This window comes from Mycolicibacterium madagascariense (assembly GCF_010729665.1).
In the GTDB taxonomy this organism is placed as follows: domain Bacteria; phylum Actinomycetota; class Actinomycetes; order Mycobacteriales; family Mycobacteriaceae; genus Mycobacterium; species Mycobacterium madagascariense.
This window is the reverse complement of record NZ_AP022610.1, coordinates 1,197,350-1,655,269: the sequence shown is the minus strand read 5'-3', so window position 1 is coordinate 1,655,269 and position 457,920 is coordinate 1,197,350. Positions and strand designations below refer to the sequence as shown.

Sequence of the window (457,920 nt, the reverse complement as noted above, 5' to 3'; positions counted from 1 at the left end):
GACCGCTGCGGCCACCCTCGCCGGGTGGATGCTGGGCTACGTCCGGTTCCACCGTGAGTACCGCGGGGTCATCCGCGCCTGGTTCGACGGCACGGTCGCCGATCAACTCAACGATGCCGCCGTCGAGCACGGGATCGGCGCCGTTCACCACGCGGTGGCCGCGTTGCTCGCCTCCGTCGACCTGCCGCCGGGAATCGACGCTCGAGCAGCCGGCGCGGTGTTCCTCGCGGTGCTCGGCCGCATGAGCGAACCCACCGGGGCGCCGACGCGCGACGACGAAGGCGCCGCCGACCTCATGGTGACCCTGCTGCGCCGGTCGCTGTTGCGGTCGCTCTAGGTTTCGTCGGCAGCCAGGTCCGCCCGCAAGCGCTTCTTGTCGACCTTGCCGCTGGCCAGCACCCGCAGTTCGTCGACGACCACCAACCGGCGCGGCACCTTGTAGCCGGCCAATCGTCCTCGGACGTGCTCCTGCACGGTCTCCAGCGTGAGTGCTGCGTCGGCATCGGGCACGACGACGGCGCAGACGGCCTCGCCCCACCGCTCGTCGGGCACCCCGATCACGGCGCACGCCGCGACGCCGTCCAGCGAGCTGACGGCGTCCTCGACCTCAGGGGAGTACACGTTCTCACCGCCGCTGATCACGACGTCCTTCTTGCGATCCACCAGGTACAGCAGACCGCGATCGTCGATGCGGCCCACGTCCCCGGTGTGACACCAACCGTCGCGCAGCGTGGCCGCCGTGGCCGCCTCGTCGTTCCAGTAGCCGCGAAACGCCGACTCCGACCGCACGACGATCTCCCCCGCCGCCCCGGCGGGCACGTCCCGTCCGCTGTCGTCGACGAGCCGAATCATGGTGCCGGGGAACGGAAATCCCACCGAACGCAGGCGCTCCTCGGCGTCCGGGCCGTCGAGTGCGTGCAGCTCGCGAGGCAACCCGGACACGATGACCTCGGTCTGCCCGTACAGGTTGAGAAACCCCGCGTGCGGCAGCACGTCGAACGCCCGACGCAACGTCACCGCCGTCATCGGCGCCGCCGAATACACCACCGTCCGAACGGATGTCACGGCCGCGGGGTCAGCCACCTCGTCGAGCAGACTCTTGAGCATGACCGGTGCGAGGTGCAGCACCGTGATCCGTTCGGTCGCGATCAATCGGACCGCCTGCGCTGCGTCGAACTGCTGCTGGAGCACGACGGTACCGCCGCGGGCATGTACACCCAGCATGATCGCGAGTGCGCCCACGTGGAACATCGGCATGTTGATCAGACCGCGATCATCACTGCCGCACCGCATTTCAGCGTTCATCGTGTAGGCGATGCTCCGCAATTCACGCTGCCCGACGACACAGCACTTGGAGGCGCCGGTGGTGCCGCTGGTGAAGAGCAGGTAGGCGACGTCCTGCGGCCGTGCGACGGCGTCCGGTTCGACGGCCCGCCCGCCCTCGACGAAGCGCTCGTAGTCGATGGCCCCGGGATGCGTGGCGCCGCCGATCGTGACGAGCAGCGGCGGGTTGGGCCATTCGGCGATCGACCCGGCGAGCGTCGAGGCGAACTCGTCGGCGCAGAAGACGATCAACGGCGTCACCCGGCGCAGGACGTCCTCGACCTCTGGTGCCGACAGTCGAAAGTTGATGGTGGCCATGATGATTCCACTCACCTGCGCGGCGGCGTGCAGCTCGCCGAACTCGATGCCGTTGCGGCTCAGCACCGCGATGCGGTCCTGGTGGCCGACCCCGGCCTGGGCCATCGCCGACGTCAGACGTAGCGCCCGCTCTCTGAGTTGTGCGTGGGTGAGGGTGCGCTCACCGTGCCGGTAGGCGACGCCGCTCGGGAAGCGCAGCGCGTTGTCGGTGACGATGTCGCCGAGCGTCATGCCCTCGGGGTGAGGCTCCGGTGCCGTGCGCCTCGACCCGGACGCTCGGCCTGCGTACGCCGTCAGCAGCTGGCCTTGATGGAGAACGGCCGCGCGATGCGCGCGCTGGGGTTCGCGGCATCGAATCCCTCCGCGGTGCCCGTGATGGTGAACGTGCGGCCCGTCATCGCCACCGCGGCCTCCCCACCGAGGTTCTGCCAGTAGCTCCCCGTGAACCCGCCCAGATCGCGGATGTCGACGGACTTCGCCGTAAGTCCGTCGGCATTGTCGACGACCGTCGTCGTGCCCATGGGCCCGCTGCCCGTCGTGATGGTGGTGTAGGACTGAATGAACGTGCAGCCCACGTCTCGTGAGGGGGCGAGCTGTCGCCCATCGACCGAAACGTCCGCCGTCCCAGCCGGAATCGTGCCCGCTCGCGGCGACACGGCCGCCGGCGACGAGCACGCCGCGCTGACGCCGATCAGCAGACCCGCTAGCGCGAGGACTTTCACGTCCATCGATGCACCCCAATCTGGACACGCCCACCCCGGCCCGCGGTGGGCTGATTCGTTCGCTGCCTGACCGACGATCACGACGTGCTCACTGCGCGACGGCGTCCGGTGGCGTGAGGCAGGGGGCGATGAAACACCGGAATCGCTGCCGAACTGCCGCTGCGGATCTGTCGTCGGCCTGCGTCATGAGATAGCACTGCTCGGTGAGGTACTCGATGACGAGGTCGCGCTCGACGTCACTGCGGATTTCGCCGGCCGCCTGGCCGGCTGCGAGCACGGGCGCGAGGACACCGGTGATCAGCCGGCGCACCTCCGGGTCGACGACCGAGGTGGACCGTCGCGCGATCAGCTCCAAGACGATGGGCTCGTTGGGCAATTCGCGCGCACTGTAGATCAGGGATGCCTCGATCTTCGCGAGGGCATCCCGCTCCCGGGACATCAGCTCGGTCACCAACGCGGTGTGCTTCTCCGACCGCCGCAGCCCCACCTGGGTGATCAATTCGGAGATGCTGCCGAGTTGGCGGTAGGCGGTGGCACGGGATACCCCAGCCCGGTGCGCGACTGCCTCGAACCGACCGCACAGCGTTCCGTTCTCGGCCAACTCGTGGTCCGCGGCCGCGATCAACCGATCCCGCACGCCCTGCTCCCTGGCGTCCAGTAGTTCGCTCGTCATCGGCGAGCCCTTCCCGCGGGATGGCTCACCCATGGCGACACCGGGGGTCGAGACCACCGAAGAAGCTCTAGCGCAACCCATCTCGCGATACCACCCGCTTACTAGCTGCAGCCGTTCGCGCCGCAGACCGGTGCCGGAGGCCCATCCTCGGGAAGCTGCCCGGCGGGCATCTGCTGCAGGCTCTGGCCATTCAACGTCCCCGAGCCCTGGGTGAGGTCGATGTCGTGGTCGAGCCCGGGCGCGATCGGCATGAATCGACAGAGGAAGGTCACCCCGAGCTGGCACGGATCGTCGACGTCGGCAGCGGCGGGCGCTGCGACACCCAGGGCGACGGCGACCATGCCGACCGCCGCGACCAGCGCCCTCGTCTTCGCCACACCCATCGGCTCAGTGTAGCCGCCCGCCCCCGAATCATTAAACCCTTTGGCTATATCGCCGACGCGGTGGTCTGGCCGGATGGTCAGCCGACGAGGTCGCCGACCGGCTCGTCGAACCCGGGTACCGCGGACGTCAGCGCGTAGCGGTCGTGGTCGATCTCGTGCACCTGCATGGGGCGGAACACCGGTCGGCGGCCGATCCCGGCCTGACCGCGAATGACGCCGTAGCCGCGCGCATCGACGGCGCGGAATGACTCGAACTGCAACACAGCAATGCACCTCCAATGCTGTCGACGGACCTGTCACCGTGGCGGGGGGCCGCGCACCGTGCAACATCGAAATTTAGCACTCGCGCCCCGTGAGTGCTAGCCCCAGGATCGTTGCCACCGCCAATGCCGGCGAACGACACGACCCGGCCCTGCGCACGTCGACATCGCCTCGCCAGCAGGCCGAACCGGGCATGATCTCCGGGTGGGGGTTGACGGGGTGGGGACGAACTCGGCCTGGCGGAGTGTGGGCGAGCCCAGGGACGGTGAGCCACCGGGGGTAGGCACGAGCCCCGTCGGTGGCTGGCTGGCCGATGCCGACGTGGGACCGAGACACGATGTGTCGCAACGCCACCTGGTGTCTCGCGCTGCGAACATCGGCTTGGCGATGCGCCACACCGCCAATCTCCTGGTGGCCGTCGTCGCGCTCGCCGACCCCGACTCCGCGGCACGATTGCCCGGCCAGCTGCTGCTCATAGCGCTCGGCCTGTGGGCCATCCACCGGTTGGCCACCCGATCGCATTCTTCGCTCGCCACCGCCATCGACGTCGCGTTCACCGTCGCGGTGTGCCTGGGGATTCCCCTCCTCGTCGCCGACCCACGGTTCTACCTCTCCAACTGCGCACCGATCGCGGTGGCGGGCACGGCCGTCATCGGTTTCACGGTGGGCCTGCCGATACGGGTGAGCATCGTCGTCGCGTCGATCATCGCGGCCAGCTACGCCACGGGGGCGGCGGCGGTCATCGGCTGGCCGCACGTGCACGAGGTGTTCAACCTCTACTACTTCGGGCTGCAGTGGGCCACGTGTGCGTTGATTCGCTTGGCCGAGTTGCGGGTCGCTCTCGCCGTGGACGCGGCGCGGGCCCGACGGCAGCACGCCGACGTGACGCAGCGGGTGGCGGAGGCGGTACGCGACTACGACCGCGAGCAACTGCGCCTCCTGCACGACACGGTGGCCTCCACCCTGCTCCTCGTCGGACAGGGCTCCCCTCTCTCACCGGAGAGGCTCGCCCGGCAGGCGCGCCGGGACCTCGAGATGCTCGGCGATCCGCAGCCGGAATCCTCCGAACCCATGAACGTCGTTGCCGCGCTTCGTGATCTGAGCCCGCAGTACGCCACTCCGATGCGCTGCACCGGCGTCGAATCCCTGTGGGTGGATGCCGAGATCGGCCACTGCGTGGTGGCGGTGATCCGGGAGGCGCTCAACAACGTCGACCGACACGCCCGCGCCGGCATCGTGACACTGGACGTCGTACCCCATCGCATCGTCATCACCGACGACGGCAGGGGTTTCGACCCGACCGCCGCTGCGCCGGGCTACGGAATCAGTCATTCGATGACGGCCAGGATGCACACCATCGGCGGCAGCACGGCCGTCACGTCGTCGGTCGGGCACGGCACGACGGTCACCCTGACGTGGCCGAACCCGGAGGAGCCCCGGCGACTGACCGACGCCGTCGGCGACCCGGACCGCCTCATCGAGCGGACCCGCACCGGATATGCCCTGGCGCTCACCGCGTACGCCGTGCTCAGCCTGGCCTCGATGGCGCCACCCTCCCTCTCCGCCACCGCCCACCCGGGATGGCAGCTCACCCTGGCGGCGTCCGCGGCCGTAATCACCCTTTCAGCAATCGGATTCACGCTGCGCAAGCGCAGCAGTCCCGCGCTGCTGCCGGGTGCGCTGGTGGTCATCGCACTGGCGCAGACCGTACTACTGCCCCCGACGGTGCTCGGCGGTCAGGCGCAGTGGTCTCAGGCGGCGATCGGTTGGTGCGTGCTGCCGTTCGTCCTGAGGTATCCGGTGCGCCACGCTGCGGCCTGGCTGGTGAGCGTCTGGGTCATCGTGGGGGCCTACACCTTTCTTCGGTCACCCTCGGCACACACTGCGGTCAACCTCGGGCTGGGCACCGCGAGCATCCTGGCCGTGCAGCTGTTCGCCCTGTTGTTCAGTGGCTTGGTCGCCGACGCGGCCGCCGACGCCCACGACGAATTAACCGCCCAAACCGAACTCGTGGCGAGGCAGCACATCACCTCGGCACTGCGGATCGAATACCGGCGCCGCTACGCCAACCTCCTGGCCAACGTGCGCCCGCTGTTGGAGGCCTGGCGTGAGCGGACGCCGGTGGACCCTGCGATGCGACACCGCGCCCAGGTCGAATCGCGGCGTCTGCGTGTGCTCTTCAGCCAGTCGGCGGTGTTCGACCATCCCCTGCTGGCCCAGCTGCGCTCCGCCATCGACGCCGCCGACCAGCGTGGCATCGACGTCAGCGTCGACGTCCAGGGCGCGCTGCCGTCGGTCACCGAAGCCGACGCCCGCGACATCGCCGCACCGCTCGGCGCGGCGCTCGCCGTCACCCGATCGTCCGCCCGCGTCACCGTTCTCGCGCTGGACGACGTGGTGCTGGCGTCGATCGTCTGCGACCACGTCGAAGATGCCGACGTGTCGGCATTGCAGACGAGCACGAGCGATGATGTCGACGTAGTCGGTGCGGGCGAAACGGTATGGGTCACCGTGCGCCACCGGCTCCGGGGAGGAGAGACGCGGCCAGATGACCACACCCGATCGGCAGAGGCCGTCGATCTGCATCATCGATGATCACGACGTCGTGCACGCCGGCATCCGCGCCTGGTGCAGCGAGGCGACGCCGCCCGTGCACGTCGCCGCCAACTACCTGAGCGCCGACGCGTTCCTCGCCAACCATTCCCAGCCCACCGACGACGTCGACGTCGTCGTCCTCGACCTCGAATTGCGCAGCAGACGACCCGCCTTCGACGCCCTCGAACGCATCGTCGACGCCGGGCACCGGGTGATCGTCTACTCCCACATCGACCAGGGCGAAGTGATCCTGCGCTGCTTGGACCTCGGCGCCCTGAGCTACCTGGTCAAGTCCGAGGGGCGACGGCACCTGCTCGACGCCATCCACGCGGCCTGCAGCGACACCCCGTTCGTGGGCCCCCGGATGGCCGGCGCCATGTGTCAGGACGCGCGCGAGGGGCGACCGCACCTCGGCGCTCGCGAGACCGAGGTCCTCGTCGCGTGGTTCCAAACCGAGAACAAGGACCTCGTCGGGCGACAACTCCACATCGAGGCCACCACCGTGCGCACTCATCTCCAGCGCGTGCGCGCCAAGTACGCCGCCGCCGGGCGCCCCGCCCCCACCAAGGCCGCCCTCGTCGCCCGCGCCGTCCAAGATGGCATCATCAGCATCAACGACCTCTAGGCACCGCAGGCGAGGCGTCCGCCGCCTGCGTGACCGTCGACGTCGAATCGCTTCGTGCCCAACGCCTTCGACGGGAAGCGGGGTTCCTGTCATTCGAACGGATGAACTTCGGTCGTCGACGAGTCCCCTCGCTAGGCGACGAGGTTTCCAGGTGCTACAACCTAAGGCGAGTCGGATGGAGGACCGGCCACGCACACCGCAGCTCCAGGGGGAAGGACACTCGTGACGTCGATGATTACGGCCGTCAAGCCGGGGCAGGCCGGACCCGGGATCGGCCGCCGCCGCGCTCGGTAACGACACCGGCGGAAGCCATCCTGCCAGGTTCACGCGCGGTTCATTCCGTGCAGCGGCCAGAACCGCCGCCGCCCAATGCCTTTCGCGCGCAGAGGGTCTTGGCGTGAGCACCTGAGCACCGATCGCCCTGGGCCCGTTGGCCTTTGGCCGATGCGGGCATGATCCAGTGGCGTTCGGCGACGCCCTGGTGGTGGTGCGCTGCCCGCCGATGCCGTGCCAGCGGCCGGCCCACGAGCGGACCCGACCCAAGCTCACGAGGGGAGAGCTTGGGTCGGTGTCTCGTGGCGAGCAGATGAACGCAGCACCAACAGGAGCGCTCCCCAGTTTGGGTCGAGTGGGCGTCGGGAAAGACGCCCTCGACACTGGCCTCTTGGGAGCGGAGCACACCACGATGACGACGACTCAGAACACCCACGGTGCACGTCGACGCACCGGCGGATCGGCTCGGACGTGCTCGGCCGTCATTGCCGTGAGCGCCGTGGCCACCGTCAGCGTGCTGCTGGCGGCCTGCGGATCGCAATCCGGGAGCGGGCCGTCCAGCACCTCGAGCAGTTCGACCTCGTCCACCGCCGCGCCGATTCCGAGCACTACCGGTGGCTCATCCCTTCCGAGCGCGTCCAGCTCCGTCGTCGCACCCAGCGCGCCAGGCACCGGCGCCCCCGGCGCGGGGGGCGGCTCGGGCTCGACCGGCGGTGGCGCGGGCGCGACCGGCGGCTCAGGGGGTGCGGTGGGCCCCGCCGGGCCGGGCATTCCCGGCGGTGACACCAACACTCCAGGGCCCAACCCCGGCGGCTCCGGCGGTACCGGAGGTTCCGGTAGCTCCGGTGGAGCACACGGACCCGGCGGAGCGGGTGGTTCCGGCGGCAACGGGTCCGGAGGGATCGGCTGACGGTCATGACGACCGGCCGGCGGGCCCAGCCGCGATGCCCGAGGCGCGGCCAACGGCCGACGTCGTCACCGCGAGGTGATCGTGCGCCAACGGTGTTGACGTACGTGGCATAGCAGCGGTGTACCCCGAGCTCAGGCCACCGGCGTCCGCGTCGTCACGTCCTCTCGCCGCCGCCCGCGCATTCGGGGACTGCCGGGAGTGGGAGCCTCGCCTGGGGGTACATCATGGACGGCGCGCGACGACGAGTTCGCAATGACCGCCCACGGGCGAAGGGTGGCACGGTGTCGAACGATCACAGCACGGACGGCGGGATCGACGAGGCGCTCGCCGAGACGGGGCACCACGCCATGGTGGGTCAACCCCACGATGACGCGACGGAGGGCCCGGTCACCGAAGCCGAGCATCTCGCCGCGGAGTTGAGTTCCGAGGAACACCCCCTGGGGTCTCCCGGACGCCGGTTCGACCGCCGCTCCCCCTTCTTCATCGGCCTGACCGCGTCGGCCGGGGTTGCCGTCACCTATGGCGCGGTACAGGTGCTGACGTCGCTGTCCGACGTGCTCATCCTCATCGGGGTGGCGTTCTTCCTCGCGTTGGGGTTGGAGCCGGCGGTGTCCTGGTTCGTCAACCGCGGTTTGCCGCGCTGGGCGGCCACCACGATCGTGTTCGCGATCTTCGTCCTCGTCTTGGGGGCGTTCATCGCCGCGGCGATCCCGCCGCTATCGGAGCAGGCCTCCGAGCTGGTCCGCGAGGCACCCACGTACGTGCAGCGGGCCCAGAATCACTCCTCGCTGATCGGTCGGGTCAACGATCGGTTCCACGTGCAGGACCGCATCACGTCTGCAGTCAATGGGTCCGGCGGGTCGATACTGCAGGAGATCGTCGATGCGGGGGCCGCCGTCTTCGGGGCCATCGCCAACGTGTTGATCGCGATCGTCCTGACCGTGTACTTCCTCGTCGACATGCCCCGCATCCGCGCCACGCTCTACCGCATGGTGCCCCACAGCCGGCGCCCGCGGACGATCCTCATCGGCGACGAGGTGTTCGCCAAGGTCGGCGCATACGTCCTGGGCAACGTGCTGATCTCGGTGATCGCCGCAGCCGCATCGTTCGTGTGGTTGATGGCGTTCGGGGTGCCCTACCCGTTGCTCCTGAGCATCTTCGTGGGACTGTTCGACCTCGTCCCCGTGGTGGGGTCGACCATCGCCGGCGTGGTGGTGGCCGCGGTGGCGCTGACCGTGTCGCTTCCGGTTTGCATCGCGACGATCGCCTTCTTCGTGGTCTTCCGACTGGTCGAGGACTACCTGCTGGTCCCCAAGATAATCGGGCGGGCCGTCGAGGTGCCGGCGCTGACCACGGTCGTGGCCGTGCTGGTCGGTGGAGCCTTGCTGGGGATCGTCGGCGCGTTGGTCGCCATCCCGATCGCCGCGGCGCTGCAACTGATCGTGACCGAGGTGCTCTATCCGCGACTGGACAGGACGTGACGTTCGGGGGTTGGGGGTGCTGCGGTGCCTGTCAACTGGCTGGAAGAAACGCATTGGTAGTTGCGCCACTGCAGCGTGAAGACTTTGCCCGACGAGGCTCCGACAGGGTGGTGTGCCCGTGGGCGGCTTTCGCATGGCGATGGGTGGGGCGCATCGACTGCGCGGTCGGGGAGGCAGCGCACTACCCCGGCGCCGCACCTGCGGGCAGCGAGGTGCGCCCGACGCGGTGTCGCGCCCGGCTGGTCGTGCCATTCCGTTTAGGCATGGCGGGGTTGCGAATCTCTCGCTGTCGTCATGGGCACGGCGTCCCTACCGTTGACGGGGACGACCGTTTTCTAACGACACCTCAACCAGCAGGAGCGTTCCCATGCCGCACCACCCACGCGTCGCCGTAGTCACCGGTGCCACCCAGGGACTCGGCCTGGCGTTGGTCGACGGTCTGGCGCAGCGCCTGCAACCCGGTGACACCGTCTATCTGACGGGCCGCAACTACGACCACATCACCAACGCGATCGAGTCGCTGGGGTCCACCGCCGCCGAGGTCCACGGTGAGGTGCTCGACGTCAGTCATCCCCACGCCGCCGCACGCTTCGCCGCTGAACTCGCCCACCGTCACAGCGGTGTGGACATCGTGATCAACAACGCCGTGATGCGCGTGGGTCCCGACGACGATCCGGCTGCCATCGTCGACGAATACACCCAGATCAACAACTTCGGCACCACGCGCTGCCTGCGCTCCTTCTTCCCGCTGCTGCGCCCCGGCGGACGGTTCCTGGTCATCGCCAGTTCGCTGGGCACGCTGAACTACCTTGCGCCGGTGCTGTGGGACCGCTTCGACGACCTGGCGACGCTGGACGACGTCGACGATCAGGTCGCCGCGTGGGTCGAGGCCGTGAAGGACGGGAGTGCCCGCGGCGGTGCGTGGCCCGGCTTCGTCAACATCCCGTCCAAGGTGGGTCAGGTCGCCGCCGTGCGCACGCTGGCCGCCCAGCGCCGCGACGCCGACGCCGACGCCGAGGTCCTCCTGGCCGCGGTCTGCCCGGGAATGATGAACACCCCGACCTCCTCGGCGTGGTGGGACGTCAGCGATGCCCCCACGCCCGCCCAGGCCGCGGGCGCCGTGTTGGACCTCGTGTTCGACCCCGTCAAGCCCGAGCACTACGGACGACTGGTGCGATCAGGTGAGGTGTTGCCCTGGAAACCAACGGACGTAGCGTGAGCAACCGATGAACGCACTCACCGAACCGCACTACCGCTGCGCCGCGCTGCTCACCATCGACGTCCAGCGCGACACCCTGGACGGGCAGCCACTGGAGGTTCCCGGCACGTCGGCCGCAGTGCCGCGAATCAGCGCCCTGTGCAACGCCTTTCGCTCAGCCGGCCGGCCCATCGTGCACGTGGTGCGCATCTACCGCCCGGACGGCAGCAATGCCGAGCCGGTCCGGCGCGACCTCGTCACCGGTCCCACACCCGTATTGCACGCGGGTCACCCCGGCCATCAGTTGGCCCCCACCGTGGCGCCTTCGGACACCACCCTCGACGACGACCTGCTGCTGGCCGGTGACCTGCAATCGCTGGGTCCCGATGAGGTGGTGATGTACAAACCGCGCTGGGGAGCGTTCTTCGACACGGCGCTGCACACCCACCTGCAGGCCCGTCGTGTCGACACGGTCGTCATCGCCGGCTGCAACTACCCGAACTGCCCGCGCACCACCATCTATCAAGCCAGCGAACGCGACTACCGCATCATCCTGGTCACCGATGCGATCTCTGGCCTCTACGACCGCGGCGTCGCCGAGATGCAGGGCATCGGAGTGAGACTCAGCCCGGCCGCGGACGTCATCGCGGCGATGGAGGGCGCGCAGAGCTAGGTCGGCGAGACGATGCGCCGCACGGCCTCCACCACGGTGCGTCGGCGTTCCTTGCGCGCCAGGGGTTTCGACGAGGTGAATTCGGGGTTCATCGTCGACCAGGACGTCGCGATCGATTGGATCAGCGCGAGCAGGGCCGCGGGCGCGAAGTCGGTGGTGACCGCACCCTTCTTCTGTGCGTCCCGAAGTCGTTGCAGCCGAACGTCGTTGATCTCGGCGACTGCCTGCAGGCCGGGGCCGGTGGGCCGCTCCAGGCGATACCACGTCGACAGTCGCAGCGAGGAGGAGTCGTCCTCGAACCGGTCGAACAGCCGACCGGCATACCCCGGGAGGTCCAGCGGGTCGAAGTCGACGGCTTCGCGGAAACGCTCGACGTCGGCGCTGAAGGCCTGATCGAAGAGTTCGTCCTTGTTTCCGAAGTAGGAATAGATCATCTGCTTGTTGGTCGCGGCGGCCTCGGCGATGCGGTCCACCCGCGCGCCTGCGATGCCGTAAGCGGCGAATTCGTCGATGGCTGCCTGCAGCAGTCGAGCCTTGGTCTGGACCGAGTCACGCACCATGGCCTCGAAGTGTAGCGACTGACCAGTCAGTTGCACACGCGTCCCCACCGGAGTTCAATGGTCTGTCTATCCAACTAGTCAGTTACATACAAGGGCGGACGCCGTGTCGGGCAAGGTCTGGTTCGTCACGGGCAGCTCCCGTGGATTCGGGCGCGAATTGGTTCGAGCAGCGCTCACATCGGGCGACTGCGTCGCCGCGACCGCACGTCGGCCCGAGCAGCTCGCCGATCTGGTCGACGCCCACGGCGACCGCGTTCTCCCGCTGCCGCTGGACGTCACCGATTCCGCCGCCGCGGGTGCGTCGATCGCGGCCGCCCGAGACCGCTTCGGCCGGATCGACGTCGTCGTCAACAACGCGGGGTACGCCAACGTCGCACCGATCGAGACCGGCGACGACGCGGACTTCCGGGCGCAGTTCGAGACCAACTTCTGGGGCGTCTACCACGTGTCGAAGGCCGCCATCCCCGTACTGCGGGAACAGGGCGGCGGCGTCATCGTTCAGTTCTCGTCCATGGGCGGACGCGTCGGCGGTTCGGCAGGCATCGCGTCCTATCAAGCCGCGAAGTTCGCGATCGACGGCTTCTCCCGTGTGCTGCAGAGCGAGACACGGCCGTTCGGCATCAAGGTCCTCGTCGTCGAACCCAGCGGATTCGCCACCGACTGGGCCGGGTCGTCCATGAGCAGTGCGGACATCCCCGACCGCTACGCCGACACCGTCGGCGCGATGAGCGCCGTGCGCTCCAGTGCCGCGGTCTCTGCTGGTGATCCCGCACGGGCGGCTGAGATCCTGGTGCGCATCGTCGGGCGCACCGACCTGCCGTACCACCTGCCACTGGGGGTCAACGCGGTGGAAGGGTCGATACGCCATGACGAGTCGCTGCTCGCCGAGGATCGCAAGTGGGCCGCAGTCGGTAGGTCGGCCGACTTCGCCGAGCCCTACCCCGTCGACTTCCCCGCGGAAGTGCAGTGAAGACAACGTGATTCGCAGTGATGGTCGACCTCGAAGCTAGACGGGACGGCCACGCCCGGTCGCTCGCGCCGGCCGTCGGACGATCACGCGGTGGATGACCTTGCCCGAGGAGGCGCTGCGCTGCTCCGCGTCGTGAAGCACGACCGCACCGTTCAGGGCCTCTCGGATCAGACCGGCGGGAAACGCGGTGTAGAGCCGCCCCGCATCGTCGCGGACGTCGGCACCGGTGGTGACGCGCCAGCTGAGGTAGAGCACCCCGCCCGGCTCGACGAGGTCGTAGAGACGCGCGGCGCCACGTCCGATGTCCGCCAACGGCAGGTGCATGAGCACGGTTTCGCACAGCACGTTGGCCGCCGAGCGGCCCGTCAACTCCGCCAGATCGGGCAGGGTGGCCGTCTCGAACCGGGTGCCGGGGTGGCGGCGGCGCGCCTGCTCCAGCAGCGCCGGAGACGCATCGAATCCGGTGACCTGATAGCCGTGAGCGCTGAGCCAGGCGGCATCGCGCCCGGAACCACACCCGACGTCGAATGCCGTTCCGGGAGTGAAGAACTCGGCGAGCAGGTCGTACAGATCGGTGGGGGCGTCCTGCTCGTCCTCCCATTCCTGCGCATAGGAAGCAGCGCCACGTTCGTAAGCGGTGCGGGTGTCGTCGTCCATCGGTCTGTTTCTCCTTCCCCCGTCAGCTCTGGCTTCTGGTGAATCCCCCGAGGTGCGTCGGCAGGAACGTGATCGGGACGGCCGGACCGAACGATGCATGCAACGCCGTCACGATGGACTCCGTGAGGGGTCCGTAGATGCGGACGGCCGTGGTGGCCGCCAAGGTGGCACGGTAGGAATCACCAACGCGGGCAAGCACACCGAGGTGATGTTCGAAGGAGGCGGCGTCGGGATGCAGTTGTACGTACTCCACCTCCGTACCGTCTTCGCTGAGAAACTCGTGGAACGCGATGAGGCGCGGTTCGGCCCGCTCGATGAGATCGACCCAACCCGGGACGCGCGCACGTTCGTCGTCCACGCGCCCTGGGCGCACGCGGTTGGTGGCGATGAAGATGAACACCGCGACTCCCTTCCGAACCCATTCAGGCCATGGTCGCGCCACTGGGATCAGACTTGCGATTCCCCACCGTCGACGAACAGTTCCGTTCCGGTGATGAAGCTGGCTCGAGGCGACGCCAGGAAGAGCACGGCGTCGGCGATCTCCGACGGCTGTCCGAGCCTGCGGAGCGGCACGCGACCCGCCTCCTGGTCCAAGAGGGCTTGCGCCTCAGCCGGGTCGGCGGCGAGACCGGCGAGTCCCGGCGTTTCCGTGGGACCCGGAGTGACGGTGTTGACCCGGATGCCCCGCGGCGCAAGCTCGATGGCCCAGACACGGCTGAACTGACGTATGGCGGCCTTGCTCGCCGAGTAGACGCCGAACGCTGCCGTGGCTCGCGCTGCCGAGGTCGATCCGAGCACGATGATGGAGGCGTGCGCGTTCAGCTGCGGGAGTGACTTCTGGACTGTGAACACCGTCCCGCGAACGTTGACGGCGAAGGTCTGGTCGAAGGCCTCCGGCTCCAGGTCTTGCAACGTTGCGAACGTGCCGCCGCCGGCGTTGGCCACGACGAGATCCAATCCCCGACCGCGTTGAGCCACCTGGGTGTATACGCCGTCGAGGTCGTCCAGATGGGACACGTCACCACGCACGGTCGTGACCCCGTCGCCGAATTCCTCGACTAACGAGTCGAGTTCGGGCTGGCGTCGCCCCGTCACGAACACGTGGAAGCCTGCGCCGACCAGAGCCGTGACGATTGAGCGGCCGATGCCCGAGCTTCCGCCGGTGACCAACGCGGTCCGGGTTCCCGGCTGTGGATCCTCGAGCGGTGCCTGAGTCATGCCCAGGAGCATAACAACTGACTGGTCAGTTGCAACAGGTTCGCGGGACGACTTAGGCTCGCCGACCGGCCCATTGAGAGCTACGGCCCTCTGGCGCGCTATGGATTCATATGGCTCGCCAGCGAGCCCGTTGCACATGACGGGCCCAAGGCTTACGTGCCGCCTTTCCGGGTACGACATCGTGCGGCACCACGACTACACGCAGTGCGAGCGGCGGTCCGGCGCTACCAATCCGGGGTGGTCCTGGAGACGGTGCTGCTGGAGCTGACACCTGAGAGGTTCTCAGAGTCCACGCGAGGCTCCACCGCGCGTTCGTCGACACCGTCGCCCTCAAAGTAGTCACGACGACCCGGCAAGCAACGTCCGGACACCCAAGGTCGCCCGAACTCGGCGACACGTGTGAACCACCACGGTGTTCAACGCTTTCTCGCCGCGATCAAGGGCAGCCGCCCCGCAGCTCCGTGTCGACTGACCGCGGACTTCGCGCGGCGAGGCGGGCTCAAGCGGCCATCGGTGGACCTTGAGACCGGCGATATCACCGCGCCCCACAACTCGGCCGTCGTAAAAGGGCGCCTGCGTAAGGAAAACGGCGGCAAGACCAAGAACGCCGACCACACGATCTCCACAGACCGCGTGACGGTCGGGCCCTTCGGGTCTAAAGAAGAAATCAGGACGCAAGCGCGCACTATGCATTCGCACGCCGCGGCGGCTCTCAAGGCCGGCGTCAACCCCAGGGTGGTCGGTGACCGCATCGGTCACGCCACGATGGTTCTTCTCGGAGACCCAAGCCAACGTCGCGTGAAGGACGCGCCGCAGCGGGGCGGGCAGCGGCGTCTCTGCGCGCTGCAGGTCTAAAAGCCCGTGTCCCTGAATCCGTCGACAGAAATATGAAAACGGCCCCCGGAGAGATCTCCGAGGGCCGTCTCACTTTAGTAGCGGGGACAGGATTCGAACCTGCGACCTCTGGGTTATGAGCCCAGCGAGCTACCGAGCTGCTCCACCCCGCGACGGGTGAACACTAGGTTACCGAGCACGCGGCACAGCTCCAAATCGCGTGCTCAGCGCCCTGCGGACGCCGATTCGAGGGCACCACGCGGCGGCCTCGCAGACCGTGCAAGGGCCTGGAAGCGCCGGCGGGCAGGCGTGAATTCTGCGTGTCCCCGTCGACGCCTCGACGCCCCGGCCGACCCACTACGAGAGCCCTGAACACGACCCCACCGCGGGACCTGCCGACACCGACCCCACGGACTTACTTCGCGTCGCGGTACTTGCCCATGGCGTCGTCGAGGTTCTGCAGCGCCCGACCGTAGTCGGCGAAGTTGCCGCTCTGCTGAGCCTGTCGCACGCCGTCGAGGGCAGTCTGAACCTGTTGCAGCGCAGCTGCTTTCGCGGCCGACAACTGCGTCGCCCCACCGGGGGCGGCCACTGGGCTCGGCACCTCCGGGGCCCGACCCTGCTCGGTGCCCGGCGGCGCAGCCTGTTGCGCATTGCCCTGTGGCGCAGCACCCGCCGGTGGCGCCTGCTGTCCAGCCGGCAGATCCGTCGGCGCCGGACCGGTGGCGGTGGCGCCCGCGCCCGGACCGAACAGCTCGTCGAGCGCGTCGCGGACGGTGGGCCCGTAGCCGACCTTGTCGTTGTACATCATCGCGACGCGGATCAGACGCGGATAGGACGAGGCGGCGTCACTGGCCCCTGGCGAGGCGTACACCGGCTCCACGTACAGCAGTCCGCCCTGCGCGACCGGCAGCGTCAGCAGGTTGCCCCATCTGATGCGGTTCTGATTGTCGCGGCCAATGACGCCGAGGTCCTGACTGACCGCGGTGTCAGTGGTGATCGCGTTGTTGGCCAGCTTGGGACCGTTGACCTGACCGGGGATGGTCAGGACGGTGATCTTGCCGTACGTCGAGGGATCCGAACTGGCGCTGATGTAGGCCGCCAGGAAGTCCCGTCTGAATCTGTTCATCGCACTGGTCAGCTGGAAGGACGCTGAATCATCGTTGGACGCAATGTCTTTCGCGACGATGTAGTACGGCGGCTGGAAGCTGCTGGCCGTCGGGTTCGGATCGAGCGGGACGTCCCAGAAGTCCGACGTCGAGAAGAACGTCACCGGGTCGTTCACGTGGTACTTGGCGAGCAGCGCACGCTGCACCTTGAACAGATCCTCCGGGTAGCGCAGGTGCTGCTGCAGTTCCGGGCTGATGTCGCTCTTCGGCTTGACCGTGCCGGGGAACACCGACTCCCACGCCTTGAGCACCGGGTCGCTCTCGTCCTGCGCATACAGCGTGACGGTGCCGTCGTAGGCGTCGACGGTGGCCTTCACCGAGTTGCGGATGTAGGACACCTGCTTGTCGAGCGCCAACCGGTTGAGCGCCACCTCGTTCGAGTCGGCGGTGGCCGACGACAGCGACGTCAGCTCGGAGTACGGATAGTTGTCCAGCGTCGTGTAGCCGTCGACGATCCACACCATCCGCTTGTTGACGATGGCCGGATACACGCTGGTGTCGGTGGTCAGCCACGGCGCCACCGCCTGCACGCGCTGCGCGGGGTCGCGGTTGAACAGGATTCGGCTGTTCTCCCCGATCACGTTGGAGAACAAGAAGTTCCGCTCGGTGAACTTGGCCGCGAACACGCTCCGCGACAACCAGTCTCCGATGGGCACGCCGCCGCTACCGGCGTAGGTGTAGTTCTTCGTCTCGGTGTTGGTCTCGTAGTCGTACTCGCGGTCGGGGCCGTTCTTGCCCACGATCGCATAGTCCTCGGCGGTGTTGGCGATGACCGGGCCGTAGTAGATGCGCGGCTGGTCCAACGGCGCGGGACCCGGTGACACCACACTGCCATTGGCACCCACGACGCTGGCGAGAAACTCCGGGTAGCCGCCGTTCTGGTTCGGATCGTTGGCGACGCCGCGGACGGTGTTGGCCGGCGAGGCGATGAAGCCGTTGCCGTGGGTGTAGACGGTGTGCCGGTTGATCCAGTCGCGCTGGTTGTCGATCAACCGGTCGGAACTCAGTTCCCGCGCGGCGACCACGTAGTCGCGCAGACTGCCGTCCGGTGCGTTGTACCGGTCGATGGCGAGCTGATCGGGGAACAGGTAGAAGTTCTTGCCCTGCTGGAACTGCGTGAACGCGGGGCTGACGATCGTGGGGTCGAGGAGTCGGATGTTCGACGTCGTCGCCCTGTCGGACGCCACCTGCTGCGCGGTGGTCTGGGCGTCGCCGCTGTAGTCGCGATACGTGACGTCCCGGTCGGTCAGGCCGTAGGCCTGCCGCGTCGCCGTGATGCTGCGACTGATGTATTCGCTTTCCTTCTGCGCCGCATTGGGTTTGACGCTGAACTGCTCGATGATCAGTGGCCAGCCCGCGCCGACGATCAATGAGCTCAACAGCAGGAGCACCACCCCGATCGCCGGGATGCGCAGATCGCGCAGCACCACGGCGGAGAAGACCGCCACCGCGCAGATCAGCGCGATCGCCAGCAGGATCAACTTCGCGGGCAGTACCGCGTTGATGTCGGTGTAGCCGGCGCCGGTGAACGGCTTGCCGCCGCGGGTGTGGCTGAGCAGCTCGTAGCGGTCCAGCCAGTAGGCGAACGCCTTCAGCAGGACCAGCGTGCCCACCAGCGTGACGAGCTGCACGCGGGCCGAACGGCTCAGCGCGCCCGTGCGACCCGAGAGCCGGATCCCGCCGAAGAGGTAGTGCCCCAACAGGTTCGCGATGAGCGCCAGGAACGTCGCGACGAACAGGAAGTTCAGGACCAACCGGTAGAACGGCAGATCGAAGGCATAGAAGCCGAGGTCGAGGCCGAACTGCGGATCGGTGACGCCGAAGTCGCCGCCATGCAGGAACAACTGCACCTGCACCCAGTAGGTCTGCGCGACGATGCCCGCGAGCAGCCCGATGAACAGGGGGATGCCGATGCCGAACAGCTTGAGCCGGGCCATCACCGACGTGCGGTAGCGGGCCACGGGATCGTTCGGCCCGGCGGTTGGGACGAACACCGGCCGGTTGCGGTAGGCCAGCGACAGCGCGGCGAACACCACGCCCCCGATCAGCGCGGCCGCCACCAGGAACACGACGAGCCGGGTGCCCAGAGTGGTGGTGAACACCGAGCGGTAACCGAGCTCGCCGAACCACAGCCAGTCGACGTAGGTGTCGATCAGGCGGGGACCGATGAGCAACAGGACCACGACGGCAAGCGCGATGAAGATCAGAATTCGGCTACGTCGAGTCAGCTTCGGCATCCGTGCCGCGGGCCGCATCCCCACTCGTCAACTCCAGTCGGTCAGTCACGCCGCGTTTCGACGTGCCATAACTCTACGCATCCGCCGGTGAGCCACTTCTCAACAATGCGGGGGTTCGCCACCGGCCGAATAGGCCTTCAATGCATCGACCGCGCCGCTTAGGTCGTTCACCTTGATCAGCTGCAGACCGTCGTCGTGGGCGGATTTCGCCTCGTGGCAATTGTCGGCCGGCACCAGGAACGCCGTCGCGCCTGCCTCCTTGGCCGCGTACATCTTGTGGGTGATCCCGCCGATCGGCCCGACCTTGCCCTCGCCGGTGATCGTTCCGGTTCCCGCGATGAACTTGCCGCCGTTGAGGTCGCCAGTGGTCAGCTTGTCCACCACCGCGAGGCTGAACATCAACCCCGCCGACGGGCCGCCGATGTTCGCCAGGTTGAAGTCGATCGTGAACGGCGCCCACGGCGCGTCGAGCACGCCGACCCCGAGGTAGCCGTATGTGCGGTCACCGTTCTTGCCGAGCGTGATCGTCGTCGTGCCCAGCGAACCGTCCTTGCGGCGGTAGTCGACGACGAGCGGATCGCCGGGCTTGGTGGTCTTGAGGATCGCCGTGAACTGGTCGAGCTTGGCGACGGGCTTGTCGTTCACCATGTCGATCGCGTCACCGTCCTGCAGCTTGCCCGCCGACGGCCCGGGATCGGTCACGCTCTGCACGGTCACGGCCTCCGGGTACTTGAGGTAGCCCAGTGCCGCGTACTCGGCGCTGTCCTCGGACTGCTTGAAGTCCGAGGTGTTCTCCTTGTCGATGTCGTCCTTCGACTTGTCCGGCGGATACACCAGATCGCGCGGCACCAGCTGCTCGTCGCCCGACATCCACAGCCGCAGCGCCTGGCCGAGGGTGAGGCCGTCGCTCTGGCTGACGGTGGTCATGTTGAGGTGGCCCGACGTCGGCTTCACGTCCGTGCCCTTGATGTCGACGACCTGCTTGCCCTCGACCTCGCCGAGCGTGTTGAACGTCGGACCGGGACCGAGACCCACGAACGGCACCGTCACCACCGACAGCAGCAGACCGAAGATCACGATCGGCACCAGCGCCACCACCAGCGTCAAGACGCGTCTGTTCGCACCACCCATCACGCCGCCTACATTAGGGCGCTCGGCTGACACCCCGTCGCTGCGCTCGCCCAGGCACGCCGAGTTCACTCTCAGCGTGACCCACCACCCCGCGCCGCCGACGTGGGGTGAGTACCGTTGACGACATGGCTGACCTGCCCTTCGGCTTCTCCTCCTCAGACGGTCAGGGAGACGACCCCAACCGAGACGACCGCAAGAAGGATCCGAACAAGGGGTCGCCGTCGGACCCGTTCGGGTTCGGCGGTGGCGAATTCGACATGAAGGACCTCGGCCAGATCTTCTCCAAGCTCGGTGAGATGTTCAGCGGCGCAGGCAACACGATGGCCAGCGGCGGACAGTCCGGCCCCGTCAACTACGACCTCGCCAGGCAGCTGGCGTCAAGCTCGATCGGGTTCGTCAAGCCGGTGCCCGAACAGACCAGCAACGCCGTGGCCGACGCGGTACGGCTCGCCGACACCTGGCTCGACGGCGTCACCCCGCTCCCCTCGGGCGCCAGCAGCACCGCGGCGTGGACACCCAGCGACTGGCTCGACAACACCCTCGCCACCTGGAAGCGACTGTGCGACCCGGTAGCCGAGCAGATGTCGACGGTATGGGCCTCCGCGCTGCCCGAAGAGGCCAAGGCCATGGCGGGTCCGCTGCTGGCGATGATGACGCAGATGGGCGGCATGGCGTTCGGCTCACAGCTGGGCCAGGCGCTCGGCACGCTGTCGCGAGAAGTGTTGACCTCCACCGACATTGGGCTGCCGCTTGGGCCCAAGGGTGTAGCCGCCCTCATGCCGGAGGCCATCGAGACCTTCGCCGAGGGACTCGAGCAGCCGCGCAGCGAGATCATGATGTTCCTGGCCGCGCGGGAAGCCGCGCACCACCGGCTGTTCAGTCACGTGCCGTGGCTGTCGACCCAGTTGCTCAGCGCCGTCGAGGCCTTCGCGCGCGGCATGAAGGTGGACACCAGCGGCCTGCAGGATCTGGCGCAGGGCTTCAACCCGGCCGCCCTGGCCGACCCGTCGGCGATGGAACAGCTGCTGAACCAGGGCATCTTCGAGCCCAAGTCGACGCCCGAGCAGGTGGCGGCCCTGGAACGGCTCGAGACGTTGCTAGCGCTCATCGAGGGCTGGGTGGAGACCGCCGTGACCGATGCGCTCGGCGATCGAATCCCCGGCACGTTGGCGTTGAGCGAGACGCTGCGCCGGCGCCGCGCCACCGGCGGTCCTGCCGAGCAGACGTTCGCCACGCTGGTCGGCCTCGAGCTGCGTCCGCGCAAGCTGCGTGAGGCCGCGGTGCTGTGGCGGCGGCTGACCGAAGCGGCGGGCTCCGACGCCCGCGACGCAGTGTGGCAGCACCCCGATCTGCTCCCCGATACGAACGATTTGGACGAGCCCGCGGGCTTCATCGACCGCGTCGTCGGCGGCGACACCAGCGGTATCGACGAGGCGATCGCCGATCTCGAGAAGGACTTCGGGGACGACTCGAAGTAAATCATCCACAGGCTGGCGCCCCCTGTGGATGACCGCCGCGCCGACGTCGTGATCCGTGCCAGAGTCGGTGCATGCCACCGCACACCCTCAACCCCGCGATGCCGGTGTTGGTCAGGCCCGACGGCGTCGTCCAGGTGGGCTGGGATCCACGGCGCGCCATGCTCGTGGTGCCGCCCGACGGGTTGTCGGCGCCCGCTCTCGCCGACCTGTTGCGCGCCATGCAATCCGGCGTCTCGGCCGACGAACTGCGCGCGTTGGCGTGCAACCGCGGTGTCGCCGACCCAGCGTCGGTGACGGCCCTGGTCGACTCGCTCGTCGCCAACGGTTTGGCGACGGACACCCCGCCGCACCGACGCTCGGCCGCGATCCGCATCCACGGCCGCGGTCCCCTGTCGGACCTGCTGGCCAGCGCATTGCGGTGCTCGGGGGCCAGGGTCAAGAACAGCAGGCTCACCCACGGGGTCGATCCGGGGACGACCGATCTCGTGGTGCTGGCGGACTACCTGGTCGCCGACCCGCGCCTCGTCGGCGAACTGCATGCGGCGCGGATACCGCATCTCCCGGTCCGGGTGCGCGACGGCACGGGGCTGGTCGGGCCGCTGGTGCTCCCCGGTCTGACGAGTTGCCTCGGGTGCGCCGACCTCTACCGCAGCGACCGGGACGCCGCATGGCCCGCCGTGGCCGCCCAGTTGCGCGACACCGTCGGGAGCGCAGACCGCGCCACCATGCTCGGCACCGCGGCGTTGGCCCTGAGCCAGGTCGACCGGGTCATCCGTGCCGTGCACGAGTCCGCCGATCCACGCCAGGCGGGTGAGCCACCCCCCACCTTGGACACGACCCTGGAGTTCGACGTCCGTACGGGCTCGACCACCAGCCGGCGGTGGCAGCGCCATCCCCGGTGTGGCTGCTGACGGCGCGGGCGGTGAACATGCTGGCTTACAGATGAAACATGCTGCGCGACAAGGTGTTCGACGGTCAGCCAGTGGCGAGCTCGGCCTCACCGCAGCAGGCTTGATGAAAATGATTTTCGACAAGACCGTATTTGGACGGTACCGTGAGGACCGCGTTCATGACCATCGTTTCCGATCGAGGAGGACTTGCGTGCGCACTCCGGTGGTGCTGACGGCGGGCCAGGGCGACACCGACGCGGTGACGGGTGCGCTGCTGCAGCAGCCGGGCACACTCGTCGTCGAGCACGTCTTCGACGGGCACGTCGTGCGGCGCCGAGTGGTCACCCTGCGCGACGGGGTAGTCGACACCGTCGAGACGGCGCTCGAACTGGCCCACGGGTGCGTCGCCTGCACGGTGCGCAACGACCTCCTGATCCTGTTGCGTCTGCTGCACCGGCGCGACGACGTCGACCGGATCGTCGTGCGGTTGGCCCCCTGGCTGGAACCCGAGCCCATCTGCTGGGCGATCAATCACGTCGCAGTGAGGGTCGGACCCGGCTACGTGGACGGACCCGCGGCGCGCGACGTCCAGGTCACGGGCGTCATCACCACCGTCGACGGGTACCAGTGGCTGACCCAGGCGCTCGATGACGAGGAATTGTCCGATGGCCGGACCGTGGCCCAGGTGGTGGTGGGTCAGGCCGAGTTCGCCGACGTCCTGGTTCCGACCATTCCCGATCCGGCGACGCTGGCGGTGTTGCGCAGGCTCGCACCCCGGGCCCGGCTGACCGTCGGCGTGGACCGCGTCGAGATGGCGCTGGCGAACCTCGAACCCGATGCCCGACGCGGGCGCAGCGACGGTCCCCACGACCCGCTGCTGGCCGGGCAACCCGTCCTCGGCGCCGACGGGGCCGTGCGACTGGTCGAGTTCACGGCAGCACGGCCGTTCCACCCGCAACGCCTGCACGCCGCCATCGACCTGCTCCTGGAGGGGGTGGTGCGCAGCCGGGGCAGGCTGTGGTTGGCGACCCAGTCCTCGCAGGCGATGTGGTTGCAATCCGCCGGCGGCGGGCTGCGCATGGACACCGCAGGGACGTGGCTCGCCGCGATGACCCCGTCCGAACTGGCCTACGTCAGTCCCCAGCGACGAGCGCTCGCGGACCTGCTGTGGACCGAGGAGCACGGTGACCGGCACACCTCGATGACGATCCTGGTGTGTGGCGCCGACCCGGACCAGATCGTCTCCGCACTGCACGGCGCCCTGCTGACCGACCGGGAGATGGACGCGCCGAACGAATGGCACACCTACCCCGATCCCTTGGGCGAATGGCACCGCGACCCCTGCGACGACCTCGCCGAGCTCACCGACGAGTCACCACCGGGGCGACGCGCGACGGAACCGTGACGAGTGGCACCCGCCACGCCGTGACCGACGCTCCGCCGCTTCGTGGATGATGGAGGGGTGGCAGACATCAAACGTGGCCGAGCTGCGCGAAACGCAAAGCTCGCAAGCCTTCCCGTCGGCATCGCCGGCCGTGCCGCACTGGGTTTCGGCAAACGGTTGACCGGCTCGTCGAAGGACGAGGTGAACGCCGAACTCATGGAGAAGGCCGCCAATCAGCTCTTCACCGTGCTGGGTGAGCTCAAGGGCGGGGCGATGAAGGTCGGCCAGGCCCTGTCGGTGATGGAGGCCGCGGTCCCCGAGCAATTCGGCGAGCCCTACCGCGAGGCGCTGACCAAACTGCAGAAGGATGCGCCGCCGCTCCCCGCGGACAAGGTGCACCGGGTGCTCAACGCCCAGCTGGGCACCAAGTGGCGAGACCGGTTCAGCTCCTTCGACGACACGCCCATCGCCTCGGCCAGCATCGGGCAGGTGCACAAGGCGGTCTGGGCCGACGGTCGTCCGGTCGCGGTCAAGATCCAGTACCCGGGCGCCGACGAGGCCCTGCGTGCCGACCTGAAGACCATGAAGCGGATGGTCTCGGTCTTCAAGCAGCTCTCCCCCGGCGCCAACGTCCAGGCCGTCGTCGACGAGCTGATCGAGCGCACCGAGATGGAGTTGGACTACCGCCTCGAGGCCGACAATCAGCGGGCCTTCGCCAAGGGCTACCGGGACCACCCGCACTTCGTGGTGCCCGCCATCGTCGCGAGCGCCCCCAAGGTGGTCGTCGCCGAGTGGATGGACGGCATCCCGATGGCGGAGATCATCCGGACCGGCACACCCGAGCAGCGCGACATCGTCGGGACGCGGCTGGTCGAACTGACCTATGACGCACCGCGCCGCATCGAGATGATGCACGGCGACGCCCATCCGGGAAACTTCATGCTGCTGCCGGGCGACAAGCTCGGCGTGCTGGACTTCGGCGCCGTGGCACCGCTGCCGGGAGGCATCCCCGTCGAACTCGGGTTGACCGTGCGCTACGCGTACGAGAAGGACTACGACAACCTGCTCCCGACGATGGAGAAGATCGGCTTCATCCAACGGGGACAACAGGTTTCACCGCGCGAGATCGACGACATGCTGCGCCAGTACGTCGAACCGCTCGAGGTCGAGGTGTTCCACTACACCCGCAAGTGGCTGCAGAAGATGGCGGCCGCCAACATGGACATCTCGGCCGAGACGATTAAGACCGCGCGTCAGATGGACATCCCCGCCAAATTGGCCATCCCCATGCGGGTCATCGCCTCCATCGTCGCGATCTCCTGCCAGCTCGACGCCCACATCCCGACGAGAGCGCTTGCCGCGGAGTTCATTCCGGGCTTCGCCGACTGAGCTGCCCCACCCCAGCAATACGTGGGGTGGGACGGCTCAGGCGGCTGCCGGATTCGCCACCGGGTGCTTGCGGGGACGGCCCCGCGGACGCTTGCGCGCCACGATCGTGCCGCGCTCGATGATCTCCCCGCCCCAGACGCCCCACGGCTCTTGACGGTTCAGCGCCTCGGCGAGGCATTCGCGGCGGATCGGGCAGTCCGCGCACAGCGTCTTGGCCCGTTCCAGTTCGAGGGGGTTCTCGGCGAACCACAGGTCGGGATCACCGACGTGGCACGGCACCGCCGGAAACGTCCTCTCGCGGCATGTCTGCGCAGACATGTCCGAATCACCTTCTCTCCTGGTCGTAGTCGATCAGTCGTCTGTCGTCTGATGGATCTGAGACCAGGTGTTCGGGTGTTCCGAAGAAACTGGCCACGGATCCGGTGGGTGTCGGGTCCGTGGCCAAAGGGCTTGCGAGGCTGTCTAGATGGTGCCTCGGTTCACGGACGCGACGGTCGCGGCGGCGGCGCGTCGCATGGGCGCCGAAATGGCGTCATGGCGGGCGGCCGGCGGGTGCGCCGCAGCAGCGGCGGATCCAGCGACGTGGGAGGGCCACGACATGACGTCGGCGCGAGCAATGGCTACGCCGTTGAACGAATATGCATTCATGTTGGGCACCTCCCTTCGACTCGACCGGATGAGACGTCTACGAGGTTAGAGGCTAGCACCCGAATCCGACAAGCGATTTTCTGACCTGCACGTTTGGCGCTACTGACGCGCCTTCACGAGCGCCAGGACGTCGGCGCCGAACTGCTCGAGCTTGCGCGCCCCGATTCCGGGGATCGCCACCAGCGCCGCCTCGTCACCCGGCAGCGTCTCTGCGATCGCGATCAGGGTGTTGTCGGTGAACACCACGTAGGCGGGCACCTTCATCTCCTTCGACGTCTCCAGCCGCCACTCCTTGAGGCGCGCCAGCAGCCCCTCGTCGAGGTCCGACGGGCACGTCTCGCAGCGCCGCAGCATGATCGCCGCAGAACTGTTCAACGGTTCGTTGCAGATGCGGCACCGCGGTGCGGCGCCGCGCTGACGGCGCGGCTTGTGCGGTCCGTCGGACGAACTCGCTTGCGGCGCAACGCCGTTCAAGAACCGCGAGGGTTTGCGCCCCTGCCTTCCGCCGGGGGTGCGCGCCAACGCCCAACTGAGCGCCAGATGCACTCGCGCCCTGGTGATTCCGACGTAGAGCAGACGACGTTCCTCCTCGACCTGCTCACTGTCGGCACCGCGCGACAGGGCATGCGAGATCGGCAGGGTGCCGTCGGCCAGTCCGACCAGGAACACCGCGTCCCACTCCAGGCCCTTGGCCGCGTGCAGCGAGGCGAGCGTGACACCCTGCACCACCGGTGGGTGGCGGGCGTCGGCCCGCTGCCGCAGTTCGGCGAGGAGTGCACGCGCGTCGAGGCCGGGCCGCACCGCCACCTCTTCCTCGACGAGTTCGGCCAACGCGACCAGCGCTTCCCACCGCTCCCTGGCGCGAACGCCCTGCGGTTCCTCGGCGGTCAGCCCCAAGGGCTCGAGCAGTTCGCGAATCACCGGCGGGAGTTCGGGGCCGACCGCGTCGATGCGATCGGCGGCGCGCTGCAGCGCCACGAGCGCCTGCCGGATCTCCTGACGGCTGAAGAACCCTTCGCCGCCGCGCACCTGAAAGGCCACCCCCGCCGCGGTGAGCGCCTCCTCGTACACCTCCGACTGGGCGTTGATGCGGTAGAGGATCGCGATCTCTGCCGGCGAGGTGCCTGCCTGGATCAGGTTCGCGATCGCCTTGGCCACGGCCGTCGCCTCGGCGACCTCGTCGGGGTGCTCGCTGAACGTCGGCGCGGGCCCGGCGTCGCGCTGGCCGACCAGGTGCAGCTTGCTGCCCGCCATGCGACCCCGCGCCATCGATATCACGCGGTTGGCCAGCGACACGACCTGCGGCGTGGAGCGGTAGTCGCGCTCCAACCGCACCAGCGACGCGTCGGGGAAGCGGCGCGAGAAGTTCAGCAGGTGGTTGGGGGTGGCACCGGTGAACGAGTAGATCGTCTGGTTCGCGTCGCCGACCACCGTGAGGTCGTCCCGATCACCGAGCCACGCGTCCAACACGCGCTGCTGCAGCGGCGTGACGTCCTGATACTCATCGACGACAAAGCAGCGGTACCGGTCACGGAATTCGTTCGCGACCGCGGCGTCGTTCTCGATGGCGCCGGCGGTGTGCAGGAGCAGGTCGTCGAAGTCGAGCAGCGTGGTCCCGTCGCGGCGGGCCTTGAGCGCTTCGTAGCCCGCGTAGACCGTCGCGATCTTCGCCGCGTCCAGGGGGATGTCGCGACCCGCCTCGGCCACCGCGGCGGCATACCCCTCCGGGCTGATCAGCGACGCCTTCGCCCACTCGATCTCACCCGCGAGGTCGCGGACGTCGTCGGTGCTGGCTTGGATCCTGGCCCGGTTCGCGGCCTGGGCCACGACGCCGAACTTGCTGTCGAGCAACTCCCACCCCGTGTCGCCGACGACGCGCGGCCAGAAGTACTGCAGCTGGCGCCGGGCGGCGGCGTGGAAGGTCATCGCCTGCACGGCGCCGGTGCCCGCACCGTTGCCGCCCTGCTCGTCGAGTGAGCGCAGCCGGGCCCGCATCTCCCCCGCGGCGCGCGAGGTGAACGTCACCGCCAACACCTGGCCGGGCGCCACGTGACCAGCGGCGACCAGGTAGGCGATGCGCCGGGTGATCGTCCTCGTCTTGCCGGTGCCCGCGCCGGCGAGCACGCATACCGGGCCGCGCGGCGCCTGCACCGCCTCACGCTGCTCGTCGTCGAGGTCACCGATCAGACTGTCCAGCGACGAGGCGGCCGCAGGAGACCGGGATGGCATGCCGTCCATCTTGGCAGGGGGCAGGGACATTCACCCGACCGACACCGTCGGCTACCCCGCGATGGTGCAATACCCGCCGCCTGGTTTACGTTGAAAGCCCTATGACAGCCAACGAAGCCCAGCTGACCATGTACTCCACGACCTGGTGCGGCTACTGCGCGCGACTCAAGACGGCCCTGAAGTCCGCAGGCATCGGCTACGCCGAGGTCGACATCGAGGCCGATCCCGCGGCCGCCGAGTTCGTCGGGTCGGTCAATGGTGGCAACCACGTGGTCCCGACGGTGAAGTTCGCCGACGGGTCGACGCTGACCAATCCGAGCCTCAAGCAGGTCCAGGCCAAGCTCGCCGCCTGAGCTACTCGGCGTACGCCCAGGATTCGATGATCTCCCTGGCGATCGAGATCGACCCGGGGAGCAGCAGCCGCGACGTGGATTCACTGCTCCAGTCGCCGTCGGCCAGCGCCGCGCGCACCTCGTCCCTGGTGAACCACGCCGCCTCGGCGATCTCGCCGTCGCTGAACACGAACTCCTGCTCCGGATCGCCAATGGCGTGGAACCCCACCATGAGCGAACGCGGGAACGGCCAGGGCTGACTGCCCAGGTAGGTGACGTCGTGGACGTCGAGGCCGATCTCCTCGGCGACCTCGCGCACCACGCACGACTCGAACGACTCCCCCGCCTCGACGAACCCGGCGATGAGGGAGAAGAGACGCTCCGGCCACACCGTCTGACGAGCGAGCACCGCGCGGTCGTGCCCGTCGTGGATCAGGCAGATGACCGCCGGGTCCTGACGTGGGAAGTCCTCGTGGCCGCTGACGGGATCGATGCGCGCCCACCCCGCCCGGTGCGCTCTGGTCGGCGAACCGTCGAGGGAGCTGAAGCGGGCGCTGTCATGCCAGTTGAGCAGCGCGGTGGCCGTGGCGACCAGCTGCGAACTGACGTCGTCGAAGATGGCACCCGCCTGCCGCAGGTTGAGGACCTCCGACTCGGCGTGGGGATCCTCCGGACCCTCCAGCGCGCTGCGGACCGCCCACACGTGCCTGCCGTCGGGCATCCGCCCGAGGAAGACGGCGTGCTCGTCGGGTGCGTCGGAGAACTTCGACGCCTTGCCGAGGACGACCTGCCCGCCGGAGATGAGCACCTGGTTGCGCCGGTCGACCCTCAGGAGCAGGGCGTCGGCCCAGCCGTCGCGCAGCGCCGCCTCGTCGGTGCGCAATTCGTCGGCCCGCAGCAGGCCGACCCGCGACAGCAGGGGCACGTTGCGCAGGTGAAATGCACCGGGGGTGGTCAACGGCTTCCTTCCGCGTTGCGAATGTAGAGCAGTCGATCGCCCAGCTCCATGGCATCGACCTCCGGATCGTCGACCCGCACCAGCTGCCCGCCCCGCACGACGCCGAGCACGATGTCGGGCAGGTGCCGAGCCGAGCCCCCCACCTCCTTCGTGGTGACGTCGCGCTCGGCGATGGCGAAGCCGGCGTCCGGGGTGAGGAGGTCCTCGATCATCTCGACGACCGTCGGCGTCTTGGCGGCCATGCCGAGCAGCCGCCCCGCGGTCTCCGACGACACTACGACCGAGTCGGCACCCGACTGCCGCAGCAGATGCTGGTTCTCCGCCTCGCGGATCGAGGCGATGATCTTGGCGCGCGGGGCGAGTTCGCGCGCGGTCAGCGTCACCAACACGGCGGTCGGATCGTTGTTCGTGGCGACGACGATGGCCGTGGCGTGCTGCGCACCCGCCAGCCTGAGCACGTCCGCGCGGTTGGCGTCGCCGTGCACCGTCACCAGGCCGGCCTTGTCGGCGCGATCCAGCGCCGCCCGGTCGGTGTCGACGATGACGATCTCGTTGCTCTGGGCACCGTCGCCGATCATGGCCGCGACGGCGGTCTTGCCCTTCGTGCCGTAGCCGACGACGACGGTGTGATCGCGCACTCTTCTCCTCCACTGCTGGATCTTCAGCGTCTGACGCGAGGCCTCGGTCAGGGTTTCCACCGTCGTACCGATCAACACGATGAGGAAGGCGACACGAAGCGGCGTGATCACCAGGACGTTGATGAGCCGCGCCGACGGGGTGAACGGGGTGATGTCGCCGTATCCGGTCGTCGACAGCGACACCGTGGCGTAGTACAGGCAGTCCAGCAGCGACAGCGCGTTGCCCTGCACGTCGCGATAGCCGTTGCGGTCCAGGTACACGATGGCCACCGCCGCGAACAGCGCCCCCAGCGCATACAGCACGCGCATCGCAATCTTGCGGGCCGGGCTGACCGGGGTCTCGGGAATCCGCAGCGTGCCGACCAGAGCGTGATCGGGCTGAGTGGTCAACGTCTGGTCGAGCGCCGCGAGCCGACGACGCAACCTACCCTTGGCCACGAGGGCCCATCATCCGCCCAGCGCGCCGCACAGCACAATGTAACCATGACCTCCCTGCACCCAGCATCCGCGAACGCCTCCAGCCAGAAGACCGCTCAGCGGATGGGCGCCATGCTCGTCGGCATGGGCGCGCTGCACTTCGTCGCTCCCAAGCCGTTCGATCAGATCGTGCCCGCCGAGCTGCCGGGGACGCCGCGCTTCTACACATTGGCTTCCGGCGTCGCCGAGGCCGGGACGGGGGCGATGCTGCTGATGCCTCGGACCCGCCGCCTCGGTGCTCTGGCCGCGGTCGCGCTGTTCATCGGAGTGTTCCCGGCCAACATCAATTCGGTGCGCGTGCTGTGGAACAAGGGCTGGCCCGCCCGCATCGGCACGATCGCGCGGCTGCCGCTGCAGTACCCCATGATCACCCAGGCGCTCAAGGTGTACCGCAACACGCCTCGCTAGGGGGCTGCAGCAGCCCGGCCAGCGCGTCGGCGTCGGGCAGGCCCTCCTGCGCGACCGTGCGGCCGCTGCGCACGTAGTGGAAGGCCGCGCGCACCGATCCCACCGGCATGCCCGACGTCTCGGCCCAGGCCAACCGGTAGACGGCGAGCTGAATCGCGTTGTGCTGCAACGCTTCCGGTGTGGACGGCGGATCGCCGGTCTTCCAGTCGAGCACGGTCACCCCGCCGTCGTCGTCGGCGAAGACCGCGTCGATCCTGCCGCGCACCACGGTCGTGCCGATGATCATGTCGAACGGCACCTCGACCTGAATGGGGATGCGCGACGCCCACGGCGACAGCGCGAACGCGCTCTGCAATTCGGCCAGCCGCTCGGCCTCGACGCGACCCAGTTCGCCGTCGACCGCCCCCGGAAGGTCCTCGAGGTCGAACAGCCGCTCGGCGTGGAAGAAGCGCTGCACCCACTCGTGGAACGCCGTGCCGAGCAACGCCTGCGGGTCCGGGCGAACGGGCAGCCGGCGCTGCAGTCGGCGCAATGCCCCGTCGCGATCACGGCCGAGGTCCACCAGCGCGCTCACCGACAGTTGCGGCGGCAGCACCGCGGCCGGCTGCGTCTGCGCCTGCGCGCGCTCGGCGAGCAGCGCGTCCACGTCGGCGACCCAGCCCTCGACGTCGGGTCCGGCAGCCGCAGCCGACGGCCCGGCCGCCATGGCCCGGGTGACCAGTTCGGCGCCGCGATCGACCCACCGACGGTCGGCGCCCAGCGCATCGACCGGCCACGCCCGTTCGATGACGTTGTCGCGCAACGGGTTGACGTCCCCATCGGCAGGCGCGGGCGCCCACTGCTCGACGACGCCGCAGGGATCACCGGCGGCCGTGGTGCGATCGATCACGTCCTTGATCTCGAGCAGGAAGTCCGACGGCCCGCGCGGCGTGGACTCGGTGGCACCCCAGTGGTGACCCGACAGCATCAGCGTGTCCTCGGCGCGGGTCAGCGCAACGTACAGCAGGCGGCGTTCCTCGTCGATGCGGCGCTGGTCGAGGGATTTGCGGTGCGCGGTGATCGCGTCGGTCAAGGCCTTTCGGTCGCACACGTCGGACGTGTCGAGCACCGGCACGCCGTGCTCGGACACCGAGGCGCGGTCGCCCCGCAGCAGCGGCGGCAGGTCACCGGGGTCGCTGAGCCAGGTCCGCGCCGAGCCCGTCGACGGGAACACCCGCCCGCTGAGATGCGGCACCGCCACCACCTGCCACTCCAAACCCTTGGCGGCGTGCACGGTGAGGATCTGCACGCGGTCCTTCGCCACCGTGATCTCGGCGGGCGCCAACCCGTTCTCGACGTCCATCGCCGCGTCGAGGAACGCGAGGAACCCGCCAACCGACGCCGACGGCCGGCTGGCGAACTCTGCCGCCACGTCGGCGAACGCGTCGAGGTGTTCGGTGCCACCCCACCCGGTCGAGAGCGATTGCGCCGCACGGACTTCGGCGTCCACCCCCAGCGTCCATCGGATCTCGGCGATCAGCTCCGGCAGGGGATGGTGCAGCTGCGCCCGCAGGGCCGTCAGCTCGCGACCCAGCGCCGTGATGCGGGCGTGGCCCGCGGCCGAGTACCGGTCCGGCGCGCCGGGGTGACAGATCGCGTCGGCCAGGCACGCGCGGTCGGCGTCGGGCCCGGCCGATGCGACGATGTGCGTCGTCGACGACCGGTCGGCGGCGGACGCGGTGGCCGAGTCCAGTTCCACCGCCCGACGCCACAGTGCGGCGACGTCCGCGGCGCCCAGCCGCCAGCGCGGGCCGGTGAGGATCCGCACGGCCGCCGAACCCGCGGTGGGGTCGGCCGTCAGCCGCAGCATCGCGACCACGTCGGCGACCTCGGGTATCGACAGCAGACCCGACAGCCCGACCACCTCGACGGGCACGCCGCGGGCGGTCAGGGCGTCGGCGATCGGCGCGGCGTCGGCGTTGCGCCGCACCAGCACCGCCGTCGTCGACAGGTCGGCGCCCGCGGCGACGGCACCGTGGTACCGCTGCGCCAATTCGTCGGCGAGCCAATCCCTTTCGACGGACACGTCGCTCAGCAGGGCGCACGAGATGGTGCCCGGTTGCGCGCCGGGACGTGGAAGCAGCTCGCGCACGGCCACCGACCGGCGGCGCGCCTCGGCGGACACGGCGTTGGCCAGGTGCAGGGCCCGTGGCGGGTTGCGCCAGCTGGTGCGCAACTCCAACGTCGGTGCGGGGGTGCCGTCGGACAGGCAGAAGTCCGTGGTGAACCGCGGCAGGTTGGTCGCCGACGCACCCCGCCAGCCGTAGATCGACTGGATGGGATCACCGACGGCGGTCAGCGCCAGCTCGTCGTCGACTCCGCCGCCGAACAGCGACGACAGCGCGACCCGCTGCGCGTGCCCGGTGTCCTGGTACTCGTCGAGCAACACCACCCGGTAGCGCTGACGCAGCTGCTCGCCCACCCGGGGAAATCTCTCGGCGAGGCGGGCGGCCGCGGCCATCTGCATGCCGAAGTCCATGACGTTCTCCGCGCGCATCCGCTGGTGCAGGGCGTCGACGAGCGGGACGATCTCGGTGCGCTCGTCCTGGACGGCGAGCATCTTCAGCAGCGCCTGGCTGGGCCCGGTGTCACGCTGGCGCGGACCCGGCGGCAGCGTGTGCACCAATCGCTCCAGCTCGACGTGGGTGTCACGCAGCTGGTCGGTGTCGACGAGATGCTCGGCCAGCTGACCGGCCAACCGCAGCACCATCGCCGTGATGGCGGCCGGTGACTTCTCGGTGTCCAGCGCCGTCGGGTACTCGCACACGACGCGAAACGCCAACTGCCACAGCTCCGTTGCACCGATCAGCCGCGTCGACGGCTCCACCGGCAGCAGCAGGCCATGCTCGCGCAGCAGGGTGCCCGCGAACGCGTGATAGGTCCCGATCGTCGGATGCTCGTCGACGTCCGGGCCGCCACCGGGGATCAGTCCCGCACCGGCCAGCCGGGACAGCCTGGTGCGCACGCGCCGCAGCAGCTGCCCGGCCGCCTTGCGGGTGAACGTCAGCCCGAGCACCTCGCCGGGGCGGGCGTGGCCGTTGGCGACGAGCCACACGACGCGGGCGGCCATCGTCTCCGTCTTGCCCGCCCCCGCGCCGGCGATCACGACCAGCGGTCCCGGCGGGGCGGCGATGACGGCGGCCTGCTCGTCGGTCGGGGCGAAGATGCCCAGCGCCTCGGCGAGCTCGGCCGGGCTGAATCTCTCACTCACGAGCGGCCTTTTAGTGCATCCTGGGCGGGGCACGTCGCACGCACCGGGCAGTGCGTGCAGCCGTCGTTGATGCGGGCCACGAACTCCGGACCCTGCGTGGCGGCCGCCGCCTCCTGCACCCGTGTGCGCCATTCGTCACGACCGTCGGCCGTCAGCGGGGTCTGGTCCCGTTCGGTCGCGCCGGCCACCCCGACCTTGCCCAGGTACACCAGGCGACCTCCCCCGGCCTCGTCGCCGTGGGGCAGCACGCCCTCGGCGATCGCCAACTGGTAGGTCGCGAGCTGGGCGTGGCGCTGGGCGTCGTCCTTGCTGACCGGACTCTTGGCGGTCTTGACGTCGATCACGACGAGCCTGCCCTCCGCGTCGCGCTCGATCCTGTCCACGCGGCCGCGAACGCGAACGGCCGGCTGGTCGGTCCCGCCGGGGGCGACCACCCCGTCGACCTCGACCTCGGTGCCGACCTCGGTGAGTTCATGGCGCGTCTGGGCACGCCACTGCGCGAACGCCGTCAGCATGGCGCGATGCCGGGCCAGTTCGTTGGCCGCATGCCACGGCGCGTCGAAAGGCAGCCCCTCCCAGACCCTTTCGAGTTCGGCCAGCATCTGCTCCTCCGTCTTCTGCGGGTCCGACACCAGCGCGTGGATCAGGGTGCCGAGTGCCGAGCGGACGTCACGGCCGTCGCTGCCGCCGTGGCGTTCCAGCAGCCAGCGCAGCGGACAGTCCGCCAGCGTCTGCACCGTCGACGGCGAGAGGGTCACGACGTGGTCGCCGCCCGACCACAGCGGCTCCTCGCTCGACGTCGTGGTGCTGGCGTACCACTGGGCGGGTGCGGAGCCGGCCACCCCGGCGGCGGCCAGCCGGGCCAACTGGCCCGCCGCGCACGCCCGGGCGGCGTCGTCGACCGCGCCGTCGGGGGCGCACACCACCGCACGCAATCTGCCGACCACCGCCGCAGGCGCCAGCACCCGCGGTGCGCAAAGGGGCTCCTCGGACTCCGCCGGCCGCTCGGTCGCCAGCGCGAGGAGTTCTGCGCAGAACGGCGACGGCAGCAACGCGTCGTCACCCTCGGCGCCGTCGACGGCGGTCACCAGGACCCGGTCCCGCGCCCGGCCGAGTGCGGCGATCAGCAGCCTGCGTTCCTCGGCCAGCAGGGGCGCCCTGGTCGAGGTGCCCTCGACGATGCCATCGAGGACGTCGACGAGCTGTTGCGTCGCGAGCACTCCACCGCGGGGAACGACGTTGGGCCACAATCCTTCTTGCACGCCGGCGAGCACGACGACGTCCCACTCCCTGCCGAGCGCGGCGTGCGCGGACAGCAGCGCCACGCCCTCGCCACGGCCCGCATCGCGTGCCGCCGCCGGCAGGACCATGGACCTGACGTGGTCGACGAAGCCACTCAGCGACGCTCCCGTGGTGCGCGCGACGTACTGCTCGGCGACGTCGAAGAGCGCCGTCACCGCGTCGAGGTCACGGCCCGCCTGGGCGCCGACCGCCCCCGCCCGCTCGGCGGCGGCCAGCCAGCGCCGCTGCAACCCGCTCTGATGCCATGCCTGCCACAAGGTGAACCGCGCATCCAGGCCGTCGGCGTCACTGCGTCGGGCGGCGGCCAGCACCTTGCGGACGCGCCCCAGCGCACGGGCCAGCTGATCGGGCACGTCGGCGTCGGACCCGCGGGGGGCCTCCAGGGCGGCGACGAGCAGATCGGCGAACTCCCGCGGTGGACTGGCAGCGTCCGCGCGGCGCAGGGCGCGGCGCAACTGCCGCAGCGACACCGGATCGACCCGGCCGATCGGCCCGGTCAGCAGGGACAGTGCCCGACGGCCGTCGAGCCCCTCCGCGACGACGTCGAGCACCGTCAACAGGGCCGCCACCGCGGGTGCGTCGGCGAGCGGACCGGTGATCGACTGCTGCTCGACCGGTACGCCCGCCGCGGTCAGCGCCCGGGCCAGCGCCGTCCCCGTCCGCGGCACCGATCGCACAAGGACGGCCATCTGCGACCACGGGACGCCGTCGACGAGGTGCGCCCGACGCAGCGCGTCGGCGACCACGGCCGCCTCCGCACGCTCGGTGGCGGTGATCCGCACCGCCACCGACCCGGGCCGATCCGGCGCGCCGACGAGTTGCCTGGCGTCGTCGACCCCGGGCAGCCGGCCCGCGACGGCGGTGATGACCCGCGCCACGGCCGCCGCGCAGCGATGCGACGCGGTGAGCACGATCGTCGGGTGGTCGCCGTCGCTCAACAGCGCCGGGTCGGCCCCGCGATAGCCGAAGACCGACTGGTTGGGATCGCCGGCGATGACGGCGAGTTCGGCGCCCGCGGCCAGGACCCGCACGAGTAGCGCGGCCTGCGGATCCAGGTTCTGGGCATCGTCGACCAGGAGCAGCCGGACCCTGCTCCGTTCGGCGGCCAGCAGCTCGGGGTCGGCGGCGAACGCCTCGAGCGCAGCCCCGACGAGCTCGGCCGCACCGAGTGCCGGAATGGTCGCCTGCGGGGCGGCCATCCCGACCGCCGAGCGCAGCAGCATCACCTGCTCGTAGACCTGCGCGAAACGACCCGCGGCCACCCACTCGGGCCTGCCCGCGGTCCTGCCGATGCGTTGCAGCGCAACCGGTTCCACACCGCGCTCGGCACAGCGGGCCAACAGGTCGCGCAATTCGTTGGCAAAACCGACCGTGCCCAGCGCGGGCAGCAGGTGACGCGGCCACGGCACGGACGCGTCGGCGCCGTCCTCGACGTCACCGGCCAGGAGTTCGCGGACGATGCCGTCCTGCTCGGCGCTGGTGATCAACCGGGGTGGCGGATCGCCGTTGCGCTGCGCGGCCAGCCGCAGCACCGCGAAGGCGTAGGAGTGCACCGTGCGCACCATCGGTTCGCGCACGGCCGACGGCCCCCTCCCGCCGAGCAGCCGCGCCGTCACCGCGGCGCGGGCGCTCGTCCCGAGGGTCGCCGAACCCGTCAGCAGCAGAACCGATTCCGGGTCGGTCCCCGACGCGATGCGCGCGACCGCGGTGTCCAGCAGCAGCGTCGTCTTCCCCGTACCCGGACCACCGACCACCCGCACCGTGCCGCGTAGCGCGGGATCGGTCAGCACGGGGTCGGTCTGCGCGCGGTCGGTCTGCGCGCGGTCGGTCTGCGCGGTGGGCGTCGGAGGTTGTGGAGCAGGCACGAGGGAATGAGACCACGGGGGTACGACAAACTCGTTCGGCCCAGCACTGGCAGCATCGACGGGGTGAACCACGCCATGAACGCGCTTCGCTTCGGGCCCTCGCGCCCGCCCCAGATCCTCGCGCTGCACGGGCTGACGGGACACGGCCAGCGCTGGGCCACCCTCGCGGAGCAGTACCTGCCCGAATATGCCGTGCTGGCACCCGATTTGATCGGCCACGGTCACTCGTCGTGGGCGGCGCCGTGGACGATCGACGCCAACACCGCGGCGTTGGCCGGCCTCCTCGACGAACGGGCCGAGGCGCCCGTGTGGGTCGTCGGCCACTCCTTCGGGGGCGCCGTCGCGCTGAGCCTGGCGGCGTCGCGACCCGACCTGGTGGCGGGTCTGGTGTTGCTCGACCCCGCGGTGGGCCTCGACGGTGAGTGGACGCGGGAGATCGCCGACGCGATGCTGGCGTCGCCGGACTTCGCCGACCGCGCCGAGGCGCGAGCGGACAAGACGTCGGGCTCGTGGGGTGAGGTCGACGCGGGTGAATTGGAGCGCGAACTGGACGAACACCTCGTCGAATTGCCCGGCGGACGCGTCGGCTGGCGGATCTCCGTCCCCGCCGCGATGTCCTACTGGAGCGAGCTGGCCAGGCCGTTTGCCCTGCCGCAGAAGGGAACTCCCACGACCCTGGTGCGCGCTGCCCGCACCGAGCCGCCGTACGTGACCCCGCAGCTGATCGACGCGCTGAGCGCGCGACTCGGTCCGGACTTCGCACTGGTGGAGATGGACTGCAACCACATGGTGCCCACGTCACGGCCCGCCGAGACCGCGGCGCTGATCCGCGAACGCGTCGGCTGACCCGTGGCCCCGATCACCGACGAGCAGGTCGAGACGGTCCGTGCCCTCGTCGCCTCCATTCCCGCGGGCAGGGTATCCACCTACGGTGACATCGCTGCCGCCGCAGGACTTTCGAGCCCCCGCATCGTCGCGTGGATCATGCGCACCGACTCCTCGGACCTGCCGTGGTACCGGGTCATCACCGCGTCGGGCAAGCCCGCGCCGCACCTGGCGACGCGGCAGCTGGAGAATCTGCGCGCCGAGGGCGTGCTGGCCAAGGACGGGCGGGTCGATCTCCGCGTGGCCCGCCACCAGTTCTGACGCCGAGCAGACGCAAAGGTGCGCGACACGCCGGATGTTGGTGCAGGTTTGCGGCTGCTCGCGGGGTCAGAGGATGAGGCGCACCAGTGCCGCCGTGCGCGCCAATCCGGGGAAGGCCGCCGCCGTCGAGCGCGGGTGCAGTGCGTGCACGGCCAGCCGAAACATCAACGCGCGCAACAACATCTGCGGCCACTCCGGTAGCGGCGCCCACCGCTCGACCAGGCCGTCGTCGGCCTCCCCCCACGCCAGGGCGTCGACGACGACCACGCCCGCCGCCCACGACGCGGGCCGCCAGTAGGGCGTGATGTCGGTGATGCCGGGGGCGGCGGTGCCGGCGAACAACACCGTGCCGTAGAGGTCGCCGTGGACGAGCTGACTGGGGCTGCGCGTCGGTCTGCGCAGCGCCGCCAGCTGGCCGATGAGGTCGACCGAGCGTTGCCCGTCGGCGCCGCCCGGTGCGACGAGGGCACCCGGAGGCAGCGCGTGCAGCGGGCGGTCCTCCCAGGCGGCGCGGTCCGCGGCGATGAACACGTCGACGTCGGACCACGGCAGACTCGGCGGTTGGGTGAGGAACCGCGGTCGCTCCAACTTCGCGGTGGCCTCGTGCAGGCGTACCGCTGCCGAGACCACCTCGTCGTGGCGCGGCTCCGGCGTCCCGGTCACGAACGTGTCGGCGCGCCAGCCGGAGACGACGTAGCGGCCGTCGCTGGACCTCACCGGGCGTGCCAGTCGCACCCCGTCGACGAACAGCGTCTCGCGGACCTTCGCGGACCAGCCGGCGCGCGCGTTGTCGGCGACCATGGACAACACGACCTCACCGCAGCGCCAGCCACCCTCCCAGCTCGACCCGAGGGGAACCGGTCGCACGCCGGTCAGGCCAAACGCCGCCAGGACGTGGTCAGGCGGCAGGTCGGCACTCACAGGCTCACCTTAAGGCGTGCCCCGGCCCAGGAGCCGTCAGTACATCACCATGTCGGGTTCGAGTTGTCGCGCCCAGGCCACGATGCCGCCCTGCAGATGCAGCGCATCGGCGAAACCGGCGTTCTTCACCGCGGCCAGCACCTCGGCCGACCGGACGCCGGTCTTGCAGTAGAGCACCGGGGTCCGGTCGTGCGGCACCCGCGCCAGACCGTCACCCGCGTCGATGGTCGACTTCGGGATCAGCTGCGCGCCCTCGATGTGGTTGATGTCCCATTCCACGGCCTCCCTGACGTCGATCAGGGCGACGCGACGACCGGAGTCGAGCATCGCGCGCAGCTCCTGCGGGGTGACCGCGGAGTCGGCGGCCGCCTCGGCCGCGGCGTCGGACACCACGCCGCAGAACGCCTCGTAGTCGACGAGGCCGGTGATTGCGGGCGCCGCGGGATCCTTGCGGATCGCGATGGTGCGATACGTCATGTCGAGCGCGTCGTAGATCATCAGCCGGCCCAGCAGCGAGTCGCCGATGCCGGTGATGAGCTTGATCGCCTCGGTACCCATCACCGACGCGATCGACGCGCACAGGATGCCGAGCACCCCGCCCTCGGCGCACGACGGCACCGTGCCGGGTGGCGGCGGTTCCGGATAGAGGTCGCGGTAGTTCAGGCCCCGCCCGTCCGGCGCATCCTCCCAGAACACCGACACCTGGCCGGCGAAGCGGTAGATCGAGCCCCAGACGTACGGCTTGCCCGCCAGCACCGCGGCGTCGTTGACCAGGTAGCGCGTGGCGAAGTTGTCGGTGCCGTCGAGGATCAGGTCGTAGCCGCCGAAAAGTTCCACGGCGTTGGCGGGCTCCAGGCGCACTTCGTGCAGCACGACGTTCACCAGCGGGTTGAGCTCGGTGATCGAGTCGCGCGCGCTGAGCGCCTTGGAACGACCGACGTCGGACTGCCCGTGGATGATCTGACGCTGCAGGTTCGACGCGTCGACGACGTCGAACTCCACGATCCCGATCGTGCCGACGCCGGCGGCAGCCAGGTACAGCAGCGTCGGTGACCCCAGCCCGCCGGCGCCGATGACCAGGACGCGGGCGTTCTTCAGGCGCTTCTGACCGTCGGCTCCCAGGTCGGGGATGATCAGGTGGCGGCTGTAGCGCGACACCTCGTCACGGGTGAGTTCGGCAGCCGGCTCGACCAGCGGCGGCAGCGATGCGCGCACTTCGCTCCTCCCGTCGACGGACCTCGACACGATCACACCGGGTCCGCCCGTGCAACGTCGATCCGCGCACGCAGCTTCCCCGCACGCGGGTCAGGCGATCGGATACGGCCAGGGGTTGAACCGGCACGTCTTGCCGTCGGCCTGCACCGACTGCGGGTCGAACCGCGCATCGTCGTCGTTGTTGGTGGAGAACGTCTGCTGCATCATCACCGGCGCCAGGGCTCCGTTGTCGCCGCACGGTTCGTGCTTGCGGTAGCCGATCGCGTGCCCGACCTCGTGGTTGATGACGTACTGCCGGTAGGAGCCGATGTCGCCCTGGAACGGCACGGCGCCGCGGACCCAGCGGGCCTCGTTGATGAACACGCGCGGCTGATCACCCAGGTAGGCCGGGTTGTAGCAGGACGCCTCCAGCGGGATGTCGTACCCGCAGCCCTCGCGCACCGTCATGGGGGACGTCAGCGAAACCCGGAAGTCCGGCGCGCCCTGGGTGACGTCGTCGATGCGAGTGAACGCGATCTGCGGATTGTGGGTCCAGCTCTTGGGGTTGGCCAGAGTCTCGCTGACCATCCGCGCGAACGCCTCGTCCCCGCCGATCGACGTCGTGTCGATGCCGTCCTCCACCTCGACGGTGTAGGTGAACGACTTGACGGTGCCCTGACCGACCTTGGGCGTCGTCCCCGGCACGATGTGCCAGGTCTTCGCGGCCGCCTCGGTGAACGGGCCACCGTCGGGCAGGATGCCGGTCGGCAGGTTGGCGTCGAACTGCGTCATGCCCTTGGGCGGCGCGCCGATGATGCCCGTGCCGGTGGCCCCGATCGTCGGCGGACCCTGCACGGGTCCCTGAGCCTTGGCCGGGCCGCCGGGGCTCACCTGCGTCACGGTTTGGTACAGGACCAGGGCGGTGATGACCGCGAGGATGGGCAGGGCGTAGGCGCGCCAGCCGTAGGTCGACACGAAGCGGCCCAACCAGGACTGCTTGCGCCACTGCTGATGCTCGTCGCGGTTGGATCGCGGTCTGCCGCCGTCCTCGGAGAGCGGGTCCCGCTGCGCGCGCAGGGGTTCCCTCCACTCGTTGCGCAGCACGGGCTGACGACCGCCCCCACCACGCCCCGGGTCGTAGGTCACCGCACCAGGATGGCACAGCCCGCGCCATCACAGGCCATGGCGCGCCACCCGCCGTGACAGTCGGGGATCCGGCCTCGCCCCGGGAACCGGTAGTAGTGTCTGTTCGATGGGCCGCCGGACCGACCGGTGCGGGACGAATCGCGTATCCCCGCCCGCCGCAGCATCACAGCCAGATTGAGGATTCGATGAGCGACATCGCCAACACCACCGAGAGGAAGGGTGGGCAGGCGGCGAATGGTGACGGTTCGACGGGTGGCTCCACGGGTGGCCGGCGCGGCAATCGGCTCCCCCGTGACGAACGCCGCGGCCAGCTGCTCGTCGCCGCCAGCGACGTCTTCGTCGAGCGCGGGTACCACGCCGCGGGCATGGACGAGATCGCCGATCGCGCTGGGGTCAGCAAACCCGTTCTCTACCAACACTTCTCGTCGAAGCTGGAGCTGTACCTCGCCGTGCTGCAGCGCCACGTCGACAACCTCGTCACCGGGGTGCGCCAGGCGCTGCGTACCACCACCGACAACCGGCAGCGACTCCGCGCGGCGGTGCAGGCGTTCTTCGACTTCATCGAGCACGACGGCCAGGGTTACCGGCTGATCTTCGAGAATGACTACGTCACCGAACCGCAGGTCTCGGCGCAGGTCAAGGTGGCGACCGAGGCGTGCACCGACGCCGTGTTCGAATTGATCAGCAGCGATTCGGGGCTGGAGGCCCACCGCGCCAGGATGATCGCGGTCGGCCTGGTGTCCATCAGCGTCGACTGCGCGCGCTACTGGCTCAATTCCGACCGGCCGATCTCGAAGGACGACGCGGTCGACGGCACGGTGCAGTTCGCCTGGGGCGGACTGTCACACGTGCCGCTGACCCGCTTCTAGCTCAGCTTGTCGGCCACCGCGGCGGCCGTGGCTCCGATGCCGAAGCCGACGCGACGCGACTCGGGGGCGCCGATCTCGACGTAGGCGATCCGGGTGTTCTGCACCAGGAAGCGACGGCCCTTCTCGTCGGTCAGCGCGAGCACGCCCGACTCCTTGCCCAGCGCCGCGGTGACCAACTCCTCCACCTCGGCGGGCGTGGAGGCGCTTTGGAGCACCAGCTCGCGCGGACTGTCGGTGACGCCGATCTTGACCTCCACGTGAACCCTTTCCTTCGACGGTATCTGCTGAGAAGGCTAGTGGACGGCGACCGCGCCGCGCGCCGGCGGTGGTGGCACTTCGCGGACAGCGAAGCGCCGCCGGACGTGAATCGTGTGCGCGCACAACCGAGTCCGGACCGTGACCTGACGGCCAGCGCGTCAACCTCGTGCGTCACACGAGCCTCGTTAGCATCGCTGCATCCACCCACTGAACGACTCACGGGAACGCGGTATGGACAGGCCTTACGGAACGTATTCTTCGACGTCAACCACCACGCGCAACGCCGGTGCGACGCGCACTCGCGGCCGCTACGGCGACGTCGAGACGCACTATCCGGACGACGACGTCCAGGACTACGACGCCTACGACGACTCCCCCCGGGCCGCCCGGGCCGGGTACGGGTCGACCGCCAGCCGCGGCTACGGCGACACCGGCTACGGCGACGGCAGATACGGCGGCGAGGACGACTACGCCGACTACGGCAACGACGACTACGGCGATCATGGCGATTACGACGACGTCTACGAGTACGAGGACCCGATCGACCGTCGCTGGATCTGGGTCGCCGGCGTCGCGGGAGCAATCCTCTTGGTGGCCGTCATCTGCACCGTCGTCATCCTCGGCGGAGGGGACAGCGGCGCGGTCTCCAAGACCGTGACACCGCCGACGCCCGCCACGACCCACAGCGCCACGGCGTCGGCCGCACCTCCGGTCCAGCCGTCGGTGGCACCCCCGGCCCTGACGTCGGTCGCACCTCCGCCCCCGCCGGCGCCGCTCTCACCGGAGACCGTGACCACCGTGGCACCCAGCCCGACCGCCAGCGCGGTGCCCACCCCGGCCCCGGCCGCTCCTCCGGCCGCGGTCGCGCCGGTGTCACCGCGCACGATCACCTACACGGTGACCGGTACCCGACCCCTGCTGGACATGGTCACGGTCGTCTACACCGACGCCCAGGGCGCGCTGCAGACCGAGTTCAACGTGGCGCTGCCCTGGACGCGCAGCGTGACGTTGGACCCCGGCGTCGACCTGAAGTCGGTGATCGCGACGAGCCTGACCGGTCAGCTCAACTGCGCGGTGACCGACTCGTCGGGGACGCCGCTGGTCGTCCAGAACAACAACTCGATGATCGCCACCTGCACCAGGTAGCCGTCACCGCGCCGCCTGTTCGGCCATCTGCGCGCGGACGCCGGCCTCCCACTCCTCGGCGTCCGGCTCGTGCCGGACGGACGGCGCCGGAGGCGGCGGCAGGCGATCCAGCTTGCCCTCCCGGCGATACGCGTAGACGGTCGTCCAGGCGAGCGTGTCGGCCGGGAATTCCCGGACCAGCCGAAAGGCGGGGTGCGGCAACTCGTAGGTCGTGGTCGTCACCAGGCATCCCGACGGCAGGTCCCGTGCCAGCTTCGCGGCGATTCGGTCGATGAACGTGCTGAAACACGTGCTGTACATGAACACCAGCGACGGGTCGGTCAGCTCCGCCTGGAACATGTCCCCCTGGGCCAGGTGGACGCGGTCCTCGAAGTTCAAGACGTGTGCCGCCGTGGTCGTCACGCCCGACGGCAGCACCAGCGGCACGTCATCGGTCAGCGTCCCGCCCAGCGCGGCGAGGGCGTGGTCGCGGGCCCGCAGGACCAGGTCGCGACGCTCCACCGCCAGCGCGTGACGGTAGGGCAGCAGCTCGACGCCCGTGCAGCGCTCGAACGGCATGGTCAGCGCCGTGGTCAGCACCACCTTGCCCAGCCCGCTGCCGAGGTCGTACATCTGGCCGTCGGTGCAGAAGTAGGGCGCGACGGAGTCGAGGTAGTTGGCCAACTCCATTTCGGTGAACTCGCCGTAGATCAACCGGTTGTCCTCGATGAACCACTCCCGCAGTTCGTCGTCACCGACGTCGTCGAGCCGCGTCGTGGTCGTCCGCCCTCGCGGCAGCAGGCCGTGCGGCTGGATCGCCGTCGGAGAGCCGCCGATGATCATTCCGCGGAACGGCCGCAAGCGGTCGATGAGAGCGGTCTGCTGTTCCGGGTCGACCCACATCTGCCGCATGGCCAGGCCGATGTCGACGAACCTCTCGAACATCGGCCCCGACGTCACGTCCAGCGGCGTGCGCGTGTGGTAGCTCCCATCGGTGACCGCGGCCACCATGGCGTCGAGGACGGCACGGGCCTGCCTGGCCCGGTGCGCGATCGCGTCGTCTTCGGTCTGAATGAGGTGGTGCGTCATGGCGCGGAAAGGTAACAGCGCCCCACGGGCAGAACTACCCTGCGACGGCGCAGTTGCACGGCCGGCAACTACGCGAGACCGAGCTCCCGCACGCGCGTGTTGTGGGTGTTCTGCAGCCGGTCGAAGAACTCGGTGAGCCGGCCGATGCCCTCGCCACTGCTCACCACGAAGTCGACGAGCTCGTCGTGTTCGGCGAGCACGTACTGCGCCTGCGTGATGGCCTCGCCCAGCAGCCGGCGCGACCACAGCGCCAAGCGGTGGCGCTGCTTCTCACTCGCCGTCACGGCGGCCTTGACCTCGGCCACGACGAACTGGGAGTGGCCGGTCTCCGACAGCACGGCGCGCACGACACCCGCCGCGTCCGCGGGCAGCGCATCGGCGATCTCGAGGTAGAAGTCCGCGGCGAGCGCGTCACCGATGTAGGTCTTCACGAGCGCCTCGAGCCACGTGCTCGGCGTCGTCAGGCGGTGGTAGTTCTCCAGGGCGGAGGCGTACTTCGTCATCGCCGCCACGATGTCCACCCCGCGCTTGGCGAGCGCGTCGCGCAGCAGCTCGTAGTGGTTCATCTCCGCGGCGGCCATGGTCGCCATGTTGATGCGGCCGGCCAGGTTGGGCGCCATCCGCGCCTCGTCGGTGAGCCGGTAGAACGCCGCCACCTCGCCGTAGGCCAGCAGCGCGAAGAGCTGGGTGACGCCGGGGTGCTCGCTCGTCTCGGAGTGCACCGTCGGCTCGGTGAAGGCCGCGGGCTGCGTCGGTGTCATGGAGGCAACTCTAGACGCCCGAGACGTGCCCCGACGGGCGCGCAGACGCCCCCACGGGCCGGGCCAGCTATCATGGAGTCGGCAGTGACTCGTCTTCACGTCCGTCACCGCCGAGAAATGTGCGTACACAACGTCGGCTCAGGTCGGCCCGCCCACCGGGCAGCCCCTTCAGATGGCTCCCGGAAGCCGAGGCCACCAGCGTTCTTTCGTCGAGATCGTGTGCGCGTGTGGACGCCGCGATTTTGACAAGCGAAAGGTTACGTCGGCAAACGCATGACTTCACTCAACACCGATACCAACACTGACACCACCAACGACCTCACCCCCGACATCGACGTCATCGTCGACGCCCCCGAGGCCGCCCCGAAGACCACGACGTTCGCCGAACTCGGCGTGCGCGAGGAGATCGTCCGCGCCCTGGCCGAGGGCGGGATCGAACACACCTTCGCCATCCAGGAGCTCACGCTTCCGCTGGCCCTGACCGGCGACGACCTCATCGGCCAGGCCCGTACCGGCATGGGCAAGACCTTCGCCTTCGGCGTGCCGCTGCTGCACCGCATCGTCACCGACGAGTCGCGCCCGCTCACCGGCATCCCCCGCGCGCTGATCGTCGTACCGACCCGCGAGCTCTGCCTGCAGGTCTTCGACGACCTCGCCGGCGCCGCCAAGTATCTGACGGTCGGTGACCGCAAACTGTCGGTCACGTCCATCTACGGCGGCCGCCCCTACGAGCCGCAGATCGAGGCGCTGCGGGCGGGCGTCGACGTCGTCGTCGGCACCCCCGGCCGCCTGCTCGACCTCGCCCAGCAGGACCACCTGCAGCTCGGCGGGCTGTCGGTGCTGGTGCTCGACGAAGCCGACGAGATGCTGGACCTCGGGTTCCTGCCCGACATCGAGCGCATCCTCAAGCAGATCCCCACCGACCGGCAGGCCATGCTGTTCTCGGCGACCATGCCGGACCCGATCATCACGCTGGCCCGCACGTTCATGAACCAGCCGACGCACATCCGCGCCGAGGCGCCGCATTCCGCGGCCACCCACGAGAACACCACCCAGCACGCCTATCGCGCGCACGCCCTCGACAAGGTCGAGATGGTCGCGCGCATCCTGCAGGCCAACGGCCGCGGCGCGACGATGATCTTCACGCGCACCAAGCGCACCGCGCAGAAGGTGGCCGACGAACTCGCCGAGCGGGGCTTCAAGGTCGGCGCCGTCCACGGCGACCTCGGCCAGGGCGCCCGCGAGAAGGCCCTCAAGGGCTTTCGCACCGGCGAGGTCGACGTGCTCGTCGCCACCGACGTCGCGGCACGCGGCATCGACATCGACGACATCACCCACGTCATCAACTACCAGATTCCCGAGGACGAGCAGGCCTACGTGCACCGCATCGGCCGCACCGGGCGCGCCGGGAAGACCGGCATCGCGGTCACGCTGGTCGACTGGGACGAGCTGCCGCGCTGGACGATGATCGACAAGGCGCTCGGCCTGAACAACCCCGACCCCGTCGAGACGTACTCGAGTTCGCCGCACCTCTTCGCCGAACTCGACATCCCCACCGAGGCCGGCGGCTCGATCGGCCGGGCCACCCGCTCGACCGAGTCGAAGGACCGCCCGCGGCGTGAGTCGCGCGACGGCGACCGGCCTGCCCGCACCCGCAACCGCACGCGCCAGCGCACCCGCGGTGGCAGCACGGGCCACGTCGCGAGCACCGAGCAGACCGCCGGGGTGAGCGACGCCGCGTCCGTTACCGACGCCGACTCGGCCTCGGCCAGCGATGCCCCGGCGCGCCGCCGCCGTCGCCGCCGTCGTCCGAACACCGCCGCGCCGACCGCCGGCTGACGAGGTCACCTGCCGTAGATGGTCACACCGGAACGCCGCACCAGGGGCGACCTGCTGGCGGCTGCGGCCATCGTCCTGGTGATCGCCGTCGCGTGGGCACTGATCTGGTGGAGTAGCGACGCGCGCGCCACGATCAGCAAGCCGGCTGCCGAGCCGCTGCCCGCGCTGAAGTCCGCCCAGACGGTGCCGTCGACGCTGCATCAGCTGTGGACCGCCGCGAGCCCGAAGACGACCCGTCCGGTGGTGGCCGGGGGCGCGGTCGTCACGGGAGCGGGCCGCGAGATGGACGGGCGCGATCCGGCCACGGGCACGGTCCTGTGGAGCTATTCGCGTGACGTCGACCTGTGCGGGGTCACCTACGTCTACAACGACGCCGTGGCCGTCTATCCCGACCGTCGCGGCTGCGGTCAGGTGACGACGATCGACGGGCAGACCGGGCGTCGGCACTACAGCCGCACGGCCTATGCCGATCCCACGGTGGCCCTGTCCTCGGACGGCTCCTCGGTCCTGTCGGCCGGCAGCACCCGGCTGGAGCTGTGGCGATCGGACATGGTCCGGATGATCGGCTTCGGGGCCCTCGACGCGCGGATCAAGCCGGGGGTACCCACCCAGCCGCTGTGCCGGCTGACCTCCGCGGCCGCGAGCACGTCGGCGGTCTCGGTGCTGCAGGCCTGCCCCGGCCAGCGGGACCTGCGGCTCAACCTGCTGATGCCGGCCGACCAGGAGGATCAGCCCAAGAGCAAGATCGTCCAGCTGCCCGGCGTCGCGGTCGACAGCGGCGCCAGGGTCATCGCCGTCTCGGACACCACGACCGCGATCTACGTCCCCAGTCCGACCCCGGTCGTGAACGTCATCGACGACACCGGCTCCACGATCGCGAGCACCGCCCTCGCCGCGCCGGCCTCCCCGCAGGCCACGATGTCGCGCGCGGGCGACCTGGTGACGTGGTGGACCGGTGACTCCACCATGGTGTTCGACGCCGACCAGCTGAAGTACCGGTTCACGGTCAGCCCGGTGAACGGGCAGGCCCCCGTCGGTCCCGCGATGCAGCTCGCCGGCAAGCTCCTGGTGCCCGTCACCTCGGGCTACGACGTGTTCAACCCGCAGACCGGCGCGGGCGAGTCGCACATCGCGCTCTCCCGCCCGCCGAGCCAGGCGCCGGTCGTGCCCGGCGTCGCCGGCGCGACGGTACTCGAACAGCGCGGCGACACCCTGGTGGCGCTGGGGTCCTGACTAGACCTCGGGAGCGTAGGTCGGCAGCGCCCGCCCCGACTTCCAGTGCCTGAGCAACGCGTCGGCAAGTTCACGATAGGCGTTGGCGCCCTTGTTCTTTCGCCCGGCGAGCACCGATGATCCCGATGCGCTGGCCTCGGCGAAGCGCACGGTGCGCGGAATGGGCGGCGCGAGCACCGGCAGCTGATAGCGGTCGGCGACGTCGAAGATGACGTCGCGGCTGTGCGTGGTGCGCGAGTCGTACAGCGTCGGCAGCGCGCCCAGGAGCACCAGGTCCGCGTTGGTGATCTGCTGCACGTCGTTGACGGTGCGCAGGAACTGGCCGACCCCGCGGTGCGCGAGCGTCTCGCACTGCAGCGGGACGATGACGTCGTTCGCGGCGGTCAGGCCGTTCAGCGTCAGCACGCCCAGCGACGGCGGGCAGTCGACGACGACGACGTCGAAGCCGGCCCCGATCTTCGCCAGCGCCCGCTTGAGCGCGTACTCCCTGCCCGCCCGCATGAGCAGCATGGCCTCGGCGCCGGCCAGGTCGATGTTGGCGGGCAGCAGCGTCATGCCCTCGGCCGTCGTCAACAGCGCGGTGTCCGGCTCGACGTCGCCGAGGAGCACCTCGTGGACCGACACCGCCAGCGTGTCGGGGTCGTGGCCGAGGGAGAACGTCAGCGAACCCTGCGGGTCCAGGTCGACGAGCAGCACCCGCCGCCCCTTCTCGGCCATCGCCGCACCCAGGGACGCCACCGTGGTCGTCTTGGCGACCCCGCCCTTCTGGTTGGCGACCGCCAGTACTCGCGTCATGTCTTCCCCGTCCTGCGTCAACTCCCGCCATCCAAGCACGTACGCGGCCCCAGCATGGCGCACGACGTGAGGCAGAATTGCCGGAGTGGCTACCGAACGGCACCGTCTGATCCTGCTCCGCCACGGCGAGACCGAATGGTCGAAGAGTGGTCGACACACCGGTCGCACCGACCTCGAGCTCACCGACGACGGTCGCACGAAGGCCCGCCAGGCCAGCGACGTGCTCGCCGAGCTCGAGCTGGACGACCCGCTGGTGGTGTCGAGTCCGCGCCACCGCGCGCTGGTGACCGCCGAGCTGGCCGGGCTGACCGTCGACGAGGTCTCACCCCTGCTCGCCGAGTGGGACTACGGCGACTACGAGGGCCTCACGACGGCGCAGATCCGCGAGACCGTGCCGGACTGGATGGTGTGGACGCACGGCTGTCCCGACGGCGAGAGCGTGCAGGACGTCACCGTGCGCGCCGACCGTGCCGTTGGACTTGCGTTGTCCCACATGGACTCTCGCGACGTCGTCTTCGTCGGCCACGGGCACTTCTCCCGCTCGGTCATCACGCGCTGGGTGGAGTTGCCCATCTCCGAGGGCATCCGCTTCTCGATGGCGGCCGCGTCGGTCGCGGTGTGCGGCTACGAGCACGGCGTGCGACAGATCGGCGCGCTCGGCCTCACCGGCCACGGCACTCCCCGCCCGTCCCCGTGACCGACCCGTCCTTCCTGCTCGCCCGACCCGACGGCGTGGTCGTCGGCGAGGGCGTCGCCGAGGCCTATCCCCGGCTCCGCGACGCGCAGGACGCCCTCGCCCGCGGCAACGCGCCCATCGTCGTGGGCGCCCTGCCGTTCGACGTGACCCGCCCGACCGCGCTGATGCGCCCCGAGCGGCTGACCTTCACCGACCGCCTGCCCGCTCGGGCGCCTCGCGACCTGCCCGCCGCCGTCATCGCCGAGACACTGCCTCCACCCGCCGCGCACCGCGAACGCATCGCCACGGCCCTGCGCCGCCTGTCCGACCCGGCCGACGAGCTGCACAAGGTCGTCCTGGCGCGGGCGCTGCGGGTCGTGGCCGACGGTGAGATCGACGTCGGCACGCTGGTGCGTCGGCTCGCCGACGACGTCTCGGCGACGACCTATCTCGTGGATCTCGGCCCCGCGGGCGAGGACCGCGCCGGCACCGTCCTGGTCGGTGCGAGCCCCGAACTGCTGGTGGCCCGCCGCGGGGACGTCGTGACGTGCCGTCCGTTCGCCGGGTCGGCGCCGCGGTCGGTCGACCCCGCCGCCGACGAGGCGAGCGGAGCCGCGCTGGCGGCGTCGGCCAAGGACCTGCACGAGCACCGGCTGGTGGTCGACCAGATGCGGGCCGCCCTCGAACCGCTGTGCACCGAGCTGGACATCGCGGCCTCCCCCGAGCTGAGCCGCACGTCGGCCGTCTGGCATCTCAACACCCCGATCACGGGGCGCCTGCGCGAATCATCTACCACCGCACTGGATCTCGCCGTGGCGCTGCATCCGACGGCGGCCGTCGGCGGGGTGCCCACCCCCGCGGCCGTCGAGCTCATCTCCGCGCTCGAGGGCGACCGGGGGTTCTACGCGGGGGCCGTAGGGTGGTGCCGCGCCGACGGGGACGGCACGTGGGTCGTGTCGATCCGGTGCGCCGAGCTGTCGGCCGACCGCCGCACCGCGGTGGCCAGGTCGGGAGGCGGCATCGTTGCCGAGTCCGACCCGGATGATGAAGTGGCAGAGACGAATACGAAGTTTCGCACGATGTTGACGGCGTTGGGAGTTAAGACGTGACGGTGACCATCCGCTGGGCGAGGCCCGGTGACGAGGCCGAGTTGGTCGCCATGATGCGTGCGCTCGCCGAGTTCGAACACGCGCTAGACCAATGCACGGTAACCGAGGAGCAACTGCACCGGGCGCTGTTCGCCGATCAGCCCGCGGCGTGGGCCCACGTCGCCGAGGTCGACGGCGAACCCGCCGCGATGGCCTTGTGGTTTCGCAACTTCTCGACCTGGGACGGCGTGGCGGGCATCTACCTCGAAGACCTCTTCGTGAAGCCGACGTTCCGGCGCCTCGGGCTGGCCAAGGCCCTGCTGGCGACCCTGGCCAGGGAGTGCGTCGACAACGGCTACACCCGACTGACGTGGGCGGTGCTCGACTGGAACACCACCGCGATCGCCCTCTACGACGCCGTGGGCGGCCGGCCGCAGACCGAGTGGATCACCTACCGCGTGTCGGGCGACGAGTTGTCGGCGCTGGCCGGGTCCTGAGACAGCCACTGCACGGCCGACGGACTGAACAGCAACGCCAGCGCGGCGACGGCGACGAGCGCGATGGGCACCCCGTAGGACCACTGCTGCGACCCGACGGCGACGTACCAGGCCACCGGCAGCAGCAGCAATTGTGCGAAGACCGCGATGCCCCGGCCCCACCGGCGCCCGGTCCACAGCGCCCACCCGGAGGTCAGCACCGCCGCGCCCATCACGACGAACCAGCCTGCGGTGCCGTACCCACTGATGGACTTCTCGTGGGCCCCGCCGACCGCCCGGACGATCAATACCCCGGCGACGACCAGCAGCGCCACGCCCTCGAGAGCCACGACGGCGGCGGCCTGTCGCACGGTGGAGGGCGCGGGCACGATCACACCGTCGAGGGTAGAGCGCGGCCGCGGCGCGTGCCGATAGGGTTGGGCCCCGTGCGCGCCGTGCTGATCGTCAATCCGAACGCCACGTCGACGACGCCGGCCGGCCGGGACCTGCTCGCCCACGCGCTCGAGAGTCGGGTCACCCTCAGGGTCGCCCACACCGATCACCGCGGTCACGCCATCGAGATTGCCGGCGAGGCGGCCCGCGACGGCACCGACGTCGTCATCGTGCACGGGGGTGACGGCACCGTGAACGAGGTGGTCAACGGGATCCTCGGCGACTGCGGTCACGTACCGCCCCGCGACGGGCCCGCGGTCGGCGTGGTGCCCGGCGGTTCGGCCAACGTGTTCGCGCGGGCGCTGGGGATCAGCGCGGACCCGATCGTGGCGACGAATCAGCTGGTGGACCTGCTCGGCGCCTACCGGAGGGGCGTGCCGTGGCGCCGGATCGGGCTGATGGACTGCGGCGACCGGTGGGGCGTGTTCACTGCGGGCATGGGTGTCGACGGGGACGTGGTGGCGGCCGTCGAGGCGCAGCGCGAGAAGGGCCGCAAGGTCACCGCGTCGCGCTACATGCGGGTGGCCACGCGCGAAGTGCTGGCCAGCGCCCGCCGCGATCCGACGCTGACGCTGGAACTGCCGGGCCGGGACCCCGTCACCGGGGTGCACTTCGCCTTCGTGTCGAATTCGAGCCCGTGGACCTACGCCAACACGCGCCCGGTGTGGACGAATCCGGAGACGACCTTCGAGACGGGCCTCGGCGTGTTCGCGACGACCAGCATGAACGTGTGGGCGAATCTGCGTTTGGTGGCTCGGATGCTGTCGAAGAACCGGCGCATCGAGGCCAAGCACCTGGTGCGCGACGACGACGTGTTGTGGGTCCGGGTGATCGCCGACACGCCGACGGCGTGTCAGATCGACGGGGACTACGTCGGCGAGCGAAAGACCATGACGTTCACCTCGGTGCCGAATGCCCTGGCCGTGGTGGCCGCCCCACCAACACACGATTGACCGGCGAATGCGTCGCGATCTGGCACGAATCAAGGCACGAGTACGCCGAGTGTAGTACAACGGAATGAGGGGACGGCCAACCCGGTCCCACATCGAGAAGCCAGTGAGATTGCACACGTGTTAACGCGGCTCTATTGACATCTGTTCAGCCTGTGGAAGCATCGTTTGCAACAGTGCAGAAACATTTGGTTGCACGCGTTAACAGCCGAAGTAAAAGCTCGTGCGCCTTGCTGCGCACACGAAGAGGAGTTGTAACTATGGATTGGCGGCACAAGGCGGTCTGTCGTGACGAGGACCCGGAACTGTTCTTCCCCGTCGGGAACAGCGGTCCGGCACTCGCACAGATCGCTGACGCGAAGCTCGTCTGCAACCGTTGCCCGGTCACCACGGAGTGCCTGAGCTGGGCGTTGGAGTCCGGACAGGACGCAGGCGTGTGGGGCGGCATGAGCGAGGACGAGCGCCGCGCCCTCAAGCGTCGCAACGCGCGCACGAAGGCCCGCACCGGCGTCTAGCCGATCAACCGATCTTTCCGAAACGGCCCCGGAGGAATCCGGGGCCGTTTTCGTGCGCGACATGCGTCGTTACCGCTGGATGTCGGCCGCGTTACTGGGCGGAGCGGCCGCGGCGGCCGATCGGCACCCGCAGCACGACGTCGGTGCCGCCGGTCGGGACGGCGTGCATGCCCAGCGATCCGTCCAATTCGGCGGCGACGAGCGTCCGCACGATCTGCAGCCCGAGACTGTCCGACTTCTCCAGGCTGAAACCGTCGGGCAGACCGCGGCCGTCGTCGTGGACCACGACGTCGAGCCACCGCGACGAGCGTTCGGCACGGATCGTCACGCTGCCGTTGTCCGACGACGAGTCATAGGCATGCTCGATCGCGTTCTGCACCAGTTCGGTGATCACCATCACCAACGCGGTGGCGCGGTCGGCGTCCAGCACGCCCAGATCCCCCACCCGGTTGATGCGCACGGGCCTACCCACCGAGGCCACGTCGTTCATGATCGGCACGATCCGGTCCACGACCTCGTCGAGGTTGACCTCCTCGTCGACCGACATCGACAGCGCGTCGTGCACCAGCGCGATCGAGGAGACCCGTCGGACGGATTCGATGAGCGCGTCACGCCCCTCGGCGTTGTTGGTGCGCCGCGCCTGCAGCCGCAGCAGCGCCGCCACGGTCTGCAGGTTGTTCTTCACGCGGTGGTGGATCTCGCGGATGGTCGCATCCTTGGACAGCAGCGCCCGGTCGCGGCGCTTGACCTCGGTGACGTCGCGGATCAGCACGCCGGCGCCCGCCGCCGCGCCGTTGATCACCAGCGGGAGCGTGCGCAACAGCACCGCCGCTCCCCCCGCATCGACCTCCATGCGCATGCTGGACCCGCCCGACAGCGAGTCGCGGACGTGGTTCGCCAGCTCCTGGGCCTCGAACGCATCGGAGATCAGCGGCCGGGTGACCGTGACGAGGTTGTGCCCCTCCAACTCGGCGGTCAGCCCCATCCGGTGGTACGCCGAGATCGCGTTGGGGCTGGCGAAGCTGACACCGCCGGTGACGTCGAGCCGAATGAAGCCGTCGCCGACCCGCGGGCTGGACCGCGACATCGCGATGTCACCCACGTTCGGGAACGTGCCCTCCGACAGCATGTGCAGGAGGTCCGCCGCGCAGTCGAGGTACGCGCGCTCCAGCGGGCTGGCCTTGCGCCGGTCGGCGAGCGCGGTCTGATGCGTCAGCACCGCCACGACCTCGTTGCCGTGGCGCACGGGCACGGCCTCGACGTTGAGCCATTGGCTCAGCTCCGAATCGCCTTGCAGCGCATCGCTTTCGCGGCCGATGTGACCGGACTGGAACGCGGCCGCGACGACCGGCATGTCGCTGGCGGTATTGACCGTGCCCACTGCGTCGGCCAACAACACCGTCGGCGCCGTGTTCGGGCGGACCTGCGCGACGCACACCAGCGAGCCGTCGTCGTGGTGCACCCACATCAGGAAGTCGGCGAACGACAGGTCCGCGAGGAGCTGCCACTCGCCCACCACGGCGTGCAGATGGTCGACGGCGCTGCCCGGCAGCATGGTGTGCTCGGCGAGGAGGTCACCGAGGGTCGACATGGCGCAGGCGTGGCGGCGCGGCTAGCTGATGACGGCGATGAGGTCGCCGGCCTGGATGACGTCGCCGACGGACACGCTCACGGAGGTGACCGTGCCGGCCACCTCGGCCAGGACGGGGATCTCCATCTTCATCGACTCCAGGAGCACCAGGGTCTCCCCTTCACCGATGTGATCGCCCTCGCTCACCACGACCTCGAGCACACTGGCCACGATCTCAGCGCGAACATCCTCGGCCATCTTCACCCCAACTCGTCTCGGTGCCTGCAAGGTCTATCGAACCACACGGGCGGGATTGGAATGCAGTGGCGCGAGCGTGAGAGGATGACGGGTAAGCAATTGACTCACTGGAGGACCATCATGGCTAAGCGTGGCCGGAAGAAGCGCGACCGCAAGCACACCAAGGCGAACCACGGCAAGCGCCCCAACTGCGGCTCGAAGGCCGTCAAGTAGGTCCTGCGCCGGATACGCAGAAGGCCTTCACCCCGGGGTGAAGGCCTTCTTTCGTGCTGGCTAGCTGCTGATGATCGTGGTGCGGCTGATCTCGATGCGCAGCCGCGCCCGCAGGGATTCCGGCGCCCGGTCACCGCTGCACTTGGTGGCGATGAGCCGCTTGACCCGGTCCTCGATGCCGTACTGACGCAGGCACGTCGGGCACTCCTCGAGGTGCTGGCGCAGCTTGTCGCGGGTCTCCAGGGTGGGGCACTCGTTGTCGAGCAGCGTCCAGATCTCTGCGATCACCGAGGCGCATTCGGGGTGGTCGGGGTCGACGGGGCCGACCGGCGGGCGGAAGGTGTATTCGTCGGGGCGTACGGCGTCGTCGCTCACGAGGACACCTCCTCGGGCTCGTCGAGCCGCGGACCTCGGACGAAGCCGCGGTCCCTGGCGACGTCGGCAAGCAGTTCGCGGAGCTGCTTGCGTCCACGGTGCAGCCGGGACATCACCGTCCCGATGGGAGTGTCCATGATTTCGGCGATCTCCTTGTAGGGGAACCCTTCGACGTCGGCGTAGTAGACCGCCATCCGGAACTCCTCGGGCAGCGCCTGCAGCGCCGCCTTGATCTCGGTGTCCGGCAGGGCCTCCATCGCCTCCACCTCGGCCGAGCGCAACCCGGTCGACGTGTGCTGCGCATTGGCCGCCAGCTGCCAGTCGGTGATCTCCTCGGTGGGGTACTCAGCCGGCTGGCGCTGCTTCTTGCGATAGCTGTTGATGTAGGTGTTGGTCAGGATGCGGTAGAGCCACGCCTTGAGGTTGGTGCCCGCGCGGAACGAGCGGAACCCGGCGTAGGCCTTGACCATGGTCTCCTGCAGCAGGTCCTCCGCGTCCGCGGGGTTGCGCGTCATCCGCAGGGCGCCGCCGTACAGCTGATCGAGCAGCGGTATCGCGTCGCGCTCGAATCGTGCCGTGAGTTCGGCGTCGGTTTCCACGGCAGGATCTTCGGGCGCGGCGGCCACTGCACCGTCGAGGTCGGTCATCTGAATCGACACCGTCCCTTCTCTCGCGGCGCCGTCGAACGCGGCCGGCACGTAGACCGGGCGTTCCAGGCAGAGCGTTGGCACCGGGGTGTCTCCCTTCAGTGATCCTAGTGGTTGATCCCGACACGGTCGTCTTCGGCGACCCGTACCAGCTCACAACAGCAGGCACGGCCGCGGTTGTTCCCCGCGCGTTCGCCGCTATCGTGACCCGGTGCCCAGCGCAGCGACCCCGGCGATCGGCGTGCTCGTCGCCGCCGGCGTCGCCCACGAGGTGCTCCGCTACGAGCACGACCCGCGCACCGACGCCTTCGGCGACGAGGCCGTCGCCCACCTCGGCGCGAGTGCGGGCGTCAGCGCCGACCAGATCTTCAAGACGCTGGTCATCGCCATCCCGACGGGGCTCGCCGTCGCCTGCCTGCCGGTGCCCTACCAGCTGTCGCTCAAGGCGGCGGCCGCGGCGCTCGGCGTGTCGCGCGCCGAGATGGCCGACCGCAGCGCCGCCGAACGCTCCAGCGGATACGTCATCGGAGGCATCTCTCCCCTGGGCCAGCGCAAGCGGTTGCCGACCGTCGTCGACGACTCGGCGCTGGCGTGGGATCGCGTGCTCTGCAGCGCGGGAAAGCGCGGCCTCGAGGTGTCGCTGGCGCCGCAGGACCTCGTCCGTCTGACCAACGCGGTGACTGCCGACATCCTTGCTGTCTAGGGTGTGGACCATGTCGCTCAAGGGAAAGACCATGTTCATCTCCGGGGCCAGCCGCGGTATCGGGCTGGCGATCGCCAAGCGCGTCGCCGCCGACGGTGCCAACGTCGCGCTCGTCGCCAAGACCGCCGAGCCGCACCCCAAGCTCGACGGCACGATCTACACCGCAGCCAAGGAGATCGAGGCAGCCGGCGGGCAGGCGCTGCCCATCCTCGGCGACGTCCGCGACGGCGAATCGGTGCAGGCCGCCGTGGCGCAGGCCGTCGAACAGTTCGGCGGCATCGACATCTGCGTCAACAACGCCTCGGCCATCAACCTCGGGTCGATCACCGAGGTCCCCCTCAAGCGGTTCGACCTCATGAACGGCATCAACGTGCGCGGCACCTACGCCGTGTCGCAGGCCTGCATTCCGCACATGGTGGGCCGCGAGAACCCGCACATCCTCACGCTGTCACCGCCGATCCTGCTCGACCAGAAGTGGCTCAAGCCCACGGCGTACATGATGGCCAAGTACGGGATGACGCTGTGCGGCCTCGGCATGGCCGAGGAGCTGCGGGCCGACGGCATCGCGTCGAACACCCTGTGGCCGCGAACCATGGTCGCCACCGCGGCGGTGCAGAACCTGCTCGGCGGCGCCGAGGCGATGGCCCGCGCCCGCAAGCCCGAGGTCTACGCCGACGCGGCGTACGTCATCGTCACCAAGCCCGCGACCGAGTACACCGGCAACGCGGTGCTGTGCGAGGACGTCCTGGTGGAATCCGGCGTGACCGACCTGTCGGTCTACGACTGCGTACCCGGCTCGGAGTTGGGCGTCGACCTGTGGGTCGAGGACCCCAACCCGCCCGGCTACACCGGCCCCTAGCCGGTGACGCGGCGCGTGCCGATGAGCCAATCACGTTGCCTCGTAGAGGATTCCGCGTCCGATCGCCTCTCGTACGACCGGTAGCGCCGCCTCGGCCAGCGCATCGGCGTCCACGCCGTGATGGGCGGCCAACAGTTCGATGAGTGTGCCGAGCGGCACCTCCCCGCGGCAGCCCGCGAGCAGCGCGCGAGACACCTCGTCGACGCCGAGCACGGCGCCGGGGCCGCCGGGCCGCCGCACGGACGCGCCGACCACCTGCCAGCCGTCGGCCCCCGGCAGCGACTGCTCCTCCAGCAGCACCGGCGCCGTGGACAGCGTGGCGGCCAGCAGGGTCGCGTCGCCGGTGTCGTGCAGGTACTCCCGGCGGGCGAAGAACGCCTCGACCTCGGGTCCGGTCAGCCCCTCGTCCTCGCCGGTGATCTGCTCGAGCACCTGGTCGGGTGGGCGCGTCTCGCCGCGGCGCGGCGCCCGGACCGTGATCATGCCCATGCCGACGCCCGCCACGCCCTCGTCATCGAACCAGTCCAGCCACTGCCCACCGCGGCGGGCTGCGTCCTCGGGGCGCTCGCCGGCGTCGGAGGTCCACAGCGACACGTAGCTGATCGGGTCGGCGAACTCGCGCTGCACCGCCCACGCGTGCAGCCCGGTCCCCGCCAGCCAGCCGTGCACCCGGTCGCGCCAGTCCTCCCCGCGGCGGACGATCCAGTTGGCCATCACCTGGGCGGTGCCACCGGGCTCGAGGTAGTCGCCGACCTCTTCAATCACCCTCTGCGACAACGCATCTCCGACCATCCCGGAGTCACGGTAGAGGTAGTCGAGGGCGCCCGTGCCGACCACGAACGGCGGGTTGGACACGACCAGGTCGAAGCGTTCACCCGCGACCGGCTCGAACAGGCTGCCGCGACGCAGATCCCACCGCAGGCCGTTGAGCCGCGCGGTCGCCGCCGCGAGCGCCAGCGCCCGTTCGTTGGTGTCGGTGGCGACGACCTCCTCGCAGTGCGCCGACAGGTGCACCGCCTGGACGCCGGAGCCGGTGCCGACGTCCAGCGCGCGCCCGACCGGGGACCGCACCACGGCGTAGGCCAGCGTCACCGACGCGCCGCCGATGCCGAGGACGTGATCGTGCTGCACGGGCCCCTGGCGCATCGCGGCATCCTGATCGGACACCACCAGGAAGTCCCGCACCCCGTCACCGTGCGGGCGGACGTCGAGCAGTGCGCGCAGCGAACCCCCGTCGGCCCGCTCGACGACGCCGTTGGCCAGCAGCGCGTCGACACCCACCGTGGGCAGCGCCAGCGCGACCCGGTTCGTCGGTTCGTCGGTGCCGAGCAGGAACAGCCGCACCAGCACCGCCAGCCGCAGGTCGGCCGGCGTGGCCCGGGCGGTGGCCCGCAGCGCCGACCACTGCAACCCGCGACTGAACGCCGCATTGGCATCGGCGCCGAGCAGACGCGCTACGCCGTCGGTGGTGTACCCGGCGCTGCGCAGATCCACGGCCAGCGCATCGACGACACCGGCCGCGTGGAGCGGATGGTTCACAGCAGCGTGGCCTGTTCGGGTTCCGGCTCGGCGGGTTCGATCAGCTCGGGACCGTTGTTGCGGACGCTGTTCACCAGGCGGGACACCTGGCGGACTGCGATGCGGTCGAGGTCGCCGTGACCCTTCAGCAGCCCGTCGTCGACGGGGGCGTCGGGGTCGAGCCAGCGGTCCCAGTCCCGCTCGCTGATCGTCAGCGGCATGCGGTCGTGGATCTCGGCCAGCGGGCCCGCCGCCTCGGTCGTGATGATGGTGCAGCTCATCAGCGGCGGGGCGTCCCTCGGTGCATCCTTGGGCCGCCAGGTCGACCACAGACCGGCCATGAACAACAGCTCGGCGTCCTCGCCGTACATGTAGAACGGCGTCTTGGCGCCCTTCTCGCCGCGCCACTCATACCAGCCGTCCATGGGGACCAGGCAGCGCTTGCCCTTGGCCGAGGCGCGGAACGCCGACGACGTCGTGACGGTCTCGGCGCGGGCGTTGATCAGCAGTGGACCCTTGGTGTCGGGGCCACCGTCGGGCCCGGTCTTCGCCCACGACGGCACCAGACCCCACCGCATCGACCGCACCCGCCGCGTCGGCTCGTCCTCCGGCTCGGCGTGCCGCCTGACCACCGAGGTGATGGTCGTCGTCGGCGCCACGTTGAAGTTCGGCTCCACCGGCTTCTGCTCGGCCGCCGTCGCCTCGTCGAGCGCCTTGATCTTCTCTGCGAGCAGCGCCGGATCGGTCGTCACCGCGAATCGCCCACACATGCCACCCATGGTGGCAGAAGGGGCCGACAGGGCAGGATGGACGCCATGCAGAACTGGCAGGCGCCGTCGACGACGACGCCCGTGCACGCCGACGTCGAGGTGCCCGGCTCCAAGTCTCAGACCAACCGCGCGCTGGTGCTGGCCGCGCTGGCCACGCCGCACGGCACCTCGACCGTCACCGGCGCGCTGCGCAGCCGCGACACCGACCTGATGATCGATGCGCTGCGGACCCTCGGCGTGACGCTCGACGGCGACGGCACCGAGCTGACGGTCAGCGGCACGATCGCCCCGGCGCCCGACGCCCGCGTCGACTGCGGCCTCGCGGGGACGGTGTTGCGCTTCGTCCCTCCGGTCGCCGCGCTCGGTGGGCAGGCCGTCACGTTCGACGGCGACGAGCAGGCCCGCGCCCGCCCGATCGCTCCCCTGCTCGACGGTCTGCGCGGCCTCGGCGTCGCGGTCGACGGCGACGCGATGCCATTCCTGGTGCACGGCAAGGGTTCGGTGGCCGGGGGCACGGTGCACATCGACGCGTCGGCGTCGTCGCAGTTCGTCTCGGGGCTGCTGCTGTCGGGTGCGACCTTCGACGACGGTCTGACCGTGGTGCACACCGGGGAGTCCGTGCCGTCGGCGCCGCACGTCGCGATGACGGTGTCGATGCTGCGCGACGCCGGCGTCGTCGTCGACGACTCCGAGCACAACCGCTGGCGCGTCCGGCCCGGTCCCATCGCCGCGCGACACTGGGCCATCGAGCCCGACCTGTCCAACGCCGTGCCGTTCCTGGCCGCCGCGATCGTCACCGCGGGGACCGTGCGCATCGGCCGATGGCCGCGGGTCAGCGTGCAGCCCGCCGACACGATCATCGACCTGCTCGCCACCGTGGGAGCGACTGTGCGTCAAGGAGATTCGCACCTCGGCGTGACCGGCCCGGCGAGCTACCACGGCTTCGACGCCGACCTCCACGCGGTGGGCGAACTGGCCCCGTCGATGGCGGCGCTCGCCGCGCTGGCCACCCCGGGATCGGTGTCGCACCTGACCGGCATCGCGCACCTGCGGGGCCACGAGACCGACCGCCTGGCGGCGCTCACCGCCGAGATCAACGGTCTCGGTGGGGATTGCGTGGAGACCGCGGACGGCCTGACGATCACCGCGACGACGCTGCATGGCGGGGTCTGGCGCTCCTATGCCGACCACCGGATGGCGACCGCGGGCGCGATCGTCGGCCTGCGGGTGCCGGGCGTCGAGGTGCAGGACATCGGCACGACCGCCAAGACACTGCCCGACTTCCCCGGCATGTGGGCCGCGATGCTGCGCCCGCGAGCAGGCGCTTGAGACCCGGTGACTACCTGGACGAATCCGACGTCCGGGTGCGCTCGGGCCGAGGTTCGCGACCGCGGACCAAGACCCGCCCCGAGCACGCCGACGCCAAGGCCGCCATGGTCGTCACCGTCGACCGCGGCCGGTGGGGCTGCGCGCTCGGCGGCGATCCCGACCATCGCGTCACCGCGATGCGCGCCCGCGAATTGGGGCGCACGCCCATCGTCGTCGGCGACGAGGTCGACGTCGTCGGCGACCTCACCGGCACCCCCGACACCCTGGCCCGCATCGTGCGGCGCGGGGAGCGGCGAACGGTGTTGCGGCGCACCGCCGATGACACCGATCCGACCGAGCGCGTGGTCGTCGCCAACGCCGATCAGCTGTTGATCGTGGTCGCGCTGGCCGATCCCCCGCCGCGCACCGGCTTCGTCGAGCGATCGCTGATCGCGGCCTACACCGGCGGCCTGGTGCCGATCCTGTGCCTGACGAAGTCCGACCTCGCGCCCCCGGAACCGTTCGCCGCGCAGTTCGCCGGACTCGACCTGCAGGTCGTGTCCGCGGGCCGCGACGACGACCTCGACACGGTGGTGCACCTGCTCGAGGGGAAGTCGACGGTGCTGGTGGGCCATTCCGGGGTCGGCAAGTCGACGATGGTGAATCGCCTGGTGCCCCATGCTCATCGCGCGGTCGGGGTGGTGTCCGGCGTCGGCAAGGGCAAGCACACCTCGACGCAGTCGGTCGCGTTGCCGCTGCACGGTTCGGGCTGGGTGATCGACACCCCGGGCATCCGGTCCTTCGGCCTCGCCCACATCGCCCCGGCCAACGTCATGATGGCCTTCTCCGACCTCGCCGAGGCCATCGAGCACTGCCCGCGCGGATGCGGCCACATGGGACCGCCCGCCGACCCGGACTGCGCACTCGACGAGCTCACCGGTCACGCGGCCGACCGTGTCGTGGCGGCGCGCCGTCTCCTGACCGCGATGGGCGAGGACGACCGCGGGTAGCACCGGCGCGTCGCCGCCGTTTGCGTCCCGTGCGGACTGGGCACGCTGCCAACGCTGAACGGACAAGGAGAGCAATTCATGAGCCAGATACCGACGATCGAACTGACCAGCGGCAACTCGATCCCGCAGCTCGGGTTCGGGGTCTACCAGATCGATCCCGACGAGACCGCAGGCGCCGTCAAGACCGCGCTGGACATCGGGTACCGCCACATCGACACCGCCGAGATGTACCAGAACGAGGCGGGCGTCGGGCAGGGCATCCGCGACTCCGGCATCGACCGCGCCGACGTCTTCATCACCAGCAAGTTGAACAACGGCTTCCACGAACCCGACGCGGCGCGCAAGGCCTTCGACGAGACGCTGAGCAAGCTCGGGTTCGACTACGTCGACCTGTTCCTCATCCACTGGCCGCTGCCGACCCGCTACGGCGGCGACTTCGTCTCGACGTGGCAGACGCTCGAGGAGTTCCGCCGCGACGGCCGCGCCAAGAGCATCGGCGTGTCCAACTTCCAGGTGCACCACCTCGAGCGGCTGGCCACCCAGAGCGACACCGTTCCCGCCGTCAACCAGATCGAGGTCCACCCGTACTTCGTCAACGAGGAGGTCCGCGCGTACTGCGCCGAGCACGACATCGCCGTCGAGGCATGGTCGCCGATCGCGCAGGGCAAGGTGCTCGACGACCCCGTCGTGACGCAGATCGCCGAAGCGGCGGGCCGGACGCCGGCCCAGGTGGTGTTGCGCTGGCACATCCAGCGCGGTGACATCGTGTTCCCGAAGTCCGTGACGCCCAAGCGAATCGAGGAGAACTACGCGCTGTTCGACTTCGAGCTGAGCCAGCACGACGTCGACGCGCTGACCGCACTCGACAGGGGCGAGGACGGACGCACGGGGCCCAACCCCGACACGTTCGACTACATCCCCGACTGACCCCGACCGCGAAACTGCGGGGAGATCACGGATTCGTCTGGAACCGTGATCTCCCCGCAGTTTCGGCGGCTTAGGTGCGTGGCGTCCGACGCTTGGCGCGGACGGCCGCGATGGCGGACTTCAGCCCGCGGCGTTCACCGGGTTCGAGCCCGTCGAACATTCGCTCGCTGCGCGTCTCCGGCGCATCGTCGCGGGTGTCCTTTAGATACTTGTCCGGCAACGACAACTTGGCGATGGTCCGCCACGTCTTGCCGTACTGCACCGCGAAATTGCCCGTCGTGTAGGGCAGGTCGTACTTGTCGCAGATCTGCCGCACGCGCACACCGATCTCGTGCAACCGGTTGCTGGGCAGATCCGGGTACAGGTGGTGCTCGATCTGGTGGCACAGGTTGCCGCTCATGAAGCGCAGCGCCGGGCCCGCCTCGAAGTTCGCGCTCCCCAACATCTGGCGCAGATACCACTGACCCCTGGTCTCGCCCACCATGTCGGTCTTCGTGAACTTCTCCGCGCCGTCGGGGAAGTGCCCGCAGAAGATCACCGCGTTGGCCCAGACGTTGCGGATCACGTTCGCGATCGCATTGGCCTTCAGCGTCGACCCGTAGGTGGCCGCCGGCGACAGCGACGTCAACGCCGGGTAGGCGACGTAGTCCTTGACGATCTGGTGGCCCGCCTTGACGCCGAACTCCCGCACGCGGATCAGCGTCGAGGCGCGGTCGTCGCCGCCCTTGGCGATCTTGCCGAGTTCCAGGTGCTGCAGCCCGACACCCCACTCGAAGCCGATCGCCAGGAGCGTGTTGAAGAGCAGGTTGCCGTAGAGGTTGAACGGCTTCCACTTCGCATCACGGGTGACGCGGATGACGCCGTAGCCGACGTCGTCGTCCATCCCGAGGATGTTGGTGTACTTGTGATGCATGAAGTTGTGGGTGAACCGCCAGTGCTTGGACGACCCACTCATGTCCCACTCCCACGTCGAGGAGTGAATCTCGGGATCGTTCATCCAATCCCACTGGCCGTGCATGACGTTGTGGCCGATCTCCATGTTCTCGATGATCTTGGCCACGCCGAGGGACACCGTCCCCGCCCACCACGCCGAGCGCTTGGAGCCGGCGGCCAGCAGAAGTCGGCCCGTCACCTCGAGCGCGCGCTGGGCGGCGATGGTGCGCCGGATGTACTTCGAGTCGCGTTCCCCGCGGGAGTCTTCGATGTCAAGGCGGATCGCATCGAGTTCGTTGCCCAGATTCTCGATGTCCGCGTCCGTCAGATGTGCGAATTCCGGTACGTCTGTGATTGCCATCGGTCAGCCTCCTTTCATTGATTACTCTACGGTAACCTACGTTCCCGTAGGTTACTAGTCAGTAAACCTCAGACATCGAGCACGCAATCGCCGGACGCTGCGGAAACGCACGTCTGCACCCGGCTCCCCGGCTCGTGTTCGACACCCGTCCGCAGATCCCGGACGTGGCCTTCGAGCAGGCCGACGACGCAGGACTGGCAGATGCCCATCCGGCAGCCGAACGGCATCCGGACCCCCGCCTGCTCGCCGGCATCCATCAGCGACGTGGCGGCGTCCACCGTGGCGCTCCTGCCGCTGCGCTCGAACGTCACCGTGCCGCCGGTGCCGTGCGCGGCCGCACGCGACGCGGCGAACCGCTCGAGGTGCAACCGCTCGGACCGACCCGAGGCCGACCACAGCCGCTGCGCGTCGTCGAGCATGCCCTCCGGTCCGCACGCCCACGTCTGACGGTCACGCCAGTCGGGCACGGTCTGATCGAGCTGGGACAGGTCGAGCCTGCCCTCGGTCCGGGTCGCCCGCACGGTCAGCCGGTAGCCGTCATGGACCTCGTGCAACCGGGACAGCTCGTCGGCGAACATGACGTCGGAGTCGGTCGGCGCCGAGTGGACGTGCACCACGTCGCCGATCTGATCGCGGCGGGCCAGCGTGCGCAGCATCGACATCACCGGCGTGATGCCCGATCCCGCGGTGAGGAACAGGACCGACGCCGGCGCCGGGTCGGGCATCACGAAGTTGCCCTGCGGCGCGGCCAGCCGCACGATCGTGCCCGGCGTGACGCCACCGACCAGATGGCTGGACAGGAAGCCCTCCGGCATCGCCTTGACCGTGATGGTGATGGTGCGCGATCCCCCGGTGATCGGAGCCGAGGTCAGCGAGTAGGACCGCCATCGCCACCGGCCGTCCATCAGCACGCCGATCCCGATGTACTGACCCGGCTCGTAGTCGAAGCGGAAACCCCACCCCGGCTTGATCACCAGCGTCGCGGAGTCGACCGTCTCTCGGCGAACCTCCACCACGCGGCCCCGCAGTTCGCGCGCCGACCACAGCGGGTTCGCCAGCTTGAGGTAGTCGTCGGGCAGCAGGGGCGTCGTGATGCGGCCGGCGATCGTGCGCAGCGCCTGCCAACCGGGATTGCGGCTGGCGACGGCGGGCCGGATGGTGTCAGCCACGTTCGCCGCAATCTTGACCTCGTTCTTGGCCACGACAGCTCCTGACGTCCTCGCCCCGATGTCCGTACTCCGGGCCGAGATCTGGGACCCGCGGAGTCAACCTACGGTACCGTAACTTACGAGACCGTATCCAGTCCGTCACAGCAGCTCCAGCAGGAATGGCAGTTCCTGGGTGGCGTACCAGGCGAGGTCGTGATCCATGGCGTCACCGACGGTGAGTTCGGCGTCCTCGTCGCCCAGGTCGGCCAGGTCGACGACGTCCATCGCCGCCGCCACGGCCGGCTCCGCGGTGGCGTTGTCGACGTAGGCCGCGACCACGTCGCCGAACCCGATCGGGCCCGATAGCCGCACCACGGCGTCGTCGAGGTCGGGCCTCGACGTCGCCCCCTCCACGTCGGCGACGAGCACCGCGCGACGCAGCGGCAACTCCCCGGACTCGATTCCCCGGTCGCTGCGCTCCTGCTCGTCGGACTCGGCGGCCAGCAGCCGCAGCGACGCCAACGCCGCCTCCCGCAGCGCGACCTCGGATAGCTCGTCGTCGTCGCCCTCGGCGTAGGACTCCCGCAGGGTCGGCGTCACGGCGAACGCCGTCCCACTCAGCGCGTGCAATGACTGATCGGCGACCAGGCGCTGCAGCATGGCCAGAGTCGCGGGGATGTAGACACGCACCAGGTGAAGGGTACTGGTCGCCGAAGGACCGGTGGCAGCGGCGACGACGCTACTGCGCGGCCTCGAGCAGCTCGTCGAGCGACTCGCGCAGCAGCGTGGGCAGCATGTCGACGTCGCTCATCGCGTCGCGGTCGGCGTTGATGCCGAAGTACAGCATGCCGTTGTAGGACGTCACCCCGACCGCGAGCACCTGCTTGTTCAGCAGCGGCGGCACCGAATACGTCTCCAACAGCTTGGTGCCCGCCACGTACATCTGCTTCTGCGCGCCGGGCACGTTGGTGATCAGCAGGTTGAACTGCCGGGCCGAGAAACTGGTGGCGACCCGAGTTCCCATGGCGTGCAACGTCGGTGGCGCGAAACCCGACAGCGTGACGATGGTCCGCGCGTCGACCAGGCTGGCCGCCGTCGAATGGGACTCGGTGGCGTGGGCGATTTGCGAGAGCCGCACCACCGCGTTGCCCTCACCCGTCGGCAGATCCACCAGGAAGGGCGACACCTCGCTGATCGCCTGGCCGGGCCCCGTCACGTCGAGCTCGGCCTCCGGGTAGACCGACATGGGCACCATCGCCCGGACCGTCGACGTCGACGTGACCGGCTCACCGCGCGACAGCAACCAGTTGCGCAGCGCCCCGGCGATCACCGCCAGGATGACGTCGTTGACGTCGCAGTCATAGCGCGCCCGCAACCCGCGGTAGTCCTCGAGCCGGTGACTGGCGACCGTGAACCGCCGGTTGCGCGACACGGTCGTGTTGAGCGGACTGTTCGGAGCGGTCCCCCTGGCCAACGTCTTGACGACGTCGGCGAACCGGCGGCCGGCATCGAGGAGCTGGCCCGTCTCGGTGACGGCCGCGCGGACCGCCGCCAGCTGGCCCCCCGGCCGGGCGACGAACTCGCCGAGGGCGCCCACCGCCAGGCGGGCGTCGCTCGGTTCGCGCGCGGGGATCCAGATGTCCTCGCCGAACTCCGGTGACTTCTGCGTGCGATCGGCGATGACGTGCCCGATCTCCAACGCCGACATGCCGTTGACCAATGCCTGGTGCGACTTCGTGTAGATCGCGAGACGGTTCTTCGCCAGCCCCTCGACGAGGTACATCTCCCACAGCGGACGGGACTTGTCCAGTGGCCGTGAGCCGAGCCGGGCGACCAGATCGTGCAACTGGGCATCGCTGCCGGGAGACGGCAACGCCGAGCGGCGGATGTGATAGGTGATGTCGAATTCGCGGTCGTCGATCCACACCGGCCGGGCCAACCCGAGGGCCACCTCGCGCACCTTCTGCCGGTATCGCGGAATCTGCGGCAACCGTTGCTCGACGGTGGCGAGCAACGTCTCATAACTGAGGCCGCTGCGGGGTCTGCGCAGGATCGCCAGCGAACCCACGTACATCGGCGTCGAGGTGTTCTCCAGCTGGTAGAACGAGGCGTCGCTCGCCGACAGTCTCGTCACCATGACAGCACGAACCCCTCCCCGCCCATCGTCTGAACTCCGTCACGGTAACCGGCGAATCTGGGACGCCGCACTACGGGTGCTCAGGCTCACCCGCCGACCGTGGGATCATCGATGGGTCAGCCACTCTCCAGCAGACGCCCCCTCCGACTCGAACCGCTGGAGAACCCCGTGCCCCCACCGCATCCCCCGGCCCACCGCACGTCCTCCATCTCGCCGGTCATCGACTACGAACCGCCGCCGGTGGGCGCGCCCGCGCACGGACCGTGCCCGACCCCGTCCCCCGCCGCCATGCGACGGCCCACGGTGCGGACGCTGCGACCGGCCCCCGCCGCGGCCACCCCGCGCCGGGCCGAACCGCCGCTCCCCCGCGCCGCGGCGGTCTTCGCCGACACCGCGCTACGCCGGGTGCTTGAAGTGACCAACCGGCGCCGACCCGTCGCACAGCTGCGCCCGCTCCTGGTACCGGGCCTCTACGACGCGGTCGCGTCGATGGTGGCCCATGCGCCGCCGGGCGCCGCGGTCCTGCAGCGGATCCGGCTGCGTCCCGCGTACACCGTCGACGGCGAGACGCGGGCCGCCGAGGTCTTCGCGACCTACACGCGCGGACCGCGCACACGGGCCATCGCGGGTCGCGTCGAGCTGCTCGAGGGGCAGTGGAAGGTGACCGCGCTCCAGATCGGCTGAGGTCTACTACCCGCGGCGCGCCTTGGACGCGCTCCGGCTCTGCTTGCGCGCCGCCTCCCGACGTTCGCGCCGCGTCCCGCCGCCACCGGCGGCATGCCTGCCGCCACCACCGCCGTCGCGCTGCACCTCGGTCGACCCGTCCTCGGCCGGCCCGGAGTACGTCATCGGGCGCGACTGCTCCTCGTCGATGCCCTTCACGCGCAACGCCGGGGCGGGTTGCGGCGTCCGCTCCTGCGTGGCGACGGAGCCGTCGGCGTCGCCCTGGCGGGCACGTGCGGCGGCCTCCGCGGCGAACTGGGCCAGGTTGGGCGGCGCGGCGGTGGCGCCGACCTGCGAGGCGGGCGGGGGCGCCGCCGCCTGCACCTGGGCGTTGAACAGCAGCCCGACCGACTCCTCCTTCAGACCGTCGAGCATGCCCATGAACATGTCGTAGCCCTCGCGCTGGTACTCGACCAGCGGGTCGCGCTGCGCCATCGCGCGCAGCCCGATGCCCTCCTTGAGGTAGTCCATCTCGTAGAGGTGCTCGCGCCACTTGCGGTCGATCGTGGTGAGCAGCACGCTTCGCTCGAGCTGGCGCATGGCACCCTCGCCGCCGAGTTCGGTCAGCTCGGCCTCGCGCTCGGCGTAGGCCCGTCGGGCGTCGGCCAGCAGCGCCTCGCGCAGCTCGTCGCGCGTCAGCTCGCCCTCCTCGCCGACGGCGCCGGAGTCGATGAGGTCGCGGTGGTCGATGCCGACCGGGTAGAGCATCTTGAGCGCATCCCACAGCGCCGCGAGATCCCAGTCCTCGGCGTAGCCCTCGGCGGTGGCACCGTCGACGTAGGCCGTGATGACGTCCTCGATCATCTGCTTGGCCTGCTCCTGGACCTCTTCGCCCTCGAGGATCAGTCGGCGTTCGGCGTAGATGACCTTGCGCTGCTGGTTCATCACCTCGTCGTACTTCAGGACGTTCTTGCGGACCTCGAAGTTCTGCTGCTCGACCTGCGTCTGTGCGCTCTTGATGGCCCTGGTCACCATGTTGGCCTCGATCGGCACGTCCTCCGGCAGGTTCAGCCGGGTCAGCAGCGACTCCAGGGTGGCGCCGTTGAATCGGCGCATGAGTTCGTCGCCGAGTGACAGGTAGAACCGCGATTCGCCGGGATCGCCCTGGCGCCCGGAGCGACCGCGCAGCTGGTTGTCGATGCGGCGGGATTCGTGGCGCTCGGTGCCCAGCACGTAGAGTCCGCCGACCTCGCGGACCTCCTTGGCCTCCGCCTCGGCTTCGGCCTTGACCTGTGCCAGGACGCCGTCCCAGGCGGCCTCGTACTCGTCGGGCGTCTCGACCGGATCGAGGCCGCGGGCGCGCAGCCGCTTGTCGGCGAGGAAGTCGACGTTGCCGCCGAGCACGATGTCGGTACCGCGGCCCGCCATGTTGGTGGCGACGGTGACGGCGTTGCGCCGGCCCGCCTCGGCGATGATGTTCGCCTCCTGCTCGTGGTACTTCGCGTTGAGCACGTTGTGCGGGATGCGGCGCTTGGTGAACTGCTTGGACAGGTACTCCGAGCGTTCGACGCTGGTGGTGCCGATGAGGACCGGCTGCCCCTTCTCGTAGCGCTCGCCGACGTCGTCGACGACGGCGATGTACTTGGCTTCCTCGGTCTTGTAGATGAGGTCGGTCTGGTCGGTGCGGATCATCTCCCGGTTCGTCGGGATGGGCACCACGCCGAGGCCGTAGATCTCGTGCAGCTCGGCGGCCTCGGTCTGGGCGGTGCCGGTCATGCCTGCGAGCTTGTCGTAGAGGCGGAAGTAGTTCTGCAGGGTGATCGTGGCCAGGGTCTGGTTCTCGGCCTTGATCTCGACGTGCTCCTTGGCCTCGATGGCCTGGTGCATGCCCTCGTTGTAGCGGCGGCCCACCAGCACGCGCCCGGTGAACTCGTCGACGATGACGACCTCGCCGTCGCGGACGATGTAGTCCTTGTCGCGGGCGAACAGCTCCTTGGCCTTCAACGCGTTGTTGAGGTAGCTGACCAGGGGCGAGTTGGCGGCCTCGTAGAGATTGTCGATGCCGAGCTGGTCCTCGACGAACTCGACGCCGATCTCGTGCACGCCGACCGTGCGCTTGCGGATGTCCACCTCGTAGTGGACGTCCTTCTCCATCAGCGGCGCCAGCCGGGCGAACTCGACGTACCAGTTCGACGCGCCGTCGGCGGGGCCGGAGATGATGAGCGGGGTGCGGGCCTCGTCGATGAGGATCGAGTCGACCTCGTCGACGATGGCGTAGTTGTGGCCGCGCTGCACCATGTCCTCGACGGTGTGGGCCATGTTGTCGCGCAGGTAGTCGAAGCCGAACTCGTTGTTGGTGCCGTAGGTGATGTCGGCGGCGTAGGCCACCCGGCGCTCGTCGGGCGTCATCTGCCCGAGGATGACGCCGACCTCGAGGCCGAGGAAGCGGTGCACGCGGCCCATCCACTCGCTGTCGCGCTTGGCCAGGTAGTCGTTGACGGTGACGACGTGAACTCCGTTGCCGGACAACGCATTCAGATACGCGGGGAGCACACAGGTCAGGGTCTTGCCCTCACCGGTCTTCATCTCGGCGACGTTGCCGTAGTGCAGCGCCGCGCCACCCATGATCTGGACGTCGAACGGCCGCTGGTTCAGCACCCGCCAGGCGGCCTCCCTGGCGACGGCGAAGGCCTCGGGCAGGATGTCGTCGAGCGTCTCGCCGCCGGCGACCCGCTTCTTGAACTCCTCGGTCTTGGCGCGCAGTTCGTCGTCGGACAGCTTCTCGACGTCGTCGGACAGGGTGTTGACATACTCAGCCACCCTCTTGAGACGCTTGACCATGCGGCCTTCGCCGAGACGGAGCAACTTCGACAGCACGCTAATTTCCCCTAAGCCTGGATGGGGCCTCGATGGCCTAAGAATCCCTTCAAACGAGGTCCATCGTAGGTGACAGCCGGACTGGCCAGGTCGAAGTGTGCACGGGCCAGCCCGGCCGTCACGTCGGACGAGCCGCTCAGGCCAGCCGGATCAGCCCGTAGTCGTAGGCGTGGCGCCGGTAGACCACGGTGGGCTTGTCGGTCTCCTGGTCGTGGAACAGGAAGAAGTCGTGACCGACCAGTTCCATCTCGTAGAGCGCGTCGTCGACCTTCATCGGCGTGGCGGTGTGCTCCTTGGTGCGCACGATGCGGCCCGGTTCGTGATCCTCGGGCGCCACGGCCTCCTCGACGGAGGGCGTCGGCGCGGGGTCGAACGGCGGGGTGATCGCGGTGGCCTCGGCCAGCGACACGGGCGTCTTGTCGCCGTAGTGGATCTTGCGGCGGTCCTTGGCGCGGCGCAGCCGGTTCTCGAGTTTGCTCACCGCCGACTCGAGCGCGGCGTAGAAACTGTCGGCACACGCCTCGCCGCGTGCGACGGGGCCCTTCCCGCGCGCGGTGATCTCGACGTGCTGACAGTTCTTGCGCTGACGGCGGTTGCGTTCGTGGTCGAGTTCGACGTCGAACAGGTAGATGGTGCGGTCGAAGCGCTCCAGACGGGCCAGCTTCTCCGAAACGTAGGTGCGGAAGTGATCGGGTACTTCGACGTTGCGGCCCTTGACGACGACCTCGGCCCTCGGCGCATCGTGCGGTTCGTCGGGCTGGTCCATCACGGTCGAACGGGTAGCGTCCACGGATTGCATTGACATACTTGGCATCTCGTTTCCTCGTCGGCTTGAACCGGGGAAGCGCGCGGAAGGCGCGCGCAGCGGGTATGGAAGACGCCGAGGCCACCCGGATGTCGTCGGCCCGCGGCGCAAGGTGTCGAGTGCTCACCTCCTATCGCTCGTCTGGCGACGTGGCGCCGGTGTTCTCGACGCCGCCGTGAGTCATTCACGGGTGGTTGGCCCTGACGGTAGTCCGTGTTCACCTGCCCGTGCCACCCATTCGGCGCACGATTTTCCCGGTCGAGGCGGCGTCGTGACCCCGGCGTCACCGTCGGGGCGCGTCAGGCGTGCGCGATGGCGAGCATCGCAGCAACCCGGCTCCCGGCAGTTTGCAGCACGCGTACCGCTTCGCTGCCCGTCGCGCCGGTGGTCACGACGTCGTCGAGCAGCAGCACCTCCCCCGGCACCGCGTGGCGCAGCAGCACCCGGCCCGCGACGTTGCGCACGCGCTGATCCGGCGTCAGCCCCACCGAGTCCCTGGTGAACGCCCGCAGTCGCAGGGCGGGATCGACGCCGACGTGCGCACCCGCCGCGGCCCGCGCGATGGCGGTGACCGGATCTCCGCCGCGCCGCCGCGCCGAGGTCCACTTCGTCGGCGCGGGCACCACCGTCAGGGGCGCCTCGACGATGCCCCAGTCGAGCAGGCGGGTGACCGCCGCACCGACCGCCACCGACAGCGGCCCGATCAGATCGGTGCGGCCGTGCTCCTTCATCGCCAGGATCGCGGCACGGCGCGGCCCGGCGTAGCGGCCCAGGGACAGCACCGGGACGCCGGGGTCCAGGCGCGGCGTGATCACCACGGGGTGATCCGACGAGACGGCCAGCGCGCAGGCGCACGTGGGACACCACCGCGTCGCGGGCGCACCGCAGCCGCCGCACTCGCGCGGCAGGACGAGGTCGAGCAGCACGCGGGCAGTCTGCCGCGACCGACCGACAGGGCCGTCAGCTGGTGGTCGGAGGCACGCCCGGCAGCGGGATCTGGGGTACGTCGGGGGTGCCGAGGCGGCCCGCCAGCCACGGCAGGGCATGGCGCAGGGCCTGGCCGCCCGACGGCCAGTCGTGATTGCTGGGGATGCTCACCACCGAGCAGTCGATACCGTTGCTGCTTGCCACGGCGCACAGGTAGTTCGCGATGGTCGGGCGATCGCTGGGATACGGCCGCGGCCCCGGGTCGCGGGCCCCGTGGCTCTGCCCGGCGCGGTAGATGGTCGGGATGTCGTCGGAGACGTTGATCCAGCCCGCCGTCGGCGGATAGGGCCCGTGTGCCGCCATCACCATGGCCGGATCGAACGACCGGAAGGCGTCGGCGTTGCCGCCGAACAGCGTGTCGATCGTGTCCTGCTCCGACTCGCCCGCGTTGGGAAAGGCGTCGCCGTCGATGTCGAGGAAGGCGCTGAACAGTTGCGGGTCGCGGGCCGTCAGCGTGATGGCGCACGTGCCGCCCATCGACCAGCCGGCGATGCCCCACCCGGTGCGATCCGGGCTGGTGCCGAACGTCGACACCACGGTGGGGATGATCTCCTTCGTCAGGTGGTCGGCGGCGTGGCCGCGCGGCCCGTTGACGCACTCGGTGTCGTTGGCGAAGCTCCCGGACGCGTCGGGGAAGACGAACACCGGCGCGAACCCGGAGTGGTCCTTGGCGAAGTCGTCGATGACCTGCTTGGCCCCGCCCGAGCGGAACCAGTCCTCCGGCGTCCCCAGTTGACCGCCGATCATCATCACGGCGGGCAAGACCGGCGACGGATCGGCGGTGAACCAGGCCGGCGGCAGGTAGACCAGCTCTTCGCGGTGCCAGAACCCCGACGCGGTGTCGGGCGTGGTGATCCTGACGATGGCGCCGCCGTCGGGCGGCTTCTGGCCGCGCGCCCGCATCGCCATCGCGGCCGACAGGCTGACCTCGCCGGGCAGCGGTTTGCCCGTCACCTGATCCCAGCCGCTCTGGACCGTGGGCACGTAGCCGGTCCAGACGTTGAGCGCCAGTGCGACGCACAGCAGCGCCGCGGGCACCGACACCACCGAGACCGTGCGGCGCCACCACGAGGTGCGACGCCAGCCGAGGACGAGCACGGCGATCGCGAACCCGCTGAGCGCCGTCCACGCCCAGAACGCGACCGGTGCGGAACGGTCCCCGGAGATGCGGGTCACCGCGAAGTACGCATACGTTGCTGCTGCGGCGAGCACACCGATCGCGGCCGCCACGGGCACCCCCAGCAGGCGCCACCGCCGCGTGCGCCATCCCACGGCGATCACCAGCAGCGCCGCCGCGACCAGCTGCAGCGCGATCGGCAGCCATCCGGTCAGGAGTGAGACGCCACCGGCATCCCAGGCCCCCTCCGCAGTTAGCCGCATGGTTGCCACCGTACCGACGTGGTCAGCCGGGCAGCACCGGTGTCGCGCCCGCCACCATGAGGGGGCGCACCTCGGCCCACATCAGGTCGTTCTCGGCCGCCGACCCCGAAAGTTGAAGCACGCCACGCTGATCCGCGACGTACAGCGTCGACGGGTTGGCCGCGACCGTCGACACGGGCGCCAGCAGGTTCTGGCTCGGGCCGTCGGAGTTCACCCCGTCGAGGTTGACGTAGGACACCGGATGCTGCGGATCGGTGCGACTGACGACGATGTCGTCGCCGGTGCGCCACGACAGCGACACCGCGGTCTCCCCCAACCCGAAGCCGAGCCGCCGGGGATAGGTCAGCGCGTAGAGCCCACTCTGGGTTTGCTCGACCGCGGCGAGGATGACCTCGCCGTTGATGACCATCGCCGCGCGGGTGCCGTCGCGGGAGAGCTGCAGCTCGGAGATCGGACCGGGGAACTTCGTGGACACCGCGGTGGTGTCGACGGGGATGCGGGCGGGCTGCCCGGACACCGCCTCCTGGATCACGCGCACGACGTTGTTGCCGTCGACCACCACCCAGATCGCGTCGTCGAGCGACCAGCTGGGCCGCGACAGCGTGCGACCGTCGATGGCCTGGGAGGCGTCCATCCCGACCTGACCGATCCACAGCGACGACGCCATGTCCGGCGCCCCCGGTCGCAGGGTGACCACCGACGCCGCCTCCTGCCCGCTGCGCGACAGGGTGGCGGCCGTCTGCCCCGGCATGTCGCCGAACGATCCGGGCACCTTGGGCGCCTGCTGACCGTCGAGGGCGACCAGCGATCCGTTGAGCAGGGCGTGCAGCCCGGCGGCCGCCCCGGGATCGGCGCCGGGATCGGTCGCCGCGACGTCGGAGGTGTTCCATCCCTCGGCGAAGCGGTCGTCGAGCGCGGCCCCGTCGGCGTTGATGACGTAGGGGCCGTTGACGCCGGCCCGGGACAGCGTCCAGATGATCTGTGCGGCGAGCAGCTGTCGGGAGTGCGGATCGGTGGTGGACAGGTCCTCCAGCTCGATGCGTGCGCCGCCGTACCCGCGGCCCACGCCGGTCTTGCCGCCGTCGGCACGGGTCACCGGGCCCCGCAGCCGCAGTGGGGGGCCCAGCAGGTTGCGGACCGTGTTGGCCATCTCGGGACGCGGCCCCGCGACGAGCTTGCTGACCAGTTCGGTGGCGAGTTGGTCGGGATCGGACACCGCGACGTAGCGCGGGTCGGGGACGACGGTCTTGCCGGTCGGATCGACGAAGTACAGCGTGTTGCGCTTGTAGGTGGCCTGGAACTGCTGCCAGTCGAGGAACACGCCGTTGGGCAGCTTGTCGATGCGCCACCCACCGGGCGTCTTCACCAGCTCGATGGGACCGGGGTCGGGCAGTGCGCCGTCGGCGGTCTCGAACACCCCCATGTCCGACAGCGAGCCGAGGATGTCGGCCTTCATGGTCACCGAAACCCGATCGGGCCCACGGGTTTCCACGAACACCACCCGGTCGATCAGCAGCGCGCTCCCCGCGTCGTCCCAGCCGGCGGACGCCGATTCGGTGAGGAACTGCCGGGCGGCCAGGTGCCGGTTCGCAGGATCGGCGGTGGCCTTGAGGAATTCGCGCAACAGGACGTCGGGGTCCATGTCGGGCGTCGGGGTGGGCAGGCTCGGCGGGGCGGGCCGGTCCATGGTGCCAAGCGCCTGCGGCGCGGAGGAACTCGGTACTCCCGCGCACCCGGCGAGCACCAGGACGATGGCCAGCAGCAGCGCGACCACCGCCGACGGGCGTCTCACGTGCGCTCCCCCGCGGGTTCGCGTTCCCGGACCGGGCTGCGCTGCGGGCGGTCGGGCCCAATGGGCTTGAGCGGCAACGGACTTGCCGTCACCTTGTGACCCCGGACCAACGGCAGCGTGAGCCGGAAGCACGCGCCCTTGCCCGGTTCGCCCCATGCTTCGAGTCTGCCCTGGTGCAGCCGGGCGTCCTCGATCGAGATCGCGAGCCCCAGCCCGGTGCCCCCGGAGCGGCGCACCCGCGAGGGGTCCGAACGCCAGAACCGGCTGAACACCAGCTTCTCCTCGCCGGGGCGCAGCCCGACGCCGTAGTCGCGCACCGTGACCGCGACGGTGTCCTCGTCGGCGGCCATCCGGATGCGGACGGGTTTGCGCTCGGCGTGGTCGATGGCGTTGGCGATCAGGTTGCGCAGGATGCGCTCCACGCGGCGCGCGTCGACCTCGGCGATGACGGCCTCGGCCGGCATGTCCACGATCAGGTCGACCGACGCGTCCTTGGCCAGGTGCCCGACGTTCTCCAGCGCGCTCTCCACCGTCAGCCGCAGGTCCTCGGATTCGACCGACAGCTCCGCGACGCCCGCGTCGTGCCGGGAGATCTCGAGCAGGTCGCTCAGCAGCGTCTCGAACCGGTCCAGCTCGCTGACCATCAGCTCGGTGGCGCGCTGCAGCGCAGGCTCGAGGTCCTCGCTGTGGTCGTAGATGAGGTCGGCCGCCATGCGCACCGTCGTCAGCGGCGTCCGCAGCTCGTGGCTGACGTCGGAGGTGAAGCGCCGCTGCAGGTTTCCGAATTCCTCCAGCTGGGTGATCTGCCGCGACAGGCTCTCGGCCATGTCGTTGAACGACACCGCCAGACGCGCCATGTCGTCCTCGCCGCGTACCGGCATGCGTTCGGTCAGGTGGCCCTCGGCGAACCGCTCGGCGATGCGCGAGGCCGACCGCACCGGCAGCACGATCTGGCGGGCGACCAGCAGGGCGATCGCGGCGAGCAGGCCGAGCAGCACGATGCCGCCGGTGGCCATCGTCCCGCGCACCAGCGCGATGGTGCTCTCCTCGTTGTTCAACGGAAAGATCAGGTACAGCTCGAGATTGGTGACCGGCGACGACGACGGGGTCGTGGGACTGCCCACGATCAGCGCCGGGCCCGAGAAGCCGTCGGTGGTGACCGTCGCGTACTGGTAACTGACCTGACCGGCCTTCACGAAGTCGCGCAGGGCGGTCGGCACCTGCTGCACCGGTCCCGCCGACGTCGCCGCCCGCGGCCCGTCGCCGGGCACCACCAACACGGCGTCGAACGCGCCCGCGAGGCCGGCGCCCGAGTCCGCCTTGCGGTCGACGAGGGTGTTCCTGGCGAGTTGCAGGCTGCTGTCGAGCGACCGGGTCTCTTCGCCGCCGACGATCCCGCTGACCGTGGTCCGTGCCCGCTCGATTTCCTCGGTCGCGGCCCGCACCTTGGTCTCGAGGATGCGGTCGGTGATCTGACTGGTCAGCACGAAGCCGAGGACGAGGATGACGGCGAGCGACAACCCGATGGTCAGGGTGACCACGCGCAGTTGCAGCGACCGCCGCCACGCGAAGCTGAGCGCGCGGCTCAACGTGCCGAGGCCCCGCAGCATGGGCGCCGAGCGACTACGGATGCGGCGGCGGGACCCCCAGATCACGACGACCGCCGGGCGGTCGCCCTCAGGGCGTCGGCAAGCCGTCCGATCACGGCGGTCCGGCCTTGTACCCCACTCCTCGAACGGTGAGCACCACCTGCGGGTTCTCCGGATCCGTCTCGACCTTGGCGCGCAACCGCTGGACGTGCACGTTCACGAGACGGGTGTCGGCGGGATGGCGATATCCCCACACCTGTTCGAGCAGCACATCCCGAGTAAACACCTGCCGCGGTTTACGCGCCAACGCCACCAGCAGGTCGAACTCCAGCGGCGTCAGCGAGATCTGCTCGCCGTTGCGGGTGACCTTGTGCGCGGGGACGTCGATCTCGACGTCGGCTATGGACAGCATCTCGGCGGGACCGTCGTCGTTGCGGCGCAGTCGGGCCCGCACCCTGGCGACCAATTCCTTCTGCTTGAAGGGCTTCATCACGTAGTCGTCGGCGCCGGATTCCAGTCCGAGCACCACGTCCACGGTGTCGGTCTTGGCCGTCAGCATGACGATCGGGACCCCCGAGTCGGCGCGCAGCACGCGACACACGTCGATGCCGTTCATGCCCGGCAGCATGAGGTCGAGCAGGACCAGATCGGGTCGCAGCTCGCGCACCGCCGTCAGCGCCTGGCTGCCGTCGCCGATCACCGCGGTGTCGAAACCCTCGCCCCGCAGCACGATCGTCAGCATCTCGGCGAGCGACGGATCGTCGTCGACGACCAGAATCCTTTGCCTCATGGTGTTCATGGTGTCACCAGAACGCGATAAACCCCGGTTACCACACCGGGCGTTTTGCACACGGCTCAGCCGGTCAGCGTCCGCGCCAGGTCGTGGGCGCGCACCTCAGGTCCGGCGACCACCCACGGCCCGCCCCACTGCAGCGCCGCCAGGGCGGTGTACGCCGCGCCGGTGCGACGCTGCAGTCCGTCGTCGCGCTCGTAGGCGTCGCGCGCGCGGTCGGCCTCGGTCTCCTCGCGCCGCCGGGCCCGTTCGGCGGCCAGCTCGGTGGGCACCGCGAGCAGCACCTGCCAGTCGGGGCGCGGCACGGCGAACCGGTCGAACTCCAGCGCCCGTACCCAGGCGACCACCTCGCCGTCGGCGTCCTGGTGCAGCCGGGCCGCGCTGTAGGCGGCATTGGACGCGACGTAGCGATCCAGGATGACGACGTCGTGCGCGGCGCACATCCGCTCGATCTCGGGCTTGGCGTCGCAGCGGTCGAGGGCGAAGAGCGTGGCCATCGCGTACACCGACGACGACAGGTCGCCGTGGCGGCCGTGCAGCGCCTCGGCGGCGAGGTCGGCGTGCACCGACCGGTGGTAGCGCGGGAAGGCCAGCTGCGCGACGGACCGGCCGCTCGCCTCGAACTCGGCCCGCAGCCCCTCGGTGAGCGTGCGCTTGCCCGCCCCGTCGACGCCCTCTATCGCGATGAGCACGGCCGTCAATGTATCCCGACGCGCGAGTGGCCGGTCACCACGCGCCACGGTGATGCTGGCGCACGGCGACCGGCCACTGGCCGCAACCTCAGTAGCGGTAGTGCTCGGGCTTGTACGGGCCGTCGACGTCGACGCCGATGTACTCGGCCTGCTCCTTGGTGAGCTTGGTCAGCGAGCCACCGAGCGCCTCGACGTGGATCTTGGCGACCTTCTCGTCGAGATGCTTGGCGAGGCGGTAGACCTCGTTGTCGTACTCGTCGTTCTTGGTCCACAGCTCGATCTGCGCGATGACCTGGTTGGAGAAGCTGTTGCTCATCACGAACGACGGGTGCCCGGTCGCGTTCCCGAGGTTCAGCAGGCGCCCCTCGGACAGCACGATGATCGAGTGGCCGTCGTCGAAGACGAACTCGTCGACCTGCGGCTTGATGTTGATCCGCCGGACGCTCGGGTCGCGCTCGAGGCGGGCCATCTCGATCTCGTCGTCGAAGTGACCGATGTTGCCCAGGATCGCCTGGTGCTTCATGGACTTCATGTGCTCCAGGGTGACGATGCCCTGGTTGCCGGTCGCGGTGATGACGATGTCGGCCCAGCCGATGGCCTCTTCGACGGTCTTGACCTCGAAGCCGTCCATCAGCGCCTGCAGGGCGTTGATCGGGTCGATCTCGGTGACCGCGACGCGGGCGCCCTGCGCCTTGAGCGCCTCGGCGCAGCCCTTGCCGACGTCGCCGTAGCCGCACACCAGCGCGGCCTTGCCGCCGATGAGGACGTCGGTGCCACGGTTGATGCCGTCGATCAGGGAGTGGCGGGTGCCGTACTTGTTGTCGAACTTGCTCTTGGTGACCGAGTCGTTGACGTTGATCGCCGGGAACTTCAGCTCACCCTGGGCGGCGAACTGGTAGAGCCGCAGCACGCCGGTCGTCGTCTCCTCGGTGACGCCCTGGACCGACTCGGCGATCGTGGTCCACTTGTCCTTCTCGGTCTCGAAGCGGCGGCGCACCAGCGACAGGAAGACCTTCCACTCGTCGGAGTCGTCGTCCTCCTCGGGCGGCACGACGCCGGCCTTCTCGTACTGCGCGCCGCGCAGCACCAGCATCGTGGCGTCACCGCCGTCGTCGAGGATCATGTTGGCCGGCTCGTTCGGCCAGGTCAGCATCTGCTCCGCGGCCCACCAGTACTCCTCGAGCGTCTCGCCCTTCCACGCGAAGACCGAGGTGCCCTTGGGCTCCTCCGGCGTGCCGTGCGGGCCGACCACGACCGCGGCGGCGGCGTGGTCCTGCGTCGAGAAGATGTTGCACGACGCCCACCGGACCTCGGCCCCGAGCGCGACGAGCGTCTCGATCAGCACGGCGGTCTGGATGGTCATGTGCAGCGAACCGGAGATCCGCGCGCCCTTGAGCGGCAGCACCTCACTGTATTCGCGGCGCAGCGCCATGAGGCCGGGCATCTCGTGTTCGGCGAGGCGGATCTCCTTGCGGCCGAATTCGGCGAGGGAGAGGTCGGCGACCTTGAAGTCGATGCCGTTGAGGACGTCGGGGGTGAGTGTTGGAGCAGTCATGTGGAGCCCTTACTTCGTGTCGTTCGTGCTTCGGAAACGCCGAGAGCGCACACACGTGCGCCGGCGACGCCCCAAGCCTGCGGGCTCGCGGGACAGAGGGTTCGACCGCTCTGCCGGCTAAGTGGCGTCGATGACACCGTATCGTTCGGCGAACGGTGTCATCAAACGGGCCAGGTCACGGGCCACGTCGTGGTCGGCTTCCGGCGGCATCGACACGTAACTCATGGCCAGCCGGACGATCGCCCTGGCGAGCACCCCGGCGTCCTCCTCGCTGCACCGCACCCAGCTGTGGGTGAACGTCGAGGTGAGCCGCGCCGAGCACCGCGTGATGATCGGGGCGCTGTCGGTGGTGATGATCTGCAGCAGGTCCGGCTTCGCGCTACCGGTCAGCAGCGAGATGACCAAGGGGTCGGACGCCGATTCGGCGAAGAACGCCCGGAAGCCCTCGAGGAACGCCGCGTATACGTTGCCGACGTTGTCCTTGATCGCGTCGTCGACGGCGTCGACGAGCCGGTCGGCCAGCCGCAGCGCGTACCCCTCGGCCAGGCCCTGACGCGAGCCGAACTCGTTGTAGATGGTCTGCCTGCTGATGCCGGCGGCCTTGGCGACGTCGGACAGCGTGATGGCCGACCAGTCGCGCGACCCCAGCATGTCGCGCATGCCGTCGAGGATCGAATCGCGCAGCAGCACCCGCGACGCCTCGGCGTAGGGCACGCGCCGGGCGTCCCCACCGAAGTCCCGTGGCGTGCTCACCCGCACGAGACTAGTCGCGAAGGCCCTCGTCAAGGGCGGGCGACCTCCACCATGTCGAAGTCGGACTTGGCGGCGCCGCAGTCCGGGCAACTCCAGTCCTCGGGGATGTCGTCCCAGCGGGTGCCCGGGGCGATGCCGTCCTCGGGCCACCCCTTCTCCTCGTCGTACTCGAATCCGCACTGGATGCAGACGAACAGCCTGTAGTCACTCACGTCGTCACTCCCATCTCGTCGAAATCGACCTTCTCGCGCACGGCGCAGTCGGGGCAGCACCAGTCGTCGGGCACGTCGTCCCATGACGTACCCGCCGGAAACCCTTCTCGCGGAGCACCTTTGGCCTCGTCGTAGACGTAGCCGCAGCCGGGGCAGCGGTAGGCGCTCACCGGGCGGCCTCGGGGCCGTACTTCGCCATCACCCTGGCGCGCATCCTCGGATGCACGTTGACCCGCGTGATGTCACCGTCGTAGTGCGCCAGCACGCGGTGGTCCATCACCGTGCGCCACAGGGGCGGGAAGTAGGCCAGCCCGATCATCGACGCGTATCCGCTGGGCAGATTGGGCGCGGCGGCCATGCTGCGCAGCGTCTGGTAGCGGCGCGTCGGGTTGGCGTGGTGGTCGCTGTGCCGCTGCAAGTGATAGAGGAACAAATTGGTGACGATGTGGTCGGAGTTCCAGCTGTGCTGCGGGGCGCACCGCTCGTAGCGGCCGCTTTCCGTCTTGGCCCGCAGCAGACCGTAGTGCTCGAGGTAGTTCACCGTCTCCAGCAGCGTGAAGCCGAATACCGCCGAGATGACCACGTAGGGAACGAGTTTCAGACCGAAGACGGCGATGAGCGTGCCGTAGAGCACGACCGACATCGCCCAGGCGTTGAGGACGTCGTTGGACCAGTGCCACGGGCTGCGGTCGAGCCGGCGCAGACGCTGGGCCTCCAACCGCCACGACGACGTCAAACTCCCCCACACGCTGCGCGGCAGGAACTCCCAGAACGTCTCGCCGAACCGGGCGGACGCGGGATCCTCGGGCGTGGCGACTCGGACGTGGTGGCCGCGGTTGTGCTCGATGTAGAAGTGGCCGTAGCAGGTTTGGGCCAGCGTGATCTTGCTGAGCCAGCGCTCTAGCGAGTCCTTCTTGTGGCCCAGTTCGTGCGCGGTGTTGATGCCGACGCCGCCCATCATGCCGACCGACAGCGCCAGCCCGATCTTGGCCGGCCACCCGAGTGCGCCGTGAAAGCCGAGCCAGCTCAGGTCCGATGCGGTGAACAGGTAGGCGCCCAGGACGACCGTCAGGTACTGGAACGGGATGAAGCTGTAGGTGCACCTGCGGTAGTAGGGGTCGTTCTCCAGGCGCTCCATGACCTCGTCGGGCGGGTTCTCCCCGTCGGGCCCGAACCGCCGGTCGAGCAGGGGCAGCACGACGTAGACCAGGATGGGGCCGATCCAGAACGGCACCTGTGCGGCGCCGTGCCAACCGAACCGGTTGAGCGCCCAGACCACGGGGAGCATGACCAGCACCGCGGTCGGCACGATCAGACCCATCAGCCAGAGGTGGCGCTTGCGGTCCCGCCAGGTGTCGGCGGGGTCTTGCTCGACGTCGGAGAGCTCCATTGCCACGACAGTCACCCTTTCCGTGATGGTCATCACTGCTTTCGCTTGACCATAGCGCGGCTTTTGTCCGATGTCTAGACACGGAGCGTTGTTTTGTAAAGCTAGGCCTGCGTCGCGGGGCTGTCGGCGATCACCCGCCCGGCGGCGTCGAGGGCCCGGACCCGGTACGTGCCGGTCGGACGGTGGCCGGCGTCGAGGCCGATGGCGGTGTCCAGACCGTTCCACGGCACGGTGGCGACGACGGTCGACGTGCCGGAGTCGTCGCGCAGCAGCTGCCACGTCGCGACGTCGGTCGCGCCGTTCCATGAGGCATGCGCCGCAGGGGGATTCGCGGCGGCATCGATCGTCACCGTGGGCGGCCCCGGCGGCGCGCCCCGCCACGGGCAGAGGTACGCGCGATAGGTACTCGGCATCGTCGCGTCGTAGACCAGCCGCCCCGCGGGGGTCACCTCCGACACGCGACCCGCCACGCCCCAGCCGATCAGGGTGTCGCCGTTGGGCAGGGGTTGGGCATTGCCCATCGCCGCGGTGACCACCGGCGAACCCGGATGTGGTTGTCGCCGTACCAGACTCGCGATCTTCGAACCGGGATCGACGTGGATCCACTCGACGCTGGACTCGGGTGCGCCCTGACCGTTCCGAAGGCCGTTCGCGTCGTTGTCGAAGAGCCGGATGGTGTCGGCGTCGGCGAACTCGGCGTCGTGCTGGAAGGCGAATTCGACGCCGGGCTGGCGGAAGGACGAGCGCCGCCCGCCGAGCTGCCACCGGATCTGGCCGGTGCGTCCGTCGACGTCGTACACGGTCGACGTGTGGCGCAACGAGATCAGCAGGTCGCCGTTGGGCGCCGGGGCGATCGAGTTCATGTGGAACGCGTCGAAGGTGTTCGGGCCCGATGGGGTGAGGTAGGAGTCGCTGATCGGCACGTGCTGCAGGGCGCTCCACTGCAGCAGGGGCGTGTTCGTCGCCACGTCGACGACGACGGCGACCGAGTCCCACACGCGACCGTCCTTCGGACCGCCGACGGCGCTCAGATCCCGGGGCACCTCGCGATACGCGGTGAGCAGAGCCCGTCCGTCGGGGGTGAGGCGGAACTCGTGGACGTCGGCCCGGAGTCCGGCGGGCAGCGCGAGGTGGGCGACGATCCGGTAGGACGCATCGGCGACGTACGCGTCGCCGACGCCGTGTCCGCCCTGGCTCTCGCCTTCCCACCACGTCAGCACGGGCTGGCCCCGGTAGGTCTGGACCTGCAGGTTCGCGGCCGTGCGATCGGCCGGCAGCGGGTGGAACCACACCGGCCGGCCCGCCTTGTCGGCGATCAGCGGTGCGCCCGTCGCCGCGGGCGCGTGCGCCGGCGCGGCCGCGGTGTTCGCCCCGCCGAGCTGGGCCACCAGCCTGGCGTCGGCCGCGCTCAGCCCCGGCGTGACGAACAGATAGCCGGGCGCCCCGCTCGCGTCGTTCGTGGTCACGGTGATCGCCGGTGGCGCCGGCGCCGGCGCCGGACGCGGCTGCGGCGGCGGGGCCGTCCCGCAGGCCGTCGCGACCAGCAGCAGCGCCACGGCCGACGCGCGGCCGGCTCGGCGCATCCGGCGCGACGTCAGCGGTCCCACGGGCGACCGCTCGCTACTTGAAGACCGTGCGGTACGTCTTGAGCAGCAACGGGCTGGTCCTGGCGAGGTGGGCGGGCGTCCTGGGGACCGCGACCAGGATGACCACCTCGTGCCCGGCGAACGACTTGTCCGGGAACGCCGCCGTCAGACGGCTCTTCGCGAACCCGTCGACGAGGGCGCCCCGGTAGCGCGCGGCGTACTCCGGCTGGGTGAACAGCGTCTTGTTGTAGCCGATGCCGAAGGGCACCAGCCCGCCGTCGCCGCGCAGGTAGTCCAGCGTGCCGACACAGACGTCGGGCCACTGCTGGTTGAACACGTCGTCGGCGATGACGATGCCGCCCGGGCACAGGCAGTCCTCGGCGAGCGCCATGTCCGACATCACGATGTCAGCCGTGTGGCCGCCGTCGACGCTGAACAGGCGCGCCCCCGTCATCTCGGGGATGTCGCCGCGGTGCAGCTTCGTCGAGTCGCCCTGGTGGATGACGACGGGCCGCGACGACCACTTGGCGACGTTGCTCTGAAACTTGCCAAGATCGCCGAGACCCGACTTGTCGACGTTGTGCTCCTGATCGTCGAACAGGTCGATCGCGACCGACTTCTCCCCGTCGCGCTGCAGCAGGTGCATGCCGATGAGCAGCCGCCCGTGGTGCACGCCGATCTCCACGACCGAACCGCTCACCCCGTTGGCGCGCTGGCTGGCGTCGAGCGCCGTCAGCATGTCGAACACCGGCGGCTCGGTGTAACCGTCCACCCGACGTTGGCCCCACACCCTGTATCCGGCGTATCCCATTGGTCTCCCAGCTAATCGTCGAGGGTCGACAGGAATGATACGGGTCACGGCTCGTGAGGCACCTCTGGTTGCGACGGCGTTGCGCCGGGTACCGTGCGGACATGGGGCGGACACATGCAGTCGTCATCGGTGCCAGCATCGCGGGGATGTGCGCGGCGCGGGTGCTGTCGGACCACTACGACGACGTCACGGTCTTTGAACGCGACGAGCTACCGGACCATCCGGCAAACCGGACGGCCGTACCGCAGGGCAGGCACGTGCACCTGCTGATGGCACGCGGCGCCAACGAGTTCGAAGGTCTGTTCCCCGGACTGCTCGACGACATGGTCGCCGCCGGCGTCCCGATCCTCGAGAACCGGCCCGACTGCATCTCCTTCGGCGCGGCCGGTCACCTGCTCGGCACCCAGTCCACGCTGCGCGACGAATTCACCGCCTACGTCCCGAGCCGGCCCCACCTGGAATGGCAGATCCGCACCCGCGCGCTCGCCATCCCGAACGTGAGGCTCGTTCGCCAGGGCGTCGCCGAGCCGCGGTACGACCCGGTGAGGGAACGCGTGACGGGCGTGTTGCTGGAGGCGGGCGACGAGTCCAGTGCCGTGCCCGCCGACCTCGTCGTCGACACCACCGGTCGTGGCACCCGACTGCCCGTGTGGCTCGAGCAGTGGGGCTTCGGGCGTCCCACCGAGGACACCGTCGACGTCGGCATCAAGTACGCCACCCACCAGGTCCGCATCCCCGACGGCCTGCTCAAGGAGATGGTCGTCGTCGCGGGCGCCACGCGCGAGAAGCCCATCGGGCTCGGCATGCTGCTCTACGAGGACGGGCTGTGGGGCCTGACGACCTACGGCACGGGCAAGGTCGAACCGCCGCACGACTTCGCCGGCATGTGCGACCTGGCCGACGACATCCTGCCCGCCCACGTCGGTCGCGCCCTGCGCCAGGGCGAGCCGGTCGGCGACGTCGCCTTCCACGCCTACCCGATGAGTCGCTGGCGCCGCTACGACAAGATGCGCCGCTTCCCCACCGGCATCATCCCGCTGGGTGACGCCGTGGCCAGTTTCAATCCGACGTTCGGCCAGGGCATGACGATGACGTCGATCCAGGCGGGCAACCTGCAGGCCGTGCTGCGCTCGGGTGATCCCGACATCGCGGGGCGGCTCGCGAAGGCCACCGCGAAGACGACGTGGCCGGTCTGGGCCATGACCGCGATCGGGGACCTCAGCCTGCACAACGCGACCGGCGAGGCGCGCTGGTGGTATCGCCCGGTGGGCGGTCTGTTCGACCAGTTCCTCGGCGCCGCGGAGACCGATCCCGTTCTCGCAGAATGGTTCCTGCGCCGGTTCAGCCTGCTCGACAGCCTCTACATGGTGCCCTCGGCGCGGCTGGTGGGCCGCACCATCCGCCACAACCTGCGCGCGCTGCTCTCGGAGAAGGTCGGTGCGGTCAGGTCCTCGACGCGCGAACGGGAGCCGGTGCCCAGTCGCTGACCGTGGGCGCTGGGCGTCAGATGCCGACGGTCGCGCGGAACAGCGCGGCGGGCTCGTCGGCGACGAGCCGGATCGGACCGTCGTCGGCGGCCACCCAGGCCGCCGCGCCGCGTTCCAGGGTCAGCACGCTCGACTTCGCATGCACCTGCACCGCACCCTCGGTGCACAACAGCACCTGAGGACCGTCGTGGCGGGCCGGCGCGTCGACCTGGTGTCCGAGTTCGGACCCGTCGAGACGTAGCGCGGAGACCGCGAATTCGGGTGCGGGGACGTCGTAGACGACCTCGACGCCCTCGTTCACGGTCCGCGGCTTGAGCGACGACTCGTCGGCGGGGGTGAAGTCCAGGACCCGGAGCAGTTCGGGGACGTCGACGTGCTTGGGGGTCAGCCCGCCGCGAAGGACGTTGTCCGAGTTGGCCATCACCTCGAAGCCGACCCCGTGCAGATAGGCGTGCAGGTTTCCGGCGGGCAGGTAGATGCCCTCCCCCGGCACCAGGCTGATGCGGTTGAGCAGCATCGAGGCGAGCACGCCCGCGTCGCTCGGGTACAGCTCGCCGAGCTGCAGCGTGGTCTTGGCCTCGGTCACGAATTCCGTTGCGCCGGAACGCAAGTAGTTGATCGCGCCGTCGAGCACCGCGGGCACCAGCAGGTCCAGGTCGGCCTGCGGCGCCGTGATCCAGGTGGTGAACAGCGCCCGCAACCCGTCGGCGTCGGCCTGCCCGGCGAGCAGGTTGACGAACGGGTCGAGCTCTGCGACGCCGAGCGCGCGCAGGAACTCGACGCTGCGGGCGACGGGCCGGAAACCCGCCAGCGCCTCGAACGGCCCCAGCGCGACCAGCAGTTCCGGTTTGTGACTGCGGTCGCGGTAGTTGCGGGTGGGCGCCGAGACGGGGATGTGCAGGCGGTCTTCGCGGGCGAAGCCCTCCTCCGCCTGCGCGGCGCTCGGATGGGCTTGCAGCGACAGGGGTTCCTCGGCGGCGAGCACCTTGGCCAGGAACGGCAGCGTATCGCCGAACCGCGCGCGGGTCGCCGCCCCCAGCTGACCCTCGGGGTCGGCGGCGATGACGTCGAGCAGTGAGCGCTCCGCGCCGTCACCCGCGAGCCGGGCCGGGTCGCCCGGATGCGCGCCGAGCCACAGCTCGGCCTCGGGATGCGGTGAGGGACTTGGCCTTCCGGTGAATTCGGCGATGGCGGTGTGCGACCCCCAGGCGTAGGTCCGCAGCGCGCCGCGTAACAGGTCCACTCGACTACCCTCGCACCAATCTCAGGTACGCGGCGGCCATCTCGAGGCGCACCGCCAACATCGCCAGCTGCTCCTCGGGACGTCCGCTGGGCCGGGGTGTCACGACGTCGGGGACGTCGTCGGCGCTCAGCACGTCGACGTCGTCGTAACCGTCGAGCGTGGCGACGATGCCGGGCCGCTCCTCGTCGGTGGCGAACACCAGGGTGCGCACCCGGGCAGGCAGCGGCCCGTCGAGCTCCTCGTCGTGGAAGATGGAGGACTCGTAATCGCCTGCGCCGGAAGACAATCCGCGGCGCAGCGCCGTCAGCACGTCGGCCAGCCCCACGGCCGACACGGGCTGCTGGGCGACCCTGAGCAGGATCGCTCCGACGTGTCTGGCCAGGGCCACGCTCGCCGCGTTCCCACCGGCCAGCACCACGTCGCGACCCGACAGTCGCTCGGCGAGGGACTTGGCCGGGTTCGTGAACAGCTCGCGGCCCGCGCTGTTGCGCAGCGCCTCGGCATCCAGTTCATCGGCGAGGGCGCCCAGGTCGACGCTCCGGCCCGGCAGCACGACGTGCAGAGCCGCGAGCCCGGCGGCCAGATAGCGCGTCAGGGCGAACTCGTCGGGCACCATCAACCGCGGCGCCAGCAGCACGGCGCGGCCGGCCGCCGCCTCGCGCAGCGGACCCTCGTCGGGCGCGACGACGACGACGCGGGCGCCGCGACGGATTCCGCTGGCGGCGGCCGCGACGAGAACCGGGTCGGCCGCGTCGTCGCCGGCCACGACCAACACGTCGAGCGCGCCGATCCACGGCGGCACCTCGGAGGCCACCACGAGCGGCGCGGCGGTGGAACCACCCAGGGCGGCGGCCAGCATCGCGCCCGCCGATTCGGCGGCGCCGCGCGTCGCGACCCAGACGACCGTGCGGGGCGCCTGGTCACCGCGCAGGGGTTCGAGCACGCCCTCCGCGAGTGCGGCGGCCGTCGCCCGCATCTGCGCACCCGCCATCGACGCCGCGTGGAGCAAACCCTCACGATCCGCGGCGAGCAGCCCCTCGACGTCGTCGAGGTCGATGGTCGCGTGGGCAGCGCTCACGCGGACCTCTCGGAGTGCGCTCGGATGTCGGTGGCGACGTGCTCGACGATGGCGGCGACGGCGTCGTCGGTCCTGGCCTCGACGTTGAGCCGCAGCAACGGCTCGGTGTTCGACGTCCGCAGGTTGAACCAGCAGCCGTCGCCCAGATCGACGGTGACGCCGTCGAGGTGGTCGAGGGACTGAACGCGGCTCCCGAAACTCGCCAGCACCGCCTCGACGCAGCCGGGGGCGTCGGCCACCGTGAAGTTGATCTCGCCGGAGGCCGCGTAGCGCTGGTAGTCGGCCATCAGCTCCGACAGCGGCCGGTCCTGCTCGCCGAGCGCGGCAAGGACGTGCAGCGCGGCCAGCATTCCGGAGTCGGCGCCCCAGAAGTCGCGGAAATAGTAGTGGGCCGAGTGCTCACCACCGAAGATCGCCCCCGACTCGGCCATCAGCCCCTTGATGTAGGAGTGGCCCACCCGCGAGCGGATCGCCGTGCCGCCGCGTTCGGCGATCAGTTCCGGCACCGCGCGCGAGGTGATCAGGTTGTGGATGACGGTGCCGCCGACCTCGCGACCGAGCTCGCGTCCGGCGACCAGCGCGGTGACGGCCGACGGCGAGACGGGGTGGCCGCGCTCGTCGACGACGAAGCAGCGGTCGGCGTCGCCGTCGAAGGCCAGCCCGATGTCGGCGCCCGTCTCGACGACGTGGCGCTGCAGGTCGACGAGGTTGGCCGGGTCCAGCGGGTTGGCCTCGTGGTTGGGGAACGTCCCGTCGAGCTCGAAGTACAAGGGCAACAACGTGATCGACGCGAGCGGGCCCAGCACCGCCGGGGTCGTGTGACCGCCCATGCCGTTGCCCGCGTCGACGGCGACCCGCAGCGGCCGCAGGTGGGCGATGTCGACGAGGGACCGCAGGAAGTCCCCGTAGTCGCCCAGCACGTCGCGGTCGGAGATGGTGCCCGGCGCTCCGTCGAACGACGGCACGCCGTCGATGACCTCGCCGCTGATGGTCGTCAGCCCGGACTCCTTGCCCACCGGCTTCGCGCCGGCCCGGCAGAGCTTGATGCCGTTGTAGGCGGCGGGGTTGTGGCTCGCGGTGAACATCGCACCGGGGCAGTCCAGCAACCCGGACGCGAAGTACAGCTGATCGGTCGACGCGAGCCCGATCCGCGTGACGTTCAGACCCTGCGCGACGACGCCCTCGGCGAACGCGGTCGCGAGGGCCGGCGAACTGGCCCGCATGTCGTAGCCGATCACCACGCGGTCCGGGCCGGGGTCGGCCTCGTCGCGCACCAATCGGGCGAACGCACCACCGACGTCGGACACGAAGTGCTCGTCGATCTCCTCACCGACCAGCCCACGAACGTCATACGCCTTGATGACGCGGTTGACAGCCGCAGCGGGCCGGGACATAGATCTCCTCGCAAAGTGACGCTTCGGCTCAGCCTATCGGCTCGCCTGGGGGCGTGTCGGCGGGTCGCGGCACTCGCACTCCAGCGACTCCCGGGAGCCTACGGCGTCAGTCCGACGGGTCCGGCAGAACGCGCAGGTGGCCGCGCTTGCGTCCGTTCTGTTCGCCCTGGCGGACCGGGGCGGCCACCAGCGCGCCGCCGTGCACGCCCGTGACCGGATCGGAGAAGCCCGCGGGCATCGCGGACCCCGCGGCGCGGCCTTCGCGGACGGCGTCGGCGAGCGCGGACAGATCGTCGTCGTCGGTGTGCGACGGCAGCGGTCCGGCGTGCCGGACCAGCTCCCACCCCTTCGGCGCGGTGATCCGGCCGGCGTGGATCACGCAGAGATCCCAGGAGTGGGGTTCGGAGATGGTGGCGAGCGGACCGACGACCGCGGTCGAGTCCTTGTAGACGAAGGTCAGCGTCGCCACGGCGTAGTGCGGGCACCCGGGCCTGCAGCAGCGACGGGGAACGTTCACGGACACGAGGCTATCGCTTGGGGACCACACGGGTAGGCGACACGCGCAGTAGGCATACCGCCGATCTCCAACCGTTACGATCGCCACATGCCCGAGCGGGAGACCATGCGCGCGCGCCGGGGACGGCGGGAGATGCGCGGCCCGTTGCTGCCGCCGACGGTACCGGGATGGCGCAGCCGCGCCGAGCGCTTCGACATGGCGGTGCTGGAGGCCTACGAGCCGATCGAGCGCCAGTGGCAGGACCGGGTGTCCGGACTGGACGTGGCGGTCGACGAGATTCCGCGGATCGCGCCGAAGGATCCGGCGAACGTGCAGTGGCCGCCGGAGGTCATCGCCGACGGGCCGATCGCACTGGCCAGGTTGATCCCCGCGGGAGTCGACATCAGAGGAAATGCCACGCGGGCGCGAATCGTGTTGTTCCGCAAGCCGATCGAGCGACGGGCGAAGGACACCATCGACTTGTCGGACTTACTGCATGACGTGCTGGTGGCTCAGGTGGCCACCTATTTGGGCGTCGAGCCCTCCGTCATCGACCCGACGATCGACGACGACTGACCCCGCAGGGTCCCGAATGAAGGATCAGATGATGCCGCGCTTGAGGCGGCGTCGTTCCCGCTCCGACAGCCCGCCCCAGATGCCGAAGCGTTCGTCGTTGGCCAGCGCGTAGTCGAGGCAGGCATCCTTCACCTCGCATCCGAGGCAGATGCGCTTGGCCTCGCGCGTCGAGCCACCCTTCTCGGGGAAGAACGCCTCCGGATCGGTTTGCGCGCAGAGCGCGTTCTCCTGCCAGAGTTCGTCGGCGGGCGTGAGGCCGACCTCGATGCGGTCGGGGACCACACTGAGTTGCGGACGGCCGGTCACCCCACCCTGTGACGGCCCGGCGTTGGTACGCGGTTCGTTGCCTACTGAGCCCAGCATCCGATTGTCGAATCGGATGACACGATCGAAATCCACGTGCTCATAAGACATCTTCCGCCTCCTAACCTGTTGAGAAGTTCCCTGACATCAACCCCACCGCAAGCCCCTGCGGCCCCTACATTCGAACAAGTGATCGAATCTCGGTCTGCGACACGGGAACCGGAAGCGAACCGGGAATGACACTGATGTGATTAGACACGGGTTAGCTGCGCCGGTCAAGCGCTAGAACGGGTTTTCATATCATCCCGTGACCGAATGTCGGCGCGTCGGTTACCTGGCGTGTCGTGTGACGTGACCAAGTCGACCCCCGCCGTGGACCGCCCCGACGCCGGAGCGCCTAGTGTCGAACGCTGTGAAAGTCACTGTTCTAGCAGGCGGCGTCGGTGGCGCGCGCTTCCTCCTCGGCGTGCAGAAGTACCTGGGACTCGGGCAGTTCGAGGGGTCGGCGACGGGCCCCGCCGGTAGCCACGAGCTGACCGCCGTGGTCAACGTCGGCGACGACGCCTGGATGCACGGTGTCCGCATTTGCCCAGACCTCGACACCTGCATGTACACCTTAGGTGGAGGGATCGATCCCGAGCGCGGCTGGGGCCACGCCAACGAAACCTGGCATGCCAAGGAGGAACTCGCGGCCTACGGCGTGCAACCCGACTGGTTCGGCCTCGGCGACAGAGACCTCGCCACGCACCTCGTGCGCAGTCAGATGCTCAGGGCGGGTTACCCGCTGTCGCAGGTGACCGAGGCGCTCTGCGCCCGCTGGCAGCCCGGCGCCCGGCTGCTGCCCGTCACCGACGACCGGAGCGAAACCCACGTCGTGGTAACGGATCCCGGGGAGGACGGCGCCGAGCGCGGCACGCGCCGGGCCATCCACTTCCAGGAGTGGTGGGTGCGCTACCGCGCCCAAATCCCCACGCACGACTTCGCTTTCGTCGGTGCGGACAAGGCGACCGCGAACCCCGCCGCCCTCGCCGCGATCGCCGACGCCGACGTCGTCTTCATCGCGCCGTCCAACCCCGTCGTCAGCGTCGGGGCGATCCTCGCCGTGCCCGGGATGCGCGGTGCGCTGCGCTCGACGGCCGCACCGGTGATCGGCTACTCCCCCATCATCGCGGGGCGGGCGTTGCGCGGCATGGCCGACGAATGTCTCTCGGTCATCGGGGTCGAGACCTCCTCGCAGGCCGTCGGCGCACACTTCGGCGCGCGGTCCGGCACCGGCCTGCTCGACGGCTGGCTCATCGACGAGGGCGACACCGCCGCCATCGACGGCGTGACGGTGCGCGCCGTGCCGCTGCTGATGACCGACCCGACGGCCTCGGCCGAGATGGTGCGCCAGGGCGTCGACCTGGCCGGAGCCGGCGCATGACGAACACCGAGCACGGCGCGGCGGCCGCGATCGAGATCCTGCCGGTGCCAGGGCTACCCGAGTTCCGGCCCGGTGACGACGTCGCGGCGGCCATCGCCGCGGCCGCCCCATGGCTGCGCGACGACGACGTGGTCGTGGTCACCAGCAAGGTGCTGTCCAAGAGCGAGGGCAGGATCGTCGCGGCGCCGACCGACCCCGAGGAACGGGATGCCTTGCGCCGCAAGCTCGTCGACGCCGAGGCGGTCCGGGTCCTGGCGCGCAAGGGCAAGACGCTGATCACCGAGAACGCGATCGGGCTCGTCCAGGCGGCGGCCGGCGTCGACGGCTCCAACGTCGACTCGGCCGAATTGGCGCTGCTGCCAACCAATCCCGACGGCAGCGCGGCCACTCTGCGCACGCGACTGCGCGAACTGCTCGGCGTCACCGTCGGCATCGTCGTCACCGACACCATGGGCCGGGCGTGGCGCAACGGCCAGACCGACGCCGCCATCGGTGCCGCCGGCTTCTCGGTGCTGCACGCCTACGGGGGCGCCCACGACGCGCACGGCAACGAGCTGATCGTGACCGAGGTCGCCGTCGCCGACGAGCTCGCCGCCGCCGCAGATCTGGTGAAGGGCAAGCTGACCGGCATCCCCGTCGCCGTCGTGCGCGGGTTGGCGCTGCACGACGACGGATCCACCGGTCGCGCCCTGGTCAGGTCGGGCGAGGACGACCTGTTCTGGCTGGGTACCGCCGAGGCCGTCGACAGGGGCAGGCGCGAGGCCCAGCTGCTGCGCCGCTCGGTGCGCCGGTTCGGGCCCGAGCCCGTCGATCCCGCCCTCATCGAGGCCGCCGTCGCCGAGGCGCTGACCGCCCCGGCACCGCATCACACCCGACCGGTCCGGTTCGCCTGGGTGCGCGACCGCGCGGTGCGCACGCGACTGCTGGACGCCATGAAGGACAGGTGGCGTGCCGACCTGCTGGCCGACGGCAGGCCCGCCGACGCCGTGGAGCGGCGCATCGGTCGCGGCCAAATCCTGTATGACGCACCGGAATTGGTCATTCCGTTCATGGTGCCCGACGGCGCGCACGCCTATCCCGACGCGGCGCGCACGGCCGCCGAGCACACCATGTTCACGGTCGCCGCCGGGGCCGCCGTGCAGGCGCTGCTGGTGGCACTGGCCGTGCGCGACGTCGCCAGCTGCTGGATCGGGTCGACGATCTTCGCCGCCGACCTCGTCCGCGAGCAACTGGATCTGCCCGCGGACTGGGAACCCCTGGGCGCCATCGCCATCGGCCACGCCGAGGAGCCGGCCGGTCCCCGCGACCCGGTGCCGACGGACGGCCTGCTGGTGCAGCGATGAGCCTGCACGCCTCGGTGGTCGACGCGCTGAACGATTGGCGCCCAAGCGATCCCGCCCAGGACACGGTGCGCCTGGCGGTGCTCGCCTTCGTCCTCGCCCGACCGGACGCCTGCCAACGCGCCTGCGTCCCCGGCCACGTCACGGCGTCGGCGCTGGTGCTCGACCACACCGGCACCCACGCCCTGCTCACGCTGCACCCGCGCCTGGGCCGCTGGGTGCAGCTGGGCGGCCACTGCGAGGACGACGATCCCGACATCGCGTCGGCGGCCCTGCGGGAGGCGCGCGAGGAGTCCGGCATCGACGGGCTGACCATCGGCGCGACCCCGGCAGCCGTCCACGTGCACGCCCTGACGTGTTCGCTGGGGGTGCCGACGCACCACCTCGACGTGCAGTTCGTGGCCCGCGCGCCGAAGGACGCCTCGATCACGATCAGCGACGAATCGGTCGACCTGCGCTGGTGGCCGGTGGACCACCTGCCGCCCGGCTCCGACTACGGCCTGACCCAGCTGGTTCAGACGTCCGTCGAATAGCGGATGCCGCCGTCGGGGATGTGCACCCCCGGCCAGACCCGCGCGCCGCGCAGCAGCTCACAGCGCGCGCCGATGTTGGCGCCGTCGCCGATCACGCCGTCGCGGATCAGGGCGCGCGGACCGATCCGCGCGCCGAAGCCGATGATCGAGCGCTCGATCACCGAGCCCGCCTCGATGCGGGCGCCGTCGAAGACGACCGCGCCGTCGAGCCGAGCGCCGGGCCCGATCTCGGCGCCGCGCCCCACCACGGTGCCGCCGATGAGGAGGGCACCCGGCCCGACCGCGGCCCCCTCGTGGACCAGCTCCTCGCCGCGGTGCCCCTTGAGCGCCGGTGACGGCGCGATACCGCGGACCAGGTCGGCCGAGCCGCGGACGAAGTCGTCGGGCGTGCCCATGTCGCGCCAGTAGGTGGCGTCGACGTAGCCGCACACCTTGAGGCCGTCGGACAGCAGCGCCGGGAACACCTCGCGCTCGACGGACACGGCGCGCCCGGTCGGGATCCGGTCGATCACCTCGCGGTTGAACACATAGGTGCCCGCGTTGATCTGGTCGGTCGGCGGGTCCTGGGTCTTCTCCAGGAACGCCGTCACGCCGCCGTCGGGATCGGTGGGCACGCAGCCGAACGCCCGCGGGTCGCCGACGCGCACCAGGTGCAGCGTCAGATCGGCGCCGCGCTCCTCGTGGCTGGCCAGCAGCGCACCGAGGTCGGCGCCGGACAGCACGTCGCCGTTGAACACCAGCGCCGTGTCGTAGCGCAGCTTGGAGGCCACGTTGGCGATGCCGCCGCCGGTGCCCCGCGGCTCGTCCTCGACCACGTAGTCGATCTCGAGGCCCAGCGCGGAACCGTCACCGAACTCGGCTTCGAAGACCTCGGCCTTGTACGACGTCCCGAGCACCACGTGTCGGATGCCCGCCGCCGCGACCCGCGACAGCAGGTGGGTCAGGAACGGCAAACCCGCCGTCGGCAGCATGGGCTTGGGAGCCGACAGCGTGAGGGGCCGCAGCCGCGTCCCCTGGCCGCCGACGAGGACGACCGCGTCTACTTCTGCCGGATTCACCGAGTCCGTCCTTTCGCCAGGCGGCGCCGAGAGCTGCCGACCACCAGGCGGACGCGCGCCGCAAGGGCTGCCCTGATGGTCCACCGCAGCGGAGCCTGCCGCCAGCCCGAGTGCCGGTCAGCGAGGAAAGTGTAGGTGCTGGTGTGGTGGGCGGCCAAGTTGCGGGCCGGGTCGCGGCCCGTCGAGTGCCCCTTGTCGTGCAGCACCTCCGCCGACGGCACGTAGACGTTCAGCCAACCGGCGCTCGCGAGACGATCGCCCAGGTCAACGTCTTCCATGTACATGAAGTACCGCTCGTCGAACCCCGCGACCGCGTCGAAGGCCTGCCTGCGCAGCAGCAGGCACGACCCCGACAACCACCCGACGGGACGTTCGCTGGGTTCCAACCGCTCCTGCCGGTAGGCCGCCGTCCAGGGGTTGGACTTCCAGAACGGACCCACCACCGCGTGCATGCCGCCGCGGACCAGGCTGGGCTGGTGGCGCGCCGACGGATACACCGACCCGTCCGGATCGCGGATCAGCGGACCGAACGCGCCCGCGTCCGGCCAGCGCGGCGCGGCCGCCAGCAGGTCGTCGATGCTGCGCGGGCCCCACACCACGTCCGGGTTGGCCACCACGAAGAAGTCGGGGTCCCCGGCGGCCGCCAGCTCGGGGTCGGCGAGGTAGGCCGCTACCGCCCGGTTCACCGCCGAGCCGTAACCGAGGTTGGCGCCCATGTACATCAGCCGCACGTTGGGGTACCGCTCGGCCGCCTCCTCGGGGGTGCCGTCGGTCGACCCGTTGTCGGCGATGATCACGGTCACCCGGCGTTCCGTCGCGTGCCCGAGAGAGGCGAGGAAACGGTCCAGGTGGGGCCCCGGGGAATAGGTCACCGTCACCACCACCACGTCACCGCTCACGGCGTAGAGGCTAACCGCGGCCGCACGATGGGAACGACGCCGGTGAGGGCCGTCACCCTCTCAGCGGGCGAACACGCTGGCCGAGAACTTCGGCTGCCAGTCCGACGTGAGCAGCACCCCGTAGTTGGACTCGTTGTCGTCGCGGTTGCTCGTGTCGGTGTCGCGAATGCTGTAGACGAACGCCGGACCGCTGAACGTCGTCGCGGCCGCGGCGGCCAAGACGTCGGTGATCTGCTTGGCCTGCTCCTGCTGGCTGACCCCCTCGGGAGCGGTGCTCGTCGGCGCCCCCAGCTCGGTCAGCCAGATCTTCTTGTCGCCGTCGCCGTGCGCGGCCATGATGTCGTGCAGCGTGCCGACCTCCGTCCAGCCGGTCGCGTCGGACGAGCCGAGGCCACCGGGAAAGACGTACGGATGCGCGGCGGCCGCGTCGAACGAGCCCCCCGCGCCCGCCCCGTACATCTCCTGCAGGTAGGCGAGCGGTGACTCGTCGCCACCGATGGGGCTGAAGCCGGCCAGGACGACGGTGCTCCCCGGCTGGACGGCCTTGATCGCCGGGTAGGCCGCCTTCACCAGGGCGGTGTAGCGGGCGGCGGTGTGGTCGAGGTAGCCGAAGAACTGCGGATAGTTCGGTTCGTTCCATAGCTGCCAGTTCGACACCTGACCGCCGTAGCGACTGGCGACGGTCGCGGCGAACTGCGCGTAGGCGGCCGGGTCGTCGGGCGGCGCGGTGAAGTAGGACCCTGGCGGGCGGGCCCAGTCCGGGGTGTAGGCGACGACGCCGAGCACCTTCAGGTTGCGGGCGACGGCGGCGTTGACGACGAGGTCGGTCTGCGCCCAGTCGTACTGTCCCCTCGTCTTCTCGACGTCGCTCCACGGGATGAGCACGCGCAGCCAGTTCGCCCCCGTCCTGGTGACCGCGTCGAGTTCGCGGTTCACGTCGGCGGCGCCGAGCCACGTCATCTGCGCACCGTCGCCGAAGCCGAGGCCTGCCGCCGGGTACCGGGCGGGCGCGGCCTCGCCGACGGGCGGAAGGGCCAGGCCGACGACGATCGCCAGCGACACCGCCACGCGGACCAGGATCCGGCGCGGACGTGTGGTCATGACCCGAAGCTACCGGAGTCCCAACGCCGCCTCGAGTGCGTCGCGCCACGGCCGCAGGGGGGTCAGGCCGGCCGCCGCCGAGCGCTGCGCGCCCAGCGCCGAATAGGGCGGCCGCGGAGCGGGGCGGGACCCGTCGGCTCCGACGGGCCGGACCCGCTCGGGGTCGGCGCCGAGCAGTTCGAAGACCGCGCGGGCCTGCTCGAAGCGGCTGGCCTGGCCCGCGTTGGCGGCGTGCAGGACCGACTCCTCGATCGCACCGTCGGCCACCTGCAGCAGGGCCTCGACGAGATCGCCGACGTAGGTCGGCGAGCTCACCTGGTCGGCGACGACGTCGACGGTCCCGTCACCGGCGGCCGCCGCGCGCATCTTCGCGACGAAGTCGCCGCCGTCACCGCCGGAGAAGATCCAGGCCGTGCGCACGACGTGGGCGCCGGGCATCGCCGCGAGCACCTCGAATTCGCCCTCGAGCTTGGAGCGGCCGTAGGCGTTGCGCGGACCGGTCTCGTCGTCGATCTCGTAGGGCCGCGGCGCCTCGGCGCCGAAGTCGCCGCCGAACACGTAGTCAGTGGAGACGTGGACGAGCTCGGCCCCCGCGCGGGCGCAGGCGTGCGCCACGTTCTGCGCCCCACCGGCGTTGACGGCCCTGGCGCGCTCCTCGTCGGTCTCGGCCGCGTCGACGTCGGTGTAGGCGGCGCAGTTCACCACGACGTCGCCGGAGGCGAAGTAGCGCTCCGGGGCGGTCGGGTCGGTGACGTCGCAATCGGCCGAGGTCAGCGCCAGGACGTCGAGGCCGCGCCCCCTCGCCTCGGTCGCCAGCGTGCGTCCGACGAGGCCTCCTGCACCGGTGATCACCAAACGTTGCGCCATGTCTGCAGAGTCTGGCACGCCGACCCGAGCTCACCGATCTTCGGGCGACTCACCAGTAACCTGGGCTGATGCCAGGTCGCCCCATCCGCATCCTCGCCGTGGTCGTGGCGGCGATCATCGTCATCGGCACCGGCGTCGCGTGGGGCAAGATCCGCTCGTTCGAGTCCGGCATCAACCACATCAGCGCCGCCGCGCTCGGCGGCGGCGGGGACGACGGCGCGATCGACATCCTCCTCGTCGGGATGGACAGCAGGACCGACGCGCACGGCAACCCCCTGTCGGCCGAGGAGCTCGCCACGCTGCGGGCCGGGGACGACGTCTCGACCAACACCGACACCATCATCCTGGTCCGCATCCCCAACAACGGGCAGTCCGCGACGGCGATCTCCATCCCCCGCGACTCCTACGTCGAGGCGCCGGGCGACCTCGGGAAGACCAAGATCAACGGCGTCTTCGGGCAGGTCAAGCTGGAGAAGATGAAGGAGCTCGTCGAGCAGCAGGGTGAGGACCCGGCCGTCGCCGAGCCGAAGGCCACCGAGGCGGGCCGCGAGGCGCTGATCAAGACGGTCGCCACCCTGACCGGCGTCACCGTCGACCACTACGCCGAGATCGGGCTGCTCGGGTTCGCCCTCATCACCGACGCGCTGGGCGGCGTCGACGTGTGCCTCAAGGACGCCGTCGACGAACCCCTCTCTGGCGCCGACTTTCCCGCCGGCCCGCAGAAGCTGAACGGGCCGCAGGCGCTGAGCTTCGTCCGGCAGCGCCACGACCTGCCGCGCGGCGACCTGGACCGGGTGACGCGCCAGCAGGCCGTGATGGCCGAGCTGGCCCACCAGGTCATCTCGGGTAAGACGCTGTCCAGCCCGTCGACGCTGAACCGGCTGCAGGATGCCGTTCAGCGGTCGGTGGTGCTGTCCGACGGCTGGGACATCATGGACTTCATCCAGCAGATGCAGAAGCTGGCCGGTGGCAAGGTCGCCTTCGCCACCATTCCCGTTCTGCAGGAAGACGGTTGGAGTGACGACGGCACGCAGAGCGTCGTGCGGGTCGACCCCTCGCAGGTACAGGAGTTCGTCACCAGCCTGCTGCACGACCAGGCCGCGGGCAAGACCGAACAGCTCGCCTATGCCCCGTCCAAGACCACCGCGGACGTCATGAACGACACCGACGTCAACGGGCTCGCCGCGTCGGTGTCCGAACTGCTCGCCGACAAGGGCTTCGTCGCCGGCGCCGTCGGCAACAACGAGGCAGGCCGCGTGCCCAACAGCCAGGTCCGGGCCGCCTCGGCCGATGACCTTGGTGCGCAAGCGGTGTCGAAGGCGCTGGGCAACCTTCCGGTCGTCGCCGATCCCTCGGTGGCGGCCAACACCGTCAAGGTCGTGCTGGCCAGTGACTACACGGGTCCCGGCTCGGGACTCGGCAGCGCGGGCACCGACACCACCGGCGGGTCGAGCGCGAGCGTCGACGCCGCCGCCGTCGAGTCCACCGGCGCGCCGCTGCCCGCCCCGCCCATCATCACCGCGGGCGCGAACGGTCCGGAGTGCGTGAACTGACGAATCTCGCTGCGGCGGTGCTGGATCCGCTCCTGGCCGTGCCGTCGGCACCGCGCATCACCTACTACGACGACGCGACCGGCGAGCGCATCGAGCTGTCCACCGTGACGCTCGCGAACTGGGCGGCCAAGACCGGCAACCTACTGCGCGACGAACTGGGGGCCGGGCCCGGCAGCCGCGTCGCGATGCTGCTGCCCGCGCACTGGCAGACCCTCGGCGTACTGCTCGGCGTCTGGTTCGTGGGCGCCGAAGTCGTTCTGGGACAAGATGATTGCGACATCGCCTGCTGCACGGCCGAGCGGCTCGACGAGGCGGAGGCCCGCTCCGGCGAGGTCGTCGCACTGTCTCTGGACGCCTTCGGCAGGCCGATCGCCGACCTGCCGTTCGGCATCACCGACTACGCCACGTCGGTGAGGGCGCACGGCGACCAGATCGTCGCCGAGCGCTCGCCGGGGCCCGCGCTCGACGGCCGCTCGGTCACCGAAGTGCTTTCGCTGGCCCAGGATTCGGCATCCGCCGCCGGTTGGACGGCGGACAGCCGGGTGCTGTCGGCGGCTCCGTGGGACACCGCCGAACGCGTCGTCGACCACGTCCTCGCGGTATTGACGGCGGGTGGCTCACTGGTGCAGGTCGCCCATCCCGATCCCGACGCGCAGGCCCGGCGGCGAGCGGCGGAGAAGGTCACCGCCGAACTCGCCTGACCGGGCGGGTGGGCTACTTCAGCAGGGCGCGCGACATGACGACGCGCTGAATCTGGTTGGTGCCCTCGTAGATCTGGGTGATCTTGGCATCGCGCATGAACCGCTCGACCGGGAAGTCGACGGTGTAGCCGTAGCCGCCGAAGAGCTGCACGGCGTTGGTGGTGACCTCCATCGCGACGTCGGAGGCGAAGCACTTGGCCGCCGAGGAGATGAAGCCGAGGTTGGGCTCCATGCGTTCGGCGCGCGCCGCGGCCGAGTACACCATCAGGCGGGCGGCCTCGATCTTCATCGCCATGTCGGCGAGCATGAACTGGGTGTTCTGGAAGTCGCTGATCGACTTGCCGAACTGCTTGCGCTCCTTGGTGTAGGCGATCGAGGCGTCCAGGGCGCCCTGGGCGATGCCGACGGCCTGCGCGCCGATGGTCGGACGGGTGTGATCCAGGGTCGCCAGCGCGGTCTTGAACCCGGTGCCCGGCTCGCCGATGATGCGGTCGCCGGGAATGCGGCAGTCCTCGAAGTACAGCTCGGTGGTGGGCGATCCCTTGATGCCCATCTTCTTCTCCTTGTGGCCGGCGGAGAAACCGGGATCGTCCTCGTGCACGACGAACGCCGAGATGCCGTTGGCGCCCTTGTCGGGGTCGGTCACCGCCATGACCGTGTACCACTGCGAGTGACCGCCGTTGGAGATCCAGCACTTGGCGCCGTTGAGCACCCAGTCGTCGCCGTCGGCCTTGGCCCGGGTGCGCATCGCGGCCGCGTCGCTGCCCGCCTCGCGCTCGGACAGCGCGTAGGAGGCGGTGGCCTCGCCGGCGCCGATCGACGGGAGGACCTGCTTCTTGAGCTCCTCGGATCCGCGCAGCAGCATGCCCATGGTGCCGAGCTTGTTGCAGATCGGGATGAGGGACGACGACGCGCACACCCGCGCGACCTCCTCGATCACGATGCACGCCGCGATGGAGTCGCCGCCCTGGCCGCCGTACTCCTCGGGGATGTGGATCGCCGAGAACCCCGACGAGTTCAGCGCTTCGAGGGCTTCGGTGGTGTACCTGGCCTTCTCGTCGACGTCGGCCGCGTGCGGCGCGATCTCCTTCTCGCAGAGGTCACGCAGGACCTTGCGCATCTCGTGGTGCTCGTCGGAGAGCTGAAAGACGTCGAAGGACGGGTTACCAATGGACATGTGCCACTCCTCGCTACTCGCCGGTAACTTTACCGCGCCGGATCACGCGCCGAGAAGTCGCTCTCGCAACGCCGCGTCCTTCTGCAACACCATCGCCTCCAGGCTCGCCTGGTAGTCCGCCATCCGTTGCCGCAGCGCCAGGTCCGCGCAGCCGAGGATGCGCACGGCCAGCAGCCCGGCGTTGCGGGCGCCGCCGATCGACACCGTCGCGACCGGCACCCCGGCGGGCATCTGCACGATCGACAGCAGCGAATCGAGCCCGTCGAGACGCGCCAGCGGAACGGGCACCCCGATCACCGGCAGCGGCGTCACGGCCGCGACCATGCCGGGCAGGTGGGCCGCGCCGCCCGCCCCGGCGATCACCACCTCGACACCGCGGTCCGCGGCCGTGCGGGCGTAGTCGAGCATCCGGTCGGGGGTGCGGTGCGCCGAGACGACGCCGACCTCGAACCGCACCTCGAACTCGGTCAGCGCGGTCGCGGCCTCCTCCATCACCGACCAGTCGCTGTCACTGCCCATGATGACGCCGACGCGGGGTCCGCTAGCGGGCATGTTCATTCCATCCATCCGTCCATTCGCCATGGGACAACCAGTGCGCGGCGCGCACCGCCCGCTCCCTGACCTCCGCGACGTACGCGGGGTCCTCGAGCGAGCCGTTGGCGGCGCCAATCACGTTGACGTGACCGATCTTTCGACCCGGACGCTCCGCCTTGCCGTAGAGGTGCACGGCCGCCTCGGGCAGCCGCGCGAAGAGGTGGTGCAGCCGCTCGTCCATGCTCATCTCGGGTGCCCGGGGCGCGCCCAGCACGTTGGCCATCACCGTCACCGGTGCGATCGGGGCGGTCGCGCCGAGCGGATAGTCCAGGACCGCCCGCAGGTGCTGTTCGAACTGACTGGTGAGCGCGCCGTTCATGGTCCAGTGCCCCGAGTTGTGCGGGCGCATCGCGAGTTCGTTCACCAGCAGCTCCCCGCCGGAGGTCTCGAACAGTTCCACGGCGAGCACCCCGACGACCCCCAGCTCCTCGGCCAGCCGCAGGCCGAGGCGTTCGGCCGCCGACGCCAGGTCGGGGTCCAGCGCGGGGGCCGGCGCGATGACCTCGACGCAGATGCCGTCGCGCTGCACGGTCTGCACCACCGGCCAGGCGGCGCCCTGCCCGAACGGCGAGCGGGCGACCAGCGCGGAGAGTTCCCGACGCATGTCGACGCGCTCCTCGAGCAGCACCGCGACCCCGTCGGCCAGGTAGCGGGCGGTGACGTCGCGGGCCTCGGCGACGTCGGTGGCCAGGGTGACCCCGCGGCCGTCGTAGCCGCCCCGCGCGGTCTTGACGACGATGCGGCCACCCACCTCGGCGGCGAAGGCGTCGACGTCGGACGGGTCGGTGGCCTCGGCGAACCGCGGGATGGGCGCGCCGAGATCGCGGAGCCGCCGCCGCATGACCAGCTTGTCCTGGGCGTGCAGCAGGGCCTGCGGTGGCGGGGCGACGTTCACCCCGGCCGCGACCAGCTCGCGCAGCAGTTCGGCGGGGACGTGCTCGTGGTCGAACGTCAGCGCAGCGGCCCCCTGCGCCACCCGACGCAGCGCGTCGGCGTCGGTGTGCGCGCCGATGACGACGTCCGGGGTGACCTGGGCGGCCGGATCGTCCGGCGCGGCGGCCAGCACCCGCAGCGTCTGACCGAGGGCGATCGCGGCCTGGTGCGTCATCCTGGCAAGCTGTCCACCGCCGACCATCGCCACTACTGGGGATCCACTCACGGTGTCATCGTGTCATGGCGGTCGGAGGTGTCCGTTGAGGGCTGCGACCTGCACGGGTACGCGTTCACACCCGGTTTCCGTAGAATCCCCTCTCGTGTCCTTCACCGATGCCACCATCGCGCGCCTGCCCCGCGCGGTCCGGCCCTTCGCCGAGCGGCATCACGAGCTCATCAAGTTCGCGATCGTCGGTGGCACCACGTTCATCATCGACTCCGGCATCTTCTACACGCTCAAGTTGACGATCCTCGAGCCCAAGCCCGTCACGGCCAAGATCATCTCGGGCATCGTCGCGGTCATCGCGTCCTACATCCTCAATCGGGAGTGGAGCTTCCGGGACCGCGGCGGACGCGAGCGGCACCACGAGGCGCTGCTGTTCTTCGGGGTCAGCGGCGTCGGCGTCCTGCTGAGCATGGCCCCGCTGTGGGTGTCGAGCTACATGCTTGGCCTACGGGCGCCCATGGTCAGCCTGACGATGGAGAACGTCGCCGACTTCATCTCCGCGTACGTCATCGGCAACCTGCTGCAGATGGCGTTCCGGTTCTGGGCCTTCCGCCGCTGGGTCTTCCCCGACGAATTCGGCCGCAACCCCGAGAAGGCCGTCGAGGCGTCGATCACCGCGGGCGGCATCGCCGAGGCCCTGGAAGACGAGATCGAACAGGGGCACACCAGGAGCACCGTCACCCCGCTGCGCGGTCGCCGCGCCAGGCGGGCCGCTCAGCTCGGCGCCTCCTCGGACCCCAGGGTGTCGAAGACTTCGTGATAGAGCAGCGAGTGGACCTGCTCCACCCGCGGGATGTCGTCGAATTCGAGCGGATCCTGCGCCGCTGACTCGATGATCAGCGTGCCGGTGCGCACCAGCCGCTCCAGCAGCCCGTGCCGGAACTCGACGCTGTTGATCCTGGCCAGCGGTATGTCGATGCCCGCCCGAGTCAGCACGCCGTGGCGGAACATCACCCGCCGATCGGTGATCACGAAGTGCGTCGTGCGCCAGTTCGAGACGGGCCACAGGGTGAGCCATCCCACCAGGATCGACCAGAGCACGGCGATGACGATCATCACGATGTCCTTCGCCGAGCGCTCCCAGTCGGTGTGGTCGACGACGCCGAGGCCGAACCCCGCCACGGCCGTGGCCAGCAGGAGCGCGAGCACCGGACCGACGAGCCGCTTCCAGTGGGGATGACGGTGCAGGACGACGCGTTCGCCGGTGGCCAGCACGCTGTCCGGGTAACCCACGGTGGGCACTCTACCGAGGCGCGACGGCGGCTCAGCCCGGCTCGTCGGCCGGGCGGAGATGCACGACGTCCCCGGCCGACACCAGGACGGTCTCGGGTCCGGTGTCGATGCGCAACCGGCCCTGGTCGTCGATCGACACCGCGCGACCGACCACCTCGCGGCCGCCGGGCAGGGTCGCGCGCACCCGCTGCGAGATCGTCAGGCTGTGCGCGACGTAGTCGGCGAGCAGCGCGTCGCCGGCCCCGCGGGCCGCGGTCAGCTGCCCGACGCGCCGCTGCAGTTCCCGCAGGAGCGCGATGATCAGCTCAGCCCGGTCCGGGACTTGGGCGCCGAGCAGCGCGAGTGACGTCGCCGCCGGGTGGGGCAGCTCGTCGGCCCGCAGCGACACGTTGAGCCCGATGCCGATCACGACGACGGGCGCCGGGCTCGCCACCTCGGCGAGGATGCCCGCCAGCTTGCGTCCGTCCGGCGTCGACAGCACGTCGTTGGGCCACTTGAGGCCGACCGCCACGCCGGTCACCTCGGCGACGGCGGCCACGACGGCCAGGCCCGTCGCCAGCGGCAGCCATCCCCACGCCGCGGTGGGCAGGTCGCCGAGGGGTACGCCCACGGACATCGAGATCTGCGCCCCGGGCACCGCGGACCAGGTGCGGCCGTTGCGGCCCCGGCCCGCGGTCTGGTGCTCGGCCACCAGCACGGCGCCCGCGACGTCCTCGCCGTCGCGCGCCCGCGCAAGCAGATCGGCGTTGGTCGAACCGGTGTCCTGGACGACCTCGACGCGGCGCCACGGCGACCCCGGTACCGCCACTGCGGCATTCAGTTTCGCTACGTCGAGGGGCTCGCGTGTCTTTTCCACGCCGCGGTCGGCATTCACGGGTGCACCCTACGGCTGGTTGCCGGAGACGCCCGCGGACCCCGTCGACTTTGCCACATTTACCGAGTGACGAATGTCACTAAAGTTTGCTTGCGCAAGGGCAATGCCTAGTAGGCGCCCGATCCCGAGGCGACGGTGCGCACGGTCTTGAGGGCGATCACGACGTCGTTGGTGATCGACCAGTTCTCGACGTAGGACAGATCCAGGCGCACGGTGTCCTCCCACGACAGGTCAGAACGGCCGCTCACCTGCCACAGCCCGGTGATGCCCGGCAGCACCAGCAGCCGGCGGCGCACCTGGTCGTTGTAGGTGTCCACCTCGCGGCGCAGCGGGGGCCGCGGGCCGACGACGCTCATGTCGCGCTTGAGCACGTTGAAGAACTGGGGCAGCTCGTCGAAGCTGTACTTGCGCAGGATCTTGCCGACCGAGGTGATGCGCGGATCGTCCTTCAGCTTGAACAGGACTCCGCCCACGCTGTCGTTGACCTCGACCAGCTTGTCGACCTGCTTGTCGGCGCCGTCGACCATCGTGCGGAACTTGATCATCTGGAACGGCTCGCCGTCGAGACCGATCCGCTCGGAGCGGTAGAACACCGGCCCCTTGCTGGTCAGCTTGATGGCGATGGCGGTCGCGATCATCACCGGGAGCGCACCGATCAGGACGGTGATGGAGACGAAGTAGTCGAACGCCCGCTTCTGGAACTTCTTGGTGCCGCTGTACGTCGGCTTCTCGACGTGGATGAGGGGCAGACCGGCCACCGGGCGCATCGTCAGCCGCGGACCCGCCACGTCGACCACGCCGGGCGACACCACCAGGTCGACGCCCATTTTGTGCAGATCCCAAGACAATTCGCGAACGCCCTCGGGGCCGAGGTGATCGGTCGTGGTCAGCGCGACGGTGTTGACGTTGGTCTTGAGGATGGCGTCGTGCACCTTGCCCTCGTCGCCGAGCACGGGCAGCGTGCCGACCCCGGGGATCTCGATGACGCCGCCGGAGCTGCGCCCGGTCAGGCAGACGCCGACGACGGAGTACCCGTAGTCCCAGCCGCGCGTGAAGGACTGGACGAGGCGGCGGACGGCCATCGCGTCGCCGACGGCCAGCACGGTCACCACGCAGCTGCCCTTGCGGCGCTTGCGGACGAGGTACTGGCGGCACAGGTTGCGGGTGATCATCAGCCCGGCCAGGCCGAGGGGGAACGCGACGGCGAGATAACCGCGGGCGTACTCGGGGCGGAAGATCATCAGGAACACGGCCACGACGCCGATGGTCGCCAGGGTCGCCGAGACGACCCGGCGGTACTCCTCGACGCCGGCGCCCACGATGCGCGGCGAGCGGGTGCGGTAGGCGGCCAGCAGGACGAGCCAGATGCCGGCGACGAAGATCGACAGGATGGCGAAGTAGATCTGCGCGGGGTCCCACGTCGTGATCGGACGACCCAGCCGCACCATCTGCGCGAGCGCGAGGGCCAGCACGACGACGACGACGTCCAGTCCGGCCAGGACCCGGACGTAAGTTCGCTGCCATTGCGGGCCGCTGTTCGGCGCCATCGCGCCGATCGGCGTCACGGCGGGTGCGGAAACTTCTCCTGCTACCGACACTGGTCGCCACACCTCCTGTTTGCTGGCAGCTTACTTTCCGACGCCCGCCCTTGGGCTTCGTAACACTATGTCACTGTTTGCCAGAAGTTGCCACAATTCAGGAAAGACTGCAGCGTGCGCACATTCCCCGGGGGCAAACCGTTTCGCGCACCGTTCCGGCCAGAACCGCGGGGGCGCGTCCGCTCCACGCGTTAAACCTGATAGCGCGCTTGTGTTGTAGCAAACCCGAAAACGTCGGTTTTCCTGCGTTCGACGTCTGCTTCTCGACCGCGCCGCGCCTGCGCGCGACGTTCGGGGCGTCACGGCGCCGGGGCCGACGCGCGACGCGACGCCGCTAGTGGCAGTCGTTGGGCGCCGGTTTGCCTGCAAACCGATCGGCCATCCACTGCACCTGACCGGCGATGTCGGCGCCCTCGTGGCCCTTCTGCGCATCGAAGGCGATCGTGATCTGCCCGCCCAGCGCGCACGACCGCTTGATCGCGTCGGTGGTCCACTGCGCGTCGATCAGCGGGTCGCGCCCGCCGTAGGACACCGACAGCGGCGCGGACAGCGGCAGGTGCGGCAGCGCCCAGGCCTGCAGCGCGGCGGTCAGCCGGTCGGCGGCGGCGGGATTGGCGGGCGCGAAGTCGGTGCCCAGCAGCCTCTTGGCGCCCTCGGCCCGGGCGGGCGACGGATCGCCGACGCACACCGACAGCGCGTTCCAGTATTGGCGGGCCGCACCGTGGCGGTAGTCGTCGCGGTCGATGTCGGGGTGCAGCCGCGCGAGCGACTCGATGAGCAGCTGCATCGCCGGCCGTTGATCGGGCGTCAGCGTGCCCTGCTCGGCCTTCGCCACCAGCCCCACCACGTCCGCCGACGGGGACAGCGCGACCGCGCCGACGAGGTCGAGGTCGGGCGCGTAACCCTTGGCCTGCTCGTTGGCCGCCCACGCCACGGCGCCGCCCTGCGAGTCGCCGAACGCCGCCCAACGGTTGGTGACCTGCGGGAACGTGTGCTTGAGCGCTCGGACGGCGTCGATGAGGTTGAGCCCGCCGGTGCGCGCGTCGAGGTAGGGGTGGATGCCCTTGGTGCCGAGGCCCTGGTAGTCGGGTACCGCGACGGCGTACCCGAGGTTGGTCAGCACCGTCACGACGGCGATCTGCCCGTCCAGCGAGTCCGACAGCGAGGGCCCGCACTGCGGTTCGATGCCCACGGTGCCGTGCCCGAACGCGACGACGGGCCAGCCTGCGGCGGGCGGGTTGCCCCGCGGGGTGAACACCGAACCCGAGACCACGGTCGGCGCTCCGTCGTCCCCGGAGGTGGAGCGGTAGACGACGCGGGCCGCCCGCAGCCCCCTGGCCTCGATGGTGCTGGCCAGGCCGGGCATCGTCGTCGCCGACACCAGGGAGCCCGGGCCGGCGCCGCTGGTGTCGGCCGTGCCGATGGGCGTCGGGGGCCCGTCGATGGCGGTAAAGAACTGGTCGTAGACCTTGGCGCCGACGGTCAGGAGCAGCGGCGACGCCGACGCCACCGCGGCGATCCCGGCGGCCACGATCGCGACGACGAGGGCGACCAACCCGATCTTGCGCGTCATGGGCAGCCGACGAGGTCGCGACACATGGCGCTCACCATACGGGGCGCCTCCCGGGCGCCTCGCTAGTGTTGGGGCCATGCCGGGATCCGATCCACGACTGCCGTTCGTGGTGGGCGGCGCCGGTGTCGGGGCCGTCATCCGCCAGGCCGTGCTCGACGAATGCTCGGGTCCGGTGCAGCCGCTCATCGGGTTCGGCATCGCGTCGGTGGTCGCGGGGTTCGTGATCGGGCTGGCCCTCGGGGCGCCGACGGGGCGGTTGGCCGCCTTCGCCCTCGGCGCGGGCACCAGCACCGCGAGCCTGAGTCTCTACGCCTTCTTCGGGGTGACGCACCGGATCGTCGCGAGCGCGACGTTCCTGGTGGCGGTCCCGCTCCTGACCGCGCTCACGGTGACCGCGGGCATGGCGCTGGTGGGCAGCCGGGCCCGTCGGGTGGACGACCCGACCGCATGATCCACTACGGCCTGATCTTCCTGTCCGGCGCGGTGAGCTCACTGGTGGCGGCGCTGGTCGTGCGGCGCTGGCGCACCCGTTGGGCGGCGCTGGTGGTCAACGCGGTGACGTCGTTCCTGCTCGGGGGCTTCGCCGCCGCGGGCGGTCTGTTCTCCCCCACCCAGACGACGCTCGGCTATGCCGCCCTCGGCACGGCGACGTCGCTGGCGTTCCTGGCCGGCAACGGTTCGACGTGGCGGCCCGACGGGTCGTCCCCGGTCCTGCTGGCGTCGCGCGTCCTGCGACTCGTCGCCGTGCACGCCGTGGTGTGCACGGCGTTCGCCATGGCGGGATACCTGATCGCCGACGCGGCGTACATCCTGATCGTCAAGCTGACCTAACTCGGGCAGTCGCCCTGCCAGAGCGCCTTGATCAGCCCACCCCACTGGTAGGCGTAGATGAGCTCCCAGTGCACGAACGACAGGTGGTAGGACCGCGGCACGGCCAGCACGATCACCGCGCCGGGGACGTCGGAGTAGCACTGGTCGAAGACCAGCCTGGCCCTGGGCAGGTGGTACCGCCAGCTGGTGACGATGATCTTCTTCCAGCCCCGCTGCTGGGCCAGCACGTGCATGAGGTGGGCTTCGCCGCGGGTGGTGGACGGGACGGGCGCCCGGCAGATCACCTCGACGTCGGGACGCGGACGGCACTCCTGGCGCATCACCGGGTCACCCGGTCCGTAGGGGTCCGACAGCACCACGGTCTTCGCCCCCGCGGCGCGCGCCAGCTCGAACCCGTAGGCCTCGCGGCCGTCGTGCTCCCCGCCGAGCACGATGACGGCGTCGGCGGGTTCGACGCGGTCGCTGGACGCCCGGCTGAACACCAGGAAGCCGATGACGCCGTTGGCGACCAGCACCGTCACCAACATCGTGGTTAGGAGGAGGGCGACGCGGCGGAGGTCAGCCTGTCGCATACTCCGCCAGCTCGTCGGCGGCCACGCCCCGGTAGGCGTCCCACATCCGTCGTCCGAGCTCGCGGAGCCCGGCCCCGCTGTAGTGCCGATCGGTCTCGCTGTTGATCGCGTCGCGGGGGCCCGCCACGAACGCCGTCCGCGGCCGCCGGTTGGGAGTGTCGCGGTGGACCGCGTCGATCACCGGGTAGCGCCGGTGGCCGCGTTCCATCTCCTCGGGGACCATCCCCCCGACGATGACGGGCAGGCCGCTGCCGTAGCGCTTGCGCAGGTCGTCGATGACGTAGTCGAGACGGCCGCGGTAGTTCCTGGCCGACATCAGCGGCACGTCGGTCTCGCCCTGGTGCCACAGGATGGTCGCGACCTGGCTGCCCGGGTGACTGGCCAGGGCGGCGTCGATCGAGGCCACCGCGTCGCGGTACAGGTTGACCCTGGTACGGGTGTCGGTCGGATCCCAGGTGTAGCCGTTCTTCGGCGTGAACGCGGTGTCACCGCGCGCCGCCGGGACCAGCAGTACCCAGCGACCGGTCGCGTCGGCGAGCGCCTTGGCGAACGTCACGCCGAACCCGACGCCCTTGCTGCGCACGTCGTGGAACAGCGGGTCGACACCGGCCACCACCGTGCCCTTCGACGGCCCCGACCGCGCCCACTGGTGCACGCGCGGGTGCGGGGCGTCCTCGCCGTCGAGGTCGAGGCCGACCCCCATGCCCTGCGCGTTGGACTGGCCGAGCACCGGCACGATCAGGTACGGCGTCGGCGGCGGGTCGACCGGGAGGCCCGCCGGGGTGATGCGACGCTTGACCGCACACTTGGCCTCCATCAGGAGGATCTTCCACAGCGCGGCGTCGCCGTCGGGATTCCTAGGGACAGTCATTGGTCACCGGCCTTCCCGCGAAGCGATCCGCCATCCATGTCGACAGGGCGTTGAAGTCCACGTCGCCGTGCCCCTTCCCCGGCTCGAAGGTGATCGTCAGGACGTCTCCCAGCTGACAGGCCCGGGCTATCGCCCTGTCCACCCACTGCGAGTCGACGTAGGTATCGGCGCCACCGTAGGCGACGGCCATCGGCGCGGACAGCTTGCGCTGCGGCAGCGCCCACTTCACCAGGTAGTTCCGCAGCCGGTCGGCCGCCGCGGCGTTCGCGGGCGCCAGGTCGTGCGGGTCGACGTCGCCGGCCACCATCGAGCGTTCGTGGACCTTGGGGCCCGAGCACGCGGTGAGGACGTCCCAATACTTGGCCGCGTCGCCGCGACGGTAGTCGTCGCGGTTCACGTCGGGATGCAGCCGCGCCAGCGATTCCACGATGATCTCGTAGATGGCGCGCTGATCGGTGGTCAGGGTGGCGGCCTGGGCCTTGTCGACGATGCCCGAGACGTCCGCGGCGGGCGAGATCGACACCGCCCCAACGAGATTGAGGTCCGGGGCGTACGTCGAGGCCTGTTCGTCGGCAGCCCAGGAGGCGCCGCCGCCCTGGGAGCCGCCGAACGCCGCCCAGCGCGGCGACACGTCGGCGAACGTGTGCCGCAGCGCGCGCACGGAGTCGATGACGTTGAACCCGGCGGTGCGCGCGTCCAGGTAGGGGTGCACGCCGTCGTACCCCAGGCCCTGGTAGTCGGCGAAGGCCACCGCGTACCCCTGGTCGGCCAGCTTGGAGATCTGATCGGCCATTCCCAGCAGCGAGCCGAATAGCGAAGGGCCGCAAGGGTTGTCGATGCCAAGGGTGCCGTGCGCCAGCGCGACCACCGGCCAGCCGCCGGCCGGGGCGGGCCCCGGCGGGGTGAAGACCGAGCCGGACACCTTGGTGAGCTGGCCGGTGTCCCCCTCGGTCGACACGTAGACCACCCTGGCGGAGTGCAGGCGCCTGCCGTTCGGGGTCTTGTCGAAGTCCGGCATGGTCGTCGCGCTGATCAGCGATCCGGGGGCGGTGCCCCCGAGGGTGGCCGACGCGATGGGCGTGGCCGCGGCGGCCTGATCGCCCTCGTTGGCCTGGCCGCTGGTGACGGCCGACCACCCCAGCGGTATCGCGATGGCGAGCACGACGACGACGACCGCACCGATCACGTAGGCGGTGACCCGTCGTCGGCGCTTCGGGCTCACGACGCCCACCGGTGGCGGTACTTCCTGGTGATCTGGATGGCGGGACGTTCGACCAGGTAATAGGTGACGGTCGAGATCGCCATGGTCGCGGCGAGGGCGACCACGAGGTTGCGGACCATGCCCCCCACGGTGTCCCCCGCCATCAGGCCCCACCGACCGAGCAGCAGCAGGACCGGAAAGTGCCAGAGGTACGCCGACAGGGACACCTTGCCAACGAACCGCATGGGCGCGGTGTCGAGCACCCGCGCGATGCCCGAGTCCTGACCTCGGGCCAGCGGCGCCACCATGATGAGGATCAGCAGCGCCGCACCGATCGCCACGGCGCTGGTCTGGTACTGGCCGCCCGCCACCAGGAACGCCCCGACGAAGGCGACCGCGGTGGGCAGCAGCGCAATCGTCGAGTAGAGCCGCACCCGACGCGAAAGACCTTCCCGCAGCAGGTGTTTCTCCATCAGGACGATGACGACGGCGGCCAGCATGCCGAACGCGAAGTTGTCGGCGTTGGCCAGGAAGCTGCGCAGGAAGACCGCCACCCAGTTGGGACCCCAGTTCAGCAGCACGTCGCTGGTGATGCCGAAGTGCGCGATGAGGGCGGGCACGAACAGCTTGGCCACGAACCCGAGGACGATCAGCAGCAGCGGCGGGATGATCGCGATCCTGGTCGGCGACAGCCGAGTACGCCGCAGCAGGGCGTACATCAGCAGTCCCAGCAGCGGCAGCGACGCGTAGAACGCATACTCCAGCGTCAGCGACCAGGCCGGGTTGATGCCCGTCTGGAAGAACTTCGGAACGTAGGACTGGGTCAGGGTCAGGTTGGCGGCCAATTGCCAAGGGTCGGTGATCATCCCGGTTCCGGCGTCGGTGCCCGGCGGTTGCAGCGACGCGTTCTGCACGTAGGAGACCTGGAACACGAAGTTGACCAGTAGGAAGATCGCCAGGTAGCCGGGCAGGATCCTCGCGATGCGGTGCACGACGAAGTTCTTCGTGTTCGGCAGCCGCGCGGTGTCCCGGTCCTCGTAGAGCCCGCGGATGTAGGGCAGGAAGAGCAGGAAGCCGCTCAGCACGTAGAAGAAGATGAGCGTCGTGCCGACGAGCCCGATCTTGGTCTCGGCCGACGCCTGCGGTGAGTAGTGGCCAGCAATGTGCGCGATCGCGACGCCCAGGCACGACAGGCCGCGGGCGCCGTCGAGGCCGATGATGCGCCCGAAGGTGCGCGGTGCGGCGACGGGTTTACCGGCGACGCGCGAATGGCGCGAGCGAATGGTCACGCAATGCTCCGAACGCGTTCGCCCGGGCGCCTGCACTGTCGTCGTTGGATGACGTCACCGGATCCTTGGGTTCGATCCGGCGGATCAGCATGGCGGACCGTCGGATTCAGCGAATCATGACGTGGTCAGACTACAGCACCACGGCTCTTTGGACCGCCGTGGCAAATCGTCGCGGGTCGTCCTCGGCCCCGGTCACGGTAGCCGCGGCGCCCGACGACGGACCCCGCCGCGGGTCCCACGCAGCGGTGAACAGCCACTTTCGCGCACCGTCGAACGTCGCCGTCCGCAGCGCAGACTCCCGTGGCCGAGTGACGCAGCGAACAACCCTTCACAATTTTGCGATCGTCGGCGGGTTCCGTAGCGTGGGACGTCATGGGGAAGACTGCCGACGCGCCATCCGCGGGGTTCATCAGCCGTCTGGTGTACGCCCAGCGCTGGCCGGTCCTCGGCAAGGTCATTCGTCTGCTGTTGCTGCTCCGCGGAACCAACATTCCGGCCTCGGTGCTCACCGCGCCGGGACTGCTGTTGCCGCACGGGGGGATCGGCATCGTCGTGCACCAGCGGGCCACCCTCGGTCGCAACGTCGCGATCTTCCAGGGCGTCACCGTGGGGCGCGCGGACATCTGGGTCGCCGAGAAGCCGGACTTCCACGCGATCATCGAGGACGACGCCGTGCTCTGCGCGAACGCCGTCGTGCTGTCCAGCAGCGAGCGTCCGGTGCGGATCGGGCGCGGCGCCATCATCGGGGCCAACTCGGTGGTCACCTGCTCGGTGCCCGACGGCGAGATCTGGGCGGGCATCCCGGCCCGCAAGGTCGGCGTTCGCTGATCCACGGGCGCCGTTCGTTTGCCATCGCTGCGTCTTGCGGCGCACTGCGCGGACGTGACGCACGTCTCGTCTTCCGTTCTCCCCCAACGCCTTGCGCTGGTCAAACGCTCACCTGAAAAGCGTCTGCGCTGCGTGCTAGCCTGATTCCACGACCGATCAGGGGATGGAAGAGGAAATCACGATGGGTAGCCAGACGCGAAACGTAATCCTCTACGAGCTCAACGAGGTGCCGTGGAGCGTCGTCGACTTCTACGTCTCTCGACGCCCGGAGTCACACCTGGCCGCGCTCGTCGCGGAGGGCCAATCCCTCACGACCGTCATCGAATCCGACGATCTGCAGCCGTGGCGGACGTGGCCCACGTTCCACACCTCGATGTACGACCACAACTCCTACGACCTCGGCCAGGACCCCGCGTCCTTCCGCGGCGAGCCGCTGTGGGACGTGGCCGAGCGTGCCGGGCTGAGCGTCGGACTGTTCGGCCCGCTGCAGAGCTGGCCGCCGCGCCCGTTCAAGAGCGGCGGTTTCTTCGTCCCCGACACGTTCGCCAAGGACGGCAAGACCTACCCGAGCTCGCTGCAGCGGTTCCAAGAGTTCAACCTCTCCATGACGAGCGACAACAACTTCACCTCCGACGCGCCGCTGAACGTCAAGACGCTCCTCGGCACGGGTGTCGACCTGGTCAAGCTCGGCCTAACGCCCAAGTCGGCCGTCACGCTGGCCAGCCACCTGGTGAGCGAGCAGAAGGATGCGCGGTACAAGTCACTGCGCCCGTCGATGCAGGTGCTGCCGAGCTTCGACCTGTTCTGGCGGCTCTACAAGAAGAACCAGCCACGGTTGAGCGTGTTCTTCACCAACCACGTCGCGAGCATGATGCACCGCTTCTGGGGTGACACGATGCCCGGCTACACCGACGCCAACGACTACGTCGCCGACGACGTGTTCGGCAGCTTCATCATCAAGGCGATGGACTTCGCCGACGACCAGCTCGGACGCATCCGCCGGTGGCTCAAGAAGCATCCGGAGACGGTGCTCGTCATCGCCGCCAGCATGGGACAGGGCCCGGTCGAGAGCAACTTCACCGACCGTGGCCTGTTCATCCTCGACGACCACGAACGCCTGGTGTCGCGGCTGGGCCTCAAGCCCGCCGAACTGGGCCGCACGATGTACCCGCACGTCGCGCTCGTCTTCGACGACGAGGCGGCCGCCCAGGAGGCGCTCGCGCCGCTGGAGTCGGTCACGGCGGAGGGCGGCAGCCCGATCTTCAGTCGCTTCAGGGTCGAGGGCAAGACGGTGACGTTCGGAATTCCGCTCGCGGACGAGGCGTGCGACATGTCGACCCGGCTCGAGTTCACCCCCATCGGCGCGACGGCTCCGGTCACCGGCACGCCCGGTGAGGTGGGGCTGAGCTTCCGTCCGCGCGTCGGCGGCGACAACACCGGCTACCACGTGCCCGAGGGCATCCTGGTCGCCGTGGGTGGCGGCCTGCCGCCCGACGCCTCGCGCCGCGAGGTCGACGTGCTCGACGTCGCTCCCTCACTGCTGGTGAACGTCCTCGGCGTGGAGTCGGGTCCGCAGATGCAGGGCTCGCCCACCCTGTTCTCGGTACACGCCGCCGCGCAGCGCGGCTAGCGACCGGTCAGCGAAACACGCTCAGGGACAATCGTTGTGCGCCGGCTTGCCGGCGAAACGATCGGCCAGCCACGTCACCTCGGCGGGAAAGTCTGCCTCGCTGTGCTTCAGGTCGGGCCCGTAGTGGATGTCGATGGTGTCGCCAAGGGCGCACGCCCGCGCGATCGCGTCGGCCGTCCACTGGTGGTCGATGAAGGTGTCCTTGCCCCCGTAGGTCACCGAAAGCGGTGCCGACAGCGGTAATTGGGGCAGCGCCCACTGCTGGAACTTCTGGCGCAGGGCGGCGGCCGCCTCCGGTGTGCTCGGCGCGAGGTCGAACGGCCCGATCGCGTCGATGGCCGCGGTGCGTCCGGCGACCAGCGGACCGGTGCACGCCGAGAGCGTGTTCCAGTCGCGGGCGACGTCGCCGCGCCGGTAGTCGTCGCGATCGACATTGGGATAGCGCCGGGCCAGCGACTCGATGAACAGCTGCAGCACGGCCTTCTGATCGCTGGTCAAGGTGCCCGCCTGGGCCTTGTCGACGTAGCCGGAGATGTCCGCTCCCGGCGAGATCGCCACGGCACCAACCATGTTCAGCTCCGGTGCGTACACGTGGGCCTGTTCGTCGGCGGACCAGGCCGCGCCTCCACCCTGGGAGCCGCCGAAGGCGCCCCAGCGGGTGGACACCCCGGGGAACGTCGCCCGCAGAGCCCGAACGGCGTCGATCATGTTGAAGGCGGCGGTGCGCGAATCCAGGTACGCCGGCGGCCCGCCGGGGCCGAGGCCCTGGTAGTCGGTGAACGCGACCGCGTAGCCGGCGTGCACCACCCCTGCCACGAATTCCAGCTGTCCGAGCAGGGTATTCGACGCCGAGGGCGCACACGTCGGGTCGATGCCGGTCGTGCCGTGGCCGTAGGAGACCACCGGCCAGCCGCCCTTGGGCGCATCGCCGCGCGGGGTGAACACGCTTCCGGAGACCTCGGTCTGCCGGCCGGTGTCGCCGTCGGTCGACCGGTAGACGACGCGCGCCGCCTGCAGGTCCCGTCCCAGGGCGCTGCTCGTCACGTCGGGCATCGACATCGCGCTGATCAGCGTGCCGGGCGTCGTGCCGCCGAGGGTGGCGGTGCTGATCGGCGTCGGGGGCGTTCCGGCCAACGACGACTGGTCGCCGTGCACCAGCTGGTCGACCATCGAGTGCAGGGCGGGCACGGCCAGCAGGGCGACGACCACCACGATCACCGTGACCACCGCGCCACCGGCCCACAGCAGCGTCCTACGCATCCGACGCGCCAGCACCGCCGGGGGTACGAGCCGCCAGGCCCTCACTCGATTCGGTCGCGTACTGGGTGGGGGGCATTCCTCATTCTCGCAAGGCGCCACCGACTCAGCAAAGTCGCCGCGCAGGGCGGACGGGAGCAGTCGGCGCATCCCGCGCGCGCCCGGGCAGCCGTGCCGGTGGCTTCGCGGCGCGATTCCTTAGCTCGGCTAGGAATGCTCCACGGGTGGCGGCGGGGCCCGCGCGCGGGCCGTCGCCCCCGCGGCCGACGACCGCGGCTGCCCGGGGCGGCCACGTCGTCGCCGCACGCGCCAGGTGTGGACCGCACGGCGCCAGGCGAAGTAAGCTGGCGACCTTTCCGGCGCGTGTCACCATCCGCGCCGGTGTGGCTGGCCGTCGGCAAAGGGCCAGGATGGGGGGATGGATTGCGGTCACCGGGCCGGAACGGAGCGTGGCGCTGGTCGCTGGCAGTGCTGTGCTGCGCGTTGCTGACGGCCTCGGGCGTCCTGGTCGTGGTCACGGGTAGGGCCGCCTTCGGGGGTGCGGTCGACCCCATGCCGATTCGCTCCGCCCGCCTCGGCGGCACGGCCCCGGGTAGCCTGTTGAGCGCCACCACGATGCCGCGGATCAGCCCCTCCATTGACTACGGCGCAAATTCAGCGCGTGTCGTCTACCGGTCGACGGACGGCTCGGGGTCCCCGACCGTGGTGTCGGGTGCGGTCTTCGTGCCCAGGGGTCAGGCTCCACCCGGCGGCTGGCCCGTGGTGGCCATCGGTCACGCGAGCACCGGGATCGACGACTCCTGCGGCCCGTCGTCGTCGAGCGTGCTGCTCGGCCGGGCGCCGCTGGTGGCCGGGTTCCTGCGGCTGGGGTACGCGGTCACCCTGACCGACTACCAGGGCCTGGGGGCGGGCGGGGTCCACCCGTACCTCGACGCCCGCACCGCCGGGATGAACGTCATCGACTCCGTGCGCGCGCTGCGCGCGACCTTCCCCAACGTGTCGAACCGCTGGGCCGCCTCCGGACGCGACGAAGGTGGAGCCGCGGTGTGGTCGGCCGCCGAGCAGGCCCCGTCGCGCGCGCCCGAACTCCACATGGTGGGCGCCGTGGCCATCTCCCCGACCGCCGACGTGACCGGTCTCGTCGACGCGGCCGTCGCCGGCACGCTGACCCGCGAGCAGACGCCGATGCTGCTGTGGCTGCTCGAATCGCTGCGGCGCCGGCATCCCGACGTCGACCTCGACGACTACCGCCGCGGGGTGGTCGCCGCGAACTGGGCTGCACTGACGGCGTGCTCGGGCCCGATCACCAACTCGCGCAACGACATTCTCGCCCACGTCGATCCGCACGACCTGTCCCCGGCCGGCGACGACGCCGCCGCCCGGCTGCGCGGGATGCTGCAGGACGTCGCCCTCCCCCGGGCTCCCCTGACGGTACCGCTATCGGTCGTCGTCGAACCCGACGGAAGTGCGGTCGATGCGCGATGGACGTCCGACGCCATCAACCGGGCCTGCTCGCTCGGCGGCAGCGTGGTGTGGCATCCGGGTGCGCGCCGGGGTATTCCCGACGTGGACGACACCAGCCAAATCGCCTGGCTCGCCGACCGTTTCGCGGGCCGTCCCGCGCCGGACTACTGCGCGTCGGGCATCACCGGCGCCCCGGACGCGGGGGCGGTCGTCAGCACCGCTCCCCTGACCAATCTCGCGGACGAGATCGCGGCGACCGGGGCCAGGGCGGCCCGCGTCGTCTACCACTCGACCAACGGGGACACCGGCGCCCCCACCATCGTGTCCGGTGCGGTCTTCGTCCCGAGCGGTGCGCCGCCGAATGGCGGATGGCCCGCGATCGTCGTCGCCCACGGCACCACCGGCATCCAACAGCCTTGTGCGCCTTCGCTTTCCCCCGACCTCATGGGGCAGGCGGGCGCCGTCGCCGGGCCGCTGCGGGCGGGCTTCGCGGTGGCCTTCCCCGACTACCAGGGGCTCGGCACCGACGGGGTGCATCCCTTTCCCGACTCGCGGACCGCGGGCCTCAACGTCATCGACGCGATGCGCGCGCTGCGGGCGACCTTTCCCGGCGTCTCGACGCGGTGGGCCGCGATCGGGCACTCCCAGGGCGGTGGGGCGGTCTGGGCCGCGAACGAGCAGGCCGACCGCTACGCCCCCGAACTGCGACTCGTCGGCACCGTCGCGCTGGCGCCGTCGGCCGACGTCACCGGCCTGGTCGACGAGGCCGCCGCGGGCACGCTGACCAAGGACCAGGCGCTGGCCCTGCAGTGGGCGCTGGTCTCGCTGAGTCGTCTGCATCCCGAGCTCGACCTCGACGACCTGCGCCGGGGGTCGGCCGCCAAGGACTGGGATGCGCTGTCGGGGTGCGCGGGGGCCGACGTCCTCGCCCGTGAGAGCGCCGCCGCCGAGCTGGGCGCGTTCGACCTGGCGCCCGCCACGCCCGCGGCCGCCGACGAGCTCCGCGGACTCCTGCGCCGCTGGGCGTTGCCCCAGCGGCCGCTGTCGGCCCCGATGTCGGTGATCTACGGTTCCGACGACCCCTTGATCACCCCGGCGTCCATTACCGCGGCACTCCAGCGGGCGTGCGCGATGGGCGACGTCATCGCGTGGCGGGAGGAACCGGGCCGGGGTCACGTCGACCTCGGGGTCGGCGACCAATTCGATTGGCTGATGCAGAGATTCGCTAATCAGCCGGCGGTCGACGACTGCCGCTGACGTCAGCCCGCAGCGGCCGGCGCCTGGGTGGCGGTCTCGGTAGTCGACTGCCCGCCGGTCTGTCCCGTGCCGCCGGTCTGTCCCGCGGTGCCGTCCCCCGACGTGTCGGTGGTCGTCTCCGCGGGTGTCTCACCGGGCGTCGGCTCCGGTGTCTCGCCCGCGGCGAGGAACGCCGCACAACTGTCCGTCGGCGGCACCCCGGCGAACCGGTCGTTGATCCAGGGGTACGCCGCGGAGGCGTCCACGTCGTCGTGTCCCTTGTCGTTCTGCAGCCGGATGTCGACGACGTCGCCCAGCTTGCAGGCCGCCTGCAGCGCGCGGTCGGTCCAGATCGGCGGGACCACGGCGTCCATGCCGCCGTAGATCACCAACATCGGTGCCGCCGTTGGCCGTTGGGGCAGGCTCGCCTTCTGTAGGTAGCCCCGCAGCGCGTCGAGCGCGGCGGGCGTGCTCGGCCGCAGATCGTCGGGGGTGAGCTGTGTCAGCACGGTGTCCACCTGCCCGGCCGCCGGGCCGTCGCACGCCGTCAGCACGTCCCACTTGTCCTCGGCCACGCCGTGGCGGTACTGGTCGAGGTCGAAGTCGGGGTACTCCCGACTCAACGAATCCAGGACGAACGCGTAGGGCGCCTCCTGCTCCTTGGCGAGGGTGCCGTCGGCGGCGGCGTCGGCGAAGCCGGTGAGATCGGTGGGGGGCGCGACGCTGACCGTGCCCTCCAACGTCAGCCCCTCGCCGTACGTGGGCGCCAGTTCGTTGGCGGCCCACGTCGCCTGACCGCCCTGCGACACCCCGATGCCGAGCCAGCGATCCGACGTCGTGGTGACGAGCTTGCGGGCGGCCCGCACCGCGTCGATGAGGTTCTGTCCCGCCGTGGTGGCGTCGAGGTAGGGGTGGTAGGAACCGGTGACGCCGAGGCCCTGGTAGTCCGGCAGCGTCACCACGTAGCCCGCCTTGACGAGTTCGGCCACCACGGGCGACAACCCGCTGAGGTCGGAGGACTCCGACGGTGCGCACTGCTCGTGGATGCCCGTCGTGGGGTGTCCGTAGGCGATGACGGGCCAGCCGCCCTCCGGCGGTGCGCCCTTGGGCTCGAAGACCGTGCCGCTGACCGTGGTGCGACTGCCGTCGATGCCGGACTTCGACTCGTAGGTGATGCGCGCGGCGACCGAGGTGACGGCCGTCAGCCTGCGGTCGAGGGTCGGCAGGGTGGTGGCCGTCATCAGCGTTCCCGGACCGGTCCCACTGAAGTCACCCGGAAGCGAAATGCCTTGCTGCACAGCGGGTCCCGGTGGCGCAGTGTCGGTGTCCGAGGAACACGCGGCGACGCCGCCGGACACCAGCAGCGCACCGCAGGTCAACGCCAGCGCACGGCGCGGGCTCGATCGTCTCATGCAGTGCCTCGACGGACGACGTCGACGATGCGCGCGACCTGCCTGCGGTCGTCGACCGAATTCAGCACCAACCCGTAGGCGAGCACCAGCACCACGGAGCTGACGAGTCCGAGCAGGGCCCCGGTGAGCATCACCGAGGACGCCGGTCCCCTGGCGTCGGCGGCGTCGTTGGCCGGATCGACCAGTACCAGCCCCGCGGCCTCGGGATCGGCCTTTTGCAACGCGTCCGACGCCGCAATCATGTTGCGCCCCAGGGTGTTCGCGGCGTTCTTCGCCGCCTCGGGTTCGGCGGCCGCCACCAGGACGTCGAACACCGCCGACGTCGAGGGGACGACCGTGATGCCCTTGACGAGCGTCTGCCCGCCGCGGTCGGCGCCCAACTCGTCCTCGGTGCGCTGCAGGACCTTCGGGTCGTGGGCGAGGGACTCGTAGGTCAGCGCGCGCGACATCGCGGTGAGGTTTCCGTAGAACGCGTCGAACGGCTCTGCTCCGCCCGGCGTCACCACCAGGAACTTCAGCGACGCGACGTAATTGCGCTCGTGGTGCCACACCAGCCATCCCGCGCCGGCGGACAGCGCGGTCGCCAGCACGACGACGACCCAGAAGCGCGCCAGCAGCCGTCCGTAGTCACGGATCTGCGGGGCGTCCCGCGGCGGTCTCACGCCACCCCCTGACAGGTGCTGGCGAGCGTTTCGCCCCCGAACCGGTTCTGCAGCCAGTCCAGGGCGTACTGGACGGTCAGGTCCGTCGTGGTCTGCGTGTCGCCCACCTTGGTGACGATCTCGATCGGCGCCCCGGCCACGCACGCCCGGCGCAGCGGTCCGGTCACGAAGCCGACCGGGGCCGCGGGGTCGTCGGTGCTGTAGATGACCAGCAGCGGGGCCACCGGCGGCGTCGGGGTGTTCAGCGGCAGGGCGGCATTGCTCAGCGCCGTGCGCAGCTGATCGGCGGCGGCGGGGCTGGACGGCTGCAGGTCGGCGGGGCGCAGCTGCTTGTACAGGTCGGGCACGACGCTGGGATCGGCTGGGGCACAGTCGATCAGCAGGTCCCACCGATCCTTGGCCAGACCCGAGCGGAAGTCGTCGCGGTTGAGGTTCGCGGTCAGGGCGAGATCCTCGACGACGAGCATCTGCAACTTGAACTGCTCGGGTGTCAGCGTGCCGTCCAGCGCCTCGGTCGCCAGCGGCGAGAGGTCGGCGAGCGGGGTGAGCGCGGCGGCGCCGACGAGGTCGAGGCCACCGCCGTAGCTGGGTGCGCGTTCGGTGGCCGCCCACGCGGCGGTGCCACCCTCGCCGTATCCGAAGGCCGCCCAGCGGGTGCTCGCGGTGTCGGTCACCCGGCGCACGGCGCGGGCGGCGTCGATCAGGTTGTTGCCGAGCGTCGCCGCGTCGATCAGCGAGTGCGGCGGTTGTCCGTCGATGCCGAGCCCCTGGTAGTCGGCGAGCGCGACGATGTAGCCGCGCGACAGCATGACCCCCATGAACGACGAGTAGCCGGCCAGGCCGGGCGCCAGCGACGGCGCGCACTTGTTGGCGACGCCCGTCACGTCGTGCCCGAACACCAGGATCGGCCAGCCCCCGGCGGGCGGCGGCCCCGGCGGGACCGCGACCACGGCCGACGCCTGACTCGGCGGCCCGTTGGCACCGGTCGTGGAGCGGTAGACGACCCGCACGGCCGTCGCGTTGACCTGGTCGAAGTACGCGTGGTCGGCCAGCGGCTTGGACTCGATGACCGAGCCGGGACCGTCGTCGGTCAGGTTGGGCGCGGGCAGCACGGGACTGCCGCTGAACGCGGGCTGCAGTGTCCGCGACGGCAGGGTCGGCTGCGGCGGCGGGGCGCTCGAACTGCAGCCTGCGAGGACGACCGCCACGGCCAGGCCGATCGCGCAGGCACGCCAGCGAGCCGCCCGATCCCAGCGTGTCACCAAGCTATTGACTTTCCTCGGGGGCGGCGCGACGGCCGCGCCGCGACGGGCTGCCCGAGCCGACGAGCCCGTCCTTCACCGCCGGGATCGTCTGCGTGTCACCATCTCCGGCGTCGCGGTGGGCCGCACCGGTGCCGCCCTCGTCGGCCGCGTGGGCGTCGGCCCCGGCGTCGTCGCGGTGGACTTGCCGGTCGTGCCTACGCTTGGCCAGCGGTCCCACCTGCTCGAAGGTCACCACGGTGCCGAGGACGTCGACGTCGGCGGTCGCGAGCTTCTGCAGCGCGCGCCGCAGCGCGGTCGCGGTGGTCTGGCGGATCCTCGCGAGGACGAGCGCGCCGTCGGCCAGCGCCGCGATGGCGACGCCGTCGTAGTAGGCGTCCAGCGGCGGGGTGTCGACGATGACGAAGTCGAAGTTCTCGCTGAGGCGCTGCAGCACCGCCTGCGCGTGGTCGGTGGCCCACAGTTCGGCGGGACGGGCGACGCGGGGTCCGGCGGGCAGGACGGCGATGGTGTGCTGGCCGGCCGGGACGTTGCGGATCACCCCGTCGGCGACGTCGTGCTCGCCGGCCAGGGCCGTGCTGAGACCGCGTTCGCCCGCACTCCTGCGGAGCGCGTCGCTGAGCGGCAGCACCTCGGTGAGCCCGGCGTGGCGCAGGCTGCCGTCGACGACGACGACCGAGCGACCGGTCTCGGCAAGCGCCGCGGCCAGGTCGATGGCGACCGTCGTGCGCCCCTCCTCCGCCGACGGGCTCGTCACGGCGATGACCCTGGCCTGCCCACCCCTGGAGGTGGTGGCGAAGCGCAGGTTGGTGCGCAGCTCGCGCACGCGCTCGGCGTAGAGACCGTCGGCGTCGAAGTCCGCGACCGCGACGTGGGCGCGCGCCGAGTCGGCCGGGAGACCACCGAGTACCGCGGAGTCGCTGGCGGACTCCACCGTCTCGCGCCCCCGCAGCCGCTTGTCGAGGACGCCGAAGATGACCGCCAGGAGCAGCCCGAGGATGAGGCCCGCGGCGACGCCGAGACCGATGCGCGTCGCGAGGCCGAGCCCGCCGGGTGAGGTCGGGTAGTTCGCGTCGTCGACGACGACCGCGCCCGCCGCCGGGCTGCCACCGCGGCGCGAGGTCTCCAGCTCGGCCACCAGCCCGACGAGGGAGTCGGCGACCGCGTTGGCGTAGGTCTGCGCCTGCGCCGGGTCGGGATCCTTGACGCTGATGTCGAGCAGCACCGTCTTCGGCTGGGGTGTCGCGGTGATCCTGCTCCGCAGCTCACCGACGGACAGCGGGGACTTCAGCTGGTCGATGGTGCGGGCCGCAACCTGTTCGCTGGTGGCCAGTGCGGCGTAGGACACGACGCGCTCCTGGGAGAACAGGTTGTTCTGGTAGGCCTCGGCGACCGAGGAGCCGTTCTGGGTCGCCACGAAGAGCGTCGCGGTGGACACGTAGTCGTTGGAGAAGAAGGACGGCAAATACTTGTTGACTGCCGAGAGGCTCGTTGCGTAGCCAAGGCCGCCACCGATCAGCGCGCAGACGAGGATGATCCACCAGAACCGGCGAAATATCCGAAAATACTCCTTGATATCCAACGGAAGACCTTCCACGTTTACGAAGGAAACAACGGATCGAAGTTAGCGGGCGGACCCGCCGAGGCATAGCTAACACGCCAGAGCTGTGGTTGCAGGTTACCAGTCAATGCTGGCACCATGACCATCGTGACGACCCGCTGGGATCTGGTTCGCGACTATGGCGTCGGCGCAGTGATCGTTGCCAGCGTGCCGGTGGCGGTGTATCTCGCGATCGGTTTCGGAAAATTGGGAACGTTTGCCGCAGTGGGCTTGATCGGTCTCGTCGCGGGCATCTACATCGGCCTGCGGCATCCGTTGTGGCTGTATTGGGGCCTCGCGTTCATCCTGGCCGCGCTGCCGTTCGGATACTTCCCCGGCGTTCACCTTCCGATGTACCTGGCCCTGGCCTTCGGCGTCGTGCTGGCCGCACTGATCCACCCGAGCGAACGCAAGGGGCTGTCGCGGCTCGAGATCGCCGTCGTCGTCCTCGTCGTGGTGTCGGGTCTGACGCTGGTGTTCGGCGGCATCACCCTGCCCGGCATCATCGAATACGGCAGATGGGCCGTCGCAATGCTGGTGATGCTTGCGTTGCTGCGGCTGTCGTGGCCGAACATGGCGCGGTTCGGGCGCATCTACGTCTACACCGCGGCGGCCAACGCCATCTACGGCGTCTTCATCGTCGTCGCCGATCCCGAGCAGAAGTCCTACCGGCTGCTGCGGATCTTCGGCTACGGCGCAGGGGGTGACGCCGACGCCCTGCGGTACGCGTTCGTCAACGCCCAGGGCGAGATCACCAGCCTGCGCCTCGGCGGTACGTGGGTGGAACCCAACAGCGCCGGCCTGAGCATGCTGTTCGCGCTCGCGATCGGCGTCCTGGTCCTCAAGGGGTGGCGCCGGTGGGTGGTGACGGCCATCTTCCTGGTGGCGATCCCGCTGACGCTGAGCCGCGCCGCCCTCGCGACCATCATCGTCGGCTTCGTGCTGGTGCTGATCTTCCACACCATGCGGTCGCGGGACCGGATCCTGGGGCTGGTGGCGCTGGCCCTGGTGCCCGCGGCGGCCATGGCGATCCCGACCGTGCGCGCCCGCATCTTCTCCACGCTCGGCAGCAACGATCCCGGCGCCAACGACCGGGCCCGCTCGCTGCGCGAGTTCCCCCAGACGATGTCGGGGCACTGGCTGTTCGGACTGGGCTGGGGCCGCCCGGAGTTCAAGAACGGCAACCTGGCCTTCCAGCTCAACTACGTGTCGAACGCGCCGCTCATCACGGTGTACCGAGGGGGCATCTTCGCGGGTCTGGCGTTCGTCGGCGTCATGGTCGTCGGCTGCCTGGTGGCCTACCGCGCGCTGCGGTCGGCGTCGATGGGCAACGCGATCATGGGCGGCTTCTTCATCAGCGCGTGCTTCCTGGCGCTGCAGCTCGACCACACGGTGGCCTCGGTGTCGCAGCCGGTCATGCTGTTCGGCATCCTGCTCGCGTTCCTCTCCTCGACCGAACGCACCAGTGGGTCACCACCGGGTGGCGACCCCGATCCGCCTGAGGCGCCACCGATTACGCGTGCACCCCGGCCTGCAACAGCTGCTCCACCGCCCGGTGCGGGCGGCGTTCGCGCCACCATTCCTGGTTGAGTTCGTAGAGCCGGCTGCCCCAGCTGACCGCTGCGTCGCGGTCCAGCAGCAGGCGACGGCACTCGGCGATGAAGCTCTCGTCGTCGTCGAAGGTGGTGAATTCGAACGGCTCCTTGAGCGACCCCACGGCCGCACTGGTGCCGATGACGGGCAGCCCCATCCGGATGGAGTCGAGCAGCTTGACCCGCACCCCGCCGCCGGTCTTGATCGGGGCCATCAACGCCCGGCAGGTGCCCAGGAACTCGGGCAGGTCGTCGACGAAGCCGAGGTCCTTGACCCCGGCGGGGTAGGTCGGGTCCTTCGCGCCGGTCTTCTTGGCCCCGATCACGCACAGCTCGGCGTCGGGGATGCCCTGGGCGATGCGCGGCCAGAGCCGAAGCGCGTACAGGAAGCCCTCCTGGTTCGGCGGCCAGTCCCTGGCGCCCATGAACACCAGCCGCCGATCGGTCTTGGTCACGTCGACCTGCGGGATGGGCGGCAGCGTCACCTCCATGAACCGCGCGCCCGCGATGCCGTTGTCACGGTACATCTGGGCCTCTTCGATCTCGTAGCAGCCGACCGCGTCCGCGGCGCGCGCGGTCCGCAATTCGTCGCGCAGCAGTCGGGGCGCTTCGATGCGGCCCAGCAGCCCGCGGGTCGACAACCACACCTGCGACTCGGTGTTGATGGTGTTGATCACCAGCCCGGCGCGGCCGAAACGGGAGCTGCGCAGGAAGGTGTCGGCCATGAAGCTGTGCTCGGCGACGAAGACGTCGGCGTCGTCGGCCTCGATGGCCTCGAGCAGCTCGTCGGTGTCGAACCGGACGTGGACCAGGCTGCGCTTGGTGCGCAGCGAGCCGAGGAGCAGCTGCGGCGGGTTGACGGGGTGCTGCACGACGCGGGTCAGGCGCAGACCGCCCTCGACGACGTCGGTGTCGATTGTGCCCGGCGCTTCGTGGGACAGCGCGATGGCCGAGACGTCGAACGCGGTCGCCGCCAAACGCATTGCCACCCTTGACAATTCGATGTCACCGCCGTGTTCGGTCACGGGGTCCTTCGACAGCAGGAATGTCACCTTGGTCATGGTTTGGCCTTTCGATACAGTGCGACCGCGTAGATGGCGAGGAGTATGGCGTCGGTGGTGACCGTGGCCGTCGCCGCGCCGACGGCGCCGAAGACGGCCAGCACGGCGACCAGGCCCAGCTTGACCGGGACGAGGCCGAGATTGGCGCTGAGCCGCAACAGGTCTCGGCGCTGGGTGTAGAGCACGACCTGGAACGAGCTGCTGATCGTGCGCATCGCGCAGAACACCGACATCAGCGTCATGGCGATGGCCAGCTCGGCGGGGGCCGGCGAGATCAGCAGACCCACGCCGATGATCAGGACCACCGAACCCGTTGCCGCGCCGAGCAACAGCGTGTTGCGCAGCCGCGGTCCCGCGGAAAGGTCACCGTCGTGCTCGCGCAGCGACTGGTGGAACGACATGCCGTAGGACTGACCGATGACGGCCAGGGCGACGGAGATGGAGATGGCCACGGTGTAGTACCCGACGATGGTGCTGTTCGTCAGCCAGCCCAGCAGCAGCACGTCGCCCTGCAGGTAGGCCGCGATGCCGAGGGTCTCCCCGATCAGCACGAACACCAGCCGGGGCGGGCCGGGCAGGCGCGGCCGGTGCGGGAGCGCCACGACGCCGGCGAGCAGCGCGGTGACGGCGTAGGGCAGGCAGTAGAGCATGCTCGCGACCTGCAGGGTGGGGTGGCCGTGCACGAAGAGGTACAGGCACGCCAGCCCGACACCGCTCATCCGCTGGATGGTGTCGATGCGAGAGACGTGCAGCGGCTTGCCATCCCGGAAGAACTGGCTCTGGAAGACCCGGAAGATGATCTCCCCGCCCGCCACGAAGAGCCCGAACCACGCGATGTAGTTGACCTCGAGCAGCGCGACGCCGGCGGCCATGAAGGCGATGCCCATGAGGTAGCGGGTGGTGCGCTCGCCGAGGAAGTGCTCCTCGGATTCGCGCGCCGCCCTGACCATGAACGGGTTGTCCAGCGGGGGGCCGACGATCGACGCCAGGGCGAAGCCGAGGCCGTACATGCCGTAGTCGGCGACGCCGAGGCGGCTGATGAGCGCCAGCGTCCAGAGCAGCCCGACGCCGCGGCCGCCGTACATCCAGACCGCCGTGAGACCCAGCTGGACGAACGACCGCGACCCGGACTCGGTGGTGGACAGGTCAGACCCCTTCGGACTGCAGCGCGAGCAACTCTGCCCACACGGCGACGAACTGTTCGGCGATCCGCGGGCCCGACCGCGCCTGGCGGGTGCGTTCGGCGTGGTCGCCGAGCGTCGCGAGACGGACGGGGTCGTTCAGCAGGGCGGTGGTCGCCGCGGCCACGTCGGCGGCGACGGTGGCCGCCTCGGAGCCGCGGTGCGTCGGGACCACGACGGTGCCGGTCTGCGTTCCGAGTTCGGCCAGCGAGCCGTAGTCGGTGGAGATCACCGGGGTCCGGTAGGCCGTGGCGTGGGCGACCACGCCGGACGCCGGGTAGGTCTCGGCGTAGAAGTGCCGTTTGCCGTAGGGGACGACGATGGCCTGCACCGAGTCGAAGAACGCGTCTTCGCGGGCGCCGTCGACGCCGCCGAGGATCTCGACGCCGTCCATCCGCGGCAGCTGCTCGGTACCGCGACCGGCGACCCTGATCGTGATGTCGTCGGGCAGGTGCTGGCGGATCGCGGCGATCTGGTCGAATCCCTTGCCGCGGTAGACGAGTCCGAAGAAGCCGACCGCCCTGGGCCGGTCCTGGGCGGGCCGGATGGTGGGCCGCTCCCGCACCAGGTGCGGAACGTAGTGGGTGTGCGTCCTGGGGTAGGTGCTGGCGATGGCCCGGCGACCGGTCTCGGTGAGCGCGAACAGGGTTCGGTCGCGATAGACCGCCCCCTCCAGCGCCCGCGAGGCCGGGCGCAGCGGGTAGTGGATGCCGTGGGTGAGCAGCCTGCTGCGGGCGAGCCACTCGGTTCGGGCCGGCAGCCACGGCCCCTGCGGGGGATCGTGCACCGTCGAGCTGATCGGCACGCCCTTCAACCCGGCGGTCGCCCAGAACGTCGCCAGCACCCCGGTGGACAGCTCGGCGTGCACGAGCACCTTGGCCCCGGGTGCGCCGGAGACGAGCTCGGCGACGGCGCGGCGATGTCGGCGGATGTCGCGCACCGTGTCGGTACCCGGCCCGGTCGTGCGTTGCTCGACGACCTCGCCGAAGTGCGGACGCACGGCGTCGACGAAGTCCTGGGCGTAATCGCCGACGGCCGTCTCGCCTTCCGCTGGAGCAACGAAGACCAAGCGGCAGTCGGAGAGCGGGTGCCCCATCAGAAGAACAGCGGGCGGTACTTGAAGTCGCGGTACTCCAGAGCCTCGGGATTGCGCTTGCCCAGCACCTTGGCCGGAACGCCGCCCACGATGGTCAGCGGCTCGACGTCCTTGTTCACCAGGGCCTGCGCAGCAACGACCGCGCCGCGGCCGATGAGGCTCGGCAGGATCATCGCGCGGCTGGCGATCCAGACCTGGTCCTCGATCACCGTGGGGATCGGGATCGGCAGGAAGTCGGGATGCTGCACGTCGTGCCCGCCCCCGATGATGTGCACGTCGCTCGCGATCGTCACGTTGTTGCCGACGTAGAGGCCGCCGCGGGCGTCGAGCATGCAGCGCCACCCGAACTGGGTGTTGTCGCCGATGGTGAGGAACTCGATGTCCAGCACCGTGGTGCCGCGATTGATCGAGACGTTCTTGCCGATCGTCGCACCGAACCGCCGCAGGAACCATTGCCGGAACAGGTGCGACGGAATGTGGGTGACGACCATGTTGAAGACGAGCATGCCGATGCGGTTGATGGCCTTGCGCGCAAAGGTCATGCCCTGCATCTTGTAGTCGATCACGCGGTTGTCGGGGCCGAGGATCCACTCGGGCTCCGGTGGCAGCTTCAGCCCGGGGGCGGCGGCCAGCTTCCTCGCGACGTCCTCGGGATCGGCCTTCGTCGGCTCAGGTAACACGTCTTGACTCCTGTCGTGGTTCCGGATCAACCATAGCCCCGTGCTCGTCGGCGACGGCGGTCGTCAGCTGTCGTGCAGGGTTGCTCGGGCGCCTGGTTCGAAGGCCATCATGGCACTCCTTGACGTCGATCGCAGCAAAGCTCGGACGGTGTCGTCAGGGCACCGGGGCCAGCTGGTCGACCTCGGCGTACAACCGGCGGACGTAGTTCTCCTCGCTGAACTGCAGCACGTGCTTGCGAATCGCCTCCGGGTCGAAGGTGGCGCGCTCGAACCGGTCCAGCGCGTCCTTGATCGGCCCGGGTTCCGGCTCGTCGAAGAACACGCCGGTGACGCCCTCGGCGACCGTGTCGAGGAACCCGCCCCACCGCAGGACGATGCTCGGCCGCCCCCACGCCGCACCCTCGATCGGGGTGAGCCCGTAGTCCTCGTAGCTCGCCGCCACGACGGCCCGGCACCCGCGGTAGAGCCACGCCATCTGGCCATCGGTGAGATCGGACACCATCAGCACGTTCGGCGTCATGACCTCGCGGATGCGGTTCGCCTCCGGCCCGCGGCCCACGACGACGAGCCGCCGCTTGCCGTCGGCGAAGGCCCGGACCACGGCCTCGACGTTCTTGTAGGGCAGCAGACGCGACACGCACAGGTAGAAGGAACCCTCCGCGGGCGCGGACCCCAGCCAGCGTTCGACCTCGGCGATGGGCTCCGGCGTCGCGGTCTCGCCCATCGCCACCGGCGAGGGCACCACGTCGGCCTCGATGCCGTACGCGTCGAAGATGCGCCGCTGCACCACCGTCGAGATCGCCAGGTAGCGGTCGCACGACAGGGCCGCTCGGCGGTCCCAGGGGCGCAGGTAGGGCGCGGTGACCGCCAGCCCGGCCCGCTTGATCACGCCGCTGTCGTCACCGAGGTACATCTCCGGCAGGTAGAGCCAGCGGGCCGGCGAATGGCAGTGGATCAGCTTGCGCCCGTTGGTGCGAAAGCCGTGGGCCCAGCCGCTGGAGCTGGTGACGACGACGTCGGCGTCGATGAACATCGAGTTGGCGACCGCGGGCAGGACCGGCAGCGCGGCGCGGTGGTTCTTGCGCAGCGGGGCCACCAGGTTGAACCTCGACACCCGCACGTCCAGGTCGGCGAACTCCGGATAGGTGTTGCCGGGGTCGTACAGCATCGTGTAGATCGGCGCGTTGGGGAAGGCCCTGGTCATCGACAGGACCACCTTCTCGGCCCCACCTCGCTGGGTCAGGTAGTCGTGGGCGATGGCCACCCGAGGTCCATCTACCCCGTCGTACCGGGGAACTCGTTCCACTGCGGGATCCCTCCACCCGTCCTGGGCGTTGCTGCCCGCGACGCTCGAGAATGCTTGAAACCCCCGCGACCATTGAACAGGCAAACCGCACGCGCGCCAAACCGGCTAATTTGCTGACGCCGCCGCCCGCCAGCCCGGCAAGCGATTTGCCGGTGAATCTCCGCGGGACACCTCGCACGTCGCCGATGCCCCAGCCGATAGCATGCCTACTCATGACGAGCGTTACCGAGCCCGCCGCCGGGCAAGAGGTCGACATCCACACCACCGCGGGCAAGCTCGCCGATCTCCGCAAACGCACGGAGGAGACGCTGCACCCCGTCGGCGAGACCGCCGTCGAGAAGGTGCACGCCAAGGGCAAGCTGACCGCGCGGGAGCGCATCTTCGCCCTGCTCGACGAGGGTTCGTTCGTCGAGCTCGACGCCCTGGCCAAGCACCGCAGCAAGAACTTCGGCCTCGACGCGAACCGTCCCGTCGGCGACGGCGTGGTGACCGGTTACGGCACCATCGACGGCCGCGACGTCTGCATCTTCAGCCAGGACGCGACCGTCTTCGGCGGCAGCCTCGGCGAGGTCTACGGCGAGAAGATCGTCAAGGTGCAGGAGCTGGCCATCAAGACCGGCCGCCCGCTGATCGGCATCAACGACGGCGCCGGCGCCCGCATCCAGGAGGGCGTGGTCTCACTTGGCTTGTACAGCAAGATCTTTCGCAACAACATCCTCGCCTCCGGGGTGATCCCGCAGATCTCCCTCATCATGGGCGCCGCCGCGGGCGGGCACGTGTACTCCCCCGCGCTGACCGACTTCGTCGTCATGGTCGACCAGACCAGCCAGATGTTCATCACCGGCCCCGACGTCATCAAGACGGTCACCGGTGAGGAAGTGACCATGGAGGAGCTGGGCGGCGCCCACACCCACATGGCCAAGTCGGGCACCGCGCACTACGTCGCCTCGGGCGAGCAGGACGCGTTCGACTACGTCCGCGACCTGCTGAGCTACCTGCCGCCCAACAGCGCGTCCGAGCCGCCGCGCTACCCGGCCCCGCCGCACCCCGGCGCCGTCGAGGACAACCTCACCGAGGAGGACCTCGAGCTCGACACGCTGATCCCCGACTCGCCGAACCAGCCGTACGACATGCACGAGGTCATCACGCGCATCCTCGACGACGACGAGTTCCTCGAGATCCAGGCCGGGTACGCGGGCAACATCGTCGTCGGGTTCGGTCGGGTCGACGGCCGCACCGTCGGCATCGTCGCCAACCAGCCGACCCAGTTCGCCGGCTGCCTCGACATCAACGCCTCGGAGAAGGCCGCGCGCTTCGTCCGGACGTGCGACTGCTTCAACATCCCGATCATCATGCTGGTGGACGTGCCCGGCTTCCTGCCCGGCACCGACCAGGAGTACAACGGCATCATCCGCCGCGGCGCCAAGCTGCTGTACGCCTACGGCGAGGCGACCGTGGCCAAGATCACGGTCATCACCCGCAAGGCCTACGGCGGCGCGTACTGCGTGATGGGCTCCAAGGACATGGGCTGTGACGTCAACGTGGCGTGGCCGACCGCGCAGATTGCCGTGATGGGCGCCTCGGGTGCCGTCGGGTTCGTCTACCGCTCCCAGCTCAAGGAAGCCGCCGCCGAGGGCGCCGACGTCGACGCGCTGCGGTTGTCCCTGCAGCAGGACTACGAGGACACCCTGGTCAACCCGTACGTCGCCGCCGAGCGCGGGTACGTCGACGCGGTGATCCCGCCCTCGCACACCCGCGGTTACATCGCGGCGGCGCTGCGGCTGCTGGAGCGCAAGATCGTGCAGTTGCCGCCCAAGAAGCACGGCAACATCCCGCTCTGACCCTCCCATCGAGAACGGATCGAACGTGTCACAGGACGTCGACATCACCGAGGTGTCCAACGCCGCGGAGCTGACCATCGACGCGCCCGTCGAGCCGACGGTGCCGGAGATCAGGATCCTCAAGGGCAATCCCACCGACGAGGAGCTGGCCGCCCTGGTCACCGTGCTCGCCGGCGCGAGCGGCGCCCCGGCCGAGCCGGGCCCGCAGGAGCTCAACCTGTGGGGCCACCCGGTGGACAAGCTGCGGTACTCGAGCGTGAGCTGGCAACGGGTGACGCTGGTGGGGCGCACGCACAACCGGCGCTGAGGACCCGTGACGACACGGGTGGTCCTCGCCTCGGCCTCCCCCGCCCGGCGGGCCGTGTTGCGCGCCGCGGGGATCGACCCGGTGGTGCTGGTCTCCGGGGTCGACGAGGACGCCGTCGTCGCGGCACTGCCCGACGACACGGGCCCCGGTGAGGTCACGACGGCGCTGGCGGTCGCCAAGGCCGACGCCGTGCTGGCTTCCCTCGACACCGAGCTGAGGGCCAATGGCGTTGTCATCGGCTGTGATTCGATGCTGTACCGGGACGGTCGACTGTGGGGCAAGCCCCCGACCGAGGCCGCGGTGCTCGAGGGCTGGCGCGCCATGGCGGGGACGTCGGGGCGGCTCTACACCGGGCACTGCGTCATCCGGCTGCGCGACGGCGTCGTCGAGGCGCGCGTCGCCGACCACGAGGTGACGACGGTGCGGTTCGGCCGGCCGTCGGAGGCCGACCTTCGGGCCTATGCCCGCAGCGGTGAACCTACCTCCGTCGCAGGCGGTTTCACCCTCGACGGTCTCGGCGGCTGGTTCGTCGAGGGCGTCGACGGTGACCCGTCGGCCGTCATCGGCATCAGCCTGCCGCTGACGCGCCGCCTGCTCGAGCGCACCGGCCTGCTCATTTCAGAACTGTGGCAAGGCAATTCGCCCGACTGACCCGTCACATCAGGTCGTTGGCCGGCTTCACGTCGCGGTTCTCGCGGTACCACGCGACGGTGCGGGCGAGACCCTCGTCGAGGTCGACCTCGGGCGACCAGCCCAGAGCGCGCATCTTCGTGATGTCGGGGCAGCGCCGCGGCGTCCCACCGAAGGCGGCCTCGCCGGGCTGAATGTCCAAGTCCACGCCCACGATTCGGCCGATCCGCTCGGCCAGGTTGCGAATGCTCAGCTCGACGTCGCTGCCGATGTGATAGACCTCGCGGTGGCCGCCGTTGGCGTACATCGTCAGGATGCCCTGCACCACGTCGTCGACGTAGCAGAACGACCGGGTCTCACTGCCGTCGCCCTGGATCGGGAACGCGGCGTCCCCCGCGTCCTGGGCGGCGAGCGCCCGCAGGATGAACTGGGGTTCGACGTGCTTCCACCCCATGTTGGGCCCGAACACGTTGTGCGGCCGGAACACCTGGACCTTGCGGTAGTGCTCCTGGGCGTAGTTGAACGCGATCAGCTCGGTGACGATCTTGGAGCCGCCGTAGGAGTACCGGGGATTGAGGCTGTCGGGCAGCATCAGCGGGATGGTCTCGGGCGTGGGCACGATCGACGGGGTTTGGTACACCTCGGCGGTCGAGGCCAGCACCACGTCCGGCACGTTGGCGGCGCGGCCGGCGTTCACGACCGCGAGCGCGCCGCGCAGTCCGACGTCGAGCACCAATTCCGGCTGGGTGTAGAAGTTCTCGGTCCCGTTGATCGCCGCGAGGTGCATGACGACCTCGGCGCCGGCGAACGCGCTCTCCAGCGCGTCCTGGTCCCGCACGTCGCAGGTGTAGAGCCGGACGTCGTCGGCGACCTCGGCGAACCGGCTGGCATCACCGCGCACCATGTTGTCCACCACGGCGACGTCCCAGCCGTCGTGGACGAGGCGCTTGACCAGATGTGCGCCGATGAAGCCGCCACCGCCGGTGACGACGATGCGCTCACCCACGGGTCGGCGCCAGTCCGCTGCGGCCCACGGCGTAGTACGAGTCGCCGAGTTCGGAGGCCGGGAGGTGGCTGAAGTGGTTCCAGTAGTCGAACACGAACCCGCCGGGGCTGGTGAATTCGCTGATGGTGCGCGGCGAGATGTGGCCAAGGGACGGGTGGTTGTTCGCGATCACCACCACCGATGCGCCGCTGACGGCGTCGCCGAACCGGCCGAACGTCTTCTCGTCGGGGAACTCCGAGGTGAGCACCTCCTGCGGGGTGACGGGATCGTAGAGGCCGATCTCGGCATTGGGGTGCGCCTTCTTCAGGGCGTCGAGCACCTTGATCGACATCGATCCGCGCAGGTCGCTGGTCTCGGGCTGACCCTTGAACGCCATGCCGAGGATGTTGATCTTCAGCGGGCCCGTCAGGCCGCGCCGCTCGATCTCACTGGAGATGAACTGCACGGTCTCCTCGGGTTGGCGTTCGTTGACCAACCGGCCCGCCGACGTGATCTCCAGGGAGATGCCCCGGGTCCGCGCGCTCTCCATCAGGATGTGCGGGTCCTTCTCCAGACACGGACCGCCCACCAGGCCGGGCAGCGGGATGTTGGTCCGGCTGTAGCCGAGCTTGCCGGAGGAGATGACCTCGTGGGCGCTCACGCCGAAGGCGTCGCACACCCGGGCGACCTCGTTGGCAAACGCGAATTGGACGTCGCGGAACGTGTTGCTGACGAGTTTCATGATTTCGGCGGTTTCGATGCCGGACACCGAGACGATCGAATTGGTCAATTTCCGGAATACCGCCGCGGCACGATCGGCCACCGCCTGATCGTCGGCGCCGACGATTTGCGGCAATTCGCGCAATTCCTGCAGGGCCTTGCCCTCCAGCGTCCGCTCGGGGCACATCGCGATGTCGTACTGCTTGCCGCTGGCCGTCAGGATCGGGGCGACCACGTCGCGCGTGGTGCCGATCTTCACCGTCGAGCGCAGGATGACCAGGGCCCCGTCGGCCATGTTGGCCGCGATGTCCCGCGCCGCGGCCTCGATCATGTCGACCCGGGCGACGCCGTCGGCGGACAGCGGCGTGCCCACGGTGATGATGTAGGTGTCGCAGGTGAAGGAGTCGTCGAACGCCTCGGTGGCGACGAGCTTGCCCGAGCGCGTCACCCCGGCGAGCGCGTCGGGAAGTCCGGTCTCGGTGAAGTGGGGAACGCCCTCGTTCGTCATGTCGACGATGTCGTTGCGCTTCTCTATGCCGATGACGGAATTGCCAGCCTCGGCGAGCACGGTCGCCAGGGTCAGTCCGACGTAGCCAAGCCCGACGATTCCCACATCATACTTTGCTGGCAAACTCATCATTCCTCGAATTATTACAGCAACCCCTGGCGCGCCTCCAAGTTTCACCCTTGCGGCGCAGCGGCGCATTTCGGCGCCAGTAGGCTCTAGGGGTGCCTCTGCCCGCGGACCCGCATCCCTCTCTCGCCGAGTACGCCCACCCCGAGCGCCTGGTGACCGCCGATTGGCTGGCCGGCAACCTCGGCCGCCCCGGTCTCGCGATCGTCGAATCCGACGAGGACGTCCTGCTGTATGACACTGGACACATCCCCGGCGCGGTCAAGATCGACTGGCACACCGACCTGAACGATCCGACGGTCCGCGACTACGTCGACGGCGAGCAATTCGCGGCCCTCATGGACCGCAAGGGCATCGCCCGCGACGACACCGTCGTCATCTACGGCGACAAGAGCAACTGGTGGGCCGCCTACGCCCTGTGGGTGTTCACGCTGTTCGGCCACCCCGACGTGCGCCTGCTCGACGGCGGCCGCGACCTGTGGGTGTCCAACGGTCGCGACACCACCCTCGACGTGCCGTCCAAGACCACGACGGGCTACCCGGTCGTGGAGCGCGACGACGCCCCGATCCGGGCCTATCGCGAGGACGTGCTGGCGGCGCTCGGCACGCAGCCGCTGATCGACGTGCGCTCGCCCATGGAGTACACCGGCGAGCGCACCCACATGCCGGACTATCCGGAGGAGGGCGCCCTGCGCGGCGGCCACATCCCCACGGCGCAGTCGATTCCGTGGGCCAAGGCCGCCAAGGACAACGGGCAGTTCCGCAGCCGGGCCGAACTCGACGAGCTGTACGGGTTCCTCGCGCCACAGGACGAGACGATCGTCTACTGCCGCATCGGCGAGCGCTCCAGCCACACCTGGTTCGTGCTGACCCACCTGCTCGGCAAGCAGGGCGTGCGTAACTACGACGGGTCGTGGACCGAGTGGGGCAACGCCGTGCGCGTGCCCGTCGCGGTCGGGTCGGAGCCGGGCGAGGCCCCCGGCGCCGCATGAGTGCGATGCCGGCGGCGCTGGCCGAGGTGGTGTCGGAGTTCGCCGAGATGCAGGGCCAGGACAAGCTGCAGTTGCTCCTGGAATTCGCCAATGAGTTGCCGCCGCTGCCTGCCGACCTCGAGCAGGCGGCCATGGAGCCGGTGCCCGAATGCCAGTCGCCGCTGTTCCTGCACGTCGACGCCGGCGACCGCGACCACGTCCGGCTGTACTTCAGCGCGCCCGCCGAGGCGCCGACGACACGCGGGTTCGCGGCCATCCTGGCGGCCGGGCTCGACGACCACACCGCCGACGAGATCCTCGACGTGCCGGACGACTTCTACTCCGAACTGGGCCTCGGCTCACTCATCAGCCCGCTGCGGCTACGGGGGATGTCGGCGATGCTGACCCGGATCAAGCGGCGTTTGCGCGCGGGGTCCGCGGAGTAGGCGAAAACTACCCGCCAGTAACGGACACCGCCTCACCCGGGATCCAGGCCCGCCGCTTAAACTGCCTCCGATAGATTCTTAAAGAGGTTTCTTAGACATGCCATCAGGAGGCGCAGTGCCAAGTCACGCCAGCTCGAAGATCTCCAAGGTGCTCGTCGCCAACCGTGGCGAGATCGCCGTCCGGGTGATCCGGGCCGCCAAGGATGCCGGGTTGAGCAGTGTCGCGGTCTACGCCGATCCGGATGCCAACGCGCCGCACGTGCGCCTCGCCGACGAGGCCTTCGCCCTGGGTGGCCAGACCTCCGCGGAGTCCTACCTCGACTTCGGCAAGCTGCTCGACGCCGCCGCCAAGTCCGGCGCCAACGCCGTGCACCCCGGCTACGGATTCCTCTCCGAGAACGCCGACTTCGCCCAGGCCGTGCTCGACGCGGGGCTCATCTGGATCGGGCCGAGCCCCCAGTCGATTCGCGACCTCGGCGACAAGGTGACCGCCCGCCACATCGCGGCCAGGGCGCAGGCGCCGCTGGTGCCCGGCACCCCGGAGCCGGTGAAGGACGCCGACGAGATCGTCGCGTTCGCCAAGGAGCACGGCGTCCCGATCGCCATCAAGGCCGCGTTCGGCGGTGGCGGGCGCGGCATGAAGGTGGCGCGCACCATCGAGGAGATCCCCGAGCTGTTCGACTCGGCGACCCGCGAGGCCGTCGCTGCCTTCGGCCGCGGCGAATGCTTCGTCGAGCGCTACCTCGACAAGCCGCGCCACGTCGAGGCCCAGGTCATCGCCGACACGCACGGCAACGTCATCGTCGCGGGCACCCGCGACTGCTCGCTGCAGCGCCGCTTCCAGAAGCTCGTCGAGGAGGCGCCCGCGCCGTACCTGACCGACGCGCAGCGCAAGGAGATCCACGAGTCGGCCAAGCGCATCTGCAAGGAGGCCGGCTACTACGGCGCGGGCACCGTCGAGTACCTCGTCGGGCAGGACGGCCTCATCTCCTTCCTCGAGGTCAACACGCGCCTGCAGGTCGAACACCCGGTGACCGAGGAGACCTCGGGCATCGACCTGGTGCGTCAGCAGTTCCGGATCGCCAACGGCGAGGCCCTCGAGATCACCGAGGACCCCACGCCGCGCGGTCACTCCTTCGAGTTTCGCATCAACGGCGAGGACGCGGGCCGCGGCTTCCTGCCCGCCCCGGGCCCGGTGACGCTGTTCGATCCGCCGACGGGTCCCGGCGTGCGCCTGGACTCCGGTGTCGAGACCGGCTCGGTCATCGGCGGACAGTTCGACTCGATGCTCGCCAAGCTCATCGTCACCGGGGCCACCCGCGACGAGGCGCTGGATCGCTCGCGCCGCGCGCTGGCCGAGTTCACCGTCGAGGGTCTCGCCACGGTCATCCCGTTCCACCGCGCCGTGGTGTCCGACCCGGCGTTCATCGGCGACGACGACGGCTTCACCGTCCACACCCGCTGGATCGAGACCGAGTGGGACAACACCGTCGAGCCGTTCACGGCGGGCGCGCCGCTCGACGAGGAGGACCCGCAGCCCCGGCAGAAGGTCGTCGTCGAGGTCGGTGGCCGCCGCGTCGAGGTCTCGCTGCCCGGCGACCTCGCGCTCGGTGGCGGGGGTGCTGCCGCGACGCCCGGCGTCATCCGCAAGAAGCCCAAGCCGCGCAAGCGTGGGGCGGTCGGTGGCGCTGCCGCGTCCGGTGATGCGGTGACGGCCCCCATGCAGGGCACGGTCGTCAAGGTCGCCGTCGAGGAGGGCCAGCAGGTGTCCGCGGGTGACCTCGTCGCCGTGCTGGAGGCCATGAAGATGGAGAACCCCGTGACGGCCCACAAGGACGGCACGATCACCGGACTGGCCGTCGAGGCGGGTGCCGCGGTGACCCAGGGCACCGTGCTCGCCGAGATCAAGGACTAGCCGCCGCCGCAGGCTTGCAACCACCCGCCGAGACTGCTGGGAGATCGCGAAGAGCGCCAGCATCGCGATCTCACAGCAGTTTCGGCGCATCGGGAGGACCCGAATGGAACCCGTCGAGATCAACAACGGCACCTGGTACCTGCGCGGCCTGCGGTACGACGACCGCGTGGACGACCGACCCGAACTCGCCGATCTCGGCGAGACCGACCTCGACTACGTCCACGACGCGGCCGACGCGTGGGCCGACGACACGCTCTACACGTGGGCGGTGTGCGAGCCGTCGACCGGTGAGCTGCTCGCCGAGATCACCCTGGACCCCGCGACGGGCTTCATGAGGAGCCGGGCGCGGCCCGGCCACGAGGATGCGGCCGCGATGTCCGAGGACACCGTTCGGCGCTACGCCTCCGAGGTCCTCAACATTCGCGTCTCCACGTGAGCGCCTGAGGAATTCGCGGCCCGGAAGGCGTCGACGAGGTGGAACGGCAATGGGCCGCGGCCGCCGACCTGATAGCCGTTGTCCACGCACCACTGGCGGATGGCCACGCGCTCCCCACTGCTGACGTAGCGACGCCACGGGTCCGCCGGTACGAGGTGGCGCACCCGTCGCCGGTCCACTCGGCGGCCGCGTTCGGCCCACTGTGCGATGACGCCGCGCAGGATCGCCGCGTTGGCCGAGGACAGATCGACCTCGTAGCGCACCCCGTCGATCCCGAAGTCGACGGTTTCGTCGGCGGGCGTGCCGTCGACGTCGTCGGTCTTGCCGTTCTTCATGACAACCTTCATGACCCGTGGCGCATCGCGCGCCACTCCCCCTGAGGCCGGTTACCGACCGCGCACGGAACCCCATTCCGACGCCCGTCCTTCATACCACTGCCCCGCCCGCGACACCGGGCAGCTACCCGCGGTCGCGGTCGCGCCCGGTGGCCACGTCACCGCACTCGACGCCGACGACGTCGTCGCGACCGGCCAGATAGCCGCGGGCACCCTCGTCGCCGGCGAGGGTTCCCGCCAGCGGCGCGACGTGCCGACGGGCGACGACGACGGGGTGGCCGGGCCGTCCGCCGTAGGTCGCCCTAGCCAATCCGGACGGCGCGGACCGCGCGGCGAGCAGGACGCGCGCGACGGCCTCGGCGGGCACGTCGGGCAGGTCGACGAGGTGCACGACCACCCACGCCGCGTCGTCGACGGCGGCCAACCCCGCCCGCAGCGACGCGCTCATCCCGTCGGCCCAGTCCGGCGCGATCACGGCCCTGGCCCCGGCGGGCACGTCGACCACCGCGGCTCCGAGCACCACCACGACGTCGTCGCACACCCCGTCGGCCAGCGCCGCGACCGCCCGGTGCAGCCAAACACCGTCGGCGGCAAGCACTTTCGGCATGCCGAACCGGGTTCCGGCACCGGCGGCCAGGAGCACGCCTGCAACTGCGGAGGCCTTCGACATGCGAACATCGTCCACCTGGTCGATTCTTGACCCATGTCGGCCCCGGTACTCAAGGTCACCAAGAAGCGCGTCCACCCGGTCGACGAGGTGCTCCCGGTTCCCAAGCTGGGCCTCTACGGGTTTCAGCACGTCGTGGCGTTCTACGCCGGTGCGGTCCTGGTGCCGATCATCATTGCGGGCGCGATCAAGCTGCCGCAGGAGGACCTGGTCAAGCTGATCACGGCGGACCTCTTCACGTGCGGCATCGCGTCGATCATCCAGGCCGTCGGCTTCTGGAAGGTGGGCGTGCGGCTGCCGCTGCTGCAGGGCGTGACGTTCGCGGGCGTCTCGCCGATCATCGCGATCGGGCTGGCCCACGGCGGCGGCGCGGCGAGCCTGCTCTACGTCTATGGGGCGGTGATCGTCGCGGGGGTGTTCACGTTCCTCATCGCGCCGGTGTTCGTCAAGCTGCTGCGCTACTTCCCGCCGGTCGTCACGGGCACGCTGATCACGATCATCGGGCTGTGCCTGGTCCCCGTCGGCGCGGGCGACGCCGTCACCAATCCCCATACCGGAGAACATGATCCGTCGAACATCCGCTGGCTGCTCTACGCGCTGGGGACCATCGCGGTGATCGTGGCGATCCAGCGCATCTTCCGCGGCTTCATGGCCACCATCGCGGTCCTGCTCGGTCTCATCGTCGGCTGCGCGGTGGCCTTCGCCCTCGGCGACATGAACTTCGACAAGGTGGGTGCGGCCGCGCCGATCGGCTTCACCCAGCCGTTCCTGTTCGGGATGCCGAAGTTCGACGTCGTCGCCTGCGTCACGATGATCATCATCCTGCTGATCACCGCGGTCGAGTCCACGGGCAGCACCATGGCGACCGGCGAGATCGTCGGCAAGCGCATCAAGTCCTCCGACATCGGCAACGTGCTGCGCGCCGACGGGCTGGCGACCGTCATCGGCGGGGTCTTCAACTCCTTTCCCTACACCGCGTTCTCCGAGAACGTCGGGCTGGTCCGGCTGACCGGGGTCAAGAGCCGCTGGGTGGTCGCCGCGGCCGGCGTCATCATGATCGTCCTCGGCTTCCTGCCCAAGGTGGCCGCCATCGTGTCGTCGATCCCCAATCCGGTGCTCGGCGGGGCGTCGCTGACGTTGTTCGCGACGGTGGCCGCGGTGGGCATTCAGACGCTGGGCAAGGTGGACTTCACTGATCACCGCAACCTGATCATCGTCACCACCAGCCTGGCGTTGGCGCTGTGGGTGACGGCCTACCCCGACGTCGCCAAGTCCATGCCGAAGGGCATCGACCTGCTGTTCGGCAGCGGCATCAGCATCGGTGGCATCGCCGCCATCCTGCTCAACGTGGTGTTCTTCCATCTCGGCATCAGCAAGGGCCCGCGGGTGGCCGGCGGCGGCACCATCAGCCTCGACGAAGTGAACGCGATGACCAGGGAGCGCTTCACCGAGGTGTTCGGGCACGTCGTGCAGGACGTGCCGTGGGCCGTCGAGCGGGCCTTCGAACAGCGCCCCTACGCCGACACCAAGGCGCTGCGCGACGCGTTCCAGGACGCCGTGCTGACCGGATCGTCCGAGCAGCAGCTCCAGCTCATCAACGCGTTCCACGACCTCGGCGCCGAAGACGAGACGGGGCACGCGCTCGCCGTGGACCACGTCGCGCTGAGCAACCTCGCCGAGGAGGACCACAACGACGTCGTCGAGTTGGCGTCCGCCTATCGCGAGCACTTCGGGTTCCCGTTGGTGATCTGTGCCCGCGAGACCGAGCACTTCGACCGGGTGCTCAAGAACGGCTGGTCGCGGATGGACAATTCGACGCCGGCGGAGAAGGCGTTCGCCCTCATCGAGATCGCGAAGATCGCCAACTACCGCTTCGACGACCTGGTGGCCAACGCCAACCCGATCGCCGCGGCGCGGTTCGGCCGGCTCAACGAATTGGCCTGATGCCCACTCAGGGAGCGCTGGGCCTCGCGGGCTTCACCCGGCTGACCGACCGACAGCGGATGAACCTGCTCTTCGGGGTCTGCTCGTCGACCATCTGGGCCCGCCGCGTCCTCGCCGGGGGCCCGTTCCGCGACGTCGACGCGCTGCTGGACCGCGCCGACCGGGTGCTCGCCGAGTTGCCCGACGCCGAGATCGACGCGGCGCTCGACGGGCATCCCCGCATCGGCGCCAAGGTCGACAACGCCTCCTCGGCGCGCGAGCAGGCCGCCGTGGCCACCGCGGACGACGCCGTCAAGGCCGAGCTGGCCGCCAAGAACCGCGAGTACGACGAGAAGTTCGGCTACGTCTACCTGGTGTGCGCCAGCGGCCGGTCGGCGCAGGAGCTGCTCGACATCCTCACCGACCGCCTGCACAACGACCCCGAGACCGAACGGCGCGTGATGCGCAGCGAGCTGGCCAAGATCAACCGGCTGCGGCTGGAACGGCTGCTGAGCGAGCCCGCCTCGTGCTGAGTCATCCCCGCGAGCAGCCGCAAACATGCCGCGACACGCCGCAGATTGCGCACATTTGCGGCTGTTCGCGTGAGGAGGTGGACCCATGAGCCTCTCCACCCATGTCCTCGACGCGATGTCCGGCCGCCCCGCCGCGGGGGTCGAGGTCGGCCTGACCGACGTCTCCGGCGCGACCCTCACCACGGCGACCACCAACGGGGACGGGCGCGTCGGAAGCCTCGGCGACGATCTGCCCGCGGGGTTCTACCGGTTGCGGTTCGACACCGGGAGCTACTTCGCCAGACTCGACGTGCCGACGTTCTACCCCGAGGTGATCATCGCCTTCGAAATCACCGATCCGACAAGCCATTACCACGTTCCGGTGCTGCTGTCGCCGTACGCGTTTTCCACCTACCGAGGGAGTTGAGCGGTGTCCGAGATCATCCTGGGAACCAACCAGTACGGCAAGGCCGAGAATCGCATCGTCAGGATCTACCGCGACACCCCGCGGCACGAGATCCACGACGTCAACGTAAGTACCTGTCTGCGAGGCGATTTCAGCGCGGCATACCTCGCCGGTGACCAGTCCGAGGTGTTGCCCACCGACACGCAGAAGCAGACCGCCTACGCCTACGCCAAGGAGAAGGGCCTGACGTCGATCGAGGACTACGGCCTCGCCCTGGCCCGGCACTTCGTGCACGACGTCGCACCGGTGCAGGGTGCGCGCATCGAGATCGACGAGTACGCCTGGCAGCGCGCGGTCGTCGACGGCGCCGAACACGACCACACCTGGATCCGCACCGGCCAGGAGGTCCGCACCGCCGCGATCACCGTCGACGCCGAGGGCGAATGGGTCGTCGGCGGCCTCAAGGACATGACGATCCTGAAGTCGACGGGATCGGAGTTCGCCGACTTCCTCACCGATCCCTACACGATCCTGGAGCCGACCCACGACAGGGTGATGGCCACCTCGCTGACGGCGCAGTGGCGGTATGCCAGCACCGATCTCGACTGGGAGGCGACCTACGAGGGCGTCAAGACCCAACTGGTCAAGCAGTTCGCCGTGGTGCAGTCACTGGCCCTGCAGCAGACGCTGTTCGAGATGGGCAAGGCGGTGCTCGAGACGTACCCCACGATCGCCGAGGTGCGCCTGGCCGCCCCCAACAAGCACCACTTCGTCTATGACCTGTCCCCGTTCGGCGTCGAGAACCACCGCGAGGTGTTCAACGCCGACGACCGGCCCTACGGCTTCATCCAGGCGACCGTGACCAGGGACGACGCCCCGCCGCCCGGCCCGGCCTGGGACTCCTACCAGGGCTGGTTGGTCTAGCTATTCGTCGAGCTGATCACGAAGGCGGGCAAGCGATTTCGCCAGCAGCCGCGATACGTGCATCTGCGAGATGCCGACCCGCTCGGCGATCTGGGTCTGCGTCATCGACTCGAAGAATCGCAGCAGCAGCACCTGGCGCTCGCGCTCGGGGAGGCTGGCGAGCAAGGGCCGCAACGACTCTCGGTTCTCGATCTGGTCGAGGCTGAGGTCGACGTCGCCGAGGGTGTCGGCGATCGCCGGTGCCTCCTCGGTGCCGCCGCCCGCGCCGTCGATCGACAGCGTGTTGTACGAGCTGCCCGCGACGAGCCCCTCGACGATCTCGTCGCGATCCATTTCCAGTTCGGCCGCGAGTTCGGACGGCGTGGGCGCGCGCCCCAACTTCTGGGACAGCTCGGCCGTCGCCGCACCGAGGCGCAGGTGCAGCTCCTTGAGCCGCCGCGGCACCTTGACCGACCAGCTGTTGTCCCGGAAGTGGCGGCGGACCTCGCCCATGATGGTCGGCACCGCGAAGGACACGAAGTCCGACCCGGCGTCGACGTCGAAGCGGATGACGGCGTTGACCAGACCGACCCTGGCCACCTGGACGAGGTCGTCGCGCGGCTCGCCGCGGCCGTCGAAGCGGCGGGCGATGTGGTCGGCGAGCGGCAGGCAGCGTTCGACGATCCTGTCGCGCTGGCGGGTGAACTTCACGGAGCCCTCTTCGAGGCTCTGGAGCGCGCGGAACATGTCGACCACGTCCGCGTATTCAGAGTTCGATCGCGGCGACGCCGAACCCCGAGAGGACGGCGTCGTCACCGCAGCGAGCTCGCTCGCCTGGTCGTCATGGAGATCCCGAAGACCTGCGCATCGTCGGGTCCATGCCCGTCCTGGAACGTGCTCACCTCGTCGGTCAGCGAGCTCAGGACGTGCCAGCTGAAGCTGCCCGGCACGACGATGTCCGGCGACGAGCACGCGGTGGAGACGTCGACGACCAGTTGCTCGTCGAGCGGGTGCACGACCAGCACCAGCGTGGCGTCCGGCGTCGCCGAGCGGATCAGGCGGGTGCAGGCCTCGTCGACGGCCAGCCGAAGGTCGGCCACGCTGTCGAAGTCGAGGTCCTCATAGGTTCCGACGGCGCCGACCACGGTGCGCAACACCGCGAGATTCTCCAGCTTCGCCGCTACCCGTACCTCGATGGATCGTGGGCTCCGATGCCCCTCGCCGTGGCCGTCTTGACCGTCTGACACGCGCCCTCCAAGTGATCTCGAGGCGAGATTACCCCGAGCAGGCTCCCAGCTAACCACTACTACTCCGATCGCCATTGGGCGGGAACTCCGGTCGTTTCCGCCGCCGATGCGCCCCTGTCCGATCTCCGCCTCGCTGGGCCGAGTCCATTCCGCCCTGGGTGCCCACCCCGTCGACGCCTAAACCTCGAAGGCCAGCGCCGCCAGTTCCGCGTCGCGGCAACGACTTTGACCGACCCTCCAGGTCGGCCCCCGCGCGCACCGGGTCTTCGGTCGAACAGGACGTGCGCCGAAGGCCGCGCGTGACTACCGTCGTCGAATGGACCTGAACACCGTCGAGACGGTGAGTGCGCCGCGCGAGCGTGCCGAACTGTGGCCGCTGGGCCCCACCGACGCCGTCCTCGCGGGCGGGACGTGGTTGTTCTCCGAGCCTCAGGTCGAGACGCGCAGGCTCGTCGACCTGGCGGCGCTGCGGTGGCCGTCGATCACCGTGCGCGACGACGGGCTCGAACTGGCCGCCACCTGCACGCTGGCGGAGGTGTCCGCGCTGTCGCGACGGCTGCCCGCCGAGCGCGCGGCGTGGACCGCCGCCCCCCTGTTCCACCAGTGCTGCTCGGCGCTGCTGGCGTCCTTCAAGATCTGGCACACCGCCACGGTGGGCGGCAACGTCTGCCTGTCCTTCCCCGCGGGGTCGATGATCTCGCTGGCCAGCGCGCTGGACGGCGAGGTGGTCGTATGGCGCCCCACCGGCGAGGACTACCAGATGCCGATCACCGAGTTCGTCACCGGCGCCTCCTCCAACGTGCTGGCCGTGGGTGAGGTCCTGCGCGCGCTGCGGCTGCCCGCGTCGGCGCTGAGCGGGCGCACCGCGTTCCGCAAGCTGGCGCCGTCACCGCTCGGGCGTTCCGGCATCGTCGTGATCGGGCGCGTCGACGCCGACGGGACGTTCGTCCTGTCGATCACCGCGGCCACGGTCAGGCCGTACGTGTTCAGGCTGCCCGCCGTCGACGTCGAGCTGGTGCGGGCGGCGCACGCCGGCATCCCCTCGGACGCCTGGACCCAAGACGCACACGGGGATCCCGATTGGCGCCGCGGCGTCTCCCTGGTGCTGGCCGAGGAGATCTGCGCGGAGCTGGGGCACCCATGAGCTTCCTCGTCAACGTCAACGGTCAAGCGCTGCAATCGGATCCGGGCCCGGGCCAGTGTCTGCGCACGTATTTGCGCCAGCACGGGCACTTCGAGGTCAAGAAGGGTTGCGACGCAGGCGATTGCGGTGCCTGCTCGGTCCTGGTCGACGGGACGCCCGTGCACTCGTGCGTGTTCCCCGCGTTCCGGGCCGCGGGGCGTGACGTCACCACCGTCAGCGGCCTCGGCACGCCGGAGGACCCCCACCCGCTGCAGCGTCAGTTCGTCGACGCGGCGGGCTTTCAGTGCGGGTTCTGCACCGCGGGCATGATCACGACGACGTCGACGCTGTCGCCCGAGCAGCTCGCCGACCTCCCCCGAAACCTCAAGGGAAACCTGTGCCGCTGCACGGGATATCGGTCGATCACCGACGCGCTGGCCGGCGCCGTGAACACCAAGAAGTCCGGCGGCACGGGTGATTCGGTCGGCGCGCCGGCGGCCATGCGCGTGGTCACCGGCACCGAGCAGTACACGATGGACCACGCCGTCACGGGTCTGCTACACCTCGCGGTGCTGCGCAGCCCCGTCGCACACGCGCGCATCCGTGCGATCGACACCACAGCGGCCGAGGCGCTGCCGGGGGTGCGCCTGGTGCTCACCCATCGCGACGTTCCTCCCGTCGCCTTCTCCACCGCCCGCCACGACAACAGGCTCGACGATCCGGACGACACAGTGATCCTCGACGACACCGTGCGCTTCGTCGGCCAGCGCGTGGCCGCCGTCGTCGCCGAGTCCGTCGCCATCGCCGAGAAGGCCTGTCGCGCAATTCATGTCGAGTACGACGAGCTGCCCGCGGTGCTCGACCCGGAGCTCGCGCGGGCCGCGGACGCCCCTCTGGTGCACGGCGACAAGGGTCCCGACAGCCGCATCGCCGACCCGTCGCGCAACCTCGTCGCCGAACTGCACGGCGGTACCGGTGACGTCGACGCCGGCGTGGCGGCGGCCACCGCGGCCGGCGGCGCCGTCGTGACCGGGCGCTGGCACACCCAGCGCGTGCAGCATGCGCACCTCGAGACGCACGGGTCGACGGGGTGGCGCGACGACGACGGCCGCCTGGTGATCCGCACCAGCTCGCAGGTCCCGTTCCTGGTGCGCGACGAGCTGTGTCACGTCTTCGGACTCGACCGCTCCGAGGTGCACGTGTTCACCCGGCGGGTGGGCGGCGGCTTCGGCGGCAAGCAGGAGATGCTGACCGAGGACCTCGTCGCGCTGGCGGTGCTGCGGCTCGGCCTGCCGGTGCGCTACGAGTTCAGTCGCTCCGACGAGTTCGTCGCCGCACCGTGCCGGCATCCGTTCCGGGTGGACGCGACCGTCGCGGCGGGTCCGGACGGCGTGCTGACGGCGCTCGCGGTCGACGTCCTGGTCGACGCCGGGTCCTACGGCAACCACAGCACCGGCGTCATGTTCCACGGCTGCGGCGAGTCGGTCTCGGTCTATCGCTGCGCCAACAAGCGCGTCGACGCTGCGGCCGTGTACACCAACAACATTCCGTCGGGGGCCTTCCGCGGTTACGGTCTCGGCCAGGTCATCTTCGCCGTGGAGTCGGCACTGGACGAGCTCGCCGAGCGGCTCGGCATCGACCCGTTCGACCTGAGGCGGCGCAACGTCGTCGTCCCCGGTGATCCCTTCACCGACGCCCACGTCGCCGACGACGACCTCAGCTACGGCAGCTACGGCCTCGATCAATGTCTCGACCTCGTGCAGCGCGCGTTGGCCGGGGGCGGCGGGAGCCCGGTGCCCGACGGCGCCCGGTGGCGGGTCGGCGAGGGCATGGCCATCGCGATGATCGCCACCATCCCGCCGCGCGGCCACTTCGCCGACGCGTCGGTCTCCCGCGACGCCTACGGCGACTTCACGCTGTCGGTCGGGACCGCCGAGTTCGGCAACGGCACCTCCACGGTGCACACCCAGATCGCCGCCGAGGAGCTGGGCGTCGACTCCAGCCGCATCCGCCTCCGCCAATCCGACACCGACGCAACGCATTACGACACGGGTGCGTTCGGCTCGGCCGGTACGGTGGTCGCCGGCATCGCGGTGCAGGCCGCCTGCCGCGAGCTGCGCGCCGCGATGGCCGACGCGCCGCCCGGCCAGCCGCTGATCGGCTACGGCCGCCACGACGGCACCCCGCGATCGGTGGCGTTCAACGTGCACGGCTGCCGGGTCGCGGTCGACGTCCAGACCGGCGAGGTGCGCATCCTGCAGTCGGTGCACGCCGCCGACGCCGGGGTGGTGATGAACCCCGAGCAGTGCCGCGGACAGGTCGAAGGCGGTGTCGCACAGGGCATCGGCAGCGCGCTGTACGAGGAGATGCGCACCGGTCCCGACGGCGGCGTCACCACCGCCGAACTGCGCAACTACCACATCCCCCAGCTCGCCGACCTGCCCGTGACGGAGGTCTACTTCGCCGACACGTACGACATGCTCGGCCCCTTCGGCGCCAAGTCGATGAGCGAATCGCCCTACAACCCGGTCGCCCCCGCCATCGCCAATGCGATCGCGCGGGCCTGCGGGGCGCGGCTGCACCAGCTGCCCATGACCCCGGCCCGGGTGTGGCGGGCGCTCAACGGCTCTTCGCGCCCAGACTGAATCTCACGACGCCTCACCCGGAGTTTGCGTCGTCGGAATCAGTCTCGCGCGCGTTGTCGGCGTGCCGCACTACCCTTCGCCACGTGTGGAAGGTCTACCTGGTCGTGGCTCTGGCGTCGGGAATCGCGGCGCATGCACTGGGTGTCGGATGGCCGTGGAGCATCGCCATCGGCGCGCTGGCGCCCTCGCTCCCGGCGTTCCTCGTCGGCGTGCTCCGCGGTGCCCGCACGCCGGCCGCCAGGGAGGATCCCGCGATCGCCAAGCAGGCGATGTCGGGGGTGGAGTTCGAGGACCACGTCGCCCGCATCGCCAGGGCCAGTGGCGCACCGGTGATGACGACGAAGATCACCGGCGACTTCGGCGTCGACCTCGTCGTCGGTCGACGGCCGAATCGCCTCGCGATTCAATGCAAACGGCAGATGCGTCCGGTGGGCGCCGGCGCCGTGCAGGAGGTCGTGGCCGGTGCGCCGATGCACGACTGCACCCACACGATGGTCGTGACCAACCACGACTTCACCTCCGCCGCACGCACATTGGCCGAGCGGCACGGGTGCGTGCTGGTCGGCGGCGACGACCTGACCCGACTGGCCTCGACGATCCGCCGGTTGGTCGTCCCCTGACCGCGGCTACAGCTCGGCGAGCGCCGCGCGCACGGCGTCGACGGCCGCGTCGAGCTCGGCCTCCGACACCGTGAGGGCGGGCCGGAAGCGGACGCTGTCGGGACCGCTGGCGAGCATGATCACGTGCCGATCCCACAGCGCGGCGATCAACGCGTCGCGCTGCGCCGTCGTCGGCATGCTGAACGCACACATCAGACCGCGGCCGCGGGGATGGAGCACGCGCTCCGGGAACTCGGCGGCGAGGTCGTCGAGGCGGTCGAGCAGGTGGCGCCCACGGTCGGCCACCTGCGGCAGCAGCCGTTCGGCCTCGATGGTCTCCAGGATGCGCCGCGCCCTGACCATGTCGGTCAGGTTGCCACCCCAGGTGGAGTTGATCCGCGAGCTGACGGCGAACACGTTGTCGGGAACGTCGTCGACCCTGGTGCGGGACTGCTCCCCGTGGGCGCGGCCGCCGGCCATCACGCCGCACACCTGGGTCTTCTTGCCGAACGCCACGACGTCGGGCGTGACGCCCAATTGTTGGTAGGCCCAAGCGGTTCCGGTCATCCCGCAGCCGGTCTGGACCTCGTCGAAGATCAGCAGCGCGTCGTACTCGTCGCACAGATCGCGCATGGCGGCGAAGAATTGGGCGCGGAAGTGGCGGTCGCCGCCCTCCCCCTGGATGGGCTCGGCCAGGAAGCACGCGACGTCGTGCGGATGGGCCTCGAACGCCGCGCGGGCCTGCCGTAGCGACTCGGCCTCGAGCTCCGCCATGTTCGCGCCGGGGCGCACGTACGGCGCGTCGATGCGCGGCCAGTCGAACGTCGGGAACCGCGCGACCTTGTTGGGGTCGGTGTTGGTCAGCGACAGCGTGTAGCCGCTGCGGCCGTGGAACGCGCCGCGCAGGTGAAGGACCTTGGTCCCGAGGGCGGGGTCGATCCCGTGGCTCTCGTTCCAGCGGCTCTTCCAGTCGAAGGCCACCTTGAGGGCGTTCTCGACGGCCAGTGCGCCGCCGTCGACGAAGAACAGGTGCGGCAGGGCGGGATCGCCGAGGACGCGGGCGAAGGTCTGCACGAAGCGGGCCATCGGCACGCTGTAGACGTCGGAGTTGCTCGGCTTGTTGACCGCGGCCGCGGCGAGTTCGCGGCGAAACGCCGGGTCCTCGGCGAGCGCGGGGTGATTCATGCCGAGCGCCGAGGAGGCGAAGAACGTGAACATGTCGAGGTAGCGCTCCCCGGTGCGGGCGTCGACGAGGGAGGAACCCTGCGATCGCTCGACGTCGAGCACGAGGTCGAGACCGTCGGCCAGGATGCTGCGGCCAAGCACCGCGTGGACGTCGACGGGGTCGACGTGGGAGGCGAGGTCGCGCGCAGGCAGGACGGCGGTCATGCCGCCATCCTAACGGATTATTTACGGTCCGTGGCCCGTTTGGCCGTATCTTCTACGGTATGACGTCACGGCCATCGTAAAAAGTCTGTAAGATGATCGTGCTTCGGGTTCGGACGTTCGCCGCGGTCCGGATCTGCTGCAGGAGGTCTTCGAGCGCTCTGGCCGAGCGGACCCGCACCAGCAGGACGTAGCTCTCGTCCCCGGCCACCGAATGGCACGACTCGATGGCCTCGATGTGCTCGAGTCGGGCGGGCGCGTCGTCGGGTTGAGAGGGATCGATGGGAGTGATGGACACGAACGCCGACAGCATGTTGCCGACGGCCTCCGGGTCGACGCGCGCGCGGTATCCCAGGACCACGCCGCGGGTCTCCAGCCGTCGCACGCGCGACTGCACCGCCGACACCGAGAGCCCCGCGACGGCGGCCAGGTGGGCGAGCGTGGCACGCCCGTCCGCCACCAACTCGCGAACCAGCGTGCGGTCGATGTCGTCGAGCTCGTCCGCGGCGTCGGCCATGGCCGGAGACTATCGCAGCGAGGCGACGCGGTGACCGTCCGTCAGGCCCCTATCCACACACCACGACGAGGAGAAAGCAGTCCCATGAGCCTCCCCACCGCCGAGACGCTCCGAGACCGGGCCCGCGCGGCGCTGCAGGCCGTCGGTGCGACCGTCGAGCTCGGCGCGCCGGGCGAGTCCGGTCTGCCGGCCAGCACACCCGTCACGGGCGACGTGCTGTGCACCGTTCCCGAGACCACGCCCGACGCCGCCGACGCCGCGATCGCCGCCGCCGCAGGGGCGTTCGCGCAGTGGCGGATCACCCCGGCCCCGGTGCGCGGCGCTCTCGTCGCCCGGCTCGGCGAACTGCTCGTCGAACACCAGGCCGACCTCGGCACGCTGGTGACGATCGAGGCGGGCAAGATCACCTCCGAGGCGCGCGGCGAGGTGCAGGAGATGATCGACGTCTGCCAGTTCGCGGTCGGGCTATCGCGGCAGCTGTACGGCCGCACGATCGCCTCCGAGCGGCCGGGCCACCGGCTCATGGAGACCTGGCACCCGCTCGGCGCCGTCGGCGTCATCACGGCGTTCAACTTCCCCGTCGCGGTATGGGCGTGGAACACCGCGATCGCCCTGGTGTGCGGTGACACCGTCGTCTGGAAGCCCTCGGAGCTGACACCGCTGACCGCGATCGCCTGCCAGGCGCTGATCGAGCGGGCCGCCGCCGACGTCGGCGCACCGGCCGACGTGAGCCGAATCATATTGGGCAACAGGGACATCGGTGAGCAACTCGTCGACGATCCACGCGTCGCACTGGTGAGCGCGACCGGGTCGGTGCGGATGGGTCGGGAGGTCGGCCCGCGCGTCGCCCAGCGGTTCGGCCGGTCGCTGCTGGAACTCGGTGGCAACAACGCCGCCATCGTGGCGCCGTCGGCGGATCTCGATCTCGCCGTGCGCGGCATCGTCTTCTCGGCGGCGGGTACCGCGGGGCAGCGCTGCACGACGCTGCGACGCGTCATCGCGCATCACTCGATCGTCGACACGCTCGTCGAGCGCATCACTGCGGCGTACCGCAGCCTGCCGATCGGCGACCCGGCCGCCGACGGCACCCTCGTCGGGCCGCTGATCCACGAACGGTCCTACCGCGACATGGTGGGTGCGCTGGAGAAGGCCCGCGCCGACGGCGGGGAGGTCGTCGGCGGCGCGCGACGCGATCTGGGCGAGGGCTCGTTCTACGTCGAACCGGCCGTCGTGCGCATGCCGGCACAGACCGCGGTCGTGCACGAGGAGACGTTTGCGCCCATCCTCTACGTGCTGACCTACGACGCGCTCGACGAAGCCATCGCGCTGAACAACGCCGTGCCACAGGGTCTTTCGTCGGCCATCTTCACCACCGACGTGCGCGAGGCCGAGACCTTCATGGCCGCCGACGGCTCGGACTGCGGAATCGCCAACGTCAACATCGGCACCTCGGGCGCCGAGATCGGTGGCGCGTTCGGCGGCGAGAAGCAGACCGGCGGCGGCCGCGAGTCCGGCTCGGACGCCTGGAAGGCCTACATGCGGCGCGCCACCAACACCGTCAACTACAGCTCGAAACTCCCGCTCGCCCAGGGTGTGCACTTCGGCTAAAGCTCTTGCGTCACTTGGGTTTCTAGCGTCACAGCTCGGACGGTCTTGTCGGTGGTCGAAGGTATGTTCGAGTCATGTCCTCGGAACGTGCGCTCGCCGCGGTGGCAGCGCTGCGCGCGGTCCACGACGAACTCGATGCCTGCGATCTCGACTCGCTGACGGCCGGCGAGACCGTCGCGTTGCTCGACGCGCTCGAAGAGGCCGAGTGCCGCACCGCCGCCCACCGACACCGCGGCCTGGCCCAGTTGCAGCAGCAGACCACGGCCGTCGAGATGGGCGCCAAGTCGTGGCGTGACGTGCTCGCGACGCGGTGGCGGCTCTCCGGTAGCGAGGCCAAGATGCGGCTCGATCAGGCCGCCCTGCTGGGGCCCCGCCGGTCCTTCACCGGAGAGCTGATGGCGCCGTCGCTGGAGGCGGTCGCCGTCGCCCAGCGGATGGGGTTCCTGACCAACGAGCACGTGGAGATCATCCGCAAGGGCATCGCGAAGCTCCCGGGCTGGGTCCAGCGGGACGAACGGGATCAGATCGAGGTGGACTGGGTTCGCCACGGCGTCGGGGGCGGGCCGAAGGCCCTTCGGGACCAGGTCGACAAGACGCTGTTCCTGTTGGATCAGGACGGTCAGCCACCGAATGATCAAGAGCGCCAACACCGTCGCGGTGCGCACCTGGGTCGGCAACGCCCTGACGGGATGACCGAGTTCACCGTCACCATGACACCCGCGTGCCGCGCGGTGTGGGAAGTGCTCATGGCCAAGTTCGCCGCCCCCGGCATGTGCAACCCGGCCGACGACGAGCCGTGCGTCTCGGGAACGCCGAGCCAGGCCCAGATCGACGGCGACACGCGCACTTTCGCCGAGCGTCAACACGACGCCGCGTACTTCATCGGGCGTCGAGCGCTGGACAAGGGCGAGCTCGGCCGCCTCAACGGCCTGCCGACCTCGATCCTGGTTCGCCCACCCTGCAGGACCTGATGACCATGACCGGGACCGCCAGCACCGGCGGCGGTGGGGCCATGCCGATCAAGGACCTGGTGCGGCTGGCCGCCGAGAACAATGCCAACAGCTATCTCGGGGTGTTCGACGACGTCACGGGCGAGGTGCTGGACTTCTTCCGGACCCGCCGGACCGCGTCGACCGCTCAGCGGCTCGCCATCATCCTGCGCGACGGCGGCTGCACGAAACCCGGCTGCCCCGTACCCGCGTACGGCAGCCAGGTGCACCACACGGTCGCCGACTGGTGCGAGGGCGGCAACACCAACGTCAACGAGATGAGCCTGGCCTGCGGGTCGGACAATCGGATGGTGGGCCCCGGCGGCTGGACCACCCGCATGAACGCCGACCACGACACCGAGTGGTATCCACCCACGAACCTCGACACCGGGCAGAGCCGGGTCAACCACTATCACCACCCCGAGCGGTTCCGGATGCCCGACGCCGACACCTGGAGCCCCGACGTTCCCGCGACGCGGCGGGACGTGGTGGTGGAGCCGGATGGGCGAGTCGAACCCGTGAACCCGCCCGAGCCTGTCCCGGTACCCCAGCCGGAGCCCGACACGACTCCGCCGCTGAGCGCCGAAGGCTGGCGGCCGGAGACGTTCGTCGAGCCCGAGCCCGAGCCGTGCGACGAGCCTGCGCCGTGCGACGAGCCCGCGCCCACCGACGACACGCCCACACCACCGCAGCGCGCCGAATGCCGGCGCCCTGAGCCGCTTGCCGAGCCGGACACCTGGGCGTCGGACCTCGACGCGACCGTCGACGAGCAACGCCACCCGCGCGGGTGGAGTCCCGCATTCGCCCATCGTCGCCGGGTTTTAGGATGGCCGCGTGAGCGAGCAGGTCGAACAGAGAGAATTCCAGGCAGAGGCCCGCCAGCTGCTACAGCTGATGGTGCACTCGATCTACTCCAACAAGGACTCGTTCCTGCGGGAGTTGATCTCCAACGCGTCCGACGCGCTGGACAAGCTGCGGCTCGAGGCGTTCCGCAACAAGGACCTCGAGGTCGACACGTCGGATCTGCACATCGAGATCGACATCGGGGCGACGGGAACTGGGATCGACAAGGCCGCGCGGACGCTGACGATCCGTGACAACGGCATCGGGATGACGCGCGACGAGGTGGTCGAGCTCATCGGCACGCTCGCGAAGTCGGGAACCGGCGAGCTGCGCCAGAAGCTGCGCGAGGCGAACCAGGCCGGGCAGACCGAGGAGCTGATCGGCCAGTTCGGCATCGGCTTCTACTCGACGTTCATGGTGGCCGACGAGGTCGAGCTGCTGACCCGCAAGGCGGGCGAGAGTTCGGCCACCCGTTGGGAATCCAGCGGCGACGGCACCTACACGATCGCCACCGTCGACGACGCGCCGCAGGGCACGTCGGTGACGCTGCACCTCAAGCCCGCGGACACCGACGACGAGCTGCACGACTACACCGCGCCGTGGAAGATTCGCGAGCTGGTCAAGAAGTACTCCGACTTCATCTCGTGGCCCATCCGCATGGAGGTCGAGAAGACCACGCCGGCAGCCGAGGAGGGCGGCGAGCCGACGGTGACCGTCGAGACGGAGACGCTCAACTCGCGGACGGCGCTGTGGGCCAAGCCCAAGAGCGAGGTCTCCGACGAGGAGTACGCCGAGTTCTACAAGCACATCGCCCACGCGTGGGACGAGCCGCTCGACGTCATCGCGATGAAGGCCGAGGGCACCTTCGAATACCAGGCGCTGCTGTTCATCCCGTCGATGGCCCCGTTCGACCTCTTCAACCGCGACGGCCACACCGGCGTCCAGCTGTACGTCAAGCGCGTCTTCATCATGGGTGACTGCGACGACCTGGTGCCGGAGTACCTGCGGTTCATCAAGGGCGTGGTCGACGCACAGGACATGTCGCTCAACGTGTCTCGCGAGATCCTGCAGCAGGACCGCCAGATCAAGGTGATCCGCCGCAGCCTCACCAAGAAGGTGCTCTCGGCGATCAAGGACCTGCAGGCCAACCGTCCCGACGACTACGCGACGTTCTGGTCGCAGTTCGGCCGGGTCTTCAAGGAGGGCTTGATCTCCGACGGCGACAACCGCGACGCGGTGCTGCGGGCGTCGTCGTTCGCGTCGACGTTCAGCGAGTCGACGACGCTCGCGGACTACGTCGGGCGGATGAAGGAGGGCCAGGAGCAGATCTACTACGCGACGGGCGAGTCGAAGGCACTGCTGGAGCGTTCGCCGCACCTGGAGGCCTTCAAGGCCAAGGGCTACGAGGTGCTGCTGCTGACCGATCCCGTCGACGAGGTGTGGGTCGGGTCGGTGCCGGACTTCGACGGCAAGGCGCTGCAGTCGGTCGCGAAGGGCGAGGTCGACCTCGGTGCGGACGACGACGCCGACGAGGCCGAGCACGGCGACTTCACCGAGCTGTTGACGTGGCTGAAGGAGACCCTCGACGAGCACGTCAAGGAAGTGCGGCTTTCGACGCGCCTGACGTCGTCGCCGGCATGCCTCATCACCGACACGTTCGGCATCACGCCGCAGCTCGCGCGGATGTATCGCGCGTCGGGGCAGGAGATTCCGGTCGGGAAGCGGATCCTCGAACTCAACCCCGACCACGCTCTGGTGACCGGTCTGCGCGATGCGCTGTCCGCGTCCAGCGAGAAGGACGGTCTCGCCGAGACGGCCGAATTGCTGTACGGGACAGCGCTTCTCGCCGAGGGTGGAGCGCTGGACGATCCGGCGCGGTTCGCCTCGCTGCTGGCCGACCGGCTGGCGCGCACCGTCTAGCGGCGCGGGTCCTCGGCCAGCACCTCGGCGGTGTCGGCGCCCAGTGCGGGCGCGGCCCCGGCGACCCGGCCGGGAGTGCGCGAAAACCACGTCGGCACACCGGGAAAGCGCACCGGCCCGTGCGGGGTGTCGACGGTTTCGAAGAAGCCGACGGCGTCGAGGTGCGGGTCGTCGAACAGTTCGTCGGGTGTCTGAATGGGCGCGGCGGGGATCTGCAGTTCGCCGAACAGTTCGAGCCATTCGGCCGTCGTGCGCTCGAGCAGCGTCTCGGCGATCCGTCCGTACATGACGTCGATCTGCTTGGCGCGCTGCTCCAGGGTGGCGAACGAATCGTCGTTCCACTCCGGCTGCACCGCGTCGACGAACGCCTTCCAGTGCTTGTCGTTGTAGATGAGCACCGCGACGTGTCCGTCCTTCGTCGGGTACGGCTTGCGGTTGCGCGCCACCGTCCGCGGGTAGACCGCGGGACCCAGCGGCGGGGTGAACATCTTGCCGTTGGCGTGCTCGACGAGCAGGAAGGACGCCATGGTCTCGTACATGCTGACCTCCACCTCCTGCCCCTCGCCGGTGCGTTCGCGGTGGAACAGCGCCATCATGGTGGCGTACAGCGCGGTGAGGCCGCCGACCTTGTCCGCGACGATGCTGCCGACGTAGGTCGCCTCGCCGGTGAGCATCTCCTGCACGGCCGCGAGACCCGACTGCGCCTGGATGATGTCGTCGTAGGCGGGGCGGTCGGCCTCCGGTCCGCGGCGGCTGTAGCCGTAGCAGTTGGTGTAGACGATGGCCGGGTTGATCGCGGCCACGTCGGCGTAGGAGAAGCCGAGCTTGGCGACGGCCCGCGCCCGCATCGAGTGGATGAAGACGTCCGCGTCGGCGACCAGCGTCCGCAGGGCGTCGGCGCCCTCCGCGGTCGCGAGATCGAGTACGACACTGCGCTTTCCGCGGTTCACGTTGTAGAAGACCCCGCTCATCCCGGGTGCCGGGCCGACCGAGATGTAGCGGGCGTTGTCCCCGGCGGGCGGCTCGACCTTGATGACGTCGGCGCCCATGTCGGCCATGATCTGGGTGCAGTACGGCCCCATCACGACGGCGGTGAGGTCGATGACCCGTACGCCCTGCAGCGGGCCGCTAGACATGACCGATCGCCTGACTCGCCATCGTGAAACTGTAACGGATGTGCTCGTCGTGCCCGTTCGGCACGGGCGGGAACACCACCGGTGCGGTGTCGTCGCGGATGGCGTCGAGCTGCTCGCCCACCTCCTCGATCGACCACGACGGCCGGTACACGCCGGGGGTCTCGGCGATGAACGCCCGCGCGAGCCGGCCCGCGAGCGCGACGATCATTTCCCCTGTGATGGAACAGGATTCGTGAGCCAGGTAGGCGACTGCGGGCGCGACGAGCTCGGCACCCATGGGCGGGTAGGCCGAGGTGTCGATGCCTTCGGCCATCCGCGTCACGGCCGCGGGCACGATGACGTTGCTCAGCACGCCGTGCGCGGCACCCTCGATCGCGGCGACGTTCGACAGCCCGATGACGCCCGACTTGGCGACCGCGTAGTTGACGACGTCGTGGTTGCCGTAGAGCCCGCCGATCGACGACGTGAGGACGATGCGACCGTACCCGGCATCGCACATCACCGGAAAGGCTTGGCGCACGACGTGGAAGGCACCCCGCAGGTGGACGTCGAGCACCGCCTCGAAGTCGTCGACGCCGATGTCCCGCAGCGCGGCTCGCCGTACGTTGCCCGCGTTGTGCACCAGCACGTCGATGCGGCCGTAGTGGTCAAGCGCGGTGTCGACGATGGCCGCCCCGCCGGCGGCCGTGGCCACCGAGTCGACGTTGGCGACGGCCTCTCCCCCGGCGGCGACGATCTCGCGGGCCGCGTCGTGCGCGGGTCCGGAGTCGCTGCCCTCACCCGTCAGGCTGCCGCCGACGTCGTTGACGACGACCTTCGCGCCGCGCGACGCCAGCAGCAGCGCATAGGCCCGACCGAGTCCCCGCCCGCCGCCGGTGACGACGGCGACGCGATCGTCGAACCTGGCCTCAGCCATGCGCCGAGCGCACGCTTCGTGTACGCGAAACGCGAGTGGGGCCGTCAAGAAGCGTGCGCTCGGCGGATGTCACGGGCGTAGCTCCAGCCCGTCGAGGTCGCCCTTCTCCCGCCACTGCGCCAGCAGGTCGCCGAACGCGTAGAAGCCCGGGCCGTACGGCTCACCGAGGTGGCTGCGGATGCCCTCGCCACCACCGCCGCCCTCGTTGTTGTAGTAGCCCGGCGTGCACTCGGCGTCGAAGGCCGAGTTGTCGATGGCCGTCTCGCGCACGGTCGCGCACCAGCCGTCCTGTGCCTCCTGCGTCGGCTCCAGCGTGGTGACGCCGCGCCGGAGCGCCTCGGCGATGACGTAGGCGATGTGCTCGCCCTGCAGTTCGTAGTTCGCGGCGATGTTGGCCGAGATGCCGACCTGCGTGAAGCCGGTGAAGAACTGGTTGGGGAAGCCGCGGCTCGTCATGCCGTGCAGCGTCTTGAATCCGTCGTGCCAGTAGTCGTAGAGCGAGACGCCGTCGCGACCCTCGATGGCGTCGATGCTGTAGCGCCTGCTGATCTCGGTGGTGATCTCGAAACCGCTGGCGTAGATGATGCAGTCGACCGGATACTCGACGCCGTTGGCGACGAAGCCCGTCTCGGTCAGCTTCTCAACGCCCTTGCTCTCCGACACGTCGACGAGCGTGACGTTGGGGAGGTTGAACGTCGGCAGGTAGTCGTCGTTGGAACATGGCCGCTTGCAGAGGAATCGGTAGTACGGCTTGAGCGCCTCGGCCGTCGCACCGTCGGCGACGAGGGTCTCGACGCGGCGGCGCAACCGCTCCATGAGCTTGTAGTCCTCCTCCTCGCGCAGACCCATGAACTGCTCGGGGGTCATCGACGCGGGGTCGGGCAGGGCCAGCACCCGGGCGGCGGTGTTGCGGCCCAACTCGGTCCAGAAGTCGCACACCAGGTCGGGTTGGCCGAGCGCCATGCCCTCGAACGTCCACGAGTGGAAGTTGCGCTGGCGTTCCTTCTGCCAGCCGGGCCCAAGGGTTTTCACCCACTCGGGGTCGGTCGGCCTGTTGTTGCGTTCGTCGACGGTCGACGGGGTGCGCTGCACGACGTAGAGCTGCTTGGCGTAGCGCCCGAGGTACGGCACGATCTGCACGCCCGTCGCGCCGGTGCCGATGATCGCGACGGTCTTGTCGGCGAGCTTGTCGAGCACCGGGTCCGACGGGCTGCCACCGGTGTAGTCGTAGTCCCAGCGCGACGAGTGGAAGCTGTGACCCGTGAAGTCCTTGAGGCCCGGGATGCCCGGCAGCTTGGGGCGATTGAAGGGGCCCGACGCCATCACCACGAAGCGGGCGCGGATGTCGTCGCCGCGATTGGTGGTGATCTTCCAGCGGTCGACGTCATCGTCCCAGATCAGATCGCGCACCTGGGTGGAGAAGATGGCGCCGTCGTACAGCCCGAAGTGCTTGCCGATGTTGCGGCAGTGCTGGTAGATCTCGGCGCCGTCGGCGAACTTCTTGCTCGGGATGAAGCCGAGTTCCTCGAGAAGCGGCACGTAGCAATAGGATTCGTTGTCGCACTGGATGCCCGGGTAGCGGTTCCAGTACCACACGCCACCGAAGTCGCCACCCATCTCGATGACGTGGACGTCGTCGACGCCCGCCTTCTTCAGATACGCCGCGCTGAGCAGGCCGCCGAAGCCACCGCCGAGCACGGCGACGTCGATGTCCGCGACGATCGGATCGCGCTCGACATACGGCGTATGCGGGTCGATCTCGGCGAACTCGGCGTAGCCGTCCCCGGTTTCGACGTACTGCTTGGAACCCTCCTTGCGCAGGCGCTTCTCGCGCTCGAGCTGGTACTTGGCCCGCAGTGCAGGAATGTCGACGTCCTCCGGCGTGGTCGTGGGGCCGCACTCTCGCATCGCCGTCACGCCGGGACCGCCGCGGGCAGCGCGGACTCGTGCAGCGGTGCCGCCATCTCGTGCACCGCGGGCAGCACCTCGCGGGCGAACAGCTTGACGCTCTCGATGCCGTCGGCGTAGGGCATCGTACCGAACTGAGGGACGATGGTCACCTCGGAGAACGAGCACGCCTCCTGGGCGGCCTTCAGCTTCTCGAAGATGGTGTCGGGCGTGCCGATCAGCAGGTTCGACGCGTGGTAGCCGGGCATCTTCTTCGTACCGGGCTCGGGCTTCTGCACGGCCTCGGCGAGCACGGCCGTCGCACCGGCTTCCCGTGCGGCGTAGGCCTCATACCCCTTGACGCCCTTGAAGTTCGACGCATCGGCGAAGCCGTAGTGCACGGTGACGTCGCGGTTGGCCGTCCAGATCCACTCGTCGGTCTGCTGCGCGTCAGGCTCGTCCGGCGTGCAGTACATGAACATGACGTTCTTGGGCTGACACGGCTCGAAGCCCTCCTCCTGACGGAAGGTGTTGACCTTCTGGACCTCTGCGCCGGCATCCCAGATCGGCTTGTTGCCGACGAACAGCGGCACCATGCCGCGCCGCGACAGGATCTCCAGGGACTCGGCCGTCGACGACGAGCTGTAGATCCGCGAGAAGAGGTCCTTGCTGTACGGCTCTGGGCGCAGCGACATCTCGGGGAATTTGAAGATCTCGCCGTCGTAGGAGAAGCGCTCGCCGCTGAACGCCAGCTCCAGGATGTCCAGGCACTCGTTGAACCGCTCGCGGCTCTCCTCACGGGGCACGCCGACGGCGTCGAACTCCGACTTGGACACCCCGCGCCCGATGCCGATCGTGTTGTAACGGCCCTTCGAGACGATGTCGAGATAGGCGATCTGGTGGGCCAGCCGCACCGGGTTCCACCACGGGGCCACGGCCACGAACGTGCCGAGCCCGACGCGCTCGGTACGGCCCGCGAAGTAGGTCAGAGCCTGAATCGGGTTGGGCGTCATGCCGTATGGCGTGCCGCAGTGCTCGGGGAACCAGATCCCGTCGAAGCCCAGCGGTTCGGCGAGATCACCGAGCGCCAAGGCGCCCTCGACGCACTGCCAGTCGGGGGTTTCCGCCGGGCTGCTGAAGTTCCCCGCCAGAACGCGGTCCCAATCGTGCGAGTTCTGCGCTCCAGTGCCGAGATTGACCTTCATGACTGCTCCCTTTCGAGGATTTGTGGAGTATTCGTTGCGGGCACCGCTCCCGAACCGACACGAATCACGCGAGATCCTGCGGTGCGCCGGTGCCCATGTACTTGGACAGCTGATAGTGGAGGTTGACGGTGCTGCGTTCGCGGTACGGATTGGGCTTGGTGCCGGGGAAGCCGAGTGACTTCATGCCCTGCTGCACGGCGGCCATGTTCGAGAAGTCCTGCGGCAGCACCGACAGCCAGTTCGGGTCGCCGACGGGTGTGTAGACCCATTCGGTCTGCGGCTCTTGGCCCTTCGGGTACAGCTCGAACACCGCGACCTCGAAGATGCACTTGTTCGGGTCGTAGCTCGGGTCGGGGCGGGCGCTATAGCAGAGGGCGCTCGTCAGGCCCTGGCCGATCTGGAAGTTGGGGAACAGCTGCCACGCCGTGCCACTCTGGCCGAGGATGTCGGCGGGAATGGTCGGCCAGATGACCCCGCGCGCCGCATCGTCGTTGCGCGCCGAGGTCAGCCAATGCTCGAGCACCTTGTTGGCGGGTGTGCCCTCGGGCAATTCGTCGACCAGGCGCTTGGCGGCGTTCACCAGGGTCTGCGTGGTGGTCGCGTTGGTCTCCTCCATGGTGTACACCTGCATCTCAGCGGTCGAGATGCGCGGGTCACCGGAGCCGAGCCGGATCTTGGACTTGGTCTCGTCCAACCCCTTTGGCGCGTCGTAGCCGATGTTGCTATGCCTACCCTGCGCCTTGGCCCAGCCCTTGAACTCGCCGAACTTGTTGAACTCCGGGTGCGTCGTGAAGACGTGGTAGGTCTCGTTGAAGGCCTCCAGCGCGACCTTCCAGTTGCAGTCGAAGTTCAGCCACTTGCGCCACTTGAAGCGCATGTTCTCCAGGCCGAAGGGATCGAGGATCTTGGCGGCGGGAAAGAGGTAGTCGGCCAACGGTTCTGGATCGACGTCCATGTTGACGAACAGCCAGCCGCCCCAGGTGTCGACGTTGACGTGGGCCAGGTGGGTGTTCTCGGGCGTCAGCGCACCCTGCCAGTCGTCCTGCTCGCGGATGTGCGTGCAGGCGCCGTCCAAACCATATGTCCAGCCGTGGAATCCGCAGACGAACGACTTGCGGGTGCGGTCGCAGGCGTGCTTGGCGCCGGCGGGTACGTCGACCAGCTTGCGGCCGCGGTGCATGCACACGTTGTGGTGGGCGCGGAACTCGTTGGGCCCGGTACGGACGACGATGATCGAGTCGTCGAGGATGTCGTAGGTCAGGTAACTACCGACCTCGGGGATCTCCTCGACGCGGCCGACCTGCTGCCAGACCTTGCGCCACAGCCTGTCCCGCTCGGCGCGGGCGTAGGCCTCGGAGACGTAGGCTTCGACGCCGATCGTCATGGGGCTGGCGAGTTCCTCGACGACTTCGGCGACGACGTCTTCTCTGGTGTCGGTCATCAGGGCCTCCTGATCTGTTCGCGGAACGCCTCGTCCTTGAGGAACAGCGACGTGTGGTCGGGAGCCAGGTGGCTCCACTTGAGATTCATGCCGCCATCGACGAGCAGGGTCTGGCCGGTCACGTAGCTCGACAGGTCCGACAGCAGGAAGAGGATGGCGCCCGCCTGCTCCTCGGGTCGCCCGCGCCGGCCCATCGCGATAGCGGCGCGGTCGCGCTCGGGGTCGGCGTCGGTGTAGGTCGCCGAGGCGGCGGTCGCGGTGACGCCGGGGGCGACGGCGTTGACGCGGATGCCGTCGACGGCGAGCTCGAGCGCCATCGTGCGCGTCATCGCGACGACCGCGGCCTTCGCCGAGCCGTAGGCGATGTGGAACGGCGCCGTGTTCATGCCGCTGATCGAGCTGATCGAGACGATCGAGCCCGGCTTGCCCTGGGAGCGGAGTTCGGTGGCGACGGCCTGGCTGGTGAAGAAGGCCGTCTCGAGGTTCGCGGTGAACAGTTCGCGCCAGTCCGACCGCGACACCCGCGTCGACGGCATCCAGGTCGAGGGCGCCGCCCCGCCCGCGACGTTGACGAGCCCGTACAGATCTCCCTCGGTGCGCCGCACCTGGTCCATGACGGTCGCGATGCCCTCGTCGGTCGACGCGTCGGCCGCGACGGGGATGACCGACAGTCCGCGCTGCGCCAGCGGCGTGACGTGCTCGTCGAGGTTCTCCTTGGATCGGCTGACGGCGACGACGGTGGCTCCGGCCTCGGCGGCCATCGCGGTCACCGTCGTGCCGATGCCGCCCCCACCCGCGCCGGACACCACCACGATCCGACCGTCGAGACGCAGGAGATCCATGGCTCGCTTCCGTATTGTCCGGACAAGATATGTTGCTCTTCCAATTGGAGAACACTATTCCGCAGCCACGATGCACTCGTCAAGGTCGTAGGTCCGGCTGATATCGCTATTGTCTGGACTAGTACGGGCTTGCTACTGTCCGATCCGTGCAGACTCGCTACGGTGTCCCGACGTCGCCGACGGTGGCCGACGGCTGGCACCTCACCCGGCTCACCGCGGCCAGTCGGCTGTTCGGCGCCAACGGCCTGCGCACGGGTCCCGACGGCCGCGTCTACATCGCCCAGGTCACCGGCAGTCAGATCAGCGCGCTCGACGTCGACACCGGCGACCTCGCCACCGTCAGCGCCAAGGGCGGCGACATCATCGCCCCCGACGACGTTGCCTTCGACATCCGCGGCAACCTGTTCGCCACCGAGGTGATGGACGGTCGCGTCAGCGTGCGCGACGCCAAGGGGACCACCCGCGTCCTGCGCGACGACGTGCCCTCGGCCAACGGCATCACGTTCCATCGGGGCAGGCTCTTCATCGGCGAGTGCCGCGAGGGCGGCAGGCTGATGGAGTTCGACCCCGACGGCGGCCCGCCGCGGATCCTGCTGGAGGACGTGCCGTCGCCCAATGCCATGGAGGTCGGCCCCGACGGGTTGCTCTACTTCCCGGTGATGGGCGCCAACGAGATCTGGCGCATCGACCCGGACGGCTCCCACGTCGAGATCGTGGCCACCGGGCTCGGCGTCCCCGACTCGGTCAAGTTCGACGCCGACGGGTTCATCGTCTCGACGCAGGTGGCCAGCGGTCAGGTGCTGCGCATCGACCCGCGCACCGGCGCCCAGACCGTCCTGGCCCAGTTGACTCCTGGCCTCGACAACTGCACCTTCGCCGACGGTCGCCTGTTCGTGTCGAACTTCACCGGCGAGATCACCGAGATCCTCGGCGACGGGGCGACGCGCACGACGCTGCCCGGCGCCCTGAACTGGCCGCTGGATCTCGAGGTCGGCGACGACGGTCGCGTGTACGTCGCCGACGGCACCTACCTCTACGCGGTCGGGCCGGACGGGTCGCTGCAGACCGTCGGCATGCTGTTCTCACCGGGCTATCCCGGCTTCCTGCGCGGGCTGGTGCGGTCGGGTCCCGGCGAGTTCGTCGTCACCACCTCTGGCGGCCAGATCACCCGCTATCGCCCGGCGACCGACGAAAGCGACGTTCTCGCAGCCGGTTTCGACCAGCTGTACGGCATCGCCCTGACTCCCGGCGGGGTGGTGGCCGTGGAGCAGGGCACCGGGCAGGTGGTGTCGGTCGACGGGCACGGCGGGGTGGAGGTCGTCGCGAAGGGCCTCGATCGTCCCGTCGGCGTCACGGTCACGCCCGGCGGTGACGTCCTCGTCGCCGAGTCCGGTCGCGTCGTCAGGGTGACCCCCGCGGGCGTCGAGACGGTCGTCGACGGTCTTCGGCGTCCGCAGGGACTACTGGCGCGCGGCGGCGAGCTGGTCGTCGTAGACGCCGGCGAACAGGCCGTGCTCTCGGTCGACCTGACGAGTGGGGCCAGAACCGTGCTGGCCAGCGGACTGCCCATCGGACCGCCGCCGGGCGTGGAACCCAAGCCGCTGCGGGGCATGCCGCCCTTCTCGGGGCCACAGGGTCCGTTCGCGGGAATCGCGGCGGGTCCGGACGGCACGCTCTACGTCTCCGCCGACGGCGAGGGCAGCGTGCTCGTGCTCACCCGGGAGCGCGCATGACGGTCACGTCCGCCGATCACCGCTACCTGCAGGTGGCGCGGACGCTGCGCAAGGAGATCGTGGACGGCGTGTACCCCGTCGGTTCGCAGCTGCCCACCGAACACGAACTGTGCGAACGATTCTCGGTCAGCCGCTACACCGTGCGCGAAGCGCTGCGCCGGCTGCGCGACGACAACCTCGTCTCGTCGCGGCCGCGCGCGGGCACCATGGTCGTGCCGAGGGTGTCGGCGAGTTCCTACGCCCAGGACAACATGACGATCGACGATCTGCTCGCCTTCGCCAGCGGCGCGGCGTTCGAGATCGAGTCGACGCGGATGACGCGCATCGACGCCGACCTCGCCGCCCGCACCGGGCTGCCCGAGGGCGAGGAGTGGCTCGTCGTACTCGGATTTCGGGAGGCCGTCGGCGCCGAGTACACCCACTGCTGGACCGAGTACTACGTCAACCGCTCGTTCGCGGCGGTCGGTCGACTGCTGCAGCGGCACACCGGCCCGATCTTTCCGCTCATCGAGGATCTGTTTGGCATCAGCGTCGTCGAGGTGTACCAGGAGATCGGCGCGGTCCTGGTGACACCCGAACTCGCACAACGGCTCAAGGTCGACGCGGGCTCCCCGGCGGTCGAGGTGCACCGCACGTACAAGACCTCCGACGACGAGGTCGCCCAGGTCACCATCAACACCCACCCGGCATCGCGGTTCCGCCACTCGATGACGCTGCGGCGGGTCAAGGATTGACCGCGCGATGACGACAGGCGACGACGATGCCTACGCCCGCGGTCTGTGGGTCGACACCACGCTGGCCGACGCCTTGCGCGCGGCGGCGCGGGAGACCCCCGACCGAATCGTCCTGGTGGACGGGAACGTCCGCGTCGACTGCGCGAGCCTGTACGCCAACGCCCACCGACTCGCGGCGTCGCTCGCGGCCAGGATGGCGCCGGGGAGCGTGGTGTCGTTCATGCTGCCGAACTGGCACGAGGCGGCCGTCGTCTATCACGCAGCGACCCTGGCGGGGATGGTCGTCAACCCCATCCTGCCGTCCCTGCGCGACCGCGAGCTGCGGTTCATCCTCACCGATGCCCAGGCCCGAATGATCCTCGTGCCGAACGTCTTTCGGAGTCACGACTATGCGGCGATGCTGAGTCGCGTCACCGCGGCGATGGACGATGCTCCCGAGGTCGTCGTCGTGCGCGGCGAGCCGGGCCCGCACACCGCCTACGACGATCTCGTCACCGCGCCGATGGGCGAGTGTCCCGATCACCTCGACCCCGACGCGGTCCGGATGATCATGTACACCTCCGGCACCACCGGCCGGCCCAAGGGCGTGCTGCACAGCCACAATTCACTGCATGCGCTGATCCGTCAGCTGCGGGACCACTGGCGCATCGACCATGGCAGCAGGTTCCTGGTCCCGTCACCGATCGCGCACATCGGTGGTTCGATCTACGCCTTCGAATGTCCGCTGCTGGCTGGGTCGACCGCGGTCCTGATGGACCGCTGGGACGCCGCGACGGCGGTCGACCTGATGACCGCCGAGTCCATCACCCACATGGCAGGCGCCACCCCGTTCCTCGAACGACTCCTCGCCGCTGCCGAGGCGGCGGACACCCGGCTGCCCGACCTCGAGGTCTTCATCTGTGGCGGCGCCGGGGTGCCGCCATCGCTCATCCGCAGGGCGACAGCCTATTTCGAGCAGGCGGCGGTGAGCCGGGTGTACGGCTCCACCGAGGTTCCCGTCACGACCGTCGGTGCGCTCGACGACGCCGACAGCGCCGCCGACACCGACGGCAGGCCAGGCATCGCCGGCGTCCGCCTCGTCGACGGCGAGATTCGTGCGCGCGGTCCGCAGATGCTGGTCGGGTACCGCCATCCCGAGGACGCCGCGGATGCCTTCGACGACAACGGCTTCTTCCGCACCGGCGACCTCGGCCGCTGGGAGGGCGACTGCCTCGTCGTGACCGGGCGGGCCAAGGACCTCATCATCCGCAACGGGGAGAACATCTCCCCCAAGGAGGTCGAGGACGTGCTGGTGGGTCATCTCGGGATCGCCGAGGTGGCGGTCGTCGGCCTACCCGACGACCGCACCGGTGAGCGGGCCTGCGCGGTCATCGTCCCCGTCGACGGCCGCGGACCCGACGTCTCCGAACTCCGCGACTTCCTGAAGGCGAGTGGTATGGCGACGTTCAAAGTGCCCGAGCAGGTAGCCATTTGGCCCGAGCTGCCCAAGAACGATGCCGGCAAGGTGCTCAAGCACGCGATCCGCGCCACCCTGAGCGCGGGATGAGCGACGTGCGGGTGGCGGTCGTCACGGGCGCCAGCAGTGGGATCGGCTTCGGCACCGCGGTCAAGCTCGCCGAGCAGGGCATGGCCGTCCTGGGCACCGCGCGCGACGCGGCCCGATTGGCCGAACTCGCCACGGCCGTCGGCGATCCCGATCGCATCGCGACGCTCGCCGTCGACCTCGTCGCCGACGATGCGCCGCACCGCATCGTCGATGCCGCGATGCAGCGCTGGGGCCGCGTCGACGTCCTGGTCAACAACGCGGGCGCGGGCAGCCCCAAGCCCCTGCACGAGACCGACGACGACTCGCTGGACTACTTCCTCGGCCTGATGCTGCGCGCGCCGTTCCGACTGGCGCGCGAGGTCATTCCGCACCTGGCGCCCGGGTCCGCGATCATCAACGTGACGTCGACGTTCGCGGTCGTCGGCGGGCTGCGGGGCGGCGCGTACTCCGCGGCCAAGGGTGGACTCACGGCGCTGACGACCCACATCGCCTGTCAGTACGGCGCGCAGGGCATCCGCTGCAATGCCGTCGCGCCCGGCGTCACCCTGACCCCGATGGTGGCCCAACGCCTCGACGACGAGCGCTTCCGGAAGATCAACGCCGAGATGACACCGCACCAGCGGCTCGGCACCGTCGAGGACGTCGCGAGCACCGTGGCGTTCCTGTGTTCTCCGGGTGGCAGTTTCATCAACGGTCAGACCATCGTCGTCGACGGCGGGTGGAGTTCCACCAAGTACCTTTCGGAGCACGCACTGTCCTCGGAGTGGGTTCCCCGGTGAACGTCTTCTCCGTCCTGGACCAGACCGCGGCCCGCCACGGCGACCGCGGCGCGGTGTACCTCGGCGAGCAGTGCGTCCACACGTGGGCTGAATTGCGGGACAGGGCACTCCGATTGGCGGCGTCGCTTCGTGCCGTCGGCCGGCCCGGCGATCGGATCGCCGTCGCCAGCGAGAACCGGCCGGAGCTCGTCGAGCTGCTGTTCGCCGTCTGGGCCGCCGAGCGGGTGTACGTGCCCATCAACTACAAGCTGCACCCCCTGGAGATGCAGCAGATCCTCGACGACTCGGGGGCGAGCGTGGTGTTCGCCTCGCCCAAGATCGCCGCGGAGCTGCGGCCCGTGACCGACGTGCCCCTCTTGACGCTGGCGTTGCCTGACTACGAGAATCGTTTGGCCGCACCGCCTTCCGCGCCGCCGCGCGACACCGACCCCGCCTCGCTGGCGTGGCTGTTCTACACCAGCGGCACGACGGGGCGCTCGAAGGGCGCCATGCTGTCGCATCGCAACCTGATGGCGATGACGGTGTCCCATCTCGCGGACTTCGACGATCCCGACGAGTGCTGCAGCCTCGTGCACGGCGCGCCGATGTCACACGGCTCGGGCCTGTACATCGCGCCCTACGTGCTGCGCGGTGCGCGCCAGGTGATTCCACGGTCGGCCGCCTTCGAACCGGGCGAGTTCCTCGACCTGTGCGACCACCACCCCGGCAGCAGCGCGTTCCTCGCCCCGACCATGGTGCAGCGTCTGGTCGACACCGGTCGCCCGCGACCGGCCCACCTGCGCACCGTGGTCTACGGCGGCGGCCCCATGTACGTGGATTCGATGAAGAAGGCGCTCAAGGCTTTCGGGCCGATCTTCGTCCAGCTGTACGGCCAGGGCGAGGCGCCCATGACGATCACGGGGCTGCGGCGGGCCGACCACCTCGACGCCGAGGACGCCACGCTCGGCTCCGTCGGGTATGCCCGCTCCGGTGTCGACGTGGCGGTGGTCGACGCCGACGACGTGCCGGTCGCGGTGGGTGAGGTCGGCGAAATCGTCTGTCGCGGTGACGTCGTCATGTCCGGGTACTGGCGCAACGATGCCGCCACCGCCGCGACGCTTCGGCACGGCTGGCTGCGCACCGGCGACATGGGCTCGTTCGATGGGCGCGGGTACCTGACGCTGCGCGACCGGTCCAAGGACGTGGTCATCAGTGGCGGAAGCAACATCTATCCGCGCGAGGTGGAGGAGGTGCTGATCGAGCACCCCGACGTCACCGAGGCGTGCGTCGTCGGCACGCCCGATCCCGACTGGGGCGAGGTCGTCGTGGCCTTCGTCGTCGGTACGGCCTCGGCGGCCGAGCTCGATGCGCACCTGCTCGAGCGCATCGCCCGGTTCAAGCGACCCAAGCGGTACGAGTATCTGGAGGAGCTGCCGAAGAACAGCTACGGCAAGGTCCTCAAACGCGAGCTGCGGGAGCGGCTCACGCGGTAGGAAAGCGACCGATCACCGTCTCGCCGAACTCCTCGATCGCGTCCGGTTGCGCCGAATCGGAGAACCAGACGTAGAACCGTTGCACGCCCTGCTCGGACAGCCCGGTGAAGAACTCGACGAGTTCGTCGGCGGTGCCGGTGACCAGCCCGGGTCCGAGCTGGCCCCACCGCTTGCGGCTGGTCTCGGCGACCTCGCGCGGGTCGCTCCCCCGGCGGGCGAAGCCGACCATCTGCTGCACCGAGGCGCGCGCAGCACCGATGGCGGGCAACAACTCTGGCAGCCTACCGAGCTGCGGTCCGGGCAGGTTCCACCAGTCGGCGTGATTGCGGACGACCTCCATCGTCCTCGGGCCGGTGCCACCGACGACGATCGGGATGGGCTTCGTCGGAGCGGGTGATTGGGCGCCGCCCCAGTACTCCTTCAGCAGCGTCAGATCGCGATCGAGTCGGTCGATGCGGTGTGCCGCGTCGCCAGTGCGCAGTCCGAACGTCGCCAGTTCGGTGGGCATCGATCCGGAGCCGATGCCCAGTTCGAACCGTCCTCCCGACGCCTCGGCCAGCGTGACCGCCTGCTTGGCCAGCACGGCGGGGTGGCGGAATGCGTCGCACAGCACCAGGTGACCGACGGTGATCCGGCTGGTCTTGGCGGCCACCCAGGTCGCGATGCCCATGGCCTCCCATACGGGCGAGCTGGGCATGCCGGGTGTTTCGAGGTGATCGAAGAACGCGACGCCGCCGAAGCCGCTGCCCTCGGCTGCCTGTGATCGCACGACGAACTCGTCGATCGGCATGCGGTACTGCGACATGTAGAGGAACCATTCGACCATCACCGTTCTCCGTCCGCGTGAATGCCCTGTCCCGCATCGATCTTGATGAAGTGCTCGGCCCGGGCCAGTAGCCAGGGCAATATCCCGGCCATCTCCTCGAACTGCGGGTCGGGAGGGACTCGGCGGCGGTCGTGCTTGACGATCAGCGACCACGTGGCTGCCGACTTGAAGCAGGCCAGGCCCTGGAACCACGCCAGCCGGGGCACGTCGGTGCCGTAGACCTCGGTAAGCTCGGAAGGCGTTGGGAGGCAACCCGAATGGGGAGTCTCGCGACGGTAGGTCGCCGGATCACCGTTGATCAGGAACCAGCCGAGGTCCACCCGCGGGTCCCCGATCGACCAGATCTCCCAGTCGATGACGGCGGTGACGTGCGTCCCGTCGGCGAGGCAGTTTCCCAGCCGAAAGTCGCCGTGCACGATGGCGGGTCGAAGCGCGGTGGGGACCGAATCCCGCAGCTGCGCAGCGACGTCCTGCCAGCCGGGCACCAGCGTGGGGTCGACGGTCTCCAGCAGTCGACACCACCGCGCGACTTCCTCGGCGGGCGTGACGACCGGCTCGGCGGCGAGGCCCACCGACGCGGGATCGACGCGATGCAGCCGCGCCAGCACCCGCGCGGCGGCCCGCAGTCGCTCGGCCATGACGTCGGTGTCCACGGGCGCGACGTCGCGATCGAACAGCGGCTCGACGGACGTACCGTCGAGAAAGGACATCGCGAACAGCGGCGGTACCTCGGGAGGGTCGCCGGCGTCCTCCAGCAGCACCTCGGGAAGCGGCACCCCCGAGGGGCCGAGCGCGCGAATGACGTAGGCCTGCCGCAAGACGTCGCGGTTCAGCGTCGGCGCCTTGCCCGGCGGGGCCACCTTCACGACCACCCGCTGCCCGTCGCGCTGCCCCACGAGCGTCACGCTCGACGCCCCTCCCGGCAGCGGACTCAGACCGGTGACGTCGAGCGACTGCAGTCGGGCCGACAGGGCATCGAACTGCGGAGGGGTCAGCCCAGCCATCCGACCTCGCGCAGGAACGTTTGGGTGTGCGCGATGCGGCCCGTCGACGTCTTCGGGTCGCCGGTGCACAGTCGGAAGACGGTCTCGACGATGAGCTCGATGTCCTCGGTATCGGTCTTCGCAAGGTCGAGGGTCCCTGCGCCGGGGGTGGCCACCGGGTTGGTGGGGGCCGCGGCGTTGACGGCGATGCCGTCGGAATACAGTTCAGCGGCAAGGCTCTTCGTCATCCGATTCAGACCCGCCTTCACGGTGCCGTACATCCCGAACCCGGCGTCGGTGTCGAACTCGGCGAACGGTGGCCCGTCGGGCAGGTCGCCGCCGACCGACGTCAGGTTGAGCACCCAGCCGCGACCGCGTTCGCGCATGGCGGGAATCGCGAGCTGGGTCAGGTGCAGTGGGGCGATCAGATGCATCTCGACCATGAGTCGCGCCCGCTTCTCGGGGAAGCCGTCGAGCGGCCGCAGGAACGTCACGGCAGCGTCGTTGACGAGGATGTCCGGTGCGCCCACCCGGTCGACCACCTCGTCGAACAGCCGTACGCGCTCCTCCGATCGAGACAGGTCTGCCTGCACGGCGACGGCGGTGCCGCCGGCCGCGGCGATCTCCTCGCACGTCTCGCGCAGGGAGCCATGGTATTTCGGATCGGGGTCCATGGTCCGGGCGGTGATCGCCACCGTTGCACCCTCGGCGGCGAACCGCTGCGCGATGGCCTTGCCGAGTCCCCGGCTGCCGCCGGTGACCAGGGCGACCCTGCCGTGACACTCCCCCGTCACGACGCGGCTCGGGTGCGCGGAATGCCCGCCAGCCGACTGGCGAACTTCGCCTCGGCCGCTTGGCGCTGACGCAGCAGGTGCTCGGTCGGGAAGACGTCGGGAGCAGGCTTGACGTCCTTGAGCAGCTGCCGGGCGAGGGTCACCTTGTGCACCTCGGTGGGGCCGTCGGCGAGCCCGAGCACGAACGACTCCGTCAGGTACTGCACGAAGGGCATCTCGTGCGACGTGCCGAGGGAACCGTGGATCTGCAACGCCCGCGCGGAGACGTCGTGCAGAACCTTCTGCATCATCGCCTTCACCGCCGAGATGTCGGCGCGCACGGCCTTGTAGTCGTTGAACTCGTCGATCTTCCAGGCGGTCTGGAGGGTGAGCAGTCGAAAGGCCTCGATCTCCATCCAGGAGTCGGCGATCATCTCCTGCACCATCTGCTTGTCGGCGAGGACCTCGCCCTGGGTGTAGCGCGACACGGCCCGCTCGCAGATCATGTCGTAGATCCGGCGTACCAGTCCGACCGTGCGCATGGCGTGGTGAATTCGCCCGCCGCCGAGCCGGGTCTGGGCGACGACGAACGCCCCACCGCGCGGACCCAGCATGTGATCGGCGGGGACCCGTACGTTCTCGTATCGCACGTAGCCCTCGCGGCCGCCTCCGCCGAGCGGCTGGTAGCCGAGGCCCACGTCGCGCAGGAGGTTGATGCCCGGCGTCTCACCGGGCACCACGAACATCGAATGCCGTTGATACGGCGGGGCTTCGGGATCGGTCACCGCCATCACGATGAGGAACGACGCCGACGAGGCGAACGACGAGTACCACTTCTCCCCGTTGATGACCCAGTGGTCGCCATCCTGGACGGCGCTGGTGGTGAACACCTTCGGGTCGGCGCCGCCCTGCGGTTCGGTCATGGAGAAGCAGGAGATGATCCGGTTGTCGAGCAGCGGTTCGAGGTAGCGCTCCTTGAGCTCCGGCGTGCCGTAGTGGGCCAGGATCTCGCTGTTGCCGGAATCGGGTGCCTGCGAACCGAACACGATCGGTGCGCACTCCGATCGGCCGAGAATCTCGTTCAGCAGGGCCAGTTTGACCTGACCGTATCCGGGCCCACCGAGATGCGGCCCCAGGTGCGTGGCCCACAGTCCGCGGTCCTTGACGATCTGCTGCAGCGGCGGGATCAACGCCTGGCGCACCGGGTCGGTCAGATCGTGAGACTCCTTGACCACGTAGTCGATGGGCTCGCACTCGGTGCGGACGAAGTCCTCGACCCAGGAGAGTTGTTCGGCCCACTCGGGATCGGTGGTGAAGTCCCACGACACGTCGATGTCCTTCCGTCGTCACGACCATGTCGCGCGCCGGGCGGCGGCGTCGTCGGTCGCATGGGTGAGTACCTGATTGCGGTTCTCCAGCTCGACCGCCTGGCTGAACCCGGGCGCGTCGGTGTTGACCTGCAGGGCCCGCTTCGTCAGTTGGACGCCGAGGGGGGCGAGACCGGCGATCCCCGTGGCCAGTTCGAGCGCTCGCTGCTCCAGCGCCTCTGGCTCGACGACCTCACTGACCAGGCCTCGGCGGTCGGCTTCCGCCGCGGACACCATGCGCCCGGTCAGCATCCAGTCGGCGGCCACGCTGGTGCCGACGATGCGGGGCAGGTGATAGCTCATCCCCATTTCGGCACCTGACAGCCCGAGCAGGATGGCCGCGTTGCCGAACGAGGCTGCGGCCGAACAGATTCGGATGTCGGCGGCCAGGCAGAGCGCGAGCCCCGCCCCGACGCACGGGCCGTTGACGGCCGCGATCACCGGCTGCGGCATCGCCCGAAGCGCCTGCGGTAGTGCGGCCATCGCCTCCTGGAACCGGAGCCGATCGATGGCGGGCGCGCTGGCCTCGAGCATGCCCGGCCCGAAGGCGCGCATGTCGATGCCGGAGCAGAACCCGCGCCCGGCGCCGGTCAGCACGACGGCACGGACGTCGGCATCGGCGCCCAATTCCGTGCAGGCCCTGCCCAATTCGCCGACCATGACCTCGTCGATCGCGTTGAGCTGCCTGGGGCGATCCAGGCGGAGCACCGCAACGCCGGGCACGGGCCTCTCGACCACCAGCGTCTGCGTCACCTCAGACCCGCTCGACGATCGTGGCGGTGCCCATGCCAGCACCGGTGCACATCGTGACGAGCCCGGTGGTCAGGTCTTGGCGCTCCAACTCGTCGAGCACGGTGCCGATGAGCATCGCACCCGTCGCACCGATGGGGTGCCCGAGCGCGATGGCGCCCCCGTTGACGTTGACGCGCTCGTGGTCGAGCTTCAGGTCGCGCATCGTCTTGAGCGGGACCGCGGCGAAGGCCTCGTTGACCTCCCACAGATCGACGTCGCCGACGGCCATGCCCGCCTTGGCCAGTGCCCGCTCGGCGGCCGGGCCCGGCGCGGTCAGCATGATGATCGGCTCGGACCCGACGGCCGCCGTCGCGACGACCTTCGCGCGTGGCGTCACGCCGTGCGCGCCCACCCAGCGGTCCGACGCCACCACGGCGGCCGCGGCCCCGTCCACCACGCCCGACGAATTGCCGGCGTGGTGAACGTGTTCGACGTGGTCGATGCCGGGGTAGCGATGCAGACACGTCTCGTCGTAGGAACGGGTCTCGCCGTCGGCCCGGTCGGTACCCAGACGGCCGAACGCCGGGCGCAGCCTGGCCAGCCCCTCCAGGCTGGTGTCCGCGCGCGGGTGCTCGTCGCGCTCCAGCACGACGGCACCGTCGGCGTCGGTCACCGGGACGAGCGATCCGGCGAACCGTCCCTCGGCGATCGCCACGGCGGCCCGCCGCTGGCTCTCGACGGCGTACGCATCGACGTCGGCTCGGGTGAAGCCCTCGAGCGTGGCGATGAGGTCTGCCGAAACACCTTGCGGGACGGTCGGATACCGCTCGCGCAGGGCCGGATTTCCGCCGTCGATGGTCACCGAGCCCGCGGCGACGTTCCACCGCGACATCGACTCGACGCCTCCGGCGATCACCAGATCCTGGGCGCCGCTGGCCACGCCCATCGCGGCCACCGTGACCGCCTGCTGACCCGACCCGCAGAACCGATTGAGCGTCATGCAGGGCACCGTCTCCGGCCACCCGGCCAGCAGCAGCGCGAGCCTGGCGACGTCGTCGCCGTGGTCACCGGCGAGAATCCCGTTGCCCGCCACGACGTCGTCGACGTCCGACGGGTCGAACCCGACGCGGGTGTGCAGGGCCTGCAAACACTGCGCCAGCAGCGCCTGCGGATGGATGCCGTGCAGGCCGCCGTCCACGCGACCCCTGCCGCGCGGCGTCCTGACGACGTCGACGATCCAGGCACTGCTCATGGGCACGGGAACGCTCCTCGGCGCCTGCTGATGGCCATCTCCTGCACGCTAACCCACTGCCGCATAACTCCACTCCCGAACGGGAAAAAACATAGACTCCCGAGCGTGACCGTCGATTCGACGCATCGTCAGCGGGGCCGTCCACGTCGGCTCGACCGCGAGCGGATCGTGCTGGCCGCACGACGTCTGGCGCCGGAGGCAATGACGATGCAGGCCGTCGCCGAGGCGCTCGGGGTCGATCCGAAGGCACTGAACTACCACGTCGGCGACCGCGAGGGACTGCGCGCTCTGGTGGCCTTCGACGTGTTCGCCACCGAACTGCGCCGCGTCGAACTTCCCGCCGATGGCGACTGGCGACTGGTGGTGCGGTCCTACGCCGCGGCGCTGCGCGACGCGTTCATTCGGCTGGGAGTGCTGGCCACCTCGTTTCACCTGCCCGCCGCGAGTGGCCTCGGCGCGCTGGCCCCGGTCGAGCGCGTGCTTCGGTCGCTGCTCGACGCCGGCTTCGACGTCGAGCAGGCCGGCCGGGCACTGACGCTCATCACCGAGACGGCGTACACCGCGGGGCGGGCGGCGGTCCTCGTCGCCCAGAACCGCGTGCACCCGAACGTGCCCGAGGTGGTCAGCGCGCTGCAGGGCGCGGCATCCGACGACTTTCCCGTCCTGCGCGAGGTGCTCGCCTCCCGCGAGGGCCAGACCCCCGACCACGGCCAGCTCGAGTTCGATCTGACGGTCGTCATCGCCGGGTTGGAGCGGGTCCTGGCGCCGGAGGGCGGCGCGTCCACGCCCGTGCGGTAGACAGGGTCCATGCACATCACGGGCAGCGTCGCCGTCGTCACCGGGGCCGGTTCGGGAATCGGGCGGGCCATCGCCACGGCGCTGGCCGCCTCCGGCGCCTCCGTGGTGGCGGGCGACCTCGCCGCGACCGGTGTCGAGGAGACGGCCGCGAGCATCGTCGACGCGGGCGGCGCGGCGGTGGGAGTCGGCGCCGACGCCGCCACGACCGAGGGCATCGCCACGCTGATCGCTTGTGCGCGTGAACGATTCGGACCCGTCGACGTCTACGTCGCCAACGCCGGGATCATGGGCGCGCCGGGCCTCGGGGACGACGAGGCCGACTGGGACGCGATCATCGACGTGAACCTGCGCGCCCACGTGCGGGCGGCCAAGGCCCTGGTGCCGGAATGGCTGCAGCGGGGTGCGGGCCACTTCGTCGGCGTCGCGTCGGCCGCGGGGCTGCTGACCCAGCTCGGCGCCGCCGGCTACTCCGTGACCAAGCACGCGGCCGTCGGCTTCGCCGAATGGTTGTCGATCACTTACGGCGACAAGGGAATCGGCGTGTCGTGCGTCTGCCCGATGGGCGTCGACACGCCCCTGCTGAACGACGTCATCAACGCCGAGGACCCCACGGCGCGGATGGCGGGCGCGGCCGTCGCCGGGGCGGGCGAGATCATCGGACCCGATCGGGTCGCCGAACTGACGGTCCAGGCCATCGAGGACGGTCGGTTCCTGGTGCTGCCGCATCCGGCCGTCCTCGACATGTACCGCCACAAGGGCAGCGACTACGAGCGCTGGATCGCGGGCATGCGCCGCTACCAGGGCACGCTCGGCTGAGCGGACGCCCTCACTAGACTGCCGGGGTGGCCGACCAGGATGCCCTTCGCGCCCGCGGCGCGTCGTCCCGGCGGCGGCTGTCGCCGGAGGATCGGCGCAGCGAACTCTTGACGCTGGGCGCCGAGGTCTTCGGACAGCGGCCCTACGACGAGGTCCGCATCGACGAGATCGCCGAGCGCGCCGGAGTCTCGCGAGCCCTGATGTACCACTACTTCCCCGACAAGCGGGCGTTCTTCGCCGCCGTCGTGCGGGCCGAGGGCGAGCGGCTCTTCGCGGCCACCAACACTCCCCCGCAGCCCGGGCAGGGTCTCTTCGAGCAGATCCGCGCGGGCGTGCTGGCCTACCTGCACTACGACGAGGCGCATCCGCACGGCGCCTGGGCCGCTTACATGGGCATGGGCCGTTCGGACCCGGTGCTGCGCGGCATCGACGACGTCGACAACGACCGCCAGGCCAACCGCATCGTCGACCGCATCACCGGCGTGCTCGACGAGCCGCTCGACGCCGACGCTCGACGCGACCTGCGGGTGGTCGTCTACGGCTGGCTGGCCTTCACCTTCGAGATGTGCCGGCAGCGCGTCGTCGACCCGACGATCGATGCCGGCACCGTCGCCGACACGTGCGCCCACGCCCTGCTCGACGCCGTGGCCCGGATGCCGGGAATCCCCACGCCGCAGTAGACCCGGACGGGCTTGTCGGTGGGTGCGGGCAGTATGGCGGCATGGCCAGTCGCACCGCCCCACCCCTGGCCCGCTTCAGTGAGCTGACGCGGGAGTGGTTCACGGGGACGTTCTCCGCGCCGACGGCCGCCCAGACCGAGGCGTGGGAGGCCATCGCCAATGGCGAGAACACCCTGGTCGTGGCCCCGACGGGCTCCGGAAAGACCCTCGCCGCGTTCCTCTGGGCGATCGACCGGTTGGCCGCAGCCGAACCGCCGGAGGCCACCGGGTCGACGGGCAAGGGCACGAAGGTCCTCTACGTCTCCCCGCTCAAGGCGCTGGCCGTCGACGTCGAGCGCAACCTGAGCACGCCGCTGACGGGCATCGGCCGCGTCGCCCACCGCCGCGGCGTCCCTGCGCCCAGCATCACCGTCGGGGTCCGCTCCGGTGACACCCCGCCGAACCGCCGTCGCGAGATGATCGCCCGCCCGCCCGACATCCTCATCACCACCCCCGAGTCGCTGTTCCTCATGCTGACCTCGGCGGCGCGGGAGACGCTGGCCGAGGTGCGGACCGTGATCGTCGACGAGGTGCACGCCGTCGCGGCGACCAAGCGCGGCGCCCACCTCGCGCTGTCGCTGGAGCGGCTCGATCAGCTGCTGGACGTCCCGGCCCAGCGGATCGGCCTCTCGGCGACCGTGCGGCCGCCGGAGGAGGTGGCGAGGTTCCTGTCGGGCCAGGCGAAGACGACCATCGTGGCCCCGATGGCCGCCAAGACCTTCGACCTGTCGGTGCACGTGCCGGTGCCCGACATGGCCAACCTGGAGAACAACAGCATCTGGCCCGACGTCGAGGAACGCATCGTCGACCTCATCGAGTCGCACCGATCGTCGATCGTGTTCGCCAACTCGCGGCGGCTGGCCGAGCGACTCACCGCGCGCCTCAACGAGATTCACGCCGAACGCCTCGGCGGTGAGGTCACCGAGACCCCCAACCCGAAGGTGGGTGGCGGCGCGCCGGCACAGGTGATGGGCAGCGGCGTCGCCCTCGGCGCCGAGCCGCTGCTGGCCAAGGCGCATCACGGCTCGATCAGCAAGGAGCAGCGCGCGCTCGTCGAGGAGGACCTCAAGACCGGCAGGCTCAAGGCGGTCGTCGCCACCTCGAGCCTCGAACTCGGCATCGACATGGGCGCGGTGGACCTCGTCATCCAGGTGGAGTCGCCCCCCTCGGTCGCGAGCGGCCTGCAGCGCATCGGCCGCGCGGGCCACCAGGTCGGCGAGGTCAGCCAGGGAGTGCTGTTCCCCAAGCACCGCACCGATCTGATCGACTGCGCGGTCACGGTGCAGCGCATGCTGGCCGGCGAGATCGAGACCATGAAGGTGCCCACCAACCCGCTCGACGTCCTGGCACAGCACACCGTCGCCGCCGCAGCCCTCGAACCGCTCGACGCCGACCGCTGGTTCGACGCGATCCGGCGCAGCGCACCGTTCGCCACGCTGCCGCGCAGCGCGTTCGAGGCCACCCTCGACCTCCTGAGCGGGAAGTACCCCTCGACCGAGTTCGCCGAGCTGCGGCCACGGCTGGTGTACGACCGCGACGCGGGCACCCTCACCGCACGCCCCGGCGCCCAGCGGCTCGCAGTCACCTCCGGCGGTGCGATCCCCGACCGCGGTCTGTTCACGGTGTACCTGGCCTCGTCGGCGGACACCGACAAGCCTTCTCGCGTCGGCGAACTCGACGAAGAAATGGTCTACGAGTCGCGGCCGGGCGACGTCATCGCCCTCGGCGCGACCAGCTGGCGGATCACCGAGATCACCCACGACCGCGTGCTCGTCCTCCCGGCGCCGGGCCAGCCCGCCCGGCTGCCGTTCTGGCGCGGTGACAGCGTGGGCAGACCCGCGGAGCTCGGCGCCGCGATCGGCGAGTTCACCGGCGTGCTGGCCGGATTGGGCCGCCGCGAGTTCGACGAGCGCTGCCACACGATGGGCTTCAACGACTTCGCCACCGACAACCTGTGGCAACTCATCGCCGATCAGCGCGAGGCCACCGGGACCGTTCCCACCGACACCACGTTCATCGTCGAACGCTTCCGCGACGAGCTCGGCGACTGGCGGGTCATCCTGCACTCGCCCTACGGTCTGCGTGTGCATGGGCCGCTCGCGCTCGCGGTGGCCCGTCGGCTGCGGGAGCGCTACGGCATCGACGAGAAGCCGACCGCGTCCGACGACGGCATCATCGTGCGGCTGCCCGACACCGAGGACACACCCCCCGGCGCCGAACTGTTCGTCTTCGAGGCCGACGAGATCGACCCCATCGTCACCGACGAGGTCGGCGGCTCGGCGCTGTTCGCGGCCCGGTTCAGGGAGTGCGCGGCGCGCGCCCTGCTGCTGCCGCGGCGCCATCCGGGCAAGCGGTCCCCGCTGTGGCATCAGCGCCAGCGGGCCGCGCAGCTACTCGACATCGCGCGTAAGTACCCGGACTTCCCGATCGTGCTGGAGACCGTGCGGGAGTGCCTGCAGGACGTCTACGACGTGCCAATGCTGCGTGAGCTGATGAGTCGCGTGGCGCAGCGCAGCATTCGCATCCTCGAGGTGGAGACGCCCACGCCGTCGCCGTTCGCGGCCTCCCTGCTGTTCGGGTACGTGGGCGCCTTCATGTACGAGGGCGACAGCCCGCTGGCCGAGCGCAGGGCCGCGGCGCTGTCGCTGGACAGCACGCTGCTCGCCGAACTGCTGGGCCGCGTCGAATTGCGCGAGCTGCTCGACCAGCGCGTCATCGAGTCGACCGTCGCGCAGCTGCAGCACCTGGCCGAGGACAGGAAGGTGCGCGACGCCGAGGGTGTGGCCGACCTGCTGCGGATGCTCGGCCCGCTCACCGAAGACGAAGTGGCGCAACGGTCGACGGCCGACGACGTCAACGGCTGGCTGGAGGGGCTGTACGCGGCCCGGCGCGCTCTGACCGTCTCGTTCGCCGGGGCGATGTGGTGGGTGGCCATCGAGGACGTCGGGTTGTTGCGCGACGGCGTCGGCATCGCGGTGCCCGTCGGCGTCCCGGCCAGCTTCACCGAGACGGTGGCCGATCCACTCGGCGAACTGCTCGGCCGCTACGCCCGCACCCGCGGGCCATTCACCACCCGCGACGCCGCCGAGCGCTTCGGGTTGGGGTTGCGGGTGGCGGCCGACGTGCTGGGCCGGATGGCGGCCGACCGTCGGCTGGTGCGCGGCGAGTTCACCGTGCAGGACGTCGAACAGTGGTGTGACGCAGACGTTCTCAAGATCCTGCGACGCCGGTCGCTGGCCGCGCTGCGCGCCCAGGTCGAGCCCGTCAGCACGACCGCCTATGCGAGATTCCTGCCCGCCTGGCAGCAGGTCGGCACCGAGAAGAGCACCGGCGTCGACGGGCTCGCGTCGGTGATCGACCAGCTGGCGGGTGTGCCGATGCCGGCGTCGGCGATCGAGCCGCTGGTGTTCGCGCAGCGGGTGCGCAACTATCAGCCGGCGATGCTCGACGAGTTGCTGGCCTCGGGGGAGGTGACGTGGTCGGGCGCCGGGTCGATCAGCAGCGGTGACGGCTGGATCGCGTTCCACTCGGCCGAGACGGCGCCGCTGACGCTGGCCGCACCCGTCGAGATCGAGTTCACCGACGTCCACCGCGAGATCATGGCCACGCTCGGCCATGGCGGCGCGTACTTCTTCCGCCAGCTCACCGACGGCGCGGGTGTGGGCGATCCGACCTCGACGGTGAAACAGGCGCTGTGGGAACTGATTTGGGCCGGCTGGGTCACCGGTGACACCTTCGCCCCGGTGCGGGCGCTGCTCGCCGGCTCCGGCAAGCGCGGCGGCACGCACCGACAGCGACAGCGTCCGCCGCGGCTCAGTCGCTACAGCGTCGCCCATGCCCAGGCCAGGACGACCGATGCGACCGTGGCGGGCCGGTGGAGCGCGCTGCCACCACCGGAGCTGGATTCGACGATCAGGACCCACTTCACGGCCGAACTCCTCCTCAACCGGTACGGCGTGCTGACGAAGGGCTCGGCCGAGGGCGTGCCCGGTGGCTTCGCGATGCTCTACAAGGTGCTGACTGCGTTCGAAGACGTCGGCCGGTGTCAGCGGGGGTACTTCGTCGAGTCGCTGGGCGGCGCGCAGTTCGCGGTCGCCTCGACGGTCGACCGTCTGCGGACCTATCTCGACGGGGTGGACCAGCAGCGCCGCGACTATCACGCAGTGGTGCTCGCCGCGTCCGATCCAGCGAACCCGTACGGCGCTGCTCTCCCCTGGCCCACCGAAGCCGAGACGGGCCATCGGCCCGGGCGCAAGGCGGGTGCCCTCGTCGTCCTCGTCGACGGTGAGCTGACGTGGTTCCTCGAACGCGGTGGGCGTTCGCTGCTGTCGTTCACCATCGACGCGGAGGCCCACGCCGCGGCCGGCGTCGCGCTCGTCGAACTCGTCGGCTCGGGTCGCCTCCAGGCTCTGCTCGTCGAGCGCATCAACGGGGTACCGGTGCTGGACCCGGGGGCGGGGCCCGACCACGCGGCCGTCCACGACGCGCTCACCGGCAGCGGATTCTCCCGGACGCCGCGGGGTCTGCGACTGCGGTAGCTGCGCATCACCGCAGCTCACGCCCGTCCCGGGACGGCTCGAGGTGAGCTGCGCTAAAGAATTTGCTTCAATGGAATGACACGAAGGTGTTCGACCCAGACCCCGTCCTGCCCCCGACCCCGCCGGTCCGAGCATGTCCGGGTCTGCCCCCGGAGGTAGTTACATGGCTCTAAAAACCGACATCCGCAACATGGTCCACATTTACCCGGATTACTTCGAGGTGGGCCGCGAGAAGATCCGCGAGTACTCGAAGGCCGTCCAGTCCAGCGACGCCGCCAACTTCGACGAGAAGCCCGCCGCCGAGCTGGGCCACCCCGCGATCCTCGCGCCCCTGACCTTCACCGCGGTGTACGCACTCCTGGTCCAGCAGGACTTCTTCCGCACCGTCGACGTCGGCATCGAGACGATGAACATCGTGCAGGTCGATCAGCGGTTCATCTACCACAAGCCGATCTACGCCGGCGACAAGCTGTGGGCCCGCCTGGAGATCGACTCCGTGGACGAGCGGTTCGGCGCGGACATCGTCGTCACCAGGAACGTCTGCACCAACGACAAGGGTGAACTGGTCCTCGAGGCCTTCACCACGTTGATGGGCCAGCAGGCCGGAGAAACGGTCGCGATCGGCGGCCTCAGCACGCGCTGAGCACGTGACGGGGAACACTGCGGCGCCCGGCGTCGTTGGGCACGGCGTGACCACCGACCTGTTCACTACCCCGTTCGGCTTCGCCTCCACCGCCGCGGAGGTGCTCGCGGGCGTCGACCTGTCCGGCACCCGCGCCATCGTCACCGGGGCGTCCTCGGGCATCGGCGTCGAGACCGCGCGGGCGCTGGTCGGGGCGGGCGCCGACGTCACACTCGCGGTGCGGGACACCGCGGCGGGAGCCCGGGTGGCCGCGGATCTCAGCGACCGAGCCCCGGCCGACGGCCGCAGCGGAGCCGTCGACGTCGCCGCGCTGGACCTCGCCGACCCGGCCAGTGTCGCCGCCTTCGCGCGGGCCTGGCAGGGCCCGCTGCACATCCTCGTCAACAACGCCGGGGTGATGGCCATCCAGGAGCTGACCCTCTCGTCCGGCGGACACGAGATGCAGTTCGCGACGAACCACCTCGGTCACTTCGCCCTCGCCGTGGCGCTGCATGACGCGCTGGCGGCGGCAGGCGGCGCCCGGATCGTCTCGGTCAGCTCCGGCGGTCACCTGCGTTCACCGGTGGTGTTCGACGACATCGACTACGCCTTCCGCGACTACGACCCGTTCGGGGCCTACGGCCAGTCGAAGACCGCCAACGTCCTGTTCGCCGTGGAGGCCACCCGCCGCTGGGCCGACGACGGCATCCTCGCCAACGCCCTCATGCCGGGCGGCATCGATACCCCACTGCAGCGCCACCTGCCCTCGCACTACGCCGAGCAGGCCCTCGAGGCGTTCAAGGCGGGTGGCTCGAACTTCAAGACCGTCGAGCAGGGCGCCGCGACCTCCGTGCTGCTGGCCGCCTCGCCACTGCTCGACGGCATCGGCGGCCGCTACTTCGAGGACTGCCAGGAGGCCCGGCGCGTCGAGCGCCGCGGCGGTCCGGGCACCGGCGGTGTGGCGCCCTACGCGCTCGACCCCGCCAATGCCGAACGGCTGTGGGAGGTCTCGCTCTCGATGACGAGCTAGCGCGGCGTGGGGTTGGCCTCGTAGAACTCGACGTGCCGTCGCGCGGCCCGCTCCCACGTCAGCGATGCGGCCAGCGCCCGGCCCGGCCCGGGGTCACCGGCGGACTCGAGCTCGGCGCCCATGGCGGCGGCGAAACCGTCCGGCGTGGAAGCGTAGGAGACCGTGTCGCCGAACACCTCGCGCAGCACGGGGAGATCGCGCGTCACGACCGGCCGCCCGGCGGCCAGGGCCTCCATCGCGGCCAAGCCGAAGCCCTCCTTGGTCGACGGGAACGCGAATACCTCCGACGCGGCCATCAGCGTGGGCAGTTCGTCGTCCCCGACCGCCCCCAGGATGACCGGCTCGACCCCCAGGTCGGTGCAGCTGCGCTCGAATGCGGCGCGGTAGTCGCGGTAGTCGAACAGCGTCTCACCGCCCGCGATCACCAATCGCAGATCCGGAAACCGTTGTCGTAGAACATGATACGACTCGACGAGATCGATGGTGCCCTTGCGCGGCTCGATCCCGCCGACGGCCAGCACGTAGCGACCGAGGCGACGGCGCCAGGCATCCCGGCCCGGGCGGCCGGCCTCGGACGCCGCCTCGACGAACCGTTGCGCACGAACGCCGTTGGGGATCACCGTGGGGGTCAGACCCCAGCCGTCGCGGACCTCGGCGGCCACCGCGGCCGACACGCAGATGCGCGCGTACGGCTCGACCACGGCCTTCTCGTGACAGTCGGCCAGCACCGGCGTGGTGAACTCGTCGAGGTGGTGGATGGTGCGGATGCAGGGTCCCACGGCGTTGGCGCTGATGCAGTCCTGGGCGTGCGTGACGTCGTAGTCGGTCGGCCGAAAGGCGTCGCGCAGCAGGGTGATCGACCGCACGATGCGGTCCGTCACGGATTCCTCCCCGCGATCGGGGAAGTCGACCAGCGACACCGTTACGCGCGGGTCGACGTCGCGGAAGAAACCGCGATCACCCGCCCGCGCCAGCGACCACACGGTCACGTCGATGCCCGCCTCCGCGAGCGCCTCGGCCAGGTTGAGCGTGTGGACCACGCCGCCGCGGGGTTTGGTGGAGTAGGTCAGCAGGGCGACGCGCACGGTCAGTTCCCCGCCGTGGTGTGGTACGCATCGACCCGACGCTCGGCGAGATGGTTCAACACCTTTCGCGCCCGGGCGATCTCCGCGCCGACGTCGACGGTGACCTTGGCCAGGCCGCCCTTGGACCCGGTGTTGGCGAGCACGTCGCCACCGGGGCCGACGACCTTGGCCTGCCCGAGGAAGCGCAGTGCGCCCATGACGCCCGTCTGATTCGAGGACACCACGACCACCTGGTTCTCCGCGGCGCGGGCGCAGTCGTAGAGGTCGAACAACCGCGCCTGCCGGTCGGCGGGCAGCCGCGACGCGCGGTCGGTGACGCTGGCCGGCCACGCCGAGAGCGCCGCGATGACGTCCGCCCCGTCGAGGGCCAGCGCCCGTGCCGACTCGGGAAACGTCTTGTCGTAGTCGATGAGCATGCCGAGCCGTCCGACCGGCGTGTCGAAGGCGGTGAACGCGTCACCGGCCAAGTACGCCAACGACTCTCCCGCCGGTTGATGCACCTTGCGGTGGTGGCCGAGCACGCCGTCGCCGGTCACGCAGATCGCGGCGTTGTACCGACCCCCGACCGACTCCTCGGCGTAGCCGACGCACACCGTCATGGGACCGGCCGCGGCGATGACGGCCGCGATCTCCGGGCCGTTCGGGTCGAGCGCGGGCGGGCGGTCGTTCGGGTCGGGCGCTCGCAGGTCGCCGATGTAGCCGCCCAGGCAGGCATCGGGGAACACCAGGAGGTCGACGTCGTCGCGGGCCGCCGCGTCGATGATGCCGACGACCTTGCTGACGCCTCGGTCCACGTCGCGGCCGAAATGCGCGGCGACGGCGCCGATCGTGACGAGTCCCACGTCAGGCCCTGCCCAGTCCCGTCACGTCCGCGCTCACCGCCGTCGTCGCGACGCCGTCGGGCCACCGCAGCCGCACCCCGGGTTCGGCGCTCAGCAGACCGCACGCCGCGGTGGTCACCCCCGGCGGCGCCGGCGGGGCGACGGCCCCGACCCGGTCCGCGGTGAGCATCGCGTAGCCGGGGAAACAGGACAGCCATGCCCCCATCGCGGCGTCGGCGGGTCGCGGGATGCGCGCCACGTCGAGTTCGGCCCCCGTCCCGCTGGCCTCGGCGAGCATGCCCGCGGTGCCGACGACACCGGCCATGCTGACGTCCTTGGCGGCGCGCGGCGCCATGCGGGCGACCAGCGTGGCGAGCTGGGCGAGCTCGTCGGCGCTGCGGGCGCTGCTCGAATCCCATTGTCTGCCATGCTGTCCCGGCCGCCAGCCACCGGTGAGGTCGGCCGTTAGCCGGAGCGCGTCCCCGACCGCGCCGCCCCCGGCGCGGATCGGCTGCGTCGTCCGGCCGAACGCGGTGACGGCGAGCGAGGCGGGCACGCCGAGCTGGGTGTGGCCGCCGAGCACGGGCACCCGCCACGCCTGCGACGCCCGCGCGATCCCCCGCACGATGCGCGTCAGCAGCGAACGGGTGGGCGCTCCCACGGCGTCCAGCAGCCCGGTCGGCGCGGCGCCCATCGCCGTCAGGTCGTTGACGTTGACGAGCACCGAACACCACCCCGCCCATTCCGGATCGCGCTCCACCATGGACGGGATGATCGCATCGCACGCGGCGATCACGTCGCTGCCGGGCAGCGGCACGCCGTCGTCACCGACGAAACCGGCGGGGCCGAGCCCACCGGCCACGTCGCGCAGCGGCGCCAGCGCGTCGCCGAGGAACGACTTGGTCGCATCGGTCAGGCGCTGCATCTGGTGCAGTGGCCAGCGCATCAGCGCGTGCGGCCGACCCGCGATCGGGCAGTCGCCGTGGTCCTCCCAGCCCAGCGCCGTGAACATCGGCGCGTACCGGCGCTGCACGGCGGCCTCGAAGCGCAGCACGCCCGCGGACTCCGCGTGCGCGCACGCCGCGCGGACGAGCGCAGGCCCGACGCCCGACGACCGGGCCGCCTCGACGGTGACGAGCCGACTGCCCGTCCACCAACCGAGGTCGGGATCGCATCTCGGCGCGAGGCGGACACCGCCGAGCACCGTGCCGTTCGGAGCGGTCGCGACGAGCACCACGGTGCGCGGGTCGTCGTCGACGTCGTCGGCGTCGGAGTGCGCGAAGAGGTGTTGGCCGAGCACGAATTCGTCGTGCCGCAGCGCCCGGTAGGCCGCGAGGTCGGCAGCGCTCTCGGCCCGGCGGATCAGGAAGCCCGCTGCGGGCGCGGCGTGGGAGCGAGTGCCCGCGAGGATCGACAGCGCGTCCATGCCCGTCAGCCGCCGACGCTTTGCAGCACGCCGCAGGCACCGCACGCCGCACAGCCCGCCTTCTGGTCGGCACCGGCCATGCCGGCCCGCCGCAGCGCGGCGGCCACCTCGCGCGACACCTTCTCCACGGTCGCGGCGTCGGGTGCCGTCGCGCCGTCGACGTCGACCGCCAGCGTGCCGGGGTGCGGGCGGAACGGCACCACGAACGGATAGACGCCCAGGTCGATGAGTTCGGCGGCACCGGCGACCAGCTCCTCGGGATCCTCGCCGAGTCCCACCAGGAGGTACGTCGAGACCTGGTTGCGGCCGAAGACCCGCACCGCCTCCCGCCACGCCTCGCGGTAGCGAGCCAGCGGCACGGTGGCCTTGCCGGGCATCCACCGGCGGCGCACGTCGTCGTCGAGCGACTCGACGTGGATGCCGATCGCGTCGGCACCCGCGTCGCGCAGTTCGGTGAGCACGGACAGGTCGGCGGGCGGCTCGCACTGCACCTGGATGGGCAGGTCGGGCACCACGGCCTTGACCGCCCGGACGCAGCGCGCGAGATGTCGTGCGCCGCGGTCGCTTCCGGCCGACGTCCCGGTCGTCATGACCATGCTGGCGACGCCGTCGAGTCGCACCGCGGCCTCGGCCACCTCGGCGAGTTCACCAGGTCGCTTGACGGCGGTCGTGGCACCCGATCGCAGCGACTCCTCGATCGAGCAGAATCGGCAGCGCTCTTCGACGCCGTAGCGGATGCACGTCTGAACGACGGTGGTGGCGAGCACGTTTCGGCCGTGCAGGCGCGCGATTCGGTCGTAGCCGACGCCCTCTGCGGTCTGCAGATCGTAGAACCGCGGCCGGTCGATGACGTCGACGTCGAGGCCGGAGTCCTCGCCGTCGAGTAGCACGCGGCTGCCGTCGAAGACGAAGGGGCTCTTGGGATTCAACGGGATGGCGGCGGCCCGGCCGTCGATCATCAGGTGACCGTCGGCGCTGGGACCGGCTCCGGCGCTGCGGTTCACGGGCGGACGGCCGCGAATTCCCAAGAGGGTGAGGTCGACACGGGTCGAGACGGACACGAGGGCTCCTCTCAGCGGGCCACGGCCAGGCCGTGGCGAGCGCTCGCGCGGGGAGCCGACGGCTCCGGCGCGTTCGGGCGGAGATCGTCGATGATCGTCTCGCTGATGTGCCTGGCGTCGCGGTCGATGCCGAGGAACCGGCCCGATCCCCAGGTGTGCATCCACGGCAGGCCGACGAACGTCAGCCCGGCGACCCCGGTGACGCCGCGGTTCTGCATGGGACGTCCGGCGCCGTCGAAGGCACTGGCCTCGATCCACCGGTAGTCGGGCCGGTACCCGATCGCCCAGACGATGCTGGTGACGCCCGCGGCGGTCAGGTCGAGTTCGGTGACCTCGGCGTCGGGCTCCCACACCGGCGCGTACCTGGTGGGCGACGGGGCGTGCAGCCCTTCGCGTTCGATGAAGGCGTCGATGTCCGCGCAGATCGAGTCGTACACGGCGTCAGCCGCATTGAGTGCGTCGCGCAGGGACGGTGCGAACGCGAGCCGCGTGTCCTTGCCGTCGGTGAGCGTGCCGTACAGCTGCATGCCCTCGACGGCGAAGCGACGTAGGTCGATGTCGCGTCCGCCGTCGCGGCCGGTGACGTAGTGGTTGGTCTTCTCGATCGCCGCCTTGCCGCCCGGATATTCGGGCACGGCCTTGTCGTAGAGACCCATGTCTGCCAGCCACGTCATGCAGTCCCGGCCGCGGTAGGTCCGCGCGACGCGCGGCGCGCTGCCGACCGCGAGGTGCACCTGCCGGCCCGCCAGGTGCAGGTCCTCGGCGATCTGCGCCCCCGATTGACCGGTGCCCACCACCAGGACGGCGCCGTCGGGCAGTTGGTCGGCATTGCGGTACTGCTCGGAGTGCAGCTGCGTGACGGCCGGATCCAGCGCGCCCGCGAACGCGGGCAGTACCGGGATGGGATAGCCACCGGTGGCGACGACCGCGTGGTCGCAGGTCAGCGTCTCCTCACCGGTCTCGGTCGCCAGTGTCAGCGCGAAACCGCCTGCGGGGAGGGGTCGCAACCTCGTCACCCTGGTGTGGGTGCGCAGCGGCGGGTCGAAGGTGTCCAGCCACCCGGCCAGCCACTCGACGACCTCGTCCCGCGTCATGAAGCCGTCCGGGTCGTCCCCGTCGTAGTGGTAGCCGGGCAGCCTGCAGTGCCAGTTGGGCGTCACCAACGTGAAGTTGTCCCAACGGGTGTCGGCCCACGCGTGCACCGGGGTGTGCGCCTCGAGGACGACGTGGTCGATGCCCGCCCGTCCGAGATACCAGCTCACCGACAGCCCGGCCTGGCCGCCACCGATGATGGCGACGGTGACGTGGGCCGTCTCGGTATCGGTCATGACGAGGCCTCCAGGGCCGGCTGCATCGCCAGCACGCCCACCATCGCCGACGGGTCGAATCGCGTTGCGGCGGAGACGATCTCCTGCCTCGTCGAGGCGGCCGAGCTGCAGGCGAAGCCGTACTTCGCCCGGACCCGATCACTGGCCTCCTGGAGGGCACGGCCGCATCGGTCGACGAATTCGGTGACGGTGTACTGCGATCCGGTGCTCAGGTAGTCGTGCATCACCAGACTCGGCGAATGGCAGCGCTGCACGCGCCCGTCGGGCCACTGCACGTCGAACGTCATCTCAGGCATGGGCGAGGTCACTCCCCCACGCCTCGGTCACCGGGCCGTACACGTCGGGGCGGCGGTCGCGCAGGTGGAACATGCCCGCCCGCATGGCCCGGAACGTGCCGTCGACGTCGACCTCCGCGACCGCCATTCCACTGCCGAGAAGCGTTGACGCCAAGGTGTTTCCGCCCGGATCGACGACCTTGGCGTTGCCGACGTAGCGCAGCGAGCCGAAGGTGCCGCTCTGGTTGGAGGCGATCCAGAACACCTGATTGTCCAGCGCGCGTGCCGCGTCGAACAGGTTGAACCGGTAGGTCCACCGGTCGTCCTGCAGGTTCTCGGCGGTGGCGGTGCGGGCCGCCGGCCACGCCGAGAGGCTGGCGATGATGTGCGCGCCCTTGAGCGCCATGATGCGCGCGGCCTCGGGGAAGGCCTTGTCGTAGCAGATCTGCAGACCCACGCGCCCGACGGGCGTGTCGAACACGTCGTACGCCGATCCCGGTGAGTAGGACATGCCCTCCCCCAGCGGCTGGTGCACCTTGCGATAGGTGCCGTACACCCGGTTCCCGTCGAGCACGGCGGCGGCGTTGTAGCGCGTCTCGCCGTCGTCGTCGAGCTCGCAGAAACCGATGGCGATCAACAGGTCGCCGACGATCTGCTGGACCCTGGCGATCTCGGGCCCGTCGACGCGGATCGCCGGCGGCAGTGACGTCGACGTCGTCTTCACCGTGTCACCGTGGTTGCCCAGCGACGACAGGTAGCCGCCGATCGCGGCCTCGGGCAGGACCATGAAGTCGACGCCCGCGTCGCGGGCCTGCCGGGTCAGCGACTCGATCAGCGCGTAGTTCTGCTCCAGGTCGCGGGTGAAGTTGGCGGCGACGGCCGCGAGTCTCGTCATGACCTAGACCATGTAGGTGGAGTTGATGATGGCGCCCTTGCGGGCGAAGTAGATGAGCGCGTCCTGCACGTCGAGCGGATGGCAGGGGATGACGCCCTCGATGAGGTCCTCCTCGCGGCCGCCGTGCAACGCCAAGCCGAAGCGGCAGCAGAACACCGTGCCGCCCTCGCCGATGAACGTCGCGAGGGAGTCGTTGATGTTCTGCTCGCCGGGGAAGCCGGAGTCACCGGTCTTGGGAAATCCGCGCGTCGCCAGGCAGTTGATGGAACCCGGGCCGTAGAAGTACAGCACCGACTCGAAGCCCTTGCGCAGCGCCCTGGTGGCCTGCAGCACGGCGACGAAGCTGACCGAGGACTCGTGCGCGATGCCGTGCACCAGCGTGAAGTAGCTCTCGCCGTCCTCGGCCTGGTAGTCGGGGAAGATCTTGGTGCCGCCGTAGATGGTGGATCCCTTCGGCAGCGAGGGATGCGGGATCTCGGCGACCGAGGTCTTGATGTTCTCGGCGATCGATTCGTCAAACGGCATGCCCGGCTCCAGTTTTCGTGGGTGGTCTTCATGGGTGGATGGCTCCTGCCCATCAAAGGAGGTGGGTGTTTCCGGATGGTCATCGCCGGAATACGTTTCGGTTATGCGGAGCTCACCGCCGTCACCTCGGCGTAACACGGGTAGGTTGGGGGCATGCCAGAGGGTGACACCGTCTACCGGACGGCGACCAAGCTCCGGGAGGCCCTGGCGGGCAAGACGCTCGTGCGCTGTGACGTCCGGGTGCCCAAGTTCGCCACCGTGGACCTGACGGGCAGCGTCGTCGACGAGGTGCTCAGCCGCGGCAAGCACCTGTTCATCCGGGTGGGCGACGCCAGCATCCATTCGCACCTCAAGATGGACGGCGCCTGGCTGCTCGGCGGTCAGATCCGCCGGGTGCAGCCGCACAAGGTGCGAATCATCCTGGAAACGGCCGACTCCCGGGCCGCCGGCATCGATCTGGGCGTGCTGGAGATCCTGCCCCGGGACACCGACCTGGACGTCGTGGCCCACCTCGGCCCCGACCTGCTCGGCGAGGACTGGGAGCCGCGGACGGCGGCGACCAATCTGATGGCCGATCCGGACCGGCCGTTGTCCGAGGCGCTGCTCGACCAACGGAACCTGGCCGGCGTGGGCAACGTCTACGCGAACGAGTTGTGCTTCGTGCTCGGTCGGCTACCCAGTTCGCCGGTGAGCGCTGTCAAGGATCCGCTGCGGGTCGTGCAGCGGGCGCGAGACATGCTGTGGCTGAACCGTTCTCGCGTCAATCGCACGACGACCGGCAACACCAGGTCGGGCAGCGACCTCTGGGTGTACGGCCGGGTGGGACGCCCGTGCCGTCGGTGCGGCACGACCATCGAGTCCGACCGCGACCAGGTCGTCGGCACGGAGCGAATCTCGTTCTGGTGCCCCAACTGTCAGACCTAGCGACGCCTCACTTGCGTCCCTGCAGAATGCCCTCGATGTTGCGCTCGGCCAGCGCGGTGATCGACATGTACGGGTTGCACCCCAGGTATCCGGGGAACAGCGACGCGTCGTTGACGAAGAGATTGTCATAGCCGTTGACCCGTCCGAAGCCGTCGGTCGCGACACCGCGCACGCACCCGCCCAGCGGGTGCACGGTATTGGGCGCGAAGACCTGCCCGTCGAACACGTCGTCGCGGTAGTCAACGCCGTTGGCCTGAGTCACCTTGTCGAACACCGTCTTGGCGCGGTCCACCAGGTGATCGGTGTACTCCTGGGGCCAGAGGATGCTGATCGCATCGGTCTTGGCGTCGTAGGCGAGGTCCGCCCGGTCACCGGTCTTCACCATGACGTAGTAGGCCAGCGTGTGGGTCTCCAGCGGCAGCGGGATCGAGAACATGCTGGCGTACACCGGATTGTCGGGGTCGTCGCGGCCGTCGATGTTGATCATCCCCAGCAGCGACTGCTCGGTGCCCGCCGGGTCGCTGTCCTGTAGTCGGTGGGCGACCATCACGTCGCCGTTGTTGCCGTAGCCGCGGCCGATCTCCGGACTGAGGTCGTGCAGCCCCCCGGTTTCCCTGGCGCGCATCAGGATCTGGTTGGTGCCGAGCACGCCGGCGCTGAGAAACAGCTTGTCGCAACCGATTTCGCGACGGCCGAGCTCCTTGCCCCACCGGTCGATCTCGCGGGTGGACACCACGTACTCGCCGGAGGGCTCGCGGCGGATCCCGGTCACCTCGGTCAGCGGACGCAGCGTGACCTTGCCCGTCGCCAACGCGGCCGGCACGTAGGTGGCGTCGACGCTGCCGAACCTGCCGTAGTTGTTGCCGTACTGGCATTCCAGGGCGAGGGCCGAGCGGGGCACCGTGCCCGCCTCCTCCTGCTTCATGTAGTCGAACGAATAGGCGCTGCCGTTGTAGTCGACGTTGTAGCCGGCCGCCGCCGCGTACTGCCGTCCGGTACGGGCGTACTGGAACCAGGGCGTCTGCTCGAACCAGTCCATGTCGCGGTAGCTGATCTTGAGCATGTCGGTGGCGCGCGGAATGTAGGTGTTGAGGAACTCGCCGGGGTCGATGTCGGGGAAGGCCTCCTGCACCTGACCCTGGGTGGGGATGGCCGCGATCGCGGCGTTGACGAGCGACCCGCCTCCGACGGCGATGCCGCGAAACACGTTGTGGGCGCCGTAGGTGACCTTCTCGCAAATCCCCGCCTGCACCGGGGTCGGCGAGGGCACCTTCTTCACGACGTCCTCGATCGAGATGCCCTGGAAGCTGGGGACCAGGCATGGCGGCACCGCGCCGAACCACGTGGCACGGTTGTCCGGCGGCAGCATCTTCGAGAACCGCTTGCCGTCGTCGTCGGGGGTGTCCCAGTGCCTGCCCTTCTCCAGGATCAGCGTGTCGATGCCGGCCTGGCCGAGCCGCAACGCCGACACGCCGCCGCCGTAACCGCTGCCGACCACGATGGCGGTGTGGTGGTCCCGCGGCGCGGCCGCCGGCTGATCACGGGTCCCACTGCAGGCCACGGCGCCGATGCCGGCCCCGACGGCGGCCGCGGCGCCATAGAGGAACTGCCGTCGCGAGTAGGGGCTCATGCGAAACTCAGCGCGGCGCGCGGACTTTGATCTTGAGCACTGCTGCCGCAATGGCGCTCCGGGGAGCTTCGGAATCGAATGCCTACCACGCGATCATGCAAATCAATGCCCCAATTAAAATTAGCTGTTCGCAGGATTTCCCAAGTTATCACCAACGACCCCATACAGTTTTCGCAGGTCTTGACGTGCTCGTCAGGTGTCACGATATCGTCACCGATCGCTGCCCGGCCGCGTTGGCCGCTCGGCCAGAATACGCGTCAGACCATGGGAACTGACCGATAGACACCTGCGTACCTGCAGTTCAACGCCAGTGCGGCGGCGACCCGGTAGATCACGATGCCGTAGCAAACACCCGGCGCGGGCCCTGTTTTAGAGTACTCTTTGCTGCGGGTCAGGGTTTAACTGGGCCGTGAACGCACACCGTGATGGGAGGCGAGCATGCCGAATGGTCGGCTCAGGACTTCGCCCAATCACGACCTCATCACGACGCCCCGGTGGCGCGATCCCAAGCGTCACCTGTGGCTGTTCGGCCTGGTCGCCCCGACGGTGTTCCTGTTCTCCTGGATTGGCTTCCATCTCACGGGTTTTGGCATCTTCTGGTGGTCCGGGCCGCTGCTGACCTTCGTCATCATCCCCGTGCTCGACTACCTCGTCGGCCGCGACTCCGAGAACCCGCCCGACAGCGCGCTCGCGCAGCTGGAGGACGACCGGTTCTACCGTTGGGCCACCTATCTCTACCTGCCCATCCAGTACGTCTCGCTGGCGCTCGCCTGCTGGCTGTGGACCGGCGGCGGCTGGGTCACGCTGAACCGCGTCGACGAGATCGGCCTGATGATCACGATCGGCGGCATCGGCGGGATCGCGGTCAACGCCGCCCACGAGCTCGGCCATCAGCGCGCCAAGGCCGAGCAACGGCTGAGCAAGCTGGCGCTCGCGCAGGTGGGCTACGGCCACTTCTTCGTCGCACACAACCGCGGGCACCACATCCTCGTCGCCACGCCGGAGGACCCGGCCAGCTCGCGGATGGGCGAGAACCTCTACGCGTTCATCGTCAGGTCCTCGGTGGGCAACGTCCGGACGGCCTGGCGGCTGGAACGTCAGCGGCTGGCCCGCCTCGACCGCTCGGTGTGGTCCCCCCGCAACGACGTCCTCAACGCGTGGGCGATGACGCTGGTGCTCTTCGCCGCGCTGGTCGCCGCGTTCGGCCTGCACGTCCTGCCGTGGCTGATCGGGCAGGCCGTGGTGGGCGTCTGCCTCATGGAGGCCATCAACTTCCTCGAGCACTACGGGCTGCGGCGCCAACGCCGCCCCAACGGCCGGTACGAGCGCGTGCGGCCGTCGCACAGCTGGAACAACAACACCGTCGTCGCCAACCTCATCCTGTTCCACCTGCAGCGCCACTCCGATCACCACGCCCACCCGTCGCGCAGGTACCAAGCCCTGCGCCACGACGACGAGGCACCCCAGCTCCCCGCCGGATACTCGACGATGCTGCTGCTGGCCGGCATCCCCCCGCTGTGGCGCAGGGTCATGGATCCGCTGGTGCTGGCCCACTACGGCGGCGACATCCGGTTGGTTGCCATGCACCCGCGAAGCGAGAAGCGCCTGCTCGACCGGCACGCCCCCGTGGCGTGAGGACTGATCTGACGATCGTGGGGGCCGGGGTATCGGCCACCCACACGCTGCTCGCCCTCCTGCGCGACCTCGCGGCGGCACCCGCCCGACCCGCGCGACCCGTCCGCATCCTCGTCGTCGACCGCGACCCGCAGTTCTTCTCCGGGGTCCCCTACGGACACCGTTCGGGCCGGGCGTCGCTCACGCTGTCCACCCTCGCCGGATTCCTGCCCGACGACGAGCGCGCCCGGTTCACCGCGTGGCTGGACGCCGAGCGCGATCGCCTCCTGGCCGCTGCCGACGCCGGCTGGGCCGAGCGTCACCGCGGCGACGCCGAGGCGGGCCGGTGGGACGGGCTGTTCGTCCCGCGCCGGTGGTACGGCGAATACCTGACCGCCCAGGCGACGGCGGCGATCGCCGAGGCGCGGTCGGCGGGCATCGCCGAGGTGGCCCTGCTTACCGCCGAGATCGACTCGATTGAACGGTCCGACCGGGGGTTCGCCGTCAATGCCGGAGACACCCGGATCGAGACCGCAGCCGTCCTGCTAGCCACCGGATCCCCACCGACGCGCAGGCTGCCGACCGACGGTTCCGGCACCGCGGCCGGCCTCGTCCACGACCTCTACGATCCCGGCCTCGACGAGACGCTGGCCCGCCTGCGCGAGCAGCTCGGCGCGGCGGCCCCCGAGGACCGACGGGTCCTCATCGCCGGCGGCAACGCCTCGGCGCTGGAGTTCGTCCTGGCGAGCCGCGGCATCCTCGACGAGCTCGGGGCCCGCCTGACCGTGCTGTCGCCCGGCGGCCGACCGAGGAACTGGCGCCGCAAGACCCCGGGCGAGGTCGCCGAGCTCCCCGCGTTGGCGGCGCTGACGGCCAGAGCCGCCGATGGTGAGAACCTCACCGCCGCAGAGCTCTTCGAGGCCGTCGCCGCCGATCTTCGGGACTCCGTCCGCGCGGGAACGGACGTCGCGGCCGTGCAGGCCATGGTGCCGGCGATCCCGTCCTTCCTCCCCCGGCTGAGTGACCGCGAGCGGTCCGCGCTGGCCACCCGCCACGGCATGGCGATCACGACCCTGCTGCGGCAGGACTGCGGAGACGCCGTCGCCGTCCTCGAGGCGCTCGTCGAGCGCGGCGCCGTCGACTTCCAGGCCGGCCGCTACGTCGGCTGCCGGCCCGTCGGCCGGGCCTTCGAGGTGACGATCGCCGACGGTCGCGGCGAACAGCGCGCACTGCCCGTGCGCTACGCCGCCGTCGTCGGGGCCGTCGGTTTCGAGGGCGTCTCCCACACCGGGGCGCCACTCCTACGACAGTTGCTCGACGCGGGAATCGTCGAGGCCTCCGGTTCGGATGCCGGCCTGCGCGTCGACGAGCAATTCCAGGCCGCCCCCGGGCTGTACGTCATGGGCCCCCTGCTGGCCGGCAACGCCCATCCCCGCCTGCTCGTCTGGCATGCCGAGAGCGTCCGGCGCATCATGTCGCTCGCCCCCGAGGCCGCCAAGAGCATTGCGCGAGAAATGATCTTGGTCGTCGAAAACGATCTCGCTGGTGCGCCGTCCCCGGACGGTGGCGCCGTAGCCCTCGGAGGCGCCCATGATGCGACCGTGCGCTGATCACGGCGTCGGAGGCGCGACGGCGAAACGACGGGACACGGCCACTAATTGGCGCGGTCGGACATTTGCCTGGGCCGGTCGCTGCACGGCGCGTTTTGTTTGCTCGACACGTGCGGAGCGCTTGCGCATCACCGCCGGCGTTGGCACACTTACCTGGCAACGAAGCTCAACGCCGACTCGTGGCAGTTCTGCGTGCTCCGCGAGGATCCCCAGACGACTGGATCTGTGCCACATACCCACGCTCACAGGGGAGACGATGAACGTAGCACCGCTGGTCACGGCGCCCCGTGGGGTCGTCGTCGTTCGTGGCGCTCGATGAGGATCCTCGTCACCGGAGTCAGGGGCTTCGTCGGCACCGTCCTGGAGCAGCAGGCGGTCGACGCGGGCTGGGCGGTCGACGGCGTCGACCTGGACCTCTACCAGGAGACCTCGGCGGACGTCGTACCCGTGGCGGCGGGCGACGGCTCGACGGCGCTCTCGGACTTCCGCGAACTCCGGGTCGAGGACCTCGCGGGGTTCGACGCCGTCGTGCACCTGGCCGCGATCTCCAGCGACGCGGCCTGCGACCTGCGCGCCGACCAGTCTGACCGGCTCAACGGATCGGCCGCGATCGACCTGGCCCGGCTGACCAAGAAGGCCGGCGTCAGCCGGTTCGTGTTTGCGTCGAGCTGCAGCGTGTACGGCTCGGCGCCCAACCGCGTATCGGACGAGACGTCGCAGTGCACGCCGATCTCGACCTACGCCCGGTCGAAGCTCAGCGCCGAGGCGGGCATCCAGGCCGAGGCGTCCTCGACCTTCGCTCCGACCATCCTCCGGTTCGCGACGCTGTACGGCCTGTCCCCCAACCTGCGCAGCGACCTGGTGGTCAACACCATGGTCGCGTCGGCGCAGATGACCGGGGAGATCAACCTGCACGGCTCGGGCGAGCAGTCCCGTCCGCTGCTGCACGTCCGCGACGCCGCGTCGACCATCCTCGACGTGCTGAAGTCCGGCGAGGACGACATGCGCGGCCAGGTATTCAACGTCACCGACGAGTCGACCGGTTACTCGATCGCCCAGATCGCCGAGATGGTCCGGCGACGCGTCCCCGGCAGCCGGGTGGTGCACCACCCCGCCGCGACCGACCGGCGTCACTACCGCGTCGACGGCACCCGCCTGCACCGCTTCTGCCGGCGCCCGTCGATCCGCCTCGAGGACGGTGTCGCCGAGGTGGCCGACGGGCTGCGCAGCCCGCATTGGCAGCAACGGGCCTCGGCCTTGGAGAGCAACCGGGCGAGGGGTTTGCGCCACCTACTGGAACGAGGAGAGTTCGGCGATGACCTTCGCAGGCGCAGATAAGGACGGCGCGAACCTGGTCAGCATTCTGCTGCCCTGCTCCGAGCGGCCGTACGCGGTCGAGACGCGAGCGATCCCGTCGGTGCTCGCCCAGACCCACCGCGACTGGGAGCTCATCGTCGTCAGCGACACCGAGAACAACGCGCGGATGCGCGCCGCGGTGGCCCGGTTCGACGATCCCCGGATCACCTACGTCGAGGTGCCACGCTCCGGTGACGGCGTCCGCCGCGGCAGCCCCACCGCGCGCGCCAGGGCGTTGAACCTCGGGCAGCGGCTGGCCACCGGGACGGCGCTGTTCCTGCTCGACGAGGACTCCGAATACCTCCCCCACCACCTCGAGGCCAGCCGGCAGGCGATGAGCGCCGCCTCGGCCGACCTCGTCGCGGGGCCGGTCACGGTGTCCGACCCCAACACCGGCGGGGGCCTGGCCGTCGACGCCGCAGGAGCGCTGCAGACGGTGCCCGCCAGCGTGGCCTTCGCCGCGAGATGGCAGGACGTCGACTTTCCTGAAGACACGGACTTCCCCGGGGACGCCGACGGTCAGCCCGAGCGCGCCAAGTGGACCGCGATGCGCGACGCCGGAGCGCACGTCGTCGAGCTGACTGCCCCGGGAATCGTGTCGCACGGTGACGACGCCACCGGTCGGGTGCGGGTGTCCATGCCATCGCTGCCCGAGACCGCGCGCCTGCACGAGCTGGTCGACGCCATCGCCTACACGCGGCAGCTGTCCAACCACGGCCCCATCAACGCGAAGTTGGAGACCGGTCTCGCCGAGTACATCGGCGCGCGGCACGTGATCACCGCCGCCAGCGGGGACACCGCGCTGGGGATGGCCCTGATCTACGCGGCCAGCCGGTCCGACGACCGCGACGAGGTCGTGCTGCCCAGCTACACCTTCCCCTCGACGGTCAACTGCGTCGTGCGAGCCGGGCTGACCCCGGTCTTCTGCGACATCGAGCCCGAGAACCTCTGCGCCTCGGCGGCCACGATGGCGCCGCTCGTCACCGAGCGCACGCTGGCCCTGGTGCCGGTCCTCGCCCACGGCGCCCCGTGCGAGATCGACGGGATCCAGGACCTCGCCGACGAATCCGGTGCGCTGCTCATCACCGACGCCGCGGCCGCTCTGGGGGCGACGGTCGGCGGCCGCAAGGTCGGCACGTTCGGCGACATGGAGATGTTCAGCCTCAGCAGCACGAAGGTGCTGACCGCGGGCGAAGGGGGCTTCCTGAGCCTCGGCGACGACGACACCCTGGCCCGGCTGCGCGAGATCGGCCGCTACGGTCTCGACGGCAGCTTCTCCTGCGTCGCCCCGGGCGTGAACGGCCGGCTGGCCGAGTGGTCGGCCGGACTCGCCCTCGCCGGCATCGATCGCCTCGACGAGTGGCTGGTGGCGCGACGCCGCACGGCCACGCACTACGAGCAGGGGCTGGCCGACCTCGAGCACCTGCGGGTGATCCCGCACCACGTCGCGGATCGGATCGGGACCGCCAAGGACGTCGTGCTGGTCGTCGAATCGCCCGCGCTGCGCGACGAACTCGCCGAGCGGCTGCTGCGCAACCGCATCGAGACGCGACCGTACTTCCGGCCGGTGCACGTCATGTCGCCGTTCAAGCATCTGGTCCGCGCACCGCTGGAGGTCACCGACCAGCTGGCCGACCGCATGCTGTCGCTGCCCATCACGAACGAGATCCCCGAGTCGACCACTCAGCACGTCATCGACGTGTTGCGGTTCGAGCTCGAGGATCTCGTCGCACGTTCCTCGCTGCGCGCCTAACGCCAGGGCAGCGCCAGCCGGCAGATCTTGCGGACCACGGTGGCGAACTGCTGCGGCAGCGGACCCTTGTTGTAGGGAATGCCGTAGCGCTCGCAGATGTCCTGCACCTCGACCGAGATCTCCGCGTGCCGGAAGGCCGGGATGTCGGGGAACAGGTGGTGCTCGATCTGGAAGGACAGGTTGCCGCTCATCACGTGGAAGAGCTTTCCGCCGGTGAGGTTGGCCGAGCCGAGGATCTGGCGGAAGTACCACATGCCGCGGCTCTCGTTGGCGGTCTCCTCCTTGCTGAATTCCTGTGTGCCATCCGGGAAGTGGCCGCAGAAGATGATCGCGTAGGACCAGATGTTGCGGATCAGGTTGGCGGTCAGGTTGCCGGTGAAGACCCACGGCGCGAACGGGCCGGCCAGCAGCGGGAAGGCTACGTAGTCCTTCAGCGTCTGCCGCCTGACCTTGCGCCAGATGCCCTTGAGCACCTCGCGCTTGTCGGAGATGGAGATCTCGCCGGCGCGGATGCGCTCGGTCTCCAGCTCGTGCAGCGCGACGCCGTACTGGAACAGGATCATCAGCAGGAAGGCGTAGACCGGGTTGCCGAGGTAGTAGGGCACCCAGCGCTGGTCCTCGCTCATCCGCAGGATGCCGTAGCCGATGTCGCGGTCCATGTCGACGATGTTGGTGTAGGTGTGGTGCATGTAGTTGTGCGAGTGGCGCCACTGGTCACTCGGGCAGGCCGAGTCCCATTCGAAGTTGCGGCTCGTCAGCGCGGGGTCGCCCATCCAGTCGTACTGGCCATGCATGACGTTGTGGCCGATCTCCATGTTGTCGAGGATCTTCGACGCCGCGAGCATGGCCGTGCCCGCGATCCACGCCGGCGGCAGGATGCCGGCGAACAGCAGGGCCCGGCCGCCGACCTCCAGGGCGCGCTGCGCCTTGATGACGTTGCGGATGTAGGTCGCGTCGCGCTCGCCGAGGTCGGCGACTACGCGCTCGCGCAGCTCGTCGAGCTCGCGGCCGAAGGCGTCGGCCATCTCGGGGGTCATGGTGACGGGCTTGCCGCGGACCATCTTGGTGATGGCCTGCTGGACGGGCTCGGGCAGGACGTCGGCGACGTCGGCCTCGATGCCCTCAATGGTGGCGGGCCGTTCGAGCATGGCAGTCATATCTGAACTCCTTCTCGGTGGGTTGGGTTACAGCGCGAGTTCGACGTCGCCGAGCGGGACGGACACGCAGATCTGGACATCCTCCTCGTCGGCCGTCGACACCGCGCCCGTGACGAGGTTCTTGACCGCGCCGCTGGTCTTGCGGCGGGTGCAGGTGTGGCAGATGCCCATGCGGCATCCGTTCTCCGGCGTCAGTCCGGCCGCCTCGGCCTGCTCGAGCAGCGAGCGACCGTCGTCGGTGACGTCGATGCCGCTGTCGGCGAACGCCACGGTGCCGCCCGACGCCTCGGCCGGGACGGCGAACACCGGCGGGACGAAGCTCTCGAAGGCGGCGTCGGGGAAGTGCGTGCGCACGGCGTCGACGAGGGCGGGCGGGCCGCAGACGAACACCGCGTCCGGAGTAGCGTCGCCCAGGTGTTCGGGGTTGAAGTAGCCGACCAGGTCGCCCGATTCCGGCGAGCGGGAGTACCCGCGCAGGACCGTGACGCCGTCCATGGCGTCGAGTTCGGCGCGGTAGCTCGCCTCCTCGGGGGTGCGGGCGTAGTGGATGAAGGTGATGTCGCGGTCGGAGCCCTCCGCCCGCAAGGTGCGGAGCATCGAGAGCACCGGGGTGATGCCGCTGCCGCCGGAGACGAACAGCACGCGCTGCGGTCGCACGGCGGGCAGCGTGAAGTCGCCGCCGACGCCGTCGAGTCCGACGACCATGCCGGGCCTGGCGTTGCGGAACAGGTGCTGCGAGACGCGGCCGCCGTCGTGCACGCCGATCGTCAGTTCGAGCAGGCGGTCGCCCTCGGCGTTCGCCGGCGAGTAGGGGCGGGTCTGCCTGCGGCCGTCGACCTCGACGGTCAGGTTGACGTGCTGACCTGCGCGCAGGGCGGGTCCGGCCGCGAAGGCCGCGTTGGGTTCCAGGGTGAGGGTGACGCTGCGAGGCGTCTGCCGACGGACCGCAACCACCTTGGCGCGGGCGTCGCCCAGCGTCCAGGTGGGCTCGACGAGCTCCGTGTAGCGATCGACGCCGTGCGGGCCGGTGAGCAGGTCGACCAGTGGTGACCGCAGCACCCGGTCCCGCAGGCTCAGCGTCTTGGTTTGAGTGAACATGTGTATACCGTGCGCCTCATCGGCCGAACCCGTCAATACGTTTGACCAGGTTGTGGTAGGTTTCACACAGTGAACGATCGTACGCCCAGTTCACGATCGGCCCGGTCGGGACGCTCGGGGTCGTCGCGTTCGTCCCGCGACACGCTGACTCGGGAAGAACGCAAGGAAGCCACCCGGCGGGCCATCGTCGCAGCGGCCCTGCACCTGCTCGAGGAACGCAGCTTCAGCGCGCTCAGCCTGCGTGAGGTCACGCGCGAGGCGGGCATCGTGCCCGCGGCCTTCTACCGGCACTTCGACTCGATGGAGGCCCTGGGCCTGGTGCTCATCGACGAGTCGTTCCGCGCGCTGCGCGACATGCTGCGCGGTGCGCGCGCGGGCAAGCTGGATCCGAGCCGCGTGATCGAGTCGACCGTCGACATCCTCATCGCCGGGGTCAACGAGCGACGCGAACACTGGCGCTTCATCGGCCGGGAACGCAACAGCGGAGTCACCGTGCTGCGCTACGCCATTCGCACCGAGATACGGCTGATCACGTCCGAACTCGCCATCGACCTCACGCGCTTCCCCGGCCTCAACGAGTGGACCGCCGAGGACCTCAACATCCTCTCCAGCCTGTTCGTCAACGCGATGATCTCCATCGCCGAGGCCATCGAGGATGCCCCCGATCAGCAGGCCCTCGACGAGATCCGCCACACGGCGGTCAAGCAGCTGCGGCTGATCATCGTCGGAATCACCGGATGGCGCAGCAGCCATTGATCACCCTGCACCAAACACGCTGTCGCCGTAGCGGTTTCGGGAGCGCGTCGACCCACGTGGCGGCCGCTACCGGAAGGGCCGGCTGACGTGCCCCACCCGGCCATCGAGCCCTACGCGTCGGGACTGCTCGACGTCGGCGACGGCCATCTCGTGTACTGGGAGACGTGTGGCAACCAGAGGGCATTCCCGCGGTCGCCCTGCACGGCGGCCCCGGATCGGGCTGCGTTCCCGGCATGCGCCAGCTCTTCGATCCCGCCGTGTATCGCATCGTCCTGTTCGATCAGCGCGGGTGCGGCAGAAGCACCCCGCACGCCGCCGACCATCCAGTCGACTTGAGCGCCAACACCACTCACCATCTGATCGCCGACATCGAACTGCTCCGGGAGCACCTCGGGGTGTCGAGGTGGCTCGTCGTCGGTTGGTCGTGGGGGACGACGCTCGCACTGGCCTACGCCGAACGGCACCCCACCCGCGTGTCGGGCCTCGCGCTGACCGCAGTGACCACGACGGGTCCGCGCGAGGTCGAGTGGATCACCCGTACTGCCGGTTGTTTCTTTCCCGCACAGTGGGCCCGCTTCCGCGACGCCGTACCTGCCGAGGATCGGGACGGCAGTCTCGCCGAGGCGTACGCGCGCCTGCTTCACGACGACGACCCGGAGGTGCGCGAGAAGGCCGCCCGCGATTGGTGCGACTGGGAGGCCAGCCACGTCGACATCGACGGGCAGCGTCCTCCCCCGCCGCGTTACGCCGATCCGAGATACCGAATGTGCTTCGCGCGCTTAGTCACTCACTATTGGCGACATGCCGCCTGGCTGCCCGACGGGGAGCTGTTGCGCAACGTCGATCGCATCGCCCACCTGCCCGCGGTGCTGATCCACGGGCGACTGGACCTGAGCGGCCCGCCCGACGTCGCCTGGCAGCTCGCCCAATCGTGGCCCGCCGCGCGGCTACACGTCGTCGAGGGTGTGGACACTCCTCGGGCGGCGTCATGGCCGAGCACCTCGGTGTGTTCCTCGACGAGTTCGCGGCACACGAATCCCTCGATGGCTAAACGTCTTTCGCACTGTGATGACGCTCTCATTCGCGTGTCGCAGTGGTGCGCAGTCCGGGTCGACGGAACCGCGGGCCTGCCGTACCGTCGATGGCTGACCGCCTGACCCCGATCTACGGGAGCCGAGAGTCCGTGTCCCATCGCTTCACTTCCTTCACCGACGTCGCCGTCACCGCAGCCTGGGTGGCCGCCGCCGTAATGGTCGCCTACTTCCTCGGCGTGGTGCTCTCCTGGGTGCTGCTGCGCCGCGGCAGGCGCAGCACGCTGATCACCGACGTCGCGACCTTCACCCGCATCCCCGGCCGCGTCACGTTGATGGTGATGGCGGCCGGAATCGCCGTCAAACGCGTCATCGACCCGTCGGCATCCTGGCGCGGCTGGGTCGACCATGCGTTGCTCATCCTGTTCATCGCGGCGATCACCTGGGTCGCCGTCAGCCTGGTGCGCGTCATCGAGCGCGAGGCCATCAAGAAGTTCGGCGGTGGCGACTCCGAGGTCACCGACGCCGACCGCCGACGTCGCAAGGTCCGCACCCAGGTCACGGTGATGCGCCGGGTCGTCAGCGCAATCGTCGTCCTGATGGGACTGTCGTCGGCGCTGATGACGTTCCCGTCGTTCACCGACATCGGGAAGACCCTCTTCGCGTCGGCCGGCGTGCTGTCGGTCGTCGCGGGCCTGGCGGCCCAGACGTCCCTCGGGGCGGTGTTCGCGGGCATCCAGATCGCCTTCTCCGATGCCATCCGCGTCGGTGACGTCGTGGTGCTGGAGGACGAGTGGGGGCGCATCGAGGAGATCACGCTGACCTACGTCGTGGTGCATCTCTGGGACGAGCGCCGCCTGGTGCTGCCGTGTACCTACTTCACCACCAAGCCCTTTCAGAACTGGACCCGCAACGCGACCGAGCTGCTCGGCACCGCGGAGTTCGACCTGGACTTCACCGTTCCGATCGATGCCATGCGCGCGGAGCTCGAACGGCTGCTGTCCGGTGACGAGCTGTGGGACTGCCGGGTCGGCATCGTGCAGGTGACCGACTGCGTCGGCGGTTATCTGCGGGTCCGGATGCTGGTCAGCGCCTCCAATGCGCCCGCCCTGTTCGACCTGCGCTGCCACGTCCGAGAGGGCATCACGGCCTGGCTGCAGCGCACCAACCCCGGGGCGCTCCCGAGGTGGCGGGTCGAACAGTTCAGCGGTGACGCGTCCGAACTCTCGGCGCGCGACATCGGTGCGCGCGGCGACCTGTCCGATGGCTCTCTGTTCAGCGGCAGCAAGGCGGCCGAGCAGCGCGGTCGGGTCTTCGACACCGACGGCGCCACGGCCGGTGCCAACGGCGACCGCGCCCACTACGACGGCGGGTAGCTCGGTCAGCCGGGCCCCGGGTGCAGCAGCCGTTGCAGCCACTCCGGCAGTCGGAACGGTGCAGGCGCCGGCGGAGTAGGCCTGACCATCATCTCGACGGTGGGACCGTCGGCGAAGTGCGTCGCACTGCTCGGCGGAGCGGCGGGCAGCGCGGGTGGAGGGGTCTCCGCCAGCGGCGTCTGCGCTTGCGGCGTGGGCGAGGGCGTGGGCGTCTGCGCCTCGGGGGTGGGCGTCTGCGCCTGCGGCGTCTGGACCACCACCGGGTGCGTCGACTGGTCCGACATCGTGACCACCGAGAACGCCAGCGCCATCAGGGCGGCGATTCCCAGCGCCGAGGCCGCCGCGAGAACCCCGGGGCGTTCGTGCCACGGGGCGCGGGACACGTCACGCGTCGTGTCGTCCGGTGGTCTCGGCGCCATGGCCCACGATGATAGAGACCCAAGCTGTAGGTCCCGGATCCATCGCGGTCGTCCCCGGGCACGCAGTCGGAGACCTCCCCGCCAGCAGCGTCACCATCTGTTGACGGCCACCGAAATGCACTCACCCCCGGACGCGTCCCGCACGCCCGCAGCGTCGGGGAGAGAGTCGGAGACCTCCCCGCCAACAGCGTCACCATTTGTTGACGGCCACCGGAACGCATTCACCCCCGGACTCGTCCCGCACGCCCGCAGCGTCGCGACACAGTCGGAGATCTCCCCGTCTGCAGCGTCACCATCTGTTGACGGCCACCGGAACGCACTCACCCCCGGACTCGTCCCGCTCGAGCTACCGGGGTGTGCCGCCACCATCCACGATCACGACCGTGCCGGTGACGTAACTACCCGCATCCGAGCACAGCAGCAGAGCGGCGCCGACCATCTCGTCGGGCGTGGCCAGCCGCTTCATCAGCGTGTTCCCCACCATCTGATCGATGGCCTCCTGCGGATTCGCGCGCATCATGTCGGTGTCGACCGGGCCGGGGGCGATCGCGTTGACGCGGATGCCGTCGGCGGCGAACTCGGCTGCCATCGATCGCGTGAATGACATCATCGCGGACTTGGCGGCCGCGTAGATGGACAGCGACGGCGAGAAGTGAAATGCGCCCACCGACACGATGTTCAGCACTGCGGCGTGCGCGCTCGCCCTGAGGTGCGGCAGCGCCGCCTGAACGAGGAAGACCGGCCCTCGCACGTTCACGTCGTGCGACTTCGCCAACGCGTCGGCGGTCATCTCGCCGAGCGGTTGCGCCAACGCGTTGGCGGCATTGTTGACCACCACGTCGATGCCGCCGAACTCGGTGACCGCGGCGCCCACCAGCGCGTCCAGATCATCCAGGTTGCCCGCGTGGGCGGGTACCCCGATGGCGTGGCCATCCAGGTGCCGCAGATGCCTGGCCGCTTCCTCGCAGGCGTCGGCCTTGCGGCTGGACACCACGACGCGGGCGCCGGCGAGCACGAAGCCCTCGGCGAGCGCCAGCCCGATGCCGCGGGTGCCGCCCGTCACGATCACGGTGCGGTCGGTCATGTCGAACAGTGCGTCGAACGCGGTACGGTCCACGCCCGTCAGTAGACCACGGGGTCGCTCAGCGACCGCGCACTCTGGAACACCCGGTGCTCGCCCGTCACCGGATCGGTGAACTCCAGGCCATGGGCCAGCAGTCCGAGCGGCCGGGTGAAGTCACCGGGTGCCACATCGAGCACGTCAGGGTAGAGCGGGTCGTTGCGCAGCGGCAGCCCCAGCGACGCCATGTGCACCCGCAGCTGATGCGTGCGACCCGTCCGCGGAGTGAGCCGATACTCACCGTCGCCGATACGCTCCACCAGCGTCTCGGCATTGACCTCACCGGGCTCCTCGAACGCCTGCAATCGACTGCGCTGCTTGATGATTCGACTACGAATCACCATGGGCAGGTCGAGCTCGGGGGCGTCACGGGCCTGCGCCAGATACGTCTTGCGCACCTCGCCGCGGGCGAACATCGACTGGTAGGCGCCGCGCACCTCGGGCCGAACCGTGAACATCAGCACGCCGGCCGTCAACCGGTCGAGGCGGTGGGCCGGGCTCAGCGCGGGAAGGTCGAGCGCCCGGCGCAGCCGCACCAGAGCCGTCTGGACGACGTGGCCACCGCGCGGCATCGTCGCCAGGAAGTGCGGCTTGTCGACGACGACGACGTTCTCGTCGCGGTACAGCACGGGCACGTCGAACGGAACGGGCACCTCGTCGGGCAGATCCCGGTACAGGTACACGAAGGCTCCTGGCGCGAGCACCGTACCGGCTTCGACGACGGTGCCATCGGCGCAAAGGACTTCCCCCGCAAGCACTTTCGCGGCGGCTTCCTCACCGAAGCGGTCGGCCAGCTCGACGAGCACCGCACCGCCGCGCAGCCGCACCCTGGCGGGCCCGACACCGTCGCGCATCGGCAGCGGTGCGGATCGGCTCACGTCAGCGGCACCGGCTCGAGGATCTCCGCCCGCGCTTCCGGAGCGGCGGCGCGCAGCGCGTCGGCCGATCCGTCGTCGGGCTGGGTCTGCGACAGTACCTCCGCCTCGACGCGCGCCCGGTACGTCGCCACCTCGCGGTCGACGTCCTCCGCACTCCAACCGAGCACGGGCGCAACGACTTCGGCGACTTCACGCGCGCAGTCGACGCCGCGGTGCGGGTACTCGATCGAGATCCGCATCCGTCGGGCCAGAATGTCCTCGAGGTGCAGGGCGCCCTCGGCCGCCGCCGCGTACCACGCCTCGACCTTGAGGTACACCGGCGCCTCGGTGATGGGCGCCAACAACTCTGGACGTCCTTCGGCCATCGCGAGGACCTCGCCGATCAGCGAGCCGTAGCGGTCCAGCAGGTGCCTGACGCGGTAGGGGTGCAGATTGTAGTGCGCACCAACGTGTTCGGTCTGATTGATCAGCGCGAAGTACCCGTCGGCACCCATCAGCGGCACCTTCTCGGTGATCGACGGCGCCACCCTGGTCGGGACGAACTGGCTGGCCGCGTCGATGGCGTCCTCCCCCATCACGCGGTAGGTGGTGTACTTGCCGCCCGCGATCGCCACCAGGCCCGGCGACGGGCTTGCGACGGCGTGCTCGCGCGACAGCTTCGAGGTCTCTTCGCTCTCACCGGCCAGCAGCGGCCGCAGGCCCGCGTAGACACCGTCGATGTCGTCGTGGTTCAGCGGCGTCGCCAGCACGGTGTTGACGTGGCCGAGGATGTAGTCGATGTCGGCCTTGGTCGCGGCGGGGTGCGCCAGGTCGAGGTTCCAGTCGGTGTCGGTGGTGCCGATGATCCAGTGCGTCCCCCAGGGGATGACGAACAGCACCGACTTCTCGGTCCGCAGGATGATCGCCACCTCGCTGACGATGCGGTCGCGCGGCACCACGATGTGGACGCCCTTGGACGCACGCACCCGAAAACGGCCGCGCTGCTTGGACAATGCCTGGATCTCGTCGGTCCAGACGCCGGTGGCGTTGACGACCACGTGGCCGTGGACCTCGGTCACCGCACCGTCCTCGGAATCGCGCACCCGTACGCCGGTCACGCGGTCGCCCTCGCGCAGCAGCGACACCACCTGCGTCGAGGTCCGCACGACGGCGCCGTAGTGGGCGGCGGTGCGGGCGACGGTCATGGTGTGCCTGGCGTCGTCGACGACGGTGTCGTAGTACCGGATGCCGCCGATGAGCGAGCTGCGCTTGAGCCCGGGCGCCAGCCGCAGCGCCCCCGCCTTCAGCAGATGCTTTTGTGCCGGAACGGATTTCGCGCCGCCGAGCTGGTCGTAGAGGAAGATGCCCGCCGCCACGTAGGGCCGCTCCCACAGGCGCTTGGTCAGCGGGAAGAGGAACGGCAGCGGCTTGACGAGGTGGGGCGCCAACGTCGTCAGCGACAGCTCGCGTTCGTGCAGCGCCTCGCGGACCAGACCGAACTCGAGCTGTTCGAGGTAGCGCAGGCCGCCGTGAAACATCTTGGAGGACCGGCTCGACGTGCCCGACGCGAAGTCGCGGGCCTCGACGAGGGCCACCTTGAGGCCGCGGGTGGCAGCGTCGAGCGCGGCTCCGGCACCCACGACGCCACCGCCGATGACGACGACGTCGAACTGCTCGCTGCCGAGACGTTCCCATGCCTGGGCGCGCCATTCCGGACCGAGAAGGGTCTGCCCGTTGCCCGGACCGGGGATCGGGTCAATCACGCCAACGGCTCCTCTGGTTACTGATCGGTAGCACTGCCCCTTCGAGCCTACGTCGTCTAGTCCAAATCGTCGTGAGCCATCAACCGCCGGGCGGCCTCGACGGTCGAACCGGACAGCGACGGGTAGACCGACAGCGTCTGGGCCAGGTCGGTCACCGAGATCCGGTTCTGCACGGCCAGCGCGATGGGCAGGATCAGTTCCGAGGCGATCGGCGCGACCACGACGCCGCCGATCACGACGCCGGTCGCCGGGCGGCAGAAGATCTTGACGAAGCCGCGGCGCAGCAGTGACATCTTTGCCCTGGCGTTCGTGGTCAGCGGCAGCATCAGCGTGCGCGCGGGCACGGTGCCATTGTCGATCGAGGTCTGCGGCACCCCGACGGCGGCAATCTCCGGACGGGTGAACACGGCCGCCGCGACGGTGCGCAACCGGATGGGCGAGACACCCTCGCCGAGGGCGTGGTACATCGCGATCCGGCCCTGCATGGCGGCCACGGACGCCAGCGGCAGCAGACCGGTGCAGTCCCCGGCCGCGTAGATGCCTGCCGCGGTCGTGCGCGAAACCCGGTCCACTGCAAGGTAATTGCCGCGACCCAGCTCGATGCCGACCCGCTCCAGCCCGAGGTTCTCGGTGTTGGGCACCGAGCCGACCGTCATCAGGGCGTGGCTGCCCTCGACGGTGCGGCCGTCGGCCATCGCGACCACGACGCCGTCGGCGGTGCGGGTGACCGAGTCCGCGCGCGCATTCTTGACCAGCTTCACGCCGCGTTCGGCGAACGTCTCCTCGAGCACGCCGGCAGCGTCGGAGTCCTCGTGGGGCAGGATCTGGTCCCGGCTGGCGACCACGGTGACCTGGACGCCGAGCTCGGTGTAGGCGTTGCAGAACTCGGCGCCGGTGACGCCAGAACCGACGATGACGAGGTGTTCGGGGAGCTCGGTCAGGTCGTAGAGCTGCCGCCAGTTGAGGATGCGCTCCCCGTCGGGCACCGCGTTGGGCAGCACGCGCGGCCGGGCGCCGGTGGCGATCAGCACCACGTCGGCCTTAAGGACCCCGACCTTGCCGTCGGAGGTGGTGACCCGCACCCGGTGGTGCGCCATGCCGGGCAGGTCGTCGACGAGTTCGCCGTGCCCGTGCACGATCGTGACGCCGTCGCGCAGGAGGTTGGAGCCGATGTCGGCCGACTGCGAGCGCGCGAGCGTCTTCACGCGGTTGTGGATCTGGGGCAGCGAGATCTGCGCGTCCTCGATCTTGATGTCGAAGCCGAGCCCGTCGGCGCGCCGCAACTCGGTGCGCACCCCGGTCGAGGCGATGAAGGTCTTGGACGGCACGCAGTCCCACAGCACGCAGGCGCCGCCGATGCCGTCGGACTCGACGATGGTGACGTGGGCGACGTCGGGGCCGCGGCCCGCTGCGACGAGCGCGGCCTCGTAGCCGGCGGGCCCGCCGCCGATGATCACGATGCGGGTAGCCACGATCCCAACCTAGTCGCTTACCCCTTAGGCTTGCCCCGTGCCGCTCTACGCCGCGTACGGGTCGAACATGCATCCGGAGCAGATGCTTCAGCGAGCACCCCATTCGCCGATGGCGGGAACGGGGTGGCTGCACGGCTGGCGCCTGACCTTCGGCGGCGCCGACCTCGGCTGGGAGGGCGCCCTGGCCACCCTCGTCGAGGATCCGCTGTCCAAGGTCTTCGTCGTCCTCTACGACATGACGAAGGAGGACGAGGAGAACCTGGACCGCTGGGAGGGCTCGGAGCTCGGGTTCCACAAGAAGATCCGCTGCCGCGTGCACCGGGAGTCCTCCGACACCAGCACCGATCCGGTCCTCGCCTGGCTCTACGTCGTCGACGCCTGGGAGGGCGGCCTGCCCTCGGCACGCTATCTCGGGGTGATGTCCGAGGCCGCCGAGATCGCGGGCGCCCCGGAGGAGTACGTCCACGATCTGCGCACCCGACCGTCCATCAACGTGGGCCCCGGCACCTGACCTCTGCTGGCGAGCGTGCGTGTGTGCGGGCGACTCGCCGACGCCCACGCTCGCGGGACGGCGCTACAGGCCTGCGCTCTGCTCCACGATGTTGGTGAACACGCGCACTCCTACGTCCAGCGCCCGCTCGTCGAGGTCGAACGTCGGCTGGTGCAGATCCAGTTGCGGGCCCTGCCCCGACCACACCCCGAGTCGCGCCATCGCGCCGGGGACGTCCTCCAGGTACCAGGAGAAGTCCTCCCCGCCGCCGGACTGCTTGGTGTCGGTGAGCACGTCGGGCCCGATGGCCTCGATCGCGTGGGTGAAGATCCGCGTCGAGGTCTCCTCGTTGACCACCGGGGGCACACCGCGGCGGTAGTGCACGCCGTACTCGACCTTCAGCGGTGCCAACAATGACGAAACGATCTCGCGGACAAGGTCTTCCATGGCCACCCAGGCCTCGCGGCTGGCCGTGCGGATGGTGCCGGCGACCGATCCGGTCTGCGGAATGGCGTTGGCGGCGACGCCCGCGTTGACCGCACCCCACACCATCACCGTGCTGTCGCGTGGGTCGACGCGGCGCGACAGGATGCCGGGCACGCCGGTGATCAACGTGCCGAGGGCGTACACAAGATCGCCGGTGAGGTGCGGCCGGGACGTGTGCCCGCCCGGCGAGTGCAACGTGATCTCCACCTGATCGGCGGCCGAGGTGATGGGACCCGGGCGGATGGCGACCCGGCCGACCTCCAGGCGCGGGTCGCAGTGCAGCGCGAAGATGCGCGAGACACCGTTGAGCGCACCGGCCGCGATCGCGTCGATCGCACCGCCCGGCATCAGCTCCTCCGCCGGCTGGAAGAGCAAGCGCACGCCGACCGGGAGCTGCGGCACCGTCGCGAGGGCGAGACCCGCGCCGAGCAGCACCGACGTGTGCCCGTCGTGGCCGCAGGCATGCGCGACGTTCGGCACCGTCGACGCGAACGACGCGCCCGTCCGTTCGGCCATCGGCAGCGCGTCCATGTCCGCCCGCAACGCCACCCTCGGCGCGTTCTCCGGCCCGAAGTCGCACGTCAGGCCCGTACCGCCGGGCAGCACCTTGGGGTTGAGCCCCGCGTCGGCCAGCCGCGACGCGACGAACTGCGTGGTCTCGTACTCCTGCCTGCCCAGTTCGGGGTGCTGGTGGATGTGGCGGCGCCAGGCCACCAGGTCGCCGTGGTGGGCGTGCAGCCACGCGTCGACGTACTCGGCGATGCTCACGGCCGCGCCGCCTTCAGCGCCAGCACCCGGTCGCGCTCGGCGGGAGTCGTGGCCAGGGCGACGACGGTGCGGGCCAGCATCACGGCGCCCTCGACGACGGCCTCGTCGGCGCTCGGGCCGGCGGCCGCGGTGGCGAAGCCCGGCTGATGGACCGATGCGCCCTCGGCGTCGATGCCGACGATCGGGTGGATGCCCGGCATGACCTGGGTGACGTTGCCCATGTCGGTGCTGCCCAGCGGGAGCGCCGCCTCGAACTCGGCTGCGACGGGCGTGCGACCCAGCCGCCGCATCTCGTCGCGGAATACGTCGGCGAGCCACGTGTCGGGCGTCAGCTCGAGGTACGACGGCTCGGTGGCCTCGACCCGATGGCCGCAGCCGGTCGCCACGGCGCCTGCGAGGAAGCAGTCAGACATTCGGCCTTCCAGCTCGGTGAGCGACTGAGAGTCGTTGGCGCGCATGGTGAAGTGCATCTCCGTGCGCGCGGGGATGACGTTGGTGGCCTGCCCGCCGTCGGTGACGATGCCGTGCACCATCTGTCCCGGCGCGAGCTGTTGGCGCAGCAGACCGATTGCGACCTGGGACACCGTGATCGCGTCGGCGGCGTTGAGGCCGAGGTAGGGCGCGACGGCCGCATGTGCGGCGCGCCCGGTGTACTCCACGGCGACCTGGGACAGTGCCAGCGAACGTGCCCTGGCGATGTCGAGCGGACCGGCGTGCAGCATCACCGTCGTGGCGACGTCGTCGAACGTGCCCGCCTCCAACATCAAGGCCTTGCCGCCGCCGGACTCCTCGGCCGGGGTGCCGAGCAGCACGACGGTGAGGTCGAGCTCGTCGGCAACCTCGGCCAGCGCCAGTGCCGTCCCCACCGCGGACGCCGCGATGATGTTGTGTCCGCAGGCGTGACCGATGCCGGGCAGAGCGTCGTACTCCGCGCAGATGCCGACGACCAGAGCGCCGCTGCCGAACTCCGCCCGGAACGCGGTGTCCAATCCCCCGGGCTTGGCGGTGACGGCGAATCCGCGCTCGGCGACCAGCGCCTGGGTCTTGGCACAACTGCGATGCTCGGCGAACGCCAACTCGGGCTCGACGTGGATGGAGTGCGAGAGCTCGACGAGGTCGCCGCGGCGTCGCCGCACGACGTCCTCGACGGTCGTCGAGGCTTCGGCGGTGGGCATCGGAGCAGTATCTCATCGACCGCCGCAACCTTCGCGGGAGCGTTCGCCGGTCCAGACGGCGCTCCCGGCGCACGCCAGCCGCGGCCGCCATCTGAACGCGGCGGCGGGCACCCCCGTACGCTTCCCGGCTGTGAGCAGTCCTCGCGATCTGGCCGACGCCGCGGCCGCCGAACTCCTGCGGCGCACCGGCGTCGACGCGTTCGACGTGGCGGTCGTCCTCGGCTCGGGTTGGGCGCCCGCCGCGGCCGAACTCGGCGCACCGTCACACGTCGTCCCGATGTCCGAACTGCCCGGTTTCACGCCGCCGTCGGCCGCCGGTCACGGCGGCTCGCTGCTGTCGGTGGCCATCGGTGACAGGCGAATCCTGGTGCTGCTCGGTCGGATTCACGCCTACGAGGGACACGACCTCCAGCACGTCGTGCACCCCGTGCGGACGGCGTGCGCGGCGGGTGCGCGCACCGTCGTGCTCACCAACGCCGCGGGCGGCTTGCGCGAGGACTTCGCCGTCGGCCAGCCCGTCCTGATCAGCGACCACCTCAACCTCACGGCGCGCTCACCACTGGTGGGCGCCCAATTCGTCGACCTCGTCGACGCCTACTCGCCGCGGCTGCGGGCCCTCGCCACGCAGGTCGATCCGACGTTGACCGAGGGCGTGTACGCGGGCCTACCGGGCCCGCACTACGAGACGCCCGCGGAGATCCGGATGTTGCGCACCCTCGGCGCGGACCTGGTCGGCATGTCGACGGTGCACGAGACCATCGCGGCGCGGGCCGCGGGCGCCGAGGTGCTGGGGATGTCTCTGGTGACGAATCTCGCCGCGGGAATGACGGGTCAACCCCTGAACCACCTCGAGGTGCTCGAGGCGGGGCGTCAGTCGGCGACGCGGATGGGTTCCCTGCTCGCCGAGGTGCTGTCGCGGGTGTAGGCCGAACGCTGCGACAGCGTTGCCAGTCCGCGCGAGATCATGGGTGCGGCGAACAGCATCAGCAGCACCCGGACCACCTGCGCGGCCACGATGAACGTGACGTTGGAGCCCGTCTCCACCGCCGTGGCCAGCACGGCGTAAATGCCACCGGGGCTGGTCGACAGGTAGCCCTCGAGCAGGCTCACTCCGGTGACGTGGGCCAGCAGGACGCCGAGGCCCGCGCAGGCCAGGTTGAGCACCACGATCAGACCGAGCGCGGCGGGTAGGGCCCGGCCGATGGCGCGCATCGACTCCCGCGTGAAGGCGACCCCCGCCTGCCAACCGATGACGGCGTACCCCAACTGCACCAGCAGCATCGGCACGGACAGCCCGAACGACGTGCCCGTCAACTCCAGCGCGATCGTCAGCGCCATGGGGCCGAGCAAACCGGCACCGGGCAGCCGCGCGAGCTTGCCGGCCGTGGTTCCGACCAGCACGACGAGGACGAGCAGCCCGATGCTGACGTACCAGGGCGCCGTAGCGCTTGACCCGGCGGCCGCCGCGCCGCTGCGCTTCTGCGCGTGGAAGACGAGGGTCACGACGACGGGCATCGATGCGGTGATCAGCGCCACGCGTAGGTACTGCACGACGGCGACCACGCGGTCGTCGCCGCCGAGTTCGCGCGCGATGGCCACCAATCCCGAGGCGCCGCCGGCCACCAACGCCAGCGATCCGGTGAGCGGACTGATGCCGCGGTTGAGCCCGAGCAGGGCACCCGCGCCGATGCTCAGCACCAGCGTGCACACCGCGACTGCCAGCACGATCGGCCAGTCGGACCCCAGCGCGGTCAGCGCGTCGCGGTGCACCATCGTGCCGATGTACACCCCGAGCACGCCCTGCGCGACGAGGCCCGCCCGGCGCGGGACACCCGCGGGAGCGAGCGAGGCGAGTGCCAGCACGATGGCGACGATGAGCGCGGCGAATAGTGCCGCGGACGGGACGCCGATGGCGTTCAACGGCACGGTCACCGCGACCGTGATCGCGACCAGGAGCGCCCACTTCCACATGACTCCAAGTATGCGCTTGCCATATTGAGACATCAACTCGACGTTCATCACAGCGATACCAAGGTATAACTTGGTAATGACCTCGACCATGGCCAACGCCACCGAGTTGCGCGAATCGATCATGGCGCTGACCCGACAGCTCCGGCGCCACCGCAGCGACAACGGCCTCACGCTCGGCCAGCAACAGGTGCTCGGCGAAGTCAGCAGAGCCGGGGTGACCACCCCCGCCGAGCTCGCCATCCGCATGCACGTTCGCGCCCAGTCGCTCACCGACGGACTCAATCACCTGGAGTCGCGCGGTCTGGTCGCCCGCCGGACCGATCCCGAGGACCGCCGCCGCCAGCTCGTCGAGGTGACCGCTGACGGCGTCGCGCTCCTGGAAGCCGACCGGGCCGAACGCGACGCGTGGCTGAACGCGGCGATGCTGGACACGCTGACCGAGCTCGAATTCAACCTGCTGATGTTGGTGGCACCGGTGTTGCGCAAGCTCGCCGACGGCGACGAGCGCCCCCTCGACTGAGGTCGGCGTTCCGCCAGCCACTGGCGGGGGTCTACGGCGCTCCGGTGCGCAGTTCTTGAGCCTGCTAGATCGAAAGCTGTTGCCGCCGTACAAAAGCGACCGTCTACACACTTACCGCTCTCTTGACGGACGACGATCCCAGGAACGCCTACTTCTGTCCAGAACTGGGTCAAATACTGCTAACCGACGCGGGCCCAAGACGTATGACGCTTGCCGTCACCTCTTGCACACCGCAGGTATTGTCGGTGCCAACTGGTAAACAGACGTCATCAGGTACCGCAGGCACTCTCACCGAGCGGGCGTGAAGACATAAGGGGTGGTTAAAGTGGCGACAACGACCGAGACCACGGGTGGTGTCGACTACGTGAACCCCCGCGATAGCGCCGAATTATTCGATCAGATCGCGCAAAAGAACATGGGCATCAGCGGCACTGAGTTCCTCCGTCGCTGGGATGCAGGCGAATTCGAAGGCACCAACTGGGACGAAGTACCTGGACTGGCCGAGGTGGCCACAGCGCTACCGTTTGCGCGCTAGCTGAAGCCCGGCGACCGAGGGAAATCTTGTTGCCGGGGAGAACCGCGTCCGAAGCGCTGCGCAACTACATCGATCCCCTGCAAGCGGCGCTGTCGTGCCTCGACGGCGTCGCCAAGGTCCGGCTCACTGAACGAGTCCACCAAGTCGGTGATACCGGCGCATGGATACTCAACGGCCCTGACGGGATGAGCCTTAGAGACTTCGGCACCCTCCATGCTCAACAACGATTCGAACTTGTCGCGACCTCAGAGGAACACCGCGCTTACCGACCACCAGAGAAATTCCGAATTTCCACGCGTGAGTACATCTACAAACTGGAAATGCAGACGGGCCAGCAGATCCGCTGGCATTGGCACCCGATGGGCAATAGTCCCGAACGGCGACCGCACATCCACCCGTCGTTCAACATCAAAGCCCATCTGCCGGGATCGCGAGTCGTGCTCGAAGACATCATCGAGGGATGCATCGAACTCGGCGCGAAGCCGTCATGTGACGACTGGAAGGCGCGCCTCATGGAGACTGGCGGAGTCCACAAGCTGTACCGCACGTGGGTCGACGACCCCGACGAACGCCGCCGCCGTGCCGACTAGCGGATAAGCCCACTACGGCGGGTCAGGGTTACGGTGGTCCGGGGTTGGCATAGATGTGGAATCCGAATCGCTTGAGCGGCTGCAAGACCGGAGACTCACGCAGCCCATTCGAGCCGACGACTTCGGAGTCGGAGACAGTCTCGAACGCGATCAGCGAGCCGTGATCGAAGGCGAACGCGTACCACTGGTAGCCGGCATTGTGCAGGTCTACCTGCATCGGCAACTCGCTGGGAAAGCGGGAGATCATCAGATAATCCACGTCTCCGCCAGGCTTGATCAACGATCGGCAAGAGGAGTTGGCCGTTGCGTGAGGCAGCATCGTGTAATTGCGCAGTGTGTACACCGGCCTCTCGCACACCGCGTCGATCCACTCCGCCGGCCAGTGCGACACCCGGTTGATGTTCGCAAACTCCTCGTCCATGGGGATCGGGTTGCGAATAGGCACGGCCGCCTTCTCACCGGGCACCACGGCATGGAGCATGCTCGCTGCAGCGATCACCACGGCCAACACCCCCACGACAGCGCCGACCAACAGCCCCCACCGGCGACCCGGTCCAAACGTCCACCCCACGACACCCATGATGAACGCTGACACGGACTGCGTGTAGCACTCGCACGGACCGCCTCGGATACCGTCGTCCGAACGCTGTGAGGGGACGTGGGAAATGAGCGAGTTCGACCGTGTGGTGCGAGATCGCCGATCGATCAGGTTGTTCCACCCCGACAAGGCGGTGCCCCGATCAGCCGTCGTCGAGGCGTTGGAACTGGCGCGACGCGCACCGTCGAACTCGAACACCCAGCCCTGGCACCTCATACTTGCCGAAGGGGCTGCGCGCGAACGACTGGTCACCGCGCTGCTCGACGCGTCCCGGACGCGCGAGCCATCGATACCTCCGCTACATGACGACTTGAATCGGTTCAAATACGAACTGGGAGAACAGCTTTACGGAAGCCTCGGGATCACCCGCGACGATTTCGAGGCGCGTCGAACGGCCATCCGGCTCAACTATCGGTTCTACGACGCTCCGCTGGCCGGCGTCGTGTGCATGCCCCGCGGCCTCCATCACGTCGACAGTCTGGGCGTGGGCATGTATCTGCAGACGCTGATCCTGGGATTGACCACGCGAGGACTGGGCACCTGCGTTCAGATGCTCATCGCCGGTTTCCCCGACGTCGTCCGCGAGGCCCTCCTCATCCCGGACGAGTACGACATCCTGTGCGGTCTGGCCATCGGATACGCTGTCGAAGACTTTCCGGCCAACAACCTCGACGTCCCGCGCAAGTCGATCGACGACACGGTCGTCTTCCTCGACCGGTAGGCCACGGCGACGGGCCCCCAGTCGCCCGTGTCTGCCGTGTCTGCCTGCACACCCCCGGGCCAGCCCAGCCCGGCCGGTCACAATGAGCACATGAGCACACCCGGTGAGCCCCCCCTGACCTTCGGCACGGCCGGCCTGCGGGGGCCGATGCGGCCCGGCCCCGGCGGCATGAACGTCGAGACCGTCACCGCGGCGACCTGGGGGCTGGCCAAGGTCCTCGCCGATCGCCACCTCGGCGGTTCGACGGTCGTGGTGGGCCGCGATGCTCGTCACCACTCCGACGCGTTCGCGCTGGCGACGGCTGAAGTGCTTGCTGCTCACGGATTTTCGGTAGTCCTGCTGCCGGATCCGGTTCCGACGCCGGTCGTGGCCTTCGCGGTGCGCCGCTCGGGGGCGGCCGCGGGTGTGCAGATCACGGCGTCCCACAACCCGCCCTCGGACAACGGCTACAAGGTGTACCTCGACGGCGGCATGCAGATCGTCCCGCCGAGCGACCGTGACATCGAGGCCGCGATGGCCGCTGCGCCCCACGACGTCCCGCGCTCCGACGTGATGCCCTCGGACACCGGCCTCATCGCGGACTACGTCCGGCGGGCGAGCGAGGTGCGGCGGGGTACGAGCCCCGTGCGGGTGGCGTTGACCCCCATGCACGGTGTCGGCGGCGAACCCGCCCTGCGCGTCCTGCGCGAAGCGGGCATCACCGACGTGCACGTCGTCGCCGAGCAATTCGCGCCCGACGGCGACTTTCCGACCGTGGCCTTCCCCAACCCGGAGGAGGCGGGAGCCACCGATCTGCTGCTGGCGTTGGCCGCCGACGTCGACGCCGACGTGGCGATCGCACTGGATCCCGACGCGGACCGGTGCGCCGTCGGCATCCCCACCGACTCCGGGTGGCGAATGCTCTCGGGTGATGAAACCGGTTGGCTGCTCGGCGATTACGTCCTCACCCAGCTCGATCCCGGCGTGGTGACCGCCCACGCCGTGGTGGCCAGCACGGTCGTGTCATCGCGCATGCTGGCCTCGATCGCCGCCGCTCACGGCGCGCAGCACGTCGAGACGTTGACCGGGTTCAAGTGGCTGGCCCGCGGTGACGCCGACCTCCCCGGCAGCACGCTGGTGTACGCCTACGAAGAGGCCATCGGCCACTGCGTCGACCCCTCCGCGGTCCGCGACAAGGACGGCATCAGCGCTGCCGTGCTCGCCTGCGATCTGGTGGCCGAGCTGCGCGCCGCGGGGCGTACCCCGTCGGATGCGTTGGATGCGCTCGCACTCCGTCACGGCGTGCACGTGACCGCCGCGGTGTCGGTCCCTGCGGACGCTCACCTGATGCAACGGCTCCGCACGGCGCCACCGTCGCGGCTGGCCGGCGAGCTGGTCGAGGTGTCGGATCTGCTGGGCCGCACCGACGCCCTGATCTACACCGGCGAGTCGGTGCGCGTGGCGGTCCGCCCGTCGGGGACCGAGCCAAAGGTCAAGGTCTACTTCGAGATTCGACTACCGCCGCGCGACGACGTGGCGGCGGCCCGCGGCGAGGCCGCCGAACGCCTCGACGCACTGCGAGCCGACGTGGTCGGTCTGCTTCAGCGCGGCCCGAATTGACGATCGCCCGCGTCGCCGAGGCCGGGCACGATGTAGGAGACGTCATTGAGTCCGTCGTCGATGGCGGCGGTGTAGAGCGTCAGGTGAGGTGCCGCCTTCTCCAGTGCCGCAATGCCTTCCGGGGCGCAGACCACGCAGACGGCGGTGACGTCGACGGCCTGGCGAGCGCGCAGCAGGCCCAGGGTGTGCACCATCGATCCGCCGGTGGCCAGCATGGGGTCGAGCACCATCACCGGCCACGTGCTGAGGTCGTCGGGCAGCGACTCCAGATACGGGGTGGGCAGGGCGGTCTCCTCGTCACGGGCCACCCCGACGAATCCCACCTTGGCCTCCGGGATGAGCTGCTGGGCCCGCTCCACCATGCCGAGACCTGCCCGCAGCACCGGAACCAGCAGCGGCGGCGACGCCAGCCGGGACCCGACGGTCTCCGCCACCGGGGTGCGGATCGGCACCGGGGTCGACGCGGCGTCGCGCATGGCCTCGTAGACGAGCATCAGCGCCAGGTCGCACAGGGCCGCCCGGAAGCCGGCGTTGTCGGTGCGCTCGTCGCGCAGCGTGGTCAGCCGGGCGGCGGCGAGGGGATGATCGACAACGCGGACGTCCATGCGGCGACCCTAGACGTCGAGGGAACCGGGCGCGCTCTACGCACGTCATAACGCGCATGATCGCCGATACCTCGGGCCTCCGCGCGCTCGGCGCCACGCACCGCGACCATGCCGACGCTCTCGCGGCCATCGCCGCTGCGCTGACCGCCGCGACGGTCGGTGCCGACGCCCTGGGCTCCGTCGGCACGGCTTACCTGATCGCCTTGAACGAGGCGCTGGCACATGCGGCGGATCGCGCTACCGTCCTCGCCGCGCGCCTCACCGCGGCGACCGCCACCGCGGGCGCCACCGCAGCCGCCTATCGCGATGCGGAAGGCCATGCGGGACAGTCGATTCAGCGAGCCTGGGCCTAGGCGTGTCCAGCGCCCTGGTGAGTCAGCTGACGGCCCCACTGCGGGACGTGCAGGCGATGCTGGGCACCGGCACGCCGGACACGGCGACGACGTTGCACGACATTCGTCGCGCCCTGGCCGACGTCGCTGCCGCCACGGGCCGGTCGGGGCGCGACGTCCCGTGGACGGGCGAGGCCGCGGCGGCCGCCACTGACTTCACCGAGGCCACCGTCGCCGCCATCGACGAGCTCGTCGCACGCACGGCCCAACTCGGCGCCACCACCGCCGATGCGGTCGGGGCGGTGGCCGGTGCGCGTCTGCGCCTGCAGGCCATCATCGATGCGTTCGAGGCGAAGGCCGCCGCACTGGAAGCTCGGATCGACGAGCCCGGCGTCGCCGACGAACTGATGGTCGAGGCCCGCCGCGCCCTCGACGAGGCCAACGACGTCGTGGACGGTCTGCGCGATGAGCTCGACGGTCATCGGGCCGCGGTGACGGGGCCGATGGCGCCGGTTGCGCCGACGGTTCCCATGGGCCTGTCGGCGGGCGTCGGTGCCAGCCACGGTTCCCCGGCGTCGACACCGATCGTCCACGCCGCGCACGTCAGCGCGGTCTGGCCCGAGGCGGACGACCGCCCGCTGCCGAACGTCGACCCCGAGGTCTTCGGCAGCGGCGTCACCGTCCACCTTCCCGACGGCAGCACGGCGGTCGCGCCCAATGCCGTTGCGGCGAGCGCCGTTCGACACGCCCTGACCCAGCTCGGCGTGCCCTACGACTGGGGCGGCACCACCCCCGGTGTCGGTCTCGACTGCAGCGGACTCACCCAGTGGGCGTATCACGAAGCGGGACTTGACCTTCCACGGCTCGCACAGGAGCAGGACGTGGGCGCCGCGGTCGACGCCTCATCGCTGCGACCGGGCGACCTGGCCGTGTGGGACGGGCACGTCGCGATGATCGTCGGCAACGGCATGATGATCGAGGCGGGCGACCCCGTCCACCTGTCGGCGATCCGAACGACCAACGCGGATCAGCACTTTCAGGGTTTCTGGCGGCCGACGGCCTGACGGTCAGGGCACCCGTGGGTCGATCAGCGTCACACCGGCAGGCGAGGCGGTGTCGACCGACGGTAGTAGCCGGGCCCCCTCCGACAGGCCAACCACGCGTTCGACGAGATCCTGGGGTCGCAGCGTGCCCGCCTCGACGAGGCCCAGCATCGCGGGATAGTCGACGGCGGCCATGCCGTGACTGCCGAGGACGTCGAGCTCCCACCCGATCACCCGCTCCATCGGAACGGTGGGATGGCCACCGACGGAGGGCAACAGACCGACCTGCACGTGACGGCCCCGCCTGCGCAGGCTGTAGACGGCGTCGGCGCAGGTGCCCGGTGAGCCGACGGCATCGATGGCGACGTGGCTGCCGCCGGCCGTGAGGTCGTGCACGCGGGCCGCGACGTCGACCCCGTCGGCCAGCACGGTGTGCTCGGCGCCGAGCCGCTGCGCGAGGGTCAGGGCTGCCCGCGTGCGGTCGACGGCGATCACCCGGGCGCCGGCGGCCACGGCGACCTGCACGGCGCTGAGCCCCACCCCGCCGACGCCGACGACCGTGACCCACTCCCCCGCGTGCACGCCGGCCCGCGCGTGCAGCGCTCGGTAGGCCGTCGCGAACCGGCAGCCCAACCCGGCGGCCGCGGCATCCTCGACGATGTCCGGCACCGCGACCAGATTGGTGTCGGCGGCATGCAGTGCGACGAGCTCGGCAAAGGAGCCCCAGTGCGTGAAACCGGGCTGCGTCTGCGTCGGGCAGACCTGGGCCTGACCGGCGCGGCACCACTCGCACGCGCCGCAACCGCAGACGAATGGCGTGGTCACGCGGTCGCCGACCTGCCAGCGCCGAACGTCGGGTCCTGCCGCGACCACCACGCCGACCAGTTCGTGGCCCGGTACATGCGGGAGCGCGACGCCGTCGTCGTGACCCGCCCACGCGTGCCAGTCGCTGCGGCACAGGCCCGTCGCCTGTACTTCCACGACGACGCCGCCCCGGGAAGGCGCCGGATCGGGGACCGACCGGACGTCCACGGAACCGCCGAACTCATCGAACACCACAGCGCGCATGGGGCCATCGTGCCGCGTCCTTTGGCATGCTGGTGAGCCATGACGCGCTGGTACTCGATAGAACCCGTCGACGGGGCCTTCTTCACGGCGGCCCCGCACGTCTTCCGCTACGAGAAGAGGCTCGCGGCGCCGGCGGAGACGGTGTGGGAATCGTTGGCCAGTGACGCGTCCTTGAGCGCGTGGAGCCCGCTGGTGTCGTCGGTGAACTGGACGAGCCCACGCCCATTCGGCGTCGGCACGACTCGCGAGGTGACGCTCGCGCCGGGACTGACGCGTATCCGCGAACGGTTCTTCCGGTGGGACGAGGGACGCGGCTACTCCTTCGCCGCGTATGAGGGGAACCTGCCTCTGCTGCAGCACTTCGCCGAGGACTACGAGGTGGAACCCGACGGTGACGGGTCGCGGTTGACGTGGACCGTGGCCATCGAGCCCAAGCGGGCGCTGGCGCTGCCCTTCGTTCCGCTGGCTCCCGTGCTCAAGGTGGCCTTCGGTCGGGTCGCGGTCGACGGCCAGCGGTACTTCGCCCGCGCCTGACAGCAGCGCGCGCATCGTGCGTCGTTAGGCTGTGCCGCATGGCTGCTGACATCGTGCCTGTGAGGCTTGGTCTGACCAAGGGCGATCTGTACACACTGTGGGCACCGTCGTGGCGCGACGCCGACGACGAATGGCAGGCGTTCCTCGGCAAGGACGACGACCTCTACGGCTTCGAAAGCGTCGCTGACCTGGTCGCATTCGTGCGGACCAATTCCGACAACGACCTGACTGACCACCCCGCGTGGACCGCGCTGAAGGAGTCGTCGGCGCACCGGCTCGATCCTGGCGAGGAGCGGCAGCACGACCTGATCGGCGTGCCCGAGCTCGCGGCGGAGAAGCCGACGGAGGAGTCGGTCGCGACGCTGTTGCACGCCCTCGCCGTCGTGCAAGCGATCGGCTCGGTGTGCGATTTGGCGGTGGTCTCGAAGCTCTTCAACGGCAATCCCGTCCTCGGCTCCCTCGGCGGAGGGCTCGAGGCGTTCGAGGGCCGCGCGGGTCGCAAGCGCTGGGCAGAGATCGAGGGCGTCATCGCCCGCGGCTGGGACGGTGTGGTCGACGCGATCGACGAGATCGTGACGATCCCCGACGTCGATGCCACGGCGTCGGAGAAGGCCGCAGCCGAATTGGCCGAGCCGGCGCCCGAACCGGAGGTCGAGGAGGACCCGGCCGAGACCGACGTGGTGATCGACGACGAGGACGAGACCGATCCCGAGGAGGCGGCGCTCACCGCAGCGGCCACCGATCAGGTGCTCGGTAGCGACGAGGACTTCTGGACCCACGTCGGCATCGACCCGATTCGGCTGCTGACCCGTGGCGGCACCTACTACACCCTGCGTTGCTATCTGGACGATCAGCCGATCTTCCTGGGTCGCAACGGGCGCATCAGCGTGTTCGGCTCCGAGCGGTCGCTCGCCCGCTACCTCGCCGACGAGCACGAGAGCGACTTGTCCGACCTCGCCACGTTCGACGACATCAAGACCGCCGCCACCGACGGCTCACTGCAGATCCGGGTGACCGACGACAACGTCTACGTGCTGCGGACATTGGCCGACGACATCTCCGACGGCCCCGAAGCCGTCGACGTCGACCAGCTCGACCTGGCCGTCGAATTCGTCCGCGACGTCGCCGACTATGCCGAGGACAGCACGGTCGAGGACGCCTTGGACGAGGACCAGCCGCTAGGCAGGTTCATCGGACACGTGCTCAACCCCGACACGGTCGGCAAGCCCCCGGCGCCCTACGCCAAGGCCGTCGAGCAGTGGGAGAAGGTCGAGTCCTTCGTGGAGTCCCGCCTGCGCGAGGAGTGACCGTCCTGCCGTGAGTCGTGCCGGCGCAGGGCAAACCGGCTTGTCCGTGTCAGCGGCATCTCTGCCGTGACGGAGTAGTCGGTGCGCCATGCCGCCCCCGTTTCCGCCGGACGGAACGGTGTCGGTGTGAGCACCCGGGATAACCCATCGCCGAACGGCGGGACGTCTCAATGAACATTGAGTTGAATCCTGTTGTCCGGGGCATTCGGGAAGGCGCCGAAGGCCGTACCCCGGCGGGTTCGCAAATCCGTTGACCGACAAAGTTATTCGTCGATCAAACCGCGGTAGGTCAATTTCTACGCTGCACCCCGAGTTACTGCTCTCGACAGGGTTTGGCGGTCTTCTTGTTTCGGTGCATTGGCGGCTGACGCGCCCGCACCAACTTGTCGCGGGCACGCCAAGGGTTGCGACACCCCATAGGGGAAGGCCAGTCCTCACCCCATCACCCTCAGCGCCGCATCAGCTCGCTCGTCGGGCACCCCTCGCTTACACCATCGAGGAAGGTCGACTACCACCCCGCGTATGGGCGGCGGTGTGAGCGAGGTGCACCATCACACCGAGCCCGACCTAGCGGTCCGCCGACCCAACTGACGTCGAATCTGGTGACGTCTCGCTCTCGTCGACACCGCTACCGGCCCCATCGCTAGGCGCGGATCCCGTTGCGTTCTCCGCCGACGCCCCACCGGTCGATCGACGCGCAAGGTCGACGTCCCCGCCAGTCGTTGAAGAGTCGTCCAGCCGTTGATGCTCATCATCCACGCGCGCCGGGGGCACATTCTCGACCCGTTTAGCCGACCGCGGCTCGGGAACGTTCGTGGAGGCTTGCGGCTTGGTTTCACCGGCATCCTGGTCTCCGGCTGCTGCCGCGTCCGCCGCAGTCTTGTCCCCGGCGGCCTTCTTCACAGCATCGTCGTATTCCGCTCGCGCCTTGTCGGCAGCGGCCTTGATCGGCTGATATTCGATGATTGAGGTGTGATAACGCCACAGATCTTCCTGACTGTGGGTTTGTTGCCATTTTGCGTAATCACCGCCGTGCTCTTTGTCGTAGGCATCTTGCACAGCTTGGGCCTTGTCTAGGGCAGCCTTTTTCTCAGCCACCGTCTTCTCCGCCGCAGCCTTGTCCTCAGCCGCCTTCTTGTCGGCTGCCGCCTTATCCGCTGCGGCCTTGTCTTCGGCCGCCTTCTTGTCTGCCGCCGCTTTGTCTTCAGCGGCCTTCTTGTCCGCAGCCGCCTTATCCTCAGCCGCCTTCTTGTCTGCTGCGGCCTTGTCCTCGGCGGCCTTCTTGTCTGCCGCCGCTTTGTCTTCAGCGGCCTTCTTGTCCGCCGCGGCCTTGTCCTCAGCGGCCTTCTTGTCCGCCGCCGCCTTATCCGCCGCAGCCTTGTCTTCAGCGGCCTTGTCCGCCGCGGCTTTGTCCTCAGCGGCCTTCTTGTCCGCAGCCGCCTTATCCGTCGCAGCCTTGTCAGCTGCCGCCTTGTCCTCAGCCGCCTTCTTGTCTGCTGCGGCCTTGTCTTCAGCCGCCTTCTTGTCCGCAGCGGCCTTGTCGGCCGCCGCCTTCTTGTCTGCCACGGCCTTGTCCTCAGCGGCTTTCTTGTCCGCCGCCGCTGCCTTATCGCCGCCGCCTTGTCTGCGGCCGCGAGCTGGTTGTTGCCGCCTTATCTGCGGGCCTTGTTCCGGTTCGCCGCCTTTTGTCCGGCTGCCTTATCCGCGGCTGCCTTGTCCGCCGCCGCCTTGTCCTCAGCGGCCTTCTTGTCCGCCGCTTTTATTCAGCAGTCCGCCGCAGTCTGTGCTGCGTTTTTGTTCAGGGTTTGTCCGCAGCGTTTGTTCTGCCGTTATCTGTTGCCGCTGCCGATCTGCTGCCGCCGCCTTGTCCTCAGCGGCCTTCTTGTCCGCAGCAGCCTTGTCTGCCGCCGCCTTGTCTTCGAGGGCCTTCTTGTCCGCCGCCGCCTTGTCCGCCGCAGCTTGTTGTCTGCCGCGGCCTTTTGCAGCGGCCTTGTCTCTGGCTGCCTTCTTTGTTCAGTCAGCTTTGTTCAGCGGAGCCAGTTGCCGCCTTATCTTGCCGCCGCCTTATCCGCCGCAGCCTTATCGGCTGCCGCCTTGTCTTCAGCCTTCTTGTCCGCTGCCGCCTTGTCCTCAGCCGCTTTCTTGTCTGCAGCCGCCTTGTCCGCCGCCGCCTTGTCCGCCGCCGCCTTGTCCTCAGCCGCTTTCTTGTCTGCCGCCGCTTTGTCTTCAGCGGCCTTCTTGTCTGCTGCCGCCTTGTCGGCCGCCGCCTTGTCCTCAGCGGCCTTCTTGTCTGCCGCCGCTTTGTCTTCAGCGGCCTTCTTGTCAGCCGCCGCCTTATCCGCCGCCGCCTTATCCGCTGCGGCCTTGTCCGCCGCGGCCTTGTCCGCCGCAGCCTTGTCCGAAGCAGCCTTGTCCTCAGCCGCCTTCTTGTCCGCCGCGGCCTTGTCTTCGGCCGCCTTCTTGTCCGCCGCAGCCTTGTCCGCAGCCGCCTTCTTGTCCGCCGCCGCCTCGTCTATGGCCGCCTTCTTTTCGGCATCGTCCTTCTTGTCGGCAGCATCCTTCTTGGATGTCGACGAGCCATTGCCGGCTTGCCACGGAAAGCGCCCAGGCCAATGCGGAATCAACGATTCAACAGCATGGCGAACCGCTTCGCCCAGATCGTGCACTACCCGCGTCGGCAAACCCTCAAGGCCGCTTCCAGCCGCACCCGACCCCACCCCAGCCATTCCCAAGCGAAAGGTGAATGGACGCACTGTTCGCGCCTGAGCTCCAGGACCCAACCCCACGGCCACACTGAACGGCGCACTCGAACATCCCGACCCAAAGTTGATTCCCGACACCGACAAGCACGACGCCCCTGCCACCGGCGCGACACCCCCGGCGCCCACCAGCAGTGTCCCCGACGCGACCGCACTCGCAATCAACACCCTGGCCCGCTTGCCACCATCACGCTGATCTCGATGCTGAGCCATCGCAGCCCGCTCCCTACTCCTAGACGATGCCAACCTGGCGACGCGGCAGGCTAACACCCACACCACAAGCAAGGAGCTATCCAATTCACTTGCACAGCAACATAAGTCATGAAGATGGCAGCCGTCCCTCCGGCTATCGACGGCGCAGTTGCACAGTGGGGCGTGGCTGACCACTCGGAGGACGACATCATTGGCAACGCTTCAGACCAGAGCCAATCAGCCGCTTTTTGTTTGGCCGAATACTAGAAAACCCCGGCACGATCACCGCGAGTCCACGCCGCGGATTTACACCATCGATAACTCGAACTAAATCGAGCAATTCGCCGGATAGCCGAAACGCAGGAAATAAGCCCGCCCACGTACTGGGTGCGCGAGCAGGTAGACAGAGTCTGCCGAGCATGTTCGTCGGACGCGTGCTCAACCACGACACGGCCGGCAAGCCTCGGGCGGAGTACGCCAAGGCCGTCACGCAGTTCACGAAGGTTGAGTCGTCCGTGAAATCACCACCGCGAGAGGAGTAAGCGCACCTGCCGCGCGCTGCTCGCGCTACCTCTCAGGGGGGTCTTTCGTCTCGTCCTCCGCGGCATTTGGCTGAGGACTCAAGGCCTGCCCGTGAACGTCAAGCCCATCCGATTCGGCTGGGATCGACTCGATCGCCTTATCGCCGGGCGCGCGTTCCACACGATGACGATTTGTGACGTCGACTGCGTCCTTACCAATAGAGACGTCCTGAGCGTCGACCTTTGACATATCTTCCGGTTCCCGAAGGTTGTCGTTCTCCGGATGCACGGAGCGGCCATCGCCGCTCTCGTCGTTCTTCGTTGACCCGTCTGTAATCGCGTGCGCGGCTGAATTACCGTCCACCGTGGAATGATTCGGCTTCCCTATCGGCGTCTCATGGCCAGGTGCAAAGTCCGAAACACTACGAGCTGAAGTCACAGCGTTGGGAGGCGACGCCAAAGACAGCTCCGCGGCGCGTTCAGCCGACCGCGCTTCCGGGGCGTGGGTTGAGGCTTGCGGAAACATCACTGCGTCGTATTCGGCTTGAGCCTTCTCGACATCAGCTCGAAGTGCCCTATATCTCGAGTTAGCTTTTTCGAGCTCGATCAACTTGGGGCCTAGCTCGCTTGGTTGCACATTTGGGACATTCTGCGCTTTGCTTGCCGCGTCGTATGCCGCATCCACATCCTTTAGGGACTGGGCAAGCGCCGCATTTGCGGCCTCGAGGGCGGCCTTCTTCTTGGCGATGTTGTCTGCCTTGTCTTTCGCGGCCTTGTCATCGGCTGCCTTCTTGTCTGCCGCCGCTTTGTCTTCGGCCGCCTTCTCGTCTGCCGCAGCCTTGTCCTCAGCGGTCTTCTTGTCAGCTGCCGCCTTATCCTCAGCGGCCTTCTTGTCCGCTGCCGCCTTATCGTCGGCGGCCTTGTTATCCGCGGCTGCCTTGTCTGCCGCCGCCTTGTCGGCTGCAGCCTTTTCCTCAGCCGCCTTCTTGTCCGCCGCCGCCTTGTCTTCGGCCGCCTTCTTGTCTGCTGCAGCCTTATCCTCAGCCGCCTTGTCTTCAGCGGCCTTCTTGTCCGCGGCTGCCTTGTCTGCCGCCGCCTTGTCGGCTGCAGCCTTTTCCTCAGCCGCCTTCTTGTCCGCCGCAGCCTTATCCGCGGCCGCCTTGTCCTCAGCCGCCTTCTTATCCGCTGCCGCCTTCTCCTCAGCCGCCTTGTCTTCAGCGGCCTTCTTGTCCGCGGCTGCCTTGTCTTCAGCGGCCTTCTTGTCCGCAGCAGCCTTGTCCTCGGCGGCTTTTTGGTCCGCCGCCGCCTTGTCAGCCGCCGCCTTATCCGCGGCGGTTTTGTCCTTGCCTGTTTTCATCCAGCCTTGTCCTGAGGAGCGTGAGTCCAGGCTGCCTTGTCTGCCGCAGCCTTGTCCGCCGCCGCCTTATCCGCCGCAGCCTTATCCGCTGCCGCCTTCTCCTCAGCGGCCTTCTTGTCCGCCGCAGCCTTATCCTCAGCCGCCTTGTCTTCAGCGGCCTTCTTGTCCGCGGCAGCCTTGTCTGCCGCCGCCTTATCCTCAGCGGCCTTCTTGTCTGCGGCTGCCTTCTCCGCCGCCGCCTTGTCGGCTGCAGCCTTTTCCTCAGCCGCCTTCTTATCCGCAGCAGCCTTGTCTTCGGCCGCCTTGTCCGCGGCAGCCTTCTTGTCCGCGGCAGCCTTGTCCGCCGCCGCCTTGTCCTCAGCGGCTTTTTTGTCCGCGGCCGCCTTGTCTGCCGCAGCCTTGTCCTCAGCCGCCTTCTTATCCGCAGCAGCCTTATCCTCAGCCGCCTTCTTATCCGCAGCAGCCTTTTGTCTGTTGTGTCCGTGGTTGTTTATCCGGGCTGTTTTGTCCGCCGCCGCCTTGTCCTCAGCGGCCTTCTTGTCCGCCGCCGCCTTATCCGCAGCAGCCTTGTCTGCCGCAGCCTTGTCCGCCGCAGCCTTGTCTGCCGCAGCCTTGTCCGCCGCAGCCTTGTCCGCCGCAGCCTTGTCCGCTGCCGCCTTGTCCTCAGCCGCCTTCTCCTCAGCGGCCTTCTTATCCGCAGCAGCCTTATCCGCAGCAGCCTTGTCCGCCGCAGCCTTGTCCGCCGCAGCCTTGTCCGCCGCCTTGTCCGCCGCAGCCTTATCCGCCGACGCCTTATCGGCCGCCCCCTTGTCCGCCGCAGCCTTGTCCGCGGCCGCCTTCTTATCGGCGTCGTCCTTCTTGTCGGCAGGGTCCTCCTTGGGCTTCGACGAACCACTCCCGGACTCCCACGGGAAGTGGACAGGCCAATGCGGAATCAATGACTCGATCGCACGCCGAACCGCCTCACCCAGATCGTGCACCCCCCGCGGCGACAAACCGTCGGAGCCGCCAGCACCCGCCCGCGACCCCACACCCAAGCGAAAAGTGAACGGCCGCACCGTCCGCGCCTGGGCACCGGGCCCCCACCCGATCGCCACACTAAACGGCGCACTCGAACACCCTGAACCAAAATTGATGCCCGACACCGACAAGCACGAAGCCCCCGCCACCGGCGCCTGACCCCCCACAGCAGTCAACATCGTCCCCGATGCCACTGCACCCGCCACCAACACCCTTGCCCGCCGGCCGCCAACACTCGGCCCCCGATGCTTAGCCATCGCGTCCGCTCCTCTACTAACTACGCCGACCTGGCGACGCGGCAGGCTAACACCCACACCGTGAGCTCAAAATGGCCAAATGATGTGCACGCCAACATCAAGCCTTCTACCTGGCAGCCAGCTCCTCAACCGTTACGGGGCCCAGTTGCACAACGGGAACACCTACGCATGTCTCCCGAAGCCAGACATGACCTACCCATCGGAACGGAGTGCCGTGCGCCGAAGGAGCTACCCAGGAGTGCAGCAGCGCGACGGGACCTTTCCGACGGTGATGGCCGTTCGGGGCTGGCCGGCGAGCTTACGCGATCAACGCCAATCACACGTATGTCGAATCGTCGAGGTCCATTGCCAAAGCTCAAACTGGTTGATTGTGCGGCGATCTCGGGCGAGAACGAACCGTTGGTCACGTGCTGATTCCGGGCAAAGTCAACGAGAGTCCGTCACTGCACTTTCAGCCCATCGAAGGGCTACGCGCGGAGTGGGTGCGCCCCGCCGACAACCGGCCCATGCGGAGGTTCGCCAGTCGGATCCACGTCGTCGCGGCTAAAGGCCGGAGCCTGAACCGCTTTCCCGATCGACGGCAGTGACACCCGCATGGCGCCGAGCTGCGGCCAGGCCGTCGCGATCGGCTTTCCTACCGCCGGGAACGTCGACCGTCGGCACGTCGTCGGTTTCGGCCGAGCTGCCGTTCCTCATCCGAGTATCGCGTGCAAGGTCGAGTCCGTGACCCGCGGTTGGCTCCGCGCGCGGGACGTCAGTTGGCCTCTCCCGATCGCGAGCGTCCGCCGAAACTGGCGACGGCGGATCAGTTGTTGCGCTGGCAGTGTGAGGCACGCTCTCGTCCCCGCGAGCAACGCCGGGCGACGATGAGGGCGCCTTCTCGTGGCCGCGTTCGCGTCGGGACTCATTGACACGCGTCGAGGCCTGCGGCGTGGTCAACGCATCGTATTCGCGCTGCGCAGCGTCGTAGATGGACTCCGCATTCGCCCGAATCAGTGAGACGTCGTAACGCTTGACCTTCAGCGCGTCATGCACCGAACCCAGCTGTCCCTCTCGCTCGGCCTTCGCGATTTCTTCAGTCACTGCGGCTTCGGCCGCTCTCGCCTTGTCTCGCGCGTCGCGCAACGTCGACAGCTTCTTCTCCGCGGCTGCCTTCTTGTCTGCGGCTGACTCGTCCGCCGACGCCTTGACGCCGGCTTGCTTCTGCTGGCCAGGACTCCCGTTGACCCCGGCCTGCCGGCGCACAGGGGACGGAATCACCGACGCCACCGCATGCCGCACCGCGTCGCCCAGTTGACGCAATCCCTGCGGCGGCAGAATCTGAACCCCGGACTCACTCACGCGAAATTGACCCACGATTACCTCCCACCGAAAGGTGAACGGCCGCGCGGCCCGCGCCTTGGCGCCAGGCCCCAATGCCACGGCCATGCTAAAGGGGGCACTCGAACACCCCGACCCGAGGTTGATCCCCGACACCGACACGCACGACGCCCCCGCCTCCGGCGCCAGACCTCCTGCGCCCATCAGCAGCGTCCCCGACGCCACCACGCCCACCAACGACAATCGCACACGCCGAACACCATCACGTTGAGCCCGCTCATCATCCATCGCAGTCCGCTCCTCTCCTGAACGACGCCGACCTGGCGACGCGGCACGCTAACACCGACATCGCGAGCAGAAGAAGACCCAAATCGCTTGCACAGCAACACGAAATGGCAAACCTGTCAGCTACTTCATCGAGCTCGACTGGCTTGGTTGCACAGCGGGAGTGCAAGGCACGCTAACGTGCCGAACTCGCGGCCCAGCTAGAAGTCGGCTGGATCGGGCCGTTCCACCGACCGCGGCGTCAGCCCCAGCCCACGCACGTGCTGGGCGATCGCGCCGAGGGGTGACACCCACACGTCGTCGAGTGAGCAGGCGTACTCGACGAGGCCCTCCAGCGCAGCGGCTCGTGACGGTCGTCCGGAGAGGAACGGATGATTGGTCAACACGAAGCACCCACCCACCGCGCGCATGCCGTCGAACTCGAGTCGCCACATCTCGGCGACCTTGGTGGGGCTCTCGATGAGACCGGTGCCGGAGAAGTCCGGGACGAAGCAGTACTGCTCCCAGTCGTCGAGTGCCCACTGGATCGGGATCTCCACCAGCGACTCCGAACCGACCGTCAGCTCATAGGGATGGTCGGCATCCATCAGGGAGCTGTCGTACAGAAACCCTCTGTCGTGCAACAGCTTTGGGGAATGCCAATTCAACTCCCACATCGGCGCCCGATAACCCGTCGGCCTGCTACCCGTCACGCGCTCCAATGCCTCGAGTCCGCGATCCAGGATGACCGCCTCCTCCTCGGCCGACAACCCCGCCATCGCCTCGTGCAGGTACCCGTGATGGGCGATCTCGTGACCCTCGGCGGCGATGCTGCGGATGACGTCGGGATAGCGCAGCGCCGTGTAACCCGGCACGAAGAACGTCGACGTGATGCCATGTCTTGCCAGGATCTTCAAGATTCGCGGCACGCCGACGAGCGGCCCATAGGCCTGATGACTGACCGCCGACATCCGGGTCGCGTGGCCGTGGTCGACCGCCAGCATCGCCGACTCCGCGTCGACGTCGAAGCTGAACGAGGCGGCGCACTTAGCAGCGCCCGGCCACGCGATGGTTTCGGCCGGAACCGTCACGACGCACTCCTCTTGGCCAACAGCGAGATCAGTTCATAGGCCACGTTGGCCGCGGCCACACCCGTCATCTCCGCATGATCGTAGGCCGGTGACACCTCGACGACGTCGGCACCGACCAGATCGTGACCATCGAGCCCGCGCAGGATGGCCAGCAGCTCGCGACTGGTCATGCCGCCCGCCTCCGGGGTTCCGGTCGCCGGCGCGTGCGCGGGATCGAGCACGTCGATGTCGATCGACACGTAGAGCGGGCGGTCGCCGATCGCTGCGCGCAACTGCTCGATCACGTCATCGGTGGAGCGGCGTTCGAACTCAGTGCAGTGGACGATCGTGAAGCCGAAATCGGCGTCGTCGACGAGATCATCTGCGGCGTAGAGCGATCCGCGGATGCCGACGTGCGCGCTGTGGCCCGGCACGAACAGACCCTCCTCGGCGGCACGCCGAAACGGCGTACCGTGCGTCACCGGGGCGTCGAAGTACGTGTCCCAGGTGTCGAGATGGGCATCGAAGTGCAGCAGCGCGACGGGGCCGTACCGACGGTGGTGGGCGCGCAACAGCGGATAGGCAATCGTGTGGTCACCCCCGAGCGTGACGAGGCGCGCGCCCGCGTCGATGAGTTCGGTTGCCTGCGCATCGATCTCGTTGATCGCTTGGCCGATGTCGAACGGATTGGCCACCATGTCGCCCGCATCGACGACCTGCTGATGGGCGAAGGGCGACACCTTGAGTTCGGGGTTGTAGGGCCGCAGCAGCCGTGAAGCCTGCCGAATGTGCGACGGGCCGAACCGAGCCCCCGGCCGGTACGTCACCCCCGAGTCGAACGGAATGCCGACCACCGCAACGTCGCAACGACTGACGTCCTCGCGCCGCGGCAGTCGGGCGAAGGTCGTCAACCCCGCATAGCGCGGCACCGCCTGACCGTCGACCTGACCTCTCACGTCGTCGCTCATACCCGGCACCGTGTGGACCCTCCGTTGATCTGCAGTGTCTGACCCACCAGCGCGCCGACGTCGGCGCGCGCCAAGAGGGCTGCGGCACTGGCGATTTCGCCGGGTCGACCGATTCGGCCCATCGGAATGTCCGCGCCGTAACGTCGATGCATCTCGGCCAGACTCACCCCGGCAGCCTCGGCGTCGACGAGCAGCTGCGGGGTGTCGACTACCCCCGGCGCGATGGCATTGACGGTGATGTTCTCCCGGGCCAATTCGCGTCCCAACGTCTTGGTCAACGCGATCAGCCCCGCCTTGGACGCCGAATACGCACTGGCACCCGGCCACCCGATGACGCCCCACTCCGACGCGATCACGACGACGTTCCCGCCGCCCGCACGTCGCATTCCGGGCAGCACCGCCTGGATGAGCCGAAAGGTGCCCGCGAGGTTGGTGTCGACGACCTTCCACCAATCGTCCTCGTCGTCGTCGTCGAAGGGCGCCATCGTCATGTAAGCCGCGTTGCATACCAGGATGTCCACGGGGCGGCGGCGATCCGTCTCGACGGCGTCGACCATGGCGGCGACATCGGGATCGGTGATGTCGCCGATCACCGGGAAGCCACCCGTCTCGGCGACGACCTCGGCGAGCGCGTCGCCGTCGCGCAGGTCGTTGACGCCGACGTCGGCGCCGTCGGACGCCAGTCGACGCGCGATCGCCGCACCGATGCCTTGGGCGCCACCCGTCACCAGAGCCAGTCGTCCACGTAAGGGCTTGTCGCTCATTAGATCACCGCTCCGCCGTTGGGTGAGATGATCTCACCGGTGCAGTAGGACGCGTCCGCTAGGAACTCCACGACGCGGGCCACCTCCTGGGGTGTGGTGAGTCTGCGGTTGGGCAGGGTTGCGAGGTATTCCGTTGCGCGCCAGGGTGAATCGGCGGCCAGCAGCGGGGTGTCGGTCGGACCGGGCGCGACGGCGTTGACCCGAACGCCGCGGCCCGCCAGCTCGGCGGCCAGGCTTCGCACCAGGCCGATGATCGCGCCCTTGGCCGCCGCGTAGTGCGCGTCCTCGTCACCGCCGCCGATGGCCAGCTCCGAGGTCACCGCGACGATCGCACCGGACCCGCGGGCCAGCATCGAGGGCAGCACCGCCCGGGCCGCATTGCGCAGACCGCCGACGTGCACCCGCAGCATGCGGTGCAGCGCGGCCGGCGAGATCTGCGAAATCGGCGACCTCTCATAGTGTCCCGCCGCCGTCACCAGGGCGTCGACGTCGCCGGTCGAGCTTTGGATGGCGGTGATCGCAGCGCTCACCGCGGCAGGGTCCGACACGTCGGCCACGTGGTCGGCGGCCTCGGAGAGGTCGATGCCCGTCACGGTCCAACCTTGCGCCCGCAGCAGTTCGGTGACGGCCAATCCGATGCCGGATGCCGAACCGGTGACGATTGCGTTGCGGGACATCAGGTTTCCTGCGTCGCGTCGACCGCCTCCTGGGCGAAGCGCTCGCCGACCGGCGCCTCGATGTTGCGTCGCACGGACAGATAGATGGCGATTCCCACGATGGCGAGCACGGCGGTGGTCAGCACACTGGCCCAGTTGATGAACCACGGTTGGCCGGGTTGAGTGCGCGGCCACGCGACGTTGACGGTCTCGAAGATGATCCACAGCGACGCTATGTAGGTGATGGGCGCACCCCACCGCCCCAGATTGAAGGGGCCCGGGCGCCACTTGCCGGTCAGCCGCGCGATGGCCGCGCCGATCACCGGCACGCCGAACGCAATGTAGAAGCCAATGATGTTGAAGTTGACCAGCACGTTGTAGAACTGCGAGCCGGCGAGCAGGATGAAGACGACGGCGACGATGGCGGTCAGCGCAATCGCGTTGACGGGCAGGCGTTCCGGGCCGGCGAGCTTGCCGAGCACCTTCGAGCCGGGCAGGCTGCGGTCGCGCGCGGCGCCCCAGATGCAGCGCGAGACGGCAGCCTGCACGGCCAGGAAGCTCGACAGGAACCCGATGACGAACATCGCCAGCAGCGGCTTGGTCACCCCGGCGCCCAGGTGCGCGGTCAGCGTCTGTGACACCACGTCACCGGACTGGGACGCCACCACCTGGTCGAGATTGGGGATGGCGAGGATCAGTGCGGCGCTGGAGAACATGACCACCAGGCCGACCAGCAGCAACCCGTAGATGATCGCCTTGGGCACGTTGCGCTCGGGGTCGTCGACCTCCTCGGCGACCGACCCCGCCGCCTCGAACCCGAGGAACGACCAGCCGACGTAGGCGATGGCGAGCAGCATCGGGCCCGACGTCCACGTGGCGGCGTCAGGGATGTTCGCGCTGGAGAACAGCGCCGAGAACGGATTCTCGCGGTAGAACAGCAGCAGCACGATGCCGAGTCCCACCGAGCCGATGACCTCGCAGGTGATGCTGGCGATGACCATGATCTTCAACACCCGGCGACCCACGATGTTCACGCCGGTGCCGAGGGCGATGATGACGATTGCCACCGTCGCGGTCAGCCATCGGGATGGCGCGTCGACGCCGAAGATCTGCAGCAGGAAGCCGCTGGCGGCGTAGGACAGCGTCCCGAGCGCGATCGTCAGGCCCCACATGTACGCCCACGCGGCGACCCAGCCCCACGTGGTGCCGCGCACGTGCCGCGACCACTGGTACACACTGCCGGCATACGGCCACCGCGACGCCAGTTCGCCGAACACTCCTGCGACGAGCATCTGACCGACCAGCACGATCGGGAACGCCCAGAAGAACTTCGGACCCGCGGCGAACAGGCCGAGGGTGAAGATCGCGTACACCGCCGCGATCGGTGACACATCGGCAAACGCCAAGGCCAACGCCGAACGGAAGCTGAACCCACGGCTCAACCTGGTCGGCGCTTCGGCGTGGGGCTCGGTGGTGTCAGTGGGCTCGGTCATCGGGGCTCCTCGAGACGGGTTGCAGCGACCTTGTACCTCCAACGGCCAAAACAGAACCGGCTCATCGTCTGAAGAAATGACCGCGGGTTGGACGATCGTCTAGATTGCTGGGTGCCGTGACCTTCCGATTGAGCGACCTCGTCGACACTCCGCACCTACGCCTGACGGTGCGTGCCGGTGCGCGCGGTCTGGACCGGCCGGTGTCCTGGGCGCAGACGTCCGACCTGGACGAGCCATGGTCATGGCTCGCTGGCGGTGAGTTGCTGATGAAGAACGGGCGGACCCTTCCCACGTCCGCGGACGGGCAGACCGCGCTCGTTCGCGGCCTCGCCGAGGAGGGCATCTGCGGCGTCGTCATCGGGCTGGACGCGGCGACCCCCGAGCTCACCCCGGCGGCGGTCTCGCTCGCCGACGACCTGAGCTTTCCCATCCTGCTGGTGCCCTACTCGGTCGGCTTCGCCGCGATCGGGCGAGCCGTCGCGGGAGGCGCCGAGGGCGACCACAACAGGCGCATAGCCGTGACCGAGCGGGTGTACCAGGTCATCCGCCAGTCGGTGAACCGCAGGGGTTCCGAGCTAGCGCTCCCACAGCTGAGCCGCGACATCGCCTGCCGACTCGCCGTTCTGGACGCCGCGACCGGCGAGGTGGCCCTGGACTCCTCCGACGGCGTGCCGGAGGCGTTGCGTCGCGCGCTGGTCGACGAGATCGCCGCCCGACGGGGTGCAATTCCCGGCGTGCTGCACGTCTCGGTGGGCGACGAGCGCGCGCTGGCGGTCGAGGTGCCCGACGAGGAGCCGACGGTGTTGGTGGCGTACGAGTTTCGCGCCACCCCGCCGGACGTCGTGCAGCTGCAGCACCTCGCCTCGGCGATGGCGGTGTTGCTCGCACAGCAGAACGTGCGACGTGAACACGACCGTCGCGTCGGCGCCGAGGTCCTGGCAGCACTCTGCGACGGTCGGCTCACCGGGACCGACGCGGTACGCGGGCTCACCGAGCGCGGGCTGAAACCCCAGGCCGCCGTTCTGGTGGCGATCGCGGGTGGCTCGCAGAGCGCCGAGCGGCACCTGCACGTCAGCCTCGGTCGACGGCAGGTGCCGCACCTGCTGCTGCGTCGGGGCCATGTGTCGTATGCGCTCGTGCCAGCGGGCGCGGGCCCCCTGGCAGCGCTCCGGCACCGGGTGGGCGCCCAGGCGGTGATCGGTGTCAGCGACGTGCTGGCCCACCCGCACCGGGGACCGGCCGCCGTCCGTGAGGCGACGTGGGCGATGCGCACCGCCGACAGCACGCCGGACCGCACGGCTCGCTACGGCGACGTCACGATGCTGTCGGTCCTGCGCGACACCGAGGAGGCCCAGGTCGTGGTCGACCGCGTGCTGGGAACGCTCATCGCCTATGACGCCGAACGGGCCGGTGACATGGTGTCGACCCTCGACGCGTACCTGCGGTGCGACCGCTCGTGGGTGAGGACGGCGGCCGCCATGGGGGTGCATCGACAGACCGTCGTGTATCGCATTCAGCGGGTCGAAGAAATCACCGGGCGCAGGATCGGTGACACCGCCACCATCGCCGACTTCTGGCTGGCCCTGCGGGCGCGGGACTTACTCAGCCCCGTCGAGCGCGACCCCGTCGGGTGAACGGTTCATGTCGGGGGCAACCGGTGACGCGATGGCACCCGGCTCGTCGGTGGACGTCTGTGGCTCCATCGAGTCTTTGCCTGGTACCGCAGTGCGTGCTGCCCCGTCATCGGCTTCGGGCTCGGCGCCGATACGGACGCGCTCCTCAGCCCGTGCACGCAAAACTGTTGCATCGGTTGGCGATAGCTCAGTCAAGTCTGTCTTCGCGGGCTCCGATTCAGCATCGTCCTCGCCGGCATCAGCCTTGGCCGCGGCCGCTTTGTCTGCCTCATCCGCCGCCTTGTTCGCCGCAACGGCCGCGTCGTATTCCTTGTGTAGCCGTGACTGCTTGTCGAAGATGGGGGTCGACGCTTGGTCATGAGCAAGGAGATTCTCGTTCAGGTGCCGCTCCTCCTCTTTCTTGAGGCGATAGACCTTGCTCTGCGGATCGACACCACTCGACCAGAGCGCCGAGAGTTCAGCTTCGACGGTACGTATTTGCTCACCCAATGCACGGCGATTCATCACAGCGCGTTGGGCGGCCGCGTCCACATCGTCGACCTCTGCCTTCTTCGCAGCCAAGTCCTTCGCCCGCGTAGCAGCCGCCTCATCAGCCTTGACCTTGTCGGCAGCAGCCTTGTCAGCGGCCGCCTTGTCCGCCGCCCTCTCCTCTGGCGTCGTGATCGCGTCGTATTCCTGCTGCGCTTGACGCAGAACCGCGTCAGCGGCCTTGAGATCGGCCTGAGCTGACTTCACCAGGGCATCCAGAGACCACAGTTCCTCTGTTGCCTGCGCCCTCGTCGGTGCGCCGCTGTCCAGGTTGTAGAGGTTGTGGAACGCGCGATCGTACTTCGCTACGACGTCGACAAATCTCTGCAACACCTTGACCTTCGCCGCATTGGCGTCCTTTAGCGCTTTTTTTGTCTGGGCCAATTTGCCTGGCGCAGCGTGGGCACTCGCTACTGAGACTCCGGGCGCCTCGCCCTGCGTGATTTCCCAGCGCTCCCCGCCGTCCGCCGCTGCGCCGGTTCCCGACACCGGGTCCCCCGACGCCCCCGCTCCCGGCGCCCCTCCCAAGGCCGAGATCAACGCGCCCGACGTCACCGCACTCGCCACCAACAGCCGTGTGCGCCACATCCGGGCGGCCTTTTCGCGGTGTTCTTCCATTCCATTCACTCCTCACTCGAGAGCCGGCCATGGCGGGCGGGGGTTTCCCCCGCCAGCACATGACCGGCATCTGTAAATCGTTGAGCGGCAGGATAACTGAGATCAACGGCGGCCAGGAGACGCTATGAGTACGGAGTTGCACACGACGACACCCCAACGCACGAGGCGACAGATGCGCGCGGTGCAGCACTCTCGAATCGAGGCGCTAACGCCAACCGTCGACTCGGCAAACCGCGACTGTAGATACCTGCTGCGCATCATGTCAGTGATATGCCGCTTGGGCCGGTGACGGGTTCAGCGGGACAAGCGGTACGACCGGTGACACCACCGACGGTCTCGGCAGCAGGCAACCGCCCCCGTGAGAATCGTTCGTCGGGCTGGGTGCTCCACACATCGCTTGTGCGAGCGGAGCCATACCGACGGCACCAGTCAGTGAACCCACGATGACAGCTCCTGCGACAAGGGGTCGAACGCGTGTCCAACCCCGTCCAGAGAGTGACGTCGACTTCATGGCAATCCTCCTTCATATGCACGCCCTCGTTGGCGTGTGAGGATGCTAAGCATGTGCAAATGCGGCGCAACAGACCGAAATATATTTGCACTGAGCCTTTTTCGAGAGCTTCAGAAGTGTTCCCGGGCGCCGAGCAGCCATGATCATCGCCGTGAACAATCAATGCCGCACCCCTCGAGCGGACCCGCTCCGCACCCGCCGCACGATCGTCCAACGTCACGCATCAGCGTGGGCGTCACCCTGTGGTCGCGGCGGTGACACATCTTGTGCATCACCGCCGCAACCACTTTGGGCCACAACGACTCCGGCCCCGGGCCACAGCGCTCAGAGGTCGCGTCTTTCCCGGGTGTGTGCCTAAAAAGCCAACTCCGAACCGGGATTATCCTCTGCCAGACGCTCGGGAATCGCATGGCGCCTTAGCGACTGCGCTTTCAGGCCTGGACCGCGCGACACGTAAAACCATCACTTGGTAGGACTTTCATCCGCTGCGGAATGAGAATCCGCCGGACTCGGAGCACCACGATCGCCGACAGCGTCATCTTTGGTTGACGGCGAATTCTGACGTTCGTCGTCTGGAACGCGATCCGAGCGTGTGCCCGTAGCATCTCCGCCGTCGGTGACGGACGCCGTGATCTTCCTCGGTCCCTCGGCACCCTCGAGATCGGTGCTCCTGTCGTCGACGTCAGTTGGATCAGACATCGACCCGCTCGACGCAGCGCCGTGCTTCCCGGGCTGCTCCTGCTCTACCTTTGAGGGATCCGTCGTCGTCATGCGAGGTCGTTCCGCCGCTTCACCTGGGGTCGTCAACCCCGGCGCGACATCGGCGGCAGTGGGCGACGCCGGGTCGTCGCGCTTCGTCTCGACCGAGGGCACTTCGTCGAACTCGCCCTGGGTCCTCACCGTGACATCGCGCGACGAAGCGTCGACTGACTTTGGTTGGGCCTTGAGAGCTTCGTTGTATTCTGCGTCGGCGCGGGCTAGTTCTGCATCGGCTTTCCTCTGCCTCCTCGCCGCGGCGTTCACCATCGCAGTGTTCTTTTGGGCGCTCGCCGCCGTAACGGCCGCGTCGGCGGCTGCCTTTTCCGCTTCGGCTTTGTCAACCGCCGCCTTCTTGGCATTGACATCATGAGCCGTAGCGGGATCCGGCACGTATGGCGGTGTTGTCAACGCGTCGTATTCTGCCTGCGCCTTATCCAAGGCCTCTTGCGCTTCTCGGTTCACGGTCCCTGCGCTGAAGTATTCGGGATAGGCTGGGCCTCTCGCCCACGCCACGTCGTTGGCCTTTTCTGCCGCCTCGGCGTCCGCAGTCGCCTTGTCGAGAGCCGCTTTTGCTTTAGCAACCTTCTCCGCCAGCGTCTTGTCGTCAGCGGCTTTCTTGTCCGCTGCGGCCTTGTCCTCAGCGGCCTTCTTGTCCGCAGCAGCCTTGTCTTCGGCTGCCTTCTTGTCCGCCGCAGCCTTGTCCGCTGCCGCCTTCTCCGCAGCAGCCTTGTCCGTAGCAGCCTTGTCCGTAGCAGCCTTGTCGGTCGCCGCCTTGTCGGTCGCCGCCTTGTCGGTCGCCGCCTTGTCGGTCGCCGCCTTGTCCGTAGCAGCCTTGTCCGTAGCAGCCTTGTCCGTAGCAGCCTTGTCAGTAGCAGCCTTGTCCGTCGCCGCCTTGTCCTTGGCGGCCTTGTCAGTGGCGGCCTTGTCCCCAGGCGCCTTCTTCGGGGTGTGATGGGTGAAGGAATCGAACAGGGCAGCGATGGCGCTGCGCAAATCAGTGAAGGACGAAGGCCAGCTGGCCGGACCGTGTGGGGTCATGACCCTCAGGTCGATGGTGAACGGCTTCTGGGCGTGTGCGGTCGCGCCGGATCCCAGGCCGATGGCGAGACTGAACGGCGCACTGTGACAACCGGTTCCGAGATTGAAACCCGATATCGACAGGCACGTGGCCGACGCCGTCGCAGAATGCCCCACGACACCAGCGAGCAGCGAGCCCGTCGTCATGGCTCCTACCGCAAGAAGCCGAGCCCGTGTGGCGCGCCGTTCATTCATACCGGTCTTGTTCACCGCATCCCTTTCTAGGAGGTTGTCGTTCCGTGCGGGTGACGCAGGGGGCGTCAACGTGCAGGCTTCGGCCGCGACTGGACGTCGTTGCGCGACGAAGCCGAAGACGGAGCCATATTTTTGGCGCTGCAGACAGTCGTCTGCCACAGGACCTACAGCGGGTCGTCCTAACGCGAAGACGGGGAGGCCGCTAGACGACGCCTGCGACGATCTGTTCGTGTGTCATTGCGCTCGAAGTCGATCGATTCCGATGTCGTTCATGCCATTTCGCAATCCGAGTTCGAATACTAAGCCACCACAGGTGTGCGACGGTCGCACCAGTTTTTCAGCGCCACGCCATATCGCAACGCTACGAAATGACAGGCTCGCCCAAGCTATTCGGCGAAAACCCAAGGCGTCAAAGCCTTGTGCAAGTGCGCCCTCGGTCGGGGGTCTAACCGATGAGGACGGCGAAGCGCGGCTTGATGACCTCGTCGATCAACGTCAGCCGCTCGCGGAACGGGATGAACGACGACTTCATCGCGTTGATCGTGAACCGCTCCAGATCGCTCCAGCCGTAGCCGAAGGCCTCGACCAACCGCAGCATCTCCTGGCTCATGGTGGTGTCACTCATCAGCCGGTTGTCGGTGTTTACCGTCACCCGGAACCGCAGCCGGGCCAGCAGCGCGAACGGGTGCTCGGCGATGCTCGCGACGGCACCGGTCTGCACGTTGGACGAGGGACACAGTTCTAGGGGAATTCGCTTGTCGCGCAAGATCGAAGCCAGCCGACCCAGGGTGGCGTCGTCGTCGGAGTGCACCTCGATGTCGTCGACGATGCGGACGCCGTGACCGAGCCGATCGGCGCCGCAGAACGCGATCGCCTCCTGGATGGACGGCAGCCCGAAGGCCTCACCCGCGTGAATGGTGAAGCGCGCGTTGTTGTTTCGCATGTACTCGAAGGCGTCGAGGTGCCGCGTGGGCGGATAACCGGCCTCGGCGCCCGCGATGTCGAATCCCACGACGCCGACGTCGCGGAACCGGATCGCCAGCTCGGCGATCTCCCGGGACCGCGCAGCGTGCCGCATCGCGGTGACCAGGCAGCGCACGGTGATGGTCTTGCCCTCGGCCGCGGCCGCCTTCTCCCCGTCGGCGAAGCCGGCCAGCACCGCCTCGACGACGGCGTCGAGCGACATGCCACCGTCGATGTGCAACTCGGGCGCGAACCGGACCTCGGCGTAGACCACCGAGTCGGCGGCGAGGTCCTCGACGCATTCGAGCGCGACCCGGTGCAGAGCCTCGGCGGTCTGCATGACGCCCACCGTGTGGGCGAACGGCTCCAGGTAGCGCACCAGCGACCCGCTGTGTGCGGCCGTGCGGAAGAACGTCGCCAGCTCCGTGACGTCGGTCGTCGGCAACCCGTCGTACCCGAACTGGTCGGCCAGTTCCACCACCGTCGCGGGCCGCAACCCGCCGTCCAGGTGATCGTGCAGCAGCGCCTTGGGGGCCTGCTGAATGTTCTCGAGCGTCAACGGCGTCGTCATGCGGCTCTCCTCACGTGATTCGGTCGATGATCAGGGGACGGTCGGCCGGCGCGGAGTCGTCGATGCTCCAGCCACCGTCGAGTTCGGCCAGCGCGCCCTCGAAGCGGGCCGGGGTGTCGGTGTACAGCGTGAAGAGCGGGTCGCCTGCGGCGACGGGATCACCGGGCCTGCGGTGAATGCGCACGCCGGCCCCGAACTGCACCTGGCCGCCGGGCGTCGAGCGACCCGCACCGAGCCGCCACACCGCCAGTCCCACCGCCATCGCGTCGATGTCGCCCATCGTGCCACCCCGGGAGGCGGTGACGTGCTCGGCGTGCGCACCGATCGGCAGCGGCTGGGACAGGTCCCCGCCCTGGGCGGCGACCAGGTCGCGGAACCGGTCCATCGCGGTGCCATCCCGCAGCGTTTGCGCGGGATCGGTCGCGTCGATGCCCGCCGCGTCGAGCATCTGCGTCGCCAGCGCCAGCGTCAGCTCGACGACGTCGGGCGGCCCGCCGCCGGCCAGCACGTCCAACGACTCGGCGACCTCCACGGCGTTGCCGACGGCCAACCCCAGCGGCCGATCCATGTCGGTCAGCAACGCCCGGGTGTCGACGCCCTGATCCTTGCCGAGCGCGACCATCGTCGCCGCCAGCTCCCGCGCCTCGGCCTCACTCTTGAGGAACGCGCCACGCCCCACCTTGGTGTCGAGCACCAGCGCCTGCGCCCCCTCGGCGACCTTCTTGCTCATGATCGAACTCGCGATCAACGGGAGCGACTCGGTGGTGGCCGTGACGTCGCGCAGCGCATAGATCTTGCGGTCGGCCGGCGCCAGGTCCCCCGCGGCGAAGATGGCCGCCCCGATGTCCTGAAGCTGTTGTCGGATCTGGTCTTTGGAGAGCTCGGCGCTGAACCCGGCGATGGACTCCAGCTTGTCCAGGGTGCCCCCGGTGTGGCCGAGTCCACGGCCCGCGGCCTGGGGGACGGCCGCACCGCAGGCCATGACGACCGGCACCAGGGGGATCGTGATCTTGTCGCCGACGCCGCCGGTGGAGTGCTTGTCCACCAGCCGCAACGGCTTGCCGTGGGCGCGGAGATCCGAGAAGTCGAAGCGGTCGCCGGAGTCGATCATCGCGGCGGTCCAGCGCGAGATCTCCGCGGGAGTCATGCCCTTCAGGAAGATCGCCATGAGGAGCGCCGACATCTGCTCGTCGTGGACGGCGCCGTGGGTGTAGCCGTCGATCACCCAGTCGATCGCGGCGTCGGAGAGCACCCCGCCGTCGCGCTTGGTCCTGATGACCGTCGGAGCGTCGAAGGTGAACCGCGTCACCGCGACTCGGCCCGTTCGAGGTCGTCGGGCCCGAAGGCGTCGGGCAGCAGTTCGCGCAGCGGCCGCGGGCCTGCGGGGTGATCGATCAGCAGCTGCGGGCCGCCGTGCTCGAGCAGTACCTGACGGCAGCGGCCGCACGGCATCAGGGTGGCTCCGGTGGCGTCCACGCAGACCAGCGCGACGAGGGTGCCGCCGCCGGTGGAATGCAGCGCGCAGGCCACTGCGCACTCGGCACAGAGACCTAGGCCATATGAGACATTCTCCACATTGCACCCCACGAGGATGCGACCGTCGGAGGCGACCGCGGCCGCGCCGACCGGGAACCGGGAGTACGGCGCGTAGGCGTGTCGAGAAACCTCTATTGCCTTGGCGCGCAACAGATCCCAGTCGACGTTCGTCATCGTGTCAGACCCGCCGCCACGTCTCTGAATGCATCTAGAAGCCTCCGGTATCGCTGCCACGCCCCGGTTTAGGGCACCCTAAATTCGGTGGTATCAGGGCAATCAACGGTCTCACGCTAGTTCTTTCCGTGCCCTGTTTGGGATTAGAGTCGGTCTCAGGTTTGGACGACGGATTGGCAACGATTCCCCACCGACTTTCGAACCGTCCACCGAAGTCGTTGGAGGCGTGGAAGTGAGTCGAACATGACGCAGACGGCAACCGGTTCCGCGGCGCCCGCCGCCCGGCCGGGCCCACAGCGCCGCCGCACCCTGTACCGCGGCGACCCCGGCATGTGGTCGTGGGTGCTGCACCGCATCACGGGCGCGGCGATCTTCTTCTTCCTCTTCGTCCACGTGGTCGACACCGCGCTCGTCCGCGTCAGCCCGCAGGCCTACGACTCCGTCATCGAGACCTACAAGGCCCCGATCATCGGGTTCATGGAGGCCGGGCTCGTCGTCGCCGTGCTCTTCCACGCGCTCAACGGGATTCGCCTCATCCTCATCGACTTCTGGGAGAAGGGGCCGAAGTATCAGCGCAAGATGCTGTGGGTCGTCCTCGGCATCTGGATCGCCGGGATCATCGGCTCGCTCGGCGTGATCGGCATGCACATGGTGGAGCGTTTCCTGTGACCGGCGCCGTGAAGGGCGAGAACCCCTACGACCATCTCAGCGAGCGCGGCGGGCCCGCACCCGTCCTGCAGCGCAGCCACGACCGGCCCGCCGGCCTGGACAACCCGCGGGCGCCCCGCCGGCGCAGCGCCATGCCCAACTTCGAGAAGTACGCCTGGCTGTTCATGCGCTTCTCGGGTCTGGTGCTGGTGTTCCTGGCCCTCGGGCACCTGTTCATCATGCTGATGTGGGACAACGGCGTCTATCGAATCGACTTCAACTACGTCGCCAAGCGCTGGTCCTCACCCTTCTGGCAGACGTGGGATCTGCTGCTGCTGTGGCTCGCCCAACTGCACGGCGGCAACGGGATGCGCACGATCATCGCCGACTACACCCGCAAGGACTCCACCAAGTTCTGGCTCAACACGCTGCTGGCCCTGTCGATGGTGTTCATCGTGGTGTTGGGCACCTACGTGCTGCTGACGTTCAACCCGAACGTCTCCTGACGACTCGAAGGACACGTGACCTCGGATGATCATTGAACACCGTTACGACGTCGTCATCGTGGGTGCCGGCGGCGCTGGCATGCGCGCTGCGGTCGAGGCCGGTCCGCGCGCCAGGACCGCCGTCCTGACCAAGCTCTACCCGACGCGCAGCCACACCGGCGCGGCACAGGGCGGCATGTGCGCCGCACTCGCCAACGTCGAAGAGGACAACTGGGAGTGGCACACCTTCGACACCGTCAAGGGCGGCGACTACCTCGCCGACCAGGACGCCGTGGAGATCATGTGCAAGGAGGCCATCGACGCGGTCTACGACCTCGAGAAGATGGGGATGCCGTTCAACCGCACCCCCGAGGGCCGCATCGACCAGCGCCGCTTCGGCGGGCACACCCGCGATCACGGCAAGGCGCCCGTCCGCCGGGCCTGCTATGCCGCCGACCGCACCGGCCACATGATCCTGCAGACCCTGTACCAAAACTGCGTCAAGCACGACGTCGAGTTCTTCAACGAGTTCTACGCACTCGACCTGGTGCTGTCGGACACCCCGGGCGGACCGGTGGCGACGGGCATCGTCGCCTACGAACTCGCCACCGGTGACGTGCACGTGTTCCACGCCAAGGCGATCGTGTTCGCCACCGGCGGCTCGGGCCGCATGTACAAGACGACGTCGAACGCGCACACGCTGACCGGCGACGGCCTGGGCATCGTCTTCCGCAAGGGACTTCCCTTGGAGGACATGGAGTTTCACCAGTTCCACCCGACGGGTCTGGCCGGTCTGGGCATCCTGATCTCCGAGGCCGTCCGCGGCGAGGGTGGACGCCTGCTGAACGCCGACGGCGAACGGTTCATGGAGCGCTACGCGCCGACGATCGTCGACCTGGCGCCCCGCGACATCGTCGCGCGATCGATGGTGCTCGAAGTGCTCGAGGGCCGCGGCGCCGGACCCAACAAGGACTACGTCTACATCGACGTGCGTCACCTCGGCGCCGACGTGCTCGAAGCCAAGCTGCCCGACATCACCGAGTTCGCCAGGACCTACCTTGGCGTCGACCCCGTCACCGAACTGGTGCCCGTCTACCCGACGTGCCACTACGTCATGGGCGGCATCCCGACGACCGTGCACGGTCAGGTGCTGCGCGACAACAGTTCGATCGTGCCGGGGCTCTACGCCGCCGGCGAGTGCGCCTGCGTCTCCGTGCATGGCTCGAACCGGCTCGGCACCAACTCGCTGCTCGACATCAACGTGTTCGGCCGCCGGGCGGGCATCGCCGCCGCGAACTACGCCCTCGGTCACGACTTCGTCGACATGCCCGAGTCGCCCGCGGGCATGGTGACCGACTGGGTCGGCGACATCCTCTCCGAGCACGGCAACGAGCGCGTGGCCGACATCCGGGGCGCGCTGCAGCAGTCGATGGACAACAACGCCGCGGTCTTCCGCACCGAGGAGACGCTCAAGCAGGCGTTGACCGACATCCATCAGCTCAAGGAGCGCTACGCGCGAATCACGGTGCAGGACAAGGGCAAGCGCTACAACAGCGACCTGCTCGAGGCCATCGAGCTCGGCTTCCTGCTCGAGCTGGCCGAGGTCACCGTGGTCGGCGCGCTCAACCGCAAGGAGTCCCGCGGCGGCCACGCTCGCGAGGACTACCCCAACCGCGACGACACCAACTACATGCGCCACACCATGGCCTACAAGCAGGGCGGCGACCTGCTCAGCGACATCCGGCTGGACTACAAGCCCGTCGTCCAAACCCGTTACGAGCCGATGGAACGGAAGTACTGATGAGTGCACCTGTGCTCGACAAGCCCGACACGGGCGACGGCTCCACCCCGCCGGTGCCCGAGGGTTCGGTGATGGTCACGCTGAAGATCGCGCGGTTCAACCCGGAGGATCCCGACGCCGCCGGCTTCCAGAGCTTCCGCGTGCCGTGCCTGCCGACCGACCGGCTGCTGAACCTGCTGCACTACGTGAAGTGGTACCTAGACGGGACCCTGACGTTCCGCCGGTCGTGCGCGCACGGCGTGTGCGGGTCGGACGCGATGCGCATCAATGGTGTCAACCGGTTGGCCTGCAAGGTGCTGATGCGCGACATGCTGCCCAAGAAGCCGGGCAAGCAGCTCTCCATCACGATCGAGCCGATCCGCGGATTGCCCGTCGAGAAGGATCTCGTCGTCGACATGGAGCCGTTCTTCGACGCGTTCCGCGCCGTCAAGCCCTTCCTGGTCACCACCGGCAACCCCCCCACCCGGGAACGCATCCAGAGCCCGACCGACCGCGCCCGCTACGACGACACGACCAAGTGCATCCTCTGCGCCTGCTGCACGACGAGCTGTCCGGTGTTCTGGAACGAGGGCTCGTACTTCGGGCCCGCCGCGATCGTCAACGCGCACCGGTTCATCTTCGACAGCCGCGACGAGGCCGCCGCCGAGCGACTCGACATCCTCAACGAGGTCGACGGCGTCTGGCGCTGCCGCACGACGTTCAACTGCACCGAGGCGTGCCCGCGCGGCATCCAGGTGACCAAGGCGATCCAAGAGGTCAAGCGCGCCCTGATGTTCGCCCGCTAGTTTTCCTCTCGGGCAAACGCTCGTCGGCTGTCTTTCAGCTGCCGCCCCAGCGTCGAAATCGACGCTGAGAACAACCTGTAAGAACTAATTTCGTTGTCCGCGCGCGGTTCTACGACTAAAACCGTATTCTCCTACAGTTCGCTGCTGACAGGGGAGATGCCAATGACCACCGATGACATGGTCGTCCAACCGGGTGACACCGGGACCGGCGGGATCGTCGACAGCAAGGGCCTGAAGGGCGGTTCGCTCGGGCTGCTGTCCAGCGTCGTGGTGGGGATGGCGTCGACGGCCCCCGCCTACAGCCTGGCCGCCGTCCTGGGCCTGGTCGTGGCGACCTGCGCCGCGCAGGACCCCGCGCTCGGGGTGAAGGCGCCCGCCATCGTGCTCATCTCGTTCATCCCGATCTACCTGATCGCGGTGGCGTACCAGGAGCTCAACAAGGCCGAACCCGACTGCGGCACCACGTTCACCTGGGCTTCCCGGGCGTTCGGACCGCTCGTCGGCTGGATGGGTGGCTGGGGCATCATCGCCGCCGACATCATCGTCATGGCAAACCTCGCCCAGATTGCGGGCGCCTATTCGTTCACCTTCGTCGGAGACCTCGGCTGGCACTCCGCCGCCGATCTGGCGAACAGCACGCTGTGGTCGACGGTCGCCGGCGTCATCTGGATCGTCCTCATGACCTGGATCTGCTACCGCGGCATCGAGGTGTCGGCGCGGCTGCAGTACTTCCTGCTCAGCTTCGAGGTGATCGTCCTGATCGTCATCTCGGTCTACGCCCTGGTCAAGGTCTACACCAACCACGCGCTGGCCGAGTCGATCAAGCCGTCGTGGTCCTGGCTGTGGCCGGGCGGCCTCGACTTCGGCACCGTCATCTGCCCCGGCATCCTCATCGCGATCTTCATCTACTGGGGCTGGGACACCGCGGTCGCCTGCAACGAGGAGTCCGACGACCCCGGCTCCACCCCGGGGAAGGCCGCGGTGCTGTCGACGTTCCTGCTGCTGGGCACCTACGCCATCGTCACCGTCGCCGCGGTCGCCTTCGCGGGCACCGGCACCACCGACGCCGGCCTGAGCAACCCGGACAACTCCGGTGACGTGTTCGCCGCCATCGGACCGGCCCTGTTCGGCAACAGCTTCATCGGGCACATCGGCCTGCTGGCCCTGTCGGCGACGATCCTGACGTCGGCCTCGGCGTCCACCCAGACGACGATCCTGCCGACCGCCCGCACGACGCTGTCGATGGGCGTCTACAAGGCCCTACCGACCTCATTCGCGAGAATCCACCGGACGTATCTGACGCCGACGGTGTCGACGATCGTGATGGGTGCGGTGTCGATCTTCTTCTACGTGATGTTCACCCTGATCAGCAGCAGCCTGCTGCTCGCGCTGATCGGCTCGGTCGGGCTGATGATCGCCTTCTACTACGGCATGACCGGCTACGCCTGTGTCTGGTACTACCGCAAGACGTTCACCAAGTCACCGCGCGACATCCTGATGCGCTGCCTGGTGCCCCTGCTGGGCGCCATCATGCTGACGGTGGTCTTCGTCTACGGACTCATCCAGTACGCCAAGGTCGACTACCTGGTCGACAAGGCTGGCAACAACGTGACGATCTTCGGCTTCGGCGCCGTGGCCGTCGTGGGTGTCGGTGCGCTCGTCCTCGGCGTCATCCTCATGATCGTCTGGTGGGTGATGGCCCCCGGCTTCTTCAAGGGCCAGACGCTGCCCCGCCGGGCCGACCTGCTGCTCGAACCCGCGACCGCATCGGTGGCCCACTTCGGTCTGCCCGACTCCGGCGACATGCCGACGGTCATCTCCCAGGACCTGTCGAACCTGCCGAAGGGCGAGACGGCCGTCGACCCGCGCACCGGTGAGGAGTTCACCAAGGGCTGAGGGGTCACTCGTCGCTCCCCCATCCGCGGTGTCCGATCACCGCCACCGCGGCGGTGAGGAAGGCGGTCCTCCTTCTGACAGTTGTTGCGGCGCAATGTGATTGCATCGCCAACTTACGATGCGGACTCCCGCGGTGGTCAACTGCGGGCCATTCACGGTGTTGCGCAAAACTCGTCCGGAACTATGCTCTGGTTCCCTCGCGACGTCACCGACATCCGTAGTTGCGCTGCTCAGAAGGGGATATCGTTGGCTCATGAGCATCACCGACCGGGACAACCCCACGAGCCGTTCGACGAGCAGGACGCTGATCGGGTCGATGGGTCGCGGCCTGGAGAAGATTCTCAGCAGCCCGACTCCCCGGGTGCGAACGCTGCGCCGCGAGATGGAATCTCAGCAGATAGCCCGCCAGCAGCGCTCAGCGGCGACGTCGGTGGACATCCGCGAGACCTTAGAGCTGGCGACGCGCTACCTGCGCAGCCTTCCGAACTCCTAGCCCGCATCGAGCGGCTCACCACACAGTTCGAATATTCATGGTCCGGCCCGCTGGCGAGACCGGAGGACATGGCCAAGTACCGCGAACTCGTCACAGACGCGCCTGAACGCATCTTCCGCATGGCTGAGTCCCAGACTGTCGATGCGTCGAGCCGACTCGATCGACTGGTTGACGCCGAAATCGCGCAAGCCCGGAGCGACAGGGGAATGGCCACGCTGTTCCTGTCGATCTTCACCGTCGCGTCGATCGTGTTCTTCGGCATCGGCAATTCGGTAGCGGGCGCCGTCATGCTTGGCATACCCGTTCTCGCGGTGATCCGCACGATGTGGACCCCGACTATCGCGCAGAGGCGCGACGGGCAAGAGCAGAACGCGGGCCGGTCAGACGCTCTGTGATCTGGCCGCAGGGCAGCCTCTCCAAGGGCTGACGGGTCACTCGTCGCTCCCCCACCCCCGGTGTCCGAGCACCGCCACCGTGGCGGTGAGCACGGCGGCGACGTAGACGGGCACGCTGATGTGGGCCCTCATCAACAGCGCACCGACCAGAGCGCCGCTGAAGATGGCCACGATCGCCCACAGCCTGCGGTGCGTCAGCCAGGCCAGGCCCGGCGCGAACAGCGTCTCGCTGGCGTACGCGGTGATGGTCGACGTCACCACCACCGTCGTCATGTCGGTCACCGCGAGCGCCCGCGCGGTCGCCGCCTGGGCGCCCATCAGAATGGCGATGGAGGCGGCGATCGCGGCGCCCGCCACGGACGCCCCGGCGATCGGCACCAGCAGCAGCACGGTCGCCAACGCCGCGAGAATGATTGCGCTGCAGGCGAATAGCACCGTCACCACGGTGGTCCATGCCGGTCGGTGGCGAAGCACCAACCGCCCGCCGATCGCGGCGCCGACCACGTAGGCCAGCAGCGCCGCCAGCGGGCCGCCGACGGGCAGGTCGTCCCTGCCCGCCAACCCCATGCCCAGAATGACCAGGTTGCCCGTCATGTTGCCGGTGAAGACGCGGTCCAAGCCGAGGTAGCCGACCGCATCGACCAGACCGGTCACGAAGGTCAGGGCCATCATCAGCCACAGTCGCAGGTCCCGCACGGTGCTCCTACGGTGTGCCGCGGCGGACGTAGTCGACCACCGCGGCTGCGCCGTCCGACCGTGGGTCCGACGCCGCCGTCATCGTCCCGGCCTGGTCGATGAACACGACGTTGGTGTGTCCCATGTCGTCGGTGTGCGGGGGCACGACGATGGGCTCGACCCCAGCGTCGGCGAGCGCGGCCATCGCCACGTCGGCCAGGTCGCGCTCGACGGTCACCGAGTCGACCGTCGCACCGTCGACCTGGGTCCCGACGATCGCCCGCGGCGCGCCGACCGCAGCGTCCGCGGTTGCACCGTCGACGGCACGCAGCAGCACCTGCCCGAGGATCTGCGGCTGACCCTGCCCGCCCATCGTCGCCAGCACGTGCCGCACCTCGCCGGCATGCGTCGTCATCACGGGCATCAGGGTATGCACCGGCCGCTTGTGCGGTGCGATCACGTTGGGCGACATGGGATCGAGCGAGAAGCTGGTGCCCCGGTTGTGGAAGAGGACGCCGGTCGCGGGGTCGACGAGTCCCGACCCGAACGCGTAGAAGACGCTCTGGATGAGCGAGACGGCGAACCCGTCGCCGTCGGCGGCGGCCACCCCGACGGTGTCACCGCGCGGCACCGAGGTGGCCGCGCGGGTGACGCCCTCGGAGACGTCCTCGAGCCCGGCGGACACGAGCGCCTCGACGTCGACCTCGGCGAGCCGGGGATCGGCGAGCACGTGCTCGCGTAACACGTTGCCTCCCTCAAACGTTCGCAGCAGCGCGGGGAGGTCACCACCCAGCGGATCGTCGAGCCCGAGCGCGACGATCGCCCGCAGTGCTCGCGACAGGATGAAGCCGTGCGTACTTGGCGGGCTGGTGTGGACCGTCAGGTCGGCGAAGTCGACCGCCAGCGGATCCACCGTCTCCGGGCGGAACGCGGCGAAGTCGTCGACCGTCAGCACCGACCCCGCCGCCCGCAGATAGGACACCATCTGCTCGGCGAGCTCGCCGTCGTAGAAGTCGTCGCCACCGCGGTGCCGCAGAGCGGCGAACGTATCCGCCAGCCGGGTTTGGACGAGCGGATCGCCGGCGCGCAGCACCCGGCCGCCCGGCCGGAACACGCCGGCGAAGTCCGCAGCGGCGAAGAGCTCGGCGTTCTCGGCGTCCGCGAGGTGGGCGGCCAGCGACGGCGCGACGGGGGCGCCAGCCCTGGCGACCTCCTCGGCCGCGCGTAGGGTGTCCGCCCACGACAACCGAGAACCCAAGGTGCGCAACGTCTCCCAGCCGCGAACGCCGCCGGGGACGGTGACGGCGTGGGCGCCGCGGGCGGGCAGGCGATCGCCGTGCCTGGCGCGCAGCCCGGCGGCGTCGACGGCCGCACCCGCCCACCCGGAGGCGTTGAGGCAGCGGACCGCACCGTCCGGGGTGCGGATCAGCGCGATCAGGTCCCCGCCGAGGGCGACGTTGTGCGGATAGACGACCGTCAGCACCGCGGCGGCCGTGATGGCCGCGTCGATGGCGTTGCCGCCGTCGCGATAGGCCTGCAGGCCCGCTTCGGTGGCCAGCGCGTGCGGGGTGGCCAGTGCGGCGGTGGACGTGGTCATGGACATCGCTCCTCTTTTATGCGCCGACATGGCATTCTCCATCGTGCCGCCTGCGGTGGTGACGACAGGAGGCCCATCTCGGCGCGCGTGGCTTCAGAAGCCGTACCCGAGGCGGGCCGGCACGTCGCTGCCGAATGCGATGTCCAGCGAGCGCAATTGGGCGGGGCTGCCGCCGCGGATGCGGTGGGCCGCGGCCAGGTCGGCCGCACGGTGGGCACCGAGGTACAGGCTGCCGAGGACGTCGAGATCCATGGTGAACTCCGCGTCGGCCTCGGTTCGGGCGCACGTGGCCCGACCGCCGGTCACGTCGAGTGCGAATCGACCGCCGTCACAGCGGAACTCATCGGTGATCTCCAGGACGGTCCGCAGGTCGCCACGGTAGGTGCGGGCCTCGAGCGCGGCGACGACGTCCATGATCCGCAGCCACAGATCGTCCTGCGACGCCGTGGTACGCACCACGCGGGAGTCGTCGAGCAGGTAGGGCAGCGGCTCGCCCGGATGGCTCGGCGCGGTGATCGTCTCGACGAGGTCCATGCCGAGCAGCGCCCGCCACAGCGCGACGTGCGCCTCGGGGGTGACGGCCGTGAACTCCTCGACGGCAGCCCTTTTCGCCGGATCCCGGTGCATTCGGTACAGCACGTAACCGTCGGGATGCAACAGCGCGAACCACTGGGTCCCGCCGCCGCGCGACGAGTCCCAGTCGGCCAGCAGGTCCTCCCAGAGCGGTGACGGCCGCGGCGAGCTACCCGGCGTGCGCCGCCGATACCGCTCGTAGATCTCGGCGAACGCGTCGCGATGGTCGTGCGCCCGAACCATCCGCACTCCCCCGGGACCCGGGGCGTCGCGGTGCCACCTGGCGAAGCGGCGGTCGATGCTCAGCTGGGTCTCGACCGTCGCGGGGCCATACCCGAAGCGCCCATAGATGCCGCCCTCCGACGCCGTCAGCGCCGCGATCGGATAGCCCGCGTCCGAAATCCGTTGGTGCAGTTCGGTGTACATCGCCCGCAGCAGTCCGCGGCGGCGGTGCGTCGGCGCGACCCCGACCCACGTGATGCCCGCGGTGGGCAGGGTCGCACCGCCCGGCACCGTCATCTCGAGGTCCAGGTAGTGCGTCATCCCCACGACGTCGCCGCCGTCACGGACGATCACCGAGCCGTGCTCGGGCATCAGCGTGCGCCACGCCGCGATCGTCTCCGGCTGCCAGAACGCGCCGAAGCTGACCGCCGTCAGCAGCGCGATGCCCGGCCAGTCCGCGTCGGTGGCGTCCTGCACGCTGAGGGTGCTCACCGCTTACTGACGGAGCTCATGATTCAGCTCCGCTGCGCTTCGTGAATATGATCCGGTGCCAATCCTTTTCGGGCTTGGCGGTGATGTCACTCATGACGTGCTTGATGGTGAGGTACTCCTCGAACGAGTAGTCGCTCATGTCCTTGCCGAAGCCCGAGGCGCCGACGCCGCCGTGCGGCATCTCGCTGATGATAGGGATGTGGTCGTTGATCCACACGCACCCCGCATGGATCTCCCGGGACGCCCGCTGCGCGCGGTAGACGTCGCGGGTCCAGGCCGAGGCCGCCAACCCGTACTCGGTGTCGTTGGCCTGCCGGATGCCGTCGTCGTCGTCGGTGAAGGGTCGCGCGACCAGGACCGGGCCAAAGATCTCGCTGCGGTAGGCCTCGGACCGTTCGTCGACGTCGGCGATCAGCGTGGGCCGGTAGAACGCGCCGGGCCCGTCCGGCGCGGCGCCACCGGTGACGACGCGGCCGCCCTCCCCGGGCGCACGCTCGACGATGCCCGCGACCTTGGTCCGGTGCGCGTGGGTGATCAGCGGTCCGAGATCGGTGTCGGGGTCGTGCGGGTCACCGACGACGATCGTGCCCATGAGCTCGGCGACCCCGGCCACGAAGTCGTCGTAGAGGTCGCGCGCGACGATGGCCCGCGTCGCCGCCGTGCAGTCCTGGCCGGTGTTGATGAGCGACGCGGCGACGGCGCCGTTGATCGCGGCGTCGAGATCGGCGTCGTCGAACACCAGGAACGGCGCCTTGCCACCGAGTTCGAGCTGCGTGCGGTGGCCGTGCTGCGCGGCGGCCGACATCACCTTGCGTCCGACCGCCGTCGAGCCCGTGAACGTCACCAGGTCGACGCCGGCATGCCCCGCCAGCGCGGTGCCGACGTCACCGCCCGCACCGGTGACCACGTTGAGCACCCCGTCGGGCAGGCCTGCCTCGGTGGCCAGCCGCGCCAGCGTCAGCGTGGTCAATGGCGTGACCTCGGCCGGTTTGATGACCACCGAGCAACCGGCCGCCAGCGCGGGCAGCACCTTCCACACCGCCATCTGCAGCGGATAGTTCCACGGTGTGATGGTCGCGACGACGCCGATCGCGTCGCGACGGATGCTCGACGTGTGGTCCCCGGAGTATTCGGCGGTGGCCTTGCCCTCGAGGTGCCGAGCGGCTCCGGCGAAGAAGTCGATGTTGTCCACGCTGCCGGGCACGTCGAATTCGGTGGCGAGCCGTACCGGCTTGCCGGTCTGACTGACCTCCTCGGCGACCAACGTCTCGGCGTGTTCGCCGGCCAGTCGGGCCAGCGTGGCCAGGACCGCTGATCGCTCCGCCGGGGTGGCGCCCGCCCACTCGGGCAACGCCCGCCGCGCCGAACCCACGGCGACGTCGACGTCGGCCGGCGTCGCCAGGGCGAGATCGGCAACTACCCGTCCCGTTGCGGGATCGAGGACCTGATGCATACCGCCGCCGGTGCTCACCTCGGCCCCGTCGATCCAGCTGCTCGCTATCGTCATGACTTTCACGCTAGCCGACCACCTGTCGATCTCCTACGCATTCCATCCGTGGCAACTGGCCAAAACGAACGATTTCATGGCTTTGGTTGCCCGGAACGACTGATTCCGTGCACAATCGTCGGCATGGTCGATCAGGGTGCTCAGCCCGGCATCGGTGCTGTCTCGTTGCGGATCACCCAGTCCCGTCCCGGTGCCGCCTTTCAGCTGGACGAACTGTCCAAGTCGATCATCGAGAAGCTGCAGCAGGACGGTCGTCGGTCCTATGCGGGCATCGGCAAGGCCATCGGGCTGTCCGAGGCGGCCGTGCGCCAGCGCGTCCAGCGCATGGTCGACGCGGGCGTCATGCAGATCGTCGCGGTCACCGATCCGATGCAACTCGGGTTCGCCCGTCAGGCGATGATCGGCATCCGCTGCACCGGCGACACCACCAAGGTCGCCGACAAGTTGGCCGCCATCGAGTCCGTGGACTACGTGGTGCTGACCGCGGGCTCCTTCGACGCCATCGTCGAGGTGGTCTGCGAGGACGACGGCGACCTGCTCGACCTACTGAACACCAAGATCCGCGCCGTCCCAGGGGTGATATCCACCGAAACCTTGGTTTATCTCAAACTCGTGAAACAGCAATACAATTGGGGCACTAGATGACACTCATCGATTCCGATCCAACCATCACCGACGACATGGCCACCACGGCCAAACGCCACCTCTGGGGGCACTTCGCCCGCCACGGCGAGGACATCACGCCGACCATCATCACCCGCGGCGAAGGCGTCCACATCTGGGATAGCCACGGCAACAAGTACATCGACGGTCTGTCGGGGCTGTTCGTCGTCCAGGTCGGCCACGGTCGCGCCGAGCTGGCCGAGGCCGCCGCCAAACAGGCCGAGACACTGGCCTTCTTCCCGCTGTGGTCCTTCGCGACGCCGCCGGCCATCGAATTGTCCGAGCGCATCGCCAATTACGCACCGGGCGACCTGAACCGGGTCTTCTTCACCACCGGCGGCGGCGAGGCCGTCGAGAGTGCGTGGAAGCTGGCCAAGCAGTACTTCAAGCTGACCGGCAAGCCCGGCAAGTACAAGGTCATCTCGCGGTCCATCGCCTACCACGGCACGCCGCAGGGAGCACTCGCCATCACCGGCATCCCGGACTTCAAGGCGCCGTTCGACCCGCCGACCCCCGGCGGCTTCCGGGTCCCCAACACCAACATCTACCGGGCGCCGGAACAATTCAGCACCGACCCCAAGGCCTGGGGTCGCTACTGCGCCGACCGCATCGCCGAGGCCATCGAATTCGAGGGTCCCGACACCGTGGCCGCCGTCTTCCTGGAGCCCGTGCAGAACGCGGGCGGTTGCTTCCCGCCGCCGCCCGGATACTTCGAACGGGTCCGCGAGATCTGCGACGAGTACGACGTCCTGCTGGTGTCCGACGAAGTGATCTGCGCGTACGGCCGGATCGGATCGATGTTCGCGTGCAACGACTTCGGATACGTGCCGGACATCATCACCTGCGCCAAGGGCCTCACCTCGGGGTACTCGCCGATCGGCGCGATGATCGCCAGTGACCGCCTGTTCGAGCCGTTCGACGACGGGCACACCGTCTTCGGCCACGGATACACCTTCGGTGGACACCCCGTGTCGGCCGCGGTCGCGTTGGCCAACCTCGACATCTTCGAGCGCGAGGGCATCAACGACCACGTCAAGGAGATGGCGCCGGCCTTCAGGTCGACGCTGGAGCAGCTGTACGACCTGCCGATCGTCGGCGACGTCCGCGGCGAGGGCTTCTTCTACGGCATCGAGTTGGTCAAGGACAAGACGACCAAGGAGACGTTCAACGACGACGAGTGCGAGCGACTGCTGCGCGGCTACCTGACGCCGGCATTGTTCGAGGCGGGGCTGTACTGCCGCGCCGACGACCGCGGCGACCCAGTCGTGCAGTTGGCGCCCCCGCTCATCAGCGGTCAGCAGGAGTTCGACGCCATCTACGACATCCTGCGCGGCGTGTTGAGCGAAGCCGGCCGCCGCCTGTAGGCCACCGGTTAGCCTCGCGCAGGTGAGTCCCGTCGCGAAGCCATCCATCGATCCCGTCCGCTGGCAGCCGCCGCCCTCGCGGCCGCTGCCGGCGGTGGACCTCGACCCGGTCGTGCACGTCGTCGACGTGCCGGGTCCCGCTCCGGAGGACGTCGTCGTCGACGCCGGGGGTACGGTCTGGACGGGACTGGCCGACGGCGGCATCGTGCGCATCGACCACGGCTCGCCGACGGTCGTCGCCAACACCGGTGGGCGACCGCTCGGCCTGGCCGTCGCACGGGACGGCCGCCTGCTGGTGTGCGACAGTCATCGCGGCCTGCTTCGCATGGACACCGTCGCCGGCGCCTTCGAGACCCTGGTGGAAACCGTCGACCAGCGGCCACTTCGGTTCTGCTCCAACGTCGCCGAGGCGTCGGACGGGACGATCTACTTCACCGAGTCCACGTCGCGCTTCCACTACGAGCGGTACAAGGGCGCGATCCTCGAGGCGCGTCCCACCGGCGCGCTCTTCCGGCGCGACGCCGACGGCACCGTCACGACCCTGCTGTCGGGGCTGTACTTCGCCAACGGCGTGACCCTGACGGCCGACGAATCGGCGCTGGTCTTCGCCGAGACCCAGGCCGCCCGCGTGTCGAAGTACTGGCTCGAGGGCCCGCCGGCCGGCACCGTCGAGCCACTGATCGGGGAACTGCCCGGGTACCCGGACAACATCTCGACGGGTGCCGACGGCCGCATCTGGGTCGCCCTGGTGTCGGGTCGCAACGCGGTCGCGGAATGGTTGGCCCCGAAGGCGCCGGTCCTGCGAAAGCTGTTGTGGCTCTTGCCTTACGGTCTGCTACCGGACGTGGATCCGCAGGTGTGGGTGATCGCGGTGGACCCGGAGGACGGCCGCGTCCTACAGCAGGTGCACACCACGCACCCCGGCTTCGGCTCCAGCACCGGCGTCGCGCAGGACGGCAACCGGTTGTGGCTGGGCGGCATCGGCGCGTCGAGCGTCGCCTGGTTCGATCTCTGACCGGGCATCCAGTTTCGGCGGCTACGGTCGAACGGATGACCCCGCCCCCCGTCGCGACCGACCGTGCCCCCGCCCCGCTCACCCTGCGCGGGGTGACGGTCGTCGACGTGCACGACGGCTCCCTGAGATCCGACTGCGACGTCGCGATCGTCGACGGCACGATCACGGCGGTCGGCCCCCGCGACGATGCCTGCGCGCCGCTCGCCGAGGTCGTCTCGATGCAGGGCGCGTACGTCGTGCCGGGGTACGCCGACATGCACGCCCATCCGCTGGGCCGTCAGGATCCCACCGGGGCGCTGGCACTCATGCTCGCCAATGGCGTCACGGGCTTTCGCCAGATGCACGGCTCACCGGACCTGCTGGCCCAGCGACGCGACGGCGCACTGGACCTGCCGAGCGCGTCGCCGGCGCTGCTGGCGATGCCCGGTGCACTGCTGACGCCGTTCAACGCGGCGACGGCCGACCGCGCCGTCGACATGGTGCGCGAACAGCATTCTGCCGGTGCGGATTTCATCAAGATCGCCGCGGTGACACCCGAGGTCTACTTCCCCGCGCAGGCCGAGGCAAACCGGCTCGGCATCCCGATGCTCGGCCACCTGCCCGCCGGAATCGACGTCGTCGCGGCGGTCGAGGCGGGGTTTCACGGCATCGAGCACCTCGGGCCCGGGGTGACCATGCTGGCGGCCTGTTCCACCGATCAGACGAACATCGCCGCCGAGATCGCCACGGCACCGACGCCGAAGCTGCCGCCCGTCGAGTTGCCCTTCGTCGACCGGCTGATGGATCGCGTGCTCACCAAGCTGGTCGTCAACCCGCTGAACCGGTCCAAGCCCGCGGACATCGAACTGCTGCAGCGCGCCGTCGACACCTTCGACGAGGGCAAGGCCGCCGAGCTGGCCGACGCCTTCGTCGCCGCCGGCACCTGGCACGTCCCGACGCTCATCCGCCTGCGCACCCAACAGCTCTGCGACGCATGCGAATTCAGCCACGACCCCTACCTGAAGTACATGGCGCCCGCGACGGTGCAGACGTGGCGCGGCGCGGCCAAGAAGTTCGGCCGTTTCACCGCCGCGCAGCGCGAGACGTTCCGCAGCGTCTACGACGTGCTGCTGCGGCTGACGAAGATTTTGGACACCGCCGGGGTCAAGATGCTGGCGGGCAGCGACTCGGTCGGCGCCGCGTGGGAGGTGCCGGGCTTTTCGCTGCACCGCGAGTTCGGCGAATTGGCGCGTGCGGGCCTCAGCCCGCTGCGCATCCTGCAGATGACGACGTCGAACGCCGCGGAGTACCTGGGCACGACCACCACCGCGGGCTCCGTCGCACCCGGCAGGGTCGCCGACCTGGTGCTGTTGCGGGACGACCCACTCGAGGATGCGGCGCACCTGTCGTCGGTGATGGGCGTCGTGCAGCGCGGCAGGCTGCGCACCGGCGCCGAACTCACGGCCATCAAGAACGAGGTGTCGACGACCTCGCCGGCACACTGACCGCGGCAAACCTCGTAGGTAGCAGTGGTCACTCTGGTCACAGCGTGGCAACCCGGTCGACGGTTCGACGTCGCTTAATCTGCTCTCACCATGGCGACCTTCCGAACCGTGACCCGTCGCGCCTCCGCAGTGGCGGCGACCCCGTTCCTGGTGGCGTTCTGCCTGCTCGGCAGCCCCGCTCTCGCGCACGCCGACGACTGCCCCTACCGGGTGGCGACACCGCCCGCCGTCGACTCCTCCGAGGTCCCCGAATCCGGTGACCCACCCGCGCCGCTTCCGGTTCCGGCGAAGCCGCTCGGCGGTGACGCGCTGTCGGGCTGTGGCATCATCACCGCGCCCAACACCGCGCCGGTGCCCGACGACGTCTCGGCGGATGCGTGGATCGTCGCCGATCTCGACAGTGGCGACATCGTCGCGGCGCGGGATCCGCACGGTAGGCACCGACCCGCCAGCATCATCAAGGTGCTGCTGGCGACCCAGTCGCTGCGGGAACTGCCGATCAACAAGCAGGTCATGGGCACCTCCGACGATGCGGCCGCGGAAGGCACCCGGGTCGGCGTCGACCAGGGCGGCAAGTACACCGTCAACGACCTGCTGCACGGGTTGCTCATGCATTCGGGCAACGACGCCGCCCACGCGCTGGCCGTGCAGCTCGGCGGGATGGACGTCGCGATCCAGAAGATCAACGACCTCGCCGGCAAGCTCGGTGGCCGTGACACCAGGGCCGCCACGCCGTCGGGACTCGACGGGCCCGGCATGAGCACCTCGGCCTACGACCTCGGCCTGTTCTACCGGTACGCCTGGCAGAACGCCGTATTCGCGAACATCGTCTCGACCAAGGACTACGACTTCCCCGGCCACCCCGCCATCGGCGGCGGGGACGACCATCCGGGATATCAGCTGGAGAACGACAACCAACTGCTCTACAACTACCCCGGCGCCCTCGGCGGCAAGACCGGCTACACCGATGACGCGGGTCAGACGTTCGTGGGGGCGGCCAACCACGACGGCCGCCGGCTCGTCGCCATCATGCTGCACGGCACCCGACTGCCGATCGCGCCGTGGGAGCAGGCCGCGCACCTCCTCGACTACGGATTCGCGACGCCACCGGGCACCAAGGTTGGCACACTGGTCGATCCCGATCCCTCACTCATCGCCAGGGACAAGAACCCCGTGGGCGACAAGACGCCGGCACAGGACGTCGCCGCGTCCTCGTTGCCCGCCGCCGCGGCGATGCCGGTCCGCGTCGGCGTGGGCGTCGTCGGCGCGATCGTCGTGTTCGGCCTCATCATGGGTGCCCGCACGCTGAACCGGCGGCCGAACGCGTAGTCGTTTGACCCGTTGGGGCCCAAGCTCATTCACCATCTCACCTGAGGCACGTCGGACATCTCACCTGGCCGGCGTGCGTTGGTTCGGCCGTCCACGTGCGACCGGATCGCAGGTCGCCCTGCGTCGTTCGCGACGCACGTCGCTCGAGCAGCCGTAGAGCGGCGCCGCACACCACGGTTGCGCGCTCCGGCACCTCGACGCCGTCGCGTCCAAAGGGTTTGCCGTGCAACTGATTACCTGTGTGAATTCTAAGCAGAATGGGTTGAATGTCGGCGTCCGTTCTCATCCACGATGAGACGTTTCGTCGATGAACAGGAGAGCAACGCCAATGGGTAAGCATCGGGTGTACACCGAGCGAAGCATGCGGACTCGCGGACTGCTGGTGGGTGCGGTGACTTCCGGAACGCTGCTGGCCGGCACCTTGACCGCGGGGCCTGCGATGGCGAGCGCGAACTGCCGTGTCGAGATCCCGGGGAGCAACTGCCGTACCACCCATCATCACCCGGCGAGCCTGCCCGACATGTTGGCCGCGGCATTGAAGGAGTGGACCGACAACTTCTTCCCGGTGTCGCCGAATCGGGCCAAGGAACTCGCGAGGCTCGCCGTGGCCGAGGAAAGGGTCCGAGCCGAGGCGAAGGCCAAGGACGAAGCGGCGAAGAGGGCCCAAGCCGAGGCGAAGGCGAAGGCGGAAGCGGACGCCGCGTTGGCCGAGGCCAGAAAGGAGGCCGAGGAAGCCAAGGCAGCAGCCGCCAAGGCCATGGCCGACGCCGACGCCGCCAAGGCAGAGGCCGCCAAGATCAAGGCCGACGCCGAGGCCGCGGCCGCCAAGGCCAAGGCCGACGCCGAAATCGACAGCGCCAAGGACGAAGCCGCCAAGGCCAAGGCCGAGGCCGACGCCCTCAAGGCCAAGACCGAGGCCGAGATCAAGGAGCGTGCCGAAGCCGACCTCGCCAAGGCCAAGGCCGACGCCGAAGCGGCCAAGGCAGAAGCCGCGAAAGCCAAGGCCGACGCTGAGACTGCGGCCGCCAAGGCCAAGGCCGACGCCGAAATCGACAGCGCCAAGGCAGAAGCCGCCAAGGCCAAGGCCGAGGCCGACGCCCTCAAGGCGAAGACCGAGGCCGAGATCAAGGAACGCGCCGAAGCCGACCTCGCGAAGGCCAAGGCCGACGCCGACGCCGCCAAGGCAGAAGCCGCCAAGGCCAAGGCAGAAGCCGACGCCGCACTCGCCAAGGCCAAGACCGACGCCGAAATCGAGAGCGCGAAGGCACAGGTCGAGAACGCCAAGGTCGAACTCGCCAAAGCAAAGGCCGACGCCGACGCTGCCAAGGCGAAAGCGGACGCCGAGATCAAGGAACGCGCCGAAGCCGACCTCGCGAAGGCCAAGGCCGACGCCGACGCCGCCAAGGCACAGGCCGCCAAGGCCAAGGAGGACGCCGACGCGGCAGCCGCCAAGTCCAAGGCAGAAGCCGACGCCGCGCTCGCCAAGGCCAAGTCCGACGCAGAGGTCGAGAAGTCCAAGGCCGATGCCGAGGCGAAGGCCGCTGCGGCGAAGGCCCAGGCCGACGCCGCGGCGGCAAAGTCTCAGAGCGAGGCGGAGGCAGCGAAGGCACAGGCTGAGAAGGCGAAGAACGACGCCGACGCCGCGAAGGCAGAAGCGGCGAAGGCGAAGGCTGACGCCGAGGCCGCCAAAGCCGAAGCCGCGAAGGCGAAGGCCGACGCCGACGCCGCCATTGCGAAGTCGAAGGCTGAAGCCGAGGCCGCCATTGCGAAGTCGAAGGCAGAGGCCGACGCGGCCCTCACCAAGGCGAAGGCAGAAGCCGACGCGGCCGTGGCGAAGGCCAAGGCGGAGGCCGATGCGGCCGTCGCGAAGGCCAAGGCGGACGCGGACGCCGCGGTCAAGGTCAACTCGGCGAATTCGAACGCCAACCCGAACGCCAGCTCGAACGCCGACGCGCAGGCCGCAGCGGACAAGGCGAAGAAGGATCTCGAAACGGCCAAGAAGGCACAGGAAGACGCCGAGGCGGAAACCGCGAAGGCCAAGGCGGACGCTGCCGCAGCCAAGGATGCACTGCGCCAAGCCGAGGACGCCGCCGCGAAGGCGAAGGCCGCGGCCGACCAGGCATCGTCCACGGCGGATACCGAGCGTAACCGGGCCAAGCAGACCACGACTGACCTCGACGAGGCCAGGAAGTCGACCGAGACGCTGCAGAAGGAGCTCGACAAGACCAAGCAGGATCTGACGAAGGCTCAGGCGGAGGCGGAACAGGCCAAGGCCAAGCAGGCTGCCGCCGAGTACAGCCTCGACATCGCTGCCAAGGACAAGACGAAGGCTCTGGCCCAGGAGGCCGAAGCCCGGCAGCGTCTGGTCGAATCCGAGGCCTCGCGTGACGCCCTGAACAAGGCCAAGCAGAAGGCGGAGCAGGACGCCGCCGACGCCAAGGCGGAAGCCACCAAGGCGATCGCCGACGCAGAAGCCAAGTCCACCAAGGCGATCGCCGAAGCCGAGGCAAAGGCGACCAAGGCGAAGGCCGACGCCGATGCCGCCGCCGCGAAGGCCCCGAGCAGTCCAAAGAGCGCGGCGGACACCGAGGTGCCGGTCAGTGTGTCGGAGAAATCGGTCGCAAAGGTTACCGACGTCGAGCAGTCGGCGGACTCCACCAACGGCTCCGTCGTCAGCCTGGGTAAGGAGAAGCGCAGCGGCGGACGGCATCGTGCGGAGAACCGCGACGCCTCGACGTCGGCGAGCGACACGACCGGCGATGCCCTCTCCGGAAAGGATTCCGTGAGCGACAAGACCGCCGAGAAGAACGGCCATGCAGTCAAGGACGAGGCCGCCAAGGACGCTACTGCGAAGGACGCCGCCTCGGGCGCTGCTGCGTCGGATACCGAGGCCGCGGCCTGATCAGGTGGCGACTCGATAACGGTTGCGCCCCAACCCATCTCTCCAGATGGGTTGGGGCGCAATTCTTTAGGCGTCGATCACTAGACCAGGTTGTTGTTGACGCCGGCCTGACCGGCGTGGCCCGGCTGGCCAGGACTGCCGTCGGACCCCTTCGTGCCGTCGATCCCGGCACCACCTCGAGCGCCCTTTGCGCCCAGGAAACCGCCGGCGCCACCCGCGCCGCCCCTACCGCCGTCGCCACCGGCACCGCCGGCGCCGCCCGCACCAGGTCGCCCCGGCTGGCCTCCGGCGCCGGGAGCACTGGCGACGGTCGTATTGGGCACGTTGCCGCCGCCGTTGCCGCCCCAACCGGCGTCGCCGCCCTTGGCGCCGGCTACACCGCCACCGCCGCGCCCCCCGTGACCGCCCGCTCCACCTCGACCGAAGAGCAGCCCGCCGCGACCGCCGGATCCACCAGCCGAACCGTGCTGACCGTCGCTGCCTGCGGCGCCCGGGCCACCGTTGCCGCCGTTGCCGCCGTGCCCGTTCGTTCCGCCGGCGGGTGCCGTGAAGGGAGCGCGGTCATAGCTCACGGCCGGCGCGCCGGGACCACCGTCGCCGCCTTTGCCGCCGATGTCGCCGTCACCGCCGTCACCGCCGTTGCCGCCGACCGCGGCCTTCGATGCGATCGACACCGCGACGCCACCCCATCCGCCGCCACCGCCCTCACCACCGGGGGCACCCCTGCCGCCCTCGCCGCCGTTGCCGCCGGTCGCCGTCCCGCCGGGCCCCTTGACCGAGCCCGCGGCATAGTCGCCGCCGCTGACCGCGGCAAACCCGTTGCCGCCCCGTCCGCCGTTGTCACCGGTCACCGCGCCGTCGCCACCGTTGCCGCCCGACGGCCCGGTTTGGTCGCCGGGGCCGGACACGTTGGAGCGCGGTCTGGGGAATTCCGCGGCGGTGGGATCACCCACCGGAGTGTGGTTGCCGACGTAGACCGGGTTGACGCCATCGGCCCCGTTGCCACCGGCGACGCCATCGCCTCCGCGGCCGCCGTTGCCGAGGAGCCACCCGGCCCCGCCGCGTTTCCGCCCGCACCACCGTTGCCGAACAGGAACGCGTTGCCGCCGCGGCCGCCACGGGCTCCCCGGCCTCCACTGCCGAACAGCAGTCCACCGTCACCGCCGTTGCATGCGGTCCCCGCGCAGTCGGGCGCGGCATCACGGCCATTGCCGATCAGACCGAACAGCGGCCCTCCACCCGCGGCGCGGCCGGTCTTCGAGGCACCACTCGGGGGTGCTCCGGTCAGGCAGAGCGGCGCGGCGCCCGGGCAGGTCTGCATGCCCGTCGTCTCCTCTGGCGGGGCGGCCTCCGCGGTCGCCGCGGACCCCAGCAGTGCGGCGCCGTACACGATCGCACCGACGGCAACGCCCACTCGAAGGGTCGAGGCCGATCGCACTCGATGTGTGTCCATGGGTTCGACATCCCGTCGTCAGGGCAGCCGTCACCGCGGCCGCTCGTTGGCGCGGCGGTGTGCCCACCGGCCGCCGTCAACCCCCTAGGCAACAAGGAGCCCCCGGCGCCGTCAACGTCGGCAGTTGCACGTCAACGGCGGCGCCTGCGGTCTAGCGGCGTCGCGTCAGACGCGAAAGGCCAAGGGTGCCAAGGGCTCCCGCGCCAGCCGCAGCGAGCACGCCTCCCACCCCGAGGCCCTCGCGGACCTCGACCCTGGTGGTGATCTCGGCGGGATCCGGCGGTCCGACGGGCGCGGCGAGCAAGCTCTCCGGCGAGGTCGCCGCCCACGCCGTCGCGAAGAGGATGAGCCGGGCGGTGATGTAGGCGAACACCATCAGGCCGATGATGGGGCCGAACGTCGAACCGGCGGGCCCGCCGACCACCGACTTGAGATACAGCGACGCCACCTGCTTGAAGATCTCGAACGCGACGGCCGCCAACAGCCCGGCCCTGGCCGCACTGCGCAAGCCGACCGATTCGCGGGGCAGGCGCGCGATGATCCACGTGAACAACAGCCACGAGACGGCCAGCGACGCGACGTGCGAGGCAACCTGCAGCAGGATGCCGAGCATCGGGAAGTCCGGGACGTGGAAGAACTGGAGGATCTTGCGGATCACCGTCCCGTTGCCGAGGGCGGTCAGCGCCGCGGTCACGATGATCGCGGCGAAGGCCGACAGCAGTGCCAGCAGATCGGAGAGCTTGGTGCGCAGGAACCCGAGCGGTTCGCCACGCTGCAATCCCCACATCTGACTCAGCGCCTCGCGCAGGTTGGCCATCCAGCCCAGACCGGCCCACGTCGCCGTCGCCAACCCGATGAGGCCCACCGACGTGCGCTCCTTGATCGCGGTGTCGATGAGCTGGAGCAGCTGTTTGCCGAGATCACCGGAGACCGCGCCCTGGATCTTCGCCTGCAGCTGAGCCAGCAGGTCCGGGCTGCCGTAGAGCACGAAGCCGATGACGGCGAAGCCCACCATCAGCAGGGGGAACAGCGCGAAGATCGTGAAGTACGTGATCCCCGCCGCGTAGAAGTCGCCCTTGCTGTCGTTGTAGCGACCCTGGGCGATCATCACGCGGTCGAACCAGCCGAACCGTGCCCGCAGCCGGTCCATGAACCCAGGCTCAGCCGGTTCGGTCATTCCGGGCTCCTGATGCTAGGGATGCTTCCGCAGAAACCCTAGCTTGTCGTACACCCGCTGCAACGTCTTGGCGGCGACCTCATTCGCGCGCTCGGAGCCCGCCGCCAGCACGGACTCCAACTCCGCGCGGTCAGCCATCATCTCGTCGACCCGCGCCTTGATCGGGGTCACGAAGTCGACGACGGCGTCGGCGGTATCGGCCTTGAGATCGCCGTACCCGCGGCCCGCGTACCCCGCGACCACCTCGTCGATCGCCACACCGGTCACGGCGGACTGGATGGTCAACAGGTTCGAGACGCCGGGCTTGGCGTCGCGGTCGAAGCGGACCTCCCGCTCGCTATCGGTGACGGCCGAGCGGATCTTCTTCGCGGTCTTCTTCGGATCGTCCAGCAGGCTGATCAACCCGGCGTCGGTGGCGGCGGACTTGCTCATCTTCGCGGTCGGGTCCTGCAGGTCATAGATCTTGGCGGTCGCCTTGGGGATCATCGGCTCCGGCACGACGAGCGACTCGGGAAACCGGGCGTTGAAGCGCTGGGCCACGTCGCGGGCGAGTTCGAGGTGCTGGCGTTGGTCCTCCCCGACGGGCACCAGGTCGGTGTCGTAGAGCAGCACGTCGGCAGCCATCAGCACCGGATAGGTGAACAGTCCGACGGTGGTCGCGTCCGCACCCTCCTTCTGCGACTTGTCCTTGAACTGCGTCATCCGTGACGCCTGCCCGAAACCGGTGAAACAGCCCAGCACCCAAGACAATTCGGCGTGGGCGGGCACGTGGCTCTGGACGAAGACGGTGGCCCGCGCCGGGTCGATGCCCAACGCCAGGTACTGCGCGGCCGTGACCAGCGTGCGCGTGTGCAGCATCGCGGGGTCCTGCGGGATGGTGATCGCATGCAGGTCGACGACGCAGAAGTAGGCGTCGTAGCCGTCCTGCAGCCCCACCCACTGGCTGACCGCCCCCAGTGCGTTGCCGAGGTGCAGGGAGTCGGACGTCGGTTGCACGCCGGAGAAGACGACGCGCGGGTTCGAGACATTCATGATGGCCTCGATCCTTCCACCCGCGTCATCTCCCGTCGTCGCGGGTCAGGCGTATTCCACGGTCACCGGAGCGTGATCGGACCAGCGCAGCGCGTAGGCGTCGGCGCGCTCGACGCGCGCGGAGACGACCCGGTCGGCCAGCCGCCGGTTCGCCAACTGGTAGTCGATGCGCCAGCCCGCATCGTTGTCGAACGCCTTGCCGCGCCACGACCACCAGCTGTACGGGCCTGCGACGTCGGGGTGCAGCACGCGCACCACGTCGACCCAGCCGGTCGCCAGCAGATCGGTGAGCCACTGCCGCTCGCTCGGGAGGAAGCCGGCCTTCTTCTGGTTCGCCTTCCACGCCTTCAGGTCGTTCTCGGTATGACACACGTTCCAGTCGCCACACACCACCGCGTCGCGCGGCGCGTCCCGCAGCACCGCCATCCGAGCGGCGACCGCGGCCATGAAGCGTTCCTTCTCCCGCTGCCGCTCGGTGTCGGCCTCACCCGTTGGGAAGTAGACGCTCGCCACGGTGACGCCGCCGGTGTCGACCTCGACGTAGCGCCCGTGCGCGGCGAACTCGTCGGCACCGGGTCCGATGAGGGTGCGGGTGATGGGACGGCGGCTGAGCACCGCAACGCCGTTGCGGCCCTTCAGATGTGGATCGGCCGACGCCAGGTGCCAGCCGTCGGCCAGCGCGGGTGCGAGCGCTTCGGCGAGCTGCTCGTCGTCGGCGCGGGTCTCCTGCAGACAGATGACGTCGGCCTCGGTCTCCTTGAGCCACGGCAGCATGCCCTGGTTCTCGGGGGAACGCTCCTTCACCGCGGCGCGAATGCCGTTGACGTTGATGGTCGTGACGATCACAGAGCGCGAGCCTAGTGCCCATTCTTGCGGTACCGCCGGTATCACCTTAGGGTCGGCGGCATGGCTGAACGCGCGCCCATCCACGTCGGATCCGGCGAACCGATCCTCATGCTGCACCCCTTCCTCTGCTCGCAGAACGTCTGGCGGACCGTGGCCGACCAGCTCGGCGACACCGGCCGCTTCGAGGTGTTCGCCCCCACGATGCCCGGCCACCACGGCGGCCCGCGGGCGACGTCGTGGTTCATGGGCACCTCCGACCTCGTCGACGACGTCGAACGCCGGCTCGACCAATTGGGCTGGGACACCGCGCACGTCGTCGGCAACTCTCTCGGCGGCTGGGTGGCCTTCGAACTGGAGCGCCGCGGGCGGGCCCGCACACTGACCGCCATCGCCCCCGCCGGCGGGTGGTCGCAGCACTCCCCCACGAAGTACGAGACGGTGCTGAAGTTCCTGCTCGGCGGACCCGCCCTGGCGGCCGCGCGGTTGCTCGGTCCGCGCATCCTCGATCTGCCGTTCGGGCGCCGCATCGCCACGCTGGCGGTCAGCGGGCCCGCCGACGGGCCGAGCCATCCCGACCTGGTAGCCCTGCTCGAGGACGCCACGCACTGCACGGCCTACTTCCAACTGCTGGTCAAGACGCTGCGGCTACCCGGCCTGCTCGAGCTCGCGAGCCTGGCCGCCCCCACCCAGTTGGTGCTGTGCGAGAAGGACCGGGTCTTCCCCCACCCCCGCAGCCACAAGTGGATGATCGAGAACCTGCCCGCCAGCGCCGAGGTCATCCAGCTCGACGGCCTCGGCCACATTCCGATGCTGGAGGCGCCCGGTCGGATCACCGAGCTGGTGTCTGACTTCGTCGACCGCCACACCGAGCCGCGACGCGAGGCCCCGCCCGCGGGTTAGGCCCCGTCGAGATAGCGTCCACAGTCGCCGAAACGCCGTCGGGCGACCGTGGACGCTATCTCAACGCCCTGGCGAGGTGGTCGGCGATGGTGCCGAGGTACTCCTCGGTGGTCTCCCAGCTCTGGTCGTGGCCGATCAGGAGCGCGAGGTCCTTGGTCATGTGGCCGCCCTCGACGGTGTCGATCACGACCTGCTCCAGCGTCGCGGCGAATTCGATCACGTGCGGTGTGCCGTCGAGCCTTCCGCGGTGGCCGAGCCCGCGCGTCCACGCGAAGATCGACGCGATGGGGTTGGTCGACGTCGGCTGGCCCGCCTGATGCGCACGGAAGTGTCGTGTCACCGTGCCGTGCGCGGCCTCCGCCTCCAGCGTCTGGCCGTCGGGAGTCATCAGCACCGACGTCATCAGGCCCAGCGAGCCGAATCCCTGTGCGATGGAATCGGATTGGACGTCGCCATCGTAGTTCTTGCACGCCCAGACGTACCCGCCGCTGCCCTTGAGGCAGGACGCCACCATGTCGTCGATCAGACGGTGCTCATAGGTCAGGCCGTTGGCACCGAACTTCCCCGCGAACTCCTCGTCGAAGATGCGCTGGAACTCGTCCTTGAACATCCCGTCATAACCCTTGAGGATCGTGTTCTTCGTGGATAGGTACACCGGATACCGTTGTTGCAGTGCGTAAGCGAACGTCGCCCTGGCGAAGTCCTGGATCGACCGCCTGAAGTTGTACATCCCCATGATGACCCCGCCGTCCTCGGGGACGTGCACCACGTCGTGCACCAGCGGCTCGCCGCCGTCGTCGGGGGTGAAGGTCACGGTGAACGTGCCGGGCCCGTCGACCTTCGCGTTGAAGGCGCGGTACTGGTCACCGAATGCGTGCCGCCCGATGATGATCGGCTTCGTCCAGCCGGGCACCAGCCGCGGCACGTTCTCGATGACGATCGGCGCGCGGAAGATGGTGCCGCCCAGGATGTTGCGAATCGTTCCGTTGGGCGACAACCACATTCGCTTGAGCCCGAACTCCTCGACGCGGGCCTCGTCGGGCGTGATGGTGGCGCACTTGACGCCGACGTGGTGCCTCTCGATGGCGTTGGCGGCGTCGATCGTGACCTGGTCGTCGGTGGCGTCGCGGTGCTCGATGCCCAGGTCGTAGTACTCCAGGTCGACGTCGAGATGCGGCAGGATCAGCGTGTCCTTGATGAGCTGCCAGATGATGCGCGTCATCTCGTCGCCATCGAGCTCGACGACGGTGCCTTCGACCTTGATCTTGACCATGACGCGAGACTACCTCCGCGTCGAGACGGCATTGACCGTCGTCAACTGCGCGCCCGCACGACGGGAATGCCGTCTCGGCGGAGGGATGTCAGCCGGTGATGGAGTCCAGCGCGGCGTTGAACGACTTGCTCGGCCGCATCACCGTCGCGGTCTTCTCGGGATCGGGGTAGTAGTAGCCGCCGATGTCGACCGGTTCGCCCTGCACCTCGTTGAGCTCGGCCATGATGGCGTCCTCGTTCTCGGCCAGCGTCGTGGCCAGCGGAGCGAAGTGTTCGGCGAGCTCGGGGTCCTCGGTCTGGTTGGCCAGCTCCTGCGCCCAGTACAGCGCGAGGTAGTACTGGCTGCCGCGGTTGTCGATCTCACCGGTCTTGCGGGACGGATTCTTGTTGTTCTCCAACAACTTTCCGGTCGCGGCGTCGAGCGTCTTGGCCAAGACCTTGGCCTTGTCGTTGCCACGCTTGGTGCCGAGATCCTCCAGGCTCACGGCCAGTGCGAGGAACTCGCCGAGGGAATCCCAGCGCAGGTGGTTCTCTTCGACGAGCTGGCTGACGTGCTTGGGCGCCGAGCCGCCGGCCCCGGTCTCGTAGAGCCCACCGCCCGCCATCAGCGGCACGATCGACAGCATCTTGGCGCTGGTGCCCAGTTCGAGGATCGGGAAGAGGTCGGTCAGGTAGTCGCGCAGGATGTTTCCGGTCGCGGCGATGGTGTCCTGACCGCGCATCGCACGCTCGATGGTGTGCCGCATGGCCCGCTCCTGGCTCATGATCGAGATGTCGAGTCCCTCGGTGTCATGGTCGGCGAGGTAGGTGCGTACCTTCTTGCGCAGCTCGTTCTCGTGCGGGCGCTCCTGGTCCAGCCAAAAGACCACGGGCATACCGGAATCGCGGGCCCGGGTGACGGCCAGCTTGACCCAATCGCGGATCGGGGCGTCCTTGACGACGGGCATGCGCCAGATGTCGCCCTCCTCGACGTTCTGCGTGAGGAGCACCTCGTCGGTGTCGTTGTCGACGATGTTGGCGACCCCGTCCTCGGGGATCTCGAACGTCTTGTCGTGGCTGCCGTACTCCTCGGCCTTCTGCGCCATCAGCCCGACGTTGGGGACGGTGCCCATCGTCGTCGGGTCGAACTGGCCGTGGGTCTTGCAGAAGTTGACGATCTCCTGATAGATCCGCGAGAAGGTCGACTCCGGGTTGACGGCCTTGGTGTCCTTGGTGCGCCCGTCGGCGCCGTACATCTTGCCGCCCAGGCGAATCATGGCGGGCATCGACGCGTCGACGATGACGTCGCTGGGCGAGTGGAAGTTCGAGATGCCCTTCGCGGAGTCCACCATCGCCAGCTCGGGCCGGTGCTCGTGGCAGGCGTGCAGGTCGCGGATGATCTCCTCGTGCTGCGACGCGGGCAGCGATTCGATCTTGGCGTAGAGGTCGCTCAGCCCGTTGTTGACGTTGACGCCCAGCTCGTCGAACAGCGCCTGGTGCTTGGCGAACGCGTCCTTGTAGAAGACCTTCACCGCGTGGCCGAACACGATCGGGTGGCTGACCTTCATCATGGTCGCCTTGACGTGCAGCGAGAACATCACGCCGGTCTCGTAGGCGTCCTGCATCTCGGCCTCGAAGAACTCGCAGAGCGCCTTCTTCGACATGAACATGCTGTCGATGACGTCACCCTCGTCGAGCGCGACCTCGGGCTTGAGCACGATGGTCTCGCCGCGGGTGGTGACGAGCTCCATCCGCACCGTGTGCGCCTTGTCCAGCGTCAGCGACTTCTCGCCGTGGTAGAAGTCGCCGTGCTTCATGGTCGCGACGTGGGTGCGCGACGCCTGGGACCACTTGCCCATGCTGTGCGGGTGCTTGCGGGCGTACTCCTTGACGGCCTTGGGCGCGCGCCGGTCCGAGTTGCCCTCTCGCAGAACGGGATTCACGGCACTGCCCAGACAGGAGCCGTAGCGGCGCTTGATCTCGCGCTCCTCGTCGGTCTTGGGGTCACCGGGGTAGTCCGGCAGGTCGTAGCCCTTGGACTTCAGTTCCTTGATCGCGGCCAGCAACTGCGGTACCGACGCACTGATGTTGGGCAGCTTGATGATGTTGGTCTCGGGATGCTGGGTCAGCTCGCCGAGTTCGGCGAGGTTGTCGGGCACCCGCTGCTCGGGGGTCAGGTAGTCGTCGAACTCGGCCAGGATGCGGGCCGCCACGGAGATGTCACTGGTCTTGACGTCGATGCCGGCCGCGTCGGCGAAGGCGCGCACCACCGGAAGGAACGCATACGTCGCCAGCAGCGGGGCCTCGTCGGTCAGCGTGTAGATGATCGTTGGCTTCTCGGCACTCATTGGTCACTCTCCCGGCGTCACGGTCGATCGGTTCTCAGGCGTCAGTATCGCGTCACAGTTGAACCTACGCGTTGGTCCCTACGTCTGGGATCCGAGGCTGTGCATGCACTCGTCGAGCAACCCGCTGGCAACCGAGCCTGGCGGTGGGATACGCTGCGTCTCGGTCATGAGTGCCAGCGTCAAGCCCCGGCTTGCTGGCCGGCAACCCTCCAACCGCGGTGGGGTGCCCTGGGTGATGACCAGGTTGAGTAGCCGAAGTCGGCTACACGGCAAGCGCGGGCCCGCCATGACGGGCCCCTCGAGTAGACAGGGAAACCTGATGCGGAGGCCCATCATGTGCCATCGAACCTGAACCACCAGTTCCAGTCCTGATTCGTGCCGTCCACGGCACCCCCTTCCCTTTCGAGGAGACTCCCTTCCATGACCGCCGACATCGATCCGACGTCCTGGGCGTTCGAGACCAAGCAGGTACACGCAGGTCAGGCCCCCGACGCCAGCACCGGCGCCCGGGCGCTGCCGATCTACCAGACCACCTCGTACGCATTCCGCGACACCGACCACGCCGCCGCCCTGTTCGGACTCACCGAGCCCGGCAACATCTACACCCGCATCATGAACCCGACCCAGGACGTCGTCGAGCAACGCATTGCGGCACTCGAGGGCGGCGTCGCCGCACTGTTCCTGTCCTCGGGCCAGGCCGCGGAGACCTTCGCGATCCTGAACCTCGCCAACGCGGGTGACCACGTCGTGTCGTCGCCGCGGCTCTACGGCGGCACGTACAACCTGCTGCACTACACGCTGCCCAAGCTGGGCATCGAGACCACGTTCGTCGACGACCCCGACGACCTGGACTCCTGGCGCGCGGCGGTGCGACCCAACACCAAGGCGTTCTTCGGCGAGACGATCTCCAACCCCCAGATCGACGTCCTCGACATCCCCGGGGTGTCCTCGGTGGCCCACGACCACGGGGTGCCGCTGATCGTCGACAACACCATCGCCACGCCGTACCTCATCCAGCCGATCGCGCACGGCGCCGACATCGTGGTCCACTCCGCGACGAAGTACCTCGGCGGCCACGGCACCGCGATCGCGGGCGTCATCGTCGACGGTGGCACCTTCGACTGGACGCGGGGCCGCCACCCCGGGTTCACCACACCCGATCCGAGCTACCACGGCGTCGTCTTCGCCGAACTCGGGCCGCCCGCCTATGCGCTCAAGGCGCGCGTGCAGCTGTTGCGCGATCTCGGCTCGGCGGGCGCACCGTTCAACGCGTTCCTCATCGCCCAGGGGCTCGAGACGCTGAGTCTGCGGCTCGAGCGCCACGTCGCCAACGCGCAGCGGGTCGCCGAATACCTCGGCGGCCACGACGGCGTGGTGTCGGTCAACTACGCGGGGCTGCCCACGTCGCCATGGTATGAGCGCGGAAAGAAGCTGGCGCCCAAGGGAACCGGCGCCGTGCTGGCCTTCGAGCTGGCGGGCGGCTTCGACGCGGCGACCGCGTTCGTCAACGCGCTGACGTTGCACAGCCACGTCGCCAACATCGGCGACGTCCGGTCACTGGTGATCCATCCGGCGTCCACCACGCACGCGCAGCTGTCCCCCGAGGAGCAACTCGCCACCGGCGTGACCCCCGGCATGGTGCGGCTCGCCGTCGGCATCGAGGGCATCGGCGACATCCTCGCCGATCTGGAGCAGGGCTTCGCCGCCGCGACGGCGATCGCCGGGGTACCGCGGAATGCGGTCTCGGTGTGAAGGAAGAAGTGTGACGATCATCGAACTTCCCGACGCTTCGCAGAGCACGCTGCCCGCGCAGGGCGAGGTCGGCATCGTCGACATCGGTCCGCTGACACTGGAATCGGGCGTCGTGCTCGACGACGTGCACATCGCGTTCCAGCGCTGGGGTGAGCTCGCCGACGACCGCGGGAACGTGGTGGTGGTGCTGCACGCCCTGACGGGCGACTCCCACATCACCGGCCCAGCGGGGCCCGGGCACCCGACGCCCGGCTGGTGGGACGGCGTGGCCGGGCCCGGCGCCCCCATCGACACCGACCGCTGGTGCGCCGTGGCCACCAACGTGCTCGGCGGTTGCCAGGGGTCCACCGGCCCCAGTTCGCTTGCGCCGGACGGCAAGCCGTGGGGATCGCGCTTCCCCGCGATCACCGTGCGCGATCAGGTGAACGCCGACCGGGCCGCGCTGGCCGCCCTCGGCATCACCGAGGTGGCCGCGGTCGTCGGCGGCTCCATGGGTGGGGCCCGAGCGCTCGAGTGGATCGTCGGTCAGCCCGAATCCATCCGCGCCGCACTGGTTCTCGCCGTCGGCGCGCGAGCCACGGCCGACCAGATCGGCACGCAGAGCACGCAGGTCGCCGCCATCACGTCCGACCCCGACTGGCAGCACGGCGACTACTACGGCACCGGTCGCTCCCCCGATGCGGGCATCGACATCGCGCGGCGGTTCGCCCATCTCACCTACCGCGGCGAGAAGGAACTCGATGACCGTTTCGGCAACGCCGGGCAGGGCGAGGAGGACCCCACCGCCGGCGGCCGCTACGCGGTGCAGAGCTACCTGGAGTACCAGGGCGGAAAGTTGGCGCGGCGCTTCGATGCCGGCACCTACGTCGCGCTGACCAACGCCCTGAGCAGCCATGACGTCGGCCGGGGCCGCGGCGGCGTGGCCGCGGCGCTGCGCCGGGTGACGGTGCCCGTCGTCGTCGGCGGCATCACCTCCGACCGGCTCTACCCGCTGCGCCTGCAGCAGGAGCTCGCCGACCTGTTGCCGACGTGCACCGGGCTGAACGTCGTCGACTCCGAATACGGTCACGACGGCTTCCTCGTCGAGACCGACGCCGTGTACGAATTGATTCGCCAGACACTGGAGTTCGCGGCCAAGTGACCACCGAGCAATCCCCCGACGGCTCGCTGTCCTTCGGCGAGGAGGCCGCCGCCTACGAGCGTGGCCGCCCGTCCTACCCGCCGGAGGCCATCGACTGGCTGCTGCCGGCGGGGGCGCGCGACGTCCTCGACCTCGGCGCCGGCACCGGCAAGCTGACCGTCCGGCTCGTCGAACGCGGACTGAACGTCACCGCCGTCGACCCCATCCCCGAGATGCTCGAGGTCCTGCGCAGCTCGTTGCCCGAGACGCCGGCGCTGCTCGGCACCGCCGAGGAGATCCCGCTTCCCGACGACAGCGTCGACGCCGTGGTGGTGGCGCAGGCGTGGCACTGGTTCGACGTCGACCGCGCGGTCCGCGAGATCGCGCGGGTGCTGCGACCGGGTGGGCGCATCGGGCTGGTGTGGAACGTGCGCGACGAGCGGCTCGGCTGGGTGAAGGACCTCGGCCGCATCATCGGCGCGGAGGACGACCCGGCACGTCGCCGCGAGGTGACGCTGCCCGCACCGTTCACCGACGTGGCCCGCCATCAGGTCGAGTGGACGAGCTACCTGACCCCGCAGGCCCTCATCGACTTGGTGGCCTCCCGCAGCTACTGCATCACCTCGCCCACCGAGGTCCGCACGAAGACGCTCGAGCGGGTGCGCGAGCTGCTCGCCACCCACCCGGCGCTCGCCAATGCCAGCGGTCTCGCGCTGCCGTACGTCACGGTCGGGGTGCGGGCGACGCTGGGGCCGTCGAGATAGCGCTGTCAGTCGTCCGCGGGCGCCGAGACGACTGGGAGCGCTATCCGAACGGATGGAGTAGTGGCCATATTGGCCATTTTGGCTAGAATGTCCCCATGGCGACCTTGAGCTACCGCAACAGCGACGGTGAACTCGTCGACGTGCCCACCGTGGCGGCCACCCGGTTCAAGAACGAGTTCGGCGCGATCTTCGAACAGGCCGCCCTTGGAGGTGCCGTCGCGATCACCAAGCACAACACGCCCAAGGCGGTGCTGCTGTCCTATGCCGAGTTCGAGGCGCTGACCCGGGCCAGCTCACCCGTGCTCGACGAGTTGACCGAGGAGTTCGACGGCCTCTTGGCGCGCATGCAGACCAAGCACGCCAAGGCAGGCATGGCCGCGGCATTCGATGCCTCACCCGAGGAACTGGGCCGCGCCGCCGTCGCGGCCGCCCGGCCTAGTTGACCCGTAGGGCCGCGCCCCGCATCTACGTCCTGGCCGGTGTCAACGGCGCGGGCAAGAGCAGCATCGGTGGCGCGATGATCCGCGCCGCCGGCGGCGAGTACTACAACCCCGACGAAGCGGCGAAGGCGCTGATCGCCGCCAATCCCGGCCTGGAACAGGTGAAGGCGAATGCGGCGGCGTGGCGGCAGGGTCGACGACTGCTGGAGCGCGCCGTCGCCGAACGCCTCGACATCGCCTTCGAGACGACGCTCGGGGGCGGCACGATGACGGGCATCCTCGCCGACGCCGCCGCCGCGGGTTTCGAGGTGCGGATCTTCTACGTCGGCCTGGCCAGCCCCGAACTACACCTCGAACGCGTGCGCCACCGGGTCAGCACGGGCGGGCACGACATCCCCGAGGCCGACGTCCGGCGGCGGTGGCGCCATAGCCGGATGAACCTGGTGCGACTGCTGCCGACGCTCACCGAACTGCGCGTGTACGACAACTCCGCCGCGGCCGACCCGGCTGCCGGGCAGGCGCCGCGACCGGTGCTGGTCCTGCACGTCGACCACGGCGAGATCGTCGGACCGCCGGACCTCTCCGCCACGCCGACCTGGGCGCGACCGATCGTCGCCGCGGCGCTCAAGCTGAGCTGATGGACACCCCGAACCAACGCTGCAGTGCCGCAACGAGTCCCGGCCCCTCGGCAGCTTCGGTGGCCCATGCCACGTAGCCGTCGGGTCGCACGAGGAGACCCAGGACGGGCGACTCGACGATGCTGGCCGCCACCAGCTCGACGCGATCGGCCCAGCCCGCCGCGATCGTCGCGAACGCGCCGCCGGAACCGTCGATCAGGACGGGTCTGCCGTCGCGCAGCAGCTCGGCGACGCGACGGCCGTCGTCGAGCACCAATTCCGGCACCAGGAAGCCCGACCACGGGTGCGCATCGCCGACGTCGTAGCGCACGTCGGCCCCGGCGAGGAGCCGCGCCAGATGTGCGCGCACCTGGGGCAGCTCGACGAGCTCGCCGAAGAGCGTTCGCAGAGCGTCGACTTCGGGCCCGTGGGCCACCAGTGCCTGCTGCGACAGCGAGTGCATCATGACGCGCTCCCCCACCGGATGGCGTTCGGACTCGTAGGTGTCGAGCAGGCCCTTGGGCGCCCACCCCCTGACCTGCGCGGCCAGCTTCCAGCCGAGATTCACCGTGTCCTGCAGGCCGAGGTTGAGGCCGGGGCCGCCCATCGGGGAGTGCACGTGCGCGGCGTCGCCGAGCAGCAGCACGCGGCCGACGCGATAGTTCTGCGCCAAGCGCGTATTGATGCCGTCCATCCGGCGCATCGCGTGCGGGCCGGGACCGCGCGGCGGTTCGAAGGGAACGTCCACGCCGAAGACCCGCTTGGCGCTCGCGCGGAGATCCTCCAGCGACATCGGCGGAGCGTCCGGCGGCAGCCGGCCTGCCTCGACGGTCGCGAACATCGTTCGGCCAGAGGGGATGTCGAAGAAGACGTAGCCACCGTCGTCGAGCCGGTTGTGCCGCATGCGGAGCGGACCAAAACCCGGTATGACATAGGCGCCGTCGTCACCGCGAAGCTCGTCGGGAAGATGCACGTCGGCAAGCCGCGTCACCGTGTTCGAGGTACTGCCGGGGAACTCGACCCCCAGCGTCTTGCGGACGAGGCTGCGCCCGCCGTCCGCGCCGACGAGGTAGGCGGCGCCCAGACAGTACGTGCCACCGGGGCCCTCGACGAACGCGTCGACCCCGTCCTCGGTCTGCGTCAGCCCCACCAGTGCGTGGCCCCATCTGACGTCGACGCCGAGATCACGGGCGCGCTTCTCCAGCAGCCGCACCACCCTGGGCTGCTGGATCAACAGAGCGCGCATCGGATTGTCCGGCACGCCCGAGAAGTCCAGACCCATGCCCGCGAACATCCACTCGCGCAACGGTTCCGACGGCCCGTCGGGACCCCCGAAGGCCTGGTACAGCCCCCGCATGTCGAGAATCCGAACGACCTGCCCGGCAAGACCGTTGGACTTGGGTTCGTCACCGGGCCCGGGTTGCCCATCGAGGACGACGGAGCCGACGCCGGCGAGCGCGAGCTCGCAGGCGAGCATCAGTCCGTTCGGTCCCGCTCCGGCGATGACGACCGCGGCGGTGTCCTGGTCAGCCACGCGCCTGCTCCAGCCGGTGCGGCTCGGGCATTCCCGCCGCGACGGCGGCCATGCCGTCACGCAGGAGCGTCGTCACGGCGACGGGTGGGTCGGCCACCGCGTAGGCGTCCATCGCCGTGTCGACGACGGCGCGCACCACGGCGGTGACCAGTCGCGGGTACATGTCCGTCAAGGGATCGACGCCGGCGCGTTCGGCGATGGCCTCGACCCACTCGTCGAACAACTCCTTGACCACCGCCGTACGAATGTCCGGGTGCAACAGCAGCTTTCGCACCTGGACGAGTTCGCCGCGGGTGGGAATCGTCGCGTCGACCATGTCGCGGTCGGCGAATTCCTCGTCGAGCGGTCCGAGCACCGCCTCGGTCATCGACGTCCACAGTGGTTCGTCGGCGGGCCGCGCGCGAAACAGCGAGATGCTTCGCCGCAGGCGTTCGGCCTGCCGGTAGGCCAACGCCTCGTACTTGCCGGTGAAGTAGTTGGTGAAGGTGCGCAGCGAGACCCCCGCCTCCCTCGCGATGTCCTCGCGCGTGACGGCGTCGAGGCCGTTCTCTAACGCCAGTTTCAGGGCGGCGTCGCTGAGCGCCCGTCGCGTGTCGACCTTCTTGCGCTCGCGCAGTCCCATGCCGGCCACCGTACGCCCAAACTTGCCCGGTGGGCAAGATTGCCCGTTGGGCACGTTTTGCCGGAGGCGTCAGAATCCAGGCGTCGAGACGACCGACCCCGCCATCACGACGTCGCGGACGAGCGGGACGCCGGGCCGGTAGGCCAGATGGACGTACGACGGGGCGTCCAGGGCCACGAAGTCCGCGCGCGTGCCGGGCTCGAGGACGCCGACGTCGTCGCGGCGCAGGGCGGCGGCACCGCCTGCCGTGGCCGACCACAGCGCCTGCGCCGGGGTGAAGTACATGTCCCGTACGGCGAGCGCGATGCAGAACGACATGCTGGACGTAAACGACGAGCCGGGGTTGCAGTCGGTCGCCAGCGCCACCGTCGCGCCGGCGGCCAGGAACCGCTGCGCGTCGGGATAGGTTGCCCGCGTGCAGAATTCGGCCCCCGGCAGGAGCGTCGCCACCGTCGTGCCCGCCGCCGAGGCGAGCGCTTCGACGTCGGCGTCGGAGGCGTACGTGCAGTGGTCGACCGACGCGGCGCCCAGCTCCACGGCGAGCTGGATGCCCGCGCCCAGCTCGAGCTGACCGGCGTGCAGGCGCGGAATCAGCCCGGCGGCGGCACCCGCCCGCAAGATGGCCTCGGACTCGTCGACGTCGAAGGCGCCTCGGTCGCAGAAGACGTCGATCCACCGGGCCAGCGGCGCACATTCCGCCAGCATCGGGCCGGTCACCAGGTCGACGTAGCCGTCGCGGTCGTCGCGATACTCGGCGGGGACGACGTGGGCGCCGAGGAACGTGGTCTCGGGCGTGAAGTCGCTTGCCAGCCGCAACGCGCGGGCTTCGTCGGCGACGGTCAGGCCGTAGCCGCTCTTGGTCTCGAACGTCGTGATGCCGCCGCGGACCATCTCATCGGCCCACCGCGCGAGGCCGTGGCGCAGCGCCGCGTCGTCGGCGGCCCTGGTCGCGGCGACCGTCGTGGCGATGCCGCCCGCCGCGTAGGGCTGCCCACTCATGCGTGCCGCGAATTCGGCCGACCGTTCGCCGGCGAAGACCAGGTGAGCGTGGCTGTCGACGAACCCGGGGATCACGCTGCCGCCACCGAGGTCGATGCGCGCGTCGGCATCCGGGGCGTGCCGACGCTCACCGATCCAGGCAATGCGCTCGCCCTCGACGACGATGGCCCCGTCGGTGACGATGCCCAGTCGGCTGCCGTCGCCCTGGCTCGGATCGTTGGTGACCAGCTCGCCGATGCCGGTGAAGACGGTGCTCACCGAACCTGCCCCAGCAGGGCCGAGATCGATTCGGCCAGTGCGGTTTTCACGTCGACCGAGACGTGCCGGCGATCGGCGACGACGACGCGGCCGTCGACGACGACGTCGGTGACGTCCGCCGCCGACGCCGCGAACATCACGTTCTCGACCGTCGCGCCCCCGCCCGCGGTGCGCAGCGAGGTCGTGTCGACGGCGACGAGGTCGGCGCGGGCGCCGACGCGCAGCGTGCCCGCATCGGGCCAGCCGAGCGCGTGTTGGCCGTCGACCGTCGCGGCCGTCAAAAGCCGCTGGGCGGAGACGATCCCGCGTTCGCGACGGGCCAGCCGCTCGTCGAGCTCGGTGGCCCGCGCCTCCTCGAAGAGGTCGATCACGGCGTGAGAGTCGGACCCGAGGCTGAACCGGCCGCGGCCGGCCAGCAGCGCGGCCGCCGGGCCGATGCCGTCGCCGAGATCCCGCTCGGTCGTCGGGCAGAAGCACACCCCGGTCGCGGAGCGGTCGAGGTCGGCCAGATCCTCGTCGGTCAGGTGGGTGGCATGCACGGCAGTGGTGCGGGGTCCGAGGACCCCGGCGTCGCGGAGCAGCGCCGTCGGGGTGGCGCCGTGGACCGCCAGACACTGTTCGACTTCGGCGGTCTGCTCCGAGGAGTGCACGTGCAGCGGCGCGTCGTGGGCGGCGGCCCACTCGACGACGGCGGGCATGTGCTCCAGGGGTACCCCGCGCACGGAATGCAATGCGGCGCCGATCCTTACGCCCTCGTCATCGATGGACTGATGCAGTGCCTGCACGCGCTCGGCCCACGCTTCGCCGCTGCCGTCGCCGAAGCGCTGCTGCGGACCCGGAGCCAGCGGCGCGCCGTCGACGCCCGAGCTGAGATAGCACGTGTCGAGCAGGGTCAGGCGCACGCCCGCAGCGTCCGCCGCCTCGACGAGCGCGAGGCCCATCTCGTTGGGGTCGGCGTAGGGGGTTCCGCCGACGTCGTGGTGCAGGTAGTGGAACTCACCCACCGACGTGATTCCCGCACAAGTCATTTCGGCGTACACCGCGGTCGCGAGCCGGCGATAGCCGTCGGGGTCGAGCCGGCCCGCGGCCCGGTACATCAGGTCGCGCCACGTCCAGAACGAGCCCCGGTCGCGCTGGGTGCGCGACCGCAGTGCCCGGTGGAAGGCGTGCGAGTGCGCGTTGGCCAGGCCCGGCACGACGAGCCCGGCGAGCCGCTGCGCCGATGCCGGCGCGGGGACTTCGGACTCGACCGCGGTGATCCGGCCGTCGGCGACGGTGATCGACACCCGCTCGGCGACGGCATCCCCGCCGAGCCAGGCGTGCTCGCACCACCAGGAGCTCACCCCACCCACTCCACCATGACGTCGGCCAGCGCCTCGGCGCCGAGATTGCAGTCGGCGGGCTCGGCGTATTCCTGCGGTGAGTGCGAGACGCCGGTCGGGTTGCGCACGAACAGCATTGCCGTCGGCACTCTGGCCGAGAGGATGCCCGCGTCGTGACCCGCCTGCGTCGCCAGCACGGGCACGTCGCCGACCCCCGCCAGCGCCCGCTGCAGCCGAGCGCGGGGCGCCTGCGGGAAGTCGACGACGGGCGTGAGGGATTCGGCGCTCACCCGCAGGTCGATGCCGTCGGCCGTCGCGAAACCACCTGCCTCGGCACTGATCTGGTCGACCAGGGCGGTCAGCGTCGCCTCGTCGGCGGCCCGGGCGTCCAGCCACGCTCTCACCAGAGAGGGAATGGCGTTGGCGCCGTTGGGCGAGACGAGCACCTTGCCGAAGGTGGCGACCGCCTCGTGCCGCTGGGCCGCGGTGCGGGCGGCGTGCACCGACGATGCGAAGGCCAGCATCGGATCCCGGCGGTCGGACAGGCGGGTGGTGCCGGCGTGGTTGGCGGCGCCGTGAAACGCGAACTCCCAGCGGCCGTGTGGCCAGATGGCCGAGGCCACCGCGATCGGCCGGTCGACGAGGTCCAGCGCGCGGCCCTGCTCGACGTGCAGTTCGACGTAGACGCCGATCCGCTTCAGCAGGGTCTCGTCGATGCCGAGATGCTCGGGATGACGACCGGCGCGGGTCATCGCCTCCTCGAGCGTGACGCCGTCGTTGTCGCGCAAGGCCCGCGCGCGGTCGGCGCTCAGCGCGCCGGTGACGAGCTTGGACCCCACGCACGCGACGCCGAAGCGGGCGCCCTCCTCGTCGGAGAAGGCCGCCACGGCAACGGGTATCGTCGGGACGACGCCGCGGGCGCGCACGATGTCGACGGCCGCGAATGCCGACACGACGCCGAGCGGCCCGTCGTAGGCACCCCCGTCGGGCACCGAATCCAGGTGCGAGCCAGTGACGAAGGCGTCCCTCGGCTCACCGACCCACCCGGTCGGCAGCCACCATGCCCACAGGTTGCCGTTGCGGTCCTCCTCCACGTCCATGCCGCGCTGTTCGGCGCAGCCGCGGAACCATTCCCGCAGGGTCAGGTCTGCATCCGACCATGCGTAGCGCCGGTAACCGCCGGTCCCGCCGTGCCTACCGACGTCGAGGATGGCGTCCCACAGCGCGTCGAACTCGCTCATTCGTTCTCCTGCATGGGGATTCGTACGCCACGCTGCGCGGCGACGGCGGCGGCGTGCTCGTATCCCGCGTCCGCGTGGCGGATGATGCCGGTGCCCGGGTCGTTGGTCAGCACGCGTTCGAGCTTCTGCGCGGCGAGATCGGTGCCGTCGGCGACCGTGACCTGCCCGGCGTGGATGGAGCGACCCATGCCGACCCCGCCGCCGTGGTGGATCGACACCCAGGTCGCCCCGGATGCGGTGTTCAACAACGCGTTCAGCAGCGGCCAGTCGGCGATGGCGTCGGAGCCGTCGAGCATCGCCTCGGTCTCGCGGTAGGGCGAGGCCACCGAGCCGGAGTCCAGGTGGTCGCGGCCGATGACGATGGGCGCCGACACCTCACCGGAGGCCACCATCTCGTTGAACTTCAGTCCAGCCCGGTGCCGTTCGCCGTAGCCGAGCCAGCAGATGCGGGCGGGTAGCCCCTCGAACTCGACGCGGTCACCGGCCATCGTGATCCACCGCCGCAGGTGGTCGTTCTCGGGAAACAGGTCGAGGATCGCGCGGTCGGTGGCGGCGATGTCCTGCGGATCCCCGGACAGCGCGGCCCACCGGAACGGGCCGAGGCCCTCCTCGAACTGCGGCCGGATATAGGCGGGTACGAAGCCGGGGAAGTCGAATGCCCTGTCGTAACCGGCCTTTCGGGCCTCGTCGCGGATCGAGTTGCCGTAGTCGAACACCTCGGCACCCCTGTCGAGGAATCCGACCATGGCGGCCACGTGCTTGGCCATCGACTCCTGCGCCTGTTCGGTGAAGTAGACCGGGTCCTTCTCGGCCATCTTCTTCATGTCCTCGAGCTCGATGCCGATCGGCAGGTACGACAGCGGGTCGTGCGCGGAGGTCTGGTCGGTGACGACGTCGATCGGTGCGTCGCGCGCCAGCAGCGCCGGGAACACCTCGGCCGCATTGCCGACGACGCCGATCGACAACGGCCGCTTGGCATCTCGCGCTTCGATCGCCCTGGCCAACGCGTCGTCGAGGTCGGTGGCCTTGACGTCGAGGTAGCGCTTGGCGATGCGGCGGTCGATGCGCGTCTCGTCGACGTCGACGCAAATTGCGACGCCCTCGTTCATCGTCACGGCCAGGGGCTGTGCGCCGCCCATGCCGCCGACGCCGGCGGTCAGGGTGATGGTGCCCGCGAGGCTGCCGTCGAACTTCTTCTTGGCGATGGCACCGAACGTCTCGTAGGTGCCCTGCAGGATGCCCTGCGTGCCGATGTAGATCCACGAGCCCGCGGTCATCTGGCCGTACATCGTCAGACCAGCGGCCTCCAGTGCGCGGAACTGCTCCCAGTTCGCCCAATCCCCAACCAGATTCGAGTTCGCGATCAGCACGCGCGGGGCCCATGCGTTGGTGCGGAACACCCCGACCGGCTTGCCCGACTGCACCAGCATCGTCTCGTCGTCCTCGAGCCCGCGCAGGGTGCGGACGAGTGCGTCGAAGGCGGGCCAGCTGCGCGCCGCGCGCCCCGTGCCGCCGTAGACCACGAGATCGTCGGGATGCTCGGCGACCTCGGGATCGAGGTTGTTCATCAGCATGCGCAGGACGGCTTCCTGTGGCCATCCCTTGCAGGAGATGTCGGAACCGCGTGGCGCACGGACGGGGCGGGGGCCGGAGAGGGTCGTCATGTCAGGTGAGGTCCTTCGTCGGGTGTGGTGCCGGGGTACTGCTGAGCCGGGCGGAGACGTCCGCGGCGGCCGCGACCAACTGCTGGCCGTAGCGCGTCGCGAGCCGTGCGGTCAATCGGTAGCTCGGGATCAACAGGCTCATCGCCGCGACGATCCTGGCCTGGGAGTGGATGGGGCAGGCCATTGCGGTGACGTCGGTCTCGACGCCGTGTTCGACGACGACGTAACCGTCGTCGGAGACCCTGCCGCGCAACGCGTGTCCGGCCGCCGAGGTCTCCATCGGCACCGTGCGGCCGACCCAGCTGGCGTGCCGCACGGAATGGGTGCCCTCGACGATGCTGAGGTACACCGCGGTCGCGTCGTGACCCTCGACGCTGAGGTAGGCCGACTCGCCGGTCTGGTCGACGAGCTCCTGCATGGCGGGTGCGGCGAGGTCGATCAGCGACTCGTCGCTCAGGGCCTGGGCGCCGAGCTGGATGATGCGGCTGCCCGGGCGGTACAGCCCGAGCTCGTCCTTGCGCACGAAACCCGTCGCCTCCAGCGTGCGCAGCAGCCGCAGCGCCGTGCTCGGCGCCAGCTCGCAGTCCCGCGCGGTGTCGGCGAGATTGACGCCGCCGCGGTCGCAGACGCTCGCGAGCAGAGCCAATGCGCGCTCGACGGTTCTGGTCGCCTGGTCGGCCAACGTGTCCTCCTTCGGCATCGACGCTACGGCCGTGACGTTTCACCTGACTGCCCCGACGTTGCCACTAAGTAAAATCGCCATTCCGTCTAGTGGAATCGCCGTACGTGGACGATGTTAGGTCGCGCCGCCCGGGGGTGACGCACAACGAGGAAATTCAGATGCTCGAGGTGACGGCGTCGACATAGCGTCCACAGTCACGAGACCCGCGTGCGGCGACTGTGAGCGCTACCTCGACGAAAACTAGGACGTGCCCAGCGGATCGATCGTCAGCGCGATGTAGACCAGCGCCGCACTGACCGTCGCCGTGGTGGCGATGTCGATGGTCCGCGATCGCACGACCAGCAAGCCGGCGCGCTCGTCGGTCAGCGTCAGCCGCATCGCCGCCGCCACCCCGACACCGATCGCGAGCACGAGGGCGCCGCGACGCCAGTACCCGGCGACGACCAACCCGAACGCGGCCAGCAGGAAGACGCCCACCGTGAGGATCGGCCACTGGCCCGCGAACACCTTGTGCGCGAATTCCCGTGCCGTCACTGGGCTTTGGCCTCGTCGAGCTCGACGACGTTGGTCAGCAGGAACGCCCGCGTGAGCGGACCGACGCCGCCGGGGTTCGGCGACACGTGCCCCGCCACGTCCCAGACGTCGGGATGCACGTCGCCGACCAGCTTGCCCGCGTCGTCGCGGCTCACCCCGACGTCGACGACCGCAGCGCCCGGCTTGACCATGTCCGCGGTGACCATGTGCGGCACCCCGACCGCGGCGACGATGACGTCGGCCTCGCGCGCCAACTCGGGAAGGTGACGAGTTGCGGTGTGGCACAACGTGACCGTCGCGTTCTCGGAGCGGCGCGTCAGCAGCAGGCCCAGCGGCCGGCCGACCGTCACCCCGCGCCCGATCACCACGACGTGCGCCCCGGCGATCTCGACCTCGAACCGCCGCAGCAGGTGCACGATTCCCCGCGGCGTGCACGGCAGCGGCGCCGGTTCGTTGAGCACCAGCCTGCCGAGGTTCGTGGGGTGCAGGCCGTCGGCGTCCTTGGCGGGGTCGATGCGCTCCAGCGCCGCGTTCTCGTCGAGGTGCTTGGGCAACGGCAGCTGCACGATGTACCCGGTGCACTCGGGGTTGGCGTTCAGTTCGTCGATGGTCTCGTTCAGCGCGGCCTGGCTGATGTCGGCGGGCAGGTCGCGACGGATCGAGTTGATGCCGACCTTCGCGCAGTCGGCGTGCTTGCCGCGGACGTAGGCCTGCGAACCCGGGTCGTCACCGACCAGGACGGTACCCAGGCCGGGGGTGCGGCCCGCCGCCGTCAACTTCTCGACGCGCTGCTTGAGGTCGACGAAGATCTCGTCACGCGTGGCCTTGCCGTCCAACGTCATCGCACCCACGCGTCGATCTCCCGTCGCTTCGCTCGCCGCCCGCACAATCCCCGTCGCTTCGCTCGCCGCCTGCCCCGGCACCCCATTCTGGCAGCCATCGTTGACACCCGACCCACCGGCGTGTTGGGCTGCGCCAATGGACAGCCCTCCAAATGTGTTCACTCCGGCCAAGCTCGGCCCGGTGACCCTGCGCAACCGCATCATCAAGGCGGCGACCTTCGAGGCGTCCACGCCCGACGCCCTGGTCACCGACGACCTGATCACTTACCACCGGCTGCCCGCCGCAGGCGGCATCGGCATGACGACCGTCGCCTACTGCGCGGTCACTCCCGGCGGCCGCACCGATGGCTGGCAACTGTGGATGCGGCCGGAGGCGGTGCCGGGACTGCGCCGGCTGACCGACGCGATCCACGCCGAGGGCGCCGCGATCAGCGCGCAGATCGGTCACGCCGGTCCCGTCGCGAACGCGCGCACCAACAAGGCGCCGGCCTATGCGCCAGTGCGCTTCTTCAACCCGCTGTCGATGCGGTTCGCCAAGAAGGCCACCCGGGCCGACATCGAGGAGATCACCGCCGCCCACGCCAACGCCGCCCGCCTGGCGATCGAATCCGGCTTCGACGCCGTCGAGGTGCACCTCGGCCACAACTACCTGGCCAGCTCGTTCCTCAGCCCGCTGATCAACCGTCGCACCGACGAGTACGGCGGCTCGCTGGAGAACCGGGCAAAGGTGGCCCGCGGCGTGGTGCGGGCCGTCCGCGACGCCGTCGGCAACCGCATCGCCGTGACGGCCAAGCTCAACATGTCCGACGGCGTGCGCGGCGGCATCTCGCTCGACGAGTCGCTGCAGACCGCCACGTGGCTCGAGGAGGACGGCGGCCTCGACGCGCTCGAACTCACGGCGGGCAGCTCCCTGCTCAACCCGCTGTACCTCTTCCGCGGGGACGCTCCCATCAAGGAGTTCGCGAACGCGTTCAAGCCCCCGCTGCGGTGGGGCATCCGCATGTCGGGCAAGAAGTTCCTGCGCGAGTACCCCTACCGCGAGGCCTACCTCCTGGATCAGGCCAGGCAGTTCCGTGCCGCACTGACCATGCCGCTGATCCTGCTGGGCGGCATCACCAATCGCGAGACCATGGACCTCGCGATGGCCGAGGGCTTCGACTTCGTGGCGATGGGCCGGGCCGTGCTCGCCGAACCCGACCTGGTCAACCGCATCAGGGACGAGGACCCCGGGCACGCGGTGCGCTCGCTGTGCACGCACTGCAACAGGTGCATGGCCACCATCTACAGCCAGACGCACTGCGTGGTGACGGGCTCACCGGGTCACTAGCGACCGGTGCTGCCGCCGACTTCGGCGGGCAGCGGTGGCGGCAGCGAGGTCGACGGCGTCACCGGCACGGCGCTCGGCTGGGAGGGTCCGCTCGTCGTGGCGGTGCTCGAGGGCGAAGTCGAACCCGTCGAACCCGTCGAACCCGTCGAACCCGCCGACCCGTGGAAGTCGAGCATCGGCTCGCTGCGGATCTGCTGGCCGCCCGACGACACGGTCAACGCGCTCGACGTCACGGTGTAGGTGATGCCGTCGTTCTGCGCGGCGTAGCCGCTGCTGGACACCGTGGCACCGAGGATCAGCCGGGCCCCGTCACTCACCCGTACCCCGCGGTACTGGTACTGGCCCGACGCGTCGTCCTTGCAGATCGCCACGCGTGAGTTCGCCGTGTAACCGTAGGCAACGGCCTTGCTCGGTGGATCGCACCGCGCGGTGGAGTCGAGGAACCCGCGGTCGTCAGACGATGGAGGTGCCGCCGAGGCCGCGGGTGTCAGGGCGGTGATGACGCCCGCACCGACGATGGTCCCGAGTGCCGCCGCTGCCAGAGCGGCCCGCAGGCGCGTACCCCTGGTGCCTCTGCTTGGCTGCTTCACCCTTCCCATCGTTGCATCGTCGAGGGTGTTGCGTTCGGACCCGCCCGCGCGTCGGCGAGTTCAGCCCAGGCGTCGGTCGGCCGCCTGCTGCACCACGGGCGTGCTCGGGTCGGTGCGGTAGTCCCTGGAGTCGACCATGGTCTCGTCGCGCACCACCCTCGGTCCTCGCGTCAGCAGCAGTGCTCGCGAGGACACCGTGTAGTCGATGGCGTCCGCACGAGCCCCGAAGCAGCCATCCGACAGGGCCTTTGCGGGCAGGAGGACGGCGGCGCCGTCGGCCAGCCGAATCCCGCGGTACTGGAACCCGCCGCGCCCGTCGGCGCAGATCGCGACGAGGGACAGCGCCGTGCGACCCACCAGGACGGCGTTCTGGTTCGGGGCGCACCGGGCGGGTGAGTTGAGGTAACCCTGCCCGTCGGTCGGCACGGTCGGCGGCTTGGCCTCCGCGGTCGGCAAATGACTTGACGTAACCGTGGCGACACCGACCGTGACTGCCAGACACACTCCGGCAAGTGCTCCGCGCAGCACGTGCCCGACCGATCGCGTCTCCGCCATGCATCAAGGACACCACGATCAGCGCCGAATAGCGTCGACGAAACGCCGTTGTGCAGCGGATCGTCACCGGTCCGAGACACCCATGCGCAGCGAAGGATCGCAAATCGCACCCATCATTTGCCGCGCAACGCCAACGAGGCTCGAGCGGCTGCCGTCGAGCCTGATCGACGGCGGCTCGCGGGAGCGGGACTCACCACGACGGAAAGACCTCTACCGTTAGAGTTGCTACCGATGACGCGACCCGCAGCTCCCGCGCTGACCGTTCGGTACGACGGATCACCTCGTACCTTCTCACCAGGCAATGACGTCGTCGTGGGTCGTGACCTGCGGGCCGACGTCCGCATCGCCCACCCCCTGATCTCGCGGGCGCACCTGCTGCTGCGTTATGACCAGGGCCGCTGGATGGCCATCGACAACGGCAGCCTCAACGGGCTCTACGTCAACGGTCAGCGCGTTCCCCTCGTCGACATCACCGACGGCATGGCCGTCAACATCGGCAATCCCGACGGTCCCCGGCTGACCTTCGAGGTCGGCCGCCACCAGGGTTCGGCGGGCACGCCCCCGCAGACCGCGCAGGTACCGGTCGCCCGGCCGAGCACGTCGTGGCCGAGCCAGACGCCCTCGACCGGCTATCCCCGCACCCAGCCGCCGCCGAGGGTGCCGCCCAGCTACCCGCACACCCCGCCGCCGACGCCGCGGCCGCAGCCGATGTACCCGTCGGGCCCGACCCCGGCCCCCACTCCCACCCCGGCCCCCACCAGCGGACCGCAGGCCTACCGGCCGCCACCCGTCGCACAGCAATCACTGTCGAGCACCACCCTCGACCCCAGCGCCACGATGATGGGCCCGACCGCGGCGCCCCGCTCCAGCGACGGCAACCTCGCGACGAGCATGCTCAAGATCCTGCGACCGGGCCGGACGCCGGACGTCCCCGCCGGCGGGATCAAGATCGGCCGGGCCACCGACAACGACATCGTGGTCCCCGACGTGCTCGCGTCGCGCCACCACGCGACGCTGGTGCCGGGTCCCGACGGCACGCGGATCATCGACAACCGCAGCATCAACGGCACGTTCGTCAACGGTCAGCGTGTCGAGAGCACGACGCTGCACGACGGTGACGTCGTCACCATCGGCAACATCGACCTCGTCTTCGCCGGTGGCACCCTGGCCCGCCGCAACGAGACCGACGTCGCGACCCGCACCGGCGGCCTGGACGTCTATGGCGTCACCTGGACCATCGAGGGCAACAAGACGTTGCTGGACAACATCTCGCTGACTGCGCGGCCCGGCACCCTGACCGCCGTCATCGGGCCGTCCGGCGCGGGCAAGTCGACGTTCGCGCGGCTGGTGGCGGGCTACACCCACCCGACGACGGGCCAGGTGGCCTTCGAAGGGCACGACGTCCACGCCGAGTACGCTTCGCTCCGCTCCCGAATCGGCATGGTGCCGCAGGACGACGTGGTGCACGGCGAGCTGACCGTTCGCCAGGCGCTGATGTACGCCGCCGAGTTGCGGCTACCCCCCGACACCACCAAGGCCGACCGCGAACAGGTCGTCAACGAGGTGCTCGAGGAACTCGAGATGACCAAGCATCTCGACACCCGCGTCGACAAGCTCTCCGGCGGTCAGCGCAAGCGCGCGTCGGTCGCGCTGGAACTGCTGACCGGGCCGTCGCTGCTCATCCTCGACGAGCCCACCTCCGGCCTCGACCCCGCGCTGGACCGCCAGGTCATGACGATGCTGCGCCAGCTCGCCGACGCGGGCCGCGTCGTGTTGGTCGTCACCCACTCGCTGACCTACCTCGACGTCTGCGATCAGGTGCTGCTGCTGGCCCCGGGCGGCAAGACCGCCTTCTGCGGGCCGCCGAGCCAGATCGGACCCGAACTCGGAACCACCAACTGGGCCGACATCTTCAGCACCGTCGCCAACGATCCGGAGAGCGCCAAGCGGCGCTACCTCGAACGCCACGGACCCCCGCCGCCGCCACCGGCGACGCAGGCCCCCCAGGACCTCGGATCGCCGACCCGGACCAGCGTGCCCAAGCAGTTCTCGACGATCGCCCGCCGCCAGATGCGGCTCATCGTCTCCGATCGTGGCTACTTCCTGTTCCTGGCGTTCCTGCCGTTCATCATGGGCGCGCTGTCCCTGTCGGTGCCCGGTGACGTCGGGTTCGGCGTCCCCAAGACGGCGCTGCAGGGTGGCCCGGCGCCGAACGAGCCGGGGCAGATCCTGGTGCTGCTCAACGTCGGCGCCATCTTCATGGGCACCGCGCTGACGATTCGCGCACTCATCGGGGAGCGGGCAATCTTCCTGCGCGAGCAGGCGGTCGGCCTGTCGACGACGGCATACATGCTGGCGAAGGTCTTCGTGTTCGCCGGGTTCGCGCTGCTGCAGTCGGCCGTCGTGGTCACGATCAACGTCATCGGCAAGGGCTGGGGTCCGGGTGCCGTCACCAGCGGCGTGGTGATCCCCAACCGCTCCCTCGAGCTGTACGTCGACGTCGCAGCCTGCTGCGTGGGGGCGGCCATGGTCGGGTTGGCGCTGTCGGCGATCGCCAAGACCGGCGAGCAGATCATGCCGCTGCTGGTGATCGCGATCATGTCGCAGCTGGTCTTCCAGGGCGGCATGATCCCGGTGACCGGCCGCATCGTGCTCGACCAGATGTCGTGGGTCACCCCGGCGCGGTGGGGCTTCGCGTCGACCGCGTCGACGATCGACCTGCTGAGGCTGGTGCCCGGTCCGCTGACGCCACAGGACTCGCACTGGAAGCATGCTGCGGCCACCTGGTGGACCAACATCGGCTTCCAGGCGGCGATCTGCATCGGCTACCTCAGCTTCGTGCGCTACAAGATCCGGCTCAAGAGCGGCTAGTCTCCGCCGCGTTCCTCCCGCCGCGTTCCTCTCGCGAGCAGACGCAAAGTTGCCGCAATTGCGGCGTGTCGCGGCAGGTTTGCGGCTGCTCGCGCAGGGGTTGGCTAGCCGCCGTGGACGTCGAGCCCGTGCGCGGCGGCGTAGGCGAGCGCCTGGTTGACGTCGATCTTGGCGCCGCGGACGGCCGCGGTGGTCCAGAACGTGGGGTCGGTCAGCGCACCCCGCAGGTCGGCCTCCTCCATCCGCGCGCTCTGCGTGCGGGCGCCACGCAGATCGGCGCCGCGCAGGACGGCCTTGCGCAGGTCGACGCCGACCAGCCCCGCCTCGCGCAGCCGACTGTCCGTCAGGTCGATGCCGCGCAGATCGCACCCGCCGAGCACGGCCAGCGTGAGGTCGACCTCGACCATCGTCACGGGCCGCAGCCGGCACTCGGTGAACACCGACCCGAGCAACGTGCAATGCCGAAAGACGCTGTGCATCAACGACGTTCGACGGAACGTACAGTTGCGGAACGCCGAGCCCTGGTGTTCGGACTCCGACAGGTCGACGCCGCTGAAGTCGCACTCGGTAAAGACGACGCGTTGGGTCCGCAGCCGACTCAGGTCGTCGTCGCGGAAGTCCACCCCGGTGAACTCCCGGTCGGCCCACTCCTGCTCGACGTCGACCACCGTCAGCCGGGCAGCGAACTGAGATTCATCAGGGCGTACTCGGTGATGGCGATCAACGCGGCCCTCGCCGACCGCGGGTCGCGGGCGTCGACGTCGACCACCGGGATCTCTTCGCGCAGTGCCAGCGCCCGGCGCACCGCGTCGGCGGGATATCGCGCTCCGCCGTCGAAGTGGTTGACGGCGATCAGGAACGGCAGCCGGCGTGCCTCGAAGAAGTCGACGGCCGCGAAGCTGTCCTCCAGTCGGCGGACGTCGACGAGGATGATCGCCCCGATCGCGCCGCGCACCAGGTCGTCCCACATGAACCAGAAGCGGCGCTGCCCAGGGGTGCCGAACAGGTAGAGCACCAGGTCGTCGGCCAGGGTGATCCGGCCGAAGTCCATGGCCACCGTGGTGGTGTGCTTCGACGGGGTGGCCTCGAGGGCGTCGTATCCCTCCGAGGCCTTCGTCACGATGGCCTCGGTGCGCAGCGGCATGATCTCCGAGACGGCGCCGACGAAGGTGGTCTTGCCGGCGCCGAAACCGCCGGAGATGACGATCTTCGTGGCGGACGAGCGCTCGCGCGAGGACCCTGAACCCGACGAGCGCTCGCGCGAGGACCCTGGACCCGACGAGCGCTCGCGCGGGAACCCTGAACCGGACGAGCGCTGTGGCTCAGAGTGCCCGTAGGCCACGCAGTGTCCTTCCCAGGAGTTCACGTCGTTCGTCGGCGTTGGCCGAGCCACCCAGCGTGGCGTCCACACGAAGATAACCCTGCAGCACCAGATCGCCGATCAGCACACGCGCGACGCCGAGCGGCAACGCCAGGCGCGCGGCGATCTCCGCGACGGAGGGACTCTGCTCGCCCAACCCGAGAATCCTGGCACGCACGTCGCTGCCGGGCCAATCCGGCGGCGGGGCGAACCGCAGCGACGAGATCGGTGCCTCCAGCGGCAGGTCGACGTGCGACCGGGTGCGACCCGCGGTCAGCGTGTACGGCCGGACCAGGCTGGCCTCGTCACCGGGTTCGCTGGGTTCCCAGGCGTCACGCGGTGAGTGTGCCATCGCGGGTCACGAGCGGTGGGCGGACCGGCGCGCGGACTGGATGACGGTGCCGACGCGCTCCACCAGGATCGCCATCTCGTAGCCGATCTGCCCGATGTCGCACGACCGGGTGGCCAGGGTGGCGAGGTTGGACCCGTCGCCGACTCGCATCAGCAGCAGGTAGCCGTGCTCCATCTCGATGACGGACTGCAGCACGTAGCCGCCCTCGAAGAGCTGCGCGGCGCCCGTCGACAGGCTGGCCAACCCCGAGGCGACCGCGGCGAGCTGGTCGGCGCGTTCGATGGGCATGTGCCGGCTGGCCGCCATGAGGAGGCCGTCGGCGGACACCAGGATCGCGTGCGCGACGCCGGACACCTCGTCGGCGAACTTCGACACCAGCCAGTCGAGGGAGTCACGCTGGGTGGGACGGGTCATCCTCGCGTCAGTCCTGCTCGGTCGAGCGCGCGTGCGCGCGGCCGGCGCGCACGCCGTCGAAGTGACTGCCGATGCTGCTGCGGACGGCTTCGGGGTTCCGCGGGATCTCGATCGGCCCGGTGTCGAGCGTCGCGTCGGATTCGTCGACGGGTGCCGCGTGACCGTTCTCCCCGTTCGCCGCGGCTCCCGGTACCAGTCGGGCCCCGGGTTGGCGCACCGGCAGACCGTCCTCGGTGCGCTCGACGACGGGCGCCTCCTCGGCCGCGGCCGCGGCCGACCAGCCGTGGTCCCACACGGTCTGCCAGTCCAGGTCGACGCTGTTGGCGAGCGTGAACGGATCGTCGATCAGCCACTCCGACAACATGTTCTGATAGATGGAGTCATCGCTGGCGGGTGCCGCGGGTTGGGGTGCCGCAGGTATGGGTGCGGCGGGTTGGGGTGCGGCGGGCTGAGGTGCCGTGCGCCGTACCGGGGCGGGCTCCGCCGCGGCGACGGGCGCCGGGTCGGGGCGAGGTTGCTCGGTCGCCTCGCGCTCGGCCCACGGGTCGGACTCCTCGACCGGACGCACCGGCTCGATCGGCGCGAACGGAATGTCGGCGATCCCGCTGGCACCCGGATTGCGTTGTGGCAGAAGCGAAACCGGCACGTCAGTGAAACTGGGTGACGGGTCTCGCGGGGCGGGCGCGGCGTGCTCCTGCGCCGGCGACGGCGCTCGCGGGGCGTCGAGTTCGGGCGCGTCCGCCGCGGGAGCGTCGAGCTCGGGACCACCGGGGCCGTGCAGCAGCAGTTCCGCCGGGACGAAGACGCCAGCGGTGGTGCCTGAATCCGGTTGTCCGGCAACGGTATTGCGCAACCGGACCACCAGGCCGTGCTGCGCGGCGAGCCTGCCGACCACGAACAGACCCATGTGGCGCGCCGTGTAGGGGTTGACCTCGCCGCCGGATTGCAGACGGGTGTTCGCGACGCGCTGATCGGCGTCGGTCATGCCAAGTCCGCGATCGGCCACCTCGATGACCAGTCCGCCGTTGCCGGTGTGCACCCCCGACACGTGCACGTCGGACGCGGGCGGCGAGTAGCGCAGCGCGTTGTCCAGCAGTTCGGCCAGCAGATGGACGAGATCACCCGCGACGACGCCGAGGATCTCGCTGTCGGGAACGGCGGTGGTGACGACCCTGGTGTAGTCCTCCACCTCGGAGGCGGCGGCGTTGACGACGGCAGCGACGGGCACCGGGGCGGCCTGCTCGCGCGGCACCTTCGCGCCGGCGAGCACCAGGAGGTTGGCACCGTTGCGGCGCATGCGGGCGGCGAGGTGGTCGAGGGTGAACAGATCCTCCAGCCGGGCGGGATCTTCCTCGTCGCGCTCGAGCCGGTCGATCAACGTGAGCTGCTGGTCGACGAGGGACCGGCTGCGCCGCGAGAGCGTCTCGAACATGTCGCCGATCTGCAGCTGCAGCCTGGCCTGCTCCCCCGCCAGGTACACCGCCTGCTCGTGCAGCTCGTCGACGGCGTGGGCGACCTGGCCGACCTCCTCGGTCGTGGTGACGGGCAAGGGGGTGACGGGCTCTGGCGTACCTCCGGTCCGCACCCGTTCGAGCTCGCGGGCGAGATCCTCGTGGGCCACCTTCAGCGCGCCGTCGCGCAGCGCCCGCAGCGGGCGGACCAGCGAGCGGGCCACGATCAGCACGATGACGATCGCCACCAGGATCGCGACGCCGACGATCGCGGAGTCGCGGATCGCGTTCCTGCGCGCGGCGTCGGCCTCATCCGCGACCGCGGACGTCACGGCGGCGGACGTGGAGCCGATCACCTTGCCGGCGATCTCGTTGGTGGCCTGCAGCGACTGGTCCAGATCGGGATTGGCGACCAGACCGACCGAGGGGTCGGACATGATGGCCATCCGCTTGACCATCTCGTCCTGCAGCCGCCGGGCGTCCGGCGAACCCACGCCGAGCACCTGGGACATGCCGAACAACGTCGACGGTTCGGTGCCGGCCAGGGTGATCAACGAGGTGCGCAGTTCGGGCTCCGGCAGATCGGCGCCGCCGTTGACCAGTAGTTGCTCCATCGTCATCTGCCCGCGGGCTCCGATGGCGCGGCTCAAGCCCTGGGCCTGCGCGCGGATCTTCTCGTCGTCGACGCGGACCGAGGCGTCGACGGCGTCCTCGGCGGTCAGCAGGATCGGCGCGTAGGCGGTGATCCGCCCGCGCAGATCGATGCCGTTGGCCGCCACCTGGTCGAGCAGCGACTGGCCGCCGTCGAGCAGGCTCGTCACGCCGGTGCGGACGTCGGGCACGACGTCGGTGCTGGCGAGCCGCCGTTGCAGGTTCTCCTTGCTGGTGTCGAACTCACTTAGGGCGCCTTGGACGTCACCGCCGGCCGAATTTGCTAGCAGGGCCCCGTCGAGTGCTGCCATGTATTTCTCGATGGCCGGCACCAGGTCGGCCCGCTGGGCGGAAAGACGTAAATCGGCGACGTCGCTCCATCCCGAGTAGACACGCAAGCCGCCGAATACACCCGCGAGAAGCAATGGCACCAGGACGATCGCAAACACTTTCCAGCGAACCGGCCAATTGCCCATCGACCACCGTGAACGACGCGTGGCCGGAGTCGGTGCCGTCGACCAATGATCTTGCGGCGCACCGTCTTGAGACTGGTCGACGAACGCCGTCATGACGACTCGGCCGTGCTGCCGGTCGCTAGAAGGCAAATCTCTGATCGCGCGTGGTCCATGGAGCTTTCTGTGCTGTCCGCCCGCATCGTCGCAGGCGCCGGAGGATCAGCCCACCCGGCAATTCGTCGAGTATGACAGCGAAGCGCGGGGGTTTCCACAATTCCCATTGAACGGACAGAGTTCGTGACCCCGCCGTTGCGCGGTCGTGTGATATACGAACGAAAGTCGTTGCCGTACCGAGACCGGTCAGTCCGTCGCTGGGGACTCCGCGCGCTGGGCGACGTCGGCGATGCGCTGATGGGCGCTGTGCATCAGACCGTCGAAGGCGAGCCTGCGCGCCGGGCCCTTGTTCTTGGCGAGTTCGACGAGATCCTTCACCACCTGCTCGGCGATGAGCACGAGTTTGACGTTGTGCTCCTGAGACTGGGACCGCAGGGCGTCGAAGGCGGCGTCCGCATCGAGGCCGTAGACGAACATCAACATGCCCTTGGCCTGCTCGATCAGCGCACGATTCTCCGTGTACTCACGCGTCTGGGCCCAGATCCGCTCGCGTTCGGCGGCCAGACCGTCGAGCGAGTCCGTAGTGCTCATGCCAACTCCTCGAGGAGGGAAACCAGTGCTGCCCCCAACCCGATGAGCGCTGCCGTGGTCTTGGGCGAACGTGGAGCCAACCAGAGGATGCCTCCCATACTGAACATACTGGATACTACTGGTCGACGAGTTCAACATGTGTGCCGGATCTCGTGGTCCGTACCCTTCGGGTACTCGATGCCGGGAGGTTGCGTTGTTCAGGGTCATGTTCAACTCCCCGCGGATCGCGCCGAACACCGGCAACGCGATCCGGATGGTCGCCGGGACGGGGTGCGAACTGCACCTCGTGGAACCCCTCGGCTTCGACCTGTCGGAGCCCAAGCTGCGTCGGGCGGGGTTGGACTATCACGACCTGGCCTCGGTCACGGTGCACGCGGACCTGGCGGCGGCCTGGCGCGCGGTGATGCCCGCCAGGGTGTTCGCGTTCACCGCGCATGCCGACGCGTCCTTCGGCGACGTCGACTACCGACCCGGTGACGTGCTGCTCTTCGGCCCGGAGCCGACCGGCCTGGATCCGCAGACCCTGGCCGACCCGCACGTCACCATGCGGGTGCGCATCCCGATGCTGGCGGGCCGGCGTTCGCTGAATCTGTCCAACGCGGCCGCGGTCGCCGTCTACGAGGCGTGGCGCCAGCAGGGGTTCGCCGGCGCGGTGTGAGGGCGCGCTACCAGCTGTTCCAGTGACTGAGTTGCTCGGCGGGCAGCCGCTTGGCCGGCTTGAAGTCCGTGCCCTTCGTGTAGGCGATCGGGAACAGACCACCCTGGCTGTACTGGTCGAACGGGATGCCGAGGATCTCGGCGACCTGCTTCTCGCCGTCGCCGATCAGGTGCAGCGTCGTCCACGCCGACCCGAGGCCACGTGAGCGCAGCGCCAGCATGAAGCTCCACGCGGCGGGCAGGATCGACCCCCAGAAGCCGGCGCTCATCCCGGCGGGAGCTCCGTCGGGACGGCCCTCCAGGCAGGGGATGAACATCGCGGGCACCTCGTGCAGGTGGTCGTTGAGGTACTTGGCCGAGTCGACGACCAGCGGCGTGCGCTCGTCGCGGCTGTCGCCGTAGGTGGGCTTGGGCGCGTCGAGGTAGGGCGTGGCCGCGGTCCGGTAGACCTCGGCGATGGCCTTCTTCTTCTCGGGATCGTCGACGAAGACGAACTGCCAGCCCTGGGCGTTGGATCCCGTCGGTGCCTGCAGTGCCAGCTCGAGACATTCCATGATGACCTCGCGAGGAACGGGCTTCTCCAGATCGAGGCGTTTGCGGACCGAACGGGTCGTCGTCAGGAGTTGATCGAGGGTGAGATCGAGGGGCTGCGAGGTCATGTTCGGAGACTACATTCGCCGCTCTCGGCGCCCTCGGCCCCCGAGATTGCACTGAGTCGACGAAAGTGCGAGAGAGTCCTCGACTCAGCGCAATCTCGCGGCTCGATCACCGGAAGTCCGCGACTACTCGAAGTCCCGCGGGGCTCGATCACTGGAAGTCCCGCGACGTCGTCTTCACCCGCAGGTCGATGGGACTCATCCGATCCGCGGCGATGGTGACGGCCCCCGTCGCGTTCTGCACGATGCCGCGGATCACCAGGGCCGACGCCGTCTGCGCCAGCTTGCGGTGTCGGCCCCACACCCCGCGCGAGCACATGACGTTGACCATCCCCGTCTCGTCCTCCAGGTTCATGAACGTCACGCCCTGCGCCGTCGCCGGTCGCTGCCGGTGGGTCACCGCGCCCGCGACGAGGACGCGGCTGCCGTCGGGCACCGACAGCAGTTGGTTGGCGGGCACCACGCCCATCGCATCGAGGTTCTCCCGTAGGAACTGGACCGGGTGACTGTTCGGCGAGACGCCGGTGGCCCAGACGTCGGCGGCGGTCAACTCGAGTTCGGTCATGCCGGGCAGCGACGGCACGTGCGAGGAGGACCCGACACCGGGCAACCGGTCCGGACGCTCCGAGGCCGCCGCGCCGGCCGCCCACAGCGCCTCTCGCCGTTCGATGCCGAAACAACTGAGCGCACCCGCGGTGGCCAGCGCCTCGGTCTGCGGCACCGACAGCTGCACCCGGCCGGCCAGATCCACCAGAGACGTGAACGGGCCGTTGGCCCTTCGGTCCTCGACGATGCGATCGGCCAGCTCGTCACCGATGTGCCGGACCGCGCCGAGGCCGAGCCGCACCTCGAGACCGTCGTTCTCCAGCGTCGCGTGCGTCAGGCTGGCGTTCACCTCCGGACCGTGCACCAGCACCCCGTGCCTGCGGGCGTCGGCGACCAGCGACTGCGGCGAGTAGAAACCCATCGGCTGGGCCCGCAGCAGCGCGGCGCAGAACACCGCCGGATGGTGCAGCTTGAACCACGACGAGTAGAACACCAGCGAGGCGAAACTCAGCGAATGGCTCTCCGGGAAGCCGAAGTTGGCGAACGCCTCCAGCTTCTCGTAGATCCGGTCGGCGACGTCGCCGGTGATGCCGTGCCGTTCGCGCATGCCGTCGTAGAACCGGCCGCGCAGCCGCTGCATCTTCTGCGCGGACCGCTTGGAGCCCATGGCCCGGCGCAACTGGTCGGCCTCGGCACCGGAGAAGCCGGCGCAGTCCACGGCCAACTGCATCAGCTGTTCTTGAAAGAGCGGCACGCCCAACGTCTTTCGCAGCGCCTGCTCCATCGACGGATGGTCGTAGGTGACTTCTTCCTCCCCGTTGCGGCGTTTGATGTAGGGGTGCACCGACCCACCCTGGATGGGCCCGGGGCGGATCAGGGCGACCTCGACCACCAGGTCGTAGAACACCCGCGGCTTCAACCGCGGCAGCGTGGCCATCTGGGCACGGGACTCCACCTGGAACACCCCCACGGAGTCGGCCCGCTGCAGCATCTCGTACACGGCCGCTTCGCTCAGGTCGAGCTTGGCCAGGTCGACCTCGATGCCCTTGTGCTCGGCGGCCAGGTCGATGGCATAGTGCAGCGCCGAGAGCATGCCGAGCCCGAGCATGTCGAACTTCACCAAACCGATTGCGGCGCAATCATCCTTGTCCCACTGCAGCACGCTGCGGTTGGCCATCCGCGCCCACTCCACCGGGCACACGTCGGCGATCGGCCGGTCGCAGATCACCATGCCGCCGGAGTGGATGCCCATGTGCCGCGGCAGATCCTTGATCTCCAGCGCGAGGTCGATCACCTGCTCGGGGATCTCCTCGACGTCCGGTGAGTCGGCCAGACCGTTCCACCTGTTGACCTGCTTGCTCCAGGCATCCTGCTGCCCCTGGGAGAAGCCCAGCGCACGGGCCATGTCGCGCACCGCACTTCGGCCGCGGTAGGTGATGACGTTGGCCACCTGCGCGGCGTAATCGCGACCGTAGCGCTCGTAGACGTACTGGATCGCGTCCTCACGCAGGTCCGATTCGATGTCGATGTCGATGTCGGGCGGGCCGTCGCGCGCCGGTGACAGGAACCGCTCGAACAGCAGCTCGTTGGCCACCGGGTCGACGTGCGTGACGCCGAGTGCGTAGCAGACCGCGGAGTTGGCCGCCGACCCCCGGCCCTGGGCCAGGATGCCGTTGTCGCGGCAGAACTGCGTGATGTCGTGGACGACCAGGAAGTAGCCGGGAAAGCTCAGCTGGCTGATGACCCTCAGCTCGTGCTCGATCTGCGCGTAGGCCAGCGGGGCGCGCTCGGGCGGGCCGTAGCGGTTGCGGGCGCCGACCATGGTGAGGTGCCGCAGCCAGCTGTCCTCGGTGTGACCCGGGGGCACGTCGAACGGTGGCAGCTTCGGGGCGATGAGCGCCAGCCCGAACGCGCACTGCTCGCCGAGTTCGGCGGCGGCCGTCACCGCCTCGGGGTGGCGGGTGAACGACCGTGCCATCTCCTCCCCCGATCGCAGATGCGAACCGCCAAGGGGCGCAAGCCAACCCGCGGCGTCATCGAGTGAATTCCTGGCCCGGATGGCACCCATGGCCATGGCCAACCGGCCGCGGGACGGTTCGGCGAAGTGGGCGGCGGTGGTGGCGACGACGCCGATCCCGAACCGTGGCGCCAGCGCGGCGAGCACCGCATTGACCTCGTCGTCGCGGGGGTGACCGTGGTGGGTGAGTTCGACGCTGACCCGCGTGCGCCCGAACCGGTCGACCAGGTCGGCGAGCGCCGCCTCGGCCGCCTCCGGACCGCCCGTCGAGAGTGCTTGACGCACATGGCCCTTGCGGCATCCGGTGAGGACGTGCCAGTGCCCGCCCGCCGCTTCGGTCAGTGCGTCGTAGTCGTAGCGGGGCTTGCCCTTCTCCCCTCCGGCCAGGTGGGCCTTGGCCAACTCGCGCGACAACCGGCGGTAGCCCTCGGGCCCCCGCGCCAGCACCAGCAGATGCGGCCCGGGCGGGTCGGGCATCTCGGTGCGGGCGACGTTGCCCAGCGAGAGTTCGGCGCCGAACACCGTCTGCACGTCGAGTTCCCTGGCCGCCTCGGCGAACCGGACCACGCCGTACAACCCGTCGTGGTCGGTCAGCGCGATGGCGCGCAGGTTCAACCGGGCGGCCTCCTCGACGAGCTCCTCCGGTGTGCTCGCACCGTCCAGGAAGCTGTACGCCGAGTGGGCGTGCAGCTCGGCATAGGGCACCGAGGAGACCGTCCCGGCGGGTCGGTCCGGCGCCTCGTAGCTCCCCCGCTTGCGAGACCAGGCGGGACTGTCGCCGCCGTCACCGGTCGGCTCGGGCAGGCGCGACCCGGCGCGGCGCGGCTTGCTGGTGAGCACGCGCTCCATCTCGCCCCAGGTCGACGGCCCGTCGTTCCAGCCCATCCCCTCACCCTAGTCGAACTGATGTTCGAATGCCAGGGCCATTACGTCGGCTCAACGGGTCTGGACGAGCCCGTCCTCGAGGAACGCAGAGCGGTTGGCCGCGGCGAACTGCCGAACCGTCTGCGCCGCGGTGCCGGTCACCACCTCGACGAGGTCGTTGGCGCCCGCGAAGACGCCCTCGCGGTAGTTCTGCGCCACGCTCGCCAGGTGCTGGACGAGGAACGGCGGGTAACCCGCCTGCAGCAGCGCCTCGGAGAAGACCGGGATCTCGATGGATTCGTAGCGCACCGGGATGCCGAGCGCACCGGCCAATTCGTCGGCGATCTGGTGATGGTCGAGGTCGACCGGGCCGGTCAGCGCATACGTCTGGCGATCGTGCGGAACCGGATTCGCCAGCACGGCGGCGATGAAGCGACCCTGATCGGTCTCGGCGATCGGTCCATGGCGGCCGGCCCCGAACGGCAACCGCAGCACACCCGTGCCGTCCTCGACGCTCCAACCCACGACCCCCGGCACCCACTTCATGGTCAGCCACGCACCGAAGAACGTCGGACGCAGGTGCGTGGTCATCATCGTGGTGGAGTCGAACAGTCGCTCACTCAGCCAGTGCTGAAAGGCCGCGTGGCTCTTGGCTTGTCGGCGGGCGGAGATCTGCGACATGTTCACCACCGCCCGCACGCCCGCCTCGGAGGCGGCCTGGGCGAACAGGCCCGTCGCGTCGAGCAATCCCGGCGTGATGGGGTAGCAGAAGTACGCGGTGCCCACCCCCTCGGTCGCTCGGCTCACCGCGTCGGCGTCGAGCAGGTCGCCCTCGACGACGTCGACACCGAGGGCGGTCAGGCGGTCGGCGCGCTCGTCGAGACGGTGCACGAGGGCGCGCACCGGGAGCCCGCGCTCGCGAAGTGCCGCCACCACGGGCATCCCCGTCTTGCCGGTCGCTGCGGTGACGAGGACGAGGTCGTGTTCAGTCATGCCGATACCCTTCGAAGTAAACCGATCTGTGTACGTCTAGACCGTACCGGTTCGATGGGCATGTGTAAACAGATCTGTATACTCACTGGCATGGCGGGCGTAGACGGCACCTCCGGGGCGCAATTCGAGAGCGGCGGGCGCGGCGCGCGCGAACGCATCCTGGCCGCGGCACGGACGCTGTTCTACCGAGACGGCATCCACGCCACGGGCGTCGACCGCATCGCCCAGCACGCCCACGTCTCCAAACGCACGCTCTTCCAACACTTTCCGAGCAAGGACGTCCTCGTCCAGGCGTACCTGGCCGACCTCGACGCGAACCGGGCCATCCCGCTGGAGCGCGCCCTGTCGGCCCCGCGCCGCACACCGCGCAACCGCCTACTGGCGATCTTCGACGGCGGTGCGGACGGGCGGGTCCGCGGCTGCCCCTTCCACAACGCCGCCGTCGAGGCCGCCGACGGCATGCCCGAGGTGCACGACATCGTGCACGCCCACAAGCTCGCCTTCATCGACGAGCTCGTCCGCACGTGCGCCGATGCCGGCGTGAGCGATCCGCGCGCCGTCGGCCACCAACTCGCCGTCCTCTTCGAGGGCGCGCTGGCACTGAGCACCACGCTGAACGACGGCGCCCCCATGCGCTACGCCCGGTCGGCCGCCGCGGTCCTCATCGACGGGCGGTGAGTCTCCCCGGGCTGAACGGTCGATACTGGTGAGGACACCCCGACACCAGGAGGACACGTGACCGAGACGACTGCCCTACCTCCCATCGTCGACGAGGCGTCGTGGCGCACGGCCCTCGACGAGTTGCGCGCCAGGGAGAAGGCCGCCACCCGCGAACTGGACGACATCGCCGCACAGCGCCGCCGACTGCCCATGGTCGAGATGCCGAAGTACACCCTCGTCGGTGCCGACGGGCCCGTCACGCTCGCCGAGATCTTCGACGGTCGCCGCCAGCTGATCGTCTACAACCACATGTGGTTCGACGACGCCGAATGGCAGTGCGGTGGCTGCACGGGCTTCACGTCGCAATTCACCCGCTTGGAGTTCCTGAACGGCTACGACGCCCGCTTCGTGATCGTGACGAACGGGCCCATCGACGAGGCCCTGGCGTACAAGGCCAAGGTCGGCAACCGAATGGACTGGTACTCGTCGTCGGAGAGCAGCTTCGGCGCCGATGTGGGGGCGCCTCCCGGTCAAGGCTTCGCCGTCAACGTGTTCCTGCGTGACGGCGACACCGTCTACCGCACCTGGCACACCGACGGGCGCGGCACGGAACAGCTCAGCCACTCCTTCGCGCTCATCGACCTGTTGCCGTGGGGTCGGCAGGAGGAGTGGCAGGACTCTCCGCAGGGCTGGCCGCAGTCACCGACGTACTCCCGCTGGCTCGACTCACCGGAGATCGCGAAGGCCTACGGCACCGGCTAGCGCAGCGGAATGTCGTGTCCCGCACCGCGTTCGGACTCGGGACGGGGACCGAAGTACCGGCGGTCGGACTCGACGATGGGGACGTCGTTGATGCTGGCCTCGCGACGCCGCATGAGCCCGCGCTCGTCGAACTCCCACAGCTCGTTGCCGTAGCTGCGGAACCACTGCCCCGACGCGTCGTGCCATTCGTACTGGAACCGCACGGCCATCCGGTTCTCCCGAAACCCCCAGAGACTCTTACGCAGCACGTAGTCGAGCTCCCGCTCCCACTTGGCGGTCAGGAACTCGACGATCTCGGCGCGCCCGGTGATGAACTGGTCGCGATTGCGCCACTGCGAATCCTCGGTGTACGCCAGGCTCACCCGGTGCGGGTCGCGGGTGTTCCAGGCATCCTCGGCCGCCTGCACCTTGACGATGGCGCTGTCGGCATCGAACGGGGGAAACGGCGGCTTGGCGTCATCGGTCATGATGGCCATCATGACGCAACGACTCGATGGCACGGTGGCTTTGGTGACGGGAGCGAGCAGCGGTATCGGTGAGGCGACGGCGCTGGCGCTGGCCGCCGAGGGCGCCACGCTGGCGCTCGTCGCCCGGCGCCGCGACCGGCTCGACGATCTGCGGACCCGCATCGAATCCGCCGGGGGCCGGGCGATCGCGGTAGAGGCCGACGTCGCCGACCAGCCGCGGGCCGCAGCCGCGGTCGACGAGGTCGTCACCGAACTGGGCCGCCTCGACGTCGTCGTGAACAACGCGGGTCTCATGACGATCGGGCCGGCCGCCGAGGCCGACACCGCGGACTGGGACCGGATGGTGTCGGTCAACGTCCAGGGCCTGCTCTACGTCACCCACGCGAGCCTGCCGCACCTCGTCGCCGCGGCCGCGGACTCTCCCCGCGGCGTTGCCGACGTCGTGAACATCAGCTCCACTGCGGGACGCGTCGCCCGGCCGGGTACCGCGGTGTACTCGCTGACCAAGTTCGGGATCGGCGCGTTCTCCGAGGGGTTGCGCCAGGAGGTGCTCGGGCAGCGGGTGCGCGTCGGCCTCGTCGAGCCAGGCACCGTGCAGACCGAGATCACCCACAATCTGCCCGCCGCCGACCGCGAGGCCATCGAGGCACGCATCCCGGGCATGGTGAAGCTGCAACCGGAGGACATCGCCGACGCGGTCACCTACATGGTGACGCGCGACCGTCGCGTCGCGGTGAACGAGATGCTGGTGCGATCGGCCGAACAGACCTGGTAGGTCAGTCGACGTATTCGACGGTGCCGTCCTGCAGCACGACGCGCTGGTTGGATCCGTCCGCTTCGGCCGCCTCGGTGCGGAACACCGCGTGGCCCGGCTCGGTGCGCCAGATCGACGTCGTCAACGTCTCGCCGGGGAACACCGGCGAGGTGAAGCGGGCGCCGATGGCAGTGACCTTGCTGGCGTCGTTGCCACCGAGTTCGGCCACCAGCGCACGCCCGGCCACCCCGTAGGTGCACAGCCCGTGCAGGATCGGCTTGGGGAAGCCGGCGAGGTTCTTCGCGAACCAGGGATCGCTGTGCAGCGGATTGCGATCACCGGACAACCGATAGATCAGCGGCTGGACCTCCGTGGTCGGCAGCGCCACCTGCGCATCGGGCTCGCGGTCGGGGATCTCGGGCGTAACGGGCCGCTCGCCCGGCGCACCACCGAAGCCGCCCTCACCGCGGATGACGGCGGTCGACAGCGTCTCGGCCACGACCTCACCGCTGTCGGGATCGGTGCCGATGCCCTTGAAGACCAGGATGGCGTTCTTGCCCTCGCCCTTGTCCTGGATGTCGACGACCTCGGAATGCACGTTCAGCGCGCCCGACGGCGGCAGCGGCGCGTGCAGCCGGATCTGCTGCGACCCGTGCAGCAGCATGGCCCAGTTGAACGAGCCCACCTCGGTCATGGCGCCCCAGGCGGAGCACGCGATGACGGCGTAGGTCGGGAGCACCTGCTGGTCGATGTCGTGACTGTTCTCGGTGGTGAACGCGAGATCCTCGGTGCCCGCCCCGACGCCGAGCGCGTACAGCAGGGTGTCGCGCTCGGTCCATTCGAAGGGTTGCGGTGCGGTGGTGGCACCGATGGCGTCGGGGTTGATCGGCATGCGTTCTCCCTTGAAGGCGGTGGCGGCTCGATTCGGACGATAGCGGGCGGCAGGGGCGGCGATCCCGATTGGGTCACACGTTGTTGACCAACTCGCGGACAGGGGCGACTATGACTCGCATGCGCTATGTCGTTACCGGCGGTACCGGGTTCATTGGCCGCCGACTCGTGACCGCCCTGGCCGCCCGCACCGACGAACCCGAGGTATGGGTGCTGGTCCGGCGGGAGTCGCTGTCGCGCTTCGAGCGGCTCGCCGAGCAGTGGGGCGAGTCGGTCAAGCCACTGGTCGGCGATCTCACCGCGCCGCGACTCGGCCTCACCGACGAGACCCTCGCCGAACTCGGCGCGGTCGACCACGTCGTGCACTGCGGTGCGATCTACGACGTCACCGCGTCCGACGAGGCGCAGCGCGCCGCCAACGTCGACGGCACCAGGGCGGTCATCGAGTTCGCCACCGCCACGCACGCGACACTGCACCACGTGTCCTCGATCGCGGTGGCCGGCACGTTCCCCGGCGAGTACACCGAGGCGGACTTCGACGTTGCACAGGACCTCCCGACGCCCTATCACCAGACCAAGTTCGAGGCGGAGATGCTGGTGCGGGCCGCCCCGGGGTTGCGGTACCGCGTATACCGGCCCGCCGTCGTGGTCGGGGACTCCCGCACCGGCGAGATGGACAAGATCGACGGCCCGTACTACTTCTTCGGGCTGCTGGCGAAGCTGGCGATCCTGCCGAGGCTGACGCCGATCATGCTGCCGGACACCGGTCGCACGAACGTCGTGCCGGTGGACTACGTCGTCGACGCCCTCGAGTCGATCATGCACGCCCCCGGCCGGGACGGTCAGACGTTCCACCTCACCGCCCCGACTTCCCTTGGGCTGAAACACATCTACCTGGGCGTGGCCAGGGCCGCGGGACTGCCCGAGCTGCGCGCCACCCTGCCGGGGTCGATGGCGACGCCGTTCCTCAAGGCGACCGGACGCGCCAAGATCCTGCGCAACATGGCGGCCACCCAGCTCGGCATCCCCGCGGAGATCCTCGACGTCGTCGACCTGGCGCCGACGTTCACGTCGGACAACGCCGCAGAAGCCTTGCGCGACACGGGAATACGCGTCCCCGAGTTCTCGTCCTACGCCCCGAAGCTGTGGCGGTACTGGGCCGAGCACCTCGATCCCGACCGCGCACGCCGCGACGACCCGGCGGGACCGCTGGTCGGTCGGCACGTGATCATCACCGGCGCCTCGAGCGGCATCGGGCGGGCGTCGGCGATCGCGGTGGCCGAACGCGGAGCGACGGTGTTCGCACTGGCCCGTAACGGCCAGGCCCTCGATGACCTGATCGCCGAGATTCGCGAATTCGGCGGCAGCGCATACGCTTTCACCTGCGACGTGACCGACTCGGCATCGGTGGACCACACCGTCAAGGACATCCTCGGTCGCTTCGGACACGTCGACTACCTGGTCAACAATGCCGGACGCTCGATCCGGCGGTCGGTGTCGGCGTCGACCGACCGACTCCACGACTACGAACGCGTGATGGCCGTCAACTACTTCGGCTCGGTGCGGATGGTGCTGGCGCTGCTGCCGCACTGGCGCGAGCGCCGCTTCGGCCACGTCGTGAACGTCTCCAGTGCCGGCGTGCAGTCCAGCAGCCCGAAGTACAGCGCCTACATTCCGAGCAAGGCGGCCCTCGACGCATTCGCCGACGTGGTCGGCACCGAGACGCTCTCGGATCACGTGACGTTCACCAGCATTCACATGCCCCTGGTGGAGACGCCGATGATCGCCCCGTCGCGCAAGCTCAACCCGACGTCCGCGATCACCCCCGACCACGCCGCCGCGATGGTGGTGCGCGGTCTGGTCGAGAAGCCCGCACGCATCGACACGCCCCTGGGCACGCTGGCCGACGCCGGAATGTACTTCGTGCCGAAGCTGTCGCGCCGCATCCTGCACCAGGTGTACCTCGGCTACCCGGACTCGGCGGCCGCTCGCGGAATCGCCGCGCCGGAGCCGTCGACACCGGTGGCGCAGACACCCACCCGGCGACCCAAGCGGCCCGCCCGCGCCGTCGCGACGAGTCTGCGCGCGCCCCGGCCGCTGAAGCGCGCCGTCCGCCTGATCCCGGGTGTGCACTGGTAGGTGGCCGGCCCTATCGTTAGCCGCGTGAGTCGCGTGAGCGGCGCGAACGGGTCCAGCGCTGCGCCCATCTTCGTCGACGTCGACACCGGCGTGGACGACGCCATGGCCCTGGCCTACCTGCTCGCCAGCGACGACGCTCGCATCGTCGGCATTGCCTCGACCGCGGGCAACGTTCCCGTCGACCAGGTCTGCGCCAACAACCTGGGCCTGCTGGCGCTGTGCGGCGCAGACGTGCCGGTGTCCCGGGGTTCCGACCGACCGCTGGCCGCACCGCTGCGCACCGCCGAGGACACCCACGGCCCCGAGGGGCTCGGCTACGCTCGGCTGCCCTCCCGCGACGGCACGCTGACCGACTACGACGCCGCGACGGCGTGGGTGAAGGCGGCCCGCGACCACCCCGGTGAGTTGATCGGCCTGGTGACCGGCCCGCTGACCAACCTGGCGCTGGCCATGCGGATCGAGCCCGCGTTGCCGCGGCTGCTGCGACGTCTGGTGGTGATGGGCGGCGCGTTCGACTACCGCGGCAACACGACCCCGGTCGCGGAGTGGAACATCAGCGTCGACCCCGAGTCCGGCTCCGAGGTGTTCACCGTGTGGAGTGCGGCCTGGGGGTTGGACAGGCCGACGCATCTGCCAATCGTGTTGGGGCTCAACCTCACCGAGAACATCGCGATGACCCCGACGATCCTCAGCAGGCTGGCGGCGGCCGCCGGCTCCGCCACCACCCCGATGAGCGTGCTCGACGATCGCGGGTCCCGGTCGGCGGCGTCCAACCCGCTGATCCGCGTCCTGGAGGACGCGATGCGCTTCTACTTCGAGTTCCACTTCGACCAGGGCGAGGGCTATCTCGCGCACCTGCACGATCCGCTGGCCGCCGCCGTCGCACTGGACCCGGATCTGGTGCGCTACGAGCAGGCCACCATCGACGTCGAACTGACGGGCACCCTGACTCGCGGCATGACGGTGGCCGACTGGCGGGGCCATTGGGGACGACAACCCAACGCGCACATCGGCGTTGGCGTCGACCCCGAGGTCTTCTTCGACCGGTTCATCGCGCGGGTGGGGCCCTACGCCGCCACGCTCGGGTGAGGCGCGCCGTACCGAGTTACTCATATACTCCCTCCAGAAACCACTGCCGATGCCGATAGCACAGCAGCATCGCCTGCTCGACGTCATCACTGCGCCGCCCGGGTCGACGAATCAGCACCTGCACCCGCGCCGTGCGCCCAGCCCTACCGGATGAGTGCGCGTCCTTGCCTGCGTCCCACCATCTTTCGTCGACCGGCCACGGCCCGGCCCACCACGTCAACGTCCCGGTACGACCACCCCCGTCGAGCCGTACCGGGTCTGCCGAGAACACGCCCCGACCGGTCACCCGCACCGGGGCGCCCTCGGCATCGAGCAACTCGACCGGATCGTCGAGCAGCACGGCGGGCGACGGTTCGGGAAGCTGCCCGGGCCAGGGCTGATTCGGGTCGGCCCGTGGCACCGGCTCGTCGCCCAACGGCGTGAGGGTGATGCGCTCGGCGGGCCCCCGACCGCCGCTGAGCACCGGCACCTGCACCGACTCCGGCCCGAGCAGTCCCTGAACCCGGACCAGCGCCCGGCGGGCCCGCAACCGGTCGTCGTCACCCGAGGAACCCCACAGCGGCAGTTGCAGCGCCGACGCCGACACCACCTCCACCGGATGCAGCCGCAGCGTGGTGATCGGGGCCGTGGGCCGTTCGTCCGGATTGCGTCGGTTCAACCATCCGTCGAGCTGCCACCGCACCCGGTCCGCGGTGGCGTCCTCGGTCAACGGCTCGGCGCACCGCCAGACCCGGTGCATCTCTTCGCCATTCGCGGTGACCGCGTGGATCGCCAGGCGCGTGCAGCCGACGCCCGACGCCTCCAGGCTGCGGTGCAGTTCACCGGCCAGCGACCGCCCGGCGAAGGCCGCGGCGTCGACCCGGTCCACCGGCGGATCGCAATCCACGACGGCGTCGAGATCCGGCGCGGACTCCCGGCCCGACGGCCCACGGTCGGGCTCTCCGCGGGCGAACCGGTGGGCGATGATCGCATCGGCGCCGAAGCGGGATGCCACGTCCGAGCGTGGCAGCTCGGCGAACTGACCGATGGTCCGAATACCCATGCGCCACAACAGGTCTGCTAGATCGTCACGACCGGGTGCGGCCAGGCTGGGCTCGGTGGCGAGCTGCCGGATCGACAGACCGGCCAGGAAGTGGGCGTCCCCACCGGGCTCGACGATGCAGCCGGCGCGAGCGGCGAACACCGCCGTCGGCATCTGATCGGCGATGCCGACCTGACACTCCGCCCCGGCCGCGGCGACCGCGTCGACGAGGCGCTCCGACGCGGCCTGCTCGGAGCCGAAGTAGCGCGCCGCCCCCCGCACCGACACCACCAGCAGACCCGGCCGCAGGACCTCCGCGCGAGGGACGACCTCGTCCACCGCCGCCGTGACGGCCTCGAAGTGCCGGGCATCGCGACCCGGGTCGGCGGTGACGACGTGAACGTGGGGGCAGCGCGCCTGGGCCTCCCTGCGGCGCAACCCCCTGCGCACCCCGGCCGAGCGCGCCGACGCCGAGCACGCCACGACGCGATTGGCCAGCGTGACGACGACGGGATCGGTCGCAGCCAGGCCCGCCGCCGCGGCCGCCGCCACCGCGGGCCAGTCCATGCACCAGATGGCCAGTACCCGGCCCGCCACGTCATCCGCCTACGACGCGCGCATGGCCACCGACCCGGCCCGTCGCACTGGTCGTCAGCCGCACCCGACTGATGCGCCCGCATCCCGGGGTGGGTGCGCCGGGGCCCGCACCCGTCACCTCGAAACCGCACACCCTCGACTCCAGCCGGGCCGACGCCCCGTGCCAGTCACCGTCGGTGATCACCAGCGTGCAGCCCTTCTGTCTGGCCCGCGCGGTCACGGCACGGGCCCTGGTCGGCGCCACCGACCGGCCGCCCAGGCCGAGCACCACCAGATCCAGGCCATCCATCAGCACCGCGGCCACCTCCACCGGATCGGCACCGGGGTCGGGGATCACCGCGAGCCGGCTCAGGTCGGCACCCATCTCGACGGCGGCGAGCAGACCCACGTCGGGCTGGCCCACGATGGCCGCGTGTCCGCCCTCCGACGTCACCGCCGCCACCAGTCGCAGCGCCAGCGACCGAGCGCCCGACACCACTGCGACCGACCCCCGTGGCAACGCACCGGGCAGCAGATCGGCCAGCGCCTCGGGGGCTTGTAGCAAATTTTCTGAGGCCGGTAGGGAGGTGTTCGACGCCATCGCTCCGCGGCGGGTGGGACCTACCGAGCCCGTGGCCCGTCCGGACACCTCTGCTATCTTGCGTCTGAGGTGTTCTACCTGTTCAGCGTGATTTTGCGAGCGTTCGTCAACTCGCGCCACCGCTGTCACAACAGCACCTTTCGCACCATCAGAACCATCCCGCATTCGAAAGTATGTTCGATACGACGAGTAAACACTCACCCACCGACAGCGTCAAGCGGATCCGGCGCGGCCGGGGATGGCTCCTACGCCGCCAGTGAAATGCCGGTGCGGCCGTCGGACCCGTCGGATACAGTGCGCTCACCGGCCCCCTCCAAGGGAGGGGACCGGGGTACGCGTCGGCATCGGGATCAGTGAGGACACGCACACGAGATCGCTCCCCGACACCGCCACGCCGTCTCCTACCGTGACCGCATCTCGAGCCCGGCCTCGAAGTCCGTGGCCGTGGCTGCTGGTCGCCGTACTGGTCGGGGTGCTGTCCTGCACGTCCGATCTCCGGTCGACCCCGGCCGCCCCGTCGCCCACCCTCATCGACGGGCCCTATGCCTCGCTGCTGGCCGCCTCGACCGACCTCGGCCCCGCCCAGAGCGACCACGTCCAGCTCACGGCGATGCTCATCGAGCGACGGCGCCCCGACGCCCTGATGAACTGGGCCGAGCAGCACGGCCTCACCGTGCAGTGGCGCGCCAGCGACGGCTGGGCCATCGTCGAGGGCACCGCCGACCACGTGGCTCGTGCGTTCGGCGTGCAGGTCCACGACTACCGCGGTCAGCGCGGCCAGGAGTTCTACGCGTCACCGCAGCAGCCGCAGGTACCGCCCCCGCTGCGCAACGAGGTCGACGAGCTCGGCCGAATCCTCAGTTACACACCGCATCACGAATCGCGCCCGAGCATCGTCCCGCTGGACGTGCCCGACCAGGGCCTGACCCCCGACGCCCTGCTCACCACTTACAACGCCGCGACCATGGCCAGGAACGGCTTCACCGGCAAGGGCACCACCGTCGTGGTGTTCGCCTTCAACGGCTTCGCCCAGTCCGACCTCGACGCCTTCTCCACCAGCAGCGGGCTGCCGAAGTTCACCCCCACCATCGTCGGTGACAAGCCGCCGACGCCGTACGGCGAGACCACGATGGACCTCGAGCTCGTCCATGCGATCGCCCCGGACGCCCAGACCGTCGTCGTCAACGCCCGTCCGACCGTCGAGGGCGACGGCGCGTTCCAGAAGATCGGCCAGATGATGGAGGACACCGATCGCCGCTTCCCCGGCGCGATCTGGAGCTTCTCGATCGGCTGGGGTTGCGACAAACTGCTCACCGCAGCGGATTTGGCGCCGGTGCGCTCCGCACTCGCGGCCGCCCACACGCACGGCACCACGTCGTTCAACGCCAGCGGCGACCTCGCCGGACTGGAGTGCAAGGGCGGCGACGACTGGGATTCCCCGCCGGGGCCCGCCGACGTCGGACTGGACTCCATCTCCTCCATTCCCGAGATGACCAGTGTCGGTGGCACGACGCTGTCCACCGACGCCACGGGCCGGTGGCTGGCCGAACAGGCCTGGTTCGACGTCCCACTGTCCCAGGGCACCGGCGGTGGGGTGTCGTCGCTGTTCGCCCTGCCGCCGTGGCAGCGCGTCGCGGCCGGGCAGATCCCCGGCAATCGCAACACCGGCAAGCGGCTGACGCCCGACGTCGCCGCCGTCGCCGATCCCTTCACCGGGGTGAGGATCGTGCTCAACGGAGCCACCGTGGTCGGTGGCGGCACCTCGCAGTCCGCACCGATCTGGGCCGGCTTCGCCGCGATCATGACGCAATACCTGAAGTCAAACGGCGGCAACGCAATTGGTGACATCAACCCGCTGCTCTACCAGATCGCCCAGGGCGCTCCCCTGCCCGCGTTCCGCGACGTGTACCTCGGCGGGAACGCCGTCGACATCGCGGGGTCGGGCTACGACCTGGTGAGCGGACTCGGCACACCGAACGTCGACAACCTCGCCCGCAATCTCCTCATCCTGCAGAGGGTCGCGCCATGACCACCGATTCCGACACCGACGACCTCGAACCCGGCATGGTCGAGTGCCGGGTGTGCAGGGTGCCGGTACCCGACGGCGAATACTGCGGTCTCTGCGGGCTGCCCCTGAAGGACCACCAGCAGCCCCAGGGACCGGACTGGCTCCGGATGAAGGCCTACAGCGCCTCCCCCGGTGAGCATCTCCTGCGGCCGAACATCGTCAGCACGCTGTTCCCGCACCTGTCGACCCAGTCGCGCGTCCCGTTCCTGCTGGGGCTCGGCGTGCTGCTGGCCGCCCTGGTCGCCGCGACCCTGTTCCGCCTGCCCGCCGCCATCATCACCGTTGCCGCACTTGGCCTTCCGCTGCTCTTCCTCATCTACCTGCAGGAGTCCGACGTCTACGACGACGTCCCCACCAGCGTCCTGGTCGTGACCGCCGGGTTGGGCATCGGCCTCGGGGTCGGCTGGGTGCTGCTGACCGGTGCCATGCTCGCCCAGCAGTACGACGTCGGAATCGGTGTCGGCATCGCCGGATCCCGCATCCTCCGGGACGGTCTCGGCGTTCCCATCGGGGGTCTGGTGCTCATGCTCGTTCCCGCCGTGCTGGTGCGTCTGGTGCGCCCCGGCGAGCGGGAGTCCCTCGACGGCTTCGCCATTGGCGCCCTCGGCGCGCTGATGTTCACTGCCGCAGCGCAAATGACGCGACTCGCCCCCCAGTTCAGCGGCGGCATGATCGCCAGGGACCGGCCGCTGAGCGGCCTCGTCGTCGAAGCGGGCATCCGCGGTGTCGCCGTACCACTGACCGCGGCCGCGGTCGGCGGACTGATCGGCTGCGCGCTGTGGTTCGCCAGGCCGGAGAACAAGAAGCACCAGCACCGCAACTACGTCCGCGTGACGCTGAGCGTCTTCGCCCTGCTCGTCATGACGATGTACGGATTGCTCGGCCTGGTCGACGTCGCGCGGATGCCCCAGATCCTGCAGCTGGTGCTGCATCTCACCGTCACCGCCGGCGCGCTGCTCGCCCTGCGGGTCGGCCTGCACCTGGCGCTACTGCACGAGAATCACGACGACATCGCGTCCGATCAACCCATTCTGTGCCCGCACTGCCACAACGTCGTGCCCGACATGGCCTTCTGCGTGGCCTGCGGCGCGGCCACCAGGGCGGCCTCGCGGTCATCGCGCCGGTCGCGGCGTGAGCTGCGGCCCGTGCGCCACGAACCGGAGGCCGACGCGCCGTGACCACGATCGCGCAGGGTTACTCGACGCACGCCGGAACCTACACCGTCCCAACGCTTCCCAAGACCTCCCACCGACGCCTGCTCGTCGTGTGGGTCGCGGCGATCGGCCTCGTCGCGGCGGGTCTCGTCGTGCTGTCCGGAGCCGTCGAGACGCCGTCGGCCCGCTACGTCTGCCCGCCCGACTGCGGACGTCCCCCGGTGGGCGACCCCGTCACCATCAACCCCCGCTACACCGCACCCGACGGGGCGTTCACGGTCGCCTACCCGGCGGTCGGTTCGGCCTACAAGGTCACCCTCGGCGATAGCGGCGTCACCGCCGACCTCCTGGTGGGCGACAAGGGGACCATGCGGCTGTTCAGCCAGCCGGCCGCCGGACGCACGCCCCAGCAGGTCACCGACCAGTTGATCAAGGCGACGTTCCCCGACACCAAGACCGCCTACGAGATCCCCAATGCGATGGTCGGCTACCAACCGGGCTACGGCCTCGTCGCCGACTTCTGGCCGCAGGGCTCGAACGCCAAGTACACGCGGATGCGGCTGGTGGTCATGGTGGCGATCAAGCACGACCTCGCCCTGGTGGCCGGCGCGGTGGGACCCTTCCACGCCTTCGGGCCGGACTTCGGCTCCGGCAAACCGTCCGCGGCCGGCCTGCAGCTGGCCCTCGACATGGGCAAATACGTCAACAGCTTCAGCTGGCGCGGCGACCCCCAGCGCTGAGTCCCGCGCCCTGCTCGCGGGAAGAACGGGTGTGAGCTGGACCGCGCACAGCTGAATGGTGACATTGACAAATGTCACCAATCGCTGCTGTACTGCAGTTGTGACCATCGACACGATGCCCGCCCGCGGATCCCTGCGATCCCGGAGCGCCGCCGCGGTGAGCGGACTGACCCTGCGACAGCTCAGCGCGGTGCTACCGCCGGAACGCACCTGGGGGCTGTGGACGTCGCGGCGCATCGTCGCGCGCATCATGGACTCCTTCGGACCCTCCCTCGCCGGCACCGAGGTGGAGAAGGTCGACGTCCGGCTGCGCGGCGGCGGGCGGGTCGTCGGTGAGTGGGTCCGGGGCGGGGCCGGCGGGCAGGAGCGAAGCGACCGGGGAATTGGTGGGGCCAGCGGGCAGGAGCGAAGCGACCGGGGAATCGGTGGAGTCGGCGGGCAGGAGCGAAGCGACCGGGGAATCGGTGGAGCCAGCGGGCAGGAGCGAAGCGACCGGGGAATTGGTGGAGCCGGCCAATGCATCTACTTCGTGCACGGCAGCGGCTTCGCCCTGTGCTCACCGCGCACGCACCGCAGGCTGACCGCCTGGCTGTCGCGCCTCACCGGACTGCCCGTGTTCTGCGTGGACTACCGCCTGGCGCCCCGCTACCGCTTCCCGACCGCGGCGGTCGACGTGCGCACGGGCTGGGACTGGCTGCGCACCGAGAAGGGATACGACCCCGCAGACATCGTCATCGTCGGCGACTCCGCCGGGGGCCACTTGGCCGTCGATCTGCTGCTGCAACCCGACGTCGCACACCCCGCGGGACTGGCCGTGTTCTCGCCACTGATCGACCTGACGTTCGGGCTCGCCCGCACCCGTGAGGAACTGCGCCGCGATCCGGCGATCCGGGCCTCCGACGCCCAGCGTCTCGTCGAATTGTATTGCGCGGGAACCGATGTCAGTCATCCGCGGCTGACCCTCGACGTCGCGGGCGGACGACGGCTGCCGCCGACGCTGGTGCAGGCCGGCGGCGGGGAGATGCTGGTGGGCGACGCCCGCAAGCTCGCCGCCGACATCGCCGCCGCGGGCGGCACCGTCGAACTGCAGGTCTGGCCGGACCAGGTGCACGTGTTCCAGGCACTGCCCAGACTCACCCCCGAAGCGGCGCCCGCCATGCGGCAGGTCGCGGCATTCGTCGCAGAGTCGCTGCGAGACAACGGCATTCAGGCCGCGGGATGAGGCCGTTCGGTTCTGCGCCGAAGCGCAGCCATGGCGCGGCCGCCGTCATCACCGGTGCGGGCAGCGGCATCGGCGCCGCGTTCGCCACCGAACTGGCCCGCCGCGGCGGGCGGGTCGTGTGCAGTGACGTCGACGAGGGGTCGTCACGTGCCACGGCGGACGCCATCACGGCGGCGGGTGGGCAGGCGACGTCCGTGCGGTGCGACGTCTCGCGGCTCGACGACGTCGCGCAGCTCGCGAAGGAGGCCCAATCCTGGCTCGGCGGAGCGCCGACGCTGGTGATCAACAACGCCGGTGTCGGCGCGGGCGGTGCACCGATCGGCGAGATCGATCCCGACGACTGGAGTTGGGTCCTCGGCATCAACCTGTGGGGACCGATCCACGGCTGCCAGGTCTTCACTCCGATCCTTCGCGAGGCGGGCCGACCCGCAGGCATCATCAACGTCGCGTCGGCCGCGGCGTTCGGCGCCGCACCGGGGATGGCCGCCTACAACGTCAGCAAGGCGGGCGTGCTGTCCCTGTCGGAGACGCTCGCCGCCGAGCTGTCGGGCACCGGTATCACCGTCACGGTGCTCTGTCCGACGTTCGTCAAGACGAACATCGTGGAGGCCGGCCGCATCTCGGCGCGCTCCACGCAGCTCGCCGACCGACTCATGCGCTGGACCGGGTTCTCACCGGAACGCGTCGCGCGCACCTGCCTGGACACCAACGACCGCGGCGGGCTGTACTGCATGCCGCAGCCCGATGCCCGAATCGGTTGGGGCATCAAACGATTGACCCCCACCGTGTACACCCGCGCCGCGGGTCTGACCAACCGCGTCACGAACTAGGAGACTGCAATGGCAATCGACATGGATGCAATGCTCGCCAAGATCAAGGACCGCCAGTGGGCGCTGGCCGACATCGACTGGGACGCACCCGGAGCCGAGACGATCAGCGACGAGTTCCGGCCCAAGCTGAAGGCCTTCATGGCCGACCTGTGCTGGATCGAGAACGTCGGAGCGCGAGGCTTCGCCGCGCTGGCCAAGAAGGCGCCGACGCCCACGCTGGCGGAGATCTACCGCTACTTCCACGCCGAGGAGCAGCGCCACGCCAATGCCGAACTCGCACTGATGAAGCGCTGGGGCATGCTCGAGGGCGGCGAGATGCCCGAACCCAACGTCAACATCCGGCTCGCGATCGAATGGCTCGACAAGTACTCCGACGACATGTCGCTGTCGGTGCTCGGCACCGTCATCCCGATGCTGGAGGTGGCGCTGGACGGTGCGCTGCTGAAGTTCCTGCTCGACGAGGTCGACGATCCGGTGTGCCATCAGGTGTTCGAGAAGATCAACAACGACGAGTCGCGGCACATCGCCGTGGACTTCGAGGTGCTGAACATGATCGGCCACGCCAAGGCCCGCAAGTTGGCGGTCGACTTCGTCGGCGGCCTGGCCACGCCGGGTCTGATCATCGGGATGATCATGTACGTCCCGCTGCTCAACCGGATGCGCAACAACATCGTGGACATGGGGTTGGAGCCCGAGCGTCTGTACAAGGCCATGATGCGCTTCAAGGAGCTCGGCGGGCGTGCCGAATACACCTGGCGCGTACCGACTTATCAGATGCTGAAGCTGCACGCGCGCATGGTGGTCAAGCCCGACAACCCGTACCACTGGATCGCCAACCCGATGGTGTGGGCCTCCGACCGCTACCCGAGGCGGCTGCTGAAGCCCATCCCGTCGTGGTTCAAGGAACTCACCCACGAGCCGGCGGCCTGACGTGCACACCTACGACACCCTCATCGTCGGCGCCGGCTTCAGCGGCATCGGCACCGCGATCAAGCTGACCGAGGCGGGCGTCGACGACGTCGTCATCGTCGAACGCGACCAGCGCGTCGGGGGCACCTGGCGTGACAACACGTATCCCGGTGCGGCGTGCGACATTCCGTCGCTGCTGTACTCGTTCTCCTTCGTGGCGAACCCGACGTGGTCGCGGGCCTACTCCCCCGCCGACGAGATCCGCCAGCACATCGAGGACATGGTGGACCGCTTCGACCTGCGGCGCCGGATCGACTTCGGCGTCGAGGTGAATGGCCTGGCCTTCGACGAGACCGACGGCGTGTGGGACGTGTCGACCACCGGACGACGGTCCTACCGCGCCCGCACCGTCGTCCTCGCCTCGGGGCCGCTGACCGATCACGCGTGGCCCGACATCCGCGGCATCGACACCTACGAGGGTCACAAGATCCACAGCGCCGACTGGGATCACGACTACGACTTCACCGGCAAGCGGGTCGCCGTCATCGGCACCGGGGCCAGCGCCGTGCAGATCGTCCCCGAACTGGTCAAGCAGGCCGCGTTCGTCAAGGTCTTTCAGCGCACCCCGGGCTGGGTCATCCCGAGACTCGACGTCGCCACGCCGGCGCGCGCGCAGGAGCTGTTCGCCAAAGTGCCTGCCGTGCAACGACTTGCCCGCCAAGCCCTGTTCTGGGGTCACGAGGCCAGCGCGACGGCGCTGGTGTGGAAGTCTCCGCTCAGCTCGGTGGTCGCCCGCCTCGGCAAGGCCCACCTCAAGCGGCAGGTGAAGGACCCGTGGCTGCGCAGGCAGCTGACCCCGGACTTCACCCCCGGCTGCAAGCGCATGCTGGTGTCCAGCGACTACTACCCGGCACTGCAGCGGGACAACTGCAAGCTCATCGACTGGCCGATCGCGGCGATGAGCCCGGTCGGCATTCGCACCTGCGACGGGGTGGAGCACCACCTGGACGCCGTCGTCTTCGCCACCGGGTACGACGTGCACCTGACCGGACCGCCATACCCGGTGACCGGACTCGGGGGCCGGTCGCTGGCCGCCGAGTGGACCCGCGGCGCGCAGGCATACAAGAGCATCAACGCCAGCGGCTACCCCAACCTGTTCTTCATGACCGGGCCCAACTCCGGCCCGGGTCACAACTCGCTGCTGGTGTTCGTGGAGGGGCAGATCGACTACGCCGTCGCGGGCATCACCACGATCCTGCGCAACGACTTGCGCTACCTCGACGTCCGCGACGACGTGCAGCGGCGGCACAACGAGCAGCTGCAGAAGCGCCTGACCAAGACGACGTGGATGAGCGGCTGCAACAGCTGGTATCTGACCGCTGACGGATTCAACGCCTCGATGTACCCGGGCTTCGCGACGCAGTATCTTCGACAGATGCGCGACTTCCAGTTGGGTGACTACGTCGCCCAGGCACGGCACGCGGCCGCCGCCGTGGGCTCCCGTTCGTCAGCCTGACATGCCGCCGGCCAGGCAGCCGCGGCAGCAAGCGGGCGCGATCTCGACGATCCTCACGGGGCTGCGTCGTGCGCCGCGACAGATTCGACGCGGTTCGCGCGACGTCATCGAGAACGCGGTGTCGCAACTCTTCGACGCCGCCGTGCAGCCGCACGGCGTCGAGGCGTCCGGTGAGTACCGCATCGAGGAACTGGCGCGGCTGGCCGGCACGACGACGCGCAACATTCGGGTCTACCGCGATCGCGGCCTGCTCCACCCGCCGCTGCGGGTCGGCCGCATCGCGCTGTTCAACGACACCCATCTGACCCGGCTGCGACTCATCACCTCGATGCTCGACCGTGGCTACAACATCGCGCACGTGCACGAAATGCTCAGCGCGTGGGAAGAGGGCAAGGACCTCGGCGACATGCTGGGCCTCGAGTCGGCGATCGCGGGCAGCTGGGCCTCGGAGAAGCCGCACCGGATGCCGCTCGCCGATGCCAAGCGACTCGTCGACGACGACGCCGGCTTCGACCGCATGGTCGGCCTCGGCGTCATCACCGTCGACGGCGACGAGGCGACGGTAGTGCGCCCCAAGCTGATCGAGGCGTTCAACGAGATCCGCCAGTTCGGCGTCACCACCGACACCCTCATCGACATCCACGAGCAGACCGCCCCGCTCATCGACGAGATCAGCGGGATCCTGGTCCGCGCGGGCGTCGAGCACGTCCTCACCCGGATCAACCCGGGAGCGGCGCTGCCGCCGGATACCGAAGTGGCAGAACTCATTACGATGCTGGTGCGGTTCCGGACGCAGGCCCTGGCCGCAGTGTCGGCGACGCTGGCGTTCTCGATCGAATCGACGATCGAGTCCTCGGTCAGTCAGATCCTCGGCGACCTCATCGACAAGGCCGAGGACCTCTGACCGCGAGCTACTCCCACTCGATGGTGCCCGGCGGCTTGCTGGTGACGTCGAGCACGACGCGGTTCACCTCGGGCACCTCGTTGGTGATCCGCGTCGAGATCCGCTCGAGGACGTCGTAGGGCACCCTGGTCCAGTCCGCGGTCATGGCGTCCTCGCTGGAGACCGGGCGCAGCACGATGGGGTGACCGTAGGTACGGCCGTCGCCCTGCACGCCGACCGACCGCACGTCGGCCAGCAGCACGACCGGGCACTGCCAGATCTGCTTGTCCAGACCGGCGACGGTGAGCTCCTCGCGGGCGATGGCGTCGGCGCGGCGCAGCGTGTCCAACCGACCCGCGGTGACCTCCCCGACGATCCGGATGCCCAGGCCCGGTCCTGGAAAGGGTTGGCGCCCAACGATTTCCTCGGGCAGGCCCAGTTCGCGGCCGACCGCGCGGACCTCGTCCTTGAAGAGCAGCCGCAGCGGTTCGACGAGGGTGAAGGCCAGATCGTCGGGCAACCCGCCGACGTTGTGGTGGCTCTTGATGTTGGCTGCGCCGGTACCGCCGCCGGACTCGACGACGTCGGGGTAGAGCGTTCCCTGCACCAGGAAGTCGACGTCGTCACCGCCACCCTCGACGATGTCGCGCACCGCACCCTCGAACGCCCGGATGAACTCCCGGCCGATGATCTTGCGCTTGCCCTCGGGGTTGGTGACGCCCGACAGCGCTTCGAGGAACCGCTGCTCGACGTCGACGGTGACGAGGTTGGCCCCCGTGGCGGCGACGAAGTCGCGCTGCACCTGACCGCGCTCGCCCGCCCTCAGCAGGCCGTGGTCGACGAAGACGCACGTCAGGCGGTCGCCGATGGCGCGCTGCACCAGGGCGGCGGCGACTGCGGAGTCCACGCCGCCGGACAGCCCGCAGATCGCCCGGCCGTCGCCGACCTGGTCGCGCACCTGCTCGACGAGCGCGTCGGCGATGTTCGCGGCCGTCCACGTGGAGTCGATGCCGGCGAACTCGTGCAGGAAACGGCTCAGCACCTGCTGGCCGTGCGGACTGTGCATGACCTCGGGGTGGTACTGCACGCCGGCGAGGCGGCGACCGCGGTTCTCGAACGCCGCGACCGGTGCTCCGGCGCTGGTCGCGACGACCTCGAAGCCGTCGGGGGCCACCGTCACCGCGTCGCCATGGCTCATCCACACCGGTTGGCTCGCGGGCAGGTCGGAATGCAGCTCGCCGCCGGACACCGTCAGGTCCGTGCGGCCGTATTCGCTGGTGCCGGTGTGGGCGACGGTGCCGCCGAGCGCCTGCGCCATCGCCTGGAAGCCGTAGCAGATGCCGAAGACCGGGACGTCGAGATCGAACATCGCGGGGTCCAGTTGCGGTGCCCCGTCGGCGTAGACGCTGGCCGGGCCGCCGGAGAGCACGATGGCCGCCGGGTCCTTCGCCTTGATCTCGTCGACGGTCGCGGTGTGCGGGATGACTTCGGAGTAGACCCGCGCCTCACGCACTCGCCGCGCGATCAGCTGCGCGTACTGAGCGCCGAAGTCGACCACCAACACGGGGCGGGGCTGAACAGTCTCCGAAGCCGTTTCCACTGGCCCAGTCTAGTGGCGCGACGCGGTCAACCCTTGCTGGCAGGGGTGGACGCGTTGGGGTTGGCACTCATGTACTGGTGCACGGCGGTCGTCAGCTCCAGGATCTGCTGCGACAACGCGAGGAGCTGGCAATTCTGCTTGTCCTCCTCCTGCACCAGCTGCCACTGGTGATCGGCGATGACCTGACGCTTGGCGTCGGCCCTGTTCTGGCTGATCATCACGAACGTCGACAGGAAGATCGCCTCCAGCGACACGATCATCGTCAGGAGACCGAAGGGGTAGGCGTCGAAGCCGAAGATCGTGCCCGTCACGATCCAGACGACGAACCAGACGATGTGCAAATAGACGAACGCCATCGAGCCGGCGAACGTGGTGATCTTGTCGGCGACGCGATTCTGCACGTTCGTCGCCCGCTGCTGGGCGTGCTCGAGCAACGCAGGATCGGGGTGCAGGTGGTGGTGGTGTGCGGTGGAGGCAATGGACATGCCTCACCGTAGACAGGCCCGGACGCGTCGACCGCGCCCGGAAAGCCCATTCACAGGTACGTGACAGGCCGGGGTCTAACCCGTGGTGCGCACCGGCTCGATGGGCAGACGCCGCAACGCCGCCGGGGCGTCGGCAGGCACGACGGGGTGCTTCGGCGCGATCGGCTCGAGACGCTCGTAGGGCTGCCCCTGCGCGGGCCGCAGGTCGACGTCACCCTTGTTGGGCCACAGCGACGTCGCCCGCTCGGCCTGGGCGGTGATGCTCAGTGACGGGTTGACGCCCATGTTCGCCGAGATCGCCGCACCGTCGACCACCGAGAGCGTCGGATAGTTGTGCACGCGGTGGTAGGGGTCGATGACGCCGTGCTCGGCGGTGTCGCCGATCGGCGCGCCGCCGAGGAAGTGCGCGGTCAGCGGGATGTTGAACAACTCACCCCAGGTCCCGCCCGCGACGCCGTCGATCTTCTTGGCGATCCGCCGGGTGACCTCGTTGCCCGCCGGAATCCACGTCGGGTTGGGCTCGCCGTGGCCCTGCTTGCTGACCATCCGGCGGAACCCGAGCTTGCTGCGCTTGGTGTAGGTCGTGATCGAGTTGTCGAGGTGCTGCATGACGAGCGCGATCATCGTCCGCTCGCTCCACTTGCGCGGGTTGAGCAGGCGCAGCGTGCCCTTGTAGTCGCTGCGCGCACTCTGCACGAGCTGCTTCCACCGCGGCACCCCGGTGCCGTCGGGCAGGACCCCGTCGGTCATCAGCGTCTGCAGCAGACCCATGGCGTTGGAGCCCTTGCCGTAGCGGCACGGCTCGATGTGGGTGTCCTCGGTCGGATGGATCGACGACGTGATCGCGACGCCGTGGGTGAGGTCGAGGTCGTCGCGCACCTGGAGCCGGCCCGCGCCCACGATCGACTCGGAGTTGGTCCGCGTCAGGACGCCGAGCCTGTCCGACAGCTGCGGCAGCCTGCCGGTGTCGCGCATCTTGTGCAGCAGCTGCTGAGTGCCCCAGGTCCCGGCCGCCAGGATGAGCTGGTTCGCGGTGTAGGTCTTCTTCTGCTTGCGCAGCCAGCGTCCGGTCCTGACGGTGTGAATGTCCCAGCCGCCGTCGCGCCGGGGCTCGAAGCTCGTCACGGTCGTCATCGGAATGACGTCTGCCCCAGCCCTTTCCGCGAGCCCCAGGTAATTCTTGAGCAGAGTGTTCTTGGCGCCGTAGCGGCAGCCCGTCATGCAGGACCCGCACTCGATGCAGCCGGTGCGGGCCGGGCCCACGCCGCCGAAGTACGGGTCGGGCACGGTCTTGCCGGGCGTCTTCTGACCGTCGGGGCCGAAGAACACCCCGACCGGCGTCGGCACGAAGGTGTCGCCGCAGCCCATGTCGTCGGCCACCTCCTTGAGGATGCGGTCGGCGTCGGTGAACGTCGGGTTCGTGACGACGCCGAGCATGCGGGTGGCCTGGTCGTAGTGCGGCATCAGCTCGGCCCGCCAGTCCGTGATGTGCGACCACTGCCGGTCGGCGAAGAACGGCTCCGGCGGCACGTACAGGGTGTTGGCGTAGTTGAGCGATCCCCCGCCGACGCCGGCGCCGGCCAGGATCATGCAGTTGCGCAGCAGGTGGATGCGCTGGATGCCGTACATGCCGAGCCTTGGCATCCACAGGAATTTGCGGAGGTCCCACGACGTCTTCGCCATGTCCTCGTCCTCGAAGCGTCTGCCCGCCTCGAGCACACCTACGCGGTAGCCCTTTTCGGTGAGCCGGAGCGCACTCACGCTGCCACCGAAACCAGAGCCGATGATCAAGACGTCGTAGTCGGGAGCCATCTCGCCATTATGACCTTACCGACGGGTAATGAGCTAGACAGGAGACCCTAACTTGTAAAGCCCAGCCCTCTCGCGAGCAGCCGCAAACCTGTCGTAAAACCGGCGTGTCGCAGCATCTTTGCGGCTGCTCGCGCGGGGAACGTCAGGAGCCGACGGTCAGGCCGACCTTCTGGAACTCCTTGAGATCGCAGTAGCCCGCCTTGGCCATCGACCGCCGCAGGCCGCCGACGAGGTTGAGCGAACCGAACGGATCGTCGGACGGACCGTTGAGCACCTGCTCCAGCGACGGACGCTCACCCGTCGCGACCTGCAGCAGCGCACCGCGCGGCAGCGACGGGTGCGCCGCCGCCGACGGCCAGAACCAGCCGTCGCCAAGCGCCTCCGCCGCGGTTGCCAGCGGCGTACCCAGCACCACGGCGTCGGCGCCGCACGCGATGGCCTTCGCCAATTCGCCGGAGGTGTGGATGTCGCCGTCGGCGAGGACGTGTACGTACCGGCCACCGGTCTCGTCGAGATACTCGCGGCGCGCGGCGGCGGCGTCGGCGATCGCGGTGGCCATCGGCACGCTGATGCCGAGCACCTCGTCGCTGGTCGTCACGCCCGAGGTCGAGCCGTATCCGACGATGACGCCTGCGGCCCCCGTGCGCATGAGGTGCAGCGCGGTGCGGTGGTCGAGCACGCCGCCGGCGACCACCGGCACGTCGAGCTCGGAGATGAAGGTCTTCAGGTTGAGCGGCTCACCGGTGCCGTCGCGGTCCTGCGCCACCCGCTCGGCGGAGATGATGGTGCCCTGGATGACCAGCAGGTCGATGCCCGCCGCCACCAACCCGGGGGTCAGGGCCTGCGCGTTCTGCGGGCTGACCCGAACGGCGACGGTGACGCCCGCGTCGCGGATGCGACCGACCGCGCTCGCGAGCAGCTCGGGATCCAGTGGTGCGGCATGCAGTTGCTGCAGCAGCCGGATCGCCGCCGACGGCTCGGGCTCCTTGGCTGCCGCCTCGACGACCTGGGCGATCTTGCCCTCGACGTCGGCATGCCGGCCCAGCAGGCCTTCGCCGTTCAGCACGCCGAGCCCACCGCGTCGACCCAGCTCGATCGCGAACTCCACTGAGACCAGCGCGTCGGTGGGATGGGCGAGGACCGGAATCTCGAAGCGGTAGGCGTCGAGCTGCCACGCCGTCGAGACGTCCTGCGATGAGCGGGTGCGCCGCGACGGGACGATGTTGATGTCGTCGAGTTCGTAGGTCCGGCGGGCAGTTCGGCCCATGCCGATTTCGACCATGTCACGCATGCTGGTTCGATCTCCTCTTCGCGCAAGCGCTCATCGACATCTCTCTCCTCGTAGCGAAGCGCTCACCGAGTCGCTAACGCGCGTAGTAGTTGGGGGCTTCAGTCGTCATCGTGATGTCGTGGGGGTGGCTCTCCTTCAGCCCCGCCGCGGTGATCTGAACGAACTGCGCCTGCTGGAGATGCTCGATCGTGGGCGATCCGGTGTAGCCCATCGCGGCGCGCAGGCCACCGGTCAGCTGATGGATGACGGTCGACAGCGGTCCGCGGAACGGCACCCGGCCCTCGATGCCCTCCGGCACCAGCTTGTCCTCGCTGAGCACGTCGTCCTGGAAGTAGCGGTCCTTGGAGAAGGACTTCTGCTCGCCACGCCCCTGCATCGCGCCGAGGGAACCCATGCCGCGATAGCTCTTGAACTGCTTGCCGTTGACGAAGATCAGGTCGCCGGGCGCCTCGGCGGTACCCGCCAGCAGGGACCCGAGCATGGCCGTCGACGCGCCCGCCGCCAGCGCCTTGGCGATGTCGCCCGAGTACTGCAGTCCGCCGTCGGCGATCACCGGCACGCCGTGCGGCGCGCACGCAGCAACCGCCTCGAGGATCGCGGTGATCTGCGGGGCGCCCACCCCGGCGACGACGCGCGTCGTGCAGATGGACCCGGGTCCGACGCCGACCTTGACCGCGTCGGCGCCCGCTTCGACCAGCGCCGCCGCCGCCGAGCGGGTCGCGACGTTGCCGCCCACGACCTGCACGCGGTCACCGGCAACCGTCTTGACCCAGTGCACCATGTCGAGCACGCCGCGGTTGTGGGCGTGCGCGGTGTCCACGACCAGGACGTCGACACCCGCGTCGACGAGCGTCATGGCCCGTTCCCTGGCGTCACCACCCACGCCGACCGCGGCCCCGACGAGCAGCCGCCCGTCGCTGTCCTTGGTCGCCAAGGGGAACTGTTCGGTCTTGACGAAGTCCTTGACGGTGATGAGACCGGTCAGCTTGCCGTTGCCGTCGACGATCGGGAGCTTCTCGATCTTGTTGCGCCGCAACAGGCCCAGGGCCGCATCGGCCGTGACGCCCGCCTGGGCGGTGATAAGCGGGGCCTTCGTCATCACCTCGGCGACGGGCTTGTTCATGTCGACTTCGAAGCGCATGTCGCGGTTGGTGATGATCCCGACGAGCTGCCCGTCGGCATCCACCACCGGCAGGCCCGAGATCCGGAACCGCGCGCACATGGCGTCGACCTCGGCCAGCGTGTTCGACGGCGAGCACGTGACGGGGTCGGTCACCATGCCCGCCTCGGAACGCTTCACCGTCTCGACCTGCGCCGCCTGCTCGGCCGCCGGGAGGTTGCGGTGCAGCACGCCCATGCCGCCGGCGCGCGCCATCGCGATGGCCATCCGGGACTCGGTGACGGTGTCCATCGCCGAGCTGACCAGCGGCACCCGCAGGCGAATTCGCCGGGTGAGCTGACTGGACGTGTTCGCGCTGGCGGGCACCACGTCCGACGCCGCGGGCAGCAGCAACACGTCGTCAAAGGTGAGCCCGAGCATGGCGACCTTGGTCGGATCGTCGCCTCCGGTCGGCACCGGAACGGAGATGGGAAGGCTGCTTTCAGCGATCGACATGGGTGTGGCCTCCAAATGGCACAGAACTAAGGGTCCATCCTATCGGGGTCGAGTCCCGCCCTCTGCTTCCCCGCGCCATTCGCAACGTGCTGGAAACCCGCGACATGCCCTCCCCGACGGTGTGGACCGCTAGCGCGATACCCGACGTCCTGCGTAGTGTGGAACCGTGCGTGACCACCTGCCACCGGGTTTGCCGCCCGACCCCTTCGCCGATGATCCGAGCGACCCCACGGCGGCTCTCGACGCACTCGAGCCCGGGCAGCCGCTCGACTCGCAGGAACGCATCGCCGTCGAGGCCGATCTCGCCGACCTGGCGGTCTACGAAGCGCTGTTGGCGCACAAGGGCATTCGCGGACTCGTGGTCTGTTGCGACGAGTGCCAGCAGGACCACTATCACGACTGGGACATGCTGCGGGCCAACCTGTTGCAGCTCCTGGTCGACGGAACCGTCCGGCCGCACGAGCCCGCCTACGACCCTGAGCCCGACGCCTACGTGACCTGGGATTACTGCCGCGGTTACGCCGATGCCTCACTCAACGAGGCCACCACCGAGTCCGACGGATATCGCTGAGGGCTTACGCCCCTCTCGGCACTGCTTTCTCATTTGCCACTGCTGCACCGCGCAACGTGTGCTGCCTCAACGCGGGGGCAGCACGGTCGTCGTGGTCGGTGCCACCGGACGCTCGGCGGGCTGAGACGGCGGGCCGGACTGCGCGCGCGGCGCCGGAGCCGGAGCAGCAGCTGACGTCGACGGCGGTGGGCTGGGCTCCACCACGCTCGTCGTCGTGGTCGTCGTGGTCGTCGTGGTCGTCGCGGTGCTCGCGGAACTGCTCGCCGGGGCAGCCGGGGTGCTCGCCGGCGCCGCCGTGCTGGCCGTCGCGCTGGTCGGCGGAGGCGTGGCGGCCGCGGAACTGGTCGTCGGCGACGTCACGCTGGGTGCGGTCGACGTCGGCGACGGGGTCGCCGAACTCGGGCTGCTCGGCGTCGTCGTGGCGGAAGACGTCGCGGGTGACGTCGCAGCAGAAGAAGAGGAGTCCGACGGGGCCGTCGTCTCGGTCGGCGACGTGGGGCTGGTATCCGACGTCGGCGTCTCCGAGGTGGTGGACGTCGCAGACGTCGAGGAGGTCGTCGAAGCGCTCGTCGTGGCGTCCGCCGTGGGCACGGGCAACCACGTCAGCGGTGAGGACGGCAGCACCGGCAGCGGCTGCCCGGGCGGAGGCAGCGTCGCGGCGGGGTCCTGCTCGACGACCTTGTAGGTCAACGCATTCCACTGCTCGACGAGCTGCTGCTTCTGATCGACCGGACCGACGCCCTGCACGGCCGTGCTGACCGCCACCAACTTGTCCTGGGCCTGCTGCCACTGACCGGCGTCGATCAGCTGCTGCACCTGGGCGAGCTGCGCCGACGCGAGCGACACCTGCTCGTCGCGGGTCGCCTCGGCCTGGCCGAAGATCGCCGAGCGCATGCCGTAGAGCGTGTCGCCGGGGCCCGAGCCGTAGACGGCGGTGCCGAACCCGCCGATGCAGAGCACCGCGGCCGCCACCGAGCCGACGACCGCGAACGACCGACGGGCAGTGCGCCCCGACAGTCCGGCCCGCAGCGCGTCGACGGCGGCACCGGTGCTCACCGGGGTCGTGACGGGCGCCTCGCGGACGTCGTCGCGCCACCCGGAGAGCAGGAAGGCCAGCTCGGCCTCCTCGCGGTCCGTGGAGTACACGGGCTGACTCGACGCGAGCGCCTCGAAGAATTGGTCGACCCTGGCGATCTCGTTGAGGGAGGGATCGCCGCCGTTGTTCGTCCACCGTCCGAAGTCAGGCATCGCCGCGCCCCAATCCGGTCAGTTCGCCCTTCAGACGTGCCAGGGCGCGGTGCTGGGCGACCCGGACCGCTCCCGCGGTGCTCCCGACGGCCTCGGCGGTCTCCTCGGCGCTCATGCCGACGACGACGCGCAGCACCAGGATCTCGCGCTGCTTCTCGGGCAGGATCGCCAGCAGCCGGTTCATCCGCTCGGCCGACTCGGACTCGATGGCCAGCTGTTCGGGACCCGCTGCCAGCGAGGCCCGGTCCGGCAGGGTGTCGGTGGCGTCGGCGCGGTTACGCCCCTGCGCGCGATGGGCGTCAGCAACCTTGTGCGCGGCGATGCCGTATACGAAGGCCAGGAACGGACGTCCCTGATCCTTGTAGCGCGGCAGCGCCGTGATGGCGGCCAAGCACACCTCCTGAGCCACGTCGTCTGCTGAGAGGCCACTGCGCTCCGTCGATCCGATCCTGGCCCGGCAATACCGGTACACGATCGGCCGGATGGTCTCCAGCACTGTCCGGAGCGCATCTCGATCGCCACTGACCGCCTTGGCCACGACACCATCGAGACTGTCTCCCGAAATTGTCATCGTGGGCAGTATCTCCAGCGTTACGGATGGGGCGTACCTCAGCGGGTGGGTCAGCTAAAGACTAGTGATCCTGCAGTGACTCGCGGAATCACCGCGCCGACCAGTCCCCGCCCCGGTGCGCAACGGTCGCGGCATAGGCGTCGCGAGCTGCGGCGATCTGCGCCGCCGCCAGGCTCGAGCCGCCCACGTCGTGGAGCAGACACGTCAATGCCCAGCTCAGCGGTACCAGGCCCAGTCGCTCGGTGGTCTCCCACGCCTGCTGCGCGACCCGGCGGGCGGCGTCGAGGTCGCCCGCTCCACACAGCGCGGCAGCCAGTACGACCTGCGACTTGGCGGCGTGCCGCGCGGACGGCCACCCCTCGGCGGCGCGCACCGCGGCCTCGGCGTACCCGACCGCCTGCGATCCCCGCCCGGTGCACATCGCCAGTTCGGCGCTGACCCAGGAAAGCCGGATCGCCACCCGGCCCGAGGCGTTGCCGAGCAGGTCGGCGGCGCGCTCCAGCAACTGCCGGGACAGCGCGAACCGGCCGCGGCCGAGGGCGTCGGCGGCCAACCCGATCAACGCGTCGGCGGCCGCCTCGACGTCCTGTCCCGCAGCGGCCACGGCCCGGCCGTCCCACGACCGCGCCACCTCGTGCCTGCCGAGCTGGCGCTCGAACGACGCCCTGGTGCCGAACGCGTGCGACGCCAGCACGGGCTCGGGCCGGGCCCTGGCGAGGCGGTCCAGGTCGCTCAGCGCGCTGGCGTAACGGCCCTGTCCGCCCGCGGCGACGGCGCGCAACCACAGCTCGTCGGCGGTCGTCGCGGCTGGCAGCGGCCACCGGCCGGGATCGGGCCCGAACGCCACCTCGACCAATGCGTCCATCGGCGGGGACGCTACCAAGGTGCTCAAATACCGGGGCCACGCCTGGGTAGCCCGTCTTCGGTTAACACTTCGTGGTCGCCGTGTTACGTCCGTGTCACGTAGCCGGTGGGCGCGGGTCAGGGCCCCGTCGCCGCGTTGTCATGCGAACAGCACAAACGGCAAACGAGATCGAATGGATGACGTTTCGTGACCATGCTTCTCGTTTCGCGCGCATCGCATTGATGAACGTGATGTAAATTCTCGGCCTGCTGCTATGTGGTTGAGCACATGCGCGGGCTATTGACCCATGTTCACGCGCCCTTCTAGTTTGTGTGCACGAGTAGTCATCGGCGACACGTGCTCGGATCGGTTATACGACTCACGCTTTCGATCGTTCGCGAAAGATGTGCGTAGAGAGGGGTTTTCCCAGTGCCACAGCCGCAGCAGTTGCCCGGACCCAACGCCGACATCTGGGATTGGCAGATGTCAGGCCTTTGCCGAGGCGTCGACTCGTCGATGTTCTTCCATCCCGATGGCGAGCGGGGCCGTGCCCGCGCTCAGCGCGAAATGCGTGCCAAGGAGATGTGCCGGCGTTGCCCGGTGGTCGCCCAGTGCCGGTCCCACGCCCTCGCCGTCGGCGAGCCCTACGGCATTTGGGGTGGCCTCAGTGAATCCGAGCGCGAGCTGTTGCTGAAGCGAGGCATCCGCCGCACCGCCTGACCGCGGGCACTACGGCGTCGACGGGTCGACGGCGCGTGTTCCGAGACGTCGATCCGCGAGACGCCGGCGACGCACCTGCCACGAACTCCACTCGCCGAGGGTGACGCCCGCGGCGAGCGCGGTCCCGATGGCCAAGGCGTTGAGCACCGAGCCGAAGCCGACGGCGTGCTGGTCGTTGAGGATCGCGTAGATCCCGTGCAGGAGCGCCAACCCGGGCAGCAGCGGCACGATGCCGGCGATCGACACCACCAGTGGTGGCGCGAGATTTCGGCGCTCCATCAACCTGCCCACCAACCCGATGAACACCGCCGCGACGAACGACGCCATCACCGGGTCGAGTCCCGCGCCCTGGATCAGCAGCACCGCGATGGTGCCCGCCGCACCGCCGAACGCGGCCGCCACCGCGGCGGTCCGCTCGGCGTAGCACGCAAGTGCATAGGCCGCCGCGCTCGCCGCACCGAACGCGACGCGCGCGGGCAACTCCGCCAGGGCGGGCGGCGCGTAGCCGCTGATCGCGACGAACGGCGCGCCGAATCGGTTGGCCAGGTGCAGCACCAGCGCCACGCCGGCAATCGTCGCGGCGGTCATCATGAGCAATTCGAAGAAGCGGCCCGCCGCCGTCACGGGCGCGCCGGTGATCACGTCGCCGACCGACCCCACCAGCGACAGGCCGGCGAGCAGGACGACGAGACCGGCGGCGATCGCGACGGTCGGTTCGAAGGTCCACCCGAGCCGGGGGCTGAGCCAGTAGAGCGCCAGCGGCGGCGCGGTCGCGATGGCCCCACCGACCGCGTACTGGAAGAAGAACGGCAGGCCGTGCCGATTGAGCCGACGGTTGACCCGATCGACGGTCATCGCACTCAGGGCGCTGACCAGGCAGGCCAGCAGGCCCGCGCCCAGGGTGCCCGCGGTCGCGAAGGCCAGCGCACCCCAGGCCAGCGTCGCGACCCAGCGCTTGTACGGGTGGGGGGCGGTGACGATGGCGTCGAGTTCGTCGCGGGCGTCCGACGGTGACACCTGGCCCGCCCGGATGCGCACGACGAGGCGGTCCACGGCGGCCAGCCGGCTGAAGTCGATGGACCGGGACTGCACGGTGTGCAGGGTGGTGGCGGGCGCCGAGGTGGGCCCGCGGTAGGCCGCGACGTGGATCGTCGTGCTGATGACGTCGACCTGGCAGCGCTCGATGCCGTAGGCCGAGACGATTCCGCTGACCTGCTCCATCGTGGCCGTCGCGGGCATCCCCGATGACATCATGATGGCGCCGATGCTGCCCGCGAGGTCGAGGACCTCGCCGACGCGCTCGCGGTAGGCCTCGTCGAGTTGGGCGTCGAGGCTGGCGGTCAGCTTCGGCAGGCTGCCGGTGGGCGGGTCGGTCTCGCGCACGATGCGATTCACGATCTCGCGCCGACGCGCGCGCCATTGCTGGCCGGCCCGCTCACGGGTCACGTCCACCGGTCTGCCCTCCTTCACCTGCTGAGCTGCGCCCGCTCGCGTCGGCGATGGTGGCACGACGGTAGTCAGGAGCAAAAGCAATTTTACTCCTGGCAGCCGTGGGAGCGACACCGTCAGCCGGTGAGAATCAGCACACCACCAGCGGATATGGGATCAGTGGCGGGCGGCCTGGGCGGATTCAGGCGCCGATCACGTCCGCTCTCGGATAGAACGTCTCCAGCCGCACCTGCAGCACCTTCGACCGCGCGCGGTTCGGCCGGGACACCGTCACGTTCGTCGGCAACGGGGCGCCGTCGTCCTCGGCTGGTAGCGATTCCGCTCCCAGCGCCTCATCGGCCATCAGACCTCAGGCCCCTTCCGATGACTGTTCGTCATCTTTTGTTGACGCCGTGGCGTGCAAGGTGTTCGTGGCCCTGTCGCCACCCCACGTGATTGGCAAACAGAAACACCCCCGACCCAACGGGCCGGGGGTGCTCCTATTGCAGTACCAGATCTAGTGCGCGTGCCCGTGTCCGCCGTGGCCGTGTCCGTCGTCCTCGACCGGGGCCGGCTTGTCGACGACTGCGGTCTCGGTGGTCAGGATCATGCGCGCGACCGACGCCGCATTGAGCACCGCGGAGCGGGTCACCTTGACCGGGTCGACGACGCCGTCGGCCAGCAGGTCGCCGTACTCCAGCGTCGCCGCGTTGAAGCCCTGACCGGCAGGCAGCTGCGACACCTTGTTGACCACGACCGAGCCGTCGAGGCCCGCGTTGGTGGCGATCCAGAACAGCGGCGAGGCCAGCGCGGACGCGAACACGTCCACGCCGAGCGCCTGGTCGCCCCTGAGGGATTCGCGCAGCGACGTCAGCACCGAGCCCGCCTGGACGAGCGCCGAGCCACCGCCGGTGACGATGCCCTCCTCGATGGCGGCCTTCGCCGCAGAGACCGCGTCCTCGACGGCTTCCTTGCGCTTCTTGAGATCGGTCTCGGTGGCGGCGCCGACCTTGATGACCGCGACGCCGCCGGACAGCTTCGCCAGCCGCTCCTCGAGCTTCTCGCGATCCCAGTCCGAATCCGTCGCCTCGATCTCGGCGCGCAGCTGAGACTTGCGGGCCTCGATCGCGTCCTGGCTGCCGCCGCCGTCGACGATGACCGTGCTGTCCTTGCTGACGACGACGCGCCGGGCGGTGCCGAGCACGTCGAGGCCGACCTCGCGCAGCAGCAGACCGACGTCGGGGTTGACGACCTGTCCGCCGGTGACGACGGCGAGGTCGTCGAGGAAGGCCTTGCGGCGGTCGCCGAAGAACGGCGCCTTGACCGCGACGGCCTTGAGCGTCTTGCGAATGGCGTTGACCACCAGCGTCGAAAGCGCTTCGCCCTCAACGTCTTCGGCGATGATCAGCAGCGGCTTGCCCGCCTCGGCGACCTTCTCCAGCAGCGGCAGCAGGTCCGGCAGCGAGCTGATCTTCTCCCGGTTCAGCAGGACGAGCGCGTCCTCGAGGACGGCCTCCTGGGAGTCGAAGTCGGTGATGAAGTAGGCCGAGGTGAAGCCCTTGTCGAAGCCGACGCCTTCGGTGACCTCGAGCTCGGTGTTCAGCGTCGAGGACTCCTCGACGGTGACGACGCCGTCGTGGCCGACCTTCGTCATGGCCGCACCGACCAACTCGCCGATCACCTCGTCGCGCGAGGAGACGGTGGCGACCTGCGCGATGCCGTTCTCGTCGCTGATGGGCGTCGCGGCGGCCAGCAGTGCCTCGGACACCGCGTCGGCGGCCTTGGCGATGCCGAGGCCCAACTCGATGGGGTTGGCGCCCGCGGCGACGTTGCGCAGGCCGGACTTGATGATGGCCTGGGCGAGCACGGTGGCGGTGGTGGTGCCGTCGCCGGCCACGTCGTTGGTCTTGGTGGCCACCGACTTGACCAGTTGGGCGCCCAGGTTCTCGAACGGATCCTCGAGGTCGATCTCGCGGGCGATGGTGACGCCGTCGTTGGTCACGACGGGACCGCCGAAGGCCTTGGCCAGGACGACGTGCCTGCCGCGCGGCCCGAGCGTGACGCGAACGGCGTCGGCGAGCTTGTCGACACCCGCTTCCATCGCCCGGCGCGCAGTCTCGTTGAACTCAATCTGCTTGCTCATGAATGTTCTCTCTGTCTACGTGAATGAGACACAATGCATGCCGCCCCGGACATCACCCGCGTTGACGGGGATCTCCGGGGCGGAATGGGTGATGCTTACTTGGAGACGACTGCCAGCACGTCGCGTGCGGACAGGATCAGGTACTCCTCGTTGTTGTACTTGATCTCGGTGCCGCCGTACTTGCTGTAGATGACGGTGTCGCCCTCGGCGACGTCCAGGGGGATGCGCTTTTCGCCATCCTCGTCCCAGCGGCCGGGGCCCACTGCGACGACGGTGCCTTCCTGCGGCTTCTCCTTGGCGGTGTCGGGGATGACTAGACCGGAAGCGGTCGTAGTCTCGGCCTCATTGGCCTGAACGAGGATCTTGTCCTCGAGTGGCTTGATGTTCACGGCCACGTTGGAGCCCTCCACATTGTTGGGTGCGATCCGAGCTAGATCCCGGACCATCACGGATATGCCAGTTGTTCGACGTTCGGCATGCGTCCGCACCCTCGAACCGTCGTCGCGGGAGCCGGAGCGGGGTTTGGCCGCGTGCCATCTAGCACTCTATACACGCGAGTGCTAGCACTCAAGGGTGGGGCACTGCCCACTTCCCGAGGGGCTGAAACCGGCCCGTCGGGCACTCACGCCACCTGTCCCCTGACGACCGGCAGACCGGGGTCGGTGGCGGCGTCGAGCGGGGACGGCGACGCGCCGGCGGCGATCAGATGGGCGGCGAACGAGGCGATCATCGCCCCGTTGTCGGTGCACAGCCGCGGCCGCGGCACCCGCAGTGTCATACCTGCTGCCGCACAACGCTCTTCGGCCAACTCGCGCAGCCGTGAGTTGGCTGCGACGCCGCCGGCGATCAGCAGCGTCGACACCCCGAGGGCTTCGGCGGCACGCACCGCCTTGCGGGTGAGGACGTCGGCCACCGCCTCCTGGAAGCCCGCTGCCACGTCCGCGGTGGCGGCCTGCGGGTGCGACTCCACGTATCGGGCGACCGCCGTCTTCAGGCCCGAGAAGCTGAACGCATGGGGATCGTCGCGGGGGCCCGTCATGCCCCGCGGGAACACGATGGCGTCGCGGTCCCCGGTGCGGGCCAGCTCGTCGAGCACCCGGCCCCCCGGATATCCAAGGCCGAGCAGCCGGGCGATCTTGTCGTAGGCCTCCCCCGCCGCGTCGTCGACGGTGCTGCCGAGTTCCTCGATGGGCTCCCCGAGCGAGCGCACGTGCAACAGGTTGGTGTGACCGCCCGACACCAACAACCCGACGCTCTCCGGCAGCGGGCCGTGGTCGTAGACGTCGGCGGCCAGATGTCCACCCAGGTGGTTGACCGCGTAGAACGGGACCCCCCACGCCGCCGAGTACGCCTTGGCCGCAGCCACTCCCACCAGCAGCGCCCCGGCGAGACCCGGTCCGATGGTGGCCGCCACGACGTCGGGCTTGTCGACACCCGCGACCTGCAGCGCCCGACGCATCGTCGGGCCGAGGGCCTCCAGGTGCGCCCGGGACGCGATCTCGGGCACCACGCCGCCGAAGCGCGCGTGCTCGTCGACACTGGAGGCGACCTCGTCGGCGAGCAGTCGGATCGACCCGTCGGGGTCGAGTTCGCAGATGCCGACTCCCGTTTCGTCACAGGAGCTCTCGATGGCCAGGACGATCATGATGCCTCCCGCTTCATCGTGTACGCGTCGGCGCCACTGACCCGGTAGTACCTCTTGCGCAGGCCGATCTTGGCGAAGCCGGCGCTCTCGTAGAGGCCGATGGCCGCCGCGTTGTCGGTGCGCACCTCGAGGAAGACCGTGCCACCGTCGGCGATCTCGAGCAGCCGGTCCAGCAGCGCCCGACCGATGCCCTGACCCTGGCAGCGCTCGTCGACGCCGATCGTGTGAATCTCGTACTCGTACGGCGGTTTTCGGCCCAGCCGGGAGACACCCGCGTAGCCGACGACCTCACCGTCGACACGGGCCGCCACGTAGTGGTTGTGGGCGGACTCCAGCTCGCGGATGAACGCCACGGCCGGCCACGGGTCATCGCCTGGGAACAGCTGCGCCTCCAGCTGCGCGCATCGGTCGGCGTCCCCGGTGGCCAGCGCCCCGTATTCGACGGTCACGATCGCCCCGCCCCGGCAGGGGTGGCGTCGGGGCGCCGCAGGTACATCGGCACCAGCGGTTGCGGCGGCTGCGTCCACTCCACCGCGCGCACCAGCCCGGAGGCCGTCGGGGCGACGGGCGGCAACATCGGCACCTCGAATAGCGCTGCGTGCTCGCGGGATCCGGCGACGGCCTCGGCGCCGGGGGGTACGTCCGCGGGGGCGGCGACTGCGGGCCCGTCGACGCGCACACCGTCGCGGTAGCGCGCCCAGTACACCTCGCGCCGCCGCGCATCGGTGACCACCAGGACGTCACCGGTGGTGTCCACGCCGATCGCGTCGAGGCTGCACACCCCGTACACCGGGAGATTCAATGCGTGCGCGTAGGCGGCCGCGCTCGCCATGCCGACCCGCAGGCCGGTGAAGGGCCCTGGGCCGCAGCCGACGACGACGGCGTCGAGGTCGGCCATCGTCAGGCCGGCATCGGCCAAGGCCCCCAACACGTTTGGCGTGAGCTGCTCGGCGTGAGCCCGGGGGTCGACGGTCACGCGCTCCGCGAGCACCTCGACTCCCGACGCGGAATGGCCGACCACCCCCGCGGTGACGGCGGGGGTCGCGGTGTCGATCGCGAGGACGATCACGTCGTAGTTCCCACGTACCACCGCCAGGTGGCCACCCGCACGTCGGTGTCACTGCCGCGCTCGAGCCTGACGTCGAGATGGCGTTCCGAGAGGCGTTCGACGAGGCCCTCACCCCACTCGACCACGACCACGGAGTCGTCGAGATCGGCGTCGAGATCCAGCGAGTCGAGTTCGGCGAGCAGGTCGGCACCGGGATGGTCCAGCAGGCGATAGACGTCGACGTGCACCATGGCGGGCGCGCCCGGCCGCACCGGCGGATGCACCCGCGCGAGGACGAACGTCGGCGACGTCACCAGTCCGGTCACGTCCATGGCCTCCGCGATTCCCTTGGCCAACAACGTCTTTCCCGCTCCGAGGGGCCCGGACAGCACGACGACGTCCCCGGCCCGCAGGTCCGCGCCGAGGCGGGCGCCGAGCGCCCTGGTGTCAACGGCCGTCGGCAGTTCGGCCGTACCCTCGAGCACCTCAGCCATTGTGGCGCACCCGTTCTCGCAGGCGCCGCGTCAAGGCGGTCAGCTTGGACGGCGTGGCCCGCTCCACCAGTCGCACCAGCGCGTCGTCGACGATCTCGGGCTGTTCGAGCTGAACGAGATGCCCTGCGCCGCCGACGATGACGAGCTCGGACTTCGGCAACGCCACCGCCATCGCCTCGGAGTACTCCTTGGGTGTCAGCAGATCGCGGTCGCCGCAGACGATCAGCGTGGGAATCTTGGCGAGCGTCGGCAACGCCTCGGTCTCGTCGTGCACCTCCAGCGCATGGAGGAACCCCACCAGGGTGGAGATGGGCGTGTCGTGCATCATCTTCTCCGAGAACGCCACGACGCTGCGGCTGACCTTCTCGTCGCCGTAGGACGCGGCGCGCAACACCGGCCCGATCACCGTGCTGGCGGCGCCGCGGGTGCGGTGCACCGTCTTGGGCGCGTAGCGGACCGCGAAGCGGGCGGCCTCCAGCACCGGATTCTTCAGCACCTCGCCCAGCGGCGACCGCGAAATCCCCTCCACCGCAGACGAGATGAGCGCAGCCCCCACGACGCGCGTGGGATAGCGGTGCGGAAACTGACGGGCGTGGCTCAGCACGGTCATGCCGCCCATGGAGTGCCCGACCAGCACCACCGGTCCGCGCGGGGCCATCACCGCGAGCACGGTCTCGAGATCCTGTCCGAGCTGCGGCACGGTGAACGACTCCGGCGGGGCGTCGCCGGACTGCCCGTGCCCGCGCTGGTCGTAGAACACCATGCGGACCTGCGTGCCCCACTGCTCCGTCAGCCGGGCCCGCTGAAAGTAGAACGCGCCCATGCGAAGACAGAAGCCGTGCGCGAAGAGCACCGTCAGCGGCGCGTCCTCGGGCCCCACCTCGCGCACGGCCAGCGGCACCCCGTCGGTGGTCGTCACGACGCAGCCGCGATCGGCGTCGAGGAGTTCGAAGTCCTCGTCGTGGTAGGGGTCGTCGTCGGTCACGCGGCGGGTCAGCGAGCGCGCCACGGTGTGTCCCGCCAGCCCGCCGACGGCGGACAGCCCGGCCGCACCCGCCAGCCAGCGCGCTCTGCGTCCGCGCCGATGCTGGACGCCAATCTTGTTCTCGCTCAACGGCTTCCGCCCGTGCCGTCGACGTAGCGGCGCGATATTCGACCGCGCGGACTGGTGACGACCTCGTAGTTGATGGTGCCGAGCAGTTCGGCCCAGTCGACGGCCGTGAGCTCGCCGTGGTCGCCGGGGCCGAAGAGGATCGCCTCGTCGCCCTCGCGCACGTCCACGGGGCCGGGGCCGAGGTCGACCACGAACTGGTCCATGCAGATGCGCCCGACGCTGGGCCGCAGCCGCCCGTTGATCAGCACGCCGATGCGCCCGCTGAGGCCGCGGAACACGCCGTCGGCGTAGCCGAGCGGAAGCAGGGCCACCGTGGTGTCGGACGGGGCGATCCAGGTGTGGCCGTAGGACACCCCGTCCCCCGCCACGAGCGAACGGACGTAGGCGACTGGGCAGGTCAAGGTCATCGCCGGGCGCAGGCCCATGTCACCCCGCGCGGGAATCGGCGTCTGCCCGTACACCGCGATGCCCGGCCGCACCATGTCGAACGCAAGGTCGGGCCGCGTCATTGCCGCGGGCGAGTTGGCCAGGTGGACGATCTCGAATTCCACGCCGGCGTCCCGTGCTTGGGTCCGCATCTCGGAGAACCGTTGCGCCTGTTGGTCGTTGACGGGGCTGTCGGGATCATCACCACAGGCCAGGTGCGACATCAGCCCGCGCAGCCTGATCGCGTCGTCGGCGACCGCCCGTCGCAGCGCCGTCAGCAGTTCGGGGAATTCGGCGGCGGAGACACCGTTGCGGCTGAGCCCGGTGTCCACCTTGACCGTGACGGTGGCCGGGCGGCCGGTGCGCCCGACGGCATCGAGCACCTCGGCGAGCTGGCGCGTCGAGGACACCCCGATCTGGACGTCGGCCTCGCAGGCGGGGGCGAAGTCGGTGCCGGGCGCGTGCAGCCAACACAGCACCGGGGCGGTGACGCCGTCGCGGCGCAAGGCCAGCGCCTCACCGAGGGTCGCGACGCCGAGCTCGGCGGCACCCGCGGCGATCGCCGCCTGGCCGACGCGCGTGGCGCCGTGGCCGTACCCGTCGGCCTTGACGACGGCCATCACGTCGGCCGCACCGGCGCGCTCCTTGAGCAGCGCCACGTTGTGGGCGACGGCGCCGAGATCCACCACCGCGTGCGCGGCGGTGGTCGTGGTCGGCAGCTGGGTCGTATGCATGGTCATGTCACCGTCGTCGATCATCCCAGAGCCGGCCCGACCCCGTCGCCGGGCCTAGTGCGCGAAGGGCCGCACCCCGTCGAAGTGACCGTTGGGCTTGAGCTCGTCGAGGTTCTTCAACACGGTCAGGGTGTCGTCCTTCAGCGCCCTGGCGAGGTCGGTCGAGAAACCCTCTCTGACCACGACGCGAAGCACCGTGACGTCCTTCGCATCGTCGGGCATCGTGTACGCCGGCACCTGCCAGCCGAACGATCGCAGCGCGTGGGAGACGTCGAACTCGGTGTAGCCGGGATCACCCTTGAGCCGGAAGGCGATGACGGGGATCGCCGAGCCGTCGGTGATGACCTCGAAGTGCTCGCTGTTCCTCAGCTGGTCGCCGAGCCATCGCGCCGTCTCCGACAGTGACGTCATGACCTGCTTGTATCCAGCCCTGCCGAGCCGCAGGAAGTTGTAGTACTGCCCGATGACCTGGTTGCCCCCCTTCGAGAAGTTCAACGTGAAGGTGGGCATGTCGCCGCCGAGGTAGTTGACCCGGAAGACCAGCTCGTCGGGCAGGTACGCCGCGGCGCGCCACACCACGAAGCCGACCCCGGGGTAGGTCAGCCCGTACTTGTGGCCACTGACGTTGATCGAGACCACGCGGGGCAATCGGAAGTCCCATCGCAGCTCCGGGTGCAGGAACGGCACCACGAATCCCCCGCTGGCCGCGTCGACGTGTACGGGCACGTCGACCCCGCCGTCTGCCGCCAGTTGGTCGAGTGCGGCACAGATCTCGGCGATGGGTTCGAGTTCACCGGTGTACGTGGTGCCCAGGATCGCGACCACGCCGATGGTGTCCTCGTTGACGGCGGCCACCACCTGCTCGGGCGTGATGACGTAGCGGCCCTCCTCCATCGGCAGGTAGATGGGCTCGACGTCGAAGTACCGGCAGAACTTCTCCCACACCACCTGGACGTTGGATCCCATCACCAGGTTCGGCTTGCGCTGGCGCCATCCGTCGCCGACCTTCTTGCGCCACCGCCAGCTCATGGCCAGACCGCCCAGCATGACGGCCTCGCTCGAGCCCACGGTCGAGACGCCGATCGCGCTGCTCGGGTCGTCGTCGCGCAGGCCCTCGGCGTGGAACAGGTCGGCGACCATGCACACGCACCGCTGCTCGATGGCCGCGGTCGCCGGGTACTCGTCCTTGTCGATCATGTTCTTGTCGAACGTCTCGGCCATGAGCTTCTCGGCCTCGGGATCCATCCACGTCGTGACGAAGGTGGCGAGGTTGAGCCGCGAGCTGCCGTCGAGCATGAGCTCGTCGTGGATGAACCGGTAGGCCGCCTGGGGGTCCATCGACTCGTCCGGCATCCGCAACCGCGGGATGGGCGCCATGAAGAGCCTGCCGGTGTAGGCGGGCGCAATCGACGGTGCCGGTGTGTGAGTGTGCCTGTGCGACATCGGATGACCTCTCTACAGATGGGCGATCGACGAACGGATGTGGGCGAGGATGCGCGACGCCGAGGTCGGTGCGCCCCGGGGACCGGGATCGTCGGCGGACAGACCTGCGGCGCGGGCATGCACGAACGCGGCCATCGCCGCGGCCTCACCCGTGGGCAGCCCCGACGCGACCAGGCTGCCGATGATGCCCGACAGCACGTCGCCCGACCCCGCCGTCGCCGCCCACGACTGGCCCGCCGGGTTGAGATAGGTCATGCCGCCGGGTTCGGCGACGACGGTGACGTTGCCCTTCAGCAGGACCGCGGCCCCGAAGTCCGCGGCGAGCCCGCGGGCGGCGCCCACCCGGTCCTCACCGGGCGGATGGCCGGCGAGTCGGGCGAATTCCCCTGCATGCGGGGTCAATACGGTGGGCGCCGCGCGGTCGGCGACGAGGTCGGGGTGGGAGGACAGGACGGTCAGCGCGTCGGCGTCGACGACGACGGGCAGATCGGTCGCCAGCGCGAATCGCAGCGCCCCCTCTCCGGCGTCGTCGGTGCCGACGCCGGGGCCGACGACCCACGCCTGCACGCGCCCGGCGTCCTCGGCCGACGACGTCGCGATCACCTCGGGCCAGTGCGAGACCACCTCTGCCGCAGCGGTTCCCGCGTAGCGCACCATGCCCGACGTGGCGGCGACGGCGGCGCCGGTGCAGAGGATCGCGGCGCCGGGGTAGGTCGAGGAGCCGGCGAGCACCCCGGTGACGCCCTGGGTGTACTTGTCGTCCGTGGGCCCCGGTGTGGGCCACCGCGCGGCGACGTCGGCCGTCTCGAGGCCCACCAGATCGGTGTCCGGCAGGTCGAGTCCGATGTCGATCAGCTCGACCCGGCCGCAATCACCCAGCGCATGAACGGGTTTGAGCCCGCCGAACGTGACGGTCAGCGCGGCGTGGACGTGGGGACCGTCAGCGGCGCCGGTCGCGACGTCCATCCCGCTGGGCAGGTCGACCGCGACGACGGGCAGACCCGCGGCGTCGACGTCGGCGAAGACCTGCTCGGCGTCGGGCCGCAGCGCTCCCTTGGCGGAGATGCCGACGACTCCGTCGATCACCAATTCGGTTGTCGTAGGCACACTTTGGACGATGCGACCACCCGCCCCGATGAAGGCGGCCAGCCCGGCGGCATGCACCTTCTCCGGGTTGAGCACCAGCGCCGACGCGGTGACGCCGCGGCGACGCAGGAACGTCGCGGCCCAGAGCGCGTCGCCACCGTTGTCGCCGGATCCGACCACCGCGCACACCCGGCGACCGGCGATGCCACCGGTGCGGGCGTGCAATTCCTTGGCGATCGCGCCGGCCAGACCGAACGCCGCCCGGCGCATGAGGACGCCGTCGGGCAGGCTCTCCAGCAGCGGGGCCTCTGCGGCGCGGATGTCGTCTGCCGAGTAGTAGTACCGCACCGGGCCTACGTTACGTCGTGCGATGACGCGGCCACCTGTGAACGCGATGGCAACGCACGGTCGCAACCGAGGTCAGGTGTCCGCGCGGGTCGTCCGGCTGTAGTGCCGACGCGCCTTCATGCGGTTGCCGCACTCACTCATGGAGCACCAGCGACCGGTGCCGCCGCGGCTGCGGTCGATGAGGAACAGCTGACATTCGTCGTTCGCGCAGGAGCGCAGCCGCCCGGGTCGCGTGTTCTGCAGTTCGCCCCACGCCAAGACGACCCGCGCGCACCAGTCGGCCGAGACCCCGATGTCCCAGTCCAGCCCGTCCGCGTGCACCTTCGGCACCTGGCGCACTGCCGTGAGGTAGCGGTTGAGGACCTCGGCCGGCAACTGCCCACGCACCACCTGCTGGAGGTCGTCGCGCAGCTGGCGAACGGTGTCCGGTCGTTCGTCGGCGCCGTCGCGAAGGGCCAGCCATTTCCGGGTTGACGCGTCGGTGGCCAGGTAGTCGGTCGCCGAACCGTCGACGACGGGCGTGGTGTTGAGCAGGTCGAGGAGCACGCCTGGCCAGTCGATTCGCATCTAACCATCATAGCGCGCTTGACAGGTTAGACAATGAGGCGTTCACTGCTAACCATCAAATCGAATCTAAGGGGTTAGAACATGACGACGCACCACCGCACCGCCGACGTCGCCGGACGCCAGATCTTCTACCGCGAGGCCGGGCGCTCCGATGCCCCCGCCATCGTCCTGCTCCACGGCACCCCGGCCAGCTCGCACATGTACCGCCACCTGATCCCCGCGCTGGCCGACCGTTATCACGTCATCGCCCCCGACTACCCCGGCTTCGGCCACTCCGAGCGACCGCCGGTCGGCGAGTTCGACTACACCTTCGACGGCCTCGCCGACCACGTCGACGGCCTGCTCGATCACCTCGGCCTGACGCGCTACGCGCTGTACGTGCAGGACTACGGCGCCCCCGTCGGCTGGCGCCTGGCGCTACGGCACCCCGAGCGCATCGCGGCGATCGTCACGCAGAACGGCAACGCCTACGTCGAGGGCTTCGTCGGTGACGCGATGGAACCGCTCTTCGCCTACGGCCGCGACCGTTCGGAGGCCAACGCCGCGGCGCTGCGCGACCTCATCAGCCCCGACGGCCTGAAATGGCAATACACGCATGGGGTTTCGGATCCCACCGTGGTCGACCCGGACGTCTGGGTCAATGCCCACGCGGCGGTCGCCGACACCGAGGACGCGATCGCGGTGCAACTCGAGCTGTTCGCCGACTACGTCACCAACGTCGAGCTCTACCCGCGCGTGCACGAATACTTCCGCACCTCGGGCGTACCGCTGCTGGCGGTCTGGGGCCGCAATGACGAAATCTTCGGTCCCGCAGGCGCATTGGCGTTCACCCGCGACCTGCCACACGCGCAGGTCAACCTGCTCGACGGCGGTCACTTCCTGCTGGAGAGCCAGCTCGACGCGGTCGTGTCGCTGATGCGGCCGTTCCTCGCCGAGCACCTGGGCTGACACCCGCCGAGACTGAATCTCGCGACGCTCGACCCGGCATTCGCGTCGTGACGTTCAGTGTCGCGTCACGGGCTATTCGACCGTGACGGACTTGGCCAGGTTGCGCGGCTTGTCGACGTCGTAGCCCCGCGCCTGCGCCACGCCCGCGGCGAATACCTGCAGCGGGATCGTCGACAGCAGCGGCTGAAACAGCGTCGACACCGCGGGCATCTCGACGAGGTGGTCGGCATAGGGCCGCACCGTGTCGTCGCCCTCCTCGGCGATGACGATGGTGACCGCACCGCGCGCCTGAATCTCGCGGATGTTGCTCAACAGCTTGCTGTGCAACATCGCCGCATTCTTCGGCGACGGCATCACGACGATCACGGGCAGGCCGTCCTCGATCAGCGCGATCGGCCCGTGCTTGAGCTCGCCCGCCGCGAAGCCCTCGGCGTGCATGTACGCCAGTTCCTTGAGCTTGAGCGCCCCCTCGAGCGCGACCGGGTAGCCGACGTGACGGCCCAGGAACAGCACCGTGGAGGACGACGCGAAGCGATGCGCCAGCTCGGTGACGGGCGGCATGCACGTCAACACCCGCGCGATCAGGTCGGGCATCGACTCGAGCTCGCTGAACTCGCGAGCGACCTCGTCGGGGTACTTGGTGCCGCGGGCCTGCGCCAGCGCCAGCCCCACGAGGTAGTTCGCGGTGATCTGGGCCAGGAACGTCTTGGTCGACGCGACGCCGATCTCCGGGCCCGCCCTGGTGTAGAGCACCGCGTCGCACTCGCGGGGTATCTGGGAGCCGTTGGTGTTGCAGATCGCCAGCACCTTGGCCTTCTGCTCCTTGGCGTGGCGGACGGCCTCGAGCGTGTCGGCGGTCTCACCGGACTGCGAGATGGCGATCACCAGCGTGCTGCGGTCCAGCACCGGATCGCGGTAGCGGAATTCGCTGGCCAGCTCGACCTCCACCGGCAGCCGGGTCCAGTGCTCGATCGCGTACTTCGCCAGCATCCCGGAGTGGTAGGCCGTGCCGCAGGCCACGATGAACACCTTGTCGATCTCGCGCAGCTCCTGGTCGGACAGGCGCTGCTCGTCGAGCACGATGCGCCCGTCGACGAAGTGCCCGAGCAGCGTGTCCGCGACGGCGGCCGGCTGCTCGGCGATCTCCTTGAGCATGAAGTACTCGTAGCCGCCCTTCTCGGCGGCCGACAGATCCCAGTCGATGTGGAACGGGCGGGCCGGGGCTTCTTCGCCGTAGAAGTCGGTGACGCGGTAGCCGTCGGCGCTGATGACGACCGCCTGGTCCTGCCCGAGCTCGACGGCCTCGCGGGTGTGCTCGATGAAGGCGGCGACGTCGGACCCGAGGAACGTCTCCCCGTCGCCGACGCCGACCACGAGTGGCGTCGACCGGCGGGCCGCGACGATGGTGCCGGGATCGTCGGCGCAGGCGAACACCAGCGTGAAGTGGCCCTCCAGCCGCGGCAACACCGCCATCACGGACGCGACGAAGTCCCCCGCGTGCGGCCCGTGGTGGTACTGCCACGACACCAGGTGCACGGCGGCTTCGGTGTCGGTGTCGCTGGCGAACTCGACGCCCGTCGCCTCGAGCTCGGACCGCAGCGCCGCGAAGTTCTCGATGATGCCGTTGTGGACCACGGCGATCTTGCCCGCCGCGTCGCGGTGCGGGTGTGCGTTGCGATCGGTGGGCCTGCCGTGGGTGGCCCAGCGGGTATGGCCGACGCCGGTGTTGCCGACCAGTCCCTCGGCATCGGATTCGGCCATTGCGGCCTCGAGGTTGGACAGCCGACCCGCCCGCCGCCGGACGGCCATGCCGCCGTGACCGTCGAGCAGCGCGACGCCCGAGGAGTCATACCCCCGGTACTCCATTCGGCGAAGCGCGTCGACGACGATGTCGCGGGCAGGACGATGCCCGACGTAACCGACGATTCCGCACATGGGTCATCAGGGTAGTGCAGACACCGCGAAAAACCCGCGTGAGCTACGGTCATCGGGTGGCCAAGACGAAGAAGCTCTTCGCTGCGTTGACCCGTCGGGGTCCGCACCGCGTTCTCCGCGGTGACCTGGCCTTCGCCGGTATGCCGGGCGTCGTCTACACCCCCGCGTCGGGGTTCAACCTGCCCGGCGTGGCGTTCGGACACGACTGGCTCGTCGGCGCCGAACGGTACGCGGGCACGCTGGAACACCTGGCGTCGTGGGGCATCGTGGCCGCCGCGCCGAGCACCGAGACGGGTTTCGCCCCGTCGGTGCTCAACCTCGCCTACGACCTGGGGACGACGCTGGACATCGTCTCGGGTGTGCGCCTGGGCCCCGGCCAGATCAGCGTGCACCCGACCAAGCTGGGGGTTGCTGGGCACGGATTCGGCGGTTCGGCCGCCGTGTTCGCCGCAGCGGGCATGACCGACAAGCTCAAGGCCGCCGCGGTGCTGTTCCCGTCGGTGACCACGCCGCGCGCCGAACAGCCCGCAGCCGCGCTGCGGGTGCCCGGCCTGATCCTCGCCGATCCCGGGGACCCCATGTCGCTGCGGTCCAACGCCGTCGAGCTGGCGCGCGCCTGGCGCCCCGCGACGGTGCGCACCGTGAAGAAGGCGACCGCGGGGGGCATCGTCGAGGGCCGTCGCGTCGCGCGCGCATTCAAGCTGCCCGGCGCCGACAAGAACACCCAGAAGACGGTGCGCGCGTTGCTCACCGGCTATCTGCTGCACACCCTGGCGGGAGACGGCGACTACCGCGACTTCGCCGACCCCGACGTCGCGCTGCCGAAGGCCGCCGTCCTCGACCCGTACTCCGACGACCCCGTCGCGCTGGAGAACAAGGTCGTCGCGTTGCTCAAGCTCTGAGGGGTGCCGCGGTGTCGACGTCCTCGCCACGGACCGCACCCGCACCCAGCGCCGCCAGACATGCGGCGGCCATGGGCAGGAGCAGCGCCAGATTCAACGTGATCAACTCCGACAGCCAGCCGATGATCGCCGGACCCGCGAGCAGCGCCACGTAACCGGCGCCGACCACTCTCGAGAATTCGGTCCCCGACGCGCCCCTCACGTTGCCCGCCGCCGAAAACACCTGTGGCAGACCGCCGGACAGCCCGAGTCCGACGACGAGCCAACCGAACATCGTCACGGGCAGCAGCGGTGATGCCACGACGATGCCCAGGCCGATCGCCGACAGCAGTCCTCCCCACCGCACCACCCAGACGGGCCCCTTCCTCGCGCTGACCCAGTCGGCGGTGAACCGTCCCACCGTCATCGCCGTCACGAAGGCGCCGAACACCAACGCGCCGAGCGCCTTTGGCACCCCCAGATGGGTCTGGGCGTGAAGGCTGCTCCAGTCCATCGCGCAACCCTCGGCGAGCAGCAGGAGGAACGCGAGCGCACCAAGCAACACCAAGTGACGTCGCTTGCGCCGGCGATCGACCGGACCCGCCTCGTCCGTGGTCTTGTTCTCGGTCATCGCCTCGGCGGGTACGGACAGCAGGTTCGGCGCGGTGATCGCCGTGAGTAGCAAGCACCCGCAGCCGATTGCGGCGGCCGTGGCCCACATGGTCCAGTTGGTGGCCAGCATGGCGGCACCGATCAACGAGCCGATCACACTCCCCACCGAGAACACTGCATGGAAGGCAGACATGATCGGCCTTCCCACCTCCTGCTCGACGGTGACCGCCCGCGCATTCATGGCCACGTCGGTGACGCCACACGCACTGCCGAAGAGCAGCAGTCCGCCGGCCACCAGCGGCGCCGACGGCGCGACGAGCGGGAACGTCACCGTCGTGCACATGGCCGCGGCGCCGATGAGCGATATCCGCGCACTCCCCCAACGGCTGATCAGCGGTCCGCTGACCTGCATTCCGATCAGCGCCCCCGCCCCGTGCAGGAGCAGCAGTGTTCCGAGCGTCCCCGCTGACACACCAATGCGCTGTTGAACCGACGGAATGTGCACCGCCCATGTCGAGATGCACAGCCCGAAGACCACGAAGACGAGGAATACGGCGGTGCGGGACCACTTGATGCCAGTCACCTGTTAGCCGGTACCCCTCGGACGACGTGTTCTCTCACGGACACGGCTCCATCATCGTGCAACGTCTGCCGATCATGATTACCCGCCTCCCCAACCAACCAGTTGGCCGTGATATAACCGGAGCATGCGCACCGGAATCTTCCTGAGCTATGCCAGCGGCTTCCGGGAGGCAGCCGACCAGGTCGTCGAACTCGAGAAGTGCGGCGTCGACATCGCCCTGGTCGCCGAGGCCTACTCCTACGACGCGATCAGCCAACTGGGGTACCTCGCGGCCAAGACCTCCACCATCGAACTCGGCTCCGGCGTCGTGCCGATCTACACCCGAACGCCGTCACTGCTGGCAATGACGGCAGCCGGCGTCGACTACGTGTCCGACGGCCGTTTTCGGCTCGGCATCGGGACGTCTGGACCACAGGTCGTGGAGGGCTTCCACGGCGTCGCCTTCGACGGGCCGCTGGGCCGCACCCGTGAAGTGGTCGACATCTGCCGCCAGGTGTGGCGCCGCGAGAAGGTCCAGCACGACGGCAAGTACTACCAGGTGCCGTTGCCCGCAGAGCGGGGCACCGGGCTCGGCAAGCCGCTCAAGTTGATCAATCACCCTGTGCGCGAACGCATTCCGATCACCATCGCCGCACTGGGGCCGCAGAACGTCCAGTTGACGGCCGAGATCGCTGAGGGCTGGCAGCCGGTGTTCTACTACCCCGAGAAGGCCGACGACGTCTGGGGTGACGCACTCCGCGCGGGCGCCGAGAAGCGGGACCCCACCCTCGGCCCGCTCGACGTCATGGTCTCGGCCAGCCTCGCCATCGGCGACGACGTGGAAGACCGGCTGGCGTGGGCGAAACCGCAACTGGCGCTGTACATCGGCGGCATGGGCGCACGCGGCAAGAACTTCTACCACAGCCTGGCCACCCGGTACGGCTACGGCGACGTCGCCGACCACATCCAGGACCTGTACCTCGCGGGCAAGAAGGAAGAGGCGATCGCCGCCGTGCCCGACGAGCTGGTCCGCAACGTATCGCTGGTCGGGCCAAGGGGTTTCGTCGAGGAGCGGCTAGCTGCCTTCGCCGAGTCCGGTGTCACGACGCTGCTCGTGCATCCCCTCTCCGGTGACGACCGCGAAGCAGTGAGGTTCTGCGAAGAGCTGGTCTCCCTCGCGCACTAGACGAGCAGGATGCCACCCTCCACCGTGATGACCGTGCCCGTGCTGAACGTCTGCTCCATGCAGTAGAGGTAGGCCCGCACCACGTCGTCCACCTCGCCGATCCGCCCGAGCGGAACACGTTGCGCCTCTTGCTCGTACAGAGCCTGCCGGTCCGCCTCGGCCATGTCGTCCCACAGCGGCGTCCGAATGAGCCCGGGCGCAACGGCATTGACGCGGATGGGGGCGAGCTCGTGGGCCAGCGCGGTGGTGAGCGCGTTCATCGCGCCGCACAGGCTGACGGGCAGGGCCCCGAAACCCGGCGTCCACGCCGCGGTGCCGCTGGTGAGTGTCACCGAGCCGCCCGCCCGCAGCCGCGGACCGAATACCCGCACGGCACTGAGGGCGCCGACGAATCGGGTCTGCAGGAAACCGTTGATCGCCTCGGGCGTCAGATCGGCCAGCCGCCCCAACTCCAGTGATTCGCCCGCCGTGTACACCAGGTGATCGACGTCGCCGACGGCGTCGGCGAGCCGGTCGAGAGCCAACGGGTCAGTGGGGTCGGCGATTTCGCCGACGGCTCCGCCGGGCAGCTCGGCCAGCGCCCGATCGACACTGCTCTGCCGGCGCGACGCGACGATGGGCGTGGCGCCACGGTCGGCGACGGCGCGGGCCACCCCGAGACCGATGCCAGAGGTGCCGCCGATGACGAGGACGCGGGTGTTGTGAAGGCTCATTCCTTCACGGTCCACCGCGGAGGGCTCGCATGTCCAAGACCCTTCGCGTCGCGTGGCAATACCTTCGGGATGGCGATCCATCCACAGGTCGGAATTTGGTGCGACCTGGGGTGCGCGGCGGGCCATAGAATCGAACACGTGTTCGACACTCTGGTGACCACGGCGCTGTGCGCGCAGGGACCGGTCGCCGTCGAACTGTGGACCCGGGTGGAGAACGCCGCCTGCGCACACCGCCTGCACGCCATGCGGACCATGCTCGAGGCCGCCATGTCCGCCGACGGATCGGTTGATCGCGACCAATGGTGCATCGACAACTGGAGTGCGGTGTGCGCCCACATCGGCGCCGCCCAACGCCTCACCACCCGCTCGGTGTCAGCCACCCTGCTCGTCGCCCTGGCCCTGCGCGAACGCTTCCCCCGCCTGGAAGCCCTGTTCACCGACGGACGCCTCAGCTACCCCATCGTGCGGCTGATCACCACCCGCGCCTCGGCGGTCATCGACCCCGCCGTCTGGGAGGCCCTCGACATCGCCCTGAGCGAACGGTTCACCAGCACCGACTACCCCACCTCGCTCTACCGGGCGCAGAAGGCCGTCGACGCCGAGATCTGGCGCCTGGACCCCGCCGCGGTGCACCGCACCCAGACGCGCGCGCAGGGCCGCCGGGTGGACGTCACCATCGACGACGAGACCGGCATCGCTCAGCTCTATGCCAGCCTGTTCGCCACCGACGGCGCCGCCTTCACCACGCGTCTGGACGCCCTGGCCGACACCGTCTGCCCGCAGGACCCGCGCACCAAGGACCAACTACGCTCCGAAGCCATCGGGGCGTTGTCCTACGGCCAGGACCGCCTGGCGTGTCTGTGCGAACGCCCCGACTGCGAAGCGTTCCTGCGTCCACCGTCGACCGGGGTCGTCATCCACCTCATCGCCCACCCCGACACCATCACCGGCAACGGGTTCTCTGATTTGCCGCCGGTGGTGCCCCCGGTTGACGGGGCCCGCGGTGATGTTTTGGCGGACTCCGAGGTCGAGCCCGAACGCGAGGACGAGACCGACGACGTGCCCCAGGCTGACGTCGAGCCCGAGGACGCCGCGGTCGACGTCGACACCGACGATGCGTTCGCAGAGCCGAATTGGGCGATGGAGACCGAGCCCACAACCGCCGACCCCCGCGCCGAGGCGAGTGCCGACGCGTCCACCGGTCAGGACGACGACACCGACGCCACGGTCGACGCCGACACCGATTCGGCGTCAACCGAACCCAAGCCGGCGGAAGAGACCGAACCCGCCGCAACCAACACGCACCCCCGTTCCGACGCCCCCACCAACGCGGGCGACGATGACTCCGTCGCCGAGCTCACCGCCACCGACGGCGTCACCGATACGGACGACGTTGCCACCGACACCACGGTGGACGACGTCGCCACCGACACCACCGTGGACGACACTGCGGATGTCGACCTCGACGGGGACGCAGCCACCGACGCAGCCAACGACACCACCGCGGAAACCAACAACGCCCCCGCCGCAACCGAACTCACAAACCCCAACCCCACCACCGACCCCGACCTCGCCCCACGCGCCCCCATCCCGTTCATCACCCCCGAACAGGAATGCGCCGGCCTCGACGGCACCCCACCCCCGCTCTACGACAAACCCCTCACCCAACTCACCTGGGCCGAACTGTTCCACCCCCGACCCCACCCCCAACGCCTCAGCGCCCTGCCCACCGCCACCCTCCTCAGTGGTGGCGTCCTCAGTGGCACCGTGCTCCCCGGAGCGATCGCCCGCCGCGCCGCCACCGGCGCCACGATCTCGGTCATCGTGCACCCCGGCCAAGCGCCCCCCGAACCGCACTACCGCCCCTCACCCACACTCGCCGACTTCATCCGCTGCCGCGATCAAACGTGCCGCTACCCCGGCTGCACCAAACCGGCCAGCACCGCCGACATCGACCACACCATCCCCTACCCCTACGGGCCGACGGCTGCCTCCAACCTCAAGTGCCTCTGCCGTGAACACCATCTACTCAAAACCTTCTACAACGGCTGGCACGACCGACAACTCCCCGACGGCACCGTCATCTGGACCACCCCCGACGGACGCACCCACACCACCCAACCCGGCAGCCACACCGACTACCCCCACCTATGCGCACCCACCGCACCCATCACCGCCCACCCGCCACCACCACAGCCCGCCAACGAACTCAAGATGCCCACCCGACGCGCCACCCGCAGACACGACCGACGCCAGCGCGCCCTCACCGAACGCCAAGCCAACCGACGAGCCCTCGAGACCGACCACCCCACCACTCCCAGCGCCAAATATCAAGCGGCACAGCATGACTCAGACCCTCCACCGTTCTAGTGGAAGTAGCACGACGCGGGAGGACCAGTCGGCGGTGGCATAAGCGTCCCCGCCGTCGGCGACCACGCCCGAGTGCGGCCCGATACCCTTGGGGTATGACGAGCACCGACCTCGACATGCGCAAACTGCGCTACTTCGTCGCCGTCGCCGAGGAACTGAACTTTGGGCGCGCCGCGCAACGCCTGCACATCGCCCAGCCCGTGCTGTCACGACAGATCCGGTCCTTTGAGGACGAACTCGGTGTGCGCCTGCTGAACCGCAACACCAAGGGCACCACGTTGACACAAGCGGGCAGTCAACTGCTGCTGGACGCCCGCTTCCTGCTGTCGGAGTCGAAGGCGTTGCGCGAGCGCCTCTCTCGAGCCGCCGCCCCGCTCCAGTCGATACGGATCGGCGTGATGCCGGGACTGCTGGCGACCGCGGCCGCCCGCGCCTTCGAAGCGGCGCATCCCACGCACCGCGCGGAAGTGGTGCCCATCGGCTGGTCCGAGCAGATCGAGTCGGTCCTCAGCGGCCGACTCGACGTGGTCTACGCCCGCGAGCCGCTCGATCACCGCGGCCTCGGCACCGCAGCACTCCTCGAGGAACCTCGGGATGTCCTGCTGCCCGTCGACGATCCACTGGCTGGCCGACCCACGGTAAGTCTCAGCGACCTCGCATCGCACCGGCCGCTGCAGGATTCCGGCACAGTGCCCGAGTGGTACGCGATCGCGACGCCGCAACAGCGGCGCGCCACACCACGCAGCGCATTCACCATGGAGGACAAGCTCGAGCGCGTCGCCGCCGGCGAGGGGTTCGCGATCGTGCCGCGCTCGGCGACCGCGTTCTACCGCCGACCCGACGTGAGCGTCGTGCCGGTCGACGACATCCCACCCGCCCGGGTGACGCTGATTTGGAATGCCACCACCGTCGATCCCGTGCGCGACGCCTTCGTCACCGCCGCGCTAACGGCCCGCGAGCATACGGTCTGACCGCGGCTACTCCCCCACCTGAGGTACGGCGTCGGCGGCCTTCTCGCACGGCGTCTGCTCCGCGGCGGGGGCTGGGGGCGCGGGCTCCGGTGGTGGCGCGGCGGGTGGTGGAGGCTCGGGTGGGGCTGTGACGGGTGGGGCTTCAGTGGGTGGGGCTTCAGTGGGTGGGGCCGCAGCGGCTGGGGCCTGAGCGGGTGGGGCCCCAGCGGGTTGCTCGCCTGCGGCGCAGCCATCGTCGACGGGATCCTTCTCCTCGGGGGCTGGCGCGTCGGAGTCGTGATCCGGCCCGTCAGGATCGTCCTCAGGCTCGTCCTCCCCGTCGGCATCTTCCTGGTCCTTCTCATCCGGGTCGTCGTCCGCGGCTGGGTCGTTCGCGGGGTTGCCGTCGAGCGCGTCATCGTTTGATGACGCGCCTCCCGCCGATCCCACCAGCCCGCTGAGCAGGTCGGCCAGCTGCTGACCCAACCCCGACACGCCAGAGCCCTGCGTCCCCACCCCGAGGTCACCCATGGGGGGCGCGGGCTGGGTGACCGGGGCGGGCGGGGGCGGGGGCGCCGCAGCCGGGGGCGGGCCCGACCACGAGGGATCAGGCGCCCATGCCGCTGCCGGCGTCGTACCGGCCGCGGGAGCCCACCCAGCCGACGCCGGGCCCACCCCCGAAGCCGCGGGAGTCCAACCAGCCGACGCCGGGCCCACCCCCGAAGCCGCGGGAGCCCACCCCGGGGCCGCCGAAGGAGCCACCCCCGCGCCCCCAGGACTGAAAGCGGCCGGAATCGTCTGCGCCACAAATACTCTCGCGACCGGATCATCGCGCAAAGCACCTCCACACGGCGGCTCCGGCCCCAGGTCACCCGGCACCTCGAACACGGCCCGCGGCAGACTGGCCATCGCCGCACAGGCCGCATCGTAGGCGGCGTCGATCGACGTCATCGCGGCACGCATCGCACCCACCCAGTCCGACGCGACGTCGGCGTCGACGAACGGCATGACCCGTTGCCGAACCAGCTCGCTGGCGGCATCGAGGTCGGCTCCGCTGCGCGTCACGGTCCTGGCCGCGGCCAGCCACTCGACGCGGTGCGGCGCCTGGCTGCCCGCGACGGCTTCGGTGGCGGCCACCTTCTCGTCGACCGCGTGCCACAGCGCGTCCGGCAGCGCGGCCGCGGCATCGGCGGCCCTGCGCACCGCCGCGCTGACGGACTGCGCCGCTTGGCAACTGCGGGAAAGGAATTCGTCCGCCGCAGCACCACCCCGGCCGGCCCACCCCGCGGTCAGCTGTGCGGCCAGATCGGCCTGGCGGCTGGCCGCTTCCTCGGCGGCGAGCGCGGCGGCGGACAAGGCGCGGTGGTCGGCGTCGAGGACGCGCAGGTCCATCCCGTCGTCGCCGTCATACCAGTCGCGGACCTGGGTGGGATGCGCGGTCAGGTCGCGGTGCTGATAGCCGAGCGAACGGCACGCCGCCACGTACTCCTCGACGTCGTCCACGGTGGGCCGCCCCTCGGCGAGCCGCGCCGTGACGTCGAACTGCTCGGCCACCGTCAGCTCAGCCGGGCCGCGGCGACGGCATCGGCCTCGGCGTAGCGGCGACCAGACGCGGCGAGCGCGGCCCCCACCTCTCGCAGCGCCCTCGCCCACTCGAGCACCTGATCGGCGACGTCGTCGACGGCCCGGCGCACGGCATCCCCGCGGGCCGCGTGTGCGGCGCCGGCGACCGCGCCGTCGAACGCCAGCCGGTCCAGGTGGCGCACCACCCCGTCGACGAGCTCGGCCAACGCGTCCCACCGGCGGGCCGCATCGAGCAGCTCCCCTACGTCGGCCCGAACCGATTCACTGTGTCCCATGCCGGGTTACGACGCGGCGGGCACCCGTCCGGTTCCGCAGCGGGGCGATCGGGTCAGGCGAGATCCAGATCGAGCCCGGCCAGATGACCGCGGGCCTGCGCCTGACCGATCGACCCGGCGCCCGCCCCGTCGTGCAGCAGTCGCCAGCCGGCCCGGTCGTCGCGCCCCTCCGGCAGCTCCAGCCACCGACTCAGCAGCCCCAGATCCCCAGAGGCGATGACGGCGGTGCGCAGACTGGTGCCGAGCTCGGTGCGCAAGCGGGCGATCGCCGGTGACATCGACTGCGGCAGCAGGGCACCGGTGTACGCGCTCAGCGCCGAGCCGACGTCGCCCGCCCGCATGGCCGCGAACACCTCGCTGACGTCGCTGTCGACCGGGTGCAGCAACCGGTAGGGACGCGAACCGACCACCACGGGTTCGATGACCCGTCGCAGCCGCGACATCTCGGCGCGGACGGTGACGACGTCGAGGTCCTTGTCGTCGAGCATCATCGCGAGGTGATCGGCGCTGAGCCCCTCGGGGTGCTGGGTCAGCAGCACCAGGATGTCGGCGTGGCGGGGCGTCAGTGCCGTGATCCGGCGCTCGCCGCTCTCATCGGTGAACTGCCACCGCGGCCGATGAGCGCCGAGCACGCGCAGGTGGGCGCTGGTCTCGGCGCGTGCGTGCGCTCGGGGCTCGGTCAGCCGCAGCAGGGCCAGATGGTTCTCGACGGCGACGGCGGTGGCGCGCACCAGCGCGAGCGCCTGCCCGGAGGCCACCTCGGGCCCGCCGGTGAGGTCGATGGCGCCGAGCAGCACGCCCGTGGCGGGGTCGTGCACGGGCGCGGCGGTGCAGTTCCACGGCTGGGCGACCCGGGCGAAGTGTTCGGAGCTCCTGATCTGCAGCTCGCGATCCAGGGCCAGCGCGGTGCCCGGCGCGTTGGTGCCGACGTGGCGCTCGCTCCAGTCGGCACCGGGCACGAAGTTCATCGACTCGGCCTTGCGACACGCCTCGGGGTCCCCCTCGACCCAGAGCAACGTCCCGTCGGCCGACGTCACGGCGACGACGACACCGGAATCAGCGGCGTCGTCCACCAGGAGCTTGCGAATCACCGGCAGCGCCGACGCCAGCGGATGGGCGTCTCGCATCCTGGCCAACCGCAGGGTCACCGACGACGACGACGCGCCCTCGCCGTCGGGGTCGACGCCCTTGGCCAGGCTGCGCCGCCAACTCTCGGCCACCACCGGCCGGATCGGGGTGGTGTCCAGATAGGACGGGTCGACGCGACCGGCGACGAACAGTTCGTGGACCGCCCGCAGCGCCGTCGAGGGCGCCCGCAGCGACGCGCGATCACCGAGCGCCTTCGGCACACCCATCGGGAATCACGCTCCTCGAACGGCAGACTCCGCGGCACCGGCCTCCGTGCCGGACCACTGCGAGACAGCGTAGTCCTCCGGTCCGCCGACGTCGCCCGTCCCACTCGAAACGCCTACGTGGCGCTCATATGAGCGCGACGGCTCGTCGGCGACCCGTCCCGCATCACGCGCACCGGAACGTCGAACACGTTGTCCACCAACCACTTTGGAGGCGCTCAACGCGGCAGACCAAGCAACGGGATGCCCACCACGATGCGGGCGGCGTCGTGGCCCAGGACGCGGGCGACGGCCGCATCCGCGGGGCCCGTCGAGACGAGCTCGGGCAGCGGCGCGGGCAGCTTGTCGTGCTGCACGCACACCCCGCCGTCGGCATCGATGCCGACCCCAACGCTCAGCGACGACCGCCCCGCCGCCGCGACGGCGAGCTCGGGCGCCGCGACGGGCCGCCGGGGCCGCTCGACGACGGCGGGCACCCCCTCCTCCTCGATGCCCGCCAGCACCGCCCGTTCGACCGGCCCGTCTGCACAGCTGAGCACCAGGATGGCGGGCTTGTCCGGCTGACCGCCCTCACGCATGGGCGCCGGCTTCGACGGTCGGCGTCCGGTCGGCCGTGGCGGCGTAGGAGGCGACCAGTCCCGAGGCCACCGCGTTGCGCGGGCCCTCGGTGCCACGGACATTGCCCGTGCCGCAGACGATTCCGTAGGACGCGACGGCGTCGGCGATCAGCTCGGGGATCTCGAAGTCGAGTGCGCACCCACCGAGCAGCACGACGAAGCCGAGCTGGCGCAGATCGCCACCCGGCGCGACGCTGCGCAGCGCGCGCAGGGCATTCACCACGAAGACCCGCTCCTTGGCCGTCCTGCGGACGTCTCTGATCCGCTCCAGGGAGTGCCGCGTCGGGATGGGGTTCATCCCGCTCTCGCTCAGCGTGACGACGCGGGCGAATGCCGTTGCGGACAGCGGCGTCTCGAAGAACTGCACGGTGCCATTCTCCAGCCGGACGTGAAAGAAGCTCTCCGCCTTGGCAAGTGGGCACCGCTTGATCTCCTCGGCCAGCTCGAGGTTGCTCAGCCCCAACTCCGCGTCGATCAGCTTGGTCACCAGATCCCCGGCCCCGGCGAGGTGGGTGGCGTCGATGTGGCCGTCGACGCCGATCGCCGCCGCGTCGGTGGATCCGCCTCCGAGGTCGAGCACGACGAGCGGCTGGTCGGTGCCCGGCGTGGTGAGGGCGCCGAGCACCGCCATCTCCGCCTCGACCCCACCGACCACGACCTCGACGCGGTCGGCGCCCTTCGCGCGCAACGCGACCGCCACGGCGTCGGCGACGGCCTGCATCCCACTTTCCTTGGTACGCACCATGGCTGCGAGAGCCACCGCGTTCTCGAGGGCGACCTCACCGGCCACGCCGCCACGGACCTCCTGTGGCACCAGCGTGTCGACGGCGAGCAGATCGGAGATGCGGACGTCGGCCAGGGCGTGCTGGGACAGGTCGGCCATGCTCTGGCGCACGGTGGCGATCATGCCCCCGGTGTTGGTGCCCGCCTCGCCGACGACGTCCTCCAGCGGGCCGACGCGCTGCACCTCCGCCATGATGTCCACCGCACCGCGTGACACGTCGACCGAGGCACGCTTCCTCGGCCCGATCAGGTCGAGGGAGCCGGCCGGGATCGTGCGATCCTCGACGTCACCCGACGGCGTGCGCACCACCACCGCGGACCGGTTGCCGACGAGGGCGCGCGCCACCGGCGAGACCACCCTGGTCTGGTCGGGATCGAGGCCGAAGATCGTCGCCAGACCATAGGCGTTGGACAGCGTGCGGATCGACTGCCCTGGCGCGGCCACCTCGACGGCGGCGACCATTCCGACCGGCACCAGATCGATGCGCGACACCTCGTCGACGATGGGGATCCTGCGGACGAGCCGATTGGCCACCAGCACCGCGTCGTCGTCGTAGAGGATCGCGCCGGTCACGTCGAGCCCGCGGTCGACGGCGGCGTTGATGGTGGCGGCCGTGACGTCGAAGTCAATGCCCTTGGGCACCAACACGATCACCGGTTCGTCGGCGGCCACGTCGGGCAGCTCGTCGAAGCCGACGATGGTCCCGACGCCGAGTCCCCGCCCGCCGGGGGTGCGCGGATCGTGCCCGATCATCGTGGACTCGGTGATGATCGTCTCGGTGATCGTCTCCATCGCCAGCCCGCTGATGACCGGCGTCGCCTCGTTCAGCAGGATGAGGTCCAGCTCCGCCAGCCGGACACCGGCGCCGTCGAGCGCCCGCGTCACGGCCTTGGTCACGCCCTCGACGTTCTTGACGGTGCCCTTGATGCCCGTCGTCGCGGTCAGGGCCGCACCCACGTAGGCGACCGCGCCGTCGGCGTCGATCGTCGCGAGACTCGCCTCCGTGGTGGAGTTTCCGATGTCGACCCCCACGACGGTCCGCCCCATCGCGCTAGCCAATGGCCGCCGTGGAGAACTCGGGGGTGACCTCCACGGGGCGCGCCCCCTTGCGCACCAGCTCGGTCTCCTTGAGGTGCAGCAGTGCGGCCTTGGCCTGCCAGCGCGGTCGGGCCATCTGATCGTTCAGCGTCGGAACCGGTTGCGGTGACTCGCCTTTCGCATACTGCGCGGCGTTGGAGCCGATGCTGCGGTAGGTCTCCAGCGTCAGCAGCGGGCACTGCGGGAACAGCTCGAGGCTGGACAGCCGGGGCAGGTCGCGCTGATGGATCATCGACGTGCCGCGGGCCAGGATCCCGATGCCGATGCCCGACCCCGACAGCTTGGCCGCGGTGTGGGCCATGAACGCCAGGTCGGCACTGTTCTGCACGCGGATGATCCGGGCGCTCACCTCCTGCTCCTCGATGCCCGCCAGCAGCTGACGGATGACCTCGGCGTGCGGGATGTCGACGATCGTCCGGCTGAAGAGGCTGCCGAACGCCGGCGAGATCGCGATGACCACCTCGTCGGAACGCGTCCCGCGGCCGGCGGGTCCCACCTCGGTAAACGACAGCGTCCGCTGCTCGTCCTGCACGTTCGTCGCCACGATCACTCCACCTCGGTCTCGGGGTTCGACGCGCTCGTCACGTGCCTGAGCTTCTTCATCTCCTCCCACCGCGCGCCCGATGGACGGTATCCGGTGCCCGGGCCCGCGTAGTCGTTCGCGTCGTTGACCGCCGACAGCGGCACCAGCGACGGCGTCATGATCGCCGCCGTCTGCAAGAGATCGCCCGAAACCCGTTGGCGCAGCACCGCCAACACGTTCTCGGCCATGTCGGAGAAGCCCGTCGCCTCCAGCGCCCTGACCAGATCCAGCCCGGTGACGTTGCGGTCCATCACCTGCTGGGCGCCCTTGAGATCCTCCAGGACGTCGCGGGGGATCAACTCGCGACTGCCGTTGGCGTACACCGCGGCGTCGATCTCGGCATCGGTGATCGGCGGCAGGTCCAGATAGTCGAACACCGCCTGCAGCGCCCTGGCCGCCTTGGTGCGCACGGCGAGGATGTCGGACTCCTTCACGTGCCGCAGGCCGCCGTCGATCTGCAGGTCGCGCTGGATGGTGTTGAAGTCGTCGTAGTCGTCGCTCTCGAGGTTGGAGCCCGCGAACATGTTGTCGTAGTTGGGCATCGTCGAATAGCCCGAGCAGACGAAGTCGGTGCCCGGCATCATCTGCGGCATCAACCGCGCGGTGCGGCGCATCGCCGAATGCGAGAAGGACTGGTCGTTGCCGGACGCGCACTCCAGGTCGACGGCCGAGGCGATGAGGTTCTCCGCGGCGACCGCGCGGATGCCCGCGGGCACCGCGCCCGGCACGCCGATGCAGGAGATCGACCCGTTCTGCAGACCCTGCACCCCGGCGCCCTTGGCCACGAGAATGCAGCGAATCTCCAAGTACAGCATGGACTTTCCCTGCGCATTGCCCATCTGCACCTCCGAGCCGGTGCCCGAGGTGAACCGCATCTTGATGCCGCGCGAGGCGTAGGCCGCAGCGAGAAATGCCTTCGACCACGGCGTGTCGTCACCGTCGACGAAGACCGGCTCGGTGCCGTACACCGAGATCGTCTCGGCGTAACCGGTGATGCCGCGCATCCCGAGATCCAATTCGGTGGCCTCCTCCAGGGCGCACTGGGTGAGCGGGCCGCCCTGGTTGACCTGGCTGCCGATCTGCTGCGCGAGCGCCACCAGCGGCGCGTACCGCACGACGCCCAACGTCGTCTCCACCTCGGAGAATCCGCGCAGTGAGGCCTCGGCGGCGTCGCACGCCACCTGCAGCGGATTGTCGCGGGCGCTGGTGCAGTGGCCCTGATTCGCTGGCGTGCGACGGGCCCGCATCTTCTGCATGCCCATCATGATCTCGACGATGTTGAGGTTCTTGGCGACGGCCAGCAGCTTGGCGGGGGTGAGCCCGTTGGTGACCGCGATGACCTCACTGCGGGTCACGGCCGGGTCGACCAGCATGCGCGCAATGTCCTGCGCGGACAACGCCATCGACTGTTCGGTCGTCTCGGCGTCGATGGCCTTGTCGGCGATGAACTGGTCGATGAAGTCGAAGTCGGCGCGCGCCACGCCGTCCATCTCCACGACGACGCCGTTCTCCACCCGCACGCTGGGCTGCGGGTCGAACGCGCTGTCCATCGCGACCATGCCCACCTCGGGCCACTCCTCGACGAACCCGTCGAGGTTAACCGGACGGTCCTCCAGGATCTGCGTCCGCGCGGAATGGCGGACCCCGTTCGCCTGCGCGCCGGATCGCTGAATGGCCTCTGCCGTCATGACTGCTCCTGTTCGTTCTCCGCGAGGATGTCGCGGCGCTCGTAGACGTCGGCGGCCTCGCGGACGAGTGCCGCGAGCAGCGTGGCGTCGTACTGCGACTCCAATTCGTCGGCGATCGACTCCAATTCGGCCCGGCTCGACGCGTTGGGGCGCAGCGCGTTGTAGATCTGCAGCACGCGCTCGTCGCTGAGCGCGGTCATCTCCGCGGCCCGCCGCAGGTTGGCCCCCAACTGCGTGCGCCCGTCCTTCTCCGCCACCTGGGCCTGCAACCGCAGCGTGTCCGGCGTGATGCGCAGATCGGTCGCCTGGACCTCACCGGAGACCACGGCCTCCATGGTGATCTCGTCGATCGACTTGCCGGTGGGGGTGAAGAGCAGATCCCTGCGGTGGACGCTCAGCGGGTAGTCCACCGCGGGATCGAGGGTCGGTTGCGTCATGCTGCTCCAAGGGGTGAGGGGTGGCTCTCGGTCACCCGACGTCCGCACACGTGACCTGTCGGTCCCGTCGCGCTCATTGTGGCTGACGTCACGTTGCAACGACGTTGCAGCGAATCGGACCGCTAGCGTGGGCGCCACCATGACCGAGACCCCACTGCCGTTCGACGGCGCCGCGCTGCTCACGCGAACTGCGGCGTTGGGCCCGTACTTCGCCCTGCCCACGGTGGCGGCCGGGGCGGGCCAGGACGTGGCGGCACTGCTGGCCGACGAGGCGGTGGTGCGGGACTTCGTCGACCGCACGCGGGGCGCGATCGCCGCATCGATGGCGTGCGAGACCGGCCTCGTCCCGCGGCGGATGGCGGCGTCGTCGTTCCAGATGGGTGTCGTGGCCAGGCTGCTGTCGCCGGTGCTCGGGGCCGCGACGCTCGGCGCCCGCGTGCCCCTGCTGACCGAGACGTCGGTCCGCTGGCTGGGCAGCGACGGGCACGCACCGCGGTTCGGGCTCGCCGGTCCGCACTGGGCGCCGGCGGCCGAGCGCGCGGCCGACGCCATCGCCACCTCGGTGCTCGCCTGCCTGGTGGGCCCGCTCACCGACACGCTGGCCGCCGCGGTGGGACTGTCACCCCGAATCAGCTGGGGCAACGCCAGCTCCGCGGCCAACGGCGCGGTGACGGTGCTCGCGATGACGCGCCCCGACCTCGAACACGCGGGCCGGGCCCTGGTGGCGGACCTGCTGAGAACCGATCCGCTGCGGGGCACCGCGCACGTCACCGACGGCCGCTTCGTGCGTCGGAGCTGCTGCCTGTTCTACCGCGCCCCCGGGGGCGGGCTGTGTCAGGACTGCGTGCTCGCCACGCGCTGAGTTTTGCAACGTCGCTGCAACGCATCGGGCGTTAGCATTCGCCCGCTGACCGGCAGGACGGAGTCGAACATGGGTTGGTCACGACCGCACTACGCGTCCGAGCGCGAGCCGGACGCCGTTCCATCTCGCGAAACTACTTCTGCTGCAACGACTCTCGGCGTCCTGCCGCGCGCCCGCACGGTGTTCGTGATGAACGACGAACTGCTCCTGCACGGGCTGGTGCACGTGCTGGCACAGGCCGACGGCGTGCGACTGCTCGGCGATCTTCGCCACACCGCCGACCTCGGCGACCGGCTGCGGGCGCTGCGCCCCGACCTCCTGGTCGTCGACGTGCACCGCGGTGCGGCCCTGGCCGACCTGGTCGCCGGGCTCGATCCGGTCCCCCGGATCGTCGTCGTCATCGACGGCGAGGAGTCCCCCGCGGGCACACTGGACCTGATCCACGCGGGCGCCGACGCCATCGTCGACCGCCGGTCGTCGTCGGCGGAGCTCCTGAGCGCCGTCGCCAGGGTCCTCGACGGTCAGACCGCGCTGGACGCCCACAGCGCCAACACCCTGATCGCAGAACTGCGTTCGCGCGAACGCGCGGTCGAAGCCGACTACGCGGGCATCCTCACGCGGCGGGAGAAGGAGGTGCTCGCGCTGCTGACCGAGGGCCTGGACAATCGGGCCATCGCCACCGACCTGTTCATCTCCGAGGCCACCGTCAAGTTCCACCTGCACAACATCATGGACAAGTTCGGCGTGCACAAGCGCGCGGCGCTGGTGTCCGCGGCGCTGCGCGGCCGCATCTAGGGCAGCACCAGCGACAGGCCCGCCGCCGCGGCAGCGCCGAGCAGCGGGCCGAGTACCGGCACCCACGAGTACCGCCAGTCCGGACCGGCCTTGCCCGGGATCGGCAGGAACCAGTAGGCGATGCGCGGTCCGAGATCCCGGGCGGGATTGATCGCGTACCCCGTGGGCCCACCCAGCCCGAACCCGATGGTGATCACGACGAACGACACCGCCGCATAGCCCAGCGACTGGTTGGACTTCGGGTCGGTCAGGATCCACAGCACCAGCACGAAGGTGGCGATGATCTCGGTGACGATGTTCCAGCGGAACCTGCGCACCGACGGTGACGTGCAGAAGATGCCGCGGGTGCCCGAATTGTCGTCCATGGCATCGAATTGCAACTTGAACGCCGCCCAGCACAGCGAGGCGCCGACGATGCCCCCAAGCATCTGCGCAGCCCAGTACACGGGGACCGACGACCACGGGATGCCACCGGAGATGGCGACGGCCAGCGTCACGGCCGGATTGATGTGCGCCCCCGACGGTCCGGCCACGCTCGCGCCGGCGAACACGCCAAAACCCCAGCCCAACACGATGATCAGCCAGTCCCCACCTCCGCCATGGGAGTAGGAGTTCTTCAGTACGACCGCCGCCACCGAGCCGTTGCCGAGGAGACAGAGCACCGTCGTGCCCAGGAATTCCCAGATGAAGATGTCGATGTTCGACACTGACCACACCCTCTCGCGAGCCTCGTGGACGCGGCCGGGCCAGAATTCACCGAGCCTGCCCGACGAGTGTCGTCGCCGGTGGGGCCGTCGAGGGGTGGTTTCGGCTGACCCCGCTCATTACCTGATCGCGCGGTCAGCTTTTGGATAGTCTTCGCGCTACCGGGGTATGGCGCGGCACCGCAACGTAACCTGAAACCCGGCGGCTCAGCGGAAATCCGCCGCCGGCCAAAGACCTTGCACCGCCGATAGTTTGAGAGGCCCAGCCATGACTGCCATCACCCTGTCCACCGCCACCTCCGTGGTCGACGCCGCCACGGCGAAGGCGCGCGAGATCGGCCAGCCGATGAACATCGCCGTGGTCGACGACGGCGGTCACCTGGTGGCGTTCGTGCGCATGGACGGTGCGATCAAGGCCAGCATCGACATCTCGATCCGCAAGGCGCGGACGTCCATTCTGATGAACGCGCCGACGAGTGCGCTCATGCCGCTGGTGCAACCGGGCGCCGAGCTGTACGGCCTCGAGCAGACCTCCGGCGGCATGGTCATCTTCGGCGGCGGCATCCCACTGACCGTCGACGGTGTCGTGGTGGGGGCGATCGGGGTCAGTGCGGGCAGCGTCGACCAGGACGTGTCGGTCGCCGAGGCAGGCCTTGCGGCGCTGAATTCCTAACGCGCTGCGCGCATTTGGGTTACAACACGGGGACGAGCGCCCGGACCAGCCGCGCCGAGATCGCGGCCACGCCGTGTGCGAACGCGGTGAAGTCGAGCGACGAGTCGTGGCCGGCCAGATCCGACAGGGCGCGCACGACGACCCAGGGGATGCCGAACGTCTCGCACACCTGAGCGACGGCGCCGCCCTCCATCTCCACCGCGAGCCCGTTCAGTTCGCGGACCAACCGCTGGCGCGTGGTCTCACAGTGCACGTACTGGTCACCGGTGAGCACCGTGCCGTAGGCGATCCGCGGCGGCCGGTCTGCACCGCCCGCAGCCGCGGGCAGCGCAGGCAGCACCATCCCGTCGAGGCGCGCCCGGATGGTGGCCAGCAGCTCCGGATCCATCGAATGGCCGAGTGCCTCAGTGGGATTGATGAAGGGGACGTGGCCGGCCTGATACCGGCGCAGGGTGTCGTCCTCGACCAGCCCCGCGTCGTGCTGGATCACCCGGTTGGCCACCACGACGTCGCCGACGTGCAGGGTCGGGTCGAGGCCACCCGCGACACCCGACAGGACGACCGCGCGGCAGCCGAAGCGCTCGATGAGCAGCGTCGTCACGACGGCGGCGTTGACCTTGCCCATCCCGGCGCCGGCCAGCACTACCGGGTGCCCGTCCAGGGTGCCTTCGTCGAAGCGCACGTGCGCGAGTTCGGTCGCACGGGCGTCGGCCAGTGCCACCCCGAGATGCGTCAGCTCCTCGGGCAGAGCACACAGCAGCCCGACGGTCATGACTCAATCACTGTGTCTCACAGTCGACGTCAGGAGACGTCGACCCAATCCAGCGTCCGCTGCACGGCCTTCTGCCATCCCGCATAGCCCGCGGCGCGCTGGTCGTCGTCCCAGGACGGCGTCCACCGCGTGTCCTCCTGCCAGTTGGCGCGCAGGTCGTCGGGGTCGTCCCAGAACCCCACGGCCAGACCCGCCGCATAGGCGGCGCCGAGCGCGGTGGTCTCCGCCACGACGGGTTTGCTCACGTCGACGCCGAGCACGTCGGACTGGATCTGCATGCACAGATCGTTGGCCGTGATGCCGCCGTCGACCTTCAAGACCTCCAGGTGCACACCGGAATCCGCCTCCATCGCATCGACGACGTCGCGGCTCTGGTAGCAGATCGCCTCCAGCGTCGCGCGGGCCACGTGGGCGTTGGTGTTGAAGCGCGACAGGCCGACGATCGCGCCCCGGGCATCGGAACGCCAGTACGGCGCGAACAACCCGGAGAACGCCGGCACGAAGTACACCCCGCCGTTGTCGTCGACCTGGCGGGCCAGCGACTCGCTCTGCGCGGCGCCGCTGATGATGCCCAGCTGATCGCGCAGCCACTGCACCGCCGATCCGGTGACGGCGATCGAACCTTCAAGGGCGTACACGGGTTTCGCGTCCCCGAACTGGTAGCAGACGGTGGTGAGCAACCCGTTCTCGGAACGGACGATCTTCTCCCCGGTGTTCAGCAGCAGGAAGTTGCCGGTGCCGTAGGTGTTCTTCGCCTCCCCCGGCGCCAGGCACACCTGGCCCACCATGGCGGCCTGCTGGTCGCCGAGGATGCCGGTCACGGGCACCTCGCCCCCGACCGGGCCGGTGTCGAGGGTCGTGCCGTAGGGCTCGGGTGAGGACGAGGGCACGATGCGCGGCAGCATCGAACGCGGAATGTCGAAGAACGACAACAGTTCGTCGTCCCAGTCCAGTGTCTCCAGGTCCATCAGCATCGTGCGGCTCGCATTGGTGACGTCGGTGACGTGCACGCCGCCGCGGGGACCGCCGGTCAGATTCCAGACCACCCAGCTGTCGCTGGTCCCGAAGATCGCATCGCCGCGCTCGGCGGCCTCGCGTACGCCGTCGACGTTCTCGAGGATCCACTGCACCTTGCCCGCGGAGAAGTACGTGGCGGGCGGCAGACCGGCCTTGCGACGGATGACGTCACCGCGGCCGTCGCGGTCCAGCGCCGAGGCGATGCGGTCGGTGCGGGTGTCCTGCCAGACGATCGCGTTGTAGTAGGGCCTGCCCGTCTTGCGGTCCCAGACCAGTGCCGTCTCACGCTGATTGGTGATGCCGAGTGCAGCGAGGTCCGTCGGCTGCAGCTTGGTCTTGTTCAACACCGACGTCAGCACCGACGCCGTGCGCTCCCAGATCTCGACCGGGTTGTGCTCGACCCAGCCCGCCTGCGGCAGGATCTGGTCGTGCTCGAGCTGGTGGCGGCCCACCTCCGCGCCGTCGTGGTCGAAGATCATGGCCCGGGTACTCGTGGTCCCCTGGTCGATCGCAGCGACGAACTCAGTCAACGGTGCTCCTTCGCTTACCCGCTACCGGTGTGCCTGTCGTCACACACGCTAGGTGGTCCAACGTTGCAGTGAGGTTGCATTGGCCGATCCCGCGACCGCTCAGCGCTGCTCGCTGACCGAGTCGGCGACCCTGGCGGCCACCAGGCGTGCGGTGTCGACGTCGGCGGCCTCGACCATCACCCGGACCACCTGCTCGGTTCCCGAGGGCCGCAACAGGATTCGGCCGGTGTCGCCGAGTTCGGCGGCGGCCTGCGCGACCGCGGTCTGCACCGACGGCGCCTCGGCGACGGTTGCCTTGTCCGCGACCTCGACGTTGATCAGGACCTGCGGCAGCGTGTGCATCGGCGCGGCCAGCGCGGCCAGACTCGACCCGGTCTGCGCCATCCGCGACATCAACCGCAGTCCGGTGGCGATCCCGTCGCCGGTGGTCCCGAGCGACGGCATCACGATGTGACCGGATTGCTCGCCGCCGAGCGAGTAGTCCCCGGCTCGCAACTCCTCCAACACGTAGCGGTCACCGACCGCGGTGGTCCGCACCTCGATGCCCTCCTCGCGCATCGCGATGTGCAGACCGAGATTGCTCATGACCGTGGCGACCAACGTGTTCGAGGCCAACTCGTCGGCGTCGCGCAGCGCCATCGCGAGGATGACCATGATCGCGTCGCCGTCGACGACGTTGCCGTCGGCGTCGACGGCCAGGCAGCGGTCGGCGTCCCCGTCGTGGGCGAGGCCGAGCTGCGCGCCGTGCGCCGGCACCGCGTCGCGCAGCACGTCCATGTGGGTCGAGCCGCAGCCGTCATTGATGTTGAGCCCGTTGGGTTCTGCGTTGATCGCGACGACGGTGGCGCCTGCCGCGCGGTACGCGAGCGGCGCCGCCAGCGACGCGGCGCCGTGCGCACAGTCGACCACGACCGTCAGGCCCTCGAGGGAGGCGTTCGCCGCGGTGCCCACGTGCCGCAGGTAGCGGTCGAGGGCGTCGTCGGGATCGACGACCCGGCCGATGCCCGCGCCGACGGGACGACGACCCGGGCCGGCGCCGAGCAATTCGGTGATGCGGTCCTCGGCGTCGTCGTCGAGCTTGTGCCCACCGGGGCCGAAGATCTTGATGCCGTTGTCGGGCATCGGGTTGTGCGACGCCGAGATCATCACGCCGAACTCCGCGCCGTACACGCCGGTGAGATGGGCGACCGCAGGGGTCGGCAGCACGCCGACCCGCAGCACGTCGACGCCCTCGCTGGTGATGCCCGCGATCACGGCCGCCTCCAGCATCTCGCCGCTGGCGCGGGGATCGCGTCCGACGACGGCCACCCTGCGCTGCCCGCCGGTGGTGCCGAGCCGGCGCGCCGCCGCCGATCCCAGCGCCAACGCCAATTCGGCGGTCAGATCGGTGTTGGCGACACCGCGCACGCCGTCGGTGCCGAAGAGTCGACCCAATGCCCCTCCTAGATACGCCGCGAGCGTGCGCGCCAAGGAACTGACGCGCACGCTCGCAGTCGAACGGTACTGAGGATCAGCGCTTGCTGTACTGAGGCGCCTTGCGGGCCTTCTTGAGTCCGTACTTCTTGCGCTCGATGGCCCGCGGGTCACGGGTGAGGTAGCCGGCCTTCTTCAGCGGCGGGCGATCCTCGGGCTGCACGATGATGAGCGCCCTGGCGATTGCCAGACGCAGCGCACCGGCCTGTCCGGAGGGGCCGCCACCATCGAGGTGGGCGAAGATGTCGACGCTGTCGAGCCGGTCGACGAGCACCAGCGGCGCCTTGATGAGCTGCTGGTGCACCTTGTTCGGGAAGTACTCCTCCAGGCTGCGGCCGTCCAGCATGAACTTGCCGGTGCCGGGCGTCAGACGCACGCGCACCACGGCCTCCTTGCGGCGGCCGACGGTCTGGACGGGGCGGTCGAGCAGCAGCGGCTCGCGCGCGGGGGCGTCGTCGCCCTGCGCGGTCTCGACCACGTCGACGGTCTCGGCGCCCTCGGGCGCGGCGATCTCGGCGTCGTCGATGTCGGGGGTCTCGTTCACGTCAGTCGTCTCGGTCACTGGGCCACCTGCTTGATCTCGAACGGAACGGGCTGCTGGGCCGCGTGCGGATGCTCGGACCCGGCGTAGATCTTCAGCTTCTTCTGCACCTGACGGCTCAGCTTGTTGTGCGGAAGCATGCCGACGATCGCGTTCTCGACGACCTTCTCGGGGTTGCGCGCCATCATCTCGCCGATGGTGCGCCGACGCAGACCGCCGGGGTAGCCCGAGTGGCGGTAGGCGTACTTGTTGGCCAACTTGTCGGCGCCAATGGCGACCTTGTCGGCGTTGATGACGATGACGAAGTCGCCACCGTCGACATTGGGCGTGAACGTCGGCTTGTGCTTGCCGCGCAACAGTGTTGCCACTGCGACGGCGAGCCGGCCGAGGACCACGTCGGTGGCGTCGACGACATACCACGTGCGCGTGGTGTCACCCGCCTTCGGCGTGTACGTGGGCACAGCGCGTACCTTCTTCTCTCTCGGGTTGCCCGGACGGGCCGGGGTGTCGGTCGGACGCATGCGGTGGGAATGCCCGGCGACCGACGTAGACCCGAGCACCCGCGGAGTCGAGACGACTCACCGCGCGCCAACCGGGCAGCCTACCGGCGACCGTCGTCGCAGGTCAAAACGCCGCACCCGGGTCTGGGCGGGCGAGGGGCCCGGTCCGGCGATTTGTCGGGTCTGCCCAGGTCAGACATCGTGCCACGACTGTGCGGTCCCTCCCGGGCTCTCCTCCCGTTCGGGACCGCACAGGGTCGTGGTCGGCCGGCGGCTACCGGCCCCAGGCCGCCGCCGCCCGCCGATCGGTGTCGGCCACCTCCTGCGCACCGTCGCGCACGGCGTTGCCCAGGGCGATCAGGATGTCGTTGAGGGCCGCCGCCGAGCGGTCCCAGCGTGCTTGCTCGACGCGGTAGGCCTCCGCCGCCTCGCGCGTCCAGACGGCCTGCAGCGGCGCTATGTCCGCCCGCAGCTCGTCCAGCGCCGCATTGAAGCGGGCCGACGTGCGGTGGATCTCCTGACGCACGCCGTACTCGATCTCGTCGAAGTCATAGGACAGAACCGGATCCATCGATGTCGCTCCATTCGCTCTCAGCACCCCGACCTAACGGACGTCCACCGCGGCGATGCGGTGGGAATGCAATTCGGCCGCCTCGCGCAGCGTCTGCTCGTTGCCGCGGATGGTCTCGGCGATCCGACCCAGGGACTGGTGCAGCGCCGTCGATTCGGTGTTCCACCGGTCGACCACCTCGCGGAACCGGACCGCGGCCGCACCGCCCCACACCGACGACGGCACACTCGTCATCTGGCCGATGAAGGTCTGCAGCATGGCCCTGGTCTCCTCGTTGCGGTCGTCGACCCTGGCTGCGACGGCCGTCATCAACGCGAAGTCGGCGTTCAACGCCCCACCCGTCATCACTTCTCCTCTCGTCGTGATCCCCACCGCCAGGTTCGACGCGTCGGCCGACGATTCGGTTCCCTTGCGCGCGAGTCACTTTGGCGTGACCTTTGGCATCACCGCGCGAGCCGACGCGACGGCCCGGTCACACGCCGGCCCCACGCCGGCCCCCTGGCAGCCGACCGCGATCCGGACGCCACCGTCGAGCACCACCGTCCAGTCGACCGCACCGCCCGCGCGGAGCTCGCGGTACGTGATGGCCTCGCGCCCCGCCCGCGTGCCGTGCGCGACGAAGTCGACGAACACGCCGTCGGGTTCCTCAGCCAACGCCGTCTGCAACGACGCGGCCGTCGCGTCCAGGGTCTGTCCGGTCCGGACGCGGGTCTGCGCGACGTGCAGCACGGCGGAGCGGTCCCGCGGTGACACCACCCGCACCCTGACCGACCCCGGCCCCGCGGTGATCCGCTCCACCGCCCAGTGCGCGGGGACCTCGAGCGTTACCCGGTCCTCGACGACCCACGCGACGTCGGCGGCCGACCCGTCGTCGAGGCCCACGGCGGCCGCGGTCAACGCTCCCGCGGCGGCGACGGCGACCGTCACCGCGGCGGCGCGGGGGCGAATGCGTCGCGGGCGTCGGGACGCCGCGCGTGCGGCGTCGAGCAGCGTCGCGTCGTCGGTGACGGTCACCACGGCGCCCCGCTCGCGCAGCCGGGTCGCGACCGCGGCCGCGAACCCGGCCGTTCCCGCGGGGGCGTCCACGGTCACGTCGGGTACGTCGCCGAGGCGCGCCGCGATGGCCTCGACGACGCGCGTCGCCGGCGGCACGCGGGCGATCAGGTGACGGCGGCCGGCGGCCACGACCGCGATGAGGTCGGGGGAGAGCTCCACCGTCGCCGAGCCTGACGCCAGTACGTCCGACCGCCGCGCGAGCACCGTGCCGGGCCCGCCGGGGGCCGCGGCCGCGATCCGGTCGACGCGGGCGGCGGGCCACCACGACGGGTGCACCAGCACGACGTCGCGCGCCGACCCCACGGCCGCGGCCAGCACGTCGCGCAGGAGTTCGTCGACGAGCACCGGCCGGTCGTCGACCAGCGCCAGCTCGTCGTCGAGGCACTGCAGCGCGGTCGCAGCGAGCTCGGGGTCCACGGCGCCGGGACCGGTGATCACCGACGGGCCCACGACGACCGCGCTCACGGCGGTTCCGTCCACGCCACCTGAATGAGTCGATCGGGCTGCCCGCGACCGGTCAGCGTGCCCCGGCCCGCGGGCAGCGGCCCCGGCCGCACCGTCCCCAGCAGGACGCCCTCCTCGGGATGCGCGCTCATCATCAGCCCGAGCTGACCGAGCTCGCGCAACCGCGCCAGCACGGGGTCGAACATCGCGCGCGCCGCGCCCCCGGAGCGGCGGGCCACGACGAGATGCAGGCCGAGGTCCCCGGCGTGCGGAAGCAGCTCGAGCAGGGGCAGGAGCGGATGGCCCGACGCACTCGCGACGAGGTCGTAGTCGTCGACCACGACGTAGATGTCCGGTCCCGTCCACCAGGACCGCTCGCGCAGCTGCGTCACGGTCACCTCGTCGCCCGGCAGGCGGTCCACGAGCACCTCGACGGCCGCGGCGATCCGCGCCTGCGCCGCCGCGACCGACGGCGCGTAGCCCAGTAGACGATCGGGTGCCACGACGTCGAGCAACGTCCGGCGGGGGTCGACGACGACGAGGCGCGCCGCGTCAGGTGGGTGCACGCGGGCGAGCTCGCGGCACAGGACGCGCAGCGTCGCGGTCTTGCCGCACCCGGTGTCCCCGAGGATCAGCAGGTGCGACAGCGCGCCGAAGTCCACGACGACGGGCGCCGACTCGTCATCGACGCCGATCGCCACGCGATCGGGACAGCGCGCGACGACGTCGTCGTACGCGACGAGGGACGGCAGCAGCCGGACGGGCGGCGCGGTCCGGCCGCGGTAGCGGACCGGCGGGTCGGCCGCTCCGTCGATGCGCGGCAGGGCGATGACGCACTCGAGCCCGCTGCGCGTGATGCCGTGCCCGGCCGGCCGCGCGCCGAGCAGCCGGGCCCGCTTTCTGTCCATCTCCGAGTCGGCGGGGTCACCGAGGCAGAGCTCGATGCGGGTGCCGAGCTGGTCCTTCAGCGCGGGACGCAGGTCGGCCCACCGCGCCGCGGTGACGACGACGTGCACGCCGAAGGACAGGCCCTGGGCGGCGATCGCGGTGATCGCCTCCTCCATGCCGTCGAACTCCTGCCGCACCACGGCCCACCCGTCGACGACGAGGAACGTCTCGGCGCGGTCGGCGTCCCGCTGGGCGGCGCGACGCCGGACCAGGCCCTGCACGTGCGCGACGATGCGCCGGGCCAGCTCGCGGTCGGTCCGGCCTGCCACCGCGCCCACGTGGGGCAGCCCGGCCAGCCCTGGGCCACCACCGAAGTCGAGCGCGTAGACGTGCAGCGCGGCGGGATCGTGGGTCGCGGCCAGCGCCAGCACCAGCGTGTGCGCGGCCGTCGACTTCCCCGATCGCGGACCTCCGACCACCGCGACGTTGCCGCCCGCGTCGCGCAGGTCCACGACGAGCGGGTCGCGCCGCTGCCCGAAGGCGTTGTCCACCAACCCGATGGGCAGCACCAGGCGCGTCGGTTCCGGCACGCCCGCCAGCAGCGCCCCCAGCGTCGGCGATGCCCCCAGCGGCGGCACCCACACCCGGTGGGCCGGATCGCCGCGGCCGGCGAGGCCGTCGATCACGACGTCGACTAGGGCGCGCCCGGCGTCGGGTGCGGCGGGCGGCGGCTCGTCGCCGGCCGTGAAGAGCGCCGGTGCCTCGCTCACCGCCGACGTGGCCTCGACCGGTCCCGACACGAATGCGGTCCTGAACCGGGTCAGCTCACCGGAGGGTGTCTTCAGGAGTGCGGCACCCGGCGTGGCGGGTAGGTCGTAGGCGTCGGCGGTGCCCAGGACGGCCCGAGAGTCCAACGCAGAGAACGTCTTCAGACAGATGCGATAGGACAGATGGGTCTCCAGACCGCGCAGCCGACCTTCGTCGAGGCGCTGGCTGGCCAGCAGCAGGTGCATGCCCAGCGAGCGTCCGACCCGGCCGAGCGCCACGAACAGCTCGGCGAACTCGGGGTGCTGGCTGAGCAGTTCGGAGAACTCGTCGACGATGACGAGCAGCGTGGGCAGCGGCTCGAGCTCGGCGCCGCGGGCCCGTGCCGCGGCGTAGGCGTCGACGTCGGGAACCGATCCCGCGGCGCGCAGCAGCCGTTGACGACGGGTCATCTCGCCGGCCAGCGCGTCGCTCATCCGTGCGACGAGGTGGGCCTCCTCGCCGAGGTTGGTCACCACCGCCGCTACGTGCCGCAGCCGCTCGAAGCCGAGAAACGTTGCGCCACCCTTGAAGTCGACGAGGACGAGGTTCAGCTCGTCGGGTGCGTGCGTCGTGACCAGCCCGAGTGCCAGCGTCCTGAGGAACTCCGACTTGCCCGATCCCGTGGCGCCGACGCACAGCCCGTGCGGTCCCACTCCGCCCCTGGCCGCCTCCCGGAGATCCAGGTCGACGCGGTCACCCTCCTCGGTGACGCCGATTGCGACGCGCAGCCGGGCGCGGTCGGCCCCGGGCCGCCACACCCGGTCGACGTCGAGGCGGGTGGGATCGCCGATCCCGACGAGCGCGGGCCACCCCGTGGCGGCCGGGGTCACCGCGGTCGAGGCGTGCGGCGCCAGGCGTCGGGCACACATCGCCGCCTGCGCCTCGGTCAGCCCGTCGGGGTGCTCGAGCGCACCGACGACGAGGCGCAGCTCGTCGGCCGCGGGCCACCGACCGATCGTCAGCACCGTCGTGCCGTCCGTCGCGGGAGGCGGGTCGTTTCCGTCATGGATCAACAGGCGCCGCGCCGCGCGCCGGGGTGCGGTCCGGAAACGGTGGTGCGGTAGCCATTTGAGCCAGCCCCAGTCGGCGGCGGCTCCGGTCGCGGTGATCTCGACGACCTCGGGGCCGTGCAGTACGGCGAGCTGGCACACCATCGCGCGCGCCAGATCGCGCGCCGCGTCGGGGCTGCCCTCCACCGCGATGCGCCCGTGCGCGAACAGGTCGACGGTGATCGGCGCCCCTGGCACCGTGGCACGCGCCGCCAGCAGTGCCACGAGAGCGCCCGCGGTGACGGGGTCCTGCTCCTCGACCGGCCCGAGGTCGGGCGCGACGACCGCGGCGCCCAGCGGCCGCGGGCCCACCCCGATCCTGACCTGCCCGACGTCCTCGGACCCGAGCCGACGTTCCCACCTGCGCTCACCGCCGGCCAGGATCCACAGTGCCTCGGGGTTCGGGTGGCTCCGTTGCGTCGACTCCCGTTGCGCCAGAGCCATTCTCGCGAGTACGAGATCCAGCTCGGCGAGGTAGCGCAGATACCCGCGACGGCCCTCGTCGAGCTCGCCGGACCGGCGCGCTCCCCTGGACTGGTAGATCGTCGAGGCCAGCACCGACACCACCATCATGATCGGCAGCATCATCAGGGTGGGGCTGCGCGCGGACGCCGCCCCGGTTCTGGCGTAGAGCACCGCGGTCCCTGCGACGGCCAGCAGCATCCCGACGGGGAGCAGCCGGGCCAGCAGGCTGGTCGGCGGGTCCTTGGGGACCTCCGGCGGCCGTTGCACCACGACCTCGTCGGGCGGGTTCTGCGCTGACGTGTTCATCGGAGGGATCAGACGCCCCGGGGACGCGAATGGTTCCATCCACATTTGGCGTCGAGAGCCCGACCGCCGTGCCCGTAGGGTCGGAGCGTGCCAGTGTCCAGGGTCTGCATTCGCCGCGAAAGCGGTTATCCCACGGCGTCTATCGACGTCGCGCTGCCCGCAGACGCCCCCGTCGTCGAGCTCCTGCCCGCCATCGTCGCGCTGTTCGACGACGGCACCGAGTCCGTCGAGGCGGCGCACCCCTGGCGGCTGGACCACCCGACCCGCGGTCCACTGCGGGACCACGTCTCACTGTGCGCCAACGACGTTCGCGATGGCGACCTGCTGGTCCTGGTGTCGGACCGAGACCCGCCGCTCGGCGTGCTGCACACCGACCCGTGGCATCCGGTGATCGCGGCCGGGCCGCCGGCGCACGCCACCGGACCCACCCCTCGCGACGTGCTCGTCGTGCTGACGACACTGCTCGGCGCCGCGGTCCTGGCGTCGGCCGCGGGTTCCGAGCGCGCCCTCCCGGCGTTGGTCGTCGCGGCGGTGGGGGCCGTCGCCGCACTGGTGATCGCCGTCGTGACGGAATACGTTGTCCCGATCTGTCTTTCGTTGGTGGCTACCGCCGCCGCGACCGGGTTCCTCGCGGTGCCGTCGACGCCGGCGACGCCCAACGTCTTCCTGGGCGCGACGGCTGCGCTCTGTACCGCACTGCTGACGACGCGGCTCTCGACACGGGCGTCCCCGCCGCTGATCGCGACGGCGGCCGTGGCGTTCGCGACGGCAGTGGCCACCGTGGTGGCGCTGCCCGCGGCGGCCACCGGAGCGCTGCTGGCGAGCATTGCCGTGGCGCAGTTGGCCCTCGCACCGCGGATCGCCGCCTGGGCGACCGGTCTCGCGCCTCCCGACGCGCGATGCGACGCGGCCGAGCGCGCCGTCCGGGCGCACGCCGTGCTGAGTGGCCTGGTCGCCGGCGCGGCCGCCGGTGGCGCGGCGGGCGCGGTGGTCGCGGCCGTCGGCGCCCGCACGTCGGCGTCCGGCGCGCCCGCGATCCTCGACGTGCTCATCGGTGTCGCGCTCCTGCTGCGGGCGCGGACGTATGCCGACCCGCCGCGCCAATCCTGGCTCGTGGCAGGCGCAGTGGTGGCGATCGCCGCCGGCGGAGCCGCGTGGCCGGTGCTGCTCTGTCCCGTCGCGGGGATGCTGGTGCTGACCGGTCTCGTCGCCGCTCGAGGACCGACGATCGGACCCGCCGCAGCCCGACTGATCGACCGCGCCGAGTACGCCGTGTTGGTCGCCATCCTCCCCGTCGCGGCGTGGGCGGCCGGCGTCCACGACCTCCTCGCCCGACTGCCGGTCCCGTGACCGGGTGGGCGGCCCGCATGCTGCGGATCGTGGCCGTCGCGGCGGTGCTGATCGTGGTGGTTGCGCCGGGCGCGGGCGCGGTGCCACCGCCGACCGTCGACGAGGCCCACCTTCCCCCGCCTGCGCCGCCCGCCCCGCCGACGCGCACGGAGCCATTCGAGGCCTGCCGGGTGGGCCTGCCCGCCGACGGGCCGGGCGCGCCCGCGTTGTCTCCGACCGAGCTGCGGGCCGTGTGGCGCCTGACGACGGGCGCGGGTCAGACCGTCGCTGTGATCGACACCGGGGTGGCCCGGCATCGGCTGCTGCCCCACCTGCTACCCGGCGGCGACTACGTCTCGACCGGGGACGGCACGCAGGACTGCGACGGCCACGGCACGATCGTCGCGGGGATCGTCGGCGCCGCGCAGAGCGGCACGGGGACGTTCGGCGGCATCGCACCCGATGCGGCGATCCTGTCGATTCGACAGTCCAGCAGCATGTTTCGCACGGTCGGCGGTTCCGGGGCCGGGGTGGGCGACGTCGAGACGCTGGCTGCCGCGGTGCGCCGCGCCGCCGATGCGGGGGCTACCGTCATCAACGTCTCGTCGGTCGCGTGCGTCCTCGCCGAGCAGGGACTCGACGACCGCGCCCTGGGAGCGGCCCTGGCCTACGCCGTCGACGTCAAGAACGTCGTCGTGGTCTCGGCCGCGGGCAACGTCGGCGGCGCCGGTCAGTGCCCGCGGCCCAATCCGGGCACCGATCCGGCGCGCCCGGGCCGGCCGCGGTGGGACACGGTACGGACCGTGGTGAGCCCCGCGTGGTACGACGACTACGTGCTCACCGTCGGGTCGGTCGACCACGCGGGCAGACCGTCGGCGTTCACGATGGCCGGACCGTGGGTCGACGTGGCCGCCCCGGGCGAGGCGGTGGTGTCGTTGAACCCCAGCGGGGAAGGGCTCATCGACGCCGACCCCGAAACCGATGGGCGACAACCGATTTCGGGGACCAGCTACGCGGCGGCGATCGTGTCGGGCATCGTGGCGCTGGTCCGGTCGGTCGCACCGGAGCTGACCGCGCGGCAGGTGATGCGCAGGATCTGCGACACCGCCCACCATCCGACCGCCGGCTGGGATCCGCTCTCGGGCCACGGGACCGTCGACGCCCTGGCGGCGGTCAGTGCCGACGGCGCACGGCCCGCGCCGGCGGCCGCGCCGCCACGCCGGGCTGACGACCGGGTGCCCGCGGCCTCCGACCCCGCCGCGCGGCGGATCGCTTTGGCGGGAGCCGCGGCGTGCGTCGCGGTGGCAGCGGGATCGATGTCGTTGTCCGCCAACCGCTTACGGGGTCGACGCGAGCCCATCGCGAAGGACGCCGGCGGCCGCGGTGCTGAGCTCGGGCCCGTGGGGCAGCTGGGCGAGGATGGGCCACGGCGCCGGTTCGGGATTCGGTCCGAGCCCGAGTGAGGTCGCCGCCTCGTCGTCGTGCACCCCGTAGACCACGCCCGCATCGGTGACCAGGAATCGCGACCCGGTTGCGGCGTCGTCCCCGACGATCGGGACGGCGCGGGCGAAGACCCCGGCCCCGCCGGGAATCGCCACGGCGTCGACGAGCGGGCCGTCGCCGTCGGCCTGCGCCAAGTCGGTGGGCGCGGAGAAGGGCACGTCCGTCGCGAAGACCACAATGTTCGTCTCGGCTCCCCGACCGCGCGGCCGCCACCGGGCACAGACGGCGACGTGATCGGCGGCGCCCACTGGGCGCTCGGCGTGCCGGGGCAGGATCGGCTCCGCGGCGCCGGCGACCGGCGCGGCGGCGATGGCCGCGGGCGACACCGTCGCGACGGGTCGGCCGCGACCGAATCCGACGAGGTCGGCGTACACCTCGCCGACCCGCTGCACGCCGTCGCGCCGCACGACGTAACGGTCGGTGCCGTCGGCCCGTCGGACCTGCACGAGGGATCCGACGGTCGCACCGCCCAGCGCGGCGGGCCCGGGCTCGCCCGCTCCGGCGATCCGCGGAGTGATGATCGCAGGCAACTCCGGCACCAGGTCGAGCAACGTGCGCGAGACGGGTATCGGGTCGACGTGGCCCAGCCGCAGCGCCTCGACCACCGCGCGGTCGCGCAGGTCCACCGCCGCGCGCCGACCGTCGAAGGTCAGATACGTGGTGGCCGGACCCTCGCCGCGCGCCACCAGCAGAACGGGGCGCTCCTCACCGGGCGAGTCGGGACCGCCGGGGCCGACGGGGCCGCCGGGGCCGCCAGTCGAGTCGGGACCGCCAGGGCCGACCGTCACCACCGTTCGGTCGTCGTCACACACCGTCCACACCGACCCGCGCAGCGGCGTTCCCAGTGTCGCCGGAGCGCCGGGGATGCCGATCATCGGACCGCGTTCGCCGCGGTCGATGGCTACCTGTGCGGCGGGTACCGGGTCGAGCGCGGCGCGGGCGACGAGACGGGCCGAGGCGAGGTTGGGCACGGGATGCAGCGCGCGGCCCACCCGGACGTACAGCGCGCCGGACTCGCGAGCCATCACGATCGGTGCGTCGGGCACGCCCCGCGGCGCCACCACCGCGACGACCACCTCCGCCACCGCGGCGAGCGTCGCGAGGACGGCCCCGACCGCGAGCGACATCGACTGCGCGCGCAACGGGTCGTCGTGCATGGCGACGTCCCTGCGCACCAGGGCGTGGCACGTGCGCCGGGCATGAAAGCGCGCGGCGCTGCGTTCGAGTCGCGTCAACGGTGGCCGTCCCATGATCACCCCCACCGACCCTAGGGCCGACGAGATGGGCGCAGACGCACCACTTGTGAGTGGTCAGTCGCCGTCGCGCGCCTGCCGCTGCCGGTAGGCCGCCACGTGCTGACGGTTGCCGCAGTTGCCGGTGTCGCAGAACATCCGCGACCGGTTGCGCGACAGGTCGACCAGGACGGCGTCGCAGTCGGGGGCCGCGCACGTCTTGAGCCTGCGCAGCTCGCCTGCTCGGATGAGGTCGGCCAGCGACATGGCCATCTCGGCGCCCATGCGCTGCCACAGCGGGTCGTGGATCGACGCGAGGTGCAGGTGCCACTCGGGCATCTCGGGGTGACGGGTCAGCCATGGTGCGGCCCTGGTGTCGCTGAGCAACGCATTGACCTGGCCGACGACGCGCTCTTCGTCATCGGCGCTGGCCCAGATCTTGCCCAGCCGCGTGCGCAGGCGGTGCACGGACTCGATCTCGGCGGTGTCGCGGTCCCGGCGCCCGGTCCACCCGAACCCGTCGAGGTAGACGTCGAGTGCGGGCAGGTCGCCGAGGTGCTCCCCGTCGACGCGGTCGCTGTTGACCAGCACACAGGCGGCGCGAAGTGTGAGTTCGGTGTCATGACTGAAAATCATTTGACTGCTGACTCCATCCGGTCGTAGCGTCATGACCAACATTGATTTTACTCATTACATCCCGGGGGGTGCCACATGACCGCGACCGTCGACACGCGACCCGCCGCCGACCAGTTTCGGCTCGGCCTGCTGTTCGCGCTCGGCTCGGCGTTCGCGTTCGGCATGTCCGGCCCGCTGGCCAAGGCGCTGATGGAGGCCGGCTGGACGCCCATCAGTGCCGTCACCGCCCGGCTGGCGGGCGGCGCACTCGCGATGGCCGTCTACGCCACGATGCGCAAACCCGACTGGGTGCACGAGGCGCTGCAGCACTGGAAGACCGTGATCGCCTACGGCGTCGCCCCCATCGCCGGTGCCCAACTCTGCTACTACTACGCGGTCTCCCACCTGTCGGTCGCCGTGGCCCTGCTGCTGGAGTACACCTCGCCCCTGCTCGTCGTTGGTTGGCTGTGGGCCACCACGCGGCGCAGGCCGAGTCGCCTCACCCTGGGTGGCGTGGCTCTGGCCATCGCGGGAATCATGTTGGTGCTCAACGTCTTCGACGGTGCCCACATCAACCTCGTCGGCGTCGGCTGGGGACTGGGCGCGGCGGTGTGCGCGGCGTGCTACTTCATGATGTCCGACGAGGTCACCGCGGACGGCACGGGTCTGAACTCGGTCACGCTCGCCGCGGGCGGCCTGGTGGTCGGCGCGGTCGGCGTCGGCGTGCTCGGCATCTCCGGGCTCGCGCCCATGACGTTCACGGCACGCGACACCGTCGTCGCCGGCTACACCACGTCCTGGGTGGTGCCCGTCGTCGCGCTGGCGTTGATCCCGACGGCCATCGCCTACCTGCTCGGGATCATGGGCATCGCCCGGCTCCGGCCGCGCTTCGCCTCCCTCGTCGGCCTGGCCGAGGTGATGTTCGCCGTACTCGCCGCGTGGGTGCTGCTTGGGGAGGCGCTCACGCCGGTGCAGGCCGTCGGAGGCGTCGTCGTCCTGGCCGGATTGGTGCTCGCCCGACAGGGCGACCGCACCGAGAAGGTTGCCGAGGCGTCGTGGCCGGAGACCCCGGTCGACGGTGCGGCCGAGCCCGAGACGGTGCGCGGCAGCTAATCCCCAGTATGCGAGGATGCAGGCGTGACCACGCTTCGTCTGCCGAGTCGCCTCGCGGCGATCGCGTCGGCCCTCATCTGCGCCGTCTCTCCCGTGGCCATCGCCCCGCCGGCGTCCGCCGACCCCTGCAGCGACATCGAAATGGTGTTCGCGCGCGGAACCGGCGAACCTCCCGGCATCGGCCGGGTGGGCCAAGCGCTCGTCGATGCGCTGACGCCGCTGGTCGGTGGCAAGACGATCGGCACCTACGGCGTCGACTACCCCGCGAGCTACGACTTCCTCATGGCGCAGGACGGCGCGACCGACGCAACCAACTTCATCAGCTCACTCGTGGCCCAGTGCCCGAGCACGCGCGTGGTGCTCGGCGGCTATTCGCAGGGTGCCGCGGTGATGGACATGCTGGCCGGCATCCCGCCGCTGGGCAACAAGATCGGCGAAGTCGGGTCGGCGCCGCCGCTGCCCACGAACCTCGATTCCCACGTGGCCGCGGTCGCGGTCTTCGGCAACCCGTCCACGAAGTTCTCCATTCCCATCACGGACTCGACGTTCGCCGGACGCGCCATCGACCTGTGCGCCGACGGTGACCCGATCTGCTCGCGCGGCCGAAACCCGTTCGCGCACACGCACTATGAGACGTCGGACTTCATCCCCCAGGCCGCGAACTTCGTCGCGGGCCTCGTCTGACCCGTCTGCTGAGAAGGCGCGCCCGACTGGCGCACGATCGCCCGGATCGGCTCCGCTGCGCACCCCGGGGCCAGCTGGTCCTCCCGTGACTGCGTGGCCGGACCCTGCACGGATGCACGCGACGCCGCCATGGTCTACCGTTACCGGGAATGGTTACCGTTTCAGCTAAGTCGGAGGAGGGCACGGTGGGCCAACCTCAGGCACCGACCGTGCGCCTGCGGGGAGCGGGGTTGTCCCATGGCGCCCGTCAGTTGTGGCAGGACGTCGACGTGGACGTCGCGCCCGGGGAGTTCGTGGCCGTGCTGGGACCCAATGGCAGCGGCAAGACGTCGCTGGTGCGGGTGCTGCTGGGACTGACGCGGCTGACGACGGGGACCGTCGAGGTGTGCGGTGCCCCACCCCGGCGGGGCAGCCACGTCATCGGCTACGTCCCCCAGCAGAAGGGCTTCGACCGCGACCTGCCCATCCGGGGCGTCGACCTGGTGCGGCTGGGATTGGACGGACACCGCTGGGGCGTCGGACTGCCCAGCGCCCGGCGTCGCCGCCGCGTGGACGACGCGGTCGCCGCCGTCGGCGCCACCGCGTTCGCGCAATCTCCGGTGGGACTGCTGTCGGGTGGTGAGCAGCAGCGCCTGCGCATCGCTCAGGCACTGCTGGGTGATCCTCGCCTGCTGCTGTGCGACGAGGCGTTGCTGTCGCTGGACCTCAAGCATCAGCGCGAGGTGGTCGAGTTGATCGATGCCCAGCGCCGGTCGGCCGACGTCGCGGTGGTGTTCGTGACCCACGAGATCAACCCGGTGCTGCCCGTCGTCGACCGCGTCCTCTACCTCGTCGGCACCCGATGGAAGCTCGGCACGCCCGATGAGGTGTTGACCAGCGAGACGCTGTCGGCGCTGTACGGGACCGACGTCGAGGTGCTGCGCGTCGGCGGGAGGATCGTCATCGTCGGCGCTCCGGACGGCGCCCACTCCGAGGCCGGTGACGGCCACTACCACCACGTCGGTGACCGGTCGTGACGCTCGCTGACTACCTGTCGGAGACCTTCGTCCGCAACGCGCTGATCGCCGCCACGCTCGTCGCGGTGACCGCGGGTCTGATCGGGCCCGTGGTGATCATGCGCGATCTCGCGTTCGCCGTGCACGGCAGCGCCGAACTGGCCTTCACCGGGGCGGCGGCCGGCCTCGTCGCTGCCGACGATCCGATCCTGGGCGCGCTGCTCGGCTCGCTGGTGGTCGCCACCGCCATCGGCTTCCTGGGCCACCGCGAGCGCGAACGCAACTCCGCGATCGGAGTCATCCTCGCGTTCGGGCTGGGCGTCGGGGTCTATCTGCTGTCGCTGTACAAGGGCTTCGCGACCGCGGCCACCAATATCCTGTTCGGCCAGATCTTCGGCGTCAGCCCCGGCCAGATCACCCTGCTGGTCGTCATCGCCGCCGGCGTCCTCATCGTCATGGCCGTGCTCTACCGACCACTGCTGTTCGCCTCGGTGGACCCCGAACTCGCCGCCGCCCGCGGCGTGCCCACCCGATTGGTCGGACTGCTGTTCGTCTACGTCCTGGCCCTCACCGTGACCGAGGCCGCTCAGATCGTCGGGACGCTGCTGGTGCTCAGCCTCGCCATCACCCCCGCCGCGGCCGCCAGTCGGCTCAGCGCCCGCACCCCGGTGGTCATCGCGCTGTCCATCGCCATCGCGCTGATCGCCGCCGATGGCGGTCTGCTGCTGAGCCTCGTCCACCCCGAGGTCAAGGCCAGCGTGCTCATCTCCACCATCAGCTTCGCGATGTACGTGGCGGCCAGACTCGCCGCCCGCTGGGCGGGTCCGGCGTTGGACGCTCGGCGCCGCCTGGCTCTGGCCCACGTCGACTGACGACCAGATACGCAAACGACCACTACGACGACGGTGAGGAGACGCAGAACCGATGATCATCCATGGAGTGCTGGGCAAGGTGGTGTCGACGGTGCTGACCGGAGCGGTGGGCGCGGCGGCCTATGACCTCGCGCGGCGCGCGGCGGCCAAGGCGCCGGTCCACGAAGCGGCGGTCACCACCACCGAGTGGGGGCTGCGGGGCGTGCGCTCGGCCGAGCGTGGCGCCGAATCGGCCCGCCTCAAGGTCGCCGACGTGGTGGCCGAGGCCCGCGGACGCCTCGGCGAGGAATCCACTCCACCCAGCGTCACCGCACCTCATGACCACGATCACGACCACTGATCGCCCCGCGTGAGCACGACCGCCGCTGAGCTGACCGTCGTCTCCGACGCCGCGGGCCGCCTGCGGGTGCGCGCACCCTGGCTGGTGTCCAACGCCCGGGCGGTCGCGGTGGAGCAGACCACCGAACCGGTGGCGGGGGTACGGATGGTGCACGCCTACCCGCGCACCGGCTCGGTCGTGGTGTGGTACTCCCCCCGCCTGAGCGACCGCACGGCGATCCTGGCGGCGATCACCGAATCGGCCACCAGCTGCACCGCGGCGCTGGCGGGCCGGGCGCCGCGTTCGGCCGACGTCGCCAACGCCGACGTCGTGCGCATGGTGGTCGGCGGACTGGCGTTGACGTTGCTCGGACTGCGCCGCTACGTCTTCGCCCGGCCCCCGCTGCTCGGGCCGACCAGTCGGCTGATCGCCACCGGCGCCACCGTGTTCACCGGATATCCGTTCCTGCGCGGAGCGTTGCGCAGTCTGCGCGGTGGGCGCGCGGTGGGCACCGACGCCCTGGTGTCCGCCGCCACCATCGCCAGCCTGGTGCTGCGGGAGAACGTCGTCGCGCTGACGGTGCTGTGGTTGCTGAACATCGGTGAGTACCTGCAGGATCTGACGCTGCGCCGGACCCGGCGCGCGATCGCCGATCTGCTGCGCGGCACCGCGGACACCGCGTGGCTGCGCCTCGCCGACGGCACCGAGGTCCAGGTCGGCGTCGACACCCTGGCCACCGGTGACGACGTCGTCGTCCACGATCACGTCGCGATCCCGGTCGACGGCACGGTGATCGAGGGCGAGGCGATCGTCGACCAGTCCGCGATCACCGGGGAGACCCTGCCCGTCACCGTCGCCGAGGGCGACCGCGTGCATGCGGGGTCGGTCGTGCTGCGGGGCCGGCTCGTCGTGCGCGCCAGCGCCGTCGGCGCCGAGACCACCCTGGGGCGCATCATCTCCCGCGTCGAGGAGGCCCAGCGCGACCGCGCCCCCATCCAGACGATCGGGGAGAACTTCTCCCGCCGCTTCGTGCCGGCATCGTTCGTGTTGTCGGCGCTGACCCTCGTCGTGACCGGCGACGTGCGCCGCGCCATGACCATGCTCCTGGTGGCCTGCCCGTGCGCGGTCGGCCTGGCCACCCCCACCGCCATCAGCGCGGCGATCGGCAACGGCGCCCGGCGGGGCATCCTCATCAAGGGCGGCTCGCACCTGGAGGCCGCGGGCCGGGTCGACGCCGTCGTCTTCGACAAGACCGGCACCCTCACCGTCGGCCGCCCCGTCGTCACCAACATCGTTGCGCTGCACCATGATTGGCAACCCGAGCAGGTGCTCGCGTACGCCGCGAGCTCGGAGATCCACTCCCGGCACCCGCTGGCCGAGGCCGTCATCCGGTCCACCGAGGAACGCCACATCGCGATCCCGCCGCACGAGGAGTGCGAGGTCCTCGTCGGACTCGGCATGCGCACCCGCGCCGACGGCCGCACGCTGCTGCTGGGCAGCCCGTCGCTGCTGTCCGGTGAGGGCGTGCCCGTCAGCGCCGACGCCACCGACTGGGTCGAGCGGTTGCGGCGGGAGGCCGAGACTCCGCTGCTGCTCGCCGTGGACGGCACGCTCGTCGGGTTGATCAGCCTGCGCGACGAAGTCCGCGCCGAGGCGCGGGCCGTGCTCAGCGCCCTGCGCGCCGAGGGCGTGCGCCGCATCGTGATGCTCACCGGCGACCACGCCCACACCGCCGCCGCGGTGGCCGCCGAACTCGGCATCGAGGAATGGCACGCCGAGGTGCTGCCGGAGGACAAGCTCGCCGCCGTGCGCGGACTGCAAGCCGAAGGCCACCGGGTCGCCATGGTCGGTGACGGCGTCAACGACGCCCCGGCCCTCGCGGTCGCCGACATCGGCATCGCCATGGGCCTGGCGGGTACCGACGTCGCCGTGGAGACCGCCGACGCGGCCCTCGCCGGCGACGACCTGTATCGGCTGCTCGACATCCGCGACCTGGGCGGACACACCGTCGAGCTCATCAGGCAGAACTACGCCATGTCGATCGCGGTCAACGCCCTCGGACTGCTCATCGGAGCCGGCGGCGCGCTGTCCCCCGTCCTGGCCGCCGTACTGCACAACGCCTCCTCGGTGGCCGTCGTCGCCAACAGTTCACGCCTGATCCGTTACCAGCTGCCGGCCTGACCCCACCGCGTCGGTTGACATGCGCGATCGTGCATGTAAGTTAGTGGAAGTCATTTCCAACAGCGCGACGATCGAGAGTATCCGAGAGAATTGATGCCCAGCACGGCCATCGCCGCCGATCCGGTGGACGCACCCGAACCCCAGCCGTCGGCGACGGTCAGTCGCCCGGTCCTGGAACGCAGCGGTGATCTGCTGCGGGCACTGGCCGCCCCCGTGCGCATCGCCATCGTCCTGCAGCTGTGTCAATCCGCCTGCTGCGTCCACGAACTCGTCGACGCCCTCGAGGTGCCGCAGCCACTGGTCAGCCAGCATCTGCGAATCCTCAAGGCCGCGGGCGTGGTCGCGGGCACCCGGTCCGGCCGCGAGGTGATCTACCGCCTCGTCGACCACCACCTCGCCGACATCGTGATCGCCGCCGTCTCCCACGCCGGAGAACAGCAGTGACCGGCGCCGACGTGCAGCACGGTGAGGTGGGTGTGCGGGCCACCCGGGCGACGAAGCAGCGCGCCGCCATCACCGCCCTGCTCGAGGATCTCGACGAGTTCCGCACCGCGCAGGAACTCCACGAGGAACTGCGCCGGCGCGGCGAGGGCATCGGCTTGACCACCGTGTACCGCACGCTGCAGACGATGGCGACCTCCGACCTGGTCGACTCGTTGCGCACCGAGAACGGCGAATCCGCCTACCGCCGGTGCTCCGACGATCATCACCACCACCTCGTCTGCCGCCAGTGCGGCGCCACCGTCGAGGTCGCGGGCAAGCACGTCGAGGCCTGGGCCGCCAAGGTGGCGCGCGAGAACGGCTTCACCGACGTCAGCCACACCATCGAGATCTTCGGCACCTGCGCCCAGTGCGCATCCTGATCCGGCGACCATGAGCGGCCGCGCCCCACGGCCCGATCGGCGCCGACTGCTGCTGCAGTTGGCGCTGGTCGCCGAAGCCTCGGTCGCCGCGGCCCTGCTGCATCGGGCCTCGGCCACCACCCGGCCCGGGCTCGCGGCGGTGTCGGCTCCGGTCCCCGACGCGGCACCCTCGTCTCTGGTCGTCGGCGACGGACGCACCGTCCACCTGCTGGGCCTGGGCGGCACGTCCACCGAGGGGTTGCTGCGGCGCATCGCCGCAGAGATCGGCGCGGCCGTCGACGCCGTGGTGGCGTTCTGGGGTGCGGACTGGCAGCGCGACGTCATCATCGTGGCCGCCGGATCCGAGATCGAGTTCCGGCAGCTCACCCGAGGGCCCGCCGGATGGGTGGACGTCGCCGCGGCCGCCGTCGCCGACCGGGTCGACCCGGTCCACCGCTCGGCCGCGGGGCAGCGCGTCGTCTTCTCCCCCGGCGCGGCCGCCATGTCCGACTACGCGCTGCGCATCGTGGTGCGTCACGAGCTGTTCCACTTCGCGTCCCGGGCCGACACGGCGCTGGACGCCCCGCGGTGGCTGACCGAGGGCGTCGCCGACTACGTCGGTAGGCCCGCGACGCCGAGACCCGGAGCCGCGTCGGCCGCGTCCCTGGCCGTGCTGCCCACCGAGGCCGACTTCGCGACGTCGGGCGATGCGCTGACGCTGGCCTACGACCGGGCCTGGTGGTTCGCCCGGTTCATCGCCGAGACGCGCGGTCCGGCGACGCTGCGGGCGCTGTACTGGCGCGCCGGCGGGGCCGGGCATCCCGACGTGGGGTCCGCGCTGACCGAGGTGCTGGGCGCCGACGAGCCCGAGCTGATGGCGGGGCTGCGACGCTGGCTCGCCACCTGACACCGTCACGTATCGGTATCAGTATGGGGGCGAATGCAATTCGATTGCCGACGGGCGCGGTGTCCACGGCGAAACGCCAGGTTGGCTCGCTATCGTCCGGCCCATGCAGGACGAATCAGCCCGCGGTTGCCGCGGTCAGCGCGCCAGCCGACGCGAGGTGCTCAAGTACGCGGCCGGCGCCCCAGTGTTGTTGTCGTTGAGCAGCTTTCCTCTGCTGTCCGCACCGAAGGCGCATGCCGCGTCGAGTCTCGCGGGCCGGATCGTGTTCCTGGACCCGGGCCACAACGGCGCCAACGACGCCTCGATCAACCGCCAGGTGCCCACCGGTCGGGGCGGCACCAAGGAGTGCCAGACCAGCGGCACGACGACCGACGGCGGGTATCCCGAGCACACCTTCAACTGGGACACCGTGCTGCGCATCCGCGCCGAACTCACCCAGCTGGGCGTGCGGACGGCGATGTCCCGCGGGGACGACGACGCGTTGGGGCCGTGCGTGGATCAGCGTGCCGCGATGGCCAATGCGCTGCGGCCCGACGCGATCGTCAGCATCCACGCCGACGGCGGGCCGGCCAGCGGTCGGGGGTTTCACGTCAACTACTCCGATCCGCCGCTGAACGGCGCGCAGTCCGGTCCCGCGCCGCGCTTCGCGTCGGTGATGCGCGATCAGCTCGTCGCCGCCGGCCTGTCGCCCTCCAACTACCGCGGCACCGACGGGCTCTACGGCCGTTCCGACCTCGCCGGTCTCAACCTCGCGGAGTACCCGTCGATCCTCATCGAGATGGGCAACATGAAGAACGCCGAGGACGCCGCGATCCTGACGTCGGCCACCGGGAGGGCGAGCTACGCCTCCGCGGTCACCCGCGGGATCGCCGCATACCTGTCCGCCACCTGACGGATCGGCACGGCTCAGCCGGCGGGCAGCAGATCGGGTGTGATGATCTGCAGGCTGCTGCTGCCGTCCGGGTCGCTGCCGGTCACCACGACACCGCCCGAACGCGGGTCCACCGCAACGGAATTCGACTGCTGCACCGTCGGCAGGTCGCCCATGATGCGCGGTTTCGTCGGGTCGGTCAGGTCGACGACGCGGAGCACGTTGGACGCCGTCAGCGTGACGAACAGGCGGTGGCGCGCGGCGTCGTACGCCAAACCGTAGGGGTTGCCCGGCGCGTCGATCCTCGACACCTGGGTGATCTGGGGAGCGACGCTTTCGATCAGGACCGCGCCGCCGTCGGTGTCGGCGAACGCCGCCAGCGTGTCGGAGATGCCCACGGCGTGCGTCAGCTTCTTGCCGACCGGAGCCTGGGCGACCTGCTGGCGCGTCGTGCCGTCGTACACCCAGACCCCGTTGCCCTGCACGTCCGCCACCGCGGCGTAATTGCCCACGGCCGCAACGCCTCCCGGCTGGAAGGGCCCGGCGGGCAGCGTGCCGACCACCGCACCGTCCTTCACGAACACCACACCGCCACCCAGCTCGTTGGTCACCACCACGGTGCCGCTCGCGGTGCGCACGGCGTCATGGGGTTGACGTCCGACGCCCTGGGCGGTCCAGAGCACCTTCCCGTCGGCGAGGGACACCTCCGAGAGCTCGTTGCTCTGCTCCAGCGGAACCAGGACCGGCCCGTCGGGCCCGGCGAGCTCGAGGTGGCGCGCTGCCCCGGACGTCGGGACCGTCTGCCGTACCGCCCCGGTGGTGGCGTCGAACAGTTCGACGCCATCGGGACCACGCACCGCGACGGCACCCACACCCGAGGTGCCGATGACGATGCCCTCCGGGGCGTTGCCGATCGGGACCACCCGGCCCACCGGCGGCACCGCCGGCGGGGTGGCGCGACCCGGCTCGGCGGCCGGTGCGTGCGTCGGGGTGAAGCCCGGCGAGGTCGACGCGGCCGCCGCGGAACTACCCGACGGCGACGGCGTGGCCGACGAGGGCGACGTGGATGACGAGGACGTCGTGCTGGAGCCGCCACACCCGGCGACGGCCAGGGCGATCACCAGGGAGCAGAAGAGGGACGGCCGCATGCGCATCCCCTGCACATGCCCACCCCGGGCGACGGTCAATCGACCGATGATTGGCCCTGCCACCGCTTCTCGACACCGGCCACCTTCCAATACACCACGGCGCACAGCCAGGTCAGGACGAACAGGCCCACGATCGCGAAGCCGGCGTTGTTCAGATCGATCGCGCTGACCCAGTTGGTGACCGGGTCCTCCAGGTCGAAGTCGTCGTGCAGCACCGACACCAGTTCGATCGTCCCGATCAGGAGCGCGACGGCGACCGACAGTCCGGTGATCGACAGGTTGTAGTAGATCTTGCGGACCGGGTTGGCGAACGCCCAGTCGTAGGCGACGGTCATGAAGAGTCCGTCGGCGGTGTCCATCAGGCTCATGCCCGCGGCGAACAGCACCGGGAGCACCAGCACGGCGTACCAGGGCAACCCGGCGGCCGCGCCGGTACCGGCCAGCGCCAGGAGCGCGACCTCGGTGGCGGTGTCGAAGCCCAGGCCGAACAGCACGCCCACCGGATACATCTGCGAGGGTCGCTTGATGCGCTTCATCACAGGGCGCAGGATGCGGGCGAGGAAGCCGCGACCGTCGAGCGCCGCTTCGAGTTCGCCTTCACTGAACCGACCCTGGCGCAGGCCCGTGAAGACTCGCCAAATCGCAATCAGCGCAACCAGATTGATGATGCCGATCAGCCAGAGGAATCCGCCGGAGGCGACGGTACCGGCCAGGCCGAGGGCGTGCTTGGTGGGCGAGTCGTCGTCGAGCAGAGAACTGACGGCACGGGTACCGACGACCACCAGGACCGCCATCACGAGCACCATCGTCGAATGCCCCATGGCGAACCAGAATCCGACCGACTTCGGCTTGCGGCCGTCGGCCATCAGCTTGCGGGTCGTATTGTCGATGGCGGCGATGTGATCGGCGTCGAACGCGTGGCGCAAGCCGAACGTATATGCGGTGACGCCCAATCCGATGCCGAACACCTGCGTGCCGACCTGATAGTGGTGCGGTGCGACGAATAGGCACAGCGCGCCGAAACCGACGACGTGCAGGGCCGCGATGACGGCCGCGAGGGCGCCGACTTCGAGCCAGTCGCGTCGATTCCACGAATCGGCGAGGCGGCGCAGCGCCGAACCGGCCGGGGGTGTCGAGAGTGAGTCGGGCATGGACGGGGCCCGTCCTTCCGGGGTGTACGCGCCCCATCGTGGGTCCGCGAGCGGCGGGGTCTGGCTCCCCGCCGACCGACTCGGGGTCGACCGCGGGTCACAGTGGCGCGACCGCACCGGTATTGCACCGGTTTCCGCACCGCTCACGCTGAACGACTGGACCATACCCCGGGGTTCGGCCCCATCGCCCTGCGGTCAGCACATTGACAGGGAACCATTCGATCGCCGATCGCGACTTCTTCAGTATGGATTCGGCCGTGGCGCTGCGGTGTGTCACCGGGACGGGGGTGTCGTTCGCCGCGCTCGTCAGCTGAACCCAGCGAAATCACCGAGGAGACAAGAGGAATGACCATGAAGCACGTCGTGCGCTGTACCACCGTGGCCGTGCTGGCCGCCGCAGCGGCCATCGGGTTCGCCGCGCCCGCGCTGGCCCACGTCGAAGTGTCCGGGACCGACGCCACCCAGGGAGGTTACGGCGTGGCGACGTTCCGGGTGCCCTCGGAGTCGGACACCGCATCCACCACGGAACTGCGCGTCACCCTGCCCGACGACACGCCGATCCTGTCGGCGTCGGTGCAGCCCATGCCCGGCTGGACGGCGACGGTCACGAAGAAGAAGCTGGCCACACCGCAGAAGGACGACGACGGCAACACCGTGACCGACTACGTGTCGGTCGTGGACTGGAAGGCCACCACCCCGCAGGCGGCGATTCCCCCCAACCAGTTCGACGAGTTCAACCTGTCGCTGGGCCCGCTGCCGAAGGCGGCGTCGGTGTCCTTTCCCGCCCAGCAGTTCTACAGCGACGGGTCGGTGGTGAATTGGAACGAGAAGGCCGCCCAGGGGCAGCCCGAGCCGGACCATCCCGCGCCTATGCTCACCCTGACCTCGGATTCCGACACCGCCACCGCGCCCGCGAGCGCGGCCCCGGCGGCCCCCGCGGCAGCGAGCGCGCCGACGTGGCCGGGGATCGTCGCCCTCGTCGTCGCGGTCGTCGCGGTGCTGCTCGGCCTGGCCAATCTCGCGTTGCTCCGCCGCAAGAGTTGAGGTGGTGGACGGCGCTGCCGGCAGCCGTGGCGGTGGCGTTCGCCATCCTCGGCCTGACGGCAGCGCCGGCGCACGCGCACGCCGTGCTGGTGGCCAGCTCACCGATCGACGGGGCGCGCGTCGAGACGCCACCCACGGTCGTCACGCTGACCTTCGACGAGTCGGTACGGCTCATTCCCGATGCGGCCCAGGTCATCTCGATGACGGGCGAACCCGCCACGGCGGGTCCGGCGCACCTGTCCGACGACGGGACGACCATCGTGATTCCGCTGCGCCCCCATCTGCCCCGCGGGAGCTACGCTGCGACGTGGCGCGTCGTCTCGGCGGACGGACACGTCGTCGCGGGCTCGATCAGCTATGGCATCGGTCAGGACGCCGGTGCTCAATTGCCGCCTCCCGCCGACCATTCCGCGGCGCTGACCCTGACCTCCGACGTCGCCCGCGGCGTGCTCTACGTCGGACTCGTCCTCGCCACCGGGATGGCACTCGGGTGTCGGATGCTGTGGCCGTGGACGCTCGCGCTGAAGCGGACCACGGCACTGCTCGTCGCCGGGTGGGCCGCGATCGTCGTGGCGACCGTGGCCCAATTCCTGCTGCAGGGACCACCATCCCTGGACCTGGGCTGGGCGGCCGTCTTCACTCGTGACGCGCTCGCGAACACGCTCTCCAGCAGGACCGGGGTGCTCCTCGTCGTGCGCGCGGCCCTCGCGATGGCGATCGGGATCGCACTGCGGTCGCGTCGCCGAGGCGCCACGACCGTGCTAGCGGTGTGCGCGGCGGGGACGGCCCTGACCGTCGCGCTCGACGGTCACGCCAGCGTGGGCGCGCAGCCGTGGTTGGCGGTCGCGGTGACCACCGTGCACGTCCTGGCGATGACGGTGTGGCTGGGCGGCCTGGTCGCGCTGTGCGTGGCCGTGCTCCCCACGCGAGGAGCCGACGATCTGCGCCGCTGGTCGCTGATCGCCGTGGGGTGCGTCTCGGTGCTGATCCTCAGCGGCACGTACCAGGCGTGGCGTCAGGTGCGGCCGGTGGCGGCGCTGTGGTCGACCAGCTACGGAATCACGCTGTCGGTGAAGGTCGCGATCGTGGCCACCATGGTCGCACTCGCCTACCTCGCGCGGCGACGGTCCGGCCCGAACACGTTGCGCCGCACGGTCATCGCCGAGCTGGTCCTCGGCATGGCCGTCGTCGCGGTGACCACCGCCCTGGTGACGCTGCCCCCGGCCCGCGCCACCTATGGCCCACCGGTGTCGCTCAGCGCGCCGCTGGACGACCGGACGGCCGCGGTCCACCTCGACACCACCCGCCGTGGCCCCACGACGATCTCGGTGACGGCCCTCGACGCGCACGGCCATCCGATTCGGGTCGTCTCGGTGAGCGGCACGCTGTCATCACAGGACGCCGGAATCGCTTCGCTCGCCGTGAGATTCGAACCGTCCGTCGCCGATCAGTGGAGCAGCTCCCATGCGGTGGTGCCGCTGCCGGGGTCGTGGACGCTGCACCTGGTGGTGGAGTTCAGCACCGCCGACGCCATCACCACCACCGCGCACTTCCGGGTCTGGTAGCGCCCCGGCGTCTCTAGTTCAGGTGCGGGGCGAGGCGGATCCGCGCGCGGGCGTTCAGCCGCGTCGGCAGGGCATCGAGGTCCCAGTGGCCGCTCTCGATCCAGCCGCGGACGGCCTCGATGTCGGCGTCGTCGCAGATGGGGCCGATCCACGCCGTCGGTCCATGCGGGGCGCGCTCGGTGGTGCACGGCTGCAGGACGATCATGACGCCGCCGTCGTGGGGACGGGCACGGCAGCTCAGCGGGCCGCGCAGGCAGGCGGTGGTGGCCAGCACGCCGTGCGGGCAGCGACGGATCGTGGCGCGCAGGGCGGACACGACGTCGATGGTGAGTTCACGGGAACAGGGCGTGCAGACGGCGACGGTGAAGGGGCGGCGCGTGGCGGGCTCGGTGCTGGTCATGCTGCCGCCACCAGGGCGCCCCAGCGGTGGGCGAAAGCCTGCGCCCGATGGCGTGGTGCGGCAATGTACATGTGGCCGTTGCCCTTTCGGCGAGTCCGCGGTCGGGACGACATTGCCGGCCTGCCGTCGGTCACCGACGTCATCGGCCCTGCCCGCCGTAACGGCGCCGGAACTTTTCGACCTGTCCCGCGGTGTCGAGCAGACGTCGGGTGCCGGTCCAGAACGGATGCGAATCCGAGCTCACCTCCACCACGATCAGCGGGCAGGTGATGGTGCCCTGGGGCGTCTCCCAGTCGATGGTGCGGGTGCTGGTCGCCGTGGAACGGGTGAGGAACGCGGTGCCGGTGGTGGCGTCTTGGAAGACCACGGGGTGGTAGTCGGGGTGGATGCCGGGTTTCATCGGGCTTCTCCTTGCTGACGGGCGGGACCGTCGGCGACGGCGCCGCCCCTTCGTTCTTGGAAACGATTTTCAATAGCTCGACGGCTACGGTACCGTCTCCGCCGACGCTTGTCGAAAACAATTGTCATTAAGACCAAGGAGGTCACGTCATGTCGGCGCACTGTGAGGTCACCGGGCGACAGCCGAGCTTCGGCAACTCGGTGTCGCATTCGCATCGGCGCACCCGCCGCCGCTGGAACCCCAACATCCAGCACAAGACCTACTACCTGCCCTCGGAGGGTCGACGAATTCGGTTGCGGGTCAGCGCAAAGGGCATCAAGGTCATCGACCGCGACGGCATCGAAGCCGTCGTCGCCCGGCTGCGCGCCCAGGGGCACAAGCTCTGATGGCCCGCGCGACCGACATCCGCCCCATCGTCAAGCTGCGCTCCACGGCGGGCACCGGATACACCTACGTCACCCGCAAGAACCGCCGCAACGACCCCGACCGACTGGTGCTGCGCAAGTACGACCCCATCGCGCGCCGCCACGTCGACTTCCGCGAGGAGCGCTGAATGGCCAAGAAGTCCAAGATCGTTCGCAACGAACACCGCAAGGCCGTCGTCGCACGCTACGCCGAACGCCGGGCCGCGCTCAAGACGATCATCGCGGCCCCCTCCAGCAGTCCGGACCAGCGCCGCGCCGCCCAGAGCGCACTGCAGCGGCTGCCGCGCGACGCCAGCCCGGTACGCATCCGCAACCGCGACGCCGTCGACGGCCGCCCCCGGGGACACCTGCGCAAGTTCGGACTCTCCCGCATCCGGTTGCGCGAAATGGCCCACGACGGAGCCCTTCCCGGCATCCGCAAGAGCAGCTGGTGACCGCGATGGCCCACCGCAAGAAGTCCACCGCCCGCCGCCCCTCGGCCACCGAGCCCACCCGCACCAAGGCCAACCCGCTGACCGCCGAGGGCATCGAACACGTCGACTGGAAGGACGTCGCACTGCTGCGCACGTTCGTCTCCGACCGCGGCAAGATCCGGTCCCGCCGCGTCACCGGACTCACCGTTCAGCAGCAACGCCGAGTCGCCACCGCGGTCAAGAATGCCCGCGACATGGCATTGCTGCCCTACACCAGCGCCTACCCGACGCCGCCGCGCTGACGACGACCCTTCCCGGCACCCGCGATGCCCTGCGGGGGACCGGGGCGTGCGCCGTGGCCGGGGGTGGTCTACATTACCGACAATGATTCCCGTTTCAGATAACTCGTGCAGGAGGAAGACATCGTGACATCTCAGCCCTGGCGCCGGATTCCCGTCGTCGTCATGGCCGCCGCGGCCATGACGATGGCAGCGGGATGCGGTTCCACCTCATCGCCGGCCCCCTCGTCGAACTCGTCGAGCGCGGGGTCGTCGTCGAACGCGGCGTCGGCGCCGGTCGCCGTGGTCGCCAGCACCAACGTGTGGGGGGACATCGCCAAGCAGATCGGCGGAGACCACGTCACCATCACCTCGATCATGTCCGACCCCAACGCCGACCCGCACGAGTACGAGGCGGATGCCAAGACCGGCGCGGCCGTCAGCAAGGGCCAGCTGGTCATCGAAAACGGGCTCGGCTACGACGATTTCATGGACAAGCTGCTGTCCGCGTCGCCCAACCCGAACCGCAAGGTGCTGACCGCCGCGGACGTCATGCAGATCTCCGGGCAGGACGCCAACCCGCACATCTGGTACGACATCGCCAAGGTCCCCGACGTCGCCAACGCCATCGCCACTCAGCTGGGCAGTCTGGATCCGGCCGACGCGGCGACCTTCACCGCCAACGCCAAGACCTTCAACGACAGCCTCGCCCCCGTCGACGCCGCGATCACCAACATCAAGAACAAGTACTCCGGCGCCCCGGTCGGCTACACCGAACGGGTGCCCGGCTACCTGGTGGACGCGGCCGGGCTCAAGCTGGCCACCCCCGCCTCCTTCGCCCAGTCCATCGAAGACGGCAACGATCCCAGCCCGGCCGACAACGCCGCCTTCGACGCGGCGCTGAACACCAAGGCCATCAAGGTGCTGCTCTACAACGGACAGGTCACCAGCCCGGCCACCGACGCCATCAAGACCCTGGCCCAGAAGGACTCGGTGCCCATCGTCGGCGTCACCGAGACCCTGCCCCCCTCCGACAAGGACTTCCAGGCCTGGCAGCTCCGACAGATCAACGAGATCACCACCGCACTCGGCGGGTGACCTCGGCCGGGGTTGCGGGAACATCTGGGCCCCCGTGCGCGACTATTGGTACGTGGAATGCGAGGTGGCGCGCGAGGCGCTCTCGGCCAGGGTCGACGGCGAGCACGAACCGGTGCCGTCGGCCCGGGTGGACGAGCACGTCGCGGGATGCGTCGAGTGCCGCGCGTGGCGCGACGCGATGACCGGGCAGGCGGCGCGCCTGCACCGGTTGGCCGCCAATCCCCCGCTCACCGAAGTCGCGACGCCGCGGGCGACCGCGGTGCGCCGGGGGTGGGGTTGGCCGCGCTGGGCCCTGCTGGTGGTCGGCGGCGGTCAGCTCGCGCTGGCCGCCGTGCAGGGTTTCGGGCTCGACGTGGGACTCGTCCACGGAGGCATGGTCATGAGCGGCCACCTCCTCAACGAGTCGACGGCGTGGTCCCTGGCGCTGGGCGCGATCATGGTCGTCGGCGCGCTGCGACCGTCGGCCGCCGAGGGCCTGGCCGCGGTGCTCAGCGTCTTCGCGGTCGCCCTGGCGGTATACGTCGTCGTCGACGCCGAGCACGGCGCCGTCACCGCGGCCCGCATCCTCACCCACGTGCCGGTGGTGCTCGGCGCCCTGCTCGCGGTGCTGGTGTGGCGCCGCGCGGCGCGGCCGGGACCCGCACCCACCCAGGTGGCCGGTGACGACCAGGACGAGCGAATCATTTTGCCGCACAGTGCGTCTCGGGGTCGACGCCGCGACCATCTGTGGCCGACCGACGGTGCGGCATGACTCCCTAGCTCACAGCAGCACGCCGAACATGACCGCCATGCCCACGGCCATCATGGCTTGCGATGCGTCGCCGAGGAACCGGTGTGCGGGTTGGGCCGGTTCGGCCTTGCGCTGGCCGAAGTAGCGGTAGAGCCACCACAGCGTGGCGAGCGCGAATCCGATGGTGCACACCCAGTTCAGGACGTCGACGTAGCCCGGCTGCGCCATCGGCGAGTCGCCGTCGGTGGATCCGCCCATGCTCATCCCCGGCATACCGGGCATCCCCGCCATGGGCGCCGCCCCGGCGCCGGGTTCGCCACCGGATCGACTGCCCGGCAAGAGGTCTCCGCTCATGACCGCGTACATCCACGCCATCGACAGCATCATCAGCGCGTGATACCCGTTGATCAGGCGGTGGCCGCGGTACCTCAGGACCACCCCCACGAACCAGGCCGTGGCCACCAGGAAGACGATCATCGGGCCCGTGGTGGGCAGTGCCGCGCCGCGCGGCCACGCCATCACGGCCATCGCGACCGCCATCAGCAGGTGCAGCAGGTGGCTCACCACGTACGCCCCGGCGCGGTGCGACGTCACCATGGCGTAGACCATCTCGGCCGCGCTGAGGACGAAGAGGATCGTGACGACCCAGCGCAGGAACGGGTCGGCGATCACCGCGCGCCCGCCTCCCTACGCGCGCTCTGCCACCAGCCGAGGGCGACGTCCACGGCCACGAACACCGCCAGCGACACCCCAAACAGCGGCGCGAAGTAGCCGAACGCGGCCAGCGCGACGACCGCGAGGACGGCCTCGTACGGCCTCAACTCGGACAGCACGCCGCGGCGTGGACCCCGCGCGATGACGAAACCGGCTGTGCGCGTTGGCCGTCGACGCCACCACATCCGGTAGCCGAGCAGCACGACGGCGATCAGCGCCACCCCGACGGCAGCGAGGACGATCTGATTGACCACGCCGAACAGGATGCCCATGTGTGCGCCGACGATCCAGTCGGCCACCTTGGCCATGAACGGCCAGTCCGCGAAGTCGACCCGCGCGGTGATGGCACCGCTGTCCGGATCCACCGAGACGGCGTCATACCGGGTGGGCCAGTCGCGCTTGTTCTCCGCGACCTGCCAGCCTTGGCCCGCGGCCGACGGCGGATACATCCAGATCGGGCTCTGCAGGCCCGCGTCCTGCGCCGCCCGCAGCGCGGTGTCCGCGCCGCGCAGGGCCACGGCCTCGTCGAGCGGCTGGGCGTCCGCGGCGGCGCCCGACGGCAGCGTGGTGTCCACCGCCGGGGTCGACCAGGTCAGGTGCGAGCGGATGTCGCTGACGTGGGCGCCGGCGAATCGCGACCAGGTCATGCCCGACACCGACAGCAACAGCAACGCCGCGATGATCCACACGCCGAGCGAGCCGTGCCACGACAGCAGCCGACGCCGCCCGCGCACGCCGGCGTCGGGCACGAACAGCCGGGTGAGCCGGCCGGTGCCGACGCGATGGCCGATCCACAGCAGCAGTCCCGACCCGGCGATCACCCACAGCCAGCTGGCCGCCAGCTCGCTGTAGTTGCGACCGACCGCCCCGAGGTGCAGGTTGCGGTGCAGCTCGTCGAACCACGCGCGCAGCGGCATCCACTGCCCGAACGTCGTCAACGCGCCCCTGACCTCGCCGGTGTAGGGATCGACGAACACGGTGCGGCCGTAGTCCGGTGCGACGTCGTCGACCTTCAGCGCGACCTGGGTGGTCTCGTTCGGCGCGGCGGGCGGCCGGATGCTCGTCACCGTGCCCTCGGGGTGCGCGGCCCTGGCGGCGGCGAGCTGATCGGCCAGCGGCAGACGCCGTTCGCCGACGTGGTCGACGGTGAGCTGGTGATGGCTGACGGCCTGATCGAGCTGCGGCACCAGCGCGTAGAGCACCCCGGTCACGGCGGCCACCAGGATGAACGGCGCCACGAACACCCCGGCGTAGAAGTGCAGCCGCATCAGCAACGGACGCCAGCGCGCCCACGCCGACGCGTGCAAGCTCTCCCGCACGTCGGCGGAGTCCTCGAGGGGCGGGTGGCTCACGGTGGTGGGGCCTTCCTGGGCTGACGGCGCACACTGGCGCGGGCTTCGTGGTTCGTGCATTGGTCGTTGTGCGGCGGCCAAAAGTTCCCGTCCCGACCCGGCTCTACGACGTCCGGTCGTAGACTCGCGACCATGAGCAAGGCCGCGACCGTGGAGCCGCCGACGCGGCGCCGGGCGCCCGCGCGGTCCGGGGCCGTCGTCGCCGGCGGTTGCGCGCTGTCGCTGGCCGCCCTGCTCGGCTACGTCCTGCTCGCCGGCGATCGGGTGTACGCGCTGACCGGCGACTCCTACCCCGGCCTCGTCACGGCCGCCGCCGACGTCCTCGGTTACTTCCTCGCGTCACTGGTGGGTGCGGTCTGCCTGGGGGGCCTGCTGTACGTCGTCGTCACCGCGCGACCGGACGTCCGGGGCGTCATCGACGCGGGGCCCTTCCGCACGCACGTGCTGGTGGAGCGGGCCAGTGTGGGGTGGGTGCTCGTCGCGGCCGCGATGGTGGTGGTGCAGGCCGCCAGCGACAGCGGCGCCTCGGCGCTGAGACTGCTGGGCAGCGGCGGCATGGTCGACGCCGTCCTGGCCTCGCAACCGGCGCGGGCGTGGATCGTGGTGGCGCTCGCGGCGGCGTCGATCGCGGTGACCGTGCGGTTGTCGCTGAGCTGGACCGCCCACGTGGTGCTGCTGCTGCCCGCCGCGATCGCCGTGGTGGCCGTGCCGGTCAACGGAAACCCCGGGGTCGGACCGGATCACGACTACGCGACGAGCGCCGTCATCGTGTTCGCCGTACTGCTCGCCGCGTGGGCGGGCACCGCCGTGGCGAACGCGCTGCACCCGGTCGCCGAACCCCTGGCCCGGCGGGTGTCGACGCTGCAGGCTGTCCTCGGGCCCGTCGTCCTCGCCTACGGCGCGGGGTTGCTGGGGCTACTGGCCGGCGGCGACCTCGTCGACGGGCCGTACGGCCAGGCCGGGGTGGCGGCCGCGGTGCTGATGCTCGTCGTCTGGCTGGGCTCCCTGCGGGCCCTGCGTCGCGGAAGGCCCTGGGCCGCAACGTCTTCCGCGGTGGCACTGACCGTCGTGCTGGCGCTGATCGCGGTGATGGCGACCCAACCCGCGCCGCGCCTGCTGGACCACCGGTTCACGGCCTGGGACGTGTTCCTCGGCTACGCCCTGCCGGACCCGCCGAGCGTGGCGCGCATCCTGACCGTCTGGCGGTTCGACGTGTTCCTCGGCTGCGCGGCGATCGTCATGGCGCTGGCGTACGTGGCCGGCTACGTTCGCCTGCGCCGCCGCGGGGATCGGTGGTCGACGGGCCGGCTGGTCGCGTGGCTGGCCGGCTGCCTGCTGCTGCTGTTCACGACCGGTTCGGGGGTCAGGGCCTACGGATCGGCGATGTTCAGCGTGCACATGGCCGAACACATGACGCTCAACATGTTCGTGCCGGTGCTGCTGGTCCTCGGCGGTCCGGTCACGCTGGCGCTGCGGACCCTGCCCGCCGCGCGCCCCGACGAGCCGCCCGGCCCGCGGGAGTGGGTCATGTGGCTGGTGCATTCGAAGCTGACCGCGGTGCTGGCACAGCCCGTCGTGGCGTTCGTCCTGTTCGTGGCGTCGCTCTACGCGGTGTACTTCACGCCCATCTTCGACACCCTGGTGCGCTACCACTGGGGCCACGAGCTGATGAGCGTGCACTTCCTGCTCGTCGGCTACCTGTTCTTCTGGGGCATCATCGGGGTCGATCCCGGCCCGCGGAAGCTCCCGTTCCTCGGCAGGCTCGGCCTGCTGTTCGCGGTCATGCCGTTCCACGCGTTCTTCGGCATCGCCACCATGACCACGGCGTCGATCATCGGCGGACGGTTCTACCACGACGTCGGCCTGCCGTGGCTGGCGAACGTGCACGACGACCAGCACCTCGGCGGGGCCATCGCGTGGGGGTCCAGCGAGCTGCCGGTGATCCTGGTAGTGGTCGCCCTGGTCGCCCAGTGGGCGCGCCAGGACCGCCGCGCCGCGACCCGATCCGACCGCCACGCCGACGCGGACTACGCCGACGACGACCTCGACGCCTACAACGCGATGCTGCGCGAGCTCGCCCGCTCCCGCCGCGGCGACTAACGCGCGCCGAAGTTGCGCAGCCGCAAGCTGTTCGAGACGACGAAGAACGACGAGAACGCCATCGCCGCGCTCGCGACCAACGGGTTGAGCAGCCCGGCGGCGGCGATCGGGATGGCCGCCACGTTGTAGCCGAACGCCCAGATCAGGTTGACCCGGATGGTGCGCATGGTCGCCGCGGCGAGGTCCAGGGCCAGCGGCACCACCGCGAGGTCGTCGCGCACCAGCACCACGTCGGCCGCGCCGATGGCGACGTCGGTGCCCCGTCCGATCGCCATCCCGAGATCCGACCGCGCCAGCACGGGCCCGTCGTTGATGCCGTCCCCCACCATGGCCACGCGCCGACCCTGGTCGCGCAGTTGCTCGACGACGTCGACCTTGCCGTCGGGCAGCACGTCGGCGATGACCTCCTCGATGCCGACGCGGGCCGCCACCGCCGCGGCCGACTCCGGGTTGTCACCGGTCAGCAGCAGCGTCCGCAGCCCCCGCTCGTGCAGGTCCGCGATGGCTCCCGCCGCCGAGGGCTTCACTGTGTCGGAGACCGCGATGGCCGCGCAGGGCTGCCCGTCGACCTCGACGTAGACGACCGTCGCGCCGTGGTTGGCGGCGCGCCGGCGCTCGGCCGCGAGCGCCGCGGGCGCCGCGGGCGCCCCGGTGTGCGCGATCCAGGACGGCTTGCCCACCCGCACCCGGCGTCCGTCGACGACACCGCTGACGCCGCGGCCCGGCTCGGCGTGGAAGTCCTGGACCCCGCGGTGGTCCGGCACCGAGGTCGCGATGGCGTGGCCGACGGCGTGTTCGGACGCCGACTCGACGGCCGCGGCGAACGCCAGCGCATCGTCGGCGTCCCAGCCGGGCACGGTCACCACGGCGTCGACGGTCAGGCGACCGGTCGTCAGCGTTCCCGTCTTGTCGAACACGACGGTGTCCACCGAACGCGTGGCCTCCAGCGCCTGATGTCCCTTGAGGAAGATGCCCAGCTGAGCGCCGCGCCCCGAGGCCACCATCATCGCCGTCGGGGTGGCGAGGCCCAGCGCGCACGGACAGGCGATGACGAGCACCGCCAGCGCCGACGAGAACGCGTGCCCGGCGCCGCCGCCCGCGGCCAGCCACGCCACCGCGGTCAGTGCGGCGATGGCGAACACGCACGGTACGAACACCGCGGCGATCCGGTCGGCGAGGCGCTGCGCGTTCGCCTTGTGTTCCTGGGCCTGCTCGACGAGGCGGACCATGCCCGCGAACTTGGTGTCCGCGCCGACCGCGGCGGCCTCCACGATCAACCGTCCGTCGAGCACGACGGTGCCGCCGACGACGGTGCCGCCCGGCGCGACCCGCACGGGGGTCGCCTCGCCGGTCATCGCGCTGGTGTCGACGGCAGCCGAACCCTCGAGCACCAGGCCGTCGCCCGCGATCGTCTGCCCCGGCCGCACCACGAAGCGGTGCTGTTCCTTCAGTTCGTCGGCGGGCAGCACCATCTCCGAGCCGTCGGCCATCAGGATCGTGACGTCCTTCGCGCTCAGCGCGGCCAGCGCCCGCATCGCGCCGCCGGCCTTCGACTTGGCCCGCGCCTCGAAGTACCGGCCCGCGAGCACGAACACCGTGACGCCCGCGGCCACCTCGAAGTAGATCGCGTCGCTCCCCGCCAGCGCCTGCCACACCCCGACCCGGTCGGCCGACGCGTGGTGGCCGCCGAACAACGTGGTCAGCGACCAGACGCTGGCGGCGGTGATGCCGACCGAGATCAACGTCTCCATCGAGGCGCTGCCGTGGCGGGCGCGGCGCAGTGCGGTCCGGTGGAACGGCCACGCCGCCCAGGTCACGACGGGCGCCGCCAGCGCGGTCAGAACCCACTCCCAGCCCACGAATCGCGTGCTGGGCACCACGGCGAACATCACCGACAGGTCGGCCAGCGGCACGAAGAGCACCGCGGCGACCGCGAGCCGGATCAGCAGCCGTCTGGCGTCGTCGGCATCGGCGTCGTCGTCGGCCACACCGCCGCCGACGACCCGCGGGGACGCCTCGTAGCCGGTGCGGCGGACGACGTCGCACAGCTCGTCGGCGTCGACGCCCGCACCGGCATCGACGGTCGCGACGCGGGTGGCGAAGTTCACCGAGGCGCGCACCCCCGGCATCTTGTTCAGCCGGGACTCCACCCGGTTGGCACACGCGGCGCACGACATGCCCGCGACGTCGAGCTGCACCCGCCGCGCCGCGTCCACCTCGGGCGCGGCGACACCCGTCGTCGACGTCATGGTCCTCACCTCCTGCGCACGGCCCCTAGTCTCAGTCGTGCCGATGCCCCGATGAGTTCCAGACTGCCATGGCCTACTGTCTGATCCGTGGCTGCCACCGGTGACGATGACGACGTTACCCAGCTCGCCAAGGCCGCAGGTCGTGGCAACCAGGTCGCACTGAGCCGGTTCATCGCCGCCACGCAGCGCGACGTATGGCGCACGGTCGCCTACCTCGCCGACCCGGCCAGCGCCGACGACCTCACCCAGGAGACGTTCCTGCGGGCCATCACCGCGCTGCCCCGCTTCAGCGGCCGCTCCACGGCCAGGACGTGGCTGATGTCGATCGCCCGCCGCGTCGTCGTCGACCAGATCCGCTACAACTCCTCTCGGCCACGGCCGGCGCACGTCGTCGACCTCGACGACGTGCTCGGCGGCGCGCGCGGCGGTGACCGCATCGAGGACATGGTGGAGATCCGCATCCTGCTCGACGGGCTGCCCCGCGAACGCCGCGAGGCGCTGGTGCTGACGCAGGTGCTGGGGCTGTCCTACGCCGAGGCGGCCGACGTCTGCGGCTGTCCGGTCGGCACCATCCGGTCCCGCGTCGCACGGGCCCGCGACGACCTCATTCGGGCGGCCCAGTCCGACGACCGCGCCGGTTGACCGTTGCCGACGCCGCAACCGGTTACCATTGCCCGTGGCTATCGACCGTGCCGTCCGCACGACTTTCGCTGTCCTGGCGGCCTGCGTCGCCGTCATCGCGAGCCTGCCCGGCGCCGGCCTGCCGAAGGCCTCGGCCGACGGCTGCCCCGACATCGAGGTCGTCTTCGCCCGCGGGACGAATGAGGATCCCGGTCTCGGCCTGCCCGGCGGCGCCTTCGTCGACGACCTGCGCGCCAAGGTCGGTGGCCGCTCGGTGGGGTCCTATGCCGTGGTCTACCCCGCGACCTACGACTTCCTCGCGGCGGCCGACGGCGCCAACGACGCGAGCGCCCACATCCAGTACATGATGAACACCTGCCCGAACACGCGGCTGGTGCTGGGCGGCTACTCCCAGGGCGCCGCAGTGATCGACGTCATCGCCGCCGTGCCGATACCCGCCATCGGGTTCACCAACCCGCTGCCGCCGAACACCCCCGACTTCGTCGCGGCCATCGTCGCGTTCGGCAACCCGTCCACCAAGCTGGGTCTGCCGCTGACGTCGAGCCCGGTCTGGGGCGCCAAGTCCATCGATCTGTGCAACGCCGGCGATCCCGTCTGCGGTCCCGGCGAGGACGTCGCTGCCCACCGCGCGTACACCCCGGGTCCGGCCAACGCCGCCGCCAACTTCGCCGCAGGCCTGCTGTAACGACCGTGAGCTAGCATCCCTGCGGTGACCCCTCAGCAGATCCGCAGGATGCTCGCCGCTGCGGTCGTCACCGTGCTCACCGCAGGTGCCCTGCTGGTGGCTCCGATGCTGACCCCCGGTACCCCGATCGCGTCGGCGGCGTGCCCGCAGGCGGAGCTCATCTTCGCCCGCGGTCGCCTCGAACCCGCGGGTGCGGGCCAGATCGGCAACGCTCTCGTCGCCGCGCTGCGCAAGCGGACCACCAAGAGCGTCAACCTGTACGCCGTGCAGTACCCGGCCGACAACCAGATCGACGTCGGCGCCAACGACATGAGCGCCCGCGTCCAGAGCACGATGGCGAGCTGCCCCGACACCCGCATCGTGCTCGGCGGCTATTCGCTTGGCGCCGCGGTCACCGACGTCGCCCTTGCGGTGCCGTTCGCGTTCTTCGGCTTCAACAACCCGCTACCGCCCGGGGCCGATCAGCACGTCGCGGCCGTCGCCCTGTTCGGCAATGGGAGTCAGTGGGTCGGTCCGATCACGAACTTCAACCCGGCCTACAACGACCGGACCATCGAGCTGTGTCACGCCGCCGACCCCATCTGCAATCCGACCCAACCGGACAACTGGCAGGCCGACTGGCCGGACCACCTCGCGCCGGCCTACCTCAAGGCGGGCATGGTCGACCAGGCCGCCGACTTCGTCGCGGGAAAGCTGTAGCGACCCAAGGACCACGCGCTACCCGAGGCTGCGGAGATCGCGGGTGACCGCGATCCTGGCCTCCAGTTCGGCGTCGGGCGGATAGTCCACCCCGACGAGCACGAGCCCCTTGGCGGGCGCGGTCGAGAAGTCACTCGACCGTCGCGTCGACGCCAATAGCCCTGCGCACCACTGCGATTCGCGACGCCCCTCCCCCACGGCCAGCAGCGCACCGACGAGTGAGCGCACCATCGACCAGCAGAACGCATCGGCCGTGACGTAGGCCGTGATGGCATCGCCGGAACGCATCCAGTCCAGCCGCTGCAGGTCGCGGATCGTCGTCGCTCCCTCACGCGGACGGCAGAACGCGGCGAAGTCGTTGAGGCCCAACAGTTCCCGGGACGCCTGCGCCATGGCGTCGACGTCCAGCGGCCGGGGCCACGCGGTGACGAACCTGGACTCCTGGGGCGTGACGCCGTAGGGCGCCGTCGACAGCCGGTACTCGTAGTGTCGGCGCAGCGCCGAGAACCGGGCGTCGAAACCCCGTGGCGCCCTGGACACGTCGAGCACCCGGACGTCCTCGGGGAGCAGCCGCGCCAGTCGCCGCACCAGCGGTTGGAACTCCGGCCCCTCCCGCGGGGTGCGGGGGTACGCGTGCGGGACGGCCTCGGCCGGGACGTCGACGTGGGCTACCTGCCCCGTCGCGTGCACGCCGGTGTCGGTCCGGCCCGCCGCCCTGGTGAGCACCGGCGTCCGGAAGATCGTCGAGAGGGCGTCGTCGATGGTGCCCGCGACCGTGCGCTGACGCGCCTGCGTCGCCCACCCGGCGAAGTCGGTGCCGTCGTAGGCGACCGCCAGCCGAAGACGAACATGCCCGCCACCGGTGTCGGTGGCGGGCATGATCGATGATTCATCCACTAGGACTTGGCTTCGTCCGCCTCGTCCTCGGTCGTGGCCTCGGCCTCGGCTGGTGCCTCGGTCGTCGGCTCGTCGGCCGTCGCCGTGGCCTCGTCGGCAGTCGTGGCCTCGTCGGCGTCGGGACCGACTGCGGCCTCCGGCTCGACGGCAGCCTGCGGGGCTGCTGCGGCGGCGACCGGCGCCGCCGCCTTCGACGCACCGGCGCGGCGGGCGCGGTTGGCCTCCGACGTGACCGTCTTCTCCCGCACCAGCTCGATGACGGCCATCGGGGCGTTGTCGCCCTTGCGTGCCTCCACCTTGATGATGCGGGTGTAGCCACCCTCGCGGTCGGCGAAGTGCGGGCCGATCTCGGCGAACAGCGTGTGCACGACGTCCTTGTCGCGGATCTTCTTCATCACCTCACGCCGGTTGTGCAGCGTGCCCTTCTTGGCGTGGGTGATGAGCTTCTCCGCGTACGGCCGCAACGCCCGTGCCTTGGGCTCGGTCGTCTTGATGCGGCCGTGCTCGAACAGCGACGTGGCCAGGTTGGCCAGCAGCGCCTTCTGGTGCGAGGACGAACCGCCGAGGCGAGGTCCCTTGGTGGGTTTGGGCATTGCGACTTCTCCTATGTGGGGCCGGCCCCCGTATCAGGTAGGACCGGGACGGACGTTCTGTTAGAGCTGTTCGGTTTCCGCGTAGTCCTGGTCGGCGTCCAGGTCGTAGCTGGCGTCGCTGTTCCAGGTGCCGGTGGCCACGTCGTAGCCGGCGACCTCGGACGGATCGAACGTGGCCGGGCTGTCCTTCAGCGAGAGACCGAGCTGGTGCAGCTTGATCTTCACCTCGTCGATGGACTTCTGACCGAAGTTGCGGATGTCCAGCAGGTCGGACTCCGTCCGCGAGACCAGCTCGCCGACGGTGTGCACGCCCTCGCGCTTGAGGCAGTTGTACGACCGGACGGTGAGCTCCAGGTCGTCGATCGGCAGCGCGAACGAGGCGATGTGATCCGCCTCGGCCGGCGACGGGCCGATCTCGATGCCCTCGGCTTCGACGTTGAGTTCCCGTGCCAGACCGAACAATTCGACCAGCGTCTTGCCGGCCGAGGCCAGCGCGTCACGCGGGGTGATCGAGTTCTTGGTCTCGACGTCGAGGATCAGCTTGTCGAAGTCGGTGCGCTGCTCGACACGGGTCGCCTCCACCTTGTAGGTGACCTTGAGGACCGGGCTGTAGATCGAGTCGACCGGGATGCGGCCGATCTCGGCGCCCGACGCCTTGTTCTGCACGGCGGGGACGTAACCGCGGCCGCGCTCGACGACGAGCTCGACCTCGAGCTTGCCCTTGTCGTTCAGGGTCGCGATGTGCATGTCGGGGTTCTGCACCGTGACGCCCGCGGGCGGAACGATGTCACCGGCGGTGACGGCACCCGGGCCCTGCTTGCGCAGGTACATGGTGACCGGCTCGTCCTCCTCGGACGACACGACCAGGCTCTTGAGGTTCAGGATGATGTCGGTGACGTCTTCCTTCACCCCGGGCACGGTGGTGAACTCGTGCAGCACGCCGTCGATGCGGATGCTGGTGACCGCTGCGCCGGGGATCGACGACAGCAGGGTGCGCCGAAGCGAGTTGCCCAGGGTGTACCCGAAACCGGGCTCCAGCGGCTCGATGACGAACTTGGACCGGTTCTCGGCCAAGCTCTCCTCGGACAGGGTGGGGCGCTGAGAAATCAGCATTTCTTATCTCCTTCTCGGCATCCGCTATTTGATGCCGTGGGGTGGTTCCGACCGGGCGGCCGGACCTCTTACTTCGAGTAGAACTCGACGATCAGCTGTTCGGTGAGCGGCACCTGGATCTGGGCGCGCTCGGGCAGCTGGTGGACGAGGATGCGCTGGCGTTCGCCGACGACCTGCAGCCACCCCGGGATCGGGCGTTCACCGGCGGTCTGCCGGGACAGCTCGAACGGCAGCGTGTTCAACGACTTCTCGCGGATGTCGATGATGTCGTACTGCGAGACGCGGTAGCTGGGGATGTCGACCTTCTGGCCGTTGACGGTGAAGTGACCGTGGCTGACCAGCTGACGGGCCATCCGGCGCGTGCGGGCGAGCCCGGCGCGGTAGATGACGTTGTCGAGCCGGCTCTCCAGGATCTGCAGCAGGTTCTCACCGGTCTTGCCCGAGTGGCGGTTGGCCTCCTCGTAGTAACGGCGGAACTGCTTCTCCATGACGCCGTAGGTGAAGCGGGCCTTCTGCTTCTCCTGCAGCTGCGTGCGGTATTCGCTCTCCTTGATCCGCGCACGGCCGTGCTGACCGGGCGGGTAGGGGCGCTTCTCGAAGGACTGATCTCCGCCGACCAGGTCGACGCCGAGGCGGCGCGACTTGCGGGTGACGGGTCCGGTGTAACGAGCCATTTCCTATATCTCCTCTAGACCCGGCGCCGCTTGGGCGGACGGCAACCGTTGTGCGGCTGCGGCGTGACGTCGGAAATCGCGCCGACCTCGAGACCGGCGGCCTGCAGCGAACGGATCGCGGTTTCGCGGCCCGAGCCGGGGCCCTTCACGAAGACGTCGACCTTCTTGACACCGTGCTCCTGCGCCTTGCGGGCGGCGTTCTCGGCGGCCAGCTGGGCGGCGAACGGCGTCGACTTGCGCGAGCCCTTGAACCCGACGTGTCCCGACGAGGCCCAGGCGATGACGTTGCCCTGCTGGTCGGTGATCGACACGATCGTGTTGTTGAACGTGCTCTTGATGTGAGCGGCCCCGTGCGGGACGTTCTTCTTTTCCTTGCGACGCGTCTTCTGGCCCTTCTTGGGGCCAGCCGCGGTCTTCTTGGTCGGTGCCATGACTTACCTGGCCTTCTTCTTGCCGGCGATGGTGCGCTTCGGGCCCTTGCGGGTACGCGCATTGGTCTTGGTGCGCTGGCCGCGGACCGGCAGCCCGCGGCGGTGCCGCAGACCCTGGTAGCAGCCGATCTCGATCTTGCGGCGGATGTCGGCCTGCACCTCGCGGCGCAGGTCACCCTCGACCTTGATCTCGGAGTTGCTCTCGATGTAGTCGCGCAGCTGCGACACCTGATCGTCGGTCAGGTCCTTCGTGCGCAGGTCGTAGTCGATGCCGGTAGCCGACAGAATTTCCTGGGAGCGGGTACGGCCGATGCCGTAGATGTAGGTCAGCGCAATCTCCATGCGCTTGTCGCGCGGGAGGTCGACGCCCAGTAGACGTGCCATCAGGCAGTGCTTCCTTTTCGTTGCGGAGGTCTGTTCCCAGTCCGTTCCCGCGTGCGAGCGGGGTCCGGCCTCCGAGCCGGACGTGATGAGCGGCCTATCCGCTCAGTGGTACTGGGATGTCGTCATTCAGTTGTGCTGGTACTGCTGTCGCGCAATTAGCCCTGACGCTGCTTGTGGCGCGGGTCAGAGCAGATCACCATGACCCGCCGATGGCGACGGATCACCCTGCACTTGTCGCAGATGGGCTTGACGCTCGGGTTCACCTTCACGGCGGTCGATCCTGTCTTGGTTCTCGGTGACTCGCGCGAACGCTCGTCACGGTCTCTTTACTTGTAGCGGTAAACGATGCGGCCCCGGGACAGGTCGTAGGGAGAGAGCTCCACTACCACGCGGTCCTCGGGCAGAATGCGGATGTAGTGCTGCCGCATCTTGCCGCTGATGTGCGCGAGCACCTTGTGTCCGTTCTCCAGCTCAATGCGAAACATCGCATTGGGCAGGGGCTCGACCACGCGGCCCTCGACTTCGATGGCACCGTCTTTTTTAGCCATGTCCTCCGTAGTTCCCTGTCTGGCGCCGCAAGCACCGCCTCCGACTACAGAACGTGAGCCGGATTGGTTGAATTCCAGGACAGGGCACGCGAGAGCCGGCGCGGATGCCGCACCGTTGTCCCATCGTACTCGCTCCTCGGCGCTCCCCAAAATTGCCGCAGTACCAGCGCGGAGACGCCCCCGGCACGCGGCGGTGACCCCCGCCGGACGGGCCCGGGGGACGACCCGATTTCGCCCTCGGAGTAACGGCGGGTGCCGGTGTCGCGGCCAGCCGATATCGATTGGACGACCAGCGCATAATTGGTGGTGATGACTGGATCCACTGCCCAGCCCCGCAACCCCGTGATTCTTACCGTGGACGATGATCCCGCGGTGTCGCGCGCCGTTGCCCGTGATCTGCGCCGCCACTACGGCGAGCGGTACCGCATCGTGCGGGCGGAGAGCGGGCCCGACGCACTGGCCACCCTGAAGGAACTGAAGCTGCGCGGTGAGACCGCGGCCGTGCTGGTGGCCGACTACCGGATGCCGCAGATGAGCGGCATCGAGTTCCTCGAAAAGGCCATGGACCTGTTCCCCCTGGCCAAGCGCGTGCTGCTGACGGCCTACGCCGACACCCACGCCGCGATCGACGCCATCAACGTCGTCGACCTCGACCACTACCTGCTCAAGCCGTGGGACCCGCCGGAGGAGAAGCTCTACCCCGTCATCGACGGGCTCCTCGAGGAGTGGCGCGCCGTCGGCGACCGGGCCATCCCCTACACCAAGGTCATCGGCCACCGCTGGAGCCAGCGGTCGTGGGAGGTTCGCCAGTTCCTGGCGCGCAACCAGTTCCCCTTCCACGCGTTCATGGCCGACGAGCCCAAGGGCAAGCAGCTGCTCGATGCCGCCAACCTCGACGGCAGACAACTGCCGGTGGTCATCACCGAGAAGGGCGATCCGCTCGTCGAGCCCACCGACGCCGAGCTGGCCGAGCTCCTCGGGCTCTCCACCGAGCCGTCGTTGCCGATGTACGACCTGGCGGTCATCGGCGGCGGGCCCGCCGGCCTCGCCTCCGCGGTGTACGGCGCCTCGGAGGGACTGGAGACCGTCCTCATCGAGAAGGCCACGACCGGCGGTCAGGCCGGCCGCAGTTCGCGGATCGAGAACTACCTCGGCTTCCCGATCGGCGTCTCGGGCGCGGAGCTGACGAACTCCGCCCGCAGGCAGGCCGAGCGGTTCGGCGCGGAGGTCATCACCACCCGCGACGTCGTCAAACTGCACGTCGGCGATGCCGCTCCGACCATCGAGTTCGAGGACGGCAGCACCATCGGCGCGCGCTCGGTGATCCTGGCGACCGGCGTGGAGTACCAGGAGTTGCAGGTCGTCGGATGCTGGAGTGATCCCGCGGACCCCGACGGCTGCAACTACGTCGGGCGCGGGGTGTACTACGGCGCCTCGGTGTCCGATGCCGAGGAGTGCCGCGGCGAGGACGTCTACATCGTCGGTGGCGCCAATTCGGCGGGCCAGGCCGCGATGTTCATGTCGAAGACCGCGAAGTCGGTGACGCTGCTCGTCCGCGGGCCGTCGCTGGAGGCGTCGATGTCGCACTACCTCATCGAGCAGATCGAGAAGAACCCCACGATCAAGGTCATGACCTGCACCGAGGTCGTCGACACCGTCGGCGAGGACGGTCACCTGTCCGCCCTGGTGCTGGAGAACAAGCAGTCCGGTGAGCGCACCACGGTGCCCTGCGGTCGGATGTGCTGCTTCATCGGCGCGACGCCGCGCACCGGCTGGCTCGACGGCGTGCTGGCCCTCGACGACCGCGGGTTCGTCCTCGCCGGACCGGACCTCAAGGACGTCGTCGGCTGGAGCCATCGTGACCGGCCGCCGCACCACCTGGAAACAAGTGTGCCCGGGGTCTTCGTTGCAGGAGACGTGCGCGCGGACTCCGCCAAGCGGGTGGCCGCCGCGGTCGGCGAGGGTTCGATGGCCGTGATGCTGGTGCACCGCTATTTGGCAGAGGCCTGAGGGCCCCGGGAAAGGACCACACATGGGCGAGACCTGTCTGCCCGACGAGCTGCGCACGCTGTTCCTGTTCGAGAAGCTGAGCGACCGTCAACTCAAGACGCTGTGCGAGAACGGGCACCTGGCGCGCTTCGAGCCCGGCCCGATCTGCATCGAGGGCGAGGCCGCGACGTGCTTCTACGTCCTCATCGAGGGCGAGCTGGTGATGTCGAAGCGCTCGGGCGGCGCCGACATCGAGACCAACCGGACCTCGCAGCGCGGCGTGTACTGCGGTGCGTGGAGCGCGTTCGTCGACGGGGTGCCCCAGGTCTACGAATCCTCGGTGCGGGTGACCAAGCCGTCGAAGTTCTTCGTGCTCGACGCGGCGGCCTTCGGCGACTTCGTCAGGGCGGAGCTCCCGATGGCGGTGCACCTGCTCGAAGGCCTCAAGGTCGGCGGTCTGCGGGCCCGCCAGATCATCGACCAGCGGGAGAAGCTGCTGGCGCTGGGGCAGCTCTCGGCGGGCCTGACGCACCAGCTGAACAACCCCGCCGCCGCGGCCGCCCGCGCCGTGTCGGATCTGCGCGAGAAGGTCGCCGGGATGCGGCACAAGCTGGCGATGCTCGCCGACGGCAAGTTCAGCCCCGAGGGTCTGCGCGTCCTGGTCACCATCCAGGAGGAGGTGGCCGAGCAGGTCGCCAAGTCCAAGGCGCTCGAGCTGACCGCGCTGGAGGCCTCCGACCGCGAGGACGCCATCGGTGACTGGCTCGAGGAGCACGGCATCGCCGCGGCGTGGGACTACGCCCCGACGTTCGTCGAGGCGGGGCTGGACACCGACTGGCTGGAACGCATCTCGGCCTCGGTCGACGAGGTCGATGCGACGGCGTCGCTGCAGGGTGCGATCGGCTGGTTGCGATACACCATCGACACCGAGCTGATGATGAATCAGATCGCCGAGGCCAGCAGCCGCATCTCGGCGCTGCTGGCGGGCGCCAAGCAGTACTCCCAGATGGACCGCGCGCCGTACCAGAGCGCCAACGTCCATGACCTGCTGCGCAGCACGCTGATGATGTTCGGCGAGAAGATCGGCAAGGACAAGCCGGTCAAGCTCGTCAAGGACTGGGATCTGACGCTGCCCGAAATCCTTTGTTACCCAGGCGATCTCAATCAGGTGTGGACCAACGTCATCGACAACGCGATCCAGGCGATGGGCGGTCACGGCACCCTGACGATCACGACCATGGCCGTCGGCGAGGACGCCATCAAGGTCGTCATCGGTGACGACGGGCCGGGCATCCCGGCCGAGATCGTCGAACGCATCTTCACGCCGTTCTTCACCACGAAGGCCTTCGGCGAGGGCACCGGCCTCGGTCTCGACCTGGCCTGGCGCATCGTCGCGCAGAAGCACCACGGCAACATCCGGGTGGAGTCCGCGCCGGGCGACACCCGCTTCATCGTCGTGCTGCCGCTCGTCGCGCCGAAGCCCGAGGAGGCCCCCGCCGACTCGGCGGACTAGTTCTGCTCGACGCGATCGCGGTGGAATAGCGTCGACGCCGGGGTGGGTTGACCCCGACATGACGCAGACCACACCCCCGGCGAAACCCGACCTCGGCACGTTCGGAGTGTTCGGCCACCACCAGCACTGGCAGCAGCTGCCGCAGCAGGCGCTGCGCGACATCGAGGCCCTGGGCTACGGCGCACTCTGGGCAGGCGGGTCGCCCGCGGCGGAGCTGGAGTGGGTGGACCCCATTCTGGCGGCGACCGAGACGTTGCAGCTGGCCACCGGCATCGTCAACATTTGGACCGCCGACGCGGGCCCGGTGGCGGAGTCGTTCCACCGCATCGAGAAGGCCTACCCCGGCCGCTTCCTGCTCGGCATCGGCGTCGGACACCCCGAGGCGCACCAGGAGTACCGCAAGCCCTACGACGCGCTCACCGACTACCTCGGCAAGCTCGACGAGTACGGCGTCCCGAAGGACCGTCGCGTCCTCGCCGCGCTCGGACCCCGGGTGCTCAGACTCGCCGCCCGCCGCACCGCCGGCGCGCACCCCTATCTGACGACGCCCGAGCACACCGCCCAGGCCCGTGAACTCATCGGGCCCGACGCGTTCCTCGCCCCCGAGCACAAGGTGGTGCTGACCACCGACGCCGAGCAGGCCCGCGCCGTCGGCCGCAAGGCCATCGAGATCTACCTGAACCTGGCGAACTACACGAACAACTGGAAGCGGCTCGGCTTCACCGACGACGACATCGCCAAGCCCGGCAGCGACGCGCTGGTGGACAGCGTCGTCGCCCATGGCACCGTGGACGCGATCGCGGCCCGGCTCAAGGAGCACCTCGCCGCGGGCGCAGATCACGTTCCGGTCCAGGTGCTAACGGGTAGTGACACCCTGGTGTCCGCCCTGGCCGAGCTGGCCGGGCCGCTGGGCCTGCGATGACCGACCATCAACCGAAGGGACTCACCGACGTGACCGACGTAACCGAGCTCAAGCCCAACCTGGGGCGCTTCGGCGTCTGGACGCCGTTTGCGGTGACACCGGAGCAGGCCGTCGAGATCGAGAAGCTGGGCTACGGCGCGATCTGGGTGGGCGGGTCACCGGCCGCCGATCTGGCGTTCGTCGAGCCCATCCTGGAGGCGACCCAGACGTTGCAGGTGGCGACCGGCATCGTCAACGTGTGGGCGGCCCCGGCCGCCGAGGTCGCCGCGTCCTATCACCGCATCGAGAAGGCTTACCCCGGCCGGTTCCTGCTCGGCATCGGCATCGGCCATCCCGAGCACACCGAGGAGTACCGCAAGCCGTACGACGTCCTCGTCGAGTACCTCGACGCGCTCGACGCGGCGAACGTGCCGACCAGCCGCCGGGTGATCGCGGCGCTGGGCCCCAAGGTGCTGCAGCTCTCGGCCAAGCGCAGCGCGGGCGCACACCCCTACCTGACGACGCCCGAGCACACCGCGCAGGCACACCACCTCATCGGCAACACGGTGTTCCTCGCCCCCGAGCACAAGGTGGTCCTCGCCAGGGACGCCGAGCAGGCCCGCGAGATCGGCCGCAGGACCGTCGAGTTCTACCTCGACCTGAGCAACTACGTGAACAACTGGAAGCGGTTGGGGTTCAGCGACCACGACTTGGAGAAGCCCGGCAGCGACAAGCTGATCGACGCGGTCGTGGCCCACGGCACGCCGGACGACATCGCCGCGCGGTTGAAGGAGCACCTCGACGCGGGCGCCGATCACGTCTGCGTGCAGGTGCTCGGCGAGCCCGACGACCTGCTCCCGACGCTGGCCGAACTGGCCGGGCCGCTGGGGTTGTCCTAGCCGCTCGTCGACCGTGTGGCGTGTCGTCGTCGATCGGCCCGCTGGGCGACGACATGCCGCACACTCGGCGTCCCGACACCCTTGCGCGCGTCCGACGATCATTACTAGGATCTCCTAGTAATCGTGTCATCTGCCGAAGGACGCTCGCCATGCCCACCCTGATCTCGCACTACCTCGACGGCCAGCGGACCGACGGCACCTCCGGCCGCACCGCCGACGTCCTCAACCCCAGCACCGGCGAGGTGCAGGCCCAGGTCCCGCTGGCCTCGGCAGCCGAGGTCGACGCCGCGGTCGCCGTCGCGGTCGAGGCGCAGAAGGAGTGGGCGGCCTGGAACCCGCAGCGCCGGGCCCGGGTGATGATGAAGTTCGTCGAGCTGGTCCGCAGGGACGCCGACGAACTGGCCGAGCTGCTGTCCCTCGAACACGGTAAGACCGTCGCCGACGCGCACGGCGACATCCAGCGCGGCGTCGAGGTCATCGAGTTCGCGATTGGCATCCCGCATCTGCTCAAGGGCGAGTACACCGAGGGCGCCGGCGGCGGCATCGACGTCTACTCGCTGCGGCAGCCGCTCGGCGTCGTCGCGGGCATCACGCCGTTCAACTTCCCCGCGATGATCCCGCTGTGGAAGGCGGGCCCGGCGCTGGCGTGCGGCAACGCCTTCATCCTCAAGCCCAGCGAGCGCGACCCGTCGGTCCCGGTCCGGCTGGCCGAGCTGTTCGAGGAGGCGGGCCTGCCCAAGGGCGTCTTCCAGGTCGTGCACGGCGACAAGGAGGCCGTCGACGCGATCCTGGCGCACCCCGACATCCAGGCCGTCGGCTTCGTGGGCAGCTCCGACATCGCGCAGTACATCTACTCGACCGCGGCCGCCAACGGCAAGCGCGCACAGTGCTTCGGCGGCGCGAAGAACCACATGATCGTGATGCCCGACGCCGACCTCGACCAGGCCGTCGACGCGCTGATCGGCGCCGGGTACGGCAGCGCGGGTGAACGCTGCATGGCGATCAGCGTCGCGGTGCCGGTGGGCGAGGAAACGGCGAACCGCCTGCGCAACCGGCTCGTCGAGCGGGTCAACCAGCTGCGCGTCGGTCACAGCCTCGACCCCAAGGCCGACTACGGCCCACTCGTCACCTCCGCCGCCCTCACCCGGGTGAAGGACTACATCGCCCAGGGCATCGAGGCGGGCGCCGAGGCCGTCGTCGACGGTCGCGAACGCGGCGCCGACGACCTCACCTTCGGCGACGCCAGCCTCGAGGGCGGATTCTTCATCGGCCCGACCCTCTTCGACCACGTCACCCCCGACATGTCGATCTACCGCGACGAGATCTTCGGGCCGGTGCTCTGCATCGTGCGGGCCGACAGCTACGAGGAGGCGCTGGCGCTGCCCAGCGAGCACGAGTACGGCAACGGCGTCGCGATCTTCACCCGCGACGGTGACACCGCCCGCGACTTCGTCTCGCGCGTGCAGGTCGGCATGGTCGGCGTCAACGTCCCGATCCCAGTTCCCGTGGCGTACCACACCTTTGGCGGCTGGAAGCGCTCCGGCTTCGGTGACCTCAACCAGCACGGCCCCGCCTCGATCATCTTCTACACCAAAGTCAAGACGGTCACGCAGCGCTGGCCGTCGGGAATCAAGGATGGCGCCGAGTTCTCCATCCCGACCATGAAGTAGCGCGGGCCTCCCGACATGGACTACCTGGCGCTCGACGACGACGAGCGCGTGATCGCCGAGACGGCAGCCGAATTCGCCGACAAGCGCATCGCCCCGCACGCCCTGGAGTGGGACGCCGACAAGCACTTCCCCGTCGACGTGCTGCGCGCGGCCGCCGAGCTGGGCATGGCCGCGATCTACTGCCGCGAGGACTCCGGCGGCAGCGGGCTGCGTCGCCTCGACGGGGTGCGCATCTTCGAGCAGCTCGCGGTCGCCGATCCGACGACGGCGGCGTTCCTGTCGATCCACAACATGTGCGCGTGGATGGTGGACACCTACGGCACCGACGAGCAGCGCAAGGCGCTGGTGCCCCGGCTGGCGTCGATGGAGCTCATCGCCAGCTACTGCCTCACCGAGCCGGGCGCCGGTTCGGACGCCGCGGCGTTGCGCACCAGGGCCGTTCGCGACGGCGACCACTACGTGCTCGACGGGGTCAAGCAATTCATCTCCGGCGCAGGCGCTTCCGACGTCTACGTGGTGATGGCGCGCACCGGCGGCGAGGGACCCCGCGGCATCTCGGCGTTCGTCGTCGGCAAGGACACCCCGGGGGTGAGCTTCGGCGCCGACGAGGTCAAGATGGGCTGGAACGCCCAGCCGACCGCGCAGGTCGTCTTCGAGGGCGCCCGGGTCCCGGTCGATGCCCTGCTGGGCGGCAGCGAGGGTACGGGCTTCGGCATCGCGATGAACGGCCTCAACGGCGGCCGGATCAACATCGCGGCCTGCTCGCTCGGCGGGGCTCAGGCCGCCTACGACAAGGCGGTGGCCTACCTCGCCGACCGGGAGGCGTTCGGCATGCGCCTGCTCGACGAGCCGACCATCCGCTTCACGCTCGCCGACATGGCCACGGCACTGGAGGCGTCGCGAAACCTGTTGTGGCGGGCGGCTTCTGCGCTGGACGCCGGCCACCCCGACAAGGTCGAGCTGTGCGCCATGGCCAAGCGCTATGTGACCGACGCCTGCTTCGACGTGGCCGACCAGGCTCTGCAGCTGCACGGCGGTTACGGCTATCTGCGGGAGTACGGGCTGGAGAAGATCGTTCGCGATCTGCGGGTGCACCGCATCCTGGAGGGGACCAACGAGATCATGCGCGTGGTGATCGGCCGGGCTGAAGCTGCCCGCGCATCGTGAACCGGAAGGGATGAACAGATGGCGACGATTGCATTCCTAGGGCTGGGCAACATGGGCGGCCCGATGGCGGCCAACCTGGTCGGCGCCGGGCACACCGTGCACGGCTTCGACCCGGTGCCCGCGTTGGCGTCGGCCGCAGAGGCCAAGGGCGCCAAGGTCTTCGACGGCGCTGCGGCGGCCGTCGCCGGGGCCGACGTGGTGATCACGTCGCTACCGAGCGGCGCCATCGTGACGGCCTGTTACGCCGAGGTCCTGCCCGCGGCCACGCCGGGCACGCTGTTCATCGACACCTCGACCATCTCCGTCGAGGACGCGCGCGCCGTCAATGCACAGGCGATCGAGCACGGCCACGCCCAGATCGACGCACCCGTGTCGGGCGGGGTCAAGGGCGCGACCGCGGGCACGCTGGCGTTCATGGTCGGCGGCGACGACGCGGCCGTCGAACGGGCCAGGCCCGTGCTGGAACCCATGGCGGGCAAGATCATTCACTGTGGCGGATCGGGCAACGGGCAGAGCGCCAAGCTGTGCAACAACATGGTGCTGGCCGTGCAGCAGATCGCCGTCGGCGAAGCGTTCGTGCTCGCCGAGAAGCTCGGACTGTCCGCGCAGTCGCTGTTCGACGTCATCACCGGCGCGACCGGCAACTGCTGGTCGGTGCACACCAATTGCCCTGTGCCAGGCCCGGTTCCGACGTCACCGGCCAACCATGACTTCACACCGGGCTTCGCGACGGCGCTGATGCACAAGGATCTCGGCCTGGCGATGGCGGCGGTGCAGTCCACCGGGTCGCAGGCACCGCTGGGCACGCACGCCGCGCAGATCTACGCCGAGTTCGTCACCGACCACGCCGGTGAGGACTTCAGCGCCGTCATCGAGCTGCTACGCGGCAGCTGAGCGTCCGCCCGCCGCGAACCGGCCCCGTAGCCGCCGACAGTCCGCCAGGCGCAGCCCGTCGTAGTCGGCCCGCGCCTCGGGGCCGACGACCTCCGCGGCCAGCCCGGCGGTGAGCGCGTTGCGCACGCCGGCCCGCGTGCCCGCGAACGCCAGCGTGTCGTGCGCGGGCGCGCCCAACTCGGCGAGCGCGAGGCGGTAGGCGTCGGCGGGGGTGCTCACGTCGTCGGCGGTGACGACGGTGTCGACCAACCCGTCCCCGACCAGTTGGCGCACCAGCGGCTGCACCCAGGACCGCCGCCCGTCGGCGACCACGCCGACGGCCACCCCCGCGGTGTAGCCCTCCGTGATCAGCTCGACCAGACCCGGTCGGGGGTCGAGGTCGCAGCCGAGCATCGTCTCGTCGACGAGCATTGCCTTGGTGGTGCAGACGTCGTCGATCAGCACCCGGGCCAGCACGTCGCACTCCGTGCACACGCCGCGCGCCCGCAGCTCGGCCGCCACCCGCTGCCGTTCGTCTCCGAGGGCCAGCAGCTTGCGATACCGCGCGGCAGACCAGTGCAGCGGTAGTCCGTGCGCCGCGAAGGCCGCGTTGAAGGCGCACCGGTGTCCGCCGACCTCGACGTCGGCGAGCGCGTCGAGATCGAAGATCAGTGCGCGCAGCGGCTGCGGATCGGCGTCGCTGGGGCGGGACGAATCCCACCAGAACCGACCCGCCCGCCACGTCTTCTCCAGTGTCACCGACATGGCTCACAGAGTGGCTCGTGTCACACCCGCGGCGCCTCCCCCATCCGGGGGATTGAACCCGTCAAGTTCGGTCACCCGCCCGGCCGCGGGTTCTAAGCTCGGGCCATGTCGGGTCCCGTGCGCCTCGTGCTCGTCGACGACCACGAGATGGTCATCGAGGGGCTCAAGGCCATGCTGACGGCCTTCGGCGAACGCGTCGAGGTCGTCGGGCAGGCCGTCGGCGCGGACCGGGCGATGGGCGTCGTCGCCGACCTGGATCCCGACATCGTGCTGTGCGACGTCCGCATGCAGGGCTCCAGCGGGCTCGACCTGTGCGCGGCGCTGCGCCACCGCGATCCCGCCCGCAAGGTCGTCATGCTGTCGGTCTACGACGACGAGCAGTACCTGTTCCAGGCGTTGCGGGTGGGCGCAGCGGGCTACCTGCTGAAGAGCATCGGCAGCGACGAGCTGGTGCGCCAGCTGGAGTTCGCCCACGCGGGCAAGACCGCGATCGACCCCGTCATGGCGGCCCGCGCCGTCGACACCGCCGCCCGGTTGCAGCGCGACGAGTTCTGGCCTGGCGCACGGCAAGGCCTGACCCAGCGCGAGAGCGAGATCCTCTCCTACGTCGTCGACGGGCTGTCCAACCGGGGCATCGCCACCAAGCTGGTGATCGGCGACGAGACCGTCAAGACCCACCTGCGGGCGATCTACCGCAAACTCGGCGTCACCGACCGCACCGGTGCCGTGGCGACGGCGCTGCGGGAGGGGATCTACCGATGACCGCCAAGCCGAACGCCGTCCGCGACCTCGTCGACGCCGACCGCGAGCTGGCGCTGCTGCGCGAGCTCATTCAGGCGGCGTCGCGCGGTCCCGGCGTCGAGCCGCTCGCCGAGGCCGCCGCCAGGATGATCACCGCGGCGACCGGCACCGACGTCTGCTTCGTGCACGTGCTCGACGACGCCGAGCAGTCCCTCACGCTGACGGGCGCGACGCCGCCCTTCGACAGCCAGGTCGGCAAGATTCGGTTACCGCTCGGTCAGGGCGTGTCCGGCTGGGTGGCGCGGGTGCGGGAGCCGGTCGTCATCATCCACGACAAGGAGGACGATCCCCGCTACCTGCCGTTCGAGTCGCTGCGCGGTTCTGACTTCACGTCGATGGTGTCGGTACCGATGGAGACCGAGCCCGGCGGCCTGGTCGGCGTGCTCAACGTGCACACCGTCGAGCGCCGCGAATTCGCCGACCGCGACGTCGAACTCCTGCTGGTGATCGGCAGGCTCATTGCCGGCGCGATGCACCAGGCCCGGCTGCACCGGCAGCTGGTGGCCCGCGAACGCGCGCACGAGAACTTCGTCGAGCAGGTCATCGAGGCCCAGGAGATGGAGCGCCGTCGGCTCGCCGGTGACATTCACGACGGCATCTCCCAGCGGCTGGTGACGCTGTCCTACCGGCTGGATGCGGCGAGCAGGGCGATCGGCGAGGGCTCCGAGGCGGCCGAACAACTGGGACTGGCACGGGAATTGGTGGATTTGACCCTGCAGGAGGCGCGCGCCGCGATCGGAGGGCTGCGCCCGCCGGTGCTCGACGACCTCGGCCTGGCCGGCGGGCTGGCGAGCCTGGCCCGGTCCATCCCGCAGGTGGCCGTCGGCCTCTTCATCGACGTCGACCTCGCCGACGCGCGGCTGCCCGACCACATCGAGATCGCTCTCTACCGCATCGCCCAGGAGTGCCTGCAGAACGTCGTCAAGCATGCGGGCGCCACCAATGCGAGCCTGACGTTCTCGGTGAGCGAGGACGTGGCGCGGTTGGAGATCGTCGACAACGGCGTCGGCTTCGACACGTTCGAGCATCCCCTCGGCGGTGACGAGATGGGCGGCTACGGGCTGCTGTCGATGGCCGAACGCGCCGAAATCGTCGGCGGCCGACTCAACATCCGGTCACGACCGGGTTCGGGGACCGCGGTGACGGCGACCATTCCGCTGCCGTCCGTACCGGTCCACTCCACGTGAAAGGCCTTGGCAAGAGCTGACAATTGGCTGCCCAGCGCTGCCTCGAGCACCTCGGCACGGCGATACTCGAAGCGCGGTAGCCCGGCGACCGGCCCGCCCGACGAGAGGCCGCCAATGTCATCGCTCGAGTCACGCGGCGCCGAACACCACGGCGTCTACGTCGACGGCGTACGCCAAGGCGACGCGCCGACCTACGAGGACGCCCTGGCGCGGGTGCGGGAAACCGGGCGAGGCTTCGTATGGCTCAGTCTCGAGAACCCCGACGATCACCAGATGCGTTCCCTCGCAGACACTTTCGACCTCCACCCGCTCGCGGTGGAACACACCGTGCGCCCACGGGCCTGCCCGAAGGTCGAATGGTACGACGACCATCTGGTGATCTCGATGCGGACGCTGCGCCCCCTCGGCGGGGAGAGCGCCGGCGACGGTCAACTCGCCGTCTTCGTCGGACACGACTTCCTGATCACCTGCGCCAGGGGTGCGCACCCCGCGATCGCCGAGGTGCGCAGAGCCGTCGAGCACTCGGCGATACCCACGCCCGCCGAGGTGATGCACGCGATTGCCGACCGCGTCGTCAGCGACTACCTGCAGGTCGCCACACAGATTCGCCAGGAGGCCGACCTCGCCGAGGAGAGGGTGTTCTCGCAGACCGTCGACGGCGACATCGAGCGCATCTACTTCCTGAAACGGGAAGTGGTGCGCATGCGCAGGTCGATCGAACCGCTGACGTTCGCCCTGCGTCAGTTCGCCGCGGAGCACGGCGACTGGATCTCGACCGACCTGCGCCACGACATGCACGACGTCATGCAGCAGAACGTCCACGCCGTCGAACGCATCACCGCCACCGAGGCGTTGCTCGACTCCCTGCTGGACACGGCGTACGGGCGGGAGGGCACCCGGCAGAACGCGGACATGCGCAAGATCTCGGCATGGGCCGCGATCGGCGCCGTGCCGACGACGCTGGCGGGCATCTACGGGATGCGGTTCGCCGACATGCCCGAATTGCATTGGACGTGGGGCTATCCCGGTCTGCTGGTGCTGATCCTGGTGATCACCGGGCTGATGTACCGCACGTTCCATCGCAAGCACTGGCTCTAGCCGGGGCAGTCTTCGCCGAGGTGTCGTTGGATGGCGGCGACGACGTCGTCCGACGCGGCGCCGATGACCGCTAGTCGCTCGGGCCCCACGACGTCGACGAACAGCTCGCGGACCCTGGCGGCGTTCGCCGGCGCCGCCGCCGCGATGGCGTCGCGGCCCGCATCGGTGAGGACGACGTCGGGATAGCGCGCATCCGAGGCCTCGCGGCGCACCAGGCCACGCTTCTCCATCCGGCTGAGGTGGTGCGACATTCGGCTCTTCTCCCACTGCGTGGCGCGGCCGAGCTCGAAGGCCCGCAGCCGCTCACCCGGAGCCTCCGAGAGGTTGACCAGGACTTCGAAGTCGGGACCCGAGAGTCCGAACTCCTGTTGGAGATGCCACATCAGGTGCCTCTCCAAGAGGTGCCGCATCTCGACGAAGCTCCGCCACGCCGTCAGCTCGTCGTCATCGAGTCGCGCCCTTCGTGCCATGACGACGAGCCTAGCCCATTGGGTTGACATATCAACCCGAACGGCTACAGTCAGTATCGGGTTGACATATCAACCCAAACCGTAGAGAGAGGGGAAACGACATGAACGAGAACGTGATCGCAGTCGTCGGAGCGACCGGATCGCAGGGCGGCGGACTGGTGCGGGCCATCCTCGAGGACCCACGGCACGAGTTCGCCGTGCGCGCCCTCACCCGCAGCGCACGATCCCCGCGAGCGCGCGAACTGGCCGACGCCGGCGCGGAAGTCGTCGAGGCCGATCTCGAGGACGGCGCCAGCATGCGGGCAGCCTTCGAGGGCGCGGCCGGCGCCTTCGTCGTCACCAACTACTGGGCAGACCAGACGCCGGAGGACGCGGCGATTCGCACGCGGGCGGCCAGGGAACTGGCCCAGGCCGACGTCGCGGCGCGGGCCGCCAAGCAGGCCGGGGTCGGGCACGTCATCTGGTCCACGCTGGAGGACACCAGGGACGTGCTCGGGCAGGACCCCGACGTGCCGACCGTCGACGAGGTCTACACGGTGCCGCACTTCGACGCGAAGGCCGAAGCCGACGCGTTATTCACCGAATACGACGTCCCGACGACCTTTCTGCGCACCACGCTGTTCTTCGAGGGCTTCGCCGAGTCGATGGGACCGATCAGGGGTGACGACGGCGCGCTGGTGCTGACACTTCCGATGGCCGACCGAGAGTTGGCGGGCATCGCCGTCGGCGACATCGGCAGGACGGCATTCGAAATCTTCAGGCGCGGAAAGGAATTCGTCGGCACGACCGTCAGCATCGCGGGTGATCACCTGACCGGCGACCAGTACGCGGCGGCCCTCGGCGACGCCCTCGGCGAGCAGGTCTATTACCGACCGCTGACGTGGGAGGCATTCCGGGCGCAAGGCTTCCCCGGCGCAGTCGAGATGGGCAACATGTTCCAGTACTACGCGCGCAACGCGGAGCGCTTCGTCGGCGACCGCGATCTCGCCAAGGTGCGGGAGCTCAACCCGGGCCTGCTCTCGTTCCGCGACTGGCTTGCCTTGCCGGACACCACGATTGCGCGCCCCTGACGCGCGGACCTAGAAGTCGCCGGCGTGGCGGCGCAACGTCTCGATCGCGGCCGCCAATGCCGTCGACTCGTCGGCCGACATCCCGAGATCGCCGAACACCTCGGCATTGAGGGTGGTGGTGGCGTCCTCGACGGTCGACCGACCGAGATCGGTGATGCGCACCAACGTGGTTCGGCCGTCGGTGGGGTGCGGGATGCGTTGCACCAGACCGTCGCCCTCCAGCCGCCGGATCGCGTGGGTCACGCTGGTGACGTGCACCTGCAACCGGTCCGACGCCTTGGTGATGGGCAGCGCGCCGGTGCTGCTGAACGCCAGCAGCCGCAGCAGTTCGAACCGCGAGAACGACAGATCGTAGGGGCGCAGCGCCGTCTCGACGCGGGCCAGCAGGATCTGGTGGGCCCGCATCACCGAGGTGACCGCGACCATCCCGCCCGCGACGTCGCCCCACCCCGAGCGTTCCCAGTTGGCGCGCGCCGCGGCGATCGGATCACGCTTGGCGGGGTGCGACGACACGCCCCTTCATACCGCACTCACCACCGCCGTTCGAGCAGCACCCTTCCGGAGTCGAGGGAGACCAGTTGCACCGAGGCGATGTGATCCTTCGGCATCGTGGTGTTGCCACTGGGCAGCGCGGTGGCGCCCGAGAGACCCAGCCAGGTGGCGATCTGCGTCCGGCTGCCGTCACGGCCGACGACCACCATGGCCAGGGTGCTCGGCGCTTCGTCGACGTGCCCGGTCCACCGACCGTACGTGCACACCATGTCGACGCGGGTGCCCCAGACGAAGCTGCTCAGTGCCACGGTCGCCCGGACCGACGTCGGCGCCAGCTGGTTCATCGGCAGTTGCGCGGCGGAGACCTCCGTCGACGCGCCGTTCGTGAGACCGACCAGCTCGGGGCGGATCACGACGACCAGTCCGACGGCGAGCAGTGCGGCGGCCACCCCGACCGCTGCGGCCATCAGCCACCGCGACCGGCGCCGGCGCCACCGGACCCGGTCCAGCACCGTCTGCAGGACCTCCGGTCGCAGCGGCGGCGGTTCCGGCTGCGCCCCGCCGATGCCCCGCACGTCCTCGACGTCGAGCAGGCCGAGCAGCGCGGGGACGCCGCTGAGTTCTGCGACCGCCGCGCGGCACCCGGCGCACGTCGCCAGGTGCGCCTCGAATTCGCGGCGCTCGCCGCTCGACAGCGAACCGAGCACGTACGCTGCGTCCCACGTCGCGTAGCGATCCCCACCGACCCGCTCGACGCCGTGGGCCTCCCCCGGTTGCGTCATCGCGTCACCCCCATCTCCTGCAAACTCAAGCGCAGCGCCCGCACCGCGTAGTGCAACCGCGACTTCACCGTCCCCTCGGCGATCCGCAGGTCGGCTGCGGTCTGCGCGACGCTCCAGCCCTGGTAGTACGCGCGCAGGATCACTGCGCGGTGATCGTCGGAGAGCTGGCTCAGCGCGGTGCCGAGCAGCAGCTTGTCCAGCGCGGTGTCGACGTCGTCGGGCCCGGCGCGATCGGCGACCACCGCGACGTCCGCCGTCTGCGACTCGTGGCGGTACCGCGCGCTGCGCCGCTCGTCGATGATCAGGTTGCGCGCGACCGTGAACAGCCAGGCCCGCGCCGAACGCTCGGCGTCGTCGGCGACCTCGGGGTGCCGCCACGCGCGCAACAGGGTCTCCTGCACGACGTCCTCCGCGCGGGCCTGATCACCCGTCAGACGCAGGGCGTAGCGCCACAGTGCGGCGGCATGCTCGTCGTAGAGCACCCGCATCATCGCGGCCTCCGGATCGTCCATGCAGTACCTCCGCCTCTGACACGTCGCGGGAGGCGGTCTGGTTCACCGCGGACTACAGCGTCAGGATGCGGGGGCCGTCATCGGTCGCGGCGACGGTGTGCTCCCAGTGCGCCGCGCGGGTGCCGTCGGCCGTGACGACCGTCCACTCGTCCTCGAGCACCACGGTCTTCGTGGTGCCGAGGGTCAGCATCGGTTCGATCGCCAGCACCGAACCCGCCGCGAGGTACGGCCCCCGGCCGGGGGCGCCCTCGTTGGGCAGGAACGGGTCCATGTGCATGCTCCTGCCGATGCCATGGCCGCCATACCCGGCGACGATGCCGTACTTGCGACCGTCGCGGGCCTCGGCTGCGTGGGTCCCGGCCTCGATGGCGTGCGATACGTCGGTCAGTCGGTTGCCGGGCACCATCGCGGCGATGCCGGACTCCATGCTCGAGCGGGTGGCCTCCGACAGCGCCTCGTCGGCGTCGATCAACGCGCCGATTCCGAAGGTGACGGCGGAGTCGCCATGCCAGTCGTCGAGGATCGCGCCGCAGTCGATCGACACCAGGTCCCCCGCGGCGAGGATCTCGTCGGCTGACGGAATGCCGTGCACCACACGCGCATTGACCGACGAACAGATGCTGGCCGGGAAGCCGTGATAACCGAGGAACGACGGAATGCCCCCGCCGTCTCGGATGACCGACTCGGCGATGGCGTCGAGGTCCCCCGTCGACACCCCGGGCCGCGCGGCCTGGCGAACGGCCCGCAGGGCCGAGGCCACCAGTGCACCGGCGGCCGCCATCGCGTCGAGCTCACCGGGTGTGCGCTGCGGGACGACCTTTCGGGCGCGCAGGCCGGGCAGTCCGATCATCGGACTACTGGCCGAGTGCGCGCAGCGCTCTGGCGAACACCTCGTCGAGGGATCCGACGGCGTCGACCGTCTTCAGCTCGTCGGCGTAGTAGTCCAGCAGCGGTGCGGTCTCGTCGCGGTAGACCTTCATGCGGTTGAGGATGACGTCGTCGGTGTCGTCGGCGCGGCCACGGCTCTTGAGCCGGGTGAGCAGCTCGTCCTCGGAGACGCGGAACTCGATGACGGCGTCGAGCTGGTGGTCGTGCTTGGCCAGGATCTCGCGCAGCGCCTCGGCCTGCTCCACCGAGCGGGGGTAGCCGTCGAGGATGAACCCCGCGGCCGCGTCGTCGTCGGCGATCCGATCCTCGACGAGCGCGTTGGTGAGCGTCGCGGGGACCAGGTCACCGGCGTCGAGGTACTTCTTCGCCTCCAGGCCCAGCTCGGTCTCGTTGCTGATGTTGTGGCGGAAGAGGTCGCCCGTGGAGACGTGCGGGATGCCCAGCTTCTCCGACAGCTTCTCGGCCTGCGTGCCCTTGCCCGCGCCCGGCGGTCCCAACAAAACGATTCTCACTTGAGGAACCCTTCGTAGTTGCGCTGCATCAGCTGGCTTTCGATCTGCTTCACCGTGTCCAGGCCGACGCCGATCATGATCAGCACCGCAGTGCCGCCGAAGGGCAGGTTCTGCACGGTGCCGGTGTTGCCGATCTCCAGGAAGAGGTTGGGCAGGACGGCGATCACACCGAGGTAGATCGAGCCGGGCAGGGTGATGCGACCTAGAACGTACTTGAGATAGTCCGCAGTGGGTTTGCCGGGGCGGATGCCGGGGATGAACCCGCCGAACTTCTTCATCTCGTCGGCGCGCTCGTCGGGGTTGAACGTGATCGACACGTAGAAGTACGTGAAGAACACGATGAGGCCGAAGTAGATCGCGATGTAGACGGGACTGGCCGGGTTGGTCAGATAGTTCGCGACGAACTTGTCCCACCAGCCGGTGCCCGTGCCTGCGCCGCCCTGGATCAGCTGGGTGATCAGGTGCGGTATGTAGATCAGCGACGACGCGAAGATGACGGGAATGACGCCGGCCTGGTTGACCTTCAGGGGCAGGTAGGTCGACGTGCCGCCGTACATCCGGCGTCCGACCATGCGCTTGGCGTACTGCACCGGGATGCGGCGCTGACCCTGCTCGACGAACACGACGCCGATGATGATGACGAGCGCGGCGACGCAGACGAGCGCGAAGGTGATGCCCCCGCGGCTGTCGAGGATCGTCTTGCCCTCCGACGGGATGCGGGCGGCGATGCCGGCGAAGATCAGCAGCGACATGCCGTTGCCGACGCCGCGCTCGGTGACCAGCTCGCCCATCCACATCACCAGCGAGGCGCCCGCGGTGAGCACCATGACGATGACGACGAGGGTGAAGATCGACGAGTTGGAGATGATGCTCAGGGAGCAGCCCTGCAGCAGTCCGCCGTTGGCGGCCAGGGCCACGATCGAGGTGCCCTGCAGCAGCGCCAGCGCCACGGCCAGGTACCGCGTGTACTGCGTCATCTTGGCCTGGCCGGACTGGCCTTCCTTACGCAGTTGCTCGAACCGCGGGATGACGACGGTCAGCAGCTGCACGATGATGCTCGCGGTGATGTAGGGCATGACGCCGACCGCGAAAACCGACAACTGCAGTAGCGCGCCGCCGGAGAACAGGTTGATCAGCGAGTAGATCTGCGCCGAGTCACCGCCGCTGACCTGCTTGATGCACGCCTGCACGTTGGGGTAGTTGACGCCGGGGGACGGCAGCGTGGCGCCGAACCGGTAGAGGATGACGATGCCGAGGGTGAAGAGAATCTTCCGTCGGAGGTCGGCCGTCCGCAATGACGAGATGAAAGCCGAAAGCACTCTTCCTCCTGCGCAGCCGGGCTCGAGTCGCGGCGTGCCGATGGGGCTGGTCCGACCAGCGCGTTGTGGGTAAGTCCTGCGCGATCAATCCACCGCCGCGCAGGGATGCCTGCGGCCAGCGCAAATCGTGCGTGGGAACAGTCTACGAGGGTAACAGTTGCGACCCCTCCGACCCTCATCCGCACGAGGTACCCCGGCGCGGGACGGCGTTTCCAGGTTGGCGGCGTACAGTCGCAACCGGCTCATTACATTAGCTAACTAATAGTACGGAGGCGGCAGTGACACGGACCGATGGCGACAGCTGGGACCTCGCCTCCAGTGTCGGCGCGACGGCGACGATGGTCGCTGCGGCGCGCGCGCTGGCGAGCCGCGCCGAGCATTCCCTGATCGACGACCCGTTCGCCGAACCGCTGGTGCGCGCGGTCGGCGTCGACGTGCTGACCCGCCTGGCCACCGGTGAGCTGGCCGCGGCCGAGCTCGGCGGCGACGGCGCGATCGGGATGGCGCGCATGGCCGACAACATGGCGGTCCGCACCGTGTTCTTCGACGACTTCTTCCTCGCGGCCGCCGCGGCGGGCGTCACCCAGGCCGTCATCCTCGCCTCGGGTCTGGACTCCCGCGCCTACCGGCTGCCGTGGCCCGCCGGGACGACGGTGTACGAGATCGATCAGCCCGACGTCATCGACTTCAAGAGCCGCACGCTGGCCGAACTGGGCGCCGCGCCCACCGCCTACCGCCGTCCGGTGGCCGTCGACCTGCGCGACGACTGGCCGGCCGCCCTGCTCCAAGCCGGGTTCGACCCGACCAAGCCGACGGCGTGGAGTGCCGAGGGCCTACTCGGGTACCTGCCGCCCGAGGCGCAGGACGTCCTGCTCGACACGATCACGTCGCTCAGTGCGCCGGGCAGCCGCATCGCCACCGAGAGCGCGCCCACGCAGGACCCCGAGAACGAGACCCGACTGCGCGAGCGCATGCAGGGCGTCGCCGAGCACTGGCGGCAACACGGGTTCGACCTCGACCTGACCGAGCTGGTCTACTTCGGCGACCGCAACGAGGCCGCCGAGTACCTGACCCGGCACGGCTGGGACGTCGGCGGCCGCACCCTGCGCGAGCTGTTCGCCGCCCACGACCTCCCGCCGTTCGACGACGAGGACATGGCGGGCTTCGCCGACATGCGCTACATCACCGGCACGCGGGGAGGTGCGCGGTGAGCCGCTCCGACGCCGACAGCTGGGACCTCGCCTCCAGCGTCGGGGCGACCGCGACGATGGTGGCGGCCGCCCGCGCGCTCGCCTCGTCCGAACCCGACCCCCTGATCGACGACCCGTATGCGGCACCCCTGGTCCGCGCGGTCGGCATCGACTTCTTCACCAAGCTCGTCGACGGCGAGATCACGACGTCGGACTCCGACGACGGCGGTGTCGCGCAGACCATGACCGACGTGATGGCGGTCCGCACCCGCTTCTTCGACGACTTCTTCACCGACTCCGGCATCGCCGGCGTGCGCCAGGCCGTCATCCTGGCCTCCGGTCTGGACTCCCGCGCCTACCGGCTGCCGTGGCCCGCGGGCACCGTCGTCTTCGAGATCGACCAGCCCGACGTCATCGGGGCGAAGACCGCGGCGATGACGGCGATCGGCGCCGTCCCCACGGCCGACCGCCGCGCGGTGGCCGTCGACCTGCGCGACGACTGGGCCGCCGCCCTGACCGCGGCGGGCTTCGACGCGTCGCTGCCGACCGCGTGGAGCGCCGAGGGGCTTTTGGTGTACCTGCCGCCGGAGGCCCAGGACCGGCTGTTCGACGAGATCACCGCGCTCAGCGCTCCGGGCAGCCGACTGGCCACCGAGTATCACCCCGCCGGCGGCATGCTGACCGGTGACCGCATCGACGCGGCCACCGCGCCATGGCGCGCACAGGGTTTCGACCTGCACATGCCCGACCTGGTCTACGACGGCGAACGCGCCTCGGTCGTCGACTACCTCACCGGCAAGGGTTGGGACGTGGCGGCCCGCACCCGGCCCGAGGTGTTCGCCGGTTACGGCCGCACCTTCCCCGAGACCGACGCTCTGAGCCAGCTGCGCGACTCGCTCGCCGTCGTCGCGACCCTGACCGAGGGAGACCACCGATGACCCGCACCGACGACGACACCTGGGACCTGGCGTCCAGCGTCGGGGCCACCGCGACCGCCGTGGCCGCGTCGCGCGCGACCGCGTCGCAGGGTCCCGACGCGCTGCTCGACGACCCGTGGGCCGAACCGCTCGTCCGAGCCGTCGGCGTCGAGGCCTTCATCAGGATGGTCGACGGCGAGAGTCGCGGTGAGGACGATCCGCTGCTGAACCGCCGGGCGATGAACGAGCAGATGGCCGTGCGGACCCGGTACTTCGACGACTTCTTCGTCGCCGCAGGCGAATCCGGCATCCGACAGGCCGTCATCCTCGCCTCGGGTCTCGACACCAGGGCGTACCGGCTGCCGTGGCCCGCGGGCACCGCGGTCTTCGAGATCGACCAGCCCGAGGTGATCGCGTTCAAGACGCGCACGCTCGCCGACCTCGGCGCCGAACCGACCGCGCAGCGGCACACCGTGTCGATCGACCTGCGCGAGGATTGGCCAACGGCGTTGCGGGAGGCCGGTTTCGACGCCGGCCTGCCCACGGCGTGGAGCGCCGAGGGGCTGCTCGTGTACCTGCCGCCCGACGCGCAGGACCGGCTCTTCGACGACGTCACCGCACTGTCGGCCCCGGGCAGCCGGATCGCGACCGAGCACATGAACATGGGTGACCTGCCGGACGACTGGGCCGAGAAGTTGACGCAGCGCTCGCAGCGCGTGGGCTCGACCATCGATCTGACCAAGCTGTTCTACCTCGGCGACCGCAACAGCGCCGCCGACTACCTGTCCGAGCACGGATGGCGGACCGAGATCCTGAGCACCGCCGCGGCCTACGCCGCCCAGGGGTTCGACCTTCCCGACGACGAATTGGCCGGTTTCGGCGGGGATTCCGGCTACCTGACCGCAACGCTGACCTAGAGGAGACGACCATGGCACGGACCGAAGGCGACACCTGGGATCTGGCCTCCAGTGTCGGAGCGACCGCCACGATGGTGGCGGCACAGCGCGCACTGGGCCACCGCGAGAAGCTGATCGACGACCCGTACGCCGAGCCGCTGGTGCGCGCCGTCGGGGTCGAGATGTTCGACCGCCTGCTCGACGGCGAGCTCGATCTCACCGCCGTCGAACCCGGCTTCACACCGCTGCGCGCGGCCGAGAGCATGGCCGTGCGCACCCGCTTCTTCGATCAGATGTTCACCGACGCCGCCGATGCGGGCGTGCGCCAGGCCGTCATCCTCGCCTCCGGTCTGGACGCCCGCGGGTACCGACTCCCCTGGCCCACGGGCACGACGGTGTTCGAGGTGGACCAGCCCGAGGTCATCGAGTTCAAGACCACCACGCTGGCGAAGATCGGCGCCGCGCCGACCGCCACCCACCGTACCGTCGCGATCGACCTCCGCGACGACTGGCCGAAGGCCCTGCGCGACAACGGTTTCGATCCCACCCAGCCGACCGCGTGGAGCGCCGAGGGCCTGCTCATCTACCTGCCGCCGGAGGCACAGGACAAGCTGTTCGACGACATCACCGCGCTCTCGGCGCCGGGCAGCCGGTTGGCCACCGAGCACGTGCCGGATCTGTCGGCGTTCACCGACGAGCGGTCCAAGGCGATGTCGGATCGGCTCAAGGCGCTGGGTTCCGACATCGAGATGGCCGATCTGGTGTACCAGGGCGACCGCAGCCACGTGGTGGAGTACCTCGCGGTGCGCGGCTGGGAGACCTCGACCCTGCCCATGCGAGAAGGCCACGCGCTCCACGGTTTCGACTTCCCCGATGACGAGATGTCGGCCATGTGGGCCGATCTCGCCTACGTCAGCGCGGTGCTGCGCGGCTAGAACGTGTAGCCACCCAGCCACAGTGCGTTGACCCCGGTCAACGATCGCTCGGCCTGACCGAGCAGCGCTACCGCCGACCGGCCGAGCAGCGCTCCGACGGCATCGGGCAGTGACGCCGCGGCCGGTTGGGACGACGGCTTGGGCCGCAGCACGTCCAGCAGCGACGACCCCGGCAGCGTCAGCAGCTTGACGTCGGCGTCGGCGTCTACGCTGGCCAGCACCTTGGCCCGTTCGATCGCCGTCTGCAGCCCGCCGAGTTCGTCGACGAGGCCACGGTCCAGGGCGTCGGCACCCGTCCAGACGCGCCCGCGCGCGACGGCGTCGACCGCCTCGACGGTCATGCCGCGGCCGTCGGCGACCCGCTGGACGAAGTCGGTGTAGAACAAATCGGCCTCCGCCGCGACGCGGGCATGCTGCTCGTCGGTGAAGGGCGCGTTGACCGACCACGCATCCGCATTGCGGTTGGTGCGCACCGCATCCGAGCCGATGCCCAGGCGCTCCTTGAGGTCCTTGGCAATCAGCTTGCCGGTGATGACGCCGATCGAGCCGGTGATGGTGCCGGCGTTGGCGACGATCGCGTCGGCCGCCATCGAGACGTAGTAACCGCCGGAGGCGGCGACGGCGCCCATCGACGCCACGACGGGGGTGCCCGCCGCGCGCAGCCGGACCACCTCGCGCCAGATCGTCTCCGACGCGGTGACCGAGCCACCGGGGCTGTCGACCCGCAGCACCACCGCGGCCACGTCGTCGGTGGCGGCCGCCTCGCGCAGCGCCGCGGCCATGGTGTCCCCACCCGCGCTCGAGGTGCCCAGCGGGGACAGGGTCCGGCCACCGCGGCCGCTGACGATGGGCCCGGCCAGGGTCACGACGGCGATCGTCGGCCGGGCCTTGCGACCGGGCAGCGACGGCGCGGGGGTCGGCAGGCCGGCGCGGGCGTAGCGCGACAGGAACAGTCGCGGCGGGGCGTCCGGGTCGTCGGCCGAGGCGTCGGGCGCGGCCGCCTCCCACGTGCTGCCCGCAGCGGCACCCAGTTCGGCGATCCGGGCGTATGCCTCGTCGCGGAAGCCGATCCGGTCGACGAGGCGCGCGGTGACGGCGTCCTCACGCAGCAGCGGCGCCCGGTCGGCGAGCGCGTCGACGTCGGCGGCCTCGAGGTGCCGCGACTCCGCCACGGCCGCCAGCACCTGCTCGTGCAGACTCTCGATCAGACGGGCGTCGGCCTCGCGGTGGGATTCGGTGTAGCTCTCCTGCGTGAAGAGGTTCGCCGCGGACTTGTACTCACCGCGCGCGATGAACTGCGCCTGAATTCCTGCCTTGTCCAACGCATCCCGCAGGAACAGCGCGTTGGTGGCGAACCCGACCAGCCCGACGGTGCCCGACGGCTGCATCCACACCTCGCGGAACGCCGACGCCAGGTAGTAGGACATGGTGCCCGGGTAGGTCTCGGCCCAGGCGAGGGACGGCTTGTGTGCGCTGAACTCGACGATGGCCGCGCGCAGTTCCTGCACGGGCCCCGGCGAGGCGGCGGCCACCTGCACGCGGGCGATCAGCGCGGCGACCCGGTCGTCCTTGGCGGCTCGCCGGATCGCGGCGACGGCTTCGCGCAGCAGCAGTGGCTTGCCCCCGCTGAGGATGGCCAGCGGGTCGAACCCGCCGGACTCCTGCGGCACCGACTGCAGGTCGACTTCGAGCACGCACCCGCGGGGTACGCCGTGGTGCCGCGCGGTGTCGACCTTGCGGACGATCGCGCGCAGCTCGCCGGTACCCGGCACGTCGGTGAGAAAGCTCAACATGACGCGAGCCTACCGACGGCACTCCCGGGGGGCTCGTGGCACAAGGGGGTGCGCTTCTCCCGCGCGCCCGACGTCGTCCCCGCGAGCAGCCGCACATGTGCCCCACTACCGGCGTGTCGCGGCGCTTTAACGTCTGCTCGCGCAGGGGAACGTACGGGGGCGGACGCGAAAGGGGCCCCCGCCGCAGCGAGGGCCCCATTCGTCGAGACTTACAGTTCGGTCGCGGAACCGCCTGCGGCGCTGATCTTCTCGCGCGCGCTGCCACTGAACTTGTGGGCGGTGACGTCGACCTTGACGGCGATCTTGCCGTCGCCGAGGACCTTCACCAGGCTGTTCTTGCGGACCGCGCCCGACGCCACCAGCTCGTCGACGCCGACGGTGCCGCCGTTGGGGAACAGACGGTTCAGGTCCGCGACGTTGACGACCTCGTACTCGGTGCGGAACCGGTTCTTGAAGCCCTTGAGCTTCGGCAGCCGCATGTGGATCGGCATCTGGCCACCCTCGAACGTCACGGGGACGTTCTTGCGGGCCTTGGTGCCCTTGGTGCCACGGCCCGAGGTCTTACCCTTCGAGCCCTCACCACGACCGACGCGGGTCTTGGCGGTCTTGGACCCGGGGGCGGGCTTCAGGTCGTGCAACTTGATGACGTCGCTCATGTCACGCCTCCTCAACGGTCACGAGATGGTTAACCACGGCGAGCAGGCCACGCGTCTGGGCGTTGTCCTCGCGGACCACGCTCTGACTGATCTTGCGAAGTCCGAGACTCCGCAGGCTTTCGCGCTGCTTCCAGCGTGCCCCGACGGTGCTGCGCACCTGGGTGATCTTGACTGTCTTCTCCGATGCCATTGCTACGCCGATCCGTCACGCGCTGCCGCGGCGGCCAGCGCTTCGCTTTCACGCCGCGCCTTGAGCATGCTCGACGGGGCGACGTCCTCGAGCGGGAGCCCGCGACGCGCGGCGACTTCTTCCGGACGCTGGATCATCTTCAGCGCGGCCACGGTGGCGTGCACCACGTTGATCGCGTTGTCGCTACCCAGCGACTTGGCCAGGATGTCGTGCACGCCAGCGCATTCCAGCACCGCGCGGCACGCGCCGCCGGCGATGACGCCGGTACCCGCACTGGCGGGGCGCAGCATGACCACGCCCGCGGCCGCCTCACCCTGGACGGGGTGCACGATGGTGCCGCCGATCAGGGGCACGCGGAAGAAGCTCTTGCGAGCCTCCTCGACGCCCTTGGCGATCGCGGCAGGAACTTCCTTGGCCTTGCCGTAGCCGACACCGACCATGCCGTTGCCGTCGCCAACGATGACGAGGGCGGTGAAGCTGAAGCGCCGACCACCCTTGACCACCTTGGACACGCGGTTGATGGCGACGACGCGCTCGAGGAAGTTGCTCTTCTCTCCGCCGTCGCGGCCGCCACGGCCACCGCGGTCGTCGCGACGACCACGGCCGTCGCGGTCACCGCCGCCGCCGCGCGGGGGCCGACCGGTGTTGGTGGCTCCGGCGCCGGTTCCGGTTCCTGCTGTTGGCTGATCGGCCATCAGACAGTCCTTCCGTTTCGAATCATGCTGCAAGTCCTCATTAGAATTTCAGTCCGCTCTCGCGCGCGGCGTCGGCCAGCGCAGCGATGCGACCGCCGTAGGTGTAACCGCCGCGGTCGAACACCACGGCGTCGACCCCGACCGCCTTGGCGCGTTCGGCGATCAACTGACCCACGCGAACGCTGTGGGCCTTCTTGTCGCCCTCCACCGCACGCACGTCGGCTTCGATGGACGAGGCCGCGGCCAGCGTGGTGCCGGTCTGGTCGTCCACCAACTGCACGTGGATGTGGCGTGAGGAGCGGTTGACCATCAGGCGGGGACGCTCCGGGGTGCCGGCGACCTTCTTGCGCAGCCGGGCGTGGCGACGCAGGCGGGCGACCCGGCGGGTCTCGGAGATGTTCTGTCCCACGGGCTTCCGCTTGGCGGTCGCGTCGTCGGTCTTCGTGTTGGCCATGGCTTACTTACCCGTCTTTCCGACCTTGCGGCGGATCTGCTCGCCTTCGTAGCGAACGCCCTTGCCCTTGTACGGGTCCGGGCGCCGCAGGCGGCGGATGTTCGCCGAAATCTGGCCGACCTTCTGCTTGTCGATGCCGGAGACCGAGAACTTCGTCGGCGACTCCACCGCGAACGTGATGCCTTCCGGCGCCTCGATCACGACGGGGTGGCTGTAGCCGAGCGCGAACTCCAGGGTCTGACCCTTGAGCGCAACGCGGTAGCCCACGCCGAAGATCTCCATCTTCGTGGTGTATCCCTCGGTGACGCCGGTGATCAGGTTGGCCACCAGCGTGCGGGACAGTCCGTGCAGCGAGCGGCTGCGACGCTCGTCGTCGGGGCGGGCGACCACGATGGCACCGTCGTCGGTGCGCTCGATGGTGATCGGCTCGGCCACGTCGAGTGCCAGGGACCCCTTGGGGCCCTTGACCGACACGCTTCGTCCGTCGATCGAGACGTCGACCCCGGCGGGAACCGGAACCGGCTGCTTACCAATGCGCGACATGTCTGCTCCCCCTACCAGACGTAGGCGAGGACTTCGCCGCCGACGCCTTGTCGAGCTGCCTGGCGATCGGTCAGCAGGCCCGAGGACGTGGAGATGATCGCCACGCCGAGGCCGCCGAGAACGCGCGGCAGGTTGGTTGACTTCGCGTACACGCGCAGGCCGGGCTTCGAGACTCGCTTGAGCCCCGCGATGCTGCGTTCGCGACTGGGTCCGTACTTGAGTTGCACCACGAGCGCCTTGCCGACCCGAGCATCCTCGGTGCGGAAGTCGGTGATGTAGCCCTCGGACTTGAGGATCTCGGCGATGTTCACCTTGATCTTCGAGTGCGGCAGGGTCACCTCGTCGTGGTACGCCGAATTGGCGTTGCGCAGACGCGTCAAGAAGTCTGCTATCGGGTCAGTCATCGTCATGACAACCGGCTCACCTTCCTCGCGGCGGTTCCCCTGGGGGCCTGCCGCGCACTTTCACTAAGTGGTCTGTAGATGTTGATGGGGATTACCAGCTGGACTTCTGAACACCGGGCAGTTCGCCGGCATGGGCCATCTCGCGCAGGCAGATTCGGCACAGACCGAACTTGCGGAAGACGGCGTGGGGACGACCGCACTTGTTGCAGCGCGTGTAGCCGCGAACCTTGAACTTGGGCTTCTTGTTGGCCTTGTTGACCAGCGCCTTCTTTGCCATCTGTCAGTTCTCCTTGAACGGGAAGCCCAGTGCGCGCAGCAACGCGCGGCCTTCGTCGTCGTTCGTCGCCGACGTGACGACGGTGATGTCCATGCCGCGGGGACGGTCGATGCTGTCGACGTCGATCTCGTGGAAGACCGACTGCTCGGTCAGTCCGAAGGTGTAGTTGCCGCTGCCGTCGAACTGCTTGGACGACAGGCCGCGGAAGTCGCGGATACGCGGGAGGCTGATGGAGACCAGCCGGTCGAGGAACTCCCACATGCGGTCACCGCGCAGCGTCACTCGGGCGCCGATCGGCATGCCCTCGCGCAGCTTGAACTGGGCGATCGACTTGCGGGCCCGGCGGATCTCGGGCTTCTGGCCGGTGATCAGCGCCAGGTCGTTGACCGCGCCGTTGATCAGCTTGGCGTCGCGGGCGGCGTCACCGACGCCCATGTTGACGATGACCTTGACCACGCCGGGGATCTGCATGACGTTGTCGTAGGTGAACTGCTCCTGCAGCGCGCCCTTGATCTCGTCGCGGTAGCGCTGCTTGAGACGCGGGATCGTCTTCTCGCTGGTTTCTGCGGTCGTCATCTTCAGATGTCCTTGCCGTTGTTCTTCGACACGCGGACCTTCTTGCCGGTCTCTTCGTCGAAGCGGTAGCCGATGCGGGTGGGGTTGCCATCGGAGTCGACGACCATCACGTTCGAGACGTGGATGGGCGCTTCCTGCGTGACGATGCCGCCCGAGGAGGCGCCACGCTCGTTGCGGGAGATGGCCGTGTGCTTCTTGATCCGGTTCACGCCCTCGACGAGGACCTTCTCGCGGGTCGGGTACGCCTGCAGGACCTTGCCCTTGGCGCCCTTGTCCTTGCCCGAGATGACCAGGACGGTGTCACCCTTGTGCACCTTCATTTACAGCACCTCCGGGGCCAGCGAAACGATCTTCATGAAGCGCTTCTCGCGCAGCTCACGACCGACCGGCCCGAAGATGCGGGTGCCGCGCGGGTCGTTGTCGGGCTTGATGATGACGGCGGCGTTCTCGTCGAACTTGATGTAGCTGCCGTCGGCCCGGCGGCGCTCCTTGACGGTGCGCACGATGACGGCCTTGACGACCTCGCCCTTCTTGATGTTGCCACCGGGGATGGCGTCCTTGACGGTCGCCACGATGACATCGCCGATGCCGGCGTAACGCCTACCCGAGCCACCGAGCACCCGGATGCACAAGATCTCCTTGGCGCCCGTGTTGTCGGCGATCTTGAGCCGCGATTCCTGCTGAATCACTAAGATCTCCTCGATTCGTGTGCACGACGAACAGCACCAACTGCTCGTCGTACGCGGTCTTCGTCACCGAACGGCACGCAGGGCTGGCCGGAACGGTCAGCCGAGGTCTGCCCAAGGCAACCCCTACATAGTAGGTGGGCCCGGGCAATGCACCAAATCGCGCCGCGATTCCCCGCGACGGTGCGCGTCTGCGGGCGACACGCCGCGTGCGGAGCGACGTTCGCGGGGCCTACACGCCTACGCGACGCAGCGAAAGCCGATGTGCGTCGTGGCGCTGTCCTGCGACTGCGACGACCGCGCCGACGGGCGGTAGCGATGGCAGTACTCGGGGGCACACAGGTGGGAGCCGCCCTTGAGCGTTTGATTGACCTGAGGGTCCGGTTCGCTGCCGGCCGGACAGCAGCCCTGCGCTTCTGCCTTCCGGTGCCTCGCCGAATACCGCGTCGCCGTCCACTCCCACACGTTGCCGATCATGTCGGCCAGCCCGAAGCCGTTGGCCGGGAACGTGCCGACCGGTGACGTGCCCACCCAGCCCCGCGCACCGTCGTTGCGGTAGGGGAAGCGGCCCTGCCACGTGTTGGTCATGAGTTCGCCGCCGGGGGACGCGTCCTCACCCCACGGGTAGGTCGTCGCCGCCCCGCCGCGCGCGGCGTACTCCCACTCGGCCTCGGTCGGCAGCCGTCGGCCCGCCCACTGCGCGTAGGCGGCGGCGTCGACGTAGGACACCTGCACGACGGGGTGGTCGGGGCGGTCGTCGACGGAGCTGCCCGACCCGAACGGTGCCCGCCACGACGCGCCGGGGGCCCAGTCCCACCACTGCCGCCAGTTGCGCAGATCGACGGGCCCCGCGGTGGGCCGAAACACCAGCGCGCCGGGCACCAGGTCGGCGGCGGCGACGCCCGGGTAGGCGGCCGGGTCCAGCGGACGTTCGGCCACTGTCACGTAGCCGGTCTCCTCGACGAAGCGGGCGTACTGCGCGTTGGTCACGGGGTGGCGTTCGATCGCGAAGGGCGCGACGGTCACCGGATGGACGGGTGACTCCTCGGGATAGAAGGCCGTCGAACCCATCTGGAACGTCCCGCCGGGCAGCGCGATCAGCTCCGTCAGCATGGTCGCCAGGGTAGGCCGAGCGCGTCAGTCCTTCGAGAACGCCTTGGCCAGTTCCCGTTCGGTGTCGAGGTAGGGCGTGCCGGAGACGTCGACGATCACCTTGGCGATCGTGCCGCCGGTGAAGTCGAACGGCGCGGTGTAGGCGCGCGACACCGCCTGACCCCCGTTGCGTCCGACGGCGACGCCGCCGCCGGCCAGGCCGAAGCTGCCGGGATGCGCACGCACGCCCGCTCTGGTCGCGACCTGCTGGCCGTCGACGAACAGCGATACGTCCCCCAGCGGGGTGTGACTCCCCTCGACCGTGCCGGTGCGCGCGTAGGCCACCCCGAACACGTGCTCTCCCAACGGGATGGGGTCGGGCGCCGAGACGGCCTGCTCGTCCTCCCCCATGAAGTTGTAGACGTACTGCAGGTGACCGTCCTTGACGAACAGCACGTGGCCACCGTGGCCCGCGCCGTGTTTGAACAACACGCCCTGGGCGTCCGCGGTGTCGACGGTGACCTCGGCCAGCACCGAGAAGGACTGGCCGCTGAGCGAGACCGCCGCACCGACACCGACCTCGGCGGAGTCGGGGTAGTAGGTGAAGCTCGTCCGGTCCACCGACAGGTACGGGCGGAAGCGGCCGATCGTCTCGAAGATGTTCAGATCCCCCAGCGGCAGGCCCTGGTACTTGGCGGCCTCGGCGAACCACAGCGCCTTCAGCTCCTCCAGCTTCTCGGGCTGCTCGGCGGCGAGGTCGTGGCACTGGCTGCGGTCGGTCTCGATGTGGAAGAGCTCCCAGCGGTCGTCGTCGAAGTGCGACCAGCCGGCCGGGCTCGCGGCGTGCACGGTGTTGGCGAACCACCCCCGGTGCCAGATGCCGCGGGTGCCCAGCATCGTGTAGAACTGGGTGTCCTTGCCCGTGTCGGCTGTCGAATCACGAAGGGCCGCAGCGAAACTCACCCCGTCGAGCGGTTTCTGCGCAATGCCCGCGACCTCGTCGGGCGGCGTGATGTCCAGCAGATCGTAGATGGTCGGGGTGACGTCACAGACGTTGACGTAGTGATCGCGGATCTCGCCGTGGGCGTCGATTCCGTTGGGCCAGGACACGATCGCCGTGTCGGCGATGCCGCCCTCGTGCGAGGCGTAGCGCTTGAAGAGCTTGTACGGCGTGTTGAACGCCATCGCCCAGCCGATCGGATAGTGGTTGTAGGTGTCCGGGCCGCCGAGGTCGTCGAAGAAGCGCATGCTCTCCTCGACGGTGTCGATGTAGCCGTTGAAGAACTTGTTCTCGTTGACCGAGCCGTTCGGCCCGCCCTCGCCGCTGGCGCCGTTGTCGGAGATGACGACGATGATCGTGTCGTCCAGCTGACCCGATTCCTCCAAATAGTCCAGCACGCGCCCGATCTGGGCGTCGGTGTAGGACAGGAAGCCGGCGAACACCTCGGCCATCCGGCTGAACAACCGCTTCTCGTCGTCGTCGAGGGTGTCCCACGGCCGCACGGTGTCCTGGGCCGGCCAGGGCTCACCGTTGGGTCCGGTGACGTCGAGATACGGGTTGATGGGCGACAATTCGGTGTCCGGCGGCACGATGCCCAGCCGCTTCTGGTTCTCCAGGACGACGTCGCGGTAGGCCTCGTAGCCCATGTCGAAGACACCCGCGTACTGGTCGGCCCATTCCGAGAAGACGTGGTGCGGCGCGTGCCCGGCGCCGGGGCACAGATAGCTGAACCACGGCTTGTCCGGGGCGATGACCTTGGCGTCGCGAATGAATTCGATGGTCTTGTCCGCCAAGTCCTTCGAGAGGTGGTAGCCCTCCTCGGGGGTGGCGGGCGGCGCGACGGGATGGTTGTCGTAGACGAGCTCCGGATACCACTGGTCGGTCTCGCCGCCCATGAATCCGTAGAACCGTTCGAAACCGCGACTGAGCGGCCAATGCCGTTTGGTGGCTGCCAGATTCGATTCCTCGAGCGGGGTGAGGTGCCACTTGCCGACGCAGTAGGTGTTGTACCCGCGCTCGGCCAGGACCTCGGAGAGCAGCGCGGTGTCCTGCGGGATGCGGCCGTTGCAGTTGGGGAACCCGTCGGTGAATTCCTCGATGGTCGCCATGCCCACCGTGGTGGGGTTGCGCCCGGTCAGCAGTGACGCCCTCGTCGGGGAGCACAGGGCGGTGGTGTGGAACTGCGAAAGCCGCACGCCCCGTTCGGCGATGCGGCTCATGGCGGGCATCCGGACGAGTCCGCCGAAGCAGTCCCACGTCGCGATTCCCGTGTCGTCCCAGACGAGGTAGAGGACGTTGGGCGCACCCGCGGGCGCGGTGGGGGCGGCGTAGGGACCCCAGTCGGGCTCCGAGTCGCGGATGTCCAGCTTGATCGTGCCGTTGAATTCACGCATGTTTCTCGTCGCCTCACTCGCCAAGGGCACCGGTCCGCATCGGGTACGGACGCGCCCGAGCGTACACCGGCACAGTGGGAAATTGACCTGAACGTCAGAACGTTCCGCACCCTCGTCCGCCGACGCCGCGGCAACCGCTCACCTGGTGCCGTCGACGCGGCGCAGCGGACGCCGGCTGCCGGAGCGCGGGGTGCCGTTGCGGCTCGGCGACGGCTCCCCCGCCCCGGCGCGGCGATCGGCACCGGCCGGGTCGTGGTTGACGCGGCGGCGCCGCTTGGCCTTCGTCTCGTACATGGCGGAGTCGGCGTCGCGCAGGATCTCCACGGCGCTGCGGGGGTCGCGGGGTGAGACGACGGTGACGCCGATGCTCGCCTGCGTGCGCACGGTGGCGGCGCCGAGCACCATGGGCTCGGACAGGCTTCGCTCCAGCCGACTGGTGAATTCGGCGATCTCGGCGGGTCCGGTGTCACCGGCGACCAGCGTGACGAACTCGTCGCCGCCGAGGCGGCCGACCACGTCGTTGGGGCCGACCGCGGCGCGCAGGCAGTTCGCGACGCTCTGCAGCAGTTCGTCACCGGAGTCGTGGCCAAGCGAGTCGTTGATGGCCTTCAGGTTGTCCAGATCGATGAACAGGACGGCACCGAGCCGCCGATCTCCTTGTGCGCGAAGCGAATCGGAGATGTGGTTGAGTACCGCGGGCCGGTTCGGCAGCCCCGTCAGCGCGTCGTGCGTCGCGCGGTAGGTGAGCCGTTCGCGCGCCATCTGCTCGGCGGTGATGTCGGAGAACGACACCAGGGTGGCGGTGCCGTAGCGGTGGTCGCTGTCGAGCGGACGACAACTCACCCTCAGCCACGTCCGTCGGTCGTCGGCGCGGTCGATGCCGACGATGACGCCCTGGCACGGCTTTCCGGTCCGCACGGTCTCGGCGATCGGGTTGTCACGGGGGTCGATGGGGCGGCGGTCCGCGCCGAAGAACGGGATCGAGTGGACGGCGCGGCCCTCGCCGGCCATGATCTCGGCGGCGGGCAGCCCGAGGATCCGCTCGGCGGCCGGGTTCGCCGACGTGACTCCTCCCGTGCGGTCGACGACCAGGATCCCCTCGTCGAGGGAGTTGACGATGCGACGCAGAAGTCGTTCCACGCCATGGGACTTGGTCTCGTCGGTACATACCAGCGCGTAGCCGGTGTCCAGCTTCGCCACCGAGACCCGGACCGTCAGCGGCTGGCCGTCGGCGGTGTGGTGGGTGGCCAGCGCGTCGCCGCCGGCGTCGACGATCGCGGCGGGGTCGAGGGGAGCCCCGACGGCGACGTCGATCGGCAGCGCCAGGGCGGTCGCCGCGGGCCGCTGGTAGACGATCTCGGCGGCGCGGTTCCACTTGGTCACCAGACCGGTGACCGTGGTGGCGATGATCGCGACGCCGACCTTGTCGACGAGTGAGGCCTGGTAGCGCAGGCTGCGCTGCGCGGTCCGCACGAAGGTCAGGTCGCGCAGCGTGACGTGATAGGCCGGGCTGTCCTCCCACGTCGTGAGCGCGGTGACGGCCTCGACGTTGAGCGTGGTGCCATCCAATCGCACCAGCACGCCCTCCGACGCGCGGGTGGCGTCGCCCTCGTTGCGCAGGGCCGCCATCCGCGTGAGCACCGGCTCGACGGAGTCGGGGTGCAGGAACTCGACGAGCGGGCGGCCGCGGACCTGGTCGGCGTACTGCGCGCCGACCCAGCGCACCGCGGTCAGGTTCGCATAGACGATGCGCCCGTTGCGATGCACGACGATGCCGTCGGGACTGCGATCGACCAGCCGCCGGAAGGGGTCGTCCTCCGCACGGCCGCCACGACGGAGACTTCCGTCGTCGAACGTGCCGGGACCGGGATTCTCCATCGGGCTCACGCGTCCGGATCGTCGCCGTGGCGTCGGGTCATCACGGCACCCTCTTCAGCAGCGCGACGGCGGCTGCGGTGATGACGGCGCGGTCGTGGGTCACCACGAAGTCGAAGTGACGGTCCCGCGCGGTCGCCGGTCCGGGCCGCTCGCGCGCGATGAGCGCCGCCGCCGTGTGCGGGCCGATCGTGAGGACGGCCCACTGATCGGCCAGGGGGTCGTCGGCTGCGAGCTCGACGGCGCGCACGCCGGACGGTGCGCCGTCGCCGAGATGCCTGCCGAAGACCGCGACCAGGGGGCACGTCTTGGCCAGCACGCCGTACCGGTCGCGCAGGGTGGGACCGAAGTGGATGCCCTCCTGCAGTGCCGTCAGGACCATCGGCGTGTCCGTCGAGCTGCGGGCCTGGTCCTCGAGGTGCTCGGAGATCGCGGCCAGGGTGCGCCGGGTGGCGGTCCGCAGCGACGGGTCCTCGGCGATCAGGTCGAAGGGGGTGGCGCAGGTCTGCGTGTCACAGGACGGGACGACGGGCGCCGACCACCGGGCGGTGTGGGTGTCGGCCGGTAGCGGGGCGGGCCGACCGAAGAGGAAGCCCTGTCCCAGCGTGGCTCCCCACGCCAGTGCCTGCTCGTAGTGCTGCTCGGTCTCGATGCCCTCGGCGACGATCAGTGTGCCGTGCCGTTCGCGGTGGGCCATGATCGCCGCGGCGGTCCTGGCGATGTCCACGGTCGGGGGCGCCTGGATCAGGTTCATGGCGAGCTTGATGACCTCGGGGCAGACGATGTCCAACAGCGCCAACGACTCTGGATTCGCGCCGATGTCGTCGAGCGCGATGGCGATGCCGTCGGCGCGCAGGGCCGCGACCTTGCGCAGCAGCGTCGGCAGGTGATCGAGCAGATTGCGTTCGGTGAGTTCGAAGACCAGCGCGAACTTCTCGTGTCCGCGCTGCAGGATCTCGCTGTCGGCTCGGCCGGTGTAGTCGCTCGCTGGTTCGGAGTTCACTCCCAGCAGTGCACCCTCGGGGAGTCCGCCGCGCAGCGCGCCGTCGACGGCGCGGTCGATGCACATCCGGTCGAGCTCGGTGACGCGATGGGTGGCCTCGGCGTAGGCGAAGACCGACTGCGGGCCGAGGTGGGGCTGGCCCGGCCAACGCGCCAGCGCCTCGAATCCGACCGTGGTGCGCGCGGGCAGCGACACGATGGGCTGGAAGACCGGCGCCACGCCTTCTCCGGTAACGGCGTCGTCGAGGTCGAGGCGATCATCGCCCACGTCCCAACGGACCCCGTTGGCGCTCAACCGACTTCCGCCTTCCTCGAACTCCGGCAGCCACGCAGCCCCCGGCCGGCGGGCCTGCTGATGGGGCGGCACCCGGGCCGACGAATCACCCACCCCACCGCCGGCACCTGATTGCAGGACACAACAGTTAATCTCGTGCGTCAAGCCGTTGAAACAGAATAACCGTTTGAAGGGCTTTACTCCGGACCAGGCGATGGGCTGCCCCTCGGAACATCGTTTGATGTTATGCCATCAATCGCTGGTCACCTAACGAACAATCCGTGTTTGCCAAAATTATCCGAAGGTGCAAATTCCGACTGCAACACCTGACCCAGGCACAGCAGCAGCAACGTTACCCAACGGTAGGGCCCTGACCCGACGAAAGAACCCCCGGACGCCGGTGGCGTACGGGGGTTCTTCGTGCGATCTACGTGCGGAAGGCTACTTCGCGCGCTCGAGGATCTCGACGAGGCGCCAGCGCTTCGTGGCCGACAACGGGCGCGTCTCCATCAGCGACACGCGGTCGCCGATCCCGGCGAGGCCGTTCTCGTCGTGGGCCTTGACCTTGGTCGTGGTCCGGATGATCTTGCCGTAGAGCGGGTGCTTGGTGCGCTCTTCGAGCTCCACCACGATGGTCTTCTGCATCTTGTCGCTCACGACGTAGCCGATGCGCGTCTTGCGACGGTTGCGCGGCCGCTCGGTCGGCGGGGTGTACGCCGGACCCTTCTCGGTCTTCTGGTCTGCCATTACGAATCCTCACCAACGGGTCCGGAAGCCAGACCCAGTTCACGTTCACGAAGCACTGTGTAGACGCGCGCGATCTCCTGGCGCACGACGCGGAGCCGACGGTTGTTGGCCAACTGGCCGGTCGCCATCTGGAACCGGAGGTTGAACAGCTCTTCCTTCGACTCGCGGACGCGTGCGGCCAGCTCGTCGTCGGTCAGCTCGCGCAGCTCGCCAGGCGACGTTCCCACTGCCATCAGAACTGCTCCTCTCGGGTAATGATGCGTGCCTTGATCGGCAGCTTGTGGATGGCGCGGGTCAGCGCCTCCTTGGCAATCTTCTCGTCCGGGTAGCTGATCTCGAAGAGCACGCGACCGGGCTTGACGTTCGCGACCCACCACTCGGGTGAGCCCTTACCGGAACCCATGCGGGTCTCGGCGGGCTTCTTGGTCAGCGGGCGGTCCGGGAAGATGTTGATCCAGACCTTGCCGCCACGCTTGATGTGGCGGTTGATCGCGATACGAGCGGACTCGATCTGCCGGTTGGTGACGTAGGCGTGCTCCAGAGCCTGGATGCCGTAGTCGCCGAAGCTGACCGCGGTGCCGCCGCTGGCGATGCCACGCTGCCTCGGGTGGTGCTGCTTGCGGTGCTTGACCTTGCGGGGAATCAGCATGATTTAACTCTCCGTGCTCTCGGTGGCGCCGGCTGCTGCCTCGGTGCCCGTCGTCGCCTCGGCGATGGCCGGCGCTTCCTCGCTGGCAGCGCGGCCGGCCTCGGTGCTCGTCGCCGTGGTGCCCGAGGCGCCACTGCGACGCGGCCGGGTACCCGTCGGACGGTCACGACGCGGGCGCTCGGCGCCGGCCGCGGCGGGCGCGGCGAGCTCGTGCTTGCCACCCACGACGTCACCCTTGTAGATCCAGACCTTCACGCCGATCCGGCCGAAGGTCGTCTTGGCCTCGTACAGGCCGTAGTCGATGTCGGCGCGCAGCGTGTGCAGCGGGACGCGACCCTCGCGGTAGAACTCCGAGCGGCTCATCTCCGCGCCGCCGAG

436 protein-coding genes, 1 tRNA gene, 2 pseudogenes and 1 riboswitch (2 of these 440 only partly in view) are annotated in these 457,920 nt (G+C 69.7%); of the genes and pseudogenes, 178 read left to right on the top strand and 261 right to left on the bottom strand.

Features of this window, described 5'->3' with window-relative positions:
* Window positions 1-337, top strand: the final stretch of a protein-coding gene (locus tag G6N60_RS07790) for a TetR/AcrR family transcriptional regulator (protein ID WP_163734876.1). It extends 947 nt beyond the left edge of the window; only the last 337 of its 1,284 coding nucleotides appear in the window; the start codon falls outside the window, past its left edge; it ends in the stop codon at window positions 335-337.
* On the opposite strand, the gene G6N60_RS07785 is transcribed toward G6N60_RS07790, so the two are convergent.
* The 5 genes from G6N60_RS07785 to G6N60_RS07765 all read right to left on the bottom strand — a co-directional run bounded on the left by G6N60_RS07785 (window position 334) and on the right by G6N60_RS07765 (window position 3,682).
* Window positions 334-1,872, bottom strand: coding sequence for a class I adenylate-forming enzyme family protein (locus G6N60_RS07785; RefSeq protein WP_163734873.1), 1,539 nt, complete (start codon window positions 1,870-1,872; stop codon window positions 334-336). The two genes, G6N60_RS07790 and G6N60_RS07785, sit on opposite strands and share 4 nt — an antisense overlap.
* Window positions 1,873-1,934: 62 nt before the next feature.
* On the bottom strand, window positions 1,935-2,369 hold the full coding sequence (locus G6N60_RS07780) for a lipoprotein LpqH (RefSeq protein WP_163734869.1): 435 nt from the start codon (window positions 2,367-2,369) through the stop codon (window positions 1,935-1,937).
* Window positions 2,370-2,451: 82 nt separating this feature from the next.
* A complete protein-coding gene (locus tag G6N60_RS07775; protein WP_163734863.1) occupies window positions 2,452-3,036 on the bottom strand; it encodes a TetR/AcrR family transcriptional regulator in 585 nt (194 codons plus the stop codon).
* Window positions 3,037-3,137: 101 nt separating this feature from the next.
* Window positions 3,138-3,419, bottom strand: a complete 282-nt coding sequence (locus G6N60_RS07770) for a fibronectin-binding protein (protein WP_163734859.1) — start codon at window positions 3,417-3,419, stop codon at window positions 3,138-3,140.
* 77 nt (window positions 3,420-3,496) lie between these two features.
* Window positions 3,497-3,682, bottom strand: a complete 186-nt coding sequence (locus tag G6N60_RS07765) for a hypothetical protein (RefSeq protein ID WP_163734856.1) — start codon at window positions 3,680-3,682, stop codon at window positions 3,497-3,499.
* A 355-nt stretch (window positions 3,683-4,037) separates the two neighbouring features.
* Here G6N60_RS07765 and G6N60_RS07760 point away from each other — a divergent pair, with 355 nt between their 5' ends.
* Together G6N60_RS07760 and G6N60_RS07755 are read left to right on the top strand one after the other, a co-directional pair.
* Window positions 4,038-6,275 carry a sensor histidine kinase gene (locus G6N60_RS07760; protein ID WP_163734854.1) on the top strand — a complete coding sequence of 746 codons (2,238 nt, stop codon included), beginning with the start codon at window positions 4,038-4,040 and terminating at the stop codon, window positions 6,273-6,275.
* Window positions 6,229-6,900, top strand: a complete 672-nt coding sequence (locus tag G6N60_RS07755) for a response regulator (RefSeq protein ID WP_163734850.1) — start codon at window positions 6,229-6,231, stop codon at window positions 6,898-6,900. Before G6N60_RS07760 ends, G6N60_RS07755 begins: the two co-directional genes overlap by 47 nt.
* A gap of 696 nt (window positions 6,901-7,596) precedes the next feature.
* Here G6N60_RS07755 and G6N60_RS07750 read toward each other — a convergent pair.
* Window positions 7,597-7,959 (bottom strand): hypothetical protein, encoded by a 363-nt coding sequence (locus G6N60_RS07750; RefSeq protein ID WP_163734847.1) that lies wholly within the window; start codon window positions 7,957-7,959, stop codon window positions 7,597-7,599.
* A gap of 471 nt (window positions 7,960-8,430) precedes the next feature.
* Between G6N60_RS07750 and G6N60_RS07745 the strand changes: the two genes are divergently transcribed.
* The 3 genes from G6N60_RS07745 (at window position 8,431) to G6N60_RS07735 (ending at window position 11,435) form a co-directional block, all read left to right on the top strand.
* Entirely contained in the window at window positions 8,431-9,564 is a 1,134-nt protein-coding gene (locus tag G6N60_RS07745; RefSeq protein WP_163743622.1) for an AI-2E family transporter, read from the top strand.
* Window positions 9,565-9,931: 367 nt separating this feature from the next.
* Window positions 9,932-10,783 carry an SDR family NAD(P)-dependent oxidoreductase gene (locus tag G6N60_RS07740; RefSeq protein ID WP_163734844.1) on the top strand — a complete coding sequence of 284 codons (852 nt, stop codon included), beginning with the start codon at window positions 9,932-9,934 and terminating at the stop codon, window positions 10,781-10,783.
* A gap of 7 nt (window positions 10,784-10,790) precedes the next feature.
* Window positions 10,791-11,435 carry a cysteine hydrolase family protein gene (locus G6N60_RS07735; protein ID WP_163734839.1) on the top strand — a complete coding sequence of 215 codons (645 nt, stop codon included), beginning with the start codon at window positions 10,791-10,793 and terminating at the stop codon, window positions 11,433-11,435.
* On the opposite strand, the gene G6N60_RS07730 is transcribed toward G6N60_RS07735, so the two are convergent.
* Window positions 11,432-11,995 (bottom strand): TetR/AcrR family transcriptional regulator, encoded by a 564-nt coding sequence (locus tag G6N60_RS07730; protein ID WP_163734835.1) that lies wholly within the window; start codon window positions 11,993-11,995, stop codon window positions 11,432-11,434. The two genes, G6N60_RS07735 and G6N60_RS07730, sit on opposite strands and share 4 nt — an antisense overlap.
* Window positions 11,996-12,098: 103 nt before the next feature.
* Here G6N60_RS07730 and G6N60_RS07725 point away from each other — a divergent pair, with 103 nt between their 5' ends.
* A complete protein-coding gene (locus tag G6N60_RS07725; protein ID WP_163734832.1) occupies window positions 12,099-12,965 on the top strand; it encodes an SDR family NAD(P)-dependent oxidoreductase in 867 nt (288 codons plus the stop codon).
* Window positions 12,966-13,001: 36 nt separating this feature from the next.
* On the opposite strand, the gene G6N60_RS07720 is transcribed toward G6N60_RS07725, so the two are convergent.
* The 3 genes from G6N60_RS07720 to G6N60_RS07710 are packed head-to-tail and all read right to left on the bottom strand — an operon-like array spanning window position 13,002 to window position 14,840.
* Entirely contained in the window at window positions 13,002-13,622 is a 621-nt protein-coding gene (locus tag G6N60_RS07720; protein ID WP_163734829.1) for a class I SAM-dependent methyltransferase, read from the bottom strand.
* Window positions 13,623-13,644: 22 nt separating this feature from the next.
* Window positions 13,645-14,022, bottom strand: coding sequence for a hypothetical protein (locus G6N60_RS07715; protein ID WP_163734826.1), 378 nt, complete (start codon window positions 14,020-14,022; stop codon window positions 13,645-13,647).
* A gap of 47 nt (window positions 14,023-14,069) precedes the next feature.
* Complete coding sequence (locus tag G6N60_RS07710) at window positions 14,070-14,840, bottom strand: SDR family NAD(P)-dependent oxidoreductase (protein WP_163734823.1); 771 nt, start codon at window positions 14,838-14,840, stop codon at window positions 14,070-14,072.
* Between the two features lie 513 nt (window positions 14,841-15,353).
* Between G6N60_RS07710 and G6N60_RS07705 the strand changes: the two genes are divergently transcribed.
* Window positions 15,354-15,695, top strand: coding sequence for a hypothetical protein (locus G6N60_RS07705; RefSeq protein WP_163734820.1), 342 nt, complete (start codon window positions 15,354-15,356; stop codon window positions 15,693-15,695).
* 78 nt (window positions 15,696-15,773) lie between these two features.
* On the opposite strand, the gene G6N60_RS07700 is transcribed toward G6N60_RS07705, so the two are convergent.
* From G6N60_RS07700 to G6N60_RS07690, 3 genes are all read right to left on the bottom strand, one after another.
* A tRNA-Met gene (locus tag G6N60_RS07700) sits at window positions 15,774-15,847 on the bottom strand.
* Window positions 15,848-16,089: 242 nt separating this feature from the next.
* Window positions 16,090-19,104, bottom strand: coding sequence for a UPF0182 family protein (locus G6N60_RS07695; RefSeq protein WP_163734815.1), 3,015 nt, complete (start codon window positions 19,102-19,104; stop codon window positions 16,090-16,092).
* Window positions 19,105-19,179: 75 nt separating this feature from the next.
* Entirely contained in the window at window positions 19,180-20,211 is a 1,032-nt protein-coding gene (locus tag G6N60_RS07690) for a YlbL family protein (protein WP_163734811.1), read from the bottom strand.
* Between the two features lie 125 nt (window positions 20,212-20,336).
* Here G6N60_RS07690 and G6N60_RS07685 point away from each other — a divergent pair, with 125 nt between their 5' ends.
* The 4 genes from G6N60_RS07685 to G6N60_RS07670 all read left to right on the top strand — a co-directional run bounded on the left by G6N60_RS07685 (window position 20,337) and on the right by G6N60_RS07670 (window position 25,352).
* Window positions 20,337-21,689, top strand: a complete 1,353-nt coding sequence (locus tag G6N60_RS07685) for a zinc-dependent metalloprotease (protein WP_163734806.1) — start codon at window positions 20,337-20,339, stop codon at window positions 21,687-21,689.
* A 71-nt stretch (window positions 21,690-21,760) separates the two neighbouring features.
* The gene (locus G6N60_RS07680; RefSeq protein ID WP_163734802.1) at window positions 21,761-22,600 is read left to right on the top strand and encodes a TOMM precursor leader peptide-binding protein; all 840 of its coding nucleotides are present in this window, start codon (window positions 21,761-21,763) and stop codon (window positions 22,598-22,600) included.
* Window positions 22,601-22,790: 190 nt separating this feature from the next.
* Entirely contained in the window at window positions 22,791-23,984 is a 1,194-nt protein-coding gene (mrf, locus tag G6N60_RS07675; protein ID WP_163734801.1) for a ribosome hibernation factor-recruiting GTPase MRF, read from the top strand.
* Window positions 23,985-24,026: 42 nt separating this feature from the next.
* Window positions 24,027-25,352: a macrolide-binding ATPase MABP-1 gene (locus tag G6N60_RS07670; protein ID WP_163734799.1), complete on the top strand. Its 1,326-nt coding sequence runs from the start codon at window positions 24,027-24,029 to the stop codon at window positions 25,350-25,352.
* A 36-nt stretch (window positions 25,353-25,388) separates the two neighbouring features.
* On the opposite strand, the gene G6N60_RS07665 is transcribed toward G6N60_RS07670, so the two are convergent.
* The 3 genes from G6N60_RS07665 to G6N60_RS07655 all read right to left on the bottom strand — a co-directional run bounded on the left by G6N60_RS07665 (window position 25,389) and on the right by G6N60_RS07655 (window position 28,238).
* Window positions 25,389-25,670, bottom strand: coding sequence for a WhiB family transcriptional regulator (locus G6N60_RS07665; RefSeq protein ID WP_163734796.1), 282 nt, complete (start codon window positions 25,668-25,670; stop codon window positions 25,389-25,391).
* 144 nt (window positions 25,671-25,814) lie between these two features.
* Entirely contained in the window at window positions 25,815-26,000 is a 186-nt protein-coding gene (locus G6N60_RS07660) for a hypothetical protein (RefSeq protein WP_163734792.1), read from the bottom strand.
* A 99-nt stretch (window positions 26,001-26,099) separates the two neighbouring features.
* On the bottom strand, window positions 26,100-28,238 hold the full coding sequence (locus G6N60_RS07655) for an ATP-dependent DNA helicase UvrD2 (RefSeq protein WP_276028344.1): 2,139 nt from the start codon (window positions 28,236-28,238) through the stop codon (window positions 26,100-26,102).
* A 92-nt stretch (window positions 28,239-28,330) separates the two neighbouring features.
* Here G6N60_RS07655 and mrx1 point away from each other — a divergent pair, with 92 nt between their 5' ends.
* Entirely contained in the window at window positions 28,331-28,582 is a 252-nt protein-coding gene (gene mrx1 / locus G6N60_RS07650; protein ID WP_179969662.1) for a mycoredoxin Mrx1, read from the top strand.
* A gap of 1 nt (window position 28,583) precedes the next feature.
* On the opposite strand, the gene nudC is transcribed toward mrx1, so the two are convergent.
* Together nudC and G6N60_RS07640 are read right to left on the bottom strand one after the other, a co-directional pair.
* The gene (nudC, locus tag G6N60_RS07645) at window positions 28,584-29,519 is read right to left on the bottom strand and encodes an NAD(+) diphosphatase (protein WP_163734785.1); all 936 of its coding nucleotides are present in this window, start codon (window positions 29,517-29,519) and stop codon (window positions 28,584-28,586) included.
* Window positions 29,516-30,595 carry a potassium channel family protein gene (locus G6N60_RS07640; protein ID WP_163734782.1) on the bottom strand — a complete coding sequence of 360 codons (1,080 nt, stop codon included), beginning with the start codon at window positions 30,593-30,595 and terminating at the stop codon, window positions 29,516-29,518. Before G6N60_RS07640 ends, nudC begins: the two co-directional genes overlap by 4 nt.
* Window positions 30,596-30,640: 45 nt before the next feature.
* Here G6N60_RS07640 and G6N60_RS07635 point away from each other — a divergent pair, with 45 nt between their 5' ends.
* A complete protein-coding gene (locus tag G6N60_RS07635) occupies window positions 30,641-31,042 on the top strand; it encodes a DoxX family protein (protein ID WP_163734778.1) in 402 nt (133 codons plus the stop codon).
* Here G6N60_RS07635 and G6N60_RS07630 read toward each other — a convergent pair.
* Complete coding sequence (locus tag G6N60_RS07630) at window positions 31,014-34,352, bottom strand: ATP-dependent helicase (protein WP_372511038.1); 3,339 nt, start codon at window positions 34,350-34,352, stop codon at window positions 31,014-31,016. The genes G6N60_RS07635 and G6N60_RS07630 overlap by 29 nt on opposite strands.
* Entirely contained in the window at window positions 34,289-37,459 is a 3,171-nt protein-coding gene (locus G6N60_RS07625) for an ATP-dependent helicase (protein ID WP_372511037.1), read from the bottom strand. Before G6N60_RS07625 ends, G6N60_RS07630 begins: the two co-directional genes overlap by 64 nt.
* A gap of 75 nt (window positions 37,460-37,534) precedes the next feature.
* On the opposite strand from G6N60_RS07625, the gene G6N60_RS07620 reads away from it, so the two are divergent.
* Both G6N60_RS07620 and G6N60_RS07615 read left to right on the top strand, forming a co-directional pair.
* Window positions 37,535-38,305, top strand: coding sequence for an alpha/beta fold hydrolase (locus tag G6N60_RS07620; protein WP_276028340.1), 771 nt, complete (start codon window positions 37,535-37,537; stop codon window positions 38,303-38,305).
* Window positions 38,306-38,308: 3 nt separating this feature from the next.
* Window positions 38,309-38,605 carry an MGMT family protein gene (locus tag G6N60_RS07615; RefSeq protein ID WP_163734768.1) on the top strand — a complete coding sequence of 99 codons (297 nt, stop codon included), beginning with the start codon at window positions 38,309-38,311 and terminating at the stop codon, window positions 38,603-38,605.
* A gap of 66 nt (window positions 38,606-38,671) precedes the next feature.
* Here the strand turns inward: G6N60_RS07615 and G6N60_RS07610 are convergent, their stop codons facing one another.
* The 3 genes from G6N60_RS07610 to G6N60_RS07600 form a co-directional block, all read right to left on the bottom strand.
* On the bottom strand, window positions 38,672-39,526 hold the full coding sequence (locus G6N60_RS07610; protein ID WP_163734765.1) for a TIGR02569 family protein: 855 nt from the start codon (window positions 39,524-39,526) through the stop codon (window positions 38,672-38,674).
* 36 nt (window positions 39,527-39,562) lie between these two features.
* Entirely contained in the window at window positions 39,563-40,729 is a 1,167-nt protein-coding gene (gene moeZ / locus G6N60_RS07605) for an adenylyltransferase/sulfurtransferase MoeZ (protein ID WP_179969772.1), read from the bottom strand.
* 102 nt (window positions 40,730-40,831) lie between these two features.
* The gene (locus tag G6N60_RS07600; protein ID WP_163734758.1) at window positions 40,832-41,866 is read right to left on the bottom strand and encodes a DUF3152 domain-containing protein; all 1,035 of its coding nucleotides are present in this window, start codon (window positions 41,864-41,866) and stop codon (window positions 40,832-40,834) included.
* 185 nt (window positions 41,867-42,051) lie between these two features.
* On the opposite strand from G6N60_RS07600, the gene G6N60_RS07595 reads away from it, so the two are divergent.
* Window positions 42,052-42,735, top strand: a complete 684-nt coding sequence (locus G6N60_RS07595) for an HTH-type transcriptional activator FasR (protein WP_163734754.1) — start codon at window positions 42,052-42,054, stop codon at window positions 42,733-42,735.
* On the opposite strand, the gene G6N60_RS07590 is transcribed toward G6N60_RS07595, so the two are convergent.
* Window positions 42,732-42,992: a DUF3107 domain-containing protein gene (locus G6N60_RS07590; RefSeq protein WP_163734751.1), complete on the bottom strand. Its 261-nt coding sequence runs from the start codon at window positions 42,990-42,992 to the stop codon at window positions 42,732-42,734. The genes G6N60_RS07595 and G6N60_RS07590 overlap by 4 nt on opposite strands.
* Window positions 42,993-43,224: 232 nt before the next feature.
* Here G6N60_RS07590 and G6N60_RS07585 point away from each other — a divergent pair, with 232 nt between their 5' ends.
* Complete coding sequence (locus G6N60_RS07585; protein ID WP_163734747.1) at window positions 43,225-44,139, top strand: hypothetical protein; 915 nt, start codon at window positions 43,225-43,227, stop codon at window positions 44,137-44,139.
* Window positions 44,140-44,142: 3 nt separating this feature from the next.
* On the opposite strand, the gene G6N60_RS07580 is transcribed toward G6N60_RS07585, so the two are convergent.
* Both G6N60_RS07580 and G6N60_RS07575 read right to left on the bottom strand, forming a co-directional pair.
* Window positions 44,143-45,207: a histone methylation protein DOT1-like protein gene (locus tag G6N60_RS07580; protein WP_163734743.1), complete on the bottom strand. Its 1,065-nt coding sequence runs from the start codon at window positions 45,205-45,207 to the stop codon at window positions 44,143-44,145.
* Window positions 45,208-45,275: 68 nt separating this feature from the next.
* Entirely contained in the window at window positions 45,276-45,968 is a 693-nt protein-coding gene (locus tag G6N60_RS07575; RefSeq protein WP_163734741.1) for a ferritin-like fold-containing protein, read from the bottom strand.
* Between the two features lie 273 nt (window positions 45,969-46,241).
* On the opposite strand from G6N60_RS07575, the gene G6N60_RS07570 reads away from it, so the two are divergent.
* Window positions 46,242-47,807 carry a DEAD/DEAH box helicase gene (locus tag G6N60_RS07570; RefSeq protein WP_163734738.1) on the top strand — a complete coding sequence of 522 codons (1,566 nt, stop codon included), beginning with the start codon at window positions 46,242-46,244 and terminating at the stop codon, window positions 47,805-47,807.
* Window positions 47,808-47,825: 18 nt separating this feature from the next.
* Window positions 47,826-49,040, top strand: a complete 1,215-nt coding sequence (locus tag G6N60_RS07565) for an Rv3212 family protein (protein WP_163734736.1) — start codon at window positions 47,826-47,828, stop codon at window positions 49,038-49,040.
* Here the strand turns inward: G6N60_RS07565 and G6N60_RS07560 are convergent, their stop codons facing one another.
* On the bottom strand, window positions 49,041-49,835 hold the full coding sequence (locus G6N60_RS07560) for a ParA family protein (protein WP_163734734.1): 795 nt from the start codon (window positions 49,833-49,835) through the stop codon (window positions 49,041-49,043).
* Between the two features lie 85 nt (window positions 49,836-49,920).
* Here G6N60_RS07560 and G6N60_RS07555 point away from each other — a divergent pair, with 85 nt between their 5' ends.
* Genes G6N60_RS07555 through G6N60_RS07545 form a run of 3 tightly spaced genes read left to right on the top strand, consistent with a single transcriptional unit; the run spans window position 49,921 to window position 52,096 of the window.
* Window positions 49,921-50,532, top strand: a complete 612-nt coding sequence (locus G6N60_RS07555; protein WP_163734732.1) for an acid phosphatase — start codon at window positions 49,921-49,923, stop codon at window positions 50,530-50,532.
* A complete protein-coding gene (locus G6N60_RS07550; RefSeq protein ID WP_163734729.1) occupies window positions 50,529-51,620 on the top strand; it encodes an isochorismate synthase in 1,092 nt (363 codons plus the stop codon). The genes G6N60_RS07555 and G6N60_RS07550 overlap by 4 nt, the downstream gene beginning before the upstream one ends.
* Window positions 51,617-52,096, top strand: coding sequence for a GNAT family N-acetyltransferase (locus G6N60_RS07545; RefSeq protein WP_163734727.1), 480 nt, complete (start codon window positions 51,617-51,619; stop codon window positions 52,094-52,096). The genes G6N60_RS07550 and G6N60_RS07545 overlap by 4 nt, the downstream gene beginning before the upstream one ends.
* Here the strand turns inward: G6N60_RS07545 and G6N60_RS07540 are convergent.
* Window positions 52,051-52,470 (bottom strand): hypothetical protein, encoded by a 420-nt coding sequence (locus tag G6N60_RS07540; RefSeq protein ID WP_163734726.1) that lies wholly within the window; start codon window positions 52,468-52,470, stop codon window positions 52,051-52,053. The genes G6N60_RS07545 and G6N60_RS07540 overlap by 46 nt on opposite strands.
* A 51-nt stretch (window positions 52,471-52,521) precedes the next feature.
* Here G6N60_RS07540 and G6N60_RS07535 point away from each other — a divergent pair, with 51 nt between their 5' ends.
* Window positions 52,522-53,481: a diacylglycerol/lipid kinase family protein gene (locus G6N60_RS07535; protein WP_163734724.1), complete on the top strand. Its 960-nt coding sequence runs from the start codon at window positions 52,522-52,524 to the stop codon at window positions 53,479-53,481.
* Between the two features lie 257 nt (window positions 53,482-53,738).
* Entirely contained in the window at window positions 53,739-53,993 is a 255-nt protein-coding gene (whiB1, locus tag G6N60_RS07530; RefSeq protein ID WP_003893300.1) for a transcriptional regulator WhiB1, read from the top strand.
* A gap of 91 nt (window positions 53,994-54,084) precedes the next feature.
* Here the strand turns inward: whiB1 and G6N60_RS07525 are convergent, their stop codons facing one another.
* Window positions 54,085-55,584: a two-component system sensor histidine kinase PdtaS gene (locus G6N60_RS07525; RefSeq protein WP_163734723.1), complete on the bottom strand. Its 1,500-nt coding sequence runs from the start codon at window positions 55,582-55,584 to the stop codon at window positions 54,085-54,087.
* A 21-nt stretch (window positions 55,585-55,605) separates the two neighbouring features.
* On the bottom strand, window positions 55,606-55,821 hold the full coding sequence (locus G6N60_RS07520) for a biotin/lipoyl-binding carrier protein (RefSeq protein WP_163734721.1): 216 nt from the start codon (window positions 55,819-55,821) through the stop codon (window positions 55,606-55,608).
* A 120-nt stretch (window positions 55,822-55,941) separates the two neighbouring features.
* On the opposite strand from G6N60_RS07520, the gene G6N60_RS29015 reads away from it, so the two are divergent.
* Entirely contained in the window at window positions 55,942-56,034 is a 93-nt protein-coding gene (locus G6N60_RS29015) for a 50S ribosomal protein bL37 (protein ID WP_140691305.1), read from the top strand.
* A gap of 60 nt (window positions 56,035-56,094) precedes the next feature.
* On the opposite strand, the gene rsrA is transcribed toward G6N60_RS29015, so the two are convergent.
* Both rsrA and G6N60_RS07510 read right to left on the bottom strand, forming a co-directional pair.
* Complete coding sequence (rsrA, locus tag G6N60_RS07515) at window positions 56,095-56,409, bottom strand: mycothiol system anti-sigma-R factor (RefSeq protein WP_163734719.1); 315 nt, start codon at window positions 56,407-56,409, stop codon at window positions 56,095-56,097.
* The gene (locus tag G6N60_RS07510; protein WP_170312587.1) at window positions 56,406-57,056 is read right to left on the bottom strand and encodes a sigma-70 family RNA polymerase sigma factor; all 651 of its coding nucleotides are present in this window, start codon (window positions 57,054-57,056) and stop codon (window positions 56,406-56,408) included. The genes rsrA and G6N60_RS07510 overlap by 4 nt, the downstream gene beginning before the upstream one ends.
* A 211-nt stretch (window positions 57,057-57,267) precedes the next feature.
* Here G6N60_RS07510 and G6N60_RS07505 point away from each other — a divergent pair, with 211 nt between their 5' ends.
* On the top strand, window positions 57,268-57,759 hold the full coding sequence (locus G6N60_RS07505; RefSeq protein WP_163734715.1) for an aminoacyl-tRNA deacylase: 492 nt from the start codon (window positions 57,268-57,270) through the stop codon (window positions 57,757-57,759).
* Window positions 57,760-57,769: 10 nt separating this feature from the next.
* Entirely contained in the window at window positions 57,770-58,618 is an 849-nt protein-coding gene (locus G6N60_RS07500) for an SDR family oxidoreductase (protein ID WP_163734688.1), read from the top strand.
* A gap of 30 nt (window positions 58,619-58,648) precedes the next feature.
* Here the strand turns inward: G6N60_RS07500 and G6N60_RS07495 are convergent, their stop codons facing one another.
* A complete protein-coding gene (locus tag G6N60_RS07495) occupies window positions 58,649-60,157 on the bottom strand; it encodes a DUF7782 domain-containing protein (protein WP_163734685.1) in 1,509 nt (502 codons plus the stop codon).
* Complete coding sequence (locus G6N60_RS07490; RefSeq protein ID WP_163734683.1) at window positions 60,154-60,906, bottom strand: SOS response-associated peptidase; 753 nt, start codon at window positions 60,904-60,906, stop codon at window positions 60,154-60,156. The genes G6N60_RS07495 and G6N60_RS07490 overlap by 4 nt, the downstream gene beginning before the upstream one ends.
* 45 nt (window positions 60,907-60,951) lie before the next feature.
* Between G6N60_RS07490 and aroA the strand changes: the two genes are divergently transcribed.
* The 3 genes from aroA (at window position 60,952) to G6N60_RS07475 (ending at window position 64,151) form a co-directional block, all read left to right on the top strand.
* Window positions 60,952-62,235 carry a 3-phosphoshikimate 1-carboxyvinyltransferase gene (gene aroA / locus G6N60_RS07485; RefSeq protein ID WP_163734680.1) on the top strand — a complete coding sequence of 428 codons (1,284 nt, stop codon included), beginning with the start codon at window positions 60,952-60,954 and terminating at the stop codon, window positions 62,233-62,235.
* Window positions 62,232-63,224, top strand: a complete 993-nt coding sequence (rsgA, locus tag G6N60_RS07480; protein WP_163734677.1) for a ribosome small subunit-dependent GTPase A — start codon at window positions 62,232-62,234, stop codon at window positions 63,222-63,224. Before aroA ends, rsgA begins: the two co-directional genes overlap by 4 nt.
* Before the next feature lie 78 nt (window positions 63,225-63,302).
* Window positions 63,303-64,151 (top strand): aldo/keto reductase, encoded by an 849-nt coding sequence (locus tag G6N60_RS07475; protein ID WP_163734674.1) that lies wholly within the window; start codon window positions 63,303-63,305, stop codon window positions 64,149-64,151.
* A 70-nt stretch (window positions 64,152-64,221) separates the two neighbouring features.
* On the opposite strand, the gene G6N60_RS07470 is transcribed toward G6N60_RS07475, so the two are convergent.
* The 4 genes from G6N60_RS07470 to G6N60_RS07455 all read right to left on the bottom strand — a co-directional run bounded on the left by G6N60_RS07470 (window position 64,222) and on the right by G6N60_RS07455 (window position 68,730).
* Window positions 64,222-65,445 carry a fatty acid desaturase family protein gene (locus tag G6N60_RS07470; RefSeq protein WP_163734671.1) on the bottom strand — a complete coding sequence of 408 codons (1,224 nt, stop codon included), beginning with the start codon at window positions 65,443-65,445 and terminating at the stop codon, window positions 64,222-64,224.
* A gap of 68 nt (window positions 65,446-65,513) precedes the next feature.
* Complete coding sequence (locus G6N60_RS07465; RefSeq protein WP_163734668.1) at window positions 65,514-66,647, bottom strand: ferredoxin reductase; 1,134 nt, start codon at window positions 66,645-66,647, stop codon at window positions 65,514-65,516.
* A gap of 105 nt (window positions 66,648-66,752) precedes the next feature.
* Window positions 66,753-67,286, bottom strand: coding sequence for a DUF6912 family protein (locus G6N60_RS07460; protein ID WP_163743614.1), 534 nt, complete (start codon window positions 67,284-67,286; stop codon window positions 66,753-66,755).
* 46 nt (window positions 67,287-67,332) lie between these two features.
* Window positions 67,333-68,730, bottom strand: coding sequence for a WS/DGAT/MGAT family O-acyltransferase (locus G6N60_RS07455; protein WP_163734665.1), 1,398 nt, complete (start codon window positions 68,728-68,730; stop codon window positions 67,333-67,335).
* Window positions 68,731-68,841: 111 nt separating this feature from the next.
* Between G6N60_RS07455 and G6N60_RS07450 the strand changes: the two genes are divergently transcribed.
* On the top strand, window positions 68,842-69,414 hold the full coding sequence (locus tag G6N60_RS07450; protein ID WP_220100360.1) for an Rv3235 family protein: 573 nt from the start codon (window positions 68,842-68,844) through the stop codon (window positions 69,412-69,414).
* Between the two features lie 6 nt (window positions 69,415-69,420).
* Here G6N60_RS07450 and secA read toward each other — a convergent pair whose 3' ends face one another.
* The 15 genes from secA to G6N60_RS07375 form a co-directional block, all read right to left on the bottom strand.
* Window positions 69,421-72,270: a preprotein translocase subunit SecA gene (gene secA, locus G6N60_RS07445; RefSeq protein WP_163734661.1), complete on the bottom strand. Its 2,850-nt coding sequence runs from the start codon at window positions 72,268-72,270 to the stop codon at window positions 69,421-69,423.
* Between the two features lie 136 nt (window positions 72,271-72,406).
* Window positions 72,407-73,075, bottom strand: coding sequence for a ribosome hibernation-promoting factor, HPF/YfiA family (gene hpf / locus G6N60_RS07440; RefSeq protein ID WP_163734658.1), 669 nt, complete (start codon window positions 73,073-73,075; stop codon window positions 72,407-72,409).
* Between the two features lie 299 nt (window positions 73,076-73,374).
* Window positions 73,375-73,998, bottom strand: coding sequence for a ComF family protein (locus tag G6N60_RS07435; RefSeq protein ID WP_163743610.1), 624 nt, complete (start codon window positions 73,996-73,998; stop codon window positions 73,375-73,377).
* A gap of 37 nt (window positions 73,999-74,035) precedes the next feature.
* Complete coding sequence (locus G6N60_RS07430) at window positions 74,036-75,442, bottom strand: alpha/beta hydrolase (protein ID WP_179969660.1); 1,407 nt, start codon at window positions 75,440-75,442, stop codon at window positions 74,036-74,038.
* Window positions 75,443-75,464: 22 nt separating this feature from the next.
* Window positions 75,465-77,234, bottom strand: coding sequence for an MtrAB system accessory lipoprotein LpqB (gene lpqB, locus G6N60_RS07425; protein ID WP_179969659.1), 1,770 nt, complete (start codon window positions 77,232-77,234; stop codon window positions 75,465-75,467).
* The gene (gene mtrB, locus G6N60_RS07420; protein ID WP_163734655.1) at window positions 77,231-78,889 is read right to left on the bottom strand and encodes an MtrAB system histidine kinase MtrB; all 1,659 of its coding nucleotides are present in this window, start codon (window positions 78,887-78,889) and stop codon (window positions 77,231-77,233) included. Before mtrB ends, lpqB begins: the two co-directional genes overlap by 4 nt.
* 46 nt (window positions 78,890-78,935) lie before the next feature.
* Entirely contained in the window at window positions 78,936-79,622 is a 687-nt protein-coding gene (gene mtrA / locus G6N60_RS07415; RefSeq protein WP_163734652.1) for a two-component system response regulator MtrA, read from the bottom strand.
* Between the two features lie 56 nt (window positions 79,623-79,678).
* Window positions 79,679-80,308 (bottom strand): dTMP kinase, encoded by a 630-nt coding sequence (locus tag G6N60_RS07410; protein ID WP_163734650.1) that lies wholly within the window; start codon window positions 80,306-80,308, stop codon window positions 79,679-79,681.
* An 88-nt stretch (window positions 80,309-80,396) separates the two neighbouring features.
* The gene (ahcY, locus tag G6N60_RS07405) at window positions 80,397-81,863 is read right to left on the bottom strand and encodes an adenosylhomocysteinase (protein WP_163734647.1); all 1,467 of its coding nucleotides are present in this window, start codon (window positions 81,861-81,863) and stop codon (window positions 80,397-80,399) included.
* A gap of 117 nt (window positions 81,864-81,980) precedes the next feature.
* Complete coding sequence (gene alkX / locus G6N60_RS07400) at window positions 81,981-82,616, bottom strand: TetR family transcriptional regulator AlkX (protein ID WP_179969658.1); 636 nt, start codon at window positions 82,614-82,616, stop codon at window positions 81,981-81,983.
* Between the two features lie 29 nt (window positions 82,617-82,645).
* Entirely contained in the window at window positions 82,646-82,828 is a 183-nt protein-coding gene (locus tag G6N60_RS07395; protein WP_163734640.1) for a rubredoxin, read from the bottom strand.
* Window positions 82,825-82,998 carry a rubredoxin gene (locus G6N60_RS07390; RefSeq protein WP_163734637.1) on the bottom strand — a complete coding sequence of 58 codons (174 nt, stop codon included), beginning with the start codon at window positions 82,996-82,998 and terminating at the stop codon, window positions 82,825-82,827. Before G6N60_RS07390 ends, G6N60_RS07395 begins: the two co-directional genes overlap by 4 nt.
* Window positions 82,995-84,218, bottom strand: coding sequence for an alkane 1-monooxygenase (locus G6N60_RS07385; RefSeq protein WP_163743604.1), 1,224 nt, complete (start codon window positions 84,216-84,218; stop codon window positions 82,995-82,997). Before G6N60_RS07385 ends, G6N60_RS07390 begins: the two co-directional genes overlap by 4 nt.
* A 101-nt stretch (window positions 84,219-84,319) precedes the next feature.
* Entirely contained in the window at window positions 84,320-85,825 is a 1,506-nt protein-coding gene (locus G6N60_RS07380; RefSeq protein ID WP_163734634.1) for an arylsulfotransferase family protein, read from the bottom strand.
* A 13-nt stretch (window positions 85,826-85,838) separates the two neighbouring features.
* Window positions 85,839-86,576, bottom strand: coding sequence for a class I SAM-dependent methyltransferase (locus G6N60_RS07375; RefSeq protein ID WP_246240424.1), 738 nt, complete (start codon window positions 86,574-86,576; stop codon window positions 85,839-85,841).
* A gap of 140 nt (window positions 86,577-86,716) precedes the next feature.
* Between G6N60_RS07375 and G6N60_RS07370 the strand changes: the two genes are divergently transcribed.
* Complete coding sequence (locus tag G6N60_RS07370) at window positions 86,717-88,102, top strand: FAD-dependent oxidoreductase (RefSeq protein WP_163734629.1); 1,386 nt, start codon at window positions 86,717-86,719, stop codon at window positions 88,100-88,102.
* A 16-nt stretch (window positions 88,103-88,118) separates the two neighbouring features.
* Here G6N60_RS07370 and manA read toward each other — a convergent pair whose 3' ends face one another.
* From manA to G6N60_RS07350, 4 genes are all read right to left on the bottom strand, one after another.
* The gene (gene manA, locus G6N60_RS07365) at window positions 88,119-89,345 is read right to left on the bottom strand and encodes a mannose-6-phosphate isomerase, class I (protein WP_163734626.1); all 1,227 of its coding nucleotides are present in this window, start codon (window positions 89,343-89,345) and stop codon (window positions 88,119-88,121) included.
* Window positions 89,346-89,349: 4 nt separating this feature from the next.
* Window positions 89,350-90,423 carry a TobH protein gene (locus tag G6N60_RS07360; protein WP_163734623.1) on the bottom strand — a complete coding sequence of 358 codons (1,074 nt, stop codon included), beginning with the start codon at window positions 90,421-90,423 and terminating at the stop codon, window positions 89,350-89,352.
* Window positions 90,420-91,817, bottom strand: coding sequence for a phosphomannomutase/phosphoglucomutase (locus tag G6N60_RS07355; RefSeq protein WP_163734621.1), 1,398 nt, complete (start codon window positions 91,815-91,817; stop codon window positions 90,420-90,422). The genes G6N60_RS07360 and G6N60_RS07355 overlap by 4 nt, the downstream gene beginning before the upstream one ends.
* A 106-nt stretch (window positions 91,818-91,923) precedes the next feature.
* A complete protein-coding gene (locus G6N60_RS07350; protein ID WP_163734616.1) occupies window positions 91,924-92,334 on the bottom strand; it encodes a DUF3499 domain-containing protein in 411 nt (136 codons plus the stop codon).
* A gap of 132 nt (window positions 92,335-92,466) precedes the next feature.
* Here G6N60_RS07350 and G6N60_RS07345 point away from each other — a divergent pair, with 132 nt between their 5' ends.
* A complete protein-coding gene (locus G6N60_RS07345) occupies window positions 92,467-92,889 on the top strand; it encodes a metallopeptidase family protein (RefSeq protein ID WP_163743602.1) in 423 nt (140 codons plus the stop codon).
* 24 nt (window positions 92,890-92,913) lie between these two features.
* Here G6N60_RS07345 and G6N60_RS07340 read toward each other — a convergent pair whose 3' ends face one another.
* Window positions 92,914-93,171: a WhiB family transcriptional regulator gene (locus G6N60_RS07340; protein WP_246241181.1), complete on the bottom strand. Its 258-nt coding sequence runs from the start codon at window positions 93,169-93,171 to the stop codon at window positions 92,914-92,916.
* Between the two features lie 433 nt (window positions 93,172-93,604).
* Here G6N60_RS07340 and cofD point away from each other — a divergent pair, with 433 nt between their 5' ends.
* From cofD to G6N60_RS07325, 3 genes are read left to right on the top strand one after another with little or no spacing between them, the layout of a single operon-like run.
* Window positions 93,605-94,615, top strand: a complete 1,011-nt coding sequence (cofD, locus tag G6N60_RS07335; RefSeq protein ID WP_163734610.1) for a 2-phospho-L-lactate transferase — start codon at window positions 93,605-93,607, stop codon at window positions 94,613-94,615.
* Window positions 94,612-95,958, top strand: coding sequence for a coenzyme F420-0:L-glutamate ligase (locus G6N60_RS07330; RefSeq protein WP_163734608.1), 1,347 nt, complete (start codon window positions 94,612-94,614; stop codon window positions 95,956-95,958). The genes cofD and G6N60_RS07330 overlap by 4 nt, the downstream gene beginning before the upstream one ends.
* The gene (locus tag G6N60_RS07325) at window positions 95,955-96,488 is read left to right on the top strand and encodes an NUDIX hydrolase (RefSeq protein WP_163734605.1); all 534 of its coding nucleotides are present in this window, start codon (window positions 95,955-95,957) and stop codon (window positions 96,486-96,488) included. The genes G6N60_RS07330 and G6N60_RS07325 overlap by 4 nt, the downstream gene beginning before the upstream one ends.
* Here G6N60_RS07325 and manB read toward each other — a convergent pair.
* Genes manB through rfbD form a run of 4 tightly spaced genes read right to left on the bottom strand, consistent with a single transcriptional unit; the run spans window position 96,470 to window position 100,413 of the window.
* On the bottom strand, window positions 96,470-97,546 hold the full coding sequence (gene manB, locus G6N60_RS07320; protein ID WP_163734602.1) for a mannose-1-phosphate guanylyltransferase ManB: 1,077 nt from the start codon (window positions 97,544-97,546) through the stop codon (window positions 96,470-96,472). The genes G6N60_RS07325 and manB overlap by 19 nt on opposite strands.
* A complete protein-coding gene (locus G6N60_RS07315; RefSeq protein WP_163734598.1) occupies window positions 97,543-98,445 on the bottom strand; it encodes a glycosyltransferase family 2 protein in 903 nt (300 codons plus the stop codon). The genes manB and G6N60_RS07315 overlap by 4 nt, the downstream gene beginning before the upstream one ends.
* 60 nt (window positions 98,446-98,505) lie before the next feature.
* Entirely contained in the window at window positions 98,506-99,546 is a 1,041-nt protein-coding gene (locus tag G6N60_RS07310; protein WP_163734595.1) for a cellulase family glycosylhydrolase, read from the bottom strand.
* 9 nt (window positions 99,547-99,555) lie between these two features.
* Window positions 99,556-100,413, bottom strand: coding sequence for a dTDP-4-dehydrorhamnose reductase (gene rfbD / locus G6N60_RS07305; protein WP_163734592.1), 858 nt, complete (start codon window positions 100,411-100,413; stop codon window positions 99,556-99,558).
* A 68-nt stretch (window positions 100,414-100,481) separates the two neighbouring features.
* Here rfbD and G6N60_RS07300 point away from each other — a divergent pair, with 68 nt between their 5' ends.
* Both G6N60_RS07300 and G6N60_RS07295 read left to right on the top strand, forming a co-directional pair.
* Window positions 100,482-101,966, top strand: coding sequence for an LCP family protein (locus G6N60_RS07300; RefSeq protein ID WP_163734588.1), 1,485 nt, complete (start codon window positions 100,482-100,484; stop codon window positions 101,964-101,966).
* On the top strand, window positions 101,963-102,667 hold the full coding sequence (locus tag G6N60_RS07295) for a TIGR03089 family protein (RefSeq protein WP_179969770.1): 705 nt from the start codon (window positions 101,963-101,965) through the stop codon (window positions 102,665-102,667). The genes G6N60_RS07300 and G6N60_RS07295 overlap by 4 nt, the downstream gene beginning before the upstream one ends.
* A gap of 13 nt (window positions 102,668-102,680) precedes the next feature.
* Here the strand turns inward: G6N60_RS07295 and G6N60_RS07290 are convergent, their stop codons facing one another.
* The 3 genes from G6N60_RS07290 to G6N60_RS07280 are packed head-to-tail and all read right to left on the bottom strand — an operon-like array spanning window position 102,681 to window position 105,573.
* The gene (locus tag G6N60_RS07290) at window positions 102,681-103,844 is read right to left on the bottom strand and encodes an acyl-CoA dehydrogenase (RefSeq protein WP_163734582.1); all 1,164 of its coding nucleotides are present in this window, start codon (window positions 103,842-103,844) and stop codon (window positions 102,681-102,683) included.
* 42 nt (window positions 103,845-103,886) lie between these two features.
* On the bottom strand, window positions 103,887-104,402 hold the full coding sequence (gene purE / locus G6N60_RS07285; RefSeq protein WP_163734578.1) for a 5-(carboxyamino)imidazole ribonucleotide mutase: 516 nt from the start codon (window positions 104,400-104,402) through the stop codon (window positions 103,887-103,889).
* On the bottom strand, window positions 104,386-105,573 hold the full coding sequence (locus G6N60_RS07280) for a 5-(carboxyamino)imidazole ribonucleotide synthase (protein ID WP_246241178.1): 1,188 nt from the start codon (window positions 105,571-105,573) through the stop codon (window positions 104,386-104,388). The genes purE and G6N60_RS07280 overlap by 17 nt, the downstream gene beginning before the upstream one ends.
* A gap of 118 nt (window positions 105,574-105,691) precedes the next feature.
* Here G6N60_RS07280 and G6N60_RS07275 point away from each other — a divergent pair, with 118 nt between their 5' ends.
* Window positions 105,692-106,357 carry a GtrA family protein gene (locus G6N60_RS07275; RefSeq protein ID WP_179969657.1) on the top strand — a complete coding sequence of 222 codons (666 nt, stop codon included), beginning with the start codon at window positions 105,692-105,694 and terminating at the stop codon, window positions 106,355-106,357.
* Here the strand turns inward: G6N60_RS07275 and G6N60_RS07270 are convergent.
* The 4 genes from G6N60_RS07270 to G6N60_RS07255 all read right to left on the bottom strand — a co-directional run bounded on the left by G6N60_RS07270 (window position 106,312) and on the right by G6N60_RS07255 (window position 110,875).
* A complete protein-coding gene (locus G6N60_RS07270) occupies window positions 106,312-106,830 on the bottom strand; it encodes a PH domain-containing protein (RefSeq protein WP_163734575.1) in 519 nt (172 codons plus the stop codon). The two genes, G6N60_RS07275 and G6N60_RS07270, sit on opposite strands and share 46 nt — an antisense overlap.
* Before the next feature lie 31 nt (window positions 106,831-106,861).
* Window positions 106,862-107,704 carry a biotin--[acetyl-CoA-carboxylase] ligase gene (locus G6N60_RS07265; protein ID WP_179969656.1) on the bottom strand — a complete coding sequence of 281 codons (843 nt, stop codon included), beginning with the start codon at window positions 107,702-107,704 and terminating at the stop codon, window positions 106,862-106,864.
* Window positions 107,705-107,811: 107 nt separating this feature from the next.
* Window positions 107,812-109,251: a sugar transferase gene (locus tag G6N60_RS07260; RefSeq protein WP_163743592.1), complete on the bottom strand. Its 1,440-nt coding sequence runs from the start codon at window positions 109,249-109,251 to the stop codon at window positions 107,812-107,814.
* Window positions 109,252-109,636: 385 nt separating this feature from the next.
* Window positions 109,637-110,875: a lipase family protein gene (locus G6N60_RS07255; RefSeq protein ID WP_163734572.1), complete on the bottom strand. Its 1,239-nt coding sequence runs from the start codon at window positions 110,873-110,875 to the stop codon at window positions 109,637-109,639.
* Window positions 110,876-110,951: 76 nt separating this feature from the next.
* On the opposite strand from G6N60_RS07255, the gene G6N60_RS07250 reads away from it, so the two are divergent.
* Together G6N60_RS07250 and G6N60_RS07245 are read left to right on the top strand one after the other, a co-directional pair.
* Window positions 110,952-111,326 (top strand): hypothetical protein, encoded by a 375-nt coding sequence (locus G6N60_RS07250; RefSeq protein WP_163734569.1) that lies wholly within the window; start codon window positions 110,952-110,954, stop codon window positions 111,324-111,326.
* Complete coding sequence (locus G6N60_RS07245; RefSeq protein WP_163734566.1) at window positions 111,323-111,706, top strand: hypothetical protein; 384 nt, start codon at window positions 111,323-111,325, stop codon at window positions 111,704-111,706. The genes G6N60_RS07250 and G6N60_RS07245 overlap by 4 nt, the downstream gene beginning before the upstream one ends.
* Here G6N60_RS07245 and G6N60_RS07240 read toward each other — a convergent pair.
* The 4 genes from G6N60_RS07240 to G6N60_RS07225 are packed head-to-tail and all read right to left on the bottom strand — an operon-like array spanning window position 111,703 to window position 115,639.
* Window positions 111,703-112,278, bottom strand: coding sequence for a YdcF family protein (locus G6N60_RS07240; RefSeq protein ID WP_163734563.1), 576 nt, complete (start codon window positions 112,276-112,278; stop codon window positions 111,703-111,705). The two genes, G6N60_RS07245 and G6N60_RS07240, sit on opposite strands and share 4 nt — an antisense overlap.
* On the bottom strand, window positions 112,265-113,149 hold the full coding sequence (locus G6N60_RS07235) for a sialate O-acetylesterase (RefSeq protein ID WP_163734561.1): 885 nt from the start codon (window positions 113,147-113,149) through the stop codon (window positions 112,265-112,267). Before G6N60_RS07235 ends, G6N60_RS07240 begins: the two co-directional genes overlap by 14 nt.
* The gene (locus G6N60_RS07230) at window positions 113,136-114,371 is read right to left on the bottom strand and encodes a lipase family protein (RefSeq protein WP_246240417.1); all 1,236 of its coding nucleotides are present in this window, start codon (window positions 114,369-114,371) and stop codon (window positions 113,136-113,138) included. Before G6N60_RS07230 ends, G6N60_RS07235 begins: the two co-directional genes overlap by 14 nt.
* Window positions 114,368-115,639: an acyltransferase family protein gene (locus G6N60_RS07225; RefSeq protein WP_246240414.1), complete on the bottom strand. Its 1,272-nt coding sequence runs from the start codon at window positions 115,637-115,639 to the stop codon at window positions 114,368-114,370. Before G6N60_RS07225 ends, G6N60_RS07230 begins: the two co-directional genes overlap by 4 nt.
* Before the next feature lie 372 nt (window positions 115,640-116,011).
* Here G6N60_RS07225 and G6N60_RS07220 point away from each other — a divergent pair, with 372 nt between their 5' ends.
* Together G6N60_RS07220 and G6N60_RS07215 are read left to right on the top strand one after the other, a co-directional pair.
* Window positions 116,012-116,467: an LbetaH domain-containing protein gene (locus tag G6N60_RS07220; protein WP_163734558.1), complete on the top strand. Its 456-nt coding sequence runs from the start codon at window positions 116,012-116,014 to the stop codon at window positions 116,465-116,467.
* 181 nt (window positions 116,468-116,648) lie between these two features.
* Complete coding sequence (locus tag G6N60_RS07215; RefSeq protein WP_163734554.1) at window positions 116,649-118,097, top strand: hypothetical protein; 1,449 nt, start codon at window positions 116,649-116,651, stop codon at window positions 118,095-118,097.
* Between the two features lie 21 nt (window positions 118,098-118,118).
* On the opposite strand, the gene G6N60_RS07210 is transcribed toward G6N60_RS07215, so the two are convergent.
* A complete protein-coding gene (locus G6N60_RS07210; protein WP_163734551.1) occupies window positions 118,119-119,357 on the bottom strand; it encodes a lipase family protein in 1,239 nt (412 codons plus the stop codon).
* A gap of 549 nt (window positions 119,358-119,906) precedes the next feature.
* Here G6N60_RS07210 and G6N60_RS28510 point away from each other — a divergent pair.
* Window positions 119,907-122,075, top strand: a complete 2,169-nt coding sequence (locus tag G6N60_RS28510) for a lipase family protein (protein WP_246240411.1) — start codon at window positions 119,907-119,909, stop codon at window positions 122,073-122,075.
* Window positions 122,076-122,077: 2 nt separating this feature from the next.
* Here G6N60_RS28510 and G6N60_RS07200 read toward each other — a convergent pair whose 3' ends face one another.
* From G6N60_RS07200 to G6N60_RS07185, 4 genes are read right to left on the bottom strand one after another with little or no spacing between them, the layout of a single operon-like run.
* Window positions 122,078-123,466, bottom strand: a complete 1,389-nt coding sequence (locus tag G6N60_RS07200) for a lipase family protein (RefSeq protein WP_163734548.1) — start codon at window positions 123,464-123,466, stop codon at window positions 122,078-122,080.
* Complete coding sequence (locus tag G6N60_RS07195) at window positions 123,463-124,128, bottom strand: YveK family protein (RefSeq protein WP_163734545.1); 666 nt, start codon at window positions 124,126-124,128, stop codon at window positions 123,463-123,465. Before G6N60_RS07195 ends, G6N60_RS07200 begins: the two co-directional genes overlap by 4 nt.
* Window positions 124,125-125,390, bottom strand: a complete 1,266-nt coding sequence (locus G6N60_RS07190) for a lipase family protein (protein WP_163734542.1) — start codon at window positions 125,388-125,390, stop codon at window positions 124,125-124,127. The genes G6N60_RS07195 and G6N60_RS07190 overlap by 4 nt, the downstream gene beginning before the upstream one ends.
* A gap of 4 nt (window positions 125,391-125,394) precedes the next feature.
* Entirely contained in the window at window positions 125,395-126,972 is a 1,578-nt protein-coding gene (locus G6N60_RS07185; RefSeq protein WP_163734539.1) for a tyrosine-protein kinase domain-containing protein, read from the bottom strand.
* Window positions 126,973-127,089: 117 nt separating this feature from the next.
* Here G6N60_RS07185 and G6N60_RS07180 point away from each other — a divergent pair, with 117 nt between their 5' ends.
* Entirely contained in the window at window positions 127,090-128,580 is a 1,491-nt protein-coding gene (locus G6N60_RS07180; protein ID WP_163734536.1) for an O-antigen ligase family protein, read from the top strand.
* Here the strand turns inward: G6N60_RS07180 and G6N60_RS07175 are convergent.
* The 5 genes from G6N60_RS07175 to G6N60_RS07155 all read right to left on the bottom strand — a co-directional run bounded on the left by G6N60_RS07175 (window position 128,504) and on the right by G6N60_RS07155 (window position 133,864).
* Window positions 128,504-129,643 carry a glycosyltransferase gene (locus tag G6N60_RS07175; RefSeq protein ID WP_163734533.1) on the bottom strand — a complete coding sequence of 380 codons (1,140 nt, stop codon included), beginning with the start codon at window positions 129,641-129,643 and terminating at the stop codon, window positions 128,504-128,506. The genes G6N60_RS07180 and G6N60_RS07175 overlap by 77 nt on opposite strands.
* A complete protein-coding gene (locus G6N60_RS07170) occupies window positions 129,640-130,728 on the bottom strand; it encodes a lipopolysaccharide biosynthesis protein (protein ID WP_163734531.1) in 1,089 nt (362 codons plus the stop codon). The genes G6N60_RS07175 and G6N60_RS07170 overlap by 4 nt, the downstream gene beginning before the upstream one ends.
* Before the next feature lie 61 nt (window positions 130,729-130,789).
* Window positions 130,790-131,920, bottom strand: a complete 1,131-nt coding sequence (locus G6N60_RS07165) for a glycosyltransferase (RefSeq protein ID WP_163734528.1) — start codon at window positions 131,918-131,920, stop codon at window positions 130,790-130,792.
* Window positions 131,920-132,600, bottom strand: coding sequence for an acyltransferase (locus tag G6N60_RS07160; RefSeq protein WP_163734525.1), 681 nt, complete (start codon window positions 132,598-132,600; stop codon window positions 131,920-131,922). Before G6N60_RS07160 ends, G6N60_RS07165 begins: the two co-directional genes overlap by 1 nt.
* Window positions 132,601-132,754: 154 nt before the next feature.
* The gene (locus tag G6N60_RS07155; protein WP_246240408.1) at window positions 132,755-133,864 is read right to left on the bottom strand and encodes a glycosyltransferase; all 1,110 of its coding nucleotides are present in this window, start codon (window positions 133,862-133,864) and stop codon (window positions 132,755-132,757) included.
* Window positions 133,865-134,118: 254 nt separating this feature from the next.
* Here G6N60_RS07155 and G6N60_RS07150 point away from each other — a divergent pair, with 254 nt between their 5' ends.
* Genes G6N60_RS07150 through G6N60_RS07140 form a run of 3 tightly spaced genes read left to right on the top strand, consistent with a single transcriptional unit; the run spans window position 134,119 to window position 136,705 of the window.
* The gene (locus G6N60_RS07150; RefSeq protein WP_163734519.1) at window positions 134,119-135,747 is read left to right on the top strand and encodes an acyl-CoA carboxylase subunit beta; all 1,629 of its coding nucleotides are present in this window, start codon (window positions 134,119-134,121) and stop codon (window positions 135,745-135,747) included.
* A gap of 25 nt (window positions 135,748-135,772) precedes the next feature.
* Window positions 135,773-136,054, top strand: a complete 282-nt coding sequence (locus G6N60_RS07145; protein WP_163734516.1) for an acyl-CoA carboxylase subunit epsilon — start codon at window positions 135,773-135,775, stop codon at window positions 136,052-136,054.
* Between the two features lie 6 nt (window positions 136,055-136,060).
* Entirely contained in the window at window positions 136,061-136,705 is a 645-nt protein-coding gene (locus tag G6N60_RS07140) for a Maf family protein (protein ID WP_163734512.1), read from the top strand.
* Window positions 136,706-136,709: 4 nt separating this feature from the next.
* Here the strand turns inward: G6N60_RS07140 and G6N60_RS07135 are convergent, their stop codons facing one another.
* Together G6N60_RS07135 and G6N60_RS07130 are read right to left on the bottom strand one after the other, a co-directional pair.
* A complete protein-coding gene (locus tag G6N60_RS07135; protein WP_163734509.1) occupies window positions 136,710-137,690 on the bottom strand; it encodes an NAD-dependent epimerase/dehydratase family protein in 981 nt (326 codons plus the stop codon).
* A complete protein-coding gene (locus G6N60_RS07130; protein WP_246240406.1) occupies window positions 137,683-139,002 on the bottom strand; it encodes a nucleotide sugar dehydrogenase in 1,320 nt (439 codons plus the stop codon). Before G6N60_RS07130 ends, G6N60_RS07135 begins: the two co-directional genes overlap by 8 nt.
* Window positions 139,003-139,118: 116 nt before the next feature.
* On the opposite strand from G6N60_RS07130, the gene G6N60_RS07125 reads away from it, so the two are divergent.
* The 4 genes from G6N60_RS07125 (at window position 139,119) to G6N60_RS07110 (ending at window position 142,791) form a co-directional block, all read left to right on the top strand.
* Window positions 139,119-140,015: a sulfurtransferase gene (locus G6N60_RS07125; protein ID WP_163734501.1), complete on the top strand. Its 897-nt coding sequence runs from the start codon at window positions 139,119-139,121 to the stop codon at window positions 140,013-140,015.
* Window positions 140,012-140,440, top strand: coding sequence for a SufE family protein (locus G6N60_RS07120; protein ID WP_163734498.1), 429 nt, complete (start codon window positions 140,012-140,014; stop codon window positions 140,438-140,440). Before G6N60_RS07125 ends, G6N60_RS07120 begins: the two co-directional genes overlap by 4 nt.
* Window positions 140,441-140,555: 115 nt before the next feature.
* Complete coding sequence (locus tag G6N60_RS07115) at window positions 140,556-142,355, top strand: acetyl/propionyl/methylcrotonyl-CoA carboxylase subunit alpha (protein WP_163734495.1); 1,800 nt, start codon at window positions 140,556-140,558, stop codon at window positions 142,353-142,355.
* 103 nt (window positions 142,356-142,458) lie between these two features.
* Window positions 142,459-142,791 (top strand): hypothetical protein, encoded by a 333-nt coding sequence (locus tag G6N60_RS07110; RefSeq protein WP_163734492.1) that lies wholly within the window; start codon window positions 142,459-142,461, stop codon window positions 142,789-142,791.
* Here G6N60_RS07110 and G6N60_RS07105 read toward each other — a convergent pair.
* The gene (locus G6N60_RS07105) at window positions 142,752-143,126 is read right to left on the bottom strand and encodes a histone-like nucleoid-structuring protein Lsr2 (RefSeq protein ID WP_246240402.1); all 375 of its coding nucleotides are present in this window, start codon (window positions 143,124-143,126) and stop codon (window positions 142,752-142,754) included. The genes G6N60_RS07110 and G6N60_RS07105 overlap by 40 nt on opposite strands.
* Window positions 143,127-143,250: 124 nt before the next feature.
* Window positions 143,251-143,796, bottom strand: a complete 546-nt coding sequence (locus G6N60_RS07100; RefSeq protein ID WP_163734487.1) for a nucleotidyltransferase family protein — start codon at window positions 143,794-143,796, stop codon at window positions 143,251-143,253.
* A gap of 33 nt (window positions 143,797-143,829) precedes the next feature.
* Here G6N60_RS07100 and G6N60_RS07095 point away from each other — a divergent pair, with 33 nt between their 5' ends.
* From G6N60_RS07095 to pucL, 4 genes are all read left to right on the top strand, one after another.
* Entirely contained in the window at window positions 143,830-145,737 is a 1,908-nt protein-coding gene (locus G6N60_RS07095) for a PbuX/PucJ/PucK family nucleobase permease (protein ID WP_163734484.1), read from the top strand.
* The gene (gene uraD, locus G6N60_RS07090) at window positions 145,737-146,249 is read left to right on the top strand and encodes a 2-oxo-4-hydroxy-4-carboxy-5-ureidoimidazoline decarboxylase (protein ID WP_163734481.1); all 513 of its coding nucleotides are present in this window, start codon (window positions 145,737-145,739) and stop codon (window positions 146,247-146,249) included. The genes G6N60_RS07095 and uraD overlap by 1 nt, the downstream gene beginning before the upstream one ends.
* An 85-nt stretch (window positions 146,250-146,334) precedes the next feature.
* Entirely contained in the window at window positions 146,335-146,655 is a 321-nt protein-coding gene (gene uraH / locus G6N60_RS07085; RefSeq protein ID WP_163734477.1) for a hydroxyisourate hydrolase, read from the top strand.
* 3 nt (window positions 146,656-146,658) lie between these two features.
* Window positions 146,659-147,558 (top strand): factor-independent urate hydroxylase, encoded by a 900-nt coding sequence (pucL, locus tag G6N60_RS07080; protein ID WP_163734474.1) that lies wholly within the window; start codon window positions 146,659-146,661, stop codon window positions 147,556-147,558.
* On the opposite strand, the gene G6N60_RS07075 is transcribed toward pucL, so the two are convergent.
* Both G6N60_RS07075 and G6N60_RS07070 read right to left on the bottom strand, forming a co-directional pair.
* Window positions 147,559-148,353, bottom strand: a complete 795-nt coding sequence (locus G6N60_RS07075) for an RNA polymerase sigma factor SigF (protein ID WP_163734471.1) — start codon at window positions 148,351-148,353, stop codon at window positions 147,559-147,561. It abuts the gene before it with no gap.
* On the bottom strand, window positions 148,350-148,784 hold the full coding sequence (locus G6N60_RS07070; protein ID WP_163734468.1) for an ATP-binding protein: 435 nt from the start codon (window positions 148,782-148,784) through the stop codon (window positions 148,350-148,352). Before G6N60_RS07070 ends, G6N60_RS07075 begins: the two co-directional genes overlap by 4 nt.
* Before the next feature lie 316 nt (window positions 148,785-149,100).
* Here G6N60_RS07070 and G6N60_RS07065 point away from each other — a divergent pair, with 316 nt between their 5' ends.
* The 3 genes from G6N60_RS07065 to G6N60_RS07055 all read left to right on the top strand — a co-directional run bounded on the left by G6N60_RS07065 (window position 149,101) and on the right by G6N60_RS07055 (window position 153,172).
* Window positions 149,101-149,928 (top strand): FAD binding domain-containing protein, encoded by an 828-nt coding sequence (locus G6N60_RS07065; RefSeq protein WP_163734465.1) that lies wholly within the window; start codon window positions 149,101-149,103, stop codon window positions 149,926-149,928.
* Window positions 149,925-152,552 (top strand): molybdopterin-dependent oxidoreductase, encoded by a 2,628-nt coding sequence (locus G6N60_RS07060; RefSeq protein ID WP_163734462.1) that lies wholly within the window; start codon window positions 149,925-149,927, stop codon window positions 152,550-152,552. The genes G6N60_RS07065 and G6N60_RS07060 overlap by 4 nt, the downstream gene beginning before the upstream one ends.
* Window positions 152,553-152,635: 83 nt before the next feature.
* Window positions 152,636-153,172, top strand: a complete 537-nt coding sequence (locus G6N60_RS07055) for a restriction endonuclease (protein WP_246240400.1) — start codon at window positions 152,636-152,638, stop codon at window positions 153,170-153,172.
* A gap of 6 nt (window positions 153,173-153,178) precedes the next feature.
* Here the strand turns inward: G6N60_RS07055 and lat are convergent, their stop codons facing one another.
* Window positions 153,179-154,540, bottom strand: a complete 1,362-nt coding sequence (lat, locus tag G6N60_RS07050) for an L-lysine 6-transaminase (RefSeq protein WP_163734459.1) — start codon at window positions 154,538-154,540, stop codon at window positions 153,179-153,181.
* 52 nt (window positions 154,541-154,592) lie between these two features.
* Window positions 154,593-155,054, bottom strand: coding sequence for an Lrp/AsnC family transcriptional regulator (locus tag G6N60_RS07045; RefSeq protein ID WP_163734457.1), 462 nt, complete (start codon window positions 155,052-155,054; stop codon window positions 154,593-154,595).
* An 84-nt stretch (window positions 155,055-155,138) separates the two neighbouring features.
* Between G6N60_RS07045 and amaB the strand changes: the two genes are divergently transcribed.
* From amaB to htpG, 3 genes and pseudogenes are all read left to right on the top strand, one after another.
* Window positions 155,139-156,662, top strand: coding sequence for an L-piperidine-6-carboxylate dehydrogenase (amaB, locus tag G6N60_RS07040; RefSeq protein WP_163734454.1), 1,524 nt, complete (start codon window positions 155,139-155,141; stop codon window positions 156,660-156,662).
* Between the two features lie 74 nt (window positions 156,663-156,736).
* Window positions 156,737-158,238: pseudogene (locus tag G6N60_RS29010) on the top strand (DUF222 domain-containing protein); the annotation flags it as partial.
* Window positions 158,239-158,485: 247 nt separating this feature from the next.
* Complete coding sequence (gene htpG, locus G6N60_RS07030) at window positions 158,486-160,414, top strand: molecular chaperone HtpG (RefSeq protein ID WP_163734451.1); 1,929 nt, start codon at window positions 158,486-158,488, stop codon at window positions 160,412-160,414.
* Here htpG and G6N60_RS07025 read toward each other — a convergent pair.
* The 6 genes from G6N60_RS07025 to G6N60_RS07000 form a co-directional block, all read right to left on the bottom strand.
* Window positions 160,411-161,550, bottom strand: a complete 1,140-nt coding sequence (locus tag G6N60_RS07025; RefSeq protein WP_163734446.1) for a CaiB/BaiF CoA transferase family protein — start codon at window positions 161,548-161,550, stop codon at window positions 160,411-160,413. The genes htpG and G6N60_RS07025 overlap by 4 nt on opposite strands.
* Entirely contained in the window at window positions 161,543-162,466 is a 924-nt protein-coding gene (locus G6N60_RS07020) for an SDR family NAD(P)-dependent oxidoreductase (RefSeq protein ID WP_163734442.1), read from the bottom strand. Before G6N60_RS07020 ends, G6N60_RS07025 begins: the two co-directional genes overlap by 8 nt.
* A 69-nt stretch (window positions 162,467-162,535) precedes the next feature.
* On the bottom strand, window positions 162,536-164,374 hold the full coding sequence (locus G6N60_RS07015) for a flavin-containing monooxygenase (protein ID WP_163743584.1): 1,839 nt from the start codon (window positions 164,372-164,374) through the stop codon (window positions 162,536-162,538).
* 5 nt (window positions 164,375-164,379) lie between these two features.
* On the bottom strand, window positions 164,380-165,558 hold the full coding sequence (locus G6N60_RS07010; RefSeq protein ID WP_163734439.1) for an LLM class flavin-dependent oxidoreductase: 1,179 nt from the start codon (window positions 165,556-165,558) through the stop codon (window positions 164,380-164,382).
* A gap of 64 nt (window positions 165,559-165,622) precedes the next feature.
* The gene (locus tag G6N60_RS07005) at window positions 165,623-166,999 is read right to left on the bottom strand and encodes an aromatic ring-hydroxylating oxygenase subunit alpha (RefSeq protein ID WP_163734435.1); all 1,377 of its coding nucleotides are present in this window, start codon (window positions 166,997-166,999) and stop codon (window positions 165,623-165,625) included.
* Window positions 166,999-167,841, bottom strand: a complete 843-nt coding sequence (locus tag G6N60_RS07000) for an SDR family NAD(P)-dependent oxidoreductase (protein ID WP_163734432.1) — start codon at window positions 167,839-167,841, stop codon at window positions 166,999-167,001. Before G6N60_RS07000 ends, G6N60_RS07005 begins: the two co-directional genes overlap by 1 nt.
* A gap of 146 nt (window positions 167,842-167,987) precedes the next feature.
* Here G6N60_RS07000 and G6N60_RS06995 point away from each other — a divergent pair, with 146 nt between their 5' ends.
* Genes G6N60_RS06995 through G6N60_RS06975 form a run of 5 tightly spaced genes read left to right on the top strand, consistent with a single transcriptional unit; the run spans window position 167,988 to window position 174,105 of the window.
* Window positions 167,988-169,574 carry an SMP-30/gluconolactonase/LRE family protein gene (locus G6N60_RS06995; protein WP_163734429.1) on the top strand — a complete coding sequence of 529 codons (1,587 nt, stop codon included), beginning with the start codon at window positions 167,988-167,990 and terminating at the stop codon, window positions 169,572-169,574.
* The gene (locus G6N60_RS06990) at window positions 169,571-170,308 is read left to right on the top strand and encodes a GntR family transcriptional regulator (protein WP_163734425.1); all 738 of its coding nucleotides are present in this window, start codon (window positions 169,571-169,573) and stop codon (window positions 170,306-170,308) included. The genes G6N60_RS06995 and G6N60_RS06990 overlap by 4 nt, the downstream gene beginning before the upstream one ends.
* A 7-nt stretch (window positions 170,309-170,315) precedes the next feature.
* Window positions 170,316-171,854 carry an AMP-binding protein gene (locus G6N60_RS06985; protein WP_163734422.1) on the top strand — a complete coding sequence of 513 codons (1,539 nt, stop codon included), beginning with the start codon at window positions 170,316-170,318 and terminating at the stop codon, window positions 171,852-171,854.
* On the top strand, window positions 171,851-172,633 hold the full coding sequence (locus tag G6N60_RS06980) for an SDR family NAD(P)-dependent oxidoreductase (protein ID WP_163734419.1): 783 nt from the start codon (window positions 171,851-171,853) through the stop codon (window positions 172,631-172,633). Before G6N60_RS06985 ends, G6N60_RS06980 begins: the two co-directional genes overlap by 4 nt.
* Window positions 172,630-174,105 (top strand): AMP-binding protein, encoded by a 1,476-nt coding sequence (locus G6N60_RS06975; RefSeq protein WP_163743582.1) that lies wholly within the window; start codon window positions 172,630-172,632, stop codon window positions 174,103-174,105. Before G6N60_RS06980 ends, G6N60_RS06975 begins: the two co-directional genes overlap by 4 nt.
* On the opposite strand, the gene G6N60_RS06970 is transcribed toward G6N60_RS06975, so the two are convergent.
* The 6 genes from G6N60_RS06970 to G6N60_RS06945 are packed head-to-tail and all read right to left on the bottom strand — an operon-like array spanning window position 174,095 to window position 180,038.
* Window positions 174,095-174,931, bottom strand: a complete 837-nt coding sequence (locus G6N60_RS06970; protein ID WP_163734417.1) for an LLM class flavin-dependent oxidoreductase — start codon at window positions 174,929-174,931, stop codon at window positions 174,095-174,097. The genes G6N60_RS06975 and G6N60_RS06970 overlap by 11 nt on opposite strands.
* A complete protein-coding gene (locus G6N60_RS06965; RefSeq protein ID WP_163734414.1) occupies window positions 174,931-175,935 on the bottom strand; it encodes a phosphotransferase family protein in 1,005 nt (334 codons plus the stop codon). The genes G6N60_RS06970 and G6N60_RS06965 overlap by 1 nt, the downstream gene beginning before the upstream one ends.
* Window positions 175,923-176,708, bottom strand: coding sequence for an SDR family NAD(P)-dependent oxidoreductase (locus G6N60_RS06960; RefSeq protein ID WP_163734411.1), 786 nt, complete (start codon window positions 176,706-176,708; stop codon window positions 175,923-175,925). Before G6N60_RS06960 ends, G6N60_RS06965 begins: the two co-directional genes overlap by 13 nt.
* Window positions 176,705-178,015, bottom strand: coding sequence for an acyl-CoA dehydrogenase family protein (locus G6N60_RS06955; protein ID WP_163734408.1), 1,311 nt, complete (start codon window positions 178,013-178,015; stop codon window positions 176,705-176,707). Before G6N60_RS06955 ends, G6N60_RS06960 begins: the two co-directional genes overlap by 4 nt.
* An 18-nt stretch (window positions 178,016-178,033) precedes the next feature.
* Window positions 178,034-178,807 (bottom strand): enoyl-CoA hydratase/isomerase family protein, encoded by a 774-nt coding sequence (locus G6N60_RS06950; protein WP_163734405.1) that lies wholly within the window; start codon window positions 178,805-178,807, stop codon window positions 178,034-178,036.
* A 1-nt stretch (window position 178,808) separates the two neighbouring features.
* The gene (locus tag G6N60_RS06945; RefSeq protein WP_163743579.1) at window positions 178,809-180,038 is read right to left on the bottom strand and encodes an acetyl-CoA C-acetyltransferase; all 1,230 of its coding nucleotides are present in this window, start codon (window positions 180,036-180,038) and stop codon (window positions 178,809-178,811) included.
* Window positions 180,039-180,143: 105 nt separating this feature from the next.
* On the opposite strand from G6N60_RS06945, the gene G6N60_RS06940 reads away from it, so the two are divergent.
* From G6N60_RS06940 to G6N60_RS06915, 6 genes are all read left to right on the top strand, one after another.
* A complete protein-coding gene (locus G6N60_RS06940; protein WP_163734402.1) occupies window positions 180,144-180,836 on the top strand; it encodes a TetR/AcrR family transcriptional regulator C-terminal domain-containing protein in 693 nt (230 codons plus the stop codon).
* 9 nt (window positions 180,837-180,845) lie between these two features.
* Complete coding sequence (locus tag G6N60_RS06935) at window positions 180,846-181,652, top strand: SDR family oxidoreductase (RefSeq protein WP_163734398.1); 807 nt, start codon at window positions 180,846-180,848, stop codon at window positions 181,650-181,652.
* A gap of 26 nt (window positions 181,653-181,678) precedes the next feature.
* Window positions 181,679-182,332, top strand: coding sequence for a TetR/AcrR family transcriptional regulator (locus G6N60_RS06930; RefSeq protein ID WP_163734394.1), 654 nt, complete (start codon window positions 181,679-181,681; stop codon window positions 182,330-182,332).
* Window positions 182,333-182,373: 41 nt separating this feature from the next.
* A complete protein-coding gene (locus G6N60_RS06925; protein WP_163734391.1) occupies window positions 182,374-186,909 on the top strand; it encodes an ATP-dependent helicase in 4,536 nt (1,511 codons plus the stop codon).
* A 163-nt stretch (window positions 186,910-187,072) separates the two neighbouring features.
* Window positions 187,073-187,552 (top strand): (3R)-hydroxyacyl-ACP dehydratase subunit HadC, encoded by a 480-nt coding sequence (gene hadC / locus G6N60_RS06920; RefSeq protein ID WP_163734387.1) that lies wholly within the window; start codon window positions 187,073-187,075, stop codon window positions 187,550-187,552.
* 46 nt (window positions 187,553-187,598) lie between these two features.
* The gene (locus G6N60_RS06915) at window positions 187,599-188,561 is read left to right on the top strand and encodes an SDR family NAD(P)-dependent oxidoreductase (RefSeq protein WP_163743577.1); all 963 of its coding nucleotides are present in this window, start codon (window positions 187,599-187,601) and stop codon (window positions 188,559-188,561) included.
* Here G6N60_RS06915 and G6N60_RS06910 read toward each other — a convergent pair.
* Genes G6N60_RS06910 through G6N60_RS06875 form a run of 8 tightly spaced genes read right to left on the bottom strand, consistent with a single transcriptional unit; the run spans window position 188,558 to window position 195,977 of the window.
* Window positions 188,558-189,646 carry an MSMEG_0565 family glycosyltransferase gene (locus G6N60_RS06910; RefSeq protein WP_163734384.1) on the bottom strand — a complete coding sequence of 363 codons (1,089 nt, stop codon included), beginning with the start codon at window positions 189,644-189,646 and terminating at the stop codon, window positions 188,558-188,560. The two genes, G6N60_RS06915 and G6N60_RS06910, sit on opposite strands and share 4 nt — an antisense overlap.
* Before the next feature lie 2 nt (window positions 189,647-189,648).
* Complete coding sequence (locus G6N60_RS06905) at window positions 189,649-190,488, bottom strand: carbon-nitrogen hydrolase family protein (RefSeq protein ID WP_163734381.1); 840 nt, start codon at window positions 190,486-190,488, stop codon at window positions 189,649-189,651.
* 1 nt (window position 190,489) lies between these two features.
* Window positions 190,490-191,893 (bottom strand): MSMEG_0567/sll0787 family protein, encoded by a 1,404-nt coding sequence (locus G6N60_RS06900; RefSeq protein WP_163734378.1) that lies wholly within the window; start codon window positions 191,891-191,893, stop codon window positions 190,490-190,492.
* 5 nt (window positions 191,894-191,898) lie between these two features.
* Window positions 191,899-192,954 carry an MSMEG_0568 family radical SAM protein gene (locus G6N60_RS06895; protein WP_163734374.1) on the bottom strand — a complete coding sequence of 352 codons (1,056 nt, stop codon included), beginning with the start codon at window positions 192,952-192,954 and terminating at the stop codon, window positions 191,899-191,901.
* A gap of 11 nt (window positions 192,955-192,965) precedes the next feature.
* Complete coding sequence (locus tag G6N60_RS06890) at window positions 192,966-194,282, bottom strand: MSMEG_0569 family flavin-dependent oxidoreductase (protein ID WP_163734371.1); 1,317 nt, start codon at window positions 194,280-194,282, stop codon at window positions 192,966-192,968.
* Window positions 194,279-194,578: an MSMEG_0570 family nitrogen starvation response protein gene (locus G6N60_RS06885; RefSeq protein ID WP_163734368.1), complete on the bottom strand. Its 300-nt coding sequence runs from the start codon at window positions 194,576-194,578 to the stop codon at window positions 194,279-194,281. Before G6N60_RS06885 ends, G6N60_RS06890 begins: the two co-directional genes overlap by 4 nt.
* Window positions 194,571-195,452, bottom strand: a complete 882-nt coding sequence (locus tag G6N60_RS06880; protein ID WP_163734365.1) for a carbon-nitrogen hydrolase family protein — start codon at window positions 195,450-195,452, stop codon at window positions 194,571-194,573. The genes G6N60_RS06885 and G6N60_RS06880 overlap by 8 nt, the downstream gene beginning before the upstream one ends.
* Before the next feature lie 3 nt (window positions 195,453-195,455).
* On the bottom strand, window positions 195,456-195,977 hold the full coding sequence (locus tag G6N60_RS06875) for an MSMEG_0572/Sll0783 family nitrogen starvation response protein (protein WP_163734362.1): 522 nt from the start codon (window positions 195,975-195,977) through the stop codon (window positions 195,456-195,458).
* A 153-nt stretch (window positions 195,978-196,130) separates the two neighbouring features.
* Here G6N60_RS06875 and nei2 point away from each other — a divergent pair, with 153 nt between their 5' ends.
* Complete coding sequence (gene nei2, locus G6N60_RS06870; protein ID WP_163734358.1) at window positions 196,131-196,901, top strand: endonuclease VIII Nei2; 771 nt, start codon at window positions 196,131-196,133, stop codon at window positions 196,899-196,901.
* A gap of 7 nt (window positions 196,902-196,908) precedes the next feature.
* Here the strand turns inward: nei2 and G6N60_RS06865 are convergent, their stop codons facing one another.
* Complete coding sequence (locus G6N60_RS06865; protein ID WP_163734355.1) at window positions 196,909-198,531, bottom strand: GMC oxidoreductase; 1,623 nt, start codon at window positions 198,529-198,531, stop codon at window positions 196,909-196,911.
* A gap of 438 nt (window positions 198,532-198,969) precedes the next feature.
* Between G6N60_RS06865 and G6N60_RS06860 the strand changes: the two genes are divergently transcribed.
* The 4 genes from G6N60_RS06860 (at window position 198,970) to G6N60_RS06845 (ending at window position 204,864) form a co-directional block, all read left to right on the top strand.
* Entirely contained in the window at window positions 198,970-200,166 is a 1,197-nt protein-coding gene (locus tag G6N60_RS06860) for an alkane 1-monooxygenase (protein WP_163734352.1), read from the top strand.
* Complete coding sequence (locus G6N60_RS06855) at window positions 200,163-201,755, top strand: FAD/NAD(P)-binding protein (RefSeq protein ID WP_163734348.1); 1,593 nt, start codon at window positions 200,163-200,165, stop codon at window positions 201,753-201,755. The genes G6N60_RS06860 and G6N60_RS06855 overlap by 4 nt, the downstream gene beginning before the upstream one ends.
* Window positions 201,756-202,070: 315 nt before the next feature.
* The gene (locus G6N60_RS06850; RefSeq protein WP_163734344.1) at window positions 202,071-203,093 is read left to right on the top strand and encodes an NAD-dependent epimerase/dehydratase family protein; all 1,023 of its coding nucleotides are present in this window, start codon (window positions 202,071-202,073) and stop codon (window positions 203,091-203,093) included.
* A complete protein-coding gene (locus G6N60_RS06845) occupies window positions 203,071-204,864 on the top strand; it encodes a DegT/DnrJ/EryC1/StrS family aminotransferase (protein WP_163734341.1) in 1,794 nt (597 codons plus the stop codon). The genes G6N60_RS06850 and G6N60_RS06845 overlap by 23 nt, the downstream gene beginning before the upstream one ends.
* Here the strand turns inward: G6N60_RS06845 and G6N60_RS06840 are convergent.
* Together G6N60_RS06840 and G6N60_RS06835 are read right to left on the bottom strand one after the other, a co-directional pair.
* Complete coding sequence (locus G6N60_RS06840) at window positions 204,861-205,925, bottom strand: fatty acid desaturase family protein (protein WP_246241170.1); 1,065 nt, start codon at window positions 205,923-205,925, stop codon at window positions 204,861-204,863. The genes G6N60_RS06845 and G6N60_RS06840 overlap by 4 nt on opposite strands.
* 123 nt (window positions 205,926-206,048) lie before the next feature.
* The gene (locus tag G6N60_RS06835; protein WP_163734336.1) at window positions 206,049-207,119 is read right to left on the bottom strand and encodes a ferredoxin reductase; all 1,071 of its coding nucleotides are present in this window, start codon (window positions 207,117-207,119) and stop codon (window positions 206,049-206,051) included.
* Between the two features lie 69 nt (window positions 207,120-207,188).
* Between G6N60_RS06835 and G6N60_RS06830 the strand changes: the two genes are divergently transcribed.
* From G6N60_RS06830 to G6N60_RS06820, 3 genes are all read left to right on the top strand, one after another.
* Window positions 207,189-207,875: a TetR family transcriptional regulator gene (locus G6N60_RS06830; protein ID WP_163734333.1), complete on the top strand. Its 687-nt coding sequence runs from the start codon at window positions 207,189-207,191 to the stop codon at window positions 207,873-207,875.
* A gap of 164 nt (window positions 207,876-208,039) precedes the next feature.
* Window positions 208,040-209,032 (top strand): prolyl aminopeptidase, encoded by a 993-nt coding sequence (gene pip / locus G6N60_RS06825; protein ID WP_246240394.1) that lies wholly within the window; start codon window positions 208,040-208,042, stop codon window positions 209,030-209,032.
* Complete coding sequence (locus G6N60_RS06820; protein WP_163734330.1) at window positions 209,017-210,282, top strand: mechanosensitive ion channel family protein; 1,266 nt, start codon at window positions 209,017-209,019, stop codon at window positions 210,280-210,282. The genes pip and G6N60_RS06820 overlap by 16 nt, the downstream gene beginning before the upstream one ends.
* Window positions 210,283-210,287: 5 nt before the next feature.
* Here G6N60_RS06820 and G6N60_RS06815 read toward each other — a convergent pair whose 3' ends face one another.
* The 5 genes from G6N60_RS06815 to G6N60_RS06795 form a co-directional block, all read right to left on the bottom strand.
* Complete coding sequence (locus G6N60_RS06815; RefSeq protein ID WP_163734327.1) at window positions 210,288-210,701, bottom strand: hypothetical protein; 414 nt, start codon at window positions 210,699-210,701, stop codon at window positions 210,288-210,290.
* A gap of 346 nt (window positions 210,702-211,047) precedes the next feature.
* On the bottom strand, window positions 211,048-211,818 hold the full coding sequence (locus G6N60_RS06810) for an SDR family NAD(P)-dependent oxidoreductase (protein ID WP_163734323.1): 771 nt from the start codon (window positions 211,816-211,818) through the stop codon (window positions 211,048-211,050).
* 5 nt (window positions 211,819-211,823) lie between these two features.
* Window positions 211,824-212,675: a pseudouridine synthase gene (locus tag G6N60_RS06805; RefSeq protein WP_163743575.1), complete on the bottom strand. Its 852-nt coding sequence runs from the start codon at window positions 212,673-212,675 to the stop codon at window positions 211,824-211,826.
* Between the two features lie 20 nt (window positions 212,676-212,695).
* Window positions 212,696-214,441, bottom strand: coding sequence for a glycerol-3-phosphate dehydrogenase/oxidase (locus G6N60_RS06800; protein ID WP_163734320.1), 1,746 nt, complete (start codon window positions 214,439-214,441; stop codon window positions 212,696-212,698).
* Between the two features lie 56 nt (window positions 214,442-214,497).
* Complete coding sequence (locus G6N60_RS06795) at window positions 214,498-215,913, bottom strand: NAD(P)H-quinone dehydrogenase (RefSeq protein WP_163734317.1); 1,416 nt, start codon at window positions 215,911-215,913, stop codon at window positions 214,498-214,500.
* 37 nt (window positions 215,914-215,950) lie between these two features.
* On the opposite strand from G6N60_RS06795, the gene G6N60_RS06790 reads away from it, so the two are divergent.
* Window positions 215,951-216,424, top strand: coding sequence for a gamma-glutamylcyclotransferase family protein (locus tag G6N60_RS06790; protein WP_163734314.1), 474 nt, complete (start codon window positions 215,951-215,953; stop codon window positions 216,422-216,424).
* Window positions 216,425-216,487: 63 nt separating this feature from the next.
* Here the strand turns inward: G6N60_RS06790 and G6N60_RS06785 are convergent, their stop codons facing one another.
* Both G6N60_RS06785 and G6N60_RS06780 read right to left on the bottom strand, forming a co-directional pair.
* The gene (locus tag G6N60_RS06785; RefSeq protein ID WP_163734311.1) at window positions 216,488-217,657 is read right to left on the bottom strand and encodes an amidohydrolase; all 1,170 of its coding nucleotides are present in this window, start codon (window positions 217,655-217,657) and stop codon (window positions 216,488-216,490) included.
* Window positions 217,654-218,832, bottom strand: a complete 1,179-nt coding sequence (locus G6N60_RS06780; RefSeq protein WP_163734306.1) for a M20 family metallopeptidase — start codon at window positions 218,830-218,832, stop codon at window positions 217,654-217,656. Before G6N60_RS06780 ends, G6N60_RS06785 begins: the two co-directional genes overlap by 4 nt.
* Window positions 218,833-218,962: 130 nt before the next feature.
* Here G6N60_RS06780 and G6N60_RS06775 point away from each other — a divergent pair, with 130 nt between their 5' ends.
* Entirely contained in the window at window positions 218,963-219,757 is a 795-nt protein-coding gene (locus G6N60_RS06775) for a purine-nucleoside phosphorylase (protein ID WP_163734303.1), read from the top strand.
* Here the strand turns inward: G6N60_RS06775 and G6N60_RS06770 are convergent.
* Entirely contained in the window at window positions 219,703-220,803 is a 1,101-nt protein-coding gene (locus tag G6N60_RS06770) for an AbrB family protein (RefSeq protein ID WP_163734300.1), read from the bottom strand. The two genes, G6N60_RS06775 and G6N60_RS06770, sit on opposite strands and share 55 nt — an antisense overlap.
* 76 nt (window positions 220,804-220,879) lie before the next feature.
* Here G6N60_RS06770 and G6N60_RS06765 point away from each other — a divergent pair, with 76 nt between their 5' ends.
* From G6N60_RS06765 to G6N60_RS06755, 3 genes are all read left to right on the top strand, one after another.
* Window positions 220,880-221,323 carry a MarR family winged helix-turn-helix transcriptional regulator gene (locus tag G6N60_RS06765; RefSeq protein WP_163734297.1) on the top strand — a complete coding sequence of 148 codons (444 nt, stop codon included), beginning with the start codon at window positions 220,880-220,882 and terminating at the stop codon, window positions 221,321-221,323.
* A 325-nt stretch (window positions 221,324-221,648) separates the two neighbouring features.
* Window positions 221,649-221,858 carry a hypothetical protein gene (locus tag G6N60_RS06760; RefSeq protein WP_163730762.1) on the top strand — a complete coding sequence of 70 codons (210 nt, stop codon included), beginning with the start codon at window positions 221,649-221,651 and terminating at the stop codon, window positions 221,856-221,858.
* A 29-nt stretch (window positions 221,859-221,887) separates the two neighbouring features.
* Window positions 221,888-222,448, top strand: coding sequence for a hypothetical protein (locus tag G6N60_RS06755; protein WP_246240391.1), 561 nt, complete (start codon window positions 221,888-221,890; stop codon window positions 222,446-222,448).
* Between the two features lie 28 nt (window positions 222,449-222,476).
* Here G6N60_RS06755 and G6N60_RS06750 read toward each other — a convergent pair whose 3' ends face one another.
* A complete protein-coding gene (locus G6N60_RS06750) occupies window positions 222,477-223,043 on the bottom strand; it encodes a hypothetical protein (RefSeq protein WP_163734293.1) in 567 nt (188 codons plus the stop codon).
* A 70-nt stretch (window positions 223,044-223,113) separates the two neighbouring features.
* Between G6N60_RS06750 and G6N60_RS06745 the strand changes: the two genes are divergently transcribed.
* A complete protein-coding gene (locus G6N60_RS06745; RefSeq protein ID WP_163734290.1) occupies window positions 223,114-223,767 on the top strand; it encodes a nitroreductase in 654 nt (217 codons plus the stop codon).
* 27 nt (window positions 223,768-223,794) lie between these two features.
* Window positions 223,795-225,366 (top strand): phospho-sugar mutase, encoded by a 1,572-nt coding sequence (locus G6N60_RS06740; protein WP_372511080.1) that lies wholly within the window; start codon window positions 223,795-223,797, stop codon window positions 225,364-225,366.
* Here the strand turns inward: G6N60_RS06740 and upp are convergent.
* Window positions 225,348-225,971, bottom strand: a complete 624-nt coding sequence (upp, locus tag G6N60_RS06735) for a uracil phosphoribosyltransferase (RefSeq protein ID WP_163734282.1) — start codon at window positions 225,969-225,971, stop codon at window positions 225,348-225,350. The two genes, G6N60_RS06740 and upp, sit on opposite strands and share 19 nt — an antisense overlap.
* Window positions 225,972-226,027: 56 nt before the next feature.
* Between upp and G6N60_RS06730 the strand changes: the two genes are divergently transcribed.
* Window positions 226,028-226,324 (top strand): hypothetical protein, encoded by a 297-nt coding sequence (locus G6N60_RS06730; RefSeq protein ID WP_163734279.1) that lies wholly within the window; start codon window positions 226,028-226,030, stop codon window positions 226,322-226,324.
* 2 nt (window positions 226,325-226,326) lie between these two features.
* Window positions 226,327-227,367: a C40 family peptidase gene (locus G6N60_RS06725; RefSeq protein ID WP_163734277.1), complete on the top strand. Its 1,041-nt coding sequence runs from the start codon at window positions 226,327-226,329 to the stop codon at window positions 227,365-227,367.
* Between the two features lie 3 nt (window positions 227,368-227,370).
* Here G6N60_RS06725 and G6N60_RS06720 read toward each other — a convergent pair whose 3' ends face one another.
* Window positions 227,371-228,414, bottom strand: coding sequence for an alcohol dehydrogenase catalytic domain-containing protein (locus G6N60_RS06720; RefSeq protein WP_179969655.1), 1,044 nt, complete (start codon window positions 228,412-228,414; stop codon window positions 227,371-227,373).
* Window positions 228,415-228,453: 39 nt separating this feature from the next.
* On the opposite strand from G6N60_RS06720, the gene G6N60_RS06715 reads away from it, so the two are divergent.
* Window positions 228,454-228,948, top strand: a complete 495-nt coding sequence (locus tag G6N60_RS06715) for an SRPBCC family protein (RefSeq protein ID WP_163734274.1) — start codon at window positions 228,454-228,456, stop codon at window positions 228,946-228,948.
* 38 nt (window positions 228,949-228,986) lie between these two features.
* Window positions 228,987-230,255, top strand: a complete 1,269-nt coding sequence (gene satS / locus G6N60_RS06710) for a protein export chaperone SatS (protein WP_163734270.1) — start codon at window positions 228,987-228,989, stop codon at window positions 230,253-230,255.
* Between the two features lie 567 nt (window positions 230,256-230,822).
* Here satS and G6N60_RS28275 read toward each other — a convergent pair.
* From G6N60_RS28275 to G6N60_RS06660, 10 genes are all read right to left on the bottom strand, one after another.
* Complete coding sequence (locus tag G6N60_RS28275; RefSeq protein ID WP_179969654.1) at window positions 230,823-231,821, bottom strand: hypothetical protein; 999 nt, start codon at window positions 231,819-231,821, stop codon at window positions 230,823-230,825.
* Window positions 231,822-232,303: 482 nt separating this feature from the next.
* On the bottom strand, window positions 232,304-232,921 hold the full coding sequence (locus tag G6N60_RS06700; RefSeq protein ID WP_179969653.1) for a hypothetical protein: 618 nt from the start codon (window positions 232,919-232,921) through the stop codon (window positions 232,304-232,306).
* Between the two features lie 852 nt (window positions 232,922-233,773).
* Window positions 233,774-235,084, bottom strand: a complete 1,311-nt coding sequence (locus tag G6N60_RS28270) for a hypothetical protein (RefSeq protein ID WP_179969652.1) — start codon at window positions 235,082-235,084, stop codon at window positions 233,774-233,776.
* A complete protein-coding gene (locus tag G6N60_RS29090) occupies window positions 235,081-236,022 on the bottom strand; it encodes a hypothetical protein (RefSeq protein WP_246240388.1) in 942 nt (313 codons plus the stop codon). The genes G6N60_RS28270 and G6N60_RS29090 overlap by 4 nt, the downstream gene beginning before the upstream one ends.
* An 882-nt stretch (window positions 236,023-236,904) precedes the next feature.
* A complete protein-coding gene (locus G6N60_RS06685) occupies window positions 236,905-237,969 on the bottom strand; it encodes a hypothetical protein (protein WP_163734267.1) in 1,065 nt (354 codons plus the stop codon).
* Window positions 237,970-238,166: 197 nt separating this feature from the next.
* On the bottom strand, window positions 238,167-239,036 hold the full coding sequence (locus tag G6N60_RS06680) for a polysaccharide deacetylase family protein (protein ID WP_170312546.1): 870 nt from the start codon (window positions 239,034-239,036) through the stop codon (window positions 238,167-238,169).
* Window positions 239,033-239,983 carry an agmatinase gene (gene speB / locus G6N60_RS06675; protein WP_163734264.1) on the bottom strand — a complete coding sequence of 317 codons (951 nt, stop codon included), beginning with the start codon at window positions 239,981-239,983 and terminating at the stop codon, window positions 239,033-239,035. The genes G6N60_RS06680 and speB overlap by 4 nt, the downstream gene beginning before the upstream one ends.
* On the bottom strand, window positions 239,980-240,747 hold the full coding sequence (locus tag G6N60_RS06670) for an SDR family NAD(P)-dependent oxidoreductase (RefSeq protein WP_163734261.1): 768 nt from the start codon (window positions 240,745-240,747) through the stop codon (window positions 239,980-239,982). The genes speB and G6N60_RS06670 overlap by 4 nt, the downstream gene beginning before the upstream one ends.
* Window positions 240,747-241,424: an SDR family NAD(P)-dependent oxidoreductase gene (locus G6N60_RS06665; protein WP_163734258.1), complete on the bottom strand. Its 678-nt coding sequence runs from the start codon at window positions 241,422-241,424 to the stop codon at window positions 240,747-240,749. The genes G6N60_RS06670 and G6N60_RS06665 overlap by 1 nt, the downstream gene beginning before the upstream one ends.
* Window positions 241,424-242,896 (bottom strand): APC family permease, encoded by a 1,473-nt coding sequence (locus G6N60_RS06660; RefSeq protein ID WP_163734253.1) that lies wholly within the window; start codon window positions 242,894-242,896, stop codon window positions 241,424-241,426. Before G6N60_RS06660 ends, G6N60_RS06665 begins: the two co-directional genes overlap by 1 nt.
* A gap of 116 nt (window positions 242,897-243,012) precedes the next feature.
* On the opposite strand from G6N60_RS06660, the gene G6N60_RS06655 reads away from it, so the two are divergent.
* On the top strand, window positions 243,013-244,530 hold the full coding sequence (locus G6N60_RS06655; RefSeq protein WP_163734250.1) for a PucR family transcriptional regulator: 1,518 nt from the start codon (window positions 243,013-243,015) through the stop codon (window positions 244,528-244,530).
* Here G6N60_RS06655 and G6N60_RS06650 read toward each other — a convergent pair.
* The 5 genes from G6N60_RS06650 to G6N60_RS06630 form a co-directional block, all read right to left on the bottom strand.
* Window positions 244,495-245,676 carry a hypothetical protein gene (locus G6N60_RS06650; protein ID WP_163734247.1) on the bottom strand — a complete coding sequence of 394 codons (1,182 nt, stop codon included), beginning with the start codon at window positions 245,674-245,676 and terminating at the stop codon, window positions 244,495-244,497. The genes G6N60_RS06655 and G6N60_RS06650 overlap by 36 nt on opposite strands.
* Before the next feature lie 973 nt (window positions 245,677-246,649).
* Complete coding sequence (locus G6N60_RS28265) at window positions 246,650-248,170, bottom strand: hypothetical protein (protein ID WP_179969651.1); 1,521 nt, start codon at window positions 248,168-248,170, stop codon at window positions 246,650-246,652.
* 493 nt (window positions 248,171-248,663) lie between these two features.
* Window positions 248,664-249,752 (bottom strand): adenosine deaminase, encoded by a 1,089-nt coding sequence (locus G6N60_RS06640; RefSeq protein ID WP_163734244.1) that lies wholly within the window; start codon window positions 249,750-249,752, stop codon window positions 248,664-248,666.
* Window positions 249,753-249,762: 10 nt separating this feature from the next.
* Window positions 249,763-251,061 (bottom strand): thymidine phosphorylase, encoded by a 1,299-nt coding sequence (locus tag G6N60_RS06635; protein ID WP_163734241.1) that lies wholly within the window; start codon window positions 251,059-251,061, stop codon window positions 249,763-249,765.
* Window positions 251,058-251,462 carry a cytidine deaminase gene (locus G6N60_RS06630; protein WP_163734237.1) on the bottom strand — a complete coding sequence of 135 codons (405 nt, stop codon included), beginning with the start codon at window positions 251,460-251,462 and terminating at the stop codon, window positions 251,058-251,060. Before G6N60_RS06630 ends, G6N60_RS06635 begins: the two co-directional genes overlap by 4 nt.
* Window positions 251,463-251,705: 243 nt before the next feature.
* On the opposite strand from G6N60_RS06630, the gene sdhC reads away from it, so the two are divergent.
* The 7 genes from sdhC (at window position 251,706) to G6N60_RS06595 (ending at window position 257,965) form a co-directional block, all read left to right on the top strand.
* Window positions 251,706-252,131 (top strand): succinate dehydrogenase, cytochrome b556 subunit, encoded by a 426-nt coding sequence (sdhC, locus tag G6N60_RS06625; RefSeq protein WP_163734234.1) that lies wholly within the window; start codon window positions 251,706-251,708, stop codon window positions 252,129-252,131.
* Window positions 252,128-252,616, top strand: coding sequence for a succinate dehydrogenase hydrophobic membrane anchor subunit (locus G6N60_RS06620; RefSeq protein ID WP_163734230.1), 489 nt, complete (start codon window positions 252,128-252,130; stop codon window positions 252,614-252,616). The genes sdhC and G6N60_RS06620 overlap by 4 nt, the downstream gene beginning before the upstream one ends.
* 25 nt (window positions 252,617-252,641) lie before the next feature.
* A complete protein-coding gene (gene sdhA, locus G6N60_RS06615) occupies window positions 252,642-254,396 on the top strand; it encodes a succinate dehydrogenase flavoprotein subunit (RefSeq protein ID WP_163734227.1) in 1,755 nt (584 codons plus the stop codon).
* Window positions 254,396-255,181 (top strand): succinate dehydrogenase iron-sulfur subunit, encoded by a 786-nt coding sequence (locus tag G6N60_RS06610; protein WP_163734224.1) that lies wholly within the window; start codon window positions 254,396-254,398, stop codon window positions 255,179-255,181. Before sdhA ends, G6N60_RS06610 begins: the two co-directional genes overlap by 1 nt.
* A 162-nt stretch (window positions 255,182-255,343) precedes the next feature.
* Window positions 255,344-257,077, top strand: coding sequence for an APC family permease (locus tag G6N60_RS06605; RefSeq protein ID WP_163734219.1), 1,734 nt, complete (start codon window positions 255,344-255,346; stop codon window positions 257,075-257,077).
* Between the two features lie 253 nt (window positions 257,078-257,330).
* Window positions 257,331-257,570, top strand: coding sequence for a hypothetical protein (locus G6N60_RS06600; RefSeq protein WP_163734214.1), 240 nt, complete (start codon window positions 257,331-257,333; stop codon window positions 257,568-257,570).
* Window positions 257,571-257,638: 68 nt separating this feature from the next.
* The gene (locus G6N60_RS06595; protein ID WP_163734211.1) at window positions 257,639-257,965 is read left to right on the top strand and encodes a hypothetical protein; all 327 of its coding nucleotides are present in this window, start codon (window positions 257,639-257,641) and stop codon (window positions 257,963-257,965) included.
* Between the two features lie 36 nt (window positions 257,966-258,001).
* On the opposite strand, the gene G6N60_RS06590 is transcribed toward G6N60_RS06595, so the two are convergent.
* From G6N60_RS06590 to G6N60_RS06575, 4 genes are all read right to left on the bottom strand, one after another.
* Window positions 258,002-258,661: a YoaK family protein gene (locus G6N60_RS06590; protein ID WP_246240385.1), complete on the bottom strand. Its 660-nt coding sequence runs from the start codon at window positions 258,659-258,661 to the stop codon at window positions 258,002-258,004.
* Window positions 258,662-258,668: 7 nt separating this feature from the next.
* Window positions 258,669-260,237 (bottom strand): gamma-glutamyltransferase family protein, encoded by a 1,569-nt coding sequence (locus G6N60_RS06585; protein WP_163734207.1) that lies wholly within the window; start codon window positions 260,235-260,237, stop codon window positions 258,669-258,671.
* Window positions 260,238-260,330: 93 nt separating this feature from the next.
* Window positions 260,331-261,524, bottom strand: coding sequence for an enhanced intracellular survival protein Eis (locus G6N60_RS06580; protein ID WP_163734204.1), 1,194 nt, complete (start codon window positions 261,522-261,524; stop codon window positions 260,331-260,333).
* Between the two features lie 16 nt (window positions 261,525-261,540).
* Window positions 261,541-263,031 carry a gamma-aminobutyraldehyde dehydrogenase gene (locus G6N60_RS06575; protein ID WP_163734200.1) on the bottom strand — a complete coding sequence of 497 codons (1,491 nt, stop codon included), beginning with the start codon at window positions 263,029-263,031 and terminating at the stop codon, window positions 261,541-261,543.
* A 123-nt stretch (window positions 263,032-263,154) separates the two neighbouring features.
* Between G6N60_RS06575 and G6N60_RS06570 the strand changes: the two genes are divergently transcribed.
* From G6N60_RS06570 to G6N60_RS06545, 6 genes are all read left to right on the top strand, one after another.
* Entirely contained in the window at window positions 263,155-263,676 is a 522-nt protein-coding gene (locus G6N60_RS06570) for an Lrp/AsnC family transcriptional regulator (protein WP_163734196.1), read from the top strand.
* Window positions 263,673-265,058, top strand: a complete 1,386-nt coding sequence (locus G6N60_RS06565) for an aspartate aminotransferase family protein (protein WP_163734193.1) — start codon at window positions 263,673-263,675, stop codon at window positions 265,056-265,058. Before G6N60_RS06570 ends, G6N60_RS06565 begins: the two co-directional genes overlap by 4 nt.
* 22 nt (window positions 265,059-265,080) lie before the next feature.
* Entirely contained in the window at window positions 265,081-266,073 is a 993-nt protein-coding gene (locus G6N60_RS06560) for an SMP-30/gluconolactonase/LRE family protein (protein ID WP_163734190.1), read from the top strand.
* A gap of 35 nt (window positions 266,074-266,108) precedes the next feature.
* Window positions 266,109-267,557 carry an amidohydrolase family protein gene (locus G6N60_RS06555; RefSeq protein WP_163734186.1) on the top strand — a complete coding sequence of 483 codons (1,449 nt, stop codon included), beginning with the start codon at window positions 266,109-266,111 and terminating at the stop codon, window positions 267,555-267,557.
* A 90-nt stretch (window positions 267,558-267,647) separates the two neighbouring features.
* Window positions 267,648-268,886 carry a D-alanyl-D-alanine carboxypeptidase family protein gene (locus G6N60_RS06550; protein WP_163734182.1) on the top strand — a complete coding sequence of 413 codons (1,239 nt, stop codon included), beginning with the start codon at window positions 267,648-267,650 and terminating at the stop codon, window positions 268,884-268,886.
* Between the two features lie 361 nt (window positions 268,887-269,247).
* Complete coding sequence (locus tag G6N60_RS06545; protein ID WP_163734179.1) at window positions 269,248-271,788, top strand: hypothetical protein; 2,541 nt, start codon at window positions 269,248-269,250, stop codon at window positions 271,786-271,788.
* Window positions 271,789-271,868: 80 nt separating this feature from the next.
* Here G6N60_RS06545 and G6N60_RS28855 read toward each other — a convergent pair whose 3' ends face one another.
* The 4 genes from G6N60_RS28855 to G6N60_RS06525 form a co-directional block, all read right to left on the bottom strand.
* The gene (locus G6N60_RS28855) at window positions 271,869-272,741 is read right to left on the bottom strand and encodes a hypothetical protein (protein WP_197746997.1); all 873 of its coding nucleotides are present in this window, start codon (window positions 272,739-272,741) and stop codon (window positions 271,869-271,871) included.
* A gap of 651 nt (window positions 272,742-273,392) precedes the next feature.
* Entirely contained in the window at window positions 273,393-274,418 is a 1,026-nt protein-coding gene (gene yhjD / locus G6N60_RS06535; RefSeq protein ID WP_163734176.1) for an inner membrane protein YhjD, read from the bottom strand.
* A gap of 15 nt (window positions 274,419-274,433) precedes the next feature.
* On the bottom strand, window positions 274,434-275,450 hold the full coding sequence (gene trpS, locus G6N60_RS06530) for a tryptophan--tRNA ligase (RefSeq protein WP_163734174.1): 1,017 nt from the start codon (window positions 275,448-275,450) through the stop codon (window positions 274,434-274,436).
* Window positions 275,451-275,495: 45 nt separating this feature from the next.
* Window positions 275,496-276,296 (bottom strand): exodeoxyribonuclease III, encoded by an 801-nt coding sequence (locus G6N60_RS06525; protein WP_163734171.1) that lies wholly within the window; start codon window positions 276,294-276,296, stop codon window positions 275,496-275,498.
* 60 nt (window positions 276,297-276,356) lie between these two features.
* On the opposite strand from G6N60_RS06525, the gene G6N60_RS06520 reads away from it, so the two are divergent.
* Window positions 276,357-277,196: an epoxide hydrolase EphH gene (locus tag G6N60_RS06520; protein WP_163734167.1), complete on the top strand. Its 840-nt coding sequence runs from the start codon at window positions 276,357-276,359 to the stop codon at window positions 277,194-277,196.
* Between the two features lie 55 nt (window positions 277,197-277,251).
* Here the strand turns inward: G6N60_RS06520 and G6N60_RS06515 are convergent, their stop codons facing one another.
* Both G6N60_RS06515 and G6N60_RS06510 read right to left on the bottom strand, forming a co-directional pair.
* Window positions 277,252-278,469, bottom strand: a complete 1,218-nt coding sequence (locus G6N60_RS06515) for an NADP-dependent isocitrate dehydrogenase (protein ID WP_163734164.1) — start codon at window positions 278,467-278,469, stop codon at window positions 277,252-277,254.
* A gap of 88 nt (window positions 278,470-278,557) precedes the next feature.
* Window positions 278,558-280,795 (bottom strand): NADP-dependent isocitrate dehydrogenase, encoded by a 2,238-nt coding sequence (locus tag G6N60_RS06510; RefSeq protein WP_163734160.1) that lies wholly within the window; start codon window positions 280,793-280,795, stop codon window positions 278,558-278,560.
* A 162-nt stretch (window positions 280,796-280,957) separates the two neighbouring features.
* A riboswitch (SAM riboswitch) is annotated at window positions 280,958-281,077 on the top strand.
* 138 nt (window positions 281,078-281,215) lie between these two features.
* On the opposite strand from G6N60_RS06510, the gene G6N60_RS06505 reads away from it, so the two are divergent.
* From G6N60_RS06505 to G6N60_RS06485, 5 genes are all read left to right on the top strand, one after another.
* Complete coding sequence (locus G6N60_RS06505) at window positions 281,216-282,547, top strand: bifunctional o-acetylhomoserine/o-acetylserine sulfhydrylase (RefSeq protein ID WP_163734155.1); 1,332 nt, start codon at window positions 281,216-281,218, stop codon at window positions 282,545-282,547.
* A 10-nt stretch (window positions 282,548-282,557) separates the two neighbouring features.
* Entirely contained in the window at window positions 282,558-283,688 is a 1,131-nt protein-coding gene (metX, locus tag G6N60_RS06500; protein ID WP_372511008.1) for a homoserine O-acetyltransferase MetX, read from the top strand.
* Window positions 283,685-284,431 (top strand): class I SAM-dependent methyltransferase, encoded by a 747-nt coding sequence (locus G6N60_RS06495; RefSeq protein WP_163734149.1) that lies wholly within the window; start codon window positions 283,685-283,687, stop codon window positions 284,429-284,431. Before metX ends, G6N60_RS06495 begins: the two co-directional genes overlap by 4 nt.
* Window positions 284,432-284,526: 95 nt before the next feature.
* Window positions 284,527-284,874, top strand: a complete 348-nt coding sequence (locus G6N60_RS06490) for a type II toxin-antitoxin system prevent-host-death family antitoxin (RefSeq protein ID WP_163734146.1) — start codon at window positions 284,527-284,529, stop codon at window positions 284,872-284,874.
* Window positions 284,871-285,509, top strand: a complete 639-nt coding sequence (locus G6N60_RS06485) for an ATPase (RefSeq protein WP_163734143.1) — start codon at window positions 284,871-284,873, stop codon at window positions 285,507-285,509. The genes G6N60_RS06490 and G6N60_RS06485 overlap by 4 nt, the downstream gene beginning before the upstream one ends.
* Here the strand turns inward: G6N60_RS06485 and G6N60_RS06480 are convergent.
* The 9 genes from G6N60_RS06480 to G6N60_RS06440 all read right to left on the bottom strand — a co-directional run bounded on the left by G6N60_RS06480 (window position 285,496) and on the right by G6N60_RS06440 (window position 295,195).
* The gene (locus G6N60_RS06480) at window positions 285,496-287,022 is read right to left on the bottom strand and encodes an FAD-dependent monooxygenase (RefSeq protein WP_163734139.1); all 1,527 of its coding nucleotides are present in this window, start codon (window positions 287,020-287,022) and stop codon (window positions 285,496-285,498) included. The genes G6N60_RS06485 and G6N60_RS06480 overlap by 14 nt on opposite strands.
* Window positions 287,015-287,644: a TetR/AcrR family transcriptional regulator gene (locus G6N60_RS06475; protein ID WP_163734136.1), complete on the bottom strand. Its 630-nt coding sequence runs from the start codon at window positions 287,642-287,644 to the stop codon at window positions 287,015-287,017. Before G6N60_RS06475 ends, G6N60_RS06480 begins: the two co-directional genes overlap by 8 nt.
* Window positions 287,645-287,713: 69 nt before the next feature.
* Entirely contained in the window at window positions 287,714-288,901 is a 1,188-nt protein-coding gene (hutI, locus tag G6N60_RS06470) for an imidazolonepropionase (protein ID WP_163734133.1), read from the bottom strand.
* On the bottom strand, window positions 288,898-290,244 hold the full coding sequence (locus tag G6N60_RS06465; protein WP_197746919.1) for a formimidoylglutamate deiminase: 1,347 nt from the start codon (window positions 290,242-290,244) through the stop codon (window positions 288,898-288,900). The genes hutI and G6N60_RS06465 overlap by 4 nt, the downstream gene beginning before the upstream one ends.
* Complete coding sequence (locus G6N60_RS06460) at window positions 290,241-291,464, bottom strand: allantoate amidohydrolase (RefSeq protein WP_163734126.1); 1,224 nt, start codon at window positions 291,462-291,464, stop codon at window positions 290,241-290,243. The genes G6N60_RS06465 and G6N60_RS06460 overlap by 4 nt, the downstream gene beginning before the upstream one ends.
* Window positions 291,461-293,128: a urocanate hydratase gene (hutU, locus tag G6N60_RS06455; RefSeq protein ID WP_163734123.1), complete on the bottom strand. Its 1,668-nt coding sequence runs from the start codon at window positions 293,126-293,128 to the stop codon at window positions 291,461-291,463. The genes G6N60_RS06460 and hutU overlap by 4 nt, the downstream gene beginning before the upstream one ends.
* A 1-nt stretch (window position 293,129) precedes the next feature.
* Window positions 293,130-293,810, bottom strand: a complete 681-nt coding sequence (locus G6N60_RS06450; RefSeq protein WP_163743563.1) for an IclR family transcriptional regulator — start codon at window positions 293,808-293,810, stop codon at window positions 293,130-293,132.
* A gap of 240 nt (window positions 293,811-294,050) precedes the next feature.
* Window positions 294,051-294,344, bottom strand: a complete 294-nt coding sequence (locus tag G6N60_RS06445; protein WP_163734120.1) for a DUF3017 domain-containing protein — start codon at window positions 294,342-294,344, stop codon at window positions 294,051-294,053.
* A complete protein-coding gene (locus G6N60_RS06440) occupies window positions 294,341-295,195 on the bottom strand; it encodes a bifunctional methylenetetrahydrofolate dehydrogenase/methenyltetrahydrofolate cyclohydrolase (RefSeq protein WP_179969650.1) in 855 nt (284 codons plus the stop codon). Before G6N60_RS06440 ends, G6N60_RS06445 begins: the two co-directional genes overlap by 4 nt.
* A 127-nt stretch (window positions 295,196-295,322) precedes the next feature.
* Here G6N60_RS06440 and G6N60_RS06435 point away from each other — a divergent pair, with 127 nt between their 5' ends.
* A complete protein-coding gene (locus G6N60_RS06435; protein ID WP_163734113.1) occupies window positions 295,323-296,513 on the top strand; it encodes an NADH:flavin oxidoreductase in 1,191 nt (396 codons plus the stop codon).
* On the opposite strand, the gene G6N60_RS06430 is transcribed toward G6N60_RS06435, so the two are convergent.
* Window positions 296,510-297,103, bottom strand: coding sequence for a hypothetical protein (locus tag G6N60_RS06430; protein ID WP_246240382.1), 594 nt, complete (start codon window positions 297,101-297,103; stop codon window positions 296,510-296,512). The two genes, G6N60_RS06435 and G6N60_RS06430, sit on opposite strands and share 4 nt — an antisense overlap.
* 60 nt (window positions 297,104-297,163) lie before the next feature.
* The gene (locus tag G6N60_RS06425) at window positions 297,164-297,658 is read right to left on the bottom strand and encodes a hypothetical protein (protein ID WP_163734107.1); all 495 of its coding nucleotides are present in this window, start codon (window positions 297,656-297,658) and stop codon (window positions 297,164-297,166) included.
* Window positions 297,659-297,889: 231 nt separating this feature from the next.
* Here G6N60_RS06425 and G6N60_RS06420 point away from each other — a divergent pair, with 231 nt between their 5' ends.
* Window positions 297,890-300,529 (top strand): FHA domain-containing protein, encoded by a 2,640-nt coding sequence (locus tag G6N60_RS06420; protein ID WP_163734104.1) that lies wholly within the window; start codon window positions 297,890-297,892, stop codon window positions 300,527-300,529.
* 104 nt (window positions 300,530-300,633) lie between these two features.
* Here G6N60_RS06420 and G6N60_RS06415 read toward each other — a convergent pair whose 3' ends face one another.
* The 6 genes from G6N60_RS06415 to G6N60_RS28490 all read right to left on the bottom strand — a co-directional run bounded on the left by G6N60_RS06415 (window position 300,634) and on the right by G6N60_RS28490 (window position 305,917).
* Complete coding sequence (locus G6N60_RS06415; RefSeq protein WP_372511007.1) at window positions 300,634-301,197, bottom strand: pentapeptide repeat-containing protein; 564 nt, start codon at window positions 301,195-301,197, stop codon at window positions 300,634-300,636.
* A gap of 2 nt (window positions 301,198-301,199) precedes the next feature.
* Window positions 301,200-301,736: a GTP-binding protein gene (locus G6N60_RS06410; protein ID WP_163743559.1), complete on the bottom strand. Its 537-nt coding sequence runs from the start codon at window positions 301,734-301,736 to the stop codon at window positions 301,200-301,202.
* Window positions 301,737-301,851: 115 nt separating this feature from the next.
* The gene (locus G6N60_RS06405; protein WP_163734101.1) at window positions 301,852-302,241 is read right to left on the bottom strand and encodes a DUF742 domain-containing protein; all 390 of its coding nucleotides are present in this window, start codon (window positions 302,239-302,241) and stop codon (window positions 301,852-301,854) included.
* A 6-nt stretch (window positions 302,242-302,247) separates the two neighbouring features.
* Window positions 302,248-302,655, bottom strand: coding sequence for a roadblock/LC7 domain-containing protein (locus tag G6N60_RS06400; protein WP_163734097.1), 408 nt, complete (start codon window positions 302,653-302,655; stop codon window positions 302,248-302,250).
* Window positions 302,656-302,662: 7 nt separating this feature from the next.
* Window positions 302,663-305,326 (bottom strand): ATP-binding protein, encoded by a 2,664-nt coding sequence (locus tag G6N60_RS06395; protein WP_163734094.1) that lies wholly within the window; start codon window positions 305,324-305,326, stop codon window positions 302,663-302,665.
* 246 nt (window positions 305,327-305,572) lie between these two features.
* A complete protein-coding gene (locus G6N60_RS28490; RefSeq protein WP_246240377.1) occupies window positions 305,573-305,917 on the bottom strand; it encodes an ANTAR domain-containing protein in 345 nt (114 codons plus the stop codon).
* Window positions 305,918-306,110: 193 nt separating this feature from the next.
* On the opposite strand from G6N60_RS28490, the gene G6N60_RS06385 reads away from it, so the two are divergent.
* A complete protein-coding gene (locus G6N60_RS06385; protein WP_163734087.1) occupies window positions 306,111-306,575 on the top strand; it encodes a tRNA (cytidine(34)-2'-O)-methyltransferase in 465 nt (154 codons plus the stop codon).
* A 7-nt stretch (window positions 306,576-306,582) separates the two neighbouring features.
* On the opposite strand, the gene G6N60_RS06380 is transcribed toward G6N60_RS06385, so the two are convergent.
* The 3 genes from G6N60_RS06380 to G6N60_RS06370 form a co-directional block, all read right to left on the bottom strand.
* Entirely contained in the window at window positions 306,583-307,233 is a 651-nt protein-coding gene (locus tag G6N60_RS06380; protein WP_163734083.1) for a nitroreductase family protein, read from the bottom strand.
* A gap of 148 nt (window positions 307,234-307,381) precedes the next feature.
* Complete coding sequence (locus tag G6N60_RS06375; protein WP_163734080.1) at window positions 307,382-310,678, bottom strand: error-prone DNA polymerase; 3,297 nt, start codon at window positions 310,676-310,678, stop codon at window positions 307,382-307,384.
* 51 nt (window positions 310,679-310,729) lie between these two features.
* Entirely contained in the window at window positions 310,730-311,650 is a 921-nt protein-coding gene (locus tag G6N60_RS06370; RefSeq protein ID WP_163734077.1) for an NmrA family NAD(P)-binding protein, read from the bottom strand.
* Between the two features lie 90 nt (window positions 311,651-311,740).
* Here G6N60_RS06370 and G6N60_RS06365 point away from each other — a divergent pair, with 90 nt between their 5' ends.
* Window positions 311,741-312,328 carry a TetR/AcrR family transcriptional regulator gene (locus G6N60_RS06365; protein WP_163734074.1) on the top strand — a complete coding sequence of 196 codons (588 nt, stop codon included), beginning with the start codon at window positions 311,741-311,743 and terminating at the stop codon, window positions 312,326-312,328.
* A gap of 57 nt (window positions 312,329-312,385) precedes the next feature.
* Complete coding sequence (locus G6N60_RS06360) at window positions 312,386-313,072, top strand: DUF899 domain-containing protein (protein ID WP_163734071.1); 687 nt, start codon at window positions 312,386-312,388, stop codon at window positions 313,070-313,072.
* On the opposite strand, the gene G6N60_RS06355 is transcribed toward G6N60_RS06360, so the two are convergent.
* Window positions 313,069-313,539: a nuclear transport factor 2 family protein gene (locus G6N60_RS06355; RefSeq protein ID WP_163734068.1), complete on the bottom strand. Its 471-nt coding sequence runs from the start codon at window positions 313,537-313,539 to the stop codon at window positions 313,069-313,071. The two genes, G6N60_RS06360 and G6N60_RS06355, sit on opposite strands and share 4 nt — an antisense overlap.
* A gap of 10 nt (window positions 313,540-313,549) precedes the next feature.
* On the opposite strand from G6N60_RS06355, the gene G6N60_RS06350 reads away from it, so the two are divergent.
* On the top strand, window positions 313,550-314,314 hold the full coding sequence (locus G6N60_RS06350; RefSeq protein ID WP_163734065.1) for an SDR family NAD(P)-dependent oxidoreductase: 765 nt from the start codon (window positions 313,550-313,552) through the stop codon (window positions 314,312-314,314).
* Between the two features lies 1 nt (window position 314,315).
* Here the strand turns inward: G6N60_RS06350 and G6N60_RS06345 are convergent, their stop codons facing one another.
* Window positions 314,316-315,185, bottom strand: coding sequence for a MaoC family dehydratase (locus tag G6N60_RS06345; RefSeq protein ID WP_163734062.1), 870 nt, complete (start codon window positions 315,183-315,185; stop codon window positions 314,316-314,318).
* A gap of 119 nt (window positions 315,186-315,304) precedes the next feature.
* Here G6N60_RS06345 and G6N60_RS06340 point away from each other — a divergent pair, with 119 nt between their 5' ends.
* Together G6N60_RS06340 and G6N60_RS06335 are read left to right on the top strand one after the other, a co-directional pair.
* Window positions 315,305-317,323: an SDR family oxidoreductase gene (locus G6N60_RS06340; RefSeq protein ID WP_179969649.1), complete on the top strand. Its 2,019-nt coding sequence runs from the start codon at window positions 315,305-315,307 to the stop codon at window positions 317,321-317,323.
* Between the two features lie 24 nt (window positions 317,324-317,347).
* Entirely contained in the window at window positions 317,348-318,412 is a 1,065-nt protein-coding gene (locus G6N60_RS06335; RefSeq protein ID WP_281355643.1) for a nucleoside hydrolase, read from the top strand.
* Window positions 318,413-318,428: 16 nt separating this feature from the next.
* On the opposite strand, the gene G6N60_RS06330 is transcribed toward G6N60_RS06335, so the two are convergent.
* On the bottom strand, window positions 318,429-320,000 hold the full coding sequence (locus tag G6N60_RS06330) for a DNA polymerase Y family protein (RefSeq protein WP_163743555.1): 1,572 nt from the start codon (window positions 319,998-320,000) through the stop codon (window positions 318,429-318,431).
* A gap of 31 nt (window positions 320,001-320,031) precedes the next feature.
* On the bottom strand, window positions 320,032-320,739 hold the full coding sequence (locus tag G6N60_RS06325) for a DnaE2-dependent mutagenesis accessory factor ImuA' (RefSeq protein ID WP_163734056.1): 708 nt from the start codon (window positions 320,737-320,739) through the stop codon (window positions 320,032-320,034).
* 277 nt (window positions 320,740-321,016) lie between these two features.
* Between G6N60_RS06325 and G6N60_RS06320 the strand changes: the two genes are divergently transcribed.
* From G6N60_RS06320 to G6N60_RS06285, 8 genes are all read left to right on the top strand, one after another.
* Window positions 321,017-322,639: a S53 family peptidase gene (locus G6N60_RS06320; RefSeq protein ID WP_372511005.1), complete on the top strand. Its 1,623-nt coding sequence runs from the start codon at window positions 321,017-321,019 to the stop codon at window positions 322,637-322,639.
* Complete coding sequence (locus tag G6N60_RS06315) at window positions 322,636-323,856, top strand: zinc ribbon domain-containing protein (protein WP_163734050.1); 1,221 nt, start codon at window positions 322,636-322,638, stop codon at window positions 323,854-323,856. Before G6N60_RS06320 ends, G6N60_RS06315 begins: the two co-directional genes overlap by 4 nt.
* On the top strand, window positions 323,853-324,572 hold the full coding sequence (locus tag G6N60_RS06310) for a hypothetical protein (RefSeq protein ID WP_163734046.1): 720 nt from the start codon (window positions 323,853-323,855) through the stop codon (window positions 324,570-324,572). Before G6N60_RS06315 ends, G6N60_RS06310 begins: the two co-directional genes overlap by 4 nt.
* A gap of 115 nt (window positions 324,573-324,687) precedes the next feature.
* Complete coding sequence (locus G6N60_RS06305) at window positions 324,688-325,794, top strand: alpha/beta hydrolase (RefSeq protein ID WP_163743552.1); 1,107 nt, start codon at window positions 324,688-324,690, stop codon at window positions 325,792-325,794.
* Window positions 325,791-326,624 carry an SDR family NAD(P)-dependent oxidoreductase gene (locus tag G6N60_RS06300; RefSeq protein ID WP_163734043.1) on the top strand — a complete coding sequence of 278 codons (834 nt, stop codon included), beginning with the start codon at window positions 325,791-325,793 and terminating at the stop codon, window positions 326,622-326,624. Before G6N60_RS06305 ends, G6N60_RS06300 begins: the two co-directional genes overlap by 4 nt.
* A gap of 9 nt (window positions 326,625-326,633) precedes the next feature.
* Entirely contained in the window at window positions 326,634-327,554 is a 921-nt protein-coding gene (locus tag G6N60_RS06295) for a ferritin-like domain-containing protein (RefSeq protein WP_163734040.1), read from the top strand.
* A 1-nt stretch (window position 327,555) separates the two neighbouring features.
* Complete coding sequence (locus G6N60_RS06290) at window positions 327,556-329,049, top strand: flavin-containing monooxygenase (RefSeq protein ID WP_163734037.1); 1,494 nt, start codon at window positions 327,556-327,558, stop codon at window positions 329,047-329,049.
* 1 nt (window position 329,050) lies between these two features.
* On the top strand, window positions 329,051-329,953 hold the full coding sequence (locus tag G6N60_RS06285) for a MerR family transcriptional regulator (protein ID WP_163734034.1): 903 nt from the start codon (window positions 329,051-329,053) through the stop codon (window positions 329,951-329,953).
* 7 nt (window positions 329,954-329,960) lie between these two features.
* Here the strand turns inward: G6N60_RS06285 and guaA are convergent, their stop codons facing one another.
* The 5 genes from guaA to guaB all read right to left on the bottom strand — a co-directional run bounded on the left by guaA (window position 329,961) and on the right by guaB (window position 336,735).
* Complete coding sequence (gene guaA / locus G6N60_RS06280; protein WP_443678360.1) at window positions 329,961-331,532, bottom strand: glutamine-hydrolyzing GMP synthase; 1,572 nt, start codon at window positions 331,530-331,532, stop codon at window positions 329,961-329,963.
* A 26-nt stretch (window positions 331,533-331,558) separates the two neighbouring features.
* Complete coding sequence (locus G6N60_RS06275; RefSeq protein ID WP_179969648.1) at window positions 331,559-332,017, bottom strand: DUF1003 domain-containing protein; 459 nt, start codon at window positions 332,015-332,017, stop codon at window positions 331,559-331,561.
* Between the two features lie 75 nt (window positions 332,018-332,092).
* Window positions 332,093-333,829, bottom strand: coding sequence for a GMC family oxidoreductase (locus G6N60_RS06270; protein WP_163734031.1), 1,737 nt, complete (start codon window positions 333,827-333,829; stop codon window positions 332,093-332,095).
* A gap of 142 nt (window positions 333,830-333,971) precedes the next feature.
* On the bottom strand, window positions 333,972-335,120 hold the full coding sequence (locus tag G6N60_RS06265) for a GuaB3 family IMP dehydrogenase-related protein (RefSeq protein ID WP_163734027.1): 1,149 nt from the start codon (window positions 335,118-335,120) through the stop codon (window positions 333,972-333,974).
* A 73-nt stretch (window positions 335,121-335,193) separates the two neighbouring features.
* On the bottom strand, window positions 335,194-336,735 hold the full coding sequence (gene guaB / locus G6N60_RS06260) for an IMP dehydrogenase (protein ID WP_163734024.1): 1,542 nt from the start codon (window positions 336,733-336,735) through the stop codon (window positions 335,194-335,196).
* Between the two features lie 166 nt (window positions 336,736-336,901).
* Between guaB and G6N60_RS06255 the strand changes: the two genes are divergently transcribed.
* Window positions 336,902-337,306, top strand: coding sequence for a DUF5319 domain-containing protein (locus G6N60_RS06255; protein WP_056556921.1), 405 nt, complete (start codon window positions 336,902-336,904; stop codon window positions 337,304-337,306).
* 66 nt (window positions 337,307-337,372) lie between these two features.
* On the opposite strand, the gene G6N60_RS06250 is transcribed toward G6N60_RS06255, so the two are convergent.
* The 3 genes from G6N60_RS06250 to G6N60_RS06240 all read right to left on the bottom strand — a co-directional run bounded on the left by G6N60_RS06250 (window position 337,373) and on the right by G6N60_RS06240 (window position 339,990).
* Window positions 337,373-338,554 (bottom strand): anti-sigma-D factor RsdA, encoded by a 1,182-nt coding sequence (locus G6N60_RS06250; RefSeq protein ID WP_163734021.1) that lies wholly within the window; start codon window positions 338,552-338,554, stop codon window positions 337,373-337,375.
* Window positions 338,547-339,125 (bottom strand): sigma-70 family RNA polymerase sigma factor, encoded by a 579-nt coding sequence (locus G6N60_RS06245; RefSeq protein ID WP_163734018.1) that lies wholly within the window; start codon window positions 339,123-339,125, stop codon window positions 338,547-338,549. The genes G6N60_RS06250 and G6N60_RS06245 overlap by 8 nt, the downstream gene beginning before the upstream one ends.
* An 88-nt stretch (window positions 339,126-339,213) precedes the next feature.
* Window positions 339,214-339,990, bottom strand: a complete 777-nt coding sequence (locus tag G6N60_RS06240) for a tetratricopeptide repeat protein (RefSeq protein WP_163734014.1) — start codon at window positions 339,988-339,990, stop codon at window positions 339,214-339,216.
* Between the two features lie 408 nt (window positions 339,991-340,398).
* Here G6N60_RS06240 and G6N60_RS06235 point away from each other — a divergent pair, with 408 nt between their 5' ends.
* Entirely contained in the window at window positions 340,399-340,689 is a 291-nt protein-coding gene (locus G6N60_RS06235) for a WhiB family transcriptional regulator (protein ID WP_163734011.1), read from the top strand.
* 9 nt (window positions 340,690-340,698) lie between these two features.
* Here the strand turns inward: G6N60_RS06235 and G6N60_RS06230 are convergent, their stop codons facing one another.
* The 13 genes from G6N60_RS06230 to G6N60_RS06170 all read right to left on the bottom strand — a co-directional run bounded on the left by G6N60_RS06230 (window position 340,699) and on the right by G6N60_RS06170 (window position 353,165).
* Window positions 340,699-342,141 carry a threonine/serine exporter family protein gene (locus tag G6N60_RS06230; protein ID WP_163734008.1) on the bottom strand — a complete coding sequence of 481 codons (1,443 nt, stop codon included), beginning with the start codon at window positions 342,139-342,141 and terminating at the stop codon, window positions 340,699-340,701.
* Between the two features lie 178 nt (window positions 342,142-342,319).
* A complete protein-coding gene (locus tag G6N60_RS06225) occupies window positions 342,320-342,481 on the bottom strand; it encodes a hypothetical protein (protein ID WP_163734005.1) in 162 nt (53 codons plus the stop codon).
* Window positions 342,482-342,634: 153 nt separating this feature from the next.
* Window positions 342,635-344,260: a chaperonin GroEL gene (gene groL / locus G6N60_RS06220; RefSeq protein ID WP_163734002.1), complete on the bottom strand. Its 1,626-nt coding sequence runs from the start codon at window positions 344,258-344,260 to the stop codon at window positions 342,635-342,637.
* A gap of 95 nt (window positions 344,261-344,355) precedes the next feature.
* Window positions 344,356-344,706, bottom strand: a complete 351-nt coding sequence (gene groES / locus G6N60_RS06215; protein ID WP_163733998.1) for a co-chaperone GroES — start codon at window positions 344,704-344,706, stop codon at window positions 344,356-344,358.
* Window positions 344,707-344,882: 176 nt separating this feature from the next.
* The gene (tsaD, locus tag G6N60_RS06210; protein WP_163733996.1) at window positions 344,883-345,905 is read right to left on the bottom strand and encodes a tRNA (adenosine(37)-N6)-threonylcarbamoyltransferase complex transferase subunit TsaD; all 1,023 of its coding nucleotides are present in this window, start codon (window positions 345,903-345,905) and stop codon (window positions 344,883-344,885) included.
* The gene (gene rimI / locus G6N60_RS06205; protein ID WP_163733992.1) at window positions 345,902-346,354 is read right to left on the bottom strand and encodes a ribosomal protein S18-alanine N-acetyltransferase; all 453 of its coding nucleotides are present in this window, start codon (window positions 346,352-346,354) and stop codon (window positions 345,902-345,904) included. Before rimI ends, tsaD begins: the two co-directional genes overlap by 4 nt.
* Window positions 346,351-346,974: a tRNA (adenosine(37)-N6)-threonylcarbamoyltransferase complex dimerization subunit type 1 TsaB gene (gene tsaB, locus G6N60_RS06200; RefSeq protein WP_163733989.1), complete on the bottom strand. Its 624-nt coding sequence runs from the start codon at window positions 346,972-346,974 to the stop codon at window positions 346,351-346,353. The genes rimI and tsaB overlap by 4 nt, the downstream gene beginning before the upstream one ends.
* Window positions 346,971-347,447 carry a tRNA (adenosine(37)-N6)-threonylcarbamoyltransferase complex ATPase subunit type 1 TsaE gene (gene tsaE, locus G6N60_RS06195; protein ID WP_163733987.1) on the bottom strand — a complete coding sequence of 159 codons (477 nt, stop codon included), beginning with the start codon at window positions 347,445-347,447 and terminating at the stop codon, window positions 346,971-346,973. Before tsaE ends, tsaB begins: the two co-directional genes overlap by 4 nt.
* Entirely contained in the window at window positions 347,440-348,561 is a 1,122-nt protein-coding gene (locus G6N60_RS06190) for an alpha/beta fold hydrolase (RefSeq protein ID WP_246240370.1), read from the bottom strand. The genes tsaE and G6N60_RS06190 overlap by 8 nt, the downstream gene beginning before the upstream one ends.
* Window positions 348,558-349,727 (bottom strand): alanine racemase, encoded by a 1,170-nt coding sequence (gene alr / locus G6N60_RS06185; protein WP_246240367.1) that lies wholly within the window; start codon window positions 349,725-349,727, stop codon window positions 348,558-348,560. The genes G6N60_RS06190 and alr overlap by 4 nt, the downstream gene beginning before the upstream one ends.
* A gap of 48 nt (window positions 349,728-349,775) precedes the next feature.
* On the bottom strand, window positions 349,776-351,164 hold the full coding sequence (locus G6N60_RS06180; RefSeq protein WP_163733984.1) for a glutamate decarboxylase: 1,389 nt from the start codon (window positions 351,162-351,164) through the stop codon (window positions 349,776-349,778).
* A 12-nt stretch (window positions 351,165-351,176) separates the two neighbouring features.
* Complete coding sequence (locus tag G6N60_RS06175) at window positions 351,177-352,598, bottom strand: NAD(P)H-hydrate dehydratase (RefSeq protein ID WP_163733981.1); 1,422 nt, start codon at window positions 352,596-352,598, stop codon at window positions 351,177-351,179.
* A gap of 72 nt (window positions 352,599-352,670) precedes the next feature.
* Window positions 352,671-353,165 carry a CGNR zinc finger domain-containing protein gene (locus G6N60_RS06170; protein WP_163733979.1) on the bottom strand — a complete coding sequence of 165 codons (495 nt, stop codon included), beginning with the start codon at window positions 353,163-353,165 and terminating at the stop codon, window positions 352,671-352,673.
* An 81-nt stretch (window positions 353,166-353,246) separates the two neighbouring features.
* Here G6N60_RS06170 and G6N60_RS06165 point away from each other — a divergent pair, with 81 nt between their 5' ends.
* Entirely contained in the window at window positions 353,247-354,113 is an 867-nt protein-coding gene (locus G6N60_RS06165; protein ID WP_163733975.1) for an alpha/beta fold hydrolase, read from the top strand.
* 72 nt (window positions 354,114-354,185) lie between these two features.
* Here the strand turns inward: G6N60_RS06165 and glmS are convergent, their stop codons facing one another.
* Window positions 354,186-356,048: a glutamine--fructose-6-phosphate transaminase (isomerizing) gene (gene glmS, locus G6N60_RS06160; RefSeq protein ID WP_163733972.1), complete on the bottom strand. Its 1,863-nt coding sequence runs from the start codon at window positions 356,046-356,048 to the stop codon at window positions 354,186-354,188.
* 56 nt (window positions 356,049-356,104) lie between these two features.
* Here glmS and G6N60_RS06155 point away from each other — a divergent pair, with 56 nt between their 5' ends.
* Complete coding sequence (locus G6N60_RS06155; RefSeq protein WP_163733969.1) at window positions 356,105-356,950, top strand: dienelactone hydrolase family protein; 846 nt, start codon at window positions 356,105-356,107, stop codon at window positions 356,948-356,950.
* Here G6N60_RS06155 and G6N60_RS06150 read toward each other — a convergent pair.
* A complete protein-coding gene (locus tag G6N60_RS06150; RefSeq protein WP_163733966.1) occupies window positions 356,940-358,124 on the bottom strand; it encodes an MFS transporter in 1,185 nt (394 codons plus the stop codon). The genes G6N60_RS06155 and G6N60_RS06150 overlap by 11 nt on opposite strands.
* Window positions 358,125-358,248: 124 nt before the next feature.
* Between G6N60_RS06150 and G6N60_RS06145 the strand changes: the two genes are divergently transcribed.
* Window positions 358,249-359,289, top strand: coding sequence for an LLM class F420-dependent oxidoreductase (locus tag G6N60_RS06145; RefSeq protein ID WP_163733962.1), 1,041 nt, complete (start codon window positions 358,249-358,251; stop codon window positions 359,287-359,289).
* Here the strand turns inward: G6N60_RS06145 and G6N60_RS06140 are convergent.
* Window positions 359,286-360,002 carry an SDR family oxidoreductase gene (locus G6N60_RS06140; RefSeq protein ID WP_179969647.1) on the bottom strand — a complete coding sequence of 239 codons (717 nt, stop codon included), beginning with the start codon at window positions 360,000-360,002 and terminating at the stop codon, window positions 359,286-359,288. The two genes, G6N60_RS06145 and G6N60_RS06140, sit on opposite strands and share 4 nt — an antisense overlap.
* Before the next feature lie 138 nt (window positions 360,003-360,140).
* On the opposite strand from G6N60_RS06140, the gene G6N60_RS06135 reads away from it, so the two are divergent.
* Both G6N60_RS06135 and G6N60_RS06130 read left to right on the top strand, forming a co-directional pair.
* Window positions 360,141-362,372, top strand: coding sequence for an HNH endonuclease signature motif containing protein (locus G6N60_RS06135; RefSeq protein ID WP_163733959.1), 2,232 nt, complete (start codon window positions 360,141-360,143; stop codon window positions 362,370-362,372).
* A gap of 95 nt (window positions 362,373-362,467) precedes the next feature.
* Window positions 362,468-363,343 (top strand): LysR family transcriptional regulator, encoded by an 876-nt coding sequence (locus G6N60_RS06130; protein ID WP_163733955.1) that lies wholly within the window; start codon window positions 362,468-362,470, stop codon window positions 363,341-363,343.
* Window positions 363,344-363,349: 6 nt separating this feature from the next.
* On the opposite strand, the gene G6N60_RS06125 is transcribed toward G6N60_RS06130, so the two are convergent.
* From G6N60_RS06125 to G6N60_RS06090, 8 genes are all read right to left on the bottom strand, one after another.
* Complete coding sequence (locus G6N60_RS06125) at window positions 363,350-364,876, bottom strand: hypothetical protein (protein WP_163733952.1); 1,527 nt, start codon at window positions 364,874-364,876, stop codon at window positions 363,350-363,352.
* A gap of 2 nt (window positions 364,877-364,878) precedes the next feature.
* Window positions 364,879-365,181: an ESX-1 secretion-associated protein gene (locus tag G6N60_RS06120; RefSeq protein ID WP_163733949.1), complete on the bottom strand. Its 303-nt coding sequence runs from the start codon at window positions 365,179-365,181 to the stop codon at window positions 364,879-364,881.
* Window positions 365,182-365,234: 53 nt separating this feature from the next.
* Window positions 365,235-366,536, bottom strand: coding sequence for a helix-turn-helix domain-containing protein (locus G6N60_RS06115; protein WP_163733945.1), 1,302 nt, complete (start codon window positions 366,534-366,536; stop codon window positions 365,235-365,237).
* A 215-nt stretch (window positions 366,537-366,751) separates the two neighbouring features.
* The gene (locus tag G6N60_RS06110) at window positions 366,752-367,111 is read right to left on the bottom strand and encodes a glycerol dehydratase reactivase beta/small subunit family protein (RefSeq protein WP_163733942.1); all 360 of its coding nucleotides are present in this window, start codon (window positions 367,109-367,111) and stop codon (window positions 366,752-366,754) included.
* A complete protein-coding gene (locus G6N60_RS06105) occupies window positions 367,104-368,981 on the bottom strand; it encodes a diol dehydratase reactivase subunit alpha (protein ID WP_163733939.1) in 1,878 nt (625 codons plus the stop codon). Before G6N60_RS06105 ends, G6N60_RS06110 begins: the two co-directional genes overlap by 8 nt.
* A 4-nt stretch (window positions 368,982-368,985) precedes the next feature.
* Window positions 368,986-369,576, bottom strand: coding sequence for a propanediol/glycerol family dehydratase medium subunit (locus tag G6N60_RS06100; RefSeq protein WP_281355642.1), 591 nt, complete (start codon window positions 369,574-369,576; stop codon window positions 368,986-368,988).
* A gap of 2 nt (window positions 369,577-369,578) precedes the next feature.
* On the bottom strand, window positions 369,579-371,303 hold the full coding sequence (locus tag G6N60_RS06095; protein ID WP_163733936.1) for a propanediol/glycerol family dehydratase large subunit: 1,725 nt from the start codon (window positions 371,301-371,303) through the stop codon (window positions 369,579-369,581).
* Window positions 371,300-371,740, bottom strand: a complete 441-nt coding sequence (locus G6N60_RS06090; protein WP_163733934.1) for a diol dehydratase small subunit — start codon at window positions 371,738-371,740, stop codon at window positions 371,300-371,302. Before G6N60_RS06090 ends, G6N60_RS06095 begins: the two co-directional genes overlap by 4 nt.
* A gap of 139 nt (window positions 371,741-371,879) precedes the next feature.
* Here G6N60_RS06090 and G6N60_RS06085 point away from each other — a divergent pair, with 139 nt between their 5' ends.
* Both G6N60_RS06085 and G6N60_RS28850 read left to right on the top strand, forming a co-directional pair.
* The gene (locus G6N60_RS06085; protein ID WP_163733931.1) at window positions 371,880-372,602 is read left to right on the top strand and encodes a (2Fe-2S)-binding protein; all 723 of its coding nucleotides are present in this window, start codon (window positions 371,880-371,882) and stop codon (window positions 372,600-372,602) included.
* Window positions 372,603-372,671: 69 nt separating this feature from the next.
* A complete protein-coding gene (locus tag G6N60_RS28850) occupies window positions 372,672-373,397 on the top strand; it encodes a response regulator transcription factor (protein WP_163733929.1) in 726 nt (241 codons plus the stop codon).
* On the opposite strand, the gene G6N60_RS06075 is transcribed toward G6N60_RS28850, so the two are convergent.
* On the bottom strand, window positions 373,394-374,104 hold the full coding sequence (locus G6N60_RS06075; protein ID WP_163733926.1) for an MIP/aquaporin family protein: 711 nt from the start codon (window positions 374,102-374,104) through the stop codon (window positions 373,394-373,396). The genes G6N60_RS28850 and G6N60_RS06075 overlap by 4 nt on opposite strands.
* A 265-nt stretch (window positions 374,105-374,369) precedes the next feature.
* On the opposite strand from G6N60_RS06075, the gene G6N60_RS06070 reads away from it, so the two are divergent.
* Entirely contained in the window at window positions 374,370-374,774 is a 405-nt protein-coding gene (locus G6N60_RS06070) for a GlcG/HbpS family heme-binding protein (RefSeq protein WP_163733924.1), read from the top strand.
* Window positions 374,775-374,793: 19 nt separating this feature from the next.
* Here G6N60_RS06070 and G6N60_RS06065 read toward each other — a convergent pair whose 3' ends face one another.
* The 9 genes from G6N60_RS06065 to eccCa form a co-directional block, all read right to left on the bottom strand.
* Window positions 374,794-375,546: a 5'-methylthioadenosine/adenosylhomocysteine nucleosidase gene (locus tag G6N60_RS06065; RefSeq protein WP_163733920.1), complete on the bottom strand. Its 753-nt coding sequence runs from the start codon at window positions 375,544-375,546 to the stop codon at window positions 374,794-374,796.
* Between the two features lie 29 nt (window positions 375,547-375,575).
* Entirely contained in the window at window positions 375,576-377,093 is a 1,518-nt protein-coding gene (gene glpK / locus G6N60_RS06060) for a glycerol kinase GlpK (protein ID WP_163733917.1), read from the bottom strand.
* 99 nt (window positions 377,094-377,192) lie between these two features.
* Window positions 377,193-378,527: a phosphoglucosamine mutase gene (glmM, locus tag G6N60_RS06055; protein WP_163743537.1), complete on the bottom strand. Its 1,335-nt coding sequence runs from the start codon at window positions 378,525-378,527 to the stop codon at window positions 377,193-377,195.
* A gap of 76 nt (window positions 378,528-378,603) precedes the next feature.
* Window positions 378,604-379,044, bottom strand: coding sequence for a 30S ribosomal protein S9 (gene rpsI / locus G6N60_RS06050; RefSeq protein ID WP_246241157.1), 441 nt, complete (start codon window positions 379,042-379,044; stop codon window positions 378,604-378,606).
* A gap of 80 nt (window positions 379,045-379,124) precedes the next feature.
* A complete protein-coding gene (gene rplM, locus G6N60_RS06045) occupies window positions 379,125-379,568 on the bottom strand; it encodes a 50S ribosomal protein L13 (protein ID WP_163733914.1) in 444 nt (147 codons plus the stop codon).
* A 313-nt stretch (window positions 379,569-379,881) separates the two neighbouring features.
* Window positions 379,882-380,178: a WXG100 family type VII secretion target gene (locus G6N60_RS06040; protein WP_163733911.1), complete on the bottom strand. Its 297-nt coding sequence runs from the start codon at window positions 380,176-380,178 to the stop codon at window positions 379,882-379,884.
* A gap of 33 nt (window positions 380,179-380,211) precedes the next feature.
* Window positions 380,212-380,523, bottom strand: coding sequence for a WXG100 family type VII secretion target (locus G6N60_RS06035; RefSeq protein WP_163733908.1), 312 nt, complete (start codon window positions 380,521-380,523; stop codon window positions 380,212-380,214).
* A gap of 75 nt (window positions 380,524-380,598) precedes the next feature.
* Complete coding sequence (locus G6N60_RS06030; protein ID WP_163733905.1) at window positions 380,599-381,714, bottom strand: type VII secretion-associated protein; 1,116 nt, start codon at window positions 381,712-381,714, stop codon at window positions 380,599-380,601.
* Window positions 381,696-385,193, bottom strand: a complete 3,498-nt coding sequence (eccCa, locus tag G6N60_RS06025; RefSeq protein WP_163733902.1) for a type VII secretion protein EccCa — start codon at window positions 385,191-385,193, stop codon at window positions 381,696-381,698. Before eccCa ends, G6N60_RS06030 begins: the two co-directional genes overlap by 19 nt.
* 87 nt (window positions 385,194-385,280) lie before the next feature.
* Here eccCa and eccD point away from each other — a divergent pair, with 87 nt between their 5' ends.
* Both eccD and mycP read left to right on the top strand, forming a co-directional pair.
* Window positions 385,281-386,543, top strand: a complete 1,263-nt coding sequence (eccD, locus tag G6N60_RS06020) for a type VII secretion integral membrane protein EccD (RefSeq protein WP_163733899.1) — start codon at window positions 385,281-385,283, stop codon at window positions 386,541-386,543.
* 17 nt (window positions 386,544-386,560) lie between these two features.
* On the top strand, window positions 386,561-387,985 hold the full coding sequence (mycP, locus tag G6N60_RS06015) for a type VII secretion-associated serine protease mycosin (protein WP_163743532.1): 1,425 nt from the start codon (window positions 386,561-386,563) through the stop codon (window positions 387,983-387,985).
* On the opposite strand, the pseudogene eccB reads toward mycP, so the two are convergent.
* Together eccB and G6N60_RS06005 are read right to left on the bottom strand one after the other, a co-directional pair.
* Window positions 387,932-389,275, bottom strand: a pseudogene (gene eccB / locus G6N60_RS06010) (type VII secretion protein EccB); the annotation flags it as partial. The gene mycP and the pseudogene eccB overlap by 54 nt on opposite strands.
* A 60-nt stretch (window positions 389,276-389,335) precedes the next feature.
* Window positions 389,336-389,893: a CGNR zinc finger domain-containing protein gene (locus tag G6N60_RS06005; RefSeq protein WP_163733896.1), complete on the bottom strand. Its 558-nt coding sequence runs from the start codon at window positions 389,891-389,893 to the stop codon at window positions 389,336-389,338.
* 75 nt (window positions 389,894-389,968) lie between these two features.
* Here G6N60_RS06005 and G6N60_RS06000 point away from each other — a divergent pair, with 75 nt between their 5' ends.
* The 10 genes from G6N60_RS06000 to G6N60_RS05955 all read left to right on the top strand — a co-directional run bounded on the left by G6N60_RS06000 (window position 389,969) and on the right by G6N60_RS05955 (window position 398,677).
* The gene (locus tag G6N60_RS06000; protein WP_163733893.1) at window positions 389,969-390,985 is read left to right on the top strand and encodes an EamA family transporter; all 1,017 of its coding nucleotides are present in this window, start codon (window positions 389,969-389,971) and stop codon (window positions 390,983-390,985) included.
* A 24-nt stretch (window positions 390,986-391,009) separates the two neighbouring features.
* A complete protein-coding gene (locus G6N60_RS05995; RefSeq protein WP_163733890.1) occupies window positions 391,010-391,669 on the top strand; it encodes a cutinase family protein in 660 nt (219 codons plus the stop codon).
* A gap of 149 nt (window positions 391,670-391,818) precedes the next feature.
* A complete protein-coding gene (locus G6N60_RS05990) occupies window positions 391,819-392,685 on the top strand; it encodes a metal ABC transporter ATP-binding protein (protein ID WP_163733887.1) in 867 nt (288 codons plus the stop codon).
* Window positions 392,682-393,536 (top strand): metal ABC transporter permease, encoded by an 855-nt coding sequence (locus tag G6N60_RS05985; RefSeq protein WP_163733883.1) that lies wholly within the window; start codon window positions 392,682-392,684, stop codon window positions 393,534-393,536. The genes G6N60_RS05990 and G6N60_RS05985 overlap by 4 nt, the downstream gene beginning before the upstream one ends.
* Window positions 393,537-393,588: 52 nt before the next feature.
* Window positions 393,589-393,876, top strand: a complete 288-nt coding sequence (locus G6N60_RS05980; protein WP_163733880.1) for a DUF1490 family protein — start codon at window positions 393,589-393,591, stop codon at window positions 393,874-393,876.
* A 9-nt stretch (window positions 393,877-393,885) separates the two neighbouring features.
* Window positions 393,886-396,036, top strand: a complete 2,151-nt coding sequence (locus G6N60_RS05975; RefSeq protein ID WP_163733877.1) for a heavy metal translocating P-type ATPase — start codon at window positions 393,886-393,888, stop codon at window positions 396,034-396,036.
* A gap of 93 nt (window positions 396,037-396,129) precedes the next feature.
* Entirely contained in the window at window positions 396,130-396,480 is a 351-nt protein-coding gene (locus G6N60_RS05970) for an ArsR/SmtB family transcription factor (RefSeq protein ID WP_163733874.1), read from the top strand.
* Window positions 396,477-396,899, top strand: a complete 423-nt coding sequence (locus G6N60_RS05965) for a Fur family transcriptional regulator (protein WP_281355641.1) — start codon at window positions 396,477-396,479, stop codon at window positions 396,897-396,899. Before G6N60_RS05970 ends, G6N60_RS05965 begins: the two co-directional genes overlap by 4 nt.
* A gap of 10 nt (window positions 396,900-396,909) precedes the next feature.
* Window positions 396,910-397,785 (top strand): hypothetical protein, encoded by an 876-nt coding sequence (locus G6N60_RS05960; RefSeq protein ID WP_163733871.1) that lies wholly within the window; start codon window positions 396,910-396,912, stop codon window positions 397,783-397,785.
* Between the two features lie 103 nt (window positions 397,786-397,888).
* Entirely contained in the window at window positions 397,889-398,677 is a 789-nt protein-coding gene (locus tag G6N60_RS05955; RefSeq protein ID WP_163733868.1) for an Rv3717 family N-acetylmuramoyl-L-alanine amidase, read from the top strand.
* A 14-nt stretch (window positions 398,678-398,691) separates the two neighbouring features.
* Here the strand turns inward: G6N60_RS05955 and G6N60_RS05950 are convergent, their stop codons facing one another.
* On the bottom strand, window positions 398,692-399,804 hold the full coding sequence (locus G6N60_RS05950) for an NHL repeat-containing protein (RefSeq protein ID WP_179969645.1): 1,113 nt from the start codon (window positions 399,802-399,804) through the stop codon (window positions 398,692-398,694).
* Window positions 399,805-399,839: 35 nt separating this feature from the next.
* The gene (gene nicT / locus G6N60_RS05945) at window positions 399,840-400,955 is read right to left on the bottom strand and encodes a Nickel transporter NicT (RefSeq protein WP_163733865.1); all 1,116 of its coding nucleotides are present in this window, start codon (window positions 400,953-400,955) and stop codon (window positions 399,840-399,842) included.
* Window positions 400,956-401,300: 345 nt separating this feature from the next.
* Here nicT and G6N60_RS05940 point away from each other — a divergent pair, with 345 nt between their 5' ends.
* Window positions 401,301-401,999 carry a YcnI family protein gene (locus G6N60_RS05940; protein WP_246240356.1) on the top strand — a complete coding sequence of 233 codons (699 nt, stop codon included), beginning with the start codon at window positions 401,301-401,303 and terminating at the stop codon, window positions 401,997-401,999.
* 26 nt (window positions 402,000-402,025) lie between these two features.
* Window positions 402,026-403,564 carry a copper resistance CopC/CopD family protein gene (locus tag G6N60_RS05935; RefSeq protein WP_246240353.1) on the top strand — a complete coding sequence of 513 codons (1,539 nt, stop codon included), beginning with the start codon at window positions 402,026-402,028 and terminating at the stop codon, window positions 403,562-403,564.
* A 13-nt stretch (window positions 403,565-403,577) separates the two neighbouring features.
* Here the strand turns inward: G6N60_RS05935 and G6N60_RS05930 are convergent, their stop codons facing one another.
* Together G6N60_RS05930 and G6N60_RS05925 are read right to left on the bottom strand one after the other, a co-directional pair.
* Entirely contained in the window at window positions 403,578-403,964 is a 387-nt protein-coding gene (locus G6N60_RS05930) for a hypothetical protein (protein ID WP_163733862.1), read from the bottom strand.
* Between the two features lie 139 nt (window positions 403,965-404,103).
* Window positions 404,104-404,364: a type B 50S ribosomal protein L31 gene (locus tag G6N60_RS05925; protein WP_163733858.1), complete on the bottom strand. Its 261-nt coding sequence runs from the start codon at window positions 404,362-404,364 to the stop codon at window positions 404,104-404,106.
* Between the two features lie 149 nt (window positions 404,365-404,513).
* Between G6N60_RS05925 and rpmB the strand changes: the two genes are divergently transcribed.
* The 4 genes from rpmB to rpsR are packed head-to-tail and all read left to right on the top strand — an operon-like array spanning window position 404,514 to window position 405,504.
* Window positions 404,514-404,750, top strand: a complete 237-nt coding sequence (gene rpmB, locus G6N60_RS05920; RefSeq protein ID WP_163733855.1) for a 50S ribosomal protein L28 — start codon at window positions 404,514-404,516, stop codon at window positions 404,748-404,750.
* Complete coding sequence (gene rpmG, locus G6N60_RS05915) at window positions 404,750-404,917, top strand: 50S ribosomal protein L33 (RefSeq protein ID WP_163733852.1); 168 nt, start codon at window positions 404,750-404,752, stop codon at window positions 404,915-404,917. The genes rpmB and rpmG overlap by 1 nt, the downstream gene beginning before the upstream one ends.
* Window positions 404,918-405,223 carry a 30S ribosomal protein S14 gene (rpsN, locus tag G6N60_RS05910; protein WP_163733848.1) on the top strand — a complete coding sequence of 102 codons (306 nt, stop codon included), beginning with the start codon at window positions 404,918-404,920 and terminating at the stop codon, window positions 405,221-405,223. It abuts the gene before it with no gap.
* Between the two features lie 5 nt (window positions 405,224-405,228).
* Entirely contained in the window at window positions 405,229-405,504 is a 276-nt protein-coding gene (gene rpsR / locus G6N60_RS05905; RefSeq protein ID WP_163743523.1) for a 30S ribosomal protein S18, read from the top strand.
* 131 nt (window positions 405,505-405,635) lie between these two features.
* On the opposite strand, the gene G6N60_RS05900 is transcribed toward rpsR, so the two are convergent.
* Window positions 405,636-405,860: a hypothetical protein gene (locus G6N60_RS05900; RefSeq protein WP_163730761.1), complete on the bottom strand. Its 225-nt coding sequence runs from the start codon at window positions 405,858-405,860 to the stop codon at window positions 405,636-405,638.
* On the opposite strand from G6N60_RS05900, the gene G6N60_RS05895 reads away from it, so the two are divergent.
* Window positions 405,784-406,578: a metal ABC transporter solute-binding protein, Zn/Mn family gene (locus tag G6N60_RS05895; RefSeq protein ID WP_163743521.1), complete on the top strand. Its 795-nt coding sequence runs from the start codon at window positions 405,784-405,786 to the stop codon at window positions 406,576-406,578. The two genes, G6N60_RS05900 and G6N60_RS05895, sit on opposite strands and share 77 nt — an antisense overlap.
* 52 nt (window positions 406,579-406,630) lie before the next feature.
* Window positions 406,631-407,329, top strand: coding sequence for a zf-HC2 domain-containing protein (locus tag G6N60_RS05890; RefSeq protein ID WP_163743518.1), 699 nt, complete (start codon window positions 406,631-406,633; stop codon window positions 407,327-407,329).
* A gap of 9 nt (window positions 407,330-407,338) precedes the next feature.
* On the opposite strand, the gene G6N60_RS05885 is transcribed toward G6N60_RS05890, so the two are convergent.
* Window positions 407,339-407,980 carry a DUF5134 domain-containing protein gene (locus G6N60_RS05885; RefSeq protein ID WP_163733845.1) on the bottom strand — a complete coding sequence of 214 codons (642 nt, stop codon included), beginning with the start codon at window positions 407,978-407,980 and terminating at the stop codon, window positions 407,339-407,341.
* Window positions 407,977-409,434 carry a PepSY-associated TM helix domain-containing protein gene (locus G6N60_RS05880; protein ID WP_276028451.1) on the bottom strand — a complete coding sequence of 486 codons (1,458 nt, stop codon included), beginning with the start codon at window positions 409,432-409,434 and terminating at the stop codon, window positions 407,977-407,979. Before G6N60_RS05880 ends, G6N60_RS05885 begins: the two co-directional genes overlap by 4 nt.
* A gap of 72 nt (window positions 409,435-409,506) precedes the next feature.
* On the opposite strand from G6N60_RS05880, the gene G6N60_RS05875 reads away from it, so the two are divergent.
* On the top strand, window positions 409,507-411,474 hold the full coding sequence (locus G6N60_RS05875; RefSeq protein WP_163733842.1) for a cytochrome c oxidase assembly protein: 1,968 nt from the start codon (window positions 409,507-409,509) through the stop codon (window positions 411,472-411,474).
* On the opposite strand, the gene G6N60_RS05870 is transcribed toward G6N60_RS05875, so the two are convergent.
* Entirely contained in the window at window positions 411,471-413,723 is a 2,253-nt protein-coding gene (locus G6N60_RS05870) for a heavy metal translocating P-type ATPase (RefSeq protein WP_163733839.1), read from the bottom strand. The two genes, G6N60_RS05875 and G6N60_RS05870, sit on opposite strands and share 4 nt — an antisense overlap.
* Window positions 413,724-413,810: 87 nt before the next feature.
* Between G6N60_RS05870 and sigC the strand changes: the two genes are divergently transcribed.
* Genes sigC through G6N60_RS05855 form a run of 3 tightly spaced genes read left to right on the top strand, consistent with a single transcriptional unit; the run spans window position 413,811 to window position 415,749 of the window.
* The gene (gene sigC / locus G6N60_RS05865; RefSeq protein WP_163733836.1) at window positions 413,811-414,365 is read left to right on the top strand and encodes an RNA polymerase sigma factor SigC; all 555 of its coding nucleotides are present in this window, start codon (window positions 413,811-413,813) and stop codon (window positions 414,363-414,365) included.
* Between the two features lie 34 nt (window positions 414,366-414,399).
* The gene (locus G6N60_RS05860; protein WP_372511040.1) at window positions 414,400-415,050 is read left to right on the top strand and encodes a cutinase family protein; all 651 of its coding nucleotides are present in this window, start codon (window positions 414,400-414,402) and stop codon (window positions 415,048-415,050) included.
* A 48-nt stretch (window positions 415,051-415,098) separates the two neighbouring features.
* A complete protein-coding gene (locus G6N60_RS05855) occupies window positions 415,099-415,749 on the top strand; it encodes a cutinase family protein (protein ID WP_163743514.1) in 651 nt (216 codons plus the stop codon).
* 18 nt (window positions 415,750-415,767) lie between these two features.
* On the opposite strand, the gene truA is transcribed toward G6N60_RS05855, so the two are convergent.
* The 8 genes from truA to infA all read right to left on the bottom strand — a co-directional run bounded on the left by truA (window position 415,768) and on the right by infA (window position 420,389).
* On the bottom strand, window positions 415,768-416,628 hold the full coding sequence (gene truA / locus G6N60_RS05850; protein ID WP_163733830.1) for a tRNA pseudouridine(38-40) synthase TruA: 861 nt from the start codon (window positions 416,626-416,628) through the stop codon (window positions 415,768-415,770).
* A gap of 17 nt (window positions 416,629-416,645) precedes the next feature.
* On the bottom strand, window positions 416,646-417,239 hold the full coding sequence (rplQ, locus tag G6N60_RS05845; protein ID WP_163733827.1) for a 50S ribosomal protein L17: 594 nt from the start codon (window positions 417,237-417,239) through the stop codon (window positions 416,646-416,648).
* A 60-nt stretch (window positions 417,240-417,299) separates the two neighbouring features.
* Entirely contained in the window at window positions 417,300-418,352 is a 1,053-nt protein-coding gene (locus G6N60_RS05840; protein WP_163733824.1) for a DNA-directed RNA polymerase subunit alpha, read from the bottom strand.
* Window positions 418,353-418,420: 68 nt separating this feature from the next.
* Window positions 418,421-419,026, bottom strand: a complete 606-nt coding sequence (gene rpsD / locus G6N60_RS05835; RefSeq protein WP_163733821.1) for a 30S ribosomal protein S4 — start codon at window positions 419,024-419,026, stop codon at window positions 418,421-418,423.
* 14 nt (window positions 419,027-419,040) lie between these two features.
* On the bottom strand, window positions 419,041-419,457 hold the full coding sequence (gene rpsK, locus G6N60_RS05830) for a 30S ribosomal protein S11 (protein WP_163733818.1): 417 nt from the start codon (window positions 419,455-419,457) through the stop codon (window positions 419,041-419,043).
* 3 nt (window positions 419,458-419,460) lie between these two features.
* Window positions 419,461-419,841, bottom strand: a complete 381-nt coding sequence (gene rpsM / locus G6N60_RS05825) for a 30S ribosomal protein S13 (protein WP_163733815.1) — start codon at window positions 419,839-419,841, stop codon at window positions 419,461-419,463.
* A gap of 155 nt (window positions 419,842-419,996) precedes the next feature.
* Complete coding sequence (gene rpmJ / locus G6N60_RS05820) at window positions 419,997-420,110, bottom strand: 50S ribosomal protein L36 (RefSeq protein ID WP_079925868.1); 114 nt, start codon at window positions 420,108-420,110, stop codon at window positions 419,997-419,999.
* A 57-nt stretch (window positions 420,111-420,167) separates the two neighbouring features.
* Window positions 420,168-420,389 carry a translation initiation factor IF-1 gene (gene infA / locus G6N60_RS05815; RefSeq protein WP_003418601.1) on the bottom strand — a complete coding sequence of 74 codons (222 nt, stop codon included), beginning with the start codon at window positions 420,387-420,389 and terminating at the stop codon, window positions 420,168-420,170.
* A gap of 309 nt (window positions 420,390-420,698) precedes the next feature.
* On the opposite strand from infA, the gene G6N60_RS05810 reads away from it, so the two are divergent.
* The 7 genes from G6N60_RS05810 to mmsB all read left to right on the top strand — a co-directional run bounded on the left by G6N60_RS05810 (window position 420,699) and on the right by mmsB (window position 429,422).
* On the top strand, window positions 420,699-422,399 hold the full coding sequence (locus tag G6N60_RS05810; protein ID WP_163733811.1) for an NAD(P)/FAD-dependent oxidoreductase: 1,701 nt from the start codon (window positions 420,699-420,701) through the stop codon (window positions 422,397-422,399).
* Window positions 422,400-422,421: 22 nt separating this feature from the next.
* Window positions 422,422-423,891 (top strand): ATP-binding protein, encoded by a 1,470-nt coding sequence (locus G6N60_RS05805; protein ID WP_163733808.1) that lies wholly within the window; start codon window positions 422,422-422,424, stop codon window positions 423,889-423,891.
* Between the two features lie 58 nt (window positions 423,892-423,949).
* Entirely contained in the window at window positions 423,950-424,813 is an 864-nt protein-coding gene (locus G6N60_RS05800) for an LLM class F420-dependent oxidoreductase (RefSeq protein ID WP_163733805.1), read from the top strand.
* Window positions 424,810-425,691: an LLM class F420-dependent oxidoreductase gene (locus G6N60_RS05795; RefSeq protein WP_163733802.1), complete on the top strand. Its 882-nt coding sequence runs from the start codon at window positions 424,810-424,812 to the stop codon at window positions 425,689-425,691. The genes G6N60_RS05800 and G6N60_RS05795 overlap by 4 nt, the downstream gene beginning before the upstream one ends.
* 149 nt (window positions 425,692-425,840) lie before the next feature.
* The gene (locus G6N60_RS05790) at window positions 425,841-427,361 is read left to right on the top strand and encodes a CoA-acylating methylmalonate-semialdehyde dehydrogenase (RefSeq protein WP_163733798.1); all 1,521 of its coding nucleotides are present in this window, start codon (window positions 425,841-425,843) and stop codon (window positions 427,359-427,361) included.
* Between the two features lie 15 nt (window positions 427,362-427,376).
* Window positions 427,377-428,528 (top strand): acyl-CoA dehydrogenase family protein, encoded by a 1,152-nt coding sequence (locus tag G6N60_RS05785; RefSeq protein WP_163733794.1) that lies wholly within the window; start codon window positions 427,377-427,379, stop codon window positions 428,526-428,528.
* Window positions 428,529-428,546: 18 nt separating this feature from the next.
* Window positions 428,547-429,422, top strand: a complete 876-nt coding sequence (mmsB, locus tag G6N60_RS05780) for a 3-hydroxyisobutyrate dehydrogenase (RefSeq protein WP_163733791.1) — start codon at window positions 428,547-428,549, stop codon at window positions 429,420-429,422.
* On the opposite strand, the gene G6N60_RS05775 is transcribed toward mmsB, so the two are convergent.
* Entirely contained in the window at window positions 429,408-430,166 is a 759-nt protein-coding gene (locus G6N60_RS05775; protein WP_163733788.1) for an HAD hydrolase-like protein, read from the bottom strand. The genes mmsB and G6N60_RS05775 overlap by 15 nt on opposite strands.
* Before the next feature lie 105 nt (window positions 430,167-430,271).
* On the opposite strand from G6N60_RS05775, the gene G6N60_RS05770 reads away from it, so the two are divergent.
* From G6N60_RS05770 to G6N60_RS05760, 3 genes are all read left to right on the top strand, one after another.
* Entirely contained in the window at window positions 430,272-430,928 is a 657-nt protein-coding gene (locus G6N60_RS05770; protein ID WP_163733785.1) for a response regulator, read from the top strand.
* The gene (locus tag G6N60_RS05765; protein ID WP_163733782.1) at window positions 430,925-432,154 is read left to right on the top strand and encodes a GAF domain-containing sensor histidine kinase; all 1,230 of its coding nucleotides are present in this window, start codon (window positions 430,925-430,927) and stop codon (window positions 432,152-432,154) included. Before G6N60_RS05770 ends, G6N60_RS05765 begins: the two co-directional genes overlap by 4 nt.
* A gap of 114 nt (window positions 432,155-432,268) precedes the next feature.
* Entirely contained in the window at window positions 432,269-433,252 is a 984-nt protein-coding gene (locus G6N60_RS05760) for a magnesium and cobalt transport protein CorA (protein WP_163733779.1), read from the top strand.
* Here G6N60_RS05760 and G6N60_RS05755 read toward each other — a convergent pair.
* Window positions 433,249-433,722, bottom strand: a complete 474-nt coding sequence (locus G6N60_RS05755; RefSeq protein WP_163733776.1) for a MarR family winged helix-turn-helix transcriptional regulator — start codon at window positions 433,720-433,722, stop codon at window positions 433,249-433,251. The two genes, G6N60_RS05760 and G6N60_RS05755, sit on opposite strands and share 4 nt — an antisense overlap.
* Before the next feature lie 101 nt (window positions 433,723-433,823).
* On the opposite strand from G6N60_RS05755, the gene G6N60_RS05750 reads away from it, so the two are divergent.
* Window positions 433,824-434,792 (top strand): NmrA/HSCARG family protein, encoded by a 969-nt coding sequence (locus G6N60_RS05750; protein ID WP_163733773.1) that lies wholly within the window; start codon window positions 433,824-433,826, stop codon window positions 434,790-434,792.
* Window positions 434,793-434,801: 9 nt separating this feature from the next.
* Here the strand turns inward: G6N60_RS05750 and G6N60_RS05745 are convergent, their stop codons facing one another.
* The 6 genes from G6N60_RS05745 to secY are packed head-to-tail and all read right to left on the bottom strand — an operon-like array spanning window position 434,802 to window position 439,297.
* Complete coding sequence (locus G6N60_RS05745) at window positions 434,802-435,305, bottom strand: MarR family transcriptional regulator (protein WP_163733770.1); 504 nt, start codon at window positions 435,303-435,305, stop codon at window positions 434,802-434,804.
* Window positions 435,306-435,322: 17 nt separating this feature from the next.
* Complete coding sequence (locus tag G6N60_RS05740; protein ID WP_163733767.1) at window positions 435,323-436,066, bottom strand: anti-sigma factor family protein; 744 nt, start codon at window positions 436,064-436,066, stop codon at window positions 435,323-435,325.
* Window positions 436,063-436,578, bottom strand: a complete 516-nt coding sequence (locus G6N60_RS05735; protein WP_163733764.1) for a sigma-70 family RNA polymerase sigma factor — start codon at window positions 436,576-436,578, stop codon at window positions 436,063-436,065. The genes G6N60_RS05740 and G6N60_RS05735 overlap by 4 nt, the downstream gene beginning before the upstream one ends.
* 52 nt (window positions 436,579-436,630) lie before the next feature.
* Window positions 436,631-437,428, bottom strand: coding sequence for a type I methionyl aminopeptidase (map, locus tag G6N60_RS05730; protein ID WP_163733761.1), 798 nt, complete (start codon window positions 437,426-437,428; stop codon window positions 436,631-436,633).
* A gap of 4 nt (window positions 437,429-437,432) precedes the next feature.
* Entirely contained in the window at window positions 437,433-437,978 is a 546-nt protein-coding gene (locus G6N60_RS05725) for an adenylate kinase (protein WP_163733758.1), read from the bottom strand.
* Entirely contained in the window at window positions 437,975-439,297 is a 1,323-nt protein-coding gene (secY, locus tag G6N60_RS05720; protein WP_163733755.1) for a preprotein translocase subunit SecY, read from the bottom strand. Before secY ends, G6N60_RS05725 begins: the two co-directional genes overlap by 4 nt.
* A gap of 278 nt (window positions 439,298-439,575) precedes the next feature.
* On the opposite strand from secY, the gene G6N60_RS05715 reads away from it, so the two are divergent.
* Genes G6N60_RS05715 through G6N60_RS05700 form a run of 4 tightly spaced genes read left to right on the top strand, consistent with a single transcriptional unit; the run spans window position 439,576 to window position 443,235 of the window.
* Window positions 439,576-440,508 carry an SAM-dependent methyltransferase gene (locus G6N60_RS05715; RefSeq protein ID WP_372511039.1) on the top strand — a complete coding sequence of 311 codons (933 nt, stop codon included), beginning with the start codon at window positions 439,576-439,578 and terminating at the stop codon, window positions 440,506-440,508.
* Window positions 440,505-441,425, top strand: coding sequence for a class I SAM-dependent methyltransferase (locus tag G6N60_RS05710; protein WP_179969644.1), 921 nt, complete (start codon window positions 440,505-440,507; stop codon window positions 441,423-441,425). Before G6N60_RS05715 ends, G6N60_RS05710 begins: the two co-directional genes overlap by 4 nt.
* Window positions 441,422-442,321, top strand: coding sequence for a class I SAM-dependent methyltransferase (locus G6N60_RS05705; protein WP_163733752.1), 900 nt, complete (start codon window positions 441,422-441,424; stop codon window positions 442,319-442,321). Before G6N60_RS05710 ends, G6N60_RS05705 begins: the two co-directional genes overlap by 4 nt.
* An 11-nt stretch (window positions 442,322-442,332) precedes the next feature.
* Window positions 442,333-443,235 carry a class I SAM-dependent methyltransferase gene (locus G6N60_RS05700; RefSeq protein ID WP_163733749.1) on the top strand — a complete coding sequence of 301 codons (903 nt, stop codon included), beginning with the start codon at window positions 442,333-442,335 and terminating at the stop codon, window positions 443,233-443,235.
* On the opposite strand, the gene sppA is transcribed toward G6N60_RS05700, so the two are convergent.
* From sppA to rpsC, 19 genes are all read right to left on the bottom strand, one after another.
* Entirely contained in the window at window positions 443,232-445,028 is a 1,797-nt protein-coding gene (gene sppA, locus G6N60_RS05695; RefSeq protein WP_163733746.1) for a signal peptide peptidase SppA, read from the bottom strand. The genes G6N60_RS05700 and sppA overlap by 4 nt on opposite strands.
* A gap of 209 nt (window positions 445,029-445,237) precedes the next feature.
* Complete coding sequence (rplO, locus tag G6N60_RS05690; RefSeq protein WP_163733743.1) at window positions 445,238-445,684, bottom strand: 50S ribosomal protein L15; 447 nt, start codon at window positions 445,682-445,684, stop codon at window positions 445,238-445,240.
* Between the two features lies 1 nt (window position 445,685).
* Entirely contained in the window at window positions 445,686-445,874 is a 189-nt protein-coding gene (gene rpmD / locus G6N60_RS05685) for a 50S ribosomal protein L30 (RefSeq protein ID WP_163733740.1), read from the bottom strand.
* Window positions 445,875-445,876: 2 nt separating this feature from the next.
* Entirely contained in the window at window positions 445,877-446,572 is a 696-nt protein-coding gene (rpsE, locus tag G6N60_RS05680; protein WP_372510929.1) for a 30S ribosomal protein S5, read from the bottom strand.
* A gap of 37 nt (window positions 446,573-446,609) precedes the next feature.
* On the bottom strand, window positions 446,610-447,023 hold the full coding sequence (gene rplR, locus G6N60_RS05675) for a 50S ribosomal protein L18 (protein ID WP_163733735.1): 414 nt from the start codon (window positions 447,021-447,023) through the stop codon (window positions 446,610-446,612).
* A gap of 3 nt (window positions 447,024-447,026) precedes the next feature.
* Window positions 447,027-447,566, bottom strand: a complete 540-nt coding sequence (gene rplF, locus G6N60_RS05670; RefSeq protein ID WP_163733732.1) for a 50S ribosomal protein L6 — start codon at window positions 447,564-447,566, stop codon at window positions 447,027-447,029.
* A gap of 11 nt (window positions 447,567-447,577) precedes the next feature.
* Window positions 447,578-447,976 carry a 30S ribosomal protein S8 gene (gene rpsH / locus G6N60_RS05665; RefSeq protein ID WP_163733729.1) on the bottom strand — a complete coding sequence of 133 codons (399 nt, stop codon included), beginning with the start codon at window positions 447,974-447,976 and terminating at the stop codon, window positions 447,578-447,580.
* An 85-nt stretch (window positions 447,977-448,061) separates the two neighbouring features.
* Window positions 448,062-448,247 (bottom strand): type Z 30S ribosomal protein S14, encoded by a 186-nt coding sequence (locus G6N60_RS05660; protein WP_056557202.1) that lies wholly within the window; start codon window positions 448,245-448,247, stop codon window positions 448,062-448,064.
* A 3-nt stretch (window positions 448,248-448,250) separates the two neighbouring features.
* Window positions 448,251-448,823: a 50S ribosomal protein L5 gene (gene rplE, locus G6N60_RS05655; RefSeq protein ID WP_163733725.1), complete on the bottom strand. Its 573-nt coding sequence runs from the start codon at window positions 448,821-448,823 to the stop codon at window positions 448,251-448,253.
* Window positions 448,824-448,825: 2 nt separating this feature from the next.
* Entirely contained in the window at window positions 448,826-449,143 is a 318-nt protein-coding gene (rplX, locus tag G6N60_RS05650; RefSeq protein ID WP_163733722.1) for a 50S ribosomal protein L24, read from the bottom strand.
* Entirely contained in the window at window positions 449,144-449,512 is a 369-nt protein-coding gene (gene rplN, locus G6N60_RS05645; protein WP_149480276.1) for a 50S ribosomal protein L14, read from the bottom strand.
* Between the two features lie 237 nt (window positions 449,513-449,749).
* Window positions 449,750-450,622, bottom strand: coding sequence for a formylglycine-generating enzyme family protein (locus tag G6N60_RS05640; protein ID WP_163733720.1), 873 nt, complete (start codon window positions 450,620-450,622; stop codon window positions 449,750-449,752).
* Window positions 450,623-450,646: 24 nt separating this feature from the next.
* Window positions 450,647-452,995, bottom strand: a complete 2,349-nt coding sequence (locus G6N60_RS05635) for an arylsulfatase (RefSeq protein WP_163733717.1) — start codon at window positions 452,993-452,995, stop codon at window positions 450,647-450,649.
* Window positions 452,996-453,133: 138 nt separating this feature from the next.
* The gene (locus G6N60_RS05630) at window positions 453,134-454,873 is read right to left on the bottom strand and encodes a diguanylate cyclase domain-containing protein (RefSeq protein ID WP_246241151.1); all 1,740 of its coding nucleotides are present in this window, start codon (window positions 454,871-454,873) and stop codon (window positions 453,134-453,136) included.
* 40 nt (window positions 454,874-454,913) lie between these two features.
* On the bottom strand, window positions 454,914-456,260 hold the full coding sequence (locus G6N60_RS05625; protein WP_163733709.1) for a sensor domain-containing phosphodiesterase: 1,347 nt from the start codon (window positions 456,258-456,260) through the stop codon (window positions 454,914-454,916).
* A gap of 327 nt (window positions 456,261-456,587) precedes the next feature.
* Window positions 456,588-456,893, bottom strand: coding sequence for a 30S ribosomal protein S17 (gene rpsQ / locus G6N60_RS05620; RefSeq protein WP_163733708.1), 306 nt, complete (start codon window positions 456,891-456,893; stop codon window positions 456,588-456,590).
* Window positions 456,893-457,126, bottom strand: a complete 234-nt coding sequence (gene rpmC, locus G6N60_RS05615; protein WP_163733706.1) for a 50S ribosomal protein L29 — start codon at window positions 457,124-457,126, stop codon at window positions 456,893-456,895. Before rpmC ends, rpsQ begins: the two co-directional genes overlap by 1 nt.
* On the bottom strand, window positions 457,126-457,542 hold the full coding sequence (rplP, locus tag G6N60_RS05610; protein ID WP_163733702.1) for a 50S ribosomal protein L16: 417 nt from the start codon (window positions 457,540-457,542) through the stop codon (window positions 457,126-457,128). The genes rpmC and rplP overlap by 1 nt, the downstream gene beginning before the upstream one ends.
* Before the next feature lie 3 nt (window positions 457,543-457,545).
* Window positions 457,546-457,920, bottom strand: partial view of a 30S ribosomal protein S3 gene (rpsC, locus tag G6N60_RS05605; RefSeq protein WP_163733699.1) — the 3' portion only. Its footprint extends 498 nt past the window's final position; the window shows 375 of its 873 coding nt (coding positions 499-873); its start codon lies off the right edge, out of view; its stop codon occupies window positions 457,546-457,548.

What these genes read in the sequence shown, in the direction of transcription:
- G6N60_RS07165 (WP_163734528.1), bottom strand. Translation starts at nt 131,920, where the DNA reads ATGGGGCACCCGCTCTCCGACTGCCGCTTGGTCTTCGTTGCTCCAGCG.
- G6N60_RS07685 (WP_163734806.1), top strand. Translation starts at nt 20,337, where the DNA reads ATGGCTGACCTGCCCTTCGGCTTCTCCTCCTCAGACGGTCAGGGAGAC.
- G6N60_RS06840 (WP_246241170.1), bottom strand. Translation starts at nt 205,925, where the DNA reads ATGGTCCGCGGCAAGCCCGTCACCATGACCCCCGAGATGGCCGACGCC.
- G6N60_RS06095 (WP_163733936.1), bottom strand. Translation starts at nt 371,303, where the DNA reads ATGACGGCAGAGGCCATTCAGCGATCCGGCGCGCAGGCGAACGGGGTC.
- G6N60_RS05855 (WP_163743514.1), top strand. Translation starts at nt 415,099, where the DNA reads ATGCTCGCCGCTGCGGTCGTCACCGTGCTCACCGCAGGTGCCCTGCTG.
- G6N60_RS06805 (WP_163743575.1), bottom strand. Translation starts at nt 212,675, where the DNA reads ATGCGCGACGGTGTCGGGCCCGCCAGGGTGCGGCTGCGCGGCGGTGCG.
- G6N60_RS05960 (WP_163733871.1), top strand. Translation starts at nt 396,910, where the DNA reads ATGAGCGGCCGCGCCCCACGGCCCGATCGGCGCCGACTGCTGCTGCAG.
- G6N60_RS06120 (WP_163733949.1), bottom strand. Translation starts at nt 365,181, where the DNA reads ATGGGACACAGTGAATCGGTTCGGGCCGACGTAGGGGAGCTGCTCGAT.
- G6N60_RS06475 (WP_163734136.1), bottom strand. Translation starts at nt 287,644, where the DNA reads ATGGGACTGCGCGAGCGCAAGAAGGTCGACACGCGACGGGCGCTCAGC.
- G6N60_RS06085 (WP_163733931.1), top strand. Translation starts at nt 371,880, where the DNA reads ATGACCGAGACCCCACTGCCGTTCGACGGCGCCGCGCTGCTCACGCGA.
- G6N60_RS06165 (WP_163733975.1), top strand. Translation starts at nt 353,247, where the DNA reads ATGACGACGCACCACCGCACCGCCGACGTCGCCGGACGCCAGATCTTC.
- tsaD (WP_163733996.1), bottom strand. Translation starts at nt 345,905, where the DNA reads ATGATCGTCCTGGCCATCGAGAGCTCCTGTGACGAAACGGGAGTCGGC.
- G6N60_RS06090 (WP_163733934.1), bottom strand. Translation starts at nt 371,740, where the DNA reads ATGACGCAACCGACCCTCGATCCCGCGGTGGACTACCCGCTGAGCGTC.
- mycP (WP_163743532.1), top strand. Translation starts at nt 386,561, where the DNA reads ATGCTGCGGATCGTGGCCGTCGCGGCGGTGCTGATCGTGGTGGTTGCG.
- G6N60_RS05795 (WP_163733802.1), top strand. Translation starts at nt 424,810, where the DNA reads ATGACCGACCATCAACCGAAGGGACTCACCGACGTGACCGACGTAACC.
- hadC (WP_163734387.1), top strand. Translation starts at nt 187,073, where the DNA reads ATGGCTCTAAAAACCGACATCCGCAACATGGTCCACATTTACCCGGAT.
- G6N60_RS05940 (WP_246240356.1), top strand. Translation starts at nt 401,301, where the DNA reads ATGACCATGAAGCACGTCGTGCGCTGTACCACCGTGGCCGTGCTGGCC.
- G6N60_RS05700 (WP_163733749.1), top strand. Translation starts at nt 442,333, where the DNA reads ATGGCACGGACCGAAGGCGACACCTGGGATCTGGCCTCCAGTGTCGGA.
- G6N60_RS07655 (WP_276028344.1), bottom strand. Translation starts at nt 28,238, where the DNA reads ATGGACGGCATGCCATCCCGGTCTCCTGCGGCCGCCTCGTCGCTGGAC.
- G6N60_RS06845 (WP_163734341.1), top strand. Translation starts at nt 203,071, where the DNA reads ATGACCTTCGCAGGCGCAGATAAGGACGGCGCGAACCTGGTCAGCATT.
- G6N60_RS05870 (WP_163733839.1), bottom strand. Translation starts at nt 413,723, where the DNA reads ATGACGTCGACGACGGGTGTCGCCGCGCCCGAGGTGGACGCGGCGCGG.
- G6N60_RS05635 (WP_163733717.1), bottom strand. Translation starts at nt 452,995, where the DNA reads ATGCGTGAATTCAACGGCACGATCAAGCTGGACATCCGCGACTCGGAG.
- G6N60_RS06505 (WP_163734155.1), top strand. Translation starts at nt 281,216, where the DNA reads ATGACCGCCGACATCGATCCGACGTCCTGGGCGTTCGAGACCAAGCAG.
- G6N60_RS07310 (WP_163734595.1), bottom strand. Translation starts at nt 99,546, where the DNA reads ATGACCACACGTCCGCGCCGGATCCTGGTCCGCGTGGCGGTGTCGCTG.
- G6N60_RS06745 (WP_163734290.1), top strand. Translation starts at nt 223,114, where the DNA reads ATGAGCGAGTTCGACCGTGTGGTGCGAGATCGCCGATCGATCAGGTTG.
- G6N60_RS05790 (WP_163733798.1), top strand. Translation starts at nt 425,841, where the DNA reads ATGCCCACCCTGATCTCGCACTACCTCGACGGCCAGCGGACCGACGGC.
- G6N60_RS06340 (WP_179969649.1), top strand. Translation starts at nt 315,305, where the DNA reads ATGCGCTATGTCGTTACCGGCGGTACCGGGTTCATTGGCCGCCGACTC.
- G6N60_RS07120 (WP_163734498.1), top strand. Translation starts at nt 140,012, where the DNA reads ATGAGTGCGATGCCGGCGGCGCTGGCCGAGGTGGTGTCGGAGTTCGCC.
- G6N60_RS07170 (WP_163734531.1), bottom strand. Translation starts at nt 130,728, where the DNA reads ATGTACGGCGGCCGCGGCGTCGGGCTGCTCTGGACGCTGGCGCTCATC.
- G6N60_RS06650 (WP_163734247.1), bottom strand. Translation starts at nt 245,676, where the DNA reads ATGGAAGAACACCGCGAAAAGGCCGCCCGGATGTGGCGCACACGGCTG.
- G6N60_RS07690 (WP_163734811.1), bottom strand. Translation starts at nt 20,211, where the DNA reads ATGGGTGGTGCGAACAGACGCGTCTTGACGCTGGTGGTGGCGCTGGTG.
- guaB (WP_163734024.1), bottom strand. Translation starts at nt 336,735, where the DNA reads ATGTCGATCGCTGAAAGCAGCCTTCCCATCTCCGTTCCGGTGCCGACC.
- G6N60_RS06295 (WP_163734040.1), top strand. Translation starts at nt 326,634, where the DNA reads ATGGCAATCGACATGGATGCAATGCTCGCCAAGATCAAGGACCGCCAG.
- G6N60_RS07180 (WP_163734536.1), top strand. Translation starts at nt 127,090, where the DNA reads ATGACCATCGTGACGACCCGCTGGGATCTGGTTCGCGACTATGGCGTC.
- sdhC (WP_163734234.1), top strand. Translation starts at nt 251,706, where the DNA reads ATGACGCAGACGGCAACCGGTTCCGCGGCGCCCGCCGCCCGGCCGGGC.
- G6N60_RS05770 (WP_163733785.1), top strand. Translation starts at nt 430,272, where the DNA reads ATGTCGGGTCCCGTGCGCCTCGTGCTCGTCGACGACCACGAGATGGTC.
- rpsQ (WP_163733708.1), bottom strand. Translation starts at nt 456,893, where the DNA reads ATGGCAGACCAGAAGACCGAGAAGGGTCCGGCGTACACCCCGCCGACC.
- G6N60_RS06350 (WP_163734065.1), top strand. Translation starts at nt 313,550, where the DNA reads ATGACGCAACGACTCGATGGCACGGTGGCTTTGGTGACGGGAGCGAGC.
- rplE (WP_163733725.1), bottom strand. Translation starts at nt 448,823, where the DNA reads ATGACGACCGCAGAAACCAGCGAGAAGACGATCCCGCGTCTCAAGCAG.
- G6N60_RS06585 (WP_163734207.1), bottom strand. Translation starts at nt 260,237, where the DNA reads ATGACCACGTCCACCGCCGCACTGGCCACCCCGCACGCGCTGGCCACC.
- uraD (WP_163734481.1), top strand. Translation starts at nt 145,737, where the DNA reads ATGCCCACTCAGGGAGCGCTGGGCCTCGCGGGCTTCACCCGGCTGACC.
- G6N60_RS07595 (WP_163734754.1), top strand. Translation starts at nt 42,052, where the DNA reads ATGAGCGACATCGCCAACACCACCGAGAGGAAGGGTGGGCAGGCGGCG.
- G6N60_RS07620 (WP_276028340.1), top strand. Translation starts at nt 37,535, where the DNA reads ATGAACGCGCTTCGCTTCGGGCCCTCGCGCCCGCCCCAGATCCTCGCG.
- G6N60_RS06000 (WP_163733893.1), top strand. Translation starts at nt 389,969, where the DNA reads ATGACCGCGACCGTCGACACGCGACCCGCCGCCGACCAGTTTCGGCTC.
- mrx1 (WP_179969662.1), top strand. Translation starts at nt 28,331, where the DNA reads ATGACAGCCAACGAAGCCCAGCTGACCATGTACTCCACGACCTGGTGC.
- G6N60_RS07585 (WP_163734747.1), top strand. Translation starts at nt 43,225, where the DNA reads ATGGACAGGCCTTACGGAACGTATTCTTCGACGTCAACCACCACGCGC.
- G6N60_RS07785 (WP_163734873.1), bottom strand. Translation starts at nt 1,872, where the DNA reads ATGACGCTCGGCGACATCGTCACCGACAACGCGCTGCGCTTCCCGAGC.
- G6N60_RS05785 (WP_163733794.1), top strand. Translation starts at nt 427,377, where the DNA reads ATGGACTACCTGGCGCTCGACGACGACGAGCGCGTGATCGCCGAGACG.
- G6N60_RS06250 (WP_163734021.1), bottom strand. Translation starts at nt 338,554, where the DNA reads ATGCCTGACTTCGGACGGTGGACGAACAACGGCGGCGATCCCTCCCTC.
- G6N60_RS06600 (WP_163734214.1), top strand. Translation starts at nt 257,331, where the DNA reads ATGAGCATCACCGACCGGGACAACCCCACGAGCCGTTCGACGAGCAGG.
- groES (WP_163733998.1), bottom strand. Translation starts at nt 344,706, where the DNA reads ATGGTCCGGGATCTAGCTCGGATCGCACCCAACAATGTGGAGGGCTCC.
- G6N60_RS06890 (WP_163734371.1), bottom strand. Translation starts at nt 194,282, where the DNA reads ATGACCGATACCGAGACGGCCCACGTCACCGTCGCCATCATCGGTGGC.
- G6N60_RS07525 (WP_163734723.1), bottom strand. Translation starts at nt 55,584, where the DNA reads ATGTCGACCCTCGGTGACCTCCTCGCCGAGCACACCATGCTGCCGGGC.
- rpsH (WP_163733729.1), bottom strand. Translation starts at nt 447,976, where the DNA reads ATGACGATGACTGACCCGATAGCAGACTTCTTGACGCGTCTGCGCAAC.
- G6N60_RS06575 (WP_163734200.1), bottom strand. Translation starts at nt 263,031, where the DNA reads ATGACGATAGCGAGCAGCTGGATCGACGGGGCCGAGGTGAGCACCGGC.
- G6N60_RS07570 (WP_163734738.1), top strand. Translation starts at nt 46,242, where the DNA reads ATGACTTCACTCAACACCGATACCAACACTGACACCACCAACGACCTC.
- G6N60_RS05990 (WP_163733887.1), top strand. Translation starts at nt 391,819, where the DNA reads ATGGTTACCGTTTCAGCTAAGTCGGAGGAGGGCACGGTGGGCCAACCT.
- G6N60_RS05755 (WP_163733776.1), bottom strand. Translation starts at nt 433,722, where the DNA reads ATGGCACGAAGGGCGCGACTCGATGACGACGAGCTGACGGCGTGGCGG.
- G6N60_RS29015 (WP_140691305.1), top strand. Translation starts at nt 55,942, where the DNA reads ATGGCTAAGCGTGGCCGGAAGAAGCGCGACCGCAAGCACACCAAGGCG.
- G6N60_RS06550 (WP_163734182.1), top strand. Translation starts at nt 267,648, where the DNA reads ATGGCGACCTTCCGAACCGTGACCCGTCGCGCCTCCGCAGTGGCGGCG.
- G6N60_RS06240 (WP_163734014.1), bottom strand. Translation starts at nt 339,990, where the DNA reads ATGGACGCATTGGTCGAGGTGGCGTTCGGGCCCGATCCCGGCCGGTGG.
- G6N60_RS06225 (WP_163734005.1), bottom strand. Translation starts at nt 342,481, where the DNA reads ATGGCCGATGAGGCGCTGGGAGCGGAATCGCTACCAGCCGAGGACGAC.
- G6N60_RS07010 (WP_163734439.1), bottom strand. Translation starts at nt 165,558, where the DNA reads ATGAAGGTCAATCTCGGCACTGGAGCGCAGAACTCGCACGATTGGGAC.
- G6N60_RS05775 (WP_163733788.1), bottom strand. Translation starts at nt 430,166, where the DNA reads ATGTCGGTGACACTGGAGAAGACGTGGCGGGCGGGTCGGTTCTGGTGG.
- G6N60_RS06985 (WP_163734422.1), top strand. Translation starts at nt 170,316, where the DNA reads ATGACGACAGGCGACGACGATGCCTACGCCCGCGGTCTGTGGGTCGAC.
- G6N60_RS06815 (WP_163734327.1), bottom strand. Translation starts at nt 210,701, where the DNA reads ATGGCGCCGAGACCACCGGACGACACGACGCGTGACGTGTCCCGCGCC.
- G6N60_RS07025 (WP_163734446.1), bottom strand. Translation starts at nt 161,550, where the DNA reads ATGTCTAGCGGCCCGCTGCAGGGCGTACGGGTCATCGACCTCACCGCC.
- G6N60_RS06330 (WP_163743555.1), bottom strand. Translation starts at nt 320,000, where the DNA reads ATGGACTGGCCCGCGGTGGCGGCGGCCGCGGCGGCGGGCCTGGCTGCG.
- G6N60_RS05880 (WP_276028451.1), bottom strand. Translation starts at nt 409,434, where the DNA reads ATGCACGAACCACGAAGCCCGCGCCAGTGTGCGCCGTCAGCCCAGGAA.
- G6N60_RS05640 (WP_163733720.1), bottom strand. Translation starts at nt 450,622, where the DNA reads ATGCTGACGGAGCTGATCGCGCTGCCCGGCGGGACGTTCCAGATGGGT.
- G6N60_RS06245 (WP_163734018.1), bottom strand. Translation starts at nt 339,125, where the DNA reads ATGACAATTTCGGGAGACAGTCTCGATGGTGTCGTGGCCAAGGCGGTC.
- G6N60_RS06490 (WP_163734146.1), top strand. Translation starts at nt 284,527, where the DNA reads ATGGCGACCTTGAGCTACCGCAACAGCGACGGTGAACTCGTCGACGTG.
- rplR (WP_163733735.1), bottom strand. Translation starts at nt 447,023, where the DNA reads ATGGCCAACACGAAGACCGACGACGCGACCGCCAAGCGGAAGCCCGTG.
- G6N60_RS07580 (WP_163734743.1), bottom strand. Translation starts at nt 45,207, where the DNA reads ATGACGCACCACCTCATTCAGACCGAAGACGACGCGATCGCGCACCGG.
- G6N60_RS05970 (WP_163733874.1), top strand. Translation starts at nt 396,130, where the DNA reads ATGCCCAGCACGGCCATCGCCGCCGATCCGGTGGACGCACCCGAACCC.
- whiB1 (WP_003893300.1), top strand. Translation starts at nt 53,739, where the DNA reads ATGGATTGGCGGCACAAGGCGGTCTGTCGTGACGAGGACCCGGAACTG.
- trpS (WP_163734174.1), bottom strand. Translation starts at nt 275,450, where the DNA reads ATGAATGTCTCGAACCCGCGCGTCGTCTTCTCCGGCGTGCAACCGACG.
- G6N60_RS05750 (WP_163733773.1), top strand. Translation starts at nt 433,824, where the DNA reads ATGAACGAGAACGTGATCGCAGTCGTCGGAGCGACCGGATCGCAGGGC.
- G6N60_RS07660 (WP_163734792.1), bottom strand. Translation starts at nt 26,000, where the DNA reads ATGAATGCATATTCGTTCAACGGCGTAGCCATTGCTCGCGCCGACGTC.
- G6N60_RS05810 (WP_163733811.1), top strand. Translation starts at nt 420,699, where the DNA reads ATGACTGGATCCACTGCCCAGCCCCGCAACCCCGTGATTCTTACCGTG.
- G6N60_RS07575 (WP_163734741.1), bottom strand. Translation starts at nt 45,968, where the DNA reads ATGACACCGACGCAGCCCGCGGCCTTCACCGAGCCGACGGTGCACTCC.
- G6N60_RS06555 (WP_163734186.1), top strand. Translation starts at nt 266,109, where the DNA reads ATGACCCCGCCCCCCGTCGCGACCGACCGTGCCCCCGCCCCGCTCACC.
- G6N60_RS06285 (WP_163734034.1), top strand. Translation starts at nt 329,051, where the DNA reads ATGCCGCCGGCCAGGCAGCCGCGGCAGCAAGCGGGCGCGATCTCGACG.
- G6N60_RS06375 (WP_163734080.1), bottom strand. Translation starts at nt 310,678, where the DNA reads ATGGGCTGGAACGACGGGCCGTCGACCTGGGGCGAGATGGAGCGCGTG.
- G6N60_RS28510 (WP_246240411.1), top strand. Translation starts at nt 119,907, where the DNA reads ATGCCGATTCGCTCCGCCCGCCTCGGCGGCACGGCCCCGGGTAGCCTG.
- G6N60_RS06365 (WP_163734074.1), top strand. Translation starts at nt 311,741, where the DNA reads ATGGCGGGCGTAGACGGCACCTCCGGGGCGCAATTCGAGAGCGGCGGG.
- G6N60_RS06520 (WP_163734167.1), top strand. Translation starts at nt 276,357, where the DNA reads ATGGCTGAACGCGCGCCCATCCACGTCGGATCCGGCGAACCGATCCTC.
- G6N60_RS06005 (WP_163733896.1), bottom strand. Translation starts at nt 389,893, where the DNA reads ATGATTTTCAGTCATGACACCGAACTCACACTTCGCGCCGCCTGTGTG.
- infA (WP_003418601.1), bottom strand. Translation starts at nt 420,389, where the DNA reads ATGGCTAAAAAAGACGGTGCCATCGAAGTCGAGGGCCGCGTGGTCGAG.
- hpf (WP_163734658.1), bottom strand. Translation starts at nt 73,075, where the DNA reads ATGTCAATGCAATCCGTGGACGCTACCCGTTCGACCGTGATGGACCAG.
- G6N60_RS06355 (WP_163734068.1), bottom strand. Translation starts at nt 313,539, where the DNA reads ATGACCGATGACGCCAAGCCGCCGTTTCCCCCGTTCGATGCCGACAGC.
- G6N60_RS06660 (WP_163734253.1), bottom strand. Translation starts at nt 242,896, where the DNA reads ATGACCGAGCCCACTGACACCACCGAGCCCCACGCCGAAGCGCCGACC.
- G6N60_RS06110 (WP_163733942.1), bottom strand. Translation starts at nt 367,111, where the DNA reads ATGCGTGAGGGCGGTCAGCCGGACAAGCCCGCCATCCTGGTGCTCAGC.
- groL (WP_163734002.1), bottom strand. Translation starts at nt 344,260, where the DNA reads ATGAGCAAGCAGATTGAGTTCAACGAGACTGCGCGCCGGGCGATGGAA.
- G6N60_RS07665 (WP_163734796.1), bottom strand. Translation starts at nt 25,670, where the DNA reads ATGTCTGCGCAGACATGCCGCGAGAGGACGTTTCCGGCGGTGCCGTGC.
- G6N60_RS07045 (WP_163734457.1), bottom strand. Translation starts at nt 155,054, where the DNA reads ATGGCCGACGCCGCGGACGAGCTCGACGACATCGACCGCACGCTGGTT.
- G6N60_RS06130 (WP_163733955.1), top strand. Translation starts at nt 362,468, where the DNA reads ATGACGAGCACCGACCTCGACATGCGCAAACTGCGCTACTTCGTCGCC.
- G6N60_RS28265 (WP_179969651.1), bottom strand. Translation starts at nt 248,170, where the DNA reads ATGACGACGGGCTCGCTGCTCGCTGGTGTCGTGGGGCATTCTGCGACG.
- G6N60_RS07355 (WP_163734621.1), bottom strand. Translation starts at nt 91,817, where the DNA reads ATGTCCCGGCCCGCTGCGGCTGTCAACCGCGTCATCAAGGCGTATGAC.
- rpmD (WP_163733740.1), bottom strand. Translation starts at nt 445,874, where the DNA reads ATGGCATCGGAGAAGACAGTCAAGATCACCCAGGTGCGCAGCACCGTC.
- rpmB (WP_163733855.1), top strand. Translation starts at nt 404,514, where the DNA reads ATGTCGGCGCACTGTGAGGTCACCGGGCGACAGCCGAGCTTCGGCAAC.
- G6N60_RS06685 (WP_163734267.1), bottom strand. Translation starts at nt 237,969, where the DNA reads ATGGATGATGAGCGGGCTCAACGTGATGGTGTTCGGCGTGTGCGATTG.
- G6N60_RS06770 (WP_163734300.1), bottom strand. Translation starts at nt 220,803, where the DNA reads ATGTGGAAGTGGGCGCTCCTGGTCGCGATCACGGTCGCGGTGACCGTG.
- G6N60_RS06115 (WP_163733945.1), bottom strand. Translation starts at nt 366,536, where the DNA reads ATGGGTGTGCCGAAGGCGCTCGGTGATCGCGCGTCGCTGCGGGCGCCC.
- G6N60_RS06380 (WP_163734083.1), bottom strand. Translation starts at nt 307,233, where the DNA reads ATGACCTCGCAGCCCCTCGATCTCACCCTCGATCAACTCCTGACGACG.
- G6N60_RS07635 (WP_163734778.1), top strand. Translation starts at nt 30,641, where the DNA reads ATGACCTCCCTGCACCCAGCATCCGCGAACGCCTCCAGCCAGAAGACC.
- G6N60_RS06275 (WP_179969648.1), bottom strand. Translation starts at nt 332,017, where the DNA reads ATGTCCATTGCCTCCACCGCACACCACCACCACCTGCACCCCGATCCT.
- G6N60_RS06425 (WP_163734107.1), bottom strand. Translation starts at nt 297,658, where the DNA reads ATGGCGGAGACGCGATCGGTCGGGCACGTGCTGCGCGGAGCACTTGCC.
- G6N60_RS05660 (WP_056557202.1), bottom strand. Translation starts at nt 448,247, where the DNA reads ATGGCAAAGAAGGCGCTGGTCAACAAGGCCAACAAGAAGCCCAAGTTC.
- G6N60_RS05800 (WP_163733805.1), top strand. Translation starts at nt 423,950, where the DNA reads ATGACGCAGACCACACCCCCGGCGAAACCCGACCTCGGCACGTTCGGA.
- G6N60_RS07710 (WP_163734823.1), bottom strand. Translation starts at nt 14,840, where the DNA reads ATGACTCAGGCACCGCTCGAGGATCCACAGCCGGGAACCCGGACCGCG.
- aroA (WP_163734680.1), top strand. Translation starts at nt 60,952, where the DNA reads ATGCAGAACTGGCAGGCGCCGTCGACGACGACGCCCGTGCACGCCGAC.
- G6N60_RS07470 (WP_163734671.1), bottom strand. Translation starts at nt 65,445, where the DNA reads ATGGCAATCACAGACGTACCGGAATTCGCACATCTGACGGACGCGGAC.
- G6N60_RS05840 (WP_163733824.1), bottom strand. Translation starts at nt 418,352, where the DNA reads ATGCTGATTTCTCAGCGCCCCACCCTGTCCGAGGAGAGCTTGGCCGAG.
- G6N60_RS07500 (WP_163734688.1), top strand. Translation starts at nt 57,770, where the DNA reads ATGTCGCTCAAGGGAAAGACCATGTTCATCTCCGGGGCCAGCCGCGGT.
- G6N60_RS06460 (WP_163734126.1), bottom strand. Translation starts at nt 291,464, where the DNA reads ATGAGCGAGTTCGACGCGCTGTGGGACGCCATCCTCGACGTCGGTAGG.
- G6N60_RS28850 (WP_163733929.1), top strand. Translation starts at nt 372,672, where the DNA reads ATGGGTTGGTCACGACCGCACTACGCGTCCGAGCGCGAGCCGGACGCC.
- G6N60_RS05805 (WP_163733808.1), top strand. Translation starts at nt 422,422, where the DNA reads ATGGGCGAGACCTGTCTGCCCGACGAGCTGCGCACGCTGTTCCTGTTC.
- amaB (WP_163734454.1), top strand. Translation starts at nt 155,139, where the DNA reads ATGAGCCTCCCCACCGCCGAGACGCTCCGAGACCGGGCCCGCGCGGCG.
- G6N60_RS07100 (WP_163734487.1), bottom strand. Translation starts at nt 143,796, where the DNA reads ATGTCGAAGGCCTCCGCAGTTGCAGGCGTGCTCCTGGCCGCCGGTGCC.
- G6N60_RS07740 (WP_163734844.1), top strand. Translation starts at nt 9,932, where the DNA reads ATGCCGCACCACCCACGCGTCGCCGTAGTCACCGGTGCCACCCAGGGA.
- G6N60_RS07060 (WP_163734462.1), top strand. Translation starts at nt 149,925, where the DNA reads ATGAGCTTCCTCGTCAACGTCAACGGTCAAGCGCTGCAATCGGATCCG.
- satS (WP_163734270.1), top strand. Translation starts at nt 228,987, where the DNA reads ATGGCTGCTGACATCGTGCCTGTGAGGCTTGGTCTGACCAAGGGCGAT.
- G6N60_RS06545 (WP_163734179.1), top strand. Translation starts at nt 269,248, where the DNA reads ATGCGGACTCGCGGACTGCTGGTGGGTGCGGTGACTTCCGGAACGCTG.
- speB (WP_163734264.1), bottom strand. Translation starts at nt 239,983, where the DNA reads ATGAGCGACGACGTGAGAGGTCAGGTCGACGGTCAGGCGGTGCCGCGC.
- G6N60_RS28490 (WP_246240377.1), bottom strand. Translation starts at nt 305,917, where the DNA reads ATGAGCACTACGGACTCGCTCGACGGTCTGGCCGCCGAACGCGAGCGG.
- G6N60_RS06140 (WP_179969647.1), bottom strand. Translation starts at nt 360,002, where the DNA reads ATGAGCCTTCACAACACCCGCGTCCTCGTCATCGGCGGCACCTCTGGC.
- G6N60_RS07220 (WP_163734558.1), top strand. Translation starts at nt 116,012, where the DNA reads ATGGGGAAGACTGCCGACGCGCCATCCGCGGGGTTCATCAGCCGTCTG.
- G6N60_RS07110 (WP_163734492.1), top strand. Translation starts at nt 142,459, where the DNA reads ATGGAACCCGTCGAGATCAACAACGGCACCTGGTACCTGCGCGGCCTG.
- G6N60_RS06420 (WP_163734104.1), top strand. Translation starts at nt 297,890, where the DNA reads ATGACGCGACCCGCAGCTCCCGCGCTGACCGTTCGGTACGACGGATCA.
- G6N60_RS06435 (WP_163734113.1), top strand. Translation starts at nt 295,323, where the DNA reads ATGGACAGCCCTCCAAATGTGTTCACTCCGGCCAAGCTCGGCCCGGTG.
- G6N60_RS07330 (WP_163734608.1), top strand. Translation starts at nt 94,612, where the DNA reads ATGACGAACACCGAGCACGGCGCGGCGGCCGCGATCGAGATCCTGCCG.
- G6N60_RS06875 (WP_163734362.1), bottom strand. Translation starts at nt 195,977, where the DNA reads ATGCCGTTTGACGAATCGATCGCCGAGAACATCAAGACCTCGGTCGCC.
- G6N60_RS06405 (WP_163734101.1), bottom strand. Translation starts at nt 302,241, where the DNA reads ATGGCACACTCACCGCGTGACGCCTGGGAACCCAGCGAACCCGGTGAC.
- G6N60_RS07745 (WP_163743622.1), top strand. Translation starts at nt 8,431, where the DNA reads ATGGTGGGTCAACCCCACGATGACGCGACGGAGGGCCCGGTCACCGAA.
- G6N60_RS05875 (WP_163733842.1), top strand. Translation starts at nt 409,507, where the DNA reads ATGAGCAAGGCCGCGACCGTGGAGCCGCCGACGCGGCGCCGGGCGCCC.
- G6N60_RS06345 (WP_163734062.1), bottom strand. Translation starts at nt 315,185, where the DNA reads ATGCCGATCAACCCCGACGCCATCGGTGCCACCACCGCACCGCAACCC.
- G6N60_RS07105 (WP_246240402.1), bottom strand. Translation starts at nt 143,126, where the DNA reads ATGAAGAACGGCAAGACCGACGACGTCGACGGCACGCCCGCCGACGAA.
- G6N60_RS07770 (WP_163734859.1), bottom strand. Translation starts at nt 3,419, where the DNA reads ATGGGTGTGGCGAAGACGAGGGCGCTGGTCGCGGCGGTCGGCATGGTC.
- G6N60_RS07735 (WP_163734839.1), top strand. Translation starts at nt 10,791, where the DNA reads ATGAACGCACTCACCGAACCGCACTACCGCTGCGCCGCGCTGCTCACC.
- G6N60_RS06270 (WP_163734031.1), bottom strand. Translation starts at nt 333,829, where the DNA reads ATGGCTCCCGACTACGACGTCTTGATCATCGGCTCTGGTTTCGGTGGC.
- G6N60_RS07240 (WP_163734563.1), bottom strand. Translation starts at nt 112,278, where the DNA reads ATGCGACAGGCTGACCTCCGCCGCGTCGCCCTCCTCCTAACCACGATG.
- G6N60_RS07210 (WP_163734551.1), bottom strand. Translation starts at nt 119,357, where the DNA reads ATGCGTAGGACGCTGCTGTGGGCCGGTGGCGCGGTGGTCACGGTGATC.
- rplP (WP_163733702.1), bottom strand. Translation starts at nt 457,542, where the DNA reads ATGCTGATTCCCCGCAAGGTCAAGCACCGCAAGCAGCACCACCCGAGG.
- G6N60_RS06570 (WP_163734196.1), top strand. Translation starts at nt 263,155, where the DNA reads ATGGTCGATCAGGGTGCTCAGCCCGGCATCGGTGCTGTCTCGTTGCGG.
- G6N60_RS07565 (WP_163734736.1), top strand. Translation starts at nt 47,826, where the DNA reads ATGGTCACACCGGAACGCCGCACCAGGGGCGACCTGCTGGCGGCTGCG.
- G6N60_RS06780 (WP_163734306.1), bottom strand. Translation starts at nt 218,832, where the DNA reads ATGCCCACCGCCGAAGCCTCGACGACCGTCGAGGACGTCGTGCGGCGA.
- G6N60_RS06900 (WP_163734378.1), bottom strand. Translation starts at nt 191,893, where the DNA reads ATGGACGCGCTGTCGATCCTCGCGGGCACTCGCTCCCACGCCGCGCCC.
- rpmC (WP_163733706.1), bottom strand. Translation starts at nt 457,126, where the DNA reads ATGGCAGTGGGAACGTCGCCTGGCGAGCTGCGCGAGCTGACCGACGAC.
- G6N60_RS06605 (WP_163734219.1), top strand. Translation starts at nt 255,344, where the DNA reads ATGACCACCGATGACATGGTCGTCCAACCGGGTGACACCGGGACCGGC.
- G6N60_RS06170 (WP_163733979.1), bottom strand. Translation starts at nt 353,165, where the DNA reads ATGCGAATCGACTGGCCAGGCGTGCTCCTCGACCTGCTCAACACCACG.
- G6N60_RS07200 (WP_163734548.1), bottom strand. Translation starts at nt 123,466, where the DNA reads ATGAGACGATCGAGCCCGCGCCGTGCGCTGGCGTTGACCTGCGGTGCG.
- G6N60_RS06970 (WP_163734417.1), bottom strand. Translation starts at nt 174,931, where the DNA reads ATGGTCGAATGGTTCCTCTACATGTCGCAGTACCGCATGCCGATCGAC.
- G6N60_RS06670 (WP_163734261.1), bottom strand. Translation starts at nt 240,747, where the DNA reads ATGAGCGACAAGCCCTTACGTGGACGACTGGCTCTGGTGACGGGTGGC.
- G6N60_RS05760 (WP_163733779.1), top strand. Translation starts at nt 432,269, where the DNA reads ATGTCATCGCTCGAGTCACGCGGCGCCGAACACCACGGCGTCTACGTC.
- G6N60_RS06945 (WP_163743579.1), bottom strand. Translation starts at nt 180,038, where the DNA reads ATGAGCAGTGCCTGGATCGTCGACGTCGTCAGGACGCCGCGCGGCAGG.
- G6N60_RS05705 (WP_163733752.1), top strand. Translation starts at nt 441,422, where the DNA reads ATGACCCGCACCGACGACGACACCTGGGACCTGGCGTCCAGCGTCGGG.
- G6N60_RS06980 (WP_163734419.1), top strand. Translation starts at nt 171,851, where the DNA reads ATGAGCGACGTGCGGGTGGCGGTCGTCACGGGCGCCAGCAGTGGGATC.
- G6N60_RS07300 (WP_163734588.1), top strand. Translation starts at nt 100,482, where the DNA reads ATGCCAGGTCGCCCCATCCGCATCCTCGCCGTGGTCGTGGCGGCGATC.
- G6N60_RS06595 (WP_163734211.1), top strand. Translation starts at nt 257,639, where the DNA reads ATGGCCAAGTACCGCGAACTCGTCACAGACGCGCCTGAACGCATCTTC.
- G6N60_RS06715 (WP_163734274.1), top strand. Translation starts at nt 228,454, where the DNA reads ATGACGCGCTGGTACTCGATAGAACCCGTCGACGGGGCCTTCTTCACG.
- nei2 (WP_163734358.1), top strand. Translation starts at nt 196,131, where the DNA reads ATGCCAGAGGGTGACACCGTCTACCGGACGGCGACCAAGCTCCGGGAG.
- G6N60_RS06180 (WP_163733984.1), bottom strand. Translation starts at nt 351,164, where the DNA reads ATGTCGCACAGGCACACTCACACACCGGCACCGTCGATTGCGCCCGCC.
- G6N60_RS06610 (WP_163734224.1), top strand. Translation starts at nt 254,396, where the DNA reads ATGAGTGCACCTGTGCTCGACAAGCCCGACACGGGCGACGGCTCCACC.
- lat (WP_163734459.1), bottom strand. Translation starts at nt 154,540, where the DNA reads ATGACCGCCGTCCTGCCTGCGCGCGACCTCGCCTCCCACGTCGACCCC.
- G6N60_RS06865 (WP_163734355.1), bottom strand. Translation starts at nt 198,531, where the DNA reads ATGAGCCCCTACTCGCGACGGCAGTTCCTCTATGGCGCCGCGGCCGCC.
- G6N60_RS06935 (WP_163734398.1), top strand. Translation starts at nt 180,846, where the DNA reads ATGCACATCACGGGCAGCGTCGCCGTCGTCACCGGGGCCGGTTCGGGA.
- G6N60_RS06925 (WP_163734391.1), top strand. Translation starts at nt 182,374, where the DNA reads ATGGCCAGTCGCACCGCCCCACCCCTGGCCCGCTTCAGTGAGCTGACG.
- uraH (WP_163734477.1), top strand. Translation starts at nt 146,335, where the DNA reads ATGAGCCTCTCCACCCATGTCCTCGACGCGATGTCCGGCCGCCCCGCC.
- G6N60_RS07560 (WP_163734734.1), bottom strand. Translation starts at nt 49,835, where the DNA reads ATGACGCGAGTACTGGCGGTCGCCAACCAGAAGGGCGGGGTCGCCAAG.
- G6N60_RS07325 (WP_163734605.1), top strand. Translation starts at nt 95,955, where the DNA reads ATGAGCCTGCACGCCTCGGTGGTCGACGCGCTGAACGATTGGCGCCCA.
- tsaE (WP_163733987.1), bottom strand. Translation starts at nt 347,447, where the DNA reads ATGGCTGAGGTGCTCGAGGGTACGGCCGAACTGCCGACGGCCGTTGAC.
- G6N60_RS07775 (WP_163734863.1), bottom strand. Translation starts at nt 3,036, where the DNA reads ATGACGAGCGAACTACTGGACGCCAGGGAGCAGGGCGTGCGGGATCGG.
- rpsM (WP_163733815.1), bottom strand. Translation starts at nt 419,841, where the DNA reads ATGGCACGTCTACTGGGCGTCGACCTCCCGCGCGACAAGCGCATGGAG.
- truA (WP_163733830.1), bottom strand. Translation starts at nt 416,628, where the DNA reads ATGCCCGCCACCGACACCGGTGGCGGGCATGTTCGTCTTCGGCTGGCG.
- G6N60_RS07490 (WP_163734683.1), bottom strand. Translation starts at nt 60,906, where the DNA reads ATGTGTGGGCGATTCGCGGTGACGACCGATCCGGCGCTGCTCGCAGAG.
- rfbD (WP_163734592.1), bottom strand. Translation starts at nt 100,413, where the DNA reads ATGGCGCAACGTTTGGTGATCACCGGTGCAGGAGGCCTCGTCGGACGC.
- G6N60_RS28270 (WP_179969652.1), bottom strand. Translation starts at nt 235,084, where the DNA reads ATGAAAACAGGCAAGGACAAAACCGCCGCGGATAAGGCGGCGGCTGAC.
- G6N60_RS06880 (WP_163734365.1), bottom strand. Translation starts at nt 195,452, where the DNA reads ATGACGAGACTCGCGGCCGTCGCCGCCAACTTCACCCGCGACCTGGAG.
- G6N60_RS05955 (WP_163733868.1), top strand. Translation starts at nt 397,889, where the DNA reads ATGCAGGACGAATCAGCCCGCGGTTGCCGCGGTCAGCGCGCCAGCCGA.
- rplQ (WP_163733827.1), bottom strand. Translation starts at nt 417,239, where the DNA reads ATGCCCAAACCCACCAAGGGACCTCGCCTCGGCGGTTCGTCCTCGCAC.
- G6N60_RS06640 (WP_163734244.1), bottom strand. Translation starts at nt 249,752, where the DNA reads ATGACGACGCCGTTGACGCTCGAGAACATTCAGCAGGCCCCCAAGGCG.
- G6N60_RS06065 (WP_163733920.1), bottom strand. Translation starts at nt 375,546, where the DNA reads ATGACCGTCGGGCTGCTGTGTGCTCTGCCCGAGGAGCTGACGCATCTC.
- G6N60_RS05735 (WP_163733764.1), bottom strand. Translation starts at nt 436,578, where the DNA reads ATGGACGATCCGGAGGCCGCGATGATGCGGGTGCTCTACGACGAGCAT.
- G6N60_RS06765 (WP_163734297.1), top strand. Translation starts at nt 220,880, where the DNA reads ATGACCTCGACCATGGCCAACGCCACCGAGTTGCGCGAATCGATCATG.
- G6N60_RS07065 (WP_163734465.1), top strand. Translation starts at nt 149,101, where the DNA reads ATGGACCTGAACACCGTCGAGACGGTGAGTGCGCCGCGCGAGCGTGCC.
- G6N60_RS06305 (WP_163743552.1), top strand. Translation starts at nt 324,688, where the DNA reads ATGCCCGCCCGCGGATCCCTGCGATCCCGGAGCGCCGCCGCGGTGAGC.
- G6N60_RS07000 (WP_163734432.1), bottom strand. Translation starts at nt 167,841, where the DNA reads ATGGATCTCCTGCGTCTCGACGGTCGGATCGTGGTGGTGTCCGGCGCG.
- hutU (WP_163734123.1), bottom strand. Translation starts at nt 293,128, where the DNA reads ATGACGACCCTCTCCGGCCCCCGCCCCGTCCGTGCGCCACGCGGTTCC.
- G6N60_RS06035 (WP_163733908.1), bottom strand. Translation starts at nt 380,523, where the DNA reads ATGACGGGTGGGGCGTTGAACGCCGACTTCGCGTTGATGACGGCCGTC.
- G6N60_RS07150 (WP_163734519.1), top strand. Translation starts at nt 134,119, where the DNA reads ATGACGAGCGTTACCGAGCCCGCCGCCGGGCAAGAGGTCGACATCCAC.
- mtrA (WP_163734652.1), bottom strand. Translation starts at nt 79,622, where the DNA reads ATGAACACCATGAGGCAAAGGATTCTGGTCGTCGACGACGATCCGTCG.
- G6N60_RS06070 (WP_163733924.1), top strand. Translation starts at nt 374,370, where the DNA reads ATGACTGCCATCACCCTGTCCACCGCCACCTCCGTGGTCGACGCCGCC.
- G6N60_RS07455 (WP_163734665.1), bottom strand. Translation starts at nt 68,730, where the DNA reads ATGGTGACGAGACTGTCGGCGAGCGACGCCTCGTTCTACCAGCTGGAG.
- G6N60_RS07780 (WP_163734869.1), bottom strand. Translation starts at nt 2,369, where the DNA reads ATGGACGTGAAAGTCCTCGCGCTAGCGGGTCTGCTGATCGGCGTCAGC.
- G6N60_RS05740 (WP_163733767.1), bottom strand. Translation starts at nt 436,066, where the DNA reads ATGACGCAACCGGGGGAGGCCCACGGCGTCGAGCGGGTCGGTGGGGAT.
- G6N60_RS07095 (WP_163734484.1), top strand. Translation starts at nt 143,830, where the DNA reads ATGTCGGCCCCGGTACTCAAGGTCACCAAGAAGCGCGTCCACCCGGTC.
- glmS (WP_163733972.1), bottom strand. Translation starts at nt 356,048, where the DNA reads ATGTGCGGAATCGTCGGTTACGTCGGGCATCGTCCTGCCCGCGACATC.
- G6N60_RS07290 (WP_163734582.1), bottom strand. Translation starts at nt 103,844, where the DNA reads ATGTCCATTGGTAACCCGTCCTTCGACGTCTTTCAGCTCTCCGACGAG.
- G6N60_RS06510 (WP_163734160.1), bottom strand. Translation starts at nt 280,795, where the DNA reads ATGAGTGCCGAGAAGCCAACGATCATCTACACGCTGACCGACGAGGCC.
- rpsD (WP_163733821.1), bottom strand. Translation starts at nt 419,026, where the DNA reads ATGGCTCGTTACACCGGACCCGTCACCCGCAAGTCGCGCCGCCTCGGC.
- G6N60_RS06835 (WP_163734336.1), bottom strand. Translation starts at nt 207,119, where the DNA reads ATGTTCACTCAAACCAAGACGCTGAGCCTGCGGGACCGGGTGCTGCGG.
- G6N60_RS07385 (WP_163743604.1), bottom strand. Translation starts at nt 84,218, where the DNA reads ATGGAGCTCTCCGACGTCGAGCAAGACCCCGCCGACACCTGGCGGGAC.
- rplX (WP_163733722.1), bottom strand. Translation starts at nt 449,143, where the DNA reads ATGAAGGTGCACAAGGGTGACACCGTCCTGGTCATCTCGGGCAAGGAC.
- G6N60_RS06145 (WP_163733962.1), top strand. Translation starts at nt 358,249, where the DNA reads ATGCGCACCGGAATCTTCCTGAGCTATGCCAGCGGCTTCCGGGAGGCA.
- G6N60_RS07475 (WP_163734674.1), top strand. Translation starts at nt 63,303, where the DNA reads ATGAGCCAGATACCGACGATCGAACTGACCAGCGGCAACTCGATCCCG.
- G6N60_RS07255 (WP_163734572.1), bottom strand. Translation starts at nt 110,875, where the DNA reads ATGACGCGCAAGATCGGGTTGGTCGCCCTCGTCGTCGCGATCGTGGCC.
- G6N60_RS06265 (WP_163734027.1), bottom strand. Translation starts at nt 335,120, where the DNA reads ATGCGTGACATGGTCGAAATCGGCATGGGCCGAACTGCCCGCCGGACC.
- G6N60_RS05900 (WP_163730761.1), bottom strand. Translation starts at nt 405,860, where the DNA reads ATGATCGAGGTGATGGTGACGTGGTCTCCGCCGATCTGCTTGGCGATG.
- G6N60_RS06665 (WP_163734258.1), bottom strand. Translation starts at nt 241,424, where the DNA reads ATGTCCCGCAACGCAATCGTCACCGGTTCGGCATCCGGCATCGGATTG.
- G6N60_RS05925 (WP_163733858.1), bottom strand. Translation starts at nt 404,364, where the DNA reads ATGAAACCCGGCATCCACCCCGACTACCACCCCGTGGTCTTCCAAGAC.
- G6N60_RS06730 (WP_163734279.1), top strand. Translation starts at nt 226,028, where the DNA reads ATGATCGCCGATACCTCGGGCCTCCGCGCGCTCGGCGCCACGCACCGC.
- G6N60_RS06860 (WP_163734352.1), top strand. Translation starts at nt 198,970, where the DNA reads ATGCCGAATGGTCGGCTCAGGACTTCGCCCAATCACGACCTCATCACG.
- G6N60_RS06515 (WP_163734164.1), bottom strand. Translation starts at nt 278,469, where the DNA reads ATGGTCAAGATCAAGGTCGAAGGCACCGTCGTCGAGCTCGATGGCGAC.
- eccCa (WP_163733902.1), bottom strand. Translation starts at nt 385,193, where the DNA reads ATGAACACGTCAGCGCAGAACCCGCCCGACGAGGTCGTGGTGCAACGG.
- G6N60_RS07250 (WP_163734569.1), top strand. Translation starts at nt 110,952, where the DNA reads ATGCCGGGATCCGATCCACGACTGCCGTTCGTGGTGGGCGGCGCCGGT.
- G6N60_RS06565 (WP_163734193.1), top strand. Translation starts at nt 263,673, where the DNA reads ATGACACTCATCGATTCCGATCCAACCATCACCGACGACATGGCCACC.
- rpmG (WP_163733852.1), top strand. Translation starts at nt 404,750, where the DNA reads ATGGCCCGCGCGACCGACATCCGCCCCATCGTCAAGCTGCGCTCCACG.
- G6N60_RS07430 (WP_179969660.1), bottom strand. Translation starts at nt 75,442, where the DNA reads ATGCGGCTAACTGCGGAGGGGGCCTGGGATGCCGGTGGCGTCTCACTC.
- G6N60_RS06315 (WP_163734050.1), top strand. Translation starts at nt 322,636, where the DNA reads ATGACCACCGATTCCGACACCGACGACCTCGAACCCGGCATGGTCGAG.
- G6N60_RS07345 (WP_163743602.1), top strand. Translation starts at nt 92,467, where the DNA reads ATGCGCGGCCCGTTGCTGCCGCCGACGGTACCGGGATGGCGCAGCCGC.
- sppA (WP_163733746.1), bottom strand. Translation starts at nt 445,028, where the DNA reads ATGTTGAGCTTTCTCACCGACGTGCCGGGTACCGGCGAGCTGCGCGCG.
- yhjD (WP_163734176.1), bottom strand. Translation starts at nt 274,418, where the DNA reads ATGACCGAACCGGCTGAGCCTGGGTTCATGGACCGGCTGCGGGCACGG.
- sdhA (WP_163734227.1), top strand. Translation starts at nt 252,642, where the DNA reads ATGATCATTGAACACCGTTACGACGTCGTCATCGTGGGTGCCGGCGGC.
- G6N60_RS05930 (WP_163733862.1), bottom strand. Translation starts at nt 403,964, where the DNA reads ATGACCAGCACCGAGCCCGCCACGCGCCGCCCCTTCACCGTCGCCGTC.
- G6N60_RS07260 (WP_163743592.1), bottom strand. Translation starts at nt 109,251, where the DNA reads ATGGCGCCGAACAGCGGCCCGCAATGGCAGCGAACTTACGTCCGGGTC.
- G6N60_RS06885 (WP_163734368.1), bottom strand. Translation starts at nt 194,578, where the DNA reads ATGCCTGAGATGACGTTCGACGTGCAGTGGCCCGACGGGCGCGTGCAG.
- G6N60_RS07720 (WP_163734829.1), bottom strand. Translation starts at nt 13,622, where the DNA reads ATGGACGACGACACCCGCACCGCTTACGAACGTGGCGCTGCTTCCTAT.
- G6N60_RS07510 (WP_170312587.1), bottom strand. Translation starts at nt 57,056, where the DNA reads ATGACCGACCTCGACGGTGCAGTGGCCGCCGCGCCCGAAGATCCTGCC.
- rplO (WP_163733743.1), bottom strand. Translation starts at nt 445,684, where the DNA reads ATGAGCGACGTCATCAAGTTGCACGACCTGAAGCCCGCCCCCGGGTCC.
- G6N60_RS07005 (WP_163734435.1), bottom strand. Translation starts at nt 166,999, where the DNA reads ATGACCGACACCAGAGAAGACGTCGTCGCCGAAGTCGTCGAGGAACTC.
- G6N60_RS06400 (WP_163734097.1), bottom strand. Translation starts at nt 302,655, where the DNA reads ATGACCCGTCCCACCCAGCGTGACTCCCTCGACTGGCTGGTGTCGAAG.
- G6N60_RS07730 (WP_163734835.1), bottom strand. Translation starts at nt 11,995, where the DNA reads ATGGTGCGTGACTCGGTCCAGACCAAGGCTCGACTGCTGCAGGCAGCC.
- rpsK (WP_163733818.1), bottom strand. Translation starts at nt 419,457, where the DNA reads ATGGCACCGACCAAGAAGACCGCGGCTGGCCCCAAGAAGGGCCAGAAG.
- G6N60_RS07175 (WP_163734533.1), bottom strand. Translation starts at nt 129,643, where the DNA reads ATGACCAAGGTGACATTCCTGCTGTCGAAGGACCCCGTGACCGAACAC.
- purE (WP_163734578.1), bottom strand. Translation starts at nt 104,402, where the DNA reads ATGAACATGCCCGCTAGCGGACCCCGCGTCGGCGTCATCATGGGCAGT.
- G6N60_RS06820 (WP_163734330.1), top strand. Translation starts at nt 209,017, where the DNA reads ATGGCTGACCGCCTGACCCCGATCTACGGGAGCCGAGAGTCCGTGTCC.
- G6N60_RS07680 (WP_163734802.1), top strand. Translation starts at nt 21,761, where the DNA reads ATGCCACCGCACACCCTCAACCCCGCGATGCCGGTGTTGGTCAGGCCC.
- G6N60_RS06370 (WP_163734077.1), bottom strand. Translation starts at nt 311,650, where the DNA reads ATGACTGAACACGACCTCGTCCTCGTCACCGCAGCGACCGGCAAGACG.
- G6N60_RS07520 (WP_163734721.1), bottom strand. Translation starts at nt 55,821, where the DNA reads ATGGCCGAGGATGTTCGCGCTGAGATCGTGGCCAGTGTGCTCGAGGTC.
- G6N60_RS07015 (WP_163743584.1), bottom strand. Translation starts at nt 164,374, where the DNA reads ATGCGAGAGTGCGGCCCCACGACCACGCCGGAGGACGTCGACATTCCT.
- G6N60_RS06395 (WP_163734094.1), bottom strand. Translation starts at nt 305,326, where the DNA reads ATGACGGCGTTCGTCGACCAGTCTCAAGACGGTGCGCCGCAAGATCAT.
- G6N60_RS06965 (WP_163734414.1), bottom strand. Translation starts at nt 175,935, where the DNA reads ATGGCTGGGCTGACCCCTCCGCAGTTCGATGCCCTGTCGGCCCGACTG.
- G6N60_RS05980 (WP_163733880.1), top strand. Translation starts at nt 393,589, where the DNA reads ATGATCATCCATGGAGTGCTGGGCAAGGTGGTGTCGACGGTGCTGACC.
- G6N60_RS06990 (WP_163734425.1), top strand. Translation starts at nt 169,571, where the DNA reads ATGACGGTCACGTCCGCCGATCACCGCTACCTGCAGGTGGCGCGGACG.
- ahcY (WP_163734647.1), bottom strand. Translation starts at nt 81,863, where the DNA reads ATGACTGCTCCAACACTCACCCCCGACGTCCTCAACGGCATCGACTTC.
- G6N60_RS07370 (WP_163734629.1), top strand. Translation starts at nt 86,717, where the DNA reads ATGGGGCGGACACATGCAGTCGTCATCGGTGCCAGCATCGCGGGGATG.
- upp (WP_163734282.1), bottom strand. Translation starts at nt 225,971, where the DNA reads ATGGACGTCCGCGTTGTCGATCATCCCCTCGCCGCCGCCCGGCTGACC.
- G6N60_RS07215 (WP_163734554.1), top strand. Translation starts at nt 116,649, where the DNA reads ATGGGTAGCCAGACGCGAAACGTAATCCTCTACGAGCTCAACGAGGTG.
- G6N60_RS07450 (WP_220100360.1), top strand. Translation starts at nt 68,842, where the DNA reads ATGGGTCAGCCACTCTCCAGCAGACGCCCCCTCCGACTCGAACCGCTG.
- map (WP_163733761.1), bottom strand. Translation starts at nt 437,428, where the DNA reads ATGATCGGACTGCCCGGCCTGCGCGCCCGAAAGGTCGTCCCGCAGCGC.
- G6N60_RS06850 (WP_163734344.1), top strand. Translation starts at nt 202,071, where the DNA reads ATGAGGATCCTCGTCACCGGAGTCAGGGGCTTCGTCGGCACCGTCCTG.
- mmsB (WP_163733791.1), top strand. Translation starts at nt 428,547, where the DNA reads ATGGCGACGATTGCATTCCTAGGGCTGGGCAACATGGGCGGCCCGATG.
- G6N60_RS07245 (WP_163734566.1), top strand. Translation starts at nt 111,323, where the DNA reads ATGATCCACTACGGCCTGATCTTCCTGTCCGGCGCGGTGAGCTCACTG.
- nicT (WP_163733865.1), bottom strand. Translation starts at nt 400,955, where the DNA reads ATGCCCGACTCACTCTCGACACCCCCGGCCGGTTCGGCGCTGCGCCGC.
- G6N60_RS07755 (WP_163734850.1), top strand. Translation starts at nt 6,229, where the DNA reads ATGACCACACCCGATCGGCAGAGGCCGTCGATCTGCATCATCGATGAT.
- G6N60_RS06630 (WP_163734237.1), bottom strand. Translation starts at nt 251,462, where the DNA reads ATGACGAACGTCGACTGGGATCTGTTGCGCGCCAAGGCAATAGAGGTT.
- rpsN (WP_163733848.1), top strand. Translation starts at nt 404,918, where the DNA reads ATGGCCAAGAAGTCCAAGATCGTTCGCAACGAACACCGCAAGGCCGTC.
- G6N60_RS06105 (WP_163733939.1), bottom strand. Translation starts at nt 368,981, where the DNA reads ATGGGGCGGACCGTCGTGGGGGTCGACATCGGAAACTCCACCACGGAG.
- G6N60_RS07280 (WP_246241178.1), bottom strand. Translation starts at nt 105,573, where the DNA reads ATGGTCGGCGGTGGACAGCTTGCCAGGATGACGCACCAGGCCGCGATC.
- G6N60_RS06300 (WP_163734043.1), top strand. Translation starts at nt 325,791, where the DNA reads ATGAGGCCGTTCGGTTCTGCGCCGAAGCGCAGCCATGGCGCGGCCGCC.
- G6N60_RS07235 (WP_163734561.1), bottom strand. Translation starts at nt 113,149, where the DNA reads ATGACTGTCCCTAGGAATCCCGACGGCGACGCCGCGCTGTGGAAGATC.
- G6N60_RS05630 (WP_246241151.1), bottom strand. Translation starts at nt 454,873, where the DNA reads ATGGAGAATCCCGGTCCCGGCACGTTCGACGACGGAAGTCTCCGTCGT.
- G6N60_RS06720 (WP_179969655.1), bottom strand. Translation starts at nt 228,414, where the DNA reads ATGCGCGCTGTGGTGTTCGATGAGTTCGGCGGTTCCGTGGACGTCCGG.
- G6N60_RS06040 (WP_163733911.1), bottom strand. Translation starts at nt 380,178, where the DNA reads ATGGATCCGGTTCTGTCCTATGACTTCGACGAGATCGAGTACGGCGTG.
- rpsR (WP_163743523.1), top strand. Translation starts at nt 405,229, where the DNA reads ATGGCCCACCGCAAGAAGTCCACCGCCCGCCGCCCCTCGGCCACCGAG.
- alr (WP_246240367.1), bottom strand. Translation starts at nt 349,727, where the DNA reads ATGACCATGCATACGACCCAGCTGCCGACCACGACCACCGCCGCGCAC.
- G6N60_RS05950 (WP_179969645.1), bottom strand. Translation starts at nt 399,804, where the DNA reads ATGCGGCCGTCCCTCTTCTGCTCCCTGGTGATCGCCCTGGCCGTCGCC.
- G6N60_RS05765 (WP_163733782.1), top strand. Translation starts at nt 430,925, where the DNA reads ATGACCGCCAAGCCGAACGCCGTCCGCGACCTCGTCGACGCCGACCGC.
- G6N60_RS07020 (WP_163734442.1), bottom strand. Translation starts at nt 162,466, where the DNA reads ATGGCTGAGGCCAGGTTCGACGATCGCGTCGCCGTCGTCACCGGCGGC.
- rplF (WP_163733732.1), bottom strand. Translation starts at nt 447,566, where the DNA reads ATGTCGCGCATTGGTAAGCAGCCGGTTCCGGTTCCCGCCGGGGTCGAC.